The sequence below is a fragment of the Streptomyces sp. GS7 genome (genome assembly GCF_009834125.1).
GTDB lineage: Bacteria > Actinomycetota > Actinomycetes > Streptomycetales > Streptomycetaceae > Streptomyces.
The window spans coordinates 1,903,905-2,363,569 of sequence record NZ_CP047146.1 but is presented as its reverse complement, the minus strand read 5'-3'; the positions used below and the strand labels follow the sequence as shown (position 1 = coordinate 2,363,569).

General features: G+C 71.7%; 413 protein-coding genes, 1 tRNA gene, 12 pseudogenes and 2 riboswitches (2 of these 428 cut by a window edge). Of the genes and pseudogenes, 202 read left to right on the top strand and 224 right to left on the bottom strand.

All coding sequences use genetic code 11. The annotated features are described in order from the left end of the window. The 4 genes from GR130_RS10150 to GR130_RS10135 all read right to left on the bottom strand — a co-directional run. Positions 1-399, bottom strand: the start of a protein-coding gene (locus GR130_RS10150; protein ID WP_236572964.1) for a helicase-associated domain-containing protein. The gene continues 1,533 nt to the left of window position 1, outside the view; 399 of the gene's 1,932 nt are visible here — the first part of the coding sequence; its start codon is at positions 397-399; its stop codon lies beyond the left edge, outside the window. Positions 400-413: 14 nt separating this feature from the next. Next, positions 414-1,925, bottom strand: coding sequence for an SWIM zinc finger family protein (locus GR130_RS10145; RefSeq protein WP_159504401.1), 1,512 nt, complete (start codon positions 1,923-1,925; stop codon positions 414-416). Next, a complete protein-coding gene (locus GR130_RS10140; protein WP_159504400.1) occupies positions 1,922-4,945 on the bottom strand; it encodes a DEAD/DEAH box helicase in 3,024 nt (1,007 codons plus the stop codon). Before GR130_RS10140 ends, GR130_RS10145 begins: the two co-directional genes overlap by 4 nt. Before the next feature lie 172 nt (positions 4,946-5,117). Further along, positions 5,118-5,786: a hypothetical protein gene (locus GR130_RS10135; RefSeq protein ID WP_159504399.1), complete on the bottom strand. Its 669-nt coding sequence runs from the start codon at positions 5,784-5,786 to the stop codon at positions 5,118-5,120. A gap of 312 nt (positions 5,787-6,098) precedes the next feature. Between GR130_RS10135 and GR130_RS10130 the strand changes: the two genes are divergently transcribed. Then, complete coding sequence (locus GR130_RS10130; RefSeq protein WP_159504398.1) at positions 6,099-7,703, top strand: UvrD-helicase domain-containing protein; 1,605 nt, start codon at positions 6,099-6,101, stop codon at positions 7,701-7,703. A gap of 42 nt (positions 7,704-7,745) precedes the next feature. Continuing rightward, entirely contained in the window at positions 7,746-8,060 is a 315-nt protein-coding gene (locus GR130_RS10125; RefSeq protein WP_159504397.1) for a DUF6343 family protein, read from the top strand. Positions 8,061-8,834: 774 nt separating this feature from the next. Here the strand turns inward: GR130_RS10125 and GR130_RS10120 are convergent. The 5 genes from GR130_RS10120 to rpsA form a co-directional block, all read right to left on the bottom strand. Next, positions 8,835-9,224, bottom strand: coding sequence for a tetratricopeptide repeat protein (locus GR130_RS10120; RefSeq protein ID WP_159504396.1), 390 nt, complete (start codon positions 9,222-9,224; stop codon positions 8,835-8,837). 189 nt (positions 9,225-9,413) lie between these two features. Then, positions 9,414-9,833 (bottom strand): cupin domain-containing protein, encoded by a 420-nt coding sequence (locus tag GR130_RS10115; protein ID WP_236573940.1) that lies wholly within the window; start codon positions 9,831-9,833, stop codon positions 9,414-9,416. 164 nt (positions 9,834-9,997) lie between these two features. Continuing rightward, on the bottom strand, positions 9,998-10,588 hold the full coding sequence (coaE, locus tag GR130_RS10110; RefSeq protein WP_159504395.1) for a dephospho-CoA kinase: 591 nt from the start codon (positions 10,586-10,588) through the stop codon (positions 9,998-10,000). 324 nt (positions 10,589-10,912) lie between these two features. Next, the gene (locus tag GR130_RS10105) at positions 10,913-11,863 is read right to left on the bottom strand and encodes a PAC2 family protein (protein ID WP_159504394.1); all 951 of its coding nucleotides are present in this window, start codon (positions 11,861-11,863) and stop codon (positions 10,913-10,915) included. 977 nt (positions 11,864-12,840) lie between these two features. Beyond that, a complete protein-coding gene (gene rpsA, locus GR130_RS10100; RefSeq protein WP_159504393.1) occupies positions 12,841-14,358 on the bottom strand; it encodes a 30S ribosomal protein S1 in 1,518 nt (505 codons plus the stop codon). A gap of 370 nt (positions 14,359-14,728) precedes the next feature. On the opposite strand from rpsA, the gene GR130_RS10095 reads away from it, so the two are divergent. After that, positions 14,729-15,553, top strand: a complete 825-nt coding sequence (locus GR130_RS10095) for a class I SAM-dependent methyltransferase (protein ID WP_159504392.1) — start codon at positions 14,729-14,731, stop codon at positions 15,551-15,553. 57 nt (positions 15,554-15,610) lie between these two features. After that, on the top strand, positions 15,611-18,223 hold the full coding sequence (gene hrpB, locus GR130_RS10090; protein ID WP_159504391.1) for an ATP-dependent helicase HrpB: 2,613 nt from the start codon (positions 15,611-15,613) through the stop codon (positions 18,221-18,223). A gap of 163 nt (positions 18,224-18,386) precedes the next feature. Here hrpB and GR130_RS10085 read toward each other — a convergent pair whose 3' ends face one another. From GR130_RS10085 to GR130_RS10075, 3 genes are all read right to left on the bottom strand, one after another. Next, positions 18,387-19,391 (bottom strand): DUF3068 domain-containing protein, encoded by a 1,005-nt coding sequence (locus tag GR130_RS10085; RefSeq protein ID WP_159509874.1) that lies wholly within the window; start codon positions 19,389-19,391, stop codon positions 18,387-18,389. Between the two features lie 63 nt (positions 19,392-19,454). Further along, entirely contained in the window at positions 19,455-19,589 is a 135-nt protein-coding gene (locus GR130_RS10080) for an SPW_0924 family protein (RefSeq protein WP_159504390.1), read from the bottom strand. A gap of 148 nt (positions 19,590-19,737) precedes the next feature. Beyond that, the gene (locus tag GR130_RS10075; protein WP_159504389.1) at positions 19,738-21,522 is read right to left on the bottom strand and encodes a lytic transglycosylase domain-containing protein; all 1,785 of its coding nucleotides are present in this window, start codon (positions 21,520-21,522) and stop codon (positions 19,738-19,740) included. A 220-nt stretch (positions 21,523-21,742) separates the two neighbouring features. Here GR130_RS10075 and GR130_RS10070 point away from each other — a divergent pair, with 220 nt between their 5' ends. Continuing rightward, positions 21,743-22,699, top strand: a complete 957-nt coding sequence (locus GR130_RS10070) for a DUF4184 family protein (protein ID WP_159504388.1) — start codon at positions 21,743-21,745, stop codon at positions 22,697-22,699. A 180-nt stretch (positions 22,700-22,879) separates the two neighbouring features. Here the strand turns inward: GR130_RS10070 and polA are convergent, their stop codons facing one another. Continuing rightward, positions 22,880-25,618, bottom strand: coding sequence for a DNA polymerase I (polA, locus tag GR130_RS10065; protein WP_159504387.1), 2,739 nt, complete (start codon positions 25,616-25,618; stop codon positions 22,880-22,882). 262 nt (positions 25,619-25,880) lie between these two features. On the opposite strand from polA, the gene GR130_RS10060 reads away from it, so the two are divergent. The 7 genes from GR130_RS10060 to GR130_RS10030 all read left to right on the top strand — a co-directional run bounded on the left by GR130_RS10060 (position 25,881) and on the right by GR130_RS10030 (position 34,924). Further along, the gene (locus GR130_RS10060) at positions 25,881-28,190 is read left to right on the top strand and encodes an FdhF/YdeP family oxidoreductase (protein ID WP_159504386.1); all 2,310 of its coding nucleotides are present in this window, start codon (positions 25,881-25,883) and stop codon (positions 28,188-28,190) included. Positions 28,191-28,330: 140 nt separating this feature from the next. Then, on the top strand, positions 28,331-28,804 hold the full coding sequence (locus tag GR130_RS10055) for a PaaI family thioesterase (RefSeq protein ID WP_159504385.1): 474 nt from the start codon (positions 28,331-28,333) through the stop codon (positions 28,802-28,804). A gap of 478 nt (positions 28,805-29,282) precedes the next feature. Beyond that, on the top strand, positions 29,283-30,503 hold the full coding sequence (locus GR130_RS10050) for a branched-chain amino acid ABC transporter substrate-binding protein (protein ID WP_159509873.1): 1,221 nt from the start codon (positions 29,283-29,285) through the stop codon (positions 30,501-30,503). Between the two features lie 124 nt (positions 30,504-30,627). Further along, on the top strand, positions 30,628-31,557 hold the full coding sequence (locus GR130_RS10045) for a branched-chain amino acid ABC transporter permease (RefSeq protein WP_159504384.1): 930 nt from the start codon (positions 30,628-30,630) through the stop codon (positions 31,555-31,557). Between the two features lie 5 nt (positions 31,558-31,562). After that, entirely contained in the window at positions 31,563-33,347 is a 1,785-nt protein-coding gene (locus GR130_RS10040) for a branched-chain amino acid ABC transporter permease (RefSeq protein WP_159504383.1), read from the top strand. Between the two features lie 6 nt (positions 33,348-33,353). Continuing rightward, positions 33,354-34,211 carry an ABC transporter ATP-binding protein gene (locus GR130_RS10035; protein WP_159504382.1) on the top strand — a complete coding sequence of 286 codons (858 nt, stop codon included), beginning with the start codon at positions 33,354-33,356 and terminating at the stop codon, positions 34,209-34,211. Next, positions 34,208-34,924 carry an ABC transporter ATP-binding protein gene (locus GR130_RS10030; RefSeq protein WP_159504381.1) on the top strand — a complete coding sequence of 239 codons (717 nt, stop codon included), beginning with the start codon at positions 34,208-34,210 and terminating at the stop codon, positions 34,922-34,924. Before GR130_RS10035 ends, GR130_RS10030 begins: the two co-directional genes overlap by 4 nt. Positions 34,925-35,011: 87 nt before the next feature. Here the strand turns inward: GR130_RS10030 and GR130_RS10025 are convergent, their stop codons facing one another. Further along, complete coding sequence (locus GR130_RS10025; RefSeq protein WP_159504380.1) at positions 35,012-35,677, bottom strand: ANTAR domain-containing response regulator; 666 nt, start codon at positions 35,675-35,677, stop codon at positions 35,012-35,014. Positions 35,678-35,765: 88 nt separating this feature from the next. Between GR130_RS10025 and GR130_RS10020 the strand changes: the two genes are divergently transcribed. Both GR130_RS10020 and GR130_RS10015 read left to right on the top strand, forming a co-directional pair. Then, positions 35,766-35,851, top strand: a tRNA-Leu gene (locus tag GR130_RS10020). An 81-nt stretch (positions 35,852-35,932) separates the two neighbouring features. Further along, positions 35,933-36,721, top strand: a complete 789-nt coding sequence (locus GR130_RS10015; protein ID WP_159504379.1) for a helix-turn-helix domain-containing protein — start codon at positions 35,933-35,935, stop codon at positions 36,719-36,721. A gap of 54 nt (positions 36,722-36,775) precedes the next feature. Here the strand turns inward: GR130_RS10015 and pyk are convergent, their stop codons facing one another. Together pyk and GR130_RS10005 are read right to left on the bottom strand one after the other, a co-directional pair. Further along, positions 36,776-38,212: a pyruvate kinase gene (gene pyk / locus GR130_RS10010; RefSeq protein WP_159504378.1), complete on the bottom strand. Its 1,437-nt coding sequence runs from the start codon at positions 38,210-38,212 to the stop codon at positions 36,776-36,778. A 145-nt stretch (positions 38,213-38,357) separates the two neighbouring features. Continuing rightward, complete coding sequence (locus GR130_RS10005; RefSeq protein WP_159504377.1) at positions 38,358-39,053, bottom strand: SIMPL domain-containing protein; 696 nt, start codon at positions 39,051-39,053, stop codon at positions 38,358-38,360. Between the two features lie 191 nt (positions 39,054-39,244). On the opposite strand from GR130_RS10005, the gene GR130_RS10000 reads away from it, so the two are divergent. Then, complete coding sequence (locus tag GR130_RS10000) at positions 39,245-41,053, top strand: bifunctional metallophosphatase/5'-nucleotidase (RefSeq protein WP_159504376.1); 1,809 nt, start codon at positions 39,245-39,247, stop codon at positions 41,051-41,053. Positions 41,054-41,135: 82 nt separating this feature from the next. Here GR130_RS10000 and GR130_RS09995 read toward each other — a convergent pair whose 3' ends face one another. The 4 genes and pseudogenes from GR130_RS09995 to GR130_RS09980 all read right to left on the bottom strand — a co-directional run. Further along, the gene (locus GR130_RS09995) at positions 41,136-42,584 is read right to left on the bottom strand and encodes a lysine N(6)-hydroxylase/L-ornithine N(5)-oxygenase family protein (protein WP_159504375.1); all 1,449 of its coding nucleotides are present in this window, start codon (positions 42,582-42,584) and stop codon (positions 41,136-41,138) included. Continuing rightward, positions 42,581-43,993 (bottom strand): pyridoxal phosphate-dependent decarboxylase family protein, encoded by a 1,413-nt coding sequence (locus GR130_RS09990; RefSeq protein ID WP_159504374.1) that lies wholly within the window; start codon positions 43,991-43,993, stop codon positions 42,581-42,583. The genes GR130_RS09995 and GR130_RS09990 overlap by 4 nt, the downstream gene beginning before the upstream one ends. Positions 43,994-44,214: 221 nt before the next feature. Then, positions 44,215-46,812, bottom strand: coding sequence for an aminopeptidase N (gene pepN, locus GR130_RS09985; protein WP_159509872.1), 2,598 nt, complete (start codon positions 46,810-46,812; stop codon positions 44,215-44,217). Between the two features lie 270 nt (positions 46,813-47,082). Beyond that, a pseudogene (locus GR130_RS09980) lies at positions 47,083-47,472 on the bottom strand (LuxR C-terminal-related transcriptional regulator); the annotation flags it as partial. Between the two features lie 267 nt (positions 47,473-47,739). Here GR130_RS09980 and GR130_RS09975 point away from each other — a divergent pair. Continuing rightward, positions 47,740-48,648: a hypothetical protein gene (locus GR130_RS09975; RefSeq protein ID WP_159504373.1), complete on the top strand. Its 909-nt coding sequence runs from the start codon at positions 47,740-47,742 to the stop codon at positions 48,646-48,648. Positions 48,649-48,693: 45 nt separating this feature from the next. Here the strand turns inward: GR130_RS09975 and GR130_RS09970 are convergent, their stop codons facing one another. Both GR130_RS09970 and GR130_RS09965 read right to left on the bottom strand, forming a co-directional pair. Next, positions 48,694-49,389, bottom strand: a complete 696-nt coding sequence (locus GR130_RS09970) for an alpha/beta fold hydrolase (RefSeq protein WP_159504372.1) — start codon at positions 49,387-49,389, stop codon at positions 48,694-48,696. Positions 49,390-49,750: 361 nt separating this feature from the next. Further along, a complete protein-coding gene (locus GR130_RS09965) occupies positions 49,751-50,488 on the bottom strand; it encodes an MBL fold metallo-hydrolase (protein WP_159504371.1) in 738 nt (245 codons plus the stop codon). Between the two features lie 148 nt (positions 50,489-50,636). Here GR130_RS09965 and GR130_RS09960 point away from each other — a divergent pair, with 148 nt between their 5' ends. Both GR130_RS09960 and GR130_RS09955 read left to right on the top strand, forming a co-directional pair. Further along, positions 50,637-51,134 (top strand): hypothetical protein, encoded by a 498-nt coding sequence (locus GR130_RS09960; protein ID WP_159504370.1) that lies wholly within the window; start codon positions 50,637-50,639, stop codon positions 51,132-51,134. A gap of 63 nt (positions 51,135-51,197) precedes the next feature. Next, positions 51,198-51,671, top strand: coding sequence for a PPOX class F420-dependent oxidoreductase (locus tag GR130_RS09955; RefSeq protein WP_159504369.1), 474 nt, complete (start codon positions 51,198-51,200; stop codon positions 51,669-51,671). A gap of 198 nt (positions 51,672-51,869) precedes the next feature. On the opposite strand, the gene GR130_RS09950 is transcribed toward GR130_RS09955, so the two are convergent. Beyond that, positions 51,870-52,634 carry an ArsR/SmtB family transcription factor gene (locus tag GR130_RS09950; RefSeq protein WP_159504368.1) on the bottom strand — a complete coding sequence of 255 codons (765 nt, stop codon included), beginning with the start codon at positions 52,632-52,634 and terminating at the stop codon, positions 51,870-51,872. A 66-nt stretch (positions 52,635-52,700) separates the two neighbouring features. On the opposite strand from GR130_RS09950, the gene GR130_RS09945 reads away from it, so the two are divergent. Next, the gene (locus tag GR130_RS09945) at positions 52,701-53,270 is read left to right on the top strand and encodes a hypothetical protein (protein WP_159504367.1); all 570 of its coding nucleotides are present in this window, start codon (positions 52,701-52,703) and stop codon (positions 53,268-53,270) included. A 150-nt stretch (positions 53,271-53,420) separates the two neighbouring features. Here GR130_RS09945 and GR130_RS09940 read toward each other — a convergent pair whose 3' ends face one another. The 3 genes from GR130_RS09940 to GR130_RS09930 form a co-directional block, all read right to left on the bottom strand. After that, complete coding sequence (locus GR130_RS09940) at positions 53,421-54,881, bottom strand: glutamate synthase subunit beta (RefSeq protein ID WP_159504366.1); 1,461 nt, start codon at positions 54,879-54,881, stop codon at positions 53,421-53,423. Continuing rightward, on the bottom strand, positions 54,874-59,496 hold the full coding sequence (gltB, locus tag GR130_RS09935) for a glutamate synthase large subunit (RefSeq protein ID WP_159504365.1): 4,623 nt from the start codon (positions 59,494-59,496) through the stop codon (positions 54,874-54,876). Before gltB ends, GR130_RS09940 begins: the two co-directional genes overlap by 8 nt. A 319-nt stretch (positions 59,497-59,815) precedes the next feature. Beyond that, complete coding sequence (locus tag GR130_RS09930) at positions 59,816-60,547, bottom strand: VIT1/CCC1 transporter family protein (RefSeq protein WP_159509871.1); 732 nt, start codon at positions 60,545-60,547, stop codon at positions 59,816-59,818. 405 nt (positions 60,548-60,952) lie between these two features. Here GR130_RS09930 and GR130_RS09925 point away from each other — a divergent pair, with 405 nt between their 5' ends. From GR130_RS09925 to GR130_RS09900, 6 genes are read left to right on the top strand one after another with little or no spacing between them, the layout of a single operon-like run. Next, positions 60,953-61,933 carry an ADP-ribosylglycohydrolase family protein gene (locus GR130_RS09925; RefSeq protein ID WP_159509870.1) on the top strand — a complete coding sequence of 327 codons (981 nt, stop codon included), beginning with the start codon at positions 60,953-60,955 and terminating at the stop codon, positions 61,931-61,933. Next, a complete protein-coding gene (locus GR130_RS09920) occupies positions 61,930-63,195 on the top strand; it encodes an ADP-ribosylglycohydrolase family protein (protein WP_159504364.1) in 1,266 nt (421 codons plus the stop codon). Before GR130_RS09925 ends, GR130_RS09920 begins: the two co-directional genes overlap by 4 nt. Further along, on the top strand, positions 63,192-64,484 hold the full coding sequence (locus GR130_RS09915) for an ADP-ribosylglycohydrolase family protein (protein WP_159504363.1): 1,293 nt from the start codon (positions 63,192-63,194) through the stop codon (positions 64,482-64,484). The genes GR130_RS09920 and GR130_RS09915 overlap by 4 nt, the downstream gene beginning before the upstream one ends. Then, a complete protein-coding gene (locus GR130_RS09910; RefSeq protein WP_159504362.1) occupies positions 64,481-66,025 on the top strand; it encodes an ADP-ribosylglycohydrolase family protein in 1,545 nt (514 codons plus the stop codon). The genes GR130_RS09915 and GR130_RS09910 overlap by 4 nt, the downstream gene beginning before the upstream one ends. Further along, positions 66,022-67,272, top strand: coding sequence for a CaiB/BaiF CoA transferase family protein (locus GR130_RS09905; protein WP_159504361.1), 1,251 nt, complete (start codon positions 66,022-66,024; stop codon positions 67,270-67,272). Before GR130_RS09910 ends, GR130_RS09905 begins: the two co-directional genes overlap by 4 nt. Continuing rightward, positions 67,269-68,234 carry an HpcH/HpaI aldolase/citrate lyase family protein gene (locus GR130_RS09900; RefSeq protein ID WP_201304854.1) on the top strand — a complete coding sequence of 322 codons (966 nt, stop codon included), beginning with the start codon at positions 67,269-67,271 and terminating at the stop codon, positions 68,232-68,234. The genes GR130_RS09905 and GR130_RS09900 overlap by 4 nt, the downstream gene beginning before the upstream one ends. A gap of 110 nt (positions 68,235-68,344) precedes the next feature. On the opposite strand, the gene lgt is transcribed toward GR130_RS09900, so the two are convergent. The 11 genes from lgt to hisI form a co-directional block, all read right to left on the bottom strand. Beyond that, positions 68,345-69,463 (bottom strand): prolipoprotein diacylglyceryl transferase, encoded by a 1,119-nt coding sequence (gene lgt / locus GR130_RS09895; RefSeq protein WP_159504360.1) that lies wholly within the window; start codon positions 69,461-69,463, stop codon positions 68,345-68,347. A gap of 107 nt (positions 69,464-69,570) precedes the next feature. Further along, positions 69,571-70,365, bottom strand: coding sequence for a DsbA family protein (locus tag GR130_RS09890; protein ID WP_159504359.1), 795 nt, complete (start codon positions 70,363-70,365; stop codon positions 69,571-69,573). A gap of 92 nt (positions 70,366-70,457) precedes the next feature. After that, positions 70,458-71,288 (bottom strand): tryptophan synthase subunit alpha, encoded by an 831-nt coding sequence (trpA, locus tag GR130_RS09885; protein WP_159504358.1) that lies wholly within the window; start codon positions 71,286-71,288, stop codon positions 70,458-70,460. Continuing rightward, positions 71,288-72,568, bottom strand: coding sequence for a tryptophan synthase subunit beta (trpB, locus tag GR130_RS09880; protein WP_159504357.1), 1,281 nt, complete (start codon positions 72,566-72,568; stop codon positions 71,288-71,290). Before trpB ends, trpA begins: the two co-directional genes overlap by 1 nt. Positions 72,569-72,672: 104 nt before the next feature. Further along, positions 72,673-72,843, bottom strand: a complete 171-nt coding sequence (gene trpM, locus GR130_RS39745; protein WP_201304853.1) for a tryptophan biosynthesis modulator TrpM — start codon at positions 72,841-72,843, stop codon at positions 72,673-72,675. 32 nt (positions 72,844-72,875) lie between these two features. Beyond that, positions 72,876-73,685, bottom strand: a complete 810-nt coding sequence (trpC, locus tag GR130_RS09875) for an indole-3-glycerol phosphate synthase TrpC (protein WP_159504356.1) — start codon at positions 73,683-73,685, stop codon at positions 72,876-72,878. A 175-nt stretch (positions 73,686-73,860) separates the two neighbouring features. After that, on the bottom strand, positions 73,861-74,301 hold the full coding sequence (locus tag GR130_RS09870; protein WP_236572963.1) for a DUF2752 domain-containing protein: 441 nt from the start codon (positions 74,299-74,301) through the stop codon (positions 73,861-73,863). Positions 74,302-74,449: 148 nt separating this feature from the next. Then, positions 74,450-74,689 carry an HGxxPAAW family protein gene (locus GR130_RS09865; protein ID WP_159504355.1) on the bottom strand — a complete coding sequence of 80 codons (240 nt, stop codon included), beginning with the start codon at positions 74,687-74,689 and terminating at the stop codon, positions 74,450-74,452. Positions 74,690-74,774: 85 nt separating this feature from the next. After that, positions 74,775-75,446: a TIGR02234 family membrane protein gene (locus GR130_RS09860; RefSeq protein WP_159504354.1), complete on the bottom strand. Its 672-nt coding sequence runs from the start codon at positions 75,444-75,446 to the stop codon at positions 74,775-74,777. Positions 75,447-75,501: 55 nt separating this feature from the next. Further along, complete coding sequence (locus GR130_RS09855; RefSeq protein ID WP_159504353.1) at positions 75,502-77,037, bottom strand: anthranilate synthase component I; 1,536 nt, start codon at positions 77,035-77,037, stop codon at positions 75,502-75,504. Positions 77,038-77,048: 11 nt separating this feature from the next. After that, entirely contained in the window at positions 77,049-77,426 is a 378-nt protein-coding gene (gene hisI, locus GR130_RS09850) for a phosphoribosyl-AMP cyclohydrolase (protein ID WP_159504352.1), read from the bottom strand. Between the two features lie 32 nt (positions 77,427-77,458). Between hisI and GR130_RS09845 the strand changes: the two genes are divergently transcribed. Together GR130_RS09845 and GR130_RS09840 are read left to right on the top strand one after the other, a co-directional pair. Continuing rightward, positions 77,459-77,602, top strand: coding sequence for a hypothetical protein (locus tag GR130_RS09845; RefSeq protein WP_159504351.1), 144 nt, complete (start codon positions 77,459-77,461; stop codon positions 77,600-77,602). A 68-nt stretch (positions 77,603-77,670) separates the two neighbouring features. Continuing rightward, on the top strand, positions 77,671-78,303 hold the full coding sequence (locus GR130_RS09840) for a TIGR03085 family metal-binding protein (protein WP_159504350.1): 633 nt from the start codon (positions 77,671-77,673) through the stop codon (positions 78,301-78,303). 30 nt (positions 78,304-78,333) lie between these two features. Here the strand turns inward: GR130_RS09840 and GR130_RS09835 are convergent, their stop codons facing one another. Then, positions 78,334-79,233: a LysR family transcriptional regulator gene (locus tag GR130_RS09835; protein WP_159504349.1), complete on the bottom strand. Its 900-nt coding sequence runs from the start codon at positions 79,231-79,233 to the stop codon at positions 78,334-78,336. Between the two features lie 95 nt (positions 79,234-79,328). Here GR130_RS09835 and GR130_RS09830 point away from each other — a divergent pair, with 95 nt between their 5' ends. Genes GR130_RS09830 through GR130_RS09820 form a run of 3 tightly spaced genes read left to right on the top strand, consistent with a single transcriptional unit; the run spans position 79,329 to position 82,757 of the window. Next, complete coding sequence (locus tag GR130_RS09830; RefSeq protein ID WP_159504348.1) at positions 79,329-80,033, top strand: succinate dehydrogenase; 705 nt, start codon at positions 79,329-79,331, stop codon at positions 80,031-80,033. Between the two features lies 1 nt (position 80,034). Then, positions 80,035-82,020, top strand: a complete 1,986-nt coding sequence (locus tag GR130_RS09825; protein ID WP_159504347.1) for a fumarate reductase/succinate dehydrogenase flavoprotein subunit — start codon at positions 80,035-80,037, stop codon at positions 82,018-82,020. Further along, on the top strand, positions 82,017-82,757 hold the full coding sequence (locus GR130_RS09820) for a succinate dehydrogenase/fumarate reductase iron-sulfur subunit (protein WP_159504346.1): 741 nt from the start codon (positions 82,017-82,019) through the stop codon (positions 82,755-82,757). The genes GR130_RS09825 and GR130_RS09820 overlap by 4 nt, the downstream gene beginning before the upstream one ends. Positions 82,758-82,802: 45 nt before the next feature. Here GR130_RS09820 and hisF read toward each other — a convergent pair whose 3' ends face one another. Genes hisF through hisD form a run of 8 tightly spaced genes read right to left on the bottom strand, consistent with a single transcriptional unit; the run spans position 82,803 to position 88,630 of the window. After that, the gene (gene hisF / locus GR130_RS09815) at positions 82,803-83,558 is read right to left on the bottom strand and encodes an imidazole glycerol phosphate synthase subunit HisF (RefSeq protein ID WP_159504345.1); all 756 of its coding nucleotides are present in this window, start codon (positions 83,556-83,558) and stop codon (positions 82,803-82,805) included. Positions 83,559-83,564: 6 nt separating this feature from the next. Then, on the bottom strand, positions 83,565-83,975 hold the full coding sequence (locus GR130_RS09810; RefSeq protein ID WP_159504344.1) for a RidA family protein: 411 nt from the start codon (positions 83,973-83,975) through the stop codon (positions 83,565-83,567). 22 nt (positions 83,976-83,997) lie between these two features. Then, complete coding sequence (priA, locus tag GR130_RS09805) at positions 83,998-84,732, bottom strand: bifunctional 1-(5-phosphoribosyl)-5-((5-phosphoribosylamino)methylideneamino)imidazole-4-carboxamide isomerase/phosphoribosylanthranilate isomerase PriA (RefSeq protein WP_159504343.1); 735 nt, start codon at positions 84,730-84,732, stop codon at positions 83,998-84,000. Then, a complete protein-coding gene (hisH, locus tag GR130_RS09800; protein WP_159504342.1) occupies positions 84,732-85,382 on the bottom strand; it encodes an imidazole glycerol phosphate synthase subunit HisH in 651 nt (216 codons plus the stop codon). Before hisH ends, priA begins: the two co-directional genes overlap by 1 nt. Continuing rightward, positions 85,379-85,543: a hypothetical protein gene (locus GR130_RS39740; RefSeq protein WP_201304852.1), complete on the bottom strand. Its 165-nt coding sequence runs from the start codon at positions 85,541-85,543 to the stop codon at positions 85,379-85,381. Before GR130_RS39740 ends, hisH begins: the two co-directional genes overlap by 4 nt. Then, on the bottom strand, positions 85,543-86,148 hold the full coding sequence (hisB, locus tag GR130_RS09795; protein WP_159504341.1) for an imidazoleglycerol-phosphate dehydratase HisB: 606 nt from the start codon (positions 86,146-86,148) through the stop codon (positions 85,543-85,545). Before hisB ends, GR130_RS39740 begins: the two co-directional genes overlap by 1 nt. Further along, entirely contained in the window at positions 86,145-87,278 is a 1,134-nt protein-coding gene (locus GR130_RS09790) for a histidinol-phosphate transaminase (protein ID WP_159509867.1), read from the bottom strand. Before GR130_RS09790 ends, hisB begins: the two co-directional genes overlap by 4 nt. A 26-nt stretch (positions 87,279-87,304) precedes the next feature. Then, complete coding sequence (gene hisD / locus GR130_RS09785; RefSeq protein WP_159504340.1) at positions 87,305-88,630, bottom strand: histidinol dehydrogenase; 1,326 nt, start codon at positions 88,628-88,630, stop codon at positions 87,305-87,307. Between the two features lie 321 nt (positions 88,631-88,951). On the opposite strand from hisD, the gene GR130_RS09780 reads away from it, so the two are divergent. The 3 genes from GR130_RS09780 to ybaK all read left to right on the top strand — a co-directional run bounded on the left by GR130_RS09780 (position 88,952) and on the right by ybaK (position 91,975). Then, positions 88,952-90,553: an oxidoreductase gene (locus GR130_RS09780; protein WP_159504339.1), complete on the top strand. Its 1,602-nt coding sequence runs from the start codon at positions 88,952-88,954 to the stop codon at positions 90,551-90,553. A 58-nt stretch (positions 90,554-90,611) separates the two neighbouring features. After that, a complete protein-coding gene (locus tag GR130_RS09775) occupies positions 90,612-91,364 on the top strand; it encodes an LON peptidase substrate-binding domain-containing protein (protein WP_159504338.1) in 753 nt (250 codons plus the stop codon). Between the two features lie 95 nt (positions 91,365-91,459). Further along, entirely contained in the window at positions 91,460-91,975 is a 516-nt protein-coding gene (gene ybaK / locus GR130_RS09770) for a Cys-tRNA(Pro) deacylase (protein WP_159504337.1), read from the top strand. A 205-nt stretch (positions 91,976-92,180) separates the two neighbouring features. Here the strand turns inward: ybaK and GR130_RS09765 are convergent, their stop codons facing one another. From GR130_RS09765 to GR130_RS09750, 4 genes are all read right to left on the bottom strand, one after another. Beyond that, positions 92,181-92,882: an ABC transporter permease gene (locus GR130_RS09765; RefSeq protein ID WP_236572962.1), complete on the bottom strand. Its 702-nt coding sequence runs from the start codon at positions 92,880-92,882 to the stop codon at positions 92,181-92,183. A gap of 68 nt (positions 92,883-92,950) precedes the next feature. Beyond that, positions 92,951-93,760 carry an ABC transporter permease gene (locus GR130_RS09760; RefSeq protein ID WP_159509866.1) on the bottom strand — a complete coding sequence of 270 codons (810 nt, stop codon included), beginning with the start codon at positions 93,758-93,760 and terminating at the stop codon, positions 92,951-92,953. A gap of 186 nt (positions 93,761-93,946) precedes the next feature. Further along, a complete protein-coding gene (locus tag GR130_RS09755; protein ID WP_159509865.1) occupies positions 93,947-94,942 on the bottom strand; it encodes an ABC transporter ATP-binding protein in 996 nt (331 codons plus the stop codon). A 90-nt stretch (positions 94,943-95,032) separates the two neighbouring features. After that, a complete protein-coding gene (locus GR130_RS09750) occupies positions 95,033-96,316 on the bottom strand; it encodes an NYN domain-containing protein (RefSeq protein WP_159504335.1) in 1,284 nt (427 codons plus the stop codon). Positions 96,317-96,586: 270 nt separating this feature from the next. On the opposite strand from GR130_RS09750, the gene GR130_RS39735 reads away from it, so the two are divergent. Continuing rightward, the gene (locus GR130_RS39735; RefSeq protein ID WP_201304851.1) at positions 96,587-96,751 is read left to right on the top strand and encodes a hypothetical protein; all 165 of its coding nucleotides are present in this window, start codon (positions 96,587-96,589) and stop codon (positions 96,749-96,751) included. 120 nt (positions 96,752-96,871) lie between these two features. On the opposite strand, the gene dnaE is transcribed toward GR130_RS39735, so the two are convergent. Continuing rightward, positions 96,872-100,432 carry a DNA polymerase III subunit alpha gene (dnaE, locus tag GR130_RS09745; RefSeq protein WP_159504334.1) on the bottom strand — a complete coding sequence of 1,187 codons (3,561 nt, stop codon included), beginning with the start codon at positions 100,430-100,432 and terminating at the stop codon, positions 96,872-96,874. 286 nt (positions 100,433-100,718) lie between these two features. On the opposite strand from dnaE, the gene GR130_RS09740 reads away from it, so the two are divergent. From GR130_RS09740 to GR130_RS09730, 3 genes are all read left to right on the top strand, one after another. Continuing rightward, complete coding sequence (locus GR130_RS09740; protein ID WP_159504333.1) at positions 100,719-101,384, top strand: hypothetical protein; 666 nt, start codon at positions 100,719-100,721, stop codon at positions 101,382-101,384. Between the two features lie 109 nt (positions 101,385-101,493). Then, on the top strand, positions 101,494-102,339 hold the full coding sequence (locus GR130_RS09735; RefSeq protein ID WP_159504332.1) for a thioredoxin domain-containing protein: 846 nt from the start codon (positions 101,494-101,496) through the stop codon (positions 102,337-102,339). Positions 102,340-103,004: 665 nt separating this feature from the next. After that, the gene (locus GR130_RS09730; RefSeq protein WP_159504331.1) at positions 103,005-103,913 is read left to right on the top strand and encodes a thioredoxin domain-containing protein; all 909 of its coding nucleotides are present in this window, start codon (positions 103,005-103,007) and stop codon (positions 103,911-103,913) included. A gap of 72 nt (positions 103,914-103,985) precedes the next feature. Here the strand turns inward: GR130_RS09730 and GR130_RS09725 are convergent, their stop codons facing one another. Then, entirely contained in the window at positions 103,986-104,591 is a 606-nt protein-coding gene (locus tag GR130_RS09725; protein ID WP_159509863.1) for a dienelactone hydrolase family protein, read from the bottom strand. Between the two features lie 135 nt (positions 104,592-104,726). On the opposite strand from GR130_RS09725, the gene GR130_RS09720 reads away from it, so the two are divergent. After that, a complete protein-coding gene (locus GR130_RS09720) occupies positions 104,727-105,821 on the top strand; it encodes a mechanosensitive ion channel family protein (protein ID WP_159509864.1) in 1,095 nt (364 codons plus the stop codon). 21 nt (positions 105,822-105,842) lie between these two features. Here GR130_RS09720 and GR130_RS09715 read toward each other — a convergent pair whose 3' ends face one another. The 4 genes from GR130_RS09715 to GR130_RS09700 form a co-directional block, all read right to left on the bottom strand. After that, positions 105,843-107,435 (bottom strand): Na+/H+ antiporter, encoded by a 1,593-nt coding sequence (locus tag GR130_RS09715; protein WP_159504330.1) that lies wholly within the window; start codon positions 107,433-107,435, stop codon positions 105,843-105,845. Positions 107,436-107,525: 90 nt separating this feature from the next. Continuing rightward, entirely contained in the window at positions 107,526-108,467 is a 942-nt protein-coding gene (locus GR130_RS09710; protein WP_159504329.1) for an RluA family pseudouridine synthase, read from the bottom strand. Between the two features lie 97 nt (positions 108,468-108,564). Continuing rightward, positions 108,565-109,167: a signal peptidase II gene (gene lspA, locus GR130_RS09705; RefSeq protein ID WP_159504328.1), complete on the bottom strand. Its 603-nt coding sequence runs from the start codon at positions 109,165-109,167 to the stop codon at positions 108,565-108,567. Between the two features lie 125 nt (positions 109,168-109,292). Then, positions 109,293-110,048 (bottom strand): TraR/DksA family transcriptional regulator, encoded by a 756-nt coding sequence (locus tag GR130_RS09700; protein ID WP_159504327.1) that lies wholly within the window; start codon positions 110,046-110,048, stop codon positions 109,293-109,295. 580 nt (positions 110,049-110,628) lie between these two features. Between GR130_RS09700 and ileS the strand changes: the two genes are divergently transcribed. Next, positions 110,629-113,772 (top strand): isoleucine--tRNA ligase, encoded by a 3,144-nt coding sequence (gene ileS / locus GR130_RS09695; protein WP_159504326.1) that lies wholly within the window; start codon positions 110,629-110,631, stop codon positions 113,770-113,772. A 221-nt stretch (positions 113,773-113,993) separates the two neighbouring features. Here ileS and GR130_RS09690 read toward each other — a convergent pair whose 3' ends face one another. The 16 genes from GR130_RS09690 to rsmH form a co-directional block, all read right to left on the bottom strand. Further along, complete coding sequence (locus tag GR130_RS09690) at positions 113,994-115,100, bottom strand: DivIVA domain-containing protein (RefSeq protein WP_159504325.1); 1,107 nt, start codon at positions 115,098-115,100, stop codon at positions 113,994-113,996. 49 nt (positions 115,101-115,149) lie between these two features. Continuing rightward, positions 115,150-115,443 carry a YggT family protein gene (locus GR130_RS09685; protein WP_043263943.1) on the bottom strand — a complete coding sequence of 98 codons (294 nt, stop codon included), beginning with the start codon at positions 115,441-115,443 and terminating at the stop codon, positions 115,150-115,152. A 66-nt stretch (positions 115,444-115,509) separates the two neighbouring features. Then, positions 115,510-116,130, bottom strand: a complete 621-nt coding sequence (locus GR130_RS09680) for a cell division protein SepF (protein WP_159504324.1) — start codon at positions 116,128-116,130, stop codon at positions 115,510-115,512. A gap of 123 nt (positions 116,131-116,253) precedes the next feature. After that, on the bottom strand, positions 116,254-116,988 hold the full coding sequence (locus GR130_RS09675) for a YggS family pyridoxal phosphate-dependent enzyme (RefSeq protein ID WP_159504323.1): 735 nt from the start codon (positions 116,986-116,988) through the stop codon (positions 116,254-116,256). Beyond that, the gene (gene pgeF / locus GR130_RS09670; protein ID WP_159504322.1) at positions 116,985-117,749 is read right to left on the bottom strand and encodes a peptidoglycan editing factor PgeF; all 765 of its coding nucleotides are present in this window, start codon (positions 117,747-117,749) and stop codon (positions 116,985-116,987) included. Before pgeF ends, GR130_RS09675 begins: the two co-directional genes overlap by 4 nt. Positions 117,750-117,762: 13 nt before the next feature. After that, positions 117,763-119,001: a cell division protein FtsZ gene (gene ftsZ, locus GR130_RS09665; protein WP_159504321.1), complete on the bottom strand. Its 1,239-nt coding sequence runs from the start codon at positions 118,999-119,001 to the stop codon at positions 117,763-117,765. Between the two features lie 281 nt (positions 119,002-119,282). Continuing rightward, positions 119,283-120,098, bottom strand: coding sequence for a cell division protein FtsQ/DivIB (locus tag GR130_RS09660; protein ID WP_159504320.1), 816 nt, complete (start codon positions 120,096-120,098; stop codon positions 119,283-119,285). Between the two features lie 22 nt (positions 120,099-120,120). Next, positions 120,121-121,212, bottom strand: a complete 1,092-nt coding sequence (murG, locus tag GR130_RS09655; RefSeq protein ID WP_159504319.1) for an undecaprenyldiphospho-muramoylpentapeptide beta-N-acetylglucosaminyltransferase — start codon at positions 121,210-121,212, stop codon at positions 120,121-120,123. Between the two features lie 6 nt (positions 121,213-121,218). Continuing rightward, a complete protein-coding gene (gene ftsW, locus GR130_RS09650; protein WP_159504318.1) occupies positions 121,219-122,571 on the bottom strand; it encodes a putative lipid II flippase FtsW in 1,353 nt (450 codons plus the stop codon). Positions 122,572-122,629: 58 nt separating this feature from the next. After that, positions 122,630-124,096, bottom strand: a complete 1,467-nt coding sequence (gene murD, locus GR130_RS09645; RefSeq protein WP_236573939.1) for a UDP-N-acetylmuramoyl-L-alanine--D-glutamate ligase — start codon at positions 124,094-124,096, stop codon at positions 122,630-122,632. A 38-nt stretch (positions 124,097-124,134) separates the two neighbouring features. Next, complete coding sequence (mraY, locus tag GR130_RS09640; RefSeq protein ID WP_159509862.1) at positions 124,135-125,199, bottom strand: phospho-N-acetylmuramoyl-pentapeptide-transferase; 1,065 nt, start codon at positions 125,197-125,199, stop codon at positions 124,135-124,137. Positions 125,200-125,204: 5 nt separating this feature from the next. Further along, positions 125,205-126,647 (bottom strand): UDP-N-acetylmuramoyl-tripeptide--D-alanyl-D-alanine ligase, encoded by a 1,443-nt coding sequence (locus GR130_RS09635; protein WP_159504316.1) that lies wholly within the window; start codon positions 126,645-126,647, stop codon positions 125,205-125,207. Between the two features lie 62 nt (positions 126,648-126,709). Beyond that, complete coding sequence (locus tag GR130_RS09630) at positions 126,710-128,482, bottom strand: UDP-N-acetylmuramoyl-L-alanyl-D-glutamate--2,6-diaminopimelate ligase (protein WP_159504315.1); 1,773 nt, start codon at positions 128,480-128,482, stop codon at positions 126,710-126,712. Positions 128,483-128,500: 18 nt separating this feature from the next. Continuing rightward, entirely contained in the window at positions 128,501-130,504 is a 2,004-nt protein-coding gene (locus GR130_RS09625; protein WP_159504314.1) for a peptidoglycan D,D-transpeptidase FtsI family protein, read from the bottom strand. Between the two features lie 105 nt (positions 130,505-130,609). Then, the gene (locus GR130_RS09620; protein ID WP_159504313.1) at positions 130,610-131,296 is read right to left on the bottom strand and encodes a septum formation initiator family protein; all 687 of its coding nucleotides are present in this window, start codon (positions 131,294-131,296) and stop codon (positions 130,610-130,612) included. Next, on the bottom strand, positions 131,293-132,252 hold the full coding sequence (gene rsmH, locus GR130_RS09615) for a 16S rRNA (cytosine(1402)-N(4))-methyltransferase RsmH (protein WP_159504312.1): 960 nt from the start codon (positions 132,250-132,252) through the stop codon (positions 131,293-131,295). The genes GR130_RS09620 and rsmH overlap by 4 nt, the downstream gene beginning before the upstream one ends. Positions 132,253-132,771: 519 nt before the next feature. On the opposite strand from rsmH, the gene GR130_RS09610 reads away from it, so the two are divergent. From GR130_RS09610 to GR130_RS09595, 4 genes are all read left to right on the top strand, one after another. Further along, positions 132,772-133,308, top strand: a complete 537-nt coding sequence (locus tag GR130_RS09610; RefSeq protein ID WP_159504311.1) for a beta-class carbonic anhydrase — start codon at positions 132,772-132,774, stop codon at positions 133,306-133,308. Between the two features lie 255 nt (positions 133,309-133,563). Beyond that, positions 133,564-134,586, top strand: coding sequence for an AAA family ATPase (locus tag GR130_RS09605; protein WP_159504310.1), 1,023 nt, complete (start codon positions 133,564-133,566; stop codon positions 134,584-134,586). Beyond that, positions 134,586-135,953, top strand: a complete 1,368-nt coding sequence (locus GR130_RS09600) for a DUF58 domain-containing protein (RefSeq protein WP_159504309.1) — start codon at positions 134,586-134,588, stop codon at positions 135,951-135,953. Before GR130_RS09605 ends, GR130_RS09600 begins: the two co-directional genes overlap by 1 nt. Before the next feature lie 31 nt (positions 135,954-135,984). Beyond that, a complete protein-coding gene (locus tag GR130_RS09595) occupies positions 135,985-138,408 on the top strand; it encodes a transglutaminase family protein (protein WP_159504308.1) in 2,424 nt (807 codons plus the stop codon). 891 nt (positions 138,409-139,299) lie between these two features. On the opposite strand, the gene GR130_RS09590 is transcribed toward GR130_RS09595, so the two are convergent. The 3 genes from GR130_RS09590 to GR130_RS09580 all read right to left on the bottom strand — a co-directional run bounded on the left by GR130_RS09590 (position 139,300) and on the right by GR130_RS09580 (position 141,605). Continuing rightward, positions 139,300-139,707: a DUF3040 domain-containing protein gene (locus tag GR130_RS09590; protein ID WP_159504307.1), complete on the bottom strand. Its 408-nt coding sequence runs from the start codon at positions 139,705-139,707 to the stop codon at positions 139,300-139,302. A 272-nt stretch (positions 139,708-139,979) separates the two neighbouring features. After that, positions 139,980-140,735 carry a methyltransferase gene (locus GR130_RS09585; RefSeq protein WP_159504306.1) on the bottom strand — a complete coding sequence of 252 codons (756 nt, stop codon included), beginning with the start codon at positions 140,733-140,735 and terminating at the stop codon, positions 139,980-139,982. A 375-nt stretch (positions 140,736-141,110) separates the two neighbouring features. Further along, positions 141,111-141,605: an SAV_6107 family HEPN domain-containing protein gene (locus tag GR130_RS09580; RefSeq protein WP_159504305.1), complete on the bottom strand. Its 495-nt coding sequence runs from the start codon at positions 141,603-141,605 to the stop codon at positions 141,111-141,113. Positions 141,606-141,861: 256 nt separating this feature from the next. Here GR130_RS09580 and GR130_RS09575 point away from each other — a divergent pair, with 256 nt between their 5' ends. The 5 genes from GR130_RS09575 to GR130_RS09555 all read left to right on the top strand — a co-directional run bounded on the left by GR130_RS09575 (position 141,862) and on the right by GR130_RS09555 (position 148,114). Next, on the top strand, positions 141,862-142,659 hold the full coding sequence (locus GR130_RS09575; RefSeq protein ID WP_159504304.1) for an ATP-binding cassette domain-containing protein: 798 nt from the start codon (positions 141,862-141,864) through the stop codon (positions 142,657-142,659). Beyond that, the gene (locus GR130_RS09570) at positions 142,631-144,838 is read left to right on the top strand and encodes a YhgE/Pip domain-containing protein (protein ID WP_159504303.1); all 2,208 of its coding nucleotides are present in this window, start codon (positions 142,631-142,633) and stop codon (positions 144,836-144,838) included. Before GR130_RS09575 ends, GR130_RS09570 begins: the two co-directional genes overlap by 29 nt. A 110-nt stretch (positions 144,839-144,948) precedes the next feature. Then, on the top strand, positions 144,949-145,563 hold the full coding sequence (locus tag GR130_RS09565; protein ID WP_159504302.1) for a TetR/AcrR family transcriptional regulator: 615 nt from the start codon (positions 144,949-144,951) through the stop codon (positions 145,561-145,563). Positions 145,564-145,903: 340 nt separating this feature from the next. Then, positions 145,904-146,530 carry a DUF4126 domain-containing protein gene (locus GR130_RS09560; protein ID WP_159504301.1) on the top strand — a complete coding sequence of 209 codons (627 nt, stop codon included), beginning with the start codon at positions 145,904-145,906 and terminating at the stop codon, positions 146,528-146,530. 66 nt (positions 146,531-146,596) lie between these two features. Further along, positions 146,597-148,114 (top strand): phytoene desaturase family protein, encoded by a 1,518-nt coding sequence (locus tag GR130_RS09555; RefSeq protein ID WP_159504300.1) that lies wholly within the window; start codon positions 146,597-146,599, stop codon positions 148,112-148,114. 29 nt (positions 148,115-148,143) lie between these two features. Here the strand turns inward: GR130_RS09555 and GR130_RS09550 are convergent, their stop codons facing one another. From GR130_RS09550 to GR130_RS09530, 5 genes are all read right to left on the bottom strand, one after another. Beyond that, positions 148,144-149,337 carry a hypothetical protein gene (locus tag GR130_RS09550; RefSeq protein WP_159504299.1) on the bottom strand — a complete coding sequence of 398 codons (1,194 nt, stop codon included), beginning with the start codon at positions 149,335-149,337 and terminating at the stop codon, positions 148,144-148,146. 36 nt (positions 149,338-149,373) lie between these two features. Next, positions 149,374-150,291 carry a methylenetetrahydrofolate reductase [NAD(P)H] gene (gene metF / locus GR130_RS09545; protein ID WP_159504298.1) on the bottom strand — a complete coding sequence of 306 codons (918 nt, stop codon included), beginning with the start codon at positions 150,289-150,291 and terminating at the stop codon, positions 149,374-149,376. A 122-nt stretch (positions 150,292-150,413) separates the two neighbouring features. Then, positions 150,414-151,064 carry a thiamine phosphate synthase gene (thiE, locus tag GR130_RS09540; RefSeq protein WP_159504297.1) on the bottom strand — a complete coding sequence of 217 codons (651 nt, stop codon included), beginning with the start codon at positions 151,062-151,064 and terminating at the stop codon, positions 150,414-150,416. Positions 151,065-151,168: 104 nt separating this feature from the next. Beyond that, positions 151,169-151,534: an Rv2175c family DNA-binding protein gene (locus tag GR130_RS09535; RefSeq protein ID WP_159504296.1), complete on the bottom strand. Its 366-nt coding sequence runs from the start codon at positions 151,532-151,534 to the stop codon at positions 151,169-151,171. A 127-nt stretch (positions 151,535-151,661) separates the two neighbouring features. Continuing rightward, the gene (locus tag GR130_RS09530; protein WP_159504295.1) at positions 151,662-152,903 is read right to left on the bottom strand and encodes an NAD(P)/FAD-dependent oxidoreductase; all 1,242 of its coding nucleotides are present in this window, start codon (positions 152,901-152,903) and stop codon (positions 151,662-151,664) included. 177 nt (positions 152,904-153,080) lie between these two features. After that, a riboswitch (TPP riboswitch) is annotated at positions 153,081-153,193 on the top strand. Between GR130_RS09530 and thiO the strand changes: the two genes are divergently transcribed. The 3 genes from thiO to GR130_RS09515 all read left to right on the top strand — a co-directional run bounded on the left by thiO (position 153,191) and on the right by GR130_RS09515 (position 155,486). After that, a complete protein-coding gene (thiO, locus tag GR130_RS09525; RefSeq protein WP_159504294.1) occupies positions 153,191-154,423 on the top strand; it encodes a glycine oxidase ThiO in 1,233 nt (410 codons plus the stop codon). (Overlaps the previous riboswitch by 3 nt.) 65 nt (positions 154,424-154,488) lie before the next feature. Beyond that, positions 154,489-154,689, top strand: a complete 201-nt coding sequence (gene thiS / locus GR130_RS09520; RefSeq protein ID WP_159509861.1) for a sulfur carrier protein ThiS — start codon at positions 154,489-154,491, stop codon at positions 154,687-154,689. 2 nt (positions 154,690-154,691) lie between these two features. After that, on the top strand, positions 154,692-155,486 hold the full coding sequence (locus tag GR130_RS09515; RefSeq protein ID WP_159504293.1) for a thiazole synthase: 795 nt from the start codon (positions 154,692-154,694) through the stop codon (positions 155,484-155,486). A 16-nt stretch (positions 155,487-155,502) separates the two neighbouring features. Here the strand turns inward: GR130_RS09515 and GR130_RS09510 are convergent, their stop codons facing one another. Further along, positions 155,503-155,898: a MerR family transcriptional regulator gene (locus GR130_RS09510; RefSeq protein ID WP_159509860.1), complete on the bottom strand. Its 396-nt coding sequence runs from the start codon at positions 155,896-155,898 to the stop codon at positions 155,503-155,505. A gap of 250 nt (positions 155,899-156,148) precedes the next feature. On the opposite strand from GR130_RS09510, the gene pknB reads away from it, so the two are divergent. Together pknB and GR130_RS09500 are read left to right on the top strand one after the other, a co-directional pair. Next, complete coding sequence (gene pknB, locus GR130_RS09505; RefSeq protein WP_159504292.1) at positions 156,149-158,155, top strand: Stk1 family PASTA domain-containing Ser/Thr kinase; 2,007 nt, start codon at positions 156,149-156,151, stop codon at positions 158,153-158,155. Between the two features lie 61 nt (positions 158,156-158,216). Then, positions 158,217-159,116, top strand: a complete 900-nt coding sequence (locus tag GR130_RS09500; RefSeq protein ID WP_159504291.1) for a deoxyribonuclease IV — start codon at positions 158,217-158,219, stop codon at positions 159,114-159,116. A 48-nt stretch (positions 159,117-159,164) separates the two neighbouring features. On the opposite strand, the gene GR130_RS09495 is transcribed toward GR130_RS09500, so the two are convergent. Next, the gene (locus GR130_RS09495) at positions 159,165-159,785 is read right to left on the bottom strand and encodes a sulfite oxidase-like oxidoreductase (protein ID WP_159504290.1); all 621 of its coding nucleotides are present in this window, start codon (positions 159,783-159,785) and stop codon (positions 159,165-159,167) included. Between the two features lie 154 nt (positions 159,786-159,939). Between GR130_RS09495 and bfr the strand changes: the two genes are divergently transcribed. After that, entirely contained in the window at positions 159,940-160,416 is a 477-nt protein-coding gene (gene bfr, locus GR130_RS09490) for a bacterioferritin (RefSeq protein WP_159504289.1), read from the top strand. Between the two features lie 40 nt (positions 160,417-160,456). On the opposite strand, the gene GR130_RS09485 is transcribed toward bfr, so the two are convergent. Continuing rightward, a complete protein-coding gene (locus tag GR130_RS09485) occupies positions 160,457-160,816 on the bottom strand; it encodes a (2Fe-2S)-binding protein (protein ID WP_159504288.1) in 360 nt (119 codons plus the stop codon). A 154-nt stretch (positions 160,817-160,970) separates the two neighbouring features. Next, a complete protein-coding gene (locus GR130_RS09480; protein ID WP_159504287.1) occupies positions 160,971-162,320 on the bottom strand; it encodes a class II 3-deoxy-7-phosphoheptulonate synthase in 1,350 nt (449 codons plus the stop codon). Between the two features lie 259 nt (positions 162,321-162,579). Between GR130_RS09480 and GR130_RS09475 the strand changes: the two genes are divergently transcribed. Beyond that, entirely contained in the window at positions 162,580-164,541 is a 1,962-nt protein-coding gene (locus GR130_RS09475) for an anthranilate synthase family protein (RefSeq protein ID WP_159504286.1), read from the top strand. Here GR130_RS09475 and GR130_RS09470 read toward each other — a convergent pair. The 5 genes from GR130_RS09470 to GR130_RS09450 form a co-directional block, all read right to left on the bottom strand. After that, complete coding sequence (locus GR130_RS09470) at positions 164,507-165,523, bottom strand: 2-hydroxyacid dehydrogenase (RefSeq protein ID WP_159504285.1); 1,017 nt, start codon at positions 165,521-165,523, stop codon at positions 164,507-164,509. The two genes, GR130_RS09475 and GR130_RS09470, sit on opposite strands and share 35 nt — an antisense overlap. A 146-nt stretch (positions 165,524-165,669) precedes the next feature. Next, positions 165,670-166,698, bottom strand: coding sequence for a 6-phosphofructokinase (locus GR130_RS09465; protein ID WP_159504284.1), 1,029 nt, complete (start codon positions 166,696-166,698; stop codon positions 165,670-165,672). 198 nt (positions 166,699-166,896) lie between these two features. Continuing rightward, complete coding sequence (locus GR130_RS09460) at positions 166,897-167,574, bottom strand: response regulator (protein WP_201304849.1); 678 nt, start codon at positions 167,572-167,574, stop codon at positions 166,897-166,899. Next, positions 167,571-168,788, bottom strand: coding sequence for a MacS family sensor histidine kinase (gene macS, locus GR130_RS09455; RefSeq protein WP_236573937.1), 1,218 nt, complete (start codon positions 168,786-168,788; stop codon positions 167,571-167,573). The genes GR130_RS09460 and macS overlap by 4 nt, the downstream gene beginning before the upstream one ends. Positions 168,789-168,951: 163 nt before the next feature. Further along, positions 168,952-169,686 carry a lysophospholipid acyltransferase family protein gene (locus tag GR130_RS09450; protein WP_159504281.1) on the bottom strand — a complete coding sequence of 245 codons (735 nt, stop codon included), beginning with the start codon at positions 169,684-169,686 and terminating at the stop codon, positions 168,952-168,954. A 247-nt stretch (positions 169,687-169,933) separates the two neighbouring features. Here GR130_RS09450 and GR130_RS09445 point away from each other — a divergent pair, with 247 nt between their 5' ends. Together GR130_RS09445 and GR130_RS09440 are read left to right on the top strand one after the other, a co-directional pair. Next, positions 169,934-170,731: an alpha/beta hydrolase gene (locus tag GR130_RS09445; RefSeq protein WP_159504280.1), complete on the top strand. Its 798-nt coding sequence runs from the start codon at positions 169,934-169,936 to the stop codon at positions 170,729-170,731. Then, a complete protein-coding gene (locus GR130_RS09440) occupies positions 170,718-171,353 on the top strand; it encodes a hypothetical protein (protein ID WP_159504279.1) in 636 nt (211 codons plus the stop codon). Before GR130_RS09445 ends, GR130_RS09440 begins: the two co-directional genes overlap by 14 nt. A 40-nt stretch (positions 171,354-171,393) precedes the next feature. Here the strand turns inward: GR130_RS09440 and GR130_RS09435 are convergent, their stop codons facing one another. The 6 genes from GR130_RS09435 to GR130_RS09410 form a co-directional block, all read right to left on the bottom strand. Beyond that, positions 171,394-172,125, bottom strand: a complete 732-nt coding sequence (locus GR130_RS09435) for an endonuclease/exonuclease/phosphatase family protein (RefSeq protein ID WP_236573936.1) — start codon at positions 172,123-172,125, stop codon at positions 171,394-171,396. Between the two features lie 155 nt (positions 172,126-172,280). Then, the gene (locus GR130_RS09430; protein ID WP_159504277.1) at positions 172,281-173,222 is read right to left on the bottom strand and encodes an ROK family glucokinase; all 942 of its coding nucleotides are present in this window, start codon (positions 173,220-173,222) and stop codon (positions 172,281-172,283) included. Positions 173,223-173,308: 86 nt separating this feature from the next. Then, positions 173,309-173,794, bottom strand: coding sequence for a DUF5304 domain-containing protein (locus tag GR130_RS09425; protein WP_159504276.1), 486 nt, complete (start codon positions 173,792-173,794; stop codon positions 173,309-173,311). Positions 173,795-173,938: 144 nt separating this feature from the next. Next, on the bottom strand, positions 173,939-175,141 hold the full coding sequence (locus GR130_RS09420; RefSeq protein WP_159504275.1) for an ArsA family ATPase: 1,203 nt from the start codon (positions 175,139-175,141) through the stop codon (positions 173,939-173,941). A 2-nt stretch (positions 175,142-175,143) separates the two neighbouring features. Then, entirely contained in the window at positions 175,144-175,626 is a 483-nt protein-coding gene (locus GR130_RS09415; RefSeq protein ID WP_159504274.1) for an SRPBCC family protein, read from the bottom strand. 145 nt (positions 175,627-175,771) lie between these two features. Further along, positions 175,772-176,548 (bottom strand): metallophosphoesterase family protein, encoded by a 777-nt coding sequence (locus GR130_RS09410; protein WP_159504273.1) that lies wholly within the window; start codon positions 176,546-176,548, stop codon positions 175,772-175,774. A 274-nt stretch (positions 176,549-176,822) separates the two neighbouring features. Between GR130_RS09410 and GR130_RS09405 the strand changes: the two genes are divergently transcribed. After that, positions 176,823-178,619, top strand: coding sequence for an AMP-dependent synthetase/ligase (locus GR130_RS09405; RefSeq protein ID WP_159504272.1), 1,797 nt, complete (start codon positions 176,823-176,825; stop codon positions 178,617-178,619). Between the two features lie 151 nt (positions 178,620-178,770). Here GR130_RS09405 and GR130_RS09400 read toward each other — a convergent pair whose 3' ends face one another. Further along, positions 178,771-179,913 (bottom strand): glycosyltransferase family 4 protein, encoded by a 1,143-nt coding sequence (locus GR130_RS09400; protein WP_159504271.1) that lies wholly within the window; start codon positions 179,911-179,913, stop codon positions 178,771-178,773. Between the two features lie 201 nt (positions 179,914-180,114). On the opposite strand from GR130_RS09400, the gene GR130_RS09395 reads away from it, so the two are divergent. Next, entirely contained in the window at positions 180,115-181,431 is a 1,317-nt protein-coding gene (locus tag GR130_RS09395; RefSeq protein ID WP_443043756.1) for a glycosyltransferase 87 family protein, read from the top strand. Here GR130_RS09395 and GR130_RS09390 read toward each other — a convergent pair. The 5 genes from GR130_RS09390 to GR130_RS09370 form a co-directional block, all read right to left on the bottom strand. Further along, positions 181,388-182,767: a hypothetical protein gene (locus tag GR130_RS09390; RefSeq protein WP_159504270.1), complete on the bottom strand. Its 1,380-nt coding sequence runs from the start codon at positions 182,765-182,767 to the stop codon at positions 181,388-181,390. The two genes, GR130_RS09395 and GR130_RS09390, sit on opposite strands and share 44 nt — an antisense overlap. 52 nt (positions 182,768-182,819) lie before the next feature. After that, positions 182,820-183,866 carry an NlpC/P60 family protein gene (locus GR130_RS09385; RefSeq protein ID WP_159504269.1) on the bottom strand — a complete coding sequence of 349 codons (1,047 nt, stop codon included), beginning with the start codon at positions 183,864-183,866 and terminating at the stop codon, positions 182,820-182,822. Positions 183,867-184,100: 234 nt separating this feature from the next. Continuing rightward, positions 184,101-185,126 carry a C40 family peptidase gene (locus GR130_RS09380; protein ID WP_159504268.1) on the bottom strand — a complete coding sequence of 342 codons (1,026 nt, stop codon included), beginning with the start codon at positions 185,124-185,126 and terminating at the stop codon, positions 184,101-184,103. Positions 185,127-185,430: 304 nt separating this feature from the next. Next, entirely contained in the window at positions 185,431-186,747 is a 1,317-nt protein-coding gene (locus GR130_RS09375) for an NYN domain-containing protein (protein ID WP_159509858.1), read from the bottom strand. 75 nt (positions 186,748-186,822) lie between these two features. Next, positions 186,823-187,062 carry a hypothetical protein gene (locus GR130_RS09370; protein WP_159504267.1) on the bottom strand — a complete coding sequence of 80 codons (240 nt, stop codon included), beginning with the start codon at positions 187,060-187,062 and terminating at the stop codon, positions 186,823-186,825. Between the two features lie 193 nt (positions 187,063-187,255). On the opposite strand from GR130_RS09370, the gene GR130_RS09365 reads away from it, so the two are divergent. Further along, positions 187,256-187,987 carry a rhomboid family intramembrane serine protease gene (locus GR130_RS09365; protein ID WP_443043587.1) on the top strand — a complete coding sequence of 244 codons (732 nt, stop codon included), beginning with the start codon at positions 187,256-187,258 and terminating at the stop codon, positions 187,985-187,987. After that, positions 187,984-188,265, top strand: coding sequence for an Lrp/AsnC family transcriptional regulator (locus GR130_RS09360; protein WP_159504266.1), 282 nt, complete (start codon positions 187,984-187,986; stop codon positions 188,263-188,265). Before GR130_RS09365 ends, GR130_RS09360 begins: the two co-directional genes overlap by 4 nt. Positions 188,266-188,845: 580 nt before the next feature. Here the strand turns inward: GR130_RS09360 and GR130_RS09355 are convergent. From GR130_RS09355 to ctaE, 6 genes are all read right to left on the bottom strand, one after another. Continuing rightward, positions 188,846-190,276 (bottom strand): aminotransferase class V-fold PLP-dependent enzyme, encoded by a 1,431-nt coding sequence (locus tag GR130_RS09355; RefSeq protein ID WP_159504265.1) that lies wholly within the window; start codon positions 190,274-190,276, stop codon positions 188,846-188,848. A 212-nt stretch (positions 190,277-190,488) separates the two neighbouring features. Beyond that, a riboswitch (SAM riboswitch) is annotated at positions 190,489-190,606 on the bottom strand. Positions 190,607-190,691: 85 nt separating this feature from the next. Beyond that, complete coding sequence (gene trpD, locus GR130_RS09350) at positions 190,692-191,756, bottom strand: anthranilate phosphoribosyltransferase (protein ID WP_159504264.1); 1,065 nt, start codon at positions 191,754-191,756, stop codon at positions 190,692-190,694. A gap of 140 nt (positions 191,757-191,896) precedes the next feature. Next, the gene (gene qcrB, locus GR130_RS09345; protein ID WP_159504263.1) at positions 191,897-193,534 is read right to left on the bottom strand and encodes a cytochrome bc1 complex cytochrome b subunit; all 1,638 of its coding nucleotides are present in this window, start codon (positions 193,532-193,534) and stop codon (positions 191,897-191,899) included. Then, a complete protein-coding gene (gene qcrA / locus GR130_RS09340; protein ID WP_159504262.1) occupies positions 193,531-194,574 on the bottom strand; it encodes a cytochrome bc1 complex Rieske iron-sulfur subunit in 1,044 nt (347 codons plus the stop codon). Before qcrA ends, qcrB begins: the two co-directional genes overlap by 4 nt. Beyond that, a complete protein-coding gene (gene qcrC, locus GR130_RS09335; protein ID WP_159504261.1) occupies positions 194,571-195,380 on the bottom strand; it encodes a cytochrome bc1 complex diheme cytochrome c subunit in 810 nt (269 codons plus the stop codon). The genes qcrA and qcrC overlap by 4 nt, the downstream gene beginning before the upstream one ends. 86 nt (positions 195,381-195,466) lie before the next feature. Next, positions 195,467-196,087, bottom strand: coding sequence for an aa3-type cytochrome oxidase subunit III (gene ctaE / locus GR130_RS09330; protein WP_159504260.1), 621 nt, complete (start codon positions 196,085-196,087; stop codon positions 195,467-195,469). A gap of 267 nt (positions 196,088-196,354) precedes the next feature. On the opposite strand from ctaE, the gene GR130_RS09325 reads away from it, so the two are divergent. Next, on the top strand, positions 196,355-196,768 hold the full coding sequence (locus GR130_RS09325; RefSeq protein ID WP_159504259.1) for a hypothetical protein: 414 nt from the start codon (positions 196,355-196,357) through the stop codon (positions 196,766-196,768). Positions 196,769-196,798: 30 nt separating this feature from the next. On the opposite strand, the gene GR130_RS09320 is transcribed toward GR130_RS09325, so the two are convergent. The 4 genes from GR130_RS09320 to ctaC form a co-directional block, all read right to left on the bottom strand. Continuing rightward, entirely contained in the window at positions 196,799-198,076 is a 1,278-nt protein-coding gene (locus tag GR130_RS09320; RefSeq protein ID WP_236572961.1) for a L,D-transpeptidase, read from the bottom strand. A 153-nt stretch (positions 198,077-198,229) separates the two neighbouring features. After that, a complete protein-coding gene (locus GR130_RS09315; RefSeq protein ID WP_159504258.1) occupies positions 198,230-198,628 on the bottom strand; it encodes a cytochrome c oxidase subunit 4 in 399 nt (132 codons plus the stop codon). Beyond that, on the bottom strand, positions 198,625-200,355 hold the full coding sequence (gene ctaD, locus GR130_RS09310; protein WP_159504257.1) for an aa3-type cytochrome oxidase subunit I: 1,731 nt from the start codon (positions 200,353-200,355) through the stop codon (positions 198,625-198,627). Before ctaD ends, GR130_RS09315 begins: the two co-directional genes overlap by 4 nt. Beyond that, positions 200,352-201,314 carry an aa3-type cytochrome oxidase subunit II gene (ctaC, locus tag GR130_RS09305; protein WP_159504256.1) on the bottom strand — a complete coding sequence of 321 codons (963 nt, stop codon included), beginning with the start codon at positions 201,312-201,314 and terminating at the stop codon, positions 200,352-200,354. Before ctaC ends, ctaD begins: the two co-directional genes overlap by 4 nt. A gap of 282 nt (positions 201,315-201,596) precedes the next feature. Between ctaC and GR130_RS09300 the strand changes: the two genes are divergently transcribed. Next, complete coding sequence (locus tag GR130_RS09300) at positions 201,597-203,030, top strand: cysteine desulfurase/sulfurtransferase TusA family protein (RefSeq protein WP_159504255.1); 1,434 nt, start codon at positions 201,597-201,599, stop codon at positions 203,028-203,030. A 9-nt stretch (positions 203,031-203,039) separates the two neighbouring features. Here GR130_RS09300 and GR130_RS09295 read toward each other — a convergent pair whose 3' ends face one another. After that, positions 203,040-204,014: a carbohydrate kinase family protein gene (locus GR130_RS09295; protein ID WP_159504254.1), complete on the bottom strand. Its 975-nt coding sequence runs from the start codon at positions 204,012-204,014 to the stop codon at positions 203,040-203,042. A 159-nt stretch (positions 204,015-204,173) separates the two neighbouring features. On the opposite strand from GR130_RS09295, the gene GR130_RS09290 reads away from it, so the two are divergent. Both GR130_RS09290 and GR130_RS09285 read left to right on the top strand, forming a co-directional pair. Continuing rightward, on the top strand, positions 204,174-204,401 hold the full coding sequence (locus GR130_RS09290; protein WP_159504253.1) for a hypothetical protein: 228 nt from the start codon (positions 204,174-204,176) through the stop codon (positions 204,399-204,401). Positions 204,402-204,500: 99 nt separating this feature from the next. Further along, positions 204,501-205,940 carry a hypothetical protein gene (locus GR130_RS09285; RefSeq protein WP_159504252.1) on the top strand — a complete coding sequence of 480 codons (1,440 nt, stop codon included), beginning with the start codon at positions 204,501-204,503 and terminating at the stop codon, positions 205,938-205,940. 84 nt (positions 205,941-206,024) lie between these two features. Here GR130_RS09285 and GR130_RS09280 read toward each other — a convergent pair whose 3' ends face one another. After that, positions 206,025-206,378 carry a HesB/IscA family protein gene (locus GR130_RS09280; RefSeq protein WP_159504251.1) on the bottom strand — a complete coding sequence of 118 codons (354 nt, stop codon included), beginning with the start codon at positions 206,376-206,378 and terminating at the stop codon, positions 206,025-206,027. Positions 206,379-206,671: 293 nt separating this feature from the next. On the opposite strand from GR130_RS09280, the gene nadA reads away from it, so the two are divergent. Further along, complete coding sequence (gene nadA, locus GR130_RS09275; protein ID WP_201304848.1) at positions 206,672-207,850, top strand: quinolinate synthase NadA; 1,179 nt, start codon at positions 206,672-206,674, stop codon at positions 207,848-207,850. Between the two features lie 35 nt (positions 207,851-207,885). Here the strand turns inward: nadA and GR130_RS09270 are convergent, their stop codons facing one another. The 6 genes from GR130_RS09270 to GR130_RS09245 form a co-directional block, all read right to left on the bottom strand. Continuing rightward, positions 207,886-208,977, bottom strand: a complete 1,092-nt coding sequence (locus tag GR130_RS09270; RefSeq protein ID WP_159504249.1) for a methyltransferase domain-containing protein — start codon at positions 208,975-208,977, stop codon at positions 207,886-207,888. 362 nt (positions 208,978-209,339) lie between these two features. After that, a complete protein-coding gene (locus GR130_RS09265) occupies positions 209,340-212,528 on the bottom strand; it encodes an efflux RND transporter permease subunit (RefSeq protein WP_159504248.1) in 3,189 nt (1,062 codons plus the stop codon). A gap of 192 nt (positions 212,529-212,720) precedes the next feature. Next, positions 212,721-213,407, bottom strand: a complete 687-nt coding sequence (locus tag GR130_RS09260; protein WP_159504247.1) for a response regulator — start codon at positions 213,405-213,407, stop codon at positions 212,721-212,723. Between the two features lie 16 nt (positions 213,408-213,423). After that, the gene (locus tag GR130_RS09255) at positions 213,424-214,767 is read right to left on the bottom strand and encodes a sensor histidine kinase (protein WP_236573935.1); all 1,344 of its coding nucleotides are present in this window, start codon (positions 214,765-214,767) and stop codon (positions 213,424-213,426) included. A gap of 165 nt (positions 214,768-214,932) precedes the next feature. Beyond that, positions 214,933-215,211, bottom strand: a complete 279-nt coding sequence (gene pspAA / locus GR130_RS09250) for a PspA-associated protein PspAA (protein WP_159504245.1) — start codon at positions 215,209-215,211, stop codon at positions 214,933-214,935. Positions 215,212-215,303: 92 nt separating this feature from the next. Then, complete coding sequence (locus GR130_RS09245; RefSeq protein ID WP_159504244.1) at positions 215,304-216,104, bottom strand: PspA/IM30 family protein; 801 nt, start codon at positions 216,102-216,104, stop codon at positions 215,304-215,306. A gap of 295 nt (positions 216,105-216,399) precedes the next feature. Here GR130_RS09245 and GR130_RS09240 point away from each other — a divergent pair, with 295 nt between their 5' ends. Then, positions 216,400-216,996, top strand: coding sequence for a DUF3043 domain-containing protein (locus tag GR130_RS09240; protein ID WP_159504243.1), 597 nt, complete (start codon positions 216,400-216,402; stop codon positions 216,994-216,996). A 79-nt stretch (positions 216,997-217,075) separates the two neighbouring features. Here the strand turns inward: GR130_RS09240 and GR130_RS09235 are convergent, their stop codons facing one another. Further along, positions 217,076-217,300: a hypothetical protein gene (locus GR130_RS09235; protein WP_159504242.1), complete on the bottom strand. Its 225-nt coding sequence runs from the start codon at positions 217,298-217,300 to the stop codon at positions 217,076-217,078. A 141-nt stretch (positions 217,301-217,441) separates the two neighbouring features. On the opposite strand from GR130_RS09235, the gene GR130_RS09230 reads away from it, so the two are divergent. From GR130_RS09230 to GR130_RS09180, 11 genes are all read left to right on the top strand, one after another. Continuing rightward, positions 217,442-218,710, top strand: coding sequence for a bifunctional adenosylcobinamide kinase/adenosylcobinamide-phosphate guanylyltransferase (locus tag GR130_RS09230; RefSeq protein WP_201304847.1), 1,269 nt, complete (start codon positions 217,442-217,444; stop codon positions 218,708-218,710). A gap of 172 nt (positions 218,711-218,882) precedes the next feature. Further along, a complete protein-coding gene (gene cobT, locus GR130_RS09225; protein ID WP_159504241.1) occupies positions 218,883-219,953 on the top strand; it encodes a nicotinate-nucleotide--dimethylbenzimidazole phosphoribosyltransferase in 1,071 nt (356 codons plus the stop codon). Between the two features lie 67 nt (positions 219,954-220,020). After that, positions 220,021-221,772 carry a phosphatidylglycerol lysyltransferase domain-containing protein gene (locus GR130_RS09220; RefSeq protein WP_236572960.1) on the top strand — a complete coding sequence of 584 codons (1,752 nt, stop codon included), beginning with the start codon at positions 220,021-220,023 and terminating at the stop codon, positions 221,770-221,772. Further along, positions 221,769-222,479, top strand: a complete 711-nt coding sequence (locus GR130_RS09215; protein ID WP_159504240.1) for a hypothetical protein — start codon at positions 221,769-221,771, stop codon at positions 222,477-222,479. The genes GR130_RS09220 and GR130_RS09215 overlap by 4 nt, the downstream gene beginning before the upstream one ends. A gap of 31 nt (positions 222,480-222,510) precedes the next feature. Next, a complete protein-coding gene (locus tag GR130_RS09210) occupies positions 222,511-223,326 on the top strand; it encodes an adenosylcobinamide-GDP ribazoletransferase (RefSeq protein ID WP_159504239.1) in 816 nt (271 codons plus the stop codon). A gap of 191 nt (positions 223,327-223,517) precedes the next feature. Beyond that, positions 223,518-225,062, top strand: a complete 1,545-nt coding sequence (locus GR130_RS09205) for a leucyl aminopeptidase (protein WP_159504238.1) — start codon at positions 223,518-223,520, stop codon at positions 225,060-225,062. Positions 225,063-225,424: 362 nt separating this feature from the next. Continuing rightward, positions 225,425-226,813: a dihydrolipoyl dehydrogenase gene (lpdA, locus tag GR130_RS09200; RefSeq protein ID WP_159504237.1), complete on the top strand. Its 1,389-nt coding sequence runs from the start codon at positions 225,425-225,427 to the stop codon at positions 226,811-226,813. Between the two features lie 54 nt (positions 226,814-226,867). After that, positions 226,868-228,607, top strand: coding sequence for a 2-oxoglutarate dehydrogenase, E2 component, dihydrolipoamide succinyltransferase (gene sucB, locus GR130_RS09195; RefSeq protein WP_159504236.1), 1,740 nt, complete (start codon positions 226,868-226,870; stop codon positions 228,605-228,607). 151 nt (positions 228,608-228,758) lie between these two features. After that, positions 228,759-229,382, top strand: a complete 624-nt coding sequence (locus tag GR130_RS09190) for a GntR family transcriptional regulator (RefSeq protein ID WP_159504235.1) — start codon at positions 228,759-228,761, stop codon at positions 229,380-229,382. A 277-nt stretch (positions 229,383-229,659) separates the two neighbouring features. Further along, positions 229,660-232,335: a pyruvate dehydrogenase (acetyl-transferring), homodimeric type gene (gene aceE / locus GR130_RS09185; RefSeq protein WP_159504234.1), complete on the top strand. Its 2,676-nt coding sequence runs from the start codon at positions 229,660-229,662 to the stop codon at positions 232,333-232,335. 185 nt (positions 232,336-232,520) lie between these two features. Continuing rightward, the gene (locus GR130_RS09180; protein ID WP_159504233.1) at positions 232,521-233,678 is read left to right on the top strand and encodes a helix-turn-helix transcriptional regulator; all 1,158 of its coding nucleotides are present in this window, start codon (positions 232,521-232,523) and stop codon (positions 233,676-233,678) included. Here GR130_RS09180 and GR130_RS09175 read toward each other — a convergent pair. Both GR130_RS09175 and GR130_RS09170 read right to left on the bottom strand, forming a co-directional pair. Further along, positions 233,633-234,589 carry an SDR family oxidoreductase gene (locus tag GR130_RS09175; RefSeq protein ID WP_443043755.1) on the bottom strand — a complete coding sequence of 319 codons (957 nt, stop codon included), beginning with the start codon at positions 234,587-234,589 and terminating at the stop codon, positions 233,633-233,635. The genes GR130_RS09180 and GR130_RS09175 overlap by 46 nt on opposite strands. A gap of 225 nt (positions 234,590-234,814) precedes the next feature. After that, positions 234,815-236,710 (bottom strand): hypothetical protein, encoded by a 1,896-nt coding sequence (locus GR130_RS09170; RefSeq protein ID WP_159504232.1) that lies wholly within the window; start codon positions 236,708-236,710, stop codon positions 234,815-234,817. Between the two features lie 218 nt (positions 236,711-236,928). Between GR130_RS09170 and GR130_RS09165 the strand changes: the two genes are divergently transcribed. The 3 genes from GR130_RS09165 to GR130_RS09155 all read left to right on the top strand — a co-directional run bounded on the left by GR130_RS09165 (position 236,929) and on the right by GR130_RS09155 (position 239,839). Further along, complete coding sequence (locus GR130_RS09165) at positions 236,929-237,447, top strand: DUF4240 domain-containing protein (protein ID WP_159504231.1); 519 nt, start codon at positions 236,929-236,931, stop codon at positions 237,445-237,447. Between the two features lie 49 nt (positions 237,448-237,496). Continuing rightward, the gene (locus GR130_RS09160; RefSeq protein WP_159504230.1) at positions 237,497-238,390 is read left to right on the top strand and encodes a TIGR01777 family oxidoreductase; all 894 of its coding nucleotides are present in this window, start codon (positions 237,497-237,499) and stop codon (positions 238,388-238,390) included. 174 nt (positions 238,391-238,564) lie between these two features. Then, the gene (locus tag GR130_RS09155) at positions 238,565-239,839 is read left to right on the top strand and encodes an FAD-dependent oxidoreductase (protein WP_159504229.1); all 1,275 of its coding nucleotides are present in this window, start codon (positions 238,565-238,567) and stop codon (positions 239,837-239,839) included. A gap of 59 nt (positions 239,840-239,898) precedes the next feature. On the opposite strand, the gene GR130_RS09150 is transcribed toward GR130_RS09155, so the two are convergent. Continuing rightward, positions 239,899-241,356, bottom strand: a complete 1,458-nt coding sequence (locus GR130_RS09150) for a regulator (RefSeq protein ID WP_159504228.1) — start codon at positions 241,354-241,356, stop codon at positions 239,899-239,901. Positions 241,357-241,668: 312 nt separating this feature from the next. Here GR130_RS09150 and lipB point away from each other — a divergent pair, with 312 nt between their 5' ends. The 4 genes from lipB to GR130_RS09130 all read left to right on the top strand — a co-directional run bounded on the left by lipB (position 241,669) and on the right by GR130_RS09130 (position 244,779). Further along, positions 241,669-242,493: a lipoyl(octanoyl) transferase LipB gene (gene lipB / locus GR130_RS09145; RefSeq protein ID WP_236572959.1), complete on the top strand. Its 825-nt coding sequence runs from the start codon at positions 241,669-241,671 to the stop codon at positions 242,491-242,493. Between the two features lie 188 nt (positions 242,494-242,681). Next, complete coding sequence (gene lipA / locus GR130_RS09140; protein WP_159504227.1) at positions 242,682-243,626, top strand: lipoyl synthase; 945 nt, start codon at positions 242,682-242,684, stop codon at positions 243,624-243,626. 222 nt (positions 243,627-243,848) lie between these two features. After that, complete coding sequence (locus tag GR130_RS09135; RefSeq protein WP_159509851.1) at positions 243,849-244,064, top strand: SCO2195 family GlnR-regulated protein; 216 nt, start codon at positions 243,849-243,851, stop codon at positions 244,062-244,064. Positions 244,065-244,074: 10 nt separating this feature from the next. After that, positions 244,075-244,779, top strand: coding sequence for a DUF4191 domain-containing protein (locus tag GR130_RS09130; RefSeq protein WP_159504226.1), 705 nt, complete (start codon positions 244,075-244,077; stop codon positions 244,777-244,779). 445 nt (positions 244,780-245,224) lie between these two features. Here the strand turns inward: GR130_RS09130 and GR130_RS41785 are convergent. From GR130_RS41785 to GR130_RS09120, 3 genes and pseudogenes are all read right to left on the bottom strand, one after another. Continuing rightward, positions 245,225-245,368 (bottom strand): annotated as a pseudogene (locus tag GR130_RS41785) (IS701 family transposase); the annotation flags it as partial. Between the two features lie 48 nt (positions 245,369-245,416). Then, positions 245,417-246,034 (bottom strand): hypothetical protein, encoded by a 618-nt coding sequence (locus tag GR130_RS09125; protein WP_159504225.1) that lies wholly within the window; start codon positions 246,032-246,034, stop codon positions 245,417-245,419. A gap of 729 nt (positions 246,035-246,763) precedes the next feature. Beyond that, positions 246,764-247,231 (bottom strand): RDD family protein, encoded by a 468-nt coding sequence (locus tag GR130_RS09120; RefSeq protein ID WP_201304846.1) that lies wholly within the window; start codon positions 247,229-247,231, stop codon positions 246,764-246,766. 258 nt (positions 247,232-247,489) lie between these two features. Here GR130_RS09120 and glnA (GR130_RS09115) point away from each other — a divergent pair, with 258 nt between their 5' ends. Further along, positions 247,490-248,899, top strand: coding sequence for a type I glutamate--ammonia ligase (gene glnA / locus GR130_RS09115; RefSeq protein ID WP_159504224.1), 1,410 nt, complete (start codon positions 247,490-247,492; stop codon positions 248,897-248,899). A gap of 228 nt (positions 248,900-249,127) precedes the next feature. Here the strand turns inward: glnA (GR130_RS09115) and GR130_RS41540 are convergent, their stop codons facing one another. The 3 genes from GR130_RS41540 to GR130_RS09100 form a co-directional block, all read right to left on the bottom strand. Next, positions 249,128-251,878: an MDR family MFS transporter gene (locus GR130_RS41540; protein ID WP_159504223.1), complete on the bottom strand. Its 2,751-nt coding sequence runs from the start codon at positions 251,876-251,878 to the stop codon at positions 249,128-249,130. A 222-nt stretch (positions 251,879-252,100) separates the two neighbouring features. Next, the gene (locus GR130_RS09105) at positions 252,101-252,373 is read right to left on the bottom strand and encodes a hypothetical protein (protein ID WP_159504222.1); all 273 of its coding nucleotides are present in this window, start codon (positions 252,371-252,373) and stop codon (positions 252,101-252,103) included. 125 nt (positions 252,374-252,498) lie between these two features. Continuing rightward, positions 252,499-254,130 (bottom strand): AMP-binding protein, encoded by a 1,632-nt coding sequence (locus GR130_RS09100; RefSeq protein ID WP_159504221.1) that lies wholly within the window; start codon positions 254,128-254,130, stop codon positions 252,499-252,501. 457 nt (positions 254,131-254,587) lie between these two features. Between GR130_RS09100 and glnII the strand changes: the two genes are divergently transcribed. The 4 genes from glnII (at position 254,588) to GR130_RS09080 (ending at position 258,304) form a co-directional block, all read left to right on the top strand. Further along, complete coding sequence (gene glnII / locus GR130_RS09095) at positions 254,588-255,607, top strand: glutamine synthetase (protein WP_159504220.1); 1,020 nt, start codon at positions 254,588-254,590, stop codon at positions 255,605-255,607. Between the two features lie 152 nt (positions 255,608-255,759). After that, positions 255,760-256,665, top strand: a complete 906-nt coding sequence (locus tag GR130_RS09090) for a DUF6891 domain-containing protein (RefSeq protein WP_159504219.1) — start codon at positions 255,760-255,762, stop codon at positions 256,663-256,665. A 19-nt stretch (positions 256,666-256,684) separates the two neighbouring features. After that, on the top strand, positions 256,685-257,431 hold the full coding sequence (locus tag GR130_RS09085) for a rhomboid-like protein (protein WP_236572958.1): 747 nt from the start codon (positions 256,685-256,687) through the stop codon (positions 257,429-257,431). A 246-nt stretch (positions 257,432-257,677) separates the two neighbouring features. After that, entirely contained in the window at positions 257,678-258,304 is a 627-nt protein-coding gene (locus tag GR130_RS09080; RefSeq protein ID WP_159504218.1) for a winged helix-turn-helix domain-containing protein, read from the top strand. A 22-nt stretch (positions 258,305-258,326) separates the two neighbouring features. Here GR130_RS09080 and GR130_RS09075 read toward each other — a convergent pair whose 3' ends face one another. Genes GR130_RS09075 through GR130_RS09065 form a run of 3 tightly spaced genes read right to left on the bottom strand, consistent with a single transcriptional unit; the run spans position 258,327 to position 260,678 of the window. After that, positions 258,327-259,001 carry a DedA family protein gene (locus GR130_RS09075; protein WP_159504217.1) on the bottom strand — a complete coding sequence of 225 codons (675 nt, stop codon included), beginning with the start codon at positions 258,999-259,001 and terminating at the stop codon, positions 258,327-258,329. After that, a complete protein-coding gene (locus GR130_RS09070) occupies positions 258,994-259,881 on the bottom strand; it encodes a lysophospholipid acyltransferase family protein (RefSeq protein ID WP_201304845.1) in 888 nt (295 codons plus the stop codon). Before GR130_RS09070 ends, GR130_RS09075 begins: the two co-directional genes overlap by 8 nt. Then, positions 259,878-260,678, bottom strand: a complete 801-nt coding sequence (locus tag GR130_RS09065; RefSeq protein WP_201304844.1) for a GNAT family N-acetyltransferase — start codon at positions 260,676-260,678, stop codon at positions 259,878-259,880. Before GR130_RS09065 ends, GR130_RS09070 begins: the two co-directional genes overlap by 4 nt. Positions 260,679-261,040: 362 nt before the next feature. On the opposite strand from GR130_RS09065, the gene GR130_RS09060 reads away from it, so the two are divergent. The 6 genes from GR130_RS09060 to GR130_RS09035 all read left to right on the top strand — a co-directional run bounded on the left by GR130_RS09060 (position 261,041) and on the right by GR130_RS09035 (position 267,210). After that, positions 261,041-261,277 carry a DUF397 domain-containing protein gene (locus GR130_RS09060; RefSeq protein WP_159509847.1) on the top strand — a complete coding sequence of 79 codons (237 nt, stop codon included), beginning with the start codon at positions 261,041-261,043 and terminating at the stop codon, positions 261,275-261,277. A gap of 170 nt (positions 261,278-261,447) precedes the next feature. Further along, positions 261,448-263,442, top strand: coding sequence for a hypothetical protein (locus GR130_RS09055; protein WP_159504216.1), 1,995 nt, complete (start codon positions 261,448-261,450; stop codon positions 263,440-263,442). 93 nt (positions 263,443-263,535) lie between these two features. Then, positions 263,536-264,444 carry a metal-dependent hydrolase gene (locus GR130_RS09050; protein WP_159504215.1) on the top strand — a complete coding sequence of 303 codons (909 nt, stop codon included), beginning with the start codon at positions 263,536-263,538 and terminating at the stop codon, positions 264,442-264,444. Positions 264,445-264,460: 16 nt separating this feature from the next. Continuing rightward, positions 264,461-265,678, top strand: coding sequence for a PDR/VanB family oxidoreductase (locus tag GR130_RS09045; protein WP_159509846.1), 1,218 nt, complete (start codon positions 264,461-264,463; stop codon positions 265,676-265,678). 181 nt (positions 265,679-265,859) lie between these two features. Continuing rightward, positions 265,860-266,555, top strand: a complete 696-nt coding sequence (locus tag GR130_RS09040; protein ID WP_159504214.1) for a TetR/AcrR family transcriptional regulator — start codon at positions 265,860-265,862, stop codon at positions 266,553-266,555. Positions 266,556-266,700: 145 nt separating this feature from the next. After that, positions 266,701-267,210 (top strand): GNAT family N-acetyltransferase, encoded by a 510-nt coding sequence (locus GR130_RS09035; protein WP_159504213.1) that lies wholly within the window; start codon positions 266,701-266,703, stop codon positions 267,208-267,210. Between the two features lie 78 nt (positions 267,211-267,288). On the opposite strand, the gene pulA is transcribed toward GR130_RS09035, so the two are convergent. Further along, positions 267,289-269,931, bottom strand: coding sequence for a pullulanase-type alpha-1,6-glucosidase (gene pulA / locus GR130_RS09030; RefSeq protein ID WP_443043753.1), 2,643 nt, complete (start codon positions 269,929-269,931; stop codon positions 267,289-267,291). 343 nt (positions 269,932-270,274) lie between these two features. On the opposite strand from pulA, the gene GR130_RS09025 reads away from it, so the two are divergent. Further along, complete coding sequence (locus GR130_RS09025; RefSeq protein ID WP_159504211.1) at positions 270,275-271,141, top strand: class I SAM-dependent methyltransferase; 867 nt, start codon at positions 270,275-270,277, stop codon at positions 271,139-271,141. A gap of 13 nt (positions 271,142-271,154) precedes the next feature. Here the strand turns inward: GR130_RS09025 and GR130_RS09020 are convergent, their stop codons facing one another. Next, positions 271,155-271,619 carry an ATP-binding protein gene (locus GR130_RS09020; RefSeq protein ID WP_236572957.1) on the bottom strand — a complete coding sequence of 155 codons (465 nt, stop codon included), beginning with the start codon at positions 271,617-271,619 and terminating at the stop codon, positions 271,155-271,157. A 157-nt stretch (positions 271,620-271,776) separates the two neighbouring features. Here GR130_RS09020 and GR130_RS09015 point away from each other — a divergent pair, with 157 nt between their 5' ends. Further along, on the top strand, positions 271,777-272,625 hold the full coding sequence (locus GR130_RS09015) for a helix-turn-helix domain-containing protein (RefSeq protein WP_159504210.1): 849 nt from the start codon (positions 271,777-271,779) through the stop codon (positions 272,623-272,625). Continuing rightward, positions 272,622-272,933, top strand: coding sequence for a DUF397 domain-containing protein (locus tag GR130_RS09010; RefSeq protein WP_159504209.1), 312 nt, complete (start codon positions 272,622-272,624; stop codon positions 272,931-272,933). The genes GR130_RS09015 and GR130_RS09010 overlap by 4 nt, the downstream gene beginning before the upstream one ends. An 11-nt stretch (positions 272,934-272,944) precedes the next feature. Here GR130_RS09010 and GR130_RS09005 read toward each other — a convergent pair whose 3' ends face one another. The 5 genes from GR130_RS09005 to GR130_RS08985 are packed head-to-tail and all read right to left on the bottom strand — an operon-like array spanning position 272,945 to position 278,741. Continuing rightward, positions 272,945-273,970: a LacI family DNA-binding transcriptional regulator gene (locus GR130_RS09005; RefSeq protein WP_159504208.1), complete on the bottom strand. Its 1,026-nt coding sequence runs from the start codon at positions 273,968-273,970 to the stop codon at positions 272,945-272,947. Beyond that, positions 273,958-275,694, bottom strand: a complete 1,737-nt coding sequence (locus GR130_RS09000; protein WP_159504207.1) for a glycoside hydrolase family 13 protein — start codon at positions 275,692-275,694, stop codon at positions 273,958-273,960. The genes GR130_RS09005 and GR130_RS09000 overlap by 13 nt, the downstream gene beginning before the upstream one ends. A gap of 1 nt (position 275,695) precedes the next feature. Beyond that, on the bottom strand, positions 275,696-276,532 hold the full coding sequence (locus tag GR130_RS08995) for a sugar ABC transporter permease (RefSeq protein WP_159504206.1): 837 nt from the start codon (positions 276,530-276,532) through the stop codon (positions 275,696-275,698). A 2-nt stretch (positions 276,533-276,534) separates the two neighbouring features. After that, on the bottom strand, positions 276,535-277,470 hold the full coding sequence (locus GR130_RS08990; RefSeq protein WP_159504205.1) for a carbohydrate ABC transporter permease: 936 nt from the start codon (positions 277,468-277,470) through the stop codon (positions 276,535-276,537). Further along, the gene (locus GR130_RS08985) at positions 277,467-278,741 is read right to left on the bottom strand and encodes an extracellular solute-binding protein (protein ID WP_159504204.1); all 1,275 of its coding nucleotides are present in this window, start codon (positions 278,739-278,741) and stop codon (positions 277,467-277,469) included. The genes GR130_RS08990 and GR130_RS08985 overlap by 4 nt, the downstream gene beginning before the upstream one ends. 222 nt (positions 278,742-278,963) lie before the next feature. Here GR130_RS08985 and GR130_RS08980 point away from each other — a divergent pair, with 222 nt between their 5' ends. The 3 genes from GR130_RS08980 to GR130_RS08970 all read left to right on the top strand — a co-directional run bounded on the left by GR130_RS08980 (position 278,964) and on the right by GR130_RS08970 (position 282,835). After that, on the top strand, positions 278,964-280,604 hold the full coding sequence (locus GR130_RS08980) for a glycoside hydrolase family 13 protein (RefSeq protein WP_159504203.1): 1,641 nt from the start codon (positions 278,964-278,966) through the stop codon (positions 280,602-280,604). A 25-nt stretch (positions 280,605-280,629) separates the two neighbouring features. Further along, positions 280,630-281,784 (top strand): LacI family DNA-binding transcriptional regulator, encoded by a 1,155-nt coding sequence (locus GR130_RS08975; protein WP_236572956.1) that lies wholly within the window; start codon positions 280,630-280,632, stop codon positions 281,782-281,784. Positions 281,785-281,968: 184 nt separating this feature from the next. Then, entirely contained in the window at positions 281,969-282,835 is an 867-nt protein-coding gene (locus GR130_RS08970) for a phosphatase PAP2 family protein (RefSeq protein WP_159504202.1), read from the top strand. Between the two features lie 72 nt (positions 282,836-282,907). Here GR130_RS08970 and GR130_RS08965 read toward each other — a convergent pair whose 3' ends face one another. Beyond that, the gene (locus GR130_RS08965) at positions 282,908-285,931 is read right to left on the bottom strand and encodes a bifunctional [glutamine synthetase] adenylyltransferase/[glutamine synthetase]-adenylyl-L-tyrosine phosphorylase (protein WP_159504201.1); all 3,024 of its coding nucleotides are present in this window, start codon (positions 285,929-285,931) and stop codon (positions 282,908-282,910) included. A gap of 51 nt (positions 285,932-285,982) precedes the next feature. After that, positions 285,983-286,066 (bottom strand): annotated as a pseudogene (locus GR130_RS08960) (glutamine synthetase); the annotation flags it as partial. A 599-nt stretch (positions 286,067-286,665) separates the two neighbouring features. On the opposite strand from GR130_RS08960, the gene GR130_RS08955 reads away from it, so the two are divergent. Further along, positions 286,666-286,914, top strand: a complete 249-nt coding sequence (locus GR130_RS08955) for a hypothetical protein (protein WP_159504199.1) — start codon at positions 286,666-286,668, stop codon at positions 286,912-286,914. A 437-nt stretch (positions 286,915-287,351) separates the two neighbouring features. Here the strand turns inward: GR130_RS08955 and glnA (GR130_RS08950) are convergent, their stop codons facing one another. From glnA (GR130_RS08950) to GR130_RS08940, 3 genes are all read right to left on the bottom strand, one after another. Beyond that, the gene (gene glnA, locus GR130_RS08950; RefSeq protein ID WP_069568045.1) at positions 287,352-288,713 is read right to left on the bottom strand and encodes a type I glutamate--ammonia ligase; all 1,362 of its coding nucleotides are present in this window, start codon (positions 288,711-288,713) and stop codon (positions 287,352-287,354) included. A 355-nt stretch (positions 288,714-289,068) separates the two neighbouring features. After that, positions 289,069-289,893: an alpha/beta fold hydrolase gene (locus GR130_RS08945; protein ID WP_159509844.1), complete on the bottom strand. Its 825-nt coding sequence runs from the start codon at positions 289,891-289,893 to the stop codon at positions 289,069-289,071. 35 nt (positions 289,894-289,928) lie between these two features. Then, positions 289,929-290,750, bottom strand: coding sequence for a DUF998 domain-containing protein (locus tag GR130_RS08940; protein WP_159504198.1), 822 nt, complete (start codon positions 290,748-290,750; stop codon positions 289,929-289,931). Positions 290,751-291,209: 459 nt separating this feature from the next. Here GR130_RS08940 and GR130_RS40400 point away from each other — a divergent pair, with 459 nt between their 5' ends. Together GR130_RS40400 and GR130_RS08925 are read left to right on the top strand one after the other, a co-directional pair. Beyond that, a complete protein-coding gene (locus GR130_RS40400) occupies positions 291,210-293,186 on the top strand; it encodes a multicopper oxidase family protein (RefSeq protein WP_236572955.1) in 1,977 nt (658 codons plus the stop codon). A gap of 122 nt (positions 293,187-293,308) precedes the next feature. After that, the gene (locus tag GR130_RS08925; RefSeq protein ID WP_201304842.1) at positions 293,309-295,063 is read left to right on the top strand and encodes an NAD+ synthase; all 1,755 of its coding nucleotides are present in this window, start codon (positions 293,309-293,311) and stop codon (positions 295,061-295,063) included. Here the strand turns inward: GR130_RS08925 and GR130_RS08920 are convergent. The 4 genes from GR130_RS08920 to GR130_RS08905 all read right to left on the bottom strand — a co-directional run bounded on the left by GR130_RS08920 (position 295,035) and on the right by GR130_RS08905 (position 300,065). Continuing rightward, the gene (locus GR130_RS08920) at positions 295,035-296,315 is read right to left on the bottom strand and encodes an MFS transporter (RefSeq protein ID WP_159504196.1); all 1,281 of its coding nucleotides are present in this window, start codon (positions 296,313-296,315) and stop codon (positions 295,035-295,037) included. The two genes, GR130_RS08925 and GR130_RS08920, sit on opposite strands and share 29 nt — an antisense overlap. Positions 296,316-296,502: 187 nt before the next feature. Next, complete coding sequence (locus GR130_RS08915; RefSeq protein ID WP_443043752.1) at positions 296,503-297,423, bottom strand: endonuclease/exonuclease/phosphatase family protein; 921 nt, start codon at positions 297,421-297,423, stop codon at positions 296,503-296,505. 351 nt (positions 297,424-297,774) lie between these two features. Further along, entirely contained in the window at positions 297,775-298,449 is a 675-nt protein-coding gene (locus GR130_RS08910) for a TetR/AcrR family transcriptional regulator (protein ID WP_159504194.1), read from the bottom strand. Beyond that, positions 298,446-300,065 carry an MFS transporter gene (locus GR130_RS08905; protein ID WP_159504193.1) on the bottom strand — a complete coding sequence of 540 codons (1,620 nt, stop codon included), beginning with the start codon at positions 300,063-300,065 and terminating at the stop codon, positions 298,446-298,448. The genes GR130_RS08910 and GR130_RS08905 overlap by 4 nt, the downstream gene beginning before the upstream one ends. Before the next feature lie 182 nt (positions 300,066-300,247). Between GR130_RS08905 and panB the strand changes: the two genes are divergently transcribed. From panB to GR130_RS08890, 3 genes are all read left to right on the top strand, one after another. After that, a complete protein-coding gene (gene panB / locus GR130_RS08900; RefSeq protein ID WP_159504192.1) occupies positions 300,248-301,156 on the top strand; it encodes a 3-methyl-2-oxobutanoate hydroxymethyltransferase in 909 nt (302 codons plus the stop codon). 91 nt (positions 301,157-301,247) lie between these two features. Continuing rightward, positions 301,248-302,279 (top strand): ATP-binding cassette domain-containing protein, encoded by a 1,032-nt coding sequence (locus tag GR130_RS08895; protein WP_159504191.1) that lies wholly within the window; start codon positions 301,248-301,250, stop codon positions 302,277-302,279. Beyond that, a complete protein-coding gene (locus GR130_RS08890) occupies positions 302,276-303,106 on the top strand; it encodes an ABC transporter permease (RefSeq protein ID WP_159504190.1) in 831 nt (276 codons plus the stop codon). The genes GR130_RS08895 and GR130_RS08890 overlap by 4 nt, the downstream gene beginning before the upstream one ends. Positions 303,107-303,145: 39 nt before the next feature. Here GR130_RS08890 and GR130_RS08885 read toward each other — a convergent pair whose 3' ends face one another. Continuing rightward, positions 303,146-306,583: an AfsR/SARP family transcriptional regulator gene (locus tag GR130_RS08885; protein WP_159504189.1), complete on the bottom strand. Its 3,438-nt coding sequence runs from the start codon at positions 306,581-306,583 to the stop codon at positions 303,146-303,148. A 267-nt stretch (positions 306,584-306,850) separates the two neighbouring features. Here GR130_RS08885 and GR130_RS08880 point away from each other — a divergent pair, with 267 nt between their 5' ends. Then, positions 306,851-307,654 carry a site-2 protease family protein gene (locus GR130_RS08880; protein ID WP_159504188.1) on the top strand — a complete coding sequence of 268 codons (804 nt, stop codon included), beginning with the start codon at positions 306,851-306,853 and terminating at the stop codon, positions 307,652-307,654. 4 nt (positions 307,655-307,658) lie between these two features. Here the strand turns inward: GR130_RS08880 and GR130_RS08875 are convergent, their stop codons facing one another. The 7 genes from GR130_RS08875 to GR130_RS08845 form a co-directional block, all read right to left on the bottom strand. After that, positions 307,659-307,877, bottom strand: coding sequence for a hypothetical protein (locus GR130_RS08875; protein WP_159504187.1), 219 nt, complete (start codon positions 307,875-307,877; stop codon positions 307,659-307,661). Between the two features lie 113 nt (positions 307,878-307,990). Further along, positions 307,991-308,746, bottom strand: a complete 756-nt coding sequence (npdG, locus tag GR130_RS08870) for an NADPH-dependent F420 reductase (RefSeq protein WP_159504186.1) — start codon at positions 308,744-308,746, stop codon at positions 307,991-307,993. 132 nt (positions 308,747-308,878) lie between these two features. Then, positions 308,879-309,727 (bottom strand): carbohydrate ABC transporter permease, encoded by an 849-nt coding sequence (locus tag GR130_RS08865; RefSeq protein WP_159504185.1) that lies wholly within the window; start codon positions 309,725-309,727, stop codon positions 308,879-308,881. Next, positions 309,724-310,725 carry a carbohydrate ABC transporter permease gene (locus GR130_RS08860; RefSeq protein ID WP_159504184.1) on the bottom strand — a complete coding sequence of 334 codons (1,002 nt, stop codon included), beginning with the start codon at positions 310,723-310,725 and terminating at the stop codon, positions 309,724-309,726. The genes GR130_RS08865 and GR130_RS08860 overlap by 4 nt, the downstream gene beginning before the upstream one ends. Then, positions 310,722-312,092, bottom strand: coding sequence for an ABC transporter substrate-binding protein (locus tag GR130_RS08855; protein ID WP_159509842.1), 1,371 nt, complete (start codon positions 312,090-312,092; stop codon positions 310,722-310,724). The genes GR130_RS08860 and GR130_RS08855 overlap by 4 nt, the downstream gene beginning before the upstream one ends. Positions 312,093-312,103: 11 nt before the next feature. Continuing rightward, a complete protein-coding gene (locus GR130_RS08850) occupies positions 312,104-313,186 on the bottom strand; it encodes a sialidase family protein (RefSeq protein ID WP_159509841.1) in 1,083 nt (360 codons plus the stop codon). Positions 313,187-313,604: 418 nt separating this feature from the next. Then, entirely contained in the window at positions 313,605-314,309 is a 705-nt protein-coding gene (locus GR130_RS08845) for a FadR/GntR family transcriptional regulator (protein WP_159504183.1), read from the bottom strand. Between the two features lie 173 nt (positions 314,310-314,482). On the opposite strand from GR130_RS08845, the gene GR130_RS08840 reads away from it, so the two are divergent. Further along, on the top strand, positions 314,483-315,442 hold the full coding sequence (locus GR130_RS08840) for a dihydrodipicolinate synthase family protein (RefSeq protein WP_159504182.1): 960 nt from the start codon (positions 314,483-314,485) through the stop codon (positions 315,440-315,442). Positions 315,443-315,614: 172 nt separating this feature from the next. Further along, the gene (locus tag GR130_RS08835; RefSeq protein ID WP_159504181.1) at positions 315,615-316,241 is read left to right on the top strand and encodes a hypothetical protein; all 627 of its coding nucleotides are present in this window, start codon (positions 315,615-315,617) and stop codon (positions 316,239-316,241) included. 120 nt (positions 316,242-316,361) lie between these two features. On the opposite strand, the gene GR130_RS08830 is transcribed toward GR130_RS08835, so the two are convergent. Beyond that, positions 316,362-316,610 (bottom strand): hypothetical protein, encoded by a 249-nt coding sequence (locus tag GR130_RS08830; protein ID WP_159504180.1) that lies wholly within the window; start codon positions 316,608-316,610, stop codon positions 316,362-316,364. 67 nt (positions 316,611-316,677) lie between these two features. Between GR130_RS08830 and map the strand changes: the two genes are divergently transcribed. Further along, positions 316,678-317,535, top strand: coding sequence for a type I methionyl aminopeptidase (gene map, locus GR130_RS08825; protein ID WP_159504179.1), 858 nt, complete (start codon positions 316,678-316,680; stop codon positions 317,533-317,535). Between the two features lie 198 nt (positions 317,536-317,733). Next, the gene (locus GR130_RS08820) at positions 317,734-318,423 is read left to right on the top strand and encodes a biliverdin-producing heme oxygenase (protein WP_201304841.1); all 690 of its coding nucleotides are present in this window, start codon (positions 317,734-317,736) and stop codon (positions 318,421-318,423) included. Positions 318,424-318,485: 62 nt separating this feature from the next. Here GR130_RS08820 and GR130_RS08815 read toward each other — a convergent pair whose 3' ends face one another. Continuing rightward, the gene (locus tag GR130_RS08815; RefSeq protein WP_159504178.1) at positions 318,486-319,223 is read right to left on the bottom strand and encodes a PhzF family phenazine biosynthesis protein; all 738 of its coding nucleotides are present in this window, start codon (positions 319,221-319,223) and stop codon (positions 318,486-318,488) included. 8 nt (positions 319,224-319,231) lie between these two features. Then, complete coding sequence (locus GR130_RS08810; protein ID WP_159504177.1) at positions 319,232-319,450, bottom strand: hypothetical protein; 219 nt, start codon at positions 319,448-319,450, stop codon at positions 319,232-319,234. A gap of 242 nt (positions 319,451-319,692) precedes the next feature. Between GR130_RS08810 and GR130_RS08800 the strand changes: the two genes are divergently transcribed. Continuing rightward, positions 319,693-320,679: a hypothetical protein gene (locus GR130_RS08800; RefSeq protein WP_236572954.1), complete on the top strand. Its 987-nt coding sequence runs from the start codon at positions 319,693-319,695 to the stop codon at positions 320,677-320,679. Between the two features lie 93 nt (positions 320,680-320,772). Here the strand turns inward: GR130_RS08800 and GR130_RS08795 are convergent, their stop codons facing one another. Together GR130_RS08795 and GR130_RS08790 are read right to left on the bottom strand one after the other, a co-directional pair. Beyond that, positions 320,773-321,516 carry a bifunctional DNA primase/polymerase gene (locus GR130_RS08795; RefSeq protein WP_159504176.1) on the bottom strand — a complete coding sequence of 248 codons (744 nt, stop codon included), beginning with the start codon at positions 321,514-321,516 and terminating at the stop codon, positions 320,773-320,775. A gap of 143 nt (positions 321,517-321,659) precedes the next feature. After that, a complete protein-coding gene (locus tag GR130_RS08790; RefSeq protein WP_159504175.1) occupies positions 321,660-322,259 on the bottom strand; it encodes a TetR/AcrR family transcriptional regulator in 600 nt (199 codons plus the stop codon). Positions 322,260-322,382: 123 nt separating this feature from the next. Here GR130_RS08790 and GR130_RS39730 point away from each other — a divergent pair, with 123 nt between their 5' ends. Beyond that, positions 322,383-322,556 carry a DUF6243 family protein gene (locus tag GR130_RS39730; protein WP_201304840.1) on the top strand — a complete coding sequence of 58 codons (174 nt, stop codon included), beginning with the start codon at positions 322,383-322,385 and terminating at the stop codon, positions 322,554-322,556. Positions 322,557-322,625: 69 nt separating this feature from the next. Here the strand turns inward: GR130_RS39730 and GR130_RS08785 are convergent, their stop codons facing one another. Genes GR130_RS08785 through GR130_RS08775 form a run of 3 tightly spaced genes read right to left on the bottom strand, consistent with a single transcriptional unit; the run spans position 322,626 to position 326,118 of the window. Further along, complete coding sequence (locus tag GR130_RS08785) at positions 322,626-323,582, bottom strand: small ribosomal subunit Rsm22 family protein (RefSeq protein ID WP_159504174.1); 957 nt, start codon at positions 323,580-323,582, stop codon at positions 322,626-322,628. Between the two features lie 44 nt (positions 323,583-323,626). Further along, entirely contained in the window at positions 323,627-324,703 is a 1,077-nt protein-coding gene (locus tag GR130_RS08780; RefSeq protein ID WP_159504173.1) for a serine hydrolase domain-containing protein, read from the bottom strand. A gap of 56 nt (positions 324,704-324,759) precedes the next feature. Then, positions 324,760-326,118, bottom strand: a complete 1,359-nt coding sequence (locus tag GR130_RS08775; protein ID WP_159504172.1) for a multidrug effflux MFS transporter — start codon at positions 326,116-326,118, stop codon at positions 324,760-324,762. Between the two features lie 249 nt (positions 326,119-326,367). On the opposite strand from GR130_RS08775, the gene GR130_RS08770 reads away from it, so the two are divergent. Both GR130_RS08770 and GR130_RS08765 read left to right on the top strand, forming a co-directional pair. Continuing rightward, complete coding sequence (locus GR130_RS08770) at positions 326,368-327,300, top strand: SDR family oxidoreductase (RefSeq protein ID WP_159504171.1); 933 nt, start codon at positions 326,368-326,370, stop codon at positions 327,298-327,300. Positions 327,301-327,353: 53 nt separating this feature from the next. Beyond that, entirely contained in the window at positions 327,354-328,271 is a 918-nt protein-coding gene (locus GR130_RS08765) for a PhzF family phenazine biosynthesis isomerase (RefSeq protein WP_159504170.1), read from the top strand. Between the two features lie 85 nt (positions 328,272-328,356). Here the strand turns inward: GR130_RS08765 and GR130_RS08760 are convergent, their stop codons facing one another. The 3 genes from GR130_RS08760 to GR130_RS08750 all read right to left on the bottom strand — a co-directional run bounded on the left by GR130_RS08760 (position 328,357) and on the right by GR130_RS08750 (position 330,734). After that, positions 328,357-328,713, bottom strand: a complete 357-nt coding sequence (locus GR130_RS08760) for a hypothetical protein (protein ID WP_201304839.1) — start codon at positions 328,711-328,713, stop codon at positions 328,357-328,359. 354 nt (positions 328,714-329,067) lie between these two features. Then, a complete protein-coding gene (locus tag GR130_RS08755; protein ID WP_236572953.1) occupies positions 329,068-329,640 on the bottom strand; it encodes a hypothetical protein in 573 nt (190 codons plus the stop codon). A 356-nt stretch (positions 329,641-329,996) separates the two neighbouring features. Continuing rightward, positions 329,997-330,734 (bottom strand): SDR family oxidoreductase, encoded by a 738-nt coding sequence (locus tag GR130_RS08750; RefSeq protein WP_159504169.1) that lies wholly within the window; start codon positions 330,732-330,734, stop codon positions 329,997-329,999. Between the two features lie 104 nt (positions 330,735-330,838). Here GR130_RS08750 and GR130_RS08745 point away from each other — a divergent pair, with 104 nt between their 5' ends. The 5 genes from GR130_RS08745 (at position 330,839) to GR130_RS08725 (ending at position 334,773) form a co-directional block, all read left to right on the top strand. Next, positions 330,839-331,687, top strand: a complete 849-nt coding sequence (locus GR130_RS08745; RefSeq protein ID WP_159504168.1) for a LysR family transcriptional regulator — start codon at positions 330,839-330,841, stop codon at positions 331,685-331,687. A gap of 368 nt (positions 331,688-332,055) precedes the next feature. Continuing rightward, positions 332,056-332,205 (top strand): keywimysin-related RiPP, encoded by a 150-nt coding sequence (locus tag GR130_RS08740; protein WP_159504167.1) that lies wholly within the window; start codon positions 332,056-332,058, stop codon positions 332,203-332,205. 39 nt (positions 332,206-332,244) lie between these two features. Further along, positions 332,245-334,059: an asparagine synthase-related protein gene (locus GR130_RS08735; protein WP_159504166.1), complete on the top strand. Its 1,815-nt coding sequence runs from the start codon at positions 332,245-332,247 to the stop codon at positions 334,057-334,059. Between the two features lie 31 nt (positions 334,060-334,090). Beyond that, positions 334,091-334,351 carry a lasso peptide biosynthesis PqqD family chaperone gene (locus GR130_RS08730; protein ID WP_159504165.1) on the top strand — a complete coding sequence of 87 codons (261 nt, stop codon included), beginning with the start codon at positions 334,091-334,093 and terminating at the stop codon, positions 334,349-334,351. Next, positions 334,348-334,773 carry a lasso peptide biosynthesis B2 protein gene (locus GR130_RS08725; RefSeq protein WP_159504164.1) on the top strand — a complete coding sequence of 142 codons (426 nt, stop codon included), beginning with the start codon at positions 334,348-334,350 and terminating at the stop codon, positions 334,771-334,773. The genes GR130_RS08730 and GR130_RS08725 overlap by 4 nt, the downstream gene beginning before the upstream one ends. A gap of 349 nt (positions 334,774-335,122) precedes the next feature. Here the strand turns inward: GR130_RS08725 and GR130_RS08720 are convergent. Continuing rightward, positions 335,123-335,374: pseudogene (locus GR130_RS08720) on the bottom strand (ISAzo13 family transposase); the annotation flags it as partial. Positions 335,375-335,902: 528 nt separating this feature from the next. On the opposite strand from GR130_RS08720, the gene GR130_RS08715 reads away from it, so the two are divergent. From GR130_RS08715 to GR130_RS08680, 8 genes are all read left to right on the top strand, one after another. Next, on the top strand, positions 335,903-342,001 hold the full coding sequence (locus GR130_RS08715; protein WP_443043586.1) for an SDR family NAD(P)-dependent oxidoreductase: 6,099 nt from the start codon (positions 335,903-335,905) through the stop codon (positions 341,999-342,001). Between the two features lie 40 nt (positions 342,002-342,041). Continuing rightward, a complete protein-coding gene (locus GR130_RS08710) occupies positions 342,042-344,375 on the top strand; it encodes a 3-hydroxyacyl-ACP dehydratase (RefSeq protein WP_159504162.1) in 2,334 nt (777 codons plus the stop codon). Beyond that, positions 344,372-345,994 (top strand): PfaD family polyunsaturated fatty acid/polyketide biosynthesis protein, encoded by a 1,623-nt coding sequence (locus GR130_RS08705; RefSeq protein ID WP_159504161.1) that lies wholly within the window; start codon positions 344,372-344,374, stop codon positions 345,992-345,994. The genes GR130_RS08710 and GR130_RS08705 overlap by 4 nt, the downstream gene beginning before the upstream one ends. Then, a complete protein-coding gene (locus GR130_RS08700) occupies positions 345,994-346,854 on the top strand; it encodes a hypothetical protein (RefSeq protein WP_159504160.1) in 861 nt (286 codons plus the stop codon). The genes GR130_RS08705 and GR130_RS08700 overlap by 1 nt, the downstream gene beginning before the upstream one ends. 117 nt (positions 346,855-346,971) lie before the next feature. Continuing rightward, complete coding sequence (locus GR130_RS08695) at positions 346,972-348,294, top strand: aldehyde dehydrogenase family protein (RefSeq protein WP_159504159.1); 1,323 nt, start codon at positions 346,972-346,974, stop codon at positions 348,292-348,294. 47 nt (positions 348,295-348,341) lie between these two features. Then, complete coding sequence (locus GR130_RS08690; RefSeq protein ID WP_159504158.1) at positions 348,342-348,986, top strand: DUF6230 family protein; 645 nt, start codon at positions 348,342-348,344, stop codon at positions 348,984-348,986. Beyond that, positions 348,977-349,336 (top strand): DUF6114 domain-containing protein, encoded by a 360-nt coding sequence (locus tag GR130_RS08685; protein WP_159504157.1) that lies wholly within the window; start codon positions 348,977-348,979, stop codon positions 349,334-349,336. Before GR130_RS08690 ends, GR130_RS08685 begins: the two co-directional genes overlap by 10 nt. A 134-nt stretch (positions 349,337-349,470) precedes the next feature. Next, positions 349,471-349,932: a hypothetical protein gene (locus GR130_RS08680; RefSeq protein ID WP_159504156.1), complete on the top strand. Its 462-nt coding sequence runs from the start codon at positions 349,471-349,473 to the stop codon at positions 349,930-349,932. Between the two features lie 1,473 nt (positions 349,933-351,405). Here the strand turns inward: GR130_RS08680 and GR130_RS08670 are convergent. Then, the gene (locus GR130_RS08670; RefSeq protein ID WP_236572952.1) at positions 351,406-351,558 is read right to left on the bottom strand and encodes a hypothetical protein; all 153 of its coding nucleotides are present in this window, start codon (positions 351,556-351,558) and stop codon (positions 351,406-351,408) included. Positions 351,559-351,664: 106 nt separating this feature from the next. Here GR130_RS08670 and GR130_RS08665 point away from each other — a divergent pair, with 106 nt between their 5' ends. Then, positions 351,665-352,483 (top strand): IS5 family transposase, encoded by an 819-nt coding sequence (locus GR130_RS08665; protein WP_159504155.1) that lies wholly within the window; start codon positions 351,665-351,667, stop codon positions 352,481-352,483. 5 nt (positions 352,484-352,488) lie between these two features. Here GR130_RS08665 and GR130_RS08660 read toward each other — a convergent pair whose 3' ends face one another. Next, a complete protein-coding gene (locus GR130_RS08660) occupies positions 352,489-353,580 on the bottom strand; it encodes a tyrosine-type recombinase/integrase (protein WP_236572951.1) in 1,092 nt (363 codons plus the stop codon). Positions 353,581-353,714: 134 nt separating this feature from the next. After that, positions 353,715-354,023, bottom strand: a complete 309-nt coding sequence (locus GR130_RS08655) for a helix-turn-helix domain-containing protein (RefSeq protein WP_236572950.1) — start codon at positions 354,021-354,023, stop codon at positions 353,715-353,717. Positions 354,024-354,465: 442 nt separating this feature from the next. Between GR130_RS08655 and GR130_RS08650 the strand changes: the two genes are divergently transcribed. Continuing rightward, complete coding sequence (locus GR130_RS08650; RefSeq protein WP_159504154.1) at positions 354,466-354,642, top strand: Mu transposase domain-containing protein; 177 nt, start codon at positions 354,466-354,468, stop codon at positions 354,640-354,642. 4 nt (positions 354,643-354,646) lie between these two features. Here GR130_RS08650 and GR130_RS41780 read toward each other — a convergent pair whose 3' ends face one another. From GR130_RS41780 to GR130_RS08635, 3 genes are all read right to left on the bottom strand, one after another. Continuing rightward, positions 354,647-354,868, bottom strand: a complete 222-nt coding sequence (locus GR130_RS41780) for a transposase (RefSeq protein ID WP_443043585.1) — start codon at positions 354,866-354,868, stop codon at positions 354,647-354,649. A 203-nt stretch (positions 354,869-355,071) separates the two neighbouring features. After that, entirely contained in the window at positions 355,072-355,341 is a 270-nt protein-coding gene (locus tag GR130_RS08640) for a hypothetical protein (RefSeq protein WP_159504152.1), read from the bottom strand. Between the two features lie 276 nt (positions 355,342-355,617). Then, positions 355,618-356,832 (bottom strand): MFS transporter, encoded by a 1,215-nt coding sequence (locus GR130_RS08635; RefSeq protein WP_159504151.1) that lies wholly within the window; start codon positions 356,830-356,832, stop codon positions 355,618-355,620. Between the two features lie 94 nt (positions 356,833-356,926). Here GR130_RS08635 and GR130_RS08630 point away from each other — a divergent pair, with 94 nt between their 5' ends. After that, positions 356,927-357,388, top strand: coding sequence for a MerR family transcriptional regulator (locus GR130_RS08630; RefSeq protein WP_159504150.1), 462 nt, complete (start codon positions 356,927-356,929; stop codon positions 357,386-357,388). 262 nt (positions 357,389-357,650) lie between these two features. Further along, positions 357,651-360,113 carry a terpene synthase family protein gene (locus tag GR130_RS08625; RefSeq protein ID WP_159504149.1) on the top strand — a complete coding sequence of 821 codons (2,463 nt, stop codon included), beginning with the start codon at positions 357,651-357,653 and terminating at the stop codon, positions 360,111-360,113. A 314-nt stretch (positions 360,114-360,427) separates the two neighbouring features. Here GR130_RS08625 and GR130_RS08620 read toward each other — a convergent pair whose 3' ends face one another. From GR130_RS08620 to rpmG, 5 genes are all read right to left on the bottom strand, one after another. Next, positions 360,428-361,645, bottom strand: a complete 1,218-nt coding sequence (locus tag GR130_RS08620) for a GTP-binding protein (RefSeq protein WP_236572949.1) — start codon at positions 361,643-361,645, stop codon at positions 360,428-360,430. An 89-nt stretch (positions 361,646-361,734) separates the two neighbouring features. Further along, the gene (gene rpsR, locus GR130_RS08615; RefSeq protein WP_159504148.1) at positions 361,735-361,974 is read right to left on the bottom strand and encodes a 30S ribosomal protein S18; all 240 of its coding nucleotides are present in this window, start codon (positions 361,972-361,974) and stop codon (positions 361,735-361,737) included. A gap of 37 nt (positions 361,975-362,011) precedes the next feature. Then, entirely contained in the window at positions 362,012-363,169 is a 1,158-nt protein-coding gene (locus tag GR130_RS08610) for a CobW family GTP-binding protein (RefSeq protein ID WP_159504147.1), read from the bottom strand. Continuing rightward, positions 363,166-363,417, bottom strand: coding sequence for a type B 50S ribosomal protein L31 (locus GR130_RS08605; protein ID WP_159504146.1), 252 nt, complete (start codon positions 363,415-363,417; stop codon positions 363,166-363,168). The genes GR130_RS08610 and GR130_RS08605 overlap by 4 nt, the downstream gene beginning before the upstream one ends. Positions 363,418-363,421: 4 nt before the next feature. Beyond that, entirely contained in the window at positions 363,422-363,586 is a 165-nt protein-coding gene (gene rpmG / locus GR130_RS08600) for a 50S ribosomal protein L33 (protein ID WP_026252351.1), read from the bottom strand. An 85-nt stretch (positions 363,587-363,671) separates the two neighbouring features. Between rpmG and rpmB the strand changes: the two genes are divergently transcribed. Together rpmB and rpsN are read left to right on the top strand one after the other, a co-directional pair. Next, positions 363,672-363,908 (top strand): 50S ribosomal protein L28, encoded by a 237-nt coding sequence (gene rpmB, locus GR130_RS08595; protein ID WP_159504145.1) that lies wholly within the window; start codon positions 363,672-363,674, stop codon positions 363,906-363,908. Beyond that, positions 363,908-364,213 carry a 30S ribosomal protein S14 gene (gene rpsN, locus GR130_RS08590; protein WP_159504144.1) on the top strand — a complete coding sequence of 102 codons (306 nt, stop codon included), beginning with the start codon at positions 363,908-363,910 and terminating at the stop codon, positions 364,211-364,213. The genes rpmB and rpsN overlap by 1 nt, the downstream gene beginning before the upstream one ends. 239 nt (positions 364,214-364,452) lie before the next feature. Here the strand turns inward: rpsN and GR130_RS08585 are convergent, their stop codons facing one another. Further along, entirely contained in the window at positions 364,453-364,935 is a 483-nt protein-coding gene (locus tag GR130_RS08585; RefSeq protein WP_159504143.1) for a Fur family transcriptional regulator, read from the bottom strand. A 223-nt stretch (positions 364,936-365,158) separates the two neighbouring features. Between GR130_RS08585 and GR130_RS40390 the strand changes: the two are divergent. Together GR130_RS40390 and GR130_RS40385 are read left to right on the top strand one after the other, a co-directional pair. Then, positions 365,159-365,305 (top strand): annotated as a pseudogene (locus GR130_RS40390) (metal ABC transporter solute-binding protein, Zn/Mn family); the annotation flags it as partial. A 35-nt stretch (positions 365,306-365,340) separates the two neighbouring features. Continuing rightward, positions 365,341-365,550, top strand: coding sequence for a hypothetical protein (locus GR130_RS40385; protein ID WP_236574089.1), 210 nt, complete (start codon positions 365,341-365,343; stop codon positions 365,548-365,550). A gap of 52 nt (positions 365,551-365,602) precedes the next feature. Here the strand turns inward: GR130_RS40385 and GR130_RS08575 are convergent, their stop codons facing one another. Further along, positions 365,603-366,787, bottom strand: coding sequence for an alpha/beta hydrolase family protein (locus GR130_RS08575; protein WP_159504142.1), 1,185 nt, complete (start codon positions 366,785-366,787; stop codon positions 365,603-365,605). Positions 366,788-366,926: 139 nt separating this feature from the next. Between GR130_RS08575 and GR130_RS08570 the strand changes: the two are divergent. Next, a pseudogene (locus tag GR130_RS08570) lies at positions 366,927-367,124 on the top strand (DUF6445 family protein); the annotation flags it as partial. An 85-nt stretch (positions 367,125-367,209) separates the two neighbouring features. On the opposite strand, the gene GR130_RS08565 reads toward GR130_RS08570, so the two are convergent. Both GR130_RS08565 and rpmF read right to left on the bottom strand, forming a co-directional pair. Next, positions 367,210-368,403 carry a GTP-binding protein gene (locus GR130_RS08565; RefSeq protein WP_159504141.1) on the bottom strand — a complete coding sequence of 398 codons (1,194 nt, stop codon included), beginning with the start codon at positions 368,401-368,403 and terminating at the stop codon, positions 367,210-367,212. A gap of 68 nt (positions 368,404-368,471) precedes the next feature. Then, positions 368,472-368,648, bottom strand: coding sequence for a 50S ribosomal protein L32 (rpmF, locus tag GR130_RS08560; RefSeq protein WP_069570074.1), 177 nt, complete (start codon positions 368,646-368,648; stop codon positions 368,472-368,474). Between the two features lie 152 nt (positions 368,649-368,800). Here rpmF and GR130_RS41535 point away from each other — a divergent pair, with 152 nt between their 5' ends. The 7 genes and pseudogenes from GR130_RS41535 to GR130_RS08530 all read left to right on the top strand — a co-directional run. Further along, positions 368,801-368,959, top strand: coding sequence for a hypothetical protein (locus GR130_RS41535; protein WP_328707547.1), 159 nt, complete (start codon positions 368,801-368,803; stop codon positions 368,957-368,959). Positions 368,960-368,977: 18 nt separating this feature from the next. Next, entirely contained in the window at positions 368,978-369,238 is a 261-nt protein-coding gene (locus GR130_RS41530) for a GNAT family N-acetyltransferase (protein ID WP_328707546.1), read from the top strand. 133 nt (positions 369,239-369,371) lie between these two features. Next, positions 369,372-370,043: pseudogene (locus tag GR130_RS08550) on the top strand (Y4yA family PLP-dependent enzyme); the annotation flags it as partial. A 68-nt stretch (positions 370,044-370,111) separates the two neighbouring features. Further along, positions 370,112-371,431, top strand: coding sequence for a pyridoxal-phosphate dependent enzyme (locus GR130_RS08545; protein WP_159504139.1), 1,320 nt, complete (start codon positions 370,112-370,114; stop codon positions 371,429-371,431). 1 nt (position 371,432) lies between these two features. Then, a pseudogene (locus GR130_RS08540) lies at positions 371,433-372,048 on the top strand (aminotransferase class V-fold PLP-dependent enzyme); the annotation flags it as partial. Positions 372,049-372,747: 699 nt separating this feature from the next. Next, positions 372,748-373,086: a winged helix-turn-helix domain-containing protein gene (locus GR130_RS08535; RefSeq protein ID WP_328707545.1), complete on the top strand. Its 339-nt coding sequence runs from the start codon at positions 372,748-372,750 to the stop codon at positions 373,084-373,086. A gap of 163 nt (positions 373,087-373,249) precedes the next feature. After that, positions 373,250-373,567 (top strand): annotated as a pseudogene (locus tag GR130_RS08530) (HoxN/HupN/NixA family nickel/cobalt transporter); the annotation flags it as partial. A 59-nt stretch (positions 373,568-373,626) separates the two neighbouring features. Here the strand turns inward: GR130_RS08530 and GR130_RS41310 are convergent. Together GR130_RS41310 and GR130_RS08520 are read right to left on the bottom strand one after the other, a co-directional pair. Further along, positions 373,627-373,719 (bottom strand): annotated as a pseudogene (locus GR130_RS41310) (hotdog domain-containing protein); the annotation flags it as partial. Between the two features lie 254 nt (positions 373,720-373,973). Next, positions 373,974-374,273 (bottom strand): hypothetical protein, encoded by a 300-nt coding sequence (locus tag GR130_RS08520; protein ID WP_159504137.1) that lies wholly within the window; start codon positions 374,271-374,273, stop codon positions 373,974-373,976. 507 nt (positions 374,274-374,780) lie between these two features. On the opposite strand from GR130_RS08520, the gene GR130_RS08515 reads away from it, so the two are divergent. From GR130_RS08515 to GR130_RS08495, 5 genes are all read left to right on the top strand, one after another. Continuing rightward, entirely contained in the window at positions 374,781-375,050 is a 270-nt protein-coding gene (locus tag GR130_RS08515) for a hypothetical protein (protein WP_159504136.1), read from the top strand. Between the two features lie 6 nt (positions 375,051-375,056). Then, positions 375,057-376,100 (top strand): CobW family GTP-binding protein, encoded by a 1,044-nt coding sequence (locus GR130_RS08510; protein WP_159504135.1) that lies wholly within the window; start codon positions 375,057-375,059, stop codon positions 376,098-376,100. Next, positions 376,097-377,128, top strand: a complete 1,032-nt coding sequence (locus GR130_RS08505; protein WP_159504134.1) for a WD40 repeat domain-containing protein — start codon at positions 376,097-376,099, stop codon at positions 377,126-377,128. Before GR130_RS08510 ends, GR130_RS08505 begins: the two co-directional genes overlap by 4 nt. Beyond that, a complete protein-coding gene (locus tag GR130_RS08500; protein ID WP_159504133.1) occupies positions 377,125-377,553 on the top strand; it encodes a (2Fe-2S) ferredoxin domain-containing protein in 429 nt (142 codons plus the stop codon). Before GR130_RS08505 ends, GR130_RS08500 begins: the two co-directional genes overlap by 4 nt. A 106-nt stretch (positions 377,554-377,659) precedes the next feature. Next, positions 377,660-377,971, top strand: a complete 312-nt coding sequence (locus GR130_RS08495; RefSeq protein WP_159504132.1) for an ArsR/SmtB family transcription factor — start codon at positions 377,660-377,662, stop codon at positions 377,969-377,971. A gap of 328 nt (positions 377,972-378,299) precedes the next feature. Here the strand turns inward: GR130_RS08495 and GR130_RS39725 are convergent, their stop codons facing one another. The 8 genes from GR130_RS39725 to GR130_RS08455 all read right to left on the bottom strand — a co-directional run bounded on the left by GR130_RS39725 (position 378,300) and on the right by GR130_RS08455 (position 383,478). Further along, entirely contained in the window at positions 378,300-378,458 is a 159-nt protein-coding gene (locus GR130_RS39725) for a hypothetical protein (protein ID WP_201304837.1), read from the bottom strand. Between the two features lie 152 nt (positions 378,459-378,610). Further along, the gene (locus GR130_RS08485) at positions 378,611-378,868 is read right to left on the bottom strand and encodes a hypothetical protein (RefSeq protein ID WP_159504131.1); all 258 of its coding nucleotides are present in this window, start codon (positions 378,866-378,868) and stop codon (positions 378,611-378,613) included. A 140-nt stretch (positions 378,869-379,008) separates the two neighbouring features. Continuing rightward, entirely contained in the window at positions 379,009-379,332 is a 324-nt protein-coding gene (locus GR130_RS08480) for a hypothetical protein (protein ID WP_236572948.1), read from the bottom strand. 73 nt (positions 379,333-379,405) lie between these two features. After that, positions 379,406-379,858 (bottom strand): Fur family transcriptional regulator, encoded by a 453-nt coding sequence (locus GR130_RS08475; RefSeq protein ID WP_236572947.1) that lies wholly within the window; start codon positions 379,856-379,858, stop codon positions 379,406-379,408. Between the two features lie 14 nt (positions 379,859-379,872). After that, on the bottom strand, positions 379,873-380,736 hold the full coding sequence (locus GR130_RS08470) for a metal ABC transporter permease (RefSeq protein ID WP_159504128.1): 864 nt from the start codon (positions 380,734-380,736) through the stop codon (positions 379,873-379,875). Beyond that, entirely contained in the window at positions 380,733-381,638 is a 906-nt protein-coding gene (locus tag GR130_RS08465) for a metal ABC transporter permease (protein WP_159504127.1), read from the bottom strand. The genes GR130_RS08470 and GR130_RS08465 overlap by 4 nt, the downstream gene beginning before the upstream one ends. After that, entirely contained in the window at positions 381,625-382,563 is a 939-nt protein-coding gene (locus GR130_RS08460) for a metal ABC transporter ATP-binding protein (protein ID WP_159504126.1), read from the bottom strand. The genes GR130_RS08465 and GR130_RS08460 overlap by 14 nt, the downstream gene beginning before the upstream one ends. A 9-nt stretch (positions 382,564-382,572) precedes the next feature. Beyond that, positions 382,573-383,478: a metal ABC transporter solute-binding protein, Zn/Mn family gene (locus GR130_RS08455; protein ID WP_236572946.1), complete on the bottom strand. Its 906-nt coding sequence runs from the start codon at positions 383,476-383,478 to the stop codon at positions 382,573-382,575. Positions 383,479-383,687: 209 nt separating this feature from the next. Here GR130_RS08455 and GR130_RS39720 point away from each other — a divergent pair, with 209 nt between their 5' ends. Continuing rightward, positions 383,688-383,807, top strand: a complete 120-nt coding sequence (locus GR130_RS39720; RefSeq protein WP_201304836.1) for a 50S ribosomal protein L33 — start codon at positions 383,688-383,690, stop codon at positions 383,805-383,807. A 259-nt stretch (positions 383,808-384,066) separates the two neighbouring features. On the opposite strand, the gene GR130_RS08450 is transcribed toward GR130_RS39720, so the two are convergent. Beyond that, complete coding sequence (locus GR130_RS08450; RefSeq protein ID WP_159504124.1) at positions 384,067-384,456, bottom strand: SCO5389 family protein; 390 nt, start codon at positions 384,454-384,456, stop codon at positions 384,067-384,069. 35 nt (positions 384,457-384,491) lie between these two features. Next, positions 384,492-385,459, bottom strand: a pseudogene (locus GR130_RS08445) (nucleotide-binding protein). A gap of 176 nt (positions 385,460-385,635) precedes the next feature. Here GR130_RS08445 and GR130_RS08440 point away from each other — a divergent pair. Together GR130_RS08440 and GR130_RS08435 are read left to right on the top strand one after the other, a co-directional pair. Continuing rightward, positions 385,636-385,971: an ArsR/SmtB family transcription factor gene (locus GR130_RS08440; RefSeq protein ID WP_159504123.1), complete on the top strand. Its 336-nt coding sequence runs from the start codon at positions 385,636-385,638 to the stop codon at positions 385,969-385,971. Next, positions 385,971-386,684, top strand: a complete 714-nt coding sequence (locus GR130_RS08435; protein WP_159504122.1) for a cation transporter — start codon at positions 385,971-385,973, stop codon at positions 386,682-386,684. Before GR130_RS08440 ends, GR130_RS08435 begins: the two co-directional genes overlap by 1 nt. A gap of 268 nt (positions 386,685-386,952) precedes the next feature. On the opposite strand, the gene GR130_RS08430 is transcribed toward GR130_RS08435, so the two are convergent. Next, positions 386,953-387,864, bottom strand: coding sequence for a glycerophosphodiester phosphodiesterase family protein (locus tag GR130_RS08430; protein WP_159504121.1), 912 nt, complete (start codon positions 387,862-387,864; stop codon positions 386,953-386,955). Positions 387,865-388,352: 488 nt separating this feature from the next. Here GR130_RS08430 and GR130_RS08425 point away from each other — a divergent pair, with 488 nt between their 5' ends. After that, positions 388,353-389,291, top strand: a complete 939-nt coding sequence (locus tag GR130_RS08425) for a DUF5655 domain-containing protein (protein ID WP_201304835.1) — start codon at positions 388,353-388,355, stop codon at positions 389,289-389,291. A gap of 96 nt (positions 389,292-389,387) precedes the next feature. Here GR130_RS08425 and GR130_RS08420 read toward each other — a convergent pair whose 3' ends face one another. After that, positions 389,388-390,134 carry a DNA-methyltransferase gene (locus tag GR130_RS08420; RefSeq protein WP_159504120.1) on the bottom strand — a complete coding sequence of 249 codons (747 nt, stop codon included), beginning with the start codon at positions 390,132-390,134 and terminating at the stop codon, positions 389,388-389,390. A gap of 579 nt (positions 390,135-390,713) precedes the next feature. Between GR130_RS08420 and GR130_RS08415 the strand changes: the two genes are divergently transcribed. The 10 genes from GR130_RS08415 (at position 390,714) to GR130_RS08370 (ending at position 400,338) form a co-directional block, all read left to right on the top strand. After that, on the top strand, positions 390,714-391,859 hold the full coding sequence (locus GR130_RS08415; RefSeq protein ID WP_159504119.1) for a C40 family peptidase: 1,146 nt from the start codon (positions 390,714-390,716) through the stop codon (positions 391,857-391,859). 86 nt (positions 391,860-391,945) lie between these two features. Then, positions 391,946-392,254: a DUF6112 family protein gene (locus tag GR130_RS08410; protein ID WP_159504118.1), complete on the top strand. Its 309-nt coding sequence runs from the start codon at positions 391,946-391,948 to the stop codon at positions 392,252-392,254. Further along, on the top strand, positions 392,254-392,943 hold the full coding sequence (locus GR130_RS08405; protein ID WP_201304834.1) for a hypothetical protein: 690 nt from the start codon (positions 392,254-392,256) through the stop codon (positions 392,941-392,943). The genes GR130_RS08410 and GR130_RS08405 overlap by 1 nt, the downstream gene beginning before the upstream one ends. 27 nt (positions 392,944-392,970) lie before the next feature. After that, complete coding sequence (locus GR130_RS08400; protein ID WP_159504117.1) at positions 392,971-394,380, top strand: SCO6881 family protein; 1,410 nt, start codon at positions 392,971-392,973, stop codon at positions 394,378-394,380. 156 nt (positions 394,381-394,536) lie between these two features. Further along, the gene (locus tag GR130_RS08395; RefSeq protein ID WP_159504116.1) at positions 394,537-396,009 is read left to right on the top strand and encodes an SCO6880 family protein; all 1,473 of its coding nucleotides are present in this window, start codon (positions 394,537-394,539) and stop codon (positions 396,007-396,009) included. Between the two features lie 35 nt (positions 396,010-396,044). Continuing rightward, positions 396,045-396,497 (top strand): DUF6238 family protein, encoded by a 453-nt coding sequence (locus tag GR130_RS08390; RefSeq protein WP_159504115.1) that lies wholly within the window; start codon positions 396,045-396,047, stop codon positions 396,495-396,497. Between the two features lie 26 nt (positions 396,498-396,523). After that, positions 396,524-398,029 carry an ATP-binding protein gene (locus GR130_RS08385; RefSeq protein ID WP_159504114.1) on the top strand — a complete coding sequence of 502 codons (1,506 nt, stop codon included), beginning with the start codon at positions 396,524-396,526 and terminating at the stop codon, positions 398,027-398,029. Between the two features lie 33 nt (positions 398,030-398,062). Continuing rightward, positions 398,063-398,614: a hypothetical protein gene (locus GR130_RS08380; protein WP_236572945.1), complete on the top strand. Its 552-nt coding sequence runs from the start codon at positions 398,063-398,065 to the stop codon at positions 398,612-398,614. Positions 398,615-398,642: 28 nt separating this feature from the next. Continuing rightward, positions 398,643-399,344 (top strand): hypothetical protein, encoded by a 702-nt coding sequence (locus GR130_RS08375; RefSeq protein ID WP_236572944.1) that lies wholly within the window; start codon positions 398,643-398,645, stop codon positions 399,342-399,344. A gap of 220 nt (positions 399,345-399,564) precedes the next feature. Next, the gene (locus GR130_RS08370; RefSeq protein WP_159504113.1) at positions 399,565-400,338 is read left to right on the top strand and encodes a hypothetical protein; all 774 of its coding nucleotides are present in this window, start codon (positions 399,565-399,567) and stop codon (positions 400,336-400,338) included. 446 nt (positions 400,339-400,784) lie between these two features. Here GR130_RS08370 and GR130_RS08365 read toward each other — a convergent pair whose 3' ends face one another. Further along, positions 400,785-401,357 (bottom strand): transposase, encoded by a 573-nt coding sequence (locus tag GR130_RS08365; protein WP_236572943.1) that lies wholly within the window; start codon positions 401,355-401,357, stop codon positions 400,785-400,787. A gap of 267 nt (positions 401,358-401,624) precedes the next feature. Then, on the bottom strand, positions 401,625-401,936 hold the full coding sequence (locus GR130_RS08360) for an NIPSNAP family protein (RefSeq protein WP_159504112.1): 312 nt from the start codon (positions 401,934-401,936) through the stop codon (positions 401,625-401,627). A 438-nt stretch (positions 401,937-402,374) separates the two neighbouring features. Here GR130_RS08360 and GR130_RS41305 point away from each other — a divergent pair, with 438 nt between their 5' ends. Next, positions 402,375-402,506: a hypothetical protein gene (locus GR130_RS41305; RefSeq protein ID WP_268977867.1), complete on the top strand. Its 132-nt coding sequence runs from the start codon at positions 402,375-402,377 to the stop codon at positions 402,504-402,506. Between the two features lie 263 nt (positions 402,507-402,769). Here the strand turns inward: GR130_RS41305 and pdxR are convergent, their stop codons facing one another. Then, complete coding sequence (gene pdxR, locus GR130_RS08355; protein ID WP_159504111.1) at positions 402,770-404,170, bottom strand: MocR-like pyridoxine biosynthesis transcription factor PdxR; 1,401 nt, start codon at positions 404,168-404,170, stop codon at positions 402,770-402,772. 47 nt (positions 404,171-404,217) lie between these two features. Between pdxR and GR130_RS08350 the strand changes: the two genes are divergently transcribed. Further along, positions 404,218-405,432: an MFS transporter gene (locus GR130_RS08350; RefSeq protein ID WP_236572942.1), complete on the top strand. Its 1,215-nt coding sequence runs from the start codon at positions 404,218-404,220 to the stop codon at positions 405,430-405,432. 174 nt (positions 405,433-405,606) lie between these two features. Here GR130_RS08350 and GR130_RS08345 read toward each other — a convergent pair. Continuing rightward, a pseudogene (locus GR130_RS08345) lies at positions 405,607-405,930 on the bottom strand (helix-turn-helix domain-containing protein); the annotation flags it as partial. A gap of 82 nt (positions 405,931-406,012) precedes the next feature. After that, a complete protein-coding gene (locus tag GR130_RS08340) occupies positions 406,013-406,525 on the bottom strand; it encodes a DinB family protein (RefSeq protein ID WP_159504110.1) in 513 nt (170 codons plus the stop codon). A gap of 269 nt (positions 406,526-406,794) precedes the next feature. Here GR130_RS08340 and GR130_RS08335 point away from each other — a divergent pair, with 269 nt between their 5' ends. Beyond that, positions 406,795-408,405 carry an IS1182 family transposase gene (locus tag GR130_RS08335; protein ID WP_236573931.1) on the top strand — a complete coding sequence of 537 codons (1,611 nt, stop codon included), beginning with the start codon at positions 406,795-406,797 and terminating at the stop codon, positions 408,403-408,405. 46 nt (positions 408,406-408,451) lie between these two features. Here the strand turns inward: GR130_RS08335 and GR130_RS08330 are convergent, their stop codons facing one another. Then, positions 408,452-409,909 (bottom strand): NF041680 family putative transposase, encoded by a 1,458-nt coding sequence (locus GR130_RS08330; protein WP_159504108.1) that lies wholly within the window; start codon positions 409,907-409,909, stop codon positions 408,452-408,454. 186 nt (positions 409,910-410,095) lie between these two features. Between GR130_RS08330 and GR130_RS08325 the strand changes: the two genes are divergently transcribed. Further along, positions 410,096-410,970 (top strand): IS5 family transposase gene (locus tag GR130_RS08325; protein ID WP_443043584.1). Its coding sequence is split into 2 segments (ribosomal slippage): positions 410,096-410,486 and positions 410,486-410,970, totalling 876 coding nucleotides; the frame shifts between segments, so codons are not numbered across the junction. On the opposite strand, the gene GR130_RS08320 is transcribed toward GR130_RS08325, so the two are convergent. Together GR130_RS08320 and GR130_RS08315 are read right to left on the bottom strand one after the other, a co-directional pair. Then, positions 410,954-411,490 carry a GNAT family N-acetyltransferase gene (locus GR130_RS08320; RefSeq protein ID WP_159509829.1) on the bottom strand — a complete coding sequence of 179 codons (537 nt, stop codon included), beginning with the start codon at positions 411,488-411,490 and terminating at the stop codon, positions 410,954-410,956. The two genes, GR130_RS08325 and GR130_RS08320, sit on opposite strands and share 17 nt — an antisense overlap. A gap of 70 nt (positions 411,491-411,560) precedes the next feature. Next, entirely contained in the window at positions 411,561-412,052 is a 492-nt protein-coding gene (locus GR130_RS08315) for a MarR family winged helix-turn-helix transcriptional regulator (RefSeq protein WP_159504107.1), read from the bottom strand. A gap of 62 nt (positions 412,053-412,114) precedes the next feature. Between GR130_RS08315 and GR130_RS08310 the strand changes: the two genes are divergently transcribed. The 5 genes from GR130_RS08310 (at position 412,115) to GR130_RS08290 (ending at position 417,516) form a co-directional block, all read left to right on the top strand. After that, positions 412,115-413,248 (top strand): questin oxidase family protein, encoded by a 1,134-nt coding sequence (locus GR130_RS08310; RefSeq protein ID WP_159504106.1) that lies wholly within the window; start codon positions 412,115-412,117, stop codon positions 413,246-413,248. Between the two features lie 58 nt (positions 413,249-413,306). Then, complete coding sequence (locus tag GR130_RS08305) at positions 413,307-414,641, top strand: cytochrome ubiquinol oxidase subunit I (protein ID WP_159504105.1); 1,335 nt, start codon at positions 413,307-413,309, stop codon at positions 414,639-414,641. Further along, on the top strand, positions 414,617-415,579 hold the full coding sequence (locus GR130_RS08300) for a cytochrome d ubiquinol oxidase subunit II (RefSeq protein WP_159504104.1): 963 nt from the start codon (positions 414,617-414,619) through the stop codon (positions 415,577-415,579). Before GR130_RS08305 ends, GR130_RS08300 begins: the two co-directional genes overlap by 25 nt. A 265-nt stretch (positions 415,580-415,844) precedes the next feature. Then, positions 415,845-416,771: a COX15/CtaA family protein gene (locus GR130_RS08295; RefSeq protein ID WP_236572940.1), complete on the top strand. Its 927-nt coding sequence runs from the start codon at positions 415,845-415,847 to the stop codon at positions 416,769-416,771. A gap of 319 nt (positions 416,772-417,090) precedes the next feature. Further along, positions 417,091-417,516: a transposase gene (locus GR130_RS08290; RefSeq protein WP_159504103.1), complete on the top strand. Its 426-nt coding sequence runs from the start codon at positions 417,091-417,093 to the stop codon at positions 417,514-417,516. Here GR130_RS08290 and GR130_RS08285 read toward each other — a convergent pair. After that, on the bottom strand, positions 417,479-417,844 hold the full coding sequence (locus GR130_RS08285) for a hypothetical protein (RefSeq protein WP_159504102.1): 366 nt from the start codon (positions 417,842-417,844) through the stop codon (positions 417,479-417,481). The genes GR130_RS08290 and GR130_RS08285 overlap by 38 nt on opposite strands. A gap of 272 nt (positions 417,845-418,116) precedes the next feature. On the opposite strand from GR130_RS08285, the gene GR130_RS40375 reads away from it, so the two are divergent. The 7 genes from GR130_RS40375 to GR130_RS08250 all read left to right on the top strand — a co-directional run bounded on the left by GR130_RS40375 (position 418,117) and on the right by GR130_RS08250 (position 424,710). Further along, positions 418,117-419,382, top strand: coding sequence for a hypothetical protein (locus GR130_RS40375; protein ID WP_236572939.1), 1,266 nt, complete (start codon positions 418,117-418,119; stop codon positions 419,380-419,382). A gap of 133 nt (positions 419,383-419,515) precedes the next feature. After that, a complete protein-coding gene (locus GR130_RS08275) occupies positions 419,516-420,193 on the top strand; it encodes a hypothetical protein (protein WP_159504101.1) in 678 nt (225 codons plus the stop codon). A 106-nt stretch (positions 420,194-420,299) separates the two neighbouring features. Next, the gene (locus tag GR130_RS08270) at positions 420,300-422,087 is read left to right on the top strand and encodes a type IV secretory system conjugative DNA transfer family protein (protein ID WP_201304833.1); all 1,788 of its coding nucleotides are present in this window, start codon (positions 420,300-420,302) and stop codon (positions 422,085-422,087) included. Continuing rightward, positions 422,084-422,314, top strand: coding sequence for a hypothetical protein (locus tag GR130_RS08265; RefSeq protein ID WP_159504100.1), 231 nt, complete (start codon positions 422,084-422,086; stop codon positions 422,312-422,314). Before GR130_RS08270 ends, GR130_RS08265 begins: the two co-directional genes overlap by 4 nt. Further along, positions 422,311-423,483 carry a DnaB-like helicase N-terminal domain-containing protein gene (locus tag GR130_RS08260; RefSeq protein WP_159504099.1) on the top strand — a complete coding sequence of 391 codons (1,173 nt, stop codon included), beginning with the start codon at positions 422,311-422,313 and terminating at the stop codon, positions 423,481-423,483. The genes GR130_RS08265 and GR130_RS08260 overlap by 4 nt, the downstream gene beginning before the upstream one ends. A gap of 55 nt (positions 423,484-423,538) precedes the next feature. Next, positions 423,539-424,120, top strand: coding sequence for a hypothetical protein (locus GR130_RS08255; protein WP_159504098.1), 582 nt, complete (start codon positions 423,539-423,541; stop codon positions 424,118-424,120). Between the two features lie 305 nt (positions 424,121-424,425). Then, the gene (locus tag GR130_RS08250) at positions 424,426-424,710 is read left to right on the top strand and encodes a hypothetical protein (RefSeq protein WP_159504097.1); all 285 of its coding nucleotides are present in this window, start codon (positions 424,426-424,428) and stop codon (positions 424,708-424,710) included. 744 nt (positions 424,711-425,454) lie between these two features. Here the strand turns inward: GR130_RS08250 and GR130_RS08245 are convergent. Together GR130_RS08245 and GR130_RS08240 are read right to left on the bottom strand one after the other, a co-directional pair. Continuing rightward, positions 425,455-425,991 (bottom strand): DUF6262 family protein, encoded by a 537-nt coding sequence (locus GR130_RS08245; RefSeq protein ID WP_159504096.1) that lies wholly within the window; start codon positions 425,989-425,991, stop codon positions 425,455-425,457. Between the two features lie 7 nt (positions 425,992-425,998). Further along, positions 425,999-426,808 (bottom strand): hypothetical protein, encoded by an 810-nt coding sequence (locus GR130_RS08240; protein WP_201304832.1) that lies wholly within the window; start codon positions 426,806-426,808, stop codon positions 425,999-426,001. A 196-nt stretch (positions 426,809-427,004) separates the two neighbouring features. Between GR130_RS08240 and GR130_RS08235 the strand changes: the two genes are divergently transcribed. Further along, on the top strand, positions 427,005-427,823 hold the full coding sequence (locus GR130_RS08235) for an IS5 family transposase (RefSeq protein WP_159503645.1): 819 nt from the start codon (positions 427,005-427,007) through the stop codon (positions 427,821-427,823). Here GR130_RS08235 and GR130_RS08230 read toward each other — a convergent pair. Together GR130_RS08230 and GR130_RS08225 are read right to left on the bottom strand one after the other, a co-directional pair. Continuing rightward, positions 427,820-429,367: a hypothetical protein gene (locus GR130_RS08230; protein ID WP_159504095.1), complete on the bottom strand. Its 1,548-nt coding sequence runs from the start codon at positions 429,365-429,367 to the stop codon at positions 427,820-427,822. The genes GR130_RS08235 and GR130_RS08230 overlap by 4 nt on opposite strands. Then, positions 429,364-430,530 carry a tyrosine-type recombinase/integrase gene (locus GR130_RS08225; protein ID WP_236572938.1) on the bottom strand — a complete coding sequence of 389 codons (1,167 nt, stop codon included), beginning with the start codon at positions 430,528-430,530 and terminating at the stop codon, positions 429,364-429,366. Before GR130_RS08225 ends, GR130_RS08230 begins: the two co-directional genes overlap by 4 nt. Positions 430,531-430,965: 435 nt before the next feature. Here GR130_RS08225 and GR130_RS08220 point away from each other — a divergent pair, with 435 nt between their 5' ends. The 9 genes from GR130_RS08220 to GR130_RS08180 all read left to right on the top strand — a co-directional run bounded on the left by GR130_RS08220 (position 430,966) and on the right by GR130_RS08180 (position 438,791). Beyond that, positions 430,966-431,571 carry a DUF4913 domain-containing protein gene (locus GR130_RS08220; protein WP_159504094.1) on the top strand — a complete coding sequence of 202 codons (606 nt, stop codon included), beginning with the start codon at positions 430,966-430,968 and terminating at the stop codon, positions 431,569-431,571. Next, complete coding sequence (locus tag GR130_RS08215; RefSeq protein ID WP_159504093.1) at positions 431,568-432,044, top strand: hypothetical protein; 477 nt, start codon at positions 431,568-431,570, stop codon at positions 432,042-432,044. Before GR130_RS08220 ends, GR130_RS08215 begins: the two co-directional genes overlap by 4 nt. Continuing rightward, positions 432,041-432,709, top strand: a complete 669-nt coding sequence (locus GR130_RS08210) for a hypothetical protein (protein ID WP_159504092.1) — start codon at positions 432,041-432,043, stop codon at positions 432,707-432,709. The genes GR130_RS08215 and GR130_RS08210 overlap by 4 nt, the downstream gene beginning before the upstream one ends. Beyond that, the gene (locus GR130_RS08205; RefSeq protein WP_159504091.1) at positions 432,706-433,539 is read left to right on the top strand and encodes a hypothetical protein; all 834 of its coding nucleotides are present in this window, start codon (positions 432,706-432,708) and stop codon (positions 433,537-433,539) included. The genes GR130_RS08210 and GR130_RS08205 overlap by 4 nt, the downstream gene beginning before the upstream one ends. Before the next feature lie 21 nt (positions 433,540-433,560). Next, complete coding sequence (locus GR130_RS08200; protein WP_159504090.1) at positions 433,561-434,103, top strand: hypothetical protein; 543 nt, start codon at positions 433,561-433,563, stop codon at positions 434,101-434,103. Between the two features lie 56 nt (positions 434,104-434,159). Beyond that, entirely contained in the window at positions 434,160-435,002 is an 843-nt protein-coding gene (locus tag GR130_RS08195; protein WP_159504089.1) for a winged helix-turn-helix transcriptional regulator, read from the top strand. A 121-nt stretch (positions 435,003-435,123) separates the two neighbouring features. Then, positions 435,124-436,068, top strand: a complete 945-nt coding sequence (locus tag GR130_RS08190) for a DUF317 domain-containing protein (RefSeq protein ID WP_159504088.1) — start codon at positions 435,124-435,126, stop codon at positions 436,066-436,068. Between the two features lie 374 nt (positions 436,069-436,442). After that, positions 436,443-437,704 (top strand): IS3 family transposase gene (locus GR130_RS08185; protein ID WP_443043583.1). Its coding sequence is split into 2 segments (ribosomal slippage): positions 436,443-436,707 and positions 436,707-437,704, totalling 1,263 coding nucleotides; the frame shifts between segments, so codons are not numbered across the junction. Positions 437,705-438,446: 742 nt separating this feature from the next. Further along, positions 438,447-438,791: a hypothetical protein gene (locus tag GR130_RS08180; RefSeq protein ID WP_159504087.1), complete on the top strand. Its 345-nt coding sequence runs from the start codon at positions 438,447-438,449 to the stop codon at positions 438,789-438,791. 984 nt (positions 438,792-439,775) lie between these two features. Here the strand turns inward: GR130_RS08180 and GR130_RS08170 are convergent. Both GR130_RS08170 and GR130_RS08160 read right to left on the bottom strand, forming a co-directional pair. Beyond that, entirely contained in the window at positions 439,776-440,576 is an 801-nt protein-coding gene (locus GR130_RS08170; RefSeq protein WP_159504086.1) for a hypothetical protein, read from the bottom strand. Positions 440,577-441,907: 1,331 nt separating this feature from the next. Next, positions 441,908-442,180, bottom strand: a complete 273-nt coding sequence (locus tag GR130_RS08160; protein ID WP_159504085.1) for a hypothetical protein — start codon at positions 442,178-442,180, stop codon at positions 441,908-441,910. Positions 442,181-442,398: 218 nt separating this feature from the next. Here GR130_RS08160 and GR130_RS08155 point away from each other — a divergent pair, with 218 nt between their 5' ends. The 4 genes from GR130_RS08155 to GR130_RS08140 all read left to right on the top strand — a co-directional run bounded on the left by GR130_RS08155 (position 442,399) and on the right by GR130_RS08140 (position 443,991). Then, the gene (locus tag GR130_RS08155; protein WP_236572937.1) at positions 442,399-442,611 is read left to right on the top strand and encodes a hypothetical protein; all 213 of its coding nucleotides are present in this window, start codon (positions 442,399-442,401) and stop codon (positions 442,609-442,611) included. Positions 442,612-443,031: 420 nt separating this feature from the next. Continuing rightward, positions 443,032-443,304 carry a hypothetical protein gene (locus tag GR130_RS08150; protein ID WP_159504084.1) on the top strand — a complete coding sequence of 91 codons (273 nt, stop codon included), beginning with the start codon at positions 443,032-443,034 and terminating at the stop codon, positions 443,302-443,304. 53 nt (positions 443,305-443,357) lie between these two features. Further along, entirely contained in the window at positions 443,358-443,570 is a 213-nt protein-coding gene (locus GR130_RS08145; protein WP_159504083.1) for a hypothetical protein, read from the top strand. A gap of 91 nt (positions 443,571-443,661) precedes the next feature. Beyond that, complete coding sequence (locus GR130_RS08140; RefSeq protein WP_159504082.1) at positions 443,662-443,991, top strand: esterase; 330 nt, start codon at positions 443,662-443,664, stop codon at positions 443,989-443,991. Between the two features lie 345 nt (positions 443,992-444,336). Here the strand turns inward: GR130_RS08140 and GR130_RS40370 are convergent, their stop codons facing one another. The 12 genes from GR130_RS40370 to GR130_RS08075 all read right to left on the bottom strand — a co-directional run bounded on the left by GR130_RS40370 (position 444,337) and on the right by GR130_RS08075 (position 454,408). Then, positions 444,337-444,561: a DUF6355 family natural product biosynthesis protein gene (locus GR130_RS40370; RefSeq protein ID WP_236572936.1), complete on the bottom strand. Its 225-nt coding sequence runs from the start codon at positions 444,559-444,561 to the stop codon at positions 444,337-444,339. A 361-nt stretch (positions 444,562-444,922) separates the two neighbouring features. Beyond that, positions 444,923-445,567, bottom strand: a complete 645-nt coding sequence (locus tag GR130_RS41775) for a GNAT family N-acetyltransferase (protein ID WP_159504081.1) — start codon at positions 445,565-445,567, stop codon at positions 444,923-444,925. A 421-nt stretch (positions 445,568-445,988) separates the two neighbouring features. Continuing rightward, positions 445,989-447,260 carry an IS256 family transposase gene (locus GR130_RS08120; RefSeq protein WP_159504080.1) on the bottom strand — a complete coding sequence of 424 codons (1,272 nt, stop codon included), beginning with the start codon at positions 447,258-447,260 and terminating at the stop codon, positions 445,989-445,991. 122 nt (positions 447,261-447,382) lie between these two features. Then, a complete protein-coding gene (locus tag GR130_RS08115) occupies positions 447,383-447,784 on the bottom strand; it encodes a hypothetical protein (protein ID WP_159504079.1) in 402 nt (133 codons plus the stop codon). A 106-nt stretch (positions 447,785-447,890) separates the two neighbouring features. Further along, positions 447,891-449,657 carry a relaxase/mobilization nuclease domain-containing protein gene (locus GR130_RS08110; RefSeq protein ID WP_159504078.1) on the bottom strand — a complete coding sequence of 589 codons (1,767 nt, stop codon included), beginning with the start codon at positions 449,655-449,657 and terminating at the stop codon, positions 447,891-447,893. After that, positions 449,657-450,313, bottom strand: a complete 657-nt coding sequence (locus tag GR130_RS08105; RefSeq protein ID WP_159504077.1) for a MobC family plasmid mobilization relaxosome protein — start codon at positions 450,311-450,313, stop codon at positions 449,657-449,659. Before GR130_RS08105 ends, GR130_RS08110 begins: the two co-directional genes overlap by 1 nt. Continuing rightward, entirely contained in the window at positions 450,310-450,534 is a 225-nt protein-coding gene (locus tag GR130_RS08100) for a hypothetical protein (RefSeq protein WP_067357825.1), read from the bottom strand. Before GR130_RS08100 ends, GR130_RS08105 begins: the two co-directional genes overlap by 4 nt. Before the next feature lie 102 nt (positions 450,535-450,636). Then, entirely contained in the window at positions 450,637-451,674 is a 1,038-nt protein-coding gene (locus GR130_RS08095) for a DUF2637 domain-containing protein (RefSeq protein WP_159504076.1), read from the bottom strand. Beyond that, positions 451,671-452,237 carry a WhiB family transcriptional regulator gene (locus GR130_RS08090; RefSeq protein WP_159504075.1) on the bottom strand — a complete coding sequence of 189 codons (567 nt, stop codon included), beginning with the start codon at positions 452,235-452,237 and terminating at the stop codon, positions 451,671-451,673. Before GR130_RS08090 ends, GR130_RS08095 begins: the two co-directional genes overlap by 4 nt. A gap of 116 nt (positions 452,238-452,353) precedes the next feature. Then, positions 452,354-453,061, bottom strand: a complete 708-nt coding sequence (locus tag GR130_RS08085; protein ID WP_159504074.1) for an ATP-binding protein — start codon at positions 453,059-453,061, stop codon at positions 452,354-452,356. Beyond that, positions 453,061-454,080 carry a hypothetical protein gene (locus GR130_RS08080; RefSeq protein ID WP_159509821.1) on the bottom strand — a complete coding sequence of 340 codons (1,020 nt, stop codon included), beginning with the start codon at positions 454,078-454,080 and terminating at the stop codon, positions 453,061-453,063. The genes GR130_RS08085 and GR130_RS08080 overlap by 1 nt, the downstream gene beginning before the upstream one ends. A gap of 1 nt (position 454,081) precedes the next feature. Beyond that, complete coding sequence (locus GR130_RS08075; protein WP_159504073.1) at positions 454,082-454,408, bottom strand: transcriptional regulator; 327 nt, start codon at positions 454,406-454,408, stop codon at positions 454,082-454,084. A 552-nt stretch (positions 454,409-454,960) separates the two neighbouring features. Between GR130_RS08075 and GR130_RS08070 the strand changes: the two genes are divergently transcribed. The 7 genes from GR130_RS08070 to GR130_RS08040 form a co-directional block, all read left to right on the top strand. Beyond that, a complete protein-coding gene (locus GR130_RS08070; RefSeq protein WP_159504072.1) occupies positions 454,961-455,416 on the top strand; it encodes a helix-turn-helix domain-containing protein in 456 nt (151 codons plus the stop codon). Positions 455,417-455,630: 214 nt separating this feature from the next. Then, a complete protein-coding gene (locus GR130_RS08065; RefSeq protein WP_236572935.1) occupies positions 455,631-456,002 on the top strand; it encodes a hypothetical protein in 372 nt (123 codons plus the stop codon). Positions 456,003-456,010: 8 nt separating this feature from the next. After that, positions 456,011-457,135 carry an MAB_1171c family putative transporter gene (locus GR130_RS08060; RefSeq protein WP_159504070.1) on the top strand — a complete coding sequence of 375 codons (1,125 nt, stop codon included), beginning with the start codon at positions 456,011-456,013 and terminating at the stop codon, positions 457,133-457,135. Continuing rightward, positions 457,132-458,328, top strand: coding sequence for an amidohydrolase family protein (locus GR130_RS08055; RefSeq protein WP_159504069.1), 1,197 nt, complete (start codon positions 457,132-457,134; stop codon positions 458,326-458,328). The genes GR130_RS08060 and GR130_RS08055 overlap by 4 nt, the downstream gene beginning before the upstream one ends. Positions 458,329-458,677: 349 nt before the next feature. Continuing rightward, complete coding sequence (locus GR130_RS08050; protein ID WP_159504068.1) at positions 458,678-458,908, top strand: hypothetical protein; 231 nt, start codon at positions 458,678-458,680, stop codon at positions 458,906-458,908. Continuing rightward, positions 458,886-459,398 (top strand): DUF6879 family protein, encoded by a 513-nt coding sequence (locus GR130_RS08045; RefSeq protein WP_201304831.1) that lies wholly within the window; start codon positions 458,886-458,888, stop codon positions 459,396-459,398. The genes GR130_RS08050 and GR130_RS08045 overlap by 23 nt, the downstream gene beginning before the upstream one ends. A 27-nt stretch (positions 459,399-459,425) precedes the next feature. After that, positions 459,426-459,665, top strand: the beginning of a protein-coding gene (locus GR130_RS08040; RefSeq protein ID WP_159504067.1) for a helix-turn-helix domain-containing protein. 606 nt of this gene lie beyond the right edge of the window; 240 of the gene's 846 nt are visible here — the first part of the coding sequence; its start codon is at positions 459,426-459,428; its stop codon lies off the right edge, out of view.

Sequence of the window (459,665 nt, the reverse complement as noted above, 5' to 3'; positions counted from 1 at the left end):
GGCGGCGCTCCGCTCGGGGCCGGGTGCGGCGGCCCCGAGCGCGGCGTACACGTCCTCAGGCGGAACCGGTTCGGTGGCCAGCTGCGGGAAGGACAGCCGGTGCGCCATCAGGGACTGATAGTCGGCACCCGGGGCGGGGGCGGCGGGCGCGGGGGCGTCACGGCCGGCGCGCTCCTGGCTGATGCGGGCGGTGGTGGCGAGCACCTGCAGGCGGGGGTGGTCGAGGTGCAGCACCAGGTGGTGAAGGGTCTCGTACGACCACAACGCGGTGGCCAGGCCACGCAGTTGGGTGGGGGCCGGGCGGCGGGCGAGCGGCTCGGCGTGGCGGGTGAGGAGTGCGGCGAGCTGCTCGGGGGTGCGCTGCGCGAGGGATCGGGTGAGTGTGTCGAGACCTTCCACGGCCCTGAGGTTAGTCATCGCTCCACCAGGGAGGTCAGCGCGCCTACGGGGTCGGGGTCCGCGGGCCCGGCGGGCCACCAGTCCTCGGCTCCGGGCTCGGATTCGTAGGGGTACCAGCGGTGGTCGTGGCCGAAGCGCAGCTGGATGCCGCGGTCGGGGGCGGTGAGGTGGTTGTGGCGCGGGCGCAGGGCGGGCAGGCCGGCGGACAGCAGCGCGCTGCGGGCGCGGTCGAAGTCGCCTGCCGGGGGGTTCCAGGTGGCCTCCAGCACGGCGAGGCCCGCACGGCCGCCCTGCCGCCAGGCGGCGACGGAGCGGGCGACGTCCGCGGGCTTACGGCCGGTCGTCGCCGCGAGGTCGCGGTAGAGGGCCCGGGTGGTGGCGGTCAGTCCGGCGGTGGGGTGGGCGGTCGCGGCCAGGCGGACGGCGTCCTCCCACGGGGGCAGCGCCGGATAGGGGCCGGGGGCGGTCGGGCGCGCGCCCCCGGCGGCCGGGGCTCCGGCGGCGGTGACGCAGGCATGGGCGCGGGCCACGGCGTCGGCGGCCAGGAATTCGAGGGTGGCCGCGTGGAACGGGAGCCCGTCGGCGTCCGGGAGGGCCGGCGGTTGGCCGGGGTCCGACGGCACCGCCGGGGGCGGCGGGAGCGGCGGCCTGGGGCGGTCCGCCAGGGCTTCCCGGGCGAGGACACCGCGGGGTGCCGATGCCGCCGCTGCGGCCTGCCCGGCCTCCTCCGTGGCCGTGGGGAGCGGGCCCGGCACCACCGCGCCGGCAGGCCCGGCCGCCCCCGTCCGGCCGGCCGCCGGCCCCGGTCCCACCGCTGAGCGAGCGGCAGCGGATGCACCGCCTCCGGGCAGCGGCGTCGCCATGAGGACGGTCTGGGTCCGGCTCTCCCGCGCGGTGTGGGCGGTGTGCCGGCGCGAGAGCTCGTCGAGGAGTTCCCGCTCGCCGCGGCCGCGCATCAGCAGCAGGACGAACGGGTCGGCGTCCAGCAGACGGGCCACCTGGAAGCAGAGCGCCGCTGCGTGCTTGCAGGGCCTGCCGTGGTCGGGGCAGGAACACCGGGGCACCAGGTCGCCCGGCCCCGGGAGAAGCCCCTTCTCCGCCTCCGCCAGCGCGCGGGGCAGCTGCTTGGCCAGCAGGGCGGTGAGGTGCGCGGGCTCCGCGGCGACGGCGTCCAGGAGGGCGTCCCAGCCCGCTTCGGGGAGCGTCCCCAGGCGGATCTCGGCACTGTACGGCCGGGGCCGGCTGCCCCGTACGGTCGCCAGGATGCGCCCCGGGGTGATGTTGATCGTGTCCACATGGCCGTCCTGGGCGTAGGTCCGGCCGCGGGCGAGCCGGGCACCGTCGAGTGCGGTGCTCTCCAGCGCCGCCAGCCAGGCGCCGCCCCACCAGGACACGGCGAACGGCTCCCCGGCAGCGGTGCGGTCCGGCAGCGGCGGGAACGTGCGCGAACGGTCCGCGCGGGCGGGCAGGTCCGCCGCGGCGGTGCGCCGCGGGGCGCCGGGACGTCCCTGGAAGACAGGACTCATCCGGGCCTCCTCAAGGACACGAGATCGGCCAGTTCGGCATCGGTCAGCTCGGTGAGCGCGCTCTCGCTCCCGGAGAGCACGGCGTCCGCGAGCGCCCGCTTGGCGGCGAGGAGTTGGGCGATGTTGTCCTCGACGGTGCCCTCGGCGATCAGCCGGTGGACCTGGACGGGCTGGGTCTGGCCGATGCGGTAGGCGCGGTCGGTGGCCTGCTCCTCCACCGCCGGGTTCCACCAGCGGTCGTAGTGGATCACATGTCCGGCGCGGGTGAGGTTCAGGCCGGTGCCCGCCGCCTTCAGGGACAGCAGGAAGACCGGCACCCGGCCCGCCTGGAAGCGGTCGACCATCTTCTCCCGCTCGGCCACCGGGGTGCCGCCGTGCAGGAGTTGGCTGGAGATCCCGCGGGTGGTGAGATGGCGTTCGAGCAGCCGCGCCATGCCCACGTACTGGGTGAAGACCAACGTGGCGCCGCCCTCGGCGACGATCGTGTCCAGGAGTTCGTCGAGGAGCTCGAGCTTCCCGGAGCGGGCCGCGAGCCCGGGGGCGGCCTCTTTCAGATACTGCGCGGGGTGGTTGCAGATCTGTTTGAGGGCGGTGAGCAGTTTCATGACCAGGCCGCGCCGCGCGATGCCCTCGGCGGCCTCGATCCGGGCGAGCGTCTCGCGGACGACGGCCTGATACAGCGCGGCCTGTTCGCGGCCCAGCGGAACCGGGTGGTCCGTCTCGGTCTTGGGCGGGAGTTCGGGCGCGATGCCCGGGTCGGATTTCTTGCGGCGCAGGATGAACGGCCGCACCAGCCTGGCCAGTCGCTCCGTCGCCTGCGGGTCCTCGCCGCCCTCGACCTCCCTGGCGTGCAGCGCGCGGAACGTCTTCAGGGGGCCGAGGAGCCCAGGCGTGGTCCAATCCAGCAGGGCCCACAACTCGGAGAGGTTGTTCTCGACGGGCGTGCCGGTGAGGGCGATCCGCGCCGGGGCCTTGATGCCGCGCAGCGCCCTGGCGGTCGACGACCGCGGGTTCTTCACGTGCTGCGCCTCATCGGCGACCACCCATGCCCAGGAAAGGCCGGCCAGTTGGGCGGCGCTGCTGCGCATCGTCCCGTAGGTCGTCAGCACGAAGCCGCCGGCCACGCCGTCGAGGCTGCGGCCGGCGCCGTGGAAGCGGCGCACCGGAGTGCCGGGGGCGAACCGCTCGATCTCGCGCTGCCAGTTGCCGAGCAGCGAGGCGGGGCAGACGACGAGGACGGGCTCGGTGGGCCGGCGGTGCAGGTGGAGCGCGATGACGGTGATGGTCTTGCCCAGGCCCATGTCGTCGGCGAGACAGCCGCCGAGGCCGGTGGCGGCCATGGTGTCGAGCCAGGCCATGCCGCGGAGTTGGTAGTCGCGCAGCGTCGCCCGCAGCCCGGGCGGCTGCGGCAGCGGGCCCGGCGGAGCGGTGAGGCGCCCGCGCAGCGCGGCAAGGGCCCCCAGGGGCACCACTTCGACCTCCTCGCCGTCCACCTCCGCGGTGCCGTCAAGCGTCGCCGCAAGCGCTTCGGCCGGGTCCAGGTAGCCCAGTTCGCGCTTGCGCGCCTTGCGGACGAGCTCCGGGTCGACCAGAACCCACTGGTCGCGCAGCCGTACGACGGGGCGGTGCGCCTCGGCCAGCGCGTCCATCTCCGCCTCGGTGAGCGGGACGCCGTCCATCGCCACCTGCCAGCGGAACTGGGCCAGTTCGCCGGCGTCGAAGAATCCGAAGCCGTCCGCGGCCGAGCCCGGCGCGGGCCGGAGCACCGCCGCCGCGGTCAGCCCCCGGGCCAGCTCCCTGGGCCAGTGGACGGCCACACCGGCGGCGCCCAGCCGCGGCGCGGCCTCCCCCAGCAGCTCGTACAACTCCTCCTCACCGAGCGGCAGTACGTCGGGCACCGGCCGCTCCAGGAGGCGGGTGAGCGGGGCCCAGACGCGGGCGGCGCGGCGCAGCGCGAGAAGGGTGTCGACACGGGACCGCGGCCCGAAATGATCGGCCCCCTCGCCCTCCCAGAGCTGACGGGCGTCGGCCACCAGGGTCGGGTCGGTGAGGCTCTGCACCTGCAGCACGGCCGCCGCCGCGCGGCGCTCCTCGGCTCCGGCCGCACCGGGGGGCCGCCCCCACCCGTCGTCATCGCCGTCGGGTGGGCCGTCCTCCCCGGCGTCGACGGGCTGGCCGTCCTCCCGGGTGTCGAAGAGCTGATGGGGCGCGAGGTCGAGGCGCAGCGAGAGCCGCACCCCTGCGTCCACACCGGACGCGACCTCGGCGGCCCACGCACGGGCACCGGGAAGGCACTGCGGGGCGGTCGCGGCGAACGGAGCCCCGGCCACCAGCTCGGCTGCGGGCGTGCGCGGCAGGGTGTCGACGACGGCGTCCACGAAGTGCCGCACAAGATCGGACGGATCAGGCAGCTGGAGCGGTCGGCTGCCGGGGAGCGGCACGGCATACGCCTCGGCGGGCATGGCGGCGGCGACGGCCCGGAGGTGCGCAACGTCGTCGGGGTCGAGGGGTCCGGCGCGCCAGGCGTCGGTGTCCTCGGCGGTCAGCCCCGGCAGCAGTCTGCCGCGCGCGACGAGATGCAGAGCCTGGAGTGCGGCCGCGCCCCAGCAGGCGGCGGCCGGGTGGGCAGCGGGATCATGCCGGGCGCGGACCAGCAGCGGAACCGCCTCGGGCAGCGAGAGCAGCAGAGCCGGGACGGTACGGCTGCGCGCGCCGTTACCGTGGCGCCGCGCAACGGTCAGCTGCCCGGGCACGGCGCCGGAGCCTCCCGGACCCGCGCCGTCCGGCTCCGCCCCGTCACCGCCGGCCGCACCCTCCGCAACCTCGGGGAGCAGTCCGCCATCGGGCCGCCAGAAGGCGACCTTCCCGGCGCGCGGCGGGAGGGCGGGCAGGAACACTGCGGCACACTCCGCCACGGCCACGGAAAGTCCGGCGTCACCTCCCGCCGCCGAGGCGCGCACGGCGGGCGAGGCGACCGGCGGTCGGGGCGCCCCTACCGCCGCCTCCCGCTGCCTCACCATGCCGTCCCCTGCTGCTTCCGGATCCTTGCGCGCCGATCGCGGCGCCCGCCGGGCCCACCGCGCCCGGCTCACTTCCCTGACATCCCCGGCCTGCGAGTCTACGGTCGTACGCACGCTCTCCCCCTCGTCGTTCAGACGGCCGTGCCTCCCCCCCGGAGGCCGGCCCAGTGGATCACCAGACATGCACGGCGGCGCCGCACAGCCCCAGGCCGTGCGCCGCGGCCTCACGCCAGCAGCGGAGCGGCCCGTCGAGCACGCTCTCCTCCCCCGGGCGCTCATCGAGCCAGAGCTGGTCCTCGGCGGCGGCGCGCTGCTTCGCCGTGAAGGAGAAGGCCGCCTCGATCTGCGGCAAGCTCTGGCGCACCTGCTCCGCAGAGAGCACGAAGTTGCCGATCCAGCCCGGTATCAGCGCCGCCCGTCGGCTGCCGATCGCATGGAAGAGGGCCGGGACCGCATAGTCCTTGGAGTGCACCGCGAGGAAGGGGACGAGCTCTCCGAAGTCGTCACTCCAGACGTCGTTGAGGATCGAGAAGTCGTCGTCATCGTCCCTGCCGTCATAGAACTCGTCGAACGGCCCCGCGCGCGTGAGGTCGTGGAACGAATCGATCAGCGCGTCGATGCGCTCGCGCTCCCGTTCCGGCATCGCAGCGCGGCCTGCCCCGCCGCCACGCCCGTACCAGCCGCGCCAGTCCGGCAGCGGCTCCGCCGCCCAGCGCTGCCATCGCTCGCGGGATTCCGGCAGGGCCCGGACCGACTCGATCAACGGCCGCATACGCGGCTCCAGCGCGCTGATGACGCTGTCGTCGTGCGGGCTGATGCCCCATGCCGACGTGATCCCCATCTGTCCGCTCCCCCGTCTCTCGCGGCCCGTCCGCGGCACTAGCGCCGCGGAAACTCTGCGTGATGCCGATCGAAGCAGACGCCACTGACAATGCGTCCGCGATGCACCCCCGCCCGCCCCCGCACGCGGGAGGGAGAAAGCGCGCCGACGCCACATAACCCCAGCTCAGAAAGGTCTGCGCTGTCACACCGCGGGCACGCGAGAAAGTTATCCACAGGCCGCGGAACCCCCTCCCTCCCCACCCCGACAGTCAGTTACAGTCAGCAATGTAAATCACTCTCCGTAATGACCCTTTCTTGGCGAGGAGCCCTCATGCACACTCCCACCCCCGAACAGACCGCCGCGGCCGACGCGTTCCCCACTGGCGCTCATCTCGTGATCCAGGCCGGTGCCGGCACCGGCAAGACCACGACCCTCGCGATGCTCGCGCACTCCGCACAGCGAATGGGCCGGCTCGGCCGGTACATCGCCTTCAACAGAACCGTCGCGCGCCACGCCTCCCGCACATTCCCCGCAGAAGTCGCCTGCGGAACCGCCCACGCCCTCGCGTACGCCGCAGTGGGCAGGTACTACCAAGCACGGATGAACGCCCCACGGCAGGCGGGCTGGCGCACAGGTGCCGCACTCGGCATCGACGACGGCATGTACTTACGCATCGGACCACGCAAGGTCAACAACAAGGCCCTTTCCCACACTGCCCTGCGAACCGTCACCCGCTTCTGCCACTCGGCCGACAAAGACATCGCCCACCACCACGTCCCGCCCCTGAGAGGAGCCGAATCCGAACCCCTCCACGCCCAACTCGCCGACCTCGTGCTGCCCTACGCACGCAAAGCCTGGGCTGACCTGCAGAACCCGGACCACGGCGTCGTCCGCTTCGAACACGACCACTACCTCAAAATGTGGGCTCTCAGCGAACCCGTCATCCCGGCGGACTTCCTGCTCCTCGACGAAGCCCAGGACACCAACCCCGTGGTCGAGCAGGTCCTCACAGCCCAGCGCGACCACGCCCAACTGGTGCTGGTCGGAGACTCCGCACAGGCCATCTACGGCTGGCGCGGCGCCCGCGACGTCATGACCGGCTTCGACGGCACGCAGCTCAGCCTCTCCCACTCCTTCCGCTTCGGGCCGGCGCTCGCAGCGGAGGCCAACCGCTGGCTGGCGATCGTCGACGCCCCCATCCGCCTCTCAGGATCACCCCACCGCACCACCGAGCTGCGCCCCCTCCACACCCCGGAGGCGATCCTGTGCCGGACGAACGTCGGGGCGATGGTCGCGGTGATACGGCAGCTCGAAGCGAACCACCGGGTCGCCCTCGCGGGCGGCGGCGAGGCACTGCGCTCACTGGCACGCGCCGCCCACGACCTCGAATCGGGACGGCGCACCGCACACCCCGAGCTGATGCTCTTCGAGTCCTGGGCGGAACTCCGCGAGTACGCGGAGTTCGACCCGGCCGGGCGTGATCTCCTGCCTTTGGTGGAGCTGGTCGACGAGCACGGCACGGCAGCCGTCCTGCACGCCCTGGACCGGCTGTCCCCCGAAGAATCCGCCCAGGTGACGGTGTCCACCGCCCATCGCGCCAAGGGCCGCGAGTGGACGAGTGTGTGCGTCGCGGACGACTTCACCGGCCCCGACGATCTCGACGAGGCCGACGAGGACGGAACGCCCCTCCCCGGCCCGATCGACGTCGACGAGGCGCGCCTGGCCTACGTAGCGGTGACTCGCGCCCGAACGCAGCTCGACATCGGCGGCCTGTCCTGGATCAACAGCCACCCGGCGGGCGACCCGCGCCCCACAGGACGCCCCACAGAGTCGGAGAAGAAGAAGGACCGCACGGAGAGCCCGCCGAAGCGAGGCGGACAACGGCCACCCACCGGGAGGAGCGGAAAGGACGGGTCGCAGCGGACAGGTGACTGACGCGTCGATCAGGAGGATGCTGGGGAGGGGAGATGGGTGCCGATGCGCACAGGAAACGAGCCCTTGCACGCACGCAGCCCGCTGAGAATGCGGTGTGGGCTGGCGTTGTGGGGACTGCTATGGGCCATCGCCGGGACCGTCGCCTTCGTCATGGTCGGCCGTCCCCAATGGGCGGCAGCCTGCGCCGCCCTGGCATTGGTAGCAGTCACGGACCTGGCCATGGTGATCCGCCACATCCACCAGGGACCGCACTACCAGCCCGGCAGGGACATACCGCCCTACGAGCCCGACCGAGGCCGGAACGACGTATTCGGCATGCGCAACGACCGGGGCCGCCGACGCGGCTCACGACCGTAGCGGATCACCGGCCGATCGCCCGCCGGGCGGACATCACCCACGAGCGACGCGCTGATTGACGCCGCCAACCACAGCTCACGCGTCGAGCGCGGGCGATACGCCGATGGCCTGGCGAGGCGCCAAGCACACCACCATGCGATGCGCCTCACACACGACGCGCTGTGCGCAGCGCGTCGAGCACGACTTCACAGCGACGCATTCCCATCCCAGGAGGTGATGCATGAGCGCGAGGCGATCCACGCGTGCAACGCAGTGCCTGCCCTGCTGATCCGTTCACACCACCCGCACTTCCCTGCGCGGCTCACGCCCAACGGTTCACGCACGGCACATCATGCACGGCACATCACGCACGGAAACCGTCGCGGAGGGGGCTGGTTGCGACTGGTGGCGAGGTGCGCTGGAGCAGCAGAGAGTCAAGGTCAAGCCCGGAGGTCGACCGCCGCGCGGAGTTCGACTACCGGTGACCGCCAACAGCTGGGCGTGCACGCCCGGTTCGACTCCACAAGACACGCGGGCCCCAGGCCGGCCACGGCACGTGGAGCGAAGTAGACCGAAGCGAGGCACAGTACACGGGCGCCAAGCGACAGGTGCGCGAGGTGAGGTTGGGGTGGGGGGCGCGATGGAGGGGTGGAGAGGGTTCGCGGGGGTGGGGTGGGGGCGGGGGGGCGGGGGGGGCGGGGGCGGGCCCCCGGGGAGGACGAGCGGAAAGGCTCACAACAAGCAGCAACCGCCCCCACTCCCCCACCATCCCTAGCCCCACCCACCTACCCCCCGCTACACCTTACTTCCCCCGTTATCCCCATTGGAGGCGAAACGGGCAGCCGCAAGGAATTCGGGGCGTGGCTCCAAGGCCGCTGCGAGGCGGAAGTGGCGAAGTGCTTCATCGGGGCGGCTGGCGCGCTCCAGGGTGCGGCCGAGGGCGAAGTGCGCGAAGGCGTTGTCCGGTTCACGTTCCAGTACGATCTGGAATTCCAGCTCTGCGGGCCGTAGTTGAGCGGAGAGAAAGAAAGCGCGAGCGCGCAGCAAGCGGGCTGCGGTGTTCTCGGGGTGTGCGGTGATGACCGAATCCAGCAGCCGGATCGCACCGCGCGGGTCTCGGGCTGCCAGCAGTTGCTCCGCGGCGCGGTAGTCGATGACGTGCGTCTCGGGACTGCGCTCAGGCACGGCCGTCTCCTCTCCGTTGTCGTCGGTGCAGGGCCGCAGGCGACCATGCACCGTACGGTGGTACGTGCGGCACAACACTCGCGTCTGTCGCGGCATTCCCCGGCAGAGCCGGTCCTATCCCCGCGCGCCCGACCGACGTCGGTCCCTCACGCCGACGCCGGCGTCGGTGCACTCGCCATCAGAGGCTGGTCAGAGGCTGATGTGGTACGCCTTGCGCAACGTCTCGTGCACGGTCCACTGGGTGCGGTCGCCTTCGCGCAGGACGCAGGCATCGCCCGGTCCTACTTCGAGTACCTGGCCGCCTTCGATCTCGATGGTCGCTCTGCCGCTGACGACCACGAACAGTTCGTTCGCCTCGGTGTCTGTGACCACACCCGGTGTGATCTGCCAGATTCCGCGGATCTGACGGCCGTCCGGAGACTCCCACAGCGCCTTGCCCGTCACCACCGGCTCGCCCGAGACGACCTGTTGGGGGTCGAGGGGCTCGGGCTCCAGGTCGGCGTCCGCGATGCCCGGGATGTTGACAACGAACGAGGCGGGAGAGGGCGCGGGAGTCGAGGCGGGAGAGGGCGCGGGTGATGCAGAGGACACGGGATGCGCGGGAGGCATGGACGGCGTGACCGAATCGGAGGGTGCGCAGGAGGCGGACGGCGCGCGTGACGCGTCCCCGGCGGGAGCCGGTCCGGAGCCGTCGTGGGCGGAACCGGGTTCGGTGTCGGCGGTCCTGGGCTCAAGATCGTCAGTTGTCATGGCGGTGAGGCTATCCCCCGGCTTCAGGCATCCCGCAGACGCTCCCACACCTCACGGACCTGGGGCTCCAGGGCCTCCAGCGGACCGTCGTTGTCGATCACGAGGTCCGCGACGGCCAGCCGCTGTTCACGGGTGGCCTGCGCCGCCATCCGCGACTTCGCCTCGTCCTCCGACATCCCCCGCAGGCGCACCAGCCGGTCCAGTTGGGTCTGCGGTGCGGCGTCGATGACGACGACCTTGTCGTAGAGCGGTGCCAGGCCGTTCTCGGTGAGCAGCGGCACATCGTGGATCACCACCGTGTCCGGGCCGGCCGATGCTTCGAGTTCGGCGGATCGTGCGCCCACCAGCGGGTGCACGATCGCGTTCAGCGCCTTCAGCTTCTCCGGGTCGGAGAACACGATCGCGCCCAGCTTCGGCCGGTCCAGGGTCCCGTCCGGGGCGAGTACGTCCTCCCCGAACTCCTCGACGACCGCGGCGAGTCCGGGCGTACCCGGCTCGACGACCTCGCGTGCGATCTTGTCCGCGTCCACGATCACCGCGCCGTACGACGCCAGCAGTCGCGAAACCTCACTCTTGCCCGCACCGATCCCGCCGGTCAGCCCCACCTTCACCATGGCCCCACGCTATACGGCCCGTGGGGCAGCGCGGAGCCGGGGCGGCGCCCCGTGTGCGGCCCGCGGGATGGGCTGGTGTCCGGGGCCGGCTGATGCTCGCGCCGGCCGGCTCTCAGCCATGAACCGCTCCACGCCGATACTTCGGCGGGGCAGCGCGAGGCTGTCTGCGTACGACGGCCCGCCGTCCCGGCCTCAAGGGCCGGGCCGTAAAGTCCCCGGGCTCCCGGCCCGGCACGGAGCCCGCCACCTCAGCTTCGGTCACCCGCCCGGTCGCTGTCCTCCGGCCCTGCCCCTCCCTTCAGCTGTGCCCCTCGCCCACCGGTCTCAGAGTCCGCCGCCCCCGTCGGATTCGCGCTCCGCGAGGAAGCGTTCGAATTCCCGGCCGATCTCGTCGGCCGTGGGCAGCTCCACCGGCTCGGCGACGAGATTGCCCCGGGTCTCGGCCCCGGCCACCGCGTCGTACTGGTGCTCCAGCCCGCTTACCAGGGCGACCAGTTCCTCGTCGCCCTCGGAGATCTGCCGCTCGATCTCCTCCTGCGTGCGCAGTGCCTCCGTGCGCAGCGCATGTGCCGCGTTCGGCAGCACCAGGCCGGTCGCTGCGGTCACCGCTTCGAGGGCCGTGAGCGCGGCGTCCGGATACGCGGACCGGGCGATGTAGTGCGGCACATGCGCCGCCACGCCCAGTACGTCGTGCCCCGCCTCGGCCAGCCGGAACTCGATCAGTGCCTCGGCGCTGCCGGGCACCTGGGCCTCGTCGAAGAAGCTGCCGTGCCCCGGCATCAGGTCCGTGCGGTTGCCGTGCGGGGTGAGGCCCACGGGGCGGGTGTGCGGCACGCCCATCGGGATGCCGTGGAAGTTGACCGAGAGCCATACACCGAGCCGCTCGACTATCTGGCGGACGGCCGCCGCGAAGCGTTCCCATTCCACATCCGGTTCGAGGCCGGACAGCAGCAGGAAGGGGGCGCCCGTCGCGTCCTCGACCAGCCGCAACTCGATGCCGGGGATCTCGTACGCGGTCCAGCGGTGGCTCTCGAACGTGAGCAGCGGGCGCCGGGCCCGGTAGTCGATCAGCCGGTCGTGGTCGAAACGGGCGACGACCCGGTGGGACAGGCCGGTCAGCAGCCGGTCCACGATCTGGTCGCCGGTTTCGCCGGCGTCGATGTAACCGTCGAAGTGGTACAGCAGCACAAGACCGGCGGAGTCCCTGGCGGTGATCGCCTCAACCGCCGCGAGCCCGCTCGGCTCCCATTCGTACAACCCCTGGGGATCCAACACAGTGACCGCTCCTCCTCGTGTCCGTGAGCAAGAACGCCCGGGGCCGGCCCGGCATTCCCGGACCCGTCGCGCAAGCGAAGCCTGTCCGAAGACGCACGCCTCGGCGCCCGCGTTTCCACGCCGCGCGTCCACCCCCGCTCCCCCGGCCACCCTCATCCCCACCTCGTCCCGGTCACATCCCTGATCGCCCACAACACCTGGGTGAATTAGTGGAGTTGTCGCTGCACCAACCACCCCGAGGTACACGCCCATTGGTCCGCACCTGCAGCTCGCCACGTCCCTCGCGAATTGCATGTCCGCCCAACGTTCATGCAGGGAAGGGAAGTTGACATGTGTGTCCGGTCGGCCGCTGACTGCAGTCTCCGCCGGCCCGTCCCTGGCAGCGGGTACCGTCCGCACCGTCACGACGTCCGTCCGGACAGGGCGGCCTACTGGACCGGCAAGGGGGAACGCCTACCAGCGGTAGGGAGGGGAGCGTGATGGCTGTCCGGACCGGTGTCGTCTTCGATTTCGATGCGGTCACTGCTCGCGGCCTGGCCACGGAGGGCGTGTACTTTCGCGATTCCGGGAAGGGCGGGCCATCCAGAACTCCGCCGTCCACGACGCCTCTCGAGCCTCTTTCTCTCAGAGCCTCAGGAGGGCGTGGAAGGGTGAGGGTGGTCTACATCGACAGGACGGGCAGCTCGGGCGGTGCGGGCGGCAGGACCGGCGAGAGGGTCAACGAGCGACATCGTGCAGATTCCGATCCCAGCGTTCGCCCCCGTTCCCCAGCGCTCCATCCCGGCGTTCCATCCCGGCGTTCCCGCCCGGCGTTCCAGCCCGGCGTTCTGGTGGGCCGCAGGGAGCCTGGCCGGTGCGCCGCAGGGCGGTGCGCCGCGATGTGCCACCCTGCGGCGCGACGTATACGACGAAGGCCCGCTCCCCGGAGGGAGCGGGCCTTCGCCCTTCAGCTAGCTAGTGCGCAGCGGGGTGGAGCGTCAGCTCTGGCCGCCGGCCAGCTTCTCGCGGAGCGCGGCGAGGGCCTCGTCCGACGCCAGGGCGCCGGAGTTGTCCGCCGACTCCGAGGAGTACGAGCCACCGGAGACGTTGCCGCCGCCGGCCTGGCCGCCACCGGCCGCCGCGGGAGCCGCAGCGCCCTCGGCCGCGGCCTGCTCGTCGGCCTCGCGGGACTTGATGACCTGGGCCTGGTGCTGCTCGAAGCGCTGCTGCGCCTCGGCGTACTGCTGCTCCCACGCCTCGCGCTGGGCCTCGTAGCCCTCCAGCCAGTCGTTGGTCTCCGGGTCGAAGCCCTCGGGGTAGATGTAGTTGCCCTGGTCGTCGTAGGACGCGGCCATGCCGTACAGGGTCGGGTCGAACTCGACGGCCGACGGGTCGGCGCCGAAGGACTCGTTGGCCTGCTTCAGCGAGAGGCTGATGCGGCGGCGCTCCAGGTCGATGTCGATGACCTTGACGAAGATCTCGTCGTTGACCTGGACGACCTGCTCCGGGATCTCGACGTGGCGCTCGGCCAGCTCGGAGATGTGGACCAGGCCCTCGATGCCCTCGTCGACGCGGACGAACGCGCCGAACGGGACGAGCTTGGTGACCTTACCCGGGACGACCTGACCGATCTGGTGGGTCCGGGCGAACTGCTGCCACGGGTCTTCCTGGGTGGCCTTGAGCGACAGGGAGACGCGCTCGCGGTCCATGTCGACGTCGAGGACCTCGACGGTGACCTCCTGGCCGACCTCGACGACCTCGGAGGGGTGGTCGATGTGCTTCCAGGAGAGCTCGGAGACGTGCACCAGGCCGTCCACGCCACCCAGGTCCACGAAGGCACCGAAGTTGACGATGGAGGAGACGACGCCGGAGCGCACCTGGCCCTTCTGGAGGGTGGTGAGGAAGGTCTGACGGACCTCGCTCTGGGTCTGCTCCAGCCAGGCGCGGCGGGACAGGACCACGTTGTTGCGGTTCTTGTCCAGCTCGATGATCTTGGCTTCGAGCTCCTTGCCCACGTAGGGCTGCAGGTCGCGAACGCGGCGCATCTCGACCAGGGAGGCCGGGAGGAAGCCGCGGAGGCCGATGTCGAGGATGAGACCACCCTTGACGACCTCGATGACGGTACCGGTGACGATGCCGTCCTCTTCCTTGATCTTCTCGATGGTGCCCCAGGCACGCTCGTACTGGGCGCGCTTCTTCGAGAGGATCAGGCGGCCTTCCTTGTCCTCCTTCTGGAGAACAAGGGCTTCGATCTCGTCACCGACGGCGACGACCTCGTTGGGGTCGACGTCGTGCTTGATCGAGAGCTCACGGCTCGGGATGACGCCTTCGGTCTTGTAACCGATGTCGAGCAGGACCTCGTCCCGGTCGACCTTCACGATGACGCCGTCGACGATGTCGCCGTCGTTGAAGTACTTGATCGTCTCGTCGATCGCGGCGAGGAAGGCTTCCTCGTTACCGATGTCGTTGACCGCAACCTGCGGGGTGGTGGCGGTGGTCTCGGTGCTGCTCGTCATGTGGGAAAGGGCTCCGGTACGGACATTGAAGTCGTAGGTACTGCTACGCCGAGAGCCGGTATCGCCTCTGCATAAGCCGGACAGCGTCAGAGGCGCACCCTCCGGAAGCCCCGCAAAGGCGGAGCGACCCGAAACGCCTCGAAAACCGAGGGGACATTCATACAGATGCGAGCGCGGCCTGCTCCGTCTGAGGCGCGCAGGCCCGCAGCGCAACTTGTAGCATACGGGGGCAGCCGGAGACGGTCAATGCGCGAAGGCGCACACCCGGGGCGGAACGCCCCATAACCGGCACACGCGATGTTCCGCGAGGTCGTACAGCCTCGCGGCCCCCGCTGCGACAAGCACAGCGAAGACTACGACGACGGGCGCGATGAACCAAGAGTACGAGCCGGAGGCGACCCGCCGTGACGCCTCGGACGCCGAGAGCAGCCGGGCCAGCCGGGGCTGGTGGGACCGCAACGCGGACGAGTATCAGAGCGAGCACGGAGCGTTCCTCGGCGACGACCGGTTCGTCTGGGGGCCCGAGGGGCTCGACGAGGCGGACGCCGCCCTGCTGGGTCCGGCCGCGGAACTCAAGGGGCGCCGCGTGCTGGAGATCGGGGCGGGCGCGGCGCAGTGCTCCCGCTGGCTGGCGGCGCAGGGCGCGCTGCCCGTGGCGCTGGATCTCTCCCACCGGCAGTTGCAGCACGCGCTGCGGATCGCGAACGGGGCGGAGGGGGACGCCGTCGCGTTGGTGGAGGCGGACGCGGGGGCGCTGCCGTTCCGCGACGGCTGCTTCGATCTGGCCTGTTCCGCCTACGGGGCGCTGCCGTTCGTCGCGGATCCGGTGCGGGTGCTGCGGGAGGTGCGGCGGGTGCTGCGGCCGGGCGGCCGGTTCGTCTTCTCGGTGACGCATCCGATCCGCTGGGCGTTTCCCGACGAGCCGGGGCCGGAGGGGCTGTCGGTGGCGGCGTCGTACTTCGACCGGACTCCGTACGTCGAGCAGGACGAGGCCGGGCGGGCGGTGTACGTGGAGCATCACCGGACACTGGGCGACCGGGTGCGGGATGTGGTGGCGGCCGGTTTCCGGCTGGAGGACGTCGTGGAGCCGGAGTGGCCCGACTGGAACACCCAGGAGTGGGGCGGCTGGTCGCCGCTGCGCGGGCATCTGATCCCGGGGACGGCGATCTTCGTGTGCACGGCGGGGGCGGCGTAGCGGCTCCGGGCCGGGGCGGCGGGCGGGTACCGGTTTGCGGGGCGGCAGACTGGGGTCGTGACGCTCCCCCTCCCTGACGCCGGGGGTACCCCTGGTGCCGCCGCCCTTGCCCAGTTGCCCGTGCGCAGTGCGCTGCCCGCGCTGCGTGCCGCCCTCGACGGGGCCGGCGCGGCGGTGCTGTGTGCTCCGCCCGGTACCGGCAAGACGACGTTGGTGCCGCTGGAGCTCGCCGGGCTGACGGGCGGCGGGCCGCGGCGGCGGGTGGTGGTGGCCGAGCCGCGGCGGATCGCGGCGCGCGCGGCGGCGCGACGGATGGCCTGGTTGCTGGGTGAGCAGGTCGGCGGGTCGGTGGGTTTCACGGTGCGCGGGGAGCGGCGCGCGGGGGCCCGTACGGCGGTGGAGGTGGTGACCACCGGGGTGCTGCTGCAGCGGTTGCAGCGGGATCCGGAGCTGGCCGGGGTGGACGTCGTGGTGCTGGACGAGTGCCATGAGCGGCATCTGGACGCGGATACGTGTGCGGCGTTCCTGCTGGATGTGCGGGAGACGCTGCGGCCGGAGCTGCGGCTCGTGGCGGCGTCGGCGACGACGGACGCGGAGGGGTGGGCAAGGCTGCTGGGTGGTGCCGGGGGGCCGGTTCCGGTGGTGGAGGCGGCGGGGGTGTCGCATCCGGTGGAGGTGCTATGGGCGCCTGCGGAGCGGCCGGTGGCGCCGGCGCACGGGATGCGGGTGGATCCGGCGCTGCTGGCGCATGTCGCGGGGGTGGTGCGGCGGGCATTGCGTGAGCGGGCCGGTGATGTGCTGTGTTTCCTTCCGGGGGTCGGCGAGATCGGGCGCGTCGCGGGGCAGTTGGCGGGTGTGGACGCGGAGGTGCTGCAGGTGCACGGGCGGGCGCCGGCGGAGGTGCAGGACGCGGTGCTGGCCGGCGGGGGCGGTGTGCGGCGGGTGGTGCTGGCGACCTCTGTGGCGGAGTCGAGTCTGACGGTGCCGGGGGTGCGGGTGGTGGTGGACAGCGGGCTGGCGCGGGTGCCGCGGCGGGATCATGCGCGGGGGCTCAGTGCGCTGGCGACGGTGCGGGCGTCGCGGGCGGCGACTCGGCAGCGGGCGGGCCGGGCCGGGCGGGAGGCGCCGGGGGTGGTCTACCGGTGCTGGTCGGAGGGGGAGGACGGGCGGCTGCCGCGGTTCCCGGATCCGGAGATCAGGGTGGCCGATCTGACGGCGTTCGCGCTGCAGGCGGCGTGCTGGGGGGATCCGTCGGCGGAGGGGCTGGCGCTGCTGGACGCGCCGCCGGGCGGGGCGCTGGCGGCGGCGCGGGAGGTGCTGGCGGCGATCGGTGCGGTGGACGGGGCCGGCCGGGCGACGGAGCGGGGTGTGCGGATGGCGCGGCTCGGTCTGCATCCGCGGCTGGCCCGTGCGCTGCTGGACGGCGCGCGGGAGGTGGGGGTGCGGCGGGCGGCGGAGGTCGTGGCGCTGCTGAGCGAGGAGCCGCCGCGGTCCTATGGGGACGATCTGGCGGCGGCGTGGCGGACGGCGCGCCGGGGTGGCGATGCGTACGCCGCGCGGTGGCGGCAGGAGGCGCGACGGCTGGTGTCGGCCGTCGGCGAGCCGGAAGCCGGGGCGGGGGCCGCGTCGGGGGCCGGGGATCGGCTGCCGGTTTCGGCGGGCGGGGCTGGGGCGGGGTCGGACGATGCGGTCGCGGGTCTCGTTGCGGCGTTGGCGTTTCCGGAGCGGGTGGCGCGGGCGCGCGGGGCGGGGAGTTATCTGATGGCGTCCGGGACCGGGGCCGAGCCGGCGGGTGCCGGTGACGGGTCGCGGTTGCGGGATGCGCGGTGGCTGGCGGTGGCGGTGGCGGACCGGCCGGTGGCGGCGGCGTCCGCACGGATCCGGCTCGCGGCGGTGATCGACGAGGAGACCGCCCGCGCGGCGGCCGGGGCGCTGTGTTCCTCCGGGGAGGAGGTGCGCTGGGCGGACGGGGATGTGGTGGCGCGGCGGGTGACCCGGCTGGGGGCGATCGAGCTGGCGGCCCGGCCGCTGGGTGCGCCGGATCCGGGGCTGCTGCGCGCTGCGGTCGTCGACGGCCTGTGGCGGGAGGGGCCGGGGCTGCTGCGGTGGACGGCCGACGCGGCCGGGGTGCGGGAGCGGATGGCGTTTCTGCACCGGGAGTTGGGGGATCCGTGGCCGGATGTGTCGGATGCGGCGCTGCTGGAGCGGCTGGAGGACTGGCTGGGACCGGAGCTCGGGCGGGCGCGGCGGCGGGCCGACCTGGAGCGGGTCGACGCGGGGCGGGCGCTGGTGCGGCTGCTGCCGTGGGCGACGGGTGAGGCGGTGCGGTTCGAGGAGCTGGCGCCGGAGCGCCTGGCGGTGCCGAGCGGTTCGCGGGTGCGGGTGGATTACGGGGGCGAACAGCCCGTACTGGCGGTCAAGTTGCAGGAGTTGTTCGGGTTGCGGGAGTCGCCGCGGGTGGCGGGCGGGCGGGTGCCCGTGCTGGTGCATCTGCTGTCTCCGGCGGGGCGGCCGGCGGCGGTGACGGCGGATCTGGCGTCGTTCTGGCGGGACGGCTACCGGTCGGTGCGTGCGGAGTTGCGGGGGCGCTACCCCAAGCATCCCTGGCCGGAGGATCCTTCGACGGCGGAGCCGACGCGGCACACGGCGGCGCGGCTGCGGCGGGGGTGACGGGGGCGAGGGGCCGTCCGGCGCGGTGGCGGTGTCGCGGCGGCCACGGCCGGGCGGGTGGGTGGGTCGACTGCGGCCTCCGGGCGGTGCGTTGCCGGTCCGGGTGGTGCGGGCGGCGCGCCCGGTGGGTGGTCACATGCTGTGTCGATGCCATGCCTCCACGTTACGGGCTGCCACTGACAACGCCCGCTGCCTGCGCCGTTTCCGTTTCTCCGGTCGCCTTCCGCGGGTGCCGGCCGCGGGCTTCGAGGAGCAGGCTGAGGGCGAGCAGGGCGGTGCCGAGGGTCAGGAAGCCCCAGGGGAGGTAGCTGGTGAGCAGCAGGACGAGGGTGCGCTGGGCGGTGACCTGGGCGACGGTGGACCTGACGTAGTCGTCCCGCATCCTGACGTGGCCGGCGAAGGCGGTGACGGTGCCGCCGCCGGGCAGCAGTTGGCCGCCGCGGAGTTCTTCCTTGTGGATTTCCTCGCCGTTGACGGGAGCGCCGGTGACGGGGTCGACCCAGAACATCCGCGTGGTGGTGTACCAGCGGGTGGTGCCCGTTTTCTCGACGGCCTGGGGGGTGATGCCCTTGACGGGCATCTTCTTGGGGAGCGGGACCCTGGTCCAGGGGATGGTCTGCTCGAAGTAGTAGACCTTCAGGCCGTGGAAGGTGCGGGTTCCCTTGTAGTGGATGGGGGCGGAGGTGCGGGTCTGGGCGTCGAAGTAGGTGTAGTCGCGCTTCTGGGTGAGGAACGGCCATTTGTACTCGATGCCGGCGCGGCGTACGGGGTCGCCGTCGACCGTCTCGCCGGTGGCGTGGACGGGTTCCTGGGAGTGGGCGTCGAAGATGTAGCGCTCGGGGACCTCGGAGACCATGTTGCCGTCGGGGCCGGCCACGTAGGAGAGGGCGTCCCAGACGACGACGTCGCGGCCGGCGGTCTGTTTGATGCGCCGGGCTTCGGCGACGTTGCCCTTGAGGGTCTGGACGATGGTGACCTTGGGGACCTGCTTGGCCTTCATGGTGCCGTAGTCGATGAGGGTGGCGGGGGCGGCCTCCAGGACCATGTCCTGGTATTGGCCGGGCGGGATCTTGGCGAGTCGGGGGAAGGCGTACCACCGCATCAGGGGGGACAGGGCGGTGAAGAAGACGGCGAAGGCGAGCAGCACGAGGCTCGCCGTGCGGCGCATCCCCTTGGCCGGGGCGGGGTGCCGGGTGGGCGGGGTTCGGGGCATGGCGGTGGCGTCCCTCCCTCAGGGGTGCTCGGGGACGGTGGTCAGCAGCGGTTTGGGGGAGGTGTGGCCCTGGGGGGCGCCGAGGGCGGTGAGGGCGAAGACGAGGGCGAGCGCCGCGGCGAGTCCGACCGCGGCTGCTGTCAGGGCGCGCATGGCGGTCCTCCCGGAGAACTGAGCTGATGCAGCGTCAGGGCGGGGGCACCGTAGCAACGGCGGGCGGAGATGAGAACACGTTGCACCGCCGTCCCGCCCCGGGGCGGGGGGCGGGACGGCGGTGCGGCGGGTGCGGGGCCGGGTGCGGTCAGGCGCCGGCCGGTGCGGTGACGGTGAGTTCGACGGTGAGGACGGCACCGTCGGCGGTGGTCAGCCGCAGCTGGAACGTGCCGGGGTGGGCGTCGGTGTAGATCTTCGGGAGGGTGAGCCGGCCGTCGGCGTCCGTGGTGAGGGTGGTCAGGGTGCGGACCGGCTTGTCCTTGTCGGCGCCGGTGGCCTTGGGGTCCTTGAAGTACGGGCCCTTGTCGTTCTGCACGGGCTTCTTCGGGTCGCCGGTGACCATGGTCGCGGTGACCGCCACCCCGGCCGCGGCCTTGCCCCGGTAGGTGGCCCTGATCTCGACGGCGTCGTCCGCGTAGGCGGTTCCGGCGGTGGTCCGGAGCTTCTTGGCGGAGGTGCGGGCGAGTGTGTCGGCCTTCGGTGCCGGCTTGGCCGTGACGGTGGCGGCGAAGTCGACGGGGGGCACGTCGCGGCCGACGGCGGTGGCGCGGACGGCGAAGGCGCCGGCCTTGTCGCCCGCGCGCAGCCGGGGGGCGGTGGCCAGGCCGTCCTTGCCGGTGGTGACGGTGACGGCGGTCGCGTTGCCGGGGAAGCGGGCCGCGGTGTCGCCGCTGAGGGTGAAGCGGATGGGGGCGCCGGCGACCGGCTTGCCCGCGGCGTCCTTGGCGCGGACCTGCGGGGAGGTGGCGAACTCGCCGCCCGCGGTGGCCGTGAGCTCCTTGCCGTCGCCGCCGTCCTTGCCGCCGGCCCGTTCGAGGGCGGTGAGCGGCGCGGGTTCGGCCGGGGGCGTCGGCGTGGGCGTGGGCTTCGGCGTGGGCGTAGGCGTGGGCTTCGGGGTGGGGGCCGGGGTGCCCGGTTGGTGCGGGGTGCCTCCGGGCGCCGGGGGCCGGCCGTTCGGGGCACCGGCGCCGCGGTCGGGGTGCGTCGCGCCGCCGCCCTGCTTGCCCTGCTCGCCCCGTCCGGTGCCGCCGCGCCGTACGGGGACCGTGCCCTTGCCGTCCGGGACCTCGTACGTGCCCTTGCGGTAGAACGCGTACCAGGACAGCACCGTGCGGAGGTAGTCGGTGGAGTCGTTGTAGCCGAGGACGGCCCGGTCCAGGTCGGCCGGTACGGTCAGGTCGCGGCCACCGGCGCAGAGGTAGTGGCCGGCCGCGAGGGCGGCGTCGAAGATGTTGTTGGGGTCCTTGATGCCGTCGCCGTTGCCGTCGGCGCCCCAACCGGTGCCGTCGGGGCCGCCCTTGGACCAGGTCGACGGGAGGAACTGCATCGGGCCGACGGCGCGGGCGTAGACGGAGTCCCCGTCGTAGCGACCGCCGTCGGTGTCGGGTATCAGGGCGAAGCCGTGGCGGCCGTCGAGCGCCGGGCCGAGGATGGGCTGGAGGGTGGTGCCCTGGGCGTCGACCGCTCCACCGCGGGCCTGGCCGGATTCCACCTCGCCGATCGCGGCGAGCAGCTGCCAGGGCAGCCGGCAGCCCGGGGCCGAGGCGTGGATGCGCGCCTCGGCGCTCTTGTAGGCGGCGAGGACGGTGGCCGGGATGCCCGCCTGGGAGGGGCCGGTGACGACCTTGCCGGCGCCGGAGTGGCCCGAACCCTTGGGCGGTGCGGGGCTGTTGCGGGGCGGCGGATCGGTGTAGTACGGCGAGCCGCCGTCGATGGGGGTGTCGGCGGGCGGCGTGGGGGTGGCCTGTTCCCGGTGGGCGGCGCGGGCGGCGGCGCCCGGTGTCTGGGAGGCGGTGAGGGAGGCAAGCGCCAGTGCCGCCACGGCCGTCGAGGCCGCTCCCCTTTGGAGCCGCCGCCGGAATGTGGCTGCCATCAGTGCCGTACCTCCGCGTTGACCTGCCGCGCGCCTACCTGTCGCGGGTGCCTGACTGCCGTGTGGTGCGTCGCCGTCGTGCGGGACGCCGCATGGGCGCCCCCGGTGCCCAACTCCGGTGACACTACGACAACTCGGTCCGCACGGCCACCACTCCGCTTGGCCACATATACCACTCACATCGGTCACATAATGATCCGAATCGATCGAGGAGCCGCAGATGCCGTTCACCCTCAGTCATGCCGCCGCTGTCCTTCCGTTCATCCGGCAAACCGGCGCCGCTCGCGGCCCGTTGGTCGCCTCCGCGCTGGTCGCGGGCTCCTTCGCACCGGACCTGCCGTTCTACACGGACACCGTCGTTCCGGGCGGTATGGCGTTCGGCACGGTCACCCATTCCCTGCCCGGCGTGCTGACCGTGGATGTCCTGATCACCGCGGCCCTGGTCGGCGGCTGGCTGCTGCTGCGCGAACCGCTGCTGGCGCTGCTGGCGCTGCTGCCGCGAGCCGGGCGGGGACGGCTGCACGCCTTCGCCCGCGGTCGCCCCTGGACGCCGCTCGGGACCCGCGAACGGGCGGTGCTTGCGGGCTGGTTCTTCCTGTCGGCGGTGCTGGGATCCGTCACGCATGTCGTCTGGGACGCCTTCACCCACCCCGGCCGCTGGGGCACGCAGCTGGTGCCCGCGCTGAACACCGTGGTGGGCGACCGGCCGATCGCCATGTATCTCCAGTACGGGACGTCGGCGCTGGCGCTGGCGGGGATCGGGGGGTTCCTGTGGGCGGTGCTGCGCGGCGAGCCGGGCGGTACGACGGCCGGCGACCCGGCTTCCGGCGCCGGGGCGGCCGGGCCCGACGGAGCCGCCGTACCGGCTGCGCCGGTACCCGCGGTGCCCGAACCGGCGCTGCGGCTGCGGCTGTTGCTGACCGCGCCGGTCGTGGTGTGCACGCTGCTCGGCGGCGCCTACCGCACCGCACGGGCGTATGCCGTCCACGGCGCGACGGTGGGCTGGTTCGACTATGTCCCCGACCTGCTCTTCGGTGCGGGCGCGGGGCTCGTGGCGGGACTACTGGGGTACGCGCTGGCCGTGCGGCTCCTCCAGCGGCGCGCGCCTCGGGGGCGGGCGGCGGACGGGGGCGTGCCGGGGCAGCCGTCGGGGGCGGGTGCGGAGCCGGCGGCCTGACCTCCGGCCCCTGCGCACGACGGCGCGGCCCGTGCCATGAGCACGGGCCGCGCCGTCGTGTTGGGCCGTGGGGACGCGCCGTCCTGTTGCGCTTCGGGGCAGGCCCTGGGGTCTGCCCGATGGGGTCGGGGGCGGGAAGGGCCTGGGGGCGGTCCGACCCCGGCCCATCGGACGGCACACCTAGTGCGCCGCGGACTCCCAGTCCTTGCCGTAGCCGACCGAGACGTCCAGCGGGGCGCTCAGCTCGACCGCGCCGGCCATCTCGCGGCGGACCAGCTCCTCGACCTCGGTGTGCTCCCCTGGGGCCACCTCGACCACGATTTCGTCGTGGACCTGGAGCAGCATCCGCGACGTCAGCTTCGCGGCGCGCAGGGCCGTGTCGACCCGCAGCATCGCGATCTTGACGATGTCGGCGGCGGTGCCCTGGATCGGGGCGTTCAGCGCCATCCGCTCGGCCATCTCGCGGCGCTGGCGGTTGTCGCTGTTGAGGTCGGGGAGGTAGCGGCGGCGGCCGAGCATCGTCTCCGTGTAGCCGGTGGCGCGGGCCTCCTCGACGACGCGCTGGAGGTAGTCGCGGACGCCGCCGAACCGCTCGAAGAAGTTGTCCATCAGCTTGCGGGCCTCGTCGGGCTGGATGCCCAGCTGCTGGGAGAGGCCGAACGCCGACAGGCCGTAGGCCAGGCCGTACGACATCGCCTTGATCTTGCGGCGCATCTCCGGGTCGACCTCGTCCTTGGCGACCGAGAAGACGTGCGAGGCGACGGTGGTGTGCAGGTCCTCGCCGGAGGTGAACGCCTCGATCAGGCCCTCGTCCTCGGAGAGGTGGGCCATCACCCGCAGTTCGATCTGGCTGTAGTCGGCCGTCAGCAGCGAGGCGAAGCCGTCGCCGACGACGAAGCCGCGGCGGATCGCCCGGCCCTCGTCCGTCCGCACCGGGATGTTCTGCAGATTCGGGTCGGTGGAGGACAGCCGGCCGGTGGCCGCCACGGTCTGGTTGAAGGTGGTGTGGATCCGGCCGTCCGCGGCGATGGTCTTGATCAGGCCCTCGACCGTCGTGCGCAGCTTGGCCTGCTCCCGGTGGCGGAGCATGATCACCGGGAGTTCGTTGTCGGTCTGCGACGCCAGCCAGGCCAGCGCGTCCGCGTCGGTGGTGTAGCCGGTCTTGGTCTTCTTGGTCTTGGGCAGGCCCAGTTCGCCGAAGAGGACCTCCTGGAGCTGCTTGGGCGAGCCGAGGTTGAACTCGTGGCCCGCGGCGGCGTGTGCCTCCTTCACGGCCTGCTGCACCGCGCCCGCGAACTGCTGCTCCATCCGCTCCAGCCAGCCGCCGTCGGCGGCGATGCCGGCCCGCTCCATACGGGCCAGCAGCTCGCTGGTGGGCAGCTCCACGTCGCGCAGCAGCTCGGCGGCGCCGACCTCCGCCAGCTTCGTCCCGAACGCCGTTCCCAGGTCGAGGACGGTGCGGGCCTGCCCCATCAGGGCCTCGGCCTCGGCCTCCTCGTCGGCGCCGAACGCCAGCTGGCCGTCGCCGGCCGCGGCGGGGGCGAGGTCGCGCCCCAGGTATTCGAGGGAGAGGGCGTCCAGCGCGAAGGAGCGGCGGCCGGGCTTGACCAGATAGGCGGCCAGTGCGGTGTCCATGGTGACGCCGTCGATGCGCCAGCCGTGCTCGCCGAAGACCCGCATCAGGCCCTTGGCGTTGTGCATCACCTTGGGGCGGGCGGCGTCCGCGCTCCAGGCGGCGAAGGCGCGCTCGTCGGCCTCGTCCAGCTGGGCCGGGTCGAACCAGGCGGCCGGGCCGCCGGCGGCGGCCAGCGCCACCTCGGCGACGCTTCCGCTGCCCAGCGTCCAGACGTCCACGGTGGCCACGCCCAGCGGGCCGGTGCCGTGCTCGGCGAGCCACGGGGCGAGTTCGCCGGTGCCGAGGACGGTGCCGTCCACGGCGACGCCGGCGGCCGGCTCGGCCTGGTCGGCGGTCTCCTCCGCTCCCGGGTCCACGGCGTGCAGCCGGTCGCGCAGGCCCTGGTTGCGGATCTCCAGGGCGTTGAGGAAGACCTTCAGGGCCTCGCGGTCGTATGCCTGGCGGGTGAGGTCGGCGGGGCCGCAGGGCAGTGCGACGTCGCGGACCATCTCGGTCAGCCGGCGGTTGAGCTTCACCGACTCCAGGTGGTCGCGGAGGTTCTGCCCCGCCTTGCCCTTGACCTCGTCGGCCCGCTCCACCAGCTCCGCGAAGGAACCGAACTGGCTGATCCACTTGGTGGCGGTCTTCTCGCCGACGCCGGGGATGCCGGGGAGGTTGTCGGACGGGTCGCCGCGCAGGGCCGCGAAGTCCGGGTACTGGGCGGGGGTGAGGCCGTACTTCTCGGCGACCTTCTCGGGGGTGTAGCGGGTCAGCTCGGAGACGCCCTTGGTCGGGTAGAGGACCGTGACGTCGTCGGAGACCAGCTGGAAGGAGTCGCGGTCGCCGGTGACGATCGCGACCTCGAAGCCCTGGGCCGTGGCCTGGGTGGTCAGGGTGGCGATGACGTCGTCGGCCTCGAACCCCTCCACGGCGAAGCGCTTGACGTGCATGGCGTCGAGGAGCTCGCCGATCAGCTCGACCTGGCCCTTGAACTCGTCGGGGGTCTTGGAGCGGTTCGCCTTGTACTCGGGGAACTCCTCGGACCGCCAGGTCTTGCGGGAGACGTCGAACGCCACCGCGAAGTGCGTGGGCGCCTCGTCGCGCAGGGTGTTCGCGAGCATCGACGCGAAGCCGTAGATCGCATTGGTCGGTTGCCCCGACGCGGTCGTGAAATTCTCCACGGGCAGGGCGAAGAACGCCCGGTATGCCATGGAATGCCCGTCCATCAGGAGCAGGCGCGGACGGCCGCCCGCCGCCGCCTCGGTGCCGGTCGCTTCGCTCTTCTTCGCTGCCTTTGCTGCCACGCCCCCGATCCTGCCACGCCCCACTGACAATCCCCGCCGCGACGGCCTGCGGCGGGGGCACCGGCCGCCGTCCGGGCCGCGCCGGGGCCCGCCGCCCGCGGCCTTCCGGGCGCCCGGAGTGCGGCCGGCAGCACTCCAAGATCCCCCCTACTCCCCCGCCCCCGTCCATGACAGGATCGGAGGCGCACGAATCAGATGTGCACGGCAACGATCGCCGCGATCCGGCGGGGCGGACCCGGCACACGGCTCAAGGGAGAGCGACATGGCAGGCAAGCCGCCCGCGTCGGACCCTGTCCAGGACGCGCCGAAGGTGAGCGCCCCCCAGCGCGCCGCCGCCGGCCTGCCGGCCCTCGCGCACACGCTGCGCGCCGCCCAGCAGCAGATGGGCGTCCGCCGCACCGCCCTCACCCTGCTGCGGGTCAACCAGAAGACCGGGTTCGACTGCCCCGGCTGCGCCTGGCCCGAGGGCGACAAGCGGCACGCCGCCGAGTTCTGCGAGAACGGCGCCAAGGCCGTCGCCGAAGAGGCCACCCTCCGGCGCGTCACCCCGGACTTCTTCGCCGCCCACCCCGTGGCGGACCTCGCCTCCCGCAGCGGCTACTGGCTCGGCCAGCAGGGCCGGCTGACCCACCCCATGTACCTGGCCGAGGGCGCCGACCACTACGCACCGGTCTCCTGGGAGCGGGCGTTCGACATCATCGGCGAGGAGCTGACCGCCCTCGACTCCCCCGACGAGGCCGTCTTCTACACCTCCGGCCGTACGAGCAACGAGGCCGCCTTCCTCTACCAGCTCTTCGCCCGCGAGTTCGGCACCAACAACCTCCCCGACTGCTCCAACATGTGCCACGAGTCCTCGGGCTCCGCGCTCACCGAGACCATCGGCATCGGCAAGGGCAGCGTGCTGCTGGAGGACCTCCACAAGGCCGACCTGATCATCGTCGCCGGCCAGAACCCGGGCACCAACCACCCCCGGATGCTGTCGGCCCTGGAGAAGGCGAAGGCCGGCGGCGCGAAGATCATCTCGATCAACCCGCTGCCCGAGGCCGGCCTGGAGCGCTTCAAGAACCCGCAGACCCCGCGCGGCCTGGCCGGCGGCGGCACCGCCCTGACCGACCTCTTCCTCCAGGTGCGCCTCGGCGGCGACCAGGCCCTCTTCCGCGCCCTCAACCGCCTCATCCTGGAAGCTTCGTCGAGCGCCTCCGGCGCGGGCTCGGGCGCCGTCGACGAGGAGTTCATCCGCGAACACACCCACGGCTTCGAGGAGTTCGCGGCGCTGGCCCGCGCCGGCGACGACTGGTCCGAGACCCTGCGCGCCACCGGACTGACCCGCCAGGAGATCGAGCGCGCCCTGGCCATGGTCCTCGCGTCGCGGCGCACGATCGTGTGCTGGGCGATGGGCCTGACCCAGCACAAGCACTCCGTCCCCACCATCCGGGAAGTCGTCAACTTCCTGCTGCTGCGCGGCAACATCGGCCGCCCCGGCGCCGGCGTCTGCCCCGTACGCGGCCACAGCAACGTCCAGGGCGACCGCACCATGGGCATCTTCGAGCGGCCCGCGCCGGCCTTCCTCGACGCCCTGGAGAAGGAGTTCGGCTTCGCGCCGCCCCGGGAGCACGGCCTCGACGTGGTCCGCGCCATCCGCGCGCTGCGCGACGGGCAGGCGAAGGTCTTCTTCGCGATGGGCGGCAACTTCGTCTCCGCCACGCCCGACACCGAGGTCACCGAGGCCGCGATGCGCCGCGCCCGCCTCACCGTGCACGTCTCCACCAAGCTCAACCGCTCGCACACGATCACCGGCGCCCGCGCCCTGATCCTGCCGACCCTGGGCCGTACGGAACGCGACCTCCAGGCAGGCGGCGAGCAGTTCGTGACGGTCGAGGACTCCATGGGCATGGTGCACGCCTCACGCGGCCGGCTGGCGCCCGCCGGCCCGCACCTGCTGTCCGAGCCCGCGATCGTCGCCCGTCTCGCGCGGCGCGTCCTCGGCCCGGACAGCCGCACCCCCTGGGAGGAGTTCGAGAAGGACTACGCGGTGATCCGCGACCGGATCTCCCGCGTGGTGCCGGGCTTCGAGGACTTCAACGCCCGGGTCGCCCGCCCCGGAGGCTTCGCCCTGCCGCACGCACCCCGCGACAGCCGCAGCTTCCCCACCGCCACCGGCAAGGCCAACTTCACCGCCGCCCCCGTGGAGTACCCCACCGCCCCCGAAGGACGGCTGCTGCTCCAGACGCTGCGCTCCCACGACCAGTACAACACCACCATCTACGGCCTCGACGACCGCTACCGCGGCATCAGGAACGGCCGCCGCGTGGTGCTCGTCAACCCCGACGACGCCCGCCGGCTGGGCTTCGCGGACGGCGCGTACGCGGACCTGGTCGGCGAGTGGACCGACGGCAGCGAGCGGCGCGCCCCCGGCTTCCGGGTGGTGCACTACCCCACCGCCCGCGGCTGCGCCGCCGCGTACTACCCCGAGACCAACGTCCTGATCCCGCTGGACCACACCGCCGACATCAGCAACACCCCGGCCGCCAAGTCCGTGGTGGTACGGCTGGAGCCGGCGCGGCGCGGCTGACCCGCCGCACGACATCCCGACACGTCCCGGTTGGCCGGGAACGAACAACCCCGCGCCGGGCGCCCGCCCGGCGGCCTGACAGGAACGGCCGCGGATCCGCGGCGACCGAGGGCGCGAGGCCGAGCGAAACGGAGCAGTCCATGGGTGAGCAGAGCACGACCAAGTTCCCGCAGGAGGTCCTCGACCAGTGGTCCGACGTCGGCGTCGACCTGCCGTCGCTCTTCTCCGCGGGGCACCTCGGTGAGCGGATGAGCGTGCGGGTGGTCGAGGCCGCCCCGGACCGGGTCGTCGGCACCATGCCCGTCGAGGGCAACACCCAGCCCTACGGGCTGCTGCACGGCGGCGCCTCCGCCGTACTGGCCGAAACGCTCGGCTCCGTCGGGTCCATGCTGCACGGCGGCCCCACCAAGGCCGCGGTCGGCGTCGACCTCAACTGCACCCACCACCGCGGGGTCCGCTCCGGGCTGGTCACCGGTGTCGCGACCGCCGTGCACCGCGGCCGGTCCACCGCCACCTACGAAATCGTCATCACCGACGAGCAGGACAAGCGGGTGTGCACCGCCCGGCTGACCTGCCTGCTGCGCGACGTCGACCAGGACCTCTACCGCTCCTGACATCGCGCTCACACCACCGCGGCGGGCCCCTGGCGCCCGCCGGCACGGCCCCGCACCCGGCCTTCCGGGGGCGGGGCCGCACGCATTCCGGTAACGCTGCGTAACACGCATGCCGTGCGGGCGGCTCGCGAGCCGCCCGCTTCCGGCCGCACCCTCCGGATGCCGGAGGCATAACCGGCCCGGAAGCCCAAATTCCCCTGAGGAAGTGCGAGTTCACCCTCCGCACGGCGGACATGCCACGGTAAGGACCATCACGGCAAAACGCTCATCGAAGGTCATAACAAGAGCGTCACATCCTCGACTGCGCCCGTTCCGGCCCACCCGACACCGCTCTAGAGTTCACCGCCAGTCACCGCGCCGCCGGGCGCACTGCGAGCACGGACGCCCCCACAGCCCCGAAACGGGCCCGGCGCGCGATCCGGCCAGGCGACAGCCGTGGCCGCGGCCAGGGAAAGGACAGATCGTGCGTCACCGTGCCCTGCTCCTCATCACCACCGCACTCACCACCGGCGCCCTCACCCTCACCGCCTGCGGAACCCGCAGCGACACCAAGAACGGCGACGGCGCGAAAACCACCGTCACCATCGGCCTCGACGCCCCCACCACCGGCGAACTCTCCGCCCTGGGCCTCGGCATCCGCAACTCCGCCCAACTCGCCGTCGACACCGCCAACAAGACCGGCGAGGTCAAAGGCATCACCTTCAAACTCGAAGCCCTCGACGACAAGGCACTGCCCAACGCCGGCCAGCAGAACGCCACCAAACTCGCCGGCGACAAAAACGTCCTCGGCATCGTCGGCCCGCTCAACTCCGGCGTCGCCCAGTCCATGCAGCAGGTCTCCCAGCAGAACAACCTCACCCTGATATCCCCGGCCAACACCACCCCCGACCTCACCCAGGGCAAGGACTGGAAGCAGAACCACCGCGTCCGCCAGTTCCCCACCTACTTCCGCACCGCCACCACCGACGAAGTACAAGGCGCCTTCGACGGCCAGTACGCCTGGGAGAAGATCAAGGCCCAAAAGGCATACGTCATCGACGACCAGAAAACCTACGGCGTCGGCCTCGCCTCCTCCTTCAAGGACCAGTTCGGCAGACTCGGCGGCACCATCGCCGGCACCGACCACATCAGCCCCGACGACCGCGACTTCAAAGCCGTCGTCGCCAAGGCCAAGGCCGCCGCCCCCGACCTCGTCTTCTACGGCGGCGAATACCCCGCCTCCGGCCCCCTCAGCCAGCAACTCAAGGACGGCGGCGTCACCGCCCCCCTCATGGGCGGCGACGGCATGTACAGCGCCGACTACATCAAACTCAACACAAAAGCCCAGGGCGACTACGCGTCCTCCGTCGGCAAACCCGTCGAACAGCTCCCCTCCGCAAAGAAGTTCATCGCCGACTACAAAGCAGCCGGCTTCAAAGAGGCGTACGAGGCATACGGCGGCTCCACCTACGACGCCACCTGGGCACTCGTCCAGGCCGTCAAGAACGTCGTCACCGGCAACAACGGCAAACTCCCCGACGACGCCCGCAAAAAAGTCACCGACGCCATGAACAAGGTCGCCTTCGACGGCGTCACCGGCCACGTCGCCTTCGACCGATACGGCGACACCACCAACACCATGATCACCGCCTACCAGGTCGACAAGGGCGCCTGGATCTCCCGCTTCAGCGCCGAATTCAAGAAGTTCGACAAAAGCTGACGGCACGAGCCGACCGGCCACACCGGCCCCGGCGCTCCGGGCCGCGCCCGGCCCCCACCCCCGCCCCGGCGCGGCCCCCGGCACCACGGAAACCCACACCTTCCCACCCCACGGAGGCCCCGCGGTGACCGAACTGCCGCAACAGCTGGCCAACGGACTCATCCTCGGCGCGATGTACGGCCTCATCGCGATCGGCTACACGATGGTCTACGGCATCGTCCAGCTCATCAACTTCGCCCACGGCGAGATCTTCATGGTCGGCGGCTTCGGCGCCCTCACCGTCCACCTCGCCCTCCCCACCGGCACCAGCCTCACCCTCGCCCTCCCCGCCATGCTCCTCGGCGGCATCACCGTCTCCGTCCTCGTCGGCGTCGCGGCCGAACGCTTCGCCTACCGCCCGCTGCGCGGCGCACCCCGCCTCGCCCCCCTCATCACCGCCATCGGCCTGTCCATCGCCCTCCAGCAAGCCGTCTGGAAGTGGTACCCCGACGGCAAACAAGCCCGCGTCTTCCCCCAGTTCACAGGCCACGCCCTCACCCTCCTCGGCGCCACCGTCCAACGCGGCGACCTCTTCGTCCTCCTCGCCGCCCCCCTCTGCATGACCGCCCTCGGCCTCTACGTCACCCGCACCCGCAGCGGACGCGCCATGCAGGCCACCGCCCAGGACCCCGACACCGCCCGCCTCATGGGCATCGACACCGACCGCATCATCGTCCTCGCCTTCGCCATCGGCGCCGCCTTCGCCGGCATCGCCGCCGTCGCCTACGGACTGCGCACCGGCGAGGTCCAGTTCCGCATGGGCTTCATCATGGGCCTCAAAGCCTTCACCGCAGCCGTCCTCGGCGGCATCGGCAACATCTACGGCGCCATGCTCGGCGGCCTCGTCCTCGGCATCGCCGAAGCCCTCGCCACCGCCTACATCGAGCACATCCCCGGCATGCAGCAGTTCGGCGGCGGAGCCTGGAAGGACGTCTGGGCCTTCGTCCTCCTCATCCTCGTACTCCTCCTCAGACCACAGGGCCTCCTGGGCGAACGCGTCGCGGATCGGGCGTGATACCGATGACCACCACCCCTACCACCACCGGCCTCCTCCCCCTCCCCGAGAAGACCGCCCGCCTCACCACCGCCGCCGGCGCCCTCACCACCGCCACCACCGCCCTCGCCTGGACCTGGACCAGCGACTTCCCCGGCGACCTCACCCACTACGGCGCCCCCGCCGGCCTCCAACTCACCACGCTCACCGGCGCCCTCCTCACCCTCCTCCTCACCGCCTCCGCACTCGGCATCCGCGGACTGCGCTGGCTCACCCCCGCCGGCCGCAACGCCCCCACCCTCCTCGCCGCCCTCGCCACCTTCACCACAACCTGGTTCACCCTCGCCGCCATCGCCCTCCACCTCGGCGGCCTCGTCAACCTCGAACCCGGCGGCCTCGCCGCCGCGATCACCTCCCTCACCACCCTCCTCGGCGCCCTCGCCCTACCCCCCGACCAACCCACCACCCCACCCCCCACCGGCCTCCGGCAGCGCCTCACCGCCGCCCTCGCCACCACCCCCCTGAGGCCACCCACCCGCCAACTCCCGCCCCGAGCCGAGATCCTGGCCATCGCCGCCACCCACGCCGCCGCACTCCTCGCCTTCACCTACGGCATCGACACCGACGACGGCGCCCCCTTCATCGGCTACCTCATCCTCGTCGCACTCGCCGTCCCCGCCCTGGGCCGCGCCGGACTCACCGCCCGCCTCACCCAACTCACCCACCGGCACCGCGGCGCCGCCCTCACCACCGCACTCCTCGCCGCCGCGGCCTTCCCCTTCACCCAGGACACCGACCAATACACCATCGTCGGCGCCAACATCCTGATCTTCGCCACCGTCGCCCTCGGCCTCAACATCGTCGTCGGCCTCGCCGGCCTCCTCGACCTCGGCTACGTCGCCTTCCTCGGCGTCGGCGCCTACGCCGCCGCCCTCGTCTCCGGCTCCCCCGAATCCGCCCTCGGCCTCCATTTCCCCTTCTGGGCAGCCCTCCTCACCGGAGCCACCGCCTCCCTCGCCTTCGGCGTCCTCATCGGCGCCCCCACCCTCCGCCTCCGCGGCGACTACCTCGCCATCGTCACCCTCGGCTTCGGCGAGATCTTCCGCATCGCCATGCTCAACCTCAACGGCACCACCGGCCCCGACCTCACCAACGGCGCCATGGGCATCCCCAACATCCCCAACCTCGAAATCCTCGGCTTCAACTTCGGCCGACCCCACTCCGTCCTCGGCACCCCCCTCGCCCCCTACGGCAACTACTACCTGCTCATGATCCTCGTCACCGCCCTCGTCGTCCTCGTCTTCCGCCGCGCCGCCGACTCCCGCATCGGCCGCGCCTGGATCGCCATCCGCGAAGACGAAACCGCCGCCGTCGCCATGGGCATCAACAGCTTCCGACTACGCCTCCTCGCCTTCGCCCTCGGCGCCGCCCTCGCCGGACTCGCCGGCACCGTCCACGCCCACGTCGTCACCACCGCCACCCCCGAACAGTTCCAGTTCGCCGGCCCCCAACCCCCCAACTCCGCCTTCCTCCTCGCCGCCGTCATCCTCGGCGGCATGGGCACCCTCAGCGGCCCCCTCGTCGGCGCCGCCCTCCTCTTCCTCATCCCCGCCAAACTCGACTTCCTCCAGGACTACCAACTCCTCCTCTTCGGCCTCGCCCTCGTCCTCCTCATGCGCTACCGCCCCGAAGGACTCATCCCCGACCACCGCAAACAACTCGAATTCCACGACCCCACCGCCCCCGACGCCCCCGACCGGCGCCGCACCGACCCCACCACCCCCCTCGGCGCCACCCAGGCAAAGGCGTAACCCACCATGACCACACCCACAACCACCACCGGCACCGTCCTCGAAGCCACCGGCGTCACCATGCGCTTCGGCGGACTCACCGCCGTACACCACGTCGACCTCACCATCAACACCCACGAAATCCTCGGCCTCATCGGCCCCAACGGCGCCGGGAAAACTACCCTCTTCAACTGCCTCACCGGCCTCTACACCCCCACCCAAGGCACCATCAGCTACCGAGGCGCCCCCCTCTCCCGCAAACCCCACCTCGTCACCCAGGCCGGCATCGCCCGCACCTTCCAGAACATCCGCCTCTTCGCCAACATGACCGTCCTCGAAAACGTCCTCGTAGGACGCCACACCCGCACCGAGGAAGGACTCTGGTCAGCGCTCCTCCGCACCCCCGGCTTCAGGAAAGCCGAACGCGACAGCGCGCAACGCGCCCTGGAACTCCTCGACTTCACCGGCCTGGCCGCCCACCGCGACCGCCTCGCCCGCAACCTCCCCTACGGCGAACAACGCAAGCTCGAAATCGCCCGCGCCCTCGCCAGCGAACCCGGACTCCTCCTCCTCGACGAACCCACCGCCGGCATGAACCCCCAGGAAACCCGCGCCACCCAGGACCTCGTCCACGCCATCCGCGCACAGGGCACCGCCGTCCTCGTCATCGAGCACGACATGCGCTTCATCTTCAATCTCTGCGACCGCGTCGCCGTCCTCGTCCAAGGACACAAACTCACCGAAGGCACCGCCGACACCGTCCAGGCCGACGAACGCGTCATCGCCGCCTACCTCGGCACCCCCACCGACCCCACCACCACACCGGACGAAACCCCGACGCCCACCGACGACACCGGAGCCGACACCACCGGAGCCACCCCATGACCCCCCTGCTCGAAGTCGAGGACCTCCACGTCGCCTACGGCAGGATCCACGCCGTCAAAGGCATCACCTTCACCGTCCGAGCAGGCCAGGTCGTCACCCTCATCGGCACCAACGGCGCCGGCAAAACCACCACCCTGCGCACCCTCTCCGGCCTCCTCACCCCCCGCACCGGAAAGATCACCTTCGACGGCCGCCCCCTCAACGACCTCCCCGCCCACAAGATCGTCGAACGCGGCCTCGCCCACTCCCCCGAAGGCCGCCGCCTCTTCCCCCGCCTCACCGTCGCCGAGAACCTCCAACTCGGCGCCTTCCTCCGCAAGGACACCGCCGGCATCGCCGGCGACATCCACCGCGTCTACGACCTCTTCCCCATCCTCGGCCGGCGCCGCAGACAACCCTCCGGCACCCTCTCCGGCGGCGAACAGCAAATGCTCGCCATGGGCCGCGCCCTGATGTCCCGCCCCAAACTCCTCATGCTCGACGAACCCTCCATGGGGCTCTCCCCGATCATGATGCAGAAGATCATGGACACCATCCGCGAACTCCGCACCCAGGGCACCACCATCCTGCTCGTCGAACAGAACGCCCAGGCCGCCCTCACCCTCGCCGACGAAGCCCACGTCATGGAAACCGGCCGCATAGCCCTCTCCGGAACCGGCGCCCACCTCCTCCACGACGCATCCGTCCGCAAGACCTACCTCGGCGAGGACTGAACCCCGCCGCCCCACCCACCCCCGGACACGCGAACGGCCCCGCACCGATCGCCGGTACGGGGCCGCCCACCCAACTCCACGCAGCCGCTAATCCCTCTTCTGCTGCTGCTTCGCCTGCTTCTTCTCCTCGGCATCCTCGATGACCGCCTCCGCGACCTGCTGCATCGACAGCCGCCGGTCCATCGACGTCTTCTGGATCCACCGGAACGCCGCCGGCTCCGTCAGCCCGTACTGCGTCTGCAGAACGCTCTTCGCACGGTCCACCAGCTTCCGCGTCTCCAGCCGCTGCGTGAGGTCCGCGACCTCCTTCTCCAGCGCCTTCAACTCGGTGAACCGGCTCACCGCCATCTCGATCGCCGGCACGACATCGCTCTTCGAGAACGGCTTGACCAGATACGCCATCGCACCCGCGTCCCGCGCCCGCTCCACCAGCTCGCGCTGCGAGAACGCGGTCAGCATCAGCACCGGCGCGATGCTCTCCTCGGCGATCTTCTCGGCCGCCGAGATCCCGTCCAGGACGGGCATCTTCACGTCCAGGATCACCAGATCGGGACGGTGCTCCCGGGCCAACTCCACCGCGGTCTGCCCGTCCCCGGCCTCGCCGACGACGGTGTAGCCCTCCTCTTCCAGCATCTCTTTGAGATCGAGACGGATGAGGGCCTCGTCCTCGGCGATCACGACGCGCGTGGTCAGCGGCGGGACATGCGACTGATCGTCATCGACGACGGGCTGCTCGGGCTCGGCGGCGCTCACGGGACTCCTCGTTCCTGGCAGGTGGTGCCATTGCAGCCTACCTAGAGGCGGCCATCGTTACTCACACGGTATGGTGTCTGTGCCATCAGCCGGGTTGGTGGAACGGCATACACGGATGTCTCAAACACATCTGCCCGAAAGGGCTTGCGGGTTCGAATCCCGCACCCGGCACCACCGAACAGGCGGATTTTCACCTTCGCGTGAATCCCGCACGTTTTCACCCCAAGCTCATCAGCCATGACGCACAGTGACGTCATGATCTCCCATGGCACAGATGTGCGACAGAAGGCCCTCACGCAACTCCGCGCGGGGGCGAAGAACGCGGATGTGGCCCGAGCCTTGGGCCTCCCCATCGGCACAATCGGCTACTGGCGGCACATGGACCGTGCCAAACGCGGGGAGTGCCCGGGTGCTCACAACCCGAAGTGCCCACGGTGCGACGGGCGTGCTCTCGATCGGGCGGCTTACGCCTACCTCTTGGCTCTCTACCTCGGCGACGGACACCTCATCCAGTACTCGGAGCACCGCGTTCCGAGTCTCATGGTCACGTGCGACGACAGTTGGCCGGTTCTCATGAACGAATGCGAAGCCGCGATGCGGGCGGTGTTCCCCGAGAACTCCGTGTGCCGCGTCAGGAAGACCGGCTGCCACAACGTGAAGGTCTACTCGAAGCACTTATGGTGCATGTTTCCCCAGCACGGCCCGGGCAAGAAGCACGAGCGGCAGATTGCCCTCGAACCATGGCAGCAGGAGATCGTCGACGCGCACCCCTGGGAGTTCCTCCGCGGTCTGATCCACTCCGACGGGTGCCGGATCACCAACTGGACGACGCGTATGGTCGGCGGCGAGCGCAAGCGCTACGAGTACCCGCGGTACTTCTTCACCAACAAGTCCGATGACATCCGCAAGCTCTGCTCCGACACGCTGACCAAGGTCGGCGTCGAATGGACCGTCCTCGCCCGCGGCAGCGACCCGTTCAACATCTCCGTGGCCCGCAAAGCCTCCGTCGCCCTCATGGACAGACACATCGGGCCGAAGCACTGACAGGGACGGCAGTCAGGTACCTCGGCCCAGCTTCTTCAGGTGCGGGAGGGGGTGTTACTTGGGCGAGTCGTCCTCGCCGATGTGGTGGACGCGGACGAGGTTGGTGGAGCCGGGGACTCCGGGGGGCGAGCCGGCGGTGATGATGACGGTGTCGCCCTTCTGGCAGCGGCCGATCTTGAGGAGTTGCTCGTCGACCTGGGCGACCATCTCGTCGGTGGAGTTGACGGTCGGGCCGAGGAAGGTCTCCACGCCCCAGCTGACGTTGAGCTGCGAGCGGGTGGCCGGGTCGGGGGTGAAGGCGAGGAGCGGGATGGGTGAGCGGTAGCGGGAGAGGCGGCGGACGGTGTCGCCGGACTGGGTGAAGGCGACGAGGAACTTGGCGCCGAGGAAGTCGCCCATGTCGGCGGCGGCGCGGGCGACGGCGCCGCCCTGGGTGCGGGGCTTGTTGGCTTCGGTGAGCGGCGGGAGGCCCTTGGCGAGGAGGTCCTCCTCGGCGGCTTCGACGATGCGGCTCATGGTGCGGACGGTTTCGGTGGGGTATTTGCCGACGCTGGTTTCGCCGGAGAGCATCACGGCGTCCGTGCCGTCGATGACGGCGTTGGCGACGTCGGAGGCTTCGGCGCGGGTGGGCCGGGAGTTGTCGATCATCGAGTCGAGCATCTGGGTGGCGACGATGACCGGTTTGGCGTTGCGCTTGGCGAGTTTGATGGCGCGCTTCTGGACGATCGGGACGGTTTCCAGGGGCATTTCGACGCCGAGGTCGCCGCGGGCGACCATGATGCCGTCGAAGGCGGCGACGATGTCGTCGATGTTCTCGACGGCCTGGGGCTTTTCGACCTTGGCGATGACGGGGAGGAAGTGGCCTTCCTCGCGCATGATGCGGTGGACGTCTTCGATGTCGCGGCCGCTGCGGACGAAGGAGAGGGCGATGATGTCGGCGCCGTAGCGCAGTGCCCAGCGGAGGTCGTCCTGGTCTTTTTCGGAGAGGGCGGGGACGGAGACGGCGACTCCGGGGAGGTTGAGTCCCTTGTGGTCGGAGACCATGCCGCCTTCGATGACCTTGGTGTGGACGCGGGGTCCTTGGACGGCGGTGACTTCGAGGGTGACCTTGCCGTCGTCGACGAGGATGCGTTCGCCGGGGGTGACGTCGGCGGCGAGGCCGTTGTAGGTGGTGCCGCAGAGGTGGCGGTCGCCCTCGACGGAGGGTTCGACGGTGATGGTGAACTCGTCGTCGCGTTCGAGAAGTACGGGGCCTTCGCGGAATCGGCCGAGACGGATCTTCGGGCCTTGAAGGTCGGCGAGGATGCCGACGCTGCGACGGGTTTCTTCGGATGCTTTGCGGACCCGGTCGAATCGTGCTTCGTGGTCGGCGTAGGTGCCGTGGCTGAGGTTGAAGCGGGCGATGTCCATTCCGGCGTCGACGAGGGCTTTGATCTGCTCGTACGAGTCGGTGGCGGGTCCCAGTGTGCAGACGATCTTTGCTCGGCGCATGTTTCGACTCTATGACTTACCCGGCGGTAGGGAACTGTGGAGAAGCGACTGCTCAACGAGCGCTTGGTGAAAGGCTGTTGACAAGTAATGGAATGCGCGGGACGCCGCTCCGATGAGCGGAATTTCGCCCGCGTGCGGTGTGGTCTCAGAGTGCGGGACGGGTCATGGTGAAGCGTGCGTTGACGTGGGCGTAGACGGTCTGGCGCTGGGGTTCCAGGTCGAGGGCGGGGGCGGATTCCTGGACGGCGCCGCCGTAGCCGGCGAAGGCGCGCATGCCGGGGGCGGGCATGGGGGCGGTGTTCTCGGCGCCGGCGTCGGCGACCTCCAGGACGGCGTCGAGCCGGGCGCCGAGGGCTTCGGCGTATTCGCGGGCGCGCTGGACGGCTTCGCGGACGGCCTGGGTGCGGGCGGCGCGGTGGGCGGGTGAGTCGGGGCGCAGGGCCCACCAGGGGCCGTCGACGCGGGTGAGTTCGAGGTCGGCGAGGCGGGTGGTGAGTTCGCCGAGGGCGGTGAAGTCGTTGAGGGTGGCGGTGAGGGTGACGCGTCCGTGGTAGGCGCGGATGCGTTCGTGGCGGCCCTTGTCGGTGAGCTGGGGGGTGAGGGTGAAGCTGCCGGTTTCGAGTTTTTCGACGGCGTCGCCGTAGCTCTTGATGAGGGTGAGGGCGTGTTCGTTGCGGCGGGTGAGGTCGGCGAGGGCGGCTTTGCGGTCGGTGCCGCGGGCGCTGACGGTGACGGTGATGCGGGCGGTTTCGGGGTCGACTTCGAGGCGGGCTTCGCCGCGGACGGCGAGGCGGGGGGCGTCGGGGGTGCCGTAGGGGAGGTGCGGGGTGGGCTGGGTCATGGTGTCAGCTTGCCAGCCGGTGCCGGCTTTCCGGCCAACTGGTCACTGGGGAGTCACCTGTTCGCAATGTTGTGGGGCTGTTGCGTCGGGGGTGGTTGGGGCCACAATCTACGCGCGAATCTACGCGCGTTGTTCCTGAGCGGCGTGCCACTGGGCGTATTGGGACCATTTGACCTCTTGGGGGAATCGATATGTCGTTCAACCGCAGGAAGTTCCTGGGGCGTTCGGCCGCGGCCGGTGCGGGGGTGGCGCTCACGGGGGCGCTGCCGCAGGCCGCGCAGGCGCAGGAGCCGGAGCGGCGGCCGGGGCGCGGGCGGGGCAAGCGGGTCCCGTTCCGGGTGCTGGGCACGACGGATGTGCACGGGCATGTTTTCAACTGGGACTATTTCACCGACAAGGAGTATGACGACGCGGCGCACAACGATGTCGGGCTGGCGAAGATCTCGACGCTGGTGGAGCAGGCCCGCAAGGAGGCGGGGCGGCATCGTACGCTGCTGATCGACGCGGGCGACATCATTCAGGGCACTCAGCTGTCGTATTACTACGCGCGGGTCGATCCGATCACCGCGCCGCACGGTCCGAAGCATCCGATGGCGCTGGCGATGAACAGGATGAGGTACGACGCGGCGGCGCTCGGCAATCATGAGTTCAATTACGGAATTCCGGTGCTGCGGAAGTTCCAGGAGCAGTGTGATTTCCCGTTGCTGGCGGCGAACGCGCTGGATGCGCGGACGTTGAAGCCGGCGTTTCCGCCGTATGTCGTGAAGCGGATCAAGGTGCCGGGTCACCGGGATATCCGGGTGGGCATTCTGGGGCTGACGAATCCTGGTATCGCGGTGTGGGACAAGGCCAATGTGCAGGGGAAGATGACGTTCCCGGGGCTGGTCGAGCAGGCGAAGGTGTATGTGCCGAAGCTGCGCTCGCTCGGCTGTGACGTGGTGGTCTGTACGGATCATTCGGGTCTGGACGGTTCGACGTCGTACGGGGATGCGCTGCCGTATCCGGAGAACGCGTCGTCGCTGGTGGCCGAGCAGGTGCCGGGTATCGACGCGATCCTGGTGGGTCATACGCACAAGGAGGTGGCGTCCCGGACGGTGGTGAACAAGGAGACGGGGCGCAGTGTGGTGCTGTCCGAGCCGCTGATGTGGGGGATGCGGCTGAGTGTCTTCGACTTCGAGGTGGAGTTGCGCCGGGGCCGCTGGGAGGTGGTGTCGGTCACGGCGGAGGTGCGCAACGCCAACACGGCGGCGGAGGATCCGGAGATCGCGCGGCTGGTGCGGCGTGAGCACCAGGCGGTCGTGAAGTACGTGAACCAGGTGGTCGGGACGTGCAAGGCGGCGATGTCGGCGGCCGAGGCTCCGTACAAGGACACACCGATCATCGACTTCATCAACTTCGTGCAGGTGGACACGGTGAAGGCGGCGCTGGCCGGTACGAAGTACGCCTCGCTGCCGGTGCTGTCGCAGGCGGCGTGCTTCTCGCGGTCGGCGGCGATTCCGGCGGGTCAGGTGTCGCTGCGTGATGTGGCGGGGCTGTACGTGTACGAGAACACGTTGGATGCGCGGCTGATGACGGGGGCGCAGCTGCGGGACTATCTGGAGTTCTCGGCGCGGTATTTCGTGCAGACGGCGCCGGGTGTGCCGGTGGATCCGAAGAAGCTGACGAACGCGGACAACACGCCTGACTTCAACTACGACGTGATCGGCGGGCTCACGTACGACATCGACATCGCGAAGCCGGCGGGTTCGCGGATCGCGAACCTGCGGTATCAGGGCAAGCCGTTGGACGACAAGGCGCAGTTCGTGCTGGCGGTGAACAACTACCGGGCGAACGGCGGTGGTGGTTTCCCGCATGTGGCGAAGGCGACGTCGGTGTGGTCGAACTCGGAGGAGATCCGCAACACGATCATCGCGTGGGTGAAGGCGAAGAAGGTCATCGATCCGGCGGTGTTCGCTTCGGTGGGCTGGCGGCTGACGCGGGCCGGGAAGCCGGTGTTCTGAGGCCGGTCGATTTCGTCGGTTGCGGGTGTGCCGCCCCTCTCCTCCTGTCCGGTGTCGGGCGGGGTGGGAGGGGCGGTGGCGTTCAGTGGCGGGGGACGAGGGTGGAGGTCTGGCGGGGGACGGTGGGGGTGGTGCGGTGGGGTGTGGGGTGGGCGAGGCCGAAGGTGGTGAAGGCGGTGCGGCTGGGGAGGGGGTAGGCGGTGCTGCTGGTGAGGGAGTTGAGGATGGTGGCGCTGCGCCAGGCGGCGAGGCCGAGGTCGGGGGTGCCGACGCCGTGGGTGTGGGTTTCGGCGTTCTGGACGTAGATGCGGCAGCCGGTGGCGGTGATGGAGGGGTCGAGGACGAGGCGGTGGTGTTCGTCGATGCGGGGGCGTTCGGAGGCGTCGCGGCGGAGGTAGGGGTCGAGGGCGGCGAGGAGGGTGTCGAGGCGGCGTTCGCGGTAGCCGGTGGCGAGGACGACGGCGTCGGTGGTGAGGCGGGAGCGGCTGCCTTGCTGGGTGTGTTCGAGGTGGAGTTCGACTTTGGTGGTGCCGACGCGTCCCGCGGTGCGGACGCGGACGCCGGGGGTGAGGGTGGTGGTGGGCCAGCCGCCGTCGAGGGTGCGGCGGTAGAGCTCGTCGTGGATGGCGGCGAGGGTGTCGTGGTCGATGCCTTTGTGGAGCTGCCATTGGGCGGGGAGGAGCTCGTCGCGGACGCGTTCGGGGAGGGCGTGGAAGTAGCGGGTGTAGTCGGGGGTGAAGTGTTCGAGGCCGAGTTTGCTGTATTCCATGGGCGCGAACGCGGGGGTGCGGGCGAGCCAGTGGAGGTTTTCGCGGCCGGCGGGGCGGGCGCGGAGCTGGTCGAGGAAGATTTCGGCGCCTGACTGACCGGCGCCGATGACGGTGAGGTGTTCGGCGGCGAGCAGCCGTTCGCGGTGGTCGAGGTAGTCGGCGGAGTGGATGACGGGGACGGCGGGGGCCTCGGTGAGGGGGCGGAGGGGGATGGGGATGTGGGGGGCGGTGCCGATGCCGAGGACGAGGTTGCGGGCGTAGCTGCGGCCGAGGGCTTCGGCTTCTCCTTCGGCGCCGAGTTGGGTGAAGTCGACTTCGAACAGGCTGCGTTCGTGGTTCCAGCGGACGGCGTCGATCTGGTGGCCGAAGTGGAGGGTGGGGAGGTTTTCGCTGACCCAGCGGCAGTAGGCGTCGTATTCGGCGCGGTGGATGTGGAAGCGCTCGGCGAAATAGAAGGGGAAGAGGCGTTCGCGGGTTTTGAGGTAGTTGAGGAAGCTCCAGGGGCTGGCGGGGTCGGCGAGGGTGACGAGGTCGGCGAGGAAGGGGACTTGGAGGGTGGCGCCGTCGATGAGGAGGCCGGGGTGCCAGTGGAAGGCGGGGTGCAGGTCGTAGAAGGCGGTGCGCAGGTGGGTGAGGGGGTGGGCGAGGGCGGCGAGGGAGAGGTTGAAGGGGCCGATGCCGATGCCGGCGAGGTCGAGGGGTTCGTCGGGGCCGTGGGTGCCGGTGCCTGTTTCGGGTTCGGTGTGCGGTGGGGTGTTCATCGGGGGGTGTGGCCTTCCACGAGTTTGAGGAGGGTGGTGAGGTCTCCGGGTTGGGTGTGGGGATTGAGGAGGGTGGCCTTGAGCCAGAGGCCGGTGGGGGTGGTGGCTCGGCCGAGGACGGCGTGTCCTTCGGTGAGGAGGGAGCGGCGGATGGCGGCGAGGGTGGTGTCGTCGGCGTCGGTGGGGCGGAAGAGGACGGTGGTGAGGGTGGGGTGGGAGTGGAGTTCGTAGTGGGGGTGGGCGTCGATGAGGTCGGCGAGGGTGCGGGCGGCGGCGAGGGTGCGGTCGACGAGGTCGCCGAGGCCCTGGCGGCCGAGGGCTTTGAGGGTGACGGCGATCTTGAGGATGTCGGGGCGGCGGGTGGTGCGCAGGGAGCGGCCGAGGAGGTCGGGGAGGCCGGCTTCGGTGTCGTCGTCGGCGTTGAGGTAGTCGGCCTGGTGGCCCAGGGGGGCGAGGGTGGTGGGGCCGGGGACGGCGAGGAGGCCGGCGGCGACCGGCTGCCAGCCGAGTTTGTGCAGGTCGAGGGTGACGGTGTGGGCACGGGCGAGGCCGTTGAGGGCGGTGTGGTGGGTGTCGCTGAAGAGGAGCGGGCCGCCGTAGGAGGCGTCGATGTGGAGGCGGGCGCCGTGGTGGTCGGCGAGGTCGGCGAGGGCCGGGAGGGGGTCGATGGCGCCGGTGTCGGTGGTGCCAGCCGTGGCGGTGAGCAGGACGGGCCCGGTGCGGGCGGCGAGTTCGGCGAGGCAGGTGCGGACGGTGTCGGGGTCGAGGGTGCCGTCGGGGGTGGGGAGGGTGACGGGTTCGGGGAGGCCGAGGAGCCAGGCGGCGCGGTGGATGCTGTGGTGGGCGTTGGCGCCGCAGACGATCTGGAGGGGGCCGTTGGTGTGCGGGGGGTGGGGGGCCTCGCGGGCGAGGAGGATGCCGAGTTGGTTGGATTCGGTGCCGCCGGTGGTGATCAGGGCGTCGGGTTCGGCGGCCTGGGGGTAGACGAGGGCGGCGAGTTCGCGGCTGGTGAGGGTTTCGAGTTCGGAGGCGGCGGGGGCCTGGTCCCAGGAGTCCATGGAGGGGTTGAGGGCGCCGGCGGCGAGGTCGGCGGCGGTGGCCACGGCCAGCGGCGGGCAGTGCAGATGGGCGGCGCAGTGGGGGTCGGCGGGGTCGGCGGCGCCGGCGGCGAGGGTGTGGACGAGGGTGCGCAGGGCGGCGTGCGGGCCGGTGCCGTGTTCGGGGAGGAGGGGCAGGCAGGTGTCGCGTACGGCGCGGGCGACGGTGTCCGGGCCGCCGGACGGGAGGGGGCCGGAGCGGTCCTGGGCGCCGGTGGTGAGGGCGTCGAGGACGGTGTCAAGGAGCGGTCGGAGCGCGCGGGGGCCGTTGGTGCCGCCTGCGAGGGCGGTGCCGGCAGGGGCAACTGGCATCAAGAGGCTCTTCTTCAGCGGGAGTTGGGTGCGACGGGGCACAGACCTTAGGCCGACCTAAGTTACTGTCCCGGTACGGCGGGTATCCACCGGTTGCCCCGGGATCACCCGTTCGGGGGATGGTTGTCCCGCATGTGTTCGGGTGCCGCCGGCTGCCGGTCCGGCGGCACCCCTGTGCGGTGGGCCGGCCGGGACCTTCCGGCCGGCCCACCGCACGGGCCCTACCGCTGTGCGGCGGCTTCCCTGACGTGCAACGCGCGGCGCAGATCGTCCAGTTGGTCGGCGAGGGTGCGGCGCAGGGCGGGGGTGGGGTCGGCGTCGGCGAGGCAGCGCTCGCCGAGCCGGAGGGTCTCCTCCTCGACGAACGTGGCGGGGAACGCGTAGCGGCCGGCGGCCTTGGCGAGGGCGGGGCCGCGGCGGGCGGCGAGGGCGGGGACGGCGGCGAAGTAGCGGGCCACGTAGGGGCGGAGCAGGTCGTGCTGTTCGGGGGCCCAGAAGCCGGCGGCGGTCGCGGTGAAGAGGTAATTGGAGAGCTCGGCAAGTTCGGCGGGTTCGGCGGCTTCCGCGGGCGTGCCGGTTTCGCCGCCGTCGGTGCGTTCGCCGCCGGTGGTGAACAGGGCGTTCCAGGCGGCCTGTTTGGCGGCGGGGTCGGGGAGGGCCGCGTGGCAGCGGGCGGCGCCTTCGCGGCCGGTGGCGCTCTGGTCGCGGGCGAGTTCCGCGTCGATGGTGTCGCGGAGCTCGGCGAGGGGGGCGGCGCCGAGTGCCGCGAGCCGGGCGAGGATGCGCCAGCGCAGTTCGTGGTCGAGGTCGGGGCCGCCGGGGACGCTGCCGTCGTCGAGCCACTCCTGGATGCCTTCGTGGCTGGTGGCGCTGTCGATGAGGGTGCGTACGGCGGTGAGGCGCAGGCCCGCTCCGGTGCCGTTCGCGGGGCCTTCCGTGCGGCGCAGCAGGTCGCGGCTGATGCCGGTGAGAGTGGCGAGGGCGGTGTGGCGTTCGGGGAGGGGGAGGTAGCGGTCGGCGATCTGGGTGCGGGCGAAGGCGAGGACGCCCTGGACGATGGCCAGGTCGGTCTCGTGCGGGAGGTGTTCGCGGGCCGCGTCCAGGTAGGCGGCGGGCGGGAGTTGGCCGTCGCGGACCATGTCGCGGGCGGCGTTCCATACGACGGCGCGGGTGAGCGGGGCGGGCAGTCCGGAGAGGGAGCGGGCGGCGGTCTGCCAGGACGCCGTGTCGAAGCGGACCTTGGCGTAGGTCAGGTCGCCGTCGTTGAGGACGACGAGGGCCGGGGCGGGCCGGGAGAAGGTCCGGCGGGTCCGCCCTTCCTGCTGCGGGATGTCCACCTCGAAGCGGTCGCGCAGGGTGAGCCGGCCGGGGTCGGCGGGGTCGGGGTCGTAGGCGCCGACGGCGATGCGGTGCGGGCGGCTGCCGGTGTGGGTGATGTCCAGGTGCCAGGTGTCGCGGTCCTCGGTGGTGGCCGGGGTGAGGGTGTCGACGCCGGTGGTGCGCAGCCAGCGGGCGGCCCAGGCGTGGACGTCGCGGTCGGTGGCGCGGGCCAGGGAGTCGAGGAAGTCGGCGAGGGTGGCGTTGCCGAAGCGGTGCCGGGCGAAGTGGTCGTTGATGCCGGCGAGGAAGTCCTTCTCCCCCATCCAGGCGACGAGTTGGCGGAGTGCGGAGGCGCCCTTGGCGTAGGAGATGCCGTCGAAGTTGAGGAGTGCGGAGGCGGTGTCGGGGACGTCTTCGGGGGTGGGGGCGACGGGGTGGGTGGAGGGCCGCTGGTCGGCGTCGTAGCCCCAGCCCTTGCGGGCGATGGCGAAGTCGGTCCAGGTGTCGGTGAAGCGGGTGGCTTCGGACAGGACCTGGTAGCCCATGTATTCGGCGAAGGACTCGTTCAGCCAGATGTCGTCCCACCACTGGAGGGTGACCAGGTCGCCGAACCACATGTGGGCCATCTCGTGGGCGATGACCATGCCGCGGGTCTGGCGTTCGGTGTCGGTGACGGCGGAGCGGTAGACGAACTCGTCGCGGAAGGTGACCAGGCCGGGGTTCTCCATGGCGCCGGCGTTGAACTCGGGGACGAATGCCTGGTCGTAGGAGTCGAAGGGGTAGGGCTCTTCGAAGATCTGGTGGTAGCGGTCGTAGCAGCGGCGGGTGAGGTCGAGGATCTCGTCGGCGTCGGCGTCGAGGTGGGGGGCGAGGGAGCGGCGGCAGTGGATGCCGAAGGGGAGGCCGGCGTGCTCGGTGCGGACGGAGTGCCAGGGGCCGGCGGCGACGGCGACGAGGTAGGTGCTGATGCGGGGGGTGGGGGCGGCCTGCCAGGTGCCGTCGGCCTGCTGCTCGGTGCGGGCGTTGGCCAGGACGGTCCAGGTGGGCGGGGCGGTGACGGTGAGCGCGAAGACTGCCTTCAGGTCGGGCTGGTCGAAGGCGCCGAAGACGCGCTGGATGTCGTCCATGAAGAGCTGGGTGTAGGCGTAGCTCTCGCCGTCGGCGGGGTCGGTGAAGCGGTGCATGCCTTCGCCGGTGCGGGAGTAGCGCATGGTGGCGTGGAGGCGGAGTTCGTGGGGGCCGGGGGTGAGGCCGGTGAGGGGGAGGCGGTTGTCGTCGAGGGTGGCGGGGTCGAGGGGGTGGCCGTCGAGGGTGGCGGTGTGGAGGGTGTCGGGGCGGATCTCGACGAAGGTGTCGCCGGGTTCGCGGGCGGTGAAGTGCACGGTGGTGCGGGAGGTGAACTGCTCGTCGCCCTGGGTGAGATCGAGGGCGATGTCGTAACGCTGGACGTCGATGAGCCGGGCTCGGGATTGCGCGTCGGCGCGCTGCAGTACGGGCATGGAGTCATGCTGCCGCACGGCCGGTGGGGGCCGCACAGGGGTTTGGCCGGGCCGGTCGGGCGGCGCCGCCGGGGCGGTACCGGCCACCGGGTGGGCGCGGGCCTCGTCCTCGCGCAGCACCCGTACCAGTCGGCGCATCGCGCCCAGCGCCTCGCCGCCGGCGGTCTCGATCCGTTCGAAGGCGGCGCCGGCCCGCGTCCCGTCCAGGGCGGTGAAGCGGGCGTCGGGCTCATCCGGGCGGTCCGCCGCGGCGGCCGGCGGTCCGGCCGGTCACGGTCCGCCTGTGGCCGGCCCGGTCTCCCGGGCCCAGGCGGCGATCTCGACCCGGTTGCGGGCGGCCAGCTCGGTCTGCACGTTCGCCAGATGCGACGTGACGGTGGACAGCGAGACGAACAGCTCGTCGGCGATCTCGGCATTGGTCCGGCCGCTCGCCAGCGCCCGGACGACGTCCTCCTCGCGCTCGGTGAGCTGCTCGGACGGCTGCCGGGCGCAGCCGCCCCGCCCGGTGGCCGGGGTCAACTCGCGCAGCAGCCGCAGGGTGATGGCGGGCGAGACCAGCGAGTCGCCGACGGCGGCGCGGACGCCCTCCACGAGCATGGCGGGGCTGGCGTCCTTGAGGAGGAAGCCGCAGGCGCCGCCGCGGAGCGCGGCGTGGATGTACACGCCGGGCTTGCCGGGCCGGGCGCAGCGCACCATGGCAGGCTCATGGCAACCCTGGACGGTGGCGCATGCGCCACCGCGGAAACGGGAAGAACGGCAGCGCATCGCAGAGCGTCCGGGTCCGCTGGCAATGAACCCGTAAAGCGCCCTGCGATTATGTGGAGTGCGGGAAGGGAGTGACACGGGTCAACATCCGGCCAACTCCCGCACCACGCCGACCCCGTACGGACCGCGCCCGGCGCGCCCGCCGGGCCGTACAGTGGCCGGATGGCCAGCGGCGGCAGCGACATCCAGCACGGATTCCCCCATCTCGACACGGTCCGGGCGGCCCTCACGGCCCTCTTCAGGCGCCTCTCCCGCGACACGGTCGACACCTTCGGCACCAGCGTGCTGCCCGTCGACGTCGCCTTCGACGACACCGAGGACATCCACCTGGGCGCCCAGCGCGTCGCCCGCGCCATGGTCCACCAGCTGCGGCTGCCGGACGCCCGGATCGTGATCACCTTCCGCGAGATGGAGCACGCCGCCCATGTCGAACTGACCGCGGGCCCCGAGTACTTCGTCGAGCTCAACGAGCGCTTCAAGAAGCACCGCAAGGACATCGGCGCCGCCCTGGCCCACGAGGTGACGCACGTCTACCTGCACCGGCTCGACCTGTCGTTCCCCGGCACCCGCGACAACGAGATCCTCACCGACACCGCCACCACCTACCTCGGCGCCGGCTGGCTGCTGCTGGACGCCTACCGCGAGCACGGCCCGTTCTCGCAGAAGCTCGGCTACCTGACGCCGGAGGAGTTCGGCTACGTCCTCGCCAAGCGCGCCGAGTTCTTCGACGAGGACCCGGCGCCGTGGTTCACCAGCCCGCAGGCGTACGAGGCGTACCTCACCGGGCGGGCGCGGGCCCGCCAGGACGCCCGCCGCCCGCCGCTGGCCGCCGCCGGCTGGGCCGCCCGGCTCCGCTATGCCAAGGACCGCCGGCTGGCCCGGGAGCGCGGGCGCACCGCCGGGCCCGCCGCCGGCGACGGCTACGCCTTCGAACCGGCGGCGGGTGCCGGGCCCCCCGCGCGGGTGTCGTTCCCCTGCCCGGCCTGCTGGCAGCGCATCCGCGTCCCGGTCCGCGGCCGTCTCCAGGCCCGCTGCGGCCTGTGCGGAACCCTTCTGGACTGCGATACCTGACGCCACGTCAATGAATGACGCAACGTCAGCTGCACGCCGGGCCGGTCAGATCCAGCCCTCCAGCCCGGCCAGGAACCCCTCCAGGTCGTCCCGGTGGATGGTGTGCCCCGCGCCCCGCACCGTACGGACCTCGAATCCGCGGGCGGTCAGCTCCTTCGCCGCCTCCTCCGTGAAGAGGAACCCCTCCCCCGCGATCTGCACCAGCGACGGGACCACCGGCCGCTGCGGCGTCCGGTCGCGCAGGTGGTGCCCGGACAGGGCCAGGGCCGTCCCGGTGTCCCAGTCGGCGAGCGTGGCCAGCTCGACGTCGACGTCGGCGTCGTCCCAGCGCGGGTTGAAGTTCCGCACCAGCGTGCGCTCGGCCCGCTTGAACGTCACGAACACCGCGGGATCGACCGGCTGCGCCGCCTCGGTCAGCGACCACGCCGGATCGCTGTAGACCGCGCGTGCCGGCCGCAGCCGCTCGGCCGCCAGGGACAGCGCCAGCCCGCCCAGCGAGTGCCCGATGACGACGTCGGCGCCGGCCGGCAGGGTGTCCACGAGGTCGTCGGCGAACAGCTCCGGGCTGTACTCGCCGCGCGGACTGCGGCCGTGGCCGCGCAGATCGACGCCGATGACGCGATAGCCCCGCCCGGCGAGGGCCGGGCCGACCCGGTGCCAGGTGCGGTGGTCGGACATGATCCCGTGGACCAGCACCGCGATCCGGTCGCCGGTCCCCCATTCATGGGTGTGCAGCTGCATACCGTGCCCCTCTCGCCGGGTTCGCGCCGCAGGGCCTGTCCGACAGGCCAGGGTCGGCGCGGCCGGGCCCGACGTTACACGTGTCACTGCGCGGGGGCCGTACCCGGAGCCCGCGAACCGCCGGCGCAGACCCCTCTGCGAGGACGCCCGGCGGCATGACCGATCCCGCCGCTCCCCCGGCCACCCCAACTCCACCGTCCAGCACGGCCGTTGCCCGCCGCGCCGGAGCGGATCGCCGGGCTGGTCGACGGGCTCGTCCGCGACCCGGCCGCCGTACCCTCGGTCCACCGGCTCGGCACCTTCCGCCCCGTGGCGCGCGCATCCTCCTGACCGGCCGCCCGCCGCGTCCGTGCCCGGCCGGTCAGCGCCAGTCCTCCTCGGGCGTGGCCGCCGCCAGCACCTCGCGGGCACCGGAGCGGATCGGGCCGCCGTGCGCTACGCAGACCGTGTCGAGGTCCTCCAGGGCCGCCAGCCGCCGGAACGACGCGACGGCCACGGCGCGTTCGACGTTCATGGGCCCGAGGACCGCGTGCGCGCCGTCCGGGTCGGCGCCGATGATGTCGCCGGGGAAGAGCAGCCGGCTCTCCGGGAGGTGCAGCGCGATGCCGCCCGGCGTGTGGCCGGGGACGTGCAGCACCCGTACGGGTTCGTGCCAGTCGTCGAGGGTGTCGCCGTCGTGCAGCTCGCGGTCGACCTCGGTGTGGCGCAGCGGCGGCATCCCGCCGGCCGCGAGCCCCGCCATGATGCCTTCGTGCAGCTGCTGTTCGGCCGGGCCGAGGACCGGCGGCGGTTCGGGGGCGGTGCCGCGGATGTACGGGGCGTCCAGGGCGCCGGCCAGCACCCGGGCGCCGGTGGCGTCGACGAGTTCGGCGGCCGACCCCATGTGGTCGACGTGGCAGTGGGTGAGCACGATCTGCCGCAGCGCGGCGGGTGGGGCACCGAGCTCGGCCAGGGCGCCGAGGACGGCGGGGCCGGATCCGGGGATGCCGGTGTCGATGGCGGCGTAGCCGTCGCCGGGCAGCGCGACGAGGTACACATGCCCTACGGGGAAGGGGAGTTGCCAGATGTGCCGGCCGATCCGGGTGAGTGCTGCGTCCATGTCCGGGACGCTAGCCGCCGCGCGTCCGGCCCGTCTCCGCTTTGTGCCGTGGGCGGATTGAGCGGAGGGCGAAAGCGCCCGGTGGAGGTCCCGGGCGGAACCCGTCGTGCCGCTGCCGCGTCCCATCGGCGACCCAAGGAGGCATGTCATGCAGTACGCCGCTCACCGCTCCCGTTCCCGCATCCGTACGACCGCCCTGGTCCTGTCCGTGGCGGCGGCCGGCGCCGTCGCGCTCTCCGGCTGCGCCAAGGGGGACCAGCGGGTGGGTGCCGCGGCGCCGCCCGCGCCGCAGGACGCCTTCGCCCGGCGGGCCGCCCAGATAGTGCAGGACTGGCCGAAGGTCTCCCCCGTGCCGGGCCGCCAGGAGGCGCTGCTCCCGTTGGCCGGCGCCGACCGCCCGCAGGGCACCGGCGTACGGGAGATCACGGTGACCGTCGGCCACAGCGCCTGCGACCTCCATTTCGGCGCCCGTAGCCTGGAGTCGAAGGACCTGGTGGTGGTCACCGGCTGGGGCAGGAAGAAGAGCGCGAAGGGGATGTGCACCGAGCAGCTGGCCACCGACAAGGTGAAGGTGCGGCTGAAGAGCCCGCTGGCGGGCCGCAAGATCGTGGACGCGGCCACCGGGAGGCAGCTGCTGAAGGGCTGACAGGCGGCTGGCCGGGCCCGGCTGTCGGCCTTGGAGTGCACTCCACGCCCTAGGCTCGCGGCCATGAGCCCTTCCATCGCCACCAACACCCGCGTCGAACTGCCCGCCCTGCTGGAGTTCGTCCGCCCCCGGCACCGCGCGATCCTGCTCACCCGCCGCTCCGACGGCACCCCGCAGTGCTCGCCGCTGACCTGCGGGGTGGACGACTCCGGGCGGCTGGTGATGTCGACGTATCCGGAACGTGCCAAGGCGCGCAACGCCCGCCGGGTCTCGTCGGTCAGCGTGCTCGTGCTGTCCGACGAGTGGAACGGCCCGTGGGTGCAGGTCGACGGTGAGGCCGAGGTGATCGACGCCCCGGACTCCATCGAGCCGCTGGTCGAGTACTACCGCAACATCGCCGGCGAGCACCCGGACTGGGACGAGTACCGCGCGGCCATGCGCAAGCAGGGCAAGTCCCTGATCCGGGTGACGCCGCGGCGCTGGGGCCCGATCGCGACCGGCGGCTTCCCGGCCCGCCTCGTCGACCCGGACGCCTGACGCGCGCGCGATCAACGGGTGCTGCGGGCGCCCCCGTTGACGTTCTGCGCCTGGCCGGTGAGGTGCCGGTCCGCCGGTGACGCGGGAAGGCCGCCGCCCCCGTGACGTCCGCGACGGCGCCCGCGCGGCCGCTGGCGGCGGCGGCCGGGCGACGACCGCATCGACCCCGTCGGCGACGTCGGCACGGACCGACGCCCCTTACGGGGTGCGCGGCGGCAGCACCGCCGGAGTGGGCGTCAGCACCTCGGCGGGCAGCCCCAGTTGCGCCCGGAAGGCGGCCCGCCCGGACTCGGTGACCGCGAGGATGCGGCTGGCCGGGGCCTTGATGATCCAGCGGTGCTCCAGCGCGTGCCGGTAGAGGGCCGCGCCGACCGCGCCGGAGAGGTGCTGGCGGCGCGAGGTCCAGTCGAGACAGGTGCGGACGTGCGCCCGGTGGGTCGGCGAGTAGCCGGCCTCGGGGATGCCGAGGGCGGCCAGCCAGTCGGCGCCGGCCGTGGTGAGCACCAGGCCGTACTCCCGTGCCAGCAGCCCGCGTTCGGTCATCGTTTCGGCGATGGCCACACCGAGCGCCCCGGCGATGTGGTCGTAGCAGGTGCGCGCGTGGTGCAGGGCCCGCCGGTGGTTGGCCTCGGCCAGCGAGCGGATCCTGACCGGGCGGTACGGGGCCAGCCCGGCGAGGTTCTCCAGCGTCTCCGCGGTGTGCGGCCCGGCCAGCCGGACATAGCGCCGCCGGCCCTGCCGCTCCTCGGCCAACAGCCCGCCGGAGACCAGGAGGTTGAGGTGCTCGGTCGCGGTGGACGGTGCGACCCCGGCGTATTCGGCCAGTTCACCGGCGGTCCAGGTGCCGCCGTCGAGCAGGGCGATGCAGATGGCGGCACGGGTACGGTCCGCGAGCAGCGCCGCGAGAGCGGCCAGGTCGGGGGTCTCCGCGGTGCTTTCGTGATCGGCGTCCCATCGGTTCATGTGCAGAGCGTAATCACATATAACACTTCGGTGAGAACCGAATCGTCCGGCTTCTATCCTCAGGGCATGAAAACCGCGCTGGAGAAGAGCAGTTCCGTCGTACCGGCGCTGCTGTCCACGGAGAACGACGACGGCACGTTCGTGCTGGTCACGCTGCGGATCCGATGGGATCTCGGCCCGGTGGTGAGTGTCTGGCTGCCGTCCCGCGGGCGGACCGCGCAGAATCTCGCCGTACGGCCGGACGTCGTCTTCAACCTCCCCCCGAAGGAGGCGGCGGCCGAGGAGGGGGCCGGCAGCGGGACCGACGCGGAGCAGGCGCCCTGGACGGAACCGTCCGAGCTGGTACGGCCGCCCCGACTGGCGCACTGCCCCGTGCAGTTGGAGGCGCGCAGGGTCGGTGAGCGCACGGTGACCGATGGCGCCTGGACGCAGATCGAGGCGCAGGTGCTGCGGGTGCACGCGGACCCGCGCTGGGTGCTGCCGCTGGGCGACGGCACCGTCGACGTCTCGGCCTGGCGCCCACCGGTACACGATTTCCGGCCGCCGCGCACGCCCCCGCCACCGGCCGCACCGGCGCCCGCACGGGAGCTGGCGCGGCAGTTGGGGCGGCGCTTTCCGGCGCAGCGGGACGCGTAGCGGCAGCGGCCGGGCCAGGAGTGCCGGACAGAAGAGCGCGGCGCCTGCCCTCCGGTCGGGGGAGGGGACAGGCGCCGCACACGGGTCCCGGGATTCACCCGGTCCCCATGCCTCCGTACGACGTTGTACGGGACATCGGGTGACGGCCGCTCACACGGTCAGTGCGCGGTCCGTCGGCTTGATGGGAGCCGGCAGGGCGCTGGCTCCGGTGAGGAAGCGGTCCACGCCGCGGGCGGCGGAGCGGCCCTCGGCGATGGCCCACACGATCAGCGACTGGCCGCGCCCGGCGTCACCGGCGACGTACACGCCGGGGACGTTGGTGGCGAAGTCCGCGTCGCGGGCGACGTTGCCGCGGGCGTCCAGCTCCAGGCCGAACTGCTCGACCAGGCCGTTCTCCTGGTCGGTGCCGGTGAAGCCCATCGCGAGGGTGACCAGCTGTGCCGGGATCCTCCGCTCGGTGCCGGGCTTCTGCTCCAGCTTGCCGTCCTTGAACTCCACCTCGACCAGGTGCAGCCACTGGACGTTGCCGTCCTCGTCGCCCTCGAAGTGGGTGGTGGAGACGGAGTAGACCCGCTCGCCGCCCTCCTCGTGCGCGGAGGTGACCTTGTAGAGCATCGGGAAGGTCGGCCAGGGCTGGCCCGGGTTCCGCTCCTCGCCCGGCTTGGGCATGATCTCCAGCTGGGTCACCGAGAGGGCGCCCTGGCGGTGGGCGGTGCCGACGCAGTCCGCGCCGGTGTCGCCGCCGCCGATGACGACCACGTGCTTGCCCTCGGCGGTGATCGGGGAGACCGTCAGGTCGCCCTCCTGCACCTTGTTGGCGAGCGGCAGGTACTCCATCGCGTAGTGCACGCCGTTCAGCTCGCGGCCGGGCACCGGCAGATCGCGGGAGGTGGTGGCGCCGGCGGCGATGACCACGGCGTCGTAGCGCCTGCGCAGCTTCGCGGCGTCGATGTCGCGGCCGATCTCCACCTCCGTACGGAACTTGGTGCCCTCCGCGCGCATCTGCTCGATACGGCGGTTGATGTGCCGCTTCTCCATCTTGAACTCGGGGATGCCGTAGCGGAGGAGACCGCCGATGCGGTCGGCCCGCTCGTACACGGCCACGGTGTGGCCGGCCCGGGTCAGCTGCTGGGCGGCGGCCAGACCGGCCGGGCCGGAGCCGATGACGGCGACGGTCTTGCCGGAGAGGCGCTCGGGCGCCTGCGGGGTGACGTCGCCGGCGTCCCACGCCTTGTCGATGATGGAGACCTCGACGTTCTTGATGGTGACCGGCTGCTGGTTGATGCCCAGCACACAGGCCGCCTCGCAGGGCGCGGGGCACAGCCGCCCGGTGAACTCCGGGAAGTTGTTGGTCGCGTGCAGCCGCTCGCTGGCCTCGGTCCAGTCCTCGCGGTAGGCGTAGTCGTTCCACTCGGGGATGAGGTTCCCGAGCGGACAGCCGTTGTGGCAGAAGGGGATGCCGCAGTCCATGCAGCGCGACGCCTGCTTGCTGATGATCGGCAGCAGGGAGCCGGGCTGGTAGACCTCGTTCCAGTCCTTGACGCGCTCCTGGACGGGGCGGGTCTTGGCGCTCTCACGCCCGTGGTTCAGGAAGCCCTTGGGGTCAGCCATTGGTCGCCGCCTCCATCATCTTCTCGTGGGTCTCGGACTCGGAGAGCCCGGCTCGCTCGGCGGCGTCCTTGGCGGCGAGCACTGCCTGGTAGGTGGCCGGGACGACCTTGCGGAAGCGGGCGGCTGCCGCGTCCCAGTCGGCGAGGAGCTTGTCGGCGACGGTGGAGCCGGTCTCCTCCTGGTGGCGGCGCACGACGTCGTGCAGCCACTGCTTGTCGGTGTCGTCGAGCGGGCGGACCGCGTCGGTCAGTTCCTTGTTGACGTTGTCCGGGTCGAGGTCGATGACGTAGGCGATGCCGCCGGACATACCGGCCGCGAAGTTGCGCCCGGTCTCGCCCAGGACGACCGCCCGGCCGCCGGTCATGTACTCGCAGCCGTGGTCGCCGACGCCCTCGGAGACCACCGTGGCACCGGAGTTGCGGACGCAGAACCGCTCGCCGACCCGGCCGCGCAGGAACAGTTCGCCGCCGGTGGCGCCGTAGGCGAGGGTGTTGCCCGCGATGGTGGAGTACTCGGCGAGGTGGTCGGCGCCGCGGTCCGGGCGGACCACGACCCGGCCGCCGGAGAGGCCCTTGCCGACGTAGTCGTTGGCGTCGCCCTCCAGGCGGAGGGTGACCCCGCGCGGCAGGAACGCGCCGAAGGACTGGCCGGCCGAGCCGGTGAAGGTGATGTCGACGGTGTCGTCGGGCAGGCCCGCGCCGCCGAACTTCTTGGTGACCTCGTGGCCGAGCATGGTGCCGACGGTCCGGTTGATGTTGCGGATCGCGACCTGGGCGCGGACCGGCTGGGCGGCCTCCGGGGTGTCCGCGGCCAGCGCGTCCGCGGCGAGCCTGATCAGCTCGTTGTCCAGCGCCTTCGCCAGGCCGTGGTCCTGGACGGTGACCTGGTGGCGGACGGCGCCCTCGGGCAGCTCGGGGACGTGCAGCAGCGGGGCCAGGTCCAGGCCCTGCGCCTTCCAGTGGTCCACGGCCCTGGCGACGTCGAGGATCTCGGCGTGGCCGATGGCCTCGTCCAGGCTGCGGAAGCCCAGCTCGGCCAGGAGCTCACGGACCTCCTCGGCGATGAACTCGAAGAAGTTGACGATGTACTCGGCCTTGCCGCTGAACCGCTCGCGCAGCGTCGGGTTCTGGGTGGCGATGCCGACCGGGCAGGTGTCCAGGTGGCAGACGCGCATCATCACGCAGCCGGAGACGACCAGCGGGGCGGTGGCGAAGCCGAACTCCTCGGCGCCCAGCAGAGCCGCGATGATCACGTCGCGGCCGGTCTTGAGCTGGCCGTCGGTCTGCACCACGATCCGGTCGCGCAGGCCGTTGAGCAGCAGCGTCTGCTGGGTCTCGGCCAGGCCCAGCTCCCAGGGGCCGCCCGCGTGCTTGAGGGAGGTGAGCGGCGAGGCGCCGGTACCGCCGTCGTGGCCGGAGATGAGGACCACGTCCGCGTGGGCCTTGGAGACGCCCGCGGCGACCGTGCCGACGCCGACCTCGGAGACCAGCTTCACGTGGATGCGGGCGGCCGGGTTGGCGTTCTTGAGGTCGTGGATCAGCTGGGCCAGGTCCTCGATGGAGTAGATGTCGTGGTGCGGCGGCGGGGAGATGAGCCCCACGCCCGGCGTCGAGTGCCGGGTCTTCGCCACCCAAGGGTAGACCTTGTGGCCGGGCAGCTGGCCGCCCTCGCCGGGCTTGGCGCCCTGGGCCATCTTGATCTGGATGTCGTCGGCGTTGACCAGGTACTCGGAGGTCACGCCGAAGCGGCCGGAGGCGACCTGCTTGATCGCGGAGCGGCGCGCGGGGTCGTAGAGGCGCTCGGGGTCCTCGCCGCCCTCGCCGGTGTTGGACTTGCCGCCGAGCTGGTTCATGGCGATCGCGAGGGTCTCGTGGGCCTCGCTGGAGATCGACCCGTAGGACATCGCGCCGGTGGAGAAGCGCTTGACGATCTCGGACGCCGGCTCGACCTCGTCCAGGGGAACGGCGGGCCGGTCGGAGGCGAAGGAGAACAGGCCGCGCAGCGTCATCAGGCGCTCGGACTGCCCATTCACCCGTTCGGTGTACTGCTTGAAGATGTCGTACCGGCGCGAACGGGTGGAGTGCTGGAGCCGGAAGACCGTGTCCGGGTCGAAGAGGTGCGGCTCGCCCTCGCGGCGCCACTGGTACTCGCCGCCGATCTCCAGCGCGCGGTGGGTCGCGGCGATACCGGAGGCCGGGTACCCCTTGGCGTGCCGGGCCGCGACCTCCTGGGCGACGACGTCCAGGCCGGCGCCGCCGATCTTGGTGGCGGTGCCGTGGAAGTACTTCGCGACGAATTCCTCGTCCAGGCCGACGGCCTCGAAGACCTGCGCGCCGCGGTAGGAGGCGACGGTCGAGATGCCCATCTTGGACATGACCTTCAGGACGCCCTTGCCGAGCGCCTTGATGAGGTTCCTGATGGCGGTGTCGGCGTCCACGCCGGGCAGGAACGTCCCCGCCCGGACCAGGTCCTCGACGGACTCCATGGCCAGGTACGGGTTGACCGCCGCCGCGCCGAAGCCGATCAGCAGCGCGACGTGGTGCACCTCGCGGACGTCGCCGGCCTCGACCAGCAGCCCGACCTGGGTGCGGGTCTTGGTGCCGATGAGGTGGTGGTGGACCGCGGCGGTCAGCAGCAGCGACGGGATCGGCGCGTGCTCGGCGTCGGAGTGGCGGTCGGAGAGCACGATCAGCCGGGCGCCGTCGGCGATGGCGGCGTCGGCCTCGGCGCAGATCTCCTCGATCCGGGCGGCCAGCGACTCGCCGCCGCCAGAGACCCGGTAGAGGCCGGAGAGGGTCACGGCCTTCATGCCGGCCATGTCGCCGTCGGCGTTGATGTGGACGAGCTTGGCCAGCTCGTCGTTGTCGATGACCGGGAACGGCAGGGTCACGCTGCGGCAGGAGCTCGCGGTGGGCGCGAGGAGGTTGCCCTGGGGGCCGAGGGAGGAGATCAGGGAGGTGACCAGCTCCTCCCTGATGGCGTCCAGCGGCGGGTTGGTGACCTGCGCGAACAGCTGGGTGAAGTAGTCGAAGAGCAGCCGGGGGCGCTCGGAGAGTGCGGCGATCGGCGAGTCGGTGCCCATGGAGCCGATCGGCTCGGCGCCGGTCTTGGCCATCGGGGCGAGGATGACCCGCAGCTCCTCCTCGGTGTAGCCGAAGGTCTGCTGGCGGCGGGTGACCGAGGCGTGGGTGTGCACGATGTGCTCGCGCTCGGGGAGGTCGGCGAGGTCGATCAGCCCGGCGTCCAGCCACTCCTGGTAGGGGTGCTCGGCCGCGAGCTGCGCCTTGATCTCGTCGTCCTCGATGATCCGGTGCTCGGCGGTGTCGACGAGGAACATCCGGCCGGGCTGCAGGCGGCCCTTGCGGACGACCTTGGACGGGTCGATGTCGAGGACGCCGACCTCGGAGGAGAGCACGACCAGGCCGTCGTCGGTGACCCAGTAGCGGCCGGGGCGCAGACCGTTGCGGTCGAGGACCGCGCCGACCTGGGTGCCGTCGGTGAAGGTGACGCAGGCCGGGCCGTCCCAGGGCTCCATCATCGTGGAGTGGTACTGGTAGAACGCCCGCCGGGCCGGGTCCATGGCGGTGGAGTTCTCCCACGCCTCGGGGACCATCATCAGGACCGAGTGGGGCAGCGAGCGGCCGCCGAGGTGCAGCAGCTCCAGGACCTCGTCGAAGGAGGCGGAGTCGGAGGCGTCCGGGGTGCAGACCGGGAACAGCCGCTCCAGGTTGTCGGCGTGTGCGGCGTCCGCGCCGCCGAAGAGCCGCGAGGCCAGCTGGGACTCGCGGGCGCGCATCCAGTTGCGGTTGCCCTTGACGGTGTTGATCTCGCCGTTGTGGGCGACGAAGCGGTACGGGTGGGCGAGCGGCCAGCTCGGGAAGGTGTTGGTGGAGAACCGCGAGTGGACCAGTGCGATGGCGGTGGCGAAGCGGCGGTCGGACAGGTCCGGGAAGAAGGGCTCCAGCTGGCCGGTGGTCAGCATGCCCTTGTAGACGATGGTGCGGGCGGACAGCGACGGGAAGTAGACGCCCGCCTCGCGCTCGGCGCGCTTGCGGAGCGCGAACGCCTTGCGGTCCAGGGCCAGGCCGGTGCTCTCCCCGTCGGCCACGAAGAGCTGGGAGAAGGCCGGCATGGTGGCACGGGCGCCGTTGCCCAGCAGCTGGGGGGCGACCGGGACGACCCGCCAGCCGAGGACGTCCAGGCCCTCTTCGCCGGCGATCGTCTCGATCCGTGAGACGGCGTCGGCCGCTTCGTGTGCGTCGGACGGCAGGAAGGCGATGCCGACGGCGTAGCCACCGGCATCGGGGAGCTCGAAGGTCACGTTCTCACGCAGGAACGCGTCCGGCACCTGGAGCAGGATGCCCGCGCCGTCGCCCGAGTCGGGCTCCGAGCCGGTGGCACCGCGGTGCTCCAGGTTCGTCAGGACGGTCAGGGCCTGTTCGACCAGGGCGTGGCTGGCCTCGCCGGTGAGGGTGGCCACGAAGCCGACGCCGCAGGCGTCGTGCTCGTTACGCGGGTCGTACATCCCCTGCTGGGCGGGGCGCCCGTCCATGGGCGACCATGCGGCGGCGCTGGCGCTGCTGGTGGTCGCGGAGTGCGTGGACGCGGAACGCATCGGCTCTCCCAACGTCGTCGTGGCAAAGGCATTGCCGAGGGACGACGTTGGCCCTCCGCGAAATTTCGTGCAGGTTACAGGATGGCCCGCTTCTCGAAAAGCGGATAGTGCCTTCCAACATGCGGACACCGCGCATGCGGTGAGTCTCAAGTGGGACGCGGACGGAAACAGGGCCGTCCCGTACGGCGGCGTTCGGCGAGCGACGTTGCCCGCGACGCCAGAGCCTTATGCCCGGCTGTCAACGAACCGAAACCGCTGAGTAACGCGGTAATGATGCGGTCACCCGTAGGGGACGTCAACCCTTCCCCGTTCCGGGGCCTCAGCTCACGACCGTGCCGAACAGTGCTCCCAGGCCGTAGGTCACGCCCGCCGCGGCGCCGCCCAGAGCCAGTTGGCGCAGTCCGCTGAACCACCACGAGCGGGCCGTCACCCGCGCCACGACGGCACCGCAGCCGAACAGTCCGACCAGCGCCAGCAGCACCGCGAGCCAGAGGGAGGAGGCTCCCAAAAGATAGGGAAGGAGAGGAAGAAGAGCGCCGAGCGCAAAGGATCCGAAGGAGGAAACGGCGGCGACGGCCGGAGAAGGAAGGTCCGACGGGTCGATGCCCAATTCCTCGCGGGCGTGGATCTCCAGCGCCTGCTCGGGGTCGCGGGACAGCTGCTCGGCGACCTGCCGGGCGAGTTCCGGCTCCACCCCGCGGGACTCGTAGAGCGCCGCCAGCTCCGCCTGCTCGTCCTTCGGGTGCTTGCTCAGCTGGGTCCGCTCGACGTCCAGCTCGGCCATCACCAGCTCGCGCTGGGAGGCGACCGAGGTGTACTCCCCCGCGGCCATCGAGAACGCACCGGCCGCCAGCCCCGCGAGGCCGGTGATGATGATCGTCTGCTGCGAGACCGCGCCGCCGGCGACACCGGTCATCAGCGCGAGATTGGACACCAGGCCGTCCATCGCACCGAAGACGGCGGGGCGCAGCCAGCCGCCGTTCACATCGCGGTGGGTGTGATTGTCGCGGTGCGCCACATGCGTCGGCGCGGCGGCATCCATGATCTCCATGACGGACATGTCGGGACCTGCTCCCTTCAGCGAGGTGTGGGCCGATGGCGGCACTTTCCCCTTCAACACCTCGAAGTTATGCGCGAATTGCCTTCCGCCGCTAGCAAGGAAGGCCGTACTTACCCGCCTGACCTGCGGTTTTGCGACAAGCTCTGGCCTGAGATCCGGGTCACACGGCGTTTTCGGGGACTCTCGCGGGCCGTTTCGCCCGGCGGAGCGGCGACCGCACACGGGGGCCGGGGGAGGTCGACCGGGTGACCCTGCCGCGCGGGGCAGGAGAGCCGGGCCGCCGCGTGGCACGGATACGGGGCAGCGGTCCGCGTCGTCCCGGGCCGCGCATCCGAGCCGTACGACCGAAGGGCGGGCAGCGTGGGCGGAAACGTACCGGACCGGGCGCGTGGAGCGATGCTGGGACTGGCCGTCGGGGACGCGCTGGGCGCCCCCGCCGAGAACCTGACACCCCATCAGATCCAGTGCCGCTGGGGGCGGATCGAGGGGTTCGTCACGGACGACCCGGCCGGCACCGACGACACCGAGTACGCCGTCTTCTCCGGCCTGCTGCTCGCCGCGCACGGTGCGGCGCTGACCACCGCGCAGGTCGAGGCCGCCTGGCGCCGGTGCCTGGCCGACCGCGACGAAGGGCCGTTCCGCGGCGCCGGCTTCAGCGAACGCGGCACCCTGGAGAACCTGCGCCGCGGCCTGGCCGCACCGCGCTCCGCCCAGCACCGGCACGCCTGGAGCGACGGACTGGCGATGCGGGCCGCGCCGTTCGGGGTGTTCGCGGCCGGCCGGCCCTCCGAGGCCGCCCGGCTGGCCGCCGTGGACGGCGCGGTCAGCCACACCGGCGAGGGCATCCACGGCGGGCGGGCGGTGGCCGCCGGGGTCGCCGCCGCGATGACGGCCGACTCCCCCGACTCCGTGCTCGCCGCCGCGCTCGCCGCCGTACCGGAGGACTCCTGGACGGGGCGGTCGCTGCGGCGGGCGGTGGCGGCGGCCCGCCGGGCCGGGGCCGCGGGGCGCGCCGCCGAGGACGCGGTGCGGAACGCCGTGGTGGTCGACGGGTACCCCTGGGCGGATCTGGCGCCCGAGGCCGTCGGGCTGGCGTTCGGCGCGTTCGCCGCGGCCGGCGGCGATCCCGCCGGATCGGTGCTGACCGCGGTCAACATGGGGCGCGACGCGGACACCACCGGGGCGGTCGCCGGCGCGCTGGCGGGGGCGCTGCGCGGGGCCGCGGCGATCCCCGCCGCCTGGGCCGCCGCGATCGGCCCGGCGCGCGGCAGCTGCCTGCCGTCGGTGGCGGGGTACCACGTGCTGGACGTCGCGGAGTTGCTGGTGGCGGCGGGCGGGGCCACGGCGCTCACCGGGGCCGCGGTGAGCGCCGGATGACGGGCGTCGGCGCGGCCCGGGTTCCGGGGCCGGGTGCCGGGTCCCACACCGGCGGCGCGGAGCCCACCCGCTCGCGCGTCGAGGGCCTGCTGCTCGGCCTGGCCGCCGGGGACGCCGCCGGGTGGCCCGCGGCGCGGCACCGGGCGGCCCTGCTGCCGGCCTGGACCCGGCGGCTGGCCCGCGAGCTGGACGACGTCGCCGAGCGGACCGCGAGCACCGCGCTCCCGGTGCCGTTCGCGCTCAACCAGCGGCCCGCGCCGCTGCTGCTGGGCCCGTCCGACGACGCCGAATGGGCCGCGTTCACCGCGGAGTCGGTACTCGCCGCGGGCGGCGGCCCCGGGTGGGCCCGCCGGGTCCGGGCCGCCCTCGACCGCGCCTGGCACACGCTGGCGGAAGAGACGGCGGCGGGGCCGGCGGAGGCGGCCGGCGGGACGCCCCCGCTGCGCGCCCGGATCTCGGTACGCGCCGGGCTGGCCAACCTCGCCGCCGGCCTGCGACCGCCCGCGGCCGGGCACGACAACCCGCACTTCTTCGACGACGCGGCCTGCGTCCGGGCCGCCGTGCTGGCCGCCGTCCACCCCGGCGCGCCGGCCGCCGCGGCCGCGCTGGCCGAGTACGACGCGCGGCACACCCAGGACGGCGACGGGGTGCACGGCGCGCGGGCGCTGGCCGCCGCGGCCGCCGCCGCGCTGGGCGGGGTACCGGCGGCCGGCTGCGTCGCCGCGGCGCTCGGCCAGCTGCCGGAGGAGACCGAGATCGGCCGGGCCGCCCGGCACGCGGTCCGGCTCGCGCGGCTCGCCGACGGGCGGCCCGGCCGCCCCGGTGCGGCGTTCGCGCTGGTGCCCGCGCTGGAGCACGAGATCGTCGACCACGTATACAGCTACGGCGTCGCCGCCGCCGACACCGTCCCCGTGGCGCTGGCGCTCGTCCTGGCGGCGGACGGGCGGATCACCGAGGCGGTACCGGCCGCCGCCTGCCTCTCCCGGGTCGCCGACTCCGCGCCCGCGCTGACCGGGGCACTGACCGGGGCGCTCGGCGGCGCCGGCGCCCTCCCCCGCGCCTGGCGCGACTCCTGCCGGGTGCTCGCCGGCTGCGCGCTGCCGCGGCTGGCCGGGACGGACCTGGTGGCGCTGGCCGGCCGGCTCGCCGCACATGCCGCACATGCCGCACATGCCGCACCGGAACCGGTACCGGCACCCGTCCCGGACCCCCACCCGGCCGCACCGCCCACCCCCACCGTGGAAGGACTCACCCGCACATGACGGATACGACGGAGACCACGCCCGCCACGGCCCCGGCACCCGCCCGGGAGCCCGCGGCCCCGGCCGCCGCGCCGGGCCCCCCGGAGCCCCCGGGGCCGCGGGCCGCGGACGACCGGCCCGAGGCCGCGCCCCTGGAGGACCGGGCGACCGGCGCCCTGGTCGGGGCCGCGGTCGGCGACGCGCTGGGCGGACCGGTGGAGGGCTGGACGCCGGAGCAGATCGTGGCCCGGCACGGCGGCCGGGTCGAGGGCATCGTCGGGCCGTTCCACGAGGACTGGCGCACCGCCCGGCCGATCGCGCCGTACCACAAGGGCGACGGCCACGTCACCGACGACACCCTGATGACCCATGCGCTGGTCCGCGTCTACGAGACGGTGCGCGACCACCTCGACGCCTACGACGTCGCCGACCACCTCGTCCCGGACCTGATCAGCGTCCCCCGCTGGATCCCCGAACTGGAAGCCGAGGCGCTGCCGTTGCAGCGGATCTTCCTCGCCGAGAAGTGGATCGTGGCGCGGCTGCACTACGGGCACGCCGATCCGCGGGAGGCCGGCGTCGGCAACATCGTCAACTGCGGTGCGGCGATGTACATGGCGCCGGTCGGGATCGTCAACGCCGGCAACCCCGACCGGGCCTACGCCGAGGCGATCGACCTCTCCGGTGCCCACCAGTCCTCCTACGGGCGGGAGGCGGCGGGCGTCTTCGCCGCCTCGGTGGCCGCCGCGTTCCTGCCGGACGCCACTCCCGCCTCGGTCGTCGGGCATGCGCTGCGGCTGGCGAAGGACGGTACCCGCGCGGCGATCGAGGCGGTCTGCGACGTCGCCGCGCCGCACACCGACTACGAGTCGGCGCTGGTGCCGCTGCGGGCGGCGGTCGCGCCGTTCGACACGGTCGGCCCGGACTACCGCAACCCCTCGCTGGGTGCCCGCCGCCCCTCCCGGCTGCACGCCGTCGAGGAACTCCCCATCGCGCTGGGCATGTTGCTGGTCGCCGACGGCGACTTCCGCGCCACCGTCCTCGGCTCGGTCAACTACGGCCGCGACTGCGACTCGATCGCCACGATGAGCGGGGCGCTGGCCGGCGCGCTGGCCGGCGCGTCCGCGGTACCGGACGAGTGGAGCGGCGAGGTCGCCCGCGCCAGCCGGCTCGATCTGCACGCGCCGGCGACCGCGCTGGCCGCCGTCGCCCGCGAGGTCTTCGCCCGCGACCAGGCCCGCAACCTCCGGCACGAGCAGGCGTTCGGCGCGATCTCGGCCCGCGCGACGCGGGCGGAGGTGAGCGGGCGGTGAAGGACGGCGGCGCGGGCGCGGCCCGCCCGCCCGGGTCCGGGCCGGGGCTCCGGGTCACCTGGGTACAGCCCGAGGACCTGGTCGGGCACGAGCTGCGGCAGGCGGCCGAGGACGGGCGGGACGCGGCCGGGATCGCGCGCCGGTGGCGGGCGGCGGGCGGCGGACCGGCCCCCGCGCGGGCGGGCGCCTCCCCCGGCCCGGCGGACCCCGCGCTGCGCGCCCTCGCCGGCCGGCTGCTCGACGAACTCGCGCTGCTGCCCTGCCCGTCGGCCGCCGACGAACCGACCGACCGGGACGCGATCGCGGCGCTCTGCCCCCAACTTCCCTTCCTTGAAGACGAGTTGACTCAGGACCCTCCGGACCCTCAGGACCCTCCAGAACTTACCGAGCTTCCGGAACTGACGGACCGTCTGGAAGCCGCCTGGCTCGGCCGGGCCGCGGGCTGCCTGCTCGGCAAGCCCGTCGAGAAGCTGCCGCTCACCGGCATCCGGGAGATCGCCCGGTCGACCGGGAACTGGCCGCTGGACTCGTGGTTCACCGGCAAGGGGCTGGATCCGGCGGTGGCCGCCCGGTACCCGTGGAACCGCCGCAGCCGGGCCACCTCGCTCGCCGAGACCCTCGACGGCATGCCCGAGGACGACGACCTCGACCACCCGCTGCTCGGCCTGCTCCTCCTCGAACGCCACGGCCCCGGATTCCGCACCGCCGACCTCGCGCGGCTGTGGCTGGACGAACTGCCCGCGGGCCGTACCTTCACCGCGGAGCGCGTCGCGTACCGCAACCTGCTGGACGGCGTCGAGCCACCCGCGACCGCCCGCCACCGCAACCCGTTCCGGGAGTGGATCGGCGCCCGCATCCGGGCGGACGTGCACGGCTGGACGCGGCCGGGCGACCCGGCGGGCGCCGCCGCCCAGGTCTGGCGGGACGCCACGCTCAGCCACACCGCGAACGGGGTGTACGACGCGATGTTCGTGGCCGCCGCGCTGGCCGCGGCGGGCGGCGGCGACGACGTGCACGGTGCGCTGCGGGCCGGACTCGCGGTGATCCCCCCGCGGTCCCGGCTCGCCGGGGCGGTGCGCCACGGCATCGCGGCGGCGCACGACGAACCGACCGGCACCGCCGCCGGGTTCGCGGCCGTGGTGGACCGGCTGCACGACGCCTACGGGCACCACCACTGGGTGCACGCGGTGCCGAACGCGGCACTGCTGGCCGCCGCGCTCACCCATGCCGACGGGGACTTCACCGGCTCCATCTGCCGTGCGGTGTCCGGCGGTTGGGACACCGACTCGAACGGCGCCACCGCCGGTTCGCTCGCCGGACTGCTCGCCGGCTCCCCCGCCACGCTGCCCGCCCGCTGGACCGCGCCGCTGCGCAACCGGCTCACCACCACCGTCGGCGGGCTGGACGGCGTCGGCTTCGACACCCTCGCGCGCCGCACCGCCGCACTCGCAGTACGCCACCGCGCCCCGCGGCACTCCCGCGGCCCCGCGCACCCGCACTCCCCCCGTCCCGCCCACCGACCGAAGGCCCCCGCACCATGACCGACCCGTTCCTCGCCGGCGGCGCGTCCGGGCCCGCCCCGGCCACCGCCGCCGTGCCGACCGCCGGCCCCCTGGCCGGGCTGCGGGTGCTCGACCTGGCCACCCTGTTCGCCGGTCCGCTCGCCGCCACCCTGCTCGGGGACTTCGGCGCCGAGGTGATCAAGATCGAGCATCCGCGCCGGCCCGACCCGTCGCGCGGCCACGGCCCCGCCAAGGACGGCGTCGGACTGTGGTGGAAGCTGCTCGGCCGCAACAAGCGCGCCATGACGCTCGACCTGTCGAGGCCCGGCGGGCGCGACGTGCTGCTCCGGCTCGCCGCCGGCGCGGATGTCGTCATCGAGAACTTCCGCCCCGGCACGCTGGAGAAGTGGGGCCTGGGATGGGCGGAGCTGTCCGCCGCCAACCCGCGGCTGGTGCTCGCCCGGGTCACCGGCTTCGGCCAGTTCGGGCCGTACGCCCACCGCCCCGGATTCGGCACGCTCGCCGAGGCGATGAGCGGATTCGCCGCGCTCACCGGCGAACCGGACGGCCCGCCGACCCTGCCGCCGTTCGGCCTGGCCGACGCGATCGCCGCGCTGACCACGTCGTACGCCGTGATGGCCGCGCTGCGCGGGCGGGACGCCACCGGCCGCGGCCAGGTCGTCGACCTGGCGATCATCGAGCCGATGCTGACCGTCCTCGGCCCGCAGCCCCTCTGGTACGACCAGCTAGGCCACGTCCAGCCGCGCACCGGCAACCGCTCCGCCAACAACGCGCCGCGCAACACCTACCGCACCGCCGACGGCTCCTGGGTCGCGGTCTCCACCTCCGCCCAGTCCGTCGCCGAGCGGGTGCTGCGGCTGGTCGGCCGGCCCGAACTCACCGCCGAGCCCTGGTTCGCGACCGGCGCCGGGCGGGCCCGGCACGCCGACGAGCTGGACGCCGCGGTCGGCGGCTGGATCGCCCGGCACGACCGGGCCGAGGTGCTGGCCGCCTTCGAGGAGGCGGAGGCGGCCGTCGCGCCCGTCTACGACATCCGCGATGTGCTGGCGGACCCGCAGTACCGGGCGCTCGGCACGCTCACCGAGATCCCGGACGACGAACTGGGCTCGGTGCGGATGCAGAACGTCCTCTTCCGGCTCTCCGAGACGCCGGGCGCCATCCGCTGGGCGGGCCGCCCGCACGGCGCGGACACCGACGAGGTGCTGACCGGCCTCGGCATGACCGCCCCGGAGATCGCCGAGCTGCGTGCGGCCGGCGCGCTGTGAGGCCGCGGCCGGACCCCGGCGTCCCTCCCCTGACCTGGCTGTACGCGCCCGGTGACCGCCCGGACCTGGTCGCCCGGGCGCTCGGCTGCGGAGCCGGCGCGGTCGTCGTCGACCTGGAGGACGCGGTCGCTCCGGACCGCAAGGACTACGCGCTGGGCGCCACGGCCGAGCTGCTGAGCGACCCCGCGCCCGGGCCGGCCCCGGTGCACGTCCGGGTCAACGCGCTGGACGGCCCGCGCGCCGCGGCCGAGATCCGCATCCTGGCCGCGCTGCCGGGGCTGGCCGGGCTGCGGCTGCCCAAGGTGCACGGTCCGGCGGACGTGCTGCGGGCGGCGGCCTGGGCGACGGATCCGGTGCGGTCCGCGGAGCCTGCCGCCGCGGCGTCCGGGCGGGCCGCCCCGCCCGGCACCACCGCCACCGCCGCCCCGCCGGCCACCGCACCGGCGCGCATCCCCGCGCTGTACGCCCTGCTCGAATCCGCGCTCGGTGTGGAGCACGCCTACACCATCGCCACCGCGCATCCGGCGGTGCGCGGGATCGCGCTCGGCGAGGCCGATCTCCGCGCCGAACTGGGGCTGCGGGACGAGGCCGGGCTGGCCTGGCCGCGCGGCCGGGTGGTGGTCGCGGCCCGCGCGGCGGGTCTGGCGCCACCACCGCAGTCGGTGCATCCGGACGTCCGCGATCTCGACGGGCTGGCGCGCTCCTGCGCACGGGGCCGGGCGCTGGGGTTCCTGGGCCGGGCCGCGATCCACCCCCGCCAGCTGCCCGTCATCGAGGCGGCCTACCGTCCCACGGCGGAGGAGACCGAGGCGGCGGCGGAGATCGTGCGGGCCGCCGCGGCACGGCCCGGGGCGCTGGCGCTCACCGACGGCCGGTTCGTGGACCCGGCCGTGGTGGCGGGCGCGCGGCGGGTGCTGGCACTGGCCGGGCGAACGGCGAAGCGCCGGGCCGACCCGGTGTGAACGAGTCCGCCCGGCGCTGTGACCGGCCCGCGGCCCTGACCTGATGAGAGGTCCTGACGTCGGAACACCCGTCAGGACGCCTGCTCGGAGCTTCTCGTCAGGACGCCTGGTCAGGGCTTCCCGGTACCGCTGCTGCCGCTCCCGGCATGCTTGCCGGAGTCCTCCGCCGCTTCCTTGCCGCCCCCGGCCGTACCGTCCGCGGCACCGTCCTTCGCCCCCGCAGCACCCGTCCCGGGCCCGGCGTCGTCGGCGCCCTTGGCGTCCTGGGCATCGACGTCGGCGCCCTTGGCATCCTTGGCGTCCTCGGCGCGCTCCGCCGGACCGGTGGCCGCGGACCCCTCGCCCGCGGCGGCCTCCTCGCGTGCCGCGCCTGCCGCACCGCCCGTGCCTTCTTCGCCCTCCGCGAGCTGCGCGCCCGGCTCGACGACCTCTTCGCGGCCCGGGGCCTTCTTCGCCGAGATCACCATGTACGCCACGGCGAGCAGGAAGACGATCCCCGAGGTCCAGTCGTTCAGCCGCAGGCCCAGGATGTGGTGCGCCTCGTCGACGCGCAGGTACTCGATCCAGGCGCGGCCCACGCAGTAGGCGGCGACGTAGAGCGCGAAGGCGCGGCCGTGGCCGAGCCGGAAGCGCTTGTCCGCCCAGATCACCAGCGCCGCGACGCCGATGCACCACAGGCACTCGTAGAGGAACGTCGGGTGGTAGGTGCCGCCGATGCGCCCGATGGCCGGGTCGGAGCTGATCTTCAGCGCCCACGGGACGTCGGTCGGCTTGCCGTACAGCTCCTGGTTGAACCAGTTGCCCCAGCGGCCGATCGCCTGGCCCAGGGCGAGGCCCGGCGCCAGCGCGTCGGCGTAGGCGGGCAGCGGGATGCCGCGGCGGCGGCAGCCGATCCAGGCGCCGACCGCGCCGAGGGCGACGGCGCCCCAGATGCCGAGGCCGCCCTGCCACACCTTGAAGGCGTCGAGGGGGTGGCCGTTCTTGCCGAAGTACGGCTCGTAGGTCGTGATGACGTGGTAGAGACGGCCGCCCACCAGTCCGAAGGGCACCGCCCATACGGCGATGTCGGCGACGGTGCCGGAGCGGCCACCGCGCTGCACCCAGCGCTTGTTGCCGAGCCAGACGCCGACGAACACGCCGATGATGATGCAGAACGCGTAGCCGCGCAGCGGGATCGGGCCGAGATGGACGACACCGGTCGACGGGCTGGGAATGAATGCGAGGTCCATGGCAGGGTCGACGCTACCGCGCCGGGCAGGGTTGACGACAACCTGCCCGGCAACGGCTGCGTAACGTCCCCGGCGCGCCGGCGGCCCGTACACACCGCCCCGGGCGGCTAGCTCTTGCCCGACTGCTTGCCCTTGTTCGCGTCCAGCACCATCTGCTTCAGGTGCGCGGGGGTGACCTGGCCGTTCTTCTCGTTGGCGAGGTCCTTGCCGTTGAGCAGGACGGTCGGGGTGCCGTGGAAGCCGGCCTCGGTGAAGGCGGCGTGGGACTTCCGCACGAAGCCGTTGTACGTGCCGTCGTCGACGCACTTGGTGAACCGGGGGGTGACCAGGCCCTGGACCTTGCCGGCCAGCTGGATCAGGTACTTCTTGTCGCTGAACCGGTCTTCCTGCTCCGGCGGTTGGTGGGAGTAGAGGACGTCGTGGAAGTCGCGGAACCTGGCCGCGTCCTGGGCGCAGAGGGCGGCGTTGGCGGCGGTCAGCGAGCCCTTGCCGCCGGTGTTGCCGTCGATGAGGGTGGCGAGGTGGTACTCGGTCCTGAGCTGGCCGGAGTCCTCCAGCTCGTGGATCACCGGGCGGAAGCCGGTCTCGAACTGCTGGCAGGCCGGGCAGCGGAAATCCTCCCAGACGACGAGGGTGGAGCGGGCCTTGGCCTGGCCTACGGGGATGGCGGGTTTGTCGCCGTCGCTGGCCTGCTTGGGGAGCACGATCTCGCTGTCCGCGACGCTGCCGGACCCGCCGCCGGAGGACACCCAGACCGCGATACCGCCGGCGACCGCCAGCACCGCCACCACCGATCCGCCGACGATCGCCTGGCGGATCCGCCGGGTGCGGGTCTTCTCCTGGGCACGCTGGGCCTGCAGCCGCTCGCGGGCACTGCTCGTTTTGTCATGGTTCTGGCTCACGCCCCTGGACAACGAAGCGGAGGGGCGCTGCCGCACCCCTCCGCCGCGATGTTCGCCCTATCGGGGGATCCACCCCCTCGTGCGGGCCGCTCCTAGCCGTTCCGGCGGACGCCCTCGCCCAGCTGTCCCGCCAGGGTGCGGACCGCCGTGAGCCCGGCGTCGAGGTCGCCCTCCGCGGCCAGCAGGCACTTGACGAATGCGGAGCCGACGATCACCCCGTCCGCGAACCGGGCCACCTCGGCGGCCTGTTGGGCGTTGGAGACGCCGAGCCCCACGCAGACGGGGAGTCCGCGACGGGCACCAGGGGTGGCGCGGGTGCGGGCCACCAGGTCCTCGGCCTCGCGGCCGACGGACTCGCGGGTGCCGGTGACGCCCATGAGGGAGGCGGCGTAGACGAAGCCGCTGCCGGCCGCGGTGATCTTGGCGAGCCGCTCGTCCCGGCTGCTCGGGGCGACCACGAAGACGGTGGCCAGCCCGTGCTGCTCGGCGGCCTTCCGCCACGCCTCGGACTCCTCGACCGGCAGGTCCGGCAGGATGCAGCCGGCGCCGCCCGCCTCGGCGAGATCGGCGGCGAACCGCTCGACGCCGTAGCGGTCGACCGGGTTCCAGTACGTCATGCAGAGCACCGGCGCGCCGGTGGCGGCGTGCACCTCGCGGACCGTGCGGATCACGTCGACGATCTTGACGCCGCCGCGCAGGGCGATGTCGTCGGCGGTCTGGATGACCGGGCCGTCCAGGACCGGGTCGCTGTGCGGGAGGCCGACCTCGACGATGTCGCAGCCGCCGTCGAGCATCTCGGTCATCGCCCGGACACCGCCGTCGACGGTGGGGAAACCGGCCGGGAGGTAGCCGACCAGCGCCGCCCGGTCCTCCTTGCGGGCCTGGGCCAGCACGGACGTCAGCAGTTCGATGTTGCCCGCCATCACTTCTCCCCCTCGCCGTTCCGCGCCGTCTCGGCAGCCTGGTCTGCGTTGTCGTACAGCCCGAAGTAGCGGGCGGCGGTGTCCATGTCCTTGTCGCCGCGGCCGGAGAGGTTCACCAGCAGCAGCCCGTCGGGCCCCAGTTCGCGGCCGACCTCCAGGGCACCGGCCAGCGCGTGGGCGCTCTCGATGGCCGGGATGATGCCCTCGGTCCGCGACAGCAGCCGCAGTGCCTGCATCGCCGCGTCGTCGGTGACCGCGCGGTACTCGGCGCGGCCGGTGTCCTTGAGGTAGGCGTGCTCGGGGCCGATGCCCGGGTAGTCCAGGCCGGCGGAGATCGAGTACGGCTCGGTGATCTGCCCGTCCTCGTCCTGGAGGACGTAGGAGCGCGAGCCGTGCAGGATGCCGGGGGTGCCCTCGGTGAGGGTGGCGGCGTGCTCGCCGGTCTCGATGCCGTGGCCGCCGGGCTCGCAGCCGATCAGCCGGACGCCGGTGTCGGGCAGGAAGGCGTGGAACAGGCCGATGGCGTTGGAGCCGCCGCCGACGCAGGCCAGGGCGACGTCCGGCAGCCGGCCGGCGCGCTCCAGGATCTGGCGGCGGGCCTCGACGCCGATGACCCGGTGGAAGTCGCGGACCAGGGCCGGGAAGGGGTGCGGGCCGGCGACCGTGCCGAAGAGGTAGTGGGTGCGGTCGACGTTGGCGACCCAGTCGCGGAACGCCTCGTTGATGGCGTCCTTGAGGGTGCGGCTGCCGGACGTCACGGAGACGACCTCGGCGCCGAGCATCCGCATCCGGGCGACGTTCAGGGCCTGCCGCCTGGTGTCGATCTCGCCCATGTAGATGGTGCATTCGAGGCCGAAGAGGGCGCAGGCGGTGGCGGTGGCGACGCCGTGCTGGCCGGCGCCGGTCTCGGCGATGACCCGGGTCTTGCCCATCCGCTTGGTGAGCAGCGCCTGGCCCAGCACGTTGTTGATCTTGTGCGAGCCGGTGTGGTTGAGGTCCTCGCGCTTGAGGAACACCCGGGCCCCGCCGGCGTGTTCGGCGAACCGCGGCACCTCGGTGAGCGCGCTGGGGCGCCCGGTGTAGTTGACCATCAGCTCGTCGAGCTCGGCGGCGAACGCCGGGTCGGACTTGGCCTTTTCGTACTCGGCGGCGACCTCGTCGACCGCGGCGACCAGCGCCTCGGGGATGAACTTGCCGCCGAAGGCGCCGAAGTAGCCCTCGGCGCTGGGCACATGGCCTTCCGGGTCGGGAAGGAAGAAACGGGAACTGCCGGAGGACATCTGAGCACTCCTCGACCGGGGCCTACCGCCCCGGAGGTCCGGTATATCGGGATGACATGGCGGGTGCTGCGCGCTGGCGCGTCGCCCTTACGGGGACGGACGCGTCAGCGCGCGGTCCCCGGGCGCCATCGCGTCCCGTTGATCTGGCCCGGTTCGGAGCCGATGTGGTACCGCACCCGCCGTCCGCGGACCCGGCGTGCGGGGGCCCGGCAGCCGCGGTGCCACGAGGGCAGCGCCGAGAACTTGGCCTCGGGGCGGCGGCGGACGGCGGTCATGTCGGTGGTCCCTGTCTCCTCGGTCCGGCCGGTCAGTCCCGGCCGTGCCGGATCGCCGGGTGGGAGCCCGCCGCGACCAGGTCGGCGACCGCGGTCCTGGGGTCCTTGCCGGTGACCAGCGACTCGCCCACCAGCACGGCGTCGGCGCCCTCGTTGGCGTACGCGATCAGGTCGTGCGGGCCGCGCACCCCGGACTCGGCGACCTTGACGATGTGGTCGGGGATCTCGGGGGCGACCCGGGCGAAGGTGTTCCGGTCGACCTCAAGGGTCTTGAGGTCGCGGGCGTTGACCCCGATGATCCGGGCGCCGGCGTCCACCGCGCGGGCGACCTCCTCCTCGTCGTGCGCCTCGACCAGCGGCGTCAGCCCGATCGACTCGGCCCGCTCGATGAGCGAGACCAGCGCCTCCTGCTCCAGCGCGGCGACGATCAGCAGCGCCAGGTCGGCACCGTAGGCACGGGCCTCCCACAGCTGGTAGGCGGTGACGATGAAGTCCTTGCGCAGGACGGGGATGTCGACCTTGGCGCGGACCGCCTCCAGGTCGGCCAGCGAGCCCCCGAAGCGGCGCTGCTCGGTGAGTACGGAGATGACGGCGGCGCCGCCCGCTTCGTAGTCGGCGGCCAGGCCCGCGGGGTCGGCGATCGCGGCGAGCGCGCCCTTGGACGGGCTGGACCGCTTGACCTCGCAGATCACCGTGACGCTCTCGCCCTTGAGGGCGGCGACACCGTCCTTCGCCGGGCGCGCCTTGCGGGCCCGCTCCTTGAGCTCGTCGAGGCTGACGCGCGCCTGCCGCTCTGCGAGGTCGGCGCGGACTCCGTCGATGATCTCATCGAGCACGCTCACGCGAGCGGCCTCCTTCTTGAACGGTGGAGGGGACAGTGACCTGCGGGACTCAACCACTGCCCCAGCTGGTTCTCCGATGGTATCCGCCGCGGGGCGCAGGTCCCGCATCCGGTGGAGCGCGGTCCCACTACCTGGACATCTCCAGGATTCGCGGGGATTTGTCGCGGTGTGCGGTTCACGGGTGCAGCCCGGCGCCGAAGGGGAGGTTGCGGACCGCGGTGAAGGCCAGCAGCAGCCCGCCCAGCGCCCACCAGTGGCCGGGGCGCGGGCGCGGCCCGGCCGTCCGGCGTCCGCGTGCGGCGCGGGTGAACCAGACCGGCCAGAAGAGCGCGAAGGCGGCGTAGCCGGCCACCGCGAGGGCGTTGTCCCCCAGGGCCGCGGCGAGGTCGCCGTGTGCGACGGCGTGGGCGCTGCGCAGGCCGCCGCAGGCCGGACAGTAGATGCCGGTGAGGTGCAGCAGCGGGCAGACGGGGTAGTGGCCGGGTTCGTTGGGGTCGACGGCGCCGACCCCGGCGAAGGCGGCGGTGAGCGCTGCGAGCGTGGCCACCGGCGCGACGAGACGCCGCAGCGGGCCGCGGAATCCGTCCGGCCGCGCCGGGACCACTGGATCGCTCACGGTGCCGATGCTGCTACCGCATGCGCGAAGGCGCAGCTTCTCGGCCGCCATATGGGGGGCGGGCACGGACGGCCGGTGCGCCGTGGGCGGGCGTACGGGCCGGGAAGCGGCGCCTTCGGGGGTGTTCCGGGGGTGTCGAGCGGGGGACTCAGCCCTCCTGCGGCTGCGCCTTGGCCACCGGCTTCGCCGCGCGCTTGGGCTCCTGGCCGAGGCCGGCCGCGCGCATCAGGCCACCCACCACGGCACCGGCGCCGATCAGCACGATGCCCGCCCAGAATCCGGGCACGTTCGCCATCACGATGAAGGCTCCCGAGACGCAGAAGCCGATGAACGAGATGATGACGCCGGTCCAGGCGGCGGGGGTGTGTCCGTGGCCACTGCTCGACATTGAGTGCTCCTCGTTACTCGGTCGCGCCGGGGTACGGGCGCGGAAATCTCGTCGTCCATTGTCACCGATGGCGCGCGGAGCACTTTTACCGGGTGGGGTCCTCACCGCGGTCCAGGGACTTCCAGATCTCCTCCGGGCGGTCCAGGTCCGGCGGCGCCGGGGCGCGCCGCGGTCCGCGGGCGCCGCCGGGGGTGCGCTCGTAACGGCCCGACATCGCGGGCCAGTAGCGCCCGTAGACCAGGGCCAGCACGCCGGCGAGGAGCAGCAGGAGACCGCCGCCGGCGCCGACCCACGGCCAGACGGTGTGCGTGACGTGATGCACATCGGCACCGGTCATCCCGACCGCGTCGGACGCCTTCTCGCGGAGCGCGGAGGTGTCGGAGTTGCCGAGCGCCGCGGCGACGGCGACGCCCAGGCCGCTGAGCGCCAGCAGCGCGGCGACCGCGATCCGGCCGGTCCGGCGGACCGCGAAGACGGCGACCAGCGCGGCCAGCCCGACCACGGCCAGCGCGCCGGGCACGCCGGTGACATCGGCGCCGGTCACGGTGCGCGGCAGCTCGCCCTGGGCCAGCACCGCGTTGCCCTGCGCCCAGGTGCGGCCGGAGGCCAGCAGTGCCAGGCCGGCGCCGGCGGCGCCGAGGAGCAGCGCGAGGGCGAGGCTGCGCATCGCACTGCGCGCGGGCCGGGCGGTCGCGGGCTCGGCGCCGGACTCGCCGCCGGGCTCGGTGTCGGTACGGGACTGGGGTGCGGCACTCACGCGTACCACTATCGCCTACGGGCCGGTGCGGCCCGTCGCGCGGGGGTGCGGCCGGTCATGTGCCCAGGTGGTTGGCGGTGTGCACGGCGCGCAGCACGGCCGCGGCCTTGTTTCGGCACTCGGTGTCCTCGGCGACCGGGTCGGAGTCGGCGACGATGCCGGCGCCGGCCTGGACGTAGGCGGTGCCGTCCCGCAGCAGGGCGGTGCGGATCGCGATGGCGGTGTCGGAATCGCCGGCGAAGTCGAGGTAGCCGACGCAGCCGCCGTAGAGCCCGCGCCGGGTCGGCTCCAGCTCCTCGATGATCTGCATCGCGCGCGGCTTGGGGGCGCCGGAGAGGGTGCCGGCGGGGAAGCAGGCGGTGAGCACGTCGAAGGCGGTACGGCCCTCGGCGACCGTCCCGGTCACCGTCGAGACGATGTGCATGACGTGGCTGTAGCGCTCGACGGACATGAAGTCGACGACCTCGACGCTGCCCGGCTCGCAGACCCGGCCCAGGTCGTTGCGGCCGAGGTCGACCAGCATCAGGTGCTCGGCGCGCTCCTTGGGGTCGGCCATCAGCTCGTCGGCCAGCGCCTGGTCCTCCTGGACGGTCGCGCCGCGCGGGCGGGTGCCTGCGATCGGGTGCACCATCGCCTGGCCGCCCTCGACCTTCACCAGCGCCTCCGGGCTGGAGCCGACCACGTCGAACGCGCCGCCGTCGCCGTCCTCGAAGCGGAACAGGTACATGTACGGGCTGGGGTTGGTCGCGCGCAGTACCCGGTAGACGTCCAACGCGCTTGCCGTGCAGGGGGTTTCGAACCGCTGGGAGGGCACCACCTGGAACGCCTCGCCCGCCCGGATGCGCTCCTTGACGTCGTCGACGGCCGCCATGAACGCCTCGGCGCCCCACTTGCCGCTGTACGGGGGCACCGCGGACGGCGGCAGCGCGGCGGCGCTCGCGGGGGCGGGGCGGGCGAGGTCGTCGGCCATGGTGTCCAGGCGGGCCACCGCGTCCGCGTACGCCTCGTCGACGCCGGTCTCCTGGTCGTTGTGGTTGATCGCGTTGGCGATCAGCAGGACCGTGCCGCTCCAGTGGTCGAAGACCGCGAGGTCGGAGGTGAGGAGCATGGTCAGCTCGGGCAGCCGGAGGTCGTCGGTGGTGGAGTCGCCGATCCGCTCCAGGTGGCGCACGACGTCGTAGCCGAGGTAGCCGACCATGCCGCCGGTGAACGGGGGCAGTCCCGCGCCCTCGATGAGGTCGTGGGGAGTGTGCAGGGCCTCGACGGTGGCGCGCAGCGCGGCGAGCGGGTCACCACCGGTGGGCACGCCGACCGGCGGGGTGCCGAGCCAGTGCGCCTGCCCGTCGCGGGCGGTCAGCGTCGCGGCGCTGCGGACGCCGATGAACGAGTACCGCGACCACGTACGGCCGTTCTCGGCGGATTCGAGGAGGAAGGTGCCGGGGCGCTCGGCCGCGAGCTTGCGGTAGAGCCCGACCGGGGTGTCGCCGTCCGCCAGCAGGCGCCGGGTGACGGGGATGACCCGCCGGTCCTTGGCGAGGGTGCGGAAGGTGTCGAGGTCCGGATTGGCGGTGCCGGTGGTTCCCGTGGTCATGGGAGCGGAGCCTACTGGTCGCCGGCCGGCCCGCTCGCCAGTACGTCGGCGTCGAAGCAGGTGCGGTCGCCGGTGTGGCAGGCCGCGCCGACCTGGTCGACCTTGACCAGCACGGTGTCGGCGTCGCAGTCCAGGGCCACGGACTTGACGTACTGGACGTGCCCGGAGGTGTCGCCCTTGACCCAGTACTCCTGGCGGCTGCGGGACCAGTACGTGCAGCGGCCGGTGGTGAGCGTGCGGCGCAGCGCCTCGTCGTCCATCCAGCCGAGCATCAGCACCTCGCCGGTGTCGTACTGCTGGGCGATCGCGGGGACCAGGCCGTCGGCGCCGCGCTTGAGGCGGGCGGCGATGGCGGGATCCAGCTGCGGCGAGGTGGGAGAACCGGTCATGCGTCCATTGTGCCGTGCGGCATGCTGCCGCTATGCATCAGCAGCCGCCGGCAGAGCCGCCGCCACCGCCGGACCCGGACCGTGTCGCGAAGGTCGCGGTGCGGGTGCTGGTGGCGGTGTTCGCGGCGGCGGCGGTGGCGGCCGTGCTGGTGGTGACATGGGTGCTGCGGAGCTGACGGCCGGCGGGTGCGGCGGCCGGGGGCGCGCCGTGGCAGGGGATGCCGGGCGGTCGTAGGCTGGCCGTATGTCGACCCATGCGAAGCGTGAACGGCTCCTTCTGGCCGACCTGTTGGAGAGCGCGGGCCCCGAGGCCCCGACGCTGTGCGAGAACTGGACGGCGCGGGATCTGGCCGCGCACGTGGTGGTGCGCGAGCGGCGCGCCGACGCGTCCGCGGGGATCCTCGTCAAGCCGTTGGCGGCGCGGCTGGAGCGGGTGCAGGCGGAGTTCGCGGCGAAGCCGTACGAGGAGCTGATCCAGCTGATCAGGACCGGGCCGCCGAGGATGTCGCCGTTCGCGCTCAAGCAGATCGACGAGGCGTCGAACACGGTCGAGTTCTATGTGCACGCCGAGGACGTACGGCGCGCCCAGCCGGACTGGGCGCCGCGCGAGCTGGACCCGGTCTTCTCGGACGCGCTGTGGGCGCGGCTGGAGCGGGCGGCGCGGGTGCTGGGCCGGAAGGCGCCGGTCGGGCTGGTGCTGCGGCGGCCGGACGGGCAGACGGCGGTGGCCCACCGGGGCACCCCGGTGGTGACGGTCACCGGCGAGCCGGGCGAGCTGACGCTGTTCGCGTTCGGGCGGCAGGACGCGGCGCATGTGGAGCTGGACGGGGACCAGGACGCGGTCGCCAGGGTGCTGGAGGCGAGGCTGGGCGTCTGAGCGCGCCCGCCGCCCCGCCGCCCGGCGGTGTCAGGACGTCCCCAGGTCCAGGTGCTTCATGAGGATGCGCTCCAGCTCGCGGGCGGCCCGCGGCGGGGAGACGTCGCCGCGGTGCGCGACGGAGACCACCCGGTGCATGCCGGGGGTGGCGAAGCGGGTGACGCGCAGCCCGGAGCGTTCGGCGACCATGCTGGGGACGACGGCGATGCCGAGGCCGGCGCGGACGAAGCCGAGGACCGCGTCCATCTCGCCGCCCTCGACGGTGAAGGTGGGTTCGAAGCCAGCCGCCCGGCAGGCCGCGGTGGTGAATTCCCGCAGGTCGTAGCCGCGGCGGAACATGGCCAGCGGCCGGCCGCGCAGGTCCTCGACGCGGATCCGGGTGCGCCGGCCGCCCACCGGGGCGGGGCGGTCCGGGGCGGAGACCACCACCAGCTCCTCGCGCAGCAGGTCGGAGGTGGCCAGCGCCGGGGCCTGCCCGGGCAGCGGCGTGATGATCAGGGCCAGGTCCAGCTCGCCGTCGGCCAGCGCGCGTACGAGGTCCTGGGAGCCGTCCTCGGTGACGATCAGGTCGACGCCCGGGTAGGTGGCGTGGAAGGCGCTCAGGACATCGGGGACGAGGCTGGCGCAGAGGCTGGGCGGGGCTCCGAGGCGGAGCCGGCCGCGGCGCAGCTGGGCGACCTCCTGGACCTCGCGGCGGGCGGTCTCGGTGTCGGCGAGGATGCGGCGGGCCAGCGGCAGCAGGGTCTCGCCGGCGTCGGTGAGGGTGATGTGGCCGCGCGCGCGGTGGAACAGCTCGGCGCCCAACTCCCGTTCCAGGGACCGGATCTGCTGGGACAGGGAGGGCTGGGCGACGTGTTCGCGCTCGGCGGCGCGGGTGAAGTGGCGGGTGTCGGCCACGGCGGTGAAGTAGCGGAGCTGCTGCAGCTGCATAAGGGGAATATAAAGCAACGATAGGCCACGCCTATCGAGATGAGCCGCACCATGTCTTGGACTGATCGGCGGCACCGTCCCTACCGTCGGGACCCATGGCACTGGACACAAGGACGGATCGACGGCCGTCCTTCACGGGCGTTCTGTGGCGCTCGACCGTCGGCAAGAAGACGGCGATGGCCGTCAGCGGCATCGTGATGCTGCTGTATCTGGTCGTCCACATGATGGGCAACCTCAAGATCTTCTTCGGGCCCCCGGACTTCAACGCCTACGCCGCCTGGCTGCGCACCATCGGCGAGCCCTTCCTGCACCACGAGTGGTTCCTGTGGCTCGCCCGGGTGGTGCTGGTCGCCGCGGTCGTCACGCACGCGGTGGCCGCCTACCAGCTCAGCCGCCGGGACATCGCCGCACGCCCGGCCAAGTATGCGCACCAGCGCCGCCGCGCGAGCTACGCCACCCGCACCATGCGCTGGGGAGGCGTCATCCTCGGCCTGTTCATCGTCTGGCACATCCTGGACCTGACGACGCTGACGGTGAACCCGCGCGCCGAGGCCGGCCACCCGTACGAGAACGTCGTGGCGACCTTCTCCACCTGGTACGGCGACGTGATCTACATCGTGGCGATGCTCGCGCTCGGCCTGCACGTCCGGCACGGCTTCTGGAGCGCCGCGCAGACCCTGGGCGCCAACCGGCCCGGCCGCGACCGGCTGCTCAAGGGCCTGGCGAACGTCCTCGCCGCCGTCCTGACCGCCGGCTTCATCGCCGTCCCCGTCTCCGTGATGACCGGAGTAGTGAGCTGACATGAGTTCGTACACCGACTACGCGACCGGCGCGCCGGTCGCCGACACCAAGGCGCCCGCCGGGCCGGTCCACGAGCGCTGGGACACCCGCCGCTTCGAGGCGAAGCTGGTCAACCCGGCCAACCGCCGCAAGCACACGGTGATCGTCGTCGGCACCGGCCTGGCGGGCGGCGCGGCCGGCGCCACGCTCGCCGAACAGGGCTACCACGTCGAGCAGTTCTGCTACCAGGACTCGCCGCGCCGGGCGCACTCCATCGCCGCGCAGGGCGGCATCAACGCCGCGAAGAACTACCGCAACGACGGCGACTCCGTCCACCGGCTGTTCTACGACACCGTCAAGGGCGGCGACTTCCGCGCCCGCGAGTCCAACGTGCACCGGCTCGCGCAGATCTCCGTCGAGATCATCGACCAGTGCGTGGCCCAGGGCGTGCCGTTCGCCCGGGAGTACGGCGGGCTGCTGGACACCCGCTCGTTCGGCGGCGTCCAGGTCTCCCGTACCTTCTACGCCCGCGGCCAGACCGGGCAGCAGCTGCTGCTCGGCGCCTACCAGGCGCTCTCCCAGCAGATCGCGGCCGGCACCGTCCGGCTGCACCCCCGTACCGAGATGCTCGACCTGATCGTCGTCGACGGCCGGGCCCGCGGCATCGTCGCCCGCGACCTGGTCACCGGCGAGATCACCTCGTACGTCGCGGACGCGGTGGTGCTGGCGTCCGGCGGCTACGGCAACGTCTTCTACCTGTCGACGAACGCCATGAACTCCAACGCCACGGCCATCTGGCGGGCGCACCGCCGTGGCGCGTACTTCGCCAACCCCTGCTTCACCCAGATCCACCCGACCTGCATCCCGCGCACCGGCGACCACCAGTCCAAGCTGACGCTGATGAGCGAGTCGCTGCGCAACGACGGCCGCATCTGGGTCCCGAAGGCGCAGGGCGACAGCCGCCCGCCGGCCGAGATCCCCGAGGACGAGCGGGACTACTACCTGGAGCGGATCTACCCGTCGTTCGGCAACCTCGTCCCGCGCGACATCGCCTCCCGCGCGGCGAAGAACGTCTGCGACGAGGGCCGTGGTGTCGGGCCCGGGGGCCAGGGCGTCTACCTCGACTTCGCCGACGCCATCGCGCGGATGGGCCGCAAGGCCGTGGAGGCCAGGTACGGCAACCTCTTCGACATGTACGCCCGGATCACCGCCGAGGACCCGTACACGGTCCCGATGCGGATCTACCCGGCCGTGCACTACACCATGGGCGGGCTGTGGGTCGACTACGACCTCCAGACCACGATCCCGGGCCTGTTCGCGGTCGGCGAGGCCAACTTCTCCGACCACGGCGCCAACCGCCTGGGCGCGAGCGCGCTGATGCAGGGCCTGGCCGACGGCTACTTCGTCCTCCCCTCCACGATCAACGACTACCTGGCGCGCCACCCGCGTCAGGAGGCCGTCACCGCCGAGCACCCGGTGGTCCGGGAGGTGCTGGCCGAGACCGAGGACCGGCTCAACCTGCTGCTCGCCGTCGACGGCGACCGCACCCCCGACTCCTTCCACCGCGAACTCGGCGAACTCCTGTGGGAGTACTGCGGGATGGCCCGCACCGACCAGGGGCTGCGCAAGGCCCTCGACCGGATCCCGCAGATCCGCGAGGAGTTCTGGCGCCGCATCAAGGTGCCCGGTACGGGCCAGGAGTTCAACCAGTCGCTGGAGAAGGCGAACCGCGTCGTCGACTACCTGGAGCTCGCCGAGCTGATGTGCCTCGACGCCCTGCACCGCGCCGAGTCCTGCGGCGGCCACTTCCGTGAGGAGTCCCAGACCCCGGACGGCGAGGCCGCCCGCGACGACGAGGCGTTCTCCTACGTCGCGGCCTGGGAATACGGGGGGTCCGGGGATCGCCCCCCGGGTGAGCACGGCACCGGGACCGGCGCGGCCCCCACCCTCCACAAGGAAGACCTGGTCTTCGAGTACGTCCACCCCACTCAGCGGAGCTACGCATGAGGCTCACCCTGCGCGTCTGGCGCCAGAAGAACGCCGCCGCCCCCGGCACCATGACCCCCTACGAGGTCGACGGCGTCTCGCCGGACATGTCGTTCCTCGAAATGCTCGACACCCTCAACGAGCGGCTGATCCTGGACGGTGACGATCCGGTCGCCTTCGACCACGACTGCCGCGAGGGGATCTGCGGCGCGTGCAGCCTGGTCATCAACGGCGACGCCCACGGGCCGGAGCGGACCACCACCTGCCAGCTGCACATGCGGTCGTTCTCCGACGGCGACACCATCGACATCGAGCCCTGGCGCGCCGCGGCCTTCCCGGTCGTCAAGGACCTGGTCGTCGACCGCTCCGCCTTCGACCGGATCATCCAGTCCGGCGGCTACATCACCGCGCCCACCGGCTCCGCCCCCGAGGCGCACGCCACCGCCGTCCCCAAGCCGGCCGCCGACACCGCCTTCGAGCACGCCGAGTGCATCGGCTGCGGCGCGTGCGTGGCGGCCTGCCCCAACGGCTCGGCGATGCTCTTCACCTCCGCCAAGGTCGTCCATCTCAACTCGCTGCCGCAGGGCGCCCCGGAGCGGGAGTCCCGGGTCCTGGACATGGTCGGCCAGATGGACGCCGAGGGCTTCGGCGGCTGCACCAACACCGGCGAATGCGCCACCGCCTGCCCGAAGGGCATACCGCTCTTCAGCATCGCGACGATGAACCGGGAGTTCGTCCGGGCGGCCCGGAAGCGCTGACCGGCGGGGCCGGGCCGTGCTGGACGGGCCCGGCCCGGCGGTCCTTCAGCGGACCGGGTGCCCCGCCTCGCGCAGGGCCTCCTTGACCTGGCCGATGCGCAGGTCGCCGAAGTGGAAGACGGAGGCGGCCAGCACCGCGTCGGCGCCGGCGGCGACCGCCGGGGCGAAGTCGCCGAGCTTTCCGGCGCCGCCGGAGGCGATGACCGGCACGGAGACGTGCCTGCGGACCGCCTCGATCATCTCCACGTCGTAGCCGTCCTTGGTGCCGTCGGCGTCCATGGAGTTGAGCAGGATCTCGCCGGCGCCCAGCTCGGCGGCGCGGTGCGCCCACTCGACGGCGTCGATGCCGGCCGAGCGGCGACCGCCGTGGGTGGTGACCTCGAAGGAGCCCGCGGCGGTGCGGCGGGCGTCGACGGAGAGCACCAGCACCTGGCTGCCGAAGCGTTCGGCGATCTCCCGGATCAGGTCGGGGCGGGCGATCGCGGCGGTGTTGACGCCGACCTTGTCGGCGCCGGCGCGCAGCAGCCGGTCGACGTCCTCGGCCGTGCGGACGCCGCCGCCGACGGTGAGCGGGATGAAGACCTGCTCGGCGGTGCGCCGGACGACGTCGTAGGTCGTCTCGCGGTTGCCGGAGGAGGCGGTGATGTCGAGGAAGGTCAACTCGTCGGCGCCCTCCTGGCCGTAGACCTTCGCCATCTCGACGGGGTCGCCCGCGTCGCGCAGGTTCTGGAAGTTGACGCCCTTGACGACGCGGCCGTTGTCGACGTCCAGGCAGGGGATGACGCGGACCGCCAGGGTCATGTCGGTTCAGCCCTCTCTGACAGTTTCCCGGGACGCGTCCCGGAAGGCTTCTAGTTCTACTTCGACGAGTACGCGGGAGTCGACGAAGCCGGAGACCACGACCATGGTCGCGGCGGGCGGCGCGGCCTCGAAGAGCTCGCGGTGGGCGCGGCCGGCCGCGTCCACATCGCGCAGGTGGGTCAGGTACACACGGGTGCGCAGCACGTCCGCGGCGCCCAGGCCGAAGGGTTTGAGCGCCGCCAGCGCGTTGCCGAAGGCGACCCTGGTCTGGACGTAGGGGTCGCCCTCCCCTTGGAGGACGCCGCCGACCAGCGGCAGGGTGCCGGCGACCAGGACGCGGTCGCCGGCCGCCACGGCGCGCGCGAAGCCAAGGGTCTCTTCCCAGGGACTGTCGGTCCGTACGCGCTCGATGGTCATGACGCCGCCTTCCCGTTGACCGTTACGACACTGCTGCCAGTGCCTCTTCCAGGGTGAACGCCTTCGCGTAGAGCGCCTTGCCGACGATGGCGCCCTCGACACCCTCCGGCACCAGGGTCGCGATCGCCCGCAGGTCGTCCAGGGAGGAGACGCCGCCGGAGGCGACGACCGGGCGGTCGGTGGCCGCGCAGACGTTCTTGAGGAGTTCCAGGTTGGGGCCCTGGAGGGTGCCGTCCTTGTTGATGTCGGTGACGACGTAGCGGGCGCAGCCCTCGGAGTCCAGGCGGGCCAGCGTCTCGTAGAGGTCGCCGCCGTCGCGGGTCCAGCCGCGTCCGCGCAGGGTCGTGCCGCGCACGTCCAGGCCGACCGCGATCCGGTCGCCGTACTCGGCGATGATCTTGGCGACCCAGTCGGGGTCCTCCAGCGCGGCGGTGCCGATGTTGACGCGGGTGCAGCCGGTCGCCAGGGCGGCGGCCAGCGAGTCGTCGTCGCGGATACCGCCGGACAGCTCCACCTTGATGTCCATGGAGCGGGCGACCTCGGCGATCTGCGCACGGTTGTCGCCGGTGCCGAACGCGGCGTCCAGGTCGACCAGGTGCAGCCATTCGGCGCCGGCCCGCTGCCAGGTGAGAGCGGCCTGGAGCGGGTCGCCGTAGGAGGTCTCGGAGCCGGACTCGCCGTGCACCAGGCGGACCGCCTGGCCGTCGCGGACGTCCACTGCGGGGAGGAGTTCGAGCTGCTTCGCGGAGGGGGACATCACAGGGTCTCGATCCAGTTGGTCAGGAGCTGGGCGCCGGCGTCGCCGGACTTCTCGGGGTGGAACTGGGTGGCCCACAGCGGGCCGTTCTCGACCGCGGCCACGAACGGCTCCCCGTGGGTGGCCCAGGTGACCTTCGGCGCGGCGATACTGGTGCTGCCGACCTCCAGCTCCCAGTCGTGGACCGCGTAGGAGTGCACGAAGTAGTAGCGGGCGTCGGCGGGCAGCCCGGCGAAGAGCCGCGAGCCCTCGGCGGCGCGGACGGTGTTCCAGCCCATGTGCGGGACGACCTCGGCCTTGAGCGGGCCGACCGTGCCGGGCCACTCGTCCAGGCCCTCGGTCTCCACACCGTGCTCGATGCCGCGGCCGAAGAGGATCTGCATCCCGACGCAGATACCCATCACCGGACGGCCGCCGGACAGCCGGCGGCCCACGATCCAGTCACCGCGGGCCTCCTTGAGACCGCGCATGCAGGCGGCGAACGCGCCGACGCCGGGGACCAGCAGCCCGTCGGCCTTCATGGCCGTGTCGTAGTCGCGGGTGACCTCCACGTCCGCGCCGACATGGGCCAGGGCGCGCTCGGCGGACCGGATGTTGCCGAAGCCGTAGTCGAAGACGACGACCTTCTTACGGGGTGCCGAGGCGGTCAATTCCACACCCCCAGCCGCATCACACCGGCGACCAGGCACATCCCGGAGGCGATGGCCATGAGCGTGATGACGCTCTTGGGCAGCTTCTGCTTCCAGAAGGAGTAGACCCCGCCGACGAGGAAGAGGCCCACGAGGATGAAGACGGTGGACAGGCCGTTCATCAGAGGGCGCCCTTCGTCGAAGGAAGGATGCCGGCGGCGCGCGGGTCGCGCTCGCTGGCGTAGCGCAGGGCCCGGGCCAGCGCCTTGAACTGGCACTCCACGATGTGGTGGGCGTTGCGCCCGTAGGGCACGTGGATGTGCAGCGCGATCTGCGCCTGGGCGACGAAGGACTCGAAGATGTGCCGGGTCATCGTCGTGTCGTAGGTGCCTATCATCGGCGCCATGTGCTCCGGCTCGGTGTGCACCAGGTACGGGCGGCCGGAGAGGTCGACAGTGACCTGGGCGAGCGACTCGTCCAGCGGGACGGTGCAGTTGCCGAAGCGGTAGATGCCGACCTTGTCGCCGAGGGCCTGCTTGAAGGCGGCACCCAGCGCGAGGGCGGTGTCCTCGATGGTGTGGTGGGTGTCGATGTGCAGATCGCCGTCGGTCTTGACCTTGAGGTCGAAGAGGCCGTGCCGGCCGAGCTGGTCGAGCATGTGGTCGTAGAAGCCGACACCGGTCGACACGTCGACCTGGCCCGTGCCGTCGAGGTCGATCTCGACCAGAACCGTCGTCTCCTTGGTGGTGCGCTCCACGCGCCCCACGCGGGCGGTGGCCCCGCTCATCGCTTGTTCTCCTTCAGGATGCGTTCTTTCCACACCGTGCGAACCGCGTCGAGGAACGCGTCGTTCTCGGCCGGGGTGCCGGCGGTGACCCGCAGCCAGCCCGGTACGCCGTTGTCACGGACGAGTACGCCGTGGTCGAGGAGCGCCTGCCAGACGGCGTGCGCGTCGTCGAAGAGGCCGAACTGGACGAAGTTGGCGTCCGAGGCGACGACCTGGCAGCCGATCGCCCGCAGTTCGTCGACCAGGCGGTCCCGCTCGCTCTTGAGCTGCTCGACGTACTTCAGGAGTGTGTCGGTGTGCTCCAGGGCGGCGAGCGCGGTGGCCTGGGTGACGGACGAGAGGTGGTACGGCAGCCGGACCAGCTGGACGGCGTCGACCACGGCGGGGTCGGCGGCCAGATAGCCCAGCCGCAGCCCGGCGGCGCCGAACGCCTTGGACATCGTCCGGGAGAGCACCAGGTTCGGCCGGCCCTCGATCAGCGGCAGCAGCGAGGGGCGGTGGCTGAACTCGCCGTACGCCTCGTCGACGACGACCAGCGCCCCGGCCGAGTCCGCCCTGGCGGCCTGTGCGGCCTCGTACAGCGCCAGGACGGTGTCCGCCTCGACGGCGGTGCCGGTCGGGTTGTTCGGCGAGCAGATGAAGACCACGTCGGGCTTGCGCTCGGCGATGGCCGCCTTCGCCGCCTCGACGTCGATGGTGAAGTCGTCGCACCGCGGTCCGGAGATCCAGCCGGTGCCGGTGCCGCGCGAGATCAGCCCGTGCATGGAGTACGAGGGCTCGAACCCGATGGCGGTGCGGCCGGGGCCGCCGAAGGTCTGGAGCAGCTGCTGGATGATCTCGTTGGAGCCGTTGGCGGCCCAGACCTGGGCGGCGGTGACCTCATGGCCGGCGGTGCGGGTGAGGTAGCCGGCCAGCGCGGTGCGCAGCTCGACCGCGTCCCGGTCGGGGTAGCGGTTCAGCTGCCGGGCGGCTTCGGTGACCCGCTCGGCGATCCGCCGGACCAGCGGCTCGGGGAGCGGGTAGGGGTTCTCGTTGGTGTTGAGGCGCACCGGGACGTCCAACTGCGGCGCGCCGTAAGGGGACTTGCCGCGCAGCTCGTCCCGGATGGGGAGCTCGTCCATCCTGGACACGGGGGTGTTCTTCGTCACGTACGTGCTCACTTGCTCTGGGGGACCGTCCAGCCGAACCTTGCCTTCACCGCCGCGCCGTGGGCCGGGAGGTCCTCGGCCTCGGCGAGGGTCACCACATGGTGGGCGACCTCGGCCAGCGCCTCGCGCGAGTAGTCCACGACGTGGATGCCGCGCAGGAACGACTGCACCGACAGCCCGGAGGAGTGGCAGGCGCAGCCGCCGGTGGGCAGGACGTGGTTGGAGCCGGCGCAGTAGTCGCCGAGCGACACCGGGGAGTGCGGGCCGACGAAGATCGCGCCGGCGTTGCGGACCCGGGCGGCGACCGCGGCGGCGTCGGCGGTCTGGATCTCCAGGTGCTCGGCGCCGTACGCGTCCACGACCTTCAGGCCGGCGTCCAGGCCGTCGACGAGGACGATCGCGGACTGCCGGCCGGAGAGTGCCGGCACGATCCGGTCCTCGGTGTGCTTGGTGGCCGCGATCTGCGGCCGCAGCTCCTTCTCGGTGCGCTCGGCCAGCTCCGCCGAGTCGGTGACCAGCACGGCGGCGGCCATCGGGTCGTGCTCGGCCTGGCTGATCAGGTCGGCGGCGAGGTGCACCGGGTCGGCGGTGTCGTCGGCGAGGATGGCGATCTCGGTGGGCCCGGCCTCGGAGTCGATGCCGATCCGGCCCTTGAGGAGGCGCTTGGCGGCGGCGACGTAGATGTTGCCGGGGCCGGTGACGAGGTTGGCCGGGGCGCACTCGTCGGTGCCGTACGCGAACATCGCGATGGCCTGGGCGCCGCCGGCGGCGTAGACCTCGTCCACGCCGAGGAGGGCGCAGGCGGCCAGGATCGTCGGGTGCGGCAGGCCGCCGAACTCCGCCTGCGGCGGGGAGGCCACGGCCAGCGACTCGACGCCGGCCTCCTGCGCCGGGACCACGTTCATGACGACGGAGGAGGGGTACACCGACCGGCCGCCGGGCACGTACAGCCCGACCCGCTCGACCGGGACCCAGCGCTCGGTGACCGTGCCGCCGGGGACGACCCGCGTCGTGACGTCGCTGCGGCGCTGCTCGCGGTGGACGATCCGGGCGCGCCGGATCGACTCCTCCAGGGCGGCCCGCACGGCCGGGTCCAGCGCGGCGAGGGCGTCGCGCAGCGCCTCGGCCGGGACCTTCACCCGCTCGATCTCGACCCCGTCGAACCGCCGCGCGTACTCGATCAGCGCCGCGGTGCCGCGATGGCGTACGTCCTCGCAGATGGGCCGCACTTTCTCCAGGGCGGCTTCCACGTCGAACTCGGCACGGGGCAGCAGGTCGCGCAGGGCGCCGCCCTCGGGGAGGGCGTCACCGCGCAGGTCGATTCGGGAGATCACCCCACCAGTGTCTCAGACCCGCTCTCGGGGCCGAGCGGCCGTATCACTCAGTGATACGCAGTGACGCACGGCGCGCACCGCCGCGACCCGGCCCCGCGAAGTTGACCGGAGTTGGCCCTGACCACGCGTGTTCAACCGGTCACGAGGCGGGCAAGGGGACGGTGCGGGCGTACGGGGGGCATCCGTGGGGCGGGCGGGAAGACGGCCGCCGGGATGCGTCCGAACAGGTAGTGCGGCCCCGCGGGGCCGCAGCACGGTACGCGGCACGGCACACACCGGCATCGCACGGCACACAGGCACGCACAGCAAGGGGGATCCACCGTGACCGGAGCCAGGGACGGCGACGCGCCCGCCGACCTGCGACTGACCTCGGCGGAATGGAGCATGTGGCAGGCGTTCCGCAACGGCAGTACCTGCGATCTGCACACCCGCGAGGCGTCCCGCGACGATCCGCACGGGCAGCATCTGTGGGGCCCGGAGCGCCGGGTACGGGCCCGGATACTGGCGCTGCTGCTGCTCGACGGGCCGCCGGCGCAGCCCGGCCGGGTCTCCGCACTCAAGCTGACCGGTGCGTACATAACGGACACTCTCGACCTTGCGGGCGGCACGATCAAGCCATTCGTGGAGCTGCGGGACTGCCGCTTCGAGGCGGAGGTGCTGCTGCCGGAGAGCCGGTTCACCACGCTGCGGATGGCGAACTGCGCGATACCCCGGCTGGAGGCGGCCCGGCTGCACACCGAGGGCGATCTGCACCTGCCGCGCTGCGTGGTGCAGTCCGGCATCAGGCTGACGGACGCGCACATCGGCACCGACCTGATGCTCAACCAGGCCGTGGTGCACAAGGACCGGCAGGGCCGCTCGATCACGGCGGACGGGATGACCGTCGGCCAGGACCTCCAGGCCGAGATGCTGGAGTCGCACGGCGAGCTGTCGCTGCGCGGCGCCACCGTGGGGGTGTCGCTGAGCCTGCGCGGCAGCCACCTGAGCAATCCGTTCGGCCGCCGGGCGCTGAACGCCCCCCAGCTGACCGTCGAGCGCACCCTGTACCTGACCGCCGCCGGCCTGGCCAACTCCCCGTTCTCCAGCGGCGCCACACCCCCGTACGGCATCACCCACACCCCCGCGCGCGGCACGCGGATGCAGCGCTTCGAGTGCGAGGGCGGGGTGCGGCTGGACGACGGGCGGTTCGGGGACGCGGTGGACCTGGAGCACGCCCGGTTCGTGATGGAGTCCGACCAGGAGCTGTCGCTGCGCCGCATCCACACCCCGGAGTTGCGGTTCCTGGGCGAGCGCCCGCAGCGCGGCCGGGTGATCCTCTCCGGCGCCCGGGTCGTCAACCTCGTCGACAAGTCGGCGAGCTGGCCGGGGCTGGGCGGGCTGATGATGGCCGGCTTCTCCTACGAGACGCTGATCCCGCGCGGCCACTTCCCGCTCGCGCAGCGGCTCCAGTGGGTGGCCGCGGCGACCCCCGAGTACGCGCCCGAGCCGTACGAGATGCTGGCCGCCTCGCTGCGCGCGATGGGCGAGGACGCGGACGCCCGGGAGGTGCAGCTGGCCAAGCAACGGCGGCGCCGCGAGACGCTGCCGCTGGCGGCGAAGGCGTGGGGGTTCCTCCAGGACTGGACGGTGGCCTACGGCTACCGGCCGGGGCGGGCCGCGCTGTGGATGGCGGTCCTGTGGGCGATCGGCACCGCGTACTTCTCCGCCTATCCTCCACCGCTCCTCAAGCACGACGAGGCGCCGCACTGGAACCCGTACCTCTACTCGCTGGATCTGCTGCTGCCGCTGGTCGATCTCCATCAGGGCGAACTCTGGGCGCCGGCCGGCCTCGCCCAGTGGGTGGCGGCGGTGATGATCCTGGCAGGGTGGGTGCTGGCGACGACCATGGCGACCGGTGCGTCCCGGCTGCTGCAACGGCAATAGCACCGGTACGGGGACGGGGTGGTGGCCCGCGCCGCCGCAGGCTCTAGGCTTACCGGCTGTGACCTCCGTTCGCCTGCCGCTCTTCCCCCTCAACTCGGTGCTGTTCCCGGGACTGGTGCTCCCGCTGAACGTCTTCGAGGCGCGGTACCGGGCGATGATGCGCGATCTCCAGGCCGCGCCCGAGGACGACCGCCGGTTCGCGGTGATCGCCATCCGGGACGGCCGCGAGGTCGCGCCCACCGCGCCCGGACTGCCGGACGCCACCCTCCCGGCCGGCGACGGCCCGGCCGCGGGCTTCGGCGACGAGCCGATCCGGGCGTTCCACGCCGTCGGCTGCGTCGCGGACGCGGCGACCATCCGGGAGAAGTCCGCCGGATCCGGCTCCGACCCCGGCTACGAGGTCCTGGCCACCGGCACCACCCGCTTCCGGCTGCACTCGGTCGACGCCTCCGGCCCGTATCTGACGGCCGAGCTGACGGAGCTGGCGGAGGACCAGGGCGAGGGCGCGGGCGTGCTGGCGTCGGGCGTCGTCCGGGCCTTCCGCACGTACCAGAAGCGGCTGGCCTGGGCACACGAGCGGACCCTGTCCAGCGGCCAGGACCTGCCCGCCGACCCGTCGGTGCTGTCGTACCTCGTCGCCGCGGCGGCCGTCCTGGACGTGCCCGCCAAGCAACAGCTGCTGGAGGCGCCGGACACCGCGGCCCGGCTCGGGCAGGAGCTGAAGCTGCTTCGCCACGAGTCGGCGCTGCTCGATAAGCTCCCGTCGCTGCCGGCCGTGGACCTGACCCGGCAGCCGACCAGCCCCAACTGACGTGCGGCGGCCGGGAGTCCGGGCGGCCGCACAGCGCGGGGGTGCCGGTCGCGCGCTCCCGGGTCCGGGTTCCGTACGAGTGAGGCGACACCGCGGTGGCGAAGAAGACGAAGCAGGGCAGGAAGAGCGGCCAGCAGTCCGGCGGCACCCCGGCGACGGTGGCGCTGGCCGCGTCCGGGGTCCCGTTCACGGTGCACGCCTACGAGCACGATCCGGCCGCCGCGTCGTACGGCGAGGAGGCCGCCGAGGCGCTCGGGGTCTCCCCCGACCAGGTGTTCAAGACGCTGCTCGCGGATGTCGACGGCACCCTCACGGTCGCCGTGGTGCCGGTCTCCGGCTCGCTCGACCTGAAGGCGCTGGCCGCCGCGGTGGGCGGCAAGCGGGCCGCGATGGCCGATCCGGCGGCCGCCGAGCGCAGCACCGGCTACGTCCTGGGCGGGATCTCCCCGCTCGGCCAGCGCAGGCGGCTGCGCACGGTCGTCGACGCCTCGGCGCAGGGCCGGCCGACGGTATGCGTCTCGGCGGGGCGGCGCGGCCTGGAGGTCGAGCTGGCGCCGGACGACCTGGTCGCGCTGACGGACGCGCGGATCGCGCCGATCGCCCGCGGCTGACCGCCGCCGGACATGGCCGGCGCACGCCCTTTACGGCACGGCCTCCCTTCGCTATTCCTCGGCTACGACCGGGGAGGAGGCACGCCATGTCGAAGAGGACCCGCAAGCGGAAGTGGCGCATCAGGAAGGGCCGGGCCAATCACGGGCGCCGGCCGTCCTGAGGCACGGCAGGCACGTCCTGGAGGAAGGACCCACCGGCCGGGCGTCAACCGCCGGCCGGTGGCTCCTGCTGCGACTCCTGCCGCGGCTCGTGGTGCGACTCCTGCTGCGGCTCGTGGTGCGACTCCTGCTGCGGCCGGTCGGACCAGTCCGGCCACTCCGGCTCCGGGTCGCGCGGCCCGAACAGCCCGACCAGCGCCAGCAGCGTCAGCATCGACGCGATCGGCCAGGCCAGCAGCGCGCCCTTCGCCTGCAGCCGCAGCGGGCCGTCGAAGACCACCCCGGGCCCGACCTGCCGGGCGTGCGCGACCACGTCCGACGTGGGCCCCAGCCACATCCCGACCAGCCAGCCGAGCCCGGCGCCCAGCAGCCCGCCGACGACCAGCGAGACCACCAGCGGGATCCCGCCGCGCCGCCGGAAGTAGAAGACCGCGGCGGCGGTCACCACGCCGAAGGCCAGGCCCAGCAGGACGAAGGTGCCGTCCGCGCCGATCGCCTCCTCGCCCTCGGTGTTCTTGAGGTAGACGTTGTGGGTGTCCGCGACCAGCGGGATGCGCGGCGCCAGCCAGGCCCACAGCACCCCCAGCAGCGCCCCGCTCAGCGCCACCAGCAGCGCGATCAGCGCGCCCTCGCGCAGCTCGCGGGCGCGTTCGGGGCCGCCGCCGGCCGGTGCGGCGTCGGGGCCCGGATCGGACGGGTGCGGTACTTCGGACGGCTGGCCGTCGGGAGGCGTCTGCGGTGCGGTCACCCCGTCATCGTGCCAGGTCGGCGCCGTGGCCCCGGCAGCAGGAGGCCCGGTCGGGCCCGTCGCGCCGGTCACCGGGCCGCCGCCCGGCGGTAGGCCCAGGTCGCGACGGCCAGCGAGAGCACCCCGACGGCGGCGCAGACGCCCAGGTCGGCGCAGACCTCGAACCAGTCGGGACGCGGCGCGAAGCTGTGCGCCAGCGCCTCCACCCCGTAGGTCGAGGGCAGCAGATCGCGCGCCCAGCCGATCGCCTCGGGCATCCGCCCGGCCGGCAGCACGCCCAGCAGCAGCGCCGCCGACATGCCCAACTGGCCGCCGAGGGTGGCCAGTTCCTGGCGCGGCGCGAGCAGCCCGAGGGCCGCGCCGAGACCGGACAGCGCCGCCCCCGACAGCGGGACGACGGCGACCAGCACCCACAGATGGGCCATCGGCAGCTGGAAGAGCAGCGAGCCGACGACCGCGGTGGCCACCGTCCCCGGCACCGTGAACGAGGCGTACGCGCCGGCCGCCCCGAGCACCACGGCGGCCGGCGGCACCGGCAGCGTCGCGTAGTGGTCGAGCCCGCCGCCGGCCCGCAGCTGGCCGAAGTACTGCGCCAGCAGGTTGAGCGCCACGAAGGCGACGACCAGCACGGCGGAGCCGGATACCACCGACCGGGCCGCGTCGCCGCCGCTGACCACACCGCGCAGCAGCACCATGATCCCGACGGACTGGAAGGTGGCGACGAACAGCAGCGGTATCCGGGCGACCCGGGCCCGGGAGAGCTGGGCCCGGTAGACGGCGCCCAGTGCGGGCAGCAGCCGGGCCCGCGGCGCCAGCGGGGCGGCGCGGCCGTCGTCCGGCCACGCCCCGGCCCCGGCCACCGCCTGCGCGGGAACCACACTCACGTCGTCACCCAGCTCTCGTCGTCGTCTCGCCGTCCCGGCATCGTCGCCGGGAGCCCGGACCGCGCGCCGCCGCGCGCCGCACCGCTCACGCCTTCACCAGCCCCTCCGCGCGCCCGCCCAGCGCCAGACCGCCATCCCCCGGGGGCAACCCCCGGACCCCCGGCCGGCCGCCGACGCCCCTCACGCCTTCACCAATCCTTCAGCGCGCCCGCCCAACGCCAGGTACACGTCCTCCAGGCTCGGCGTGGCCAGGGTGAAGTCGTCGAGGGCCGCGAAGGCGGGGCCCGTGGTGACCGCGGTGACCGCGGAGCGGGCCTGGTCGGCGGGGAGGCGGAGGGTCCAGCGGCGGCCGGAGGTGCGGGCGGCGGCACCGAGGGCGGCGATCTCGGGGACGTCGAGCGGGGGGCGGTCCCGCCAGACCAGCTCCAGCCGGACCTCCTCCCCCACCAGTTCCTTCAGGCCGCCGGGTGTGTCGCAGGCGATGACCCGGCCGCGGTCGATCACCGCGACCCGGTCGAGCACGCTCTCGGCCTCCAGGACGTTGTGGGTGACCAGGAGGACGGTGGCGCCGCGCTCGGCCCGGCGGCGGTCCACCGCGGCCCACACGGCACGCCGGGCGACCGGGTCCATCCCGGTGGTCGGCTCGTCCAGCACCAGCAGCGGCCGTTCGCCGATCAGCGCGGTGGCGAAGCAGGCCAGCCGCCGCTGCCCGCCGGACAGCTTCTTCAGCGCCCGACCGGCGAGGTCCGCCAGGCCCAGCTCGTCGATCACCGCGTCCCGTTCTGCGCGCGCCTCGCGGGTGCCCAGGCCGCGCAGCCGGCCGGTGGTCTCCACGGCCAGGGCGACGGTCAGCTCGTCGAGCGCGGTGGACTCCTGCCCCAGGTAGCCGAGCAGCCGGGCGGCCCGCTCGGGGTGGCGGACCAGGTCGTGGCCCAGTACGGAGATGCTCCCGGAGTCCGGTCGCAGCAGCCCGGTCAGCTGGCGGACCAGGGTGGACTTGCCGGCGCCGTTGGGCCCGAGCAGCCCGAAGATCTCGCCGCGCCGTACGTCGAGGGTGATGCCGTCACTGGCGCGTACCGCAGGCGCCTGCGCCGCGCCGCGCCGCCCGCGCAGCGCGGGGTAGGTCTTGACCAGGTCCCGCACGGCGCACACCGGCACGCCGCGCTCCACCTGCATTGCGCCCGTCTTCACGAGCTACGAGGGTACGCCGCCCCGCCCGGCGCCCGGCCCGCGGGGCCGGGCGGCGCGGGCCGCCGGGCGCACCGGTCAGTCCGCGGCCGGGGCGTGTCCGGCGGCCGTGCGGAGGTCGACCTCGCGCCAGAAACCGGCCCGGATCGCGTACCGGTCGTGCTCGTCGATCTGGTCGTCCTTGTGGGCGAGCAGCCCGAACCGGGCGGCGTAGCGCAGCAGTTCGCCGTCGATGCGGTGCGGGATGCGCGGGTACTCCGTCGAGAGCTGCTGGAGGTGGGCGGTCTCGGAGAGCCGCTCGGTCCAGCGGCGGGCGAAGACCTGGCCGACCTCGAAGGGGTCGCCGCTGACCGCGGTGATGTCCTCCTCCCGGTCGGCCCAGCGCTGCTCGGCGCTGGTGAGCTGGGCGAGGGTGGGCAGCAGGGCGGTCTCGGAGGGCTCCCCGAGCGGGCCGCCGCGCTCGACCCAGCCCTTGTCGGAGGACCAGCGCAGGGTCGCGGCGGGGGTGGCGGCGGGCTGGCCGCCGTTGCCGGCGGGGCCCTGCCCCGCGGCGTGCGCCCGGCCGAGTCCGGCCAGGTCCTTGGGTGTGGGGACGCCCCGCGAGGCGCCGGAGCCCGCCTCGCCCTCCTCGCGCCCGGTGCCGGGCGCGGGCCGGGCGGTGCCGTTGGTGCCGCCGTGGCCGCCGGCGTCGGGGTCCGGGCCGGGCCCGGCCGCGGCGGCCGCCGCGGCCACCGCGGACTCGGGCAGCGGGGCGGAGAGGATCGCTGCGATCTCGGGGCGCGGGGCGGGCGGCGGGGCGCACGGGCCGCCGAGTTCCTTGGGGCGGACCGCGCGGGTGATCCAGGTCCGGTCCAGTACGCGCCGCTCGTCGGCCTCGGCGACCAGGTCCTCCGACTGGTTGTAGTCCCCGTCGGCCGCCTGGACGGCCCAGAGGTGGACGGCGACGCCGTGCTCCTTGGCGGACATCAGCCCGGGCAGCAGATCGCCGTCGCCGGTGACCAGCACGATGTCGGAGCAGGCGCGGTTGCGGGCGAGTTCGGTCAGCTCGGCGTGCATGGCGGCGTCCACGCCCTTCTGCGCCCAGCGCCCGTCGCTGCGGGTCAGGGCGCCCAGCCGGACGGTGACCCGGGGCATCACCCGCAGCCGGCGGTGCTCGGGCTGCGGGACGCGGTCGGGGGCGCCGTCGAACCAGTAGATCCGCAGCAGCGGCCGTTCGGTGTCCGCCTCGGCGCGCTGGCGCAGGCCCTGGATGAGGGCGGCGTGGTCGACGGTGATCCGGGAACGGGCGGGTTCTCCGGCGAGCAGGCTGGCGGCGGCACCGAGCAAATACCCGGCGTCCACCAGGACGACGCAGCGGTCCACGTTCCACCCTCTTCCGTGAGGTGCTGAAGTACCGGTCGCCCCCCGGCTCGGCCCGTGGCACGAGTTCTCTTCGGCTTCCTTCGAGTCTGCCCGACCAAACGGGGGTTATCTGCGCGAACTCGATCTTCGGCGTGGCGGATTCGGCGGTGATTCCGCGTACGGCGCGTAACTGTCGCTATTACGCAGGGTAATTGCCCGAAATGCAGGGATGTGTCCGGCGTGTAAGTCTGATTCCGGCCGATCCCAGGATCCCCCTCAGGAGGCACGATCATGGCCAAGAACAAGAAGGACCGGAAGCAGCCCAAGGAGAGCCAGCCCGAACGCGGCCAGCAGCAGTCGGAGAAGTCGACCATCGAGGCCATCTCCCACTCGCAGGCTCAGGGCAGCCCGGCGGACGTCGCACGCAAGCACCAGCGGAAGTTCGGTCACAACTGACACCACGGCGCCCGCCGGCGTCCCAACTGACGTGTGCGGCAGGTGACGTGAGGGGCGCGCCCGCGGAATGCGGGCGCGCCCCTCAGTGCACGGGCCGGGCCGAAGGCGGCCCGCCGCGGATCAGCCCGCCAGGCAGGACGGGCCGAGCAGCACCTTCAGATCGCCGAACAGCGACGGGTCGGCCGTGACCCGATGGCGGTCCAGGCGGAGCACCGTGGTCTTGCGAGCCCCCAGCAGCTTGATGCGCACCTCGGTCGAACCGCGGTGGCTGCTGAGCACCTCGCCCAGCTTCTCCACCATCGGCGGGGTGACCTTCACCGTCGGAATGGTGATCGTCACCGGGGCGTTGGCGCCCGCCTCGGAGAGGTCGGGGACCATCATCTCCATCGCGACCAGCCGCGGCACGTCCTCCCGCTTGTCGAGCCGACCCTTGACGAACACCACGGTGTCCTCGACGAGTTGGGTGGACACCAGCTGGTACGTCGCCGGGAAGAACATGCAGTCGATGGAGCCGGCCAGGTCCTCGACGGTGGCGATCGCCCAGGCGTTGCCCTGCTTGGTCATCTTGCGCTGAAGGCCGGAGATGATGCCGCCGATGGTGACGATCGAGCCGTCCGAATAGTCGCCGCCGGTCAGTTGGGCGATGGCGGCGTCGGCCTTGTCGCTGAGCACGTGCTCCAGGCCGAACAGCGGGTGGTCGGAGACGTAGAGACCGAGCATCTCGCGCTCCTGGGCGAGGAGATAGGTCTTGTCCCACTCGATGTCGGAGAACTCCACGTCCAGCCCGAAGCCGGGACCGTCGGAAGCGCCGTCGCCGGAGTCGCCCATCCCGCCGAACAGGTCGAACTGCCCCTCGGCTTCCTTGCGCTTGACCTGGACGACGTTGTCGATCATCGACTCGTAGTGCGCCGTCAGCCCCTTGCGGGTGTGGCCCATCTCGTCGAAGGCGCCCGCCTTGATCAGCGATTCGGTGGTGCGCTTGTTGCAGACGACCGCGTCGACCTTGTCGAGGTAGTCGGGGAACGAGGCGTACTTCCCCTTGGCCTTGCGGCAGCGGATGATCGAGTCGACCACGTTCTGGCCGACGTTCCGCACCGCCGTGAGGCCGAAGAGGATGACGTCGTCGCCCTGGGCGGCGAAGTTCGCCTCGGACTCGTTGACGTTCGGCGGGAGCACCTTGATGCCCATGCGGCGGCACTCGTTCAGATAGACCGCCGACTTGTCCTTGTCGTCGCGCACCGACGTCAGCAGCGCGGACATGTACTCGGCCGGGTAGTTGGCCTTGAGGTAGGCGGTCCAGTAGGTGACCAGGCCGTACGCGGAGGAGTGCGCCTTGTTGAAGGCGTAGCCGGCGAACGGGACCAGGACGTCCCACAGCGCCTGGATGGCCGCGTCGGAGAAGCCGTTCTTCCGGGCGCCCTCTTGGAAGATGGTGAAGTTCTTCGCCAGTTCCTCGGGCTTCTTCTTGCCCATCACGCGGCGGAGGATGTCGGCCTCGCCGAGGGAGTACCCGGCGATGATCTGGGCGGCCTTCTGCACCTGCTCCTGGTAGACGATCAGGCCGTAGGTCAGGCCCAGGGTCTCCTTCAGGGGCTCTTCGAGCTCAGGGTGGATCGGCGTGATCTCCTGGCGGCCGTTCTTGCGCTCCGCGTAGTTGATGTGCGAGTTCATGCCCATCGGGCCCGGCCGGTACAGGGCCGAGACGGCGGAGATGTCCTCGAAGTTGTCGGGCTGCATCTGGCGCAGCAGCGAGCGCATCGGGCCGCCGTCGAACTGGAAGACACCGAGGGTGTCACCGCGGCAGAGGAGTTCGTACGTCTTCGGGTCGTCCAGCGGGACTTCCAGGAGCTTCAGCTGGATGCCCTTGTTGGCCTCCACCATCTTCACGGCGTCGTCCATGATGGTGAGGTTGCGCAGGCCCAGGAAGTCCATCTTGATCAGGCCGAGCGACTCGCACTGGGGGTAGTCCCACTGCGTGATGGTCACCCCGTCCGTGTGCCGCACCCAGATCGGGGCGTGGTCCACGATCGGCTCGCTGGACATGATGACGCCGGCGGCGTGCACGCCCATCTGCCGGACCAGGCCCTCGACGCCCCTTGCGGTGTCGATGACCTTCTTCACGTCCGGCTCGTTCTCGTACATCCCGCGGATCTCGCCCGCCTCGCTGTAGCGCGGGTGCGAGGGGTTGGTGATGCCGTCCAGGTCGATGCCCTTGCCGAGGACGTCGGCGGGCATCGCCTTGGTGAGGCGGTCGCCCATGGCGTACGGGTAGCCGAGGACGCGGGCGGAGTCCTTGATGGCGTTCTTGGCCTTGATCTTGCCGTAGGTGCCGATCATGGCGACCTTGTCGGCGCCGTACTTCTCGGTGACGTACCTGATCACTTCGACGCGCCTGCGCTCGTCGAAGTCGATGTCGACGTCGGGCATGGAGACGCGCTCGGGGTTGAGGAACCGCTCGAAGATCAGCCCGTGCTCGATCGGGTCGAGGTCGGTGATGCCCATGGCGTACGCGACGATCGAACCGGCCGCGGAGCCACGGCCGGGGCCCACCGCGATGCCGTTGTTCTTGGCCCACATGATGAAGTCGGCGACCACGAGGAAGTAGCCCGGGAACCCCATCTGGATGATGACGTCCATCTCGTACTCGGCCTGCTTCTGGCGGTCCTCGGGGACACCGCCCGGGAAGCGGCGCTGCATGCCGCGCCGCACTTCCTCCTTGAACCAGGTGACGTTGGTGTAGCCCTCTTCCGGGATGTCGAACTTCGGCATCAGGTCGCGCTTCTCGAACATGCCGGTCGTGTCGATCTGCTCGGCGACCAGGAGGGTGTTGCGGCAGCCCTCCTGCCAGGCGTCCGAGGAGTCGATGGCGTACATCTCGTCGGTGGACTTGAGGTAGTAGCCGGTGCCGTCGAACTTGAAGCGGTCCGGGTCGGAGAGGTTCTTGCCGGTCTGGATGCACAGCAGCGCGTCGTGCGCGGTCGCCTCGTGGGCGTAGGTGTAGTGCGAGTCGTTGGTGACCAGCGGGGGGATGCCGAGCTTCTTGCCGATGTCCACGAGGCCGTCGCGCACCCGGCGCTCGATCTCGATGCCGTGGTCCATCAGCTCCAGGAAATACCGGTCCTTGCCGAAGATCTCCTGGTACTCGGCGGCCGACTTCAGCGCCTCGTCGTACTGGCCCAGCCGCAGCCGGGTCTGCAGTTCGCCCGAGGGGCAGCCGGTGGACGCGATCAGGCCCTCGGACCACTGGGAGAGGGTCTCCTTGTCCATCCGCGGCCACTTCGTGAGCCAGCCCTCGGCGTACGCGTCCGAGGACAGCCGGAAGAGGTTGTGCAGACCGGTCTTGTTCGCCGCCCAGATGGTCTTGTGGGTGTAACCACCCGAACCGGAGACGTCGTCGCGCTTCTGGTGCGGCTGGCCCCACTGGATCTTGCGCTTGTTGCGCCGGGACTCCGGGGCCACATACGCCTCGATGCCGATGATCGGCGTCACCCCGGCCTTCTGCGCGCTGTGGAAGAAGTCGTAGGCGCCGTGGAGGTTGCCGTGGTCGGACATGGCGATGTGCGTCATGCCCATCTCGTTGCACGCGTTGAACATGTCCTTCAGCCGCGCCGCGCCGTCCAGCAGCGAGTACTGGGTGTGGACGTGCAGGTGCGTGAAAGGGGGCCTGGACGAGGGGGCCACGGGCGCTGAACCTCCGGGAAAACAGTGCGCTGAGGGATGGATGGGGCGGTGTTGAAGTCTACGACTCCGCACTGACAGCCGGCCTCGCTCCGAGCCCCCGCGCACCCCCGCCGGACACCTCGGAGGCGCCCCGCGGCGCGTCCCACCGGACCTGGCTCCCGGGGCCGCCGGCCCGTCCGGACTGGTGCGCGAGCGGTCACCGGCCGTTCGTCCCCTTTTCCCCCTACACACCGCTTCACCCCTTCTTAGCAGCCACTTAGCCCGGCGCATGGCACACTCGCTACCAATGGACATCTCGGCGGCACATCTGCGGGCTCTGCGCGCGGCGCTCTTCACGGCGCTGTGCGTGACGCTGTCCTCGGCGTCCCACGTGCTGCTGTCCCGCATGCCGCTGCCCCCGGCCACCGTCGCCGGGCTCTGCGCCGCCGTGTTCGCGCTCGCCTACGCACTGGCCGGCCGCGAGCGCGGCTACTGGCGCATCGCCGCGCTGCTGCTCCCCCTGGAGCTGGCCGCCGACGTGGTCTTCAGCATCGGCCAGCACACCTGCTACGGACCGGACGGCGCCCCGATGGGCGGTCCCTTGCCCCTGGGCATGGGGCTGCTGTGCGGCGGCGGCCCGGTCGGCGGCCCGCTGGCGCGGCTCGCCCATGCCCAGGGAGAAGGGACCGCCCCTGCCCCGGCCTGGCTGCTGCTGCTCGCCGTCCATCTGGCCGTCGGGCTGCTGGCGGCCGGCTGGCTGCGCCGCGGCGAGGCCGCGCTGGCGCAGCTGCTGGGCGCGGTGGCCGGCTTCGCCTTCCGCCCGCTGCTGATCGCGGTCGCGGTCATCGTCCGGGCCGCCGCCCCGCGCCGCGCGGTGCCCGCCCCCGTACGGACCTCCCGCCCGGCCCGTGCCGTCCCCCTGCTCGTGCACTCCGTGGTGCGCCGCGGCCCGCCCTGCGCGCTCGCTGCCTGAGGCCCACCGGCCCGGCAGCGCGCGGAGCGGCGCCCCCCGGCGCGGCCGCCGCCGACAGCACGCACCCCCGTCCCCCCTGGACCACGGACCCCACGGAGCAGGAACAGTCATGAGCAACCGCAACAACCAGGCCAACAAGCAGGCAGCCCGCGAGCGGCTGCGCGCCGAGCGCGAGCGGCAGGCCAAGAAGGACAAGACCCGCCGGCAGCTGATCGTCGGCGGCGCGGTCGTCGGCGTGCTGGCGGTGGCCGGCGGCATCGGCTTCGCCGTCGCCAACTCCGGCGGCAGCAGCTCCGGCGGCTCGGCCGCCGACGTCTGGGCGAAGGCCGCCAAGGCGAAGGCGGTCCCGCCCGCCCACACCAGCGGCTCCGACGGCACCACCATCGTCATCGGCAAGGCCGACGCCAAGAACACCCTCGACCTCTTCGAGGACCCGCGCTGCCCCGGCTGCGCCGCCTTCGAGCAGAACGTGGGCGCGACCGTCGAGAAGGACATCAGCGACGGCAAGTACAAGGCGTCGTACCACATCGGGACGTTCCTGGACGGCAACCTCCAGGGCACCGGCTCCAAGAACGCGCTGAGCGCCCTGGGCGCCGCGCTGAACGTCTCCTCGGACGCCTTCCTGAAGTACAAGTTCGCGCTGTACTCGAAGGAGTTCCACCCGGACGAGACCGGCCCGGACAAGTTCGCGGACGACAGCTACCTGCTCAAGGTCGCCGACACCGTCCCGGCACTGAAGGGCAACGCCGCCTTCCAGAACGACGTCAAGTCCGGCAAGTACAACGCGTGGGCGATGGCGATGTCCAACGCCTTCAACTCCCACAAGGACGTCACCAGCACTCCCACGCTGAAGATGAACGGCACGACGCTGGGCACGGACAGCCCGCAGGGCAAGGTCGCGCCGTCCACGGTCGCCGACTTCAACTCCATGGTCGACAAGAACCTCAAGTCCTGAAACCGGCGCGCCGAACCGGGAGTTGTGAGCCCGGAACGGTAGGTGCCGGGGCACCGCCCCGGCACCCCGGCCGGTGTGCCGAGCACACCGGCCGATGCCAAATCTTGACCCGACGATCCGTCGTGCCCATGGCAGACTCCCGACCGTGCAGGCGACGGGAGTCCGTCCGGCGGCCCGGCCCGGGGCCTGGTCCGGGGACCGGCTCAGGGCGGTGTGCTCGACGCTGTTCACCGCGCCCGGCGCCGCCCTGTCCGCGACCGCCCAAGTCCTGCTCTCCCGCGCCCTGTTACCGCCCGCGACGCCCGCCGCGGCCTGCGCCGGCGTCTGCGCCGCGGCGTACACGCGCTCCGGCCGCACCCCCGGCCGCGGGCGGGCCGGCGGCCCCGTCGCCGCCGATCTGCCGCGCCGGGGCGGCGAGTCGGGCCCCTCGCCGACGCGGCCGGCCGCCCACTCCACCGGCCCGCTGCCACCGGCCCCTCGATGGACCGCCCCCTCGCCGCTGCCCGCCGGGCGTCCCGCCGGCGGCCTGCCCGCCGCCCGCCCGCTCCTCCTCGTGCACGGCGTGGCGCGCCGCGGCCCGCCGGTCCCGGCGGCCGTCCGAAGCATCCGTGCCGCCCTCGGCCGGCGGCAGCACCGCAGGTTCCCAAGGAAACGGACACCCCCCCATGAGCAACCCCGACAACCAGGCCGGCAAGCGGGCGGCGCGCGAGCGGATCCGCGCCGAGCGCGAGCGGGAGAAGAAGAAGGCCCGGCTGCGCCGCCAACTCGTCGTGGCCGCCTCGGTCATCGGCGTCCTCGCGGTCGCCGGCGGGATCGGCTTCGCCGTGGTCAAGGCGAACGAGCCGACCGGCTGGGAGGCCGCCAAGGAGGCCAAGCTGGTCACCCCGGCGCACACCCAGGGCAAGAACGGCACCGAGATCCTCCTCGGCGACAAGAACGCCAAGGAGACCCTGGAGGTCTTCGAGGACGTCCGCTGCCCGGCCTGCGCGGCCTTCGAGCAGAGCGCCGGCAAGGAGCTGCTCAAGGACCTCGGCGAGGGCCGGTTCAAGGTCCGCTACACCATGTACACCTTCATCGACGGCGCCTCGGGCGGCGAGGGCTCCAAGAAGGCGCTCAGCGCGCTGGGCGCGGCGCTGAACGTCAGCCCGGACGCGTTCCTGAAGTACAAGTCCGCGCTGTACTCGGCCAAGTACCACCCCGACGAGCGCGAGGACCTCTACGCCAAGGACTCCGAGCTGCTCAAGGTCGCCGGCGACGTCCCGGAGCTGAAGGGCAACAAGGCGTTCGAGACGGCCGTCCGGAACGGCACCTACAACCGCTGGGCGATGGAGATGACGGCGCTCTTCGGCCGCAAGGGCGTCCGGGGCACCCCCACCTTCATGCACGGCGACAAGAAGCTGGTGCTGCCCGAGATCCCGCCGCAGCAGATGACGCAGGAGCAGTACAACCAGCTCGCGCAGGCCACCTTCCGCAAGATGATCGACAAGGAATTCGGCCCGGCGAAGAACGGCGGGCCGAACGGCGGCGGCCAGGGCGTCGCCCCGGGCGAGAAGGACCCGACGGGCGGCGGGTGAACGCCGGGGCGGTGGCGGGAGGGACACGGGCGGGCGGTCCGGAGCGCACCGGACGCCCGCCCGGCCCCGGGCTCAGAGCCCGGCCAGGAATCCCAGCGCCACCTTCCAGGCGCTCTCCGCCGCCTCCGCGTCGTGGTCCGGCAGCTCGGGGTCGGTGAAGAGATGGCCGGCGCCGGCGTAGCGGAACACCTCGACGTCCGCGCCGGCCCGGCGCATCTGGAGGTACCAGGCGTTCAGCCAGTCGTGCGGCTCGTACGGGTCCGGGTCGGCGACGTGCAGCTGCACCGGCAGGTCGTCGGCCACCGTGCCCTCGGCGATGTCGGAGGTGCCGTGCAGCAGGAGCAGCCCGCGGGTCTTCTCGTCGCCCAGCGCGAGGTTCTGCGCGACCGCGCCGCCGAAGGAGAAGCCGGCGTAGACCAGCCCCCGGTCGGAATACGGGGCGACGGCCGTGATGGCGCGCTTGAGCAGCTCGTCCTTGCCGATCTCGTCCTTGATCAGGATGCCGTCGGGGACCGAGTCCGCGGTCCGGCCGTCGAACAGGTCGGGCACGATCACCTCATGGCCCGCGGCGCGCAACCGGTCCGCGCCGGCGTGCACCGCGGGGCGCAGTCCGCACACCGAATGAAACAGCACGATGGTGGAGGAACCGCTGGTCGCGGGCTCGATGGAGGCGGGCACTGACATCACTTCCCTGGGGTTGGATCGCTCTTCCCCCATCGTGCCAGCTACGGTCTAGGGGACCTGCACGAGCACACCGCACCGGCCCGCGGAGCACTCCGCGCGGCGCACCGCAGCGAGGAGGGTCCCGTGTCCCTGGAGGACGTGCTGCGCCCGATCGTCGTCATCGGCGGCTCGATCGTGGTCACGCTCATCGTGGTCTGGCTGATCGACCGCACCCTGCACCGGATCGACACCCGGCACCCGGAGACCCCGCTGTGGGGTCTGCTGCGGCGCTGCCGGATACCGCTCCAAGTCGTGCTGTGCACGGCCCTGTTGCGCGGGGCGTACGACCAGACCCGGCTCGCGGTCGTCGAGGACCACGCGGTCGGCATAGGCCGGGCGCTGACCCTGGTGCTGATCGCGGCCACCGCCTGGCTCGCCGTACGGGCCGCCGCGGCGATCGTGGAGTCCTCGTACACCCGCTATGCGGCGCGCGGGCACGACGCGGCGCGGGTGCGCCGGGTGCGGACCCAGGTGACGGTGATCCAGCGGGTGGTCACCGCCGTGCTGGTCGTCGTCGCGGCGGCCTCGATGCTGCTGACGTTCCCGGAGATGCGGGCGGTCGGCACGTCGGTGCTGGCGTCGGCCGGGCTGATCGGCGTCGTCGCCGGTGTCGCCGCCCAGTCCACCCTCGGCAATCTCTTCGCCGGGCTCCAGATCGCGTTCGGCGACATGGTGCGCATCGGGGACACCGTGGTCGTGAACGGCCAGTGGGGCACGGTCGAGGAGATCACCCTGACGTTCCTGAGCGTCCGGACCTGGGACGAGCGCCGGATCACGATGCCGGTCTCGTACTTCACCAGCAAGCCGTTCGAGAACTGGTCGCGCGGCGGCTCCCAGATGACCGGCGCGGTCTTCTTCCACCTCGACCACTCCGCGCCCGTGGAGAAGATGCGGCAGCGGCTGCACGAGATCCTCCAGGAGTGCCCGGAGTGGGACGGCCGGTCCTGGAGCCTGGTGGTCACCGACACCACGCCGTCCACCATCGTGGTGCGCGCCCTGGTCACCGCCCGGGACTCGGACCACATCTGGACGGTGCGCTGCCAGGTCCGCGAGCGGATGATCGAGTGGCTGCGCACCGAGCACGCCTACGCGCTGCCGCGGATCGCCACCGCGCCCGCGCCGTCCGCCCACGAGACGCTGCACGTGGTCCGGCCGGACCCGCGGGCCGACGACCCGGACCGCTGACGCCGGCTCCCGGCGCCCGTCCTACGGCGTCCCCCGCAGGCTCCGTATGTCCAGGTGGCGCAGCACCCGGTCGACGATCTCCGGGTCGGCGCCCGGCTCGCTGCGCGCCGCCAGCACCTCGTGCCGGGCCGCCGACAGCATCTCGCCCTGGATGCGCTGCACCTTCTTCATCCGTGTGATGCGCTTCTCGAACAGCTCGCGCCGCTCGTCGTCGACGATGTCCGGCGCGATCCGGGCCCCGATGTCGTACGCCCTGCGGGACAGCTGGTCGGCGACCTCCTCGGCCACCTCCTCGACCTCCAGGATCTCCCGCAGCCGCCGCTTGGACGCCTTGATCACCCGCAGCGCCAGCTCCCGCTCCAGCGCGTCCACGGTGTCGGTGTCGGCCCGCACCCGCAGCCGGCGCACCAGCCACGGCAGCGTCAGCCCCTGGACGAGCAGCGTGGAGAGCACCACCGCGAAGGCGATGAAGAGGATCTCGTCGCGGGCCGGGAAGGGGCCGCCGTCCACCCCGTACGGAATGGCCAGCGCCAGCGCCACCGAGGCCACCCCGCGCATCCCCGACCACCACATGATGACCGTCTCGCGCCAGCTCATCGGGATGTCCTCGTCGATGTCGCGGCGCCGGTGCATCCGCTTGGCCAGCCAGGCGGCGGGCAGCAGCCACACCAGGCGCACCGCCACCACCACCGCGACGACCGCCGCCCCCGCGCCGAGCATCTGGCCCCAGCGGCCGGACGCGGCCCCGAAGATGTTGTGCAGCTCCAGGCCGATCAGCCCGAAGGCGACACCGGTGACGAGGGTGTCGACGACCTCCCAGAAGGTGTAGCCGGCGAGCCGCCCCAGCACGTCGTCGGCGTCGACCGCGTACTCCGCCAGGAAGAGCGCGCAGGTCAGCACCGCCAGCACGCCCGACCCCCGGAACTCCTCGGCCAGCACGTACGCCACGAACGGCACCAGCAGCGTCAGCCCGATCTGCAGCGTCGGATCGCCCAGCAGCCCCATCAGCTTGTTGGCCACCCAGCCGAGCGCCAGCCCGACCGCCGTCGCGACGACCGCGGACAGCACCAGTGAGCCCACCGCCCCGGGCACCGAGAACGTGCCGCTGAGCACCGCGGCGAGCGCGACGTGGTAGAGCACGATGGCGGTGACGTCGTTGAACAGCCCCTCGCCCTCCAGGATGGAGACCAACCGGCGGGGCAGCCCGAGCTTGCCGGCGACCGCGGTCGCGGCGACCGGGTCCGGCGGGGCGACCAGCGCGCCGAGCACCACCGCGGCGGCCAGCGGCATCCCGGGCACCACCGCCTGCGCGACCGCCGCCACCGCCGCCGTGGTGGCGAACACCAGCAGCACGGCGAGCAGGAAGATCGGCCGGAGGTTGGCGGTGAACTGCCGCCAGGAGGTGCGCTGGACGGCCGCGTAGAGCAGCGGCGGCAGCACGATGGGCAGGATGTACTCCGGCGGCACCTGGACGTTGGGCACGAACGGCAGCAGCGCCAGCACCGCACCGGCGAGCGTCATCAGCACCGGCGACGGGAGCCCCAGCCGGTCGCCTACCGGAACCATGACCACGGCCCCGAGCAGCAGGAGGAAGATCAGGGCCAGCTGGTCCACGGTGGCGTCGCTCCAGGGTCGTTTTCGATCATTTCCGACCCAAGCCTGCCACGAAGCGGACGAATGCCCGCTTTGTCGGCGGAACTTCCCTCAGTAGCTCTCGTCCCGGACCGTGTCCAGCGCCTGCTGCAGATCGTCCGGATACGCGCTCGCGAACTCGACCCAGCGCCCGTCCGAGGGGTGCTCGAACCCCAGCCGGACCGCGTGCAGCCACTGCCGCCCGACGCCCAGCCGCTTGGCGAGCGTCGGGTCCGCCCCGTAGGTCAGGTCGCCCACGCAGGGGTGCCGGTGCGCGGCCATGTGCACCCGGATCTGGTGCGTCCGCCCGGTCTCCAGCTTGATGTCCAGCAGGCTGGCCGCCCGGAACGCCTCGATGAGGTCGTAGTGCGTCACCGACGGCTTGCCGTCGGCGGTGACCGCCCACTTGTAGTCGTGCTGCGGATGCCGCCCGATGGGGGCGTCGATGGTGCCGCTCATCGGGTCCGGGTGCCCCTGGACCAGCGCGTGGTAGCGCTTGTCGACCGTGCGCTCCCGGAACTGCTGCTTGAGCAGGGTGTACGCGCGCTCCGACTTCGCGACCACCATCAGGCCCGACGTCCCGACGTCGAGGCGGTGCACGATGCCCTGCCGCTCGGCCGCCCCGGAGGTGGAGATGCGGTAACCGGCCGCGGCCAGACCGCCGATGACGGTGGTGCCGGTCCAGCCGGGGCTGGGGTGCGCGGCGACTCCCACGGGCTTGACGATGACGACGATGTCATCGTCGTCGTGCACGATCTCCATGCCCTCGACGGGCTCCGCGACGATCTCCACCGGCGGCGCGGCCTCCGGCATCTCGACTTCCAGCCAGGCGCCCCCGCGGACCCGCTCGGACTTCATCACCTCGGAGCCGTCCACCCGCACCTTGCCGGCCGCGGCCAGCTCGGCCGCCTTCGTACGGGAGAAGCCGAACATGCGGGCCAGCGCGGCGTCCACGCGCTCGCCCTCCAGGCCGTCCGGTACGGGCAGGGTGCGGATCTCGGGAAGGGTGCTCACCCCACGAGTATGTCAGCCCCGCGACGGTGCCCTGCCCGGCGGCGGGCACCCGGACCGGGCCCCGGACCCCGGGCGCCTCGGCCCGCTCCGCCGCCGCTCAGTCCTTGTGCACGGTCCCGTCGGGGTCCAGGCCCTTGAAGGAGAGCAGCACGATCAGCACGCCGCCGCAGACGATCGCGGAGTCGGCGAGGTTGAAGACCGCGAAGTGCGCCGGAGCGATGAAGTCCACGACGGCGCCCTGGAAGACGCCCGGCGAGCGGAAGATCCGGTCGGTGAGATTGCCGAACGCACCGCCCAGCAGCAGCCCGAGCGCGATCGCCCAGGGGAGGCTGTAGAGCTTGCGGGCGATCCGGAAGATCACCACGATCACCACGGTCGCGATGATGCTGAGGAAGATCGTCAGCGCCTCGCCGATGGAGAACGCGGCGCCGCGGTTGCGGATCACCTCGAACTGGAGCAGCGTCCCGATGACCTCGACCGGCGCATGGTGCTCCAGCTTGGCGACCACCGCCAGTTTGGTGCCCAGATCGAGCAGGTAGACGATCGCTGCCACCACGAGCAGTGCGGCGATCCGCCGCCTGCCGCGCCCGGCGCCCTGCTCGCCCTCCGCCGGCCGTCCCCCTTCGGATCCCGCCTCGGGTTCCGCCCCGGAGCCCGGCTCGGATTCCGGCGTACCGGTGATGCGTTCCGCCTCTGCCACGTGTGAGTCCCTCAGCCCGTCGAGTCCGCCACCGGGCCGTGCCCGGCTGACCACGAGAGTACGGCACACGCGTACGGCGGCGGGCGGGATGGGTCCCGTCCGCCACGAGCCGCTCCCGGGTCAGGTCAGCGCCGCTCCTGCTTCTGTTTGCATTCCACGCACAGCGTCGCCCGCGGGAACGCCTGCATCCGGGCCTTGCCGATCGGGTTGCCGCAGTTCTCGCACAGCCCGTACGTGCCCGCGTCCAGCCGGCCGAGGGCGCGCTCGGTCTGGTGCAGCATCTCGCGGGCGTTGGAGGCCAGCGCCAGCTCGTGCTCGCGGGTGATGTTCTTGGTGCCGGTGTCGGCCTCGTCGTCGCCCGCGCCGTCCCCGGAGTCCCGCATCAGCCCCGCGATCGCGTCCTCGGCGGCCACGATCTCGGACCGCAGCCGGCCCGCCTCCTCCATCAGCCCGGCCCGCGCCTCGGCGACCTCCGCGGGCGTCCAGGGGTCCTCACCCGGCCGTACGGCGAGCTCGCCGGGAGCCGTGGCGGTACGCGCCGACGGCACCGCGGACTCCGCGCCGTGCTCCTCGGCGGACACGTCCGCCGCCTTCTTCGCCACCACCGTCTTGGCTCCCGTCTTCTTCGCCACCGCCGCGGCCTTTCCGCCCGGTGTGTGGTCCACGGCCTTCTTCCCGGCGGCCGTCTTCTTCGCCGTGGTCTTCTTCGCCGCGGCCTTGGCGAGCGCCGCCCTCTTCGCCGCCGCCCTCTTCGGGGCGGCCTTCCTGGGAGCCGCCGGGTGCCCGGCCGCCTTCTTGTGGGCGGGCTGCTGCGCGACGGCCTCGTCGGCGGGTTCGGCGGGCGTCGTGCTCTTCTCCGCGGCGGTCTTTTTCGCCACCATGGCCGCGACCCCTTCACATATGTGATCTTGTTCGCGAATCGTGACGGGAACGATAAATCGCCTCACGGCACGCGGCAACGGGACGCACCGCCCGGCCGCCCCGCCACCGGACCCGGAAAGTCCGGTCTGCCTCGGTTGTGCCCCGCTCCCCGCCCCGTAATCCGCCCGGGAGGCCCGGAGCCCGGCGTATCGCCATTCGGGTCACCCACCGGGCGGAGCGGGCGGTCGGGGTCGGCCCGGGGGAAATCCGGTCGGCCCTTGTCGGCGCCTCCCCTTACACTGGGCGAAGCGAAAGGCATTGATGGGACGAGTAGCGTCATACGCAGCCTCAAGCGACCCGGGGACGGTGCGAGCCCGGGGGCGTGCATGACGTGAAGATCACCCCGGAGCCGCCGGAAGAAAGCTTGGGACAGTGGGCTCCGCCCACGGGCCGTGGACCGTCCCGGGCGAGTAGACCCGGCAGCGCGACCCCAATGAGGGGGCGGTGCAGCCGCACCGCCAAGGAGGGTGGTACCGCGGGAGCCAGGGCTCTCGTCCCTCCGGACGGAGAACGCAGCAGCTGTCCGCCGGAGGAAGCCCGATGAGTCCGCAACCCCAGTACCGCCAGGTACCCGCCCAGGTAGACCTGCCCGCCCTTGAGCACGCGGTGCTCGACTTCTGGCGGGAGCAGAAGGTGTTCGCCCGCACCCTCCAGCAGTCCGAGGGCCGCCCCGAGTGGGTCTTCTACGAGGGCCCCCCGACGGCCAACGGCATGCCCGGCGCCCACCACATCGAGGCCCGCGTCTTCAAGGACGTCTTCCCCCGGTTCCGCACGATGCAGGGCTATCACGTCGACCGCAAGGCCGGCTGGGACTGCCACGGCCTCCCGGTCGAGCTGGCCGTGGAGAAGGAGCTGGGCTTCAACGGCAAGAAGGACATCGAGGCGTACGGCATCGCCGAGTTCAACGCCAAGTGCCGCGAGTCGGTGACCCGGCACACCGACGCCTTCGCCGAGCTGACGACGCGGATGGGCTACTGGACCGACCTGGACGATCCGTACCGCACCATGGACCCCGACTACATCGAGTCGGTCTGGTGGTCGCTGAAGGAGATCTTCACCAAGGGCCTGCTGGTCCAGGACCACCGCGTCGCCCCCTGGTGCCCCCGCTGCGGCACCGGCCTGTCGGACCACGAGCTGGCGCAGGGCTACGAGACGGTCGTCGACCCCTCGGTCTTCGTCCGGCTCCCGCTGACCTCCGGCCCGCTGGCCGGCCGGGCCGCCCTCCTGGTCTGGACGACCACCCCCTGGACCCTGGTCTCGAACACCGCGGTCGCCGCCCACCCCGACGTCACGTACGTCGTCGCCACCGACGGCACCGAGCACCTGGTCGTCGCCGAGCCGCTGCTGGAGAAGGCGCTGGGCGAAGGCTGGACGGCCACCGGCGAGTCGTTCACCGGCCGCGAGATGGAGCGCTGGGCCTACGAGCGCCCCTTCCGGCTCGTCGACCTCGACGGCGCCAACTTCGTCGTCAACGCCGAGTACGTCACCACCGACGACGGCACCGGCCTGGTACACCAGGCCCCCGCCTTCGGTGAGGACGACCTCAGGACCTGCCGCGCCTACGGCCTCCCGGTGGTCAACCCGGTCCGCCCGGACGGCACCTTCGAGGAGCAACTGCCGCTCGTCGGCGGCCAGTTCTTCAAGAAGGCCGACGAGGCGCTGGTCGCCGACCTCGACGCCCGCGGCCTGCTCTTCCGCCACGTCGCCTACGAGCACAGCTACCCGCACTGCTGGCGCTGCCACACCGCGCTCCTCTACTACGCACAGCCGTCCTGGTACATCCGCACCACCGCGGTCAAGGACGCCCTCCTGCGGGAGAACGAGAACACCAACTGGTTCCCGGAGTCCGTCAAGCACGGCCGGTTCGGCGACTGGCTCAACAACAACATCGACTGGGCGCTGTCCCGCAACCGCTACTGGGGCACCCCGCTGCCCATCTGGCGCTGCGAGGAGGGCCACCTCACCTGCGTCGGCTCGCTCACCGAGCTGTCCGAGCTGACCGGCACCGACCAGTCCGGCCTGGACCCGCACCGCCCGTTCATCGACGAGGTCACCTTCACCTGCACCGACGACGGCTGCGCGCTCACCGCCACCCGCGTCCCCGAGGTCATCGACGCCTGGTACGACTCGGGCTCGATGCCGTTCGCGCAGTGGGGCTACCCGTACCGCAACAAGGAGCTCTTCGAGAAGCGGTACCCGGCGCAGTTCATCTCCGAGGCCATCGACCAGACCCGCGGCTGGTTCTACACGCTGATGGCCGTCGGCACGCTCGTCTTCGACAAGTCGTCGTACGAGAACGTGGTCTGCCTCGGCCACATCCTCGCCGAGGACGGCCGGAAGATGTCCAAGCACCTGGGCAACATCCTCCAGCCGATCCCGCTCATGGACCAGCACGGCGCCGACGCGGTCCGCTGGTTCATGGCTGCCGGCGGCTCGCCGTGGTCGGCCCGCCGGGTGGGCCACAACACCATCCAGGAAGTCGTCCGCAAGACCCTGCTGACGTACTGGAACACCGTCGCCTTCCAGGCGCTGTACGCCCGCACCTCCAACTGGGCGCCGTCCGCGGCCGATCCGGCTCCGGCCGACCGCCCGCTGCTGGACCGCTGGCTGCTCGGCGAGCTGAACACCCTGGTCGAGGGGGTGACCGACGCCCTGGAGGGCTTCGACACCCAGCGCGCCGGCAAGCTGCTCTCCGCCTTCGTCGACGATCTCTCCAACTGGTACGTGCGCCGCTCCCGCCGCCGCTTCTGGCAGGGCGACCCGGCCGCGCTGCGCACCCTCCACGAGGTCGTCGAGACGGTGACGCGCCTGATGGCCCCGCTCACCCCGTTCATCACCGAGCGGGTCTGGCAGGACCTGGTCGTCCCGGTCACCCCGGACGCCCCCGAATCGGTCCACCTCGCCTCCTGGCCGGTCGCCGACAAGGCGGCCGTCGACCCGGCGCTCTCCGATCGGATGCAGCTGGTGCGCCGGCTGGTCGAACTGGGCCGCGCCACCCGCGCCGAGTCCGGGGTGAAGACCCGCCAGCCGCTCTCCCGCGCGCTGGTCGGCGCCCACGGCTTCGCGGACCTCTCCGAGGACCTGCGCGCCCAGATCGCCGAGGAGCTGAACGTCAGCTCGCTGGCGTCGCTGTCCGAGGTGGGCGGCTCCCTGGTGGACACCACCGCCAAGGCCAACTTCCGTGCCCTGGGCAAGCGGTTCGGCAAGGGCGTCCAGGCGGTCGCCAAGGCCGTCGCCGGGGCGGACGCCGCGGCCCTGTCGCGCGCGCTGCGCGCGGGCACGGCGAGCGTGGAGGTCGACGGCGAGACCGTCAGCCTCGCCCCTGACGAGGTCATCATCACCGAGACCCCGCGCGAGGGCTGGTCGGTGGCCTCCGACTCGGGCGCCACGGTCGCCCTCGACCTGGAGATCACCCCGGAGCTGCGCCGTGCGGGCCTGGCCCGGGACGCGATCCGGCTGATCCAGGAGGCCCGCAAGAACAGCGGCCTGGACGTCGCCGACCGGATCGCGCTGCGCTGGCTGACCGCCGACGACGACGTGCGCACGGCGCTGGCCGACCACGCCGCCCTCATCGCCGACGAGGTGCTGGCCACCGACTTCGCCGCCGGTGAGCCGGACGCGTCGTACGGCCCGGCCTTCACCGACGAGTCGCTGTCCCTGACGTTCCACCTCCGCAAGGCGTAACGCAGCACACCCGGGCTCCGGCCCGCACCGAATGCCCCGGCGCACTCCGCGCCGGGGCATTCGCTCTTGTCCGCCCCCCGCGCACCACCGCCGCGCCCCCCACATGCGCGACCGCACCGCACCGGACCTGCGCCGCACCGACGGCACGAAACAGGGCCGGGCCCCGAGGAGAGATCCTCGGGGCCCGGCCCTGATTGCCGACTACGCGTGCCGCTCGGGCGTCAGTTGTCGTCCTCGTCGATGAGGAAGCCGCGCATCGGCGACGGCGTCTGCTGCATCGGCGACGGGCCCTGCGGCCGCACCGGTGCCATCGGCTGGGTCATCGCCGGCGACATCTGCTGCTGCCCGCCGTAGGACGGACCGCCGCTGGACGGGCCGCCCATCGAGTGGTTGCCGCCCAGGGACTGGCCGCCACCCATGGTGTGGTTGCCGCCCATGGTGCCCGCACCGGCCGACGCCATCGACGGGGACGGCGGCAGCGAAGCGGCCGCCGGAGTCCGCGGCGGAGCCAGCGAGTCGTCGGCCTGGTTCTCCAGCTGGCGCAGCTGGCTCTCCAGGTACGACTTCAGGCGGGTGCGGTACTCGCGCTCGAAGCCGCGCAGGTCCTCGACCTTGCGCTCCAGCGTCGCGCGGGCCGACTCCAGCGACCCCATCGCCACGCGGTGCTTCTCCTGCGCGTCCCGCTCCAGCGCGTCGGCCTTGGCGCGGGCGTCCCGCTCCAGGCCCTCGGCACGGCTGCGCGCCTCGCCGACGATCTTGTTGGCCTCGGAACGGGCCTCCGCGATCGCCTGGTCGGCGGTCTGCTGCGCCAGCGACAGCACGCGCGCCGCGCTGTCACCGCCGGGGCCGCCCTGCTGCGGGGCCGCCTGCGGCAGCTGCTGCGGTCCGCCGGGGCCGCCCAGCGGGCCACCCATCGGACCGTTGGGGCCCATCGGACCAGGACCGTGCGGGCCCTGCGGGCCGTGGCCACCGGGACCGGGCGGCAGCTGCGGTGCACCACCGGGCAGTTGGGGCGGGCCACCCATCCCCTGCTGCTGCGGCGGGACCGGCTGCGGACCGGATATGGCGGCGGGCACAGGAGCCCCCGGCCTCTGCTGCTGCTCCTGCTGCTGGTCGGGACCCTTGCGCAGACCCTGCTGCTGGTTCTGCGCGGCGGCACGAGTGGCGGCGGCCAGCTTGGCGCGCAGGTCCTCGTTCTCCCGCAGCAGGCGGGTCAGTTCGGCTTCGACCTCATCGAGGAAGGCATCGACCTCGTCCTCGTCATAGCCTTCTCGGAGGCGGACGGTCGTGAACTGCTTGTTCCGCACGTCCTCGGGGGTCAACGGCATCTCTACTTCACCTCAACGTAGTCGTCGGCAATCGGCAAGACCGTATCGTTCACACCAACAACACCGACCTCACGACGGTGATCAGGATGTAGACGATGATCATCAATACGAAGAAGGACAGGTCGAGCGCCACGCCCCCGAGACGCAGCGGCGGAATGACCCGCCGCAGAAGCTTGAGTGGCGGATCGGTGACAGTGTAGGTGGCCTCAAGAATCACCACCATCGCCTTGCCGGGTTGCCATGAACGGGCGAACTGGAAGACATAGTCCATCACCAGCCGGAAGATCAGCACGATCAGGAAGCAGTACAGCGCGATATAGATCACCTGACCAGCGATACTCATCTCGCGCGTCCCTCTCCCCTTGCTCCTGTGCCGACCCTATGGCCTTGGTGTGCCCGGTGGTGCGTCTCAGCTCTGGTTGAAGAACCCGCCCTCTGCGATACGGGCCTTGTCCTCCGCCGTGACATCGACGTTAGCAGGCGACAACAGGAACACCTTCTGCGTCACCCGCTCAATGCTGCCGTGCAGTCCGAAGACCAGACCGGCCGCAAAGTCGACAAGTCGCTTCGCGTCGGTGTCGTCCATCTCCGTGAGATTCATGATCACCGGAGTGCCCTCACGGAAGTGTTCCCCGATGGTACGGGCTTCGTTGTAGGTCCGGGGGTGCAGTGTGGTGATGCGGTACGGCTCCCGCTCGGACACAACCTTGGGCATGATCACCGGTGCGTTCTTCTCCAGATTCGGACGGTCGGGTGTGATGGATGCCACGGGGGCGATACGCGCGGGTCGTCCGCTTTCCGCGGCGAGCGGAGCGGGTTCACGCTGCGCAGGAGGCGTGGCGGCGCGGACCGGTTCCTCCCGTTCCGGGCGCGTTTCGGCGGGTACTTGATGCTGTTGCCGTCGCCCCCGTTCGGGCTCCGGGTCAAGCTCGGGCTCGAACTCGTCGTCGGGGTCGAACCCCCGGCCGTCGTACCCATCGTCCTCCACGAGGCCGAGGTAGACCGCCATCTTGCGCATCGCGCCGGCCATTCTCTGCGTCCTCCGCTCTGTGGTGGATCGGCTCCGTAACCGGGGGCCTTGGATCCACGCGGCCTACCCGCTTTTTGCGGGAATGACCATATTTTGTGCTGTGGTCCGACTTGCTTGGCGACGTTACCCGAGCCGTGGTCGGACTCCGAGTACCGCAGTGCCGACGCGCACATGTGTCGCTCCGGCCGCAACGGCGTCCTCGAGGTCCGCACTCATACCTGCTGACACCATGTTGGCAGCAGGATGGGTCGCGCGCAGGTCGGATGAGATTTCCACCAACCGCTCGAAAGCGGCGAGTTGGCGTCCGGCATACGGGCCGGCCAGCGGTGCGACCGTCATCACACCGTCCAGCCGCAGCCCTTGGGCCGCCGCGATCGCGTCGCCGAGTTCGGCCACGCCCTCCGGTGGCACACCGCCGCGATCGGCGGTGTCCCGTCTCGCCCGGCCGGGCTCGGCGTCAAGTGCCACCTGGATCAGACAGCCCAGCTCCCGCTCGGCGCGCACCGCCTCCCGGGACAGCGCGGTGACGAGCCGGAGCCGGTCGATCGATTGGATAATCCCGGCATAACGGGCGACGGACCGCACTTTATTGGTCTGCAATTGACCAACAAAGTGCCAAGTCAGCGGCAAATCAGCACATTCGGCTGCTTTGCCTGCCGCCTCCTGATCGCGGTTTTCCGCGACCTGACGCACCCCCAGCTCCGCGAGCAGCCGGACGTCGCTCGCAGGATAGGTCTTGGTGACGACGATCAGCGTCACCTCGTCTCGCGGCCGACCGGCCTTGGCGCAGGCTGTGGAGATACGATCCTCCAGCCGCGCCAGGTTGTCGGCCAGCTGCGTTCTCCGGTCGTCCGTCACAGCGCAGCCCCTCCCGGCTTCGGGCCGGGGCCGTCCCCGAGCCAGACGTAGCTCGCGAGCCGCCCCGTCGTACGGTCCCGCCGATAAGAGAAGTGGTCCGCCGACTCCCGGGTGCAGATGTGGGAATCCTCACGCAACCGCACGCCGGCGGCGGCGAGTTGGGCCCGGACGCCCGCGGTGACGTCCACCGACGGGGTCCCCCAGCTGGTCGTCGACCACGCCTCCGGGACCACCGAGGCGACCTCCGCGCGCATCGCCTCCGGTACCTCGTAACAGCGCCCGCAGACCGCGGGCCCGGTGTAGGCGAGGATCCGGGACGGCTCGGCGCCCAGCCCTACCATCGCGGCGACGGCCGCCGGGACGACCCCGGCGACCAGGCCCGGCCGGCCGGCGTGCGCGGCGCCCGCGACCCCGGCGACCGGGTCGGCGAGCAGGACCGGTGTGCAGTCGGCGGTCAGCACGGCCAGCGCGAGGCCCCGACGCGCGGTCACCACCGCGTCCACGCACGGGATGTCGGCGTCCCGCCAGGGTCCGTCGACCACCGCCACGTCCCGGCCGTGAACCTGGTTCATCCAGACCACCGCGGCCGGGTCGAGGCCGAGTTCCCTCGCGGCGAGTGCGCGGTTGGCGCCGACCGCCGCGGGGTCGTCGCCGACCGCGCCGCCCAGATTGAGCTGCTCATACGGAGCGGCGCTCACCCCGCCCCACCTGTCGGTGAAGGCGAAGTGCGCGCCGCTCTCGTGGTGCTGTTGCCCTATCACTTCGGTGCTTCGGTCACTTCAGGAAGTCGGGGACGTCCAGTTCCTCGGCCGCGGAGTCCGAGTACGACGGACGGGCCGGAGGAACCGAGGGACCGCCGGCCGGCGAGGCCGTAACCTCGCCCAGCGACGAGGTCTCGGAGGTGACCGGGGCCTCGTCCCGTACGGGCGGGACCGCGCCGAGACCACCGAAGGCCGCCGGACGCGGCTCGGCCGGGGGCGCGGCCGGACGGCTGGGGGCCGGTGCGGGCTCCTCGCGCTTCGGGGCCGGCATCGCGGCCTGCTGCGCGTCGCGGCGGGCCGGCGGCTGACCGCCGTCGAAGCCCGCGGCGATGACGGTGACCCGGACCTCGTCGCCCAGCGCGTCGTCGATGACCGCGCCGAAGATGATGTTGGCTTCCGGGTGCGCCGCCTCGCTGACCAGTTGCGCCGCCTCGTTGATCTCGAAGAGCCCGAGGTCGGAGCCGCCGGAGATGGAGAGCAGCACACCGCGGGCGCCGTCGATCGACGCCTCCAGGAGCGGCGAGGAGATCGCCATCTCCGCGGCGGCCACCGCGCGGTCGTCGCCGCGCGCCGAGCCGATGCCCATGAGCGCCGAGCCGGCCTCCGACATCACGGACTTGACGTCGGCGAAGTCGAGGTTGATCAGGCCCGGGGTCGTGATCAGGTCGGTGATGCCCTGGACACCCGACAGCAGCACCTGGTCCGCGGACTTGAACGCGTCGAGCACGCTCACCTGACGGTCCGAGATGGACAGGAGCCGGTCGTTGGGGATCACGATGAGGGTGTCGACCTCTTCACGGAGGCTGGCGATGCCGTCCTCCGCCTGGTTGGCGCGACGGCGCCCCTCGAAGGTGAACGGCCGGGTGACCACACCGATCGTCAGGGCCCCCAGCGAGCGGGCGATGTTGGCGACGACCGGGGCACCGCCGGTGCCGGTGCCGCCGCCCTCGCCCGCGGTCACGAAGACCATGTCGGCCCCCTTGAGGACCTCCTCGATCTCCTCGCGGTGGTCCTCGGCCGCCTTGCGGCCCACGTCCGGATTGGCGCCGGCGCCGAGTCCGCGGGTCATTTCGCGGCCGACGTCGAGCTTGACGTCGGCGTCGCTCATCAGCAACGCCTGCGCGTCGGTGTTGATCGCGATGAACTCGACGCCCTTGAGCCCGACCTCGATCATCCGGTTGATGGCGTTCACGCCACCGCCGCCGATGCCGACGACCTTGATGACTGCGAGGTAGTTCTGCGGTGCTGCCACGTCGAAGGCCTCTCGCCTCGATTTACGTGTCGTCGCCGCACATTGCGTGTGGACGCCGACTGATGCCGAAGGGACGGTCCGTTTTGCCGAGCCGAACCCTAACCCTGAAGTTTAGGGTTACTGTGCCTGCGTTCCTGGTTCCCTGGTCCCTTTGGAACGAGACACTAAGTCGACAAGGCGCGCGCGTTCAACGAACACGCCGAACCTCCCGTTTTTCTTTTCACCCTATGTGATCACCCATAGTCGTAGCCATCCAGGGTGCTGGCCTGCGGCTACGTACGTCAACTCCCCGACACCGCAGGGGCGCTGGGAACCGAGATGTCGAAGTGGCGCGCGTCACGTGCCGCTTTCAGCAGCGCGGCCAGCACCTTCGCCTTCTCGGCACCCTCGTCGGGACTGCCCCACATCACCGTGCGGCCGTCTGCGAGTTCGACGGTCACGGAATCGTACGACCTCACGCGGAGCTGGCGGACACCCTTGCGCACGGCCGCCGGGAGCTCCCGGGCGACGCCGACCGCGGCACGCAGCAATCGGTCCGTTCCGAACCGGTGCAGGCTCGGGGAGTCGGAAGCGGTCATTTCCAGAAGCGGAACACCCTTGAGCGCGGTGCTCACGGTGGCGAAACGAACGCCCTCGCCGTCCACTTCCACAAACTTTCCGTCCGTTTGCAGCAGCAGTTCCGGGGTCCTTTCGGTCACTTTCAGACCGAGGGTGTGCGGCCAGGAACGGCTGACGTCAACGGTTTTGATGCGTGGCAGCTTCGCGCGGAGCCGGCGCTCCAGCGCGCCCGTGTCCACCGAGACGAGCGGTGAATTCATCGGGGCGGCCGCCGCGGCGACGACCTCGCTCGGCGTCAGAACGTCGGTGCCGGTGGCCTCGACGCGCTCCAGGCGGACCCAGTCCGAGCCGTAGAGGGCCCAGGCGCCGAACCCGCCCAGCAGCACGGCGAGTACCGCAATGATGATCACACCGCGCCGGCCCGGCCGGCGCAGCCCCAGGCGCGGCAACCGGAAGCGCCCGAAACGCGACGGCGGAGAAGCGGGCGGGCCGGACGCTGACTTCTTCTCGCCGCGCCTGGCGGTGGTCGGTCCGGCCACGCTCTCCGCCTTCTCTCGTTCGCTACTTGTTGCGCCGCTCGATCGCCTCGTACACCATGCCGACCAGCAGCTCGTCGGCGTCCCTGCGGCCGAACTCCGAGGCCGCGCGGGACATCTCGTACAGCCGGTGCGGATCGGCCAGGACCGGGAGCACGTTGCCCTGCACCCACTCCGGGGTCAGCTGGGCGTCGTCGACCAGCAGGCCCCCGCCGGCGTTGACCAGCGGCTGGGCGTTGAGCCGCTGCTCGCCGTTGCCGATGGGCAGCGGGACGAAGGCGGCCGGGAGCCCGACGGCGGACAACTCGGCGACGGTCATCGCGCCCGCGCGGCAGAGCATCATGTCGGCCGCGGCGTACGCGAGATCCATCCGGTCCACGTACGGTACCGGGACATAGGGGGGCATCCCGGGCATGTTGTCCACGTGCGGCAGTTCGTTCTTCGGGCCGACCGCGTGCAGCACCTGGATGCCGGAGCGCTGGAGCGCCGGGACCGCGGCCTGGATGACCTCGTTGAGCCGGCGGGCGCCCTGGGAACCGCCGGAGACCAGCAGGGTCGGGAGGTTGGGGTCCAGGCCGAAGGCGGCGCGCGCCTCGGGGCGGACCGCGGCCCGGTCCAGGGTCGCGATGGTGCGGCGCAACGGGATCCCGACGTAGCGGGCTCCGCGCAGCTTGCTGTCGGGGGTGCTGACGGCGACGAAGGTGGCGTACCGCGAGCCGATCTTGTTGGCCAGGCCGGGGCGGGCGTTGGCCTCGTGCACGACGATCGGCACCCCGAGCCGCTTGGCGGCCAGATAGCCGGGCAGCGCCACGTAGCCGCCGAAGCCGACGACGCAGTCCGCCTTGGTGCGCTCCAGGATCTGCTCGGCGGCCTTGATCGTGCCGCGCAGCCGCCCGGGGACGGTGATCAGTTCGGGGGTGGGCTTACGGGGCAGCGGTACCGCCGGGATCAGGCCGAGCTCGTAGCCGCGCTCGGGGACGAGGCGGGTCTCCAGGCCCTTCTCCGTGCCGAGTGCCGTGATCCCCACGGTGGGGTCCTGCCTGCGCAGGGCGTCCGCGAGGGCGAGCGCGGGCTCGATGTGGCCGGCGGTCCCCCCACCGGCGAGTACGACATGCACCGAAATTCACCGCTCTCCGGACGGCCGCTTCTTGAGCCGCCGTCTCATCGTCTTCCATCTCAGCCCGGCCGGTCTTCTGCCGAAAACCGGCTTCCGCCTCGCCAGCGCGGCCAGTGTCGCCCGCGCGGCGGGCTCGTCACGCGCGAAGGCGATCAGCAGCCCGACGGCGAACATCGTCGGCAGCAGGGCGGAGCCCCCGTAGGAGAACAGCGGGAGCGGAACACCGGCGATCGGCAACAGGCCGAGCACCGCACCCATGTTGATCACGGCCTGGGCCATGATCCAGGTGGTCACGCCTCCCGCTGCGTACCGTACGAAGGGGTCCTCCGTGCGTCCGGCCACGCGGATACCCGCATAGCCTAGAGCCGCGAAGAGGGCGAGCACCGACAGCGTCCCCGCCAGGCCCAGTTCCTCCCCGGTGATGGCGAAGATGAAGTCGGTGTGCGGTTCAGGGAGTTCTCCCCATTTTTCCATACTCGCCCCGAGCCCGGAACCGAAGAGCCCGCCGGAGGCCAGCGCGTAGATGCCGTGGACGGCCTGCCAGCACTGGTCGCCGGGGCCCGGATCGGTGGCGGCGATGCAGGCGAGCCGGGACATCCGGTGCGCGCTCGTCTTGATCAGCAGCGCGCCGAGCACGGTCGCGGCGCCCAGCACCCCCGAGAACAGCCGCGTCGGGGCGCCGGCCAGCCACAGCAGTCCGAAGAGGATCGCGGTGAGGATGATCGTGGTGCCCATGTCCCCGCCGAGCATGATCAGCCCGAGCAGGAGAAAGGTCACCGGCGTCAGCGGAACCAGCAGGTGCTTCCACTGCGTCAGGAGTTTCTTCTCCTGTTTGCGGGCCAGCAGGTCCGCGGCCCACAGGACCAGCGCGATCTTGGCGAACTCGCTCGGTTGCATCTGGAAAGGGCCGCCGAGGCTGATCCAGTTCTGGTTGCCGTTGACCGCTACCCCGATGCCCGGAATCTGCACCATGCCCAGCAGGAACACCGAGCCGGCGAGCAGCGGGTAGGCGAGCGCCCGGTGCCGCCGGACCGGCATACGGGCGCCGAGCAGCATGAGCCCGCCGCCGAGGACGGCCGCCAGCAGCTGTTTGCGGAAGAAGTACGACGGCGCCAGACCGGACTGGAGGGCCTTGATCTGCGACGCCGAGTAGACCATCACCAGTCCGAGGACGGTGATCAGCAGGCTGCCGCCGAGGATGAGGTAGTAGGCGGTCAGCGGGCGGTCCCAGGCCCGCCGTGCGCGGGCGTAGAGCCCGCGCGGGCCGCCGGGGGTCCGGCTGCCGCGCGGCGGGCGCACCGTCGCGGGGGTCCGGCGTACCGGGCGCGACTGCGCCGGTCTCGCCGATCGGGCGGTCATCCTCGTCCCCTCCACGGGTGCGCTCGCCGCCGGCAGCGACGGCAGCGGGGAGAAACGTCTAGTGACCGTTGGCGGCCAGTTCGCCCACCGCGTCGGCGAAGGCGTCACCCCGCTTGTTGTAATTGACGAACATGTCCATCGAGGCGCAGGCCGGCGCCAGCAGCACCGTGTCGCCGGTCTCGGCCAGCCGGGTCGCTTCCCGTACGGCCTCGGACATCGCCCCAGTGTCGGTCCGGTCGAGGTCGACCACCGGGACATCAGGGGCGTGTCGCACCAGGGCTTCGCGAATCAGCGCCCGGTCGGCGCCGATGAGGACCACTGCGCGCAGCCGCTCGGCGGACTTGCGCACCAGCTCGTCGAAGGTCGCGCCCTTGGCCAGTCCGCCGGCGATCCACACGATGTGCTCGTACGCCGCCAACGACGCCTCGGCGGCGTGGGTGTTGGTGGCCTTGGAGTCGTCGATGTAGGTGACGCCGGCGATGTCCGCGATGTGCTGGATGCGGTGCGCGTCCGGGTGGAAGGCACGCAGCCCGTCGCGTACCGCGGTGGCCGGGACGCCGAAGGCGCGGGCCAGCGCCGCGGCGGCGAGGGCGTTGGCGATGTTGTGCGGGGCCGCGGGCGTGATGTCCGAGACCTCGGCGAGTTCCTGCGCCTGCCGGTGCCGGTCCTCGACGAAGGCGCGGTCGACGAGGATGCCCTCGACGACGCCCAGTTGGGAGGGGCCCGGGGCGCCGAGGGTGAAGCCGATCGCGCGGCAGCCCTCCTCGACGTCGGCGGCCCGGACCAGGTCCTCGGTCACCGGGTCGGCGACGTTGTAGACGCAGGCGACGGTGTTGCCCTCGTAGATCCGGCCCTTGGCGGCGGCGTACGCCTCCATGGAGCCGTGCCAGTCCAGGTGGTCCGGGGCGAGGTTGAGGACGGCCGCGGAGTGCGCCCGTACGGAGGGTGCCCAGTGCAGCTGGTAGCTGGAGAGCTCGACGGCGAGGACGTCGTAGGACGTGGCGTCCTCCCGGCCCTCGCCGAGCACCACGTCGACGAGCGGGACGCCGATGTTGCCGACGGCGGCGGTCCGCAGACCGGCCGCCTTCAGGATCGAGGCCAGCATCTGGACGGTGGTGGTCTTGCCGTTGGTGCCGGTGACCGCCAGCCAGGGCGCGGCTTTCCTGCCGTCCCGTCCGCGCAGCCGCCAGGCCAGTTCGACATCGCCCCATACCGGGACGCCTGCCTGCTCGGCCGCCAGGAAGAGCGGGCTGGTCGGCTTCCACCCGGGGGTGGTGACGACCAGTTCGGTGCCCTCGGGGAGGGTGTCCCCGTCGCCCAGCCGGACGGTCACGCCCGCCCGTCGCCCACCACCACCCTCCCTGGAGGCGCTTCGCGCCGCAGCCCATTGCTCCAGCTCGGCCGCCTGGGCCCGTTCGCGCTCGCCGTCGCTGCTGTTGACGACGGTGACGCGGGCGCCGAGGCCGGCCAGGGCGCGGGCGGCGGGGACGCCGCTCACGCCGAGACCGGCCACGGTGATGTGCATCCCCGCGAAGTCGGGGGAGTGCTGCGGCTCGTTCCCGGTCACTTCGACGCCTGCCAGCCGCCGTAGAAGATGCCCAGGCCGACGATCACGCACATGCCCTGGATGATCCAGAACCGGACCACCACAAGGACTTCGGACCACCCCTTCAGTTCGAAGTGGTGCTGTAGTGGCGCCATGCGGAAGACCCGCTTGCCGGTGAGCCGGAAGGATCCGACCTGGATGACCACGGACATGGTGATCAGGACGAACAGGCCGCCGAGGACGGCCAGCAGCATCTCCGTGCGGGAGCAGATCGCCAGACCGGCGAGCGCGCCGCCCAGGGCCAGCGAGCCGGTGTCGCCCATGAAGATCTTGGCGGGTGAGGTGTTCCACCACAGGAAGCCGAAGCAGGCTCCCATCAGGGCGGAGGCGACGACCGCGAGGTCGAGGGGATCTCGCACTTCGTAGCAGCCGGGTCCCGCGGTGATCAGGTTGGCGCAGGACTCCTGGTGCTGCCAGATGCCGATGAAGGTGTACGCGCCGAAGACCATCACCGAGGCGCCGGTGGCCAGGCCGTCGAGGCCGTCGGTGAGGTTCACGCCGTTGGACATCGCCAGGATCATGAACAGCGCCCAGAGGACGAAGAGCACCGGGCCGATCTGCCAGCCGAAGTCCTGGGTGAAGGAGAGCCGGTCCGAGGCGGGGGTCTGGCCGCGGAGGTCGGCGAACTGGAGCGAGAGCACCGCGAAGGCGATGCCGACGATCAGCTGGCCGGCCATCTTCGCCTTCGCCCGCAGGCCCAGCGAGCGCTGCTTGACGATCTTGATGTAGTCGTCGAGGAAGCCGACCAGGCCCATACCGGCGAAGAGGAAGAGCACCAGCACGCCGGAGAAGGTCGGATCGCTGGAGGTGATCACCTTCGTGACGACGTACGCGATGATCGTGGCCAGGATGAAGGAGATGCCGCCCATGGTGGGCGTGCCCTTCTTGCTGCCGTGGGTGCGGGGGCCGTCATCGCGGATGAACTGCCCGTACCCCTTCCTGGCCAGCAGCTTGATCAGCAGGGGGGTGCCGATCAGGGTCAGGAAGAGCCCGATCATTCCGGAGAAGAGGATCTGCTTCATCGAGTTCATCGGGACGCGGCTCCGCCCTCAGCGCCGGACACGCCCTCGTCGGCCAGCAATGCCGCGGCCACCCGCTCCAGGCCCACCGACCTGGACGCCTTCACCAGCACGACGTCTCCCGGTCGCAGCTCCCTGCGCAACAGGTCGACCGCCGCCCGCGTGTCGGACACGTGCACCGACTCCTCACCCCACGAACCCTCGTTCTTGGCGCCCATGTCGAGCCAGGCCGCTTCCCTGCCGCCGACCGCCACGAGCTTGCTGACGTTGAGCCGGACGACCAGCCGCCCGACCGCGTCGTGTTCGGCGAGTGACTCCCCGCCCAGCTCGGCCATCTCACCGAGCACCGCCCACGTACGAGCTCCCTGTGCCTTGCCGGCGGCGCCCATGGCGACCAGCGCACGCAGCGCCGCTCGCATGGACTCGGGGTTCGCGTTGTAGGCGTCGTTGACGACCGTCACGCCGTCCGCGCGCTCGGTGACCTCCATCCGCCAGCGGGAGAGCGTGCCGGCTTCGGAGAGCGCGGTGGCGATCTCGTCTACGGGCATGCCCAACTCGTGGGCGACGGCGGCCGCGGCGAGCGCGTTCGACACGTGGTGCTCACCGTACAGCCGCATGGTCACATCGCTGCACCCGGAGGGTGTGTGAAGCGTGAAGGAGGGCTGTCCGAGGCCGTTGAGCCGGACATTCGCGGCACGTACGGCGGCGTCCTCGGCCTCGCCGAAGAGGACCGTACGGGCCTTCGTACGGGAGGCCATGGCACGGACGTACGGATCGTCGGCGTTGAGCACCGCCACACCGCCGTCCTCGGCCGCGGGCAGCGCCTCGACGAGTTCGCCCTTCGCCTCGGCGATCTGCTCACGGCCCCCGAACTCGCCGATGTGCGCGGTGCCGACGTTGAGGACCACGCCGACCCGGGGCGGGGTCAGCTCGGCGAGGTAGCGGATGTGGCCGACGCCGCGGGCACCCATCTCCAGGACGAGATGACGGGTGGCGGCATCGGCGCGGAGCGCGGTCAGGGGCAGCCCGATCTCGTTGTTGAGGTTGCCTTCCGGCCACACGGTGGGGCCGTGCCGCTGGAGGAGCTGGGCGATCAGGTCCTTGGTGCTGGTCTTGCCGGCGGAGCCGGTGAGACCGACGACGGTGGTGCCCAGCCGCTCGACGACGGCGCGGGCCAGGGCGCCGAGAGCTGCGACGACGTCGTCGACGACGATCGCCGGGACGCCGACCGGGCGGGCGGCGAGCACCGCCGCGGCGCCGGCCTCCACCGCGCCGGCGGCGAAGTCGTGGCCGTCGACGCGCTCACCGGCGAAGGCCACGAACAGGCCACCGGGGCGGACCTCACGGGAGTCCGCCACGACCGGCCCGGTGACCTCGCGGCCCGGGTCCGGTATGTCGTGCTGCTGTCCGCGGACGATGCTCGCGATCTCGGCGAGCGACAGGGAGATCACAGGTCACCCCCGGAGCCGTGCAGGAAGTGCCAACAAGAGGATTGTGCGCGCATGGCGGTGTGTCATCCCTGGTGGTTCGGCTGCTGTGACTGCTGCGACTTCTGCGCCGGCATCGCGGATTCGATCGCGGCGCGCAGCACCTGGCGGTCGTCGAAGGGCCGGACCACTCCGGCGATGTCCTGGCCCTGCTCGTGGCCCTTGCCCGCGACGATCACGGTGTCGCCGGGCTCGGCGCGGGCGACGGCGGCGGCGATGGCGGCGGCCCGCTCCTCCTCGACCAGCACCGTGCCGCGTTCGTGGACCGGCACCTCCGCGGCGCCCGCCAGCATGGTGGCCAGGATCGCGAGCGGGTCCTCGTTGCGCGGGTTGTCGGAGGTCAGGATGGCCGTGTCGGCGAGGCGGGCCACCGCGGCGCCCATGGGGGCGCGCTTGTGCGGGTCGCGGTCGCCGCCGCAGCCGAGGACGGCGTGCAGCTTTCCGGTGGTGACCTTCCGCAGGGCGCGCAGAACCGATTCGACCGCGTCGGTCTTGTGGGCGTAGTCGACGACCGCGAGATACGGCTGGCCGGCGTCCACCCGCTCCAACCGGCCGGGGACGCCGGGGACCGCGGCGACGCCGTCGGCGGCGGTCTGCGGGTCGATGCCTGCCACGACCAGCGAGACGATCGCGGCGAGCGCGTTGGCGACGTTGAACGGGCCGGCGATCGGGGAGGCGGCGCGCACCTTCTGGCCCCCGGGGCCGTGCACGGTGAAGGTCGAGCCGAGCGTGCCGACCTCGACGTCACCGGCGCGCCAGTCCGCGTCCGGGTGGCCCTCCGCGGAGAAGGTGGTGACCGGGACCTCGGCCTCGCCGGCGGCGAGCCGCCGGCCGTACTCGTCGTCGATGTTGACCACGCCGGCCCGGCTGCGGGCCCGGGTGAAGAGCTGGGCCTTGGCCTGGAAGTAGTCCTCCATGCCGGAGTGGAACTCCATGTGCTCCGGGCTGAGGTTGTTGAAGATCGCGACGTCGAAGACGCAGCCGTCGACCCGGCCGAGCACCAGCGCGTGGCTGGAGACCTCCATCGCCACCGCGCGGACCCCGCGCTCGCGCATCACGGCGAACAGCGCCTGGAGGTCGGTGGCCTCGGGGGTGGTGCGCTCGGACTTGATCCGCTCGTCGCCGATCCGGGTCTCCACGGTGCCGATCAGGCCGGTCAGCCCGCCCGCCCGGCGCCCGCCGCCGCCCTCGGCCGCCTGCGCCGCGCGCAGCCCGCCCTCGATGAGGTACGCGGTGGTGGTCTTGCCGGAGGTGCCGGTGATGCCGATCTGGAGGAGGTCCTCGCCCGGTGCCCCGTAGATCGAGACGGCCAGGGCGCCCATCCGCCCGCGCGGGTTGTCGACGGCCAGGACCGGCAGGCCCGTCGCGGCGGCCCGCTCGGCGCCCGACGGGTCGGTCAGGATCGCGGCGGCGCCGAGGTCGGCGGCCTGAGCGACGAAGTCCGCGCCGTGCAGGCGGGCGCCGGGCAGCGCGGCGTAGATGTCGCCGGGGCGGACCGCACGGGAGTCGTGCGTGATACCGGTGACCTGGACGGCGGATGCGCCGGCCGGTACCGGGGTCGCCAGCTGCTCGGCGAGGTCGGCCAGGGGGGTGGGGCGGACCTGCTCGGGTCGGGGCGCACCCGGATATCTGCCGGGGCCGCCCTTCTCCGCGTTCTTCGCGTGCTGGGTTTTCTGGGACTGATCAGCTTGTGACACGGCGGTGAGCGTACCGGGCACAACGGGCCCGGGGCGAAAAGAGGGCTTCGCCGGGGCTCTGTTTCCGGGCTCGTGCGGCCCTTCGGGAGTGATCGTCGTCACGGCGGTGTTGCCTCGTTTTCATTCGCCTGGCTTGAACGTGACCGGCAGCCGCGGGGCGGGGGCGCCGGTCGGCGGGACCTGGAGGGTTTTCAGCGCGAACGCCATGACCTGCTGGAAGACCGGACCGCAGACCTGGCCTCCGAAGTAGCTGCCCTTGGTGGGGTTCTGCACGGCGCAGTAGACGGTGATACGGGGCTTGTCGGCGGGCGCGAAGCCGGCGAAGGAGGCGGTGTAGCCGTGGTAGCGGCCGGTCTTCGGGTCCACCCGGTTGGACGTGCCGGTCTTGCCGCCGACGCGGTACCCGTCGATCTTCGCCTTCGCTCCGGTGCCCTCCTCGTCGTCCACCACCGATTCCAGCATGGTGGCGAGCGTCTCGGCGGTCTTCTGACTGACCACGCGGTCCTTGGCGGGCTTGGCGGCCGGCACGTACCGGCCGTCGGGTCCGGTGGTGCCGCGGACGAGGGTGGGGGCGATCCGCTCGCCTCCGTTGGCGATCGTGGAGTAGACAGAGGCGGCCTGGACCGCGTTGAGGGACAGGCCCTGGCCGAACGGGATCGTGTACTGCTGGGAGGTGTTCCAGTCCTGCGGTCTGGCCAGGATGCCGTCCGTCTCGCCGGGGAAGCCGAGGCCGGTCGGCCGGCCGATGCCGAACTTGCGCAGGTAGGAGTAGAGGACCTGGTTGGCCTGGGGCTGGGTCTTGCCCAGCTGGCCGGCCGCCATGATCGTGCCGATGTTGCTGGACTTGGCGAGGACGCCGTTGAGCGTCAGGTTCCAGGTGGCGTGGTCGACGTCGTCGGAGAACAGCCGGTCGCCGCGGTGCAGCCGGTTGGGCACGGTGACCCGGGTGTACGGGGTCGCGACGCCCTGTTCCAGGACGGCGGCCATCGACATCAGCTTGCTGGTGGAGCCCGGCTCGAAGGCGTCGGTGAGGGCGGCGTTGCCCAGCGCCTCCGGGTTGGCCTTCGCGACGTTGTTGGGGTCGAATCCGGGCGCGTTGGCCAGGGCCAGGATCTCGCCGGTGCGGGTGTCCTGGACGACGACGTAGCCGCGGTCCGCCTGGGACTTCCTGACCTGGTCGGCGATGGCCTGCTGAGCCGCCCACTGGATGTCGCGGTCGAGGGTCAGCTGGACGTCGGTGCCCGGGACGGCGGGGTGCTCCTGGGTGTCGGCGGTGGGCACCCGCCGGCCGCCGGACTGGGCGTAGACGAGCTTGCCGTCCTTGCCGGCCAGTTCCTTGTCGAGCTGGGCCTCCAGGCCGCCGGCGCCCTTGCCGTTGCCGCCGACGAAGCCGAGGACGCCGGCGGCGAGGTCGTGACCCGGGTAGACGCGCTTGCTGTGCTTGTCGGCGAAGATCCCGACCAGGACGTCCGGCCGGGGCGCGCTCTTGGGAGCGGCGGCGGCCTTGGCGTCCAGGGACTTGCGCAGGTCCTTGATCCGCCGCCAGACCTGGGGGGTCTGCTGCCGGGCGAGGAGCGCGTATCGGGACTTGGGCCGGGCGAGCTTCGCGGTGAGGGTGTCCCGCGACTCCCCGAGGATCGGCGCGAGCAGCGCGGCGGCCTGCTGCGGCGCGCCCTTGATCTTGATCTTGTCGGGGGCGAGCAGGCTCGGGTCGGCGGTGATGTCGTACGCGTCGACGGTGGTGGCCAGGTCCACCCCCTCCCGGTCGGTGATCGCACCGCGCGCGGCGGCCAGCTTGACCGGGACGTAGCGGTTCTCGTTGGCCTTGGCGGCGTACGCCCCGGCGTCCACGGCCTGCACCTGCACGAGCCGTACGACGAAGGCCAGCATCACCAGCGTCAGCGCCAGGGAGACCAGCCGCAGCCGCGGGCGCGGGCTGCCCAGGCGGAGCGCGTTGGCGACCGGCCGGGGGCGCGCGGCGGGGGGCCGGGGGCCGCCGGACCGGGAGGTGCCCTGGCGGGGGGCGGGGCGCCGGCCGGCGGCGGGCCGCCCGCCGCGGGCAGCGGCCCCGTTGCCGGTCCGGGCGGGACGCGGGACGCGGCGGGGGTCCCTGGGCTCGGTCATACCGCGGTCTCCGGGGCGTGCGCGGGGGTGGCGGGGAGCGGGGCGCCGCCGTACGGCCGCGGGGCCGGTGCGGCGTACGGGGGTGCGGCCTCGGGCGTCACGGGGTCACCTGCCGGAGGTCGTCGGGGCGAGGGCGGCTGAGCGTCCGGACGCCCGCGAGGCGGATGCGGACGGGGACGGCGAGTCGGTGAGCACGGCGGCCGGGACCACCGGGGTGGCCATCGGGCCCGGGGAGGCGGTGGCGCCCGGGGTGCTGGGGGCGAGCGGGCTCAGCGGCATCCGCGCGGCCTCGGGGGCCGGCGCAGCCTGCGAGACCGGCGCCGTCTGCGGAACCGGTGCGGCCTGCGGGACCGGTGCCGGGGGCCCGCCGGACGGGCCGAGCGGCGACGGCTCGGCGGACGCGGCCAGCGGCGCCCCCTCGGACGCGGCCACGCCCGGCTTGCCGCGGACCGTGCCGTCCGGCAGCAGGAAGACCGGGATGCCGCCGGGCACCATGCCCAGCTTGCGGGCCCGGCGCGCCAGCTCGTCCGGCGCGGAGTAGCCGTCCACCTCCTGCTGGAGCGCCTGCTGCTCGTCCGTCAGCTCGCTGGTCTTCCGCTCCAGCTTGCTGAGTTCGAACGACCCTTGGTTGAGCGCCGAGTTGAGCAGCAGCAGGGCGATCAGCCCGGACCCCAGGAGCACCACGACGAGCAGCACGAAGGGCGTGCGCGCGGCCGTCGCGCCCCGCGGGGCGGAGGGCAGCAGCGCGGCGAGGCGCTGCCTCCCGCGGGGCCGGCCCCCCTGGCGTGTCACGCGATGTCCTCGCGGATGCGCTCGGCGCCGCGCAGCCGGGCGGGGGCCGCGCGCCGGTTCTCGGCGACCTCCTCCTCCGTGGGCAGTTCGGCTCCGCGGGTCAGCAGCTTCAGCCGGGGCTGGTAGCGCTCGGGGACGACCGGCAGCCCGGGGGGCGCGGTGTTGCCGGCACCGGCCGCGAAGACCTGCTTGACCAGCCGGTCCTCCAGCGAGTGGTAGGAGAGCACGGCGATCCGGCCGCCCACCGCGAGCGCCTTCACGGCGGCCGGGACGGCCCGTTCGACGCAGGCCAGCTCGCCGTTGACCTCGATGCGCAGCGCCTGGAAGGTGCGCTTGGCCGGGTTGCCGCCGGTGCGCTTGGCGGCCTGCGGCAGCGCCTCGCGGATCAGCTCGACCAGCCGGGCGCTGTTGTCGAACGGCTCCTTGGCCCGCTCGCGGACCACCGCCGAGACGATCCGCTTGGCCTGCTTCTCCTCCCCGTAGGAGCGCAGGATCCGGACCAGTTCCCCGGGCGGGTAGGTGTTGAGGACGTCGGCGGCGCTGATGCCGGTCGTCTGGTCCATCCGCATGTCCAGCGGGGCGTCCTGGGCGTACGCGAAGCCGCGCTCGGCCTCGTCGAGCTGCATCGAGGAGACCCCGAGGTCGAACAGCACGGCCTGGACGCGCGGCAGCCCCAGCCGGGCGAGGACCTGGGGAAGCTCGTCGTAGACGGCGTGCACGAGGGTGGCGCGGTCACCGTAGGGGGCCAGCCGCTCCCCGGCGAGCCGCAGCGCCTCCGGGTCGCGGTCGAGGGCGACCAGGCGGGCCTCGGGGAAGGCGGAGAGCAGCGCCTCGCTGTGCCCCCCGAGGCCGAGGGTGCAGTCGACGACGACCGCCCCGGGCTCGGCGAGCGCGGGGGCGAGCATGTCCAGGCACCGCTGGAGCATGACGGGTACGTGACGAGTGTTGCTGCTCATGCGGCGGCCTCGATGCGCTCGGCGGGCCTGCATGCGCGGAGCGCGCACCTTTTCCTGATTCGCTCGCTGCGCTCGCTCATATGCCTTCCGATGGTGTGCGGCAGGTGGGTCCCCGGCCGTTGGCTGGGGGGTTGCCGCACGTACCGCTTGGTCCCCGCCCGCTCTGAAGGGGAAGTGGCCCTCCGGCGACGGGGAAGAGACGTCGGATGACCGTGGAGCGGGAGGAGGCCGAACCGTACGTACGGATTTCACGCACGCGAGGGATCCGGGATCCTTAAGGAGAGCGTCACGCCTCCCACTTCGCGCCACTTTAGTCCACCTGCCGCCCCGGTCAATCAACCGGTTCCGCGCGTCCCGCGGCGGCTTGCCGGGGGCGTGCGGACGTCGCCGCGCGCGGCCTCGTCACCCCTGGAGCCCCGGCGCGAACCCGCATGTGGACTACCTCACAAGCTGTGATGTTGCCCCCTATGCCCGCCCTCACATAGCGCTGAACAAGCCACCGGCGATTACCGTGAATCCATGCCCATACCTGCGTCGCAGCCGTTGCCCCCGCCCTCCAAGACCGTCACCGACCGCCTCGTCGAGGCGAACCAGCGCTATGCCGCCGCCTTCACCGACCCCGGAATGGACGCCCGGCCGGTCCTCAAGGTCGCCGTGGTGGCCTGTATGGACGCCCGTATCGACCTGCACGCCGCGCTGGGCCTGGAGCTCGGCGACTGCCACACCATCCGCAACGCCGGCGGCGTGGTGACCGACGACATCATCCGCTCCCTGACGATCAGCCAGCGCGCGCTCGGCACCCGCTCGGTCGTCCTCATCCACCACACCGGCTGCGGCCTGCTGGGCCTGACCGAGGACTTCCGGCACGAGCTGGCCGCCGAGGTCGGGCAGCGGCCCACCTGGGCGGTCGAGGCGTTCAAGGACCTCGACGAGGACGTCCGGCAGTCCATGCAGCGGGTGCGCACCTCCCCCTTCCTGCCGCACACCGACGACGTCCGCGGGTTCGTGTTCGACGTGACGACGGGGCTGCTGCGGGAGATCGATCCGCGGAGCTGACACGGGGCGGGACCACCGTGGCGTGCGGCGATCCCGCCTGATCATCCCTCCCCCGACCTGGGATTGTCCGTCTTGCCCGGATAGGCCCGGCGCGACGGTGTGAGTTATCCACAGGCCATGACGCGAAGCCGCGCGGGCGGCAAGAATGCGTAGGTGACATCGCCCCGGCCGCGGTCGGGGACGATGCACGATCGGGGAGGGCCGGGTCCGTCAAGGGGGCGTCGGCCACCCGTGGAACGGGCCGAGGAGGGCCGAGTGACGACGTATGACGAACGAGCGAGCCTCAGCGATCTGACCAGCACCGCCGAGCGGGTTCACCGGTCGGTGGAGGGTGTGATCGAGGGCAAGCCGGAGGTCGTACGGCTCGCGCTGACCGTCCTGCTGGCCGAGGGGCATCTGCTCATCGAGGACGTGCCGGGCGTCGGCAAGACGATGCTCGCCAAGGCGCTCGCGCGGTCCATCGACTGCTCGGTGCGCCGCATCCAGTTCACCCCCGACCTGCTGCCGTCGGACATCACCGGCGTCAGCGTCTACGACCAGCAGCGGCAGGACTTCGAGTTCAAGCCGGGCGCGATCTTCGCCCAGATCGTGATCGGCGACGAGATCAACCGCGCCTCCCCCAAGACCCAGTCGGCGCTCCTGGAGTCCATGGAGGAGCGCCAGGTCACCACGGACGGGCAGACGTACGAACTGCCCAGCCCCTTCATGGTGGTCGCCACGCAGAACCCGGTGGAGATGGAGGGCACCTATCCGCTCCCCGAGGCGCAGCGCGACCGCTTCATGGCGCGGGTGTCGATCGGCTATCCCAGCCCGGCGGCCGAACTGCGGATGCTCGATGTACACGGCGGCGCCTCTCCCCTGGACGACCTCCAACCGGTGGCGCACGCCCACGAGATCGTGAAGCTGACGGAGGCGGTGCGCGCGGTCCATGTCGCGGAGCCGGTGCGCAGATACGCCGTGGACCTGGTGGCGGCCACCCGCAGCCACCCGGACCTGCGGCTGGGCGCCTCGCCGCGAGCGACGCTGCATCTGCTGCGCGCCGCGAAGGCGGCGGCGGCCATGGCCGGGCGGGAGTTCGCGCTGCCGGACGATGTCCAGTCGCTGGCGGCGGCGGTGCTCGCGCACCGTCTCCTGCCCACCGCCCAGGCCCAGTTGAACCGCCGTACGGCCGAGCAGGTCGTGCTGGAGATCGTGCAGCGCACCCCGGTTCCGAACCCGTCCGCACCGCAGTGGCGGCAGGTCCACGGCCGGCAGCCGCCCGGCGCGCGGGAGCTGTGATGTCCGCCGGGGGGAGCGAGGGGACCCCGGAGCCCGACGGGCTGCGCTCGGCCCTCGGAGGGCTGACGACGCGCGGCCGGTCGTTCCTGGCCGCCGGGCTGGCCGCCGCGGTGTGCTCGTATCTCCTCGGGCAGGCGGATCTGCTGCGGGTCGGTCTGCTGCTGGCGGTGCTGCCACTGGTGTGCGTCCTGGTCCTGCACCGCACCCGCTACCGCGTCTCGGGCAGCCGCACCCTCTCCCCCGCCCGGGTCTCCGCCGCCGCCGAGGCCCGCGTCCGGCTGCGGATGGAGAACCTCTCCCGGCTGCCCACGGGAGTGCTGATGCTCCAGGACCGGGTGCCGTATGTGCTCGGGCCGCGGCCCCGCTTCGTCCTGGACCGGGTCGAGGCCGGCGGCCGGCGGGAGGTGTCGTACCGCGTCCGCTCCGACCTGCGCGGCCGGTATCCGCTGGGCCCGCTGCAGCTGCGCCTCTCCGACCCGTTCGGCATGTGCGAGCTGACCCGCTCGTTCAGCACCTCCGACACCCTGACGGTGGTACCCCGGGTCGAGCCGCTGCCCGCGGTCCGGCTGACCGGCGAGGCCGCCGGGTACGGGGACGGCGGCCACCGCTCGCTCGCGCTGGCCGGGGAGGACGACGTCATCCCCCGCGGCTACCGGCACGGCGACGATCTGCGCCGGGTCCACTGGCGCTCCACCGCGCGCTACGGCGAGTTGATGGTGCGCCGCGAGGAGCAGCCGCAGAAGGCCCGCTGCACGGTCCTGCTCGACACCCGGGCCGCCGCCCACGAGGGCTCCGGGCCCGACTCGGCCTTCGAATGGGCGGTCGCCGGCGCCGCCTCGGTCGCGCTGCATCTGCTGGAGCGGGGGTTCTCGGTGCGGCTGCTGACGGACACCGGCAGCTCGGTTCCCGGCCCGGCCGGCAGCGGCGGCAGCGAGTCCGCCGACACTGCCGGCCTGCTGCTGGACAGCCTCGCGATCGTGGAGCACTCCGACGAGGAGGGCCTCGCCGCGGCGTACGAGGCGCTGCGCGGCGGCACGGAAGGGCTGCTGATCGGCTTCTTCGGCGACCTGGACGAGCGACAGGCGGCGGTCGCCGGCCGGATACGCCGCCACGGCAGCACCGCGATCGCGTTCGTCCTGGACGGCGACGCCTGGACCCGCGACCCCGGCGGGATCCGGTTCTCCCACGGGCAGACACCGGTCGCCGAGCGGCTGCGGATGCTGCGCGAGGCGGGCTGGGCGGCGCTGCCGGTGGAGCCGGGCGCTTCGCTGGCCGGGCTGTGGCAGGCCGCGGACCGGGCCGGAGCGGGTTCGGAGCCCGCGGCCGGAGCGGATCCGTCCGACACGGCTGCGGGAGGTGGGGCGTGAACGGCGCTCCCGGACGAAGTGAGGCAGGAGCATGAGCGGCCGGGCGAGGCTGGCGCTGTGCGCGATGGTGGCGACGCTGTGCGCCGCGTGCACGCTGCTGCCGCTGGTGGATCCGATCAGCTGGATGCTCCAGGCCGCGACCCTGCTGGCGCTGGTGACCGGCGTGGGAGCACTGGCCCGGCGGGTCCCGCTGGCCGGACCGCTGACCATCGGCGCGCAACTGCTGGCGGGCGTACTGCTGCTGACCGTGCTGTTCGCCCGCGACCAGGCGGTGGCCGGGCTGTTGCCGGGCCCGGACGCCGTCGCCGCGTTCGGCCGTCTGGTGCAGGAGGGCGTGCACGACGTCGGCCGGTACGCCATCCCGGCCCCCGTCACCCCGGGAATCCGGCTGCTGCTGGTCGCCGGGGTGCTGCTGATCGGCGTGATCGTGGACGCGCTGGCGGTCACCTACCGCAGCGCCGCACCCGCCGGGCTGCCGCTGCTCGCGCTCTATTCGGTGGCGGCCGGGCTGTCCCAGGGCGGCTCGGGCTGGCTGTGGTTCCTGGTGGCCGCCGCCGGCTATCTGCTGCTCCTGCTCGCCGAGGGCCGCGACCGGCTCTCCCAGTGGGGCCGGGTCTTCCGCGGTACGGGCACGGGCCGGCCGGGCTTCGGCGGCGGGCCGGCGCCGGTCCCGGTCCGTACGGGCCGCCGGATCGGCGCGCTGGCGCTGGGGATCGCACTGGCGGTGCCCGCCGTGCTGCCGTCCATGGGCGGCGGGCTGCTCGGCCCGGCCGCCGGCGCCGCCGGGCCGGGAGGCGGGGGCGGCACCATCTCCGCGATCAACCCGCTGGTCTCGCTCCAGGACAGCCTGAACCAACCGGAGGACCGGGAGGTCCTCAACTACCGCACCACCGCGGCCGACACCCGCGAGATGTATCTGCGGATCGTCGCGCTGGACCAGTTCGACGGCACGACGTGGAAGCCGTCCGAGCGGACGGTCACCGACGTCCCGGCCGAGCTGCCGCGCCCGGTCGGCCTGAGCCCCGAGGTGGCGAGCACCCGGATCAACACCTCCCTCTCGACCGCCCCGTGGTACGCCCAGAACTGGCTGCCCCTCCCGTACCCGGCGTCCAAGGTGGACATCCCCGGCCGCTGGCGCTTCGAGCCCGAGGGCCGCACGCTGGTCGGCGACCGCGGACAGAACACCCACGGCCTGCAATACCAGGTCGAGAGCCTCCAACTGCGGCCCACCGCCCAGCAGCTGGCCGATGCCCCGCCGCCGCCGGCCGCGATACTGCGCGAGTACACCAAGGTGCCGGCCACCCTCCCCGCGGTCGTCCGCACCACCGCCCGCCAGGTGACCCGCGGCGCCACGACCGCGTACGCCAAGGCCGTCAAGCTCCAGGACTGGTTCGCGCTCTACGGCGGCTTCAGCTACAACACCGAGGTCCGGGCGGGCAGCGGATCCGAGGCGATAGCCCGCTTCCTGGAGGACAAGCAGGGCTTCTGCGTGCACTTCTCCTTCTCGATGGCGGCGATGGCCCGCACCCTGGGCATCCCGGCCCGGGTCGCGGTCGGCTTCACACCGGGCACCAAGCAGCCCGACGGCACGACCTCGGTCGGTCTCAAGGACGCGCACGCCTGGCCCGAGTTGTACTTCCAGGGCATCGGCTGGACCCGCTTCGAGCCGACGCCGAGCCGCGGCAGCGTACCGGACTACGCCTACCCGGACACCTCGCACGCCCCCGCCCCGGGCAGCCCCACCCCGGAGCCCGCACAGTCCACCGCCCCCTCGTCCGAGCCGTCCGCGGGCCCGTCCTGCGGCCCCGGGGAGCACCGGGCAGGGGTCGGCGCGGCGTGCCTGGCGGCGCCCGCCCTGCCCGGATCCGGCGCGTCGGGCGGCGGCCCCTCGCCCTGGCCGCTGGTGGGCCTGGTCGCCGCGCTGCTGCTCGTCGTGCTGCTGCTCGCGACACCGCCGCTGTGGCGGGCCCGCACGCGCGCCCGGCGGCTGGCGGGCGGAGGACCGGCCGGCGACGGCGCGGCAGCCACCCTCGCGGCCTGGCGGGAGCTGCTGGACACGGGCTGGGACTTCGGCATCCTGCCGGACCGGTCGCTGACCCCGCGCAAGGCGGCGGCCCGGATCATTCGCGTCGGGGAACTGCAACCGGACGCCGCCGGTGCCGCCCAGCGCGTCGCGGCGGCGGTGGAGCAGGTCCTCTACGCCCCGCAGCCGCTGCCGGCGACCGGGCTCGCCGCGGACGTCCGGCTGGTGCGGTCCGGCCTGCGGGACGCGGCGACCCGCGCCCTGCGCCTGCGTGCCCGGTTCGCCCCGCGCTCCGCGGCCCGCCTCCGGTGGGCCTGCGCGGCCCGGTGGTCGGCCGTGCTGCTGCGCGGCCGCGGCAGCCGCCCGGTGGCCGCGGTCCGGCGCGCCACGGCCACCCTCCGATCACGCCGACGGCGCGGCGCACGGGCATAGGCCCGTGCGCCGCGTGACTGCGCCGTCACCGGTGGAGAGGGTGCGCGGGGCGCGGAGGCACGGCGTCCGGTGCGAGGGTGGCAGCAGCTCGGGCCCGGGCGCGCCGCAGCTACCGGGCCCGTGGGCACCGGGCCGGAGCGGAGGGCGTCTCCCGCATCCGCCGCGTGGTGCGTCGCAATCCGGGCGAGCCACCGCGGACCGTCCCAGGACACCGAGGGCCCACCCCGGCTCCCGCCGGGCGCGATGCCGTGCCGACCGCGGTGACAGGCCGGCGACCAGACAGGGGCCGGGCAGGACGCGCCGGGCGGGCAGGCAGGGCGTAGGACGAGACCCTCCGGCCCAGGCCCCTGGCCGACTCCCCGCTCGCGGCTCGCGGCTCGCGGCTCGCGGTTCAGGGCTCAGGGGCTCAGGGGCTCAGGGGCTCAGGGGCTCAGGGCAATGTAGTGCGGTCCCCGACACGATCAGGGGCCGCACCACGACATCACAGGAGCACCACGGACAGCACGGGAAGCAAGGGGAAGCACCAGGGAACAGCGCGGGAAGCTCCACGACATCGCAGGGAAGCACCACGGCACACAGTGCAAACATGCAGCTCACCGCGGCACCGGCGGCACTCACCGCTGCACCGGGAAGGGCTCCCCCCACACCGAGGAGAACCGTTCCCCCACCGGTCACCTCTCGCCCGGTGTATTCGGGCCGATCCGGGGTGACGAGGAGACTCGGCGAAGGGAGATCAAACGAAGGAGATCAAACGGTGGGCGATCAGGCGTAGGAGATCAGGCCGTTGCACATCGTGGGACATCCGTGCGGTGCGTGGGTACGTCGGTACAGCGACACATCGGTGCATCGGGGCCCGCCGGACACGGAGCGCTGCCCACTTGCCGTTGCTGGTCAGTGGCCCTGTTCGTCGCGTCGGCGCTGCCAGCGGTCCTCGATACGGTCCATCATCGAACGGCGCTGCCTGGCCTGCCGGCGCGCCGGCCCGCCGATGCCACCGGAGCCCGCTGCTGCCCGCCGCTCGCCCGCCTTCGGGGCCTTGCGCCACCCGGTGACGGCCAGAACGGCACAACCGAGCATGACGAGAAAGCCGACCACGCTGATCCAGATCTGCTGCGCGACCATTCCGGCCATGAGCAGGGCGATACCCAGCAGGAAGCCCGCGACCGCTTGGTAGACCCGTCGCCGGGTGTACGTACGCAGCCCGCTTCCCTCAAGCGCTGTCGCGAACTTGGGATCTTCGGCGTACAGCGCTCGCTCCATTTGCTCGAGCATGCGCTGCTCGTGCTCCGAGAGCGGCACGGAGTCCTCCTACTCGTCGGTCGCGGGGGGCGACCGGGGTGCGACCCTTTCAGGATAGGCAGGGAATCGCCCCCGTGAAACCCGCCCCTCTACGCCAATTCACTGGCCAAGCCGCCGCGGCGGCCGGTGGTGATGCTGGCTGCATTCCCCACCCACCAGTCCGTCATGCCGGAACGTCGTACCCCGATCATACGGGGCGAAGGGGCTGTTCGGGTGGCCTGTGGCCGACCGCACGCGGTGGTCGGGGCCACCACGGGGCCCGCCGTCCGCGGTCAGTCGCGCTCGGCGAGCACGTGCAGCTGGGTCGCCACGGAGTGGAAGGCGGGCTGCTCGGCGGCGGCGGCCTCCAGCTTCAGCAGCGCGTCCATGGCGCCGGGCTCGGTGTCGACGAGCACGCCGGGGACCAGGTCGGCGAAGACCCGTACGCCGTGCACCGCGCCGACCTTGAGGCCGGTGGCGGTGACCAGCTCGGTGAGCTGCTCGGCGGTGAACCGGCGCGGGACCGGGTCGCCCTCGCCCCAGCGGCCCGTGGGGTCGGTGAGGGCGTGTCGGGCCTCGGTGAAGTGGCCCGCCAGGGCGCGGGCGAGGACCGCCCCGCCCAGGCCGGCGGCGAGCAGGCTGAGGGTGCCGGCCGGGCGCAGCGCGTCTGCGGCGTTGTTCAGGCCCTCCGCGGGGTCGTCGACGTACTCCAGCACGCCGTGGCACAGCACGGCGTCGTAGCCGCCGCGCTCGACGACCTGGAACAGGCCGTGGGCGTCGCCCTGGACCGCGCTGATCCGGTCGGCCACCCCGGCCTCCGCGGCCCGGCGCTCCAGGGCGAAGAGGGCGTTCGGGCTGGGGTCGACGACCGTGACGCGGTGGCCGAGGCGGGCCACCGGCACCGCGAAGTTGCCGCTGCCGCCGCCGGTGTCGAGGACGTCCAGGGCGTCGCGGCCGGCGGCCTTGACCCGGCGCTCCAGGGCGTCTTTGAGGACCTCCCAGACCACGGCGGTACGAAGGGATGCGCGCGGGCGCAGCAGGTCAGACACGGCGGGTGGCTCCTCGGCGGGGGCATGAACATCCAGTCGCTCACCACCCTATTCCGTATTCGGCCCGGCGCCGTGCCCAGCCCGCACCGGGCGACGGACATCGCCGCGAGGCGCCACCTCCGTCCCCGCGGCGCAGCGCCCCCGTCCCCATGGCGCACCGCGCCCACTCCTGCGGCGCGCCGCCCGAGCCGGGCTCTATGCGCCCCCCCGCCGCATCTCCCGCGCTGTGCACTGCGTTACCCGCCCCCCGCGCTGCGTTACCCGCACTGCGATTGCGTTTCCCGCACTGCGATTGCGTTTCCCGCACTGCGATTGCGTTTCCCGCACTGCGATTGCGTTTCCCGCGCTCCGCGCTGCGTTACCCGCGCTCCGCGCTCAGACCGCCCGCTCCGCGCGCTGCGGCGGGAGTGCCGGCTGGATCCGCAGCAGCCGCTCCACGAGGTGCAGGAACAACTCCGCATCCCGCAGCAGGTCGTCGGCGTCGCGGCGGCTGGCCGCGCCGGCTATGCCGGCCTCGGCCCTGGCCCGCCGGCCGGCGCCGGCCGCGAACAGGGCGCTCCACTCGGCCAGTTCGGGAGCGACCTCGGGCAGCACGTCCCACGCGCTCCGGATACGCTGCCTCCGGCGCACGGTGGTCTCCGGCCGGCCGCGGACGGCGAGGACGGCGGCCGCGGTGCGCAGCGCGGCCAGATGCGCCGTGGCGAACCGCTCGTTGGAGCTCTCCAGGGTCTGGGCCTCGTCGAGGCCGTGCTGGGCCTGGGCGAGCAGGTCGAGGGCGGCGGAGGGCGCCGCCGTCCGCCGCAGGACGGGGTGGACATCGCTCGGGGGACCGTACGCAGCGGAGCTGCCCGCGGTGGGACGAGCTGCCATGACGAACCTCCTGTCGTCGCATGCCGGTTCAGGACCGAATACCGATTCGGACCGCTGACCCCATCGTGAGGTACACCACTGACAATCGGCCCTGACCTGCACTTTCGTCCGAATCGAGGGGTATTGCCGGGGGGTACGGGACGCCGCCCGGGCGCGGTTGCGCGGCGCATCTCGCACGGATCGCCCGGACCCCTTGCGGAATGGGCCGCGGAATCCCCATACTTTTTGAACTGACCAGTCAGTTCAAGGAGGGATCGTGGACAGCACCCCGCACGGGGCGGCGGTCACGGCCGCGGGATTCGGCGTCAAGGGCCCCCGTGGATGGGCGTTCCGGGGCATCGACATCACGGCGGAGCCCGGCGCGCTGATCGCCGTACAGGGGCCGTCGGGCTCCGGCCGTACGTGCCTGCTGCTCGCGCTCACCGGCCGGATGAAGACCGCCGAAGGCACCGCCGAGGTCGGCGGGCTGCCGTTGCCCAAGAGGATGGCCGCGGTCCGGTCCGTCACCGCGCTCGCCCATGTACCCGGGATCGCCGAGCTCGATCCGGCGCTGACCGTAGGCGAACATCTGCGTGAACGCGCCCTGCTGCAGGGCCGGTTCGGCGGTTCGCTCGGCACGCTGCTGCGGCCGCGGCAGGAGCGCCGGGCCGCGGCCCGCGCCCTCGTGGACGCCGCACTCACCGCCGCCGGGCTGGACCTGGACACGCTGCCCAAGGGGATCCGCACCTCCGTACGCGATCTGGAGCGACTGGAGGCGCTGCGGCTGACCGTGGCGCTGGCGATGATCGGCGGCCCACGGCTGCTGGCCGTCGACGACACCGATCTGAAGCTGTCCGACGAGGAGCGCGCCGCGGCCTGGGCGATGCTGCGCTCCCTCGCGGCGGCCGGCACCACCGTGCTCGCGGTCTGCAGCGAGCCGCCGCAGAACACCGCGGGCGTGGTGCTGGTGCGCACCGGCCGCCCGGAGCAGGACGCTGCCGACGCCCCCGTGGACGGCGGGCACGACGACGAGGAGGGAGCGGCCGATGCGCTCGCCGAAGCTGGCCGCGCTTGAGCTGAAGCGGTTCGGGAGGGGGAAGCTGCCGCGCGCCGCGCTCGCCGCCCTCCTGCTGCTGCCGCTCCTCTACGGCGCGCTGTACCTGTGGTCCTTCTGGGACCCCTACGGCCGGCTGGACAGGATCCCGGTCGCGCTGGTCAACGAGGACAAGGGCGCCGAGGTCGGCGGGAAGCGGATCTCGGCGGGCGACGGCATCGTCGACGGGCTGCGCGACAGCCACACCTTCGACTGGCGCCACGTGGATGCCAAGGAGGCCGCCCGGGGCGTCGAGAACGGCTCGTACTTCCTCTCGCTGTCCATCCCGCAGGACTTCAGCCGGAAGATCGCCTCCAGTTCGGGGAGTCACCCGGAGACCGGCCTGCTCAAGGTCCGCACCAACGACGCGAACAACTACATCGTGGGGCAGATCTCCCGGACGGTGTTCTCCGAGGTCCGCTCGGCGGCCTCGGAGAAGTCCTCGCGCACCTTCCTGGACAAGATCTTCGTCTCGTTCTCGACCCTGCACGGCAAGACCGAACAGGCCGCCGACGGCGCCGACCGGCTCAAGAACGGCATCGGCCAGGCCAAGGAGGGCGCCGGCAGGCTGGCCGACGGCCTGGGCACCGCGAAGAACGGCAGCGGCAGACTGGTCGGCGGCCTGGGCGACCTGGACGCCGGCGCCGGACGGCTCACCCAGGGCAGCACCGACCTCGCCAAGGGGGCCGGTACGGCCGCCGACGGATCGCGCCAACTGGCCGACGGGGCCGGGCAGGTGGCCGACGGGACCCAGCAGCTGGCCGACACGGTCAACGGGCTCGTCGGCAGGGTCGGGCCGTTCATCCGGGCGCACGGCAAGGAGATCGGCGAGGCGGCGCAGCTGGTGGCCGACGGCTCGCAGGCGGTCCGCGACCACCTGGACAAGCTGCCCGCCGCGGCCGCCACGGGGGCGAAGCTCTCCCGGGGGATCGCCGACCACCTGGACACGTACTACCGGCTGCGCTGCGACGGCGTCATCACCCTGGACACCTCCTGCGCCGAGCTGAAGCAGATCAAGGACCAGGCGGCCACCGCGGCGGACACCGCCGAGGAGGTCAGCGGCTACGTCCACGACCAGCAGAACCTCGACCAGCTGGGCCGCGACCTGGCCACCCTGCACTCCCTGGCCGCCGAACTGGCGCAGCACGGACCGACCCTCGGCGCCGACATGGACGCCGCGGTCCAGAAGATCAACGACCTCAACGACGGCGCCCACCAGGTCTCCGCGGGCGCCCGCAAACTGGCCGCGGGCAACGCCCAGTTGGCCGCCGGCGCGGGCCGGCTCAACGACGGCGCCCAGCAGCTGCACGACGGGACCGGGCGCGCCGCGTCCGGTATGAGCGACCTGGACTCCGGCGTCGGCAGGCTCAAGGACGGCGCGCGGACGCTGGACGGCGGGATGTTCAAGCTCTCGGACGGCTCGGCCGAACTGGCCGGCGGGCTGCACGACGGGGCGCGGCAGATCCCCGACTACGGGAAGAAGGACCGCGACGCGCGCACCCTGGTGATGTCCGACCCGGTCCAGCTGGCGTCCGACGCCGCCCACAAGGCGCCCAACTACGGCACGGGGTTCGCCCCGTACTTCATCCCGCTGTCCCTGTGGGTCGGCGCGATGGTGGCGTACATGCTGATCGCGCCGCTCAACCGGAGGGCGCTGGCGATGGGCGCGTCCCCGTGGCGGGTGGCGCTGTCCGGATGGCTGCCGGTGTTCGGCATCGGGGTGCTCCAGACCGCGGCGCTGATGTCCGTCCTGCACTTCGCGCTCGGCCTGGAGATGGTCAGGGCGGCCGGCACGATCGGCTTCCTGGTGCTGGTCACGGCGTGCTTCTCGGCCATCGTGCAGTGGCTGAACGCGAAGTTCGGGCCGGCCGGGCGGATCCTCGTCCTGGCGCTGCTGATGCTCCAGTTGACGTCGGCGGGCGGCACCTATCCGGTGCAGACCAGCCCGGGCTTCTTCGGGGCCATCCACCCCTACCTGCCGATGAGTTACATCGTGGCCGGGCTGCGGCGGCTCATCACGGGCGGCGACCTCGCGCCCGTATGGCAGGGCAGTGCGGTGCTGCCGGCGTTCACCCTCGGGGCGCTCGCGCTGACCTCTCTGGCGGCACGGGGCCGCCAGGTCGTGCGCATGAAGGACCTGCACCCGGAGCTGAGCCTGTGAACGCCCACTCTCCCCCAGCTGCCGCTGGGAGGTACCCCCATCCCGCAGGAGCCCTGCCCGACACCCGGCGGGCTGCGCATCGATCCGTCGCGACCGGCACAATCGCCTCCATGGACAGCTCCAACACACGCCGCGACGCCACTCGGCGCAAACTCTTCGAAGCCGCGGTCACGCTCATCGCCGAACAGGGCTTCTCCTCCACCACGGTGGACGAGATCGCCGAGCGGGCGGGCGTCGCGAAGGGCACCGTCTACTACAACTTCGCGAGCAAGAACGTTCTCTTCGAGGAGTTGCTGCGGCACGGCATCGAGCTGCTGGCGACCTCTCTGCAGGCCGCCGCCGACGAGGTCGCCGACCGGGGCGGCACCCGGATCGACGCGCTGGACGCCATGATCCGGGCGGGTCTGGACTTCATCTCCCGCTACCCGGCGCTCACCCAGCTCTACGTCGCCGAACTGTGGCGCACCAACCGCGCCTGGCAGTCCACGCTGATGGTGGTGCGCCAGCGGGCCATCACGGTGGTGGAGGACGTCCTGCGGGACGCCGTGGCCGGAGAGGAGCTGAGCGAGGAGATCGACATCCCGCTGACCGCCTCGGCGCTGTTCGGGATGGTGCTGGTCGCCGCCCTGGACTGGCAGTCCTACCAGCCGGACCGCTCGATCGACGAGGTGCACGCGGCGCTGTCGCGGCTCCTCCAGGGGCGGGTCACCGGCCACTCCGACTGAGAGGCGGGCGGCCGGCGGAACGCGGCCGCCCCGTACACACAGGTGCGCTGCCCTGGCACGGATCGTTCCCCCGTCGATCCGACCAGGGCAGCGCTGCCCCCGTGTTTCCCCCGTACTCCCCCGTACATCCCCCGTCACGTCCGGGAGCCGCGCCGCTCCGCCGCCCCGTGTCGGCGGTGCGGCGCCGCTTCCCGTCCGTGGCCCCTACTTTTCCTTCCAGGGGGGTTCCGGCCCATCCGCGTACCTACTCATCTCGGCGTCTGAGTACGGATACTCAAAGCTGAGCACCGGGCCTCAGCGGCCGAGCGCCCGGCCCCGGCGACCGCCTACGATCTCCTGCGTGTCCGTACTTCCCTTGGTCTTCACCAGCGGCTGGGCGAGCGGGATCAACGCCTACGCCGTCGTCCTGCTCCTCGGCCTGCTCGGCGCCACCGGCGTCACCGACGAGGTGCCCGCCGCCCTGCAGCGCCCGGATGTCCTGATCGTCGCGGCGGTGCTCTTCGTGTGCGAGGCGGTCGCCGACAAGATCCCGTACGTGGACTCGGTCTGGGACGCCGTGCACACGGTGATCCGGCCGATCGCGGGCGGTGTGGTGGCGGCGCTGCTGGCCGGGCACAACGGGTCGCTGCCGGAACTCGCGGCGGGCGCCGTGGGCGGCTCCACGGCGCTGCTGAGCCATCTGGTCAAGGCGGGCACCCGGATCGCGGTCAACACCTCGCCGGAGCCCGCCAGCAACATCGTGCTGAGCCTGCTGGAGGACCTGGGCGCCGCGGGGATCATCGTCTTCGCCGTCTTCCACCCGGTGATCGCGGCGGTCGTCGCGGCGCTGCTGCTGGCCGCGGGCATCACGGTGGTGGTCCTCCTGTGGTCGCGGATCCGCCGCCATCTGCGGCGCCGGCGGCAGCGCCGCGAGGAGCGGCGGACGGCCGCGGCCCCGGCCGGCGACGCGGTGCCGCCCGCGGGCTGACCCGCCGCTGGCCCGCGCGGGCGGCCGCGGCGGGCGTTGTCAGTACCGCCGGATAAAGTCGCGGGCATGGCAGGGATTGCGGTGATCGGCGCCGGGATGGGCGCGATGGCGGCCGCCGCCCGGCTGGCCGTCGCGGGCCACCGGGTGGCGGTGTTCGAGCGCGACGCGACGTACGGCGGCGCGCTGCGCCGGTTCGAGCGGGACGGCTTCGCCTTCGACACCGGGCCCGGTCTGCTGCATCTCCCGGCCGTCTACCGCGATCTGTTCCTCAAGACCGGACGCGAGCCCCTGGAGAACTGCGTCGCGCTGACCCAGGTCGACCCCGCGAGCCGGCACGTCTTCGCCGACGGCACCTCCGTGGCGCTGCCGAACGCCTCGCGCGCCGGGGTCCTGGCGGCCCTGGACGAGGCGCTGGGCGGCGGCGCCGGCGAGCGCTGGAGCGATCTGGTGGGCCGCGCCCGCGAGGCGTGGGACGCCACCCGCCGGCCGCTCCTGGAGGAGCCGCTGTGGGCGGACTGGCGGGTCCTGGGGAGCGACCCGTATCCGGCGGTGCGCCGGCGCGGCCTTTTCGGGCGCGGCAAGGGCCCCACCACCGCCACCCTCGCGGAGGTCGCCCGGCGCGAGCTGGCCGACCCGCGGCTGATCGCCCTGCTGGAGAGCCATGCGCTGGCCTACGGCTTCGACCCGCGCGACGCCCCGGCGAGCGCGGCCGTGCTGCCGTACATGGAGCAGACCTTCGGCAGCTGGTACGTCCGCGGCGGGATGCGGGCGCTGGCCGACGCGCTGTACGAGCGCTGCCGGGCGCGCAAGGTGGAGTTCTCCTTCGGCGCCGAGGTGACCCGGATCGTCGAGAAGGACGGCCGGGCGGCGGGCGTCGAACTGGCCGACGGGCGGCTGGCCGAGGCGGAGTTCGTGGTCGCCGGCGTCGACCCCGTGCAGCTCCCCGGGCTGTGTGCCGGGCGGGAACCGTGGGGCGCGGACGCGGTCCGCCCCGATCCGGGGCCGGGAGACCGGGCCACCGCGCGGCTGACGGTCTGTCTGGCGCTGCGCGGCGCCCGCCCGCAGGAGGCCGTCCACCGGACCGTGGTCCACGCACCGGACCGCGCGGCCGAGCTGGCGGGCGTCTTCGGCGACGGCCACGGCCTCCGGGAGCCCTGCGCCCGGCCGACGGTGACGGTGCTGCGCCCCGACGACCCCGCCACCCGGCCCGACGACTGCCATGAGGCGGTCACCCTGACCGCCACGGTCGCCCCGCACGGCCCCGTCGACTGGTACGACCGTGAGGCACTGGCGGACGAGGCGGACCGGCTGACCGACGTCGCCGATGCCGCGGTACCGGGCCTGCGGGAGCGGGTGCTGTGGCGGGAGATCGTGCCGCCGACGGAGAGCGGGCTGGTGCCGGGGCCGGCGCTGGCGGGGCGGGAGGGGCGCTTTCTGCGCCCCGGCAACCGCACCGCGATACCGGGGCTCTACGCGGTCGGCGGCTGGTCCCACCCGGGCGGCGGGCCGGCGCACGCCGGGATGTCCGGCGCGATCGTCGCCGGCCTGATCGTGAACGGCGACGACTGGCACGGCTCGACCTGACGCCGCCGCGGCCCCGGGGGGCCGGCGGCTCAGTAGTGGTGGTGCTGCTCGCCGTACCCCTGCTGAGGGGGCGGGTACGGCGGCTGTTCCACGGCAGGTTGGGGATCGCGCTGCTGCGGCATCCAGACCCCGTCGTGCGGCGCCTCGCCGTACCCCTGGCCGGGGGTGCCCAGCGGCTGGCCCAGGGCGTCGTAGTGCTGGCCGTCGTAGTGCTGGGCGGCATAGGGAGCCTCGCCGAAGGGGCTGGGCTCCTCGTAGGGGTCGTAGTGCGCGGAGTACTGCTGGGTGCCGATGTACGGGTCCGAGTAGGGCGCCTGCCGGCTCTGGTGCAGACCGTCGTCATAGGCCGGGTAGGGGTCGGCATAGGCGTCCTGGCCGGCGGCGGGCGAGCCGTAACCGCCGCCGTAGGCATAGCCGTTGCCGTCGCTGTCGTGGGCGGCGTTGCCGAAGAGGTCGTACGACGGCGAGGGGGCCGGGGCGGGCGCCTGGGCGGCGCGGGCGTCGAGGCTGTAGATGCCGTAGGTACCGGTCTCGTCGGGCAGCGGCTGCGGCGCGTAGACGTTGGCGTCGGCCTGGGCGTAGACGGTGGCGGCATCCGGCCCCGGATACGGCATGGCGTACTGCTCGCCGTACGCGGAGCCGTCCTGGCCGGGGAGGGGCTGCGCGGCATAGCCGGCCGGGTCCGGTGCTGCCCCGTAGGGGTCCTGGCCCTCGAAGCCGCCGGTGCCGTAGCCGCTCCCGGCCGCGTACAGCTCCTCGGCGGTGCCCTGGCCGGCGGCGTCGACGAGCGCGGTGTCGCTGAGCACCGTGTCGCTGAACGCGGTGTCGCTGAACGCGGTGTCGGCGGGCGGGATGTCGGCGGGCGCGGCGTCGGCGGGCGGGACCGCCTCCACGTCGGAGACCTGCAGGGACGGTTCGGCGGCGCGCCCGCCGGACGGACGGGCCCGGCGCCGGCGGTTCTCCCTGGGCCTGCCGCCGATCGCCCAGCCGGCGGTGAAGCCGCGGCGGAAGGAGAGCGTCACATAGGTCTGCCCGACCGCGAAGGCGACGGCGCCCACGCCGATCACGACCACCGACGGGATGAGGACGCCGGCCACCACCCCGAGGAATCCGGTCAGGGCCAGCAACCGCCAGCGCAGCCGGGCCTTGTGCTGGAAGAGCACCTCACCGAGCAGCCACAGGGCGACCAGGGCGAACGCGATGTAGAGGATCATCCAGCCCATATGCGCCCCTCTTCCGCCGGAGTCCGGCCACCATGGTCAGGGCCGCTGGTGCAGCCCCAGATTCTCGTAGATTTCCAGGGTCGCCGTGGAGTGGTTCAGGGTAATGAAGTGCAACCCGGGAACGTCCTCGGCCATCAAGCGCGCACACAGTTCCGTCGCGTACTCGATGCCAATGGAGCGTACCGCCGCCGGGTCGTCCTTGACGGCGAGGATGCGCGCCGCGAGCTCGGGCGGGAACGCGGCGTTGCTGAGCTGCGCGAACCGCTCGATCTGCCGCACGTTCGTCACCGGCATGATCTCCGGAATGATCGGCGTCGAGCAACCGGCGGCACCGACCCGGTCGCGCAGCCGGAGGTAGTCCTCCGGGTAGAAGAACATCTGGGTGATCGCGAAGTCGGCGCCCGCGCGGCACTTGGCGACGAAGTGCGCCACGTCCGTGTCCCAGTCCGTCGAGCGCGGGTGCATCTCGGGGAAGGCGGCCACGCCGACGCAGAAGTCGCCGGACTCCTTGATCAGCCGGACCAGTTCGGCGGCGTAGGAGACGCCCTCGGGGTGCTTGATCCACTCGCCCATGGGGTCGCCGGGCGGATCGCCGCGCAGCGCGAGCATGTTGCGGATCCCGGCGTCGGCGTACTGACCGATGATGTTGCGCAGATCGGCCAGGGAGTGGTTCACCGCGGTCAGATGGGCGACCGGGGTGAGGGTGGTGTCGGTGGCGATGCGCTCGGTGGCGCGCACCGTGCCGTCACGGGAGGTGCCGCCGGCGCCGTACGTCACCGACACGAAGGTCGGGGCGACGGCCTCGATCCGGCGAATGGCGTTCCACAGGGTCCGCTCGCCCTTCTCCGTCTTCGGTGCGGCGAACTCGAACGAATAAGACCGCTTGCCGGAAGCGAGCAGTTCGCGCACGGTCCGGGCGTGATCAGTCCTGGTGGAAGCTGTTCCTAGGGCCATACCGGCAGGTTAACCACACCCCGGACGGACACCAACCGCCATCGACGTAATGCCGGGTTCGTCCGGTTGCTGTCCACTACGTGGACATCCCGCGGCAACCCGATGGCCCCCGGTGGCTCGGGTCACTCGCCCCAGGTGCGGATCCGCTTGGCCAGGCCCGCCGCGGCGGCGCCCGGGTCGTCCGCCTCCGTGACGGCACGGACCACGACCACCCGTCGGGCGCCGGCCGCCAGCACCTCGTCGAGATTGCCGGCGTCGATCCCGCCGATCGCGAACCAGGGGCGCTCGGGTGCGCGCGCGGCGGCGTACCGGACCAGGTCCAGGCCGGGGGCGTGCCGTCCGGGCTTGGTCGGCGTCGGCCAGCAGGGGCCGGTGCAGAAGTAGTCCACGCCGGGCTCCGCGAGCGCGGCGTCCACCTCGGCCTCGGCGTGCGTGGAGCGGCCTATGAGGACGTCCTGGCCGAGGATCGCGCGGGCGGCCGGGACCGGGAGGTCGCCCTGTCCCAGGTGCAGCACGTCGGCGCCCGCGGCATGGGCGACGTCCGCGCGGTCGTTGACCGCCAGCAGCTTGCCGTGCCGCCGGCAGGCGTCCGCGAAGACCTCCAGGTGGCGCAGCTCCTCGCCGGCCTCCATGCCCTTGTCGCGCAGCTGGACGATGTCCACCCCCGAGGCCAGCACCGCGTCCAGGAACTGCGGGAGGTCGCCCTGGCGGGTGCGCGCGTCCGTGCACAGATACAGCCGGGCGTCGGACAGGGCCTGTCGTGCGGTGGTCATCGGGCGGCTTTCTCCCCTGGTCGGCGGCGTACGGGCCGGAGCCCGGCCCGTACGCCGCTCGGATGCGGTTGGCTGGTGCGGTTGCCTGAGGCGCGCGGTGCGCGTCAGACGGCGAGCGCCTGTGCCCGGCGCTTCACCTCCGTGCCGCGATTCTCGCGCAGCGCCTGCGCCGGGGTGCCCGGCAGGGTGTCATCGGCGGTGAAGAGCCACTCCAGCATCTCGTCGTCGGCGAAGCCGTCGTCCCGGAGCAGCGTCAGCGTCCCGACGAGCCCCTTGACGACCTTGCCGTCCTTGATGAATTCGGCGGGCACCTGTAGCACCCTGTTCTCGCCACGGCGCACCGCGATCAGCTGGCCCTCCTTGACCAGCTGCCGGACGCGGGTCACCTCGACGCCGAGCTCTTCGGCGATGTCGGGGAGGGTGAGCCAGGCGGGGACGAGTCCATCGATGTTTGCGTCAATCTCGGTCACAGGACAAGCGTGCCACCTCCCACTGACAGCCGGTAGCCGGGCCTCGCCATCAGGGGCCCGGGGCACACCGGCGGGTGACCGGCCGGCCCGGGACCTGCCCGACCGGTCAGAGGCGGACGGACGGGCCCTACCGCACCGCTGACTTGAGGGGTACGGACGCGTCCGCCGCCCGCTCCCGGTCGAGCACCGCGCCCCGCTCGATGAGCTTGCGCCCCTGGGCCAGGTCCCGCGGGCGGCCGACGGCCAGCAACGCCACCAGCCGCCCGCCCCGCAACCAGATCACCGACCAGGCGGCGCCGGCCGGATCGCCGCGCCACACCAGCTCGTCAGCGTCCACGTGGTGGCCCGCGTACTGCACGAACCGCCCGAACTGCTCGGACCAGAAGTACGGGACCGGGTCGTAGACCACGCCCTCCGCCTCTCCCAGGGCGATGTTCTCGGCGACCGTGCGGGGCCCCTGGAGGGCGTTGTCCCAGTGGTGGACCAGCAGCCGGGTGCCGTAGCGGGCCGACGGGAAGGAGGCGCAGTCGCCGACCGCGTACACGTCGGGGACGGAGGTGCGCAGCTGCTCGTCGGCGAGGACGGAGCCGTCCGCGGGCGACAGGGCGACGCCGGAACCGGCCAGCCAGGCGGTGGCGGGGCGGGCGCCGATCCCGATGACGACGGCGTCGGCGGGCAGCACCGTGCCGTCCTCAAGGGCCACCTCGCCGGGGGCGACGGACGCGACCCGCGCGCCGGTGCGCAGCTCGGCCCCGGCGTCCGCGTACCAGTCGGTCATGTACGCGGCGACCTCGGCGGGCAGCGCGCCCGCCAGCGGGCGGTCGGCGGCCTCGACGACGGTGACCTCGCAGCCCGCCTCACGGGCCGCGGTGGCGAACTCGGCGCCGATCCAGCCCGCCCCGACGACCACGATCCGGTGCTGGGCGGCGAGCACCGGCCGCAGCCGCTCGGCGTCGTCCAGGGTGCGCAGCAGGTGGACGCCGGGCAGGCCCTCGCTGCCGGGCAGCGTGATCGGCTCGGCGCCGGTCGCGATCACCGCGTAGTCGTACGGGACCGGCCCCTCGGCGGTGTCGACCTCGTGGGCGTCCGGGCGCAGCGCGCGGACCGGGCTGCTGAGGTGGAGGTCGATGCCGAGGGCGGCGAAGTCGACGTCGAAGGCGGAGCCGTCGGCCTTGCCGAGGAGCACCGCCTTGGACAGCGGCGGACGGTCGTAGGGCTGGTGGGGCTCGTCGCCGAGGAGCGTGATCGCGCCGCGCCAGCCTTGTTCGCGCAGGGCTACGGCGGTCTGCACACCCGCGATTCCCGCACCGGCGATCACCACGCGCGGCGTGCGGTCAGGGGCCTGGGGAGACTTGCTCTGCTCGCTCACCCGATCACTCTAGGACGGCGGATGACGCGGCTCGCAGCAGCGCGCAAGGAGATCTCTGGCACAGCGTCACGGACGGTCACGCCGGAACCCGCCCCCCGCGGCGGCGCCCGGCGGCGGCCCGCGGCAGACCAGGACGCTCCCTTACGGGGCATCGCGACCCGTACTAGGGTGGCGGCTACACGCACTCGCGGGAGCCCGGACGGACCGGGCTGAGAGGGAGGCTGGCCGGCCTCCGACCGTACGAACCTGATCCGGGTCATGCCGGCGAAGGGAGGGGCTGGACGCCCATGCATCCATCCGCCACACCACCGAAACCGCCCGCGGCACCTGCCGGGCACCCCGACGTCCTGGTCATCGGGGGCGGCATCATCGGGCTGGTCACCGCCTGGCGGGCGGCCGGCCGCGGTCTGCGCGTCGCGGTGGCCGACCCCGCGCCCGGCGGCGGCACGGCCCGCGTCGCGGGCGGCATGCTCGCCGCGGTCACCGAGCTGCACTACGGCGAGCAGACCCTGCTGGGCCTCAACCTCGCCTCGGCGCAGCGCTATCCGCGTTTCACGGAGGAGCTGGAGGAGGCCGCCGGGCAGCGGATCGGCTACCGGCGCTGCGGCACCGTCGTCGTCGCCCTGGACACCGACGACCGCGCCCACCTGCGCGAACTGCACGCCCTCCAGACCCGTTCGGGACTGGACTCGCAGTGGCTGACGGGGCGCGAGTGCCGCCGTCTGGAGCCGATGCTCGCCCCCGGGGTGCGCGGCGGCCTCAGGGTGGACGGCGACCACCAGGTCGATCCGCGGCGGCTGGTGAGCGCGCTGATGGCCGCCTGCGAGCGCGCCGGAGTGGTCTTCCACCGCGACCGGGCGGTGCGGCTGACGACGGGCGACGGACGGGCCTCGGGGGCCGAACTCGCCGACGGGACACGGCTGTCGGCCGGCCAGGTCGTCCTGGCCGCGGGCAGCCACAGCGGCCGGCTCGCCGGCGTCCCCGCGTCCGTCCTGCCGCCGGTGCGGCCGGTCAAGGGGCAGGTACTGCGGCTGCGGATGCCGGACGCGCTCCCGGGTGGCGCGGCGTTCCTGGCACGCACCGTACGGGCCGTCGTACGGGGCAACCCCGTCTACCTGGTGCCGCGGGAGAGCGGGGAACTGGTCCTCGGCGCCACCAGCGAGGAACTCGGCTGGGACACCACCGTCACCGCGGGCGGGGTCTACGAGCTGCTGCGGGACGCCCATGAACTGGTGCCCGGGATCACCGAACTGCCGCTGATCGAGAGCTGCGCCGGGCTGCGCCCCACCTCCCCCGACAACGCGCCGCTGCTCGGGCCGACCGAGCTGCCCGGCCTCCACCTGGCCACCGGCCACTTCCGCAACGGCGTGCTGCTGACGCCGGTCACCGGTGAGGCGATGGCCGAGGTCCTGGCCACCGGGAGCCTCCCGGACGTGGCCCGCCCCTTCTCCCCCGCGCGCTTTCGCCCTACCGCCGAGGGCCCCGAGCGCCCCCGCGCCCTTGAGGAGCAGCCCGTATGACTGCCGCCGGTGCCCCTGGCACACCCGACAGCCCGGACACCCGCCACGTCCCCGATGCCGCCACCGTGTCCGTGTCCGTCAACGGGGAGGTCCGCCGGATTCCCGGCGGGCTGACCCTCGACCGGCTGGTCGCGACGCTCTCCCGGGCCACCGGCGGAGTGGCCGCCGCGGTCAACGAGACCGTGGTGCCGCGCGACCGGTGGGCCGGCACCGCGCTCGGTGACGGCGACCGCGTCGAAGTCCTCACCGCCGTCCAGGGAGGCTGACCGTGGCCGACGACACCCTCACCATCGCCGGCACCGCCTTCCAGTCGCGCCTGATCATGGGCACCGGCGGAGCGCCCAGCCTCGACGTCCTGGAGCGCGCGCTGCTCGCCTCCGGTACGGAGCTGACCACGGTCGCCATGCGGCGGCTGGACCCGACCGTGCAGGGCTCGGTGCTGTCCGTACTGGAGCGGCACCGGATCCGGGTGCTGCCGAACACCGCGGGCTGCTTCACCGCGGGCGAGGCGGTGCTCACCGCGCGGCTGGCCCGGGAGGCGCTGGGCACCGACTGGGTCAAACTCGAAGTCGTCGCGGACGAACGCACCTTGCTGCCCGACCCGGTCGAGCTGCTGGACGCCGCCGAGATCCTCGTGGACGACGGCTTCACCGTGCTGCCCTACACCAACGACGACCCGGTGCTCGCCCGCAAACTGGAGGACGTCGGGTGCGCGGCGATCATGCCGCTCGGTTCGCCGATCGGCTCCGGGCTCGGCATCCGCAATCCGCACAACTTCCAGCTGATCACCGAACGGGCCGGCGTACCGGTCATCCTGGACGCCGGCGCGGGCACCGCCTCGGACGCCGCGCTGGCCATGGAGCTGGGCTGCGCGGCGGTGATGCTGGCGTCCGCGGTGACCCGTGCGCAGGAGCCGGAGCTGATGGCGGCGGCGATGCGGCACGCGGTCGAGGCCGGCCGGCTGGCGCACCGCGCGGGCCGGATCCCGCGCCGCCACTTCGCCCACGCCTCCTCGCCCACGGACGGCGTGGCGGAGCTGGACCCGGAGCGGCCGGCGTTCTGACCAGCGGCCGCGCTGCTCAGGGGACCGGGTGGGCCGCCCCCGCCCGGTCCGCGAACTCCCGCGGGGCGGCCGTGATCACCTGGTCCAGCAGGTCCCGGGAGGCCAGCAGGGCCTCGATGGACCCGGTGATCCGGTCGCGCTCCCGGTGGAGCTCGCCGACGAGGTCGGGGCAGGTCGGCACCAGCCGGCCGTCGCCCTCGTCGCGCAGGCAGGGCAGCACCTGCGCGATCGTCGCGGTGTTCAGTCCCGAGGTGAGCAGCGTGCGGATACGGCGGACCTGCGCCACGTCGGACTCCCGGTAGACGCGGTAGCCGCTGGGCAGCCGGTCGGGGCTGAGCAGGCCCTGCTCCTCGTAGTAGCGCAGCAGCCGCTCGGGGGTGGCCGTCCGCCGGGCCAGCTCACCGATCCGCAGCGTCGCCATCCGGCGTCCCCCTTCGTCCCGTTCCGTCGCGTGTGAACGCGTTCGAGCGCTTCTTCTCGCGGTGCGTTGCCACCGCCCTCCTGGAGAGCAGACGGTGCCCCGCGCCCGTTTATTCCGGTCGTCCCCGCCGTTCCGGCCGGGCCTGCCCGCACCGCCGGCCCGGCCGCCGCTCCGCCGAGGTGCGCCGGGGCGGCGGCCGGGGCGTTCGCGGTGTCCGTGCTTGCTCGTAGACTCGTCTGCCGTGGATACGACGCTTCAGGACCCTTCCCCGGCCTACGGCGGGGGAGACCCCGTGGTGGGCCAGCTGCTCGACGGCCGCTATCGCGTCCAGGCGCGCATCGCCGCCGGGGGGATGGCGACCGTCTACCGGGCCGTGGACACCCGGCTCGACCGCGTGCTGGCGCTGAAGGTGATGCACCCGAGCCTGGCCGTGGACGGGGCGTTCGTCGACCGCTTCATCCGGGAGGCCAAGTCCGTCGCCCGGCTGTCGCACCCGAACGTGGTGGGCGTCTTCGACCAGGGCACCGACGGGACGTACGTCTACCTGGCGATGGAGTACGTCGCCGGCTGCACCCTGCGCGACGTGCTGCGCGAGCGCGGCGCCCTCCAGCCGCGGGCCGCGCTGGACATCCTGGAGCCGATCCTCGCCGCCCTGGGCGCCGCGCACCGCGCCGGCCTGGTGCACCGCGACATGAAGCCGGAGAACGTGCTCATCGGCGACGACGGCCGGGTCAAGGTCGCCGACTTCGGCCTGGTCCGCGCGGTCGACACGCACACCACCGCCTCCACGGGCTCGGTCCTGGGGACGGTCTCGTATCTCGCCCCCGAGCAGATGGAGCACGGCACCGCGGACGAGCGGGTGGATGTCTACGCCTGCGGTGTGGTGCTCTACGAGATGCTCACCGGCAGCAAGCCCCACACGGGCGGCTCCGCGGCGCAGATCCTCTACAGCCATCTGCACGACGACATCACCCCGCCCTCCGAGCTGGTGCCCGGTCTGGCACCCGAGCTGGACGAGCTGGTCGCGCTGGCCGCCGCCCGCGAGCCGCAGGACCGCCCGCAGGACGCTGTGGCGCTGCTGTCCCGGTCGCGGTCGGCCCGCTCCCGGCTGACCGACGAGCAGCTGGATCTCGTACCGCCGCAGGCCAGGGACGTGCCCGCGGGCGGCGGCGACTCCGAGCCCACGAACGTGATACCGCGCCCCGCGGGTGTGCAGCTGGCGCTGCCCGCCGAGGGGGAGGCGGAGCTGAACCGCACCAGCCGGCTGGAGATGCCGCCGCCGGACGCGGCGCCGCCCGCCGAGCGGACCACGCGGCTGCGCCCGCCGCCGCCCGCGCCGGCCCCGCGCACCGACCGGCCCCAGCGGCGGCGGATCCTCACGGTGCTCGCGGCCGTGCTGCTGGTCCTCGGCGTGGGCACGGGTGTCTGGTACATCAACTCCGGCCAGTTCACGACCGTTCCGGCGGTGCTGGACATGCCGCAGGCCAAGGCCGAGCAGACGCTCCGCGACGAGGGCCTGCGGGTGAAGGTGGTGCGCGGCTTCAGCCCGAACGTGCAGCGCGGCCACGTCATGGCCACGGACCCGGCGACCGGCCGGCGGATCCGCGGTACCGGCACGGTCACCGTCACCGTCTCCCGGGGCCCCGACAGCGTCGCGATCCCCGATCTGGCCGGCACCCCGGTCGCCGACGCCAAGCGCAAGCTGCGCGACCTCGGCCTGGTGCCGGGCACGGAGACGCGGGAGTTCAGCGACGAGGTCGCCAAGGGGTCGGTGATCCGCACGGACCCGGCGGCGGGCAGCCGGCGGCGCCCCGACACGGCCGTGGGGATCACGATCAGCCGGGGCTCGCCGGTGGACGTGCCCAAGGTGATCGGCAGCGCGCAGGCGGACGCCGAGGCGGCGCTGCAACAGGCCGGTTTCCGGGTGAAGATCGCCGACCAGCCGGTCTTCTCGCCGCAGGACCAGGGCACCGTCGCCCAGCAGTCGCCCGGCGCGGGAGCCACCCTGGGCAAGGGCGAGACGGTCACCCTCACCCTCTCCAAGGGGCCGGAGATGATCGCCGTTCCGGACGTCGGCGGCAAGAACACCGCGGACGCCACCCGGCAGCTGACCGCCCTCGGCTTCAAGGTCGAGGTGCACAAGCCGCTGCTGTTCCCGCAGGACAGCGTCGACTCGCAGTCGGTCGCCCCCGGGGACAAGGCGCCCAAGGGCAGCACGATCACGATCCGGCTCAAGGGCGCGCTGTAGCGGCCGGCCGCCGGACCGGGTGCCCCGCGGACGCCCGCGGGGCACCTGGCACCCTGGGAGGGTGAGTACTCCCCTGTCCCCCGAGGCCGCCGCCGGGCGCGCCCGCGCACGCAATCCGGTCGGCGGCCATGTGCCGGTGGCCGGCGGCCTGGCCAAGGTCGGCCTTCCGTACGCCCGTCAGATGGGCGGCGAGACCGTCCAGGTCTTCGTCGCCAACCCGCGCGGCTGGGCGACGCCGCCCGGCAGCCCCGAGCAGGACGAGGCGTTCCGCGCCGGCTGCGACCGGGAGGGGATTCCGGCGTACGTCCATGCGCCGTATCTGATCAACTTCGGCTCGCACACCGAGGCGACGGTCGACAAGTCCGTGGCGTCGCTGCGGCATTCGCTGCGCCGCGGCCGGGAGATCGGTGCGCTCGGCGTGGTCGTGCACACCGGCTCGGCGACCGGCGGCCGGCCGCGCGAGACGGCGCTGGCGCAGGTACGGGAGCGGATGCGGCCCCTGCTGGACGAGCTGACGCACGACGACGACCCCTGGCTGCTGCTGGAGCCGACGGCCGGTCAGGGCGCCTCGCTGTGCGCGCTGGCCGAGGACCTCGGCCCGTACTTCGACGCGCTGGACCGGCATCCGCGGCTCGGCGTCTGCCTCGACACCTGCCACGCCTTCGCGGCCGGGCACGACATGGCGGCCCCGGGCGGGATGAAGGCGCTGCTGGACGAGCTGGTCCAGGTCACCGGCGAGGGCCGACTGAGGCTGATCCACGCCAACGACTCCAAGGACGTGGTCGGCGCCCACAAGGACCGGCACGCCAACATCGGCGCCGGCCACATCGGCGCGGAGCCGTTCGCCGAGCTGTTCGGCCACCCCGCGACCAGCGGCGTCCCCCTGGTGATCGAGACCCCGGGCGGTCCGGAGGGGCATGCCGCGGACGTGGCCCGCCTCAAAGAGCTGCGCGGGCGCTGACCCGCCGCCCGGTCCGCGCCGGCGCGGACCGGGCCCGGGGCCCGGGGCTCAGACCTCCGGGCCCTCGCCCGGCTCCTCCTGGTACGAGTAGCGCTGCTCCCGCCACGGGTCGCCCAGGTTGTGGTAGCCGCGCTCCTCCCAGAAGCCGCGGCGGTCCGCCGTCATGTACTCGATGCCGCGGACCCACTTGGGGCCCTTCCAGGCGTACAGGTGCGGCACGATCAGCCGGACCGGGAAGCCGTGTTCGGCGGTGAGCAGCTCCCCGGAGCGGTGGGTGGCGAAGATGCAGTCGTCCGCGGCGAAGTCCGCCAGCCGCAGGTTCGAGCTGAAGCCGTACTCGGCCCACACCATCACATGGGTGACGTCGGGCGCGGGCGGCGCCAGCTCCAGGATCGTGCGGGTCAGCACCCCGCCCCACTCGGCGCCCAGCATGCTGAACTTCGTCACGCAGTGCATGTCGGCGACGACGGTGGTGTACGGCAGCGCCGTGAACTCCTCGTGGGTCCAGCAGTGCTTGGCGCCGTCCGCGGTGGCGCCGAAGGCCCGGAACTCCCAGCGTTCGGGGCGGAACTTCGGGACCGGCCCGTAGTGCGTCACCGGCCACCCCCGCTGCAGCCGCTGCCCCGGAGGGAGCACAGGCTCCTCTTCGTGGCGTTCCGGCTGACCCATGCCCCCATGGTGTCAGACCCTGGAGGGTGCCGATGACCAGGAGGGACAGATTCGGGCATCTCCTACTAAGCGTGAACTTACTGGACTCTCCGCTCCGCGCGGTGCGAGGATGCGCGGCACCTTCCCAGTTCCCGCGCGAAAGGGGCCCGCAGCCATGCAGGGCGACCCCGAGGTCATCGAATTCCTCAACGAGCAGCTGACCGCCGAGCTGACCGCGATCAACCAGTACTTCCTGCACTCCAAGATGCAGGAGAACTTCGGCTGGCCCAAGCTCGCGAAGTACACCCGCACCGAGTCCTTCGACGAGATGAAGCACGCGGAGATCCTGACCGACCGGATCCTCTTCCTCGAAGGGCTGCCCAACTACCAGCGGCTGTTCCACGTGCGCGTCGGCCAGACCGTCACCGAGATGTTCCAGGCGGACCGGCAGGTCGAGGTCGAGGCCATCGACCGCCTCAAGCGCGGGATCGAGATCATGCGCGCCAAGGGCGACATCACCTCGGCGAACATCTTCGAGGACATCCTCGCCGACGAGGAGCACCACATCGACTACCTCGACACCCAGCTGGAGCTGGTCGAGAAGCTCGGGGAAGCGCTCTACATCTCCCAGCTGATCGAGCAGCCGAGCTGAGGCCCCGGCGCCATGCGCACCGGCCGGCCGACGCTGAGGGCTACGCGACCGCCCGGAGGTCCCCGGGCACCGGTGCGCCCGCCGCCGCGGCCGGCGGCGCACTCGCCGCGAGCAGCACGTCGGGCGCCTGACGCGGCGGCCCGGACTCCGCACGCGGCGCGTCGGGCGCCGAACCCAGCGGCTCGGGCTCCGCTCCCAGCGCGTCGGGGGCGCCGTTGTCGATCAGCTCGCGCCGGGGGCACGCACCGCGGCCCAGCAGCGACTGGATACGGCGTACGCAGCTGCCGCAGTCGGTGCCGGCCTTGCAGGCGGAGGCGACCTGGCGGGGCGTGCAGGCGCCCCGCTCCGCGTGTTCGCGGACCTGCTGCTCGGTAATGCCGAAGCAAGAGCAGACGTACACGCGGTGTCACCTCCGTAAGGGCGGCTCACCCGATCCAGCCGATCTTGAGTGAGGTTACCCTTACCTTACCTGCGACCGCGCGGGCTGGACAACGCGGCACAACGCAGTGGGGCGCGGATCACAGGATCCGCGCCCCACTTCCGTACGTCACGCCCTACTGGTCGCGGTACATCTCCGCCACCAGGAACGCCAGGTCCAGCGACTGGCTGCGGTTGAGCCGCGGGTCGCAGGCCGTCTCGTAGCGCTGGTGCAGGTCGTCGACGAAGATCTCGTCGCCGCCGCCCACGCACTCGGTGACGTCGTCGCCGGTCAGCTCGACGTGGATGCCGCCCGGGTGCGTGCCGAGGCTCTTGTGGACCTCGAAGAAGCCCTTGACCTCGTCCAGCACGTCGTCGAAGCGGCGGGTCTTGTGGCCCGAGGCCGCCTCGAAGGTGTTGCCGTGCATCGGGTCGCAGATCCACACGACCTGCGCGCCGGACGCGGTGACCTTCTCCACCAGGTCGGGCAGCTTGTCGCGGATCTTGTCCGCGCCCATCCGCGTGATGAAGGTGAGCCGGCCGGGCTCACGGTGCGGGTCGAGCCGGTCGATGAGGGTGAGCGCGTCCTGCGGGGTCGTCGTCGGGCCGAGCTTCACGCCGATCGGGTTGCTGATCCGGGACGCGAACTCGATGTGCGCGCCGTCCAGTTGGCGGGTGCGCTCGCCGATCCAGACCATGTGGCCGGAGACGTCGTAGAGGTTGCCGGTCCGCGAGTCGACGCGGGTCAGCGCCGACTCGTAGTCCAGGATCAGCGCCTCGTGCGACGAGTAGAACTCGACGGTCCGGAACTCCTCCGGGTCCGCCCCGCAGGCGTTCATGAAGTTCATCGCCCGGTCGATCTCGCGGGCCAGCGCCTCGTAGCGCTGCCCGGAGGGCGAGGACTTCACGAAGTCCTGGTTCCAGGCGTGCACCTGGCGCAGGTCGGCGTAGCCGCCGGTGGTGAAGGCGCGGACGAGGTTCAGCGTCGCCGCGGAGGCGTGGTACATCCGCTGGAGCCGCCGCGGGTCCGGGATGCGGGCCTCGGAGGTGAACTCGAAGCCGTTGACGGAGTCGCCGCGGTAGGTCGGCAGGGTCACGCCGTCGCGGGTCTCGGTCGGCTTGGAGCGCGGCTTGCTGTACTGGCCGGCGATCCGGCCGACCTTGACCACCGGGACGGACCCGGCGTAGGTCAGCACGGCGCCCATCTGGAGGAGCGTCTTGAGCTTGTTGCGGATGTGCTCGGCGGAGACGGCGTCGAACGCCTCCGCGCAGTCGCCGCCCTGGAGGAGGAACGCCTCACCCCGGGCGACCGCTCCCAGGCGCTCGCGCAGCTGGTCGCACTCGCCCGCGAAGACGAGCGGCGGATAGGACTCGAGCTCCGCGATCACATCGCGCAGAGCCTCTTGGTCCGGCCAGTCGGGCTGCTGCGCCGCGGGCAGGTCTCGCCAGGTGTTGCCACCGGCGTGGGTTTCAGCGTTCACGGTCACATCCCCCACATTACGGGGTCCCGCAGGGGTGTCCGTCCGGCATCCGGACTGTGAGACACCGTGTCCGGGAAGTTCCGGTAGGGTTCCCGGCATGTGCACGCGACCGGCGATGAACCAGGACTGGTGGTGGACCGCTCATCCGGCGGCCCACTGATTCGCGCGCACATCCACTGATTTCGCGAAGGCCGCCCGAGGGGCGGCCTTCGGTGTTCCCACGGCCGTTCCCTCCGTACCGGAAGCTCCCCCGGAAGGAACCGCCATGCATCCCGAGCCCCAGATCCGGCCCGATGCCGCCGCGCTGGTCCAGCGGCTGCTGGACCCCGCCTGCCCGCCGTTCGCCCTCCTGCGCCGCCTCGCCCCCGGGCGGGACGGCAGCGTCGTCGAGGCGCTGATCGGCGAGGTGACCGAGGTCGAGCGGCTGGCCGACATCCCGCTGGGCGAGGGGGTGCCGGACGCGCCGGTGACCGACGCGCTGGCGCTGGTCCCGTTCCGGCAGATCCGCGAGCGCGGCTTCGGGGCGCACGACGACGGCACCCCGCTGGCCGTGCTGCGCCCCGCCGAGTGCCACGAGCTGCCGCTGGAGGAGCTGCTGGCGGCGCTCCCGACGCACGCCGTACGGGTCGAGGGCGGGGCGTTCGACGTGCCCGACGAGGCGTACGCGGAGATCGTCGAGCGGGTGGTGCGGGACGAGATCGGCACCGGCGAGGGCGCGAACTTCGTCATCCGCCGCACGTTCGAGGGCGAGATCCCGGACTTCTCGGCGGCGGACGCGCTGGCGCTGTTCCGGCGGCTGCTGGCCGGCGAGCGCGGGGCGTACTGGACGTTCGTGGTGCACCGGCCGGGGGTGCGCACCCTGGTCGGGGCCAGCCCCGAGGTGCACGTGCGGATGACCGGCTCGACGGTCGTGATGAACCCGATCAGCGGGACCTACCGCTACCCGGCGCAGGGGCCGACCCCGGAGAGCCTGCTGGCGTTCCTCGGCGACCGCAAGGAGGCCGAGGAGCTGTCGATGGTGGTGGACGAGGAACTGAAGATGATGTGCACCGTCGGCGACCGGGGCGGAGTGGTGGTCGGGCCCCGGCTCAAGGAGATGGCGCATCTCGCGCACACCGAGTACGAGCTGCGCGGGCGCTCCACCCTGGACGTGCGGGAGGTCCTCAAGGAGACGATGTTCGCGGCGACGGTCACCGGGTCTCCGGTGCAGAACGCCTGCCGGGTCATCGAGCGGCACGAGCCGGTGGGCCCCGACGGGCACGGCCGCGGCTACTACGCGGGCGCGCTGGCGCTCATCGGGCGCGCCCCCGGCGACGGCGGCGCGGGGAGCCGGACGCTGGACTCGCCGATCCTGATCCGGACCGCCGACATCACCGGGGGAGGCCGGCTGCGGGTGCCGGTCGGCGCCACCTTGGTGCGCGCCTCGGACCCGCACGCGGAGGTCGCCGAGACGCATGCGAAGGCGGCGGGCGTGCTCACCGCGCTGGGGGTGCGGCAGGCCCCGGCGCGCCCGGCGGACGGGGGCCGGCCGCCGCGGCTGGCCGACGACCCGCGGGTGCGGGCCGCGCTGGACGCCCGGCGCGCCGGGCTGGCGCCCTTCTGGCTACGGATGCGGCCCGCCGCGCCGACCGCCGAGCTGCGCGGCCACGCCCTGGTCGTCGACGCCGAGGACACCTTCACCGCGATGCTGGCGCACCTGCTGCGCACCTCGGGGCTGACGGTGACGGTGCGCCGCTACGACGAGCCGGGGCTGCGCGAGGCGGCCCTCGCCCACCGGGGCCCGGTCGTGCTGGGCCCGGGGCCGGGCGACCCGTCCGACGCCGCCGACCCCAAGATGCGCTTCCTGCGCGCGCTGGCCGCCGAGCTGCTCGCCGGACATCGTCACGGCCTCCTCGGTGTCTGCCTCGGCCACGAACTCATCGCCGCCGAGCTGGGGTTGGAGATCGTCCGCAAGGAAGTCCCCTTCCAGGGCGCACAGGAGCGGATCGACTTCTTCGGGCGGCCGGAGACGGTGGGCTTCTACAACACCTTCACGGCCCGCAGCGACGACCGTACGGCGGCCGAACTCGCCATGCACCGCGTGGAGTTGAGCCGGGACGAGGCGACCGGCGAGGTGCACGCGCTGCGCGGTCCGGGCTTCGCCGGGGTGCAGTTCCACCCCGAGTCGGTGCTGACCCTGGACGGCGCCTCGGTCACCGCGCAGCTGCTGGCAGCTGTCCTCGTGTGACCAGCATGTGCTCGCTGGTGCGGCCGGCCAGATGGTCCTCGACGTTGGCCACCGTGGTGGTGATGATCTGGCCGACCGCCTCTTCGGTGAAGTACGCCTGGTGCGAGGTGACCAGCACGTTCGCGAAGGTCATCAGGCGGGCGAGGATGTCGTCGTCCATGACGTCCAGGGACTTGTCGAAGAAGAAGAGCCCGGCCTCCTCCTCGTAGACGTCCAGGCCGACACCGGTGAGCCGGCCGGCCTTCAGCGTCTCTACCAGCGCCGCGGTGTCGACCAGCCCGCCCCGGCTGGAGTTGATCAGGATCGCGTCGTCCTTCATGGCGGCCAGCGCCGCCGCGTCGACGAGGTGCCGGGTGTCGCCGACCAGCGGGACGTGCAGGGTGATCAGGTCCGCCTCGGCGAACAGCCGCTCCCGGGGGACGTAGCGCATGCCGAGCGCCACGCACTCCGGGTTCTCGACGAGGTCGCAGCCGAGCAGGTTCATCCCGAAGCCGTGCGCGATCCGGGTGAACGCCTCGCCGATCCTGCCGGTGCCGACCACGCCCGCGGTACGGCCGCGCAGATCGCGCCCCATCAGGCCGTCCAGCCGGAAGTCGAAGTTCCGGGTGCGGTTGGCGGCCCGTACGAGCCGCCGGTTCACGGCCAGCGCCAGCGCCCAGGCGAATTCGGCGACCGCGTAGGGCGAATACGAGGAGACCCGGCCGATGGTCAGTCCCAGATCGGCCGCGGCCTCCAGATCGATGTTGTTGAAGCCCGTGGAGCGCTGGGCGACCATCTTCGTGCCGCCGGCCGCGAGGGTCTGCAGCACCTCGGCGCTCAGATCGTCGTTGACGCTGGTGCTGACGACCTCGTAGCCGTGGGCGATGGGGGCGGTGTCGCGGTTGAGGAAGACGTCCAGGCAGCGGACCTGGTGGTGACCGTCGAACGCCTTCTCCAGCAGTGACCGCTCGTCCGCCTGCACGCCGAATGCGACGATCTCCACGTTCCCTCCCGCCGGTGCGTGGTGTGCGGAAGCCAGTGCCCCGTAGAAGCAATGGGCCGGATATGTCGCACATGGCGAATATGTCGCGTATGGCGAATATACGGCCCCTCGCCCGACGGTGCCGCCCGGAGGGAGGACGGCCCGGCTCAGCCGAAGAACACCCCGGCCTCGGCGTACAGCGCCGGGTCGACCGTCTTCAGCCTGGCGGTGGCGTCCGAGAGCGGCACCCGGACGATGTCGGTGCCGCGCAGCGCGACCATCTTGCCGTAGTCGGCGTCCCGCACCGCGTCGATGGCGTGCAGCCCGAAGCGGGTGGCCAGCCAGCGGTCGAAGGCACTCGGGGTGCCGCCGCGCTGGGTGTGCCCGAGGACGGTGGTGCGCGCCTCCTTGCCGGTGCGCGCCTCGATCTCCTTGGCCAGCCACTCCCCCACGCCGGACAGCCGGACGTGCCCGAAGGAGTCGGTGCTGCCGTCCTTGAGGACCATGTCGCCGTCCTTGGGCATCGCGCCCTCGGCGACCACCACGATCGGGGCGTAGCTGGCCTTGAAGCGGGAGTCGATCCAGGCGCAGACCTGGCCGAGGTCGAAGCGCTGCTCCGGGATGAGGATGACGTTGGCGCCACCGGCCAGGCCGGAGTGCAGGGCGATCCAGCCGGCGTGCCGGCCCATCACCTCGACGACCAGGACCCGCATATGGGACTCGGCGGTGGTGTGCAGCCGGTCGATGGCCTCGGTGGCGACGCCGACGGCGGTGTCGAAGCCGAAGGTGTAGTCCGTGGCCGAGAGGTCGTTGTCGATGGTCTTGGGCACGCCGACGCAGGGGATGCCGTGCTCCTCGTAGAGCCGGGCGGCGACACCGAGGGTGTCCTCGCCGCCGATCGCGATCAGCGCCTCGGCCTCCTGCTTGGCCAGCGTCTCCCTGATCCGGCGGACGCCGTCCTCCTGCTTGAAGGGGTTGGTCCGCGACGAGCCGAGGATCGTGCCGCCCCGGGGCAGGATGCCGCGCACCGCCGGGATGTCCAGCGGGAGCGTGTTGCCCTCCAGCGGTCCGCGCCAGCCGTCCCGGAAGCCGACGAAGTCATATCCGTACTCCTGGGTGCCCTTGCGGACGATGCCCCTGATCACTGCGTTCAGACCCGGGCAGTCGCCGCCACCGGTCAGTACTCCGACCCGCATCGCTTCACCTACGTCCCGTCCATGGCCGCGCACGGCCGTCAATGAGCCAACCCTCGTCACGCTAATGGTGAGCTGGGTCACTCCGGGATGGGTGAGTCGCGGATTCCGCTTGATCTCAGGGGAGTTGACGCGAGGCGTTCACCCGTACGAGCGGAAGCGGTCACCGCCGGGCAGGGGCGGGCGCCAGGGACGGCCGCCTCACACCCCGTCGAGGCCGCGCTCTATCGCGTACCGCACCAGCTCCACGCGGTTGTGCAACTGGAGCTTGCCGAGGGTGTTCTGGACGTGGTTCTGCACCGTGCGGTGCGAGATCACCAGCCGCTCGGCGATCTGCTTGTACGAGAGGCCCTTGGCGACCAGGCGCAGCACCTCGGTCTCCCGGTCCGTCAACTGCGGGGCGCCCGGCTCGTCGGCGGTCGCCGGGACCGGCTCGGTGGCCAGCCGGCGGTACTCGCCGAGCACCAGGCCGGCCAGCCCCGGCGTGAACACCGGGTCGCCGGCGGCGGTACGCCGCACCGCGTCCAGCAGTTCCTCCGTGCTCGCCGACTTCAGCAGATAGCCGGTCGCGCCGGACTTCACCGCCTCCAGGACATCGGCGTGCTCACCGCTCGCGGAGAGCACCAGCACCCGCAGCGACGGGTCGGCGCCGACCAGTTGCTTGCACACCTGGACGCCGGGCAGCCCCGGCAGGTTCAGGTCCAGGACCAGCACATCGGGCGCGACCGCCTGGGCCCGGCGCACCGCCTGGAGGCCGTCACCGGCCGTCGCCACCACATCGCACCCGGCCTGCGCCAGATCCCGGGCGACCGCGTCCCGCCACATCGGATGGTCGTCGACCACCATGACCCGCAGGGCCGTCTCTTCGCTCACGCTCATGCCTTCCCCCGTCGTCCTCCCCCGGGCGCGGCGCCCTTGGGAACCTTCAGCTCCACTTCCGTGCCCTGGCCGGGGACCGAGACCCACTCCGCGCTGCCGCCGAGGTCCCGCAGCCGGCCGCGGATCGACAGCGCCACCCCGAGGCGGCCCTCGCGCTCGGCGTCCGCGAGCCGCCCCTCGGAAATGCCGGGGCCGTCGTCGCGGACCGTCACGATCACCGCGTCCGGTTCGTCCTCCACCAGGATCCACGCGCGGGCATCGGCCCCCGCGTGCACCCGCACATTGTCCAGTGCGGCACCGACAGCGGCGGCCAGCTCCGCCGCCGCGGCGGCCGGCAGCTCGACCGCCGTGCCGGGCCCGGAGAGCGTCACCCCGGCACCGGCGTACGGGGCGAGCAGCGCCTGGACGTCGCAGGGGTCGCCGGCTGCGGGCGCCGCCGGCGGCGCGGTACGCCGTGCGCCGGTCGCGTCGGCGGTGGCCGCACCGGTCTGCGGGACCGCGCGCTGTGCCGGCACCAGCCCGCCGGAGACCAGGGTGCGCAGCGCCACCTCCTGCTCGCCGGCCATCCGCCCCAGCTCGGCCGCCTCGCCGCCGATCGCGGCGCCGCGCCGCTGCACCATGGCCAGCACCTGGAGCACGCTGTCGTGGATGTCGCGGGCCAGCCGCTCCCGCTCGCGGGTGGCGGCGTCTATCTGGAGCGCGCGGGCGAGGGTGCGCTCACTGGCGCGGGCCACCTCGACGACATAGCCGATGGCGACGCTGGCCACCCACACCAGCACCACGTTGTGGACGGTGTCCCGGGCCAGCTCCTCACGCTCGACGAGGTTGGCCACGGCGACGATGCTGGAGGCCACCGCGGCCCACCTCCAGCCGCCCCTGATCGCGAAGCCCAGCACCGCGCCCGCCGCCCATATGGAGGGCAGCGTCGCCGCGCCGCCCATGATGCGGGCGTGGGTGTCGACCACCGAGGTCAGCAGGATGCCGCCGGCCGCGAAGCAGAGGTCGGCGACCAGGAAGCGCCGGCTGCAGCGCTCCGGGGAGGTCGTACGGCGCCAGGTCAGCGCCGTCCACAGGGTGATCGCGCCCATGTAGGCGGCGGCGCCCAGCGGGTGGGCGTACTTGCCGTACGACAGCGCGAACAGGCAGAGGGCGTAGCCGAGGGTCAGGATGCGGTAGCCGGTGATCGCCCGCCACAGCGGGAGTTCGACGGACATCCGCAGCACCTTCGGGGGCCTTGTGCCCCTGGCTTCCCGGCCACCGGCCGCCACGCCGCCGTCGACCGTCCGTATGTCGGCATCCGTCATTCCGGCCCCCACCCCTCGCCGGGGCCACGCTGCCCCCGGCCTCGGCTCCGCCCGTCGGTCCCGTCTGTCCTGTCTATTCGGCGCCGGCCTGCGCGGCCTGCTCCGCATCGGCCTTCTTCTTCGCCTCCGCGGCCTTGGCCGCCTCGGCGATCTGCCGCTTGGCCGCCGTCGCGTAGATGTCGACGTACTCCTGGCCGGACAGCTTCATGATCTCGTACATCACCTCGTCGGTGACCGAGCGCAGGATGAAGCGGTCGTTCTCCATGCCCTGATAGCGGCTGAAGTCCAGCGGCTTGCCGATGCGGATGCCCGGCCGGACCATCTTGGGCAGGATCTTGCCGGGCGGCTGCACCTTCTCGGTGTCGATCATCGCCACGGGAATGACCGGCGCCCCGGTGGCCAGCGCCACCCGCGCCAGGCCGCCCGGCTTGCCGCGGTAGAGCCGGCCGTCCGGGGAGCGGGTGCCCTCCGGGTAGATGCCGAAGAGCTCACCGCGCTCCAGCACCTCGATGCCGCTCTTGATCGCCGCCTCACCGGCGCCGCGGGCGCCCGAGCGGTCGACCGGGAGCTGGCCCACGCCCTTGAAGAACGCGGCCGTCAGCTTGCCCTTCACCCCCGGGGAGGTGAAGTACTCGGCCTTCGCGATGAAGGTGACCTTGCGGTCCAGCACCGCGGGCAGGAAGAAGGAGTCCGAGAAGGACAGGTGGTTGCTCGCGAGGATCGCCGGACCCTCGGCGGGAACGTTCTCGATGCCTTCCACCCAGGGACGGAACGCAAGCCTCAGCGGCCCGCCGATGGAAAACTTCATTGCGCCGTAGATCAACCGACTGCCTCCTGTGTGTGACGCAAAGACCTTAACCCCCTCGTGGGGCACCGCTCGCCGCGACCGGGCTGCGAGGGGACGTACCGGCTCGCCGGCGACCGCGCGGGCGTCCCGCAGGCGCCGCTCACCGGTCCCCCGACCTGCCCCTGCGGCCGCGCAGGGCCTACCCCGCCGCGGTCACTCCGCGTACGCTGAGGTAACCCGCCAGCCCCTTATCGATCGGAGTTCCCCGGTGCCGCTCCTTCCCGGAGCCGAGCCGTTCCGCCGTGACGGCGGAGAGGTCGGCGTCCTCGTATGTCACGGCTTCACCGGTTCCCCCCAGTCCGTGCGCCCCTGGGCGGAATACCTCGCCGACCAGGGACTGAGCGTCACCGTCCCGCTGCTGCCCGGCCACGGCACGCGGTGGCAGGACATGCAGCTCACCACCTGGCAGGACTGGTACGCCGAGGTGGACCGGGAGCTGCGGGCGCTGACCGAGCGGTGCAGCAGGGTCTTCGTCTGCGGTCTGTCCATGGGCGGCGCGCTGGCCCTGCGGCTGGCCGCCAAGCACGGCGACGCCGTCAGCGGCGTGGCGGTGGTCAATCCGGGCAACAAAGTGCACGACGCGGCGGCGCCGCTGCTGCCGGTGCTGCGCCATGTCGTGCGGTCGACCAAGGGGATCGTCAGCGATATCGCCAAGCCCGGTGCCGAGGAGGTCGGCTACGACCGGGTGCCGCTGCACGCCGCGCACTCGCTGCGCCGGTTCTTCCAGCTGGTCGACTCCGAACTCCCGCGCGTCACCCAGCCGTTGCTGGTGATGACCAGCCCGCAGGACCACGTCGTCCCGCCCGTCGACTCGGACCGCATCCTGAGCCGGGTGTCCTCCACGGACGTCCGGCACACCCTCCTGGAGCGCAGCTACCACGTCGCCACGCTCGACCACGACGCGGAGCGGATCTTCCGGGACAGCCACGCCTTCATCACCCGGCTCGCCCCGGAGGCGGGGCCGGGTGCGGTCCAGGAGGGGACGGCGGCCAGTGGCGGAGCGTAGCCCCCGCGACCCCCGGGACCCGCTGGACGAAGAGGCCGCCTGGGCCGAGATCGTCGCGGGCTACGGGGAGCAGCCGGAGTTTCCGGACCTGGACGGCGGGCGCGACGGCGGACGGGCACCGGACACGGCCGGCCGGGAGCCGGAAGCGGCCGCCGGCCGGGACCCGGAAGCGGCCGCGGACGCCGGCCGGCAGCCCGACGCCCCGTCCGCCGAAGCCCCGTCCGCCGACAGCCTCCCCGACGCCCCCGGCAGCCCCGGCAGCTCCGGTCCCCCTTCCCGGCCCGGCAGCTTCGTGGTCTTCGCACCCGGTGTGGGGCCGCGGGACTGGTCCGCGGCCGAACCCTCCGACGACGACTTCGACGCGACCGACGAGGGCCACTTCACCCCGCCCGAGCCGCCCCCGCTGCCGAGCCCCGACGTCACCACCAAGTTCGCCTGGATCGCGGTCCTCGGCGGCCCGCTCCTGCTGGTCGTGATGATGCTCCTGCAGCAGCCGGTGACGTGGTGGATCACCGTCCTCGGCATCGGCGGCTTCCTGGGCGGCTTCGCCACGCTCGTGGCCCGCATGAAGAACGACCGCGAGGAGGACGACGACCTCCCGGGCGGCGGGGCGGTCGTCTGAACCGCCCCCGGCTCGCGGCCCGTCCGGCGGCCGGGCTCCCTCAGGGCCGGTCCGGTGGATCGGGGTCGGGCAGGGCCTGACCGCCCGCGGGCACCCGCACGGCGGCCAGGACCGGCAGATGGTCCGAGGCGCGGACGAGGTCGGCCTCGTGCACCCCGGGCAGCCCCCGCGGCACCCCGCACCCGAGGATCCGCACCCCGTCCGTGGCGAACACCGCGTCGATCCGCTGCCGCGGCTCGCGGGGCGTGGAGGTGAACTCGCCGCCCCACGGCTGGGCGGCCCAGCCGTCCCGCAGCACGCCCGCCACCCGGCGGAAACTCCGGCCGTCCGGGCGGTCGTTGAGGTCGCCGCCGGCCACCGCGTACGGCACGCCCAGCGCGGCCAGCCGGTCCAGCAGCAGCCCGGCCTGGCCGTAGCGCTCCCGGGCGTCGAGGCTGAGGTGGCAGCTGAGGACGCCGAGCCGGGCGCGGCCGAAGCGGAGCACCGCGGTGGCGAAACCGCGCTGATGCAGTCCGGGAGTGCGGGGCAGCAGGACGTCCTCGGTGCGCTCCACCTGGCCGCGGAGCGTGGCGAGGATCATCGGGCCGGCGGTCGTCGCGCCGCCGGTGACGTACACCAGGCCGCTCGCGCGGGCCAGCCGATCGGCGGCCGTGCGCCAGCGGAAGAAGCGCGGGGCCTCCTGGACGAGGACGAGATCGGGGGCACAGGCCCGGATGACCCGGGCCAGCGCCGCCCGATCGTCGCGCAGGGAGCGGATGTTGTAGCTGAGCACCCGGACGACCGCGGAGCCGTCCTCCGCGGTGCCGGACTCGGGAAGTCCCGCGCCGGACTCCGGAAGTCCCGTGCCGGGCCCGGGACTTGAGCCGTCGCCGGCCGGAACTCCCGTACCGGCCGCCGGACGTCCGGAGCGCTCGGCCACCACCCGTGTCAGCCCTGGCGGGCCAGGTCCGCCGCGCCGACCAGTCCGGCCTTGCCGCCGAGCTGCGCGGCGAGCACCTGGGCGTGGGGCCGGTACTGGTTGCCGACCAGCCAGCGGCGGAAGGACTTGCGGATCGGTTCGAGGACCAGCTCGCCCTCGTCCGAGACGCCGCCGCCGACGATGAACGCGGACGGGTCGAACAGCGAGGCCAGGTCGGCCAGGCCGGCGCCGGCCCAGCGGGCCAGTTCGCGGAACGAGTCGATGGCGACCGGGTCGCCCTGGCGGGCGGCCTGGCTGATGTGCCGGCCCTCGATGCCCTCGGGGGTGCCGTCGCCCAGCGCGAGCAGGGCGGTGGCGTTCTCCGGGGTGGCGAAGGCGCGCTGGCGGGCGTAGCGCAGCAGGGCGCGGCCGGAGGCGTACTGCTCCCAGCAGCCCTGGCTGCCGCAGCCGCAGAGCAGGCCGTCGGGGACGACCCGGATGTGGCCGAACTCGGCGGCGACGCCGAACCGGCCGCGGCGGAGCTTGTTGCCGATGATGATGCCGCCGCCCAGGCCGGTGCCGAGCGTGATGCAGATGACGTCGCTGTGGCCCTGGCCGGCGCCGAACCTGTACTCGCCCCAGGCCGCGGCGTTGGCGTCGTTCTCGACCACGACGGGGAGGCCGACGCGCTGCTCGACCTTGTCCTTGAGCGGTTCGTGGCGCCAGTCGATGTTCGGCGCGAACAGGACCGTGGCGCGCTTCTCGTCGACGTAGCCGGCGGCGCCGATGCCGACGGCTTCGACATGATGACCGGCTCCGACCGTGCGGACGGCGTCCGCGATGGCCTCGGTCAGCTCATCGGTGGCTTGCGGGGTCGGTACCTTGCACGTCTCAAGGATCGAACCCTCTTCGTCGACCACGCCGGCCGCGATCTTCGTGCCGCCGATGTCGACGCCGATGGTGAGTCCCATGTGTCCCTCAGTTTTTCGCTCGAACCCCGCCGGGACCCACCGTACCGGAGGAGGGGGTCCCTCCCTGGTCCTTAGGACCTTGGGGGTCAGTCGAGATCGATCCGCTCGGTGCCCGACGGGCCGTCGTCGCGCGGATCGTCGTCCCGGCCGGCGGCCGGGCCCTCGGTCCGATCGCCGGTGTCCGCGCCGCGGGTCCAGCGGCGCTCGCTGCTCTCCACCGCCGAGCGGTAGGCGGCGAGCAGCTCGGAGCCGGCCGCCGCGAGGTGGTCGAAGACATCGGGGTTGCGCTCGATGACCGGCTCCACGGCGGCCTTGGCCTGCCGGAACAGCTGGTTGACGGCGCTCTGCGCGGCCATCCCGCCGAGCGCGCCGGGCAGCTGGATCCCGGCGAGCTTGTCGGTCACCGCCTCCGCGAGCTTGCGCAGTTCCTCGGCGGCGCTGCCCGGTTGGGGGCCGTAGGTGTCCCGGCGGCGGGCCTGCTCCGCCGCGAGGTCCTCGGCGCAGGCCGCCGACCAGGCGTCGGCGTCGGGCTCGGCCCTGCGGTCGGCGGGGCGCTCGGTGGCATCACTCATGACGAACTCCGTGGACTCCTGCGGCGGGGCGGTGCTGCGAGGCGGTACGGCCGGTACGGCCGGGAAACGCTGCCGCGCGGCACTGCGGGACGGGCTGTGCACGGCGGGTACACCTCCGACGGTACCCGAAGGGAGGTGGGCGGTTCAGTCGCTTGTGCCGCTCTGCGGCCACAGGTCCGGATCCGGGGTGAAGCGGATCTCCAGGACGCCGTCGCGCAGTCCGGCACCGGAGACGGTGCAGCGGCGCAGGGCGGAGGGGAGCGTGCGGATCCGCCGGAAACGGCCGACGCTGACGACGATCTCGTCGCCGCGGCGCACCAGGCCCAGGCCCTCCCGGCGGGCACCGGGCAGCGGCACCCGCCACACCAGGATGCCGTCGGCGGCCAGCCGGTCCTCGACGGTCCAGGGGTCGGGGTGGTCGGCGGGGAGGTCGGCTGCGGCCGGCCCGTCGAGCAGCCCGCCGAGTTCGTCGATGCCCTGCGGGTCGCGGCCCAGGTGCCGCACCTCGTGCACGGGGACGTCGGGGAACTCGTCGCGCAGCGCCTTGAGGGCGGTCTGCTGGCTGCCGGAGAGGCCGGCGAGGAAGGGGTCCGCGGAGCCGGTGGGCAGCAGCCGGTTGACCAGCACGCCGTCGGTGCGGCGGCCGTGCAGCGCGAGTCCGGCGCGCAGCGTGCGCAGGGTGGCGGCGGCGACCGGGCCGGCCTCGGTGACCAGGCGTACGGAGGTGCCGGGGGCGTCCACCACCCGCTGGACGGCGGCGAGTTCGCTCTCCCAGCGCTCGGCGGCCTCGTACAGCTTCTGGGCCGGCATGGGGACGCCGGCGAGCTGGGCGAGCACCGGGCGCAGCGCGCGCGCCGCCTGGCGCTCGGGCGGCAGCAGGCGGCGGAGGTAGCGTCGGACCTGGGCTGGCAGGGCGAGCAGCCGGATCGTTTCGGCGGCCGGCGGCGCGTCGACGACCAGCAGCTGCCAGTCGCCCGAGGCGTGGGCGGTGCGCAGCGCGTGCAGCAGCGCGAAGGCTTCGGAGCCCGGGAGTTCGGTGAGTTCGTCCTCGTCCAGGGGGGCCGCGCCGAGCAGGTCGAGGGCCGCGCCGGCGCGCTCCTGGAAGGAGAGGAACTCCTGGCGGAAACGGTCGGCGGGGTCGATCCGGCGGGCGTGCAGACCGGGGGCGGCGGCTATCGGGGCGGGCGCGTCCACACCGGGGCAGGCGCCCAGCACCACCTCCGGAGCACTGCTCTGGGTCGTGAGCAGCAGCGTCCGCGCGCCCTGCCGGGCACCGGCCACGGCGGTCGCGGCGGCGAGCGTGGTGCGGCCCGCGCCGCCGGTGCCGGTGACGAGGACGGTCCGCACGTTCAGTTCTTCTCGGCCTCGTCGCCGGACGCCTGCGGGGCCGCGGGGCCGCTCTCGACGCGCTTCTTCAGCCCGGCCAGCGCCCGGTCGATGATGACCTTCTCGGCCTTCCGCTTGATCATCCCGAGCATCGGGATCTTGACGTCGACGGTGAGCTGGTAGGTGACCTCGGTGCGGGTGCCGCCCTCCAGCGCGGCGAGCCGGTACGAGCCGTCCAGGACGCGCAGCATCTGCGACTTGACCAGCGACCAGCTGACCTCGTCCTCGCCGGTCCAGGTGTAGGCGAGGGTGTGGTCGTCCTTGATGGCGCCGGCGTCCAGCACCAGGCGCACCTTCTCCGCGCGGCCCCGGTCGTCCTTGGCGAGCACCTCGGCCTCCTTGACCTCTCCGGTCCACTCCGGATAGCGGTCGAAGTCGGCGATCACTCCCATCACCTCGGCCGGTGCCGCCTCGATCGTGATGTTCGAGCTGGTGTGTTCGGCCATCGCCGTGACTCCTCCATGCCGATTCATGCCGGTCCCCGGGCCGCTGAAACGCGGTGTCTGTGCTGCTGAAGGCTACCGCGCGGCGGAACCCGCACCGACACCAGCAGGCCCGGAACGACGGGCCGGACGGCCGCCGCCACCGGGCTCACCACTCCAGTACGTAGGGCGTCCCGGTCGCATTGAAGTGCCCGACATTGACGCATTCCGTACTGCCGATCCGGGCCCTGCGGGCGAGCGGCTGGTGGACGTGCCCGAACAGGGAGTAGCGCGGCCTGGTGGTGCGGATGGCGTGCAGCAGGGCCGCGCTGCCGCGTTCGAAGCGGCGGGCGACGGTGTCGTAGCAGAGCTCGGGGACGTCCGGCGGGATGTGGGTGCACAGCACGTCCACCTCGCCGACCGCCTCGACCTTGGCGGCGTACTCCTCGTCGCTGATCTCGTACGGGGTCCTCATCGGGGTGCTCAGGCCGCCGCCGACGAAGCCGAAGACCCGGCCGCCGATCTCCACCCGCTGACCGTCGAGGACGGTGGTGCCGGGCCCGGCGTATTCGGGCCACAGGCGGGGCATGTCGACGTTGCCGTAGGTGGCGTACGTGGGGGTGGGGAACGCGGCGAAGAGGTCGGCGTACTGCCGTCGGACCGCGCCCTCGATGACCGCCTCGCGGCTCGCGCCGGTCCGGTCCAGCTCACCCCACAGCCGGCGCCCCAGCTCACGGGCCTCGTCGAAGCGGCGGGCGGTGCGCAGCTCGACCAGGGTGTCGGCGTTGGCGACCCCGAAGAGGTCGGGGAAGATGCCGCGCGAGTGGTCGGCGTAGTCGAGGAAGAGGACCAGGTCGCCGAGGCACACCAGGGCGTCCGCCCCGTTCCCCGCCGCGGCGAGGTCCCGGCTGTTGCCATGGACGTCACTGACCACATGCACGCGCATGGCGTCACCCTAGATCCCTCCGCCCGGAGGCGGGAGGCCGGTCCGGTGCCCGGCGGTTACTTTCGGGTCACCATTGGCCTGGTTTAGTCTGCGCGGTGCAGTCTTATGACGTGTCCCCAGCATGTGACGCATCGAACATCTGGCCGCGACCCCCTATCCCAAAACCAATACCGGTGGGTAACGTCCGGGCAGTCCAATACCCCCGCATGATCATGGACCGCAAGCCGGTGCGCACACAGCGTCGTGGCGCCGGCGCTTTCGAGGAGCAGCAGTCTTGCGCGAGTTCAGCCTTCCGGCCCTGTACGAGGTCCCCGCGGACGGCAACCTGACGGACCTTATCCGCAGAAATGCCGCGCAGCACCCGGATGTTGCGGTCCTGGGACGGAAGGTGAACGGGACGTGGCAGGACGTCACCGCCGTCACCTTCCTCGCCGAGGTCCGCGCCACCGCCAAGGGCCTGATGGCCGCCGGCATTCAGCCCGGCGACCGGGTCGGCCTGATGTCGCGCACCCGCTACGAGTGGACGCTGCTGGACTTCGCCATCTGGAGCGCCGGCGCCATCACCGTCCCCGTGTACGAGACCAGTTCCGCCGAGCAGATCCAGTGGATCCTCGGCGACTCGGGCGCGGTCGCCTGCCTGGTGGAGACGCCCGCCCATGAGGCCACCGTCGAGTCGGTCCGCGACCGGCTGCCCGACCTGGCGAACGTCTGGCAGATCGAACGGGACGCGATCGCCCGGCTGCGGGCCGCCGGCGACGGCATCTCCGACAACGAGGTCGACGCCCGCAGCGCGCTGGCCGACGCGGACTCGCCCGCCACGATCGTCTACACCTCCGGCACCACCGGCCGGCCCAAGGGCTGCGTGCTCAGCCACCGCAGCTTCTTCGCGGAGTGCGGCAACATCGTCGAGCGGCTGCGCCCGCTCTTCCGCACCGGCGACTCCTCGGTCCTGCTCTTCCTCCCCATCGCGCACGTCTTCGGCCGGCTGGTCCAGGTCGCCTCGGTCATGGCGCCCATCAAGCTGGGCCACGCGCCGGACATCAAGAACCTCACCGACGACCTCGCCTCCTTCCGGCCGACGATGATCCTGGGCGTCCCCCGGGTCTTCGAGAAGGTCTACAACTCGGCGCGCGCCAAGGCCCAGGCCGAGGGCAAGGGCAAGATCTTCGACAAGGCGGCGGAGACCGCGATCGCCTACAGCCGCGCGCTGGACACCCCCGCCGGGCCGTCCTTCGGGCTGAAGTTCACGTACAAGGTCTTCGACCGGCTGGTCTACGGCAAGCTGCGGGCCGTCCTCGGCGGCCGGGCCGGCCACGCCATCTCCGGCGGCGCCCCGCTCGGCGAGCGGCTGGGCCACTTCTACCGCGGCATCGGCTTCACCGTCCTGGAGGGCTACGGCCTCACGGAGTCCTGTGCGGCCACCGCCTTCAACCCCTGGGACCGGCAGAAGATCGGCACGGTCGGCCAGCCGCTGCCCGGCTCCGTCGTCCGGATCGCCGACGACGGCGAGGTGCTGCTGCACGGCGAGCACCTCTTCAGCGAGTACTGGAACAACCCGACGGCCACCCAGGAGGCGCTGTCCGACGGCTGGTTCCACACCGGCGACATCGGCACCCTCGACGAGGACGGCTACCTCGCCATCACCGGCCGCAAGAAGGAAATACTGGTCACCGCGGGCGGCAAGAACGTCGCCCCCGTCGTCATCGAGGACCGCATCCGCGCCCACGCCCTGATCGCCGAGTGCATGGTCGTCGGCGACGGGCGCCCCTTCATCGGCGCCCTGATCACCCTCGACGAGGAGTTCCTCCCCCGCTGGGCCGAGGAGCACGGCCACCCGGCCGACGTGAAGCCCGCCGACATCACCGGCGACCCGGAGCTGCTGGCCGCCGTCCAGCGCGCGGTCGACGACGGCAACGCGGCGGTCTCCAAGGCCGAGTCGGTCCGCAAGTTCCGTATCCTGCCGAACCAGTTCACCGAGGAGTCGGGCCATGTCACCCCGTCGCTGAAGCTGAAGCGGAACGTGGTGGCCAAGGACTTCGCCGAGGAGATCGAGGCGATCTACCGGGGGTAGGCCGGTCCCCCGTAGGGTGCGCCGAGTGCCCGGAACCACCGGAATCCGCCGTCGTGGCTGCTCGCCGCGGCGGCGGATTCCTGTGTGCGCCCCCGGAGTTGCCGTATCCGCCGCTCCCGCAGGGCGCCCACAGCCGTTCCTGCGGCAGTTCTTACAGCAGTGCCTTCAGCCGCTCCGCCAGCAGGTCCCAGCGCCACTTCTCCTCCACCCAGGCACGGCCGCGCTCGCCCATGGCGCGGCGCAGCTCCGGGTCCTTGAGGAGGGTGACGAGGCGTTCGGCGGTGGCCGCCGGGGAGCCACCGGGGACCACCCAGCCGGTCTCGCCGTCCAGGACCGCGTCCGGAGCGCCGCCCGAGTCGCCCGCGACGACCGGGAGCCCGGTGGCGGACGCCTCCAGGTAGACGATGCCCAGGCCCTCCACGTCGAGGCCGCCGCGGCGGGTGCGGCAGGGCATCGCGAAGACGTCGCCCGCGCCGTAGTGGGCCGGCAGCTCCTCCCAGGGGACCGCGCCGGTGAAGCGGACCGCGTCGGCGACGCCCTTCTCCATTGCCAGGGCGTGCAGTTGCTCCTCGTACGGGCCGCCGCCCACGATCAGCAGCACCGCGTCCGGCACCTCCGCGACGACCGCCGGCATCGCCTCGATGAGGGTGTCCTGGCCCTTGCGCGGAACGAGCCGGGAGACGCAGACGACCACCGGGCGGCCGGCGAGCCCGAGGCGGGCGCGCACCGCGTCGCCGCCCGAGCCCGGGTGGAAGGTCTTCTCGTCGACGCCGGGCGGGAGTTGGACCATCCGGGCGGCGGCTTCCGGGGTGAGCGCGGCGGCGATCCGCGAGCGGGTGTACTCGCCGAGGTAGGTGAGGGTGTCGGTGCCCTCGCCGATCCGGCGCAGCAGCCGCCGGGCGGCGGGCAGCTGCGCCCAGCCCGCCTCGTGGCCGTGGGTGGTCGCCACGACGCGGCGGGCGCCGGCCGAACGGAGCGCCGGGGCCATCAGCCCCAGCGGGGCGGCGGCCCCGAACCACACCGAGGAGCAGCCGTGTTCGCGCAGCAGGGAGACCGCCCGCCGGGTCACCCGGGGCGTCGGCAGCAGCATCGTCGTACGGTCCCGCACCACCGGGAACGGCTGCTCGGCGTCGAAGGCGGCGGTGGCCGCGCGACCCTCCTCGCTCCGCTTCCAGGTCGAGGCGTAGACCACGACCTGCGAGGGGTCCAGCCGCAGCGCCATGCTGTGCAGGAATGCCTGGATGCCGCCCGGCCGGGGCGGGAAGTCGTTGGTGACGATGAGGGTCTTGTGCACGGCGGTCTCTCGGCGGACGGGGTCGGTGGGCAGCGCCGGCGGGCGGTCCGGCCCCCGGCGGTACGGGCGGTTGAGCCCGACAGTACCGGGTAGGCGGCCGGCCGCGAGCGGCGCGCCCCGGCACACCCGACCGGACCCCTCCCGGCACGCCCACCCGGCGGTCCGCGATGTGCGCGACCGGCCGGCGGCGTCATCATGATCATGCAGGCAGGGCGGCCGACGACCGACGGGGAGACGATGAGCAGCACCGGCAGCAGGGCGCGCGCGGCGGGGCCCCCGGTGGCGGTATGGGCCGCGACCCGGGCACTCTTACTGCTGTGCGTACTGGGGGTGCTGGTGCTCCCCGGCCCCGACGTCACCACCGACGTCTCGATGATCTACCAGGGCTGGTCCGAGGTCCTGAAGTCCGGCAGCTTCCCCCTGGACGACGTGACCTGGCAGTACCCACCGGCCGCCGCCCTGCCGGTCCTGGCCCCCGGCCTGCTGCCGTTCCTCCCCTACGCCACCGCGTTCGCCGTGCTGGTCCTGGCCGCCGACGCCGCGGTGCTGGCGCTGCTGCTGCGCGCCGGGCACCGGGCCGGGCACCGCACCGCCGGCGCCTGGGTGTGGACCGTCGGCGTCGCGCTGCTCGGCCCGACCGCGTACGCCCGCTACGACCTGATGGTCACCGCGGTGGCCGTCGCCGCCCTGTACGCGGCGGTCCGGCGGCCCCGGGTCGCGGGCGCCCTGATCGCCTTCGGCACGCTGCTGAAGGTCTGGCCGGCACTGCTGCTGGCCGGGGCGCCGCTGCGCGGGCGCCGGGCGCGCGCCCTGTGGGGCCACGCGGCGGGCTGGGCCGCCGGGCTGACGCTGTGCGCCGTGGCGCTGGCGCCGGGCGCGCTGGCGTTCGTCACCTTCCAGCGCGACCGGGGTACGGAGATCGAGTCGCTGGGCGCGCTGGTCTTCCACATCGCCCGGCACTTCGGCTGGGGCGGCGAGGTGCTGCTCAACTACGGCTCGGTGGAATTCCTCGGCCCCGGCGTCACGTTGGTCAGCGCCCTGGCGCTGGCGCTGACCGCCGCCGCCGGGGGCTGGCTGGTGCTGTGGCGGCTGCGCGCCCGGGAGCTGACCGCCGCGGTGCTCCCCGACGCCGCGTTCACCGCCGCCCTGCTGTTCACCACCACCAGCAGGGTGATCAGCCCGCAGTACCTGCTGTGGCTGGTCGGGCTGGCCGCGGTGTGCCGGACCGTACGGGGCAGCCGGCAGGGGTGGCCGGCGGCCCTCGTCCTGCTGGCGACGGGGGTCACCCTGCTGGAGTTCCCGATCTGCTTCGCGGAGGTGGTGGGCAGCACCCCCCAGGGCATCACCCTGCTGCTGCTCCGCAACGGCCTGCTGGTGACCGCTTCGCTGAGCGCCTGCCGCCGGCTGTGGGCGGCCACCCGCGGCGGTCGCGACGCCACGGTGCGCGCCGGGGTACCGGGCGCGCGCCCCGCGGTCACTTCAGCTGGCGCTGCACATACGCGCGCCACATCGCGGTGAACTCGGCCAGTCCGACGCCGAGTTGATCGCGCAGCGCGCGGTCCACCGCCGCGGTGCGGGCCGACTGCCGGTCGCCGCCGCCCACCGCGGGCGACGGGGACGCCGAGGCCGCGGAGCCGGCCGTCCGCGCCTCCATCGGCGCCCTCACGGCCCCCGCCGCCGTACGGATCCCACGGCGCCCGGTGTCCCGGTAGAAGGCGATCAGCCGGGCCTCGCCCCACTTCTCGGCGATCATCCGGCAGGCCAGCCAGCCGCCCTCGTACGCCGTTGCCAGCCGCTCCGCGCCCGCCCGGAAGCCGAAGTCGCCGTCGGTCGGCAGCCGCCGCGGCGGTCGGCCGGCGGCCACCGCCCGGGAGAGCTCCGGCGCGGTCGCCGCCGGCCGGCGGTGCACGCCGCGATAAGCGACCCAGTCCGCGAAGCCCTCGGAGAGCCACAGCGGGGTGGCGGGCGTGGTGAGCGTGCGGGTGGCGACATGGGTGGTCTCGTGGGTGAGGACGACGGTGCGGCCCAGGTCGTTGAGCTCCTCGTACGCGTCCGGGTTGACGATCACCCGGTCCGCGGGCGCGGCCGGCGAGGCGCCCGCCTCGCCGGTGGTGACGGCCGCGATCCCGGTGTACGCGGTCGGGTCGTCGCCGCCCATCAGCTGCGCCATCCGGGCGAGGGTGTCCGGTGCCTCCACCACCACCTTCCCCGCCCACTTCCCCTTCCAGGCCGCGGAGACCGCGGGCACCGCCGCGTCCACCCGGTCCGCCAGATCCCGCAGCCGCGCCGGGTTGCCCGTACCGCCCAGGACCAGGCTGTACCGGCCGCGCACCACCCGCACCGGGCCCTGCTCCCACAGCTGGCCGGTGCCACTGCGGCCGTCCGCCGCGCCGTCCGTGTCGGAGGAGACCAGCCAGCGGCCGGAGCGCTCGGTCAGGGTCAGGTACTGGAGGGAGGTGACCGGGGCGGTGTCGAAGCCCCTCAGGCGGTAGCTGAGCCGGACCTGCGCGGCCAGCCGCCGGTCGGTGCCGCCCTCCGGGAGCGTGAAGGCACCGGTGGAGACCAGGTCGTAGTGCCAGTCGGCGACCGGGACCGCCGCGAGGTTGCCGATGACCTGCCGCTGCCGGCCGCGGAACCCGGCGGCCCGGGGGTCGACGGTGGCCAGGAAGGCCGCGGCGTCGTGCCGCCGGACGGCCGCCGCCCGGGCGTCCAGCATCCGCTGGGCACCGGGGTACTCGTCGGTCGGCCGGGTCGAGGGCGCGCAGCCGACGAGCTGGGCGACCAGCACCGCGGCGCACCCGGCCGCCGTTGCGGCCGACCACGGCCGCGCGCGTCGCGCCCTTTGCTCCGGCATGCGCCCGATCGTACGGGCGGCCCGGCCGGCGCAAAAACGCTGGGCGCGGGCCTCAGGGCCGGGTGACGGACGAGACCGGCATCATGCCGACCGGGTCGTAGCGGACCTTGGCGCCGGGGTAGGGCGCGTGCACGACCTGCCCGTTGCCCACGTACATCCCGACGTGGCTGGCGTCCGAGCGGTAGATGACGAGGTCGCCGGGCTGGGCCTGGGACAGCGGGACCCGGTGCCCGGTACCGCTCTGGGCCTGCGAGGTGCGCGGCAGCGAGACGCCGGCCTGGGCATAGGCCCATTGGGTGAGTCCGGAGCAGTCGAAGGCCGAGGGGCCGGCGCTGCCCCACGAGTACGGGGAGCCGATCGCGGCCCGGGCCGCGGAGACCGCCGCCGCGGCCCGGCCGGAGCCCGGCATGATCCCGGTGAGGTCCGGGATGAACTCGTCGCGGCCGTCGCTCCGGGAGGCCCGGTCGTAGGCCGCCCTGGCGTCCCGCGGGAGGGCGTTCAGCAGCCGCTGCGCGGTGGCCAGCTTGCGCTGGACCTCCTTCTTCTGGCGCGCGACCTCCTCGCGGCCGGCCTCCAGCTGCACCAGCTTCCCGGCGGTCTCCCGACGCTGCTGCTCCAACGCCCGTGTGGCGGACTGGAGTTGGTGCAGCTCGCCGGCCCGGGTGCCGTTCAGCCGGTCGAGCGCGGACACCTTCTCCAGGTAGCTGTCGGGCCGTTCGGAGAGCAGCAGCCGCACGGCGGGGTCGATGCCGCCGGCCCGGTACTGGGCGGCGGCCAGCGCGCCGAGCCGGTCGCGCATCCGGTTGACCCGTTCCTGGGCGCGGGCGGTGCGGTCCTGCAGGGCCGCCACCTCGTCCCGCAGTTCCCCGGTCCGGGCGTTGGCGGCGTTGAACTTCTCGGTGGCCCGTTCCGCCTCCTCGTAGAGCCTGCCCACCTGGGCGGCGGCGCTCTCCCGGCCGGCGGACGGCTGCTCCGCGGGGTCGGCGCTCGCGGGGTGCGCCGACAGCGCGGCGGCTGCGGTCGCCAGGGCGGCGGACAGGACGGTGACCGACGCGAAGGTGGTCTGGCCGCGCTGCGAGGTACGGCGATGGGACACCACGAGGGCCGCACTCCTTCCGTGTGCAGCCCCTGCCGTCCGGGCGGGACGGTCGGTGATCCGGCAGCTGCGAGGGCAGACAGTAACCGCGCCGCGGGGCACCGGCCAAAGAGGGCCTTACCTCCCCGAAAAGCCGCTCCGCCGGTGACTTCGCAGGTCACCGGCGGAGCGGAAGGTCAGTCGTGAAGGCCGCAATTCGCCCGATCGGGCGGCAGGTTGCGACGGTTGTGAGGTTTTTCAGACCCGCACGCCGAACTGGAACGGCATGTTGTTGATCGACTCGTAGCGCACCACGGCGCCCGGCTTCGGGGCGTGCAGCACCATGCCGTTGCCGGCGTAGAGGCCGATGTGGTGCAGGTCGCCGAAGAAGAGCACCAGGTCGCCGGGCTTGAGGGCGCTCTCGGAGCCGATCCGGGTGCCGGCGTTGGCCTGCTCCTGCGAGGTGCGCGGAATCGACGCGCCGGCCTGCGCGTACGCCCACGACGTCAGGCCCGAGCAGTCGAACGAGGACGGGCCGGTGGCCCCCCAGACGTACGGCGAACCTATCTTGGACTGGGCCGCGGACAGCGCGGCGGCACCGCGCTGCGAGGCCGGCACGTCGTTGCCGAGATCGACCCGGTCGTTGCTGCGGTTCGCCCGGTCGTCCGCGGCCTGCATGGCCGCCCGCTCCTTGGCGGTCATCGTGTTGAGCAGCTCCTGCGCCTTGGCGAGCTTGCCCTTGATCTCGTCCTTCTTGTCACCGAGCGCCTTGCGGGTCTCGGAGAGGTCCTTGATCTTGCTCGCGGCCTCGGCGCGCTCCTGGGCGAGCCAACGCTGCTTGTCCGCGATGGTCTTCAGCTGCTCGGCCTGCTTGCCGCTCAACTGGTCGAGGGTGGCGGCCTTTTCGAGGAAGGTGTCCGGGTCGCCGGAGAGGAACAGCTGGACCGAGGGGTCGATGCTGCCGCTGCGGTACTGGCCCGAGGCGACCGCGCCGAGGCCCTTGCGCAGTTGGTTCAGCTCACCCTGGCCGCGGGCGACCTTGTCCTGGAGGTCGTCGACCTCCTTCTGGAGCTTGTCCTGCTGCTCCTTGACGCCGTCGTACTTCTCGGTGGCCGCCTCCGCGTCGCTGTAGAGCTTGTCGACCTCGGACTTGACGTCCTGCTTCGACTGGCCCGGGTCGGCGTGTGCCGCCTGGGACGAGAGGGCGACGGCCGCCGCTGCGGTGGCGGTGAGCACGGTCACGCGAGTACGGCTCGGCTGCTTGGGTCGACGGTGGGACGCCACGGGGGCGAGCTCCTTCTTCCTCCAGCCGCCTACCGGGAAGTGGGGGGGTGAGACCCCGGCTCCGCGTGAACGCCGCGGACTCGGCGGTACCTTCACTGACCACCCCGGTTGGATGATCACCCTTATGAAGGTTCGGAGCCGACCTTAGTAACCGAGCTGTGATCGCTTCAAATCCTCACGGGAAAAATCTGCGCCACAGGCCCCAACTTTTACCAACATCACACGGGCCGTAAGCGGTACTTGACGCTCCGGTACGAATCGCAAGCGATTTTTCACAGCCCGATCACAAGCCGAGTGTGAAATGTCAGGTTCGTGCAAGTCGCTTGAGCAACAGGGCCGATGCAACCGGCCGGGCGCCCGCCTTGGCGACGCCGTCGGCCACCTCCCGGTCCGTGGAGACGACCACGACCGGCCGGCCGGGCGGCTCGGCCCGAACCAGCTGGCGGATCAACTCGTCGGCCGTCACGCCCGGTTTGCTGAACAGCACCCGCACCCCGCGCGGCGGCGCCAACAGCACCGGCGCGGCCAGCTCCGCCCCGTCGAAGACGCAGGTCATCTCCGCGCCGGTCTGCGCGGCCAGCACCGCGAGGCCACCCAGCAGCCGCAATCGCTGCTTTTCCAACGGCATGGTCGGATAGCCGGTTTTGGTGACGTTGTAGCCATCCACCACCAAATGCGCCTGCGGCAGGGCCAGTAGCTGGTCCAGCAGCGCCGGGTCGGTCTCGGAGAGCGCCCGGGTCGCGATGTCCTTCGGCGTCATCCGGCCCGGCGCGACCGCGTCGACGGTGTCCGCCGGGCGGACGGCGGCCGGCGGCAGGGCCAGCTCGCGGCGCAGCCCCTGGGCCGCGTCCAGCACGGTGTCCAGCAGCAGCCGCAGCCGCATGTCCTCGACGCTGCGCCCCTCGCGGGCCGAGCGCCGGCTGGTCTCCAGCGCCGCCTCGGCCTCCGCGATCCGCGCCCTGAGCCGGCGCACCTCGCTGTCCGCCGCGGTCCGCTCGGCCGCCGCCCGCTCCCGCGCCTCGACCACCGCGGCCTCGGCCTTGCGGACCGCCGCCTCGCCGCGCTTGACGTCGCTGAGCGCGCTGCGCAGCTTGCGCTGCAGCGACTCGTTCTCCTTGCGGGCCGCCTCCAGGTCCGCCCGGACCCGGTCCGCGTCCGTACGGGCCTCGCCGCGCGCCTGCACCAGTTCCTCGCGCAGCCGGGACAGTTCCCGCTCGACCTCCTCGCCGGCCCGTTCGGCACGCGCCCGCTGCGCCTCCTCGCCCGCCGCCGCGACCAGCTTGACCCAGCCCTCGGGGCGCAGCACGTACGCCGCCGCGGCGACATCGAGCGGATCGGCGGCGGCGGGCGGGGTGCCGTGCTCCAGCGCCTCGGCCAGCTCGGGCTGGGACTCGCGCAGCTTCCCGGCGATCCGCTGCCGGAAGACCGGGTCGCTCTCCAGCGCCGCGGCCATCGCGTTGCCGGCGAACTTGGCCCGACGAGTCGGGGTGAAACGGGCGTACTGCCGCAGCGGTGGCGGAAGTTCGGCGATCGTCAGGGCGCCGAACGACTCCGCGGTGAGCGCCACGACGCGGCGCCGTACGCCCTCGGGCAGCGGCTGGTCGAGCACGTCGTCGGCCATCCCCTCGGGGGCGTCGTCACGCTCCGCTCCCGGCTCCCCTTCTGGACGTTCCACCACTGCTGCATCGCTCCGATCTCAGGCGCTCGCGCCCGGACGGTCCACCAGCTCGATCTGGTCGACCGCGTTGCACCAGCGGCAGCGCACGGACTCGACGCTCTCGCTGAGGACCTCGCGCTCCTCCACCTTCGGCTCTCCCGCCAGGTCCAGGTGCACGTACTCGACCACCTTGGACCGGCGGGTCACATCGAAACGGGTGAGATTGCCGCACAGCGTGCAGCGCCACCGCGTCTCGGCCGTCGGCAAGGGAACAGCCATGGTGTCGTCCTCTTTCGTGCTCGTCGGGCTCGTGCTGGGGTCGGTTCACGCGGTACGCCGTCGGACTGCGGAACTACGCAACGTACTTCCTGTAACCCTACGGCCTGATGGGGGGCCGGTGCGGGCCCGCCCGGGAGGCGGGACGCGGCGAGGCACTCTGTCCCGATTCACCGCATTGCGTCATGATCACTTCATGACGGCGCCGGCCCACCCCGCCCGCTCGCTGAGAGCGGTGTTCTCCCGGATGACGAACGTGCTGATCGGGCTGTGCTGCGCGGTCTTCGTGTTCGGACCGGCCTCCGGACTGCTGCGGATATACGGCACCGGCGACGCCCTGCTGCGGGCTCAGACCCGGTACTTCGAGCACTGGGGCGTGATTCCGCTCGATCTGTGGAGCGGCTCGGCGAAGGCCCTGATCACCCCGCTCACCGCGCTGTTCGTGCACGGAAGCTGGCTGCATCTGCTCGGCAACATACTGTTTCTGTACGTCTTCGGCGGGATGACCGAGACCCGGATGGGCCGGCTCCCGTTCACCGTCTTCTACCTGACCGTCGGCTATCTGGCGCTGCTGGGCTACGCCGCCGCGCACGCCTCCTCGGACCAGACCCTGGTCGGCGCCTCCGGCTCGATCTCCGGCGTCCTGGGCGCCTTCCTCTTCCTCTTCCCGCGGGCCCGGGTCACCAGCGTCTTCCCGTTCCTGTTCTTCCTGCCGCTGCGCTTCCCCGCCTGGCTCGTCCTGCTCTTCTGGTTCTTCCTCCAGTGGCAGGCGGCCCGGCACGACCCCTCGGGCCCCGGCGTCGCCTACCTCGCCCATGTCGTTGGCTTCGCGCTCGGCTTCCTCTACGCCTGGGCCCGCTACGGGAGGGATACTGTGGGGGCGACCAGGGACAACCGGCCCGCGACCGAGGGAGAGAGCCAGCCGTGATCACGTCGATCGTGCTCATCAAGACCAGCGTGGACCAGATCCCGGAGATCGCGGAGAAGATCGCCGCACTGGAGGGTGTCAGCGAGGTCTACTCGGTCACCGGCGCGCACGACCTCATCGCGATGGTCCGGGTCGCCGAGCACGACCAGCTCGCGGACGTCATCCCCGGCCGCATCAGCAAGGTCCCCGGCGTAGCCTCCACCGAGACGCACATCGCCTTCCGCACGTACTCCCAGCACGACCTGGAGGCGGCGTTCTCCATCGGCCTGGACGCGTGACGCTGGCGCTTGGCTGGCTTCCCACGTTGTCGGCTTTCCCGCCGTGGGGGTTTGTCGCCGTTGCGCGGCTCCGCTGCGCTTTGCCTGCTTCCCACGTTGCCGAGTGCGGCGCCGTTGCTCCCCCACTGCCTGAAGCGCGTGGGAGGTACCCCCACGCGGCGGGCGGGGCCGCTGCGCGGGGCTGTCGGCTGCGGTGGCGGTCCTGCGGGGCAGGGTGTCCGGACTGCTTCGCTTTACGTCCGGACACCCTGCCCCTCCGGCCCGCCCCCTCCCGTGAATGGGTGGGAAAAGAGACGGGTGGGGCGCGCGTGACTGGGCCCGCGCCGGTTCATGGGTGGAAAGAGACCGTCACCGGACCACTCGCCCAAGCCCCCATCCACCGTCTTTCTCCTCCCACCCACGGGAGGGGGCGGGCCGGAGGGGGCGGTGTGCAGGACGTAAAGCGAAGCAGTCCTGCATACCGCCCCCGGAGGACCGCCACCGCACCCGAAAGCCCCGCGCAGCGGACAACACCCCGCGCCGAAGGCGCAAAAGCGAGCAACCCCCACGGCGGGAAAGCCGAACACGTGGGAGGGACAAGCTACGCACTCCGTACCGGGACACAACGGCCGTCCTCCGTGCGGTAGTTCCACCGCGCACCGTTCGTCACCAAATCCCTGACCGCGCGGACGAACCGCTCGACGTGCTCGTCGGGGGTCCCGGCGCCGAAGCTGACCCGGATCGCGTTCAGCGACCGCTCCCCCGGGGCCGCTTCCGGGGCGCCGCATTCCCCCGGGTCCTGCGGGTTGCCGCCCAGCAGGGTGCGGACGAGGGGGTGCGCGCAGAACAGGCCGTCGCGGACGCCGATGCCGTACTCCGCGGACAGCGCCGCCGCGAAGTGCGAGCTGTTCCAGCCCTCGACCACGAACGAAAGGACGCCCACCCGCGGCGCGTCATCGCCGAAGAGGGAGAGCACCCGGACCTCCGGAACGTCGGCAAGGCCCGCCCGGACACGGGCGATCAGCTCCTGCTCGCGGGCGACCAGCCCCGCGAAGCCGGCCTCGGTCAGTGCCTGGCAGGCGGAGGCGATGGCATAGGCGCCGATGACGTTGGGCGACCCGGCCTCGTGCCGGGCCGCGGTGGTGTGCCACTCGACGTCCACCCCGCCGTCGGTGCGCCGCGCGACCTTCCGGCTGGCACCGCCGCCGGCCAGGTACGGCTCGGCCTGCTGGAGCCAGTCGGCGCGGCCGGCCAGTACGCCGGCGCCGAACGGTGCGTACAGCTTGTGGCCGGAGAACGCGACCCAGTCGACGTCGAGTTCCGCGATGTCCACGGGGTGGTGCGGCGCGAGCTGGGCCGCGTCCAGCACGATCCGCGCGCCGTGGGCGTGCGCGGCGGCGGCCAGTTCGCGGACCGGCCACAGTTCACCGGTGACGTTCGAGGCGCCGGTGACGCAGACCAGTGCCGGGCCGTAGGGCTCGCGGGCGGCCAGCGCCTTGTCCAGGGTGTCCACCGCCTGCCGCGGGGTGCGCGGCGCGTTCAGATAGGTCACCGCGAGGTCCGCGCGGTGCTCCCAGGGCAGCAGCGAGGCGTGGTGCTCGGTCTCGAAGACGAACACCCGGGTGCCCTGCGGGAGCGCGGCGGCGAGCAGGTTCAGCGAGTCGGTGGTGGAGCGGGTGAAGACGACCTGGTCGCCCTCCCGTCGCCCACCACCGCCCTTGCCGGACTGGGCTTCGCCCAGGCCCCCTTCGATGCGGCAGCCGAGGAAGTCGGCGACCGTCTTCCGGGCGTTCTCGAAGAGGTCGGTGGAGAGCTGCGAGAGGTAACCGGCACCGCGGTGGACGCTGCCGTAGTACGGGGCGTAGGCGGCCACGTCGTCCCAGACCCGCTGGAGCGCCGGGGCGCTGGCGGCGTAGTCCAGTGCGGCGTAGTCGACCTCGCCGCCGGTCACCAGCGGGACGAGGACATCGCGCCCCAGCACGGGCAGCGGGGCACAGACGGAGGGGTCGGCGGCAACGGCGGAAACGGACATGGCGAACTCCCGTGAGAGGCAAGCGAATTCGCTGCGGGCGGGCGCGTCGGCAGGCGTATGGAGGAACACCGGAGCGCACGGCGGCACCGCAACGTGAAGGAAAACCCTCGGCAGAAGAGGAGGGAAGGGGTGCGGAAGGGGGGCCTGCGGGCCCTATCGCATTCGCTGCATCACGGAAAGGACTCCCTCGGGGACCAGGATCCCTGGCGAGGGATCCGCGCTTGCCGCAGACCTCGCTGCCTGCGACCTGGTCATCACCCGGGGCACCCCGCCACGGAAGGAGGGTTGCCGGACAGCGGGCCGGGGCCTGTGTCGCTGTCACTCGTGACCTGGGCTGAATCATGCCACACGATCAACATGGCGCAAGCCCCGGTCCGCATCCCGGACCGGGGCCTGCGTCACCTGGCCGTTCGCGTCAGGCGTTGCTGGCCGCCACCCAGCGCTCCAGCACCCGCTTGGCGGCGCCCGAGTCGATCGCCTCGGCGGCCTTCGCGAGACCGGTCCGGATCCGCTCGGCCAGCGGGGCGTCCGACGGCTCCAGCGCCGCCAGCGCCGCCGCGGCGTTCAGCAGGACGGCATCGCGGACCGGCCCGGTCTCCCCGTCCAGCAGCCGGCGGGCCACGTCCGCGTTGTACGACGCGTCGGCGCCGCGCAGCGCCTCCACCGGCACCAGCTCGATGCCGACGTCCCGCGGGTCGAAGGGCTCCTCGCGGACCGTGCCGCCGCGCACGATCCACACCCGGGAGGTGGCGGTCGTGGTCAGCTCGTCCAGCCCGTCGTCGCCGCGGAACACCAGCGCCGAGGAGCCGCGCTCGGCGAGCACCCCGGCCAGGATCGGCGCCATCCGGGCGTCCGCGACGCCGGTCGCCTGGGCGCGGACCCGGGCGGGATTGGTCAGCGGGCCCAGCACGTTGAACGTGGTGCGGATCCCCAACTGCCCGCGGGCGGCGGCCACATGGCGCAGCGCGGGGTGGAACTTGGCCGCGAAGCAGAAGGTGATCCCGGCCTCCTCGGCGACCTCCACCACCCGTTGCGGGCTCAGGTCCAGATTGACGCCCAGCTTCTCCAGGACGTCGGAGGCGCCGCTGGCGGACGAGGCGGCCCGGCTGCCGTGCTTGACGACCTTGGCGCCGGTGCCGGCGACCACGATCGACGCCATGGTGGAGATGTTGACCGTCTTGGCGCCGTCACCGCCGGTGCCGACGATGTCCACGCTGGGGCCGGGCACCTCGATCAGGCTGGCGTGCGCGTACATCGCCCGCACCAGCCCGGTGATCTCCGCCACGGTCTCGCCCTTGGCGCGCAGCGCGACCGCGAAACCGGCGATCTGCGCGTCGGTGGCCTGGCCGCGCATGATCTTGTCCATGACCCAGGCGGTGTCGTCGGCGCCGAGGTCGCGGCCTTCCAGGAGGGCGTTCAGTACGGCCGGCCAGGAGTGGTCCGCCACGCTGCCGCCGCCTGCCGGGGTCACAACGTTCATGGTCCACGCTCCTGGTTCGTCTGCTGCGTATGCCGTCACCCTATCGAGCCCCGGGCATGCCGAAGGGCCCCGTCCTCTTCGTGGACGGGGCCCTCTGGGTGGCGTACTACCGGCGGTGCGCGCGGTGGCGCCCGCAGGGATCAGTGGTGGCCGTGGCCGCTGGTGATCTCCTTGTACTCCTCGACGGTGGGCTTCGGGATGACGTTGTCCTCGCCGTAGTAGCCCTTGGAGAGCTTGGCGCGCAGCTTCTCCGTGCGCTTGAGCTTGCGCCGGACGCCGTTCTCGTCGACCTCGGGGCCGAGGGCGATCGGCTCGGGCTGCTCGTGCTGCGTCAGGAAGTGCAGCTGCTCCTGGTCGAGGGGCTCGTGCACCTCGATGAACTCACCGTGCGGCAGGCGCTTGATGATGCCGGACTCGCGTCCGTGCAGCACCTTGTCCTTGTCGCGGCGCTGGAGGCCCAGGCAGATCCGCTTGGTGGCGATGAAGGCCAGCACCGGCCCGACGAAGAACGCGATCCGGACGAACCAGGTGATCGAGTTGATCGACAGGTGGAAGTGGGTGGCCCACAGGTCGTTGCCGCCACCGATCAGCATCACGAAGTACGCGACCAGCCAGGCCACGCCGAACCCGGTGCGGGTGGGCACGTTGCGCGGGCGGTCCAGGATGTGGTGCTCGCGCTTGTCGCCGCGGACCCAGGACTCGACGAACGGGTAGACCGCGATGGCGACCAGGACCAGCGGGAAGACCAGGATCGGGATGAGGACACCGAAGTTGATGGTGTGGCCCCAGAAGTTCCACTCCCAGCCCGGCATGACACGCACCAGGCCCTCGGCGAAGCCCATGTACCAGTCCGGCTGCGCACCGGTGGACACCTGGTCCGGCCGGTACGGACCGATGGCCCACACGGGGTTGATGCTGGCGACCGCGGCGATCACCGCGATGACGCCGAAGACCAGGAAGAAGAAGCCTCCGGCCTTGGCCATGTAGACCGGCAGCAGCGGCATGCCGACGACGTTGTTGTTCGTCTTGCCGGCGCCCGGGAACTGCGTGTGCTTGTGGTAGATGACGAGGATCAGGTGGGCCACCAGCAGGCCCAGCATGATGCCCGGCAGCAGCAGCACGTGGATCGTGAAGAACCTCGGGATGATGTCGTGCCCGGGGAACTCGCCGCCGAAGATGAACATCTGCAGGTACGAGCCGATCAGCGGCATCGCCAGGATGACGCCCTCGATGAACCGCACACCGGTGCCGGAGAGCAGGTCGTCGGGGAGCGAGTAACCGGTGAAGCCGGTGAACATGCCCAGCACGAACAGCAGGAAGCCGAAGAGCCAGTTGACCTCACGCGGCTTGCGGAACGCGCCGGTGAAGAACACCCGCATCATGTGGACCATCATCGCGGCCAGGAAGACCAGCGCGGCCCAGTGGTGGATCTGCCGGATCAGCAGACCACCGCGGACGTCGAAGCTGATGTCCAGCGTCGACTCGAACGCCTGGGTCATCCTGATCCCGTGCATCGGCACGTAGGACCCGTGGTAGGTGACCTCGGCCATGCTCGGGTGGAAGAACAGCGTCAGGTAGACACCGGTCAGGATGATGATGACGAAGCTGTAGAGCGCGACCTCGCCCAGCATGAAGGACCAGTGGTCCGGGAAGATCTTGCGCATGTTGGCCTTGGCGAGGCTGTAGATGCCCAGCCGGCCGTCCGCCCAGTCGGCGATCCGCTCGCCCCGTGGTGCCTGCCCACGGCGCGCAGTGGTCGCGGTTGTCTCGTTACTCATCCGCGCTCCCAGAAGCTCGGGCCGACGGGCTCCGCGAAGCCGCTCGCGGCCTCAAGGAAGCCGTCCTTCTCCGTGATGTGCAGCTGCGGCAGGGCGTGCCCGGCCGGACCGAAGATCACCCGACCGCCGTCGGAGAGGTCGAAGGTCGACTGGTGGCAGGGGCAGAGCACGTGGTGCGTCTGCTGCTCGTAGAGGCTGATCGGGCAACCGACGTGGGTGCAGATCTTCGAGTACGCGACGATGCCCTCGTGCGACCAGGCCAGTTCCTGCTTGTCCTTGATGTTCTGCGGCTGGATCCGCACGAGCATCAGGGCGTCCTTGGCGATCTTCTCGTTGAACTCCTCGTCGCTCTCCTCCAGGCCCTCGGGCTTGGCGAAGGTGAGGGAGCCCACCGCGATGTCCTCGGGACGCAGCGGGAGGTTGGTGGACTGGTTGACCAGGCGGATGCCCTTCTTCCAGCCCGTGGTGCGCAGCTTCTTCTCGGGCAGCGGGCCCAGGTCGCGCAGCAGGACGACGCCGGAGAGCGGCACCAGGGCCAGCGCGCCGAACATCGTGTTGCGGATCAGCTTGCGACGGCCGAACTGCGACTCCCGGGCACCGTCCGCGAAGTCCGCCAGGACCTTGGCCTTGACCTCGGGCGCGGCCGCGATCGGGTGCCGCTCGTCGGCGACCTCCTCGTCGGACATCAGCGTGCGGGCCCAGTGGACCGCGCCGGCGCCGATGCAGAAGAGCGCCACACCCAGGGTCAGACCGAGCGCGAAGTTCAGCCCGCTGACGTGGCCGATCGGGAAGATGTAGACGATCTTGTCGATCGGGATCGCCACGTACGACGCGATGAAGGCGACGGTGGCCAGCATGGACACCACGAAGAGGAACGCCACGGTGCGCTCGGAGCGCTTGGCGGCCCGCTCGTCGATGTCCTGGACGCGGTGCTCGTGGGGCGGCAGCCCCGGGTCGGCGAAGGGGTTGTCCGCCTTCGCCAGCGCACCTTCGTGAGCCGTCTCCCGCTCACTGGGAAGGTTTTCTTCTGTCTCACTCATGACTTCTTGGCCTTCGTAGTCCGGGCTGCGACCCAGATGGCGACCGCGACACACGCACCCAGGCCGAAGATGTAGCCGAAGAGTCCTTCGGTCACCGGGCCCAGACCACCGAGTTCCATACCGCCCGGGCTCGCGGACTTATCGCTGTCGACGGCGCCGAGGTACGCGACAATGTCCTTCTTGTTCTGCTTGCTCAGCGTGCCGTCACCGAAGGAGGGCATGTTCTGCGGGCCGGTCTCCATGGCCTCGTAGATGTGCTTCGGGTCCACGCCCTCAAGCGTCGGTGCGTACTTGCCGTTGGTGAGGGCACCGCCCTTGCCGGTGAAGTTGTGGCACTGCGCACAGTTGGTGCGGAACAGTTCGCCGCCCTTGCCGATGTCGGCCCCGTCGGCGCTGTACTGCGACTTGTCGGGGACGGACGGGCCGGGACCGAGCGACGCGACGTAGGCCGCGAGCTGGTCGATCTGGGCGTTGTTGTAGATGTTCCGCTTCCGCGGCACCTGGGCGCCGGGCTGCTGGGCGGGCATACGGCCGGTGCCCACCTGGAAGTCGACGGCGGCGGCGCCCACGCCGACCAGGCTCGGGCCGCTGGAGCTGCCCTGACCGCCGGTGCCGTGGCAGCTTGCGCAGCCCACGGCGAAGAGCTTCTTGCCCTCCTTGATGGCAAGAGACTGGGCGGTGTCATCGGCCTGAGCCTTGTCCGCCGGCGCGAACGCGGCGTACAGCCCCCCAGTGACCGCCAGCGCGAAGAGTAGGACGACGAGCGCCGCCAGCGGATGGCGCCGTCGTGCGGAGAGCTTTTTCACGGATTACCCCGGTGTCAGGATCTTCTGCGTCGATGCTTTGGCTATGTCTGTCTGAAATGCGGGCCCGGCAACAGGCCCGGTACCGGTTACCGGATCAGGTAGATCGTGGCGAAGAGGCCGATCCAGACGACATCGACGAAGTGCCAGTAGTAGGACACGACGATGGCCGCGGTGGCCTGCGTGTGGGTGAACCTCTTGGCCGCGTACGTCCTGCCCAGGACCAGCAGGAAGGCGATCAGACCGCCCGTCACATGCAGTCCGTGGAAACCGGTGGTCAGGTAGAACACCGAGCCGTACGGGCCGGACGAGAGCGAAAGGCCCTCGTGCTTGACCAGCTCGGTGTACTCGAAGACCTGACCGCCGATGAAGATGGCACCCATGATGAAGGTGATCACGAACCAGGTCCGCAGCTTCTTGACGTCACCGCGCTCGGCGGCGAAAACGCCGAGCTGACACGTCAGCGAGCTGAGCACCAGGATCGTGGTGTTGGTCGCGGAGAACGGAAGATTCAGCGCATGGGCGGATTCCTTCCAATACGCCTCGCCCGTCACCGATCGAAGGGTGAAGTACATCGCGAAGAGGGCCGCGAAGAACATCAGCTCGGAACTCAGCCAGATGATGGTTCCGACGCTGGTGAGGTTCGGCCGATTGACCGACGGGTGCGCGTGCCCGGTTTCTACTGTCGTTGCTGTCGCCACGACCGACATTATGTCGGTCGCTTATCCCGCCCTCACTCCGGGGGGTGCCGTTCGGTGTGTCAAGGCCGTATGCCCTGCTCGTACGGACCTCCGCGGCGGTCGCCCGAAGGGGGGAAGCGTCCCCCGCGGCACCGCTCGCCGGCCCTGGAAGCCCCGGTCCTGACAGGCCGTCGGGCGCATCCCGGATGCGTCCGGCATCTCCTGCCGGGGCCCCGTCCGGGAGTAGCATCGCGCAACGGTTTGACCAAGCCGTACCGCTACGAAAGTGGAGGAACGATGCAGGCGACTGCCACGGTGCTGGTCTACAGCGACAACGCCAACACCCGCGAGCAGGTCCGGCTGGCGGCCGGGCGGCGGCCGGCCCCCGACGCCCCGGAGATCGAGATCCTGGAGTGCGCCACCGCACCGGCCGTCCTGGAGGCCCTGGAGCAGGGCGGCATCGACGTCTGCGTGCTGGACGGCGAGACCGCGCCGGCGGGCGGTATGGGCGTCTGCCGGCAGATCAAGGACGAGATCTTCCAGTGCCCTCCGGTGCTGCTGCTCATCGGCCGCCCGCAGGACGCCTGGCTGGCCACCTGGAGCCGCGCGGACGCCGCGGTGACCCATCCCGTCGACCCGGTGGCGTTCGCCGAGGCGCTGGCCGGGCTGCTGCGCCGCCGCAGTCTGGCGCAGGCCGTGGCGCCGGTCTGAGCGGGGCCCTGAGCGGCCGCTGAGCGGCCTTCAGAACTGCGGGCGCAGCCGGGCGTCAGCGGCGGGGTTCTGCTCCCGCTCGGCCGCGCCTGTGGTGGTGGAGGCCCTGTTCTTGAGGGCGCTGCCGTCCCGCCATTCCTTCCAGGGCATGTTCCAGTCGCCGAAGCCGTTGTCGAACGGCGTCATGGTGGCGCCGCCGCTGTTGACGACCTTGACGACGTCGCCGACCCGGACGGTGTTGAAGAACCACTGGGCGTTGCCGGTGGACATGCCGGTACAGCCGTGGCTGACGTTGGCCGCGCCCTGGGAGCCGACCGACCACGGGGCGGCGTGCACGTACTCCCCGCTCCAGGTCACCCGGGTGGCCCAGTAGACCGGCAGGTCGTAGGAGTCCGAACTTCCGGCGGCGATGCCCACGGTGGCACTGCGCATCCGTACGAAGCTCTCCTTGCCGAGCACGACCTTGACGCCGTTGCGGGTGGAGAAGCCGGGCTTGCCGGTGGTGACCGGGATGGTGTTGATCGACTTGCCGTTGCGCAGCACGGTCATCTGGTGCGCGGCGGCGTCGGTGACGGCCTCGACCCGGTCGCCGGTGGTGAGCCGTACGGGCTTGGCGGGGCCGCCGTAGAGCCCGCCGGAGATCTTCAGGCCGTCGAGGTTGCTGTGGACGGCGATGGTGGCGTGGGCGGGCCAGTACTCCTTGGGGCGGAAGTGCAGCTTCTTGCCGTCCACCCAGTGCCAGGAGCCCTCGACGCGCGGTGTGGAGTCGACCTTCAGGGCGCTCTCGACGACGGCCCGGGCCTTGGGGTCGGTGACCGGCTTGCTGAGTTCGGCGGTGACCGGCTGGCCGACGCCGTACTGGCCGCTCTGCGGGCCGAACTTGACGGTCAGCCGGTCGTCCGCGTCCTTGGTGTTGACCACCAGGGTCTTGCGGCCCGGGGTGCCGTCCTCCTCCTCGGTACTGACCTGCACCGAGTAGCGCGTGCCGGCGGCCAGCGGCGCGATGGTGCGCCAGTGCTTGCCGTCGGCGCTCAGCTCCCCCCGGACGTAGCGGCCGGTGGCGTCGGTGGCGGTCACGTCCGTGATACGCGCCTCGTCCCCTTTGACCGCGAGTTCGAGGGGCTTGTCGGGGTCCGCCTTCTTCCGTCCGTCGGCCGGGGTGTTGGCCGATATCTGGTCACTCGCGTCGTAGGGATCGGTCGAGAGCGTTTCCGACGCCGAGCCCCCGCACGCGGCAGTGCTCACCGCGAGGGGTACGAGCAGGAGGCCGCAGCTCAGCACCGTCCGGGTTCGAGGTCTGTGGTTCATGCCCCAAACGTACGAAGAGCCGCCCGTACCGGCGCGTTGGAAGACTCCAAACGGGTCTGTCCCGTGGGGCCGAACGGAGTGGGCCCGGACACCTGATGGGGTGTCCGGGCCCGGCCTTTCGGCGTGTCCGCCGCGCGCAGCGCGGAAGGTGCGTTACTGGGTGCGGTTCTCACCGCGGTAGTACTCGAACACCCAGCCCCAGAGGGCCACGAGGATCACCGGCAGGGAGAAGTACAGCAGCCAGAAGCCGAAGACCACTCCCATGAAGGCCAGCGCGCCGCCGATGCCCAGGAAGAGCGGCTGCCAGCTGTGCGGGCTGAAGAAGCCCAGCTCACCGGCGTCGTCCGCGACCTCGGCGTTCTCGTTGTCCTGTGCGCCCGCGTCGACCCGCCGGGCCGTGAAGGCCAGGTAGTAGCCGACCATGATGCACAGGCCGAAGGCGAGGAACAGCGCGGTGGTGCCCGCCGGCTCCTTCGACCAGACGCCATAGACGATCGCCATGGCCAGGACGAAGACGGAGAGCCAGATGAACATCTTGCCCTGGATCTTCACTTGCCCGCCTCCTTGCCGCCGGCCAGCGCCTTGTCACCCGCGTGGCCGTTGTGCAGCGCGTCCAGCGCCGCGATCTCCGGGTGGTGCAGGTCGAACGCCGGGGATTCGGACCGAATACGCGGCAGGGTGAGGAAGTTGTGCCGCGGCGGCGGGCAGGACGTCGCCCACTCCAGCGAGCGGCCGTAGCCCCAGGGGTCGTCGACCTCGATCTTCTCGCCGTACTTGGCGGTCTTCCAGACGTTGTAGAGGAACGGCAGGATCGACATGCCCAGCAGGAACGAGCTGATCGACGAGATGGTGTTCAGCGTGGTGAAGCCGTCGGCCGCGAGGTAGTCCGCGTAACGCCGGGGCATGCCCTCCGCGCCCAGCCAGTGCTGGACGAGGAACGTGCCGTGGAAGCCGACGAACAGCGTCCAGAACGTGATCTTGCCGAGCCGCTCGTCGAGCATCTTGCCGGTGAACTTCGGCCACCAGAAGTGGAATCCGGCGAACATCGCGAAGACGACCGTGCCGAACACGACGTAGTGGAAGTGCGCCACGACGAAGTACGAGTCGGAGATGTGGAAGTCCATCGGCGGCGAGGCCAGGATGACGCCGGTCAGACCACCGAAGGTGAAGGTGATCAGGAAGCCGATCGCCCAGAGCATCGGCGTCTCGAAGGACAGCGAGCCCTTCCACATCGTGCCGATCCAGTTGAAGAACTTCACACCGGTCGGAACCGCGATGAGGAACGTCATGAAGGAGAAGAACGGCAGCAGTACGCCGCCCGTCACATACATGTGGTGCGCCCACACCGTGACCGAGAGACCGGCGATGGAAATCGTCGCGGCGATCAGGCCGATGTAACCGAACATCGGCTTCCGGGAGAAGACCGGAATGACCTCGGAAATGATGCCGAAGAACGGCAGGGCAATGATGTACACCTCTGGATGGCCGAAGAACCAGAAGAGGTGTTGCCAGAGCAGTGCTCCACCATTTGCCGCGTCGAATACATGGGCACCGAATTTACGGTCCGCCTCCAGGGCGAACAGCGCGGCGGCCAGCACCGGGAAGGCGAGCAGGACCAGCACACCGGTCAGCAGCACGTTCCATACGAAGATCGGCATCCGGAACATCGTCATGCCGGGAGCACGCATGCAGATGATGGTGGTGATGAAGTTGACCGAACCGAGGATCGTGCCGAAGCCGGAGAAGGCCAGACCCATGATCCACATGTCGGCGCCGACGCCCGGCGAACGCACCGCGTCCGAGAGCGGCGAGTACGCGAACCAGCCGAAGTCGGCCGCACCCTGCGGGGTGAGGAAGCCGGCGACCGCGATGAGCGAGCCGAAGAGGTAGAGCCAGTAGGCGAACATGTTCAGCCGCGGGAACGCCACGTCGGGCGCGCCGATCTGCAGCGGCATGATCCAGTTCGCGAACCCGGCGAACAGCGGCGTCGCGAACATCAGCAGCATGATCGTGCCGTGCATCGTGAACGCCTGGTTGAACTGCTCGTTCGACATGATCTGCATGCCGGGACGGGCCAGTTCGGCGCGCATGAGGAGCGCCATGACGCCGCCGATGCAGAAGAAGGCGAACGACGTGGCCAGGTACATCGTGCCGATGGTCTTGTGGTCAGTGGTGGTGAGCCACTTGACCGCAGCGATACCGGGTTGCTTCTTGCGTACGGGCGGTGCTGCCGGAGCCGTATCGGCGGCGGCACCCTGAGGTTCGTTGAGGATGCTCACTGGTTCTTGGTCTCCGCATTCCTGGCGTGGTCAGTCTGCTTGATACCCGCCGGCAGATACCCGGTCTGACCCTTCGCCGCCAGGTCCTTCAGGTGCTGCCGGTACTGGGCAGGCGAAACGACCTTGACGTTGAAGAGCATCCGGGAGTGGTCGACACCACAGAGTTCGGCGCACTTGCCCTTGAACGTGCCCTCCTTGTTGGGGGTCACCTCGAAGACGTTGGTGTGCCCGGGGACGACGTCCATCTTCATCAGGAACGGCACCACCCAGAAGTCGTGGATGACGTCACGGGAGGTCAGGATGAACTGGACCGTCTCGCCCTTCGGCAGCCACAGCGTGGGGCCCGGGTTTCCGGTCTGCGGGTTGCGCGTGGCCGGGGTTCCCGTGTCGTAGACGCCGTCGGCGTTCGCCGGGGCACCCTTCTTCCACTTGTCCGGAATGGCCGCCAGCTCCGGAGAGTTGATGTTCGTGGTCGCGTTCTTGCCGCCCACGTTCTCCAGGTAGTTGAACGCCCAGCTCCACTGGAAGCCCACGACGTTGATGACGTGGTCCGGCTTCTTGGAGGTCTTGAGGAGTGCGCTCTCATCGCGCGCGGTGAAGTAGAAGAGCACCGCGATGATGATGAACGGGACGATGGTGTACAGCGCCTCGATCGGCATGTTGTACCGCGTCTGCGCAGGGACCTCCACCTTGGTCCTGCTACGGCGGTGGAAGATCACGCTCCAGATGATCAGGCCCCACACCAGCACGCCCGTTGCGAGGGCGGCGGCCCAGGAGCCCTGCCAAAGAGAGAGGATCCGCGGCGCCTCGTCGGTGACGGGCGTCGGCATGCCGAGGCGGGGGAAGTCCTTGTATGTGCAACCAGTCGCGGTCGCCAGGACCAGGCCCGCAGCAAGCACCTGCGGCAGCTTCCGCCGCATCGGGCGCCGCGACGAGCGGTCGGAGCCGTTGGGACTCACGTAGCGCCTTCCCGAGAGTCTCGCCCGCGCGGTCGGCTGCGGCCTTACTCGCTGGTCGGTCGCCGCCCTGCGTCGGGCAGGGGTTTGGATGTTTATGCGGACCAAACCCTACTGGACGCTATTTGGGGTCGCGCGGGGAGGGTGCCCAACGCGCCGCGCGGCACCCCTAAGGGGTGGCCGCGTGCTCCGCGGCCCGTCCGCCGGGGCTCCGATCAGCCGCCCCCACCAGGCATCTGACGGCCTGCCCGGCAGCGCGGCGGCCGGTGTTCTACCGTCTCGTACGTGCCCTACTTCGACGCCGCCTCGGCCGCCCCCCTGCACCCCGTCGCCCGGGAGGCTCTGCTCGCCTCGCTCGACGAGGGGTGGGCCGACCCGGTCCGCCTCTACCGCGAGGGGCGGCGGGCCCGGATGCTGCTGGACGCCGCGCGGGAGGCCGCCGCCGAGGCGGTGGGCTGCCGGCCCGACGAGTTGACGTTCACCCCTTCGGGGACGCACGCGCTGCATTCGGGCATCTTCGGCACGCTGGCGGCCCGCCGGCGTGCCGGCCGCCGGCTGGTGCACTCCGCCGTCGAACACTCCTCCGTCCTGCACGCCGCCGAGGTGCACGAGGCGGCCGGCGGGACGCTGACCGAGGTGGCGGTGGACCGTACGGGCCGGGTGGCGCCCGGGGAGGTCGCCGCGGCGCTGGGTGCGGACGCCGCGCTGGTCTGCCTCCAGTCCGCCAACCACGAGGTGGGGACCGAGCAGCCGGTGGAGGAGGTGGCGGCACTGTGCCGGGAGGCCGGGGTGCCGCTGCTGGTGGACGCGGCGCAGTCGCTGCCCTGGGGGACGGTGCCGGGCGCCTGGTCCGTGCTGGCGGCGAGCGCCCACAAGTGGGGCGGGCCGCCCGGGGTGGGGCTGCTGGCGGTCCGTAAGGGAACCCGGTTCTCGCCCCAGGGGCCGTTGGACGAGCGGGAGTCGGGCCGCAGCCCGGGGTTCGGGAACCTCCCGGCGGTGGTGGCCGCGGCGGCGTCCCTGCGCGCGCTGCGGGCGGCGGCGGAGTCCGGGCCGGACGAAGCGGCCCGGCTGCGGGGGCTGGTGGAGCGGATCCGGACGCGGGTGCCGGAACTGGTCCCGGACGTGGAGGTGGTCGGCGATCCGGTGCACCGGCTCCCCCATCTCGTCACCTTCTCCTGCCTCTACGTCGACGGGGAGGCCCTGCTGCACGAGCTGGACCGCTCGGGATTCTCCGTATCGTCCGGTTCGTCGTGTACGTCCAGCACGCTGACGCCCAGCCATGTGCTGCGCGCGATGGGCGTGCTGTCGGAGGGGAACGTCCGGGTCTCGCTGCCGTACGGCACCGTCGAGGCGGATGTGGAGCGGTTCCTGGAGGTGCTGCCGGAGGCGGTGCGGTCGGTCCGGGAGCGGTTCGGGGTGCCGGTGCGGGAGGAGCCCGCGGCGGCGGCAACGACAGCTGCGGAGACGGCGGGGGCGGCGGCGGAAGAGGAGCCGGGCGGGGTGGTGGTCGACGCGCTCGGCAGGCGCTGCCCGATTCCGGTCATCGAGCTGGCGAAGGCGATCGGCGGCGTGCCGGTCGGCGGGACCGTGACGGTGCTGTCGGACGACGAGGCGGCGCGGCAGGACATCCCGGCCTGGTGCGCGATGCGCGGCCAGGAGTACGTGGGCGAGGAGCCCGCGGAACGCGGCGCCGCATACGTGGTGCGGCGCCGCGGCTGACCCGGCGGCTCAGACCAGGTACTGCTGGACCTCGGCGGCGGCCTCGTGGCCGTACGCCTTGGTGAAGCGGTCCATGAAGTGGCTGCGGTGCAGCTCGTACTCCTGGGTGCCGACGGTCTCGATGACCAGCGTCGCCAGCATGCAGCCGATCTGGGCGGCGCGCTCCAGGTCGACGCCCCAGGCCAGACCGGCCAGGAAGCCGGCCCGGAAGGCGTCGCCGACGCCGGTCGGGTCGGCCTTGGTCTTCTCCTCGGGGACGCCGACCTCGATGACCGGCTCGCCGACCCGCTCGATACGGACGCCGTTGGAGCCGAGGGTGGTGACGCGCGTGCCGACCTTGGCGAGGATCTCCTCGGCGGTCCAGCCGGTCTTGGTCTCGATCAGCCCCGCCTCGTACTCGTTGTTGAAGAGGTAGGTGGCGCCCTCCATGAGGGTGCGGATGTTCTCGCCGTCCATGCGGGCGATCTGCTGCGAGAAGTCGGCGGCGAACGGGATTCCGCGGGTGCGGCACTCCTCGGTGTGCCGGATCATCGCCTCCGGGTCGTCCGCGCCGATCAGCACGAGGTCCAGTCCGCCGACCCGGTCGGCCACCGCCTGGAGCTCGATCAGCCGGGCCTCGCTCATGGCGCCGGTGTAGAAGGAGCCGATCTGGTTGTGGTCCGCGTCGGTCGTGCAGACGAAGCGGGCGGTGTGCAGGACCTCGGAGATGCGCACCGAGCGGGTGTCGACGCCGTGCCGGTCGAGCCAGGCGCGGTACTCCTCGAAGTCGGTGCCGGCGGCGCCGACCAGGACCGGCCTGATGCCGAGCTGGCCCATGCCGAAGCAGATGTTGGGGGCGACCCCGCCGCGGCGGACGTCGAGTTGGTCGACCAGGAAGGAGAGAGAGACGGTATGCAGCTGATCGGCGACCAACTGGTCGGCGAAGCGGCCGGGGAAGGTCATCAGGTGATCGGTGGCGATGGAGCCGGAGACTGCGATACGCACGGCGGGTCTGCTCCTGCGGAAGGCGTGAGGTTGGCGGACGGAGGGCAACGCTACCCGGCGGGTCGGCCTGCATCTGCCCATTCCAGGACACTCGGATCCGCCGAAACTACCCAATAGTAGGTCTTTCTCGTCGGACGTGGGGTGCGTACGGTTCCTCGTATGACCAAGCCTGTGAAAGCCGTCACACACCCCGGCCCCTCCGCCGCCTCGGTGCAGGAGCCGGAGTCGCTGGACCAGCTCCGCGGGGACTGCGCGCGGATGGCCGCGCACTGGACGGGCCGGCGGCGGTCCGCGCCCGCGCCGGGCCGGCCCTCCGACCTGCACGGGATCCGGGTCCCGGCGAAGTCTGCCGCACTCGTGGACGGGATGTCCGAGTACGGCGACTGAGGCGCACGGAACCGCCCGCGCCCCCGCTCCGTCCCATCGGCGTGCACCCCGCCCCGGGGTGGCACGTCAGATGTTCTGCGGAGCCGAAGGAGCGAAGCGGTGAACACCGAGGACAGTACGGATACCCCGGACACGCCGGACACCCCGGAAGCCACCGGTCGGCGGCGGACCCCGCTGGTGGTCGCCTCGGTGGCCGCCGCGGTCCTGCTGGCCGGCGGCGGCGCGGCGTACTGGGCCGCCTCCGCGGCCGGCGGCGCGGCCGGCCCGGCGGGGGCCCGCGCGCAGGGCAGTCCGCCGCCGCTCACGCTGGACGACCGCACGGGCGGCGCGGGGGGCTCGATAGCCGTCGGGGAGCCCGCCCCGGGCGGGGCGCACTACAAGGTGGTGGGCACACTGCCCGGGGGGCCGGGGTCCGCACCCGTGTACCGCCCGCAGGGCGAGGTCGACCGGCAGGCCGTGGAACGGCTGGCGAAGGCGCTGGATGTGACCGGAAAGGTCCGCTCGGAGGGTGCCACCTGGAAGGTCGGCGCGCTGCCCCAGGACACCCACGGTCCCAGCCTCGAAGTGAACAAGACCGGCTCGGGCGCCTGGACGTACCGGGTCACCCCGGGCCGGATGATGTGCCCGCTGCACATCTCGGGTGGCGCGGACGACACGGCCCCCACGGCGCCTGGCTGCCCCTCGTACCGCGGCGGCGCGGACACCGGGGCGACGGCGGGCGACGGCGGCGCGGTGTCGGAGGCGAAGGCCGAGGCGGCGGCGCGGCCGGTGCTGGCGGCGCTCGGCCAGCAGAACGCCCGGCTGGACGCGCGCGGGCTGGTCGGCGCGGTGCGGACGGTGCGGGCCGATCCGGTGGTCGGGGGGCTGCCGACGCTCGGCTGGCAGAGCGCGTTCCAGGTGGGCGCGGACGGCAGACTCGTGGGCGGCAGCGGGCAGTTGGCGCAGCCCGTCAAGGGCGCGGACTACCCCGTGCTGAGCGCGCAGAAGACGCTGGACCGGATGAACGCGCAGGGCGGCCGCACGCCGGCCGAGGTGACCGGCGCGGTCTTCGGGCTCTCGGCGCAGAACGCGGACGGCGGCCAGGTACTGGTCCCGTCGTGGCTGTACACGGTGCGCCGGGCGGACGCCGGGAAGGGGCAGGACGCGACCTCGACCCTGGCCCGGGTCGCGGTGGACCCGAAGTACCTGCGGCGGCCGGACGGCGGCCCGCAGCCGTCGGGGAAGCCCGGCCAGACGGCGATGCGGCTGGAGCGTTACTCCGCCGGCGGTGACGGCAGGACGCTGACCGTGCACTTCTGGGGCGGGGTGTGCAGCACCTACGAGGCGAGCGCCCAGGAGTCGGCCACGGCGGTGCGGATCACGGTCACCGGGAAGGACACGCACCCCGGCCAGATGTGCGTGAAGATCGCCAAGGACTTCACCAAGACGGTGACGCTGCGGCAGCCGCTGGACGGCCGGAAGGTCGTCGACGCGGCCTCGGGCGGCGCGGTGGCGGAGAAGCCGGAGACCCCGGAGAACACGGGGAACCCGGCGCAGTAGGCCGGGCCGGCGGCGGATACGGATACGCCACGGGCGGCGCTCCTTCGGCGAGCGCCGCCCGTGTGCGTCGTGGACCCGGGCCCCTTAGCTGAAGGAGTCGCCGCAGGCGCAGGAGCCGGTGGCGTTCGGGTTGTCGATCGTGAAGCCCTGCTTCTCGATGGTGTCGACGAAGTCGATGGAGGCGCCGCCCAGGTAGGGAGCGCTCATCCGGTCGGTGACGACCTTGACGCCGTCGAAGTCCTTGACGACGTCGCCGTCGAGCGAGCGCTCGTCGAAGAAGAGCTGGTAACGCAGGCCGGAGCAGCCGCCGGGCTGGACCGCCACCCGCAGCGCGAGGTCGTCCCGACCTTCCTGCTCCAGCAGGCTCCTGACCTTCGACGCCGCCGCGTCGGACAGGATGATGCCGTCGGTGACGGTGGTCTCGTCCTGAACGCTCATCTACATCTCTCCCGGGTTGTACGGACGGCTTGCCAGCGGTTGCCTACAGGTCCAACCGGTGGCTTCCCGGATTAATTCCGGCTGCGCGTGACGTGTTCTGCTCTTTCTTCATGCTCGCACACCGGCGCGCGGACGCGGCCTGCCGCCCGCGGCTCCTGGGCCGGAGGGCTGATGCGTCACATCGACACGATGGCCATCGTCAAAGTGACGTGAAGCGGCTATGATAGATAGCGTCAAATAGACGAAAAGGCATGTGCCAAAGAGCTGTCTGCAGAGAAGAGAGGGTGCGTGTCGTGACCACCGCCCAGCCCCTGGACGTCCAGCCGACCCCGCTGGCGCTGCTCCTCCTCGGCCGGGAGGCCGACCCGAAGAGCGAGCGCGGCGTGGAGTGTCCCGGCGATCTGCCGGCCCCCTCCGACCCCGACCTCGTCGAGCGCGCCCGCGCGGCCAAGGCGAAGCTCGGGGACCGGGTCTTCGTCCTCGGGCACCACTACCAGCGCGACGAGGTCATCGAGTTCGCGGACGTGACCGGCGACTCCTTCAAGCTCGCGCGGGACGCCGCGGCCCGGCCGGACGCCGAGTACATCGTCTTCTGCGGTGTGCACTTCATGGCCGAGTCCGCGGACATCCTCACCGGCGACGGCCAGCAGGTGATCCTCCCCGACCTGGCCGCGGGCTGCTCGATGGCCGACATGGCCACCGCCGAGCAGGTCGCCGAGTGCTGGGACGTGCTGACCGAGGCGGGCGTCGCCGAGCAGGTCGTGCCCGTCTCCTACATGAACTCCTCCGCGGACATCAAGGCGTTCACCGGCAAGCACGGCGGCACGATCTGCACCTCCTCGAACGCGAAGCGGGCGCTGGACTGGGCCTTCGCGCAGGGCTCGAAGGTCCTCTTCCTGCCGGACCAGCACCTGGGCCGCAACACCGCCGTACGGGACATGGGCATGTCCCTGGACGACTGCGTGGTCTACAACCCGCACAAGCCGAACGGCGGGCTGACCGCCGACGAGCTGCGGGCCGCGAAGATGATCCTGTGGCGCGGCCACTGCTCGGTGCACGGCCGCTTCTCGCTGGATTCGGTGAACGACGTCCGCGAGCGGATACCGGGCGTGAACGTCCTGGTCCACCCCGAGTGCAAGCACGAGGTCGTCGCGGCGGCGGACCAGGTCGGCTCGACGGAGTACATCATCAAGGCCCTGGAGGCCGCGCCCGCCGGTTCGAAGTGGGCGATCGGCACCGAGCTGAACCTCGTCCGCCGGCTGGCCAACCGTTTCGCCGCCGAGGACAAGGAAATCGTCTTCCTCGACAAGACGGTCTGCTTCTGCTCGACCATGAACCGCATCGACCTGCCGCACCTGGTCTGGGCGCTGGAGTCCCTGGCGGACGGCAAGGTCGTCAACCGCATCCAGGTCGACAGGGAGACCGAGAGCTTCGCCAAGCTGGCGCTGGAGCGGATGCTGGCGCTGCCGTAGCCGGCCGGGCGGCCGCCCCCCGAGGCACGTTCCGGTCAGTCCGTCCCGACCCGCTGCCGGGTCGGGCCGACCGTGATGCGGTGCGCGTCCCGCGGCGGGCTGCCGTCCGCGAGCCAGTCGCGGAAGGCCGCCGAGACCTCGTCCCACAGGCGGCGCGGGCCGAACTGCTCGGTCTCGTACGTCTCGTGGCCGGGGACGTACTCGACGGTGGCCCAGGACGTGCGGGCGTCGTCGAAGAGCCAGTAGGTGGCCTCGTCGCTGCCGTCGTCGGCGGGGTACAGGAGCGGCCAGGCGTCCCGTACGCGCAGGCCGACGGCGAAGCGGGCGTCGAGGTCGTTCTCCAGGACGCGGGGGTCGATGGCGGTGCGCCCGGTGTCGCCCCGTTCGCCGTGGTACCAGTCCTCGACGCGGCCGTACGAACGGCGCTGCTGCCGGGCCCACATGAAGGCCGGGCGACCCGAGAAGCCGCCGGTCGCCTCGCCGTCGTGGACGGTGAGGGTGGCGAAGGAGAAGGAGTGGAACGAGGAGCCCCACGGGGTGAGGATCGTTCCCTCGTCGGCGGTCTGGGCCACCCAGGCGTAGGGGATGTCGCGGACCGTGCAGGTGGCGATGACCCGGTCGTAGCGGGCCCGTTCCGGGACGCCGGCGAGGCCGTCGCCGCAGACCATGTGCGGGCGCAGACCGGCCCGTTGGAGGTTGCGGCGGGCGATGCCGTACAGGGCCCGGTCGGTCTCGACGGTCGTCGTGCGGTCCTCGCCGAGGCGGTGCGCGAGCCAGGCGGCGTGGTAGCCGGTACCGGTCCCGATCTCCAGAACCGCGTCCCCGTCCTGGACGATGTCGTCCATGGTCAGCATCAGGGAGGGCATGGAGGTCGAGCAGGTGGGGAAGCCGACCTGCCCGTCGTCCCGCCGCTCACCGTCGTTGTGCTGGGTGATCAGCGGCAGGTCCGCGTAGACCATGCGCCGCCACTCGCTCTCGTCGCGGGAACGGGAGACGGTGCGGCCCTCCACTTCGAACGTATCGGGGACGAAGTGGGCGCGGTCGACGGCGGCGACGGTCGGCGCCCAATCCGGCGTCAGGGCACCCTTGTTGCGCAGGATCTCCAGGAGCCGGCTCGGCGAGGACATGGCGGGCCGCCCGGCTACTTCTTCTTGGGCGGGTCGCTCACCGGCTTGTTCCACTGGCCGTCGGACTCTTTCGGGCTCTGCCGCTTGTCGCCGTCCCGGCCGTCCCTGCCGTCTCCGTGCTTACCCATGAAGTCCCCCTTCCGGGATGCGGATGCCTCCCGCGACGGCGGTACCCGGGGGCCGGGATCGCTAACCACGGGGCCGCGGGGCGGCGGAGATTCCTGGCCAGAGGTCATGCGGTGTCAACTGCCCCGGACGTTCAACGGTTACCCGGCAGCCGCATCCGGAAACGACGAGCCCCCGCGCCTCGCGGGGAGGCGGCGGGGGCTCGGTGCGCGCCGGTCGTCAGCGGGCCGGGGGCGTCACACCCCGGCCGGCTCCGGCTGCCGGTCGGTGTCGGCGGGCACCGGCGAGGTGCCGTCCTTCTCCGCCCGCTTCGCCGCCTTCTTCTTCGCCCGGCGCTCCTTGCGGAGTTCGATCATCGCGTAGAGCGTCGGGACGAGGAGGAGGGTGAGGAGGGTGGAGGTGATCAGGCCGCCGATGACCACGACAGCCAGCGGCTGGGAGATGAAGCCGCCGTCGCCGGTGATGGACATCGCCATCGGGAGCAGCGCCATGATCGTCGCCAGCGCCGTCATCAGGATGGGGCGGAGGCGGTGCCGGCCGCCCTCGATGACGGCCTCGACGACGCCGTAGCCCTGCGCGCGGTACTGGTTGATCAGGTCGATCAGCACGATGGCGTTGGTGACCACGATGCCGATGAGCATCAGCATGCCGATCATCGCCGGGACGCCGAGCGGGGTGCCGGTGGCGACCAGCAGGCCGATCGCGCCGGTGGCCGCGAACGGGATCGAGATCAGCAGGATCAGCGGCTGGATGATGGACTTGAAGGTGCCCACCAGCAGCATGAAGACGATCGCGATGGCCGCGAGCATGGCCAGGCCGAGCGAGGAGAAGGCGTCGGACTGGTCCTGCGAGACGCCGCCGATGGTCGCGGTGGCGCCGGACGGCAGCTTCAGGCTCTTGATCCTGCTCTGGAGCTGGGTGGAGACCGCGCCGGTGTTGTCGCCGGTGGGCTTGGCGGTGATGGTCGCCGAGCGGGCACCGTCGATACGGGTCATCTGGACGGGACCGGGGACGGTCTTGACGGTGGCGAGGTCGCCCAGCTTCGCCGTCCCGGCCGGGGTCGGGATCGGCAGGTCCCTCAACTGGGCCTCGGTGGTGGCCGGGTGGGCCGACTTGATCACCACGTCGCGCTCGGTGTCGTCCAGGACGGCCTTGCCGCTGGGCGTGCCGCCGACCGCCTGGGCGACGGCCGCGCCGAGGGTGGTCTGGTTGTAACCGGCCGCGGCGGCCCTGTCGTTGGGCGTGACGGAGATCCGCGGCACGCTCTGCGAGAGGTCGCTCTGGACGTCGGTGACGTGGTCGAGGCCCGCGACGGCCTTGCGGACCTGCTCTCCGGCCTGCTTGAGGACGGCGGGGTCGCCGGCCTTGACGACCACGCTCAGGTTCTGGTTGCCGAAGCCGGCGCCGCCCGCGGTGACGGTGGTGTCGCCGATGGACGGGCCGAGCCGGGCCAGGCCGGCCCGCAGGTCGTCGGTGACCTTGGCGGAGTCCGAGGCGTCCTTCAGCTTGACCTGGTAGCTGGCCTGGTTGGCGCCGGTGCCGCCGCCGAAGGCCGCCATCATGCCGGAGGAGCCGACGGTGACCTGGTAGTCCTTGACGCCCTTGGTGCCGGCGAGCAGTCGCTCGACCTTCCTGGCCTGGGTGTCGGCCGCGCCCAGGCTGGTACCGGGCTTCAGCTCCTGCTTGATGCTGAGGGTGTCCTGCTTGCCCTGGTCGAAGAAGTTGGTCTTCAGCAGCGGGCCCATGCCGAAGGTGCCGACGAGGATCACCACGGCGATCAGCAGGCTGGTGAAGCGGCGGCGGGTGGCGAAGCGCAGGACCGGGACGTACAGGCGCTGGAGCGGGCTGCGGGTCTCCTTCTCCTCGGCCGCGCGGCGCAGCTCCTCGGGGTCGGTGCCTTCGGGTATTTCAGGGGCGCGCAGGAACCAGTACGAGAGGACCGGCACCACCGTCAGGGAGACCAGCAGCGAGGACAGCAGCGCGACGGTGACGGTGATGGAGAAGGAGCCGAAGAGGGCGCCGACCATTCCGCCGACCACACCGATCGGGAGGAAGACCGCGACGGTGGTGAGGGTGGAGGAGGTGATCGCGCCGGAGACCTCCCTGACGGCGGTGAGGATGGCCTCGCGGCGCTCCTCGCCGTAGCCCAGGTGCCGCTTGATGTTCTCCAGGACGACGATCGAGTCGTCGACGACGCGGCCGATCGCGATGGTCAGCGCGCCGAGGGTGAGCATGTTGAGGGAGAGGTTCCCGGTCCACAGCACGATCAGCGTGATGACCACGGACAGCGGGATGGAGACCGCGGTGACCAGGGTCGAGCGCAGGCTGAGCAGGAAGACCAGGATCACGACCACGGCCATGGCCAGGCCGAGCAGGCCCTCGGTGGTCAGCGACTCGATGGACTTGGAGACCTGCGGGCCCTGGTCGGAGGCGATGGTGACGGTGGTGCCGGTGCCGAGGTCCTGGCGGATCTTGCCCAGCTTGCCCTTGACCGCGTCGGAGATGGCGACGGCGCTGCCGTCCTGGTTCATCGTCACGGTGACGGAGAGGCTGGGCCTGCCGTCGGTGCGGGTGATGGAGGTCGGGGTGGCCGACGTCTCCTGGACGGTGGCGACGTCACCGAGCCGGACCGCCTTGCCGCCCTGGCCGCCCTGGCCGCCGGCCATGCCGCCGGCGCCCGCGGACGGGGCGACCATCAGGTCCCTGATCTGCTGGACGGAGGTGAACCCGGCACCGACCTGGACCGTCCTGCTCTGCCCGTTCTCGGCGAAGGCGCCGGCCGGCACCGACGTACCGCCGGCCTGGAGGGCCTGGCCGAGCGCCGCGGGGTTCAGCCCGGCGGCGGCGAGCTTCTCGTTGTCGGGGGTGACCGCGACGATCCGGTTCTGGACCCCGCTGACGTTGACCTGGCCGACCCCGTCGATGTTCTTCAGGTCCGGGACGACGCTGCGGTTGAGCTGGTCGGCGAGCGTCTGCTGGTCCTTCGACGAGGACGAGACGGCGAGGACGACGGTGGGCAGGTCGTCCGTACCGCCCGACACCACCTGCGGGTCGACGTCCTTGGGCAGTTTCGCACGGGCCCGGTTGACGGCCTGCTGGACGTCGGCGACGAGAGTCTTGGAGTCGTTGCCGTAGTCGAACTGCGCCATGATGACGCCGGAGCCCTCGCTCGACGTCGAGGTGACGCTCTTGATGCCGTTGACCGCCTGGATGCCGTTCTCCAGCGGCTCGATCACCTGCTTCTCGACGACATCGGGCGACGCACCCTGGTAGGGCGCGATCACGGACACCATCGGCAGGTCGATGGACGGCAGGAGCTGCTGTTTGAGCTGCGGGATCGCGATGGCGCCGAAGGCGATCGCGACGATCGACATCAGCGCTATCAGGCCCCGTTGTACGAGGCTGATTCGGGACAGCCAGGACATGGGTGGGGTCTCTCTTCTGTTCAGAAAAGTCCGGGGAGGTCGGACGACGTCGGCGGGGCCCTCGCGGACCCGGGGGAAGGGCCGGCACCGGCCCACCTACACCCTCCGCCACGACCAGGCCGGTTTTCCTCGCTCGCAGGTCGGTTTCCGGTCAGCGGCCGTACCGCGTTCGGAGTACGGACCGCTCCACCCTCACTGCACCCGTGGGCGTACGAGTCCCGACTCGTAGGCGATGACCACCAGCTGGGCGCGGTCGCGGGCGCCGAGCTTGGCCATCGCGCGGTTGACGTGCGTCTTGACGGTGAGCGGGCTGACCTCCAGCTGCTCGGCGATCTCGTCGTTGGACAGCCCGCCGGCCACCAGGACCAGCACCTCGCGCTCCCGTCCGGTGAGCGTGGCCAGCCGCTCGAAGCCCGGTCCCGCGGGGCCCTCCTCGCCCGAACCGTCGCCCTGCGCAAGGAACTTGGCGATCAGTCCCTTGGTCGCCGCGGGGGACAGCAGCGCCTCCCCGGCCGCCGCGACCCGGATCGCGCCCAGCATCTCGTCCGGTTCGGCGCCCTTGCCGAGGAAGCCGCTGGCCCCGGCCCGCAGCGACTGGATGACGTAGTCGTCGACCTCGAAGGTGGTCAGGATGACCACCCGGACACCGGTCAGCTCCGGGTCCTGGCTGATCATGCGGGTGGCGGCCAGGCCGTCGGTACCGGGCATCCGGATGTCCATCAGGACGACGTCGGGGCGCGCCGCGCGCGTCAGCTCGTACGCCTGCGCGCCGTCGGACGCCTCCCCCACCACCGTCATGTCGGGTTCGGAGTCGACCAGGATGCGGAACGCGCTGCGCAGCAGCGTCTGGTCGTCGGCCAGCAGCACCTTGATCGTCATGGCGTCGCCCTCGTGGTCATGTCGTCTCGCCCGCGCGGGCGCCGTTCAGTGGCAGGGTGACCCGCACCTGGAAGCCGCCGGTCGGGCGCGGTCCGGTGACGACCGTGCCGCGCAGCGCGAAGACCCGCTCGCGCATCCCGATCAGACCATGGCCGCCGCCGCTGCCGTGCGGCTCCCCCTCGTCGCCCGCCGCACCCGCCACGCCGCCGGTGCCGTCGTCGTGGACGGTCACGGTCAGCGCGCTCTGCGAGCGGACGATCCGCACCGCGGCGCGGGCGCCCTCGCCGGCGTGCTTGCGGACGTTGGTCAGCGCCTCCTGCACGACCCGGTAGGCGGTGAGGTCCACGGAGGCGGGCAGGGGGTGCGGCGATGTCGCTACAGCGCGAAGCGCTTCCGCTCGGGGCGGCGGCGGGCCGGGGGCACCCCCACCAAGCGGTAGCTGGGGGAGGGCGGGCGGCAGCTCCAGGTCCACGGGAAGGCCGGCGCGGACGAAGCCGTCGATCAGCTGGTCCAGGACGCCGAGGCCCGGCGCGGGCTCGGTCGGCGCCTTCGGGTCGTCGGACTGGCGCAACAGGCCGACCGTGGCACGGAGTTCCTCCAGCGCCGAGCGGGACGCCTCGCGGACGTGGGCGAGGGCCTGCTTGGCCTGGTCGGGGCGGTTGTCCATGACGTGCGAGGCGACCCCGGCCTGGACGTTGACCAGGGCGATGTGGTGGGCGACGACGTCGTGCAGCTCGCGGGCGATGCGCAGCCGCTCCTCGGCGACCCGGCGGCGGGCCTCCTCCTCGCGGGTGCGCTCGGCGCGTTCGGCGCGCTCGCGGATGGCGTCCACGTACGCCCGCCGGCTGCGGACCGCGTCACCGGCCGCCGCCGCCATGCCCGTCCAGGCGAAGATCGCGAGGTTCTCCTGGGCGTACCAGGGCCGGTGCCCGAAGAACATCGCGGCGGCGGTCAGCACGACGACGGTCAGCGCGCCGACCCGCCAGGTGGTGGGCCGGTCGGTCCGGGACGCCAGGGTGAACAGCGCGATCACCGCGGAACCGGCCACCGGGACGCGCGGCTCGCTGGACTGCGCGAGGATCTCGACGACGGTCAGCCCGCAGGTCGCGGCCAGGACCGTACGGGGCATCCGGCGGCGCAGCACCAGCGCGCCGGAGGCGAGGGCGGCCAGCACCACGGTCGTGGCCGTCAGGTGGCGCAGGCCGAAGCCGGGGAAGTGCGGGCCGTGCGCACCGTGCGGCGCGGCCACCGCCCCGCACAGGATCGCCGCGAACGCCACCACCGCCACGGCGACGTCGACCGCGAGCGCATGCGTCCGGTGCCACTGGCGCAGCCGCGCGACCCGGGTGGCGTCCGGGATGCCGCTCGCCGCACCGCAGCGCGCCGGACCGCCACTCGCGGCGGGGGCGGGGGCGGGGGCGGGCGACGGGCTGGCGGTCACAAGAGGAAACGGTAGCGCCCCGGTCCCCCTGAGGGGCCGGGGCGCTGTCCGTAGTGCGCTGGGGTGGAGCTGCCGGGCGGCCGGTCAGCCCGGGATCAGGCCGTCGTCGCTGAGCATCTCGCGGACCTCGGCGAGCGTGGCGTCCGGGCCCGGCAGGATCAACTCGGAGGGCTCCAGGGCATCGTCCGGAAGCGGGGTGCCCAGGCGGCGGACCGCGTCCAGCAGTGCCGCGAGGGTGCGCCGGAAGCCGGTCTCGTCGCCGCTCTCCATCTCGTCGAGCAGTTCGTCGTCCAGTTTGTTGAGCTCGATGAAGTGGGAGTCGTCCAACTTCACCTGGCCCTCCCCCATGATCCGTACGATCACGACGGTCTCCCTCGGTGCGGTCCGGCGGTACCGGCGGCGGTCGCTGCGGCGATCAACAACGTGATCGCCGGGAGGCTGACCGCCGCCGTCCCTCACTGCTTGTCGAGACGCGGGTGCTCCTGCTGCGGGGTCTGCTGGGCGGCGCCGCCCGGGCCGCCCTCGATGGCCTGCTGCTGGGCGGACGGGCCGCCCGCCAGCTCGGCCTTCATGCGCTGCAGCTCCAGCTCGACGTCGCTGCCGCCGGACAGCCGGTCCAGCTCGGCGGTGATGTCGTCCTTGGCCATGCCGGTCGGGTCGTCCAGCGCGCCGGAGGCCATCAGCTCGTCGATGGCACCGGCCCTGGCCTGGAGCTGCGCGGTCCGGTCCTCGGCGCGCTGGATCGCCAGGCCGACGTCGCCCATCTCCTCGGAGATGCCGGAGAACGCCTCGCCGATCCGGGTCTGCGCCTGGGCCGCCGTGTACGTGGCCTTGATCGTCTCCTTCTTCGTCCGGAAGGCGTCGACCTTGGCCTGCAGCCGCTGCGCGGCGAGCGTGAGCTTCTCCTCCTCGCCCTGGAGCGTCTGGTGCTGCGTCTCCAGGTCGGTGACCTGCTGCTGCAGCGCGCTGCGCCGGGTCAGCGCCTCGCGGGCCAGGTCCTCGCGGCCGAGCGCCAGCGCCTTGCGGCCCTGGTCCTCCAGCTTGGCGGACTGGCCCTGGAGCTGGTTGAGCTGCAGCTCCAGGCGCTTGCGGGAGGTCGCCACGTCGGCGACGCCGCGGCGTACCTTCTGCAGCAGTTCGAGCTGCTTCTGGTACGAGTAGTCGAGGGTCTCGCGCGGGTCTTCGGCCCGGTCAAGGGCCTTGTTGGCCTTCGCGCGGAAGATCATCCCCATCCGCTTCATGACACCATCGCTCATGGGCCTCGCGCGCCCCCTTCTGACCGACTTGCATCGGGCTTAGGCTCCAGCACATCTACAGACCCCACAGTACGGGCCTTGGTTCCATTACCGCACTGTTCGGGCCCGGATGCGCTCCTCCTCCAGGACGATCAGACCGTCCGGCTTCTCCCGCCCAGGGAGTAGGGCGAGCCCGGGGAATCCGTGCGACGCCCGGCCCGTCCCGTTATGTCGCCGCTCCGCGGTCGGTGCCGTTGCCGGATCGTTCCCCGTCGGCCCGTGGCCCATTCACGACGACCACGTACTCTTGGGTGTTGTGTTCCGAAGCCGTTCGAAGGATGGGCAGGCCGCGACCTCCAAGGTGAGCGCGGACCAGCCCCAGCAGCCCCGCGACCCGCAGGCCCCGAAGGGCCGCCCGACACCCAAGCGCAGCGACTCCCAGTCGCAGCGCCGCTCGCGTGCGCAGACGCCGAGCAACCGCAAGGACGCCGTCAAGGCCCAGCGGGAGGCGCGCCGTGCGGACATGGCCCGCCAGCGCGAGGCCCTGGCCAACGGCGACGAGCGCTATCTGCCGGTGCGCGACAAGGGACCGGTGCGCCGGTTCGCGCGCGACTACATCGACTCGCGCTGGTGCGTCGCGGAGTTCTTCCTGCCGATGGCCGTGGTGATCCTCGTGCTCACCATGGTCCGGGTGCCGTCGATCCAGAGCATCGCGCTGCTGCTGTGGGCCGCGATCATCGCGCTGATCGCGATCGACTCCGTGATCATCTGGGTCCGGCTGGGCGCGCGGCTCAAGGAGAAGTTCCCCAACGAGAACCTCAAGGGCGCCAAGCCGTACGCGATCATGCGGACGCTCCAGATGCGGCGGCTGCGGCTGCCCAAGCCGCAGGTCAAGCGCGGCGAGCGGCCCTGAGCCCGCGGGCTCAGGGCATCCCTGCGGCGGCGGACGGCGCCGGGCTGGGTCAGCCGGCGCCACCCGGCGCCGGTCGGCGTCACTCCGCGTCGGCCTCCGCCTCCGCGTGCAGGCTCATCGGCGCCGGATAGATCTCGGTGCCGTCCTCGAAGAGCCGGACCTGGTCGACGCCGCCGTTCAGCAGGGTCCGCCACTCCTCGCCGATCCAGGATTCGGCGTCCCCCTGGGTCGTGAACTCCTCCGGTTCCACCGAGGGCACCGCCTCCGAACCGTCCGCCTTCTCGAACCGCCACGTCCACGCCATGTGCGCCTCCTGGATCCCACCGGGTACGTCGTCGTACGTCGTGCTTCCGGGCCGAGCTTCCGTGCTTGATCGAAAGCCTATCGGCCGTGTCGAGGGGTGCCCCCGCGCGCTGACCGCCGCGGGACGCGAGAAACTCGGCGGGTGGACCTGACTCTCCTCGGCACCGGGGCCCCGCAGGGGCTGCCGCGCCCCGACTGCCCATGTGCCGCCTGTGCGACCGCCGTCGGCGACGAGGCGCGGGCGGCGACCGCGCTGCTCGTCGACGGTGCGCTGCTCATCGACCTGACGCCGGGACCGGCCTTCGCCGCCGCCCGCGCCGGCCGGTCGCTGGCCGGCGTGCGGCAGGTGCTGCTCTCGCATCCGCACGACGGCCCGGCGCTGGAGGTGCCGGCCGGGCTGCCGCAGCCGGTCCGGATCGCGGACGGGCGGGAGCTGGCCCTGCTGGGCGGGCACCGGGTGCGGGCGATCGCGGTGGACGTACCGGGGACGGGTTACGAGGTCGCGGGCGGGGGCGGAGAGCGGCTGCTGTACCTGCCGCCGGGGGCCGCGCCCGCCGGGGCGGTCGCCGGGAACGGCGGCTACGACGCGCCCGCCGGCACCGGGCCGTACGACCTGGTGCTGCTCGACGTCCTGGCCCGGCCGGACGCGCTGGCCCGGCTGCGGGCGAGCGGGGCGGTGGACGCGGCGACGGACGTGGTCGCGGTACACCTCGACCACAGCGTGCCGCCCGGTCCCGAACTGCACCGCAGGCTGGCCGCGTTGGGCGCCCGCACGGTGCCGGACGGCGGCTCGCTGGTGGTCGGCGAGTACCACGCGGTGCCCGATCTGCCGCGCCGCACGCTGGTGCTGGGCGGCGCGCGCAGCGGGAAGTCGGTGGAGGCCGAGCGACGGCTGGTGGCGTTCCCCGACGTGCTCTACGTGGCCACCGGCGGCACCCGGGACGGCGACGAGGACTGGGCGCAGCGGGTGGCGCTGCACCGCGAGCGGCGCCCCGGCAGCTGGCGCACGGTGGAGACCTGCGACCTGGTGCCGCTGCTCGCCGACGCCCCCGGGCCGGGTGCGGACCCCGGCAACGGGCGGCCCGCCGCCGGCCCGCCGCTGCTCATCGACTGCCTGGCGCTGTGGCTGACGCACGCCATGGACGAGGTGGGGGCCTGGGACGACGCGGCCTGGGAGGCCGGCGGGCGGCGGGCCCTGCGGGAGCGCTGCGACGCGTTGGTCGCGGCCGTCCGGGCGACCCGTCGGCGGGTGGTGGCGGTCAGCAACGAGGTCGGCTCGGGGGTGGTGCCGGCGACCGCGGCGGGCCGCCGCTTCCGCGACGAACTGGGGCGGCTGAACGCCGCGTTCGGCGCCGAGTGCGAACAGGTGCTGCTGGTCGTCGCGGGCCAGGCGCTCACGCTGCGCGGCTGACGGCGGCGCCCGGCCCGGCGGCCGGCGTCCGCCCGTACGCGGTCGGCGGGATGCGGTACCCGACGACGCAACGGCCCGACGACCTGCCGGCGCGGCCCGGCTGACGATCCGTCGGCGCAGCTTCCCGGAGGCGCGCCCCCCTCCGCGCCCCGTTGCCGGTAATCTGCGCCCAATGAGCGCCCTGAACCTCGATGACTTCGCCCAACTGATCGAGCGCCCCGACGCGGGTGTGCGCCGCGACGCCGAGGAGCGGCGGACCCGGCTGGCCGTGCCGCCGGGGGCGCTGGGCCGGCTGGACGAGCTGGGCGGGTGGCTGGCCGCGGTACAGGAGCGGGTGCCGGTGCGGCCGATCGAGCAGCCCCGGGTGCTGCTGTTCGCCGGGGACCACGGGGTGGCGCAGCTGGGCGTGTCGGCCCGGCCGGCCGGCGGGACCGCGGACCTGGTGCGGGCCGTACTGGACGGGGCGAGTCCGGCGGCGGTGCTGGCGCGCGGCGCCGGGGTGCCGGTCCGGGTGGTGGACATGGCGGTGGACTGCGATCCGGCGGAGCTGCCGGAGGAGGTCACGCGGCATCGGGTGCGGCGGGGTTCGGGCCGGATCGACGTCGAGGACGCGCTGACGGCACAGGAGGCCGAGGCGGCGTTCCGGGCCGGTATGGCGATCGCCGACGAGGAGGCGGACGCCGGCTGCGACCTGGTCGTCCTGGGCGATCTGAGCGTCGGCGGCACGACCGCGGCCGGCACCCTGATCGCCGCGCTGTGCGGCACGGACGCCTCGGTGGTCACCGGGCGCGGCGGATGGCCGATCGACGACCTGGCCTGGATGCGCAAGTGCGCGGCGATCCGGGACGCGCTGCGCCGGGCCCGGCCGGTGCTCGGCGACCAACTGGAGCTGCTGGCCACGGTCGGCGGCGCGGACCTGACCGCGATCACCGGGTTCCTGCTGCAGAGCGCGGTGCGCAAGACGCCGGTGATCCTGGACGGCGTGGTGTCCGCGGCCTGTGCGCTGGTCGCGCAGCGGGTGGCGTTCCGCGCACCGGACTGGTGGGTGGCCGGGCAGGCGAGCGGCGAACCGGCGCAGGCCAAGGCACTGGACCGGATCGCACTCAACCCTCTCCTCGATCACGGCGTCACAGCTGGGGAGGGGACCGGGGCGCTGCTCGCCCTGCCGCTGGTACGGGCCGCGGCGGCCCTGGCCGCGGAACTGCCGGAACGCGACGGAACCGCCGGGCCGGTGCGCCGCTGACCGGCGCCGGGCCGGCGGTGGCTCCCCATAAGATCGTGCTTTACACGCTTTTATCGGGAGACTTCGCTTGAGTCCGGAGGAAGACCGCCCTCGCGGCCGTTGGTCACAGCGCGGTGCCGCGTTCGGTATCTGGTATCTGCGCGCCATCACTTTCGTCAATTTCCTCAGTGCGGTGTGGGTGTCGTTCGGCAATGACATCCGGCGGCACAACGTCGAGGAGTTCTTCACCCCGTATCTGCTCACCGCCGGTTTCGCCTCCGGTGCCTTTTCCCTGTTCCTGGCGGTGACGCTGCGGCGGCGCAAACGGGCTTCCTGGATCCTGAACCTGGTGCTGTCCGGGCTGTTCCTGCTGGTGCTCCTTTTCGCGATGGTGAGCGCACCGGAATTCCGCGCGCACGCCCAGAACTGGGTGTCGCTGGTACTGACCCTGCTGTTCGCGGCCTCGCTGGTCGCCGGGCGGCGGGAGTTCTACGCCAGGGGCGACCGGGCGAATCCGAAACGGGCGGCGCTGACCGCGGCCGGCGGGCTGCTGGCCGCCTCGCTGCTGGCGGCGGTGCTGGTGACGGCCACCAACGGCGCCGCCGCCGGGTCGTCCACGTTCGTCGAGCGCTGGCGGTACGGGCTGATGCGGCTGGTGTCGCTGGCCGCCGACGACAGCAGGTTCCCCGGGATCTCCACCCCGAACTGGGTCGATGTCGTGATCAACGTGCTCAGCACGGTGCTGCTGGTGGCCGTCCTGTGGGCGGCGTTCCGGACCGTCCGCAGCACCGACCCGATCACCGCGGACGACGAGGAGCGGCTGCGGGCCCTGCTGGCGCGGCACGGCGACCGGGACTCGCTGGGGTACTTCGCGCTGCGCCGCGACAAGAGCGTGCTGTTCTCCCCCAGCGGCAAGGCGGCGGTGACCTACCGGGTGGTCGGCGGGGTGTCGCTGGCCTCCGCGGATCCGCTGGGCGACCCCGAGGCGTGGCCGGGCGCGATCGAGTGCTGGCTGGCCGAGGCCCGGGAGCACGGCTGGGCGCCCGCGGTGATGGGCGCGAGCGAGGAGGGCGGCACCGTCTACGCCCGGCACGGGCTGGACGCGCTGGAACTGGGCGACGAAGCGATCGTGGAGACCGCGGAGTTCACCCTCGGCGGCCGGGCGATGCGGACCGTGCGGCAGGCGTACCACCGCATCGAGCGGGCCGGCTACACGGTCCGCATCCGGCGGCACGAGGACATCCCCCCGGAGGAACTGGCGCAGTTGCTGCGGCTGGCGGACGACTGGCGGGACGGGGAGACCGAGCGCGGTTTCTCGATGGCGCTGGGGCGGCTCGGGGATCCTGGTGACGGGCGCTGCGTGATGCTCGAATGCAGCGACGCGGAAGGCCGGTTGCGGGCGCTGCTGAGTTTTGTGCCGTGGGGTGAGAAGGGTCTGTCGCTGGATCTGATGCGGCGTGACCGGGAGTCCGAGAACGGGCTGATGGAGTTCATGGTGCTGGAGCTGATCCAGCGCGCGAAAGAGGTGGAGATCACTCAGATCTCACTCAACTTCGCGATGTTCCGGTCCGTCTTCGAACGTGGGTCGCGGCTCGGCGCGGGTCCGGTGCTGCGGCTGTGGCGCTCACTGCTCAGTTTCTTCTCCCGGTGGTGGCAGATCGAATCGCTGTATCGCGCCAACGCGAAATACCGGCCGATCTGGGAACCCCGGTACATGCTCTTCGAAAAGAGCACGGATTTGCTGCGGATCGGTATTGCCGCGGGCCGCGCCGAGGGCTTCCTCGAAGCGCCCGGCCTGCCGAAGTGGCTGAACCGCAAGCACCTGGAGAACGTGAGATGAGCAAGGCCGGGGCGGGTCTGCGTCGCGCCGCCGGCGCCGAGTGGGGCCCGCTCCTGAGCACCGTGTGGTCGGCGCTGACCGCGGCGAAACTGCGGGCGCTCCCCATGACGCTGGGCGCGGTGGCGCTGACGCTGGTCCTCCAGTTCGTGCAGAACCAGTCGTGGGGCTACCACGCGGTCCAGAACATCGGCTCCGTCCAGGCGTACGAGCATCTGTGGCTGGCGCTGCTGCGGACCCCGCTGTCGCTGTTCGTCCCGGCCCTGGACCTCCCGGTGTGGGGCGCGCTGGCGCAGGTCCTGGCGGTGTTCGGCATCGCGGAGATCTGCATCGGCTGGCGGCAGACGCTGCTGGTCGCGTACGCCGCCACGCTCGCCGGGACGATGTACGCGCGGATCGGCCTGTGGATCGGCCCGGGCGGCCCGATCGGGCTGCCGGACTCGGACAAGTTCGTGGTGGACACCGGCCCGTCGGCGGCGGTGGTGGGCCTGGCGGTCTTCGTCTGCTGGCGCTACCGGGCCCGCTTCACGTGTGTGGCGGTGGTCGTCGCGATGCTCGTCGAGGTGGCGTTCATCAAGAACAACCTCGCGGGCAAGGAGCATGTGGCGGCGGTGCTGGTGGTGCTGGTGCTGTGCGTGGCCTGGGACTGGTGGCGCCCGCGCAAGCCGCTGGACACCCAGTACGCCAGCGGCCGGGAGCACCCCTGGTAGGCGCGCCGCGGCGCCCCGATAGCCTGCCGCGGTGAACGACGCCGCGCCCTCCACTCCCCCGCCGCCCGCACCGCCTTCGCCCGCCGACGCCCTGCGGTTCGCGTTCGGCACGCTGACCGTGCTGCCGGTGCGGGTCGGTCGCTGGGACCGGGCGGCGGCCCGCGGCGGGATGCTGTGCGCGCCGCTGGCCGGGCTGGTCGTCGGGCTGTGCGCGGCGGCGCTCGGCGGGGCGCTGCTGCTGCTCGGCGGCGGCCCGCTGCTGGCCGCGGTCGGCAGCGCGGCGGTGCCGGCGGTGCTCACCCGCGGACTGCATCTGGACGGGCTCGCGGACACCGCCGACGGGCTGGGCAGCGGCAAGCCGGCGGACGAGGCGCTGCGCATCATGAAGCGGTCCGACATCGGCCCGTTCGGGGTCGTCACGCTGCTGTTCTGCCTGTTCGCGCAGGTGGCGGCGGTGTCCCGGCTGTACGCGGCGGGCTGGGCGTACGGCGCGGCCGGGGTGGCGGTGGCGGCGGTCACCGCGCGCTGCGCGCTGACCCTGGCGTCCCGTACGGGGGTGCCGGCGGCCCGCCCCGAGGGGCTGGGCGCGGCGGTCGCGCAGACCGTTCCGGTGCGGGCCGCGCTGGGGTGCGCGGCGCTGGTGACGGCCGGATGCGCGGCGGCGGGCGGGGTGTTCGGGCCGTCCGGGGCGCTGCACACCGCGCTCGCCGTCGTGCTCGGGCTGGCGGCCGGGGAGTTGCTGCTGCGGCACTGCCGGCGGCGGTTCGGCGGGGTGACCGGCGATGTCTTCGGCGCCCTCGCGGAGAGCGCGGGGCTCGCGGCACTGGTGGTACTGGCCCTGGGCTGACGGCCCGTGGGACGGCCAACCGCCCCCGGGGAAGCGCCCGTTCCGCGTCCGGAGGTGCGCCTTCCGGGCGCCCGGTCCCGGCCCGGTACCGCTACCGGCCGGGCCTGGCGGCGCCACCGAGCGTAGGCTCGGCCGCAGCAGCGCGCTATGCGCGAAACGGAATCCCCGGACGGAACAGGACCTTCATCACCGTGACTGCACTGACCCTCAGTACTTCTTCCGCCGCAACGGTGCGTGCGGATGCCGTCGTCGTCGGCGTGGCCAAAGGCGCCAAGGGCGTCGTGGTCGCCCCCGGCGCCGAGGCCGTGGACAAGGCGTTCGGCGGCAAGCTCGCCGCCGTGCTGGAGACCCTCGGCGCGACCGGTGCCGAGGGCGAGGTGACCAAACTGCCCACCGCCGACGGCGTCAAGGCGCCGGTCCTGCTGGCGACCGGCCTCGGCGACGCGCCGGCCAAGGGCGAGGCGTACGGGAACGAGGCGCTGCGGCGCGCGGCGGGCAGCGCGGCCCGGGCGCTGGCCGGCACCAAGAAGGCCGGCTTCGCCCTGCCGGTCGAGGACGCCGAGGCCGCCGCCGCGGTGGGCGAGGGCGCCCTCCTCGGCGCGTACACCTTCACCGCGTTCCGCAGCAACGGCCAGAACGGCAAGGCCGCCACGGGCAGGAAGAACGACACCAAGTCGGCGCCGCTGGGCGAGGCCGCGATCCTCGGCGCCAAGCCGCGCGACAAGGAGTTCAAGGCCGCCGCCGAGCGCGCCCAGGCGCTGGCCGCGGAGATCAACCGCGCCCGCGACCTCATCAACACGCCCTCCAACGCCCTGGACCCGAAGCAGTTCGCGGCCGAGGCGCAGGCCGCGGCCAAGGAGTTCGGCCTCCAGGTCGAGGTGCTGGACGAGAAGGCGCTCAAGAAGGGCGGCTACGGCGGTCTGATGGGCGTCGGCCAGGGCTCCGAGGCGCCGCCGCGGCTGGTGCGGATCGCCCACACGCACGCCGACGCGGAGAAGACGCTGGCGCTGGTCGGCAAGGGCATCACCTACGACTCGGGCGGCATCTCGCTCAAGCCGGCCGGTCACAACGAGACCATGAAGTGCGACATGAGCGGTGCCGCCGCGGTGTTCGCCGCGGTGGTGGCCGCCGCCCGGCTGGACCTCCCGGTGAACGTCACCGGCTGGCTGGCGCTCGCCGAGAACATGCCGTCCGGCTCCGCCACCCGCCCCGGCGACGTGCTGACCATGTACAGCGGCAAGACCGTCGAGGTGCTCAACACCGACGCCGAGGGCCGGCTCGTCCTGGCCGACGCGCTGACCCGGGCCTCGGAGGAGTCGCCGGACGCGATCGTGGACGTGGCGACGCTGACCGGCGCGATGGTGCTGGCGCTGGGCCACCGCACCTTCGGGATCATGGCCAACGACGACGCCTTCCGCACCGCGATCCACGAGATCGCGGAGGAGGTCGGCGAGCAGTCCTGGCCGATGCCGATGCCGACCGAGCTGCGCAAGGGGATGGACTCCCCGGTCGCCGACATCGCCAACATGGGTGACCGGATGGGCGGCGGCCTGGTCGCCGGGCTCTTCCTGAAGGAGTTCGTCGGCGAGGGCATCACCTGGGCGCACCTGGACATCGCCGGCCCCGCCTTCCACGAGGGCGCGCCCTGGGGCTACACCCCCAAGGGCGGCACTGGCTCCTCGGTGCGCACCCTGGTGCGGCTGGCCGAGCGCACCGCCGCCGGCGACCTCGGCTGACGCCGGTCGGCTCCCGGCCGACTCCCGGCCGTTTCGCCGGATATGCCCCCTGCGGCCCCGGGCCATGCGCCCGGGGCCGTCGCGCGGTCCCGTATCGTCGCTTACCACAGCGGCCCGGCAGTCCGGCCACGTTCGCCCTCAACGAAATTCGCACGTTCGCATGGCTGGGTAACCCGGTCCGGGCAGCGGATCGGCCGTCCGGAGCCCGGCCCGGCGTCCCGGCTTCGTTGAACAAGTGCGAAGATGGGTTCTCGGCAGGACAGGGCCCCCCTTACCCAGGGCCGAGTTAAAGCGGCCGAACAACAGCCGCGGTCCGGTCATCGACGACCGGCTCCGGCGCACCCATGCATGGAGGACGTGACGTGGCGAACGACGCCAGCACCGTTTTCGACCTAGTGATCCTCGGCGGCGGTAGCGGCGGTTACGCCGCCGCGCTGCGCGGGGCGCAGCTGGGTCTCGACGTCGCCCTGATCGAGAAGGGCAAGGTCGGCGGCACCTGCCTGCACAACGGCTGCATCCCCACGAAGGCTCTGCTGCACGCCGGTGAGATCGCCGACCAGGCTCGCGAGAGCGAGCAGTTCGGTGTCAAGGCCACTTTCGAGGGCATTGACATCGAGGCGGTCCACAAGTACAAGGACGAGGTCATCTCGGGCCTGTACAAGGGCCTGCAGGGCCTGATCGCCTCCCGCAAGGTGACGTACATCGAGGGCGAGGGCCGGCTGTCCTCCCCGACCTCCGTCGCGGTCAACGGTCAGCAGGTCCAGGGCCGCCACGTCCTGCTCGCGACCGGCTCCGTGCCGAAGTCGCTGCCGGGCCTGGAGATCGACGGCAACCGCATCATCTCCTCGGACCACGCGCTCACGCTCGACCGCGTCCCGCAGTCCGCGATCATCCTGGGCGGCGGCGTGATCGGCGTCGAGTTCGCCTCGGCGTGGAAGTCCTTCGGCACCGACGTCACCGTCATCGAGGGCCTCAAGCACCTCGTCCCGGTCGAGGACGAGAACAGCTCCAAGCTGCTGGAGCGGGCCTTCCGCAAGCGCGGCATCAAGTTCAACCTCGGCACCTTCTTCGACAAGGCCGAGTACACCGCCGACGGCGTCCGGGTCACCCTCGCCGACGGCAAGACCTTCGAGGCCGAGGTGCTGCTGGTCGCGATCGGCCGCGGGCCGGTCTCCGCCGGTCTCGGCTACGAGGAGCAGGGCGTCGCGATGGACCGCGGCTACGTCCTGGTCGACGAGTACATGCAGACCAACGTGCCGACGATCTCGGCCGTCGGCGACCTCGTCCCCACCCTCCAGCTCGCGCACGTCGGCTTCGCCGAGGGCATGCTGGTGGCGGAGCGGCTGGCCGGTCTCAAGACCGTGCCGATCGACTACGACGGCGTCCCGCGCGTGACGTACTGCCACCCCGAGGTCGCTTCGGTGGGCATCACCGAGGCCAAGGCCAAGGAGCTGTACGGCGCCGACAAGGTCGTCGCTCTGAAGTACAACCTCGCGGGCAACGGCAAGAGCAAGATCCTCAAGACCTCGGGCGAGATCAAGCTCGTCCAGGTCAAGGACGGTGCCGTGGTCGGCGTCCACATGGTCGGTGACCGTATGGGCGAGCAGGTCGGTGAGGCCCAGCTGGTTTACAACTGGGAGGCCCTGCCGGCCGAGGTTGCGCAGCTCGTACACGCGCACCCGACGCAGAACGAGGCTCTCGGCGAGGCCCACCTGGCCCTGGCCGGCAAGCCTCTCCACTCCCACGACTGATTCCAGTCCCGGGCGCGACCACATCCGCACTTTCCGTAAGGAGCAACAGAAACCATGGCGGTTTCCGTAACCCTGCCGGCGCTCGGCGAGAGCGTCACCGAGGGCACCGTCACCCGCTGGCTGAAGGCCGAGGGTGAGCGCGTAGAGGCCGACGAGCCGCTGCTCGAAGTGTCGACCGACAAGGTCGACACCGAGATCCCGGCCCCGGCCTCCGGCGTGCTGGCCTCCATCAAGGTGGCCGAGGACGAGACCGTGGAGGTCGGCGCCGAGCTGGCCATCATCGACGACGGCACCGGTGCGCCGGTCGCCGCTCCGGCTCCGGCCGCCGCCGCGGCGCCCGCCCCGGCTGCCCAGCCCGAGCCCGCCGCGGCTCCGGCGCCGGCCCCCGTCGCCGCGCCCGCCGGCGCCGCCGAGGGCACTGACGTCGTCCTCCCCGCGCTCGGCGAGAGCGTCACCGAGGGCACCGTCACCCGCTGGCTGAAGGAGGTCGGCGAGGAGGTCTCCGAGGACGAGCCCCTGCTGGAGGTCTCCACCGACAAGGTCGACACCGAGATCCCAGCGCCGGCCTCCGGCGTCCTGCTGGAGATCGTGGTCGGCGAGGACGAGACCGCCGAGGTCGGCGCCAAGCTCGCGGTGATCGGCGTCAAGGGTGCGGCTCCGGCCGCTGCCCCGGCTCCGGCCGCCCCGGCCCCGGTCGCCGCTCCGGCGCCCGCCCCGGCCCCCGCGCCCGCTCCGGCGGCGCCCGCCCCGGCCGCCGCTGCCCCGGCCCCGGCCCCGGTCCCCGCGCCGGCTCCGGCTCCGGCCGCGGCTCCGGCTCCGGTCGCGCCGGCCCCCGTCACCCCCGCCCCGGCGGCCGGTGAGGGCGAGGGCGCGTACGTCACCCCGCTGGTGCGCAAGCTGGCGCAGGAGAACGGCGTCAACCTCGCCACGGTCAAGGGCACCGGTGTCGGTGGCCGGATCCGCAAGCAGGATGTCATCGCCGCCGCCGAGGCCCTCAAGGCCGCCGTCCCGGCCCCGGCCGCGCCGGCCGCCGCCGCCAAGCCGGGCGCCCCGGTCATCGAGGCGTCGCCGCTGCGCGGTCAGACCGTCAAGATGCCGCGGATGCGCAAGGTCATCGGCGACAACATGATGAAGGCGCTGCACGGCCAGGCGCAGCTGACCTCCGTGGTCGAGGTGGACATCACCGCGATCATGCGGATGCGCAACAAGGCCAAGGACGCCTTCGCGCAGCGTGAGGGCGTCAAGCTCTCCCCGATGCCGTTCTTCGTCAAGGCCGCCGTCCAGGCGCTGAAGGCCCACCCGGTCGTCAACGCCCGGATCAACGAGGACGAGGGCACCATCACCTACTTCGACACCGAGAACGTCGGTATCGCGGTGGACGCGGAGAAGGGCCTGATGACCCCGGTCATCAAGGGTGCGGGCGACCTGAACATCGCCGGCATCGCCCGTAAGACGGCGGAGCTGGCGGGCAAGGTCCGGGCCAACAAGATCACCCCGGACGAGCTGTCCGGCGCGACCTTCACCATCAGCAACACCGGTTCGCGCGGCGCCCTGTTCGACACCGTGATCGTGCCTCCGAACCAGGTCGGCATCCTGGGCATCGGTGCCACCGTCAAGCGCCCGGTGGTCATCAACCACCCGGACCTCGGCGAGACCATCGCGGTGCGCGACATGACCTACCTCGCGCTCTCCTACGACCACCGTCTGGTGGACGGCGCCGACGCCGCCCGCTACCTGACCACGGTCAAGCAGATCCTGGAGGCGGCGGAGTTCGAGACCGAGATCGGTCTCTGACACCCGCGTAAGCCGTAGCCGTGCAAAGGGGCCGGCCCCGGTTCGTTCCTGACGAGCCGGGGTCGGCCCTTGCGCATGTCCGCGTCCCCGATAATGGCCCCCACCGGCCTTTTTGCCCCATGGGGCCCCACACGCTCTGAAGGAGCACGTCATGACCCCGCCCGTCGTCCATTCGCTGCGCGAGCAGATCCGCGAGCACATCCTTGAGGGGATCGTCAGCGGCCGCTGGCAGCCGGGCGAGCGGATCGTGGAGCGGCGGATCGCGGTCGAGCTGGAGGTCAGCCAGACCCCGGTGCGCGAGGCGCTGCGGGAGCTGGAGTCGCTCCAGCTCATCGAGTCCGCGCCGAACAAGGGCGTCCGGGTGCGGAATCTGACCGCGGACGACCTCAAGGAGAGCTACCCGGTGCGGGCCGGGCTGGAGCAGGTCGCCGCGGAACTGGCGGCCGGACGGCTGGCGGAGGACACCGCGGCGCTGGAGCGCGAGGTGGCGGCGCTGCGCGAGGCGGACGCGACGGGCGACGGCGAGGCACAGGTCCGGCACACGGTGGCCTTCCACCGGGAGATCGTGCGGGCGGCCGGGAACGCGGTGCTGCTGCACACCTGGGAGTCGCTGGGCGTCGAGGTCTGGACGACGCTCTCCATCCGCTGGTTCAGCCCGGAGCCGCGTTCGCACGCCCAGGACCACCAGGAGATCGTGGACGCGTTCCGGCGGCGCGACCCGAAGATCGGCACGTTGCTGAAGGCGCATGTGCTGAGCTGCGCACCGCGCGTGTGAGGCCCCGGCCGGCCGCGCTCGCGGCGGGTCACGGCGGTTGCGGCCCCGCCGGTTCCATGGCGTGCCGGCGGGGCTCCGGGGTGTAACGGAGGGAGTCTCCGGAGCTGGCACGGGGTGCCCCATAATGCGGCACCCCGTGCCGACCTGCGGTTATTCACTCGGAGGGCGTTGATCGATCATCGATCAGAGGCGTATCGTCGACTGCTGGGGCGCGACACCCCTGCCTGCCGAATGCCTGCCGAACTCGCATTCCCACCCGTCCGGAAAGGGGCCACCCATGCCCGATCCCGTGCGCCTGCCGTACAGCCAGCTCGACCAGCTCCCGGACCTCGATCCCGAGGAGACGGCCGAATGGCGCGAGTCGCTGGACGCCGTCGCCGAGGCAGCGGGCCCGCATCGCGCCGCGTACCTGATGCGCCGCGCCCTGGAGCACACCGCGCGCACCGAGGGCACCGACCTGCCCTCGCTGCTGGAGACGGACTACGTCAACACCATCCCGACCTCCGCCGAGCCCGCGTTCCCGGGTGACGAGGCGCTGGAGGCCCGGATCACCGCCTGGAACCGCTGGAACGCCGCCGCCATGGTGACCCGCGGCTCCAAGCTCGGCCTCGGCGGGCACATCGCCACCTTCGCCTCGGCGGCCTGGCTCTACGAGACCGGCTTCCAGCACTTCTTCCGCGGCAAGGACGGCGACGGCAGCGGCGACCAGCTCTACATCCAGGGCCACGCCTCCCCCGGCATCTACGCCCGCGCCTTCCTCGAAGGCCGGCTCACCGAGGACCAGCTCGACCACTTCCGCCAGGAGGCCGGCGGCGAGGGCCTGCCCTCGTACCCGCACCCGCGCCGCCTCCCCTGGCTGTGGGAGTTCCCCACCGTCTCCATGGGCCTGGGCCCGCTCTCCGCGATCTACCAGGCGCGCTTCAACCGCTACCTGGAGCACCGCGGCATCAAGGACACCGCCAACTCCCACGTCTGGGCGTTCCTGGGCGACGGCGAGATGGACGAGCCGGAGTCGACCGCCGCACTGGCACTGGCCGGCCGCGAGGGCCTGGACAACCTGACCTTCGTCATCAACTGCAACCTGCAGCGCCTGGACGGCCCGGTCCGCCCCAACTTCAAGATCGTGCAGGAGCTGGAGGCCCAGTTCCGCGCCGCCGGCTGGAACGTCGTCAAGGCCCTCTGGGGCCGGGCGTGGGACGAGGTCTTCGCGCTCGACACCGACGGCGCGCTGCTCCAGCGCCTCCGCGAGACCCCCGACGCGCAGTTCCAGACGTACGCCACCCGCGACGCCGCCTACCTGCGCGAGCACTTCTTCGGCGCGAGCGCGTCGCTGCGGGCCCTCGCCGAGAAGCTCTCCGACGCCAAGCTGCTGGAGCTGTTCCAGACCTCCCGCGCCGGGCACGAGCCGCGCAAGGTGTACGCCGCCTACAAGGCCGCCGTCGAGCACAAGGGCGCGCCTACCGTCATCCTGGCGCAGACCGTCAAGGGCTACACCCTCGGCACGGGCTTCGAGTCCCGCAACGCCAACCACCAGATGAAGAAGCTGACCCTGGCGGAGTTCCGCGCGATGCGCGATCTGCTCGAACTCCCCATCCCGGACAGCGCGTTGGACGGCGACCTGGTGCCGTACTGGCGCCCGGCCGAGGACTCGCCCGAGATGCGGTACCTGCGCTCGCGGCGCACCGCCCTCGACGGCCCGGCCCCGGCCCGCAAGGTCGTGGCCAAGCCGCTGCCGATGCCCGCCGACAAGACCTTCGACGCGCTGAAGAAGGGCTCCGGCAGCCAGGAGATCGCCACCACCATGGCGTTCGTCCGGCTGGTCAAGGACCTGATGCGGGACAAGGAGACCGGCCGGCGCTGGGTCCCGATCGTCCCGGACGAGGCCCGTACCTTCGGCATGGAGTCCCTCTTCCCGACGGCCGGCCTCTACTCCCCCAAGGGCTCCACGTACGACCCGGTCGACCGCGACCAGCTCCTCTGGTACAAGGAAGCCAAGGACGGCCAGATCCTCAACGAGGGCATCACCGAGGCCGGTTCGCTCGCCGACTTCACCGCCGCCGCGACGTCGTACGCGACGCACGGCGAGCCGATGATCCCCTTCTACATCTTCTACTCGATGTTCGGCTGGCAGCGCACCGCCGACCAGTTCTGGGCGCTGGCCGACCAGTTGGGCCGCGGCTTCGTCATCGGCGCCACCGCCGGCCGCACCACGATGACCGGTGAGGGCCTCCAGCACGCCGACGGCCACTCCCACCTGATCGCCTCGACCAACCCGGCGGCGGTCTCGTACGACCCGGCGTTCGCGTACGAGGTGGCGGTGATCGTCAAGGAGGGGCTGCGCCGGATGTACGGCCCCGACGCCGAGGACGTCTTCTACTACCTGACGGTCTACAACGAGACCAAGGTGCAGCCGGCCATGCCGGAGGGTGCCGAAGAGGGCATCCTCAAGGGCCTGTACCGCTACCGGCAAGCCGTCTCCATAGAGGGCGCCGACGTCCCGCGGCTCCAGCTGCTGGCGTCGGGCACCGCCATCCACTGGGCCCTGGAGGCGCAGCAGCTGCTGGCCGCCGACTGGGGCGTGGCCGCGGACGTCTGGTCGGCCCCGTCCTGGACGGAGCTGCGCCGCGACGCCCTGGAGTGCGACGCGGCCCGCCTGGAGGGCGAGGACCGCGTCCCGTACGTCACCCGTGCGCTGGCCGGTGCCCCCGGCCCGGTCGTCGCGGTCAGCGACTGGATGCGGGCGGTCCCGGACCAGATCGCCCAGTGGGTCGAGCAGGACTGGACCTCCGTCGGGACGGACGGCTTCGGCCTCTCCGACACCCGGGAGGCGGCCCGCCGGCACTTCGGCGTGGACCCGCAGTCGCTCGTCGTCCAGGCGCTCGCGGCGCTGGCCCGGCGCGGCGACGTCAAGCCGGAGACGGTCAAGGAGGCCCGGGAGCGCTACGGGCTGTGACCCCGCGCGCGGTCCCGCCCTGGTGACCGCGCCCACCGGACGCGGGCGGCCCCGGCCGACACCGGGCGCCGCCCGCCCGCCAACTCCCGTGCGAAGACCACCTCCCGCGCCCGGGGTCTTCGCACGGGGCTCGCTCACCTCCTCGGCCGCGGGGCGTTGTCAGTGGTGCGCGGCATGATGGATTCATGCGTGCCGCACGGCTGATCAGGATGGTGTTGCTGCTCCAGTCCCGGCCGTCGATGACGGCCGGTGAGCTGGCGCGGGAGCTGGAGGTCTCGGAGCGCACGGTCGCCCGGGACGTCCTGTCGCTCTCGGAGGCCGGCGTGCCCGTGTACGCGGACCGCGGCCGGGCCGGCGGCTACCGCCTGACAGGCGGGTACCGCACCCGGCTCACCGGCCTCGGCCGCAGCGAGGCGGAGGCGCTCTTCCTGTCCGGAGTGCCCTCCGCCCTGCGGGAGATGGGCCTGGCGGACGCCGCGTCCGCCGCCCGCCTGAAGGTGTCCGCCGCGCTGCTGCCCGAGCTGCGGGACGCCGCCTCGGGCGCCGCCCAGCGGTTCCATCTGGACGCGCCGGCCTGGTATCAGGAGCCCGAGACGCCCGCGCTGCTGCCCGCGATCGCCGACGCGGTGTGGGACGACCGCCGGCTGACGGTCCGCTATCTCCGCAAGGACCGTGAAGTGGTACGGGAGTTGGAACCGTACGGGCTCGTGCTGAAGGCGGGCGTCTGGTACCTGGCGGCCCGCGCGTGCGACGGCCGGCGCGCGGCGGCGACCGGTCCGGGGGCGCCGCGGGACGCGCCCCCGCCGTGCGACGGCCGGCGGTCGGCGGGCTTCCGGGTCTATCGGGTCGACCGGTTCACCGCCGTCGAAGCCGCCCGGGCGACCGATCCGGCGGAGCCGCCCGAGCGGGCCGGCGCCGCGGGGGCCGCCCCGCGGCCGGGGCGCGCCGGCGATCGCTTCCGGCGCGACGAGGGGTTCGATCTGCCCGCGTTCTGGGCCGAGCGCGCCCAGGAGTTCGCCCGGTCGCTGCTGCGCGAGGAGGTGGTCCTCCGGCTCTCCCCGCAGGGCGTGCGCCAACTCCCGTACGTCACCGAGCGGATCGCGGCCCGGGAGGCGGTAGCGGCGGCGCTGGCGGCCGGCGGTCCCGACGGGCGGGGGCGGCTGACGGTCACCCTCGCCGTGGAGTCCGCGGAGGTCGCCTACTCCCAGCTGCTGGCGCTCGGCCCGGAGGGCGAGGTGCTCGCGCCCTCCGGGCTGCGGGAGCGGTTCGCCGCGGCCGCCCGGCGGACGGCCGCGCTCTACGCCCCGCCGGGAGAGGAGGGTGCCGCGGCCGGCGTGCGGTAGTCCTCCGGTCCCGCGTCCCTGCCGCCCAGCACGACGTCCTCGAAGTAGCCGAAGCAGTCGGGCCGGGTGCCGTCCGCGTCGGTGAAGCCGTACTCCTTCGCCAGCTGGCCGCTGGAGAGCGAACGGCCGCTCCAGCGCGCCTTGTCCGGGTCGCCGGCCAGCGCCCGCACCGCGCGGCCGATCAGAGCCGGGGATTCGGCGATGGCGAAGTGCGGCTCCTTAGCGATCGCGTCGCGCCAGGTCTCCTCCGTGACGCCGAAGCGGTCCAGCATCTCCTCGGAGCGCAGGAAGCCGGGGGTGAGCGAGACGGCGGTGCCGCCGTACTCCTTCAGTTCGGCGGCGAGCCCGAAGGCGATGCGGTGCGGGACGTTCTTGGTGATGTCGTAGCAGAGGCTGCCGCGGTAGGTGCGGTTGAAGGAGGCGGTGCCGTCGGTGACCTCGACGACCAGTCCGCCGGGGCGCCGGATCAGCAGCGGCAGCGCGTAGTGGCCGGTGATGACGTGCGCGTCGACGCCGAGCCGGAACATCCGCAGCCCGCCCGCGAGATCGAGGTCCCAAACCTTGGTGTCGAACTCGATCAGGCGGTCGCCGCCCCAGAGGCTGTTGACCAGGATGTCCAGCCGGCCCTGCTCGCGGTCGATGCGCTCGACCAGCGCCCTGACCTGTTCCGGCTCCAGGTGGTCGGTCGGTACGGCGACGCCGGTGCCGCCCGCCCCAGTCACCAGCTCCGCGGTCTGCTCGATCGTCTCGGTGGCCCGGCCGACCTCGCTGACCCGCTCCCTCGTCGTCCGCCCGGTCACGTACACCAGGGCGCCCGCGCGGCCCAGCTCCACGGCCATGGCCCGGCCCGCGCCCCTGGTGGCCCCGGCGACCAGCGCCACCCGCCCGGTCAGATCGGCGGCCGGCAGCAGCCCGCCGGGGTCCGCCGCCTCCGTTCGCCGCGCCGCTCCCGTACGCTCCGCCGCTTCCCGCTGGGCCGCCGGTTCGTTGTGCGCCACGTTCGCCACTCCTCGCTGTCAGGTGTCCCGCATCCGTACGCCGCGACCCTGACAGCGAATCCCGACACCCTCCGTCCGGATTTCCCGCCGGTTTCCTCGCCGGTTTCCTCGCCTGATGTCCCTCCGGCCCGCCGCCGCTCACGGCCGGAGGGCGCGCACGCTCCCGCCGTCCCGCAGCCGGCCGGCGACCTGTGCCCGGGCGTCCTGGGCGGCCGGTACGGCGAGCGTCGGCGCCTCGGCGCTGGCCCGGACGCCGCCCGTGACGTCGATACCGCCGACCTGGCTGCTGCCCGCCGCGAGCAGGTACCACTTCCCGGATTTCGCCTGCCAGTGGACATCGCTCAGGACGTGCCGGCCGAAGCGGCTGCACACCGCCGTGTCGACCGCCCGGCCGGTGATCCGCCCCGGGTCCCTCGGCCCGCCGGCGGGCGGCTGGAACTGGACCATGGCCCGGCCGGGTCCGCGCCAGGTGTCGGCACGGTTGCAGACCCAGGTCGCGGTGCCGGCGTTCTCCGGGAGGACCTGCTGTGCGTACGCCCAGCTGTTGACGGACCGTACGCCGGTGCCGCGCAGCGACCGCAGGGTGCAGGCGGTGCGGGCCCAGCTGTGCAGCGCGGCGGGACCGGTGGCCTCGCCCGAGCCGGCCCCGCCCGCGGACGGCGGCGGCAGGTACGTCAGATGCACCGGCGCGAGTTCGCCGAGGTCGGTCACCAGGAAGGAGCGGTTGTCGTCGATCCGCGGCGACGAGTGGAACTCGGCCGCCGGCCAGTGCCCGCAGGTCCCGCCCGCCTCGGGCGGAGTCGCGATGCGGTCGGTGACCCCGTCCGGGGCCAGGTGCAGCCCGTGCGGCGGGGCGTCCGGGGCGAGCAGGTCCCGCGTCGCCACCTCGGAGACCCACGGGGCGATCAGATAGCGCATCCACCCGTCGCCGCGGCCGATCACCAGCCCGGCACCCGAGGTGAGGTCCGCGTCGTCGACCCGGGCGAAGTGCAGGGTGGGCGAGGCGCCTTCGGGTTCGGCGTAGCGCACCAGCCGCTCGCCGTCGTGGAAGACGACCACCATGACGTTGTCGATCAGCCCCGCGTAGAGCAGCCGCGGCGGTTCGGCGGGCGGCCGGGTGGAGGTGCCGGGGGTCGTGGTGATCCGGGCGTCGGCGGGCAGCGCGGCCCACACCCGCAGCGCCCGCGCCAGCAGTTCCCTGTTGCCCGCCTCGCGGCCCCGCGGCGGCCAGGCCGTGAAGTCCACCCGCGAGGTCCTCGCCCACTGCTCGTTGGGGGCGCGCAGCAGCCGGCCGGGGTCCAGGGCCTGCCGGGCGGGGGTCGCGGCCCGGTCTCCCCCGGCACCGCCGGGCAGCGCCAGCGCGACCGCGCCCACCGCCAGGGCGGCCACCATCACGGCCGCCGCGCGCACCCGCTGACGGCGGCGCAGCAGATCCGTCGGCCGGGCCTGCACCGTGCAGGGGTCGAACTCCCCGGAGTTCAGCAGCGCCGCGGCCCGCGCCCCGGTCTGCCGGTCCAGTTGCCCGGCCGCCCGCAGCGCCGCGTCCGGGTCCGGGACCCCGGCCCGCTCCAGTACGGCGCGCGCCGCCTCCGCGTCCAGCCCCTCCAGGTGCCACAGTCCCAGGGCGGCCCGTACCGGCGCCGGAACGGCCGACAGCGCCTGGTCCAGGGCGAGTTCGTCGGCGCCGCCGGCGCGCGGGAAGAGCCGCAGCCCCCAGACGAACGGCACCGGCGGCAGCAGGACGGCGAGCCCCTGGCGGTTCTCGTACGCCAGCGCCAGCTCCAGGGTCCGCCGGCGCACCAGGTCGTAGCCGGCCCCGGCTTCTGCGCCGCGCTGGGCGGGCAGCGCACCGGCCGGGCGGCGCAGTCCGGGCCGCGGCAGCGCCCGCTGCACCAGGCCGTGCGCGGTCAGCACCTTGCGGTGGCGGCCCATTGACGGTGGCAGTACGAGATAGGCGAGGCGGACGAGCCGTGGGTAGTGCTCGACGATGGCCGCCTCGGCGCGTTCGACGTCGGCCCGGGTTCGTTCGTCCATGGGCATGGCTGGAAAGCGCCCTTCGCGAAATTGGGGAGTGCTGTGGGGGATCTGGAGGATCTGCCGTCGTTGCAAGCCGCACAACGAGGGAAGCTTGGCACGGTCACCCGGCGGATCCCCGCTCCCGACACCACGGTTCACCGGACCGTGCAGCACCCCGCAGCATCCGGGGGACTCCGCGTGCGGGCCGGGTCGGCAGGGCGGATCATGGAGCGGTGATGGACGAGATGGAGTTCTGGGAACTGGTCGACGGTTCCCGCGAGGCCGGCGGGGGCGACCCCGAGGAGCAGGCCGACGCCCTGGTCGAGCGGCTGCTCGGACTCGACCCGGACGACGTCGTGGACTTCGCCCGCCACTTCGAGTCCCGCTACAACCGGGCGTACGCCTGGGACCTGTGGGCCGCCGCCGCGCTGCTGCTGGACGGCGCGAGCGACGACGTCTTCGACTACTTCCGCTGCTGGCTGATCGGCCAGGGGCGGGAGGTCTTCGAGGGCGCGCTGCACGACCCGGACCACCTCGCCCACCTGCTGGACGACTTCGACGAGGAGGTGGACGGCGACGCCGAGGAGCTGGGCTACGCGGCCGACGAGGCGTACGAGCAGCTGACCGGCACCGTGATGCCCGAGCTGGGCCTGCCCCCGGCGCCGCCCGAACCCGTCGGCACGTACGTGGACTTCGAGGACGACGCGGCGCTGGCCGAGCGATTCCCCCGCCTCTGGGAACGCTTCCGGGGCTAGTGGGCCGGCTCGCTGCGCGCCGGTCGCCGACTGCGGGCAGTATGGCCCCATGCGCATCGCGATCACCGGCTCGACCGGTCTCATCGGCACGGCCCTCGTACGGTCCCTGCGCGCGGACGGCCACGACGTCGTCCGGCTCGTCCGCCGGGCGCCGCGCGCGGCCGGCGAGGTGCGCTGGGACCCCGAGGGACAGCAGGTCGACACCGCCGGGCTGGCCGGCTGCGAGGCGGTGGTCCACCTCGCCGGGGCGGGCGTCGCCGACCACCGCTGGACCGCCGCGTACAAGCAGCGGATCCGCGACAGCCGGGTGCACGGCACACGGACCCTGGCCACCGCGCTGGCCTCGATGGACACCCCGCCGCGGGTCTTCGTCTCCGGCAGCGCGATCGGCTACTACGGCGACACCGGCGACCGGCGCACGGACGAGAGCGGGCCGGCCGGCCGCGGCTTCCTGCCGGAGGTCTGCGTGGACTGGGAGGACGCCGCCCGGCCCGCCGCGGACGCCGGCATCCGGACGGTCTTCGCCCGTACCGGACTCGTCGTGGCGGGCTCGGGCGGCGCCTGGGGACGGCTGTTCCCGATCTTCCGGCTGGGGCTGGGCGGCCGGCTCGGCGACGGCAGCCAGTACTGGAGCTTCATCTCCCTCCAGGACCACATCGCGGCGCTGCGCCACCTCGTCACCACCGAGGAGCTCTCCGGCCCGGTCAACCTCACCGCGCCCGAGCCGGTCACCAACCGCGAGGTGACGGCGGTGATGGGCCATGTCCTGCACCGCCCCACGCTCTTCACCGTCCCGGCACCGGCGCTGCGGCTCGTGCTGGGCGAGTTCGCCGAGGACGTCCTGGGCAGTCAGCGGATCGTCCCGCGACGGCTGCTGGACTCCGGTTTCGGCTTCGCGCACCCGCGGATCATCGACGCCGTGCGGGCCGCACAGCAGTCGTAGGAGCGGCCGTACGGACCTCGTGGCGCAGGGCGCGCCGGTGCGCCCCCGGGGCGCCCCTGTCGGCCGGCCCGCCGCCTCCCTACGGTCCTCGGACAGACCGCTCGGCATCCCCGGCGGCAGCACCGGGCATGAGAACGGGTGCGCCGCCGCTGGGACCGACATCGGGAGGGGCATGTGCTGCGCACCGCATCGGCCGTGGACGTCGTCATCGTGGGAGCCGGCCCGGCCGGTCTCGCCGCCGCCCGCCATCTGACCGGGGCCGGAGTCTCGGTCACCGTCCTGGAGGCCGGGCCACGGGTCGGCGGCCGGTCCGCCACCGACGAGCTCGACGGCTTCCGGCTGGACCGCTGCGGCCGTCCGCTGGCCGTCTCCCCGGTGGCGCTGCGCCGTACGCCGGGGCTGGGCGAGCTGGCGCTGCGCCCGTTCGCGTCCGGGCTGGCCCTCCACAACGGCCAGCGGTCGCAGCGGATCAGCCCGCTGCGGTGCACAAGGGGCGCACTGTCCGCAGCGCGCGCCCTCTCGCGCGCCGACCGCCGCACGGACCGGGCCGCCGCCGCTGCCCCGTCCGCCGACCGCTCCGTCTGCGACGCGCTGGCCGGCCGCCCGGCCTTCCCGCCGCGCACCCACGACACGTTCCTGCGACCGCTGCTGCGCGCGCTGCTGTGCGATCCGCGGCTGCGGGTCTCCAGCCGGGGGGCCGCCCAGGTGCTGCGCGCCTTCGCGGAGGGGCGGCTGGCGCTGCCGGCCGGCGGCGCCTCGGCCGTCCCGGAACTGCTGGCGGCCGGTCTGCCGCCCGGTACGGTCCGGACGTCCGTCCAGGTCACCTCCGTCGCCACCAACGGCGTCAGCACCCGCGAGCACGGGCGGATACCCTGCCGGGCGGTACTGGTGGCGACCGGCGCGCGCGACGCCGCCGAACTGCTGCCGGGGCTGCGGCTGCCCGCCTTCCACCCGGTGACCGTGCTGCACCACACCGCGGGCGTCCCCGCCGGGACCCGCGGCGCGCCCGGTCGCGACACCGCGCTGATCCTGCCGACGGACGGCCCCATCGGCTTCAGCTACCTCGCCGGCGCGATCGACCCGTCCCGTACGCCGCCGGGCCGGACACTGATCACCACCGCCGTGCTGGGCCCCGCCGCGTCGCTGCCGGTCTCCGTCCTCGACAAGACCGTACGGCCGCAGCTCGACCGGATCCACGGCGCCCGGACCGACGACTGGCAGCTGCTGACGGCCCATCACAACCCGTACGCGGTACCGGCGATGCCCGCGCCGCACGACCCGCAGCGCACCGTGCGGGTACTGGCCGGGCTCTACGTCTGCGGCGACCACCGCGACACCAGCACCCTCCAGGGCGCCCTCCGCTCCGGCCGCCGCGCCGCCCGCGCACTGCTCCAGGACTTCGGCCTCCCCGCCCACCCGGCACCGGACCCCGTCGGGGCGGCGGCATAGGGCCCCGAGCGAGCCCCGGTCCGCCGCCCGGCCGTCCGCGACGGCGTGGGTCGGCGTGGTCAACCCAGCGCCGCCACCCGGTCCCGGTACCCGCGCACCGCCGCCGCGTCCCGGTACGGCTCCAGGCGGCGCTCGAAGTCCCGGACGTACTCATGGGCCCGCACGGAGCGCATCTCGGACGCCTGGAGGGCCGCCTCGGCGCCCAGAGTGCACGCCTGCTCCAGCTCGCCCAGGCCCAGCCGCGCGGTGGCCAGCACCACCCGGCAGAAGAGCCGGCTGCGGGCGAAGCCGGCGGCGCGCAGCTGGAGGGAGCGCTCGGCGTGCTGGGAGGCCGCGCGGTACTGCTGGAGATCGCGGTGGCAGTGCGCCAGCTCGTCGGCGAGCTGGGACTCGTCGAAGAACCGCGCCCAGTACGGGGTCTCGTCGCCGGGGCGGGCGCTCTCCAGGGCGCGTTCGGCGCGGGCCAGCGCGGCGGTGCAGGCCCGGACCTCGTTCAGGATGCCGTGACCGCGCGCCTCGGCGGCGTGCAGCAGGGCCTGGACGGTGGGCGGGGCACCGCTGCCGATGCCCTGCTGGGCGACCCGCGCCAGTTGGACGGCCTCCCTGCCGTGGCCCAGATAAACGGCCTGCCGGCTCATCGTCACCAGGACGTAGGAGCCGTACGCCCGGTCGCCGGCGGCCTGGGACAGCCGCAGGGCCTGGACGAAGTACCGCTGCGCCAGCCCGTGCGCGGCGATGTCGTACGAGGTCCAGCCGGCCAGCCGGGTCAGGTCGGCGGCGGCGGCGAACAGCCGCCGGCCGGTGGCCTCCCCGTACGTGCCGCGGAGCATCGGCTCGGCCTCGTGCTCCAGATACCGCACCAGGGCCTGCCGGGCGTGGCCGCCGCCGTAGGCGTGGTCGAGGGCGCGGAACAGCTCGCCGACCGAGCGCAGCGCCGCGATGTCCCCGGAGGAGACCCGGCCGCCCTGGGTGCGGTCGACGCGGTCGGCCCCCCGCTGCCGGGGCACCGAGATCCGGCCACCCTGGAGGGGCACCCGGTCCACGCCGTCGGCGGTCGGCTCCCCGTGCGCGACGCGCTCGTCGGGGCGGCCGATCAGCCAGTCCCGGCTGGGCACCACCAGCCCGGCCGGGGTGAAGGCGATCTTGCGGAGTTCGGCGTGGCTGCCGGAGTCCTTGCGCCACAGCCCGCTGACGATGTCCACCGCCTCGCTGGGGGTCGAGGCGAATTCGAGCCCGGCGTACACCGGCGCGCAGGCGTCCAGGCCGAGGTCCTGCGCGGACAGCCGGCGCCCCAGCCGGCGGGTGAACACCTCCGCGATCAGTGCCGGGGTGGTGCCTCTCGGCTGCTGGCCGCGCAGCCAGCGGGTCACCGAGGTCTTGTCGTAGCGCAGGTCGAGGCCGTGCTCGATACCGAGCTGATCAACCCGTCTGGCCAGCCCTGCGTTGGAGAAGCCCGCCTCGGCGATGAGCGCGGCGAGCTGGCGGTTGGGCGTGTGGTGCGGGGGTCGTTCCGTCATCAGCTTTACCGGTCTCCTGCCTTCCGGGCCGGGCCGCCGGGCTCGACTGACCTTGTCCGGCATGCTCTTCGCCCTTGTGGAACGGCGTGAATGTAACGGCCTTCGGCGCCGTTCTCGCGGCCTGCGCCCCGCGTTCATCCGATCGTGTGAGCAGGGCACGGGCGCGTCAGCGGACGGGCGGCGCACCGGCCGCCTGCGGGGGGCGCGCACGGCGGCCGTACAGTTGCAGAGGCGCAGGAGGCACCGGAAGTGCATCAGAAGTGGCATCAAACGTCGCAGTGAACTGCGACAGAGGTTCGAAGAGGAGCTGCCGTGGCTGCGATCTCTCGGGGGGAGACCCCCGCACCCGAGGGGCTGCGTTTTGTGCATCTGGGCTTCGGGGCGGACGCCGTCGAGTATGAGTCGGCGTGGCAGGAGCAGCGGCGGATCCACGCCGCCCGGTTCGCCGACGAGGTCCCCGACACCTGTCTCCTCCTGGAACACCAGGCCGTCTACACGGCGGGCCGGCGCACCTCCGACGACGAGCGCCCGCTGGACGGCACCCCGGTCGTCGACGTGGACCGCGGCGGGAAGATCACCTGGCACGGCCCCGGCCAGCTGGTGGGCTACCCCATCCAGAAGCTGCCGCGCCCGGTCGACGTGGTCGCGCACGTCCGCCGCCTGGAGGAGGCGCTGATCCGGGTCTGCGCCGAGTTCGGCGTCGAGGCCACCCGGGTCGAGGGCCGCAGCGGCGTATGGGTCCTGGGCGACGCCATCGGCGCGGCCGAGGAGCGGGCCGCGCTGGGCGGCCTCCAGCTGGACTTCGACCCGCGGACCGGCGACGAGCTCTTCGACCCGCGTCTGAACGGCCCCGAGTACGCGCCGTCCAACGCCGGCCAGCGCCGCGAGGACCGCAAGCTCGCCGCGATCGGCATCCGCGTCGCCAAGGGCGTCACCATGCACGGCTTCGCGCTGAACGTGAACCCGGACAACACCTCGTTCGACAAGATCGTGCCGTGCGGCATCCGGGACGCCGGGGTCGCCTCGCTCGCCGGCGAGCTGGGCCGCGAGATCACCATCGCCGAGGTCCTGCCGGTCGTCGAGCACCACCTGCGGGACGTCCTGGAGAACGCCGAGCTCCTCCCCCGCGCCGTCTGAGCCCGCCCCCCAGCCCGCCCCCACCCCGCGGCCACCGCCGCGGGAATGCCGCCCTCCCCTCCGAGGTTGGCACTGCACCACCCGCACGTGGAAATGCGTGCGATTTGACGGGCGTACCCTGGTGTACGCCGAAGAATCGAAGTTGTTAGGGAGCCGACGTGTCCGCAGTCGCACCCGACGGTCAGTCAATGCCGAAGCCCGACGGCCGGCGATTGCTGCGCCTTGAGGTCCGCAACAGCCAGACCCCCATCGAGCGCAAGCCCGAGTGGATCAAGACCCGGGCCAAAATGGGCCCTGAGTACAACCACCTCCAGGGCCTGGTCAAGAGTGAGGGACTGCACACGGTCTGCCAGGAGGCGGGCTGTCCCAACATCTTCGAGTGCTGGGAGGACCGCGAGGCGACCTTCCTCATCGGCGGCGACCAGTGCACCCGCCGCTGCGACTTCTGCCAGATCGACACCGGCAAGCCGCAGGCACTGGACCGCGACGAGCCCCGCCGGGTCGCCGAGTCCGTGCAGACCATGGGCCTGAAGTACGCCACGATCACCGGCGTCGCCCGCGACGACCTGGAGGACGGCGGCGCCTGGCTCTACGCCGAGACCGTCCGGCAGATCCACGCCGCGATGCCCGACACCGGCGTCGAGCTGCTGATCCCCGACTTCAACGCGGTCCCCGAGCAGCTCGCCGAGGTCTTCTCCTCCCGTCCGGAGGTGCTGGCCCACAACGTCGAGACGGTCCCGCGGATCTTCAAGCGGATCCGCCCCGGCTTCCGCTACGAGCGGTCGCTGGAGGTCATCACCAAGTCCCGCGAGGCCGGTCTGGTCACCAAGTCCAACCTGATCCTGGGCATGGGCGAGACCCGCGAGGAGATCAGCCAGGCGCTCCAGGACCTCCACGACGCGGGCTGCGAGCTGATCACGATCACCCAGTACCTCCGCCCGTCGGTGCGCCACCACCCCATCGAGCGCTGGGTCAAGCCCGCCGAGTTCGTGGAGCTCAAGGAGGAGGCCGAGGAGATCGGCTACGCCGGCGTCATGTCCGGCCCGCTGGTCCGCTCCTCGTACCGGGCCGGCCGCCTCTACCAGCAGGCCGTCGAGCGGCGCGAGGTCGAGGCGTCCAGTCAGGCGGTTTGAGGCGCCCGGCGCGCCATCTTGTGAAACGTGGCACATGCTGTGAGGACGCGGCCCGCACTCCCCCAGGCTGGAGGGCGTGGGGCCGCGTCAACGTTTCATAGGTGTTTGACCGGCAGGTCATCCGTTGGTAACACCCTTCAGTGACGATGGATGCACGCACCGCAAGACACCTCCCACACGTACTGCTCCTGCCCGTCCGACCGTCAGAGGGAGACCATCACCATGGAGGCCGCGCAGCTCCGCGCCACCGCCCGCCCCATCCCCTCCGTCACCGGTGCACTGCGTGCCGTCGAGGCCGTGCTGCTGGCCGGCGGCCAACGCACCGCCCGCCGCAACGCCTGGACGTCGGTCCTGGAGGACCGCCGCCGCGCCAAGGACCGGACCGACGCCCAGTACGTACTGGAGGCCGCGGCGACCCGTCGTCCGCACGCCACGTAAACTTCGCTGTATGGCGAGGAAGGCAAACTCAGACGGCGCTGCCGGCGCTGAGAACCCCGGGCGGCTGAAGCAGATCGCCCTGACCTACAAGATGACCCGTCGGGTCGACTCCAAGGTCGGTCTAGTCGTCGCTGGCGTGGGCATCGTCGTATTCGGCGTTCTCCTCGCCATCGGCTTCGTGATCGGCCACCCCATCTACGCAGGCGTCCTGGGCTTCGTCCTGGCCTTCCTCGCGATGGCGATCGTCTTCGGACGGCGCGCCGAGCGGGCGGCCTTCGGGCAGATGGAAGGCCAGCCCGGCGCGGCGGCGGCGGTCCTGGAGAACGTCGGCCGCGGCTGGACGATCACCCCGGCGGTCGCGATGAACCGCAGCCAGGACGTGGTCCACCGGGCCGTCGGCAAGGCCGGCATCGTGCTGGTCGGCGAGGGCAACCCGAACCGGCTGCGCGGCCTGCTGGCCGCCGAGAAGAAGCGGATGGCGCGCACCGTCGCCGACGCCCCGGTGCACGACGTCATCGTCGGCGACGGCGAGGGCCAGGTCCCGCTCAAGAAGCTGCGGACCCACCTGCTCAAGCTGCCGCGCGTCCTGCCGGGCGCCCAGGTCACCGCGGTCAACGACCGGCTGCGCGCACTTGGCGACCTGATGAGCAACATGCCGGTGCCGAAGGGCCCGATTCCTGGACGTGGCATGCGAGGACGCTCGCCGCGAGGATGACCCCCGGCTTCACCTCTCCCGTCATACGCAATGGCGGGAGAGGCCAGCGCGGCGCGGCAGGAACACCCTCCACGCCCTCCAGGGCCTCCATGACGCGCGCCCACCGGCCACAGGCCACCCAGCGCGCCTCCAGTGCCCAATGAGTCCCGTAGAGCCGTACTCAGCGTTCAACTCGGACCAGGCGGCTCCAGTCCGGGCCTTCTTCAGAAACGCCTCAAGAATCGTTCTGGGCGCGAGTCCGCCCTTCTGACGGGGACTCCGCCTGCCACACCTCCAGCTCGGCCCGTTCCTTCTTCAAGGACTCAAGAGCTTCGACTGACGACTTGATGGCCTTGTCGACAGAAGCCTCGGCCTCTGCTCCCTGGGCCCCGCCTTAGCAGCCTTCTTGGCTGCGACGGCCATCATGATGTCGACGAATGCTGACCACGGAGCAGCCGATCCGGCCCTCCGCATCGGCGTCGGAGTCGTCGAGCAGGCGCTGGACACCGTCCGGTCGGAGCTGCCCGACCTACTCCGACAGCGTCCATCCGTTCCTCTTCAGTGGCGCCAGCAGCCAACGCAGGCAATCCAGCGCCCGCTCACGTGGCTCGTCACCTCATCAGTGCTCAGGCACACCAACGAGGCTCAATCCCGTCCGTCACGCCATATACGGTTGCGGCTCCAGTACTCCGGGGAACTGGGCCTTGATGTCCCTGACCTCGCGGATTTCCTGCGCCTTGGCGTTGTAGAAGCAGTACTGCTCGCCCTTGAACATCCACAGGCGCTCCCAGTTCTCGAACCCGAAGGCGTCCAGGCCCTTCTGGAAGGCGGGCGGAAGCTTGGTGAACTGCTGCTTCAGCAGATTCTCCGACCGAACCTCATTGTCCTTGGCGTTGTAGAACACGATCCTCTCGCCCTTGACAAACCACATACGCTCCCAGCTCTCCCACCCGAGCGCATCGACCCCCTTCTTGAAGTCGTCCGGCAGCCTGGTGAACTGGTCCTTGATCTTCCGTGACTCGCGAACCTCCTGCGCCTTGGCGTTGTAGAAGCAGTACTGGTCACCCTTGAAGAACCACAGGCGCTCCCAGTTCTCGAACCCGAAGGCATCGATGCCGTTCTGGAACGACTGAGGAATCGCAGTGAACATGTCTCCGATCTTCTTGCGGTCCCGGACAGTCCCCTGCTTGCCGTTATAGAAGATGCATTCCTGCTCGACGAAGAACCACATGCGCTCCCAGTTCTCCCAGCCGAGCGCGTCGACCTTGCTGGCCATCGAAACCTCCCTAGTAGTCGAGGTGATCGGATCGGCTGAGACGCCGACTCCGCATTGGGTAGTTCTCACACTTCCCGACCATCCACATTCGCGGATTCGGTGATCTTGACTCGGCTGGCGTAGAGAAAATTCGGAGATTGGTTCGACTTGCAACCATCGACCACCGAGGCGACATTGATGCGCTCATGACTTCTTGGCGCGTCCTCAGGGCAACCGATAGGCATCCACGCGGCTACCCCTCCGGCACAACACAGCCCCCGCCATCGACACCAGGTCGGGACGGGGGCCGAGGTACGTTGACCTTCTTCGTCATTTCCCCAGGTCAGGGGCTATACGCGCAGAGTGAGCGGAAGAGCCACCTGGGAGAACGCCGCCGAAGGGCCCGATGTCGAAGGGCATGCGCATGCCCAAGGGCGGCGGCAAGACGCGCTGACCGCGCGCGACGCGCCGGAAATACGGTGAAGCCCCGGAGGCTGGCTCCGGGGCTTCACCGTATCCGGGTATACAGCCGCATCCGGGCATCCAGCCGTATCCGGGAGAAGAGCACTTCGCCGTATCCCGGTGAGCCGCATCCAGGAGAGAAGCCGGGCAGCTACCCGCCGCTCCCCCTCCTCCAGCACCGACGGCTCCCACGACCTGCGACCTGCGACGGGAACCGCATGCGGCATACGGCACACCGCACACGGCCAACCGAGCCGGCGATCAGGCGATCAGCACCGCGCCCACGGATCAGATCCGCACCTGCACGGAACGGCTCAGCCGGTCGTGCAGCCCCCGCCCGTCCCGGTCCCAGACCACGGCCGGGATAACGACGACGAGCAGCAGCGTGCGCAGCAGCACCCGCGGCAGCGAGATCCGGCCGCCACCCTCGGCGACCACCCGCAGGCCCAGCAGCCGCTTGCCCGGTGTGAAGCCGACCGTGCCGACCGTCAGCACGCTGAGCACGGCGAACACCACCAGCGCCCAGTTGCTCGCCGACTGCGTCTTGCCGCCGCTGAGCAGCCCGTACGCGATGAGCAGGCACAGCGCCCAGTCGATGAAGAGCGCGCCGAGGCGGCGGCCGACCCGCGCGATCGAGCCCGGCCCCTCCTCGGGCAGCCCGAGGCGCTGCCCGCGGTAACCGAAGTCGACGCCCATGTCCTCGGCTGCCGCACGGGGCCCGGAGATCCACGATCCCATTGCTTGCCTGTTGTCCACCCGTCCACGGTACTGCGACCGCATACGTTCCCTCCGCGGAGGGCTGCCGTGGGCCTCGCACACCGGCTCGACGGGGCTCCGAGGGCGCACACTGGGAGACGGGGGCGACAGCGCGCCGGTTAACCTCGGCGAAACAAATGGGTCATGCTTGGGAAATCCCGCCTGCCTATGGTCGGGCAAGCGCGCCACCGCACATGGACGCGCTCCGAGTAGCAACCCCGGGTCCGCCGGCCGGCCGACCGGGCTAGGAGGAGTTGGATGTTCCAGAACGCCGACGACGCGAAGAAGTTCATCGCGGATGAGGACGTGAAGTTCGTCGACGTCCGTTTCTGCGACCTGCCGGGCGTGATGCAGCACTTCACGATCCCCGCTGCGGCGTTCGACCCGGACGAGGAGCTGGCGTTCGACGGTTCGTCGATCCGCGGCTTCCAGGCGATCCACGAGTCGGACATGGCGCTGCGCCCGGACCTGTCGACGGCCCGCCTGGACCCGTTCCGCCAGGAGAAGCACCTCAACATCAACTTCTTCATCCACGACCCGATCACGGGCGAGCAGTACAGCCGCGACCCGCGCAACATCGCCAAGAAGGCCGAGGCGTACCTCGCCTCCACCGGCATCGCGGACACCGCGTACTTCGGCCCCGAGGCGGAGTTCTACGTCTTCGACTCGGTCCGCTTCGAGACCTCCGCGAACCAGGGCTTCTACCACATCGACTCCGAGGCCGGCGCCTGGAACACCGGCGCCCGCGAGGACAACCGCGGCTACAAGGTCCGCTACAAGGGCGGCTACTTCCCGGCCCCGCCGGTCGACCACTTCGCCGACCTGCGTGCCGAGATCTCCCTGGAGCTGGAGAAGTCCGGCCTCCAGGTCGAGCGCCAGCACCACGAGGTCGGCACCGCCGGCCAGGCGGAGATCAACTACAAGTTCAACACCCTGCTCGCCGCCGCCGACGACCTGATGCAGTTCAAGTACATCGTCAAGAACGTCGCCTGGCGCAACGGCAAGACCGCCACCTTCATGCCCAAGCCGATCTTCGGCGACAACGGCTCCGGCATGCACGTCCACCAGTCCCTGTGGCAGGGTGGCGCGCCCCTCTTCTACGACGAGCAGGGCTACGCGGGCCTCTCGGACACCGCCCGCTACTACATCGGCGGCATCCTCAAGCACGCCCCCTCGCTCCTGGCGTTCACCAACCCCACGGTGAACTCCTACCACCGCCTGGTCCCCGGCTTCGAGGCCCCGGTCAACCTGGTCTACTCGCAGCGCAACCGCTCCGCCGCCATGCGCATCCCGATCACGGGCTCCAACCCCAAGGCCAAGCGCGTCGAGTTCCGCGCCCCGGACCCGTCCTCGAACCCGTACCTCGCGTTCTCGGCCCTCCTCCTGGCCGGCCTGGACGGCGTCAAGAACAAGATCGAGCCCGCCGAGCCCATCGACAAGGACCTCTACGAGCTCGCCCCCGAAGAGCACGCGGGCGTCCCCCAGGTCCCGACCTCGCTCCCCGCCGTCCTCGACGCCCTTGAGGCCGACAACGAGTACCTCCAGCAGGGCGGTGTCTTCACCTCCGACCTGATCGAGACCTGGATCGACTACAAGCGCACCAACGAGATCGCCCCGATCCAGCTCCGGCCGCACCCGCACGAGTTCGAGCTGTACTTCGACATCTAAGAACGCCACAGGTCAGAGCGGGTTTCCGCTCTCCTGGGCCGTCTCTGGGCCGTCGGCCGCGTACTCCCTTCCGGGGAGGCGCGGCCGGCGGCTCTTTTCGTGCTGGTGGTGGAGGGGCAGGTGGCCTGGCGGGGACCGTCGGGCCGTGTGGAGGGGTGAAAGTCCGTACGGCTGCGGGGCTTTGGGGGCGGTTCTCGGGTGGTTGCGTGCTGCCGCCGGGGTGGCGGGTCAGTGGGTGGGCGGCTGGGCGTAGGGCGGGAGGGGTGGTTCGGGGAGTTGGGGGAGCGTGGGGGCGGTGGACCTGATGAGGAGGGCGGCGGCCAGGCCGGCGAGGAGGGTGATGCCGACCGAGCACCACAGGGTGGTGGTGTAGCCGCCCAGCGTTGCCCTGGTGAGGTGTGCCGCCAGCTGTGGTGGCACTCCTCGCGGGTTGAGGATCCGGCCGTTCCGGGCCGCGTCGGCGAAGCCCTGCCCGAGGCCGGGTACCCGTTCCATGCGGGCGGCGATGGCCGAGGACAGGACGCTGCCGAACAGCGCGGTGCCGAGCGCCCCGCCGACCTGGTTGGCCGTGCTGGTCACCGCCGCGCCCCCGCCGGAGTCCTGCGCGGCGAGGCCGGCCGTGGCGAGGGAGAGGAGCGGCATCAGGGCCATGCCGAGGCCGAGGCCGGTGAGGAGCATGCCCGGCAGGGGCAGGGTGGCGTACCCGCTGTCGGGCGTGAGGAGGGACAGGAGCGCCAGACCGAGCGCGGTGAGCAGCAGGCCCGGCACGATCAGGTTGCGCGGTGCGGTGCGGTGCAGCAGGCGGGCGGAGATCTGGGTGGAGCCGATGACGATGGCGACGGCCGTGGGCAGGATCGCCACGGCGGCCTGGCTCGGGGAGTAGCCGCGGATGTTCTGCAGGTACCCCGTCAGGGTCGGGAAGAGGGCGAGCGTGCCGACGCCGGCCAGGAAGAGTGTGACGAAGGAGCCGGCGCGGGCGCGGTCCCTGATGGCGTACGGGGGCAGGAGCGCGGTGGCCGCGCTGGTCTGCCACCAGAAGAAGGCGGTCAGCAGGGCGGTGCCGAGCGCGAGCAGCGCCAGCACCAGGAGGTCGGTCCAGCCGCGCGAACCCGTCTGCTGGAAGCCGTAGATGAGGGCGGCGATGCCGCCGGAGCCGAGCAGCAGGCCGGGGGCGTCGAAGCGGGGGCCGGTGTGGACGGGGCGGTCGTGGACCAGGGTGGCCGCGCCGATCACGGCGATCAGGGCGAGGGGGACGTCGGCGAACAGGCACCAGCGCCAGCTCAGGGACACCAGCAGCCAGCCGCCGGCGAACAGGCCCACCGACGAGCCGCCGACGGCGATCGCGGCGTAGATCCCGAAGGCCCTGCCGCGGGCCTTCGGCTCGGGGAAGTCGGCCGCCACCAGGGCCAGTGCGGCCGGCGACAGCAGCGCGGCGAAGACGCCTTGCAGGGCGCGGGCCGCGACCAGCATGCCGGAGGAGACGGCCAGGCCGCCGAACGCGGCGGCCACCGCGAAACCGGACAGGCCGATGACCAGCATCCGTTTGCGGCCCACCAGGTCCGCGAGGTGCCCACCGAGCAGCAGCAGCCCGCCGAAGGCCAGTTCATAGCCGGCGAACAGCCACTTCAGGTCGGTGGCGCGGAGGTGCAGATCAGCCATGATCGCCGGCATCGCCATGTGCAGGGACGTGGCGTCGAGCAGCACGATCAGCTGCACGAGGGCGGCCACCGCCAGGCCCCACCAGCGCATACGGTGCGGGACCGACGAGTCCTGGGCGGGCGGTGGGGACCAACCCGCGGGCGGTGGGGACCAGGCCGCGGGCGGTGGGGACCAGGCCGCGGGCGGTGCGGGCGGAGCCGCGGACCAGGTGGGGGTGGCCATGCCCGGGGGCGGTCCGAATCCCTGCGGGGGGACGGCGTGCGCCGGGGCGGTGGGCGCGTACGCGGGCGGCGGGGGTGCCGTCGGCTGCGGCTGTGGCTGCGCGGAGGGGATGCGCGGGTCCGCGACGGGCGTCGGCGCGTCGGCGGGCGCGGAACCGGGTGTGCCGGCGGTCGTCTCGGGGGCGAAGTCCAGCAACTTCGCCGCGTGACGGCCGAGTTGGGCCAGGACGGCGCCCGGCAGCCATTCCCCGTCCGCGTCCGTGTCCGCGTCCCCGTGCGCGTCGGCCGCCGTGCGGGCGGCGACCTGCTGGAGGGTGGGCCGCTCGGCCGGGTTCTTGTCGAGGCACTGGCGGACGAGGTCGAGCAGCGGCTCCGGTACGCCGGTCAGGTTCGGCTCCTCCTCGGCGACCCGGAAGAGGTGGGCGTTCAGCCCGGTCTCCGCGGCGCCGAAGAGCAGGCGTCCGGTGGCGGCGTAGACGAGCACGGCGCCCAGGCAGAACACGTCGCTGGCGGGGGTGAGTTCGAGACCGCGCACCTGCTCGGGCGACATGAAACCGGGGGAACCGATCAGCATGCCGGTGCGGGTGTGCAGGCTGTCCCCGGCGAGGCTGTCCATGGCCCGCGCGATACCGAAGTCGATCACGCGCGGCCCGTCCACCGTCACCAGCACGTTGGACGGCTTGAGGTCCCGGTGGATCAGGCCCGCCCCGTGCACCGCCTGCAGGGCCAGGGCGAGGCGGTTGGCCAGCACCCGCACGGAGTTGTCGGGCAGCGGCCCGAAGTCGTTCGCCACCACCGTGGTCAGGTCGGGCCCCGGGATGTACTGGGTCGCCACCCAGGGCACGGCGGCCTCGGTGTCGGCGTCGAGAACGGCCGCCGTCCAGGAACCGCCCACCTTCCGCGCGGCCGCCACCTCACGGGCGAAGCGCCCGCGGAACTCCGGGTGTTGTGCGTGCTCGGCCTGGACGACCTTCACCGCGACGGTCCGCCCGGCCTCGGAACGGCCCAGATAGACCAGGCCCATACCGCCGGCGCCCAGGCGGGCGATCAGGCGGTACGGGCCTATGTGCGTCGGGTCTGAGGAGATCAACTGGTCCACGGGGGAAAGGTAATCCACGGCGCGGGCCGCGGTGTCGGATTCCGCGCTTCCTCGTCGTCCTTCCTTCCGTGGAGTCCCGGACTCCGCATCGCCGCACCGCCGGAGGGCTGACCGGCCGCACCGCCGCCCCTGCGCCGCCGCCCGAGGGCGGCCGTGGGGCCGGGGTGGACACCTACCGGCCCGGGGCGTGGGGAGCCCCGGGCCGGCGGCGATCGGCAGGTGTCAGCAGTTGTCGTAGATCAGGGCGCGGACCAGGCGGCAGGTGGTGTCGGAGGGGCGGTGGACGCCGATGGCGAGGGCGGTGGTGCGGATCTTGCCGTTGGTGGCGTGCTCGGGGCGGTAGACGCCGGTGTCGAGCAGGGCTATCGCCAGGCGCATCGCCTTCAGGCGGCGGTTGTGGGATTCGTACCGCTCACGGGGCCATCCGGCGGGGAGCGGTTTCCTGGGCAGCGGGTGGGTCGGGAGAGGCTTCGTCATGAGTGCGGCTGCGGCCATCCGGCAGACCTCCTGGAGCGTTGAGAACCCTCACTTACTGGTTCCCATTTTACCGCCGGGCACTGACAAAAGCCGCTGGCCAGGCGGGATTTGAGGGCCGCGGGCGGCGGTGGCGCGGGCGGGTTTCAGGGGGCCGTCGCGGCCGTCGCGCGCAGGCGCTTCCTGTCGGGCTTGCCCACCGGGGTCAGCGGGATGGCGTCCAGGACGTGGACCGCGGCGGGGGCGTACAGGGCGCCCTTGTGCGCGGTGACGTAGGCGCGGAGGGCGGACAGCGAGACCTCGTCGGCGGAGTGGCCGGGGGCGGGGACGATCGCGGCGTGCACCTCCTCGGCGTCGTCGGGGGTGCGGACTCCGTAGACGGCGGAGTGGGCGACGGCGGGGTGGGCGTGGAGGAGGTCCTCGATCTCCGCGGGATGGACGTGGCCGCCCACGACGATGATGACGTCCTTGAGGCGGTCGACGAGGTAGAGGCGGCCCTCGGCGTCCAGGTGGCCGACGTCGCCGGTGCGCACCCAGCCGTCGCGCAGGACCTGCGCGGTGAGTTCGGGCTGCTTCCAGTAGCCGGACATCGCCCCGGTGGAGCGCACGTGGACCTCGCCGGGCTCTCCCGGCGGCAGGTCCCGGCCGTCCGCGTCGCGGATGGCGAGGGTGACGCCGGGCAGCGGGCGGCCGACGGTCATCGGGCCGTCGGCGGCGAGGGCGGTGTGGTCCGCGGGGCCCGCCTCGGTGATCGACATCGCCTCGGACTGGCCGTACCACCCGTAGAGGACCGGCCCGAAGACCTCCGCCGCGCGACGCATCCGGGACGGGGAGGCGACGCAGCCCCCGTAGGTGATGCGGGTGAGGGAAGCGAGGTCCGTGGTGGGGAGGGTGGGGTCGTCGAGGAGGCGGTAGAGGAGCGGGGGCAGCAGCCAGAGGTGGGTGATGCGCTCGCGGGCGATGGCGGCCAGGACGGCGGTGGGGTCGAAGCGGCGGTGGAGGACGACGCTGCCGCCTGCCGCGAGGGTGATGTCGGCCATGATGCCCGCCAGGTGGGCGAGCGAGGTGCAGGCCAGGAGGCGGGGCGGGTCGCCGGCGCCTTCCAGGCGGAGGCCGCCGAGCATCCCGGCGAACGGCGCGTGGGCCATCCGGACTCCCTTGGGGATACCGGTCGTTCCGCCGGTGTGGCGGATGCACCAGTCGTCCTCGGGGCGGGCGGCGGCGGCCACGGTGGGGGTGGCGGGGAGCGCGGCACAGGCGGCGAGGAGGTCGGGGCCGAGGGGCGCCCGGTCGCCGGGCGTATCGGGAGCGGAGCCCGGGGCCTGCTCCCCTGAGGGGCCGGGCAGCGGGCCGAGGGTCATGGCCCGGGGGCGGGGGCCGGTGAGATGGCCGAGCAGGGCGCGGGCGGTGTCGCACAGCGCCGGGTCGACCACCAGCAGCGCGGTCTCCACGCTCTCGGCGATACGGGCCAGGGTCTCCGCGGCCATGCCGTCGTAGAGGAACACCACCCGTGCGCCGATGAGGTTGGCGGCGTACCGGGCGGCGAGCACCTCCGGGAGGTTGCCGCTGAGGAGGGAGACGGTGTCGCCGCGGCCGATGCCGTGGCCGGCGAGGACGGCGGCCATGCGGTGCACGGTGGCGTGTAAGGCGCCGGCGGTGACGTCGGGGCGACCGTCGGCGGGGGTGAGGACGGCGCGGGCCGGGTCGCGGGCGAGGGACCCCAGGACGATGTCGACGTAGCTGGTGAAGGCGGGGGCGGGGGCCGGGCCGGCTGCCATGCGGGGCTCCTTCGGTGCGGGCGGAGAGGGGCGGGTGCGGCCGGGGCGGGTACCGGTGGACGGGGCCCGTGTGCGGGCGGCCTCCGGCGCCTCCGGCGGCAGGCCGGTGCGTTCCTGCCTTGCAACATGACCAGTATCGCCATGTGGTGAGGGCTGGTGGGGCATGGGGTGGCCCGGGGCCCCGCCCGGCGGCGAGCCGAGCCTGCCGGCACCCGCCGCACTTACGGGCGGGTGCCGCGCCGCGGGCAGGCCGGCAGACCGGCAGGCGCCAATTCGGCGGCGGTGTACGGGAGTTCGGAAAGGCCGGTTGATATATGGTGAATTCCCGTGGAATGAGAGGATGCCCGACTGGGTAACCTGCGGTTCACATACGGGCAACGGACGGGAAACGGCCTGTTGCGAGAGTGCAGCGGTACGCCCGCACGCGTACCCGCACCGACCCGTATAAGAGGACCCCGTGACCATCAAGGCCGAGTACATCTGGATCGACGGCACCCAGCCGACCGCCAAGCTCCGTTCCAAGACCAAGATCCTGGCGGACGGTTCCACGCTCCCGCGGTGGGGGTTCGACGGGTCCAGCACCAATCAGGCCGAAGGCCACTCTTCGGACCTCGTGCTGGAGCCGGTGTTCAGCTGCCCGGACCCGATCCGCGGCGGTGACCACCTGCTGGTGCTGTGCGAGGTGCTGAACACCGACCTCACGCCGCACTCCTCCAACACCCGGGCCCTGCTGCGCCCGGTGGCGGAGCGGTTCGCCGCGCAGGAGCCGATCTTCGGCATCGAGCAGGAGTACACCTTCCTCAAGGGCGAGCGCCCGCTGGGCTTCCCCGAGGGCGGCTTCCCGGCCCCGCAGGGCGGCTACTACTGCGGTGTCGGCGCCGGCGAGATCTTCGGCCGGGAGATCGTCGAGAAGCACCTCGACCTGTGCCTGGCGGCCGGCCTCGGCCTGTCCGGCATCAACGCCGAGGTCATGCCCGGCCAGTGGGAGTTCCAGGTGGGCGCGCTGCCGCCGCTGGAGGTCGCGGACCACATGTGGGTGGCGCGCTGGCTGCTGCACCGTACGGCCGAGGAGTTCGGCGTCTCCGCGTCGCTGGACGCCAAGCCGGCCCGGGGCGACTGGAACGGCGCGGGCGCGCACACCAACTTCTCCACCCGCGCGATGCGCGAGGGCTACGACGCGATCATCACCGCCTGCGAGGCGCTGGGCGCGGACGGCAAGCCGCTGGAGCACGTCCGCGAGTACGGCACCGGTATCGAGGAGCGGCTGACCGGCGCCCACGAGACCGCCCCCTGGGACCAGTACTCCTACGGCCCCTCCGACCGCGGCGCCTCGGTGCGCATCCCGTGGCAGGTCGAGGTCGAGAAGAAGGGCTACATCGAGGACCGGCGGCCGAACGCGAACGTGGACCCCTACGTGGTGACGCGGCTGATCGTGGACACCTGCTGCACGGAGCTGGAGCGCCGCGAGCAGGTGTGACGCCCGCGCCCGAACCGCGGTGGCGCAGGCGTGAGATGGGGCCGGACCCGGCGGGTCCGGCCCCGTCGCATGCCCGCACCACCCGGCGCCGGTCGGTCGCCGGTCGCGGGCGCGCGGGGCCGGCTGTCAGTGGCGGGTGGCACGCTGGGGTCATGCTTGCGATCACCGCCAAGACCGAGAGCGGGCCGGCCGTCGCGCGGCCGACCGCGGACCAACTGACCGCCCTGCTGCGGCGGATCGGCGCCGAGGACGACCACTTCGTCGTCGTCGAGCGGCTGCCCGACGAGGACCAGGTGTTCGTGCAGACCTGGCGGGAGGGCGACGGGCCGTTCGCCGTGGAGTTCCGCGACGGCGGCCCGGACCGGCACTTCACGGCCGAGACCGCCGACGCCGACGAGGTGATAGCGGTCTTCCTGGCGTGGGCGCGCGGCGCCGAGACCTGGCGCACGGCGCTCGACTGGCGCCCGGCGGACCTGTATTCCACGCCCGGTCTGGACCCGGAGACCCGCGAGCAGGCCGAGGAGCAGGCCCTTGAGGACATCCGGTCCGGCTTCTGGACGTTCGAGGACGTCGTGCAGGGCGTGTGCGACGCCTTCGATCCCGAGGAGACGCCGGTCACCCGGGACGAGGCGCGGCGGATCGTCGCGGCCGTGTGGGAGCGGCGGCTGGCCGAGCAGGCGGAGTGGCCCGAGGTGACCGACGCCGACCGGGTCGAGCGGGCGTTCACCGCGCTGGACGCGCAGGGGCTCACCGCCCGGATGCACTTCACCTGCTGCAGCAACTGCGCGCTCGGCGAGATCGGCGCCGAGCGCGCCGAGGCCGACCGCGGCTTCGTCTTCTTCCACCAGCAGGACACCGCCGCCGCGGCCGGGGGACACGGTCTTTCGGTGCGGTACGGCGCGTACGAGGATGGCGGGGCGGACCGCGCCGAGGTCGGGCGGACGGTGGCGGACGCGCTGACCGGCGTCGGTCTGACGGTGGAGTGGGACGGCGATCCGGACACGGTCGTCGAGATCACCCCGCTGGACTGGCGCAGGCGACTGCCGGCGGGGAACTGAGCGGAGCGGAGGGACCGGCGTGGGGACGCGGGGGCGAGCGGTGCGGCGCGGGGCGCTGCCGTGGGCGGCACCGCTGTATGTGGGGGTGGTGCAGCTCGGGGCGTATGCCACCGGCCGGCTGCCGGGACGGCGGCGTGCGGAGCTGCTGCGCGCGCACTCCACCAATGTCGCCAACCTGCGGGCCGGCCGGTGGGGCACCCTCGCCACCAGCGCGGCGTTCGTGGAGGAGCCGCTGCCGGCGGTGTACGGCGCGGCGCTGCTGGCCACCCTCGGTACGGCCGAGGTCCGTTGGGGCGCCGGGCGCGCCGCGGGGGTGTTCGCGGCCGGGCACGTCGGCGCCAGCCTGCTGGTGTACGCGGGCCTGCGCGCCCGGCGGGGCTCCTGCTCCGGCGGCACCGCGCGGGCCGTCGACGTCGGGGCGAGCTACGGCTTCTGTGCCACGCTCGGCGCCCTCGCGGCGACGGTCCCGCACCGGGGCGCGCGGCTGGCGGCGGTCGGCGCACTGCTGGTGCCGGCCGCGGTGCCGGTGGTCCGCCGCGGCCGGACGTTCACGGACGCGGGGCATCTGGCGGCGCTGGCGCTCGGGATGGCGATGGGCGCCACCGGGATCGCGGGGGCGGATTTCGGCCACCGCGCACGGCGCCTCGGGGCGGCCCTGAGGGGCAACTCCGGTGCGGGGAAGGGCAGTCGGGTGCGGGACCTGGCCGGTCCCGCGGGTGGTGCGGCCGGCGTGCGGCGGGATCGCGTCACCGCGGAGGTGGTGTGAAGGACAGAACAACGGCTGTCTGGTTCAATAGGTCCATGGCCAGCCTTACCGACACCGCGACGGGTCGCAGCGACCTTGAGCCTTTCTGGCCGTCCCGGCAGGCGCACGCTTTCGACCGTCTGTGTTGCCGCGCGCACTGAGCGCGGGCCCGCACCTCTCCTCCCGACACCGCTGACCGGTGTCTCCAGCCCTGCCCGCGCGCACGACGTCCCCCGACGATCCCCTGCGCGAAAGAGCTGACTTCCGATGACGAATCTCCGTACCGTTCCCGCCGGTTCCGCCACGGCCGCCGTTCCGCACCCGCCGCACCAGCGCCACCGGCTGCGCGCGGTGCCCTCCGACGAAGCCACCGCCGGGAGCACCGCCCGCCCGGCCGCCGCCCCGGGTGCCGCGGCGCCGCGCCACAGTGCGCAGCAGGTCGCCGAGCTGCTGAACTCCGGCGCCACCTGGCTCCCGGCGCCGGAACACAGCCTGCCCGCGCTGCCCGGCCAGCCGCCGATGGTCGGCTACCTCGTCCTCGTCCCGGCCGAGGCGGCCCCCGCCCCACAGCCGCCCGCCGACCCCGCACCGCCGGGGTGGACCGGCGACGAGACCGTACGGATCGACCCCGAGCGGCGGACCGCGCAGGTCCGGGGCCGGCAACTGGACCTGACGTACCTCGAATTCGAGCTGCTGGCCCATCTGGTCGCGCATCCGCACCGGGTGCACACCCGCGACCAGCTGGTGACCACGGTGTGGGGGTACGGGCATGTCGGCGACGGGCGCACCGTCGACGTCCATGTCGCCCGGCTGCGGCGGAAGCTGGGCGCCGAGCACCGGTCGTCGATCGTGACGGTGCGGCGGGTCGGGTACAAGTACGTGCCAAGCGCCTAGGCGCGGCGGCCGGTGAGGGTGCTCAGGCCCCCTCACCGCCGCCCCGCGGGAGCGGGCAGCGGCGGTGCAGCGTGGACACCCCGGCGGCCACCAGCAGCCCGGCGCCGGAGGCCAGCAGCAGGCCCTTGACCGGGGAGTCGGTGAGCGCCGCGCCGCCGAGGCCGCCGAGGGCCGTGCTGAACAGCGCCCAGATGCCCGCGCCCAGCGCGTCCAGGGCGACGAAGCGGCGCGGCGGGAAGCGGACGCTGCCGGTGGAGAGGGTGGCGACCACCCGCCCGCCGGGGAGGAAGCGGCCGGCGACGATCAGCACGGCGGCGTGCCGTTCGACCAGGGCGCGGGCGCGCAGATGGCGGGCTCGGCCGCGTTCGCCGCGCAGCAGCAGGGCGATCGCGCGCGGGCCCGCGTGGCGGCCCACGACGTAGCCGAGGCAGTCGCCGGCCAGCGCCCCGACCGCCGCGACGCCCGCGAGCAGGGCGAGCGGCGGCAGGTCGGGGCCGATGAGCACGGCGACCAGGACGACGGTGGTCTCGCTCGGCATGAACGGGAGCAGGGCGTCCAGCCCGGCGATCAGCAGGACGGCGAGCCAGAGCCAGGGGGAGCCGAGCAGGGCGTGCAACGGGTCGGTGAGGCGGTCCAGTTGGTCGAAGAGGCTGAAGGCGAGCGGGGTCGCGGGGACGGGGGCGAACCGGTCAGGCATGCTGGCGGAGGGGCGGGCCGGTGGTCGGCGGCGGGGCCTGCGGCGCGAGCCGCGGCGGCCGGATCGCCGCCGCGGCCGGCCGCACGGTGCCGCGGCCGAGGACGGCGTGTTCGGCGCGGGCCGCCAGTTCCCTGCGGTCCAGGGCGGTGCCCGCGGTGGGCAGCGCCGGGTGGGCGGTGAGGCGTACGGCCAGTGCGCGGGCGGTCAGGACGCGGCGCAGGGAGGCCGCGAAGGTGTCGTCGCCGCAGAACGCGGCCACGGTGCTCGGCCGGCCCTGCTGGGTGTAGCTGACCGTCAGCGGGCGGACCGGTGCGCCGGCGTCCAGGGCGGCCTGGAACGTGGCGCGGCGGAAGGCGCCCTGGTCGGCGGTGCACCAGGTGGTGGCCTGGGGGAAGACCGCCACCGAGCGGCCGGCGGCGAGCAGGTCGGACAACTCCCGTACGGTGTGCGGGAGTCTGCGGGGGCTGGTGCGGTCGATGAAGTGCGTGCCGGCCCGGCGCGCCAGGCCGCCGACGACCGGCCAGCGGCCGACCTCGCGCTTGGCGAGCAGGGTCGTCGGTTCGGCGGCGAGCAGCGCGACGATGTCGAGCCAGGAGATGTGGTTGAGGACGGTGAGGGTACCGGGGCCGCCGGCTCCCGTCCCGGCAGCCGCCAGCTTGTCCACCCCTTCCGCCTCGATCCCCAACGCCGCCAGCAGCGCCCGGGCGTGCGCGCGCAGCCGTACCGGATCCGCCAGGAGGTCGCCGTCGGCCAGCACGCGGCGCACCGCGGTGGCGAACGCGGCGGCGCGGCGGGCGGATTCGCGGGCCGGGACGCGCGGGGCGGCGTGGCCGGCGCAGTGCGGGGTGCAGACGGACCGGACGTCCCAGGGGCCGTTCACCGGTCCCCCAGGAAGAAGCGGCGGTAGCGGTCGCCGAGGCGCTCCATGTCCAGGACGACGAAGAAGTCGGCGGTGCCGAACGCCGGGTCGTGGGCGGGGGCGCCGCCGATCCACGCGCCGATCCGGAGGTAGCCGCGCAGCAGCGGCGGGAGCTGGGCGAGGGAGGGGCGCTCGGGCAGCGGGCCGGTGGGGCGCCAGGGGCGGTGCGGGGTGACCCGGAGCCCGGCCGGGGCGGGGTAGCGGGTGAGGGCCAGCGCCCAGGCGTGTCCGGCGGCGGTGCCCCCGTCGGCGAGCGGGACGGAGGCGCAGCCGGCGAGGTAGCGGTGGCCGGAGAGCAGGGTGTAGCGGGCGAGGGCGGCCCACATCACGTTGATGACGGCGCCGCCGCGGTGGTCGGGGTGGACGCAGGAGCGGCCGGCCTCGATGAGGGAGGGGCGCAGCGCGTTCAGGGCGGAGAGGTTGAACTCGCCGTCGGAGTAGAGGCGTTGGCTGCGCCCGGGGGGCAGCAGCCGGTAGGTGCCGACGACGGCGCCGGTGGGGGTGTGGGTGACGACGAGGTGGTCGGCGAGGTCGTCGACGGCGTCGATGTCGTGGCCGGGGAGGGGGGTGTCGAGGGCGGCGCCCATCTCCTCGCCGAAGACCTGGTGGCGGAGGCGCTGGGCGGCCCGGATCCGGTCGGGGGTGTCGGCGATCTCGGCGGTGTAGTCGGGAGAGGGGGCGGCGTCCGTGGCCGCGGCGTCCGCGGTGGGAGAGGTGAGTCCGGGGCTGCCGGCGGACGCGGTGGGTGCCATGCTCATCAGAGCCTCCGTAGGTGCTGCTGGTTACACCCCGTCGGGGTGCACATACCCAATGACCTGGCGTTCTCCTACACGGCAGACTGTCCCCGCGTGCGGCGGCCGGGCACGTGAAGCCCAGGGAGCGTGCGGATGAGGCTCCGCGGAACACTGGTCGCCGCGGCATGGGGGCTCGGGGCCTGTCCGGTGGGTCGGGGCCGGGCGGGCGGCAGCCGTGGATGCGGCTGCGGCCCGGTCCGCCCGACCGCCTCCGCGCCGCCAACTCCGGTGGCGGGAACCGCGGTACGGCCCGGTTGTGCGGCTGGAAGGTCGTCCGGGCGCCGCGTACGCTGACCGGCACGTTCACGAGCAAGGGGAGCAACGACATGGGCACCGCAGCCGACAAGGAATGGCTCTACGGCCTCGACATCTCCGACGCCACCTGGCAGCGCCCGCCCGGCGAGGCCCCCGACGCGGAAGCGGTGGAGATCGCCTTCCTGGAGCGCGGCGCGGTCGCGATGCGCAATTCCACGGACCCCGAGGTGGTGCTGCGCTTCACCGAGGCGGAGTGGTGGGCGTTCGTCCAGGGCGCCCGGGACGGGGAGTTCGACCTCTCGCGGTGACGCCACGGGCGTGCGGCGCCGCCCCGGTGGCCGGGGTCGCGGGGTGCCGCCCGGCGGCCCGGGCCGGGGCGCGCCCGGGCCCGGGTGCCCGGGGGCAGGCGCCGCGGTCACCCGTCCGGGGCGGCCCGGCACCCCGGTGACCATCACAGGATTCACTCGTTCCACGGAATGTGGAGCAGCAGCAGGCGGCAACCCCGCGTCCGGACCGCACCTCCCCCGGCAGCCCGGCGGAGGCCGGTGAGGCCATCGACGTCGAGCAGGCCGAGGCGGCGCTGGTCGAGCACTACCCCCGGCTGGCCCGGCTGGCGTATCTGGTCCTGCCGCCGGGCCCGAGCCGCGGCCGGCGGGTGCTGGCCGCACACGGAGTGGTGCAGCGGGCCCTGCCGCGGCGGCCGGGCCCCGGGTCCGGTCCCGGTCTGCCCGCCCAGCGCGACGGCGCGGCGGCGGCCGTCGACCCCGGTTACGCGCTCATGCGGCTGCGGGTGCTGCGCACCGCACTCGCCGCCGGGCGGCGGCGTCTGCCGCCGGCACCGCTCCCCCAGGTCTGGGGCCTGCGGCTCTTCCCCCGCTCCGGCGGCGCCGACGAACTCGCCCTGGACCAGGCGCTGTCCGCGCTCTCCGCACCGGGCCGGGCGGCGTTCGTCCTGCGCGACCTGGAGCGGCTGACGGCGCACGAGGCGCGCCGGGTGCTGGAGGCCGCGGGGGTCGCGGACTCCCGGGCGGCTTTGGCGGAGGCCGACGGGGCGGCGGTGCCGGCCGGGAGCCGGGACCGGGCGCTGCTGGAGTCGGTGGAGTTCGACCCGTGCGCCCTCCAGGCCCGGCCCACCGATCTGCTCCGGCGCCGGCAGCACGGCCGGGCGGCGCTGGCAGCGAGCGCGGCGTTGCTGGTGTGCTGGGCGCTGCTGGGGATGCCGGGCGACGGCTGGGGGCCGGACGGCGCCGCGGCGCCGGCGTACGCGGGCAATACCGCCTCCGAAGCCGCCCTGGAACCGGGCAGGTTGGCGCTCACCCCGGCGGACGCCTGGAAGACCGCGGCGCGTCAGGACTTCGCCGCCTGGCCGGCCCGCGGCGACCGGACCGGCGACCGGGCACTGCTCCGGCGGGCGCTGGCGGTCTGGGCGCGGCCCGGGGCCGGCGTACCGGTCACGGCGACGCCCGGCACCCCGACGGGGCCTGCGGCCGGGCCGCCGCAACTGCTGTTCGCGGGCGTGGTGGACCACGCGGTGGTGGTGCTCTTCCACGACGGCCTGCGGGCGGTGCGCTACGCCGAGGCGGCGGACGGCCAGGGGCAGGACGAGGGCACCGGTGCGGCGCTGGACTTCGCACGGACGGACGGTGCGGCGGCGGATACGGCACTCGCCCTGGTGGCGGGCCGCACCCAGGGCAACGTCCGCTATCTGACGGCCCCTTGGGTGCGGTCCGTACGGCTGGTCGATCTGCTGAAGCCGGACGCGGCGGGCCAGCCGATCCCGATCGGCCCGGACGGTCTGACCGACCCCGTACCGACCCCGCGCGACGGGACCGCCTGCACCACGTGGCCGGCGCTGCGGGCGGTCGGCGGGACGGACGGGCAGCCGGGCGGCCCGGCGGCCGGGGAGCTGCTCACCGACCTCGGGGAGCTGACACCGGCCCGGCTCACGTACGGGCGGCCCACCGCGCCGGGCGAGGTCTCGGGCCCGGAGGCCCGTACGGCCTGGGCGCGTACCGCCTGCCAGCTGCCCGGGGCACGGCTGCGGGGCGTGCAGACCGTGAACACCTGGCGGTTCGCGCGGCAGTCGCTGCCCGGGGGTGCGGGCGAGGCGGCCTGGCTGTGCACCCGGGCGGAGACCTGGCGCGGGGCGGGCAGCCGGACGATGGCGCAGTTCCAGCCGCCCGCGCCGGCCGACCGGCGGTACGCGCCGGGCGCGGTGACGGCGCGGGCCGAGGGCGGTACGGCCTGCGGGCCGCGGGCGCCGCAAGTGCTGGCCGGGGTGCTGTGGAAGACGAAGGGGGGTGCGTGGTGGCTGCTGGCGGCGGGCAGCGACCGGGTCACGTCGATCACCGCGAGCGGCGGGGTGCGGGGGCACGCGGCGGGGCGGCTGCTGGCCCTGCCGGCGAAGCCGGACGCCCGGACGGACCTGAAGGGCGGGCTGGCGGGCGGCGGCCAGGTGGGGACGCTGCGGTGAGGTGAGAGGCGGGGGCGGGGCGTGGGCCGCCGCCGCGAGCTTTTCCGCGTCCAGGGGGTATCGGCATTCCTTACCCGTCAGTACATTGACGCCATGTCTAATACGGCCCCGCTGCGGCCCCAGCCGGTCGCGTCCCAGCACACCCCGCTGAAGGCCCGGAACGTGGCCTTCGACTGGGCGGACACCCCCCTGCACTGGATCCCCGGCGATCCGTCCAGCACCCACACCATCAACGTCCTGCACCTGCTGCTGCCGGCCGGCGAGCGCTGGTTCGTGCACGTCTACAAGCAGGTGCTGCCCCACATCCGGGACGAGCAACTCCGGGCGGACGTGATCGGGTTCATCGGCCAGGAGGCGATGCACTCGCAGGCGCACGACGACGTCCTGCCGCGCCTCAAGGCGCTGGGCCTGGACCCGACCCCGTACACCGCGCAGGTCGACTGGTTCTTCGAGAAGCTGCTCGGCGACCGGACGCTGCCGCCGGGCAGGGCCCGTCAGTGGTGGCTGATGGAACGGGTCGCCCTGATCGCCGCCATCGAGCACTACACCGCCTTCCTGGGCGACTGGGTGCTCAACGCCGAGGCGCTGGACACCAAGGGGGCCGACCCGACGATGCTCGACCTGCTGCGCTGGCACGGCGCGGAGGAGGTCGAGCACCGCTCGGTGGCCTTCGACCTCTTCGTGCATCTGGACGGCGGCTACCGGCGGCGGGTGCGCACCTGGGCGACGGCCTTCAGCGCCCTGGTGTTCCTGTGGCAGCGCGGCACCCGGTTCTTCATGGAGAACGACCCCACGCTGATCGACGGCAGGGCCGCCGTGAAGGACTTCCTCCGGGGCGGACGGCAGGGCGTACTGCCGACCACCGGGGCGATGCTCCGCTCCATACCCCAGTACCTGAGCCGGGCGTACCACCCCTCGCGGCACGGCAGCACCGAGCAGGCGATCGCCTATCTCGACCGCTCGCCCGCCGCGACCGCCGCCGCTGCCCCCGGAGGAGCCTGAGATGCCCGCCCGCTCCATGACGTCGATATCCGCACCGGGTCGCACGTCCCCGCCTCCGCGTACGCGCGCGCTCCCCCGCCTGCGGACCGTGCTGCTGGCCGCCGGGGCCGCGGTGGTCGTCCGGCGGGCGCTGCGGCGGCGGATCCGGCGGTCGCCGCTGTGGCCGCTGCCCGCCCTGGAGGAGCCGATATCGGGCCGGGGCCGGGAACGGGGCCGGGCGGCACCGCTGCGGCTGCGGGTGGCCGAACGGACGGCGGCGGCCGACGGGGTGGTGGCACTCCGCCTGGAGGGCGAGCGGCTGCCCGGCTGGGAACCGGGCGCGCACATCGACCTCGTCCTGCCGTCCGGAACCGTGCGCCAGTACTCGCTGTGCGGCGAACCGGCCGACGCCGCACGGGCGGACGGCGGTGCGTACACCATCGCGACCCGGCTCATCGAGGACGGCCGGGGCGGTTCGCGCGAGGTGCACGAGGCGCTCCACGAGGGCACGACGGTCGAGGTGCGCGGACCCCGCAACCGCTTCCCCCTGGACGAGAGCCACGCCTACCTCTTCATCGCGGGCGGTATCGGCATCACCCCGATCCTCCCGATGGTGCGGCACGCCGAGAGGGAGGGGATTCCGTGGCGCCTGGTGTACGCGGGACGGTCGCGGGCGTCGATGCCCTTCCTCGAAGAACTCGAAAAGCTGGCGGGGGATGGGCAGTTGACCGGGGCCGGTGGCGGGCGGCTGACGGTGGTCGCGGAGGACACGGCGGGGCGGCCCGATCTGGCCGCGGCACTCGCCGACGCGCCCCCGCACGCCGCCGTGTACTGCTGCGGACCCGAGCCCCTGATGGACGCGGTCGCCGACCTGCTCCCCCACGGCCCCGAGGGGCTGAGCCTGCACACCGAACGCTTCGCGCCACGGACGGGCCCGGGGGCCGGTCCGGGGTCCGGGGACGGCCCGGGTGAAGGCCAGGCCGAAGAGGTGGCGTTCGAGGTGGAGTTGCGCCGCACCGGCCGTACGGTCACGGTCCCGGCGGACACCAGCGTGCTGCGCGCCCTCCGCGAACAGGCCCTCCCGGACCTGCCGTACTCCTGCGAGCAGGGCTTCTGCGGCACCTGCCGACAGCGGGTACTGGCCGGAGAGGTGGACCACCGCGACGAACTCCTGACGGACGCGGAACGCGAGGACTCGCTGCTGGTCTGCGTCTCGCGGTCGGCCCGGGGGGAGGGACTGGTGCTGGACCTGTAGGGGCGGGCTCCAGGTTTTCCCCGCCGCAGCTTTTCCCCGCCGCACGTTTTTCCCCGCCGCCCACCCCCCTTCGGGGGGTGGGCGGGTGAGGTGTCGTAAGCGAACAGGCCCGCGTGTGGCACGCTCCGGGACCGGATCGGTGCGCTGGTGCGGCTCGGGGGCGGGTCGTTAGGGTGAGTACATGACGACCGGGGCACGCCGCAGGATGGGCGTCGAGGAGCGGCGGGAGCAGCTCATCGCCGTCGCGCTCGGCCTGTTCAGCCACCGCTCCCCCGAGGATGTGTCGATCGACGAGATCGCCGAGGCGGCCGGGATATCCCGGCCGCTGGTCTACCACTACTTCCCGGGCAAACAGCAGCTCTACGAGGCCGCGCTGCGGCGCGCCGCCGAGGAGCTGTCGGCCCGGTTCGTCGAGCCGCGCGAAGGGCCCCTCGGCGCCCGGCTGTTGCGCGTCATGGAGCGGTTCTTCGACTTCGTGGACGAGCACGGCCCCGGTTTCTCGGCGCTGATGCGCGGCGGTCCGGCGATCGGCTCGACCCGCACCAGCGCACTGATCGACGGTGTACGCCAGGCCGCCTACGAGCAGATCCTCGCCCATCTCGACGTCCGGGACGCGCCCCCGCGGCTGGAGTTGGTGATCCGTTCCTGGGTCTCGCTGGCCGAGACCACCGCGCTGCTGTGGCTGGACGGGCGGCGCGTGCCGCGCGCCGAGCTGGAGCGGCAGCTGGTGCACGACTTCGTCGCGCTGGCGGGGGTGAGCGCGGCGTACGACGAGCGGATGGCGCAGGTGGTGCGCCGGATGCTGGCGGACGAGCCGCCGGACGGGATGTTCGCGGAGCTGGTGGGACGGCTGATGGAGCTGCCGCAGCCGGTCTGACCCTGCCCTGCGCTGGAGTGGGGGCGCATGGCCGGCGGAGGGCGACTGTCGGACCCTCGGCGTAACGTCGTTGGCAGGACGGCGAATTGAGCTGTCTCCGTTGCGCGGGCGGGGGCCGGCGGGGCGGGTGCGGCACAATCCGATCATGAATGAGATCACTTACCGGGCGGCCGAGGCGGAGCGCGACCTGGCCGTGCTCGTCGGCCTCTACGACGGGGCCGCGCGCTGGATGGTGGACAACGGCATCGACCAGTGGAAGCCGGGTGACAAGGACGAGGCGCATTTCCGGGAGCGAATAAAGGAGGGGGAGGTCTGGCTGGCGGAGGCGGCCGGGCGGGTCGTCGGCGGCTTCGAGCTGTGGTGGCGGGACGAGCCCGCGTGGGGCGCGCAGCCCCCGGTGGCCGGGTATGTGCACCGGCTGATGGTGGACCGCACCCACGCACCGGCGGGGGCCGGGCGGGAGTTGCTGTCGTGGGCCGAGCGGCGGATCGCGGAGGCGGGGCGTACGCGGTCGCGGCTGGACTGCGTGTCGAGCAATCCGCGGCTGCGGACGTATTACGAGGGGGCGGGCTACGAGGTCGTCGGGGAGCAGCCGTTCAAGGAGGGGAAAGGGGGGAGCAGGTACGGCGTGACGCTGTTGGAGAAGCGGCTTTGAAGCGGGGGTGGGGGCGGGCGTGCCGCCCCCACAGGTTCCCGTGAGCCACCGGCCCGCCAGCCTCTCCTCGGCGCCCGGTCAGCCCTGGCGGAAGACGGCGACCGTGCGGGCCGGGACGGTGAAGGTGCCCGAGGCGGGGGCGTAGGACGCGGTGGCCGCGACGGGGTCGGCGCCGTGGGACTGGAGGGGGTGCAGGGCGTAGGGCCGGCCCGTGAGGCCGGGCAGGGTCTGGCTCTGGCGGTGCGGGGTGGCGTTGAAGACGATCACGAGGTTGGCCAGGCGCATGGTGATCACGCCGGGGGTCTCGTCCGTGCCGGAGAGCGGGAAGGAGAGGGCGGACTGGACGCGGGCGGTGGTCGCGAGGTCGAAGGCGGGTTCGGCGGCGTGGATGCGGAGCAGGTCGCGGTAGGCGGCGGAGGCCGCGGTGGTGGTGGCGCAGCCGGGACGTAGCGCCGGGTCGGCCAACAGGGGTTTGGCGTAGGGCCACTTGTCCTTGTTGTCGGCGGCCGGGGGCAGGCCGCGGCCGAAGCCGTTGGTCGCCGCGCCACCGGGGACGTCTGCGGCGCAGGTCCAGTGGATGGCGTTGAACCAGTCGCCGCTGTTGAAGGAGTTGCGGTCCAGGGACTTGGAGCGGAGGAGGTCGGAGCCGGCCTGGGAGAGCGCCGGGCCCTGGGAGAGCGCGGCGGTGGCCAGGGCGACGACCTGCATCCGGGCGCGGTCGGCGGCGGAGGTGCCGGGCGGGAGCTTGTAGGCCAGGGCGTCGTAGAGGGTTTCGTTGTCGTGGGCGTCGGCGTAGGCGAGGGCGTCGCCGGGCGCGGCGGCATAGCCGGCGGGGGCGCCGTTGTAGTCGACCTGGGAGCCCTTGACCCGGCGGCCGGCGGTGTCGGTGAAGGCGTAGTCGGCGAGGTTGCCGGTGAGGCCGACCTTGATGAGGTCCTGGTAGTGGAGGAGACGGGACCGCTGGGCGGCCGGATCGCCGTTGGCGGGTGAGGAGTTGGGGTCGGTGTAGAGGCCGGAGGCAAAGCCCTGGACGCGGGGGTCGGCGTCGAAGGGGCTGCCGCCGCGGATCGCGTCGCGGGCCCGGTCGTTGAAGGTGGCGATGCCGGTGCCGGCCATGTTGCGCTGGGTGGCCTGGACGAAGCGGGCGTCGTTGGCCACCTCACCGAAGTTCCAGCCCTCGCCGTAGAGGATGATGGATCGGCCGTCCACGCCGTCGCGGGCCGGGGTCAGCGCGTCGAGGGCTTTGCGTACGGCGAGGATGTTGGCCTTGGGGTGGTGCCCCATGAGGTCGAAGCGGAAGCCGTCGACCTTGTACTGCCTGGCCCAGGTGACGACGGAGTCCACAACGAGCTTGCCCATCATGGTGTGTTCGGGCGCGGTGCCGGAGCAGCAGGTGGAGGTGGCGACGGTGCCGTCGTCGAGCAGCCGGTGGTAGTAGCCGGGGACGATGCGGTCCAGGATGGAGTGCGGGTCGTCCTGGCCGCTCGCGGCGGTGTGGTTGTAGACGACGTCCATGACGGTGCGCAGGCCGATGCCGTTCAACCCCTGCACCATGCGGCGGAATTCGACGATCCGGGCCGTGCCGGACGGGTCGGAGGCGTACGACCCTTCGGGGACGCTGTAGTGGAGGGGGTCGTAGCCCCAGTTGTAGGCGTCGTGGTCGGCCACCTTCGCCACGCACTCCTGCTGGCGGTCGGAGTCGGCGGGCAGGGAGGGCAGGTCGCAGTCCGGCCGCTGCTGGTCGGCGCGGCGCTCGGGGACGGAGGAGAAGTCGAACGCCGGCAGCAGGTGGACGTGGGAGGTTCCCGCCTCGGCCAGGGATTTCAGGTGCCGCATGCCCGCCGAGCGGGTGTCGGTGAAGGCGAGGTACTGGCCGGGGTGGCGGGAGGTGGGGTCCTCGACGGAGAAGTCGCGGATGTGCAGCTCCTGGATGCGGGCCCGGCGCAGCGGCACCGGCGCGGGCTTGCGGAGCGTCGCCCAGCCGGCGGGGGCGAGGCGGGGATCGGCGAGGTCGACGACCAGGCTGCGGGCGGAGTCGGTGGTCAGCGCGGTGGAGTACGGGTCGGTCACCTTGTTGGTGACGGTCCTGTCGGCGGCGGGTGCCCAGACGGTGACGAGGTAGCGGTACGGCTTCCCGGCCCAGGTGCGCTCGCCCCGTACGCTCCACACCCCGGTCGCGTCGTCCCGGCGCATCGGGACCGGGCGGCCGTCCAGTTCGAGCGCCACGGTACGGGCGGTCGGCGCCCAGACGGAGAGCGTGGGGCGGCCGGCGCGGAACACCGGCCCGAGGGCGGCGTGTTGGGCGCGGGTGCCGTAGAGGTCGTCCAGGATGCCGGGGATCTGGACGCTGGTGGTCGCGGTCTGCCGTCCGTCCGCGGTGCGCTGGGTGGCGACCAGTCGTTCGCGCAGGGCGGCGGGGGCCAGCGCGCGATCGCGCGGGTCGACGGTGAAGGCCGGGTAGCCGGTGAGGTGCGGGTAGAGGGCCCGTTCGGCCGGGGTCAAGGTACCGGGGGTGAGCCGGATGCGGCCCGCTACCCTCCGCCGGCCGGCTTCCGGCCGCCGCGCGGGGTCGCCGAACTCCAGCTGGGCGTCGGCGTGTCGGGCGTCCTTCCAGACCACGGTGGTGCGGTCGATCCACTGCGCCGCGGCCGGACCGTCGGCGGAGGCGGCACGGGCGCCCGGCTGCGGCGGGAGGACCAGGGCCGCCGCGCCGGCGAGCAGCGCGAGGAGGGCGGCCGTGCGGCGGCGGGCGCGGTGCGGGGTGGAGGACATGACCCTTGGTTCTATCCGTGCGACCCCATTGCTGCAAGACCTTTCGCAAGAGATTGCAACGGTGTTACGTTCCCGTAGTAGCCGGTCCGGCCGGCCGGAGGTCCACCGGATGGTGGTCCCTACGCGCCCGGCCGGTCGGACCGGTGCCAAGCGCCTTCGGGGAGAGTGGGTTCGCCGGTGCCAAGCGCCTTCGGGAGAGTGGGTTCGCCGGTGACGCGGCAAGTTGGCGCATAGTCACCCAGGCGTGCGGACAGGGTGAGTTACCCGGACGAGAGCGGGGAATCCCCCCACCATGATCGACAACCCCGAGGACACCACCGGCACCACGACGCACCACGACGCCGCGACCCGCAGCTACTACGAGACCGGCGACGTCGACGCCTTCTACGACGCCGTCTGGGGCGGCGAGGACATCCACGTCGGCGTCTACGCCCATCCGCACGAGGCGATCGCGGACGCCTCGCACCGTACCGTCGAGCACGCGGCGGACAACGCCGCGGACCTGCTCGGCCCGCACGCGACCGTGCTCGACCTCGGCTCCGGATACGGCGGATCGGCCCGCGCGCTCGCCGAACGCTTCGGCTGCCGGGTCGTGGCCCTCGACCTCAGCGACGAACACAACCGGCGCCACCGTGCGGCCAACGCCCGGCGTGGACTGGACGGCCTGATCGAGGTCGTCACCGGCTCCCTCAACGAACTGCCCTACGAGGCGGAGCGGTTCGACGTCGTCTGGTCCCTTGAGGTCCTCAGCCATGTGCCGGACAAGGAGAGCGCGCTGGCCGAGGCCGTACGCGTGCTCAAGCCGGGCGGCGCCGTGGTCTTCTCGGACATCATGATGGCCGAGGAGACCCCGGCGGAGGCCGTGCGGCCCGCGATCTCCCGCCTCTCCATGCCGACCCTGGCGACACCGTCCTTCTATCTGGACCTGCTCTCCGGACTCGGCCTCAAGGACGTCGACTTCGAGGACCGCACAGCGGACATCACCACCCACTACGCACGCCTCGACGAGGAGGTCCAGCGACGCGCGGCCGAACTGCGCGACGTCATCAGCCCCGCCTACGTCGACGAGTTGCTGACCAACCTGCCCCTCTGGACCGACATCACCCGCCGGGACCTGCTGCGCTGGGGCATCTTCCACGCCCGGCGCCCGGCCGCCTGACCCGTACCGTTCCTCATCTCCTACTCTCCGGGAGGTCCAGATCGGCTCGGACGATCTTGCCGACCGGGGGCCGGTCGAGGACGTTCCAGCAGGTGGCGAGCGCGGCGACGAGGATCAGCCCGCGGCCGGACTCGGAGTCGGGCGCGGGCGCGGGCGGAGCAAGCGTCCAGGGGGCGGGCGGTCGCCGCTCCGTCCGCGTGTCGGCGACCTCGATCCGCAGGGTGCCCGGCCGGGCCGAGCCCGGCAGCTTCAGGAGCCGCAGCTCGAAGTCCCGGCCGGGCACCCGGCCATGGGTGGCCGCGTTCGCGGCGAGTTCACCGACGATGGCGGCGGCGGTGTCCGAGACCTCGCCGCCGTACGGGAAGCCCCAGACATCGAGTTGCTGGACGGCGAGATGGCGCGCGAGACGGGCCCCGCGCGGGGTGGCGCTGAAACGCTGCATGAACATCCGTACGGCGACGGTCGGCTGGACTGGCATGGCGCCAACGCTGCTGGTCAGCAGGCTCGTACGCCAGGTACTCAGCTCGTACTCCGGAAACTGTACGAGTTCAGTACGTGGACGGGACGAGTAACCAGCCGTAACGATGGGTGACTTGCGGGGCAGTCAGTACCAGTGACATCGGGAGCACCCGACCATGGAAGACAGCAACACCGACCACCACTACGACGGCGGCGAGCCGCCCGAGCCGTCCGGCAGTCTGCGCACCTTCGGCGCCGTCTACCAAGGGTTCCGCGAGAACGCGGGATTCACGCAGGAGTCCCTGGCACCGGCGATCCGGTACTCGGCGCACTACATCGGCTCCGTCGAACAGGGCCGACGCCTCCCGTCGAAGAAGTTCATCGACCGCTCGGAGGACACGCTCCACGCGAACGGAGTGCTGCGGAAGGCGGCCAAGCGGCTGTCGAGGCAGCCGGGACTGGCGCGGTGGTTCCGTGAGTGGGCGGAGCTGGAGAGGCAGGCGATCAGCCTCTTCACGTACGAATGCCGGTTGGTTCCCGGCTTGTTACAGACGGAGGCGTATGCGCGGACGCTGTTCACGCAGCAGGTCCCGCACCTGGATGACGACGAGATCGGAACCCGTTGGGCGGCACGGTCCGAGCGTACGCAGCTCCTGCGGGAGCGCCCGAACACCACGTTCAGCTTCGTCCTCGAAGAGCATCTGTTCCTGCGCCGGACTGGTGGAACGGAGGTCACCAGGCAGCTCATCGACCACGTCCTCGAACTCTCCGAGGTGCGGAACGTAGACATCCAGCTCATTCCACTTGTGCAAGAGGATCACGCCGGGTTACACGGGCCGATGCAGCTGCTGGAAACCCCTGACAACGAGTGGTTCGGATACTGCGAGGGCCAGCGCACGGGCCTGTTCATCTCCGACCCGAAAGAGCTCAGCATCCTCCAAATGCGTTATGCGAGACTGCTTTCGCAGGCTCTGACCCCCAGAGACTCGCGGAGCCTGCTGATGCAGATCCGAGGAGCGCTATGAGCAGCACCCCCGAACTGGCCTGGTTCAAGAGCAGCTACAGCGGTGGCGACGGCGACGACTGCGTGGAGATAGCTCTCGATTGGCACAAGTCGAGCTACAGCAGCAGCGGTGATGGCGACTGCATAGAAATCGCCCTCTCCTGGCACAAGTCCAGTCACAGCAGCGGCGACTCCGGCGACTGCATAGAAATCGCCACCTGCCCCACCACCGTCCACATCCGGGACTCCAAGGACCAGGACGGGCCGCAGCTCGCCGTCCCGGCCGGTTCCTGGGCGGCGTTCGTCTCGTACGCCGCCCAGGACGCCTGACCCGCGGCCACTCACCCCCACCGCGGGCCGGTCGACCCCCGTACGACCAACTCCGGCTGGAAGACGAACTCGGTGCGCTGTACGGGGTTTCCCTGGATCTCCTCGATGAGCGCGCCGACCGCGGCGGTCGCCATGGCCTGTACCGGCTGCCGCACCGTGGTCAGCGGTGGGTCGGTGAAGGCGATCAGCTGGGAGTCGTCGAAGCCGACGACGGAGAGGTGGCCGGGGACCTCAAGTCCCCTTTGGCGGGCGGCGCGTACCACGCCCAGCGCCATGAGGTCGCTGCCGCAGACGATGCCGGTGCAGCCCTCGTCGAGCAGTGCGGCGGCAGCGGCATGGCCGCCCTCGACGCTGAACAGGGTGTGGCGGACGAGTCGTTCGGCCTGCCCCCTCGACAGGCCGAACGCCTCCCCCAGCGCGGCGGTGAAGCCCTCCGCCTTGCGGCGGGAGGGCACGTAGCGGGCCGGGCCGACCGCCAGGCCGATGCGCTCGTGGCCCAGTTCGGCGAGATGGCGTACGGCCATACGGGCCGCGGCCCCGTCGTCCGGTGAGACGAAGGGCGCGTCGATGCGGTCGTTGTAGCCGTTGATCAGGACGTAGGGCACACCGCGGGAGGTCAGGCGGGCGTAGCGGGACGGGTCGGCGGCGGTGTCGGCGTGCAGGCCGGACAGGAAGACGATGCCGGTGACGCCGCGCTCCTCCAGTTGCTCGACGAGTTCGTCCTCGGTGGCGCCGCCGGGCATCTGGGTGCAGAGCACGGGTGTGTAGCCGTGGCCGGCCAGGGACTGCTCGATGATCTGGGCGAAGGCCGGGAAGATCGGGTTGGTCAGCTCCGGGATGACCAGGCCGACGAGCCCCGCACTCCGCCGTTTCAGCCGTACCGGGCGTTCGTAGCCGAGGACGTCGAGCGCGGCGAGCACCCGCTGCCGGGTGCCCGCCGCGACGCCCGCCTTGCCGTTCAGGACGCGGCTGGCGGTGGCTTCGCTGACCTGCGCCTGGGCGGCGATGTCCGAGAGGCGCGGGGTCACTCCTCCCACCAGATCGTGGCCTCGGCGGGAATTTCACGAATTTCGGAAACTTCGAGATTTTCGGGAACGTCCAACGCGCTGCGGGCGTTGGACGGTTGACGGGAGGAGGAGAGGGCCGCGAGGGCGGACGGAGTGGAGACGGCAGGGGCCGTGGGGACGAACGGAGCGCGGGAGGAGAGGAGGAGCCGGACGGGGGGCAGCGTCAGCCGTACCGCCTCGCCGGTGGTGTTCACCGTACAGAGGAGACCGCCGGGGCGCCGGAAGGCCAGGACGCCGGCGGGGGCCTCCAGCCACTCGACCGAGTCGCCGGCGCCGAGGCCGGGGTGGCTGCGGCGCACCGCCAGTGCGCTGCGGTAGAGCTCCAGAGTGGAGTCCGGGTCGCCGGTCTGGGACTCGGCGGTGAGGGCGGCCCAGTCCGCGGGCTGGGGCAGCCAGCTGCCGCCGTCGCCGAAGCCGTACGGGGGCGCCGTGCCGCTCCAGGGGATCGGTACGCGGCAGCCGTCGCGGAGGCCGTCCTGGCCGCTGGCGCGGAAGAAGGACGGGTCCTGGCGGACCTCGTCGGGCAGGTCGGTGACCTCGGGCAGGCCCAACTCCTCGCCTTGGTAGAGGTAGGCGGAGCCGGGCAGCGCCAGCATCAGCAGGGTGGCGGCGCGGGCGCGGGCCAGGCCGCCGCCGAGCCGGGTGCGGTGGCGGACGACGTCGTGGTTGGACAGGACCCAGGTGGTCGGCGCGCCCACGGGGCGCATGGCATCGAGGGAGGAGTCGATGGCGTCGCGGAGCGCTTCCGCGTCCCAACGGGTGTTCAGGTAGTGGAAGTTGAAGCCCTGGTGGAGTTCGTCGGGGCGGACGTAGAGGGCGAGGCGTTCGACGCTGGGGGCCCAGGCTTCGGCGACGCCGATCCGCTCCCCGGCGTACTCGTCCAGGACCGTGCGCCAGGAGCGGTAGATGTCGTGGACGCCGTCCTGGTCGAAGAAGGGGAGGACCTGTGAGCCGATGAGGCGGGCCTGTTCGCCGCGGCCGATGTCGGGGAGGCCGGGGGCCTTGACCATGCCGTGGGCGACGTCGATCCGGAAGCCGTCCACGCCCAGGTCCAGCCAGAAGCGGAGGATGGAGCGGAACTCGTCCTGGACGGCGGGGTGTTCCCAGTTGAAGTCGGGCTGTTCGGGGGCGAAGAGATGGAGGTACCACTCACCGTCGGGGAGGCGGGTCCAGGCGGGGCCGCCGAAGATGGACTCCCAGTCGTTGGGCGGCAGTTCGCCGTTGGCGCCGCGGCCCTTGCGGAAGTGGAAGCGCTCGCGCAGCACCGAGCCGGGGCCCTCGGCGAGCGCGCGGCGGAACCATTCGTGCTGGTCGGAGCAGTGGTTGGGGACGATGTCGGTGATGATGCGGAGGCCCAGGTGATGTGCTTCGCGGATGACGGCCTCGGCGTCCTGGAGGGTGCCGAACATCGGGTCGGTGGCGCGGTAGTCGGCGACGTCGTAGCCGGCGTCGGCCTGCGGGGAGGCGTAGAAGGGGCTGAGCCAGACCGCGTCCACGCCCAGGTCGCGAAGGTGCGGCAGCCGGCTGCGGATGCCCTGGAGGTCGCCCATGCCGTCGCCGTTTCCGTCGGCGAAGCTGCGCGGATAGACCTGGTAGATCACGGCGTCCCGCCACCATTCGGCGGTGGCGGCGGTGCCGGGAGCGGTGTTCCCCCTGGTGGTGGGCGCAGGAGTGACGTTGTGCTGTCGGGTCATGTCATCCCTTGGTGGTGCCGGCGGTCAGTCCGGCTACGAGGTGGCGCTGGGCGAAGGCGAAGACGAGCGCGGCCGGTACGGCGATGATCACGGCGGCGGCGGTCATCGAACCCCAGTCGTTGGTGTACTGGTTGACGAAGGTCTGCAGGCCCCCGGCGAGCGTCAGGTTCTCCTCGCCGGTCATGAAGGCGGAGGCGTAGGCGACCTCGGCCCAGGCGGTGACGAAGGTGTAGAAGCCGGTGACGGCGAGGCCGGGGCGGGCGAGCGGGAGGACCAGGCGCCAGAAGGTGCCGAAGGGGTTGAGGCCGTCGACGCGGCCCGCTTCGTCGATCTCCACCGGGATGGTGTCGAAGAAGCCCTTCATCATCCAGGCGCAGAAGGGCACGGCGATGGTCAGGTAGGTGATGACCAGTCCGGCGGGCTGGTTGAGCAGGCCGAGGGAGGCGAGGAGGTTGTAGAGCGGCACGATCAGCACCGCGACCGGGAACATCTGGGTGATCAGCAGCAGCCACATCAGCGGGCGCATCCCGGGGAAGCGGAAGCGGCTGACGGCATAGCCGGTGGTGGCGGCGATGAAGACGCCGAGGACGGTGGTCAGCCCGACGATGATCACCGAGTTCCCGAACCAGCTCAGGAATTCCGTGTCCGCCACCACGTGCGTGTAGTTGGCGAGCGTGAAGTGGCTGACGAGGCTGGTGGAGAAGGCGTCGCTCCTCGGTTTGAAGGAGGTGATCAGCAGCCAGAGGGGCGGGAAGACCGCGATGGCGGCGGCGAGCGCCAGGGCGGTGTGCAGCCCGGCGGAGGCCAGCCAGTGCCGTTCGTTGCGTCGACGGGCCATGGTCACCACACCTCTCCCTGCTTGCGCAGCGCCCGGCGGTAGACGACCGCCACGACCGAGAGCAGCGCCAGGATCAGTACGCCCCAGGCGGCGGAGGCGGAGAAGTCGCGGGGGCTGTCGACGAAGGAGAGGCGGTAGGCGTAGGTCACCAGGATCTCGGTGGCGTCGCCGGGGCCGCCCCTGGTGAGCAGGAAGATCACCGGGAACATGTTGAAGGTCCAGATGGTGGAGAGCAGGATCACGGTGCCGCTGACCGCGCGCAGTCCGGGCACGGTGATGTGGCGGAAGCGCTGCCAGGGCCCGGCGCCGTCCATCTCGGCGGCCTCGTAGAGCTCGCCGGGGATGGACTGGAGTCCGCCGAGCAGAGCGACGAGCATGAAGGGCACGCCCAGCCAGACGTTGACGGCGATGACGGAGAGCTTGGCCCAGGTCGGGTCGTTGAGCCAGGGGACGGCGTCGATGCCGCCGCCGGCCAGCAGCTTGTTGAGGATGCCGTTCTTCTCGTTGTAGAGCATCCGCCAGGTGAAGACGGAGATGAAGGCGGGGACCGCCCAGGGGAGGATCAGCGCGAGGCGGTAGAAGGTGCGGCCGCGCAGCGTCCGGTTGAGCATCGTGGCGAGCGTGAGCCCGATCAGGAAGGTGAGCGAGACACAGGCCACGGTCCACACCACGGTCCAGCCCAGGCGGTTCCAGAAGACGCCGTCGGAGAGGATGGCCCGGTAGTTGTCGAGGCCGACGAAGTGGTAGGTGGCGGGGATGTGGTTCATGCCGATCGAGCGCTCGACATTGGCCTCGTTGGCGTCGGTCAGGGAGAGGTAGCCGCCGCGTACGAGGGGGTAGCCGATGATGACGCCGATGACGAGGACGACCGGGGCGACCATCGCCCAGGCGTACCAGTGCGTGCCGAGCGCACGGCGGGCCCTTGCGGCGAGCGTCACTTGTAGTCCTTGAGCAGCTTGCGGTAGGCGTCACCGGTGGCCTTGGCGGCCGCTTCGGGCGTGGCGGCGCCGGTGAGCACCTTGTTCATCTGGACCTTGACCGGCTCGAAGAGGGAGTTGCCCTGGGCGATCCAGGGGCGCTGGACGGCGCCGTCCACGGCGGGCTTGAAGAACCCGACCATCTCGTTCTGCTTGACGGCCGGGACGTTGTAGACCGACGTGCGGGTGGGCAGCAGGCTGAGCTTGTCGGTGGTCTCCTGCTGGACCTTCGCGGAGCTCATGTACTGCACGAAGGCGTAGGCGGCCGACAGGTTCTTGCTGCCGGCGTAGACGGAGAGGTCCCAGCCGCCCTGCGGGGAGCCGTGCGCGGTGCTGCCGCCGGGGACGGGGGCGACACCGAGGTTGCTCTTGTCCTGGAAGGCCTTGCCGGCGCGGGCGCCCTCGATGTCCCAGGGGCCGTCGATCGCCATCGCGACGGTGCCGTCCTTGAGGGCCTTGAGCTGGTTCTCCTGGCCGTCGGTGGCGTCGGTGACGGCGGCCTTGGAGTCGACGAGGGTCTTGATGGCGCGGAACGCCCGGACCCCGGCGGCGTTGTCGATCTTGACGGTCTTGCTGTGCGCGTCGACCATGTCGCCGCCCTCGCCGTAGAGGTAGGGCAGGAACCAGTAGGGGTCGTCACCGCGCAGGTAGAGGGCGGTGGCGCCGGTCTTCTCCTTGATCTTCGGGGCGGCGGCGACCAGTTCGGCGAAGGTCTTGGGGACGGGGACGCCGGCGTCCTTGAGGAGCTTCTTGTTGTAGAAGAGGCCCAGGGTGTCGATGACCTGGGGCGCGGCATAGGTCTTGCCGTTGAACTTCGTGGAGCTGACGGCCTGCGGGAGGTAGTCGGCGGTCTTGTCGAGGGCGGGGGTGCCGTCGAGCGGGGCCAGGTAGCCGAGGCTGGCGAAGTCGGCGACCCAGGCGACATCGGTGCGCATCACGTCGGGGGCGCCCGCACCGCCGCCGGCGGCGTTCTTGAACTTGGCGTTGGCGTCGCCGAAGGGGACGTTCACATAGGTGACGTGGACCTTGGGGTGCTCCTTCTGGAAACCCTCGGCCAGCTTCCGGTAGGTGGCCTTCTCGGCATCGTTGGAGGTGTCCCAGAAGGTAACGGTTCCGGACAGTTCACCGCCCGCGCCGCCGCCGTTGCCACCCCCGCCTCCGCACGCCGTCGCCGCCAGTGCCAGGCCCGCTACCAGCGCGGTGGCGAGTGCGCCACGTATGCCACGCCGCATGTGAACTCCTTAGGAAAAGCCTCAGTTGGCGGTCTGGAACGTAACAGCGCCGAAAACAAACCGAAAGATGTTGCGGGAACTTTCCGCAAGAAAGCTGGAAGACTTTGCACTGCGATGGCCGGAACGGGACCCCCCGCGGCCCCCTCCCCCCGTCACCCGCCGCCCGCCCGAGCGTTGACTCCGTGGAAGCACCTTCGCCTCTTGACCTGACAGGGACGGCAGATGACCCAGGAGCTCACTTCCCCCAGCCCCGCCCCCCAGGCCGCCGGACCGAGCCGAGGTCCCCGATGGTGGCGCGACGCCGTCATCTACCAGGTCTACGTCCGCTCCTTCGCCGACAGCGACGGCGACGGCGTCGGCGATCTGCGCGGGGTGCGCGAACGGCTGCCGTATCTACGGGACCTGGGCGTGGACGCCGTCTGGCTCACCCCGTTCTACGCCTCCCCGCAAGCCGACGGCGGCTACGACGTCGCCGACTACCGCGCCGTCGACCCGCTCTTCGGCAGCCTCCAGGACGCCGGCGACCTGATCGGCGCCGCCCATGCGCTGGGCCTGCGGGTGATCGTCGACATCGTCCCCAACCACACCTCCGACCGGCACCCGTGGTTCCGGGACCCCGAGCTGGCCCGGCAGCGCTACGTCTTCCGGACCGGCAAGGGCGAGCGGGGCGAACTCCCGCCCAACGACTGGGAGTCGGTCTTCGGTGGCCCGGCCTGGACCCGTACCGAACGCGGCGACTGGTACCTGCACCTCTTCGCCCCCGAGCAGCCCGATCTCGACTGGGACCGCCCGGAGGTGCACGAGGAGTTCGCCGCCATCATGCGCTTCTGGCTGGACCTGGGCGTGGACGGCTTCCGGATCGACGTCGCCCACGGCATGGTCAAGGCCCCCGGCCTCCCCGACATCGGCCGCGGCGAACAGGCCCGCCTCATCGGCTCACAGGTCCTCCCCTTCTTCGACCAGGACGGCGTCCACGCCATCCACCGCACCTGGCGCCGGCTGCTGGACGACTACCCGGGCGAGCGGATCGGCGTCGCCGAAGCCTGGGCCCCCAGCGTCGAACGCCTCGCCCTCTACGTCCGCCCCGACGAACTCCACCAGGCGTTCAACTTCCAGTTTCTGAACACCGGTTGGGACGCCGGGGCGCTGCGCCAGGTCATCGACGCCTCGCTCACCGCGACCGCCTCGGTCGGCGCGCCCACCACCTGGGTCCTGTCCAACCACGACGTCGTCCGCCACACCACCCGGCTCGGCGGCGGCCTGGCCCGCGCCCGCGCCGCCACCCTCCTGATGCTGGCCCTGCCCGGCTCCGCCTACCTCTACCAGGGCGAGGAACTGGGCCTGCCGGAGGTCACCGACCTGCCCGACGACGTCCGCCAGGACCCGGCGTTCTTCCGCGGCGGCCGCGCCGCGGGCGACGGGCAGGAAGCCGACGGCCGCTCCGGGGCCAGCGGGCAGGACGGCTTCCGCGACGGCTGCCGGGTGCCGCTCCCCTGGTCCGGCGAACGGCCGCCGTACGGCTTCGGCCACGGCGGCAGCTGGCTGCCGCAGCCCGCCGACTGGCACCGTTTCAGCGTCGCGGCGCAGACCGGCGACCCGTCCTCCACTCTGGAGCTGTACCGCACCGCGCTGGACCTGCGCCGCCGTCTGCCGGGGCTGGGCGACGGGGAGATGAGCTGGCGGCCGGCCCCCGAGGGCGTGCTGGCGTTCACCCGAGCCGGGATGCTGTGCACGGTCAACACCCTGGGCCGGGACGCCGAACTCCCGCTGCCCGGCGAACTGCTGCTCTCCAGCGCCCCGGTGGCCGTGGACGACGGTTCCGCGGTGGTCCCGGGGGACAGCTGCACCTGGTGGGCAATCTGACATGCGACCGGTACAGTCCCGTTCCATGACCGCCCGGCTGGCCGATATCGCAGCGCAGGCGGGTGTCAGCGAGGCCACCGTCAGCCGGGTTCTCAACGGGAAGCCCGGCGTCTCCGCCACCACCCGCCAGTCCGTGCTGGCCGCCCTCGACGTGCTGGGCTACGAACGCCCGGTGCGGCTGCGGCAGCGCAGCGCCGGCCTGGTCGGGTTGATCACCCCGGAGCTGGAGAACCCCATCTTCCCGGCCTTCGCCCAGGTCATCGGTCAGGCGCTGACCCGCCAGGGCTACACCCCCGTACTGGCCACCCAGACGCCCGGCGGCTCCACCGAGGACGAGCTGACCGAGATGCTGGTGGACCGCGGGGTGGCCGGCATCATCTTCGTCTCCGGGCTGCACGCGGACACCTCCGCCGACATGACGCGCTATGAGCGGCTGCGCGGCCAGGGCGTGCCGTTCGTCCTCATCAACGGCTTCTCCGACAAGGTGCAGGCGCCGTTCGTCTCCCCCGACGACCGCGCCGCGGTGCAGCTGGCCGTCACGCATCTGACCGCGCTGGGCCACCGGCGGATCGGGCTGGCGCTCGGCCCCAAGCGGTTCGTACCGGTCCAGCGGAAGATCGAGGGGTTCCTCCGCTGCATGCGGGAGCAGTTGGACATGGGGCCGGCCGCGGCGGAGCCGTTCATCCAGCACTCCCTCTACACCCTGGAGGGCGGCCAGGCCGCGGCGGGCGCACTGATCGAGCGGGGCGCCACGGCCATCGTCTGCGCCAGCGACATGATGGCGCTGGGGGCGATCCGGGCGGCCCGGCAACGCGGGCTGGACGTCCCGCGGGAGATCTCCGTGGTCGGCTTCGACGACTCCCCGCTGATCGCCTTCACCGACCCTCCGCTGACCACCATCCGCCAGCCGGTGCCCGCCATGGGCCAGGCCGCGGTGCGCGCCCTGCTGGAGGAGATCGGGGGCACTCCGGCACCGCACAGCGAGTTCGTCTTCCATCCCGAGCTGGTGGTGCGCGGTTCGACGGCGTCCGCCCCGAAGGCTTCGCCGGTGACGCCGACGCCATCGACGACACCGACGCCATCGACAAAACCGGCAACACCAACAAAGGCAGCGAAGAACGCAAAGCCGACAAAGCGGCCCAAGGTAGCGAAGATTCCCCGGCCTTCGCGGGGCGCTTAGGGTCTGCCCGTTGGGGCGGCAGGGACTCCTGAGGTGACCTGCCGATGACCGGCGGGTTTGCGTGAGGTGTCCCGGGGGGACCCCTAGGGGGAACCCGTGTCCTCCCCCGGAGGGATCGGGGGAGGTCGCATACCCGACCCGGGGATGATCGGCGACAATCCCCTTTCTGGCAGACTGTCTGCCTATGGGTGAAACGAATGTGAGGACTCTGGACGACCTGTCGGCCCCCCCGGTGCCCAGCGGGGAGCGCGCGGACAGCCCGGCCGGCAGAGGGCCACTGGCCCATCTGAGGTCCCCTCGCACACCCCGTCTCTGGTTCGAGGTCCTGCTCATCGCGGTCAGCTACTGGACGTACTCGCTCATCCGCAACGCGGTGCCCGAGCAGAAGGCCCAGGCGCTGAAGAACGCCGACTGGATCTGGCGGGCGGAGCACTCGCTGGGCATCGCCGTCGAGCACACCGTCAACCACGCGGTGAACTCGGTGACGTGGCTGATCGTCTCGATGAACTACTACTACGCGACGCTGCACTTCATCGTGACGATCGGCGTGCTGATCTGGCTCTACCGCTGGCATCCGGGGCGGTATGCGGCGGCCCGGCTGGCGCTGTTCGCCACCACCGGTGTCGCACTGGTCGGTTACTACTTCTACCCGCTGGCGCCGCCCCGGCTGATGCCGGACGGCGGTTTCGTCGACACCGTCGTCCAGCACGGGACCTGGGGCTCGATGGCGTCCGGCAACCTCGCCTCGATGTCCAACCAGTACGCCGCGATGCCCTCGATGCACATCGGCTGGTCGCTGTGGTGCGGGCTCGCCATCGCGCTGCTGGCGAAGCCCGTGTGGGCCCGGGTGCTGGGGCTGGTCTACCCGGCCACGACGCTGACGGTCATCGTCTCGACCGCCAACCACTTCTGGCTGGACGCGCTGGGCGGGGTGCTGTGCCTGGCCTTCGGCGTCGCGCTGGCCTTCGCCTGGTACGGGACGCTGCCGCACCGGCTGGCGCGGCACGTGGTGCCGGAGCCGGAGCTGGAACTGGAGCCGCTCCGGGCGTGAGGACGTCCGTGAGGGCGTCCGTGAGGGCGTCAGGGACGTGAGCGTCCGAGGGTCCGAGGCCGGCCGCGGGGCTCAGCCCTCGTAGAACAACTCCTCCATGACGCCCCGGGCCCGCCGGGTGATCCGGCGGTAGTCGTCGACCATGTCCCCGACGTGGCCTTCCTCATAGCCGAGGTAGCGGCCCACCGCCGACAGCTCCCGGCCGTCCGCCGGGAAGGTGTCGCCGGGACGGCCGCGGACCAGCATCACGGCGTTGCGCACCCGCGCCGCCAGCACCCATGCCTCGTCCAGCGTCTGCGCATCCTCGGTGCCGATCAGCCCGGCGGCGTGCGCGGCGGCCAGCGCGTCGCGGGTCCGGGTGGTGCGCAGCCCGGGGATCTCCCAGCCGTGCCGCATCTGCATCAGCTGGACCGTCCACTCGACGTCGCTCAGTCCGCCGCGCCCCAGCTTGGCGTGGGTGGTCGGGTCCGCGCCGCGGGGCAGCCGCTCGGACTCCATCCGGGCCTTGAGCCGGCGGATCTCGCGGACCGCGTCGTCGCCCAGCCCCTCGGCCGGGTAGCGCAGCGGGTCGATCAGCGCGATGAACCGCTCCCCCAGCTCCACGTCCCCGGCGACCGGTTCGGCGCGCAGCAGCGCCTGCGCCTCCCACACCAGCGACCAGCGCCGGTAGTACGCCGCGTACGAGTTGAGGCTGCGCACCAGCGGGCCCGACCTGCCCTCCGGGCGGAGATCCGCGTCGATGAGCAACGGCGGGTCGGAGGAGGGGATCTGGAGGAGCCGGCGCATCTCGTTGGCGACCGCGTGGGCGGCCTTGGCGGCCTCGTGCTCGTCGGCGCCCTCGCGCGGTTCGTGGACGAAGAGCACATCGGCGTCCGAGCCGTAGCTCAGCTCGTGGCCGCCGAAGCGGCCCATGCCGATCACCGTGAAGCGGGTGGGCAGGGTGTCGCCCCACCGTTCGCGGACCGCGGCCCGCAGGGCGCCCGCGACGGTGGCCGCGTTGACGTCGGACACCGCCGAGCCGACCGTGTCGACGGCATGGCCGTGGTCGTTGTCGGCCGGGCTGAACTCCGTACCGTACGCGCCGATCACGTCCGACGCGGCGGTGCGGAACAGCTCCCGGCGGCGTACCCCGCGGGCCACCGCCACCGCCGCCTCGGCGCCGTCCGCGCGGCCCACCGCGGCCAGCACCTCCTGCTCCAGGGCGGCCCGGCCGCGCGGCTGGAGCCCGTCGGCGGCGCCGAGCAGGGCGACCGCCTCGGGGGCGCGCAGCAGCAGATCGGGGGCGAGCCGGCCGGCGGACAGCACCCGGGCGAGGTTCTCGGCGGCGGCGCCCTCGTCGCGCAGCAGCCGCAGGTACCAGGGGGTCTTGCCCAACGCGTCCGACACCTTGCGGAAGTTGAGCAGTCCGGCGTCCGGGTCGGCGGAGTCCGCGAACCAGGCGAGCAGCACCGGCAGCAGCGTCCGCTGGATCGCCGCCTTGCGGGTCACCCCGGACGCCAGCGCCTCCAGATGCCGCAGCGCGCCCACCGGGTCGGCGTAGCCCAGCGCCTCCAGGCGGTGGCCGGCGGCCTTGGCGGACAGCCGGGTCTCCCCTGGCTCCAGATGGGCGACGGCGTCCAGCAGCGGCCGGTAGAACAGCTTCTCGTGCAGCCGGCGCACCTCGCGGGCGTGCCACTTCCACTCCCGGCGCAGCGTCTCGGCCGGTTCGGTCCGCAGCCCCAGCGACCGCGCCAGCCGGCGCAGTTCGGCCCCGTCCTCCGGCATCAGGTGGGTGCGGCGCAGCCGGAAGAGCTGGATGCGGTGCTCCAGGGTGCGCAGGAAGCGGTAGGCGGCGTCGAGGGCCGCGGCGTCCTGGCGGCCCACGTAGCCGCCGGCCGCGAGCGACGCCAGCGCGTCCAGGGTGGTGGCGCTGCGCAGCGTGGCGTCGCTGCGGCCGTGCACCAACTGGAGCAGCTGGACGGCGAATTCGACGTCGCGCAGCCCGCCGGGGCCGAGCTTGAGCTCGCGGTCGACCTGGGCGGCGGGGATGTTCTCGACGACCCGGCGGCGCATCTGGCGGACGTCGGCGACGAAGTTCTCCCGCTCGGCGACGTCCCAGACCATCGGCGACAGCGCGTCGACGTACTCCTGGCCCAGCGCCACGTCCCCGGCCATCGGACGGGCCTTGAGCAGCGCCTGGAACTCCCAGGTCTTGGCCCAGCGCTGGTAGTAGGCGAGGTGGCTGCTGAGGGTGCGCACCAGCGGGCCGTTGCGGCCTTCGGGACGCAGGTTGGCGTCGACCGGCCAGATGGTGCCCTCGACCGTGCTGTCCGAGCACAGCCGCATCATCCGGGCGGCGAGCCGGGTCGCGGCCTGGAGCGCCTTGGCCTCCTCGGCGCTCTCCCGGGGCTCGGCGACGAAGATGACGTCGACGTCCGAGACGTAGTTCAGCTCCCGGCCGCCGCACTTGCCCATGCCGATGACCGACAGCCGGCACAGCGCGGCGTCGCCGGGCTGCTCCTCGTAGGCGATCTCCAGGGCGGCGCGAACGGTGGCGGTGGCCAGGTCCGCGAGTTCGGCGGCGGCCTCGGCGACATCGGTGGTGCCGCACACGTCGCGGGCCGCGATGCCGAGCAGGCAGCGGCGGTAGGCGGCGCGCAGCGCGTCCGCACGCGGCCGGTCGGCGCCGCGCTCGCCCCAGACGCCCTCGGCGAGTGCCTGCTCGAACTGGGGCGTGGTGGGGTGCAGGTCGACCGACTCGTACGTGACCAGCGACCGCCAGTCCCGCGGGTGCCGGGCCAGGTGGTCGGCGAGCGCCTCGGAGGCGCCCATGACCCCCAGCAGCCGGTCGCGCAGCGGCTTGGCCGCGGCCACCGTGGCCAGCAGTTCCTGCCGCTCGTCCGGCTCCTGCGCCTCCACCAGGCGCACCAGGCCGAGCAGCGCCAGGTCGGGGTCGGCGGTGGCTCCGAGCGCTTCGAGGAGCACCGAGTCCTCGCGTACGGAGGCGAGTTCGGGGGCGTCGAGCAGCTTTCCGGCGGCCGAGGGGTCGGTGAAACCGTGCCTCAGCAGCCGGGTGAAGGTGCTGCTCCGCCGTCCCTGCGGAGCGGGTAGTGCCATGGGGCGGCCTCTCGGTGGCTGGTCGGCTCGGGCACGGGGGCTGGTCCTGGCTCAGAGCACCGGCAACGTCGTCCGCAGCGCGAAGGCGGCGACCTCGGAGCGGTACTCCTCCCACTCCTGCCCCTTGTCGCGGAGGGATCGACGCATGGTGCTCCTCTCCTGACACGACTCTACCGGCGGGCCCTCTGACCTGCGGCGGAGCTGTCGTCATCGGTCGTCGTCGGCCGCCCTCGGACGGACCGCGGACGGACCGGCACGGGGGCCGCCGCTGCCGGCGGGGCCGGCCGCCAACGTTAGCGGCTCCGCCGGCGCCCTCGTAGGGCGCTGATCACTGTGGAGCGCGGTTCCGGACGGTTCGGCCGATCCCCGTCGGGGCCGGCGCCAGGAGTTCGCCCTCCGCCTCCCCGCCCCGGAGGCACCGGCGAAAGGGCGGACCGGCCCCGGAAGGGCTCGGAAAGCCACATCCGGCTGGCCCGGAAAGCCCCGGAAGGGCTCGGGAAGACCGGGAAAGCACGGCGGCGGTACACCGCGCTTTATCGGACCCATCGGGCCGAGGTCGGCCATTAAAGCCGCGAAAGGCGCATGGCGCAGGCCCTTTCCACAGCAGATTCGCCGGATTCCCTGCGTTTCACCCGATCGGCCGCACTCCGGGCGAAACCCGCCCCGGGAGCATGCATGGTGATTGAGTGAACACTCCGCTAGATAAATCGCCCGAAGAAAGGAGCACTTCGAAGATGAATCAACGGAAGAAGACTGTTTCGCGAATATTCACGGTCGGCGCTGCCCTGGGCATCGCTCTTGCGGCCGGGTCGGCGACCGCCGCCTCCGCGACGGCCCTGACGCCGCTCGCCTCGCACGTCGCCACCGCCTCGCACGCCGCCATGAAGGCCCCGGCGGACGGCCACGGCAAGGGCCGCGGCCACGGCGGGGGCGACGGGGAGGACGGGGACTGCAAGGGCCTCATCGTCCTCCTCTGCGCGTGACGGGTCTCCCGCACGGGCTCGGGCCGGACAGCGGAGGGCGATGCGCCCGCACAGCCCCTCCGCCGTCTCGCCCGGCATCCGAAGTCGGCACCTCGGCGAGGAATTCGCGATAACGGAAATCCCGCTGTCCGGCGGACCGCAACGCAATTCCCCCGTCCGAATCGCCGCCGTCTCCCAGCCTGGAATTCCGTCACGGCATTCCGCCACTTCGCTCCCTCCGCACTTTCCGTCAACGCATTCCGTCGAGAATGCGCGGCGCGGCGTTCAAACCTTCGAGGACTCCGCAAAAAGGAAGTGCAGACGGCATGTGCGGTGCCGGACATCGCCGTGAATTCCTCCCGGAGACGACGGGGGAGGGTGGGACGGCCGTGGGGGCCTGCGCCAACTGCCGTAGGCCCCCACGCCGTTCCGGGGGAGAGAAGCGCGCCGACCGCCGGTCAGAGCACCGGCAGCATCTTCCGCAGCTCGAAGGCGGTGACCTCGGAGCGGTACTCCTCCCACTCCTGCTTCTTGTTGCGCAGGAAGAAGTCGAAGACGTGCTCGCCCAGCGTCTCGGCGACCAGTTCGCTGCGCTCCATCAGCTCGATGGCCTCGCCGAGGTTCTGCGGCAGCGGCTCGATGCCCATCGCGCGGCGCTCGGAGTCGGACAGCGCCCAGACGTCGTCGTCGGCGCCGGCCGGGAGCTCGTAGCCCTCCTCGATGCCCTTGAGGCCGGCCGCGAGCAGCACCGCGTACGTCAGGTACGGGTTGGCGCCGGAGTCGATGGAGCGGACCTCGACCCGGGTGGAGCCCATCTTGCCGGGCTTGTACATCGGGACGCGGATCAGCGCGGAGCGGTTGTTGTGGCCCCAGCAGATGTACGAGGGGGCCTCGCCGCCGGCGCCCGCGGTGCGGTTGGCGCCGCCCCAGATGCGCTTGTAGGAGTTGACCCACTGGTTGGTGACGGCGGAGATCTCGCCGGCGTGCTTGAGCAGGCCGGCGATGAAGGAGCGTCCCACCTTGGAGAGCTGGTACTCCGAGCCCGACTCGTGGAAGGCGTTGCGGTCGCCCTCGAAGAGGGAGAGGTGGGTGTGCATGCCCGAACCCGGGTACTCGGAGAACGGCTTGGGCATGAACGTGGCCTGCACGCCCTGCTCCAGCGCGACCTGCTTCATCACCAGGCGGAACGTCATGATGTTGTCCGCGGTGGAGAGCGCGTCGGCGTACCGCAGATCGATCTCCTGCTGGCCCGGGGCGCCCTCGTGGTGGCTGAACTCCACCGAGATCCCCATCGACTCCAGCATGGTGATCGCCTGGCGGCGGAAGTCCATGCCGACGTTCTGCGGGGTGTGGTCGAAGTAGCCCGAGGAGTCGCCGGGGATCGGCCGGGAGCCGTCGACGGGCTTGTCCTTGAGCAGGAAGAACTCGATCTCGGGGTGGGTGTAGAAGGTGAAGCCGAGGTCGGAGGTCTTGGCGAGGATGCGCTTGAGGACGTAGCGCGGATCGGCGTACGAGGGCGAACCGTCCGGCATCAGGATGTCGCAGAACATCCGGGCGGTGCCCGGGGCCTCGGCGCGCCAGGGGAGGATCTGGAAGGTGCCGGGGTCCGGCTTGGCGATCATGTCGGACTCGTACACCCGGGCGAATCCCTCGATGGCCGAGCCGTCGAACCCGATGCCCTCGTCGAACGCCTGCTCCAGCTCGGCCGGCGCCACCGCCACGGACTTGAGGAACCCGAGCACGTCGGTGAACCACAGCCGGACGAAGCGAATGTCGCGCTCTTCCAGCGTCCGGAGCACAAACTCCTGCTGCTTGTCCATGGGTCACCAATCCTTGCAGGTCATTCGGCCTGTCCACGCGCGTGGAACACCGCGGTCCGGCACACCAGTATCACGTCAGGGGGTTACCGTCACATTACGCACCCTTGGCCTTAATCAGAACCGCTGACCCGTGACCCCCCTCGCGCATCTTTCCCGCAGTCATCGCGCTCAGTGCGACGGGACGCGGCAATCGGCCGGCTTGGCGCAGTCTTGGACGGCCCCAGATGCCCCGTTGACCGGCTGTTGAGGGCCCCGTGCCACGGCGTTCCTCCGCGCCCCGGGGGTGCACGAACGCCCGCCGCGGCAGGGAGCGGGGCGGTCCACTCTTCCCTTGGGCGGGCGCGCCGCCCGCCCCTCACGGGAGGTCCAGTACCGCCCGGACCACCGCCCCCGGCGCGTCCGCCATCACCAGGTGGCCGGCGGGCGCGGCGACCGCGAAGTGGCCGCCCAGTTCCGCCGCCAGGGCCCGCTGGCGCTCCAGCCGGCGCAGTTCGCGGGGCGCCTCGCTGCCGTCGTAGGCCGCCAGGACGGCGACCGGGACGGCGGGCATCGGGCGCCGGCGGCGCAGCGCGGCGAGGTCGGCGGCCTGGTACGGGTAGGTGGCGTTCTCCAGGGCGCACGCCCGCAGGACCCGGCTGGTGCGGTATCCGGCGCGCTCCCACCCGTGCCGCGGGTGGCTGCCGACGGTCGAGGCGCGGGTGATCAGGCGGCGGGCGGCGGGGCCGAGCAGCCGCGGCAGCCCGGCGGCGGACAGCGCGCCCGCGAGGCCGCCCGCCCAGGCCGTGCGGACCGCGCGCGGCAGGCGGGGCCGCGGGTCCTCCTCGATGCTGCCGTCGACCAGGACCAGACCGGCGCAGCGGGCCGGGTGCAGCCGGGCGAACGCCTCGGCGTGGAAGCCGGCGAGCGAGTGCCCGACGACCGTCGCCGGCCCCATGTGGCCCAGCGCGTCGAGGAGTTGGGCGATCCGGTCGGCCTCGGCGGCGAGGCCGGGCGGCCGGGGGCCGGCGGCGCTGAGGCCGAGTCCGGGCCGGTCGAACCGGACGACGGTGCGGTACGGGGCGAGCAGCGCGGCGACCGCGTCCCAGTCGAACCAGGCCATGCCGAGCCCGCCGCTGAGGACGCACAGCGGGCCGCGGCCCTCACGCAGCACGTGCAGCGGCAGACCGCCCACCCGCACCATGCGGCCGGGGGCGGGGCGGGTCCGTACGGGCTGGTTCACGGTTCTCCTCGCGGCGGGGTCGACGGAATCGGCGGGACCGGCGGAGTCACGGCCGGGGCTCCGGGGGCGGCCGGGTGCGGGGGCGCCGCGGGCGCGGGGCGGGCCGCGGCGTCGCCCGGCCGCGCGAGGCAGCCCGCGAGCAGCGCGACGTAGAGGGCGACCAGCAGGACCTGGAGGCGCTGGCCGACGCCGAGGGCCCAGGTGCCGCGGTCGGCGGAGAAGGCGGCGACCGCGGCCAGGGTCCAGAGCGTGGCGGCGAGTTCCGCCAGCACCAGCGGCGGGCCGAAGCGGGCCAGCACCGGCCGGTTGCCGTAGCGGCGGGCGGCCGCGGTGAGCAGGACCAGCGCGGCGAGCGCACCGAGCATGGCGAGGGAGCTGCTGACGGCGTGCGCGGTGTGGGTGGCCGGGACCAGCCCGGCGGTCTCGCGGGCCGCGCACTCCGGGTCGCTGGTCGGCGCGCAGCTCAGCGGCAGCCGGGAATCGACCGCGGTGGCGCCGCCGAACAGCGCCAGCGCGCCCCAGCCGGCCGCCGCCCAGGGCCGCCGCTCCGCGGATGCCGAACCGGTCGGCCCGGTCGGCCCCGTCAGCGCGGTCAGCGCACCGGCCAGCACCAGCAGCCCGGCGACCAGGTCGGTGGCGCGGAAGAGGCCGCCGAGCGGCTGGTCGGCGGCGGCGAGTTCGCTGACGTACGCCCGCACCGGGTCCAGTCCGGTGGCGATCACCAGCTCCAGGACCCAGGCGGTGTACGCGACCGCGCCGAGCAGCAGGAGCGCGGCGGCGAGGCGGCGGGTGGCGGGGCGGGTGCGGCTCACGGACATCCTGGTGTTCGGGTGGTCCCGTCGGCGCGTCCGGAATGCCGGATATGCCGGAGGAACGGGAAGGCCAAGAATAGGCGGATGGCCATCGGGACGCGGCGAGCGCGGCGCGAGCGGCCACCTCCGGGGCCGGCAGGCCCGGGAGCAAGGGTGCGTGCGTGGGTCCCCGGCTGTCGAGAGGTCTGCGATGGGTGAACACCGCAAGGCCGCCGCCCGGTGCGGCCACCCGCCGCGCTGGAGCCGGCCGATACCCCGGGTGCCGCGCCGACGGCGCCCCGCCCCACCGCCGACTGCGTGCGCAGGAGCGCACCGCGCCTCCCCCGACGACCCCCGGCACTCCCCGGTCCCGACTCCGTTCGACCGCGGGACACCCCCCGGTCCAGGGGACCCACGACGCCTGCCGGAGTCCGCGGCCCGCCGCCGCTCCCCGCTCCACTGACATCGCCACGAGGTGCTCACCCCATGGATTCCCTTCCCACGCACTCCCGCCGCGCCCTGCTGGGCGCGGGCATCGCGGTCGCCGGCAGTGGCCTGCTGGCCGCCTCCAGCTCCGCCGCCTCCCGCCCCGGGCCGCACGACCGGCACGACGGCCACGACCGGCACGGCGACCACGGCGACCACGGCTCCAACCGGGCCGGCTACGTCGACCCGCGTGGCCCTGAGGTCTCCGCGGCCGAGGCCCGGCGCGGCTCCGGCCCGGTGCGCACGCTGCACGTCAACGCCCGGAAGTCCCGGATCGACATCGGCAGCCGCACCGTCGACACCTGGACGTACGGCGACCGCCTGCCCGGCAAGGAGGTCCGGATCACCGCCGGCGACACCCTCGCGGTGACCCTGTTCAACGACCTGCCGCAGTCCACCACGCTGCACTGGCACGGGATGCACCTGCGCAACGACATGGACGGCGTCCCCGACGTCACCCAGCGCGCGGTCCGGCCCGGCGGCTCCTACCTCTACAGCTTCCGGGTCACCCAGCCCGGCACCTACTGGATGCATCCGCACGTCGGCGTCCAGCAGGACCGCGGGCTGTACGCCCCGCTGATCGTCGAGGACCCCAAGGAGCCGCTGTCGTACGACAAGGAGTGGGTCGTCGTGCTGGACGACTGGCTCGACGGGGTGGACGGCAGCAACCCGGACAACGTGCTCAAGGAACTGAACCACGGCCGGGACCCCATGCACGGCATGAACGGCGACGACGGAGACGGGGACGGCGGCTCGCACGACGGCGGCCACGGGCACGGCGCGGGCCACGACGGGCACGGGCACGACCACGGCTCGGACCACGGCCACCGGCACGACGGCCACGGTCACGGCCGCGGAGAGCACGGACGCCACGGCGACCACAGCGGCCGTGACGACCGGTACGACCGTGACGATCGATACGACCGCTACGACCGGGGCGACTGGATGCCGGACCCGTCGCCGGTGGACATGGAGGAGCTGTCCGAGGCGTTCCGCCGCGGTATGGACTACAGCCGGGCCGGCCTGGACATGGGCTTCATGGGCGCGGACGGCTTCCCCTACGACGACCGGTTCACGGAGGAGCGGGCGAGCCGCGGGGCGTTCCGCCAGCAGCGCGGCCCCGGGCCGGGCCACGGCGGGCCCCCCTCCCGCCTCCTGGACGACAAAGCCCGCAGCACCCTGCTGCGCAGCATGCCGGGCAACATCGACTACCCGTACCACCTCATCAACGGGCGCACGAACCGGCACCCGGAGACCTTCCACGCCCGGCCCGGCGACCGCATCCGCATCCGCTTCATCAACGCGGGCGGCGACACCGCCTACCGGGTCGCGCTGGGCGACCACGACATGACCATCACGCACACCGACGGCAACCCCGTCGAGCACGCCAGGGCCGGCGCGCTGCTGATCGGCATGGCCGAGCGCTACGACGTCGTGGTCACCGCCAAGGACGGCGTCTTCCCGCTGGTCGCGCTCGCCGAGGGCAAGAGCCGCCACGCACTCGCCGTGCTGCGCACCGCGAACGGCCGGGACCCGGACGACAGGTACCGGCTCAGGGAGCTGGACGGGCATGTGATGACCGCCGACAAGCTGCGGGCGCACGAGAGCGTACGGGCCCGGTCCCGGCGGCCGGACCGCACCCTGAACATGCGGCTCACCGGCAACATGCTGCGCTTCAACTGGGCGATCAACGGCCGCCCGTACACCCCGTCCCAGCGCTATCCGGTGGAGCAGGGCGAGCGGGTGCGGCTGGAGTTCCGCAACCTCACCAAGATGTGGCACCCGGTCCACCTGCACGGGCACAGCTTCCGGCTCCCGGACGGCGGGCCGCTCAAGGACACCACGATCGTGCGGCCCGACGAGAACATCGCCGTCGACTTCGACGCCGACAACCCGGGGCTGTGGATGCTGCACTGCCACAACATCTACCACTCGGAGTCGGGGATGATGACGGTCCTCGGCTACCGCCGGAACTGACCGCCCGGGCCGCCCCGGTGGAGCGCACCGGGTCGGCCCAATCGGCGGCGGCGCCGTACCGCACCACCGTTCCGCGCCGTCGCACACCCCCATTGCGTCAGAAAGACGATTACACTGGCGGGGTGCCTCAACTTCGCCTCGCCCTCAATCAGATCGATTCCTGCGTCGGCGACATCGACCGGAACGCCGAGACGATCGTGCACTGGACCCGGCACGCCGCCGGCCAGGGCGCGCACCTCGTCGCGTTCCCCGAGATGGCGCTGACCGGCTACCCCGTCGAGGACCTCGCGCTGCGCCCGTCGTTCGTCGAGGCGAGCCGCGCCGCGCTGCCCGCGCTGGCCGCCCGGCTGGCCGCGGAGGGCCTGGGCGACACCCCCGTGGTCGTCGGCTACCTCGACCGCTGCGAGCAGGACCGGCCCCGCTACGGCCGTCCGGCCGGCGCCCCGCAGAACGCGGCGGCCGTCCTGCACCGCGGCCGGGTCGCGCTCACCTTCGCCAAGCACCACCTGCCCAACTACGGCGTCTTCGACGAGTTCCGCTACTTCGTCCCGGGCGACACCCTGCCGGTCGTGCGGATCCACGGGGTGGACGTGGCGCTCGCCATCTGCGAGGACCTGTGGCAGGAGGGCGGCCGGGTGCCGGCGACCCGGAGCGCGGGGGCCGGGCTGCTGCTGTCGATCAACGCCTCCCCGTACGAGCGGGACAAGGACGACACCCGGCTGGAGCTGGTGCGCAAGCGGGCCCAGGAGGCCGGTTGCACCACCGCGTACCTGGCGATGATCGGCGGGCAGGACGAGCTGGTCTTCGACGGGGACTCGATCGTCGTCGACAAGGACGGCGGGGTGATCGCGCGGGCGCCGCAGTTCGCGGAGGGCTGTGTGCTGGTCGATCTGGAGCTGCCGGCCGCCGCGGCCGAGCCGCCCGCCGGGGTGCTGGACGACGGGCTGCGGGTGGACCACGTCGTGCTCTCCCCCGACCTGCTGCCGCCCTACGAGCCGGAGACCCCGGGCGGCCTGGCCGAGCGGCTGGACGACATCGAGGAGATCTACACCGCGCTGGTCGTCGGGCTGCGCGCGTATGTCGCCAAGAACGGCTTCCGGAGTGTGGTGCTCGGGCTGTCCGGCGGGATCGACTCGGCGCTGGTCGCGGCGATCGCCTGCGACGCGCTGGGCGCCGGGCAGGTGCACGCCGTCGCGATGCCCTCGCGCTATTCGTCGGACCACTCGCTCACCGACGCCGCCGAACTGGCGCGCCGTACGGGGCTGGCCTTCCGTACGGTGCCGATCGGCCCGATGTTCGACGCGTACATGGAGGCGCTGGAGCTGACCGGGCTCGCCGAGGAGAACCTCCAGTCGCGGCTGCGCGGCACGACGCTGATGGCGATCTCCAACCAGGAGGGGCACCTGGTGCTCGCGCCGGGCAACAAGTCCGAGCTGGCGTGCGGCTATTCGACGCTCTACGGCGACTCGGTCGGCGCGTACGGCCCGATCAAGGACGTCTACAAGACCGTCGTCTACGAGCTTGCGCGCTGGCGCAACCAGGCCGCCGCCGACCGCGGCCGGACCCCGCCGATCCCGGAGAACTCGATCGGCAAGCCGCCGAGCGCCGAGCTGCGCCCCGGCCAGGTCGACACCGACTCGCTGCCCGACTACGACGTGCTGGACCGGATCCTGGAGCTGTACGTCGACCGCGACCGGGGCCGCGAGGAGATCGTGGCGCAGGGCTTCGACGAGGCCCTGGTGACCCGGGTGCTGCGGATGGTGGACCACGCCGAGTACAAGCGGCGCCAGTACCCGCCGGGCACCAAGATCTCCGCGAAGGGCTTCGGGAAGGACCGGCGGCTGCCGATCACGAACCACTGGAGAGAGGGGGCCTGACGGCCCCGGCGGCCGCGCCCTCGGCGTCACCGGCGCTACCGGCGTGCGCGGCCCCAGCGGCGCTCCCGGCGCTCTCGGTGCCGTGCGCCACGATGCGGGAGCCGTCGGGCGCGCCGCGGTCCAGCAGTCCGGCGGCGACGGCGACGGCCAGGCCGACCGCGGCCAGTACGGCGCCGACCAGGGTGGGCGAGGTCCAGCCCCAGCCCGCCGACAGGGCCAGCCCGCCGACCCAGGCGCCGCCCGCGTTGGCGAGGTTGAACGCCGACTGGTTGGAGGCGGCGGCCAGGGTGGGGGCCTGCCGGGCCTTGTTCATCACCAGCATCTGGAGCGGGGTGGTGGTCAGGAACCCGACGGCGCCGATGACCACCACGCTCACCAGGGCCGCCCACTTGACCTGCGCGGTGAAGTGGAAGGCCGCCAGCACCAGCGCCAGCGCGGCCAGGGACCCGTAGAGGGTGGGGCGCAGCGCCCGGTCGGTGAGCGGTCCGGCGGCGAGCGCGCCGAGGGTCATGCCGATGCCGAAGAGGGCGAGGACGACCGGGACCGTACCGGCCGCGAAGCCGGTGACCTCGGTCATCATCGAGGCGAGGTAGCTGTAGACGGCGAAGATGCCGGCGAAGCCGAAGACCGTGGTGAGCAGGCCGAGCAGCACCTGGGGGTGCGCCAGGGCGCGCAACTCGCCGCCCAGCCCGGTGGGTTGCTCGGCCGGCAGCGGCGGGATCAGCCGGGCCAGGGACGCCATCGCGACCAGGCCGATGGCGGCCACGACGAGGAAGGTGGCGCGCCAGCCGAGGTGCTGGCCGAGCAGTGTCGCGGCGGGGACGCCGACGATGTTGGCGATGGTCAGGCCGAGGAACATGGTGGCGACCGCGCGGGCCTGGCGCCCCTCGCGCACCAGCCGGGCGGCGACCACCGCGCCGACGCCGAAGAACGCGCCGTGCGGCAGCCCGGCCAGCAGCCGGCCGGCGACCAGCAGGCCGAAGTCGGGGGCGAAGGCGGAGGCGAGGTTGCCGACCGTGAAGACCGCCATCAGCGCCACCAGCATCCGCCTGCGGGGGATGCGGGAGCCGAGGGCGGTCAGCAGGGGTGCGCCGATGACGACGCCGAGGGCGTAGGCGGAGACGAGGTAGCCGGCGGTGGGCACGGAGGTGCCCAGATCGTCCGCGACGTCGGGCAGCAGGCCCATCATCACGAATTCCGTGGTGCCGATACCGAAGGCCGAGATCGCGAGCGCGAGCAGAGCCAAGGGCATGGAGTGCCTTTCGGGGTGGGGTGGGCGCGTGCGGGTGCGCCGCGCGCTAAGTACACTTTTGGAACAAAGTCTCTCAGCCGCGGCGTTCCGGCGTGAAAACGGCACGTGAAAAGCCCGCTGCGGACGGGCGTCCGAAGCGGGCTGTCACGCTGTGACACACAGCGGCGAAAAGGGTCGGCGGCAGCTGTCAGATCTTGACCGTCGCCGCGACCGGGAGGTGGTCGCTGCCGGTGGCCGGCAGCACCCATGCCTTGACCGGATCGATCCCCTTCATCATGATCTGGTCGATCCGGGCCATCGGGAAGCCGACCGGCCAGCTGAAGCCGAAGCCGTCGCCCGCGGCACCCTGCGCGGAGCGCATCTGGGAGGTCAGCGGGGCCAGCGAGCGGTCGTTCATCGTGCCGTTGAGGTCACCGAGGAGCAGGACCTTCCGGACCGGGTCCTGGACGATCGCGTCACCGAGCGCCTTGGCGCTGCCGTCGCGCTGGTTGGCGGTGAAGCCCTTGTCGACGTGGACCCGCACGGAGGGCATGTGGGCGACGTAGACGGCGAATTGCCCGCCGTCGGCGGCGGTGACGGTGGCGCGCAGCGCCCGGGTCCAGCCGATCTTGATGTCCACCGGCCGGGCGTCGGTCAGCGGGCGCTTGCTCCACAGGCCCACGGTGCCCTGGACCGTGTGGTACGGATACGCCTGCGCCAGGCCCTTCTTGTACGTGGGCAGCGCGGCGCCGGTCAGCTCCTCCAGGGCCACCACATCGGCGCCGGACGCCACGATGTCCCGTGCGGTACCCGCCGGATCGGGGTTGCCCGCGTCGACGTTGTGGGTCAGCACCGTCAGATTGCCGCCGGTGCCCGACTTGTCGGTGATCTGCCCGCCGAAGAGGCCGGCCCAGGCGACGGCCGGCAGCAGCAGCGCCACCAGCGCGGTCGCCGACCGGCGCAGCACCGCGCAGAGCAGCAGCAGCGGGACGCCCAGCCCCAGCCACGGCAGGAACGTCTCCACCAAACTGCCCAGGTTTCCCACGGTGTTGGGGATCCGGGCGTGCAGCACCATCGCCAGCCCGAGGACGACCGCGAGCACCGCCAGGACGATGCCGCGCCGCCACATCCCCTCGGGGCGCCACCAGTTCCGCAGCCGCGCGGCCCGGGAACGGGCCCCGGCGGGCCCCTCGTCCTGCCCCGGCTCCGTCACGTACGCCTGCGCCATTCCGCCGTCCTCACTGCCTTGCCGCCCTGCTCCGGTCGGCCCCGCCTGTGATCATCGACCCTAGGCGACGCTCGTAAAACACGTTCTTAGATCCGCACCGCACCGGTCCGTGGACGGGCCCGCGGCACGCTCAGCCGAAAGCGTGTCCTCTCGACGGGGAGGACGGGCCGCCGGGCCGCCCGGGTTCCGCTCCCGGGCCTTCGTGACAGCGGCTGTGACAGAACGGGCATCGCCCGGTCATACGGCGCCCGCTCAGGGTCGTACCGTGCCCGGCGGATCCGCTTCGGGGCGGGGCCGTACGCCCTCCAGGACCATGTCGACGATCTCCTCCGAGAGCCCCTCGGGGAGTTCCTTCCAGTCGTGGAGGACGGCGCGGGCGAGCATCGGGCCGACGAAGAGGTCGACGAGGGCGTCCAGGTCCCGGTCGGCGCGGATCTCGCCGTTGGCCACCCCGCGCCGGAGCACGCCGAGCAGGGCCTCGTGGCGGGCCCGGACGACCGTCTCGTGGTATTCCGCCCACAGTTCGGGCTGCGCCTGGACGTGGCTGACGACGGTACGCAGCAGGGCGGAGCTGCGCTTGGCCAGGCCGCGGCGGCGCAGGAACTCCAGCAGGGAGACCAGGTCGTCGCGTACGGAGGTGCCGTCCAGGGGAGGGGTCGGGGCGTCCAGCGACCGCATCACGTCGAGCATCAGCGCGCTCTTGCCGGGCCAGCGGCGGTAGACGGTGGCCTTGCCCACGCCGGCCTCGCGGGCGATGCGCTCCATGGACAGCTCAGCTATGGAGCAGCCGTCCTCGATCAGCCGGAGCACGGCCTCGATGATGGCGGAGTCGGCCGCGGCGCTGCGCGGCCGGCCCCGGCGCCCGGGAGCCGCCGCACCCGCGCCCGCCCCGGCCGCCGCCCCGCCGTCTCCCGCCGCCCGGCTCATCGTGCTGCGCCCGCCTTCCACTCGTCCCGCGGCTCCGCCGCGCGCGGAGCCGGAGCCATTTTGCCCGGCAGGAAGGCCGCGACCACCACGGCCCCCAGCACCGAGACGGCGGCCGAGCCGAGCGCGGTGACGTGCATGGCATGGAGGAAGGCGTCGCGGGCGGAGTCGATCAGCGGCCGGCCGGCCGGGCCCATCCGGGCGGCGAGGCCGAGCGTCGCCTCGATGGATTCGCCGGCCGCGGCCCGGGCGGGTCCCGGCACCCCGGGCAGGGCGTCGAGCGTGCCCTGGATGCCGTCGCGGTAGGTCGTCGAGAGCAGCGAGCCGAGGACGGCGACGCCGAGGGTGCCGCCGACCTGCCGGAAGGTGTTGTTGAGCGCCGAGGCGGAGCCGGCCTTCTCGCGCGGCAGCGACTGCATGATCGCGACGGTGACCGGCGGCATGATGTGCGCCATGCCGGTGCCCTGGAGGAAGAACAGCAACTCCAGGGCCCAGAGGGGGGTACCGGTGCGCAGCATCCCCATCCCCGCCATCGTGACGGCCACCACCAGCATCCCGGAGGTGCACACCGCACGGGCCCCGAAGCGGTCCACGACGAGCCGGGCCCGCGGCGCGAAGATCAGCTGGGCGGCGGCCAGCGGCAGGATCAGCAGCCCGGACTGGAGCGGGCTGTAGCCGCGCACGCTCTGCACGTAGAAGACGATGAAGAACGTGACGCCCATCAGCGCGAAGAAGACCAGCGCGATGGCGGCGACGGCGGCCGAGAAGGCGGGCTTGCGGAAGTAGCCGATGTCGATGGACGGGTGGTCGCTGCGCTTCTGGTGGACCACGAACACCGCCAGGACCGCCAGACCGCCGAGGGCGGGGACCAGCACCTCGGGGGCGGCGAAGTCGTCGAGCTGGCCGCCCTTGATGATCCCGAAGACCAGCAGGACGAGGCCGACGACGGAGAGCAGCACCCCGACCGGGTCCAGCCTGCCGGGGGCGGGGTCCCTGGACTCGGGCACCAGGAGGATCATCGCGGCCAGCGCGAGCAGCACGATCGGGACGTTGATCAGGAAGACCGAGCCCCACCAGAAGTGGTCGAGCAGCAGCCCGCCGGCGATCGGGCCGATGGCGATGGCCAGGCCCACACCGCCGGCCCAGACGCCGATGGCCCGGGGCTGCTCCTCGCGCTCGAAGACGTTCATCAGGATCGCGAGCGTGGCCGGCATCACGAAGGCGCCGCCCAGCCCCATCAGCGCGCGGAAGGCGATCAGTTCGGCGGGCGAGACGGCGGCCGCGGCGAGCGCCGATCCGGCGCCGAAGACGGCCAGGCCGAAGAGGAGGACCTTCTTCCGGCCGATCCGGTCGCCGAGCAGGCCGGAGGTGAACAGCAGCCCGGCGAAGACCAGCGTGTAGGCGTTGATCGCCCACTCCAGCTCGCTCTGGGTGGCGCCGAGGCCCCCGGGGGCCGGGGTCGCGATGGTCTTCATCGCGACGTTGAGGATGGAGTTGTCCAGCACCACGATCAGCAGGCTGAGCATCAGGACGGAGAGGATCGCCCAGCGCCGGCGGTGGATGTGGTCGGGAATCCGTGGAGCGGCGGGTGCGCCCGGTGGGGGCGGTGAGGTGGCCATGGCGCCACCATACGCCGATATCGATACGGAACCGTTCCGTATCGATGAAACGGCGGACCGGACTGGGCCGGCCGGACCAGCGGACCCCTCCTCTTTTCCTTTGCGGCACGCCGTGCCAGCATGGTGGGGAGTCCGGAGACACCGTCAGGGTGCTTCGAGATGGAGAAACAGGAGCCGTCACCATGACGCAGCTTTCGCCTGCCCAGAAGCCGGCCGCGGGGGCCACCGCAGAGCCCACCGCCAAGCCCGCCGACAAGGAGAGCACCAAGTCGCTGTACGGGGGCACCAGCTCGCGCCGTATCACGGTCCGCGACATCGCCGCCGCCAAGGAGCGCGGCGAGAAGTGGCCGATGCTCACCGCCTACGACGCGATGACCGCCTCGGTCTTCGACGAGTCCGGGATCCCCGTCCTGCTCGTCGGCGACTCGATGGGCAACTGCCACCTCGGCTACGAGTCCACCGTGCCGGTCACGATGGACGAGATCACGATCCTGTCCGCCGCGGTCGTGCGCGGCACCAAGCGCGCCCTGGTCGTCGCCGACCTGCCGTTCGGCGCCTACCAGGAAGGCCCGGTCCAGGCGCTGCGCAACGCCACCCGCCTGGTCAAGGACGCCGGTGTCGGCGCCGTCAAGCTGGAGGGCGGCGAGCGCTCCGCGCACCAGGTGGAGCTGCTGGTCTCGTCCGGCATCCCGGTGATGGCGCACGTCGGGCTGACCCCGCAGTCGGTCCACGCCTACGGCGGCTACCCGGTCCAGGGCCGCGGCGAGGAGGCCGCCCAGCAGCTGCTGCGGGACGCCAAGGCGGTGCAGGACGCCGGCGCGTTCTCGGTCGTCCTGGAGGCCGTACCGGCCGAGCTGGCCGCCGAGGTGACCCGCTCGCTGCACATCCCCACCGTCGGCATCGGCGCGGGCCTGGACTGTGACGCCCAGGTGCTGGTGTGGACCGACATGGCGGGCCTCAACGCCGGCCGGGTGCCGCGGTTCGTCAAGCAGTACCTCCAGCTGCGGGAGCTGCTGGGCGGCGCGGCCAGGGCGTTCGCCGAGGACGTGGTCGGCGGCGCCTTCCCCGCCGAGGAGCACACCTTCCACTGATGCCCGGCCGACAGGCCGCCGACAGCCGCTCCTCAGGGGCTGTCGGCGGCCTGTCGGCGCGTTGTCGGTGGCGGCTGGCACCTTGGAGGGCATGACGCGACAGACGATAACCACCAAGGGCGGCAACGCCGTGGAGGTGCGCGGTCTGGTCAAGCACTTCGGCGAGGTGAAAGCCGTCGACGGGGTGGACCTGGACGTGCGGGAAGGCACCGTGCTCGGCGTGCTCGGCCCCAACGGCGCCGGCAAGACCACGCTCGTACGCTGCCTGTCCACCCTCCTGGTGCCGGACGCCGGACGCGCGGTGGTGGCGGGGTTCGACGTGGTGCGCCAGCCGCGGGCGCTGCGCCGCACCATCGGCCTGACCGGGCAGTACGCCTCGGTCGACGAGAAGCTCTCCGGCTGGGAGAACCTCTACATGATCGGGCGGCTGCTCGATCTGTCCCGCAAGGACGCCCGCAAGCGCGCCGACGAGATGCTGGAGCGGTTCTCGCTCACCGAGGCCGCCAAGCGGCCGGCCGCGAAGTACTCCGGCGGGATGCGCCGCCGGCTCGACCTCGCCGCCTCGATGATCGGCCGGCCGGCGGTCCTTTATCTGGACGAGCCGACCACCGGCCTCGACCCCCGCACGCGCAACGAGGTGTGGGCGGAGGTCCAGCGGATGGTGCGCGAGGGCGCCACGGTCCTGCTGACCACCCAGTACATGGAAGAGGCCGAGCAGTTGGCCGACGAGCTGACGGTCATCGACCGCGGCCGGGTGATCGCCGAGGGCCGGGTCGACGAGCTGAAGGCCAAGGTCGGCGGGCGCACCCTGCAGATACGGCCGACCGACCCGGGCGAGCTGGACCGGATAGCCGGCGTGATCGCCGAGGCCGGACTGGACGGCATCGCCGGTGCCACCGCCGACCACGACGGGGGCGTGGTCAACGTCCCGATCATCAGCGACGAGCAGCTGACCGCGGTCGTCGCGGTGCTCGGCCGGCAGGGCTTCGCGCTCGCCGGGATCAGCACCCATCTGCCCAGCCTGGACGAGGTGTTCCTGGCGATCACGGGCCAGAAGTCCTCCGAGGCGGACCGCCCGGAGAGCACGTCGGACGACCAGCAGTACGCGGAGGTATCGGCATGAGTGCCGCGACGATGACGGCGCCCCTGGCCAAGCCCGGCGCCGACGAGGGCCGGATCGGCCTCCGCGCCAACCTGCGGCACATCGGCGCGCTGGTCCGGCGCAACGCCCTGCAGATCAAGCAGGACCCGGAGTCGATGTTCGACGTCCTGCTGATGCCGGTGATCTTCATCCTGCTGTTCACCTACGTCTTCGGCGGCGCGATCGCCGGCAAGGGCAACCAGCACGAGTACATCCAGCGTCTGGTGCCCGGCATGATGGCGATGATGGGCATGAACATCGCCATGGCGGTGGGCTCCGGCGTCAACGAGGACTTCCGCAAGGGCGTGATGGACCGCTTCCGGACGATGCCCATCGCCCGGTCCTCGGTCCTGATAGCCAAGATCGTCGTCGAGATCGGCCGGATGCTGGTCGCCATCGCGATCCTGCTCGGCATGGGCTTCCTGCTCGGCTTCGAAATCCGCGGCACGATCCCGGAGTTCCTCGGGGCGGTCGTGCTGTCCACGCTCTTCGGCGCCGCCCTGATGTGGATCTTCATTCTGCTGGGTCTCTCGGTGAAGACGCCGCAGGCGGTGCAGGGCATGGCGATGCTGGTGCTGATGCCGCTGCAGTTCGGTTCGTCGATCTTCGCCCCGCCGACGTCGATGCCCAGCTGGCTGGAGGGCTTCACCGAAGTCAATCCGCTCTCCACGCTGGCGGACGCGGCCCGGGCGCTGCTCAACGGCGAGGGCGCGGTGGCACACCCGGCGCTGATCACCCTCGGCTGGACGGTCGCCATCACGGCCGTGGCCATGCCGCTCGCGGTCGCGAAGTTCCGCAAGAAGACCTGACGCGCGCCCCGCAGGGGACCTGCCTCCGCCCGGCTCGCGTCACACGAGGGCGGTGGCCTCTTCGATCGAGAGGGCACCGCCTTCGGCGTACGCGGCTTCGTACGCCGGATCGCCCAGCAGGGCGCGGGCGGAGCGCTCCGCACGGGCCCGGTCGTCGCGGACGGCCAGCGGCTGCACGTGCGAGGCGGCCCGCAGCGCGTCGTAGGCACCGACCAGCCGAGCCGCGTCCCGGGCGCCGGCCGCGCCACGCACCGCCATCAGCGCCCGTGCGCCGGTGAGGAGTTGGACCACCGGCAGGTCCGGCGCGACCATCTGCGCCATGGAGTCCCCGGTCAGCTCCAGCGCCGCCCGCATCCGCAGCAGGAGGTCCTCGCCGTGCCGCCCCTCCGCCACGTCCACCGAGACCAGCATCGCCTCCAGCAGCCCCAGGAAGATGTCCGGGCTGCGCGCGACGAACACCTCCCGCACCGCTTCGAGTTGTTCGCGGGCCTCGTGGAAGCGCTCCGCCATCGTCAGCATCATGGCCAGCATCAACCGGGCGAAGGGCACCGCGTCCCGGCCGCTGTTGCGGTCCTGCGCGTCGTCCAGCACCTCGCGCAGCATCCGCTCCCCCTCCTCCGGCCGGCCGTCCTCGATCATCAGCGCGCCCAGCCGGGTGCGCAGCAGCAGGGTCTGGCCGTGCGCGCCCAGCGCCTCGGCGTGCAGCATCGCCGCCCGGTAGTCGCGCGCCGCGAGCGCGTACGCACCGCGCTTCTCCTCGGACTCACCGCGCCCCGCCAGCGCCTCGGCCGCGCCCCAGGCGTCGCCCAGCCGCTGGAAGATCCGCAGCGACTCGTCGGCGTCCTCGGTGGCCTGCGCCAGCCCGCCGGGGCGGTCGTTGAGGATCTTGGAGCGCAGCTGGAGGACGTACGCCAGCTCCCAGTCGTAGCCGAAGTCCCGGCAGGCGCGCACCGCGCCGTCGGTCAGCCGCGACAGCTCCTCCCACTGACCGCTGATCAGCACCGCGAAGTACCAGAGGACCCCGGGCACCTTGCAGGTCTGCGGCATACCGCTGCGGTACGCGGTCAGCATCCCCGCCAGCTCCTCCTTCATCTCCGGGCTGCGCAGCGCCTCCATGTCGTTCTCGCTGGAGAGCGCCACCAGCCGCACCTCGCGGCGGGCCTCCAGCAGTTGCTCGGGGGCCATCGGCGGCGGGCTGTCGATGGGCCGCTCGTGGAGGTCGGGGGCGGGTTCGACGGGCGGCACGAAGGGGTTGGGGCCGAGTGCGCCGGCCGCCGTCGCCCAGGTGTGGCCGTCGCTGCGGTGGTCGCGCAGCGACCAGAACCACTGCAGGGACAGCACCAGGCACAGCGCCTCGTGCTCGTCGCCCGCGGCCAGCGCCCGGCGCAGCGCGGTGCGCAGGTTGTCGTGCTCCAGCTCCAGCCGGTCGATAGCGGCCCGCTGCCCGGGGCCGCGCAGCAACGGATCGGTGGTACGCGCCAGTTCGCGGTACGCGACCAGATGGCGGCGCTCGGCCGCGGTCCGCTCCCCGGCCTCGTCCAGCCGCTCCCCGGCGTACTCCCCCACCGTCTCCAGCAGCCGGTAGCGCATCCCGCCGACGCCGCTCTCCTTGCCGCCCGGGGCCGCCACCACCAGCGACTTGTCGATCAGCGAGCCCAGCAGCCCGGCCACCTCGTCCGCGTCGACGCCGTCGCCCGCGCACACCTCCTCGGCGGCGGCCAGGTCGCAGCCGCCGGCGAACACCGACAGCCGCCGCAGCACCGCCCGTTCGGGCTCGTCGGTCAGGTCCCAGGACCAGTCCACCACCGCGCGCAGCGTCTGCTGGCGCGGCAGCACGGTCCGGCTGCCGCTGGTCAGCAGCCGGAAGCGGTCGTCCAGCCGGTCCGCGAGCTGCCGCGGCGTGAGCAACCGCAGCCGGGCGGCGGCGAGTTCGATGGCCAGCGGCAGCCCGTCCAGCCGGCGGCAGATCTCGGCACAGGCCGCCGGATCGTCCGCCACCCGGAAACCGGGGGAGGCGGCGGCCCCCCGCTCGGCGAGCAGCCGCAGCGCCACCGGGTCCGGCAGCGGCTCGACCGGCCGCAGCACCTCGCCCGGCACGGCCAGCGGCTCCCGGCTCGTCGCCAGCACCGTCACCCCGGGACAGACGGCCAGCAGCCGCTCCGCCAACTCGGCGGCGGCGCCGATCACATGCTCGCAGTTGTCCAGGACCAGCAGCATCCGGCGGCCCGCGCAGTGCTCGGCGAGCCGGGCGTGCGGATCCCGGGCGGTCGGGTCGGAGGCGGCCCGCAGCCCCTCGGCGGTGCTACCGCGCACGACCGTCTCGCGCGCCCCGAGCGCGGTCAGCACCGCCTCCGGCACGGTCCGCGGATCGTCCACCGGCGCCAGCTCCGCCAGCCAGACGCCGTGCGGCCAGGCCTCCGGCAGCGCCGCCGCGGCGGCCTCGGCGCCCTCCTGCGACAGCCGGGTCTTGCCGGCGCCGCCCGGCCCCAGCAGCGTCACCAGCCGGTGCGCGGCCAGATCGCCCCGCAGCGCGGCCAGGTCGTGGTCCCGCCCCACGAAAGAGGTCAGGCGCGCCCGGAGGTTACCGGGGCGCGCGGCCGGGACGGGCGGGGCGAGCGGAGAGCCGGCGGCGACGGGGGCTGCGGGGGTGCCGTGGGGAGTGGGGGCACCGCCGGGAGTGGGAGCGCCGTCGGGGCCGGGCATCCCGTAGGCCGCGGGAGCCGCGGGGGTGCCCGCCACGGCGCCCCGCGGCACCGTCCCCGGCCGCAGCAACGCGCCGTGCAGGGCGCGCAGTTCCGGGCCGGGGTCGGCGCCCAGGCGGTCGGCGAGTTCGCTGCGTATCTCCTCGTAGGCGGCCAGCGCCTCGGCGCTGCGGCCGGCGTCCCGCAGAGCGCGCAGCCGCAGGGCCTGGAGGGGCTCGTCGAGCGGGTTGTCCTGGCACAGCGCGACGAGGGTGGGCAGCGCCTGGGCGGCCCGGCCCAGCGCCAGATCGGCGGCGAGGCGGGTGCGCCGGGCCTCCAGCCGCCGGCTCTCGGCGCGGGCCGCCTCGACGGCCGCGTCGGGCAGGTCGGCGAGCGCCGGGCCGCGCCAGAGCGCCAGCGCCTCGTCCAGCAGGACGGCGGCGCGGGCCGGGTCGGCGTCGTCGAGCGCCCGGCCGCCCTCCGCCGCAAGCCGCTCGAAGCGGTGCAGGTCGACGGCGTCCGGCTCGGCGCACAGCAGATAGCCGCCGTCGACGGAAGCGACGGCGGTACGGCCGAGGGCTCGGCGCAGCCGGCCGACCAGCGCCTGGAGGGCGCCGGGCGCGTCGGCCGGCGGGTCCATGCCCCAGACGTCGGCGATCAGGGCGTCCGCGGTCAGCGCCCGGCCCGGGCGCAGCGCGAGCGCGGCGAGCAGGGCGCGCAGCCGGGGACCGCCGAGGGCGACGGGGCTGCCGTCGGCCCGGCCGGCCTGTGTGGTGCCGAGGATTCCGTAACGCACCGGCCCATTGTCGTGCAATGCCGGGCGTGCGCGCGTACCGAGCGGGCGGTAGGGGCGGTTCCGGTTCGGCGCGGGGATCCGGGACGGGGGAACGCAGGTGTCCTGGCATCCGTGGACGGGCGTATCCGGGCGGTCAGGAGCCGGGCCCGGCGCGGGCACGCGGTCCGGGCACGGTTCCGGGTCCGCCGCCGGGAATCCGTGCGCCGACCGCCGCAGCGCGGATACGGTCGGGGCTGCCCGTCCCGAGACCCCTGGAGCCCGCTACCGATGACCACCGCATTCCCACGCGCCGACCGCCGCGTCAGCCCGGTCTTTCTCGCGCTCGTCGCCGTCATGGCGGTGTCCGGCTGGGCCGTCTGGAGCGGAAGGGCGGCGTCCGCCACCGGCTTCGCGGTCTTCGTGTGCGTGGTGTCCGGCTGGGTGGTGTCGCTGTGCCTGCACGAGTACGCGCACGCCCGCACCGCGCTGCACAGCGGCGACATCTCCGTGGGCGCCAAGGGCTATCTCACCCTGAACCCGCTCAGGTACACCCATGCGCTGCTGAGCATCGTGCTACCGGTGATCTTCGTCATCATGGGCGGGATCGGGCTGCCGGGCGGCGCGGTGTTCATCGAACGCGGCCGGATCCGGGGACGCTGGCGGCACAGCCTGATCTCGGCGGCCGGGCCGCTGACCAACATCCTGTTCGCGGCGGTGGTCAGCGCACCGTTCTGGCTGCACGGCCTCGACGGCGTACCGGACCCGTTCCGCTACGCGCTGGCGTTCCTCGCGCTGCTCCAGGTGACCGCGGCGATCCTGAACTTCGTGCCGGTACCCGGACTGGACGGCTACGGCGTGATCGAGCCCTGGCTGTCCCCCGGCCTACGACGGCAGGTCGAGCCGTTCGCGCCGTTCGGCCTGCTGGCGGTCTTCGGGCTCCTGTGGGTGCCGGAGGTCAACCAGGTCTTCTTCGACCTGGTCCACACCGTCCTGCGGACCCTGGGCGTCACCGCCTGGGACAGCTACTGGGGCCAGGAGTTCTTCCGCTTCTGGCAGGGCGCACCGCAGATTCCGCGGACCGGCGCGCTGTAGGGCGTCAGCCCGACGCCGCGGCGCGGCGCGCCTGCTCCAGCTTCGCCTTGCGTACGTAGAACCACGCCATGTTGCTGGAGACGCCCGCCAGCAGGACCCAGACGATGCCGATGAAGCTGCCCTCGACGAAGGAGAGGACCGCCGCGGCGACGGCGAGGACGCACACGACGAGGGCGAGGACGGCAAGGCGCCGGTCCGGGCCGGACGGGGGCAGGGAGGGCATGGGGCGGGCTCCTGTCGGGGATGGGACGGTCCGTCCCAGTGTCCCCCATGGCCCGCGGAGGACCGCCCTCCGCCCCCTCTCCCCCTTCGGGGAGGGAGAGGGGGCGGGTTCCGTCAGACGTCGGTGACCCGGAGTCCGGCGTGGGCCTTGTAGCGGCGGTTGACCGAGATCAGATTGGCGACCAGGGACTCGACCTGGTGGGCGTTGCGCAGCCGGCCGGCGAAGACGCCGCGCATACCGGGGATGCGGGCGGCGAGCGCCTGGACCAGGTCGGTGTCGGCGCGGCTCTCGCCCAGCACCATCACATCGGTGTCGATCTCCGCGATCTCCGGGTCCTGGAGCAGCACCGCGGAGAGGTGGTGGAAGGCGGCGGTGACCCGGGAGTCCGGCAGCAGGGCGGCGGCCTGCTCGGCGGCGCTGCCCTCCTCCGGCTTCAGCGCGTAGGCGCCCTTCTTGTCGAAGCCGAGCGGGTTGACGCAGTCGATGACGAGCTTGCCGGCCAGTTCCTCGCGCAGCGACTCCAGGGTCTTGCCGTGGCCGTCCCACGGCACCGCGACGATCACCACGTCGCTGCGCCGGGCGCAGTCGGCGTTGGCGAGGCCCTCGATGCCCAGGCCCAGTTCCGCGGCCGCGGTCTGCGCCCGCTCTGCCGCCCGGGAGCCGATGATCACCTTCTGGCCGGCCTTGGCGAGCCGGTAGGCCAGGCCGCGGCCCTGGTCGCCGGTGCCGCCGAGGACGCCGACCACCAGGCCGGAGACGTCCGGGAGGTCCCAGGGGTCGCGGGGCGCCGGCTTGGCGCCGGCGGGAGCGGACGAGGCAGACGGAGCGGACGAGGCGGGCGGGGTCGTGGCAGCGTCGGAAGTAGTCATGACAGCGATACTGTCACGCCCGGACGGGCACGCCGAGGCGCGGTCCTGAGACGCCCCTCCCCCCTGCCGTCCCACCCCCGCGACCACGGCGGAACGCCCTACTGCCCTACCGTCCGGCCGCCCTCCCCCGCCTCACGACTTCACGCTCCCCTCCGTCAGCCCCGTGCGCCAGTAGCGCTGGAGGACCGTCATCAGCACCATCAGCGGCAGTACGGACAGCAGCGCACCGCCCACCGTGTACTGGTAGAGCACCGGTTGCCGGTCCGCGTAGCCGGTCCAGCTGGTCAGGCCCAGCTGGACCGGGTAGAGGTCGGAGTCGGAGAGCATGACCAGCGGCAGGAAGTAGTTGTTCCAGATGTGGACGAACTGGAAGAGGAAGACGGTCACCAGCGCGGGGGTCATCAGCCGCAGCCCCAGCCCGCCGAAGATCCTGGCCTCGCCCGCGCCGTCGATCCGGGCCGCTTCCAGGAGCGCGTCGGGGACCGCGGCGGCCGCGTAGATCCGGCAGAGGTAGACGCCGAAGGGGCTGACCGTGCTGGGGACGAGCACCGCCCAGTAGGTGTTCGCCAGGCCCATCGCGCTGAAGAGGAAGTACAGCGGCAGGGCGAGCGCCGTACCGGGGATCAGCACCCCCGCCAGCACCACGTTGAAGATCGTCTCGCGCCCGCGGAACGGGAACTTGGCCAGCGCGTAGCCCGCCGCGGCGGAGAGCAGGGTGGCGCAGACCGCGCCGATCCCGGCGTAGAGCAGGGAGTTGGCGAACCAGCGGGCGTAGACGCCGTGGTCGTGGGTGAGGACCTCGGCGAGGTAGCGGAGGGGGTGCGGATGGCGGGAGAACCAGAGGCCGAAGGTGCCGAAGAGGTCGGCGCTGTTCTTGGTGGCGGAGACGACCAGCCAGTAGACGGGCACCAGGAAGTAGAGGGCGGCGACGGCCAGCAGCGCATTGGTGATGATGCGGTGGCGGAGCGGGGGCCGGGTCATCCGCGCTCCTTTCCCCGCCCGCCGACGAGGCGGAGGAAGCCGAACGACGCGGCGCACGCCACCAGCGCCAGCAGTACCGCCTCGGCCGCCGCCAGCTGCTGGTTGTTCCCGACGAACGCCTCGCTGTAGGCGTGCAGGTTGGGGGTGTAGCCGGAGTCGATGGCGGAGCTGAGCGGGCGCAGCACCATCGGCTCGGCGAACAGCTGGAGGGTGCCGATGATGCTGAACACGCAGGTCAGTACGAGCGCGGGCCGGATCAGCGGGAGTTTGATGTGCCGGGCGACCTGCCAGGCGTTCGCGCCGTCGATGCGCGCCGCCTCGTAGAGCTCGCCGGGGACCGCCTTGAGCTGGGCGATCAGCACCAGCATGGTGTAGCCGGTGAACTGCCAGGTGACGATGTTGGCGAGGGACCACAGCACGCTGCCGCGGGAGAGGAAGTCGACGTTCCAGCCCGCGGATTGGGCGATCTTCACCAGCGGGCTGATGCCCGGTACGTAGAGGAAGCCCCAGAGGATCGAGGCGATCACCCCGGGCACTCCGTACGGGAGGAAGAAGGCGCTGCGGAAGAAGGTGACCGCGCGGGCGGAGGCGCTCTCCAGGAGGAGCGCGAGGCCGGTGGCGAGCACGGTCATCAGCGGGATCTGGACGGCGCCGAAGAGCAGCACCCGGCCGAAGCCGGCCAGGAACCGGGCGTCGGCGAGCGCCTGGGCGTAGTGGGCGAGGCCCGCGAAGACCTCGCGCTCCTGGCCGCCGAGACCGAGCGGGCCGGTGCGTTCGGTCCGCTGGAGGCTGGTCCACAGGGCGTAGCCGATGGGGGCCAGGAAGCACAGGCCGAAGAGCGAGAGGAAGGGCAGCAGGAACCCGGCCGCGGCGCGGGCGTCGCGGGCCCGGGTGCGGCTGCGGGACGCCGCCCGGCGCCGGCGGCCCGCGGCGGGGCGCGGCGGTTCCGGACCGGCCGCCGCGGGGGCCTGGGGGCGGACCGGCGTGTCCCGGCTCACCCGCCGCTCTCCGCCTTCAGGCCCTTGCCCTTGAGGTCGGCGACGGTCTGGTCCTGCACCTTCCGCAGCACGGAGCGGAACGAACTCCCGTCGGCGAGCGCGTCGGTGAAGGCGTCGCCGAGCCGCTGGTAGAGGGTGTCCACGCCCGGTCCCCACCGCCACCGGGTGTCGACATGCGCCGCGGCGTCCGCGAACACCGTGCTGTACGCCTGGCCGCCGAAGAAGTCCCGGTCGGCGTCGAGGGCGGTGGGGGCATAGCCCGTTCTGGCGCTGGGGAAGCCGTAGCCGCCGGAGATCAGCAGCGCGAGGGACTGCGGGTCGGTGTTGAGCCAGAGCGCGAAGTCCAGGGCGTCCTTGGGGTAGGCGGCCTGCGCGAAGACGGCGGTGGTCGAGCCGCCCCAGTTGGCGTACGCCCGGCCACCGGGCTGCCACTGCGGCAGCGGGGCGGCCCGCCACTTCCCCTTGGTGCCGGGCGCGTTGCCGGCGAGCAGCGCATCGCCCCAACTGGCGCCCACCCAGGCCGGGATGGCGCCGGTCTGGATGTCCTTGTACCAGGCGTTCTGGCGGTCCGGGATGGTCTTGACGAGCCGCTGCCGGACGAGGGACTCCCAGTAGTCGGCGACCTTGCGGGTGGGCCCGTCGTCGAGGTGCACGATCCAGGTGTCGCCCCGGGTGGCGTACCAGGCGGCGCCGGCCTGCCAGGCCAGTCCCGCGAAGCGGTTGCCGTTGGTGGGGGCGAAGGTGTCGATCCAGGCGCCGTGCCGGCGGATCGCCCTGGCGGCGGCCTCGTACTCGTCCCATGTCCCGGGGACCCGTACTCCCCACCGGTCGAAGAGGTCCTTGCGGACGAACAGCCCCATCGGCCCGGACGCCTGCGGAATCGCGTAGATCCCCTTCCCGAAGACGGACTGCTGCCACTGCCAGCCGACGAACTCGCCGCGGTGCCGGGCGGCGCCGAGCGGGGCGAGGTCGCGCAGGCCGTTGTCGAGCAGGAAGCCGGGGACCACCGGGAACTCGATCTGGCCCAGGTCGGGCGGGTTGCCGGCCTTGATGGCGGCGTGCATCTTCGCGTACTGCTGGCCGTTGACGGCGGAGACCTTCTCGACCCTGACCTGCACCTCGGGGTTGCGGCGGTTCCACAGGTCGACGGGCCGGTCGATGCCCGGCACCCAGGACCAGAAGGCGAGGGTGATCTTCTGCCCCTTCTTCCGCTCCTTGGGGGCGCCGCCGTCCGGACCGGCCCCGCAGCCGGCGAGCGTCAGGCCGGCAGCGGCCCCGGCCGCCGCGCCCAGCACCGCTCTCCGCCGCGGCGCGCCCCTGGCCGTACCGCCGCTCGTACCGCCGTCGGTCGCACCGCTGCTGGTCATGCCGCTGCTGGTCATGCCGGCTCCTTGAGGGGGATGCGGCGGAAGGTGAGGGTCTCGTACGCGCCGAAGTCGCCCGTCTCGTAGAGGAGTCCGACGCTGCCCCGGTCGAGGCGTACGAGGTCGGAGTAGCCGGCCGGGAGCCCGCTGACGGTGTGTGCGGTGCGCCAGGTCCGCCCGCCGTCGCGGCTGGCCCGCAGGGTCATCAGGGCGCGCGCCTCGGGGTGCGCGGGCCCGGAGAAGAGCAGTTCGCCGCGGTCGTCGAGGTACAGGGCGCTGCCCTGGACCCGCGGCCCGGCCAGCGCCGCCTGGGGCCGGAAGGGGCGGACCAGGCGCTCGCCGCCGTCCGTGGAGACCGCGTCGAGGCGGCGCCAGGCGGCACTCGCCGCGTTGCGGGCGTTCACATAGACGGTGCCGCCGGGGAGTTCGGCGGCGGTGGTCTCGTTGGGCGCGGCGATCCGGCCGGTGCCGGGGTGGTCGTGGTCGACGTAGCCGATGCGCCAGGTGGCGCCGCCGTCGTCGCTGAGCAGCGCGTGCCCGCCCTCGTAGCGGGGTTCGGTGCCGGTGTCCCCCGGGGCGGTGGGCGGGAGGGAGTGGTTGGCGGGGACGACCAGCCGGCCGGCGTGCGGGCCGTGGCGCAGGTGCAGCGCATGACCGGGCCCGGTGGCGTACCACCGCCAATGGGGCTGCTTGGCCTCGTCGGTGATCTCGCGGGGAGCGCTCCAGCTCGCGCCGTCGTCGTCGCTGTACTGGAGCCAGACGCGGCGGCCGTCGGCCGGTGCGACCTCGCCGCGGCGGATGCGGTCCTCGTTGGCGTCGGCGGCGCTGTGGACCTGGACGAGCAGCACCCGGCCGCCGGCGAGCACGACCGGGGCGGGGTTGCCGGCCGTGCCGGTGCCGTTGCGGGCGACGCACTGCAGCGGGCCCCAGGTGCGCCCGCCGTCCGCGGAGCGCTTGAGGACGAGGTGGATCTCGCCGGAGTCGGCGGCCGAGGAGACCCGGCCCTCGGCGAACGCGAGCAGGGCCCCCGAGCGCGCCCGCACCACGGCCGGGATCCGGAAGCTCGTGTACCCCTCGGTCCCGGCCCGGTACGGCACCGAACTCCCGTACCACGGTGCGTCCTCGTAGGGCGGAGAGCCGGCGGACGGCTCCGGGTCCGCGGGCGGCGGTGCGCTCTCGCGCGGCTCCCAGCGCTCGTGCGGCTCCGAGGTCCCGTACGGCTCCGAGGTCTCGTACGCCACGGGTCACCCCTCAACTGGGCAAGGACGTAGGATGTCCCTTGTCCTGCGGACCATAGGCAGCGCCCAACTGACCGTCAAGGCACCGCACATGGTGCATTTCCGTGTCGGCAACGGCCCCGTCAACACCGGGCGAAATCCCGGTGAACGGGACGAATGGCGACATGGCGACATCGCGGACGACTGCCGACGACCGCCGTTCACCGGGGGCCCGCGGCCTTCCCTCCCGCGCCCCGCCCCGCCGCCTCTGCCTCTGCCTCTGCCTCTGCCTCTGCCGCTACGACGCCGGCCCCCGCTCCCTCCCGGTGAGCCGCCGGCGGATGCCGTCGAAGTGACGGTGCATCGCGGCCACCGCGCGGTCGCCGTCGCCCGCCTCCAGCGCGTCGACGATCTCCTGGTGCCGGCGGTAGGTCACCTGGGGGTCCTGCCGGTCGTCGGCCAGGTCCTCGCGGACCCGGCGCAGGGCCGCCCAGAACGCGTCCAGCACCTCGCTCAGCAGGTGGTTGCCCAGCGAGCGATACAGGGCGAGATGGAACGCCCGGTCGGTGGCGCTCTGCACCTGGCCGCCGCGCGCCTCCTCGGCCATCCGCTGCACCAGCCCCTTGAGGACGGTCAGGTCCGCGGCGGGCAGATCGCGCGCGACGGTGCCGATCAGCCCCGCCTCCAGGGCCTCCCGGACCTCCATCAGCTCGTACAGGCTCGGCTCCCCCTGGAGGTGGCGGACCGCGGCGCGGAAGGCGACGCCCTCGACGAACGGCTCCAGGCTGAGCGCGCCGACGTAGGTGCCGAAGCCGTGCCGGATCTCCACGATCCGCATCGCCTGGAGGGCCTTGAGCGCCTCGCGGACCGAGTTGCGGCTGACGTCGAGCATGGCGACCAGCTCGGCCTCGGTGGGCAGCGGGTCGCCCGGGGTCAGCCTGCGCCGCAGGATCAGCTGCTTGATCCGCGCCTGGACGTCCTCGGCCATCGTCCCTCGCGCCATGCCTATCGCCCTCTTCCTCTGCCGCGCCCTCACCTGCCGCGCGCCGCCGGCCCGTTCGGCCCGCGCCGGGGCCGGAAATCCTTGACCGTGCGCCTGCGCGCATGCCTATTGTGACCGCGGCATCGGACCTCCCATGTCCTTTGTCCCAGCTCAGAGCCGCCTTTGGAGGCCCCATGGCACTCCCCGTCCCCCTGCACGGCGTCATCCCCCCGGTCTGCACCCCGCTCGACGCGCGCGGCGAGGTCGACACCGCCTCCCTCGCCCGCCTGGTCGAGCACCTCCTCGACGGGGGCGTCCACGGCCTGTTCGCGCTCGGCTCCACCAGCGAGGTCGCTTACCTGACCGACCGTCAGCGCGCGGTCGCCCTGGAGACCGTCGTCGCGGCCGCGCGCGGCCGGGTCCCGGTGCTCGCCGGAGTCATCGACACCACCACCGCCCGCGTGCTCGACCACGCCAGGGCCGCCGCCCGGCTGGGCGCCGACGCGCTGGTCGCCACCGCCCCCTTCTACACCCGCACCCACCCCCGCGAGATCGCCGCCCACTTCCGCCACCTGCGCACCGCCGCCGGCCTGCCCCTCGTCGCGTACGACATCCCCGCGGCCGTACACAACAAGCTCACCCCGGCCCTGGTCCGCGAGCTGGCCGCGGACGGCACGCTCGCCGGGCTGAAGGACAGCAGCGGCGACGACGGCTCGCTGCGCCGGCTGCTGGTCTCCCTCGGCGGCAGAACCGCCCGCCCGACCGGCCCGGCGCCCGGCTTCGCCGTCCTCACCGGCTCCGAACTCACCGCGGACGCCGCCCTGTTGGCGGGCGCGGACGGCGTCGTCCCGGGCCTGGGCAACGTCGACCCGGCGGGCTATGTCCGCCTCTACGACGCCGCGCGGGCCGGCGACTGGCCCCGGGCCGCCGCCGAACAGGAGCGCCTGGTCGCCCTGTTCGCGATGACCGACGCCGGCCCGGAGAGCGAGATGGGCCGCAGCTCCTCGGCCCTGGGCGCCTTCAAGGCGGCGCTCCAGCTCCTCGGCGTGATCGACGGGCGCGCCACGGCGCTGCCGCAGATCCCGCTGAGCGAGGAAGCGGTGAGGGAGGTAGGACGTCGGCTGAGCGACGCGGGCCTGCGGCCGGCCCCGTAACCGGTCGGCCGGCCTCCCGGCCGGACACCGGCACCCTGGCCCCGCGTCCAGGAACCTTCGTCCCGCCCCCTCGCCCGGCGCTCCCCTCCGGCGTCCCCGACCGGCCTCCGTACGGGTGACGCCGCGCCGAGCGGCCCCCCGGCGGCCCGGCGCTGCGGCAGTATGCCGCGCCATGGATGCCGTACGAGTCGCCCTGCTGCGCGAGGTCCTCGCCGGAACCGAGTGGGTGCAGGCCAGCCGCCGGTTCGCCGGTTCCCTGCGGGCCGCGGTCGCCCCGCACGGCGGCGGGCTGCTACTGGTCGGCAGCGCCACGTACGAGCCCTGGCACCTGGCCGCCCACCTGGACGACGAGGCCGCCTGGTCGGGCCTGCCGGAGCTGTCACCGACCCTGGTGCGCCACCGGGTCCCGGGCGGGGCGCCCGCGCATCTCGCGGTCGGGCTGGGGCGGCTGGCGGCGGCCGGCCGCGGTGCGACGCTGCTGGTGGTGACGCCGGGGCAGCCGGGCGCCGGGCTGCTGGAGCGGGTGCACGACGCCCGCCGCAACGGCGCCACGGTGCTCGCCCTGGACGGCGGCGACCGCGATCTGCACTCCCTGGCCCATGACGCGCTGGCCGCTCCCCCGCCCCCGCCCGAGGGCGCCGCGCAGGGCCAGGACCTGGACCTGGACACCGTCCAGCACCTGGTCAGCGCCGCCGCCGGGGAGAACGGCGGGCCCGCGCCCCGGCGCCACCGCCGCTTCCGCGACCGCCTCTCCCGCCTCGCCGACAGCCTCTCGGCCCCGCCCCCGCCCCGCTGGTAGCCACCCGGCCGCGGCTACCGACCCGGCCCACCGCCCACGAGGACGGAGACCGCCCTACGAGGACCGGGGCGTCCTCCTCCAAGGACCGTCGGACGTCCTACGACCAGGACGGGGGATGCCCTACGAGGACGGGGGCTCGCCCCCGTCGTCGCCCTCGCCCTTCCCCATGTCGTGCCACTTGGGGTCGGTCTCCCACTCCAGGTTCCGCTCGCGCGCGGTGTCCATGGCGTGGGCCGCCTCCTCGCGGGTGTCATACGGGCCGAAGCGGTCGGCCGCCCGGCACTGGGGGCCCTCCTCGACCGTCCCGTGCTTGAGGCAGTAGAACCACTCGCCCGGCTTGCCGACCGTCCGCCGCTTGAACAGCGCCATTGCCGCCTCCCGTACCTGGCTCCTGTGCCACCATCCTGCCCGACGGCCCGCGGATACACTCGCTGGCATGTCTGGCCAGTCGCTTCTTGTCCCGGGGAAGATCTCCCCCACCCGCCCCGTCCCCGCCTCGATCCCGCGCCCCGAGTACGTCGGCAAGGCCGCACCCTCCCCGTACACGGGCCCCGAGGTGCAGGACTCCGACACGGTCGAGCGGATGCGGATCGCCGGCCGGATCGCCGCGCAGGCGATGGCGGAGGCCGCCAAACTGATCGCACCGGGCGTGACGACCGATGAACTGGACCGGGTCGCCCACGAGTTCATGTGCGACCACGGCGCCTACCCCTCCACGCTCGGCTACCGCGGCTTCCCCAAGTCCCTGTGCTCCTCGCTCAACGAGGTCATCTGCCACGGCATCCCGGACTCGACCGTCCTGCAGGACGGCGACATCGTGAACCTGGACGTGACCGCGTACATCCACGGCGTGCACGGCGACAACAACGCCACCTACCTGTGCGGCGACGTGGACGAGGAGTCCCGGCTGCTGGTGGAGCGCACCCGTGAAGCGCTCAACCGCGCGATCAAGGCTGTCAGGCCGGGCCGCCAGATCAACATCATCGGCCGGGTCATCGAGTCCTACGCCAAGCGCTTCGGCTACGGCGTGGTCCGCGACTTCACCGGGCACGGCATCAACTCGTCCTTCCACTCCGGCCTGATCGTTCCGCACTACGACAGCCCGCACCACGCCACGGACATCAAGCCCGGGATGACCTTCACCATCGAGCCGATGCTGACGCTGGGCACGTACGAGTACGACATGTGGGAGGACGGCTGGACGGTGGTCACCAAGGACCGCAAGCGCACCGCGCAGTTCGAGCACACGCTGGTGGTGACGGAGACCGGGGCGGAGATCCTCACGCTGCCCTGATGCTCCCCTGATGCAGCCCTGATTCGGACAGGGGTAGGGTTTTTACCGACAGCTTGTCGGGAACACATTGACCGGGGCGATCCGCCGTAGTTGGGTAACGCCGAGTTATCAGGCTGCGGCGCCCCGCGTTCCCGGGGCGCGACGTCCCCGTGACACCGGCCTGTTCCCGTCCGCTCCCCCGGCCCCCGGAGGTCCGCCTTGGAAGCGTCCAGCCCGACCCCGTCCGTGCCGTCCACGCCGTTCACGCCGTTCTCCACGGTCATCCGCACCGCGTCCCACGCACAGCACACCGAGGCCGAGAACTCCTCGTTCATGGGCGACCTCCTCGGCGGCAGGCTCGGCGTCGACGCCTACCGGCGCTACACGGAGCAGCTCTGGTTCGTCTACCGCGCGCTGGAGGACGCCTCCGGGGCCCTCACCGCCGACCCGGTCGCGGGCCCCTTCATCCGCCCGGAGCTGGCCCGCACCGCCGAGCTGGAGCGCGACCTCGCCCATCTCGGCGGCTCGTCCTGGCGGACGGGCCTTACGCCCCTGCCGGCCACCGCCGCGTACGCCGGCCGGATCGCGGTCTGCGCACGCGACTGGCCGGCCGGCTATGTCGCCCACCACTACACCCGCTATCTCGGCGACCTCTCCGGCGGCCAGATCATCCGCGGCACCGCCGAGAAGACCTGGGGCTTCGCGCGCAAGGGCGACGGCGTCCGGTTCTACGTCTTCGAGGAGATAGCCAACCCCGCCGCCTTCAAGCGCGAATACCGCGAACTCCTGGACGCCCTGCCGGTGGACGACCTGGAGAAGCAGCGGGTGGTCGACGAGTGCCGGCGCGCGTTCGCGCTGAACAGCGCGGTGTTCCGGGAGTTGGGCGAGCAGTTCCCGATGAGCGCGTAGCGGGACGCGGACACGGCGCGGCAGGCCGGCCGTCCCCCGCGCGGCCTTCCGCCCCGCGGCCGCTACGCGGTCTCGGCACGCACCCGTCCGCCGACCTCGATCGTGCCGTCCGGATACGTCCGCGTGCGGATCTGCGAGCCGGCGCCCTGGCGGATGTCCAGTGGGCGTCCGAGCTGATGCGTCAGGAGCAGGGCCGCGGCGCCGGTGGCCTCGTCCTCGACGATGCTGTCCCCGCGCCGCGGGAACGCCCGCGCGCGGACCACGCCCGCGGGCTCGTCCAGCCAGGCCCAGGCGTAGAGCCAGCCCTCCCCCGGCGGCGGCGCGGGCAGCGCGTCGACCGCCGCGGCGGAGGGGTACCGCTCGGTGGTCCGGTGGGTGACCCACTCGGCGCGCCCGCGTACCCAGGTGAGGTCCCCGTCGTAGCGGACCGCGACGTCGCCGGCCGGCGGGCGCAGCACGGCCGGCGGGCGACCCTGGCCCCGCAGCAGCCAGGCCAGGCCGACGAGGGGGTGGCCTGCGAAGGGGAGCCGGACACTGGGGGTGTGGATGTCGGCGGTGCCGCGGGCGGCGTCGTCGAGGAACACCGTCTCGCTGAAGCCGAGTTCGGCGGCGAGGGCGGCTCGTGCGGCCCGGTCGGGGAGGGCGGCGCCGTCGCGCACGACGCCCAGCAGGTTGCCGCCGGCGCCCTCCGGCCCGCAGAACACCCGCAGCACGTCCACGTCCACAGCACCGGCCACGGCTGCCGCTGCGGCGGCCCCCTCGACGGCAGTTGCGCCCTTCACGTCCTTCGCGTCGGTCATCCCCGCATTCAACAGCACGCCGGAGCACCGGAATCCGGGCGGGGGCGTCCGGGTGCGGAGGCGAGGGCGGGGGCGGTGCGGCGGGGGGCCGCTCCGAACTCGGGGGCGACCACCCGGACCAGCCCCCGCCGCAGCCCCGCGTACAGCACCCGAATACGGGCGCCGGCACGGGCACGGGTGCGGGTGTCGGTGTGGGTATGGAGCCGGAGGTGGCGGTGACGGCGCATGGGACCCCTTCCCGAGGAAGTTCACAGCGGAAAGCTACTTAGGTAAGCCTAACCTAACTGGAACTTCAGGCCGCGGCCGATACCGGCGGCCGCCGGGCCGAGTGCCCGTCAGATCACGGTGTGGGCGCTGTATCCGATCCCCGCAGTCTTGTTCTCGCGCAGCCCGGGTAGGGTTGCGCCGAATCGTGCCACCCCGGCGGCCATCCAGTCCGCCCCGGTCGCCCCGAAGGAGCCCGAGCCCCATGACACGCAGGTCGCCGTTCCGGGTGCCCGCAACACTGACGTCGACAGCGGCGGCGCTGGTGATATTGAGCGGGTGCATGACGGTGCACGGCGAGCGGGAGATCCTGCCGGCGGTGTCGAAGGCGGACGCCGCGCAGGCGCTCAAGCACTTCACCGACGGCTTCAACAAGGCCAACCGCACGCTCGATCCGCAGGTGAACACCTCGTTCGAGGCGGGTGCGCTGCTCGCCATCGACCAGGCCGGGATAAAGGCGGCGCACGGCATCCAGCCGAACGGCAACCCGGGGTTCGCGCCGCTGCGCTTCACGGACGCGCACTTCACCGTGCCCAAGCAGACGGGCTGGCCGAAGTTCTTCGTCGGGGACGCGCTCAGCAACCGCAGGAACCGCAGCGGCGAGAACACCCGCTGGTTCCTGGTGTTCAGCCGGGACGCCGTCGGCGCGAAGTGGCGGGCGGTCTACCTCGCCACGTTCGACAGCAACACGTCCCCGGAGCTGAAGGTCACGGACGGCTACGCGGAGGCGGTGCCCACCGACGGCTCGTCGGGACTGACGATCGACCCGGGCAAGCTCGGCCAGAGCTACGCCGACTACCTCAACACCGGCAAGGGCGGCGCCTTCGCGCCGGGGCCGAACACCGACCAGTGGCGGGCCCAGCGCGCCCGGGACGCCAACCAGCCCGGCGCCCGCATCCAGTGGGAGGACCAGGCGTCGGAGTACCCGCCGGTGGCGCTGCGGACCACGGACGGCGGTGCGCTGGTGTTCTTCTCGACCGTCTACCACCAGCAGAAGACGGTCTCCCCGGGCCTGATGATCACCGTGCCGCCCAGCCTGCGCGGCATCGTGGAGGGGCCGGACAAGAAGACCACGCGGATGGCCTTCACCACGGTCTCGGGCCAGGCGGTCACGGTCCCGGCGAAGAGCGCCGGCGGCAAGATCACGGTGCTCAACCGGATCGAGGCGAAGACCTCGGCCAGGGCGCTGTAGCCGCGGCGTTCACGGCCGGGGCGGCGCGCGGGGGGCTGCCGGCGGGAGCCGGCGGCCCCTTCACCGTCGGGCGCCGGCTCCGTACGGGAGAGGTCAGCGGCCGATCGGCCAGGCCGCGGTCTCGTGGTCGGGCTCGCGGTCGATGAACGCGGCACAGGCGTCGGTCAGCGATTCCAGCAGCGTCAGCGGGTCGGGCAGCGGGAGTTCGGGGCCGCGCAGCCAGGTCACCGCGGGCTGCTCGCCCGGGAGGGTCGAGGGCGGCAGGAGGACGTAGCTGCCGCGGCAGTGCCAGCGCAGGCCCGGATGCTCGTCGAGGGTCTCGGGGTGGCAGTCCAGTTCGCACGGCCACCACTCGTCCTCGTCGTCCGGGGTGCCGCGGGTGGCGGTGAAGAACAGCATCCGGCCGTCCCCGAAGCCGGCGCCGCTGAGGCTGACCGGTCCGACGTCGACGCCCGCCGCGTCCAGCCGGCCGAGGGCGCTGCGGCCCGCTTCGACGGGGACGTCGAGGACGTCGTGGGCGATGCCGGTGGCGGTGATGAAGTTGGCCTGCGGGAGGGTGCGGACCCAGGCGGCGACCTTGTCGCGGTCGGTGGTGGCGACGGTCTGCCAGCCGAAGGAGATGGGATGCCGTCCCGGGGTGGGACAGCCGATGCGCTCGCAGGAACAGCCGTAGCCGGAGGGGTGGGCGGCGGGGGCGACCGGGAAGCCCGCGTCGGCCGCCGCCAGCAGCAGGTCCGCACGGCCGCGCGCAGCCGCTGATCCCGTGTCCGTATCGCCGCCGTCCGATCCGCTCTTCGGCCGGCGCAGCCACTGGGAGAACCTGCTCTTGCGTTCCATCTATCCCCTCACTTCGAGCGGTGGTCTGGGATCAATGCTGCCACCATCCTGGGCGCCAGGTGACCGGTGTGCGGATCCGGAGTGAACGCGGGACGGGCGAACAGGGGCAATTCACGCCATCGCCGACCGACCGCCCGGTGCGGTCAGTCGCGCGGGCGCAGACCGCGCAATACCTGGTCGACAAGGGTGTCGACGTAGTCGTGGGTCAGTTCGCCGGTGCGCATCAGCCACCGCTGTGAGAAGGGACTCAGCAGCATCTCGGCGGCGATCCGGACGTCGATGTCGGCGGCCACCTGGCCGGCTTCCTGGGCGGCGCGCAGCCGGTCGACGTAGACGCGGACGCCGGGCTCCATGAGGCGGCCGACGAAGGTGCGGGAGAGCTCCTCGTCGTTGGCACCGGCCGCGGCCAGGGCGCGGTAGGGGGCCTGCCAGGCCGCGTCGTTGAACTCGTCGGCGGTGGCCCGCAGGACGGTCTTGAGGTCGGCGGCGAGGTCGCCGGTGTCGGGGAGTCCCTCCTGGTCGTACGTGTCGACGACCGCACCGAAGGCGTCGAGGAGGACGGCCGCCTTGGAGGGCCACCAACGGTAGATCGTCTGCTTGCCGACGCCCGCGCGGGAGGCGATGCCTTCGATGGTGAGCTTCTCGTAGCCGACCTCGCCGACCAGGGCGAGGGCGGCGTCGAAGATCGCGCGGCGCGAGCGTTCGCTGCGGCGGGAGGCGTCGGGGGCTGGTTTGTTGGCCATGGGCGGAGTGTAGCGAGGAAGAGGCGAGACGTATCGTCTTGACAAGACGGATCGTCTCGTTGAGGATGAGGCGCGAGCGAGACGATCCGTCTCGCAGATGGCGCGGAGAAGGGAACTCACCTCATGAGCAAGGGAAATGCGGGCGGCATGCTCGGTGTCGGCGGTACGCGCAGCAAGCTCTCCCGCGGCGCGCTGCGCGGCGGCACGGGCGGCGGGCGGAGCGGCCAGGGAGGCCGCGAGGACCCGCACCGCCGCGAGCTGCTACGGAAAATGCAGGAGCGGACGCAGAAAGGCTGAAGTTGTGCCCCCGGTGGCAGGCCCCCAGCGGTTCGCCCCCCGGGGGGGGGGTACGCCCTCGGCGGAGGGTCAGGCCGGGGGCCAGTCGTCGCCCCAGGCCGCGTCGCGGGCAGCACGGTAGACCGCGCCCTGGCGCTTGGTGACCGTGCTCCGCCGGAGGCCGTCGTCCGCGGTGCACAGCTCCAACAGAACCTGGCCCTTGCGGAGTTGGGGCTTGCGGACGACCCGGGCGGCGGCCGGCGCGGCATCGCCGCGGGTGGCGGCGACATAGCTGAACTTCTCGTCCTCGTAGGCGAGGGAGCCGCCCTTGACCTGGCGGTGCAGGGAGGAGCGGCTGACCCGGACGGAGAAGTGGCACCAGTCTTCTCCCGGGACGATCGGGCAGGCGGCGCTGTGCGGGCACGGCGCGACGATGCGCAGACCGGCGGCGATCAGCTGCTCGCGGGCCTCGCGGATGCGGAGGTAGCCCTCCGGGGTGCCCGGTTCGATCAGCACGACGGAGTCGGCGGTGGCCGCGGCGGCGACCACCGCGCGGCGCGCCTCGGGGCGCAGCTCGCCCAGGACGTAGGAGACGGTCACCAGGTCGGTGCCGTCCGGGACGGTGAGGGCGTCGCCGATGACCTGCCGCTGCCACGTGGTGTCCGGCAGGACTCCGGCGGCCAGTTCGCGCCCGAGGTCGAGGGCGGGCTGGGCCCAGTCCAGGACCGTGCTGCGCACGCCGTCCCAGGTGGCCGCGGTGGCCCAGGTGGCGGCGCCGGTGCCGCCGCCGATGTCGACATGGGCGGCCGGGGACCAGCCGGGGACCCGCGCCGCGAAGGCGGCCAGCGCGGCCCGTACGGCTTCGAAGGTCGCGGGCATGCGGTAGGCGGCGTACGCGGCGACGTCGCTGCGGTCCCGGAGCACCGGGGCGTCGGTGGGGGTACGGCCCCGGTAGTTGGCGATCAGCCGGTCCACGGCCTGCGCGGCCTGCTTGGGCGGCAGGCCGTCGAGCAGGCCGGCCAGGGCGGCGCGCAGTTCGTCGTGCATTCCGCAGATTTTACGGGGCTCGGGGGCGCGCCGGGTCCGGCCGCTCAGCCGGCCCGCGCCACCGCGCGGGCCAGCCGGGTCGCGGCCAGCGCGCGGGGGGCGCTGCCGCCGTCGCGGCGGCGCGGGTGCACGGTGTTGGCCAGGAGGATGAGGAAGGTGTCGGTGGCCCGGTCCAGGACCAGGCTGGTGCCGGTGAAGCCGGTGTGCCCGGCGGCGCCCCGGCCGGCCAGTTCGCCCATGAAGTACGGCTGGTCGACGCCGAAGCCGAGACCGGGTGGGTCGAGCAGCGAGGCGACCGCGTCCGGGCCGAGGATCCGGGCGGTGCCGTACGCGCCGCCGTTGAGCAGCGCCCGGCACAGGACGGCCAGGTCCTGGGCGGTGGAGAAGAGCCCCGCGTGCCCGGCGACCCCGCCCAGCGCCCAGGCGTTCTCGTCGTGCACCTCGCCGCGCACCATGCCGCGGTCCGCCTTGGCCCAGGGCCGCCGCTGGTCCTCGGTCGCGGCCACGCCCTGCGGCCCCAGCGGGCCGTAGGAGGTGCTGGCCATGCCCAGCGGGCCGGTGATGCCGGCGCGGATCAGGGCGTCCAGGCGGCGCCCGGTGAGCCGTTCCAGGATCAGCTGGAGGGCGATGAGGTTCAGGTCGGAGTAGCGGTACACGGGGTGCGGGCCGCCGGACGGGGCGGCGGCCTCCGCCCACAGCAGCGCGAGTTGGGCGGTGCGCTCCCGGTGGTCGTGGAAGGGGAGTTCGGGGGCGAGTCCCGAGGTGTGCCCGAGCAGCCGGCGGACGGTGATGCCGGGGGCGAAGGCGGGCAGGTGCGCGGCGGCCGGCTCGTCGAGGGACAGCCGGCCGCGCTCGATCTGCTGGACCACGGCGATGGCGGTGAAGAGCTTGCTGAGCGAGGCGAGGTCGAAGACGGTGCCGACCCGCATCGGCTCCCACAGGTCGCGGGGCAGCTCGACGCCGCGGTCCCGCTCGGGGTCGTAGCTGCCGTAGCGCACCGCCCAGCCGGCCGCCGCCTCGGCGGCGACCACCGGTCCGCGGCCGGCCAGCACCACGGCTCCGGCGCACCACGGCGGACGGCCGTCGGGCAGTGCCCGTACGCCGCTGACCAGCCGTTCCATCCAGGCGGGGTCCAGTCCCGCCTGGGCCGGTGTGCCGTGTCGGAGCCTGGGTGCGTTCAGAGTCTGGTCCTCTCGCCGCCGGAGTGCGCGGGGCCGTCCCCCCTACGCTGCCACGGTCGGCACATTCCCAGGAAGCTCACGAGCGCGAGAACGGCACACGACAGCTGTACGACGGCCATCGGTACGGCGGTCCGCTCGCCCGCGACGCCCACCAGAGGGGACGCCACCGAGCCGAGCAGGAACGTGGAGGTGCCCAGCAGCGCGGAGGCGGAGCCGGCCGCGTGCGGGGTGCGCAGCAGCGCCTGGGCGTTGGTGCTCGGCATGACCAGGCCCATCGCGGACATCAGCACGAACAGCCCGGCGGCCATCGGCGCCAGGCCCACCCGGCCGAAGATCCCGGACGACATCAGCAGCAGGCCGGCCCCGGCGAGCGCGACCAGCGCCAGGCCGGTGCCCAGCACCTTGTCCAGGGAGACCCGGCCGACCAGCAGCTTGCCGTTGATCTGGCCGACCGCCACCAGCCCGACGGAGTTGACGCCGAAGAGCAGGCTGAAGGTCTGCGGGGAGGCGCCGTAGATCTCCTGGATGACGTACGGCGAGGCGGAGATGTACGCGAAGAGCGCCGCGAAGGCGAAGGCGCCGACGAGGAGGTAGCCGGAGAAGACCCGGTCGGCGAGCAGATCGCGCATGGTGCGCAGGGCCTGGCCCACGCCGCCCGGGTGCCGGCGCTCGGGCGGCAGGGTCTCGTGCAGCCGGCGCCATACGAGGAGGGTGAGCAGCAGCCCGACGGCGGTCAGCACGACGAAGACCCCGCGCCAGTCGGTGATCCGCAGGATCTGGCCGCCGATGAGCGGGGCGACGACCGGCGCCACCCCGGAGATCAGCATCAGGGTGGAGAAGAACCGGGCCATCGCCACACCGTCGTAGAGATCGCGCACCACCGCCCGCGCGATGACGATGCCGGCGGCGCCCGCCAGGCCCTGCAACAGGCGGAAGGCGATGAGGAGTTCGGCGTTGGTGGCGACGACGCACAGGGCGGTCGCCAGGACGTAGATCACCATGCCGGCGAGCAGCGGGCGGCGGCGTCCCCACTTGTCGCTCATCGGGCCGACGATCATCTGGCCCAGGGCCATGCCCGCCAGGCAGGTGGTGAGGGTGAGCTGGACGGTGGCGGCCGGGCTCCGCAGGGCCGCGGTGACCTGCGGCAGCGCCGGCAGGTACATGTCCATGGAGAGCGGGGGGACGGCGGTGAGACCGCCGAGGACGAGGGTGACGAGGAGGCCGGTGCGGCGGGTCCCGGGCAGGGCGGCCGGTGCGGCCGGTGCCGGGACCCGCCCGGCTATGGCGGGCCGGTCGGCGCGCTCGCCGCTCGGTTCGTCCGTGCTCGCGGCGGCTCTGGCGCCGGGCTCCGTCATGAGTGTCTCCATGGGTCGGTGATGGCCGCACCATGGTGGCACGCGGCGGGCGGCGCCCAGGGCGGATGGGCGCAGTCCTTTCGACCTAGGGCTTCGCGACCCCGACCCGTCGGAGAGGACCTACGTCCGGCCCGCGCCGGTGCGCCCCCCGCGCCGATCGGACCGCCCGCCACCGGGCCAACGGCGGCCGGACCACGGCCCGGTGGGGCGTCGCCGGGTTCGCTCCCCGTACGCCGTTACGCTGCCGCCATGGCACAGAACACAGAGCGGTCACGGGCCGCACAGGCGACGCCGGTGGCACGGGCCGGGCAGGTGGGCGGGACGGCGACCGCTCCCCGGCCGACGCTCCCGGCGCCGTCCTCGCGGGCCGGGACACCGCAGACGGCACCGTCGCCCCAGGAGGCGCGGGAGGGCGCGGCGGCGCCCCGCAGGGTGGCCGTGGTCACCGGCGCCGGCTCCGGCATCGGGCGGGCGGTCGCGCTGGCGCTGATCGCCGCCGGCTGGACCGTGGTGCTGGCCGGCCGGCGTGCTGCGGCCCTGGAGGAGACCGCCCGCCAGGTCGGGTACGCGGGCATCGACGGCCCCGCGGCCGTCCCGGTACCCACCGACGTCACCCGGCCCGAGGAGGTCGACGCCCTCTTCGCGGCCGTGCGGGACCGCTTCGGCCGGCTGGACCTGCTCTTCAACAACGCGGGCGCCTTCGGGCCGCCCACCCCGCTGGACGAACTCTCCTACGAGGACTGGCGGTCGGTCGTCGACGTCAACCTCAACGGCGCGTTCCTGTGCGCCCAGGCCGCGTTCCGCACGATGAAGGCGCAGGACCCGCAGGGCGGCCGGATCATCAACAACGGCTCCATCTCCGCGCATGTGCCCCGGCCGCACTCCATCGCGTACACCGCCACCAAGCACGCGATGACCGGGCTGACCAAGTCGCTGTCCCTGGACGGCCGTCCGTACCGGATCGCCTGCGGCCAGATCGACGTCGGCAACGCGGCCACCGAGATGACCGGCCGGATGCAGACCGGCATCCTCCAGGCGAACGGCCGGACGGAGGTCGAGCCGGTGATGGACGCGGCCGACGTGGCCCGGACGGTGGTGCACATGGCCGGACTGCCGCTGGAGGCCAATGTGCAGTTCGCGACGGTGCTGGCGACGAACATGCCGTACATCGGGCGGGGTTGACGCCCTCCGGGCCGCCCGGGAATAGCCGGGCGGTGGCGGGAGGTTCCCCGGCCATGACACACGACGCCACCACCGGGGACACCGCCCGCACCCCCGAGATCCTCCGCTACACCGCGTTCTCCACCGACCCCGAGGGCGGCAACCCGGCCGGCGTGGTCCTGGACGCCGCCGGGCTGGACGACGCCGCGCAGCTAGCTGTCGCCGCCGACCTCGGCTATTCGGAGACCGCGTTCCTGACCGCCCCGCCCGAGGGGCTGGGCGAGCCCGGACGGGCCTTCACCATCCGGTACTTCAGCCCGCTCGCCGAGGTCGCGTTCTGCGGCCATGCGACGGTCGCCACCGCGGTGGCCCTCGCCGAGCGCACCGGCCCCGGCGACTTCGTCTTCGCCACCCAGGCGGGCCGGGTGCCGGTCACCGTGGCCCGGCACGGCGACGCCCTCCAGGCCACCCTCACCAGCGTCGAACCGCACATCGCCCCGGTCGCCGCGGCCGACCTCGACGAGGCACTGGCCGCCCTGGACTGGCCCGCCGCCGACCTCGACCCGGCGCTGCCGCCCCGTATCGCCTACGCCGGGGCCCGCCACCTGGTGCTCGGCGCCGCCACCCGCGACCGGCTCGCCGCCCTCGACTACGACTTCGACCGGCTGGCGGCCCTGATGCGCCGCCTGGACCTGACCACCCTCCAACTGGTCTGGCGGGAGAGCGACACGGTCTTCCACGTCCGCGACCCGTTCCCGGTCGGCGGCGTCGTGGAGGACCCGGCCACCGGTGCCGCGGCGGCGGCCTTCGGCGCGTACACCCGGGCCCTGGGCCTGGTCACCGCCCCGGCGACGCTCACCCTCCATCAGGGGCACGACCTTGGCCGCCCCGGCCTGCTGACCGTCGACCTGCGGGCGGGCGACCCGCGGTCGCACGTCAGCGGGACGGCGACGGCGATCCCCGCGGCAGCGATCCAGGCGGCGGGCGCCTGAGGGACGGGCGCCCGCGCGGCGGAGGCCGGGGGCAGAGCCAACCGCGAGCGGGCCGCCGCACCCCCGCGGCCCGCTCGCCCACCGCTCACTCCTTCGCCGCCACCGCGCACGCCGTGCCCGGCCGGTCGCAGACCGACGACGGCCCGCCGCGCCCCAGCTCACCGGACGGCCGGACGACGGTCGTGCCACCCTCCCGCGGCCCCGCCCCGAAGGTGTCGTCCCGCCACCCCAGCAGCGCCGAGGCCACCACCACGATCAGCACCATCACCGCGAACACCAGCAACGGCCGTGCGCGCAGGGCGAGTTGTCGCACCCGCGCGCTCCGCCGCGGCGCCGCCCCGTACGCCGCGCGGGGCCCCGGAACCGTCCCCGTACGCCGCACGCCCAGCGCGCGCCCCAGCCGTCTCTTCCAATACACCAACCGGTAGTAGAGCTTCAGCACCGCGGTGCCCCCTCGTGCGACAACCCAGGAAAGGCACGAGGGTACTGGCCCCCCGGCCGGCGCGGCCCCCGCATACGGCAACGTGCGGTACGACGCTCGCCGGCCGGGCCGTCACTCCGGAGGTACCCAGCAACGATCCTGATATATCGCAGAAGTGCGACGGATTATCCGCTTCCTCCCCCATCACACCGTAAACTCCACCCCGGGCAAAGGCAGTTCACCCCCCGCGGGCTGTGCACCACGCCCCTGCCGGCGAAATCCGAAGCGCCCCACCGCGCACGGCAACGGCCCCGCGCCGGCCCCCGGAACGAACGGGAGCGGAGCGGGGCCGGAATGTGCACGCGTCGCCGGATGTCAGCCCACGACAGGCAGACCCTTCATCGGCAGGCTGTCCGTGGACGCCAGACCCTTGGTCGGCAGGTCCTTGGTGGGCAGACCCTTGGTGGACAGGCCCTTGGTCGGCAGGCCCTTGGTCGGCAGGCCCTTGGTCGGCAGCGCGTCGGTGTGCAGCGCGCCGGTGTGCAGCGCGCCGGTGTGCAGCGCGCCGGTGGCCAGCTCGTCGGTGGGCAGCCCGCCGAGCAGGCCGCCGCCCTGCGCGCCCGCCTTCGCGGACTCGGCCGTCAGCCCGGCGGCCGAGTCCGTGGCGGTACCGGCGGCCCCGGTCAGCGCCGGCGCCGCCTGCCCCACTGCCGCACCCGACGCCTGGCTCGCCGCGGGAACCGCGCTGTCGACGACCTTGCCCCCGACGTCTCCCGCGACCTGCGTCGCCGTGTGCCCGGCCCCGCCCAACTGGTCGCCGACGCCGTCGACATTGGTCAGCCCGCCCACGTCAGGGGTCTTCGGCAAGTCCGCGGCCTGCGCTCCGGCAGCCGACCCCAGCGTCATCGCGGCGGCGGCCATACCCACTGCCGTAAGAACTCGTCGCATCAAGGACTCCTTGAGAGAGGGAGGTGTGCTTGTGTGATGAGAACGATGAGCTGCCCGACCGGACACGCACCGCAGGCGCTCCACGGGGCGCGAAGCGGAACAGGGGGCGGACCACCCGGCCCGTACGCCGGGGACCGCGCCACGGGGCCACGACCGGCACCAGCCACCGGCCCGGACGACAAACCCGCAGCTCAGGCGGCCCGTTCCACGCCGCGGCCCCGGCCATGACCCATCGGACAGGCCCTATCCCTGGACCTGGACCTGGACCTGGACCTGGTCCGGAACGCGATCCCGGTCCCGATCCCGGTCCCGGTCGCCGTCCCCGCCGTCGCTGATGCCGTTCGCCGACACTCGGGTCACCAAGGCACCTCCCCTGCGTCGTCGAAGAAGCCGCCGGTCGGGCCGTCGTCGGGCAGGGTCGCGAGCCGGACCGCGATCGCGGCGCCTTGTTCCGGGGTGCGGACGCCGCGAAAACCGTTCAGGTCGGTCGCGCAGTAGCCGGGGCAGGCAGCGTTGATCAGGATGTTCGTGTCGCGCAGCTCCTTGGCGTACTGGACGGTGACGGCGTTCAGGAACGTCTTCGACGGCGCGTAGGCGACGGCGATCGGGCCCGTTTCGGCGCCGGGAGTGGTCTGCAGGGTGAGCGAGCCGACACTGCTGGAGATGTTCACGATCCGCGGAGACGCCGAGCGGCGCAGCAACGGCAGCATCGCGTTGGTGACGCGGATGACGCCGATCACGTTGGTCTCCACGGCCGCCCGGACCGCCGCGACGTCGACCGTGGTGGGCATCTGTGGCGCGCTGCCGGTGATCCCGGCGTTGTTGACCAGCACGTCGAGGCGTCCCGCGCGGTCCGCGATCAGCTCGGCGGCGGCGGTCACGCTCGCGTCGTCGGTCACGTCGAGCGGCACCCCGAACGCGTCGACGCCGGCCGCCCGCAGCTTCGCCACGGCGGCCTCGCGACGGTCATCGTTCCGGGCGCCGACGCCGACGCTCCAGCCGAGGGCGCCGAGACCCGCCGCGACCTCGTAGCCGATGCCCTTGTTCGCGCCGGTCACCAGCGCAGTCGCCTGTTCGGTCGTCTGTTCAGTCATAGGACCGATCCTGTCCGCGCCCAGCGGGAGTTGGCCAACACCGATCGGGTGGGCAGCGATACCGCACGGGTATCGATCCCGGTGGGGGCCGGTAGTCTGACGCCGTGGAGACGCGTGAGTTGCGGTACTTCGTCGCCGTCGCAGAGGAGCTGCACTTCGGGAGGGCCGCGCAGCGGCTCGGGATCGCGCAGCCTCCGCTGTCGCGGGCGATCCGCCAGCTCGAACGGCGCCTGGGGGCGGCGCTGCTGGAACGCACCAGCCGCGCGGTCACCCTGACCGAGGCCGGGGCGGTGCTGCTGCGGGAGGCCCGGGCGGCGCTGGACGCTGTCGAGGCCGCCGAGCGTCGCACCCGCCGCGCCGCCCTCGCCGCAACCGGCCACGCCGGATTGGTCCTTGCCACAAAGGCCGGCGCGTCCAGCGAGCTGCTGGCGGACCTGCTCGACGCCTACGCCGCCGAACCCGATGCGGTCACCGTCGATCTGCTGCTGTGCGGGATCGGCGAGCAGGAACGGCTGCTGCGCGACGGCCGGGCCGACGTGGCCCTGCTGCACCGGCCGTTCGACACCACGGCCGGGTTCGACACCGAGGAACTGCGCACGGAGAGGCAGGTCGTGGTTCTGCCGGCCGGGCATCCCCTCACCGCCCGGACGCACGTGCGGATGGCCGACGTCACCGAGCTGCCCGGCCTGCCGATGCCCCGCTGGCCCGGCCGAGACGGTACGTACCCGGACGGCCCCGGTCCGCAGGCTCGCGACCATGCGCAGTTGCTCCAGCTGATCGCGCTCGGTCGCGCCTGCTGGATCGCACCGGAGTCGTGCCGAGCCCAACTGCGCGACGATCTCGCCGCCGTACCGGTGCTCGACGCACCGACGGTCACCACGGTCATCGCATGGCCACCGCACAGCCGGTCCCGAGCCGTCGCCGGCCTCGTCCGGACCGCGACCCGCCTCTGAAAGCTCCCCGGCACGGACGACGCCACTCCGCCCCGCCGGCCAAGGCCGACGGGGCGCCCTCTTGCCCGGTAGGCCGCCGGCAGCCGGACCATGCGCCCTGAAAGTGCAACCCGTGTGACTTGAGGGGTAGTTGAGGCAAAAGTAAGAGGGGGCATTCCGGAATATTCGTAATAAGACGGTCGATTGCAGATCTTGAAACACCGCGTGCCGCGTGATTCCCTTTTGATCAAGCCCAGGGGGCGGTGACGGGGCGCAAGTCCCCTCGACCGGCGGCTGGTTGGGAGTCATCCCGACGTCCGCGGACTCTTCCGCATCGGAACGCGTTCCGCCCTGAGCACTCACGCCAGTGAACGGGGAGGTGAACCGTGATGCAGAGCAACGAACTCCAGGAGACCAACGAGCTCCAGGCCTACGAGGCCCCCAAGATGGTCGAGTGTGGCTCCTTCCAGGAGGACACCGGCTACTTCGGCCTGACCGGCTACGAGAACCTTTTCCACTTCTACGACAGGCTCCACTAGTGCCGGCGCCGATGCGGCACTCTCCGTAAGGACACTGACATGGCCGATGCCGGTTGGCAGTACTTCGTCGCGCTGCCGGATGACGATGGCGCGGCGGCCGCCGTCGGCCGGCTCCCCACGGATGGTGTGCGCATCCTGCTGAAACACCGGTCCGGCCGGCCCTGTGTGGCCGGCCGGCTGGCCGAAGGGCGGGCCCTGGTCGCCGAACAGGGCGACACCCGGCTCGCCGTCATCGGCCACTGCTCGGCGACCCGGGACGAACTCGCCGCGGCAGCCTCCCGGATCAACGAGGTGACCGACCTCGACCGGCTGGGCCTGGCCTGGGCCGGCAGCTACCACCTCATCGCCTCGGTGCGCGGCCGACTGCGCGTACAGGGCACCGCGTCCGGACTGAGGCGGATCTTCCACGGCGGCCTCGGCGCCCTCACCATCGCAGCGGACCGCGCGGATGTCCTCGCCACCGTTCTGGACGCCCCACTCGACCCGGCCCTGCTCGCCCTGCGCACCCTGGATGCGCTGCCGCACCCACTGGGCGACCTGCCGCCCTGGCGCAACGTATCCGCAGTGCCTCCGGGCTCGTACCTGGCACTGCCCCCGGACGGCCGGCGGCCGCTGGTCCAACGCTGGTGGCAGGCCCCCGAACCGGTGCTGACGCTGGCCGAAGGCGGCCGGTCGCTGCGCCAGGCGCTGGACGACGCCGTGCGGGTGCGCACCCGCGGCACCCAGCCCCTCAGCGCGGACCTCTCCGGCGGCATGGACTCCACCAGCATCGCCCTGCTGGCCGCCCGGCACCGGGCTTCGCTCACCGTCTTCACCATGGAGAACGACGACCAGGCCGACGAGGACGCCCAGTGGGCCCGGCAGGCCGCGGCCGGCTTGCCCCAGCTCGACCACATCGTCTACTCCCACCGCGAACTGCCGTCGTTCTTCGGTGACTTGGCGGAGGTGGACGGCGTTCCCGACGAGCCCTCGACGGCCGTACTGAGCGCACCCCGACTGCGCGCCGTGCGACAGCGGGCCCTGGCGCACGGCTCGCGGCTGCACCTCGACGGACTGGGCGGCGACCAACTGCTGTGCGGCCACCCGGCCTACCACCATGACCTGCTGCGCCGCCGGCCACTGCTGGCCGTCCAGCGCCTCCGGGTCATGACGCAACTACGCCGCACCGGCTGGGGCGTTGAGGCCCGTGGTCTGCTGGAGCGCGACTCCTACCCCGGCTGGTTCACGGACCGGGCCCACGGCCGCGTCCGCCGCGCCCCGAGCCCGCTGTCCGACTGGGGCCACTTCCCGGACCTGCCCGCCTGGCTCACCCCGGACGCCAGGGAGATGGTGACCCGGACTCTGCAGGTCACCGCCGAGACGGCCCAGCCGCTCGCTCCCACCCGGGGCCGGCACAACGACCTGCTGGCCATCCAGGACGCCGGACGGCTGATCCGCCAGTGCCACCAGCTGACCGAAACCGGGGACTTCAGCCACACCTCTCCCTTCCTCGACGACCGGGTCATCCAGGCATGCCTGGCCGTCCGGCCCGAACAACGCGTCACCCCCTGGGAGTTCAAACCCCTCATCAAGGCGGCGATGGCAGACGTCATGCCGCCAGGGGTGCTGACCCGGCGGACCAAGGGCGACGGCACCACCCTCGTCGCCGAAGGCTTCGAGAGGCACCGGCGGGAGCTCGGGGAACTGTGGGACGGTTCCCACCTGGCCGCCCTGGGCCTCATCGATCCGAAACCGCTGCGCGAGCTGTTCGGCCTGCCCTACACCAACAGCCTCCACCAAGGCGCGATGCAGACCGCGCTGAGCTGTGAACTGTGGGCCCGGGCCGCCCGACCGGCAGCCGCCACCCGCCCCTGAGCCCGCCCCGGGCCCCGAGCAGGAGACAACGATGACCTTGAGACTGCACCCCGACGTCTCAACAGTGGACACCGAGTACGGAACCGTCCTGCTGAACGGCAGGGACGGCCGCTACTGGCAGCTCAACGCGTCCGCCACCCTCACCTTCCACGCCCTCGTCGGCGGCAGCACGGTGCAGGAGGCCGCCGAGCGGCTGATGGCCACCTACGACGTCGACGAGCCGCACGCCCGCGCGGACGTGGAGCAGTTGCTGGCCGGTCTCCAGCAGGCCAAGGTGGTGGAGCAGGCGTGAGTTCGGTCGTCCCCCACCGGACGAAGGTCCGGCTCTCCCCGGGCCGCCGCCTGCTGGTGCTGCTCGCCGTGGCCGTCGCCAGGCGCCTGGCCGCCAAACCGCCGGCCCGGACCCGCGCCATACTGACGCGGCTGCGCAGGGGCGCTCGCGAGGCCACCTATGAGGAGGCCCGCGCCGCCCGGGAGGCCGTGGTGGCCGTCAGCCTGCGCTGCGCCGGAGACGAAGGATGCCTGCCCCGCTCACTGGCGACCGTCCTGCTGTGCCGCGTGCGCGGCACCTGGCCCACCTGGGCGGTGGGAGTACGGGCCCGCCTTCCGTTCGGCGCCCATGCCTGGGTGGAGGCCGAGGGCCGCATGGTGGAGGAGAAGGCGGACCGTTCCTACTTCCGCACCCTGTTCGCTGTCCCGCCGGAACGGGCATAGCCCGAGGCCGAGTCCGCACCGTCAGGACAGCGGCCACGGCCACTGCCTCGGGCCCGCGAACCAGACCCGTGCCTCGGTAATGCCGAACGGGTTCGGTCGGTCGGCGTCGCGCTGGGTCCGTGTTCCCCACGGGTCTCGGCCACCGAGCCGCGCCGGCCATCCCCCGTGAACGCGCCCCCGCGGGCCGCCACCGGCTTCCGCTGCTCCCGTCAGATCAGTTGGTGCCTCCCGTCGCACGGTTGCGGCGTACGGCGAGGACCGCCCCGGTGCCCAAGCAGCACGGCGGCTCCGCCCGCGAGGGCGAGGTGCGGCACGGCGGACGACGCGCCGGTGCCCCGCGACCCGGGCAACGTGAGCGGCAACCTCCGGGCCAACGGATACGTCCCAACCGGACGTATCCGGAATTGAGTTCCCGCATTCCGACAGACACAGTGGCTTCACGCACCGGCGGCACGGGCAACCGCCCTGATCCCGCCGTGGCCGAGAGACTGGGCTTCCGCCGCTAGCGACAGGCGACGCTGCCGCTCATCTGAGTGCGGCAGAAAAAAATCTCCCTGAACTTGGCTGCCAACACGGCCCGTTGCCCTTCCAACGCATTCATGCCAGACCAACAGACCACCGAGCAGAAAAGAAAGCCACGAGTTAAAAACCTGCACGCCCGGAGTGCTCGTACCCCAACGAGAACTCAGCTGCTCCGTGAAGTTATGCCCTCGCCCCCGTCGAAGCCACAGCGGTTACGGACGAAATCGCGGACGCCCCCGGAGCAGCCTTGGCGGATCGGTGTGTACGCCGGATCTCGTCCGGGGAACAGCCAGTCACTGCCGTAGCCTCGAAACCGCGTTGCGCGCTCTACAGCAGGTCGGAAGCTCAGAAAATGACGCACCGCCACCCGCGAAGTCGAGAAATGGACGTGGGAACTCCTGCACCCCGCCGAATAATCCCTCCATTGACTGATGTGAGACATCACGCGATCGCATAATTGGTGCCACCGGGGCGTTTGCAGCTCACTTGTAGGTGGCGCATGCCGCGTCGTGCTCACATCCCGGTGAAACTAATGTGCGTGTGGAGTTCCGTCCACGCATGTACCGTTGACGCCGTTCCCATCCAGTTCCCGCGCCGTAAGGTCCGCATGATGGCTACTTCCTCTTTTCGCCTTGCCAAGAGCCCAATTGCCATCATCGGCATCGCAGGAACGTTCTCTCAGGCACATGACGCAAGGGAGTTCTGGTGCAACGTGGTGTCAGGCCGCGACTGCATCACCGAAGTGCCGGAGAGTTCATGGCGAATCGCCGATCATTACGATCCCAACCCGCTGGCCGAGGACAAGACATACGCCCGGCGGGGCGGGTTCCTGCCGCCGACGGTGTTCGACCCCGCAGAATTCGCGATGCCGCCGACGACGCTCGATTCGATCGGCTTGGTCCAGCTGCTGAGCCTGCGCGTGGCGGGAGAGGTTCTGCGGGATGCGCGGTGTGAGGGAACGGACTGGTACGACCCCTCGCGCACCGGCGTGATCCTCGGAGTGTGCGGCCAGAACACCACCTTTTTCGCGCTCGGTGCACGTCTCATTGTGCCGCGCCTGAAGAAGGCAGCCCTCAGCTGCGGCCTTTCGGAGCGGGATGCCGAGGAGTTGGCCCGCCGGTCCGTCTCCTGGGCGCCCGGCTGGACCGAAGACAGCTTCCCAGGCATTCTCGCCAACGTCGTCTCCGGCCGCATCGCCAACCGGTACGGCCTGGGCGCGACCAACTGCACCGTCGATGCAGCGTGCGCCAGTTCGCTGGCCGCCCTGCGCATGGCGGTGAGCGAACTGGTCGAACACCGCGCCGACCTGATGATCACCGGCGGCTGCGACGCGGACAACTCGATCACCACGTTCCTGTGCTTCAGCAAGACGCCCGCGCTCTCCCCGAGCGGGCGCATCCGGCCCTTCGACGAGTCAGCCGACGGCACCCTGCTCGGTGAGGGAATCGGGATGCTGGCCCTCAAACGGCTGGCTGACGCCGAGCGGGACGGGGACCGGATCTACGCCGTGCTACGCGGTCTCGGCGGCTCCAGCGACGCGCGCACCAGCAGCATCTACGCGCCGAGCGGGAACGGCCAGATGACGGCGCTGCGCCGAGCCTACGAGGATGCCGACGTACCTCCACAGTCGGTGGAGCTGATCGAGGCGCACGGAACCGGTACCCACGTCGGCGACAACGTCGAGATCGAAACGCTGCGCGCCCTGATGGACACCGGAGATCGCCGACACCGGGCCGCCGTTGGCACTGTGAAATCACAGATCGGCCATACCAAGGCTGCTGCCGGTGCGGCGGGGCTCATCAAGACCGCGCTGGCGCTGCACCACAAGGTGCTGCCTCCCACCATCAACATCGACACGCCCGGCGAAGCGGCACAGGAGGGAAGTCTGTACCTCAACACCCGGGCACGGCCGTGGGTGCGCGACCCGGGGCACCCGCTCCGGCGTGGCGCGGTCTCCGCCTTCGGCTTCGGCGGCGTGAACTTCCACGCGGTCCTGGAGGAGCACCAGCCCTCCGACCACCACGCCCGGATCCTGCATGACACACCTCAGGCCCTGCTGTGGCACGCTCCGGACCCCGCCGCGCTGCTCTCCCTTCTGCAGGCGGGGGCTCCACCCGCGAAGGATGGACCGGTTCCGGTCGGCCACGCCCGGCTGGGCGTCCTGGCCCGCAACACGGCGGAGCGCGAGGCCGTGGTGGCCGAGGCCATCGCCCGACTGGCCGACCGGCCCGACGACAGCGTCTGGAGCCTCGGCGACCGGGGCCATTTCCGGCGGGAAGGCCTGCCGCCGGAAGTCAAAGCCGCGGCGCTTTTCGCTGGTCAGGGCAGCCAGTACGTGGAGATGGGACTGCACACACTGCTGGCGTTCCCCCCGGTGCGCCGGGCCTTCGACGAGGCGAACGCCCTCTGGACGGAGGGAGAAGACACACTGGCCCGGGTCGTCTACCCCGAACCGGGGCGGTACGGACCGCAGGAAGCGGCGGACCGGCTGCGGCGGACCAGCTGCGCCCAGACGGCCATCGGCGCGCTGGCCATGGGGCAGTACCGCTTCCTCACCGAGCTCGGCTTCACTCCGCACGGGCTGCTGGGACACAGCTCCGGCGAGATCACCGCGCTCTGGGCGGCCGGCAGCCTCTCCGACGCCGACTGCCTGCGGCTTGCGCTGCGACGCGGGCAGGCCATGGAGCGAGCCGACGACGGCGAAGATCCCGGTGCCATGGTCGCGCTGCGAATGTCGGCCGACGACTGGCGGGAACGGGCTTCTGCTCACCCGGAGTTGAGGCTGAGCAACATCAACGCGCCTGACGAGGTGGTGCTCGGCGGGCCGACGCCGGCCATCGAGGCACTGGCCGCGGACTGCGCGCGGGAAGGCACGGCTCTGCACCGGCTCCCGGTCGCGGCGGCGTTCCACACCCCGCTGGTCGGCCACGCCGTGGAAGCGTTCGCCGCGTCCTTGGCAGGCGTCGACCTGCCTTACCCCGCTACACCAGTACTGGCCAACACCCCCGGCGCAAGCTACGGCGACGATCCGGAGGCCAACCGGCGAGTGCTGGCCGAGCAGATCGTCCGGCCGGTGGACTTCGCGGCCCGCGTAAGGGAGTTGTACGCCGAGGACTGCCGGGTCTTCGTCGAGTGTGGGCCCAAGCAGGTGCTCAGTCGGCTGGTGCCCCGCATCCTCGGTGCGGGCGTCGCCGAGGTGATCCCCACCGACCACGGACCGGGAAGCGACGGCGCGGCGGCCCTGAAGTGCGCCGCGCTGCGGCTGGCGGTGCTCGGCTTCGACATCCGCGGCATCAACCGCTATGACGCCCCGGAGCCGGCGCCGCGCGAAGAGCCGTCCGCGGTGGCCCGGCTGTTGGAGGGCTCGGCGTTCGCCGTCGAGGCTCGCCGGGCGGAGCATGAGGAACTGCTGGCCACCCCCTTCCAGTGCGGGGATGCCGTGGCCGTAACAGCAGCCGAGGCCACACCGGCAGGCCATACCTGCGGGGAACGGACGGCCGCGGAAGTTCTGGGGCAGCTGGCCGCCCGGCAACTCGAGTTGCACAACGAGTACTTGGGCGGCCAGTTGGAGACTGCCAAGGGCCTCGCCCAGATGGTTTCCAGCGCCGGCACCGGCCCCGATGCCTCGGTGCTCGCCTGCGCCGAAGCCGTCCGTGATCACAGTGCGGCACTCGGCCGCGCCCACATCCGCAGCCAGGAGGTCCTGCTCGAACTGGCCCGCACCGGCCTGGCATTCGACGACGTCCACGGCTCCGCAAGCGGCCAGGCGCAGTCCGGTGCAGACAGGAACCCGCCGTGTGGTGAGGGCGAGGCGCCCGTCGTCGCCCCGCCATCCGTCGATACCGTCGGTCCCCCCGCACCGGGCGCGGCGGTCCCCACACCCCGGAACGCGGCCGATGCCGCATCCGCCGCCGCACACGAACCCGGGGTGGACCGAGTGCCCGACGGCCCGGGAGCCGTCACGGACGTGGCGGAGGTCGAGCGGATCCTGCGTGAACTGGTGGCGGAGAAGACCGGGTACACCGTCGAGATGGTCGACCCCGACCTCGACATCCAGACCGACTTGGGCATCGACTCGCTCAAGCAGGTCGAGATCGCTTCCGAGGCGTGGCGGCGCTACCCGTTCCTGCCGCAAGAGGACATCTACCGCCTTGCGCAGGCGCGCACCGTCGGTGAACTGGCCCGGCTCGTGCACACCTTGATCGGATGCGCCGACGGATCTTCGGCCGGCAGGGCCCCGGTGGTCGCCGGACGAGCCCGTGTGGGTCTGCGTACCCTGCCCGCGGTCGATGCGATCGCGGCCCCCTACGGCCCGCAGCCGACGGCGCTCATCGCCCACGACGGCAGCCCGCTGGCCGATGCGCTGCGCGACGCGCTGGCCGTCGACGGCTGGGAGGTCCGGGTGCTGGCCCTGCCGGACGTGGCCGTTCGCGGGGCGGAGGGGCAGCTCGCCGACTGGCGGGAGGAGACGCTGCGCACCGAGATCGAGCGGGCGCTGCCGCCCAGTGGGCGGCTCGGGCTGTGCGTACTGCCCGCCGATCGCGAGCCGCGAACGGATCCGGCCGCCACCGTCCAACGACTGCGGCATGCCGTACTCCTCGCCAAGCACACGGTGCCGGCCTTGAAGGCCTCCGTCGCAGCCGGGCACCGTGCCGGGTTCGCCGCCGTCACCCGGCTCGACGGCTCCCTGGGACTGATGGGGACTGCGGGCGATACGACTCAGGCGTTGTACGGAGGGCTGGGCGGTCTGGTGAAGGCTCTCGGTGTGGAGGAGCCCGACCTGTTCTGCCGGGCCTTCGACAGCGCGCCCGAGAGCCCGGTCACCCAGGCGGCAACGCAATTCCTGCGCGAGATCGCCGACTCCGCGCCGGTACGGGAGGTCGGCTGGGACGGAGAGACCCGTCGCACCCTGACGCTCTCGCCCGATGCTTCCGACCGGCTCCCCGTCGACAGCGGGGCGGCCGCGGGCGACGCCCCGTCCCCGGACGATCTGCTGGTGGTGACCGGCGGCGCCCGGGGCATCACCGCCTGGTGCCTGACCGCGCTGGCGGCACGACGGCCCTGTCGGCTGGTCCTCCTGGGCCGTACGCCACTGGAGGATCCGCCCGCCTGGGCCGCCGGCCTCGACGACCCGTCCGCGCTGCGCGAGGCGTGCGCGGAACAGGCCCGCGCACGCGGCGAGGACCCCGGCGATCCGGCCGTCGGGACCGCGCTGGACACGCAAGTCGAGCGGCTGCTCACGCAGCGGGAGATGCACACCACGCTGGCGGAGCTGCGCGGCCTGGGAGCCGACGCCATCTACGTCAGCGCCGACATCACGGATGCCGCGTCGGTGAGCGCGGCGCTGGCACCGTGGGCCGAGCAGGCGACCGGGGTCCTCCACGGCGCCGGTGTGCTGGACGATCAGCCGCTGGCCGTCAAGGACGCCCGGGGAATCGAGAGGGTGGTGGACACCAAGCTCGCCGGGCTGCAGCACGTGCTCGCGGCGCTGCCCGCCGAACGCATTCGCCATCTGATCGTCTTCACCTCGGTGTCCGGGATCTACGGCAACGGGCGGCAGACCGACTACGCGATGGCCAACGAGGCGCTCAACCGGTTCGCCTGTGCATGGAAGGCCGCCCACCCCGACACGCGGGTCGCTGCGCTCGCCTGGGGGCCATGGCGCGGCGGGATGGCGTCGGAACGGGCCCAGGAGCTGTTCCAGCAGCTGGGGGTGCCGCTGCTGAGCCGCGAGGAGGGCTGCACGTACTTCGTCGACCAGCTCACTGCGTCCTACGCCGATGACCTCGTCACCGTCCTGGGCCCGTTGGAGTCGGCGTTCCCGCCCGGGCCGCTGCCGGCCGACGGGGTGGAGTTGTTTCGGGAACTGACGGGTCTGGCCGCGGAACCGGTGCTGGAGGATCACAGCATCGACGGGGTGCCCGTGCTGCCGATGACCGCCGCCGTCGGATGGGGTGTCAACGCGGTCGAGCGCACCGGTTCGGGGCATCCGGTCACCGAGGTCCGCGACTTCTCCGTGCGCCGCGGACTCGTCCTCAACGGCTCCCACCCGCCGCGCGCCCGTGTGGTGCTCCGTCCCCGCCCTGGCGCCGAGCGGGCCGTGGCGGTGACGATCCACGATGACGGCGCGACCATCGGACCGCCCCGCTACGAGGGGGTGTTCGGCTCGGCACCGGACGGTGACGCACCCGATCCGCACACCCTCCCCCCGCTCCCGGAACCGCCGTACCGTCCCCACGCCGCCTATGACGATGGGTTCCTCTTCCACGGCCCACTGCTCCGCGGCCTGGGGCCGGTCCTGGTCGAGAACGACCGGCAGCTGGTGCTGTGTGCCAGGCTGGCCGACCCTCCGCTGGCTCAGGGAGCCTACGGTGGTGCCCGCTACAGCCCCGCGCTGGCCGATCTGCTGCTCCAGGCCGCGGCCCTTCTGGGCCGGCGCGCCTGCGGCCATCGCTGCCTTCCGGTCTCTGTGGAACGCGTCGAGCTTGTGGCTCCCCTGCCGGACAACGTCCCGTTCGTCATCCAGGTCGACCGTCAGGAACTTGGTCCGCTGGATCTGACCTGCACGGTGACGGCCTGCACTCGCGAGGGAGCGGTGTTGCAGCGCTGGAGCGGACTCAAGGGCATCGTGGCCGCACCCGAACTCGGCAGTCGTGCGGCCTGGCCGCATGCCTCCCCCGGCACCGCCACTGCCACCGCCATCTGATGCACGCCCCATCCCCCCTGCGCCCGGACGGACGACGACCATGGACGAACTCTGCTTCGACGGCCCGTCCCCTCGCCACCGGTGGTGGCCCGAGGACGGCATCGGCACCCCAGTCACCACCGCGACCTCACCGCATCCCCTGCCGGCTCGGCCCGACGCCGAGGACCTGACCGGGCCGGCCGACCTGATCTGCGCCGCGCACCGGATCACCCTCCAGGCTCACCAGGCGCTGCAGACCTGGCTGTTGAGGCGCGCCGACCGGACCGGACCGACGGACGGACGTGTCCCGGACACCGGCCGGAACCACAGGGCGCGCCCGGTCCCTGCCGGGCACCCGACCGTTGCCCCGGACGGCGCCACGGAAGTCGACCCGGCGAACGCCGACCCCGCTACCGCCGTCCTGCGTACCGGTGCGCGTGCCCTGCGGCAGGCGTACGGGCCTCCGGCACCGGGCCCGCAGCAGGTGTCCCTGAGGTGGCATCAGGAACCACCATGCGATCTCACCGGCCCGGACGCGCCGACCGCCACCTGTACGGGCGCGGACTCCTTCACCGTGCGGTCCCGTGGCCGCCTGCTCGTCGAGGCTCACGGCGCCACCGGACCGCCGCCCGCACCCCGGGAGTCGGTGTGCCCGGCCGACGGTTGGCGCCCGCCGGCTCGCGCCGTACGGGACGGTGTCGACCGCGCCGGGCTGGACCTGCTGGCCGCCGGGCGGCTGGCCGACGTCTTCGGACCGGAGCACGGGACCGCGGACCCTGGCGGGGCCAACGGACTGGGCGGGCCTGGCGGCTACCACCTTCTGGCAGAGGTCGCCGTCGCCGGTCAGGGAGCGGGCCGGTACGGCCTGGGACACCTCACTGCCACGGCTGCCCCCGGCGCCGTCAGCGAACCGGTCGACTGGGCCGAGCTGCTGCCGTTCGTGTGGCAGGCACTCCGTGTATACGCACTCCACCAGGGGCTGCACCTCTGCCTCCCCCGGCCGTACTTCCACCCGGTGACCCATACGGCCACCCAACTCTCCGTCGCCGACACCAGGCGGGTAGCCGTCGGGCCGCTGAGACTGGAGGCCGACGTCACGCGGATCGGCCTCGTCCCCCGCCCACATGTCGTGGCGGAGGTCCGGATCAGCGACGAGGAGGGGACGGTGGCCCAGGTCCGGGAGGCGGGGGTGGCGCTCCGGGAGGCACCGGGCGCCGACCTCGTGCCGGGGAATGCGGCCGCTCCGGTCCGCCGCTCCCCCGGCGGCGAGCCGGCGGTCGTACATGAGCTGCACATGGCGCACGCCGCCGACGGCGACCTCGCGGTCACCTACGGCCCAGCTGCGCTCACATCCGCCGCGCGCGTCCGCCCCCGGCTGCCCCGTGGCGGAATGCTGATGCTCGACCGCATGCTCACCATCCCCGAGGCACGGGGTGGGTATCCGGTCGGCTCGACCCATGTGACCGAGTACGACGTACCCGAAGCCCCCTGGTACCTGCGCGACAACGGCGGCACGATGCCGTGGCTCTTCCACCTCGAGAGCGCCCTGCAGGCGGCGGCGTTCGTCGGGGCGGCGCTGGGGGCCAGTCTGGAGCACCCGGGCGAGGACTTCACCGTCCGCAACCTCGAAGGCAACGCCCGTCTGCTGCACCCGGTGGACCTGCGCGGCCGTACGGTGCGCCAGCACACCACGCTGCTCTCCCACACACCCTTGCCAGGCGCCATCCTCCAGCGGTACGGCTATGAACTGGCCGTGGACGGCCAGGTGTTCCACCGGGGCGAGACCGTGCACGGCTTCTTCACCAGGCCCGTCCTCGACCAGCAGCAGGGACTGGACGGCGGACGTCGGGTCCCACCGTGGCTGGACAACGGAGCGACCTCGCCACCGGGTGCCCGGCAGCTCGACGCCGGCTCCGGTGCACCGGTGGGGCACGGCCGCCTCGCCCTGCTGGCGGGCGCCACCTGCACCCTGGTGCCGGAGAGCGGCAGGCACGGCCTGGGCTACCTCCTCGCCACCAGACCCGTGAGATCCGATGACTGGTACTTCGGCCGGCACTTCCTCCACGACCCGGTGATGCCTGGCTCCTGCGGCATCGAGATGCTGTGTCAGGCCGTCAAGTTCTTCCTGCTTCACACCGGTTCGGTCAGCGAGGATTCCCTGAGGACGCTCGTTCCGCTCCCCGGTGCGCCCCTGCGGTGGACCTACCGGGGCCAGATCCTGCCGCACCACGCACAGATGCGGGCCGAGGTCCATCTCCGCGAGGTACAGCGCGACGGCGCCGGGCTCACAGTCGTCGCCGACGGCAGCGTCTGGAGTGACGGTCTGCGCATCTACGAGGTGGACACCATCGCGTTCCGAACGTCGCCCCGCAGCGCCACGAAGGAGGCGGCATGACAGTCTCCTTCGATCGGGCCGGCATCCGCGGCGCGCTCGCGGCACTGGACCGTCCCTGCTATGTGGTACGGGCCCACGGCCGGATCGGGGCAGCCAACGAGCTTCCACGGCCCGGGTCGGAGATCGAGGTACTCGCGGCCTCGGGCCCGATCGCCACCCACCAGCTCGGCTCGGCAGGCTTCCTGCGCCGCCACGGACTGCGGCAGCCGTACATGGCAGGTTCCATGGCGGGCGGGATCTCCTCGGTGGACCTCGTCGTGGCCCTGGCGGGGGCGGGCGCGCTCGCCTCCTTCGGGGCGGCGGGCCTGGGCACCGCCCGCGTCGAACAGGCCGTCGACACGCTCCGCAGACGGCTGCCGAACCGACCGTGGGCGTGCAACATCATCCATAACCCCGCCTCGCCACGGGCCGAACGCGAGATCGTGGACGTTTACCTGCGCCACGGCGTGCGCTGCGTCGAGGCATCCGCCTTCATGGGCCCGGATCCCGAACTGGTCCGGTACCGGGTGGCGGGACTGCGGCGTGGGCCCGATGGTGCGGTCCGGGCGGACAACCGGGTCATCGCCAAGGTCTCGCAGCCGGCGATCGCCACGTTCTTCCTGCGTCCGGCACCGGCGGAGATGGTCGACGAACTGGTACGGCAGGGACGGCTGACGAACGAACAGGCCCGTTTGGCGGCGCAGGTCCCGATGGCCGACGACATCACCGTCGAGGCGGACTCGGCCGGGCACACCGACCGCCGTCCGCTGGTGACCCAACTGCCCCTGATTCTCGCGCTGCGCGACCGGGAGGCAGCGGCCGGACGGCCCGGGGGCGCGGTGGGCATCGGGGCGGCGGGCGGGATCGGGACTCCGCAGGCCGCGTTCGCCGCCTTCGCCCTGGGCGCAGCGTACGTCGTGACCGGATCGGTCAACCAGGCGTGCGTGGAGGCCGGCACCTCGGCCCGAGCCAAGGGACTGCTGGCGCAGGCCGGTGTACAGGACTGCGCCACCGCCCCCTCGGCCGACATGTTCGAAATGGGCGTGCACGTCCAGGTGTTGAAGCGCGGAACGCTTTTCCCCGGCCGGGCGGCCTGGCTCCACCAGCTCTACCGCGACCACGGCAGCGTGGAAGAGCTCCCCGATGCGGCCCTCGCGCGCCTGGAGAGGGAGATCTTCCACCGTCCACCGTCCGAGGTGTGGCCCGATGTGGTTGCCTACTTGCGGTGCCACCACCCCGAGCGGCTGGAGCGCGCCGAGCGGGACCCCCGTCACCGCATGGCCCTGCTCTTCCGCTGGTATCTGGGGCTCTCCTCCCGCTGGGCCACGGACGGCGCCCCGGAGCGGGTGGGCGACTACCAGATCTGGTGCGGACCGTCGATGGGCGCCTTCAACGACTGGGTCCGGGACACCCCGTGGGCAGCGCCGGAGAACCGGCACGCCGCGGCCGTCGCCGCCGCGTTGCTGGACGGAGCGGCCTACCAGAACCGACTCGCCCAGCTGCGCTTCGCGGGCGTCCGCCTCCCGTCCTGGTGCACCACGACTCCCCCGTATGAGGCGACGCCGGACCCGAGCAGACCCGAGCTCACTCCGCTGTCCCCCTGTCTGGTGGGCGCGGCGGAGCTGCGAGAGGGGGCATAGTGTTCCAGGTCGATGCGTTCTGGTCGTACGGGATCGGTGCCGGTTACGCACTCGCCGGCACCAATCAGCTCGCCGTAGCTGACGGGGACATCGGCCGCCGCGCCACCGTACGGAACCGTCAGATCGCACTCACCGTCCTCTTCCTCGGCGTGCTCTTCCTCCCGATAGCGCTGCTGCTGGCGACGCGGTTTCCCCGCTGGGAAACCATGTACGCCCTCACCGAGATCCCCCCATGGGCCATGGCCTGCTTCGGTGCAGGGGTGTTCGTGAGCGGTGCGCTCGGCTGTCTCCTCACCCTGCGGCTGCTGGCGCGCGGGGCGTTGTGGGCGGCATGCCTCCAGGTGATCGGCGCGTACGCCGGGGTGTTCTTCATCCTGGTCCACGGCTGGGACGGCTCAGGGCTGCACCGGCTGCTCGCCTCCGCGCCGTCGGCGTTCCCAGCGGGGCCACCGACGGTCGCGGAGCTGCTGCGGTTCTGCGGCTCCCCTGTCGCCGCGACGCTGTGCTGGATGGGGGCAGTGATCCTGCCGGTCCTGCTGTTCTCGTACGTGTGGTGCCACGCGTACCGCCCTCCGGTGGGAGGCCCCACCTCCCGGCTGCCGGGCGCGCGGGATTTCCACAGGTGGCGGCCGTCGGCGCGGGTGGTCCTGGGCGTAGCGGTGGTGGTCCTGGGGACGTGCCCGCTGCTGGCCGTGGCGGCCTCGGTATCGGTGCGGGCACTGGGCGGGCCGGTCGGCGGCGCCCTCGTGATGGCACTCGGCACGGCCATACTGCGTCCCCACGGCCCGCTGGCCCGTCACTGCCGTTCCCTGGTCCGTCCCCATGCCCCGCACGAAAGATCACCGGCCGTCGCGGAGTAGGCCGTCCCGGAGCCTGTCGGACCAGTTCGGCCCAGCACCACCTGACCGGGCCGGGGCCACAGCCCCCACCAGCAGCCCCTCCGCCCCACCGGCGAACCCGTTGGAGAGCCCACCGACATGCCGCCGCCCCCCACCGACGTGCTCGTACGCGCCCTGCTCCACGCTCCCCTACCGCACGCGCTGGCCGCGAGCGGACTGACCGGACCGCCGGACACTCACCTCCCGGTGATCGGGATCTTCTCCCGCCGTCCGCTGCTGTCCCTACCGCTCTCCTCCCCCGACGGGGCCCGGGTCGCGGTGAGAGCGGCGCGGGAGGCTGCGCAGACGTGGGGGGCCTTGTCCCACACGCAGCGCGCCCCTTGGAGCTTCCGGCTACAACGGGCGCTGGCGGTGCGCCATGCGGCCCTGCTCACCGTCCTCCAGGACGTCTCTGGTCTCGGTCCCGCCGATGCCGAGGCCGAACTCCGCAGTGCCCGGGCGACGTTGCTGCGGCACGCCGTTGCAGCGGGCACGCACCGTGCACCCTGGCGGCGCCCCCGCTCCGACACGCCGTCATCCCACGCCCCGCAGCGTCCGGTCGTGGTCATGTCGCATGTCGACGGTGCCCGCCCCCTCGTGTCGCTGTTGGAAGGGGCGCTGCCGGCTCTGCTGAAGGGGATGACCGTGGTCTCGGAGACCGACCACCGCACGGCGGTCCCCACCCTGGCCGTGCTTGCGGCGGCCCGGGAAGCCGGGCTGCCGCAAGGGGGCTGGGCGGTCGCGGTGGACAGGCGGACAGCCGACCTCCGGTGCGTACTGGCCGAGCACGCAGACGAGGTGTCACCACAGTGCTGCGCGTGGGATCCTTGGCGCCCGCCGCCACCCGGTCTCCTGGTGCTCCGACACGACGGAGACGCACGGGCCGCCGCCCGGGCCACCGTCCGGTCCTGCTTCGCCCGCGCCGGTCGCCGCTGCGCGGCCACGCCACTGGTCGCGGTGCACGACACCCGTCTCACCGCTTTCCTCGACCACCTCACACGGGAGACCGCGCGCTTCCGCCCGGCCACCGCCCTACCGCACCGGCAGTGGCACACCCGTCTGTCCGAGTGGACTGAGGCAGCGCTCGGCGCTGGGGCACGCCCGGTCCGGACGGGGACACCCCCTGGCCGGGCCCGCCCGCCGGTGCCGGACCCCATCGTTCTGATGGCACCCCCACACGGTGTGGAGGATCTCCCGAGGCCACCCCTCGGACCGGTCGCGCTGCTCGTCCGGTTCTCAGCCTGGGCGGAAGCCCTCCACCTCGCCCGGCGCACCGGACCGCACCTGGGGGTCTTCACTCGCACCCGGCTCGCACAACTGAGCCCGCAACTCGCCGGACTGGCCTCCCCTCATATCCAGCTCAACGCGGCGCCCGACGCCGGCTTGCCGCCAGGCATGGCCCACGCCGGCCTCGGCATGTGACGCCCCACCATCGGCGACACGCAGCTCCGTCCACAGGAGAAAGAACCGTGACAGCCCCCTCCCCTTCCCCACCCGATACCGCCGGCCGCCCCACCGTGCCTGCCCGACGCAGCGGGACGAACTGCCGGCGCCTCGCCATCGTCGTGGCACTTTCCGGTCTGGCGGCCGCCATCACGATCGGTGGCATGCAGGCGGCGGCGATGCCCGTCTCTTTCGCCGTCACCGGCAGCACGTTCCAGGTGTCCGCCAAGCAGATGCACGGCGTCGGCGCCGTGCAGTTCGCCAGCCTCACCTCCGACGCCGCGGGCCATGACCGCCCGGCGGCGGTCGCAGGCATCAGCCGGGCGCGCCTGACCGGCCTGTGCCAGTCATCGGTGGCACACACGCCCCTCGGTGCGGTCACCCTGCGAATCGAAGCGGACGACGGCCGGACGACGGAGGCCCATCGACTGGTACTGGGCCTCTCGGAGTTGAAGGGCGACATGCGATTCGGCGAGGTGGAGATGGGGCGCGACGCCGCGACGCTGGACGCCGTCGCCGGGGTGCACGGCGCCTCGGGCCAATACGGCCAACAGGCCCGAACGCTGGACGTCGACGGTATGCGGCTCACCTCCCAGTCCATCACGGCCGGCTCGTTCGACCTGAGCGGCGCACGGATGCACGTACAGCTCGGAGACCACCCATGCTTCTGACCCACCATGCCCTGCGAGACCGGCCCAACGTCGCAGCCGTCCTGGTGCTCGCTTCCGCCGTCGAACTCGGCTGCCTGCCGCTCGCCCGGCCCGCCTACCTGACCGTCGAGGGATTCCAGGGGGCCACCTCCGTGACGATCGCCATCGCACTCGCGGTATGCGCGGGGAACGTGTGGCTGTGGCCACAACGGGCCCGTCGCGGCGGCTGGACGGCCATCGCGGCGGGGCTGCTGTCCTTTCCGTTCGCCAACCTGGGAGGCTTCCTCATCGGCATACTGCTGGCACTGGTGGGCGGCGCCTTCGCAGTGGCGTGGGACCCCGCCGAGGACCCGCCGGGAACGGATCAGTGACGGCGGCCGGGCCACCGCGCGCTGTCCCGGTGGCCCGCCGCACGAGGCGCCGGGCCACGGGTGTCCTGGCCGTGCTCGCGGTAACCCTGTGCTGTGCGCCGACCCCCGGAGCAGGGGCTGCCAAGCCGGCCGGAGTGTCCCACGAGGATCCTTCGCTCTCCGCGGGCCGTCCACTCGACATCGCGCTCGGCGGCCAAGACGAAGGCGAGGGCGCCACCTTGCGAGCCGACGCGGTCACGTTGCAAGGACTGTGGTGCCCCCTGCTGTCGCCCGAGCCGGGCAGGCCAAAGCTCTGCTCGGCCCAGTCCGCCGACGTCGAACGCCCTCGCCTGGCCCAGGACCACGGTGCAGGTCGAGTCCTGTGCCTACGCAGCACACGAATCACCCTGACCGGCATCCGCTTCCGCGCTGATGCCCTCACCGCCACGCTCCCCGGCGGCCTGCCACTCGTGCTCTCCACCGACGCTGTCCCTCCGCTGCCAGTCCCTCAGATCACCCTGCTCGGAGTGCAGGCACACGGCGTCCAGATCTCTGCGTCTCGGGTCGCCACGGGACCCACCGATCTACAACTGACCGGCGAGCAGCACTGCAACTGAACCGTCCGGGCGGGTCGAAGGACGGGGGACCACACCTGCCCAAGTCGTTGACCAAGGACCGGGACAGGCCATGTCAACTTGCCCTGTGGCTGCTGCGCTGGGGGAGCGGAGGGAGGGGGTGTCTGGCCAAGGCTGCCAGCCAATCCCGTGGTACGGAAGCCAACTCTTGGTCGACACCCTCGTCCTGGTCGTGTCGGCGTGCGTCTGCCCTGCCAACGGCAAGTCCCAGATGGTACTGCCGAGTTCCTCGCCCGCAGTGCTGGAGCTTCCCCAGGCTGGAGCGCCAGTGATCGGACCAGAGCCATCGCACCCGCGCATGATCACGTGGGAGCGGCCGACAGAGACAAGAACGGATGTCCGAGTTCGGGAAGACCAACCAAAGCAAGATCAGCGCTCAGCATTTCAACTCCTACGCGACCATGTGCTGCAGATCTCTCACCTGGGCTGACGTCAGCCTGGCCGATACCACCTTCTTCGCAACTTCGCAGGGGCAAGGTGCGGCGTAGCGCTGCCCGGACCGGTGGTCGACACCAGGCAATCGGCCGCGGCACGACCGTCGCGGTCAACAGCCTCCCCTTCTTGGGGCCGCTGCTGCGCCTGGGCCGCTTGCACATGCCGCCAAGGGGTGTGCCAACTCAACCGCTGATCTTGGTTGTTGGGTGGTGTTGCGGCTCGGGGGCAGGCGTCCCTCAAGGACGATCTGGAAGGCGTTCGGCGGCGCTTTCCGGCACACCCTCCAGCGGCGCCGGCCCTTGCCGGTCGGATCGCGGGACATCAGCGCCACGTAGATGCACTTCAGCGCGGCGGCTTCCGACGGGAAGTCGACTCCTTCGCGAAGAAGGCCGCGGCTTTTCAGATCTCGATGGTCTGCTGCTGTTCCCGGTTCTCCCACCGCGTATCAGGCTGTCCAGCCCGCAGGGGGAACTTCACCACATGGCCGGCTCAGCGCATTGGTTCCGGCGCCAGTCGGATACAGCCTGAACCGGCCCGGATCCTCACCGGTTGAGACACCGGTTCCAACGGCGGCGGGGTGGTGGAGGGCAGTTTCCTGACGTGCTTGGTCAGCGGCCGGGTCAACAACGTGATCAGGGCCCACGCGATGTGCGCCTGCCTGCGACAGGGAGGACACTCGACGTCCCGCACTTCCTGCGCGCCCTCTGCCGAAGGTGTTCGGCCGCCTCACCCGGACGATCACGGGCACGCTCGCGCCGCACCTGGCCCGCTGCCCCGACGATGAATGGGCCCAGCGGGTATCCGCCCCGCTCACTTGCACGCCCCGAAATCGCCCCGGATTCACCCCCGACAGGTTGTTCAATCCGAGAAGATACCCTCTGACCTGCGGGAATAAGGTGGGGCGGACGAGTCGGCCTGTACGCCGGGTTCTGTCCCGCTGGCGAGTGGATCACGCTCTGACCTGCTGGTTAGCCTGCTCAGAGAGCTTCCGCCGCAGCCCCAGGGACTTCTCAGGGACTTTCAGCCAAGATCCGCGAGCCACGCTTCGATGGCGGCAAGACCGCGCGCGCCGGCCTCCGGCATGAAGTGCGTGTAGGTCCGGAGGGTGAACGCTGGATCGGAGTGACCGAGCCACTTCGCCAGCGATACGACCGACTCGCCCGCTTCGAGCATCACCGAAGCGTAAGGACTCCTAGCAAAATGAGCTGTACTGCCTTGGAATGACAGGCCGTCAGCCGGTGTTGTGCCTCTGTCTGGTGTTGTGGTGGGGGCGTTGGGCATGGTGCAGCGGAGGCCGTGGGAAGTCGAGGACGGGTTGTGGGAGCGGATTGCCGGGCTGCTGCCGGTGATTGAGCGCCGCGTGAGGTATCCGGGTCGCAAACGGCTCGATGACCGGCGGGTGCTGAGCGGGATCCTGTTCGTGCTGTACACCGGCATCCCTTGGGAGTTCCTGCCCCAGGAGCTGGGATACGGCTCGGGCAGCACGTGCTGGCGCAGGCTGCGCGACTGGCATCAGGCCGGGGTGTGGCAGGCTCTTCATGAGCTGCTGCTGGCCGAGCTACGTGCGGCCGGGCTGCTGGACTTCTCCCGGGCCGCGGTCGACGGCTCCCATCTGCGGGCGATGAAGGGCGGCGCGAAGACCGGGCCCTCACCGGTGGATCGGGGAAAGGCAGGCAGCAAGCACCACGTGATCACCGAAGCGCACGGCATCCCGCTGGCGGCCACGCTCACAGGCGGAAACCGCCACGACGTCACCCAGCTCATGCCGCTGGTCCACGCCATACCGGCCGTCAAAGGCAAGCGGGGGCGCCCCCGAAAGCGCCCCGGCGCTCTGTTCGCCGACCGCGCCTACGACTCCGACACCTACCGCCGCGAACTGCGCGAGGTGGGCATCCGCCCCCTCATCGCCCGCCGCGGCACCCAGCACGGCTCCGGTCTGGGCATCCACCGATGGGTCGCCGAAGCAGCCTTCGCCCTCCTGCACTGGTTCCGGCGCCTGCGCATCCGCTGGGAGATCAGGGAAGACCTCCACGAAGCTTTCCTCATCCTCGGCTGCAGCATCATCTGCTGGCGACGCCTGAAAACCTCATTTTGCTAGGAATCCTAAGTGTGACGCAGGACGTGGAAGCCGTGCTCCCGGCTCGGCTCCCACACGCGTGTGGCCTTCCCCTCCTTCTCCTGCTTCGGAAGAGGGGGGATCACACCAGCGCGAGCGAGCGCCGGCTTCCAAGACTTGGTGTTCCACGTGGTCCGATTGATCGCTCCGCTGCGGGTCGTGGTGACGAGCAGCGGTACCGTTACTTTGCGGCGCTCATCCCGGGGAACGTCTGGCTGTTCGGGATCGAGCCACGGCAGGGTCACCTCGACCGTGTCGAACCGCTCCTGGTGCGCCAGCAGCCGCTTCGCAAGGGCTGTCGTCACGGGTACGTCGCGCTCCTTACCGCCCTTCGGGGGCCCGAAGTAGAGCTGCGACTTGTATCGCAGAATCTGCCGCTCTACGTGGACGGAGTCGCCCTGCACATCACCGGGGGAGAACGCGAATACCTCCCCTTGTCGCAATCCACATCCAACACCGAGGTCGAGTGTGATCCGGTACCGCTTGGGAAGCTCTGCCCGCACCGCGTCAACTTGCCCCTGCGTCCAGGAGCGCGCCCTCCGCTCGGGCTTCTTGGGCGGCTTGATCGTGCTGTTGCCCTTGCATGGGTTTCGGAAGAGACGCTTGTCCTCGACCGCGGCCTGCATAATCGCCTTCAGGTACACCCACGCGGTGTACGCAGTACCCGATCCGACTTCGCGCTGTACATCCGCTGACCACTTCCGCAGCTCGGCGACGCCGACATCACGGAGCGCCAATTCTCCGATGTGCGGCAGCACCTGCCCCCAGATCCGGTACTCCATGCTCTCCAACGTCTGGGGCGGGTGAATCTGAGCCGGCCACCAATGCTTTTCGACGTACTCACGCACGGTAATCTCACCGTCGCGTGGATCTACGAAGTCACCACGGCGTGAGTCTGTCTGCGTCTCAGCCAACCACGCCTTGGCGTCCGCCATCGTCTCGAACGAGCGATCACGGACACCCGGGATGCCTTTGACTCGGTAGCGGGCACATTTCCCCCACAGCGCCGTTCGCTCGCGCTTACCCGTCTCCTTGTTCGGTCGCTTCTTGAGCCACCTGTCCTCTATATACCCCGCCATGCGATACCTCCCTTTGATCCGCTGGCTGGTCCGGTCAGCGCCTCCTAGCGCCGCGCCAAACACACAGACGGCGTCCGCGCACGTCAAATTCCGGATGCAGCCGACTTTTTCAACTTTCGTTCCAGGGGACTGGGCTAACGCGCGGCTGTCCCATAGACGCCGTTTGTGGTCACGCGGCGTGGCGCACGGCGCTGCGGCGCCTTGCTCAGCGGATTGAGATCCGGATTCGAACGCGAATCAGCCTTCTGCTGTTCCACCAGCCACGCGTCGAGCAGGTCTCGGCGATACATGACCCGACCGCCGGGGCCCATACGGAAACTGGGTGGCCCCTGGCGCCGATGACGCCAGACGTACAGAGTGTTCACCGAGATGCCCATATATGTCGCCGCGTTCTGCACGTTCATAAACGCCGCCTCGACGGTGGGCTCTGTGTGGTTGCGCATCGCGTATCTCCGGGGCAAACGTCGTCAGCTGGGCGGAGGTTTGATCTCCCGCCACCCATGCAGGGCGCAATACCGGACACCACCCACGGGCAGGATCAGGATCCGGAGAATCGTGGGTTTGGCGCGGCCGGGATGTAGTGATAGATAGCGACCTCCGGTGCATCAAGGAGGTTCGAGCGTGGCTGTCAGAGGTCAGAGTTCAGCCGTCGTCAAGAGAAGGCGACGGCATGCGTGAGGGGCTGGAACCGACAAAGTCCAAGCCGGCCCTCATGCGCGTCTGGGCGGGGACGCACACACGCATGCCCCCACACGACCCCTCGCCGGAAGGGTCACGGCCCGCGCGCACCATAGCGTCGGGCTACTCGCGGGGCCTGCCCACGCGGTCTTCTGCCAGCAGGTCAACAACCGCGTCCACCGCGAGACCGAGAAGGTCCCGTCCTCGATGCTGGACATCGAGGAGTCGAGGCTGCACCCGATGCCCACGGTTCCGCACACCCTCGCGCTTGGCGAGTCCCGCCAGGTCTTGCGCGACCAGGCGGTTCGCTTCGGCTCGGTGCGCTATTCGACCCCGCCCGGCCTGGTCGGCCAGGAAGCCTGGGGCCGCGTCGACGGCGACTAGCTCGTCATCGTCGCCGACCTCTCGCACCTGATCCGCCGACCCGAGTGTATGTAGGGCCCCGCGGGCCTGACCGAGGTCGCCCGCCATCAACTGTCCCTGCCCGGACGGCCGGTGATCGACCCCTCCCACTACCCCGACCACTCGCAGGAGACCACGGCCCGAACCGTTCAGGCAGGTGACGCCACTGCACCCCGGTGCGTACCCAGTGCAGGATCCCGTCGATCACCTGCCGGTGATCCCGCCACCAGCCACAACGCCCATTACTGACCTGCAGAATCGGCCGAAACCGTCCCGCTCCGCATCCGTCAGGTCGCCCCGCCCCATACCGGGGCAACGAGCCGTACGCCAGATACCTACATGATCGCCCGGATAACTCCCAGGCAGAGCTGCTCGGTGGTTCTCCCACCGTAACCGGCAGGTGGCGTCTCGTCAGTTCAGGGTGAGCCGGGGTGTGGCCTGGTGGGCGAGGTTGTCGATGAGCAGCCCGACTGCGAAGTCGAAGCGTTCGTGCCCGGTACCGGAGGTGAGTTCGGTCGCGTAGCGCCGGGTCTGCGGGAAGGTGGCTTCCGGTTGGGCGTTGAAGCGGCGGACCAGGTCGTCCTGGCCCAGGACCCACGTGGCGTCCTGGTTCTTCTGCCGCTGCTGGACCATGGAGGTCTCCAGCGCGTGGCCGGCGACGTAGAGCGAGAGGGCGTCCATGGCCCGAGCCGCGGTCTGGGGGCCGTATCGCCCAGCGCGGCACCCACACGGAGCCCCTCGCGGACGCCGACGGCCGCTATGCGCGCATGTGGGCGGCGCAGCTGTCCGCCCGGGTGGCTCTGTCCACGAGAACGGGCAGCACTTCTTCACCGATTCGGGAGGCAGTTGGCTCTGGGCTCGGATTCGAATTGTTCACGAGTTTCGACAGCGTTAATCGCGCCTGTGCGTGATGCGGTCCGCCCTGGCGCCGCAGCGCGGCTGGAGGCGGGTGACCGGTCACTTGGGGTCGTGGCCGGCTCGCATGCTCGCTGCGGCGCAAGCGAGCAGGGCGGCGGTGAGGGCGGCTAGGGGCGCGGTCCAGGTGCCGGTGGCGGTGTGCAAGGTGGCGGCGAGGATGGGGCCGGTGGCGGCGAGGAGGAAGCCGCAGGTCTGGGCCATGGTGGACAGGGCGGTCACGTGGTCGTGGTCGCTTCCCCGGTGGGCGTAGAGCACTCCGGGGAGCGCCTGGCCGGCGCCGAGTCCGATGCCGAGGACGGCGACCCACAGCGTCGAGGTGGCGCCAGGGGCGAGCAGGAGCCCGGTGAAGCCGACTGCACAGACCAGGATGGCGCCCAGGATGTGCGGGCGCTGGTCGGTGCGCTTCGCGGCGAGGACCGGTGCGATGAATCCGCCTGCGGCGACGCCGCAGATGAGAAGGGCCTGGCCGGTACCGGCGGCACTGCGGCCGAGGCCGGCTTGTACGAGGATCGAGGGTAGCCAGGCGAGCGTGGTGTAGAAGGCGAGGGTCTGGATACCGAAGAAGGCGGTCAGGCTCCAGGCGACCGCGGTGCGGGCCACGTGCTGGCGCCTGTTCCGCTCGGTGCTGGCGGTCGCGGCAGGCTGCGGCGGCTGGTGGCGCAGCTGCGGGGTCATGCCAGCGGCAGCGAGGACGGCGGGGATGACGGCCAGGCCGATGGCCGGCTGCCAGGTTCCGGTGGCCTGGGTGACAGGAACGACCATGGCAGCGATGAGTGCCGAGCCGGCCCCCATCGACAGGGCGTAGAGGCCCATCATCGTGCCGACGCGTTCACGCGGGAACCGCTTGCGGACCAGGACGGGGATGAGCACGTTGACGACGGCGGTGGCCGCGCTGACCACGACGGTGCCCGCGAACAGGCCGGGCATGCCCAGCATGCGCAGCACCGCGCCGGCCACCAGGACCAAGCTGGCCCACCACAGCCCGCGCTCCTCGCCGAGCCGTCGCCGCGCCACGGCTGCGAGTGGTGCGAAGGCACCCATGCACAGCGGCGGCAGCAGCCCCAGCAGGGAGACCGTGGCGGGGCTGAAGCCCACGACCGGTGCTAGCGGCCCGATCTGCCCGAAGGAGACACGGGTGTTCAGGCTCATCAGTACGAAGCCGACGACGAGCAGCACGCCCGCGCCCGAGGCAGGCGGTGGCGCGGTGCGGTCACGAGGGACGGCAGCGGTCGCCGGCGGCGGGGACACGGTCATGGCAGGGCCCTCCAGGGCACTCGGTGGTTAGGCTTGCCTCAACCCTGCGCGCTCAAGTCCACTTGAGTACAAGTGCCCGCACCCGGAGGACCCTATGGAGCAGCTGTACTCGATCAGCGAGGTCGCCCGCGCCTACGGGGTCTCGGTACCGACCCTGCGCTACTACGAGGAATGCGGACTGATCCAGCCCACCGCTCGGCGCGGCCGGGTGCGCCAGTACGACCGCGCCGCTCTGGAACAGCTCGCCTACGCCCAGCTGTGGCACCACGACGGCATGATGCCCCTCGCCGACACCGCCGCCATCATGAACAGCGAACACGCGCCCGAGCGCCACGCCCTCATCACCGCCCAGCACGACGCCATGCAGGAGCGGATCGACCGGCTCGCCCGCGCCGCCGCCATGCTGCGGCACATGCTGCAGTGCCCGGCCGACCACCCGCTGAGCTGTCCCGTGACCGGCGCCTACATCCGCGCCTGCGTAGACGCCACCCTCGCCGGCGAGGAACCCCCCGAGCTGACCTTCCCCGACACGCCCGCACAGCACTCGGACACCTGACCCCCACCTGTACCCGAGACCGCGAACCCGCCGTCCTTCCCGGTGTCCGCACAAGTGCCGTCATTTCTCGTGAACATCGAACACGGCGCTTCTGCCCCGCCTCCCGAATTGCTGTCCGTTCTCATGCAATCCAGTCGCCGTCTCATCGAAGGCAGTCGAGGGGGACGCAGGCTCGTCGGTCACCGTCTGGTGCATGACATGCAGACCGCCGAAGCGGGAATGATGCAGCTGTCACGAGGGGCACCGGAAAGGCGGATCGCGCGTGAAGCCGGAGCAACTGCTCAGGGATGTGTTCGCCGACCCTTGGGGGTCGTTGTCGCCCTCGGTCTACGAAACCGCCAGGCTGGTCTCCCTGGCTCCCTGGCTGGAGGGACATCGGCACCGGATCGAGTTCCTGCTGGGCCGACAGGATGCCAGCGGCCGGTGGGGGCCGTTGGGTGGCTTCGAGCTTGTGCCCACGCTCAGCGCTGTGGAAGCGCTGCTGGTCGTTCTGCGCAGGGGGGATCAGGAAGCCGCGGACCTGCGCGAGCACGTGGACGCTGCGGCCGAGGCGGGCCTATGCTCCCTCGCGTGCGGCGGTATGGATGGCCCGCTGCCGGACACCGCAGCGCACGAACTGATCGTCCCCGGCCTGGTAGAGAGCATCAACCGTCTGGCCGGTCCCGCCCACAATCTCCCCCTGCCGACCGAACTGCCTCCAGACCTGCGGGAACATCTCAGGCACAGGGTCGGCGCAGCGGGCGCGGTCCCGGGCAAACTACAGCACTCCCTCGAAGCTTTCGGGGACGAGCGGACTGCGTTACTCGTCCCCGACGCTCCCGGGCTCGTGGGCAGTTCGCCCGCGGCAACGGCGGCCTGGGTCCACTTGCGCGGAGGGCCCACACGGTGCCCCGGCCGGTCCCGTGCCCTGGCTGCCGTCGTCCGTCACCACCATGCGCTGGTCCCGTCGGTGACCCCCACCGCTCCCTTCGAGCGGTTGTGGGTCCTCACGATGCTCCTCACCACCGGCTGTGCGGTGGGCGACTTCACCGGACTCAGGGAACAGGTCCGTCGGCTTCTCGGGCCGGAGGGTGCCCACGGGGTCCACGGGCTGCCGCCGGACGCCGACGACACCTCCACCGCGCTGCATCTGCTGGGCCTCATGGGTGAGGTGCAGGAGCCCGCTGTGCTGCGCCGCTTCGAAGCGCCCACCCATTTCGCGTGCTACATCGGCGAGGACACGGCCTCGCCCACTGCCAACGCCCACGTCCTTGAGGCCCTCGGACTGTACCAGCAGCACACCGGCGCTGGCCTTCATCCGTGGACCGACGAGGCGATGGCCAAGGTCGCCACGTGGCTGTGCCGAGTGCAGGCGGAGGACGGCACGTGGAGCGACAAGTGGCACTCGTCCCCCTTCTACGCCCTGTACTGCTGCGCCCCCGCACTCCACACCTACGGCGGGCCGGTGGCGCGAGCGGCGGTAGAACGCGCGCTGCAGTGGCTGAGGAGCCATCAGCACGCGGATGGCTCCTTCGGAATAGATGCTGGCAGCCGGGAGGAGACCTCCTACGCGGTCCTGGCACTCGCCCGGTGCATCGAAACCGCCGACGGACCGGGCGAGGCGGACCAGGAACTACTGGGCCTGGCACGAGCGTTCCTGCTCGGCACCATGCGCCCGGATCCAGCACTGTGGCAGGACAAGGACCTCTACACGCCACGCGCCGTCGTACAGGCTGCAGTGACCGCTGCGCTTGAGGTCACCGACCGTCTGCTGATCACCGCACCGGGCCCCGTCCTGTCGGTCAACGATGCCCTGGCCACGGCCGGTGACCATCTCGGCCGTCCGCCCGGTGGCCCAGTGGCAGCCCTGGCGGCGCAGGTTTCCCGAGTCACCCGGTCCTGGGCCGAAGGGCACAAGGGCATGCCCCTGGGCGCTATACCTTCCCTCTCCGCCGTGGTCACCCGGGCCAACCCCGACTTGGCTCGGCCGGAGCTGGAACTGATCATGCGGGCGCTGATGTGGATCTACGCCATGGACGACCTGTTCGACACCGGCGGCCTGGCCGCCCCGGAGGCCAGACAGCACTGCGAGCGCTACCTGGCCGTCCTGGCCGGCGACGAGATCCCGGCGGGTGGTCGGTCATACGATGCGCTCGTTCCGCCCCTTAAGGGCATCGTCACTGACCTCTCCGTCTACCCGCTCTTCCTGCGACTGCGGCCGTACCTGGTCGAGCACTTCGGGATGGTCATGGCAAGCATGCAGCGCGAAATCACCTGGAAGAGCGCCTTGTGGCAGGGCGAACACGCTGCGATTCCCGGCTTCGCGGAGAACATCGCCAACGCTCGCCTCTCCATCGGCGGTCCGGCCTACTACGCCCTCGCCCTGATCCTGCTGGACGACCCTTCTGTCGAACGCGTCCTGCCACAACTGGGCGAACTGGCCATGCAGGGCAACGTGTGCATCCGCCTAGCCAACGACCTGGCCACCCACCGCCGCGAGCGCGAGGAGGGCGTCATCAACGCCGTACGCCTCCGCCAGGTCGCAGCCACGTCCTCCGACCTCGACTCGCACCAAACGCTCGCAGAAGCGGAAGCCCAGGTGGCGCGCGAGCTGCGCTGGGCGATGACGAGGCTCGGCACACTTGCTACGACACAGCACACCGACACGGGCCGTCCCGAGCGCGCCCTGTTGGGTATCGCCCATGCGACCTGCGCCCAGTACGGGCGCGTCGATTTCCGGGTTTGACCGGCCTTCTTATGCGTCCGGCCAAGGCCGCGTGCTCGTTCAGCTTTTGGCCGTCAACGCGTCCTTCGTCAGCCGGCCGAACTTCAGTCCCTGTCTATCCGTAGATCTTCAGGCGTCCGGCTGCGTCCTCCTCGACTGCCTTCGATGAGACGGCGACTGGATTGCATGAGAACGGACAATTGCTGAACAACTGCGGCCGAACTGGTGAACAAAGCCAGCCCGGGTGTGTGAGGTACCCGCCGCGGGCCGATGAGGGTCCGGCTCGGCGGTGCGGGGGGCTGCGCCACTCCCGTCCCCGTGTCACCGGTTGGCCGTCAACCGTCGGTGGGACCATCGGGGGCGGGATCGCCGAGCAGCGGATCGGGGAGGTCTGCCCAGCTCTCGACGCCGTACGACAGCTCGCGGTCGTCGAGCAGGGTGGCGTCCAGGGTGTGCCGGAGCTCGTCCTGGTCCAGCTCGGTTCCGGTGAAGACGAGTTCGTTGCGCCGCTCGCCGTAGTAGTCGTCCCAGAACCAGGAGGCCAGGGTCCGGCGCTGCGGGGACACACTCCGCCACGCCGCCGCTTCACCGTCCGGCAGCCAGTTGCCGGTCTCGCGGAGCTCCAAGTGACGACCGGCAGAGCGCCAGGTGACGACCGACCGGGGCCGGGTGGCCAACCACAGGTGACCCCGGCTGCGGACGACTCCGGACATGATCCGCCGCAGGCTGTCCGCCAGCCGCTCGGGGTGGACGGGGCGACGGCAGCGCCAGAGTACGGACATCACGCCGTGGTCGACACTGCGCCGGTGCACCGGCGCGATCACTGGGTCGAGACGCTCGGCGGGGCCGGCCACGGCCCAGCGCGGATCGGGCTTCATCAGAGTCACGAGGGCCTCGTCGCCGGCTTCCGAGCCGGAGAGCACATCCACGGACGGATTGAGGTGGCCGAGCAGGGCTCGCGCCCCCTCCCGAGCGCCGTCGGCGAGATTCTGTCCTGGACTCAGCAGCACGGCGCCTGCCGCCTCCACCTGGCGGGCGGCGGCTTCGGCGAGCGTGAGCGAAACGGTGTGGGCGCCTCGGCCGTAGGACCGGACGGTCCGGTGAGCGCATCGCAGGTCGCTGAGGAAACGCTCGGGGTCCAGGCCGACGGTCAGCGGCCCCAGGTCGTAGTGGTGCGCCGTTGGTGTGCGGCCCAGCGGGGTCTGCCACAGAGCGGCGAGGAACAGCGCCGCATCGAGTTCACCGGGGAGCGCGAGCACGACGTGCGGGTGCCCCGTACGGCGGGCGATGGCCTCCAGGTCCTGACGGACAATCACGGCCGGGTCGCCTGTGGCCGCCCGGCAGAGGTCACGGCGAAGCTGCTCGTCGTGGCAGGAGACGGTGCGCTGGACGAACGGGTACGGGCCGTCCGCGTCACCTTCGACCGAGACGGACAGCACCACTGCGTCGGGTACGGCGCGCAGGGTGACGTCCACCGCGCGACCGCGCGCCTGAGGTGTGTTGCCGCAGACGACGGTGAGCAGGCCCCGGACCGGCCCTCCGTCGATGCTCACGCTCCCACCCCGGCGATCGCGGTCACGAGAGTGTGGGCGGCTCTGCGTCCCCACGCCGCCGCCGGCGGAATGTGTCGCATCGAGGTCGGTTACCGGGAGTCGTAGGGGATGAGGGCCATCTCGCGGGCGTTCTTGATGGCGCGGGCCATCTGCCGCTGCTGCTGCTTGGTCACATGGGTCACTCGGCGGCTGCGGATCTTGCCGCGGTCGGAGATGAATTTCCGCAGCAGGTCGGTGTCCTTGTAGTCGATGTAGGTGATGCCGGCGGCGTCCAGCGGGTTGACCTTGCGTTTCGTGGCCTTGGGTTTGAGGTCGCTGCGGCGGGCCATGTCAGGTCCTTGTCTCGCGGTTGCGGGTGGTGCGCGTTCAGGCGACGGCGTCGAGGAGTTCGTCGAAGGCGTGTGGGAGTTCTTTCCACGCCTCCGGTCCGGCCGCGTGCTCGGCGTCGGTCAGCAGGCAGGAGTCCAGCAGGATCAGCAGGTTCTCCCGGTCGAGGTCGGGTGAGGTGAAGGTGAGGTGTTGGCAGCGGTCGCCGTGTTCCGGGTGCCAGTCCAGCGAGGCCGCGATGCGGCGTTCGGCGGGCACCATCTCCCATGCGGCGTCGGGCAGTGCGGCCAGCCAGGGACCGGCGGACTCCACGCACAGCGCGCCGCCCGCTGCGTCCCATGACAGCAGCGTGTCCGGGCGGTCGGCCAGCCAGAACCGACCCCGGATGCGCGCCGCGGCGCAGACCAGGTCCTCCAGGGCCGCATAGAGCCGCCCGGGGTGGAACGGCCGATCTCGCCGCCACACGAGAGTGTCGACCCCGTGTTCGTCGGCCTCCTGCGGCAGCAGCAGGCACGAAGGATGCTGACGTGCCGCTGCGGCCTCGACATCGAACCCGGTCAGCAGGGCCGGACCGAGCGTGCCCTCGTCCACCCGCAAACGCTGTGCGGCTGGGGTGAGTTGGGCGAGCAGCGCGAGGTCGGCGTCGTCCACCGGTTCGTCGCCTTCGGCGAGGGCGAGCACCGTGGGGTACTCGATCTGGCGGGCGAAGGTGTCGGCGACCGTGCGCTGATCAGTGGGGGCGGCGGCGAGACCGGCCTCGGCCAGGTCGTCCCCGTTGGACAGGTACGGCAGGACGAGCGCCGGGTCGACCGCGGTGGCCACCCCGGTGAGCTCCAGCGCTTCGCTCTCGGCCGCGATGACGGCTGCCATGGCCTGCGGCTCGACGGAGTCCCACAGCTCGACGACGGCCAGCCGGTACGTTCCGGCGTCCGCGAGCCGCACCAGTTCGGGGACCAGGTCCTCGCGCAGCGCGCAGCACGCGCAGTCGTTGACCAAGGGCGTGTGACCGCTGCTGACGGGACCGCTCAGATCGCGGATGGTGCGGTGCACCGAGCCGTCGGGTCCGCTCGACAGATCGTGGTGGAGCACGACGGTGCCGGGCACAGAGCGCAGGATGTCCCCGACGGCCGCGCGCCGGGCGCCTTCGCACAGTCCGCCGACGATCACCACCGGCAGGCGGGGCGAAGCGACACTCACCGTTCCCTCCGCCCGTAGCGGCGTTCGAAGCGCTCCACGCGGCCCGCGGTGTCCAGGACCCGCTGGGTGCCGGTGTACAAGGGGTGGCTCGCCGAGGAGATCTCGACGTCGATGACAGGGTAGGTGTTGCCGTCCTCCCACTCGACGGTCTTGTCGCTGGTCGCCGTGGAGCGGGTGAGGAAGGCGTGGCCGGCGGCCTGGTCGCGGAAGACGACGGGCCGGTATTCGGGGTGGATTCCAGGCTTCATGAGGTCAGCGCTCCTCGCGGAAATCGACGTGCCGGCCGACGACCGGGTCGTACTTGCGCAGCGTCAGCCGGTCCGGATCGTTACGGCGGTTCTTGCGGGTCACGTAGGTGTAGCCGGTGCCGGCGGTGGACCTGAGCTTGATGATCGGGCGTAGTTCGTTCCTGGCCATGCCCCGCAGCATACACAAGTGGTTTTCATTTTCATCAAGCTGCTACGGCGCCGCAGTAACCGACCACCGAGCAACAAGAGGAGCCATGTCCGCTCACTGCCAACTCACCGGCCGGCAGCCGGGCTTCGGTAAGACCGTCTCCCACTCACACCGCCGCACCAGCCGCCGGTTCGACCCCAACATCCAGCACAAGCGGTACTGGCTGCCCAGCGAGAACCGCCATGTCCGGCTCACACTCAGCACCAAGGGCATCAAGACGGTCGACGCGATCGGCGTCGAGGCCGCCGTGGCCCGCATCCGCGCCCGAGGAGGAAAGGTCTGATGGCCAAGAAGAGCAAGATCGCCAAGAATGAGAAGCGACGCGAGACCGTAGCCCGCTACGCCGAGCGCCGCGCCGAGCTGAAGGCCGTCATCGCCAACCCCGCCACGCCCGACGAGGCACGCGCCGCCGCCCAGCAGGAGCTGCGCCGTCAGCCGCGCGACGCCAGCGCCACCCGGGTGCGCAACCGCGACGCCGTCGACGGCCGTCCCCGCGGCCACCTGCGCGCCTTCGGCCTCTCCCGCATCCGCCTGCGCGAGATGGCACACGCCGGCGAACTCCCCGGCGTCACCAAAAGCAGTTGGTGACAGCAACCGGGCCGCGCTGACACCGGGCAGCCCACCAGCGGCGGGCGCGGCGCCGTACGGCGCTCGATGGACGCACGAACCGCAGGGCGAGCATGGACGGCGGCTCGGCACGCCGGGCCGCCACGGGACGCGGAAGCCCGCGGCCACTCCCCCTGCGGTGACGTCTTGAGCGGGATGGCGACGCCGCTGTCGTCGCCGAGGGCGAGGAAGCGTCGCGCAGAGCCCTTCAACGCACCGAACTACGTGGATCGGCAAGACGGGGGGACTTCCCGGCATGGTGCTCCTCCTTGTTCGGCAGCGGTGCCGCAGTCGGCACAGACACCGCTGAGTTCAAGGGTGTGCTCGACGCCGGTGAAGCCGGTCTGCTCGCCGAGCCGGTCGGCCCACTCCTCGACCACGTCCGTGTCGACGGCCCGACTGCGGCCGCAGCACCGGCAGATGAGGTAGTGACGGTGGCCGCCGTCGGGCCGCTGCCGGTACAGCCGCTCGCCGGTCTGGTCGCGTACGACGTCGACGCAGCCCACCCGTTCCAGGTCACGCAGGGCGCGGTAGACGGTGCTGAGGCCGACCCCGACGCCCGCCTCCGTCAGCAGTGCATGCAGGGCCTGAGCGGAGACGAAATCGCGACAGGCAGCGAACGTGCGCAGCACAGCGGCGCGCTGACGCGTCCTGCGCACACCCGGCTCCACGGCCTCCGTCCACCCCGCCTCCGCGCTGCTCATCACGACTCCCGGTTGACCTGCGGTCTGTCGATCACCAAAACTAGCTGAACATGATTTCCATGTCCATTACGCGGCGCTTTCCGCGCCACACGCACCAGGAGATCCCGAGCACCAACCGAAGCAGCCCCTCGTCGCCATATGCCTGGCCGCCTTGTCCCTGACCGGCTGCGGTCCGAAGGCTGCCACCGCACAGTCCGACGACTCGGGCTCGGGCACGCTGAAGGTGGTGGCCACCACCACGCAGGTGGCGGACTTCGTCCGCACCATCGGCACCGGCCACGTCGACGTCGTCCAGCTCGTGACGCCGAATGCCTCAGCCCACGAATACAAGCCCACGCCCGCCGACCTCCAGGCGATAGGCCGGTCCAAGTTGCTGTTCGAGAACGGCGTGGGCCTGGAGGAGGAGTGGCTGGACAAGGCGGTCCGGCCCTCCGGGGCCCTCCCCGGCACCCCGGGCAGTACTTCCGCGTCGATCCCAACGGGCCGCAGGCGCACACCGACCCGGTGGCCCTGGCCGAACAGCACCTCGCGCCGTTCATCGGGTTCCGGGCCGTGTTGCAGGTGCCGGACAGCCCGACGCGGCAGTGGGTGTTCAGGTACGAGTCATACCTCTGAAGGAGGGGAAGGAGAAGGGGGAGGGCGAGCTCCTGATCGGGGTCGTTCAGGATCAGGGCTGTTGGAAGGTCACCTCCGGATTGGCCGGTGACGGTCCGTCGAGCAGTGGTTGGGCGATGCCCTTCAGCTGCTGGTCGAAGAAGGCCGCGACATAGGTACGGGTGATCTCCTCCGAGCGCTGCCCGGAGATCGACGCGCCCCGGCTGGGAAGGCCCACCTGGGCCGCGAGGTCGGGCAGGTCGGTGAAGCTGTCATGCACGGCACCGGCGACGAGCAGCCAGCGCTTCCAGCCGTCCAGGCGCGCCCAGGCCGTACTCCACGAGTCTTCCTGTCCGCCCGGGCTGTGGTCTGCCTGTGCGCCCAACAACATGAACGGGCGGCCGTTCAGGCCGATGGTCGGGATCTGCACATCGAAGGTGCCGTCCAAGTTCACCCCGGCCCGCACCCGGTCGTCGGCGACCATGGTGGTGGCGGCGCTGGCGCCGCCGGCGGAGTGCCCGGCGATGCCGATCCGCTCCCGGTCGATCATGCGGGCGTAGCGCCATTGCGAATGGCGATGGGTCAGCTGATCGATCACGAAGGAGAGATCCGCGGCCCGGCTCTCTTCCACGGCCGGGAACCCGCCCGGAATCCGGTCGCAGACGGCGCAGGTGAGCGTCCGTCCGTCGGGAAAGGTCGTCCCGCTGTCCTCATAGGTGTGGTCGACCAGGGCGACGGCGTACCCGCGGCTGGCCAGGTCCTCGGCGAGGCCGGTGAGAGTCTGTCGCGGCAGCGTGAAGCCGGGTGAGAGCAGCACCAGCGGGAACCTGCCGTGCGTCGGGCGCGCGTCGGTGTACGCCCACGTGCGGGTGCCGGCGAGCACCCCGGCTGGGACGTTGGCTCCCGGAGCCTTCGCCTGCAGGAACAGGCTGGCTTCCTCGGTGGTCATGAAGGGGGCAGGGACGCCGGTGTCGGGCCGGGCGGGGTAGTACATCGACACCATCAGCTGGCGCGGGCCCGCCGACGGAACCCACGGGTCCTGGCGCTGCTCGTCGACGAGGTGCAACGTGCTGACGCCGACAGCGTGCGGGCCCGTCGGGCGGGGCAGTTCCAGCTGGACGGCGGATGCGTCCGAGGATGCGGACGGCGCGGTGGCGGACGGTCCGGGAGTGGCTGACGCGGCGCCCCCTGTGGCGATCGGCAGCGCCAGGATGAGACCGAGCACGGTGACTACTGCAGTGCGACGGATTCCGGTCATGCCAAGCACGCTAGAGTGCGAGCGCCATAGCTGACGTCCCCTCAGAGGCGGACGAGCTGGGGCACAGCCCTTAGGGGTCTGCCGGTACGTCCCCCGAGGAGTGATCCGCCAGGGCTCCGGCGCTTGGTGCTGCGCACCGGCGCCGCACAACAACCTCGTCGACGTGCTCGGTACACGCTTGGTCCCGCCCGACTCGTTCACCGAGGACGTGCGCGTGCCGCACCGCTACATCCGGCTGCTCCTCTGCATCGCAAACCTGATGCACAGCGCCACCGGCTACTGGGGCAGCACCGTGAAGGACAAGCGGATGACCGCGGTCTTCTTCAGGATGGCCTGACACCGATCTGGGCAGCAGGACACGCCCGGCCCGGCATGCTCCAGGGTTCCGGCGATCGCGTTCGTTTTAGTCCGCTGCGTTCACTTCAGTCCGCGTGGATGTACTCGGACGCGTGCTCGTGCTCACAGGCGTCGTCGATGCCGTACGTCTCCCAGGACGGGAACGGGTCGCACAGCCCGGTCACGGACTCGCCGTCCTTGAGGAGGCAGGCGGTAAGCCGTTCGGCCAGAGCCTCCTTGCGCAGGCGGGTGCCGATGAATACCAGCTCCTGCGCCTGCTGCTCCCCGCTGCGGACACCGGCCGGCTCGAAGCGTGCGACGACGCCGGCCTGGGACCACAGCCCGGTGACAGCGGGGCGGGTGGCGAGCCGGAAGAAGCCCTTGGAACGCAGGATGTCGCCGTACGCTCCACCGTCCAGCTCCTCGGCGACGAAGCGCCACAACTGCTCGGGGTGGAAGGGGCGTTCGGCGCGGAAGACGAGGCTGGAGATTCCGTACTCCTCGGTCTCCGGGACGTGGTCACCGTTGAGTTCGGCGACCCAGCCCGGGGCCTGCTGAGCCTTCTCCACGTCGAAACGCCCGGTGCCGAGAACGCGGACCGGGTCGATCCGCCCGTGGCTGACGGGCACGATCTGGGCGGAGGGATTCAGCCGGGCCAGAGTGGCTCGCAGTCGGTCGGCTTCCGCGTCGGTGACCAGGTCGAGCTTGTTGAGCACGATGACGTCGGCGAACTCGACCTGGTCCATCAGCAGATCGCTGACGGTGCGCTCGTCGTCCTCGTACTGGTCGAGGCCCCGCTCCGTCAGTTCGTCTCCACGCACCAGCTCGGGCAGGAAGTTGGAGGCGTCGACGACGGTGACCATGGTGTCCAGGGCTGCGACGTCCGCGAGCATCGCGCCGTCGTCGCGTGCGAAGGAGAATGTGGCGGCCACCGGCATGGGCTCGGAAATCCCGCTGGACTCGATGAGCAGGTAGTCGAAACGGCCTGCGTGGGCGAGCCGCTCCACCTCTTCCAGCAGGTCGTCCCGCAGCGTGCAGCAGATGCAGCCGTTGGTCATCTCCACCAGCCGCTCCTCGGTACGGGACAGCGCCGCTCCCCCGTCCCGCACCAGCTCCGCATCGATGTTGACCTCGCTCATGTCGTTCACGATCACCGCGACGCGCAGCCCCGCGCGGTTGTTCAGGACGTGATTGAGCAGCGTGGTCTTGCCCGCGCCGAGGAATCCGGACAGCACGGTGACGGGCAGACGGCGGTGGGACGGAGCGGCGGGGGCTGACACGGGACGGCTTCCTCAGTTCTCGTACGGAGCGGGGTACGGGTGTGGGTGCGGTGGCGGCGGACGGGCCGTCAGCTCTTCCCAGGCAGCGGCAGCAACCCGCGTTCGTAGGCGCGCACGAGGCGCCGGGGCACCTGGTACTCGACACCGTCGACGTGGATCGGGGCGAGCTCCGGAGTGCTCGCCTTCCACTGCGCGCGGCGGTGGCGGGTGTTACTGCGGGACATCTTGCGCTTGGGCACAGCCACTGCGGAAACCTCCGAGAGACGGATCGGAAAGACGAGGCGGACGCCCGAAGGTACATGAAAACGAATGTCGTATGCAAAAACTCCGCGCAGATCACCCAGCCACCGGAGATGCCCCCGAAAGCAGACGAGAGCTGATTGAGTGCTGGGCGACAGTGACCAACGCCGGCGGTCCGGTCGTGCCGCTCGGTTTTCCCCTCCCCCCGGCCGATGCCGGGCAGGTCGCCCCGGAGACAGGCCGACTGATCGCCGAACCCGATCCGCTGCGCAGCCGGCTACCGCTCGCCACCGTCGGGGACGACCTCGCGGGGTAGCTGCTCGTACGCCGTGACATGCATCCCCTGATCGCGCACTGGGGCGAGGTCAACCACCTCCAGACACATCCGCGTTTCCGCGGCCGGGGCATCGGGACCGCGCTGATGCGCCACGTCCGCGAACTGGCGAGGGACGAGATGGGACTGCAGCAGCTCCACCTCGCGGCGCGGGCGTGCCTGGGACTGGAGGGCTTCTACCACCGACTGGGATGGCGGGAGGTCGGCCGCTGGCCCGGTGCGTTGCGGGGGCACCCGGGGACGACTGCGACGACATCCTGATGGCTCTCGCCCTCTGATGCGGCCGTCGGCCGCCCATGCCCGCTCGATATCCGGGAGTAAACGGCACACGAGGGGGAAGAAGTTGAGGTTGGACGGCAGCAGTGGTTTCACCTCACCGGGGAGGAACGCCTGGATGCATGGTGCGCCCTTGTACCTGGAACCAGTCCTCGAACCACCGCTGGCGTCGCTGTTGGAGTCGCCCGTGTTCCTGCACAGGCTGGTCGATGCGCCCGGCTCACCGCTCAATGTCGTGCTGCCCGACCGGATCGCTCAGAACGTCGAGCGCTTCCGCTCCTCCCTGCGTCGCCACCACCTCGCCGGCCAGGTGTTCTTCGCGCACAAGGCGAACCGTTCCAGCGCACTGCCACGACGGCTCGCCGCCACGGACGCCGGCATGGACGTGGCCTCGCTGGGAGAGCTGCAGCACGCCCTCAGCGCCGGCTTCACCCCGGACCGGGTCGTGGCGACCGGCCCCAAGGACCCGGAGTTCCGCTGGCAGGCCGCGCGCACCGGCGCCTTGGTCAGCGTCGACTGGCAAGGGGAGCTGGAGTACCTCTCCGCCCTGGTGCGCGAGCACGGCCTGCCCTGCGTCCAGGTCCTGCTGCGGTTGCCGGAGTTCGAGGCGTCCGGGGTCAGGGTGCTCTCCCGGCCCAGCCGCTTCGGTTCCTCCGTGCGCTCCCTGAACCGGCTGCCGGACACGGTCGAGCGCCACCAGGACACCATCGAGCCGACCGGGGTCGCCTACCACCTCGACACCACGAGCCTCGACGAGAAGGCCGTCGCGCTCGAAGGCTGCCTCCGAGCCGCGGGCTCCTGGCACTGGTGCCTGGACGAGCAGTACTGGCCGGTCAACTGCCATGGGGGGCATGACGCATGAGGTACAACAGCATCACCGAGGCGATCGGCAACACGCCGCTGGTCCGGCTCGACCCGGCCGTGCACGGTCTGCGGAACATCGACCTCTACGCGAAGCTGGAGTTGCTCAACCCCTTCGGGTCGGTCAAGGACCGGGCCGCCTGGAACATGGTGCGGGCCGGGCTCCCCGGTGCCCGGGAGCGCGGTGAGACGATCGTCGAGCTGTCCAGCGGCAACACCGCCAAAGCGCTGGCGGTCATCGCGGGCCTGCACGGGCTCACGTTCAAGAGCGTCACCAACCGGATGCGGGTACCGGAGATCAAGGACCTTCTCCTGCTGCTGGGCGCCGAGATCGAGGAGCTGCCCGGGCAGACCGAATGCCTGGACCCGACCGACACCGAGGACCCGCTGACCCGCTTCCACCAGGAGTTGACACGGCCCGGCGCCACCCATTTCCACACCGATCAGTACTTCAACGCGCTCAACACGGAGGCGCATGCGGCCGGCACCGGCCCGGAGATCGTGGCGGACCTCGACGGCCGGGCCCCGGACTGGTTCGTCGCCTGTGTGGGCACCGCCGGTTCGTCCACCGGGGTGGCCAGGGTGCTGCGCGAGTACGATCCGGCGGTGCGGGTCGTCGGTCTGGTCGCACAGAAGTCGGACTTCGTCCCCGGAATCCGCAATGTCGACGAGGTGCACGAGGTCGGCCTCTTCGATCCGGCCACGTACGACACGATCGAGCCGGTGAGCTCCGACGAGGCGATCGACGGGATGCTGACCCTGGTCCGCCGCTGCGGAATTCTCGCCGGTCCCACGGGCGGCGCGGCGTACTTCGGCGCGCTACGCCATCTACGCCCGCTCGACGCCGAGCTGACGGAACGCAGGACCGCCGTGTTCATCGTCTGCGACCGGGTGGAGAGCTATCTCGGCTATGTCCGGCAACGGCGACCCGAGCTACTGGGCCTCCCACCGGTGAAGAACTCCGTGGCCACGCTCACCGACTCCGAGATACGGGCGGCCACGGTCATCGACACCGCCGACGCGCAGAAGTGGATCGCGGTGCAACGGCCTCTGGTCATCGACCTGCGCAGCCCCTTCGCGTACGCCGCACTGCACATCGCGGGGTCGGTCAACATCGTGGACGAGCTGTTCGACGAACTCCTACGGGGTGGGCTGCCGTTCAGCAAGCGGCAACCGGTGCTGCTGGCATGTCCGGTCGGGGAGAAGTCCGCCCTGTACGCTGCCCTGCTGACCCGCATGGGACATCCCGACGTGCGCAGCCTGGCGGGCGGCATCATCGCCTGGCGCGACGCGGGCGCCCCGCTGGTGCGTGACTGACATGCGATGCCCTCCTCCCCTGGATGACCTGAGGTCGTGGCAGCGGTCCCTGCACGAGCAGTTCCCGATCGTCGTGGCGCATCCGGAACTCGTCTATCTGGACCCGCCGCCACGGCGCAGAAGTCGCAGGCCGTTCCGGACGCCGTACAGACCTACCTGACCACCTGCAACGCCAACGCGGGCCGGGGCGCGTACCCCTGGGCCAACGCCACGACGGCGATGGTGGAGCGCACCCGCGAGCGGACCAAGGAGTTCCTCGGGGACCCGGCGCCCGACCAGTCGGCCGTCCACTGCACCAGCGGAACCACCGAAGGGCTGCGCACGGTCGCCCGTGATTGGCTGGCGGCGCCCGTTGCATGCCGCTCAGAGCATCGGCCATCTGCCGTACTCCAAGGCCGAACTCGACTTGGTTTTCGTGGTGTTCTCCGGACACAAGGCGATGGCCTGGCCCGCCACGGGCGCGATCTGGGCGCGAGGCGCGACGTCCCGCGTTCCGGTCCGGCAGCTGGAACGGTACCCCGAACACGGTCGACATCGCCGCGCTGGGGGCGGCTCTGGACTGGCTGGATGCGGCGGGCGTGGACCATATCGAGCGCTGGACGGTCGCCCTTGCGGCCGTGGGAGCGTGGGCAAGATCAGCGAGCGAAACCGGCGGTCAGCGACGGCTCTCGCGATCTCGACGATCAGCACTTCACAAGCTCGATCCCCGTGCGCGGACCGATCTTGCACCCCGAGTGACGGCGGCCATGGCAGGCGGCTCTGATGCGCTCGTGTGGTCTGGTCTCGGGGCACACACGAAGTTCCATCCGCGAGGAGGACTCAAGCACCCCGCGACCACCGCATCGGGACTTCCGTTCGATGCGCATCTCTCACGATCGGAGAGATGACAGCTGCCAACTGGCCTCCAGGAACCTGGTCTCAGTACTGGCCTCCTGCGCGTGCGCGAGCGATGCTCCGTGACACATCGGCCGCTCCACCGAGGGGGCGGCACGGTGGAACCATATGAAAATGAAAATCAATTACGATAGGCTCGTGCCATGACCCGCCACGAATCGCACCCGCCCGTCACCGCCGGTGCTGGTTGCACCTCTGTGGCTCGCAACAGCCTCCCAGCGGCGCGCCCTGGAGAGCGCACGCCGCCGCCCGTCACCTCTGCTACTGGACGCGTCGCCAACTGGTGACCCTCATCGACCGATAGGAGAGCCATGCTGGTCCGCTATCCCCGAGCGCGGTACACGATCCACCGAAACTGCCTGTACCAACAGCCTGTTCGAGACCGACACAACCGACGAGACCCCAGGGCCGAGGAGGGGACCGTGCCGTTCGTTCCAGACCCCGGGCCGAGCCCCGCACCGCCGGCGCAGGGCATCGTCATCAACCGGGAACAGCGCACGGCATCTGTCGACGGACGGTTCCTCGCGCTGACTTACCTGGAGTTCGAACTACTCGCCCACCTCGTCGCACACCCGCGACGCGTCCACAGCCGCGCACAGCTCACCAACGAAGTATGGGGACAACCAGCCATCGGCAACGCCCGCACGGTCGACGTCCACATCGCCAGACTCCGGCGCAAGCTCGGCCCGGAACACCGGGTCGTCATCGTGACCGTCCACCAGGTCGGCTACACCTACGCCCCGACCGACGCCCCAGCATGAGCGGTCCACACCAAGGCCGGAGGGCTGGTGCCGTCACACGGGCGACGATGCCGAAATCACTTGTGGAGAGGGCTTCGAGAAGGGCTGCGGCCTCAGGGGCGTGGCAGCCGTGTCGGGCGATCCTGCCGTCCTTGTCGGCTCGGACCGCGCCGGAAACCCGGACCTCAACCTGCTCTCGACGGCAGGGATCTACCGCGCCTTCAAGGCAATGCGCGCTGGCCAGTTCGATGAGCACGAACTGGAAAAGCACCTGGATTCCCGCGGCCTGATGCATCGCATCCTGGGCCGGCTGACCAAGTCCCTCACCCGCCCCGGCCAGATGTACCCCGTCGGCCTGCTCTTCGGCATCGGCTTCGACACCGCCACCGAGGTCACTTTGATGGTGATGGCCGGCTCAGGAGCAGCAGCCGGACTCCCCTGGTACGCCGTCCTGTGCCTGGCGCTGCTCTTCGCCGCGGGCATGAACCTGTTCGACCTGATTCCGCGGCCCGGCCGTTCAGCAGGCCCTCTCCGGCAGCGGAACGAGGCTGCCGTGACGCGGACCTCGACGTCCAGCGAGGTCTGCCCCGCACGGCCGAGCCGGGTCTGGACGGCCAGCAGGTCGCCGGCGCGGACCGGGGTGCGGAAAGCGATCCGGTTGAGGGTGTGTCAAATAGACCACTCCCGCCTGCTCGTCGGCGTTCCCGGACGAGCCGCAGGCGGGCTCAGCCTGGCCCGTGCCCACTCCAGCAAGTCGTGTAGCGGCAGCGGTGCGGTTCCTCCGGGCGCCCCGGAGGAACCGCACCCATCATGCGTGAACGCTGCATGGGCGGTCGATGTAACAGCAGCTGTCCCAAGTCGGACCAGTCATCTGGCCAAGCGGCGCGACCGGGCGAAGCGGCACGGGATCAGTGGTCGTCCCAGTGCCCGTCGTGCAGGGCGTGGCGGTGCCCGTCGTGGACGTAATCCACATGATCGCCGTGCGGTATGGCGACGTGCCCGCATCCCGGCTGGTGCTGGTGGTCGTGGGACTGGTGGACCGTGTGGCCCATCGGCTCGCACTCGTCGGCGTGGTCGTCGTGGATCCGGTGCACGTGCCCGTCGTGCACGAAGTCGACATGGTCGCCGTGCGGGACGGCGACGTGCCCGCATCCCGCCCCGTGCTGGTGCGTGTGGTTCGCGTGAGAAGTGTGCGTACTGGTCAGCATGGCAAAACCTGCCCTCTCCCCCGCATGAGTGGATCTCTTCCGACGGGAGAGCCTGCACCTTCAATGTTAACGAGGCTTGGCATTCACAAAAGTCGGCAGAGGTTGGCTGGAATCACGTCACGCCCCCAAAGCCCCCGGGCACCGGCAGGGCTGTGCTGCGTTGGCGTCGCTCCAGCTCGCTTTGACGGGTGAGCGGTCGGACCCGGTGGGCTCGGGTTGAGTCGCATGCGCCCGAGGACTACACGACGGTGCGGATCCCAACCCACCCTGCACATGGACATGGAATTCATTTTCATCTACCGTGACGCTGGAACCGCTGCCGAGCCGTGGGAGCAGAGCACCGACTCGTCGGCATGTGACCGCACTGCCTTTCTGTGCCTTCGCCAGCCGGACTCACGGAAGCGAGGAACCGCCACGATCAGCAGGGAGGCATCAACTCGCCGTGACACCGGGCGCGTTCTCCCCTGCATTCGGCTCGGTGCTCACGACGTCCGTGGAGGAGATCCCATGCCTTTGCCCGGCCAGTGCTCTGCGCGACCGCCGCAGTTCCCCGAACTGAAAGACGCCGTGCGGCGTCTGCTCGGCCTCGACGAGGACAGCGCCGTGGTGATCCGCCAACTTGCCTGCACCGAACCCGGCTGCCCGCCGCTGGAGACGGTCATCGCCGTCCTCCCGAGGGACGGCCCCGCCCGCCGCTGGACGCTGCACCGCCCCGCCGACCAGGTCACCGAGGACGACCTGCGCCGCCTGCTCGCCACCGCACCCGAAGGAGCCTGACCCGCCATGACCGACACCACCGATCGGACACCGGATGCCGCAGAGGCGCCTGCCGTGGACGAACGCGTCCCCGTGACCGTGCTGACCGGGTTCCTCGGCTCGGGCAAGACCACCCTGCTCAACCGCATCCTCACCGAGCAGCACGGCCTGCGGATCGCCGTGATCGAGAACGAGTTCGGCGAGGTCGGCATCGACGACGCCCTCGTCCTGGACGCCGAAGAAGAGATCTTCGAGATGAACAACGGCTGCATCTGCTGCACCGTGCGCGGTGATCTCATCCGCATCCTGGGCGCGTTGATGCGGCGCCGGGAGAAGTTCGACCACATCCTGATCGAGACGACCGGCCTCGCCGACCCCGCACCTGTCGCACAGACCTTCTTCATGGACGACGAGATCGCCGCCCAGCTGCGCCTGGACGCCATCGTCACCCTCGTCGACGCCGCCCACGTCCTGCAGCACCTGGACGAGGAGAAGCCCGAAGGCGTGGAGAACGAGGCCGTCGAACAGATCGCCTTCGCCGACCGCATCGTGCTCAACAAGACCGACCTGGCCGACGAGGCCACCGTCGCAGAGGTCGCCTTGCGCATCCGCGCGATCAACTGCGGAGTCCAGATCATCCCCGCCCGGCACGCCGGGATCGACCTGCAACAGGTCCTGGACGTGGGCGCGTTCGACCTCGACCGCGTGCTCAGGGACGACCCGTCCTTCCTCACCGAGACCGAGCACCAGCACGACACCACCGTCACCTCCGTCGGCATCGACCTGCCCGGCGAACTCGACGAGGACCGGCTCAACCAGTGGCTCGGCACCCTGCTGCGCACCAAGGGCGTCGACATCTTCCGCTCCAAAGGCATCCTGGCCATCGCCGGAGCCCCCAAGCAGTACGTGTTCCAGGGGGTGCACATGCTGCTGGTCGGCGAGTTCGGCCGCGACTGGAACAACGGGGAGCTGCGCGGCAACCGGCTGGTGTTCATCGGCCGCAACCTGGACCGGGCCGAACTGGAACGCGACTTCGCCGGCTGCCTGTCCACCGCCGGAGCCGCCGTATGAGTATCGCCTCACCCGACACCGACCTGGGCATCGCCTGGGACCTCACCCTCGACGACGCCCCCGTGGCACTCGGCACCGCACACGATCTCGTCGCGGTCGCCGGGGCCGAGGGCACCACCGTCATCCTGGACACCGCCACCGGCGCCGCCATCGGCAGCGTCGAACTCCCCGGCGGCTCACTGCATGCGGCCCTGTCTCCCGACGCCCGGCACCTAGTGGCCACCGGCCCGACCGGATACGCGTTATGGCGGCGGGAAGACGGCAGCACCACCATCAGGGAAGGCGGCGCCTGGTCGTCGGCCGCCCGGTGGGCGGATGCCGAACGCTTCGCCGTCGCCGCCGGCCGCCGCGCCCTCGTACTGGACGCCGGCGGGCAGGAGTTGTGGGCCACGGAGCTGGCCGCCAGTACCGTGACGGACCTGGCCTGGATGCGGGGCGGCCGACGCCTGGCGGTCGCCGCCTACGGCGCGGTTCGCTGCCACGAGCGCCACCAAGCCGCCCCGGTGCGGACCTACCCCTACATCGGCTCGCACCTGGCACTGGCCGTCGCCCCCACCGACCGGTGGATCTGCAGCGGCAACCAGGACGCCTCCATCCACATCTGGCGCACGCGGGACGGCAGCGAACTGACCATGTCCGGCTACCCGGAGAAGGTCTCGCGCCTCGCCTTCGACGAGACGGGCTGCTGGCTCGCTGCCGACGGCGCCCCCGACGTCACCGTGTGGGACTTCCGCGGCAAGGGCCCGGCCGGCACCGCACCACGCTCGCTGCGCTGCCACGAGACCGTCACGGCCCTGGCCTGGCGCCCCGGTCCCGACGGTCACCTCGCCACCGGAGGCGACGACGGCACGATCGCCCTGTGGCGGGCCACCACAGGACGACCGGAAGCACGACTGCGCCCGGAGCGCACCCTCGACGGCGACGCGGCGGTCGCCGCCCTGGCCTGGGCCGGACCGCATCTGCTCGTCGCCGCCTACCGCGACGGCCGCGTCCGCGCCCACCGCCTGCCCTCCCGGACCGCCCTGTGACCACGCATGGGGTGATCGGCGCAGCCCACGCCCGCCCGGTCACACTGGTGGTGTGCCGGGGATGCTGCTGCGGCAACCCGCGCAAGCACCCCGGCACCGACCACGAGTGGCAACTGGACCGGCTGCAAGCGGCGGCCACCGACTCCGACGGCCGGTTCACGGTCCGTACGACGGACTGCCTGGGCCCCTGCGACCAGGCCAACGTCATCGTGGTCCTGCCCTCCGGCGAGGGGCGGCGCCGCGGCGGGCGCGCAGCGTGGATCGGCTGGGCCATGGGCGATGCCGCCACCGACGACATCCTGCGGTGGGCCGCCGACGGCGGTCCGGGGATCGCCCAGCCGCCGCCCACGTTGGAGCTGCAGTTCATCCGCCCGCCGGGCGAAGTACGCAGGCGGACAGGCGGGCGGGGCCGTGCACGGCGGTGAGGCTGCGGCCGATCGGTTCTCCCGATGCCCATGGCCCGAGTGCCCGGCGCCTACCGCCTCGGCCGTACGGGAACCGACCCCACCGGGGGCGAGTGCGGCGCCCCCCATGGACGCAGCCACGGTCACAACGGTCGCCGGCACCCTCCAGGCTCTCGCCGCCCCTTCCCGCCTGCAGATCCTCACGACACTCCGGCAGGAGCCACGCTCCGTCACCGAACTCGCCGCCGCCATCGGCATGGAACAGTCCGCCGTCTCCCACCAGCTCCGCCTACTGCGCATCCTCGGCCTGGTGGCCGGCGAGCGGGCGGGGCGTCGCATGGTCTACCGCCTCTACGACAGCCACGTCGCCCGACTCCTCGATGAGGCGGTTCGCCACATCGAACACCGCGCACTCGGGGTCCGGGACAGTCGAGGGTAGAAGCCGCCACGGGCACACGGCACACAGGCAACTGGGGAAGCTCGGTGCCGAGACAGGTCACCGGCGTCACGCCGATCCGGCGGCGCCCGGTACCACCGGCGGCCAGGGCACCGCACACCAGGGCATCTTCTTACGATCCGCCAGCCCAGTTCTTACGGCCCACCGCTTACCGCCTTCCGTCCTTGTCGAACGTGCAGAAGCGGTCGAAGCCGGGGTAGCCCTCCTCCAGGTGACTGGGGCCCGTGGTCTTCCATGTGGTGGGCGAGGTTGCCGAGGCGGTGCACCAGGATCGCCGGGCGGGCTCTGCGGAACGGGTGGAAGTCGGTCCCTACCACCAGGTGGGCTTCCAGGCCGCCGCGGAACCAGCATCCGCCAGGCTCTCCGTGTCCAGGGGTTTGTCCAGTTCGGTCATCCCCAGCAGATCTCGCCAGAACACGCGGCTCGGGCCCTCGCCGCCCGGCGGTATGGCGACTTGCACGTGGTGCACGCCGCTGAGGGTGAAGTCGCTTCAGGTGTGGACGGCCATGACACTCTCGTCTCGTTCGGAAGGTGTCGGGCGTGAGGAGCCAGGGCGAAGTCCGTTCTCACGCAGGCAGGTTGCCGATGCTCGTGGGCCTTTGCTCGTTCCGGGGCGGGCGGTCAGGCAGTGCTCGGAGGGGTGTTGTCGGGGTTCAGGTGCCAGCGCAGATCACGCACCTGAGGTTCGCGTGTCAGGTGGACGACCAGCCGTTCCAGGGCAGCGACTGCGGGGCTTTCCGGGGTGAGTGTCATCTGCAGGAGAACATCGACGCTGCCGTCCTGATTGATGGTGTGCACGCTGTGCAGGCGCGTGTCGGTGTCCGCGAACGCGTGGAAGCACAGGGCGCGTACCTTCTTCTCGACGCGGCGGTCGCACACGGCCTGGAGCGTGCAGTGCGTCGGTACGGGACGCACGGAGGCCGTCGTGCGCCGGGTAAGCGGGCGAAACCGGATTTTCATGCGGGCACCTTGCAAGCTGGCCGGTTAACGGGGCGTGGTAGGTGGGCAGTTGGCTGTCGTCACAGCCGGTTTGCGATCCGCGCAGGTGTCGTGGGCGGCACGAGCTGTCGTGACGTGGGCCTTGCAGGGGCGACGGTGTCCAGGTGCCAGTGGAGTTCGTGGATGGCGGGATTCAGCCAGACGTCGGTGATCAGTTGGCCCAGTGGCGCCGTGATGGGGTCTGAGGTCGTGAAATGCGCCTCCAGATGGACGGCGTCCGGCTCTGCAGCCAGGACGAGGAGCTCGCCGGTTCCCACGCCCTGGGCTTGGAGGGCCTGGGAGAGCCGGGCCTGTATGTGAGGTTCCGCGTCGAGGCCACAGCGGGCATGGACAGTCGCCAGCACAGTGGGGTCGGTGGGAGAAAGCGGGGAGCAGCGTGCCGGCGGGTGGACGCCGGGTCCGCCCGCGCCCGTGTCGTCATCGCATGCGCGTCTGCTCCTGGTTGCAGTCCGGGCAGAGGCCGGCGAGTTCGACGGTGTGCCGTACGTTCGCGAAGCCGGAGGTGCGGGCGATCTTCTCGGCCCAGGTTTCGACGGGTTCCGAGTCGACCGGGAGGCTGAGGCCGCATGCGGTGCAGATCAGATAGTGGCGGTGGTCGGGGCCGGGACGGTAGCGGAAGAGGCGTTCGCCGTTGCTGTCGCGGACGACGTCGGCACGGCCGGCTTCGGCGAAGGCGGTCAGGGTGCGGTAGACCGTGGTCAGGCCGACCGGCGTTCCGTCGTCGGTCAGCCGGTTGTGCAGGGCCTGGGCGCCGACGAAGCCTTCCACCGCCTTGAGGGCCTCCAGCACGATGGCGCGTTGCTGGGTGAGGCGGCCGATCAGCGCCACTTCCTGCGCCGGGGCGGCGGTGTGCGGTCGGTTGCTTGCCATCACCGTGCTTTCGTTCATGCCCCCGCAGGGGCCGGGGTGGGGGTGCGGGTGGCGGGCCGTCGTATCAGGAAGGTGGCGGCGTAGACGGCGGTGGCGGCGGCCATGATGGCGAAACTCGGCGGCATCGTGGGGACCGCGTAGGAGGCGAAGAGCCCCGCCCACAGCTCCAGCACCGCCAGTGCGGCGGAGAGGGCCAGGGCCCGGTAGGGGCGGTCGGTGAGCCGGATCGCGGCGCCGGCGGGGGCGGCCAGCAGGCCGAGCAGCAGCAGGGAGCCGACCGCTTGTGTGGCCTCGGCGGCGCTGACGCCGGCCAGGGCGAGGAAGCCGTATCCGAGCAGGCGGACCGGCACACCGCGGGCGGCGGCCACGGCTTCGTCGAGGGTGGCGAACAGCAGCGGGCGGGCGATGAGCAATACCAGCAGGCAGACGCCGACGGCTACCAGTGCCGCCGTGGTCGCCTGCCCGGCGGAGATGCCGAAGATCGAGCCGAACAGCACGCTGACCCCGGCAGTGCCGTTGGCGGTGCTGCGGGAGGTGGTGTAGAGGGTGACGAAGAAGGCTCCCAGGCCCAGGATCCAGGAGAAGACGCTTCCTATGACGACGTCGTCGGGCCGCGCTTTGCGGCCGAGGGTGCCGAAGAGCAGCGCCACTGCGACGGTGGCGGCGAACAGCCCGAGGCGCAGGTCGTAGCCGAAGGCGAGGGCGGCCATGGCGCCGGTGAAGGCGACGTGACTGAGGGCGTCGCCGGTGAAGACCTGGGCGCGCAGGACGAGGAAGCAGCCGACGAGCCCGCAGGCCCCGGCGATGGCGGTCCCCGCCAGCAGGGCGTGCTGGAAGAAGGGCTGGGCGAGCGGTGATGCGGCCAGCAGACCGGTCATGCCGCAACCTCCTTGGCGGGCAGGGGCGTTGCGATCCGGCCGCGGATCATGTGCAGCGCGTGCACGCCCCGGGCGATGACGTATCCGGCGAAGGCGAACGAGGTCACGAAGAAGCCCAGCGGGTACGGCGAGTAGTAAGCGGCGGTCAGCCCGAGCCAGGTGGCCGCGAGCGCCAGGAGCACGGCGAGCGCAAGGCTCGGGCCCGGACGCGCGGTGAGGGTCTGGGCGGTTGCTGCGGGGATCACCATCAGGGCGAAGACCAGAAGTGTCCCCGTGATCTGGCTGGCCTCCGCGGTGGCCGCACCCAAGAGGACGAGGAAGGCGACGGAGAGCGCGCGCACGGGAACCCCGCGCCCGGCGGCGACCTGCGGGTCGACAGAAGCGAAGAGCAACGGGCGCCCGATGAGCGCCAGCACCGCGAGCACCCCGATGCCCACACCCGCCAACACGGTCACCTGCGTCGAGGTGATGCCGAGGAACGTACCGAACAGGATGGTCTGCGGCCCCTCCAACAGCCCCTTGTACAGGGCGATGAAGAGGAAGCCGCAGGCCAGGAGGAAAGCTTGGACGGTTCCGGTGAGCGCGGATTCCTCGTGGTCTCCACTGCCTCGCAGGGCCGCGATGACCAGGGCTGCGGCCACGCACAGGGCGAAGTACCCGTAGACCGCGCTGACCCCCAGCAGGACCGCCCCGGCCGCGCCGGGGAAGGCGACTGCGGAGACCGTGTGCGCGGCGAACGTCTGCCGCCGCAGCACCACGAACCACCCCACGAGCGCGGAGACCACGGCTACGACCGCGCCCGCGCGGAAGGCGTTGACCATGAACGGGAACGACCACATCTGCTGGAAATCGCCGATGAGGTTCCAGGACCAGACAGGTACGGCGGTGTCAGCCAGCAGCATGGACGCCTCCCGGGATCCCGTGCCGGTCAGTGTGGACAGCGGGCGCCTCCGGCTGGCCGACCACGACCAGCCGCCCGTCGGAGGCCCGCAGCACCTCGACCGGGGTCCCGTAGAGCCGGCTCAGCGTCCCCGAGGTGATGACCTCCCCGGGGGTGCCGGTGGCCGCGCCGCCCTCGGCCAGGTACACGACCCGGTCGAGGTGGTGGAGTATCGGGTTCACGTCGTGGGCGACCATCACCACCGCCACCCCCTCCTGATGACAGATCCGGCCGATCAGCGCGGCCACCGCACTCTGATTGGGCAGATCCAGACTGTCCAACGGCTCGTCCAGCAGCAGCAGTTCGGGCTTGCGGACCAGCGCCTGCGCGATCAGTAGCCGCTGCTGCTCGCCACCGGAACACTGCCCGATCGGCCGGTGCGCATACCCCGACGCCCCGACCAACTCGACGACCTCGGCGACGCGTGCACGCTCAGCCCTGCGACGGGCCGTCGGGAACGGCAGCGGCACGCCCCAGCGGTCACCGTCCAGGCCCATGCGGACGACGTCGATGCCGCGGATGCGCATCGAGGCGTCGAAGCTGCGGCGCTGCGGCAGGTAGCCGATACGGTCGTTGGCCTGCCCCGGACGAGCGCCGAGGACCCGGACCTCGCCGCCCGCGGCGGGCAGCGCGCCGAGCAGGACCTTGATCATGGTGGACTTGCCGACCCCGTTGGGGCCGAGGACGGCGGTGAACTCGCCGGGCCCGATACGAAGGTCCACACCCGCCCACAGGGTGCGGCCTCCGACGCGCACGGCGGCGTCACGCAGGGCGACAACCGGGTCGCTTCCGGCTTCTGCTGCCGTGTCGTGGTCTTCGGTTCGGGGTGCGGGGACGGTGTGACCGCCGTGGACCACGGCTTCGCGGACCTTCGCTATCGGGTTCATGGCGTCAGTTCACTTCCCGGTGGCCTTGGCCAGGGCCTGCTCGATGCCCTGCAGTTCGGTGGTCTGCCACTGCTGGAAGGTCGCCCCGGCAGGCGCCAGGGTCTCAGTCACGGTGGCGACGGGGATGCCCTGCGCCTTGGCTGCCTTGACCTGCGCCTGCACGTCCGGGGTGGAGTTCTGGGAGTTGTAGACGTAGACCTTGATCTGCTTGTTCTTGATCTGGTCGTCGATGGTGGCCTTGTCCTTGGCCGTGGGGTCGGTGCCCTCGCTCATCGCGTCCAGGAACGTCTCGGGGGTGAGCATCTTCAGCCCCAGGCCGTCCGACAGCGGCGTGACGATCGACTCGGAAGCGCCGATCGGGGTCCCGGCGTACTTCGCCTTGATGTCGGATATGAGCTTGTTGTAGCCGGCGAGCGTCTTGGTCTCGAAGGTCGTCTTCTGCTGGTCGAAGTAGGCGGCGTCGGCCGGGTCGATCTTCTTGTAGTCCGCGGAGATCTTCTCGATGACCTTGTGGACGTCGGCCGGGGAGTACCAGCGGTGCGGGTTACCGCCTGGCTTGATCCCGACCAGGTCGCCGACCTTCAGCTCGGTGCGCCCGCTACCCGGGTTGGAGGCGAGGAGCTTGTCGGCCCAGGCGTCGTAGCCGATGCCGTTGACGATCGCGTACTGAGCGCCGGCCACGGTGCGGGCGTCGGCAGCGGTCGGCTCGTAGTCGTGCGGGTCGGTGTCCGGATTGGTGATGATGCTGGTCAGCTTCACGTGACTGCCACCGAGCTGGGTGGCGATGCTGCCCCAGAAGTTTTCGCCCGCCACCACCTGGATCGTCTTGCCCGAGCCACCACCCGTGGCGGCGGCGCCGGTGTTGGCGGTCTTCGGCGACGAGGTCGAGCAGGCCGTGGCCGTGGCAGCGGTCACGACTGCCACAGCGGCACCGAGCGCGATGCGTACAGCTCGCCGGACGGAACGTGGGGCGGGGGCAGACAGGGGGGACATACGGGACTCCTTCGGGCAATGCCGGACGCAGAGCGGTGCGATCCGGCCACATGGCGACACACCCACACGCTAGATAGAAATGATTTTCACATCAATCAAGAATGAAAACCGTTGCCATCTTTTGACCTGGCGTGCGATATCGCCCCGACGCTGCCGCTACCAGCCACCCCTGCGAACGCCCCGACCGGCTCACCCCGCGCGAGTACGAGCCCGTCGTCGGCCGTCACGTCACGTTCCGGGAGGAGCGCTGAGGCCGAGCCGCGTCTCCCGGCGGGGACGTCGGCGGGATGCGTGAGGGGCCCGGCGTGCGGCAATCGGCGACGCCCTGCACGACGTGCCCAGCACCGCCGACCCCCACCACGACCTGTCCGCCGCCGAGCACGGGTCGGTCCACCGCACCATCGGCGACCTCACCAGCCGATCAGCAGCGCCCCCTCTCGCCAACGACTGCGCATGCCGCACCCTGCGCGAGGGCCCCGCCCCCGAACTGCTGCGCCTCGCCGAGGGTCCTCAGCAGTCGCGCAGTTGCGGCGACTGGTTGAGCAACTGGGCGCGCACAGAGGTGAAGGCGTCATACGCCTTCTGCTCCGCGTCCGCGTGGAAGACGGCGACGCGGTGGCAGTTCTGAAAGGCCAACCGCACCCCGAAATGACGCTCCAGGCTGCCGCGGATGGCATCACTGGCCAGGGCGCGCAGCAACTGCCCGCGCTCGGCCTCCGACGGCGGCGGCGTGGTGTTGTCCGCGAACGGCGCCGAGCCGTGCTCCAGTTCCTCCGCGAGTCCGGAGATCATCTGGTACGCGTACGGCAGCGAGGTCCGGACGGTGTCGACGAAGGCGGCTTCGTCGACCTCACCCCGCTCCGCCTGGGCGAGCAGTGCGGGGGATGCGTCGAGCGACATGCGAATCCAATCGTGTTCGGTTGACCAGGCGAGGCTCAACGAGCCGTGGCCTGCAGGGCATCGGGGCCATGAGCGAATTCCGGGTCGACCTGGGCGGCCAGGTCCTCGCCCGTGGCGTTGTTCGCCCAGGCCGCCGCGTTCTTCAGGTGGAAGGCCACGGCGTGCGCCTGGAAGGTGGCCCAGTCCTTCGGCCGGGCATCCACGGCCGCCTGAAGCCGCCCCAGCGCGGCCCGGTTGGTCGATTCCAAGTTCTCCGGCGCGCCGTGGCGGCCCTGTTCCTGGGCGCGTACGTACGGGGAGTACTCCAGGCAGGCCAGCAAGTCGTCGCCAACCTGATCCTTCAGGAAGGCCACGTCGTCGGCCCCGGTGACCTTATTGCCGACGACGGCGAGGGCAATGCCGTATTCGGCCGCGTAGTCGCGGTACTGGCGGTAGACGGAAACGCCCTTGCGGGTGGGCTCGGCCACGATGAACGTCAGGTCGAACCGTGTGAACAGCCCGGAGGCGAAGGAATCCGCTCCCGCTGTCATGTCGACCACCACGTACTCACCGGGCAGGTCGACCAGGTGGTTCAGATACAGCTCCACCGCGCCGACCTTGGAGTGGTAGCAGGCCCCCCCAGGTCCTCCTCGGTGAACGCACCGGCCGCCAGCAGCCGCACCCCGGCGACGTCACAGGCCAACCCATCATGGATCAGATCCTCCCCGCCGACCCGCAGCAACCGCGAACCGCGCCCGGCCGGGGTTGTCTTGACCATGGCGGCAGCCGAGGAGATCAACGGATTGCTCCCCCGCAGGTACTCCTTGATCTCGGCGAGCCTGCCCCCCATGGCCGGCAGCCGCGCCGACTCGTCCTCGCTCAACCCGAGCGCCACGCCCAGGTGCTGGTTGATGTCGGCGTCCACCGCGACCACCGCGCCGCCGGAGGCCGCCAGACGACGGGCGAAGAGCGCGGACAGGGTGGTCTTACCGCTGCCGCCTTTGCCCACGAAGGCAATTTTCATGCGCTTGAGCCTTATCCATTATGAAAACCGTTTCCACATCAGCCTCGGGTGCGAACCGCCCACATGTCAAGCTCCGCTCCGCTGGCGGGAGTTGCGATACGCCAAACAAGGGACAGGGCCGCCCCCACTCACGATTCACAACTCTCTGAATTCAGGATTCCGTGTATATTCACTAGGTGCTGACTCTCTCCTCCGAGGCCGACGTTCTCGCACGGTTCGGCCGCGCCCTCGCCGACCCGATCCGCTGCCGCCTGCTGCTGGCACTTCGCGGTGCCCCGGCTCACCCGTCCGACCTGGCCGACACTCTGGGCATCTCGCGAACCCGGCTGTCGAACCACCTGGCCTGCCTGCGCGACTGCGGCCTGGTCGTCGCGATCCCCGTCGGTCGCCGAACCCGCTACGAACTGGCCGACCCCCGCATCGGACACGCCCTCGACGACCTGCGCACCGCCGTCGTCGCAGTGGAAGCGGACCGCTCTTGCCCCGACGCCGAGCAAAAGGACTGCTGCTGATGGCCGCCGCGCCCGCAGGCTCCGCCCCCGCCCGGCAGGAGACGCTGACACGGCGCATACGACTGCTCGTCGCAGCGACGATCAGCTACAACGCCGTCGAGGCCGCCGTGGCCCTCACGGCCGGCACGGCCGCCTCCTCCGCCGCGCTGGTCGGCTTCGGCCTCGACTCGGTCATCGAGGTCTCCTCTGCTGCCGCGATCGCCTGGCAGTTCTCCGCCGCAGACCAGGCCGTACGGCAAGCACGAGAACGAACGGCCCTGCGGCTCATAGCCTTCTCGTTCTTCGCCCTGGCCGCCTACGTCGCAGCCGACGCGATACGGGTGCTGGCCGGCGCAGCCGAGACCAGCCACTCGCCGGCCGGGATCCTGCTGGCCGCCCTCTCGCTCATCGTCATGCCCGTCCTGTCCACCGCCCAACGCCGCGCCGGGCGCGAACTCGGCTCGGCCTCGGCTGTCGCCGACTCCCGACAGACCCTGCTGTGCACGTACCTGTCAGCGGTACTCCTCGTCGGCCTACTCGCCGACACCCTCCTCGGCTGGTCCTGGGCCGACCCAGTCGCCGCCCTCGCCATCGCCACGGTGGCCGTGAAGGAAGGCCGCGCCGCCTGGCGCGGAGAGAGCTGCTGCGCCACCCTCGCCGTCTCCCCCACCCCGCACGCCGAAGGGGCAGCGGACACTTGCGCATGCACGACGCCGTGCGCCTGCCGCGCCTGACCGCGCCAAACCGACACAACGCATCTACACATCGCCGACCGTCGGGAGATCGTCGCCGCCATACACTCGCGGCGCGAATCAAGGCGGATATGGAGTGACGGCGGACAGCAGAAATCCCCCGTTCATGGACTTGTCGGCTCCCCACCTCAGCCGTCACAGACGGTAGTTCTCCGCAGTGTGGCCACGTTGAGGCGTGGACTGCTGCAGGCCGTCGGCACCAAACCGGTTGATGAACGTCCTCGGGCGGGCGAGGGCACGTTCCGGTTCCTCAGCGAGATGTCCTTGCCGCCTCGTCCTTGATCTTCATCATCCGCTCGGGGGAGTCGGCCAGGACGGCATAGGCATCCAGCTTCCTCGCGGTGGTGTAGTCGTCCTTGGAGTCAATGCCGATCAGAACGGTCCTGACGGAGGAGTGGGTGTGAAAGCAGGCTGCTGCGGCCCGGTCCCACATCAGAGCCTGCTTGATCGGGCTGCGCCCCTCGCCGAGGGTGAACTTCTCGGTCACCGTCACGTCACGGCGCAGCTCGAACGCGGCCCACGTTCCGCTGCGGGGTGCGTTGAGGCAATTGCCGGTCAGGCGTGAGGTGACCAGGCGCGTGCGGGTGGTGTCGCGGTCCTCAAACAGTCGGGCCTGCGAATAGGCCGCCATGGCGTCGAGGTTGGGCTTCTCGGTGGAGTAGAACCGCACGCGCTGCCACTCCCTGCGTCCCCGGCCCTCCATGGCGTCGAGGGTCTTGGCGATGGCGGGCACGAGGGCCTGGCCGTCAGCCGACTTCATGTCCAGCAGCACGCCCATGTGCTGCGGGATGCGCCGCAGCGCCTCCTCCAGCGTCGGCAGCGGTGTGGGGTGCGTCCGGTACGGGTAGCCGCCGGAGGTGCCCTTGAACTGGTAGCCGGCGTTCAGCCGCGTCAGCTCCGCGGCGTCGTGATCGGCGACCTTGCCCGTGCCGTCGGTGAGCGCGGATAGGTCGGCGGGCCGGTAAAGGACGGGGACACCGTCCCGGCTGACCTGCACGCTGAGCCAGATCATGTCCACCTTGTGCGCCAGCGCACCGTCGATGGCCCGCACGGTGTTCTCCGGGAAGTCCGCGGTGCCGGCCCGGTGGGCGATTACCAGCGGACGGCGGTCACCGCCCGCGGACTGCCGCCCTGCGTCCGTGGCCGCTGCGGTCCATCGCACAGGCGCAGTAGATACCCCTACGTGGTCAGGCACCGCGGCAGCCGTCGCGGCAGTGGCTGTGACAGCAATTGCCGCAGCCAGGCCAGCCGCCCACCTTCGCGTCACTGACATCACGCCGCTGCCCTCCCGAACCTGCCGTTCCGCCACACTCCTTGTACCACTGGGCAGCCTCCGGCAGGGCCGCTTTCTGGCCGCAATCACCTCGCTTTGCCCACGGACTTCATCAATCTCCCCATGCGCTTCCGACAAGCCGGGCAGCGACGAGTCAGCTCCCAAACAGCCACCCCGCCTCGACACTCTGTGTCACATGGTGACCGCCGATGGGGAGGCCAACTGTCCAAGCAACGGTGTACTCCTGTCCACGACCGGGGAATTCACGGTGACCGCCCACAATGGAGCTCCGCAAGCAGTGCGACTCCCTCCGGTCTGGAATACCTCCTCGCCGCTTGCGATTGCATTCCTTGTAGTGACGCGGGAGGGGGGCGCGGGTGACCGACCTGATGCTGTTCCGGCTGAATGCCGAGGGCCGGGACGTCGAGCTGCGGGGCTCAACGGTGGCGCTGGAGGTGGAGCTTCAGCGTCGGATCGAGGCGGGGATGGAGTCGATGCTCGGCATCCGTTTCCTGGCGTCGGAGTACCCGACGGGGCCTTGGCACCGAGGCCGGATCGACTCGCTCGGTCTGGACGAAAACGGCACGCCTGCGCTGATCGAGTACAAGAAGGGCTCCGACAGCGGGGTCCTGTCGCAGGCCGTCTCCTACCTGTCGTGGCTGGACTCGGCACATCACGAGTTCGAGGCACTGGTCAGGGAGAAGCTGGGCACCGAGGCCGCCGAGTCGATCGACTGGCGCAACCCTCGGATGGTCTGTATCGCGGCCGGCTTCTCCCACCACGACCGGGTCGCGGTGCAGCGGCTGCGCGAGCGGATCGACCTGGTGCGCTACCGCGTCTTTGACGGCGGGCTGCTGAGCCTGCTGCTGGTCGAGTCCGCACCCGGGTCTCCGAGTCCCGTTCCGGCTCGGTGGCAGCGTCGGGAGCGGGAGGTGGCCGCCGGTGCCGGCGGTGTGGACGGGAAGCCGCCGATCCGGGTGACGCCGGGCGCGGCTCCGGCTTGTCTGCAGGACCTGTACGGCGAGCTGGACGAGGCCCTCACCGCGTGGGGCGAGGTGGAGGTGGCACCGCTGCTGCACTACATCGCCTACCGGCGGATGGTGAACCTCGCCTCGGTGATCTTCCGTCCGAAGCACGAGGTGATCCTGCTCTATCTCAGGGTCGATCCGGACACGGTCGAGCTGGAGGAGGGCTTCTCCCGCGACATGCGTGGCATCGGTCACCTCGGGACGGGGGACCTGGAGGTGCGGATCGCCTCGGCTGCCGACTTGGAGAAAGCGGGACCGCTGATTCGGAGGGCGTTCGAGGCGGCCTGACGCAAGAGGAAGGGCGGCTGGTTCATCGGTTTCTCGATGCTCCAGCCGCCCTTTTGCGTCTGCGGTCTGTCGGCCCTGGCCTGGTCGGTCTCATGCTCACGCTTCCGGTCCTGCCAGGACGAAGTCGTGCTGGGTCAACTCCGCTCGGAGCCTTCGCTCGGCGACGTCGGCGTAGTGCGAGGACAGCTCGGCTCCGACGAATTGCCGCCCCTCGCGAAGAGCTGCGACGCCTGTGGAGCCGCTGCCGGTGAAGGGGTCGAGCACGGTGCCGCCTTCGGGGCAGATTCGCACGAGTTGCTGCATGATCTCGACCGGTTTCTGGGTGATGTGGACGCGGTCCTTGCGTGGCTGGGAGGCGATGAAGTGGCCGGGCAGGTAGAGGTCCCGGTCTTTGTCGAGGCTGCCCTTGACGCCCCAGATGATGAACTCGGCCGACTGCTTGAATCCGCCCTTGCGGGGTCGGCTGGCGGGCTTGATCCAGGGGATCGTGCCACTCCAGGTCCACCCTGCCATCTGCAGGGCGTCGCTGGTGGTCGGCTCTTGGCGCCAGTCTGAGAAGACCATGGCGACGGAGTGCTCGGTCGCGGCCCGGTACGCCTCGGTGAGCAGGGCGGTCAGCCAACTCCGGTACGAGCGCTGGTCGCGGTTCTCTCCGGGGAAGTTCTGCAGGTCGTGCGCGGACCCGCTGGTGACGTACTTGGCGCGGGCGGTGCGAGCGGTGCGGTCCGAGCTGGTGCGTCCGCCGGAGTTGTACGGGGGATCGGTGATGACGGCGTTGACGCTCTCGTCCGGGAGGGTCTTCAGCACGGTGAGGGCGTCGCCTCGGTGCAGGGTGTAGCTCATGTGTGGGGCCTCTTTCAGGGCGCGGCGGGACTGGGCCCGCTCCGGACGGCGCTCAACAGCGGCCGTTCGGAGTTGGGTTGTGCCGGAGGTTAGCCGCGATTTCCGGCCGGACCTAACGAGCCTGTGCCGTGCTCCGGGCTTGGGTTCGGGGGTCGTTTGGTGCGGCCGGAATTCCGGTCTACTGTCTCGCCGTGTCACCGAGGCGGAGCCCAGCTCCACCCCCGTTGACCTGTGTTGATCCGTGTTGCCTCGTCCAAAAGCGTGGCTCGGCGGGCACGTTGACCCCTCGTTCTCGAAGCCGTGAGGAGACCCGGTGCATCGCCTGAGATTACGAGCGCGGCTGGCTGCCGCGCATGACCTGAGACCGGCGTCCGGGAGCGACCAACTCCCCTGACCCGGGCCCGCCCTGAGCGGCGGATTCACATCGGCGCGGTGCCGACGGCTTTGCACGAGAAGTCGGCACCGCGCCTCCTACGAACCATGAGGAGCCGCTGCGATGCAGCACGCCTTGATACGCCCGCGCCCTGACCCAAACCCGTTGCCCGGCCGGGCTGCCCGCCTTGGTGAACGGCGGCGGCGATGAAGAAGACCACCGGAGGCGTCGTCGGCCTCTTCGCCTGCGGTCCGCTGCTGCTGGCTGTTCCGATCCTCGCCATCGGGGCCGGGAGTGCTTCGGCCTCCTGCTCGACCGGCGGTACGCAGGCTGTGGATACTCCGGCGGTTGCCGCTCAGGTGAAGGCGATCCTGGACGGCGGTGGCAAGGGGACGGTCTCCGTGCCGGGCCTGGACGTCCCGGCCGAGCAGGTGCCGAACGCCAAGGCCATCCAGGCCACCGGTGTCGCGATGCACATCCCGGCCCGGGGGCAGATCGTGGCTCTGGCGACCGCCCTGCAGGAGAGCGGCTTGCGGAACCTGACCTACGGCGATCGTGACTCGCTGGGCTTGTTCCAGCAGCGGCCGTCGCAGGGATGGGGAACCGCGAACGAGATCCTCGACCCGGTGCACGCCTCGACGAAGTTCTACGAGGCGCTGGAGAAGGTATCGGGCTGGCAGTCCCTGTCCCTCACCCAAGCCGCCCAGGCGGTGCAGGGGTCTGGTTTCCCCGAGGCTTACGCGAAGTGGGAGCCCCTGGCCACCGCCTTGCAGAAGGCGATCGAGCCGTTGCTGTCGAAGGCCGGCGGCGCGTCGCCGAGCCCTTCGCCGTCCGGCTCGGGGAGCACGGGCAGTCCTCCGCCGAGTACCGCGGGTGGCTGCACGAGTGGCGGGGACGGAACCGACTTCGGAACCATCCCGCCCGGCGCGGTGCCGACCGGATACAAGATCCCGGCAGACGCTTCGCCGAAGGTCCAGACGGCGATCCGCTGGGCGCTCGGCCAGCTCGACACCCCGTATCAGTGGGGCGGGAACTGCACCGGTTCCCACGGGTCCGACCCTATGGGCCGCTGCGACTGCTCCTCACTGATGCAGCAGTCGTACAAGGCCGCCGGGGTCACCCTCACGCGGACGACGTATACGCAGGTCAAGGAAGGCAAGCCGGTATCGGTCGACGCTCTCCAGCCGGGTGACCTCGTCTTCACCGAAGGGACGGCCGAAGTGCCCGAGCACGTCGGCATGTTCATCGACCAAGGGCTCATCATCAACGCCCCACACACGGGCGACGTGGTCCGCATCGCGACCCTCGCGTCCTGGAAATCGCGGATTCTCGCGGCCCGCCGAGTCGTCTGACCGGCGCTTCCCCCTCCCCCTTTTTCTCGCACCGCTGCTTCGCCCTCTCGGGCTTTGGCGCGCACTGAATCAAACTGGAGTTTGCAATGTTTCTCGCCGACAAGGTCGTCCAGCTCGCCTACGACCCCGGGATCAAGCCGAACGAAGGCGGCCTGCCCGGCCTCTCAGTCCTCAAGCACGTGATGGGGTCCGTCAACCTCTTCGGGATCATCGCCGTGGTCGGCGCGCTCGCCGTCAGCGCGGGTGTGTGGGCCTGGGGCCACCACTCCGGCGGCCACCAGGCCGAGGCCAACGGTAAGAAGGGCGTGCTGGTCAGTGCTGGTGCGGCCCTTCTGCTGGGGGCCGCGAACGGTGTGGTCGCGTTCTTCAGCACGCTGGGGAGTCAGGTCCACTGATGGCTCCCCGCTCCTCGAACCCCGGTGGCGCATCTCGCGTGCGCCGCCGGGCGCTGCTCGGCACCGCTGTTCTGGTGGTGCTTGTCGCCCTCGCCGGCCTGGCGGCCTACCTCACCCGCGACAGCAGGAACTCCTCCAAGGCCCCTGCATCGCAATCGAGTTCGGCCTCCCCCTCCTCCCCGACCGCTTCGCCCTCCAGCTCGCCACCACCGAGCGGGCACCACAACGCCCTTCCCGTTCCCCCGACTACCCACGACCCGATCGCCTTCGGGAAGGCGGCAGCAGCGGCGCTGTGGTACTACGACACCCGGGCCTACTCCCAGCCTGAACTGCTGGCAGCCCTGCACGGGTGGCTGACCCGCGAGACGAAGTACGCCGACACCGCTTCGGTCGACGCGGTCGTCCCCTCGCCCGTGCTGTGGAAGGAGATGGCCGCAGGCGGCCAGTTCGCCACCGGCACTGTGAACGAGGGCCACTTCCCCGACTCGTTTAACCGGGCCCTTCAGGAAGATCCCGGGACGATCACGCAGGCGTACGTCTACGCCGTCACGGTCTCCGGCAAGCAGTCGATCGCGTGGACCGGCTCACCCGCGGGAGGCGCCGAGAACCGCGTCACCACCCTCGCGGTCCAGTGCCGTCCCTCCCAACCCTGCGCCCTGGCCGGTGTCCTACCGGCCGTCGCGCCCTGACCCCTACCCACGAAAGGAGGTGCCGCCATGGGAGTCTGCGACCTGCCGCTGATGGGCACCGTCTGCGACGCCGTCAACTTCGCCACCAACCCCGCCGGGGCCGTCACCGACGGCATCGGGGCCTGGATCGCGAAATCAGCGGGTGAGCTGGCCGCCAGCGCGGCCGACCTCGCCGCCAAGGCCGTCAACTCGACCACCGCCATCGATCTCAACGCCGGGTGGTTCCGGGACAACTACGAGCTGTTGCTACCCATCGGGCTCGCCCTGACCGTCGGTACGTTCTGCATCCAATTGATGTTCGCGGCCTGGCGACGGGACGAACGCGCCCTCGCCCAAGCCGCGATCGGCACCATGACCGGCGTCCTCTTCTCCTTCTGCGCCGTCGCCTTCGCCTCCGTCGCCATCACCGTGGTCGACGCCCTGTCCAACGGCCTCTTCAAAGCAGCCAACAGCTCGGTCGACGACGCGATCCGCCGCGTCATCAAGGTCGACGAACTCGGCGCGATGTACGGCCTCGGCTGGGGCGTCCCATCCCTGGTCGCCCTCGGCTGCGCGATCGGCGCGTTCATGTACTGGTGCGTCATGGTCGCCCGCAAGGTCGGCGTCCTGATCCTGGTCGCCCTTGCCGTCTTCGCCGGATCCGGCGGCGGCTGGGAGGTCGCCAAGCGGTGGCGGCGCGGCTGGATCGAGGCCACCGCCACGCTGGTCGTCAGCAAACTACTGATGACCGTGGTCTTCCTGATCGGCGTCTCGGCGATGGGCAAGCCGGAGTCCCACAACGGCATGGCCGCCCTGTCCGACGCGATGGCCGGCATTGTCGTGATGGTCCTGGTCCTCCTGTGCCCGTACGCCACCTATAAGTTCGTCCACTGGGCGACCGACGGCGGCGGACACGACGACCTGCACCGCACCGGTGTCGCCGGCATGGCGGTCGCCGCCGGGGCCGCGAAGACCGCGGCCAGCCTCGCGATGCAGGCCAGCACCGGCACTCCTGCTCCGCAGGGGCCGAACAAGGTGCCCGGCACGGGCAGCGACGGTGTCGCCTCCGGCATCAACCCCACCGGTGGCAACCTGAGCAAGGAGGGCATCGACGCCGGACCGCCCAAGCCGCAGACCAGCTTCCGGTACGGCGAGGACCCGAACGCCTCCGGCGACAAGGGCCGAGCCCTGATCCAGCGCCCCGGCATTCCAGCTCTGATCACCCGGCCCGGCGAGGCCGGAACGGGAGGATCCGAAGGGCACACTCCGGGTGCCGGCGGCGGCTCCGCTGTCCAGCCCGCTGGTGTTTTGGCTCCGGGCAGCAGCATGACCCGCGTGGGTACCGCGCCGCCTGCCGGTCCCTCCGCACCACCGCCGCCCTCCACCGGCCCGTCGGCGACCGGCTCCCCGACTCCGACGAGCTGGATCTACCCCAACCGGCCGCCGTCCGGGTTCTGACCCACCACAACAGGGGGCGGGCTGCATCCCGGCAGTCCGCAGCCCGCCCCTCCTCCTCCGCGCACCCGATCACCCGAAACGGAGTCCTGCCATGACCTCCAGAAGAGCGCCGCGCCTTCCGCCCCGCCCCTCCCGCTCCCACTGTCTGGAACCACCATGTCTGACAACCCCCAGGTCGAAGCCACCACCGCCACCGTGAAGTTCCCGCACCGCAGCAGGCGCGGCATCCTGCTCGGCCTGACCGCTCCGCAACTGATCGTTGCGAGCCTCACCGGCCTTCTCCTGCTCGCCGTGATCCTCACCCGCGGCGTGGTCGGCGCACTCGAACTCATCCCGCTGTGGGCCGCCATCGCCCTGCTCGTCTTCGTTCGCTACCGCGGCCGGGCCCTGGCCGACTGGGCTCCGATCGTCACCCGGTACGTCCTGCGCCGGATGCGGGGCCAGTTGATCTGGCTCACCCGGCCCTCCCGCCGCCCGGTCCGCGAGGGACTCCTCCACCTGCCCGGTACCGCAGCCAGCCTGCGCGTGGTCACCGCCCCCGACCGCCGGTACGGTGCCGTCCACAACCCCCACACCGGCACGCTGACCGCCGTCGTCAAGGTGTCTTCCCGCGCCTACGCGTTGCTCGACCCGGGCACCCAGAACGCCAACGTCAACGGCTGGGGGCGTGCGCTCGCCGCGCTGGCCCGCACCGGTCAGGTCGCCCGGATCCAGGTGATCGAGCGCACCGTCCCGGACTCCGGCGACGCCCTTCGCCGGTACTGGGAGGAGCACGGCCAGCCCAACGCCCCCGTCGCTGGCGCGATCTACAACGAACTGATCCAGAGCGCGGGACCGGCTGCGGCTCCGCACGAGGCGTACGTCGCGGTCTCGCTGGACGCCAAGGCCGCGCGGCGGCTGATCAACCAGGCCGGAGGCGGCCTGACCGGGTCCTTCAGCGTCCTGGCACAGCTGACCTCCACCTTCGATCAGGCCGCGCGCACCGCCGGGCTCAACCCCACCGGCTGGCTCACCGCCCACGAGATCGCGGCCGTCGTGCGAACGGCATACGACCCCAAGGCCCTTGCAGCGCTGGACCGTTGGTCCACCGCTGGGCGCCCCGCGGCCGAGCCCGCCGCTGCCGGTCCCGTCGTGGTCGTCGAGAAGTCGGACCACATCGCGACCGACTCGGCCGTCCACTCCACGTACTGGGTAGAGAACTGGCCCCGCACCGAGACCTCGGCGGGCTTCTTGCACCAGCTCCTGTTCACCGCCGGGGTGCGGCGCACGCTGTCGCTGTCGTACGAGCCGAAGGGACTGGACGCCGCACTGCGCGATGTCCAGCGCAAGAAGGCCAGCGTGATCGCCGACGCCGCCGAGCGAGCCCGGCGCGGCCAGGTCGACTCCGAGGCGGACTCGATCGAGTACCAGGACATCAAGTCCCGAGAGCGCCAGCTCATCGCGGGCCACGCGGATGTCGCCCTGACCGGCCTGCTGACTGTCTCGGCCGACTCCGAGGAGGAGCTGCGTTCCGCCTGCGCGGTCGTGGAGACCGCGGCCGTCGGTGCCCAGATCGACCTCCGGCCGCTGACCTGGCAGCAGGCAGAGGCGTTCACCGCCGCCGCCATGCCGCTCGCCCTCTCCGCCTGACGCCGGCCTTCCTTCCCTTCCGAAAGAGCACCCTCATGTCCCGCACCGCAAGCCCGACCGCGCAGGACTTCGTGCCCTTCGCCACCGCCGCGCTCGACTTCCACCGCGCGCTCAACATTCCAGGCGGCCCTCTTGTCACCACCCGCGCCGAGCTGGACGCCCTGCACGCCCATCTCGTCGCGCTGCACGGGCTGCTCGATGCTCATGCCGCCCGCACCGGACAGCTTGTCCCGACCGAGGGCGACGAGCTTCGCGCCGCCCGCACTCGTATCTGGCAGGCCGCCGATCACGTCCACACCGCGTACCACGCGGCGCCCCGGCCGGACTCCGGCGAGGTTCCTGGACGCGAGACGTGCCAGGCCAGCCTGCCCGAAGGGGCGCCAGAGCTGACCATCTGCCAGCGCCACCAGCGAACCGCGCACCTAGTGCGCCGCCGCACCACCCCGGCCGACCTGCACGCGCCGTTCACCGGCCTCGTCCGCCACTGATCTGTCTTCCGTCTGGAGAAACGTTCATGCCCCGCACCCGCGCCAGCGCCTCCCACCTGTTTGTCCCCCGCAAGACATCACGCGCCGAACAGCGAGCCGCCCGTGCCGGTTTCGCCGAGGCCCGCCGCCAAGCCCGCCTCGCCGGCGCCCCGCCGAAGCACCGCGCCGAGGCGAACTTCGACCCGGAATTGCGGCCGACGTACCCGCCGTCCGGACGCCCTGGCGCCTCCTCCGCTCGGGGCGGCAAGCTCAGTCTGCCCGCCCACCGGATGACCACCGCCACCGTCAGCGGCGCCTATCCCTTCCTCGCGGAGGGCGGCCTGGGCGCCGAAGGGATCTTCATCGGAAGGGACGTGCACGCGGAGGCGGCGTTCTGCTACGACCCTTTCTCGCTGTACAGCAGCGGCCGGATCGAAGGCTTCACCAACCCCAACGCGGTCCTGGCCGGGATCATCGGCATGGGCAAGTCAGCGCTGGCCAAGTCCATCGCCACCCGGGCGATTGCCCACGGCTACCGGGTCTACGTGCCGTGCGACCCCAAGGGCGAGTGGACGGCCGTCGCGCAGGCCCTGGGCGGCTACAGCATCGCGCTGGGACCGGGGCTCCCGGGACGGTTGAACCCGTTGGATGCTCCGGCCCGGCCCGCCTCGGTGAGCGAGGACGACTGGTCGACCGAGGTCCGCAAGCGCCGTCTCCTGCTCCTGGCCGGCCTCGCTCGCACCGTGCTCAAGCGCGATCTCCTGCCGATGGAGCACACAGCCCTGGATCTCGCGCTGGACCTGGTCGTCGCCGAAGCCGAGGCCGGCGGCACCGTGCCTCTGCTCGGCGAGATCGCGCACACCCTCGGCTCGCCCGAACGCCTCGACGCCGCCCTCGGCGACCAGGCCGGGCACATGGGGCCCGCCGCACAAGACCTCGCCCATGCCCTGCGCCGTCTGGTCCACGGCGACTTGAGCGGCATGTTCGACGCACCCTCGACCGTGGCCTTCGACCCGACCACCCCGATGCTGTCCATCGACCTCTCCCGCCTCGGCGGCTCCGGCGACGACACCGCGCTCGTCCTCGCGATGACCTGCGCGAGCGCCTGGATGGAGTCTGCGCTCGCCGACCCCGACGGCGGCCGACGCTGGGTGATCTACGACGAAGCGTGGCGCGTGATGAGGCACGTCGGTCTGCTGGAGCGCATGCAGAGCCAGTGGAAGCTCAGCCGAGGTCTCGGCATCGCGAACTTGATGGTCATCCACCGCCTCAGCGATCTGCTGAGCGCGGGCGACGCCGGCTCGCGAGGACGGGTGCTGGCCGAGGGCCTCCTCGCCGACTGCTCCACCCGCATCATCTACCGCCAGGAACCCGACCAACTCGCCGCCGCCGCATCGCTGCTCGGCCTGACCAGTGTCGAAACCCAGGCCGTGTCCGCCCTGACCAAGGGCCGGGGCCTGTGGAAAGTCGCAGGTCGGAGCTTCATCACCCAGCACCTCCTGCACCCGGCCGAACGCGAGCTGTTCGACACCGATGCCCGCATGTCTGCCTGACCCAACCTGCCTATTATGCAAGGGAGTTGAACCGTGTCCTGGCCCGTACCGAATCCAGCCTACTGGGTGCACGAGGGCAGCAGCCACGTCCCCGCCAGCCTCGCAACGAATCCTGCCCAGCTGCCCGAGAACGCGGCCCCACCACAGCGCCACCTGACGACGAGCTCGACCGTCCGCCGTCACGGCGACGCATCGGCCACTGACTGGAACGACCGCCTCGCCACCGCCCGGCCCGAAGAGTTCACCGACCTGTTCCACGAAGCCGTCACAGAAGACTTCGGCACGGTGGCCCGCCTGCACCAGATACTCGAAACCGCCTCCCAGTGGTGCCACACCCACGACGCCCGAAGCAGCGCGTCCGCACTGGACACACTCACCACCCGGCTGACCGACCTCGGCGACGAACTCCACCTCGTCGGGGAAAACGTCAACCACGAAATCCGCACCCGATCGCACCGAGCAGCAGCGGCGGCGGCCCGCCCCTCCCCAGTGGCGTCCGCCTGGGGCAGTGCCCCGGGCGAGCAGATCGGCACTCCTACTCCCGCCCCGCCGTCCACCGCACGCCCGCTGCCGCGCTCGCGGTGAGGAACCCGTACAGAAACGAGGAAAGACCATGCCCACCTCCCCCGACTCCCCCACCACCCCTGATGGCCCGCCGCAAGATGCCAGCGACCGGGCGGCATGGAGGGTACGCGTCCAGGCCCTGACCTCCGCAGCCGACGGCATCACTCAGGCATCGCACCAGTGGGACGCAGTCTCGGACTCGTGCCGCAACGAGGACGGCTGGCCCGTCGACGAACCGGGATACGCCGACGGCAAGGTAGCCAGGGACGCCGCCGCCTGGGAACACGTCGAAACCTTCCTCGCACACGGCCCCGAGGTCCTCGCAGGCGTCCGGGCCGCCGCAACCGCGGCTGACTACCTCGACAGCCCGATCAGCAACGACCTTCAGCAGCTGCGGGGCATCGATTCTGTGCTCGCACGGGCGTCTGCTCACCGCCACGAATGGGATCAGGTCTCCGCACTGATCACCGGTTGCGAATCCGGTGACACGCGCGAGACCTACCTGGAACGGGCTCGAGAGATACGCAACTCCGAAGGCTGGCGCTACGCCGACGAACTCAGCTACAGCGGACGGGCGCTGGCCAAGGCTGCCGATCACCTGACCGACCGGATCGGCATCGACCAGCCTGCGCCCACCGAGCGTGTCCAGGCAGCCCTGGCCCGATCCGGCCCCGCCCAGCACGGTGCCTCGCCCGCTCCACCACCCGCCCCGGCAGCGTCGGACTCCCCGGCCACACGCCGCTCGCGCTGACGCCTCCAGCGCCGACTTCCGGCGATGCCAAACCGCCCGATCGCCGGATCCTCAACGAACGCAACTACCCCTACCAGCCCCCGCCCTGCCTCCCGCCCGACCCTCGTCAGCACCCGGTCGCTGACCGCTGCCCACTTGGAGCCCTCCATGTCCCGCACCAGCAGAACCATCCCCGCCTTCGACCGCCCCTCTCCCCATGCCCACACCGGATGGATCCGCCATGACCACCCCCGAGCACGAGCCCCTTCCCGACATCGCAGTCGGCCGCCACCCCAACTTCGGCATCGTCGCCGCCAACCCCAAACAACTGGCCGCCAGCACATGGATGTTGAAGGGATTCGACTTCCACCCCATCCCCGGCCACCCGACGCTGTACGCACTGGCCGACCAGCAACGTGACGGGCAGGTCCGCGCCACCCGAGCCGTCGAGCTACTGCGCAAGACCGGCTACCGAGTGGATGTGGACTCCGCGTTCGACCCCTCGCTGGCCTCCGGACCAGCGCCCGCACGCGACCGGCCCCCGCGCATAGAGCCGGACGTCGCGTTCGCCGAGCATCCGCAGCTCGGCGTAGTCGCCGCCACCGCCGACGGTTCCTCCGCTCTCGGCGGCCAACTCATCCTGGAGGAGCACGGCTGGCGGCATAACCCGAGCCTGGACATCTACACGCTGCCCACCACCACCGACCGCAGCGCCACGCTCGGGAAGGTCGCCAACGCCACGCTGTCGATGCACCGGGCCGACCTTCAGGTGGCCGTGCAGCCCTCCCTCGCCCAGGACGTAGCCGCGCGCCGCCCACCCATGCCCGCAACGGCAGCGCGCCACGAGCGCAGGCAGGGCTTCACCACCCACAAGATCCCCATCAGCATTGCCGCGCTCGCCGCCAGTCCTGCCCGCGCCGGCCTGCCCGGTAAGGCGCCGGTTCCCGCGCCCGCCGCCTCCGCCCCGGCGACCCGCCCTGTGGACCCGCGCATCGCGTTCCCCCGCAACCGCTGACCCAACTTCCGTAAGTCGGGTAACCGGGTTACGGCAACGTGACCCGGGCACCCGACTAACGACCTTAGGGGAAATTGAGAACTGGGCGTGCTGGCCTGGCGATTTGGCTGGTGGGCGATCAGCAGGCGGTGTCGCGCACAAGGACGAGTTCGGTGCTGGTGTGTCGGCGGGTGGCGCGCTGGGCGGATCGGTCGGAGACGAGACCGGCGATCGCGAGGTGGGTTTCGGCGTAGGTGTCGCGCCGTCTGGTGAACCTGCGTAGGGGCGCCCGCTGTCGGCGCTCGGCGTTGGTGTGCTCGACGCAGATCCGGGCGGAGGACTGGCGGCGCCTGGCCTCCCGCCAGGCGTACCTGTCGCCGTCACACGCCTGGTCCGCGGGCTTCTTCGGGGGGTGCGCTGACCTGATCGGAGAACTCCTTGGCCAGCCCCTGGTACCCGGAGTCGACTCAAGCCTTGACCGTGGGACGGGTCCGGAACTGCTCGGCGATACCCTCGGTGCGTAAGGCACTCTGATCGTGCGTGCGTCCCGGCCGCACTCCGTCGGACAGCAGCGTGCGGCCCTGGCCGTCGCTGATGGTGGTGGTCTTGATGATGTTCTGCCTGCGCTTGCCGGAGACGAACGCCCGGCGACCCGGGCGCCCTGCCTGAGGGCGGCGGACCTGGGTCTTGGCCCCGTCCATCCGCAGGTCGACGCCCTCCTCGACATAGGCGAAGACGTCGGCCAGGGTGCGCAGCCGCAGTCCTGGCCGGTCGGGTATGGCGAACCCGCGGGACGCGAGGAGCGGACGGACCTGCCGGATGGCCTCGGAGACGGTGGAACGGTCCACAGCGAAGAGTTCGGCGAGGACCGCGTGTGGCAGCTGGTGGCGCAGATGGACCAGGGTGACCAGCAGCCGATCGACGAAGACCAGCTTGGGCTTGCGTTCCGCCCCGGCCGCTCGCTGGCGTGGCCTGCCACGCTCTTCACGGAGCGCGGACTCACGTGCGACTTCCCACGGATGAGCGAGTTCCGTGAGCAACTCGCCGAAGTGTGCGAGGGAAACGCCGGACAGAGCAGGATGGACACAGACCGCACGGGCTCAGGTCAGTTTCACAACTCACCAAACCCGTACGGTCTTCCTCACGTCACGGCCCGGCAGCGCCCGTCTACACGCCCCCCGTCGTACAGCCGTGTCCCCTCAGCTCATGCCGAGGGCAGTGGAGAAACGAGCAAGTTCGCAACCCGGTCGAAGAATTTCACGGCCATGTCCTGGCCTTCGGGGCAGCCGTTCAAGCCCAGCCCTGGCCTAGGACTTCACGTCGAGCGGCCGCAGGATGCGGCGTTCATACCGCTTGATGCAGCGGGTGTTACGAGCCAGTTCGAAGGCATCCTGGCACTCCGGGTCGGTCATGCTGTCCGTGCGGTACTGCTCGTACGCGGCGAGACTGGGAAAGGAGAAGAGAGCGTAGGCAATGTCACTGTCGCCCTCACTCGGCAGGAAGTAGCCGTGGTGCGTACCGCCGAACCGGTTGACGAGCCCGACCCAGCGGCGGCCGTATTCCTCAAAATCCTCAAGCTTGTCGGCGTCAATCTCATACTTCAGATGAATGGTGATCACGCCCACATTATGCTGCATGCCTGTTCGAACTCGAAGGCGACCTATATGCCTTGGCCGACAGTACAGCGCGGGCGAAACCTTCCGGAGCAGGGCCGGGGATCGCACAACAATCTTCTTCCCACCCTGTCGTATGGTGCGGCAGTGAGTGCGGCCTTGACTTCCCGGACGAATTCCTCGCCTTGGGGGTTACCGGACAGGCATCGTGATTCCGGCAAACCGGCAACGCGCTGGGTGATCACCTGCTACCGATCACGCCCTCGACCTGCACGAGCCCTCAGCCCCAGCCCACGCCAGCCCCATGACCAGCGAATTCAGGTTGAACAACACTCAATGGGCGCGAGCGGTCCTGGAAGACGCCTGCCGACCTGCGGCAGGCCCCCACGCAGGGGATGGACGGCGCTGGGTCTGCAACTCGGCCCAACCCGGACCGACGGATTCGTGCTCGGCTGGCAGGTGCGGCACAGCACCCCCGACATCGCACTCCTCTCCGTCGGCTCCACCCTTGGACTGCGTGGCGAACTGCTCCTCCAGCGCCGGCAGCACACGCTGCTGCTGGTCTGCTTCATCTAACTCGACGGCGACGAAGCACGCGCCCTGTGGACCCCGGTCGAGAGCCGGCACCCCAGGTCTTGCACCGGCTTCTCGAACAGGCCATCTCCCGGACGGCCCCGGCCTGACCGGCTCTGGCTTGGGACGTGTCCGGTCCGGCATCAGCGTGGATCGTCCATGGGCGACGAACGGGCATGTCAGCGATGTCCGGATCTCGGCGCGGGGAACGGTCCGGACAGTGGTGCGGCCGTGGCCGGAGTTGCTACGGCGTAGACCCGCAGACCTCATGTGAGGAGGTCGGATACCTCGGTGATGCCTGTGGTGATGGCGGGCTCGGTGAGGTTGCCGAAGCCGAGGACGAGTTGGGGTGGGGTCGCGGTGTGTGTCGAGCGGCAGGCGTTCATGCCATACAGGCCGACCGAGCGTGCCCGGGCGGCGGCGATGACGGTTTGCTCGTCGGCCGATTTGTGGAGGTGCGCGATGGCGTGGAAGCCGGCGGCGAGGCCGGTGACCTTGATGTCAGGTGCGTGTTGGGCGAATGCCGTCACCAAGGTGTCGCGTCGAGCCGCGTAGAGGGTGCGCATCCGTCGCAGGTGTCGGTCGTAGCGGCCGGATTCGATCATTGTGGCGAGGGCGAGTTGGTCGAGTGCGGGTGAGCCGCGGTCGGCGCGGTACTTGTTCTGAGTGATCTGGTCGGCGAGGGAGGGCGGGCAGAGCATCCAGCCGATGCGCAGCGCCGGGGCGAGGGATTTGCTGACGGTGCCGATGGAGATCACGCGGTCCGCGGCGAGTCCTTGCAGTGTGCCGATGGGTTCTCGGTCGTAGCGGAACTCGGCGTCGTATTCGTCCTCGATGATGACCGCGTCGCGGCGTTCGGCCCATGCGATCAGGGCGAGTCTGCGCTCGGGTGAGAGGGCGACGCCGGTGGGCCACTGGTGCGCGGGGGTGACGATGACCGCGCGGGCGTCGGTCGCGGCGAGGGCCTGGACGTCGATGCCGTGTTCGTCGACCGGCACGGGGATCGCCGAAAGCCCTGCGGTGGCCGCGGCCGAGGAGGTCGTGGCCGGTGATCCGGGGTCCTCAAAAGCCACCGCGCGCATGCCGATCTGCGCCAGGGTACGCAGGGCCAGGCCGAGTCCCTGCGCATAGCCGGAGCAGATCACCATCCGTTCCGGATCGGCCGCAGCCGCGCGCACGCGCCTGAGGTATCCGGCGACGACGTCGCGCAGTTGCGCGTTGCCGCGTGGGTCTCCGTAGTCGAGATCCGTCGTCGGCATGGCACGTGCCGATTCACGCGTCGCCCACAGCCAGTCGCTGATCGGGAAGCTGGTCAGGTCCGGGACACCCCACCGGAAGTCGGCTATCAGCCGCGGATGTTCAGCGGGCGGCGACGCGGGCTGCGCAGGCGTGCACACACCGGCGGCGACGCGGGTGGCGGAGCCGACGCGTGTCACCAGATACCCCTCGGCCTGCAGTTGGGCGTAGCAGTCCTGGACCAGGCCCCGCGACAGCCCCAGGCTGCGGGCGAGTTCGCGGGAGGACGGGAGCCGTTCGCCAACCTGCAGGCGCCCGCTGCGGATGGCGTCCCTTACCTGGTGTTCCAGTTGCGAGCGCAGTGGCTCGCCGCTGTCACGGTCGATGACCATCAACAACTCCGGCGACAGACCGGACCATTGCAGCGGCATGGAATTGGAGCTTACCGGCGGTCCGCTCACGTCTTAACGTCCACGGCATGACCACGCCGATGAACCCTCACACCCCCGTGCCCGGCGCCTCCACCGGTGCGCCCGATGCGCGGCCGCCGCTGGTGACGCGGCCGTTGATGCTGCGTTTCGTGAGCATCATCGGTGCCTCGGGGAGCTTCTATCTGCTGTTGTCGGTCGTCCCGCTCTACGCCACGGCGTCCGGCGGGGGCGGGATGGCGGCAGGGCTGGCCACGGGAGCGCTGATGCTGGCCACGGTCTGCGGCGAGCTGGCGGCACCCCGGCTGGTTGCCCGCTACGGCTACCGCCTGGCGCTGACGGCCGGACTGATCCTGCTCGGCGCACCCGCACTGGCTCTGACCGCCTTCCAGGGCATGGCATGGATCGTGGTGGTCTGCCTTGTGCGTGGGGTCGGCTTCGCAATCACCGTCGTCGCGGGCGGAGGGTTGACGGCATCGCTGATCCATCCGGCGCGCCGTGGTGAGGCGCTGGCGGTGGTCGGCGTCGTGTCGGGGGTGCCGAGCCTGGTGGCTTTGCCGCTGGGGGTGTGGCTTGCCGGGCATGCGGGGTACGGACCGGTCTCCGTCGCCGCCGGTGTCGTCGCTTTGGCCGCGATCGCTGCCGTGCCGGGCCTGCCCGACCGGGAGTTGACGTCGGGACGGTCGGTAGGCGTCGTGGCTGGTTTCCGTACCGGAGCTCTCACGCGACCTGCTGTCGTCTTCGCGACCACCGCGCTGGCAGCCGGGATCATCGTCACCTTTCTCCCCCTCGCCGTTCCGTCGGCACGGGGCGGAATCGTCGCCGTGGCCCTGTTCGTCCAGCCCGCAGCGTCGACCATCGCCCGCTGCGTCGCAGGCCGGCACGGCGACCGTCACGGGCCCGCCCGGCTCGTTCTGCCCGGCCTGCTCACGTCAGCCGCCGGAATGCTCATCACGTCGTTCACGGACAATGCCGTGGCGGTCGTCGTCGGCACGGTGCTCTTCGGCATCGGCTTCGGCCTCACCCAGAACTCCACCCTGACGCTGATGTACGCACGAGTCCCCACAGCCGGCTACAACACCGTCAGCGCCATGTGGAACTTCGCCTACGACGCGGGCATGGGCATCGGAGCCCTCGGCTTCGGGGCACTCGCCGGCCGCACCGACTACCCCCTCGCCTTTGTTCTGACCGCCGCACTGATGCTCACCGCCGTCGCCCCCGCATGGCGCGACCGACCGGCCCTTGGAGCCGACAGTGCATCGTAGGAACGATCACAGTGCCGGCACCGATTGTCTGCAAAGCTTGTATTGGAGGCACCAAGTGCGCTGCCCGGTCAGCGGTGTCGGGCTCGCATCACGCCTCGGGCGCGATCCACTTGTGAAAGCACACCCGGTCCTGGCCCTGCCAGGGCGCAGAAAGCGCTAACTACCCGGCCTTGAGCCGTGCTCGGCCGGCTTGGACTTGGCGATCTTCTTGATCTCCCGGCGTTCCGGGAGGGTGAAGGTCTTTGGCCGGCCGCCTTTGTACTTGGGGTAGAGCGAGTCGAAGCCGTCGGCGTTGAAGTTGTGGATCACATCCCGGACTCGGCCGGCGCTGGTGGACGTCGCCTCGGCGATCTTCGCCACGGGCGTGCCCTGCGCGGACAGCAGCACCATCTGGGCCCGCCGCCAGGTCACCACCGACCCGGTGCCCCGGCGGATGATCCGCAGCAGGCACCTGCCCTCGTCACCATCTATCTTGCGGACGCGTACTCGTTCCGCCACCCGAGCACCCTGACACGACGCGCCGCCCGGCACGGAACCTGGCGGCGCGTCACCTCACAAGAGGGCGAACGCTACCTGTGCGTCATACACCAGTGGTGCCGTCGATGCGCTCCCGGAGCAGGTCGGCGTGACCATTGTGGCGGGCGTACTCCTCAATCATGTGCACGTAGATCCAGCGGAGGTTGACGTCCTGCTCCATGAAGCGCCCGGTGTCGGTCAGAGCGCGGTCGGCGCAGAGCTCGCGGGCGCGGGCGATCTCCGCGTGCCAGGTGTCGAGGGCGTCATGCAGGGTGGCGCCCTCGGCCAGTTCGAAGCCGCCGTCGGGGGCAGACGGGTCAGCCTGCGGGTCGTAGATCGGCAGGGCCTGTTCTCCGGCGAACACTCGGCGAAACCAGTTCCGCTCCACCTCCGCCATGTGCTGGACGAGGCCGGTCAAGGTGAAGCCGGACGGTGGCACGGACGCGACGGCGGCCTGCTCATCGTCCAGGCCCTCGCACTTCATGGCGAGGGTGGCGCGGTGAAAGTCAAGCCAACTTTCGAGCGTAGTGCGCTCGTCGGCGTTCAGAGGCGGCAAAGGGCGTTCGATGGCGCTCATCGGTCGATTATCCGCCAGCGGTCGAAGCCGTCGACAGGCAGGACCTCCGACAGGGGGCGAACGTTGCCTAATGCGGCACTAGCTTGACTCTGTCGGGGATCTTGTAGTTTCCAGGTGCGGCAGCATGATCAGCGTGCATTCTCGGAGCGTTCTGAAGACCGATGCAGTTGTCGAGGTGTCTGTTGTCGCTCCGTCCCCGTTCCGGTGAGCAAGTCCCGTCTCTGACCGCGCAGATCGCGCGGGCGAGCAACCCGGGCGGTACGACGGCGATGTGGGTGAGAGACCGGCTGGACGGGCTGTGGTGTGACGAGGACTTCGCCGACTGGTACCCGCGCGACGGCCGTCCCGGGCTCTCGCCCGCCCAGCTGGCCACCGTCTGTGTCCTGCAGTTCCTGCTCGATCTGTCGGACCGTCAGGCGGCCGAAGCGGTCTGCTGCCGCATCGACTTCAAATACGCGCTGTGCCTGGAGCTGGACGATCCGGGCTTCCACCACAGCGTGCTGGCCGACTTCCGCGAGCGCCTCGCCCAGGACGACCGCGCCGACCGCCTCCTCGACCTCGCGCTCGCCCGTCTGAAGGAGGCCGGACTCGTGCGCGAGCGCACCACGCAGCGCACCGACTCCACCCACGTCCTGGCCGCAGTGCGCGACCTGACCCGGCTGGAACTGGTCACCGAGGCCGTCCGTGCCGTGCTGGAAGAAGTGGCCCGCACCGCTTCGCACCTGTTGACCGGCCTGGTCGACGAGGACTGGGGGCGTCGCTACGGCCGTCCGGTCCGTCTGGGCAAGAACCCCACCCGGCCCAAGACCAGGATCCTCGCCGCCGGCGACGACGCCTGCCGGCTGCTGGAGCGCCTCCACCGGCACTGGGCGGGTTACCGGCCCGGCCCACAGGCCGAGGCACTGCGCCAGATCGTCGTGCAGAACTACTACCGCGACGCGGCAGGCCGCCTGCGCTGGCGCACCGCCGACGACGGCGGGCTGCCGCCTTCCTCCTTGGCGATCGTCTCCCCCTACGACACCACGGCGCGCTACGTCCGCCATGGGCACATCATCAGCTGGAAGGGGTTCGCCGCGCATGTCACCGAGACGTGTGCCTCCGACAGCGTCAACGTGATCACGGACGTGGCCACCACATCGGCCGCCACGAACGACGCCCAGGCCCTGCCCGGCATCCACACTCGTCTGGCGCGTCGCGCTCTGCTGCCTGCCGAGCACCTGGTCGACGGCGGCTACACCTCTCTGGTCCATCTGGAACGAGCCGAGCGCGAACAACAGGTCACTGTCAGCGGGCCGCTGCCGGGCAACCCCACCCGCCAGCACCGCAAAAACGAAGGCTTCGACCGGGACGACTTCCACATCGACTTCGACCGCCGACAGGTCACCTGCCCCCGAGGCCAGGTCAGCCAGGGCTGGCACGGCCCCTACCCGACCTCCTCGCCCACCGCGGCACCCCTGATCGTGGCGCGGTTCACCAAGAGCCAGTGTCAGCCGTGTCCGGACCGCCCCCGGTGCACCAACTCCCGCGAGAGCGCCCGGAACGTGGGCTTTCCCCCGCGAGAACTCCGCGACCTGCACGTCCGCGTCCGCACCGAGCAGCAGACACCCAACTGGCAGGCCCGGTACGCGGTCCGCTCCGGAGTGGAAGGCACCATCAACGAGTTCGCCCACGGACACGGCATGCGCCACTGCCGCTACCGAGGACAGCCGAAAGCCCACCTGCAACACGTGTTCACAGCAATCGCCGTGAACATCGAACGCCTCAGCAGCCTGCCACCGGACGAGGAAACCCCCTCACCGCGACCGCCGACCGCCTTCCAGACCTTCCTGGACCAGAACGAGATCCCCCGGCCCAAGTCCTGGCGAACCCTCGGCAGCTGAGCTCGACCACCCCAAGATCCCCGACAGAGTCAAGCTAGCTTGATCTTTAACCTTTGCGGCGGGGTCGTGGGGTTGTTGATTTCTTCGTTCGTCGTTTCGTTTTGTCTGTTTTGCGGACTGTGTGGACGTCGTGGCGGGGTGTGGGGTGGGTGTTCTTGCGGCCGGGTGGTCGGCCTGGGCCGGGGCGGGAGGGTTTCGGTGCTTCGGCGGGGCAGAGGGTCTTCGGGCGGAGGTGCCTGAAGTCGCGGCGGACTCGGGCAGGGGTGAGTTTGTAGGGCTCTGCTGGTCGTTCCCAGGGCCGCCGCAGGTCGGCCGCCAGTGGCCGGGCAAGGCGGAGTTGGGTGTATGCGGCGAGGATGAGCCAGGTCCACCGGTCGGCGGCTTCGGGGGTGCGGATCTTGGGGCGGGTCCAGCCGAGGGTCTGTTTGAACAGCCGAAAGGTGTGCTCGATGTCGAAGCGTCGCAGGAAGGTCTGCCAGAGCAGGTCGACCTGAGTGGGGGTGGCGTCGGTGCCCGACCACCACAGCCACACCGGTTTCGGGATGGCGCCGCTGGGCAGGTGCTCGACCTGCAGGTGGATCACAGTTCCCTCGATGACCGGGAGGGTTCCCAGTTCGGCGACCCAGGCGGAACGGTGTGTCAGCCGTGGGTGGAGACGGTCCCATGCCTGGGCGGTGGCGGTGCCGTACAGACGGGTCTGCGTGACGGTCTGCGCGTTTGGGATGTCCCAGGTGGACTGGTCGCCGAAGGCGAACTCGCCGCCGTGACGCGGCGGGCGGCCTATCGTATGGGGCTTTCGCGGTGGGGCGGCACGACGCAGGACGCGGTCCGAACGCATCCGGCCCAGCACCTGCACCGGCAGATCCTTGAGCAGGAATGCCAGGCGGGGCACGTCGTATCCGGCATCCACGACGATGAGGATCTCGGGGTCGCCGCCTTTCCACTGCCCTGCCTCCATCAGCCGGCCGACCAACTCGCGCATCTGTCTGGCGGTGACGGTGGCGTCGTCGTCGCCCGGTGCCAGTCGGAGCGCGTCCAGTGGCGCGGTCCACGAGCTGCGGCCCGTCTCCAGCGCGCAGATCACCGAGTACGGCCAACCCGGAACGGGAATGTGCTGGTCTTTGCCGCGGCCGTAGGTGTGGCACAGGATCCGCTGCGGTGAGGTGTGTGCGTTGGGCCGCAGCCAGCAGGTGATGTCGGCGGCCAGCACCAGCCGGCCGTCCGCAGCCCGTGGCAGAGGTACTGCGGCCACTGCCCGCCGCAGCCGGCCGATGTCCATCCGGCCGGCGGCCAAGGCGTCGTAGAGGCCACCGTGCCCGCGGCGATGTTCCCCCACCAGCGACAACTCAACCAGAGAACGGACCGGGCCGTCCGCACTCAGCACGGCATCGGCCAACTCGAACTGTGCGTCCGCACGCCTGGTCAGACAGGAGTAGAACTCGCCTCGGAAGCGTGACAGTTCTGTGAACTGCCCATGTTCAACGGCGTGATGCGACAGACTCATCCTTACGGCCTTCGTGCTGAGTGTGTGCGTTCCTTGGTCGGAGCACATGATCAGCCGAAGGCCGCCTTCACGTCCGCTGAACTGCGAAAACGCTGATCAAGTTCGAAGCACATTCGAGACTGGATCTTAAAAAACAAGCTAGGGCGTGTATCGGAAGTGGATCTTGGGGTGGGATGATCCTGCTTCGTGGCACGTGGAGATCTGACGGATGCGCAGTGGGCCCGCCTGGAGCCGCTGTTGCCCAGGGGCCACGAGCCGGGCCGTCCGCCGATATGGACCAGGAGCCAGCTGATCGACGGCATACGGTTTCGCACCCGCACTGGTGTCCCGTGGCGGGATGTGCCGGAGTGGTACGGGCCCTGGGCCCGGGGGTACGACCTGTTCCGGCGCTGGCAGCGGGACGGCACCTGGCAGCGGATCTTCGCCGAACTGCAGGCCCGGGCCGACGCCAGGGAGCTCATCACCTGGGACCTCAACATCGACTCCACCGTGTGCCGGGCCCACCAGCACGCCGCCGGGGCGCGGAAAAGGGGGACCTGCAGAAGGAGCCGCCCGGCGGCGTCACCGCCGAGCCGGACGACCACGGGCTCGGCCGCTCGCGTGGCGGCCTGACCACCAAGCTGCACCTGGCTGTTGAGCACGGGCAAAAGCCGATGTCGATCGTGATTACAGCTGGACAGCGAGGAGACTCCCCGCAGTTCGAACCCGCCCTGAAGAAGGTCTGCGTGGCCCGCCCGGGTTCCGGTCGCCCGCGCACCCGGCCCAACCGGGTCCGCGCCGACAAGGCGTACGCGTCCCGGAAGAACCGTGCCTACCTGCGCCGGCGCGGGATCCGCTGCACCATCCCGGACAAGGCCGACCAGGCTCGCAACCGCAAGAAGCTCGGCTCGCGGGGCGGCCGGCCGCCCAAGTTCGATGCCGAGGATTACAAGGCTCGGCACGCGTTCGAGTGCGGCATTAATCGCCTCAAAAGGCACCGCGCCGTGGCTACTCGCTACGACAAGCTCGCGGTCCGCTACGAAGCTACCGTCCTCGTAGCGGCCATCAACGAGTGGTTGTGACGTACTGGTCCGACGACAACTCGAACACCCGGACTCGCCGACCGCCGGTGGGATTGACGGTCTCACGGACCTGATGCATCCCCAGTTTGGTCATGATCCGCTCGGAGGCGTCGTTGCCCACTTGAGTGATGCTGACGATCCGCTCCAGCCCTCGCTCTTCGAACCCGAACCGTACAGAGGCCGCAGCGGCCTCGGTGGCCAAGCCCTGCCCCCAGTGGGAACGTCCCAGCCGCCAGCCGACCTCAACCGCCGGCAGTACCTCCGGCAAGAAGTCGGGCACCGAAAGGCCGGTGAACCCGGCCAGCTCGCCAGTGGACCGGATCTCCACGGCGAACAGGCCGAAGCCCTGTGACTCCCACTCGCTCTCCCATGCCTGGACCCCGCCGCGAGTCTGCTGTTCGTCACGGACGCTGCCGTCACGGATCCACCGCATGACCTCGGGGTCGGCATTGATGGCAGCCATGGGCGCAACGTCTTCCTCACGCCAGCGACGCAGGATCAAACGGGGAGTCGCAAGCATGACCATCCAATCATTCTGGATCACAAAATGGGCCCTCCGCCATCCTCACCAGGCACTTTCGATACACGACCTAGCTCTGCACCTCGCGCACCCAAGCCGTCAGTCCCGCCAGGAATCCCGCCCGCTCGCTCGGTGACAGCCCGTCCAGGGCACGGAGCAGCGGCTCGCCCCGCCGGACGACGAACGTTTCGAGCTGGGAGCGGTACTGCTCGGCCAGTGACACCAAGATCCGGCGGCGGTTCGACGGGTCTTCGGTGCGTTCCACGATCCCTGCCCGGCTCAGGCCGCCGACCAGCTCGCTGGCGGTGGGCAGCGACACGTGAAGCCGCCGGGCGATCTCGCCGACGGTCAGCGGCTGTCCGGCAAGGAGTTGGGGCAGTACGGCACCGTGGCGCGGCGTCAATCGGTGGGTCTCCATCGCGTCACGCAGCGGCGCCGGCATGAGTTCCCGGACCACTGCGCCACGGAAGTAGGGCTCCAGCAGTGGCGCGAGGCCGACGACTTGGGCTTCTTCGGGGGTCGGCGTCCGGCCTGCCTTCCCGGCTTCGTGGGTGTGGTGCATACTTGCGAGTGTATATGCTTTGGATATCCAAACCATTAGGCAACCCGAAGGGTGAATCGCTCATGGGGTCGATCAGCTACAGCGACGCGGTCAACGACGCCTTGGAACGGATGGCCGATCTCGGGTATGAGCGCGGGCAGGGAGTCGACCTCGCCAACCACGGCCCGATGGGCGCGGAGGCGCTTGCTCTGCTCGGGCAGGAGAGCGAGGTCGTCCGGTGGGTGGGCCGCTACCGTCGCGCGATGGAGCATCATGAGCCGCCCGCCGCGCGCTTCGCCCTGGATCCCGCGGACGACTCCTCCTGGCGGCCCGCGCTCGGGGCGTTCCGTCGTGCCGGGGACTGGGAGCGGCTTTTCGTCCGTGAGCTGGCCGAGGCGCACTGGCGCGAGGTCCTTGTCCGCTGGTGGCCGCGCCTGCTCCCCGGCCTGTTCGCTGGGCTCACCCACGGCCTCATACGCACCGCCCACGCGGTACGCAGCCTGTACGCCGCTGCCGACAAGCCAACTCTGCTCCAACTTGTAGAGCTGGCACGTGGGTTGGCCTACTGGGCCGCCCGCTACACCGAGCTCCCCGGACACCCCCGACTGCTGGGCCCTTACCGCCTGTCCACTGCTGTCGACGTGCTGCCCCGCGTGGCGCTGGACGGCGGACTGGAACCGGGTACCGCCCGCAATCGCCTGGATACTCTCGCCGAACTGCCCGGCTACAGCGAGTCGCTGGAGTGCCTGGCCCCGGAACAGGCGCCCCGGCTGCTGAGCGAGATGACGGAGCGGTTCGCCGACGTCTATCTCGGTCACCCCGAGGTGTACCCGGTTCCGTTGATCCACGGCGTCACCGCACCCGCCGCCGTCCGCCTTGTACTCCCACACCTGCCACACGAATTGCACGAGCCGACGCTGGCTCGACTCTGGCAGGTGCAGACGGCGTTCCTACTGGCCTTCACCGTAGACCGGCGCAACGAATGCACGGCGGCGTGGCAGACGGAGGTCCAGGACCTGCCCCCGACGTACGAACTGGGTGCCCTGGCCGCCGAACACGGCGATGAACACGTCATCAAATTCACTGAGGCATGCCTGCGCGAGTACGCCCTGCGGCCCAACCGCCGCTACCTGGCCGCCGCGTTCGCCGCACAGCGGCGCATCACTCCCCTGGACGCCGGCGGCGGTGTCGGGGGTCTACGCCCCGACACCCCCTAAAAGCCCCCCGCCCACCCGAAGCCGCCTCTCTCATTTCTCTTCTTGGAGCATTGAAGACGTGCACGAAGTCGACCTCGCGCGACTGCAGTTCGCGACCACAGCAACGCTGCACTTCCTGTTCGTCGCCCTCACCCTGGGGCTGGTCACGGTCGTCGCCGCTATGCAGACCAGGGCGATGCGCACAAGCGACCGGGAGCTGCGCTCGACACGGATGCGGCGGGTGCGTTTTTGGGGCGGCCTCTACGTCATCAACTACGCACTCGGCATCATCAGCGGCCTCACCCAGGAATTCCAGTTCGGGCTCAACTGGTCGGGCCTTTCGCACGTCATGGGCAATGTCGTCGGCGCGCCGATCGCTGTGGAGGCCATCGTCTCGTTCTTCCTGGAGTCGACATTCCTCGGTTTGTGGGCTTTCGGATTTGACAAGGTACCCGCCCGTGCCCATCTCGTACTGATCTGGCTGGTGGCCATCACGGCGTACGCCTCCACGTGCTGGATCATGGTGGTGAACGGCTTTATGCAGAAGCCCGTCGGCTATGAAATGCGCGGTGGTGAGGCCCGGGTCACGGACTGGTTCGCCATTCTTTCCAACGGAGCCACCTGGTACGCCGTGTTCCACGTGGCGGCGGCGGTGGCCCTACTCGCCGGGATGTTTCTCGCCGCGGTCAGCGCGCACCACATTCTCCGAGACCACGATGTCGAGTTCTTCCGCCCCACCCTGGTGCAGGGTTCCCTCGCCGCAGGCATCGGCGCACTCGTGACCGCCATCGCGGGCGGCATACATCTCGGCGCACTGCGCGGCTATCAACCCGAGAAGTACGCCGTTATCTCGGGGGAGACCGGCAGCGAACTCGACCAGGTGCGGTCCGCTTCGATAGCCAAGTACGGCTCCGGAGACTGGCTGCCGCCCGCTTGGCTGGGCTGGGCTTCCATGACCATGGTGGTCATCGGAGTGTTCCTGGTGCTCCTCTCCTGGATTCCGGCCACTGCGGTACTCGGCAACAAGGTCCCGCTGTCCCAGAAGCGCATCCGCCTCAGAATCGCCCAATTCCTCCTGCCTTTTGCCTTCCTGGCGTTGATCAGCGGATGGATCACCCGAGAAGTCGGACGTCAGCCCTGGATGGTCACGGGTGAACTCACTGTTCAGCAAGCCGTGTCCGATGTCTCGTTCGGCGGGATGCTCACCTCATTCATCGCCTTCACCGCCGTTCTGGTCACACTCGCCGTCATCGACTGGGTACTGATCGCCCGCTATGCCCGGATCGGCCCAGAAGGCGGACCGCTCCGCGACGCCCGCCCGTTTCCCCCGCTCGACACCTCTGGCCAGCAGCGAGAACTCGACATACGGACAGAGGATGGAGGATTGCCGTGGATATCTTCTGGTACGCCCTGACCGGCCTGCTCTTCACCGGCTATCTGGCCCTGGAATGCCTGGACTTCGGGGTCGGCATGTTGTTTCTCTTCGCCCGCACGGAGCAGGACCGCGAGCGGCTACGCCGCACCGTCGTACCACTCTTCCTCGCGAACGAAGTCTGGCTGGTCGCCTTCATCGGCCTGCTGTCCGGCGCACTGCCGCTGCTGGAAGGGGAGTTGCTCCACGCCTTGCGGATTCCAGTGGTCGTACTGCTGTGTGCCTGGTTCCTGCGCGACGCAGGTCTGTGGTTCCGCACCATGCATCCGGGACTGCGCTGGCGACGAACCTGGGATGCCGTGATTCCAGCGACCAGCCTGGTCCTGGCGGCCAGCTGGGGTGCGGTTTTGGCGACGCTGATACGCGGCCTTTCCACCAGCGGCACCGGACACGCCGTAGCCACAGCCAAAGACTTGCTGCACCCGTTCTCCCTCGCCTGCGCAGCTGTTGTCACCGTGGGAAGCCTGCGTCAAGGCACACTTTTCGCCGCGCCCAACCTGCCAGCCGGCACCGCGCTGGCCGCACGGACGGGACGCCTGACCCGGCAGCTCACTTACCCGCTGATCGCGCTGATCCTACTGACCACCGTCATCGGCCTGACCGTCTGCCCCGCCCCGGCAGCCCTGGCTGTCTGCGGGATCCTCTCCACCATCGCTGTGTACGGCTCCGCCCGCGACCACGCCGCCGGGCGCACCACCCGAGCCCTGCTGCAGGGCACGGTGCCGCTAGTCGCGCTGCCCGCCGCGATCGGCCTCATCAACGGGACGACGGCACTGGCCACCCGCTCCGGAGAGGGTGTGCTCACGCTCTCCAACACCATCGCGGACCCCACCACTCTCACCCTGCTGTCGGTCACCATACTTCCCACGCTGATCGCTGTGGCCTTCGCGCAGAGATGGATCTGGCGTGTGTTCCGATGAGAACGATGCTCTTCCAGCTCGCGGGCATGGCTGACGAAGTCGAACGCCATGCGCCCAACCCACGACCTCATAGCCCCCACCGCAGTTCGCCGCCTTGACTCCACGGCGGTGAGGGGAACGCAACGACACAACGCCACCGGCTTCCGCCATCGGCTTGCAGCCGAACTCGCCCTTTTCCGGCTGGCGATGCCCCATCCGGCGCACCGGGAACACGCGGCACACGGTGGACGCGCCGAGTCACCTAGCGAATCAGGGAAGGCCAATCATGCAGACACCGCTCTCCTGGCTTGCCGGTAGATACTCACTCGAACCGAAGAGTGTCCGACTTGCGTCGCTGGCATCGGTCGTGGCGAGCATCGCGATCGTCGTAACTGGCGGCATCGTCCGCCTTACGGGCTCCGGACTGGGCTGCCCAGACTGGCCAATGTGCACGGCTGACACGTTGGCCCCCACCGCGCAGATGGGATTACACGGCGCGATCGAGTTCAGCAACCGGCTTTTCACCGGTGTCCTCTGCGTGGTCGTGGGCTGGGCCATCATCACAGCCCGACTACAGAAGAATCCCATGCCTCCGGTGCTTCGCGGTTCTTGGGCACAGTTCTGGGTCGTCATCCTGAACGCAGTGGTCGGCGGGATCACCGTGTGGATGCGACTGAGCCCGTACATCGTCGCCGCGCACTTTCTCGCCGCGATGCTGCTGCTCTCGACCGCAGTGATCACCTGGGAGCGAGCCCGAAACCACGGTCCAACCAGATTGGAACCGCGAGAGTCGATGCCACTGCCGCCGCGCTGCCGCGCCGCCTCGGCCGTACTGCTCGCCGTGACCGCCCTGCTGGTCGTGGTGGGAACGCTCGCCACGGGGTCCGGCCCGCACGCGGGCGACTCCTCCGGTGTACAGCGCATGCCCTTCGACTGGTCGCTCATCACAAGCCTTCACGGAACGCTAGCCGTGGCGACCCTCGGCATCGCCGGGTTCATCCTCTCCGCCCTCCCCAACGACAACCCTGGCCGGGCCCGCCAGAAGACGGTTTTCTTCCTCGCTGTGGTCCTGGCACAGGGGGCTGTCGGAATGGTGCAGTCACTGACGAGCTTGCCGACACTAGCCGTGGTGCTCCACCTCTTCGGATCGACCCTCGCGTGGGCCGGCGCCCTGCAGGTGCATCTCACCATCCGGGCTTCCAATTCAGCTTAGAACTCCAGTTGCAGTTCGCTATTGCCGCTGGTCAGGGACGTCTTTTGGAGTGCAGTGAACTGCAGCTGGAGTACCGGGGTGCGTTTGAAAAGGAAGGCAGGCTGGGATCCTTGTACGCTGCCGCGGTCTGGTCGTCGTAGGCGATCCTGGCCATGTCGTGCCTCCTAATCGACACTGCTTCGAGATCGCGCCCCTGGGCTGACATTTCGGAGTCGGTCCACGACCCAGTATCCCAGGTCCAGTTCATCCAGCGAGAGTAGGCGCCAATCAGTACCAGGGACCTCTCCAGGAGACGCTACCGGCTTTCGCCCTTCACGAATTGACTGACGCCCAGTGGGCGGTGCTCAAGCCGCTGTTGCCGCGCGGCAAAGGGCCTGGTCGCCCACCGAAGCACACCAAGCGGCGGCTGATCGACGGGATTCGGTGGCGCACCCGGACCGGGGTGCCGTGGCAGAACGTTCAGCCGTACTACGGACCCTGGCGGTGCGTGTACTGGCTCTATCGCCGCTGGCAGCTCGACGGGGTCTGGTACGCAATCTTGACCACGCTCCAGGTCCGAGCCGACGCCGCCGGGCTGGTCACCTGGGACATGTCGGTCGACTCCGCCATCACCGCGCCCATGGATTTTCTTAACCAGGGGCGGCCGTTGCCGCGGTGCCCCTGGCATCGACCTGGGTGGCGCGTTGCCAACAACAGACTACGGGTGATCACTCGCGTGTGGCGTGTGCGCGGTCGAGGGGGATGAGGACCGCTGACCGTTTGGTGAGCTGCTCGCGGAGAGCCGTGTTCTCGGCGAGCAGGACGGCGATGACGGTGGCCGCGGCGTCAACCTGATCCTGGAGCCGCTGTCGCTCGTGGCAGTTGTTGAGCTGACGGCGGGGGAGGGTGATCTCCTCGGTCTGCTTCTGGTCGCGCTGGCTCGCCGGGCCTTGGCTGATGCGGCTGTCCCACTCGGCGAGGGCGCGCGGCGCGCGGTTCATGGTGGTCCGGTTGACGTCGGCCTCGCGCCAGAGGTTGTTCTTGGTGAGCTTGCCGTCGGTGCGGGTCGGCTGTCCGGTGAAGAGCCGTCCCACGGCTTCCCGAAGGGTGGGCCGCCCTGCGCACCCAAGCCAACGGACTCGACATCGTCGCCACCGTCATCCGCCAGGACAGCCGCTGGCCCGGCTGCACAACGCCGCCTACTTCGCCCGCTCCGCCTGCGCGAACTTCGCCTCGACGAGCCAGGTAAACCGCAGCGTATACCAGACATCTCCGGCCGGGCCAAGTCGCGAAATCTGCGGATCCTCAACCCCTGACAGCCCGAGCCCCAGGGCCGTTGCCGCCACTCTCCAACGAGGTCAACGTCGTGATCGCGTACCTGCAGCGCACCCAGCACACCATCGGTCTGCTCACCCGGCAGCTCGGGATGGGCGAGCACGTCGACCCCCGCGTGATCGACGGTGACTGCCACGGTGCCCCGATCGAGATGCTCGCCCGCTACGACGCCCTGCCGTATTTGGCCCAGCCGCTCGACGCTCCCGTCGAACGACTGGGGCAAAGGGCCCCGCAGCGGCCGGTGTGGTTCTGCTCGGTCCACTCCGACTCCCGCGATCCCGACCTGACCGACGTGCAGTGGGCCAATGTGGCCCGCCGGGTGGTCGCGGCGACCGGGATCGCCCCGGCGGGCGATCCGGATGCTTGCCGGTGGATCGCCCTGCGCAACCAGGCCCGCCAGGTGGTCGTCGTGGCGACCCGAGTCCGCGAGGACGGCGGCATCCACAACCCCTACCGGGACACCTTCCGCCTGCAACAGGAATGCCGGCGCATCGCGACCGACCTCGGCCACCTTCCCTCAGCTCCCCACCCGACCTTCCGTGCCCAGGAGACCCTCGTGCCTTCCCCCTCCATCATCATCACCACCGAGCCCAGCGGCAGCGTCTCGGCGAAGGGCGCCAACGACGACCTGTCCGCCACGCTCCTCAAGCACGCCGGTTTCCAGCAGATCCAGGACTGGTACGGCCGACGCCACCGCCTTCCCACCACTACCCCGACCGCCGACCGTTCTGCCATCGCCACCCACGCAACCGAGATGCTCCGCGCCGCCCGCTACACCGTCGATCTCGACCCCTCACTCGACACCAACAGGTCGACCGCCCCAGCAAACCTCCTCGGGCCCTACACGGCCGGAGCTGAAATCCTGCGCCTCACCGACCAGATCAGGGCCGTCGAGAACGGTGCCGAACTCCTACAGGCGGTCGATCACCTCCTCCACCCCGAGCAAGGCGCACTGGAACGTGTCCGGGAAGCGCTGGAGGCGGCAGGCGAGCAGATATCCGACCTCGACGACGAGGCGTATGCGGTCGCCGACCGGTTCGGCGTCGCTGCGGAGTTCGTCTGCGCGGCGCAGTCTGAACTCGTCGGTGAAACCGAATTGCAGCGTGTCGGCGACTCGCGGCAGGACCAGGTGGAGGTGCGGACGCAGTCCCCAGCGCTCCCCGGCTCCCGAATCGCGGCTCTCGCCACGTCGCCCGCGTCGGCCAAGGCCAAGGCGTCGTCAGCGCTCGGCGCTGGGGCACAGGAGGTCGGCCCGGCCGTACGTCCGTCGCAGGTCCCCGGCTCTCGGACTCGGTGACCCCGATGCGCTCCGCCTTTTCTCTCTCCGCCAACCTGCCGCGCGCCGGCCCGTCCATCCGGGTGGGGAGCACGCGCTCCCCCGTGCTCCCCACCCAGCTCACAACGTCCAGCACAACGACCGAGGAGGAACCGTGCCCGAGTTCTACCCGAGCATCGGCGAGGCCGGCGGCGCCGCGATGCAGCACAACGTCCGGCTCGCCAACGGCGGCGAGGCGTCCGGCTCCGACACGCCGCTGCAGGTCCGCTATCTGCCCCATCCGTCTGCCGACCCGCACTCCGTCCCCGGGATGATCGCCCGGCTCACCGAGACCGCACCTCCGGATGAGGTCGCCGGAATCATCCAGGAGGTCAACGGTGCCCTGGTCGGGGCCCTGCCGCAGCTGACCGAACTCGTCGCCGCAGCAGCCGACTGGGCGCGCGTCCGCCTGGACTTCGACGACCCGCGCCACAACCCGACCTTCGAGACGTGGACACGACTGGCTGCCGCCCACGGCATGCTCCGCGACGCCCAGGAGCAGTTGGAGATCGCCGAGGACGGGATCGCCGCGTGCCGTGTCGAACTCAGCGATCCCCGGCACCACGAGATGGTCAACGTCCTGCGGACCAGGGAACTGCTCAGCGACGTCCTCGGTGCCGACGCGGTCGCGGAAACCGCACCGCCCGCCACACGGAGTCCGGAGGCGGATCGGCAGCGCGTCGCCCGTGCTTCCTCCCCGCAGGCCGCCGCCCAGCGCACGACGCCCTCGGCCAGTACGTCAGGACCACCACCGGTCAGCGCCCCGCCGCCCCGGTCGCCACGCATCCGATGACCTCGACCACCGACTTCCCTCCGGAACAGGAGCTGCCCCGATGACCAGCAGAAGAGCGCCACGCGCCCCGCCCCACCACTCGCTCCGCTCACTCCCAGGACCAACCATGCCCGCACCGCGTACCAGCGCGCCCTCGACCACGACCGGGTCCGACGCGCTCCTCTACCTCCTCATCGCCATCCTCGGCATCGCCCTCGTCTTCGCTTCCCTGGCCTGGCTGACCGGCAACCTCACCAACACCCTGGTCGGTACCGGCCCCTGGGTGTCCTTCAGGGCCACCGACGCGCTGCTTCACCCCGACGTGCTCTGGCCGCACCTGAGCCCCACAGCACTGCTGGTCGGCATGCGGATCGCCCCCGGCCTGCTCTCCGTCTGTCTCACCATCGCCAGCCTCGTTCTCTGGATGCGGCTGCGCGGCGGCGCGAAGAACGGCCTCGCCAGCAAGGCGGATCTCGCTCCGCTGCTGGACAAGCAGATCACCGACAAGGCCAGGAGCCTGCGGCCGAGCCTGTCCGATCTGAAGCCGAACCAGGTCGCCCCGACCGACCGCGGGATCCTCGTCGGCACCCTCTCCCGGGGCCGGACCAAGGTCCGCGCCTCCTGGGAGGACGTGATCGTCGCAATCATGGCCCCGCGCTCCGGCAAGACCTCCGCACTGGCGATCCCCGCGATCCTCGCGGCTCCCGGCCCGGTCTTGCTGACCTCGAACAAGGCGGCGAACGACGCCTACACCGCGACGGTGGACGCCCGCGCCGAGATAGGCACGATCTGGACCCTCGACCCGCAGCAGATCGCCCACCACCCGCGCGAGATGTGGTGGGACATCCTGGCCGACGCCCGCGACCTCGCCGGGGCGAAACGCCTTGCCGGACACTTCGTCGCCGCCAGCGTGGACGAGTCGAACGGCTCCGACTTCTGGTCCACCGCCGCGAGCAACACGCTCGGCGCGCTGTTCCTCGCTGCCGCCAGTCACCGACGCCCCATCACCGACGTCCTGGCCTGGCTCGCCTCCCCCGCTGACCGCACTCCCGTCGACCTGCTCACCGACGCCGGCCACGACGCGGTCGCCGCCCAGCTCCAGGGCACCGTCAGCGGGGCCACCGAAACGCGGGACGGCATCTATGAGACCGCGCGGCAGTACGCGAGCTGCCTGCTCGACCCGGACGTCGCCGCCTGGGTCACCCCCAGCAAGCACCTTCCCGAGTTCAAACCCTCCGCGTTCGCCACCTCCCGCGACACGCTGTACCTCCTCAGCAAGGACGGCGGCGGCTCGGCGTCGGCGATCATCGCCGCAGCAGCCGATGCCGTGATGCGCGCGGCCGTGGTCGTCGCCGAGCGCTCCGGCGGGCGACTCGACCCGCCCGCCCTGTGCGTCCTCGACGAGGCCGCCAACGTCTGCAAGATCAGCGATCTCCCCGACCTGTACTCGCATCTCGGGTCCCGCGGGGTCATCCCAATCACGATCCTGCAGTCCTACCAGCAGGGCGTCCGGGTCTGGGGCCAGGCAGGCATGGACTCCCTGTTCTCCGCCGCCACGATCAAGCTGATCGGGTCCGGGATCGATGACGCGGACTTCGCCGACCGTCTGAGCAGGCAGATCGGTGACCACGACGTGCAGACCACATCGGTGTCGACCAGCGACGGCGCAAAGTCCACTTCGGTGAGCATGCGTACCGAGCGGATCCTGCCGCCGGACGCGATCCGCGCGCTCCCCAAGGGGAAGGCGCTGCTGCTCGCCACCGGCATCCGGGTGGCCATGCTCGACCTCCGGCCCTGGTACAAGGATCCCTCCGCCAAGATGGTCGGCCCGGCCTCGGTCCGCGCGACGAAGGCCATCACCGAGCGGGCCATCGCCAAGTCCCTTGGCCGCGACGACTTCGGGCTGTCGGCATGAGCGCACCCACGCCGCGATCCGGGCGTCTTGTGGGTTCACCGGTCGTTCGGCGCGACGGCCGGTGGTGGCTGGTCAGCGGTGCCGGTTCGATTCTCGCCACCGACCCCACGTTCACCGGCGCCCTGGACGGCTTCGCCGCAGCGGTGGCCGCCGCCGACCAGGCCATCGCTGACCTCCGTGTCCGGCAGGACGAGCCCCCGGCTCCCGGCTGCGGGGGTCAGCGATGAACCCGCTGCTGGGCGCCGAGCAGGCGGTGCTCGGCTCGGTGCTGCTCGACCCCGGTCAGCTCGCGCACCTCGACTGGCTCGCGCCGGACCACTTCTACCGGCCTCACCACCAGGCGCTGTTCGCCGCGCTGCGCAAGCTCCGGACCGATGGCCATCCCGCGTTGGCAGCCGAGGATTCCGTGCCGCTGTCATGGGTGACCGACGCGGTCGACGAGGCCAGCCTCCACGTCCGGGGCCTGACCGCGGCCTACGCGCACACCCTGATCTCGGCCTGCCCGCGCCCCAGGCATGCCCCGGTGTACGGGCGCATGGTGCTGGAGGGCGCGATCCACCGCAGTGTGACCGAGCACGCGATCCGTCTTCACCAGGCCGCCCGCGCCGACGCCCTGCAGGGCGAGGTGGAGGGAGCGCTGCACTATGCGGACGTCCTGACCGGGGTGCTCGGCGATCTCGCACGGCGTTGGGGGTTCGAGCCGCGCCCAGTCGCGCCTGCCACGCCACCGGCCGCTGCCCCTGTCGCGCCGCCACCGGTCCGGGCAGACCAGGCCGATGAGGACGGGCGGTTCCTGCTGGCGGTACTGGTCGAGCGGCCGAAGGCCATGGACGAAGTGGTCGGCTGGCTGCGGCCGGGCGACTTCGCCGACCCCGCCCACGGCCAGCTCTACCGCTGCCTCGGCGCACTGCACCACCGGGGCGAGCCCATCGACCGGATCACCGTGCTGTGGGAGGCCCAGCGTCGCGGTGTGCTGGCCGACGGCACGCTGTCCGCCGAGCAGCTCACCGCCATCTGCGACGGCATCGGCCCCGGCAGCGCCAAGTGGCTCGGCGAACAGGTCATGCGCTCCTCCGTCACCCGCACCGCTGCAGCCTCCGCCCGCGCCATCCGCGCGCTGGCCGAGAACGAGACCTTGGCTCCGGGGCAGCTCATCAGCCACGCGCTGCATGCGCTCGGTCCACTCGACGACGTGCGCACCCGCTGGCAGGCCGCGAACGGCCACCCCGCGCCGCCGTCGCCGGCCCCCGCGCCGCCGACCGAGGAACCCCCGATGGCACGAGTCCACGCCGCCCTCGCCCGCAGCACTCCACGACCGGCCTCCCAGCCACCGGAACGCCCATTCCCTGCCTCCAAGCCATCAGGCGCACGGCCTCCCTCGCGCACCCACGGCTGACTCACCCTCCCCGCCAACCCAAGCCATCCGACCGACCTCACCTCTGGAACACACCGTGGACAACACTCCTATCTCCGATGCCTTGGCCCTGCGCGCCACGGCCTCCACCTTCGACGCCCAGCGCCGCAAACTGCCGGTACCCGATGACCCCCAGCGCTCACCCGGCGCCGTCACCGTCGCACGCCAGATATCCGAACTCGGCAAGCCGATGACCGACTTGGGCAACGAGATCCTGTTTCGCGCCGCTGGCCAGGATCAGGCACCACACACGGCCCGGGTGATCACCAGCTTCGCCGCTGCCATCGCGCCCGCAGACGAAGCGGCTTCCGCCCTGGGGGCGGTTGCCCACCAGCTCGCCTTCCTGAGCCAGACCGAGCACCTTCGCGATCAGCCGGACGCTGGGGATGCCCGACAGGCCGCCCTGCGGGTGATAGAGGAAGCGCTCGCGAGCGCCGACGCGTCACTGCACGACGCGGCCAACTCCCTGCACGCCGCATCGGCAACGGTCTCGTCTCCGCCCATGCGGCTCCAGGCTGCCCGAAGCCAGTCCACGACCGCCGCACCCGCTCCGGGGCCGCCAACTGCCGGCGTCTCGACATCGGCTGCACCCTCGGACCGAGCGGTACGGGGCCGGTGACATGGAGACCTCCGCTGTGCGAGCGCCGTTGATCGGCTCGCTCTGCTCGGGATACGGCGGTCTGGACCTCGGGGTCCAGACCGCCCTCGGCGGCACCGTGACCTGGCATGCCGAGATCAACCCCGATGCCTCACGCATCCCGGCCCGGCGCTGGCCGGTAGGTCCAGGGGCTGGACGTGTCGATGGCATAGGTGTCCTGCGTACGTCGTTTGCGTAGGGGCACGCCGTGACTCAACCCCAACCTCGACACTCCCCATCCTGCGTCGAGGTCGGCGGGTCGTCTCGTAGCGGCCTACCGTCGAGGTATGAGCGAGATTGTCGTTGTGTATGAGCTCGACAAGCCGGTGACGGTCCACAACTCCGGGGGCTTGTCACGCGGCGACGGACGACCTGTCCACCGAGTGCATGCGGCGCCTGCCGCCCCTGGAATGACCTCAGTCCCTGGTCCACGGACCTTCTGCGGCAAGGACACGTTCGCCATGGAAACGGCCTCGTGGAAGCCTTCGGAAAATCCCGGTTCCTCGTGGTACACCCCGAAGTACGCGCGCCAGGTCTGCACCGCCTGCGATGACGTGGTGGGCAACGGCTGAGAGCGCGAGCGTCGGGTGGCCACGGCCGTCTGATGCGAAACGACGAGTCGGGGAGCCGCTGGCCCTCGCCCGCGCAGGACGCTGATCCATGCCTGGACGTCGCTCAGGATGCCTTCGGGCACCGTGGCGGCGAGGCGGGCGACGGCGGCTTCATCCGTGCTGACGCTGCGGTCTTCGTCGGTGATCAGCATGCTTCGCGCCTCCGACGTCGGAGCACCGCACCGTCGCGAGCGGGCATTCCTCGCCTGGCTCGCCGAATACGCTGCTCAAGACCCCGACCAGCAACATCGGCAAGAACGGCGGCTGCTGCCGACTCCGAAGTGTGCAACAAGGGCTCGCCGAACCAGCGGCACGGCAACGGGGATATAACGCTACCGAGCGCAGCGGCCTCGTCGCTGCCCACCCCGAGGGCGAGCGACACCAGCACTCCGGTCCGCCATCCAGGCAAGAGCTGGCGCCCACCTCTGTCGGCGGTGGTCCTGCCGCTGTGGGCGGAAGCGGACCCGGGAGCCGGGGGCCCGACGGGCGATGGGGAGCGTACGAATCCGCCATCGCCCGATGGGAGACGCTCACCCGTCCCGCACCGGCGCCCACCGACGAGGCCGGACGCCTGCGCGCCGACTTCGTGGAGTGGATGCAGGGCCTTTCTATCGGGATCTCGTCAGTGGAAGGACCCGTTGACGTGCACGTTCGTCCGTCGTGGCGTGCGCGACAGGTGTTGCAGACGGGGAAGTGCGCGACACGTCAGCATCGCGACGGGTCGCGGTTTCTGTCGGCCATGAGGCGGCGGTATGCCTCGCGGATGGCCCCGAGTTCCTCATCGCGTTCCTCAAGAGTGCGTTGCAGGTCCAGGTTGTGCTGGCGGAGTTCTTCGAGCTGTTGCTCGATCACGGCGGTGGCCGGGGGTGCGCCGAGCCCGCTGCGCTGGTGAGCCTGCTCGCCGAGGAGATCGGAGAGCCGGTCTTCGAGGACGTGGATGTGCTGCTGGAGGCGGCGGTTGCGCTCAGCGAGGTTGGCGTTGTCCACGCGGAGCGAGGCCGCGCTGGTGGTCGCAGACTGCGCGCGAGGGGCAGGAATGGCCTGCTGGGCAGCGAGGACGGCGGCGTGGAGGTCCTGGTGCCGGTGCAGAAACGAGCGGTGGACGCCCGCTCGGGCGGCGACGGAGGAGATACTGATCTGCCCGGGATCTTCGGCCAGTTCGGCGAGGGCTTGCTGGACCCGGCTGCGGCGCCGGTCGGTGTCCGCGCGGCGGGCCGCCACCAGCGGGTGTGGATTCGTCATCGCGTCCTCACTCGGCCGGGGTGCGGGGTGTGCGGATGGTGGGCATGCCCAGGTCCACGCGCTGACGAGCCCCTCGCAGGGCGGTGATCGCCTGCTGGATCTGCTCGCGGTCGGCGTCGCTGAGCCGGTCGAGATCGGTCTCGATGCGGCGGATGAGCGCACGGAGCTGGTCGATCTGCTCGCTGGGTGGCATCAGCGCGGCGCGTGCCCAGTCGGTCAACTCGGCCGCAGCGGAGATGCGTTCACGGTCGGCGAGAAGTTGCTGCAGGTAGGACTTGAGCTCGGGCAGGTAGGAGGGGTCGCTGCGGAAGTGGCCGCAGCCGATGCAGGTGTATTTGAATGGGCATGCCTGCCCGCCGGCCTTGACGTTGCTCGGCTCGGTGCACATGCCGAAGGGGACGGCGACCTGGCCGACGGCGATGCGGGCCCGGTCGTCGACGAGCAGCGCCGCGGCCTGCTGGAAGACCCGGTTGCCGGCTCCGTCGAACTGGTGCCGGGCAACCTTGTCGACCGCTGAACGCAACCGCTGGGAGGACACCCGGTAGTACCCGGCCGTGGTCCGCAGACTGCGGTGAGACATCAAGTCCCGAAGCACATCGGGCGGGACACCAGCGTCGGCGTGACGCTGCGCGTAGGAGTGCCGGTAGGCGTAGGGGAAGACGGCGGCCGGGTTGAAGGGCAGGCCGTCGTGGTCGATCAGCAGGTGGGCGATGGTGTCCACGAAGATCCGGTGGGCGTTGCTGTAGGCGTCTGCGCCGATCGGCTTGGTACCGTCCCGGGTGCCGGCGTCTCTCGGGAACAGGACCAGCTGGTCCACCGGGGTGTCGGGGAACTGGGCTGTGGTGCCCTTCTTCTGCGCCGCAATGACCTGCGCGGTGTCGTTCGGGATCGGCAGGCGCCGGCCGGGCCGGTTGTTCTTAGGACTCCTAGCAAAATGAGCTGTACTGCCTTGGAATGACAGGCCGTCAGCCGGTGTTGTGCCTCTGTCTGGTGTTGTGGTGGGGGCGTTGGGCATGGTGCAGCGGAGGCCGTGGGAAGTCGAGGACGGGTTGTGGGAGCGGATTGCCGGGCTGCTGCCGGTGATTGAGCGCCGCGTGAGGTATCCGGGTCGCAAACGGCTCGATGACCGGCGGGTGCTGAGCGGGATCCTGTTCGTGCTGTACACCGGCATCCCTTGGGAGTTCCTGCCCCAGGAGCTGGGATACGGCTCGGGCAGCACGTGCTGGCGCAGGCTGCGCGACTGGCATCAGGCCGGGGTGTGGCAGGCTCTTCACGAACTGCTGCTGGCCGAGCTACGTGCGGCCGGGCTGCTGGACTTCTCCCGGGCCGCGGTCGACGGCTCCCATCTGCGGGCGATGAAGGGCGGCGCGAAGACCGGGCCCTCACCGGTGGATCGGGGAAAGACAGGCAGCAAGCACCACGTGATCACCGAAGCGCACGGCATCCCGCTGGCGGCCACGCTCACAGGCGGAAACCGCCACGACGTCACCCAGCTCATGCCGCTGGTCCACGCCATACCGGCCGTCAAAGGCAAGCGGGGGCGCCCCCGAAAGCGCCCCGACGCTCTGTTCGCCGACCGCGCCTACGACTCCGACACCTACCGCCGCGAACTGCGCGAGGTGGGCATCCGCCCCCTCATCGCCCGCCGCGGCACCCAGCACGGCTCCGGTCTGGGCATTCACCGATGGGTCGCCGAAGCAGCCTTCGCCCTCCTGCACTGGTTCCGGCGCCTGCGCATCCGCTGGGAGATCAGAGAAGACCTCCACGAAGCTTTCCTCATCCTCGGCTGCAGCATCATCTGCTGGCGACGCCTGAAAACCTCATTTTGCTAGGAATCCTTAAAGTCGGTGTAGATCAGGACCGGCTGGCCTGTGCTGTCGTGAACCAGGCAGTCCCAGGGCAGCGCGCAGACTTCGTCCGGGCGGCGCCCGGTGTCGATCAGGATCTCGGTAATCCGCCGCTCAGCGACACCGCAACGCTCCTCCAGGACGTGGAGGTTGGCACTGATGGCACGAATGATGTGCGGGGGAAGGTCTCTTCCGGCCTTGTCCCTGTCGGGCTCGACGGGGACGTCTCCGCGCCGCAGGCTGAAGTCACCCGGCAGCCCAGCGGCCGGGCCGCCGGCGCGGGTGAGACCCAGCTGGCGGGCCTCGTCGAGGAGCCGGCGGGCCAGCCGGATCAGCCGGATCCGGCTGTCCAGGGTCATCTGCCCCGTGCGCTCGGCGTGAGCCATTCGGTTGCAGAACGTCACGATGTCCGAGCGGCCCAGCAACGCCTGCACCTCACCGCCCTCGGAGGCGCTCAGGTGCAGGCTCTCCGAGAGAAGGGTGATCGCGCTGATCACCTGGCGGGGCTGGCTGGCCTGCTGTTTGCCGTAGCGCAGGGGCAGGTCCTCGACCGTCCATTCCTTGACGGTCTCGCGCAGCCAGCGCTGGCGGATCGGCGTGAAGTCCAGGGTGCCGGGCAGGCCGAAGACCTGCAGATTCCACCGGTCACGGCGGGATTCCACGGCCGGGCTGGACAGTTGGCAGTACAGCTCCTTGGTCAGCGATCGCAGCAGGGCGCCGGCGTCGGTGCGGATGCTGGTGCTGGGGACGTCGGTCAGGTCCAGCAGCGAAGCGGCTCTGCGCGAGTGCAGGAGGTTGATCAGGTGACGCAGGGCGGTCGGAAACGTCCGCAGGCCCAGGTCGGTGCGCTGTTGCAGGGCGAGCAGGACCTCGAACCTGACCCGTTCGGGAAGCGGCGTGAGGATGTTGACCTGTCCCACCGCCACGCTGGTCTGCCGTGCGAGCCAGTCGTCGAAGTCCTCGACGGTCAGAACCAGGGTTCTGCGCTGCTTGTTCCAGCGGGAATGGTGCGCGTGACACAACCCGAGGTCGACAGCGCTGGCGCGCCGGACGCAGGCAGCGGCCCGGCACTGGCCCAGATCGCTCAGCGGGCCCACCCCCGGCAGGGCCACCCACTGTTCCACCATCAGGTCGGCCCGCTGTTTGCGCTGCCAGGTGTGGGTGCGACACAACGCCTCCTGGCCCTGGCCGGGCCGCGGGCATCTGGTGACCGCGCAGGCCCGGTCCCCGAACCCTGGGCCGCCACCCGGCAGCCGCAGGAACTCCTCCCATGGCACCCGGGCGGACTTAAACCGCCTCGCGCACCGGTCACACAGCTTCGCGGACCGTCTCGGCAGCGGGGCCATGCAGTCCGCCACCGGACAGTCCTCCAGGCCCAGCAGCAGGTCGCGCCGGTCGGGTGTGAGCACGCCGGTCGCCTCGTCCCAGCCCGCGCGGACCAGGAAATCCGGACGCAGGCGGGCACGCAGCCGGCCCAGGTCCTCCTGCTGAGGATCAACCGGCAGGGCGCGAAGGGCAGTCGCACTCACCAGTCCACCTCGCCCGGGATCTCACGGGGCAGCGGCACGCCCTCCACCGCTGCCCGCAATCGCCGCGGATCGGGATGCAAATACGGCTCGCCGGAGGTGAACGAGGCATGACCCATGAGCTCCTTGAACTCGTCCAAGGTCGCACCGGCGGCCACCACGCCCGAACCGAATGCGTGGCGGGCCATGTGCGGATGAATCCCGCGCTCCAGCTCAGCCCGCCGCGAAAGCGCCTCCAGCAGCTCGTTCAACGCCTGCGGGCGCATCGGCGCCCCCAGCGGCGCTCGGAACAGGTTCACCAGCAGGAAGTCACACCCCTGGGCCGGCCGGCAGACATCACGCTCGGCCATGAACCGGTCGTAAGCCTGCACCACCAACCAGTCCGCCGGAATCGGCCGATGCCGACGTGACTTGGCCGCGGCCCCGTTCACATTCTCCCGGCGCCGGACATGCAGGTGAGCCCCGGCGATGCCGCAGCCCAACCGCGAGGCATCCGCGACGAAGTGGACATCCTCGCGGCGGATCCCGGTCAACTCGCCCCGACGCAAACCCATCCGCCACATCGCCACAATGATGAACCGGTCCCGGGCGTTCCGGCACACCCGCAGCAACCCCAGGATCTCCTCCGGCGACGCCGCGTCCACCAGCGACTCGGCCTCCCGCAGCCGGTGGCGAGCCCGAGACCGCCACCGGGCCTGCCCCTCCCCGCGCAACTCCAGCGGCAGATCCCAGTCCGGAACCAGGTCGTAGAGCGGCTCCAACGCCGTCGGCTCCGCCAACCCCGTCGAGACCGCGAACCGGATGAACTCCCGTACCGCGGAAAGTACACAGTTCACCCGCCGGGCACCACGAACGGGGCGGTCCAGCACAACCAGGTTCTCTCCGCCGCCAGCATCGTGCTGCAACCAGTGCACGAACCTGCCCAGCCGAACCGTCGCCTGCGGCCAGCCCATCCCGATTCGCGCGCACCACCGCAAGTACAACGCGATCGACGTCGCATACGCACGCGTCGTGGACTCCGCCAGATCCCGACCCAACCGGGCATTGATCAAGAACTCGTCAGCCGCAGCCACCGGCTCAAGCCCGCCATCGACCACCGTCCAGTAGGTCACCCCGGCCGGCAGCCGCACCGGAAACGACCGGAACCCCTCCACCACATCGCTCACGAAGCACTACGAACTCACACCAAGCCCAAGCACGACATGCCCGACGCACCGACAGAACCTGTAGTGCACACGGACGGACCATCCTCAACGCGACAGTGCACGCCACCCCCAGCACCCCGACGAAAGGGCCTTCCCGCTGGCTGGGTGACCGCCACTCCAGGGCTTGGCCGACCGGCTCAACTCACTGCACTCGGCAACGGCGTGGTCCCCCAACAGGCTGCCCGAGCCGTGCAGTTGCTGGCTCCACCCTCCCCTCACCGCCCCCGCTGCACCGCGCCGTAAGGCTCCACTACCACCTTTCTCCGGCCGTACCAAATCGCAGAATCTCCGCATCCTCTTACTCATGCCCACTTGCGAACGGAGCACCGCCGTGAACTCCAGAAGAGCGCGCCGCACCTCGCCCCCACCCTGCTCGCTCACTCCTTTGGATCCGCTATGCCCGACCCCAGCAAGGCCACCCCCGAGCCGTTCCGCGTAGCAGACGGCGATCTCGACGCTCTCGCAAGCACCCTCGCCAAGACCATGGCGGAGGTACGTCAGCACGGTGTCATCCTCGACCGCCTCGGTTCCGAGACCGACTCCGCCTCTCAGTCCACCAGCGACATTCCCGCCGCAGAGGCTACAGACGCCGACAAGGCCGACGGCCCGACCTCGGTGTTCATCCTCGCCTTGGGAGGCGTGTCATACGCCGTCGAACTGGCCGCCCTCAGCCGCTGGGTGAACTACCTGTTCCTGCCCGTCTACGGACGGGAGATCAGCACCACCCGACCGTGGTGCGCACAGTGGCACGAGCACCCCGAGGCCGTTGCCCGGCTGCACGCACTCTGGCTCGCATGGCAGCAGCTCACTGATACCGAGGCCGGCCTGTCCGGTCCTTCGACGTGGCATCGCGACCACCTCGACCAGGCACTGGCCCACCTCCGTGCTCCCGATGGCCCCTTCGCCGCGTGCACGACCAGCCCGACCCGGCCCAACCATCGCGTGCTGGCCACCCCCGCGCCCGAGCCGGCCCAGCAGCCGAACGTTCGGAGGTCGATGTGAACCGCGCACGCTTCGCCTTCGCCGCGCACCCTGACGCCATCGCGGACCTGCGCGAACTCCCGGACGACATACGCGACCTGGCGCTGCTGGAACTGCAGAACCTGGTCCACGGCAGCGACGACTGCCTGCCCCTGAAGGGCCCCCTCGCGGGCTACCACAAAGTCTACGTCGACCCGGCCGTTTCCTACCGGATGGTCATCCAGTTCCGCCCGGCCCCGCCGACCTCTACCCACAAGCGCGAGATCTACCTCGTTGCCGCCGGCACTCGGAAGGACTACGCGGTCTACCGCGCGGCCCATCTCCGCACCGGCCCCCGCCAGGACATCGAAGCAGATTCGGCGGCCGAGGCGCGCGTGCAGGCAGCCCGATCCCGCTCTCCCTACGCGGTCGACCAGACAGCGTCCCTCCCGGCCGCCGCACCTGCGGCAGCCCGCCCCACCGCATCAGTCTCTCGAAAGGCCCCCCTGCGATGACCGCCGACCGCACCCCCATGGCCCGCGCCGAACTGGCCGGACTGCTCGCCGACGCCGCGCAGAGCGTCTCCGGCGTCCTGACCACTGAGTACCCCACTTCCCCCAGCCGCTCGTACCTGCATCCCGTTCTCGGCGCGCTCTCGGCAGGCCCCCGGGTGGTCTGCGAGCTGAACGACCGACTCGAAGGATTCGTCCTCGAAGAGCCGCTCCCCGCCACCCCCGCCGGTCTGTTCACCCTGGCGTCGTACGCCTCCGCACTCGGCTGGCTCACCGAGTCCCTCGCAGAGCTGACCGCCGCCGTGGACCAGATCTACACGCGAGTCGGCATCCCCACCGAGCCGCAGGACCCGGCCTTCACCGCACCCACACCGACCGAGCCTGACAGCGAGTTCGACTTCGCGTTCAGCGCGCTGGAACTGGCCGCGATCCGCACCGCCGCCGAGGCCGCCGGCCTCACCCCCGGCGACTACGTCGAGGTCCTCTCACAGTCCCTCCTTGCTGCCTCGCGGATCACCGACGCCTGCATGGAAATCTCCAGCGGCCTACTCGAAGACGCCGCCTACGTCCTCGGCGAGGCGACCGACCACGTCTGGATCGGCGACGGCCCCGACAGCCTGCCCACCCTGGTGCGCTCCCTGCTGGCCCGGATGGAGACGGCAGAGTGAATCCCCACGACCCGGCCAAGCGGCCCGGCGCGCACTTGGTCGCCGAGGAGTTCGGCGTCGAGGACCCCTGGGCGCTGACCGACAACCGCCCGCTACGCGACCCGCGCAACCTCGTCGGGAGGATGGTCGCCGAGGCCGCCCGCGATGTCGACGAGCTGCACGGCGAACTGACCCGCGCCGCCAAGTCCGCGATCGAGGTTCTGGAACCCATCAGGCGCGGCGAACACACCAGCATGCGCGGCTGGTACGGGATCCTGCGCGCCACTGGCCCGCAGATCGAGTTGCTCGTCGCCCGCCGGGGTGCGGCCTACGAGCAACTGAACCAGGCCGTGTCCAACTACCGCCGCCTCCTACCCGAGTCCGACGCCGCTCCGACCTCGAAGGAACCGCGCCAAAGCGTGGACCTGGCCCCGGAGCAGGCCCCGGAGCAGGACGGCGACTGGACCATCGCTGACGCTCGCCAATTCGCCGCTCTCGAAGCAGTCGAGGCAGTCGAGGCAGGCGACCTGCGATTCCACCAGAGCGCGGTCTACGGCTACACGTGGCTCTCCGACGGATCCGGTATTCGGCCGAAGGCGCTGGCCGAGACCACCGAGCGGCTGCTCGCGGACGGGCTGCTGGAGAAGGACACCAGCACGTCCTCGTACCGCCCTGGACAACTCCTGTCGCTCACACCGCAAGGCGAGGCAGCCCTCCAGGACAGGCGACCGACTGCACCACGCGTTTCCGCTGCCCTCAGCCGCAGCCAGCCCGGCCCGACTCCGGGAGTCACCAACAGCGCTGCCGCTTCCCACGTCGGCACGGCTGCGAAGCCCTCCCGCACCCGCTGAACCCCGAGGAAGGAAAACCCCATGTCCACCGCGATCTACACCCGCCGCCTTGTCGAGCACCGGTACGGCCGTCCTTTGGAGGAACTGCGGCAGGGCAATGCCTCCGGTCGCTCCGACGACCCTGTCCTGCCGATCCTGCTGCGCCGGCTCGGCGGCCTCACCCAGACCGGCGCCAATGCCCGATCCGCCCGCCGCAACCTCGATGCGGCCTGGCAGCGGTGCCGATCCGGCGAACACGCCCTCAACGATCTCGTGGTGCGGTACGCAACCGAAGTCGTCGACCTCGAACGCCAGGAGCAGACCGAGGCGGAAGCGGTCTGGGACCTGCTGGATGTCCGCCTCCTGCTGGACCGCCCTTCAACTCAGCGGCCCTCGGCCCATCGAGCGGTTCCTGCACCTGACAATCAGGACCTTTTGGCCATCGCCCGCGAGGTCGCCGCCGGCCTGCAGCGCCTCAACCGCGAGGCGTTGCGTCGGGGCCTGCGCGACCGCGGCATCCGCGTCAGCAACCGCCGCCTTGGCGCGGTGCTCCAGAGGCTCCGAGCGGAGAGTGCCTCCCGCTGACCTCTCGGCCTCACCGCATATCCGCAAACCCCCTTGTATCCAACGGAGTTCGTCCCATGCCCACCACCGTGCAGCCCTCCGTCACCTCCATCGGCTCGGTCGATGCCCAGCGCGTCGAGGGCGCGCTTTCCCTTATAGCACCGAAATGGACCACCTGGTCGGCGCAGACCCTGGCGCAGCAGGGCCGCCCCATGCGTGTGTGTGACGTTGCCGCCAGGCTCCCCTTCGTCAGCGAGCAGTTCATCGGGAAGCGGCTGGCCCAGATGCACTCTGATGGGCTGGTCACCCGAGCCCACGATCGCCACGGGGCTCCGTACCAGCTCAGCGCATCCGGCGAATCACTGTCTCGGGTGCACCGTGCCCTTTCGGACTGGTCCCAGACCAACCTGTCGCTCGGCCAGGTAGCCGGTGCCGAACGCGTCGAGGACGCTGTGCGCCGTCTGCACCTGCGGCATTCGACCGCCGTGATCCAGGTTCTCGACGCGGGCGGCCCCATGCGGTTCGTCCACATCGCCGAGGAGGCCGGCCTGGACAACAGCTTCACCCGGCAGCGGCTCAACCGGCTTCAGACCGATGGCCTGGTCGCCCGTACCGGGCCGCGCCACGGCGACCCCTACGTTCTGACCGACGCGGGGCGGGCGCTGGGCCCCGTCTACGCAGCCGTCGAGCACTGGAGTAATCCCGTTGCCGCGCGGGAGCACTCGGCGCCCCCGGTCCCCGTCGCGTCGGCCACCCGTACCCACACCGGCGTCTCGCTGGCGTCGGACGGCATCCGAACCACAGCGGCCCTGTGCCGGAGCACCGCCGCGCCGAGCGCCCTCTTCAGCCACGCACCCCAGCCACAACCGCGGGTGCCGGCGGCCGTCACCGCCCAGTCGGCCTCCTCTCGGGGCCGGTGATCCGCGTGGCACTGAGAGCCAGCCGCGTCTCCCCATCGCCATGGCGCCCGCGTGCCGCCGAGCAGCCTGTTCCGCTGCGCACGCGGGCGCGTTCCCCTCCTACGCGCTCGGAGCCTCGACCATGAACACCCAGCAGCCCTACGACCAGCATCCCTTCCAAGAGGTACTGGTCAGCCCCATGTACCTGGCCGGCTCCAACGGGACCGGCGACGCCGGATTCGCCCCCGTCGCTCACTGGCCGCACCACTACCTCGACAAGGGCCCCTGCCAGCTCCTCGTCACCTCGCCCGACCAGAGGATTCGTATCGGCTGGTTCGGTGACGACTTCGAGCTGTGGAAGATCACCGCAGCCGGGGACGCCGTCTCCGCACCCAGCTGGACGGCGACCTTCAACCATGTCACCCCGGCCGAGATCGTCGCCGGTCTCACCACCGCTCTGGCCCACGACTACGCCGAAGCCGACGCCTACGACGGCAACGGTCGCTATCTGGCGGACCCATCGTTGAACTGGGCTGACGCCGTCCGGCCACTGACCGATGCCGGCTGGACCCGCGACGGCGGGGCCGAGCGCGGCACCGTCGAGATCATGGCCCCTGACGGACAAGCAGGCGTCCTGATCGACAACCGCCTGTCCGGCTGGGACGACGAAACCGTCACGCTGTGGGCCGGTCCACCGGGCTGGGGCACCCGCTCAGAGGCGGTCTTCACAGCCCGCACTCCCTCCCACCTGATCGCCGCGACGGCAGCCGCCATGACCGATCCAGCCCCGGTGATGCGTGAGCGGCACCAGCTCGATCGCAAGGTGGAGAAACTGGTCACGCTCACTCCTGTCGGCCCGACCGTCCCCCAGGTTCCTCGGGCTCCGACCCCACTCGACGTGCGCCGCACCGCTGTCACCCAGGCCGTCCAACGGGCCACACGTTTCCCGCAGACAGCCGCCGACCTCCGGGTCATGGCCGCCCGCAGCCGCACGGCGGCTTCGGCACAGAGGCGGTCGAGCAATCCCGCACCCGCTCTCGGCGCTAGGCCGCTGACCAGCCCGTCGACCCCACGCCGTAGCCGCTAACCCCGGCTCCGAGCCTTCCGGGGCATCCCCTCTGCCCGAAGCACCATCTCCGAATGCCAGGAGTTCCGCCATGCCCGACACCACTGCGCTCGACCAAGCCACAGCCATGATCGAGAAAGCCTAGAGCCGCCCTATTGTGACTGAGCGTTGCACTTGGCCAGTTGAGCGTCAGAACGTGTCGGATAGCCCTTCGCCGAGCGGGTGACGCTGCCAGGTGCTGTTTGGCGTCTACTTCCCTCCCGGCGGGTGTGCCGAAGAGGGTGTTGTGGCCGGTACTGAATCGTGGGCGTCGAGGGGAGTCGTGAGCTGTACTGAGATTTGTGGAGTTCCTGAAGCCAGGGTTACGGTCCTGGCAAAGGAGAACCACCCGCACCATGGCAGCACCCCGTAAATACCCCGACGAGCTCCGCGAGCGCGCGATCCGTGAGGTCCGCGCCACCGGCCGCCCCATTGCCCATGTCGCGAAGGACCTGGGCATCCACAAAGAGGCCCTTCGCGGCTGGGTCCGCCAGGCCGAGGCCGACCGCGGCGAGCGCGATGACCGGCTGACCAGCGCCGAGCAGGACGAGCTCAGGCAACTCCGCAAACAAGTAGCGGAGTTGAGGCGAGCGAACGAGATCCTCAAAGCCGCCTCGGTGTTTTTTGCCCAGGAGATCGACCGTCCCCGGACGAGGCCGAGCAGGTGATAGACCACCTGCGTGACAAAGACCTCGGGGTCGATCCCGTCTGCCGGGTGCTTCAGCTGTCACCCTCGACGTACTTCGCCCGCAAGAAGCGGCCGAAGTCGGCCCGTTGGCTCCGTGACGCACAGCTGATGCCACTGATCGAGGGGATCCACGCGGAGTCGGGCGGCACGTATGGCGCCCGCCGGATCACCCGCGCGCTTCGGCGCAAGGGCGTGGATGTGGCCCGCTGCACCGTCGAGCGCCTGATGGCCGAGCTGGGCCTGGAAGGCGTCATCCGTGGCCGGCGGCGCCGCACCACGGTTCCGGAGCCGTCGGCGCCCCGCCCGCCGGACCTGGTCGACCGCGACTTCACCGCGAGCCGGCCCGATCAGTTGTGGGTCGCGGACATGACCTATGTGAGGACGTGGTCGGGCTGGACATACGTGGCGTTCGTTCTGGACGTGTACTCCCGGATGATCGTCGGCTGGCAGGTCGCGAACCACATGCGGACCGAACTCCCACTGGACGCACTTGAGATGGCCCTGTGGAGACGGAGGATCAAGAAGGACTCCGGCCTCATTCATCACAGCGACCGCGGGTCGCAACCTGGTCTCAACCGGTCGTCGCAACACCGGCGTGATCAGGTGTTGCGACGACCGGTTGAATCCACCCAATACGTATCCATTCGCTACACCGACCGGCTCGCCGACATCGGCGCCTCCGCGTCCGTCGGCTCCGTCGCGGACTCGTACGACAACGCGATGGCCGAGGCACTGAACGGCACCTTCAAGGCCGAGCTGATCGAGATGCAGGGCCCCTGGACCGGCTTCGACCAGGTCGAGCGGGCAATCTTCCAGTGGGTCACGTGGTACAACGAGGAACGACTCCACTCCGCCCTCGACTACGTACCGCCTGCCGAATACGAGCAGGACTACTGGCGGAGCCAGGAGCAGGTCCCGCAGTCCGCCTGAACCATCAACAACGGACTCTACGAAACTCGGGGCAGCTCATCGCGCCTGGCGGGGCACTGGTCTATCGGTCTGTGTCCTTCACCTCGGGCTGGTCCGGGCGCGGGAGGGTGAGTCCGGACGCACGAAAACTACGCGGACGCCAGTTCCACTCATCACCTCTTGGTGTAGTTGTTCTGGCGCTTAGCGTAAAAGCGGCTTTGCGGGACAGCCTCGTACCGGCCTCAGCACATGGACGGACTGGGGCAATGAGCCTGCGGGGGTGCCGTGTTCAAACGTTTCGGGCTGCTGGCCGCAGCGTGTGTTCTGCTGGTCGTCGCACCGGCCGGGTCGGCGTACGCGGATCCCGGAGATCTGGGGCTTTCCAGTCTGACGCATGTCGTCAGTAATGATCTGCCCGGGACTGGCCAGGTGGTGGGCGATCTGAGCCCTGAGCTGGGCGCTCTCATCGATGGCCCTGGTGGGGTGCTCTGACGGGGCGCCACCGCTTAGCCGGGGATCCGGTCACCACGGGGCGCCGGCTACGGCAGGGCCCCGTTGCACACGCTCCAGCAGCGGGCATACGACTGAAGGGGAGGCAGTGATGGTACGGAAGGTATGCGCTGCGGCAACGACGACTCGGACCACCCTCAGAGGCAGGACCGGCCGTGCGTGGCCGCGTGTGGTGGCCTGCGCGGTTACGGCGTTGGCTGTGACGGTGGGGTTTGCGTCGGCCCCTGCTTCCGCAGCCACAGCCAAAGCCACCGTGAAATACGACTACGGCGCCCGGCCCTATAACAGCTATCACGTAACAGCTGTCGTGACTGCCAAGAGCGACGACGGTGACCACTACACGATCGAAGGGTTGTTGATGGGCGATTGCCACCTCTCCTCCGGCGTCGAGCAGTACATGGCCCTGGAGTACGCCAGCAGCCGTGAATCCTGGAAAACGATCCAGGCACCTTGCCCCACCGAGGGAGGAGTCCGTTTCAGGGAGAGCGGTATTTTGTCCAATTCGGGTGACGGGAAGGTGCACCTGAGGGCCGGCGCCTGGGGCGGTACGATCGCGGGGAGTTGGGGCTGGGGTGACACGACCATCGTTGTCGTCTGACAGCGATGATGCAGCCGGCGGCACCGCAGGGCGTTGACGGTGTGCGTCATGGGCGTGAGTGCCGTTTCCTGTCCCAGCTGTCGGCGCGGGGCCGACTTCCCTGGGACAGGCGCCGGATCATGATGGTGATCAGTGTCCAGTTCAGGTGGGCTTCGGAGTGCTGGGGAAGGCGTTCATAGTCGCGCACGTTGCGTCGGGCGTTCATGATCCAGCCGATGGACCGTTCGACTTTCCAGCGGCGGGTTCTGGACGATGAAGCCTTTGCTGCCCCGGGGCCGTAGAACGGGCCGCCGGGATAACCGCAGTTGGCCTGCGGTCCATTCGGGCAGCAGATTACGGGCGTAGGCGGAGTCCGACCTGATCTGGGTGACTTGGGGATGCGTGAGCCGCAGGCGCCACAGGAGATCCCTGGCCATGACCTCGTCGCGGACGTCAGCGGCGGTCACCGACAACCAGGCTGCCGGCGCAGGCTGTCACGGTGAGGGCGTTGGCATCCTCGCGCCGGTTCCGGTCGGCCAGGCTCCGCAGCAGCTCGTCCCGGGCGACCGGCAGGTAGAACCAGCCGCCACCGGCCGCCGGCGGCCTCGACCAGTTTCTTCCATGCCTCGCGGTCCGCCTGGAGCCACAGGCCGTGGTCCAAGACGACGTCGTCCTGAACCACGGCCTGCCAGGTGCTCTACGAGCTGATGGCGGATGGCGTGGACGATGGGGCGTTCGCACTCGAAGTAGGTGTCTCGGGGCAGTCGACGCCGTAGCGGCCGTGGGCGGTCCTCGACCGGGCCTCACGCGGGTGGCACCGCTTCGCCGTGACACCCGCCGCCCTGCGCCCCCTGTCAAACCTCCGCCACGCTCCGCTCAAACCACCAACCCCGACGCTCAAGACACCCGTTGAGAGAGATCGCAGCGGCACTCGAAGAAGCCGCTCAACATCAACCCCACGGAACTTCCGCGTCGAGCCCTTTTCCACCGCTCCGCGGACGCGACCTACGCAGGCACCCTCATTCGCACCTTCACTACCGAGTTGGTGCCCCGACTGATGATGTAGAGGTCGTCGCCATCCACCGCCACACCGAGGGGATCCTTGAGGCCAGTGGCGACGGTGACGGGGGCTGGCGATCCGTTCTTGTTCACCCTCACCACCGAGCCGTCCTCCTCCTGCACGATGTAGAGGTACTCGCGGTCCTTCGCCACACTGCAGGGCGTGTTGAGACCGCCGGCAATGTTGGCGCGTGCCGACCCGTCCTTTTTCACCCTATCCACCGACCCGCCCTCCAAGTTGGTGAAGTAGAGGTACTCGCCGTCCATCACCAAAGCGGAGGGTCGATTGAGGTCGGTATCGGTGATGATGGTGTGGTGCGTGGGTTCCGACCCGTCCTTTTTCACCTTCATCACCGAGTCGTGGGGCGGCGGCGGAATTTTGCTATCCAGGTTGGTGAGGTAGAGGTACTCGTCATCCACCGCCACACCTCCGGGGCAAGTGAGCCTGCCGGCGATGGTTTTGTTGTGCGTGGGGTCCGTCCCGTCCTTTTTCACCCTCACCACCGAGCGGTCCTTGTCCGCGTCTACCGCGATGTAGAGGTACTCTCGATCCACAGTCACATCACAGGGCATGTCGAGGCCGGTGGCGATGGTGACGGGTTCTGACTTTACGTCCTTCTTGTTCACCCTCACCACCGAGCCTGCGGTCCCGCCGCTGCCCCACATTGTGACGTAGAGGTAGTCGCCTTCCAACGCTACACCGAAGGGCTTTTTGAGGCCGTTGGCGATGTGGTTGATGTCGTTCATGGTCCCTGCTTTCCGGTGTGTTGGGATGTGCGACAGACCGGCTGGCCTGGTGGTTTGGCGCGTGACCCGATCGGTTCCGGGACGCCGCGCATAAGGCCGTATAGGTGGCCAGCCGGAACGCGGCGGAAACGTGCCGTTGACTCAAGAATCAGATGCATGCATTTACTACGGTAGCCAGTTCCGACCGTATTCCGGCCGGCCCCCTATGTCAGCGCTGACGTCAGGCCGGCTCTGCACCTTGGCACATGCCAAAAGCATGCCCGTCGGAAGGCGGGACTGTGCGTCCAAGCGTCTATCTGGGGATAGATATCACCTATCCGGCCCCCACTCCTCGCTGGCAGGGGCACGTTTCCCCCGCACTCCGGCCGGCCCCCTTTCGAGCCTGCGGCTGAGGGCGAATTGGGGAACTTCCCCAGGTCACCCCTGAAGGAGCGGAGCCGGCCAAGAGTCTGTCCGGGGCGTTTTCTCCGCTTCCGGCCGACGGTGCGCGACACTGTTGGTGCCGGGAGTCTCGGTGGTTGTGCTCCTCTGGGGGTGGCCGCGGTTGGGTGTGCCGTCTCCAGGGTCCGGACGTGTTCCGAAGGGCAGGCCGCAGTCGGCTCGAAAATCGGCGTCGCGCGGGTCTCCACCCGCAACCATCACCCGAAACCCAGATCGACGCCCTCCGACAGCCAGCTTCGAGAAGATCTTCACCGACAGCTCGACATCACGACGAAGCCACTCCCGACAAACGCCAGCCACGTTCAGTAGCGGTCACGGCCGGGCCCGGCAGCAACTCGCGCCGGGCCCGCCTATCGACTCCGCCACGCCAACCGTGGCTACCCCAGCCGTCGTTGAGGTCTCCCGACACTCAACTGGCCAAGTACAACGCACACTGGCCAGCAAGAACGTCAGTCACACCTATCGAAGCTCTGGAATCCCTCGCAGTCCGTCGCCCCTGCGACGACCCGCTCCTGCGCTCAGCCATGCGCATCCGTTCGACCTTGGTCATCACCGACAACGCCGTGGCAGTGCACCAGGACCGTCTGCACGCCCTCACCCGGCCCGGCCATGTGCCGGCCTTCTACGACCTGGAACGGATCACCAGCTCAGCGGCGGACCTTCGCGTCGCCCAAGCGGAGAGCCGTACTTCATTGCAGGCCATCAGCCATGTCATCGAAGCGCGTGCCGCCTCCGCGACCGCGGAGCGGGCCCCAGCAGTCCGGCTGGCCCAGGCCGCTGTCGCCCGCTCCGGGCACGCGCCACGCGCTCTGGGCCAGGCGCCCGATCAGCCCGCTCCTTCCCCACTGTCGGCCCGTCGGTGGCCGGACCGGGGCCACGCCGCCAAGCGGTCAGTCGAGGCCGGTGTCGCCCTCGTCGTGGTGGGCGTCTCCGATGCGGGAACGCACCGCGCGGGCCAACTCCTCCAACGTCAGCTCAACGCGACACCCATCCGCGATCCGGCCCTCCATCGCCGATCCCTCGTCCATCCGCTCGTCGGACTGCGCACCGACAGCCCACTGGCCGTCGGCGACCATCGCAATGTCGCCCACCGTCCATGGCCGCCCGGCAGCACGGATCTTGCGCTCCAACCCGGCCCCGTCCCAGTGTCTGCTCGACTCCATCCCTACTCCCCCTTCGGTCCCGTGCGGCCCGTTGCCGCAACCCACCTAGGACATCCGCGTCCGCCGATCCATTCCCAGACCGTGAACTGTCTCCCGACAGCCACCAGTTCGCCCACGGCAGACGTCGCTTCGCGGGAAAGGACTACGCACTTCGGCACGCCGCATGTCAACGTACGGGTGTTGGGAAAACTGCAGGTCAACGAAGGGAACGTCCCACCGTGAACGCCTCCGCCACCCTCCTGCCCGCCATCGTCCACCCGGCCATGGAAGACCGTCGCTGGCTCTCCTCCGACCACTGCGCGGGCCCGGTTCTCGACCTCCTCGACGCCCTCGGCTGGGCAATCGTCGACACCCCGGAGGCCAACGTCCACGCGACGAGCCCGGACGGCCATGTCTACGTCGGCCGGCTCCCCGAGGACACCGCCGCCTAGAAGCGCGACATCGTCTGGCAGATCCGTGTACAGCCGACCGAAGGCAACCCGCGGGTCCAGGAGTTCAGCCTCTAAACCCCCGCCGAGGCCGTCGCCGGATTCATCGCCGCCCTCGTCGCCCACCGCTAACCGCGCCGCCACACCGCCTGCTCCGGACAGGACCGACCAACCAGGAGATTCCCACCGTGCGCATGCTCTCGCCCCCGCCATGGCATCGCCGCAAGTGCACCTACGCCCGACGCTGCACCTGCTTTCACCTGCCCCATCAGTACGGCCGCCGCCCCAAGCACGTCCGCCGCCGTCCCGCCCATCGAGCCGAACAACTCAGGTGGCAGCGCGACTTCGCTGAATGACCGCGCTCCCCCAATGCCTGCCGCACCCAGTGAACCGGTTGCCTCCCCTACCCACGAGGAATTCACCATGTCGTTTCGCGCTCCACTCACCAAGCACCACGCCGATGGCTCCGACTGCCCGGCGGACCACAAGCACACCAGGTCCGGCAAGCCGCTCCATCCCGACTGCCCTGGGCGCGAATTCACGCAGGCCATCTGCTCGTGCGGCGATTGGGAGATGAGGCATTCCGGCAAGGGCTACGTCAACGAGTGCCGCAAGCGGCGCCTCGCGCAGCACCGGCCCGCCAGCGTCTCCGCCTCGCCCGTGCTCCGCGACGTACCCCCCTTCAACATGCGCTGACGTGCTGACGTTCCGCCGCCCTTCCCACACTGTCCTGCTCCCCGGAGGTTCCTGTGCCCCGCAACCTGACCGTCGGCCACCTGCTCCGCCAGCTCCAGGCCCTTGACCCCAACCTGCCGATCCGCCTCGCTATCAACCCCGACTTCCCCTTCACCCACTACGTGGGGGCCGAGGTTGTCGTCCGGGACGGCAAGGCGTTCATCGCCGACGACGGCCAAGAGGACTACCTCCCGGTGGCGGTCAGCGACGCCCTCGCCTGGACCTGACCCATCCCACCGATACACCCCGGAGGCCCCTATCTCGTCGCCATCCCACCCTTCACACTTCCTTCCGCTACACGGCCTCGCCACACACCCCATGCCGAGCAACGTGCGCGGTGTACTGGTTGAGCGCGTCTCTGCCCTGCCCGACGGACCGCTCGACGTCACCTGGCTCGCCGCCGAAACCCCGAGACTCCCCCTTGGCCGCGTTCGCCTTCACTGGGAGCCCGCCTCCCTCGCAGGCTGGAACGTCACCGCTCACCTGGGCCTGGCCACCACCGAGGTACACCTCGCCTCCTGGCCTGCCGCCCCGGACGACTGGCCAAGCCTGGTCCGCCCGACCGTCCACGAGGTACTGGGCCTGTGCGCCGCTCTCGCGGTCGCGACCGCCGCCCTCGACCTCTCGAATCGCCTCGTCCAGGTCTGACCGAACCGCAGAAGGCCGCCCCGCGCCGATCAGGCAGGGGCGGCCTTGCCGTACGCCCCAACCGCGCGTTGCGTCCGCTCATCACCGACGGACGAGGAGGACACGATGGCCGACGACCAGCAGCTCTGGGGGTTTCCGGAGGTCGCGGCCCACCTGGGCATCCGTGTCCGCGCCGCCCGCAGCCGAAAGAGCCGGGGCAGCCTTGTGGGTGGACAGCGGGATTCCCCCGTTGGCGGACAGCAGAAGACGTGGCGGCCATGACTGCTCTGTGTGACCCACCTGGCCGCTTGTCCCCTCCGCAGAGGACAAGCGGCCAGGCGCCGACCGTGACGGTCGGCGCCCCGGTCAGGGTCCGGTGTCCCCCGGGTGGGAGCAGAGTCCGCCTCGGTAAGTGCTGTCGTACCAGGCGCCGGTGGCGTCAAGGTCCAGGTTGGTGCGCCCGGGTCCCACGCAGCGGTGGTAGTCGGACCGGGGCCACCGCTTGACCTGGATCCACACATTGGTGTTGGTGGCGCAGTGCTCGTAGTAGGCCCGTTCACCACCTCTGCTCTCGTTCCAGCCGCAACCCAAGATGTAGGTCCTCTTGCTGGCCTCGGGAAACGTCTGGACGACGGGGGCTACGGCGGCTCTCGGGCTGGCCGAGGCCGGCGCCGATGCCAGACCGCCGATGGCCAGCGCCGCTGTGACGGCAGCTGCTGTGCAGTGTCTTGCCCTCAGGAAAGTCATACCGCTACCACTATTGGACACTACTTGCCCCGGAAAAGCGTTGGAGAGCTAAACCCCTCGAACGAAGGATCGCCCTTCGCGGACCGGCACCTTCGAAGCCGGTTCGTCGTCACCGACACTCGTGGTCCCGGAACCGGTGATCAGAGGCGGCCGAGGGCGGCCCGTCAGGTGAGTGCCTGGGGATTCCCTCGACCTCCCGCCACCATCACCTTGAATCACCGAGGTCAGAATCACTTTGGTGTCGGCCACTGCCATGAGACGTGTCTGCGTTTGTCAGATCGCCCTGAACACACCCGTGTTCGTGCATGTCGTGCCAGCCGTCAAGGTGGAGTTCGGCACTGCGACGAACGCCTTCTGCCGCAAACCCAGCCTTCAACGCAGACCTGCACGACGCTTCGTTGGCAGTCGAATGTGCAAGGGCGAGACGATGCAGGCCGACGTCATCAAAGGCCCAACGGGTCACCCTTTGCCGAGCACGATGGCCCCAGCCGTGGCCGCGGCCACTCCGCAGCAACCAGCAGGTAGTACGTCCGGTGCCACGCGGGAGGTTGAGCTGCTGCAAGGCGATGTGGCCTACCGGCACTCCGCTGGGCGGTACCACGGCCCAGCCGATCGCGGTTTCGTCCTGCCAGGACTTCACCCACCTGTTGATCCATGCGCGCGCGTCATCGTCCGAATTCCCCGAAAGCAGGGTCCACCTCCGAACCTCTTCATCAGCAAAAGCCATACGGACGACGGGAACATCCTTCAGTTCCCACGGGCGCAAGACCAGGTCACCCGCTGCGAGAGTCGGTTGAGCTGAGGTACTGAGGCTGCCGGGATGAACCACCGGCGGGATCAGCGATGGCATAGGCTTCAAAGCCTCCTTCTCGGGCCGTACAAGAATTGCTGCCACCGACCGCGTCGACCCATGCCCATGGCAAGGTGGATTTTCCACACGCTTACACCACGTGAACGACCTCGCGGCCGCGGCGGCACGCCCAGCCGCCTGTGGGGCTGACCAGATTGCCGTTCGCAACCAGCGTCCAAAGCGCCGATGATCGGGGTCGCGGGCGCCGCCAGCTCCGGGCAAGGACACCTCGGATTCATTCCTCGCTGAGCACGGCTGGCGGCGCAAGCGACTGCACTACCGCGCTGACGTCCTCGACGGCTCCTCACCGGCACCAGACTTTCCCTCGATCTCCCACCGCCGTCACCTTGAAACGCCAAGTCAGTAAGCAGCAGTCCTGGCCCGGGGGGCGTGTACGGAACTTTGTGTAAGTCCTCGTTTTTCACTTGGTGTTGAGCCGGTTCTCGAAGAAGAGTGAGAACTGGTTGAGTGCCTTCTTCCAGTGTGCCGCGACGTGGTTGACATCGCGCGCTCTGGGGGTGATCTGCTCGCGGACGGCGAGGTAGAGCACCTTCAACGCGGCCTGCTCGGAGGGGAAGTGTCCGCGGTTGCGGGTGGCTTTCCGTAGCCGTGCGTTGATCGACTCGATCAGGTTCGTTGAGTAGACGACCTTCCTTATCTCCGGCGGGAAGGCGAGGTAGGGGGTGAATTCGCTCCATGCGGTCTGCCAGGTCCGCACGATTGCGGGATACCGCTGGCCCAGCTCGCCTGCGGCGAAGTCGGCGAGGGCCTGCTCGGCGGCTTGCTCGGTCGGCGCTGTGTAGATGGCCTTCAACTCCGTTACGAGCTTTGCGTGGTGCTGCTTGGAGGCGAACCTCAGCGAGGCACGGATCAAGTGGATCACACACGTCTGAACGGTGGCTTTGGGCCAGGTTGCGGTGACCGCGTCGGGCAGGCCCTTGAGTCCGTCGCAGGCGACGATGCACACGTCCTCGACCCCGCGGTTGCGGAGCTCGGACAGCACGGTCATCCAGGTCGTGGCGCCTTCGCCCTCGTCGCCGGCCCACAGGCCGAGCACGTCCTTGCAGCCGTCCATGTCCACGCCGACGGCCAGGTAGACCGGTCGGGAGGCTACGGAGCCGGAGCGGATCTTCACCCAGAGCGCGTCGATGTAGATGATCGGCCAGAGGGCGTCCAGCGGTCTGTTCTGCCATGCGTCGAGCTCGTCGGTGACGGCGTCGGTGACCTTGCTGATCAGGTCCGGTGAGACCTCGACGCCGTACATGCCGGCCAGGTGCGAGCGGATGTCACGCACCGACATACCGCGCGCGTACAGCGACAGGACCTGCTCGTTGAAGCCTGCCAGCCGCCTGGCGTGCTTGGGTACCAGCTGCGGTTCGAAGGACCCGTCACGGTCCCTGGGAACGGCCAGCGTGACCGCCCCGGCATCGGTCAGCACCGTCTTCGGCGAGGTGCCGTTGCGGCTGTTGCCCGAGCCGCGGCCCGCCCGATCGTGCTTCTCGTATCCGAGGTGGTCGGTCATCTCCGCGTCCAGGGCCCGCTCCAGCACGGCCCGGGTCACCTCCGTCAGCAGCCCGCCTTCACCCAGCAGGGCAGCCCCCGAAGCGTCGACGCGGTCCATCAGCCGGTCGACGACCTCATCCACGAGCTTGTCCTCGACCGGTTCAACGGCCGGGATCTCGTTGTCGTTCATGTCCGTCCGTCCCGGCTGGTCAAAGCCCAGGTCAGGGCCCCGGCCAGCCTGTCACATCACGGACTTACACGATCTTTGAGACACACCCGGCCCGGGCAGCTGCGACGGGAGCAATCCGACTGTTAGTCCAGGTAGATGCCGGCGAAGGCCCCATCGAAGCCGAGCGCGGTGAGCCCCTGCTCGACACTGGAGTACGTCGTCGCGTCCGGGATGGCGATCAGGGCATTGAAGTCGGCCCGACTGATTTCGGGTTCGAGCCACTGATTGCTGCAACGGCAGACGATCCAGACGTTGCGGCCGTGGTTGGTGAGCAGCCAGTCGCGCCGTGCACGGCAGGCCGTGCACATCACCGGGATCCCGCGGAGGGCCAGCTCGCGCGGGTGGCTGAGGCAGCGCGTCGTGCCAGGGCCGCTGGGTGGCTGCGTCTCGTATTCGAGTTGCAGCAGCGGATGGGTACCGGTGGGGAGGGCGGGCAGCACGGTCGGCTCTGCGGGGCGGTCGGTGGTTCTGAGCACGGGCGTCATCTCCCGGTCGAGGTCCTTCTGTTTCCATCCGTAACAGCCGGTGTCTCCGGTGTCCAGGGGTTTGGCTGAGTCCGGCGGGGCAGTTGGGCGGCCTGCCGGACGCCGGTCAGCGGCGCGGTGTGCGGTGACGCGGGTCGAAGGCAGCGGGTCGAGCTGCTGCCGTGGGTGCCGTCCGGTTGCTGGTGCGCTTGGCCGCGGACTTGGGCTGGCTGGTGCCGGCCTGCGGGCGGCGAGTCACGCCCGGGTGAGCGGGAAGCTGGGCGAGACGGCGTAGCCGCCAGACCAGGACGTCGTTCACGTCCTCGGCGGTGTCGAGTTCGCGCATGTCGATGGCTTGCTGCAGAAGGGCCTTGGGGTCATGGCCTGCTTTCTCGGCCTGGGCAAGGGTGGCGGTCAGGGCATGGGTCTTCGTCGACGAGTTGTCTGCTTGCAGCCCCTGTTCGGGCAGGGCTGCGCGGATGGTGGCCTCGTGGGTTCGTCGTTCGGCTTCGGGAAGGGCGCGGCCTTGGTCGCGCAGCGCCTGCATGGGCGTGGCGGCGGCCTGGCGGTAGGCGGCTCGCAGATGCTCGGCTGTCTGTCGGGAGGCATGGGCCTGCTGGGCATGGCCACGGGCGGAGTGCCAGCGGGCGGCGGCCAGGGCGACGAGGACCAGGGTGGAGACGAGCATGGCGGTGGTGCCGCCGTCCTCGCCACGGCCGAAGGCGCTGCCGGCCTGGATGATGCCCCTGGCCGCCGATCGGACCGCCCGGGTGTCGGCACGCTCCGCTCGGACGTGGCTGCGAGTGGCACGCTCAAAGGCGCGGGCGGCGGCAGCCAGCTCGGCGCGGGTGGCGGCCGGGGAGGTCTGTGCGACCGCGTCCAGGAGTTCTCCGACCCCTACGAGTTGAGCGGCGGCTTCGTCGTCGCCGCTGTCGAGCAGGGTAGCGGCGCGCTCGGCGATGCCGGTGGCGTTGCGTCGTTCTCGGGCAGGCGGGGACCATTCCGGTCGGCCGCCGGAGGCGGACGAGGGCGCCGTCTGATCGAGGGTGCCGTCGGCCAGGCGGCGGATCTTGGGGAGTGAGAGGTCCGGGGCCAGGGTGGAGCCCGCAAACCAGATGGGCTCGCGGTCGCGGTTGCGGTCCCCGGGGATTGCGACGTTGTAGCCGAGGGCGTCACCGGACGGAGCGTTTCGGATCTTCACGCGTAGGCCCGCCTCGCGCAGCCGGGTGAAGAACTCCTCTTCGTTGGCGGCTCCGGCAAGGGCTTGGCGGACGGCTTCGCGAAGCGTCTCTCGTGGGGCCTCGGGGCGGCCGGTTCGCTCGGCCTTGAAGCGCTCGGCGCTGGTGGGTGTCTTGGCTCCGGTGCCGTCGCCGGGCTTGAGCTGGCGCAGCCCCCACTCCTTTTCGATGCGGCGGCATTCGGCCTGCGCCTTCTTGAAGTCGTAGTTCATCCTGGGACGGCGCAGGTCGCCTCGGATCATGGTGGCCACGATGTGGATGTGGTCGTCCGCGTGCCGCACTGCGACCCATCGGCAACCGTCAGGGTCGCCTTCGGGGGCGAGGTTGACTGTTTGGACCAGGCGTCGGGCGACGGTGTTCCATTCGGCGTCGGTCAGGGTCCGGTCGCCGGGGTCGGTGCGGACCGAGCAGTGCCAGACGTGCTGGGCCGGTGCCTTGGTGCCGGCCTGCTTGACGCGCAGGTCCAACGCGGCGGCGAGACGGGCGAGGGTGACCTTGGGGTCGGGGTCGGGGCTGGTGTCGCGTCCAGGGTCGGGGGCGAAGCCGTCCCAACTTCCAACGAGGTGTGCGTCGATGTGTTCGTCGCGTTTGCCTGGGCCGTACAGGTAGACGAGAAGTCCGTGGGTGCGTGAGCCGCGTCGGATCTTGGGGACCATCAGAGCCGCTTCTTCACCAGGTGGTCGGCCGTGTCGTCGATGCGGGCCAGGAGTCGCGTCAGGGTCGTGAGGGCGTGGTCGAGTTCGCCGGGACGGGGCTGTCCTCCGGCGTTGTAGACGTAGGCGATCTGGTTGATGTTGTTGCCGATTCGGGAGAGGGCGGTGCGCAGGGCGGCCATCTCGTCGATGGCGGTGTCGAGTTGTTCGTTGGTGTGCAAGTTGGTGGAACCGCGGGCGGCGGCGAGGCCGGCGGCAGCGAGGAATCGGGCGACGGTGACGCCGCGCTGTGCGGCGGCGGTGACGATCTCGGCGTTCTCGGTGTCGGAGAGGCGGGTGGTCGTCTTGCGGGTGCGCTCGCTCGGGTTGCGGCTGCGGCGGCGCGGTTTGCGGTTGGGAAAGGGAGGCGTGCTCGGGCTCGGCTGCTCGCGGCGGTCTGCTTCTCCCCCTGCGATCGGCGCCCCCTGGTGCCGGGAGTCCGGCTGGTCCTCGTGCGCCCTCGCTCGGGGACCAGCCGGACTTCCCCCGACCCCCTGGGCGGGGGCAAGTGCGTACGACGGGCCGTAGGACCGTCGTACGCGACAACTTGCTCCGCCAGGAGCCGTCTTGGGGTCACGCTGCGGTCCGGGCGAGGTGACCTCCGGGTCGTTGGCGTTCACCGCCTCGTCTCCGCGTCCTGCTGGTGGATGTCGCGGACGACTTCCTCGATCCAGTCCATGGCCAGAACCGGGTGGTGCAGGGTCCAGGGGCGGCTGTGGCGGCGTCGTTGCACGGTCCAGGTGTTGTTGGGGCCGGATTGGGCGCGGTGGAGGTGGCCGCGCTGGTGCAGGACAGTCAGCCAGGAGTCCACCTCGGCCGGTGTGGCGGGGTTCGTGCGCATGGCGGTGCTCTCCGGTTCGCTTCGGGAGGTTGTGAGGCGCGTGTCCGGGGGCGGGTGACCGGCCGAGGTGTCCGGCTCGGTCACCCGCCCCGCGGTGTCCGGTCAGTTCCGGGAGGAGGTGACCGACTGTCCGTGCTGCTCGCGGAGCTGGACCATCAGGGCGGTCAGCGTGTCGCTGGACAGCGGGATCTGCTGACCTCGGATCGCCTGGGCCACCACCTTGCGGGTCAGCTTGTCCTCGGCCCTGACCGCTGACCGGGCGATCTCCAACAGCTCCTCGGTGTCCGGGTCACGTCGCCGGTCACCAGTCGTCCGGGTGTCCGAGGCAGTGACCGGCGGGACGCTGTCCGGGTGACCGGCGACGGGCTCGGTGCCGGCCGGTCGGTCACCCACCGCAGGGAGGGTGTCCGACTGTCCGGCCAAGTCAGCGGCCTTGGGCTCCCCGTCGTGGTGACCGGTGTCCGGGCGGGTGGTGTCCACCGGGGTGCTGTCCCCAGTCAGTGTCCGGGTGTCCGGGTGACGCTTGTCCAGAGACAGTCGGGGCCGGTCGGTCAGAGCGTTGACCGACTGTCCGGCGCTGACCTGACCGGGCTGGGGCTGGGACTGACCGGCTCGGTCAGTCCGAGTGACCGGGATGCGCTCGGGCTGCCCGGAGTGACCGGCTTGACCGAGGTCGTCGCGGTCACTTCGGTCACTGTCCTTGACCGGCCCCCGGGCGATGAGGATGTACAGGTGAACCGCTCCGGCGAGGGCGAGCGGGGCGATGGTGGACAGCACGGCGACCACAGTGTCTCCGAGCCGCAGCCCGGTGGCTGAGGCGTTCTCCCCGTTGAGCCTGACCGCGTGCAGCGCGTTGGCCCAGATGCTGGCGGCAGTGGCCGTGCCGAAGAGCGTCCAGAGGTAGAGCCTGGCGCGCAGTGGCGCATCGCGGAGCACCAGCAGGGCCCGTATGCCGTAGGCGATGAACCCGTCGATCACCAGGGGGAAGAGGTAGGTCAGGAAACCGCGGACGTGGATGGCGACGGCCATCTGCTGCAGGGCGTCGTAGGACAGGGCGCATCCCGCACCGCCGAGGGCGATGACGACCGCGCGGTCCCAGCTGGTGATGTGCGCCGCCTTCGGCGCGCTCGCGATGTTCACGCCGCCGTCCCGAAGTCGTCGCGGCCCAGGCGCTTGCCGTCGGTCCCGGGGGGCGGGGTGTTCTTCGTGGTCTGCTTCAGGTCTCGGTTGCGGATGGCGCGGCGGATCTCGCGGTACTTCTTCTGGGCGTGCTCCTCGCTGATCTTCAGGAGCCAGGCCAGGCGCTGTTCGCTGAGGCCGTGGCGGTAGGCGGCGTGGACGACCGCGCGACGCTCGGACTTGGTGAGGTGAACGTCGCGCCCGGCAACGGTGGCGTTGACGCGGCTGTAGTCAAGGCGGTTGGCGAGCTCCTCGTGCAGCGGCTCGCGCTCCTCCTCGGTCATCCCGCCCCGGATGCCGTAGGTGTCGCCGCCTTCGAGGGCGGCGTCCAGGCAGGTGCGGCGGACCGGGCACTGGCCGCAGAGCGACGTGGCGGCGGTGATCTTGGCGGTCTCGTCGGGCTCGGGGAAGAAGATTTCGGGGTCCACCGGGTTGTACTCGGTGCTCTGGCAGACGGCCTGGTCCTGCCAGGTGTGGTCGCCGAGCGACCGGTGGCGGGCAGGGCTGATCGTCGTGGTGGTCATGCGGGTTGCTCCGATCGCTCTCCGCGCGCAGGGGCGTCGGCGGAGGGGTGCGCTGGGTCGGGAGTGCGTGGGGCGGCGCTCTGGGGGCACGGCCCGGCGTGGCTGCCTGCGGTAGGTCAGGCGGCGGTGCGGTGGCGTCTGCGGTCGACCGGCTCGAACTCGACCCGGGTGGTCATCTGCGCGAGCCTGCTGGTGACGCGGTCGCCGAGGTAGGCCCGGAGGTCTTTGATCGCCAGGTTGGTGGTGACGAGGGTTGGGAGCATGTGGTTGTACCGGCGGTTGATCAGCCGGTACGTCACTTCCTCGACCCACTCGGATGCCTTGGCCGCACCGAGGTCGTCAATGATCAGCAGCGGGCACCGGCTGACGGCCGCCAGCTCCCGCTCGCTGTCCACCCCGGGCCGGGGGCGGAGATCCGCGTACAGGTCGGCGGCAGTGGTCGCGCGCCAGCGCACGCCGACGCCGCTCTCCGCCAGCCGTCGGACCGCGCCGTACGCCTGGTGGGTTTTGCCCGCGCCGACCACCCCGGCCATCAGCAGGCTCGGGCCCGTGGTGACCTGTCGCCGGGCTCCCAGGCTGGGGGCGACGGCCTGCTGGGCGACGTCCCGGGCCCAGGCCAGGACCTGCGGGTGGTCGGCCACCGCGCCCTGGTAGCGCGGGGGCATCCCGGCCGACAGGGCGTCCAGCGGGGAGAAGGGCTCGGGCTCGTCGGCCAGCGCAGCGACGGTGACTGGATCGATGTTGCGGGCGGCCAGGATCCGAGCCATCCGGTCCAGGGGGCCCGCACTGCCGAGGATCTGCGGGTCGCGGGTACGGGTGCGCATCACAGCTCCTCGGCGTAGGCGGCGGCAGCGTCGACCGGGTTGGTCCACGCCTGGTGAGCGGGCACGTTAGGCCGGATTCCCGGCCGCGCCAAACCGGCGGCCGGTGCGTTCATCGAGTCGTTGACCAGGCTCGGCAGCCGGGAGGGGTGACCCTGGATCTCGGTAAAACGCCGCAGCCCGGCGCGGACGTGCTCCGGGGCGATGCCCTCACCGAGGAGCTTCTTGGTAATGCGTCCGACGTGGCCGATCACGTCCTCGGGCGGGCGCTGGCCGCACGAGGCGATGTACTCGCCGATCAACTCCTTGGCCGAGATGCCCGCGTCGGGCGCTGTGCGCCCCGTAGGGAAAGAAGATCCAGGATCCAAGATCCTAGATCCAGGCGCCGAGCCCTCTCCGAAGGTTCGGGGAGTGTTCGGGGAGCCCTCGGGGAATGCCGTCTGAGCTGCGGTTTCCCTACTGTTGCGATCAGGGGTGTCGGCGACTCCGACGAGGTCGTCCTGCTGGGTGGCGGGGATATCGCTCCGGGGTGCGGGAAGCTTCGGGGCGGGCAGCGCGGGCTGATCGAGGGCTCCGGGAGTGTTCGGCGAGGTGTCGGCGAGCCCTCGGGTAGGGGTGGGCGGCTCCTCGGTGCGCTTGGTGCAGGTGCCCTTGCAGGTGCCGCACCTGTCCGCCGCGTGGTGCTGCGGACAGGAGGGCAGGCGGGACTGGCTCCGCTTGTCGATCTTCTGATGCTCGAACCAGGTCACGATGTGGAGGTAGCGGCGGCCATCGCAGCCGGTGTACCGGCAGATCAGGCCGGCGTTGGCGAGCTGCTGGAGGTCGTCCTCGACGTGGACCGAGGTGTGCTCGGCCCGCAAGGGCCAGAGTAGTCCCGCGATGATCGCGGCGTTGTCACGGTGGCGGCCGTGGTCGTCGGCCTGGGTGAGGAGGCCGAAGAAGGTCCGCTCCGCCTCGACGCTCACCTCGGCGAGCGACTCAGAGAAGAATGCCTCCGGCTTGATGGTCCGGATCCGCGCCATGTCAGCGGCCCCGAACCGCAGCGGCGAGGTCACTGCGGGTGAGGGTCGCGGCGACGAGGTCGAAGGTGTGGGGCCGGGTCCAGTCCACCTCTGGCCAGACCCGCAGGATCCACCGGGCCGCGACCCTGGCTGTCGTCCGGTTCAGCTCGATCGTGTCCCCGGCCTCGTCCTTGACGATGGCGTGCGGGTAGGGCCACGCCTGCGTCGGGTCGTTCAGGCTGACGAGGATAGTGGCCGCGCCAGGGATCATGTCGGCGAGCTGGGCGGCGAGACGGTGCTGGCGGTCGGTGTCCAGGCAGGCCAGGGTTCCGCTCGGCATGGCAAGCATGCGATACTCCGTTGCTTGTAGGAGCGCGATGCGGCGGTTCTCGTGCAAAAGCCCCGCCGCCCGCGAGATGTGAATCGGTGCCCTTCGGGGTGCTGGTCCGGCGTCCAGGAGTTGGTAGCTCCAGGGCGCCGGTCTCATTTCCGCCCCGGTTCGGCGGTCACGGCGGCTTGTACGTCATGAGTCCCCCTTCACCGGTTGGCTCCCGCCCTCTGCGGGAGCAGCACCATATGAGCACGCGGCGGCATCAGTCCAGCGGTGCTCCACCCCGTCCCACCAGGCATTTCTCTCCTGACTGGATCCCGCCTTCTGGCAGTCGGACCCAGTTGCTGCGGCCCCTTGCAGTCCGACAGGGACGTACTGATGCCAGGGTCCTGTCAGCCCCACGGGCACCAGCACTATCCACTGACGTGAATGAGTTTGCCGCGACGGCTTCTCACGCCAGTGGAAGTCCGCGAGGCAGCGTAGCACCACGTCCACTGTCGTGAATGCCGCGCCGCGGGGTGCTTTCACTCATGTAGAGTGGCCGGGTCCATCAACCAGAAAGGAGGACGCTTGAGCGAGCAGAGGCCCCGCAACCTGGCGGAGAAGATCAACCATCTGTTCGACACCATCAGGCTGCCCGGCGGGCAGGAGTACAGCAACGAGCATGTAGCCGCCGCCATCGGGAAGAGCGGTGTCACCACCATCTCCCAGAGCTATATCTGGCAGCTACGCAAGGGCAAAAAGGACAACCCGACGATCAGTCACCTGCAGGCGCTGGCTGACTTCTTCGGCGTTCCCGTTGCCTACTTCGTCGACGATGGGGTGGCCAGCAAAGTCGAGGGGAAGCTGGAGGCGCTGCAGGCGCAGCAGGTCCGCGTGAGCGAAGCCATCGGCACTGGCGATGTGAAGCTGATGGCGATGCGTGCCGGCGAGCTCTCGCCGGAACGTCGCAGACAGGTGATGGATCTCCTGGATGTGGTCTACCAGCTGGAGCAGGCAGAGCGGCGCCACCCCACGAACGATTGATCAATACCGAAATTAACCATTGGCAGGCAGGGAAGGGGGAGGATCGTGCCGCATCTGTGCAGGAGAGATCTTGAAGGAGCGAGAGCTTCGACGCCGCTGTAAGCGGGAACTGCGGGCCTTGGACGTGCGGCCACCACTGCGAGTGGAAGTACTCTGCCAGCAGCTTGGAGAGCGTCGAGGACGCCCCATCCGACTGGTAGCCCATCCACTTCCGATGCCTGGCCCCTTCGGGGTATGGATCGCAACGGATTCAGCCGACTACATCCTGTACCAACAGGAGACGAGCAAGACCCACCAGGACCACATAATCCTGCACGAGGTCGGCCACATCCTGGCTGATCACCAGGGTGTCGACACCGGCGACGAATTCCTGCAGACAGCCATGCCCGAGCTCTCGCCGGGCATGGTCACCCGCGCACTGCGGCGTACCTCGTACGACGAGGCGCACGAGCGCCAGGCAGAACTGGTAGCCACGATCATCCTGGAGTGGGCATCCGTCCTGGACCGCGTGACTCCCCGTCAGGCAAGCGATCCGTCGGTGCACCGCGTTCAGACGGCCCTCGGCGACCGGCGGGGGTGGCTGTGAACTCCGCGATGTACCTGACCGCCGTGCTCCTTCTCCTCGCTGTGCTCTGGAAGGTCTACCAACTCTTCCAGGCTCCCCAGGACCGCGCCCTGCGCGCGGTCACCTTCTGCCTCCTTTGCACGGCTGGCTCGTTCTCCACCGGGCTGCAGGCTGAGAACCATGCCCTCAACGCCCTAGCGGGCACCGGCGCAGCCAGCCTGGCGTCGAACGTGCTGCTCCTCGGCGCCGTCTACTGGCTGCTCGCCTTCTACCTTCACTCCGCGACCGATCGTCAACGAGCAAGTCGGCGAGCCCGCCTTGAAGCGGTGCCGCTGGCGATGACGGTGATCGTCATCACGCTGGCGACTCTCGCCACATCAGCCGGAGTGCGTGGTCGTCCCTATGGCACTGCCGATCTTCACACCCCACAGGTCGCGGTGTTCTTCATCGCCGCCCAGCTCTACCTGGTCTACGCGCTTGCGACCACTGCCTGGTGGACCGGCCGCTACGCCCGGATGTCGCAGAAGCCCGCGACCATCGGCTTGTGGCTGACCGCGAGTTCGTTGGTCAGCATGGCGGCGGCCAACGCTCTCCGCATTGCGATGGACCTGATCTGCTGGCACGGTAGCGCCGTCCCCGCAGGGCTGAACCAGAGCGTGGCGCTGTTGTTCGCGCTCGCGGTGCCGGCCTTTGTCGTCGGCCTGAGCTATCCCGGTGTCATGCTGCGTCTGGCGGGATTCCGGATCTGGCGCCAGCATCGCCGGACCTACCAGCGCCTTCGCCCGCTGTGGCAGTTGCTGCACGAAGCGTTCCCGGAGGACGCTCTGCACCGTGAGCCCGCCGGCACGTGGCGCGAAGACCTGACAGTACGCGGAGTGCACCGCCGCTACTACCGGCGAGTCATCGAATGCCGGGACGGCCTGGTCAGGGTCAGCCCCTACCTGGCCCAGCAGGACGTGCAGGACGGAGCCACACCCGAGGTCCTGGCCGGCCACCTGCGGCTGGCACTGCGATCCCAAGCGGCAGGCGAGCCTGCGCCAACCCACGCCATTGCCGTAGCCCTGCCGGGCGAGGACAGCCTCGACGCCGACGCGCGACAGCTAGTGGCCCTCTCCGACGCACTCGTGACACGTGGAATAGGAATGGCTTCATGACGGACCTACTGATCACGGCCGGTCGGGTACTCACCGGACCTGGCGGCGAATGTGTCGAGGACGGTGCCGTGCTCGTACGCGGAAGCACCATCGCCGCTGTCGGCCCGCGCAAGACGCTCGCGGCGCTGGCAACCGAAGGACTGTCGACGAAGTCCTTCCCGAACGCCACGGTGCTGCCGGGGCTCATCGACTCCCACGTCCATCTCGCCTTCGACGCGAGTTCGGACGTGGTGGCTGCCCTGCAAGGCAGCGATGACGAGACGCTGATGGCTGGCATGGCCGACCGAGCCCGTCAACTGCTCGGCAGCGGTGTGACCACAGTGCGCGACCTGGGTGACCGGAACGGACTGGCCGTACGCCTTCGCGACGCGATCACCGAAGGAGCCCGGCCTGGGCCACGGATCCTGGCCGCCACAACACCGTTGACCTCGCCCGGGGGCCACTGCTGGTTCTTCGGCGGCGAGGTCGAGGGCGCAGACGCCATCCGTGACATGGTGCGACGCAACGTGCGGGCTGGAGCCGACGTCATCAAGATCATGGCCACCGGCGGCGGACTCACCCGAGGCGGACCCGCAATCTGGCAGTCCCAGTTCGACGAGGGCGACCTCCGTATCGTGGTCGAGGAAGCCCAGCGCGCCGGCCTACCCGTTGCCGTCCATGCACACGGCACCGAGGGCATTCAGGCGGCCGTGGCCGCAGGCGTGAACACGATTGAGCACTGCACCTGGATGGCCGAGGACGGCGGATTCGACCTCCGTGAGGATCTCGTCGCCAAGATCAAGGCCGCTGGGATCCACATCTGCACGGCCACCAGCCCCAACTGGCGCGCGTTCGCCGAACGGGTGGGCCATGAGCGCGCCGAGGAACTCTTCGCGTCGATGCGCTGGATGGCAGAGTTGGACGTGCCGATGATCGCCGGAACCGACGCCGGGGTGACGCGAGCGGTCTTCGACAAGATCGTCAACAGCTTGGAGTTCTACCAGTACCTGGGGATCCCCCTCGCGAAGATCATCGACATGGCCACCATCAACGCGGCCCACGCGCTGGGCATCGGATCTGAGACCGGACAGCTGGCCCAGGGATACCGCGCGGACATCCTCATAGTGGACGGCAACCCCCTCGACGAGCTTGACGCCCTCAGGCGCGTGCGACTTGTCCTAGCCGCCGGACGTCCCTTCACAGCTGAACGATGAGGTAGACCGATGGCCCATCCGAAGACCAGTTCGCGGAAGGTGTTGCGGATGATTGCCAGCGGTTTCCCTGCACGCGAAGGCGGCACGGCACGCAAGGCCACGCCGCCTTCGTGGAAGCCTCGTCAGCCCCAGATCCGCTGTCATTGCGCCCGGGGAAGGTCAGGCGGACTTGGCCTTCGGTAGTGCCTTCATAGCAGCGACGAGGCGCTCCACTGCTGGTCTCCGTGACTTGCTCGACGTAAGGTCAACTTCCGCGCCTGTGGCAAGTTTCGGCAAGTTCCTCGCTCCGCCGCACGCTCGCGGGCAAGCTCTGGCACAGCATGCGATACCGGCACCCGAGGAGGTCATCATGGCCCTGATCAAGCTCGGTAAGGACCCCGAGAGCCCTAGCGGCGGCTCCCCCACCGTCTACCTCGACGAGGAGACGGACAACTACCTCGTACAGGGGTGGAAGGTGGAAGACGCCGAGCGACTCGGGCAGATGGACATCCCCGGCCACGAGTCGGTGGTGGAGATCCCCCGGCGCATGGTGCAGTTCTTCTTGGAGGTGAAGAAGGGTGACGAGGACCCCGACGTTTGAGGAGCTGTTCCGCGACTGCCAGAGGACTGCGGTCCATCTGGAGATGCGCGACGCCTACATGAAGTCGGACCCGGCCTTCATCGACTGGAAGGCCGATAAGGTCCTCGACCCCGCCGAGCGCTGGGCCGACTGGCACGCCATCGTCACGGAGGCGACCTCGCGAGGCGTCGAGGTCAGACGTGCCCGCGTCGTTTCGACGCCGGTCAGCGAGTACATCCGGTTCGAGTACGACGTAACGGACGGACTGAACATCGCTGCCGGCGAAAGCGTGCGGTGGCTCTCGCGGCGCAAAGCAACCGACCTCGCCCTTCCGGGCAACGACTTCTGGCTGTTCGACTCCAGCCTCGTCCTCGTCAACCACTTTGACGGCGAGGGCGAGAACATGGAGGTCGAACTCACGGAAGACCCGGAGGTGGCGAAGCTCTGCGAATCGGCCTTCGAGGCCGTGTGGAAACGGGCAACGCCACACGCAGGGTTCGAGCTGGCCTAATAGTCCGAACAGCATCGTCGCAACGACATGACATCGCCATCTTCGAGCGTCCAGGAAGCCCGCAAGGCGCTCGGACAACGCCTCGCCGAGATCCGGCAATCAGCCGGACTCACCAAGCGAGCGCTGGCCCACCATCTGGGCTGGCACGAGTCGAAGGCTTCGCGCTTCGAGAGCGGCGCCCGTTCGCCCTCGGAGCGCGACCTTCGCGAATGGTGTTCCGCATGCGGCGCGGAAGGTGAGACAGAGGATCTCATCTCGACAGCCCGC

Coding starts and splice junctions, on each gene's coding strand:
- GR130_RS10145 (WP_159504401.1), bottom strand. CDS start 1,925: ATGAGTCCTGTCTTCCAGGGACGTCCCGGCGCCCCGCGGCGCACCGCC.
- GR130_RS10140 (WP_159504400.1), bottom strand. CDS start 4,945: ATGGTGAGGCAGCGGGAGGCGGCGGTAGGGGCGCCCCGACCGCCGGTC.
- GR130_RS10135 (WP_159504399.1), bottom strand. CDS start 5,786: ATGGGGATCACGTCGGCATGGGGCATCAGCCCGCACGACGACAGCGTC.
- GR130_RS10130 (WP_159504398.1), top strand. CDS start 6,099: ATGCACACTCCCACCCCCGAACAGACCGCCGCGGCCGACGCGTTCCCC.
- GR130_RS10125 (WP_159504397.1), top strand. CDS start 7,746: ATGCGCACAGGAAACGAGCCCTTGCACGCACGCAGCCCGCTGAGAATG.
- GR130_RS10115 (WP_236573940.1), bottom strand. CDS start 9,833: ATGCCTCCCGCGCATCCCGTGTCCTCTGCATCACCCGCGCCCTCTCCC.
- coaE (WP_159504395.1), bottom strand. CDS start 10,588: ATGGTGAAGGTGGGGCTGACCGGCGGGATCGGTGCGGGCAAGAGTGAG.
- rpsA (WP_159504393.1), bottom strand. CDS start 14,358: ATGACGAGCAGCACCGAGACCACCGCCACCACCCCGCAGGTTGCGGTC.
- GR130_RS10095 (WP_159504392.1), top strand. CDS start 14,729: ATGAACCAAGAGTACGAGCCGGAGGCGACCCGCCGTGACGCCTCGGAC.
- GR130_RS10085 (WP_159509874.1), bottom strand. CDS start 19,391: ATGCGCCGCACGGCGAGCCTCGTGCTGCTCGCCTTCGCCGTCTTCTTC.
- GR130_RS10080 (WP_159504390.1), bottom strand. CDS start 19,589: ATGCGCGCCCTGACAGCAGCCGCGGTCGGACTCGCCGCGGCGCTCGCC.
- GR130_RS10075 (WP_159504389.1), bottom strand. CDS start 21,522: ATGGCAGCCACATTCCGGCGGCGGCTCCAAAGGGGAGCGGCCTCGACG.
- GR130_RS10070 (WP_159504388.1), top strand. CDS start 21,743: ATGCCGTTCACCCTCAGTCATGCCGCCGCTGTCCTTCCGTTCATCCGG.
- GR130_RS10060 (WP_159504386.1), top strand. CDS start 25,881: ATGGCAGGCAAGCCGCCCGCGTCGGACCCTGTCCAGGACGCGCCGAAG.
- GR130_RS10055 (WP_159504385.1), top strand. CDS start 28,331: ATGGGTGAGCAGAGCACGACCAAGTTCCCGCAGGAGGTCCTCGACCAG.
- GR130_RS10040 (WP_159504383.1), top strand. CDS start 31,563: ATGACCACCACCCCTACCACCACCGGCCTCCTCCCCCTCCCCGAGAAG.
- GR130_RS10035 (WP_159504382.1), top strand. CDS start 33,354: ATGACCACACCCACAACCACCACCGGCACCGTCCTCGAAGCCACCGGC.
- GR130_RS10030 (WP_159504381.1), top strand. CDS start 34,208: ATGACCCCCCTGCTCGAAGTCGAGGACCTCCACGTCGCCTACGGCAGG.
- GR130_RS10015 (WP_159504379.1), top strand. CDS start 35,933: ATGATCTCCCATGGCACAGATGTGCGACAGAAGGCCCTCACGCAACTC.
- pyk (WP_159504378.1), bottom strand. CDS start 38,212: ATGCGCCGAGCAAAGATCGTCTGCACACTGGGACCCGCCACCGACTCG.
- GR130_RS10005 (WP_159504377.1), bottom strand. CDS start 39,053: ATGACCCAGCCCACCCCGCACCTCCCCTACGGCACCCCCGACGCCCCC.
- GR130_RS10000 (WP_159504376.1), top strand. CDS start 39,245: ATGTCGTTCAACCGCAGGAAGTTCCTGGGGCGTTCGGCCGCGGCCGGT.
- GR130_RS09995 (WP_159504375.1), bottom strand. CDS start 42,584: ATGAACACCCCACCGCACACCGAACCCGAAACAGGCACCGGCACCCAC.
- GR130_RS09990 (WP_159504374.1), bottom strand. CDS start 43,993: ATGCCAGTTGCCCCTGCCGGCACCGCCCTCGCAGGCGGCACCAACGGC.
- pepN (WP_159509872.1), bottom strand. CDS start 46,812: ATGCCCGTACTGCAGCGCGCCGACGCGCAATCCCGAGCCCGGCTCATC.
- GR130_RS09975 (WP_159504373.1), top strand. CDS start 47,740: ATGGCCAGCGGCGGCAGCGACATCCAGCACGGATTCCCCCATCTCGAC.
- GR130_RS09970 (WP_159504372.1), bottom strand. CDS start 49,389: ATGCAGCTGCACACCCATGAATGGGGGACCGGCGACCGGATCGCGGTG.
- GR130_RS09965 (WP_159504371.1), bottom strand. CDS start 50,488: ATGGACGCAGCACTCACCCGGATCGGCCGGCACATCTGGCAACTCCCC.
- GR130_RS09960 (WP_159504370.1), top strand. CDS start 50,637: ATGCAGTACGCCGCTCACCGCTCCCGTTCCCGCATCCGTACGACCGCC.
- GR130_RS09955 (WP_159504369.1), top strand. CDS start 51,198: ATGAGCCCTTCCATCGCCACCAACACCCGCGTCGAACTGCCCGCCCTG.
- GR130_RS09950 (WP_159504368.1), bottom strand. CDS start 52,634: ATGAACCGATGGGACGCCGATCACGAAAGCACCGCGGAGACCCCCGAC.
- GR130_RS09945 (WP_159504367.1), top strand. CDS start 52,701: ATGAAAACCGCGCTGGAGAAGAGCAGTTCCGTCGTACCGGCGCTGCTG.
- GR130_RS09940 (WP_159504366.1), bottom strand. CDS start 54,881: ATGGCTGACCCCAAGGGCTTCCTGAACCACGGGCGTGAGAGCGCCAAG.
- gltB (WP_159504365.1), bottom strand. CDS start 59,496: ATGCGTTCCGCGTCCACGCACTCCGCGACCACCAGCAGCGCCAGCGCC.
- GR130_RS09930 (WP_159509871.1), bottom strand. CDS start 60,547: ATGGAGATCATGGATGCCGCCGCGCCGACGCATGTGGCGCACCGCGAC.
- GR130_RS09925 (WP_159509870.1), top strand. CDS start 60,953: ATGCTGGGACTGGCCGTCGGGGACGCGCTGGGCGCCCCCGCCGAGAAC.
- GR130_RS09920 (WP_159504364.1), top strand. CDS start 61,930: ATGACGGGCGTCGGCGCGGCCCGGGTTCCGGGGCCGGGTGCCGGGTCC.
- GR130_RS09915 (WP_159504363.1), top strand. CDS start 63,192: ATGACGGATACGACGGAGACCACGCCCGCCACGGCCCCGGCACCCGCC.
- GR130_RS09905 (WP_159504361.1), top strand. CDS start 66,022: ATGACCGACCCGTTCCTCGCCGGCGGCGCGTCCGGGCCCGCCCCGGCC.
- lgt (WP_159504360.1), bottom strand. CDS start 69,463: ATGGACCTCGCATTCATTCCCAGCCCGTCGACCGGTGTCGTCCATCTC.
- trpA (WP_159504358.1), bottom strand. CDS start 71,288: ATGGCGGGCAACATCGAACTGCTGACGTCCGTGCTGGCCCAGGCCCGC.
- trpB (WP_159504357.1), bottom strand. CDS start 72,568: ATGTCCTCCGGCAGTTCCCGTTTCTTCCTTCCCGACCCGGAAGGCCAT.
- trpM (WP_201304853.1), bottom strand. CDS start 72,843: ATGACCGCCGTCCGCCGCCGCCCCGAGGCCAAGTTCTCGGCGCTGCCC.
- GR130_RS09865 (WP_159504355.1), bottom strand. CDS start 74,689: ATGTCGAGCAGTGGCCACGGACACACCCCCGCCGCCTGGACCGGCGTC.
- GR130_RS09855 (WP_159504353.1), bottom strand. CDS start 77,037: ATGACCACGGGAACCACCGGCACCGCCAATCCGGACCTCGACACCTTC.
- hisI (WP_159504352.1), bottom strand. CDS start 77,426: ATGACCGGTTCTCCCACCTCGCCGCAGCTGGATCCCGCCATCGCCGCC.
- GR130_RS09845 (WP_159504351.1), top strand. CDS start 77,459: ATGCATCAGCAGCCGCCGGCAGAGCCGCCGCCACCGCCGGACCCGGAC.
- GR130_RS09840 (WP_159504350.1), top strand. CDS start 77,671: ATGTCGACCCATGCGAAGCGTGAACGGCTCCTTCTGGCCGACCTGTTG.
- GR130_RS09835 (WP_159504349.1), bottom strand. CDS start 79,233: ATGCAGCTGCAGCAGCTCCGCTACTTCACCGCCGTGGCCGACACCCGC.
- GR130_RS09830 (WP_159504348.1), top strand. CDS start 79,329: ATGGCACTGGACACAAGGACGGATCGACGGCCGTCCTTCACGGGCGTT.
- GR130_RS09825 (WP_159504347.1), top strand. CDS start 80,035: ATGAGTTCGTACACCGACTACGCGACCGGCGCGCCGGTCGCCGACACC.
- GR130_RS09820 (WP_159504346.1), top strand. CDS start 82,017: ATGAGGCTCACCCTGCGCGTCTGGCGCCAGAAGAACGCCGCCGCCCCC.
- hisF (WP_159504345.1), bottom strand. CDS start 83,558: ATGACCCTGGCGGTCCGCGTCATCCCCTGCCTGGACGTCGACAACGGC.
- GR130_RS09810 (WP_159504344.1), bottom strand. CDS start 83,975: ATGACCATCGAGCGCGTACGGACCGACAGTCCCTGGGAAGAGACCCTT.
- priA (WP_159504343.1), bottom strand. CDS start 84,732: ATGTCCCCCTCCGCGAAGCAGCTCGAACTCCTCCCCGCAGTGGACGTC.
- GR130_RS39740 (WP_201304852.1), bottom strand. CDS start 85,543: ATGAACGGCCTGTCCACCGTCTTCATCCTCGTGGGCCTCTTCCTCGTC.
- hisB (WP_159504341.1), bottom strand. CDS start 86,148: ATGAGCGGGGCCACCGCCCGCGTGGGGCGCGTGGAGCGCACCACCAAG.
- GR130_RS09755 (WP_159509865.1), bottom strand. CDS start 94,942: ATGCAGGTGGAGCGCGGCGTGCCGGTGTGCGCCGTGCGGGACCTGGTC.
- GR130_RS39735 (WP_201304851.1), top strand. CDS start 96,587: ATGGCCAAGAACAAGAAGGACCGGAAGCAGCCCAAGGAGAGCCAGCCC.
- GR130_RS09740 (WP_159504333.1), top strand. CDS start 100,719: ATGGACATCTCGGCGGCACATCTGCGGGCTCTGCGCGCGGCGCTCTTC.
- GR130_RS09735 (WP_159504332.1), top strand. CDS start 101,494: ATGAGCAACCGCAACAACCAGGCCAACAAGCAGGCAGCCCGCGAGCGG.
- GR130_RS09730 (WP_159504331.1), top strand. CDS start 103,005: ATGAGCAACCCCGACAACCAGGCCGGCAAGCGGGCGGCGCGCGAGCGG.
- GR130_RS09700 (WP_159504327.1), bottom strand. CDS start 110,048: ATGGTGGCGAAAAAGACCGCCGCGGAGAAGAGCACGACGCCCGCCGAA.
- ileS (WP_159504326.1), top strand. CDS start 110,629: ATGAGTCCGCAACCCCAGTACCGCCAGGTACCCGCCCAGGTAGACCTG.
- GR130_RS09690 (WP_159504325.1), bottom strand. CDS start 115,100: ATGCCGTTGACCCCCGAGGACGTGCGGAACAAGCAGTTCACGACCGTC.
- GR130_RS09685 (WP_043263943.1), bottom strand. CDS start 115,443: ATGAGTATCGCTGGTCAGGTGATCTATATCGCGCTGTACTGCTTCCTG.
- GR130_RS09680 (WP_159504324.1), bottom strand. CDS start 116,130: ATGGCCGGCGCGATGCGCAAGATGGCGGTCTACCTCGGCCTCGTGGAG.
- ftsW (WP_159504318.1), bottom strand. CDS start 122,571: ATGACCGCCCGATCGGCGAGACCGGCGCAGTCGCGCCCGGTACGCCGG.
- murD (WP_236573939.1), bottom strand. CDS start 124,096: ATGCACATCACCGTGGCCGGTCTCGGCGTGAGCGGCGTCCCCGCCGCC.
- mraY (WP_159509862.1), bottom strand. CDS start 125,199: ATGAAGCAGATCCTCTTCTCCGGAATGATCGGGCTCTTCCTGACCCTG.
- GR130_RS09625 (WP_159504314.1), bottom strand. CDS start 130,504: ATGACCGAGCCCAGGGACCCCCGCCGCGTCCCGCGTCCCGCCCGGACC.
- rsmH (WP_159504312.1), bottom strand. CDS start 132,252: ATGAGCAGCAACACTCGTCACGTACCCGTCATGCTCCAGCGGTGCCTG.
- GR130_RS09610 (WP_159504311.1), top strand. CDS start 132,772: ATGCCCATACCTGCGTCGCAGCCGTTGCCCCCGCCCTCCAAGACCGTC.
- GR130_RS09600 (WP_159504309.1), top strand. CDS start 134,586: ATGTCCGCCGGGGGGAGCGAGGGGACCCCGGAGCCCGACGGGCTGCGC.
- GR130_RS09595 (WP_159504308.1), top strand. CDS start 135,985: ATGAGCGGCCGGGCGAGGCTGGCGCTGTGCGCGATGGTGGCGACGCTG.
- GR130_RS09580 (WP_159504305.1), bottom strand. CDS start 141,605: ATGGCAGCTCGTCCCACCGCGGGCAGCTCCGCTGCGTACGGTCCCCCG.
- GR130_RS09570 (WP_159504303.1), top strand. CDS start 142,631: ATGCGCTCGCCGAAGCTGGCCGCGCTTGAGCTGAAGCGGTTCGGGAGG.
- GR130_RS09565 (WP_159504302.1), top strand. CDS start 144,949: ATGGACAGCTCCAACACACGCCGCGACGCCACTCGGCGCAAACTCTTC.
- GR130_RS09555 (WP_159504300.1), top strand. CDS start 146,597: ATGGCAGGGATTGCGGTGATCGGCGCCGGGATGGGCGCGATGGCGGCC.
- GR130_RS09550 (WP_159504299.1), bottom strand. CDS start 149,337: ATGGGCTGGATGATCCTCTACATCGCGTTCGCCCTGGTCGCCCTGTGG.
- metF (WP_159504298.1), bottom strand. CDS start 150,291: ATGGCCCTAGGAACAGCTTCCACCAGGACTGATCACGCCCGGACCGTG.
- thiE (WP_159504297.1), bottom strand. CDS start 151,064: ATGACCACCGCACGACAGGCCCTGTCCGACGCCCGGCTGTATCTGTGC.
- thiO (WP_159504294.1), top strand. CDS start 153,191: ATGCATCCATCCGCCACACCACCGAAACCGCCCGCGGCACCTGCCGGG.
- GR130_RS09495 (WP_159504290.1), bottom strand. CDS start 159,785: ATGGGTCAGCCGGAACGCCACGAAGAGGAGCCTGTGCTCCCTCCGGGG.
- bfr (WP_159504289.1), top strand. CDS start 159,940: ATGCAGGGCGACCCCGAGGTCATCGAATTCCTCAACGAGCAGCTGACC.
- GR130_RS09475 (WP_159504286.1), top strand. CDS start 162,580: ATGCATCCCGAGCCCCAGATCCGGCCCGATGCCGCCGCGCTGGTCCAG.
- GR130_RS09465 (WP_159504284.1), bottom strand. CDS start 166,698: ATGCGGGTCGGAGTACTGACCGGTGGCGGCGACTGCCCGGGTCTGAAC.
- GR130_RS09460 (WP_201304849.1), bottom strand. CDS start 167,574: ATGAGCGTGAGCGAAGAGACGGCCCTGCGGGTCATGGTGGTCGACGAC.
- macS (WP_236573937.1), bottom strand. CDS start 168,788: ATGTCCGTCGAACTCCCGCTGTGGCGGGCGATCACCGGCTACCGCATC.
- GR130_RS09450 (WP_159504281.1), bottom strand. CDS start 169,686: ATGAAGTTTTCCATCGGCGGGCCGCTGAGGCTTGCGTTCCGTCCCTGG.
- GR130_RS09430 (WP_159504277.1), bottom strand. CDS start 173,222: ATGGGACTCACCATCGGCGTCGACATCGGCGGCACGAAGATCGCGGCC.
- GR130_RS09425 (WP_159504276.1), bottom strand. CDS start 173,794: ATGAGTGATGCCACCGAGCGCCCCGCCGACCGCAGGGCCGAGCCCGAC.
- GR130_RS09415 (WP_159504274.1), bottom strand. CDS start 175,626: ATGGCCGAACACACCAGCTCGAACATCACGATCGAGGCGGCACCGGCC.
- GR130_RS09410 (WP_159504273.1), bottom strand. CDS start 176,548: ATGCGCGTGCATGTGGTCAGTGACGTCCATGGCAACAGCCGGGACCTC.
- GR130_RS09395 (WP_443043756.1), top strand. CDS start 180,115: ATGCAGGCAGGGCGGCCGACGACCGACGGGGAGACGATGAGCAGCACC.
- GR130_RS09390 (WP_159504270.1), bottom strand. CDS start 182,767: ATGCCGGAGCAAAGGGCGCGACGCGCGCGGCCGTGGTCGGCCGCAACG.
- GR130_RS09375 (WP_159509858.1), bottom strand. CDS start 186,747: ATGGCCGACGACGTGCTCGACCAGCCGCTGCCCGAGGGCGTACGGCGC.
- GR130_RS09370 (WP_159504267.1), bottom strand. CDS start 187,062: ATGGCTGTTCCCTTGCCGACGGCCGAGACGCGGTGGCGCTGCACGCTG.
- GR130_RS09365 (WP_443043587.1), top strand. CDS start 187,256: ATGACGGCGCCGGCCCACCCCGCCCGCTCGCTGAGAGCGGTGTTCTCC.
- GR130_RS09355 (WP_159504265.1), bottom strand. CDS start 190,276: ATGTCCGTTTCCGCCGTTGCCGCCGACCCCTCCGTCTGTGCCCCGCTG.
- trpD (WP_159504264.1), bottom strand. CDS start 191,756: ATGAACGTTGTGACCCCGGCAGGCGGCGGCAGCGTGGCGGACCACTCC.
- qcrB (WP_159504263.1), bottom strand. CDS start 193,534: ATGAGTAACGAGACAACCGCGACCACTGCGCGCCGTGGGCAGGCACCA.
- qcrA (WP_159504262.1), bottom strand. CDS start 194,574: ATGAGTGAGACAGAAGAAAACCTTCCCAGTGAGCGGGAGACGGCTCAC.
- ctaE (WP_159504260.1), bottom strand. CDS start 196,087: ATGTCGGTCGTGGCGACAGCAACGACAGTAGAAACCGGGCACGCGCAC.
- GR130_RS09325 (WP_159504259.1), top strand. CDS start 196,355: ATGCAGGCGACTGCCACGGTGCTGGTCTACAGCGACAACGCCAACACC.
- GR130_RS09320 (WP_236572961.1), bottom strand. CDS start 198,076: ATGAACCACAGACCTCGAACCCGGACGGTGCTGAGCTGCGGCCTCCTG.
- GR130_RS09290 (WP_159504253.1), top strand. CDS start 204,174: ATGACCAAGCCTGTGAAAGCCGTCACACACCCCGGCCCCTCCGCCGCC.
- GR130_RS09280 (WP_159504251.1), bottom strand. CDS start 206,378: ATGAGCGTTCAGGACGAGACCACCGTCACCGACGGCATCATCCTGTCC.
- GR130_RS09270 (WP_159504249.1), bottom strand. CDS start 208,977: ATGTCCTCGCCGAGCCGGCTCCTGGAGATCCTGCGCAACAAGGGTGCC.
- GR130_RS09265 (WP_159504248.1), bottom strand. CDS start 212,528: ATGTCCTGGCTGTCCCGAATCAGCCTCGTACAACGGGGCCTGATAGCG.
- GR130_RS09260 (WP_159504247.1), bottom strand. CDS start 213,407: ATGACGATCAAGGTGCTGCTGGCCGACGACCAGACGCTGCTGCGCAGC.
- GR130_RS09245 (WP_159504244.1), bottom strand. CDS start 216,104: ATGAGCGATGGTGTCATGAAGCGGATGGGGATGATCTTCCGCGCGAAG.
- GR130_RS09235 (WP_159504242.1), bottom strand. CDS start 217,300: ATGGCGTGGACGTGGCGGTTCGAGAAGGCGGACGGTTCGGAGGCGGTG.
- cobT (WP_159504241.1), top strand. CDS start 218,883: ATGAGCGCCCTGAACCTCGATGACTTCGCCCAACTGATCGAGCGCCCC.
- GR130_RS09215 (WP_159504240.1), top strand. CDS start 221,769: ATGAGCAAGGCCGGGGCGGGTCTGCGTCGCGCCGCCGGCGCCGAGTGG.
- sucB (WP_159504236.1), top strand. CDS start 226,868: ATGGCGGTTTCCGTAACCCTGCCGGCGCTCGGCGAGAGCGTCACCGAG.
- GR130_RS09190 (WP_159504235.1), top strand. CDS start 228,759: ATGACCCCGCCCGTCGTCCATTCGCTGCGCGAGCAGATCCGCGAGCAC.
- aceE (WP_159504234.1), top strand. CDS start 229,660: ATGCCCGATCCCGTGCGCCTGCCGTACAGCCAGCTCGACCAGCTCCCG.
- GR130_RS09180 (WP_159504233.1), top strand. CDS start 232,521: ATGCGTGCCGCACGGCTGATCAGGATGGTGTTGCTGCTCCAGTCCCGG.
- GR130_RS09170 (WP_159504232.1), bottom strand. CDS start 236,710: ATGGACGAACGAACCCGGGCCGACGTCGAACGCGCCGAGGCGGCCATC.
- GR130_RS09165 (WP_159504231.1), top strand. CDS start 236,929: ATGGACGAGATGGAGTTCTGGGAACTGGTCGACGGTTCCCGCGAGGCC.
- GR130_RS09160 (WP_159504230.1), top strand. CDS start 237,497: ATGCGCATCGCGATCACCGGCTCGACCGGTCTCATCGGCACGGCCCTC.
- GR130_RS09150 (WP_159504228.1), bottom strand. CDS start 241,356: ATGACGGAACGACCCCCGCACCACACGCCCAACCGCCAGCTCGCCGCG.
- lipA (WP_159504227.1), top strand. CDS start 242,682: ATGCCGAAGCCCGACGGCCGGCGATTGCTGCGCCTTGAGGTCCGCAAC.
- GR130_RS09135 (WP_159509851.1), top strand. CDS start 243,849: ATGGAGGCCGCGCAGCTCCGCGCCACCGCCCGCCCCATCCCCTCCGTC.
- GR130_RS09130 (WP_159504226.1), top strand. CDS start 244,075: ATGGCGAGGAAGGCAAACTCAGACGGCGCTGCCGGCGCTGAGAACCCC.
- GR130_RS09125 (WP_159504225.1), bottom strand. CDS start 246,034: ATGGCCAGCAAGGTCGACGCGCTCGGCTGGGAGAACTGGGAGCGCATG.
- glnA (WP_159504224.1), top strand. CDS start 247,490: ATGTTCCAGAACGCCGACGACGCGAAGAAGTTCATCGCGGATGAGGAC.
- GR130_RS09105 (WP_159504222.1), bottom strand. CDS start 252,373: ATGGCCGCAGCCGCACTCATGACGAAGCCTCTCCCGACCCACCCGCTG.
- GR130_RS09100 (WP_159504221.1), bottom strand. CDS start 254,130: ATGGCAGCCGGCCCGGCCCCCGCCCCCGCCTTCACCAGCTACGTCGAC.
- GR130_RS09090 (WP_159504219.1), top strand. CDS start 255,760: ATGCTTGCGATCACCGCCAAGACCGAGAGCGGGCCGGCCGTCGCGCGG.
- GR130_RS09080 (WP_159504218.1), top strand. CDS start 257,678: ATGACGAATCTCCGTACCGTTCCCGCCGGTTCCGCCACGGCCGCCGTT.
- GR130_RS09075 (WP_159504217.1), bottom strand. CDS start 259,001: ATGCCTGACCGGTTCGCCCCCGTCCCCGCGACCCCGCTCGCCTTCAGC.
- GR130_RS09065 (WP_201304844.1), bottom strand. CDS start 260,678: ATGAGCATGGCACCCACCGCGTCCGCCGGCAGCCCCGGACTCACCTCT.
- GR130_RS09060 (WP_159509847.1), top strand. CDS start 261,041: ATGGGCACCGCAGCCGACAAGGAATGGCTCTACGGCCTCGACATCTCC.
- GR130_RS09050 (WP_159504215.1), top strand. CDS start 263,536: ATGTCTAATACGGCCCCGCTGCGGCCCCAGCCGGTCGCGTCCCAGCAC.
- GR130_RS09045 (WP_159509846.1), top strand. CDS start 264,461: ATGACGTCGATATCCGCACCGGGTCGCACGTCCCCGCCTCCGCGTACG.
- GR130_RS09040 (WP_159504214.1), top strand. CDS start 265,860: ATGACGACCGGGGCACGCCGCAGGATGGGCGTCGAGGAGCGGCGGGAG.
- GR130_RS09035 (WP_159504213.1), top strand. CDS start 266,701: ATGAATGAGATCACTTACCGGGCGGCCGAGGCGGAGCGCGACCTGGCC.
- GR130_RS09025 (WP_159504211.1), top strand. CDS start 270,275: ATGATCGACAACCCCGAGGACACCACCGGCACCACGACGCACCACGAC.
- GR130_RS09020 (WP_236572957.1), bottom strand. CDS start 271,619: ATGCCAGTCCAGCCGACCGTCGCCGTACGGATGTTCATGCAGCGTTTC.
- GR130_RS09015 (WP_159504210.1), top strand. CDS start 271,777: ATGGAAGACAGCAACACCGACCACCACTACGACGGCGGCGAGCCGCCC.
- GR130_RS09010 (WP_159504209.1), top strand. CDS start 272,622: ATGAGCAGCACCCCCGAACTGGCCTGGTTCAAGAGCAGCTACAGCGGT.
- GR130_RS09000 (WP_159504207.1), bottom strand. CDS start 275,694: ATGACCCGACAGCACAACGTCACTCCTGCGCCCACCACCAGGGGGAAC.
- GR130_RS08995 (WP_159504206.1), bottom strand. CDS start 276,532: ATGGCCCGTCGACGCAACGAACGGCACTGGCTGGCCTCCGCCGGGCTG.
- GR130_RS08985 (WP_159504204.1), bottom strand. CDS start 278,741: ATGCGGCGTGGCATACGTGGCGCACTCGCCACCGCGCTGGTAGCGGGC.
- GR130_RS08980 (WP_159504203.1), top strand. CDS start 278,964: ATGACCCAGGAGCTCACTTCCCCCAGCCCCGCCCCCCAGGCCGCCGGA.
- GR130_RS08975 (WP_236572956.1), top strand. CDS start 280,630: ATGACCGCCCGGCTGGCCGATATCGCAGCGCAGGCGGGTGTCAGCGAG.
- GR130_RS08970 (WP_159504202.1), top strand. CDS start 281,969: ATGGGTGAAACGAATGTGAGGACTCTGGACGACCTGTCGGCCCCCCCG.
- GR130_RS08965 (WP_159504201.1), bottom strand. CDS start 285,931: ATGGCACTACCCGCTCCGCAGGGACGGCGGAGCAGCACCTTCACCCGG.
- GR130_RS08955 (WP_159504199.1), top strand. CDS start 286,666: ATGAATCAACGGAAGAAGACTGTTTCGCGAATATTCACGGTCGGCGCT.
- glnA (WP_069568045.1), bottom strand. CDS start 288,713: ATGGACAAGCAGCAGGAGTTTGTGCTCCGGACGCTGGAAGAGCGCGAC.
- GR130_RS08945 (WP_159509844.1), bottom strand. CDS start 289,893: ATGGTGCGGGTGGGCGGTCTGCCGCTGCACGTGCTGCGTGAGGGCCGC.
- GR130_RS08940 (WP_159504198.1), bottom strand. CDS start 290,750: ATGTCCGTGAGCCGCACCCGCCCCGCCACCCGCCGCCTCGCCGCCGCG.
- GR130_RS40400 (WP_236572955.1), top strand. CDS start 291,210: ATGGATTCCCTTCCCACGCACTCCCGCCGCGCCCTGCTGGGCGCGGGC.
- GR130_RS08920 (WP_159504196.1), bottom strand. CDS start 296,315: ATGCCCTTGGCTCTGCTCGCGCTCGCGATCTCGGCCTTCGGTATCGGC.
- GR130_RS08915 (WP_443043752.1), bottom strand. CDS start 297,423: ATGTGGCGGCGCGGCATCGTCCTGGCGGTGCTCGCGGTCGTCCTCGGG.
- GR130_RS08910 (WP_159504194.1), bottom strand. CDS start 298,449: ATGAGCCGGGCGGCGGGAGACGGCGGGGCGGCGGCCGGGGCGGGCGCG.
- GR130_RS08905 (WP_159504193.1), bottom strand. CDS start 300,065: ATGGCCACCTCACCGCCCCCACCGGGCGCACCCGCCGCTCCACGGATT.
- panB (WP_159504192.1), top strand. CDS start 300,248: ATGACGCAGCTTTCGCCTGCCCAGAAGCCGGCCGCGGGGGCCACCGCA.
- GR130_RS08895 (WP_159504191.1), top strand. CDS start 301,248: ATGACGCGACAGACGATAACCACCAAGGGCGGCAACGCCGTGGAGGTG.
- GR130_RS08890 (WP_159504190.1), top strand. CDS start 302,276: ATGAGTGCCGCGACGATGACGGCGCCCCTGGCCAAGCCCGGCGCCGAC.
- GR130_RS08880 (WP_159504188.1), top strand. CDS start 306,851: ATGACCACCGCATTCCCACGCGCCGACCGCCGCGTCAGCCCGGTCTTT.
- GR130_RS08875 (WP_159504187.1), bottom strand. CDS start 307,877: ATGCCCTCCCTGCCCCCGTCCGGCCCGGACCGGCGCCTTGCCGTCCTC.
- npdG (WP_159504186.1), bottom strand. CDS start 308,746: ATGACTACTTCCGACGCTGCCACGACCCCGCCCGCCTCGTCCGCTCCG.
- GR130_RS08865 (WP_159504185.1), bottom strand. CDS start 309,727: ATGACCCGGCCCCCGCTCCGCCACCGCATCATCACCAATGCGCTGCTG.
- GR130_RS08855 (WP_159509842.1), bottom strand. CDS start 312,092: ATGACCAGCAGCGGTGCGACCGACGGCGGTACGAGCGGCGGTACGGCC.
- GR130_RS08845 (WP_159504183.1), bottom strand. CDS start 314,309: ATGGCGCGAGGGACGATGGCCGAGGACGTCCAGGCGCGGATCAAGCAG.
- GR130_RS08840 (WP_159504182.1), top strand. CDS start 314,483: ATGGCACTCCCCGTCCCCCTGCACGGCGTCATCCCCCCGGTCTGCACC.
- GR130_RS08835 (WP_159504181.1), top strand. CDS start 315,615: ATGGATGCCGTACGAGTCGCCCTGCTGCGCGAGGTCCTCGCCGGAACC.
- GR130_RS08830 (WP_159504180.1), bottom strand. CDS start 316,610: ATGGCGCTGTTCAAGCGGCGGACGGTCGGCAAGCCGGGCGAGTGGTTC.
- map (WP_159504179.1), top strand. CDS start 316,678: ATGTCTGGCCAGTCGCTTCTTGTCCCGGGGAAGATCTCCCCCACCCGC.
- GR130_RS08815 (WP_159504178.1), bottom strand. CDS start 319,223: ATGACCGACGCGAAGGACGTGAAGGGCGCAACTGCCGTCGAGGGGGCC.
- GR130_RS08810 (WP_159504177.1), bottom strand. CDS start 319,450: ATGCGCCGTCACCGCCACCTCCGGCTCCATACCCACACCGACACCCGC.
- GR130_RS08800 (WP_236572954.1), top strand. CDS start 319,693: ATGACACGCAGGTCGCCGTTCCGGGTGCCCGCAACACTGACGTCGACA.
- GR130_RS08795 (WP_159504176.1), bottom strand. CDS start 321,516: ATGGAACGCAAGAGCAGGTTCTCCCAGTGGCTGCGCCGGCCGAAGAGC.
- GR130_RS08790 (WP_159504175.1), bottom strand. CDS start 322,259: ATGGCCAACAAACCAGCCCCCGACGCCTCCCGCCGCAGCGAACGCTCG.
- GR130_RS39730 (WP_201304840.1), top strand. CDS start 322,383: ATGAGCAAGGGAAATGCGGGCGGCATGCTCGGTGTCGGCGGTACGCGC.
- GR130_RS08785 (WP_159504174.1), bottom strand. CDS start 323,582: ATGCACGACGAACTGCGCGCCGCCCTGGCCGGCCTGCTCGACGGCCTG.
- GR130_RS08780 (WP_159504173.1), bottom strand. CDS start 324,703: ATGGAACGGCTGGTCAGCGGCGTACGGGCACTGCCCGACGGCCGTCCG.
- GR130_RS08775 (WP_159504172.1), bottom strand. CDS start 326,118: ATGACGGAGCCCGGCGCCAGAGCCGCCGCGAGCACGGACGAACCGAGC.
- GR130_RS08770 (WP_159504171.1), top strand. CDS start 326,368: ATGGCACAGAACACAGAGCGGTCACGGGCCGCACAGGCGACGCCGGTG.
- GR130_RS08765 (WP_159504170.1), top strand. CDS start 327,354: ATGACACACGACGCCACCACCGGGGACACCGCCCGCACCCCCGAGATC.
- GR130_RS08755 (WP_236572953.1), bottom strand. CDS start 329,640: ATGCGACGAGTTCTTACGGCAGTGGGTATGGCCGCCGCCGCGATGACG.
- GR130_RS08750 (WP_159504169.1), bottom strand. CDS start 330,734: ATGACTGAACAGACGACCGAACAGGCGACTGCGCTGGTGACCGGCGCG.
- GR130_RS08740 (WP_159504167.1), top strand. CDS start 332,056: ATGCAGAGCAACGAACTCCAGGAGACCAACGAGCTCCAGGCCTACGAG.
- GR130_RS08735 (WP_159504166.1), top strand. CDS start 332,245: ATGGCCGATGCCGGTTGGCAGTACTTCGTCGCGCTGCCGGATGACGAT.
- GR130_RS08730 (WP_159504165.1), top strand. CDS start 334,091: ATGACCTTGAGACTGCACCCCGACGTCTCAACAGTGGACACCGAGTAC.
- GR130_RS08715 (WP_443043586.1), top strand. CDS start 335,903: ATGATGGCTACTTCCTCTTTTCGCCTTGCCAAGAGCCCAATTGCCATC.
- GR130_RS08710 (WP_159504162.1), top strand. CDS start 342,042: ATGGACGAACTCTGCTTCGACGGCCCGTCCCCTCGCCACCGGTGGTGG.
- GR130_RS08705 (WP_159504161.1), top strand. CDS start 344,372: ATGACAGTCTCCTTCGATCGGGCCGGCATCCGCGGCGCGCTCGCGGCA.
- GR130_RS08695 (WP_159504159.1), top strand. CDS start 346,972: ATGCCGCCGCCCCCCACCGACGTGCTCGTACGCGCCCTGCTCCACGCT.
- GR130_RS08685 (WP_159504157.1), top strand. CDS start 348,977: ATGCTTCTGACCCACCATGCCCTGCGAGACCGGCCCAACGTCGCAGCC.
- GR130_RS08670 (WP_236572952.1), bottom strand. CDS start 351,558: ATGCTCGAAGCGGGCGAGTCGGTCGTATCGCTGGCGAAGTGGCTCGGT.
- GR130_RS08665 (WP_159504155.1), top strand. CDS start 351,665: ATGGTGCAGCGGAGGCCGTGGGAAGTCGAGGACGGGTTGTGGGAGCGG.
- GR130_RS08660 (WP_236572951.1), bottom strand. CDS start 353,580: ATGGCGGGGTATATAGAGGACAGGTGGCTCAAGAAGCGACCGAACAAG.
- GR130_RS08655 (WP_236572950.1), bottom strand. CDS start 354,023: ATGCGCAACCACACAGAGCCCACCGTCGAGGCGGCGTTTATGAACGTG.
- GR130_RS08650 (WP_159504154.1), top strand. CDS start 354,466: ATGCTGGACATCGAGGAGTCGAGGCTGCACCCGATGCCCACGGTTCCG.
- GR130_RS08640 (WP_159504152.1), bottom strand. CDS start 355,341: ATGGACGCCCTCTCGCTCTACGTCGCCGGCCACGCGCTGGAGACCTCC.
- GR130_RS08635 (WP_159504151.1), bottom strand. CDS start 356,832: ATGACCGTGTCCCCGCCGCCGGCGACCGCTGCCGTCCCTCGTGACCGC.
- GR130_RS08630 (WP_159504150.1), top strand. CDS start 356,927: ATGGAGCAGCTGTACTCGATCAGCGAGGTCGCCCGCGCCTACGGGGTC.
- rpsR (WP_159504148.1), bottom strand. CDS start 361,974: ATGGCCCGCCGCAGCGACCTCAAACCCAAGGCCACGAAACGCAAGGTC.
- GR130_RS08605 (WP_159504146.1), bottom strand. CDS start 363,417: ATGAAGCCTGGAATCCACCCCGAATACCGGCCCGTCGTCTTCCGCGAC.
- rpmG (WP_026252351.1), bottom strand. CDS start 363,586: ATGGCCAGGAACGAACTACGCCCGATCATCAAGCTCAGGTCCACCGCC.
- rpmB (WP_159504145.1), top strand. CDS start 363,672: ATGTCCGCTCACTGCCAACTCACCGGCCGGCAGCCGGGCTTCGGTAAG.
- rpsN (WP_159504144.1), top strand. CDS start 363,908: ATGGCCAAGAAGAGCAAGATCGCCAAGAATGAGAAGCGACGCGAGACC.
- GR130_RS08585 (WP_159504143.1), bottom strand. CDS start 364,935: ATGAGCAGCGCGGAGGCGGGGTGGACGGAGGCCGTGGAGCCGGGTGTG.
- GR130_RS08575 (WP_159504142.1), bottom strand. CDS start 366,787: ATGACCGGAATCCGTCGCACTGCAGTAGTCACCGTGCTCGGTCTCATC.
- GR130_RS41530 (WP_328707546.1), top strand. CDS start 368,978: ATGCATCCCCTGATCGCGCACTGGGGCGAGGTCAACCACCTCCAGACA.
- GR130_RS08545 (WP_159504139.1), top strand. CDS start 370,112: ATGAGGTACAACAGCATCACCGAGGCGATCGGCAACACGCCGCTGGTC.
- GR130_RS08520 (WP_159504137.1), bottom strand. CDS start 374,273: ATGCTGACCAGTACGCACACTTCTCACGCGAACCACACGCACCAGCAC.
- GR130_RS08515 (WP_159504136.1), top strand. CDS start 374,781: ATGCCTTTGCCCGGCCAGTGCTCTGCGCGACCGCCGCAGTTCCCCGAA.
- GR130_RS08510 (WP_159504135.1), top strand. CDS start 375,057: ATGACCGACACCACCGATCGGACACCGGATGCCGCAGAGGCGCCTGCC.
- GR130_RS08505 (WP_159504134.1), top strand. CDS start 376,097: ATGAGTATCGCCTCACCCGACACCGACCTGGGCATCGCCTGGGACCTC.
- GR130_RS08495 (WP_159504132.1), top strand. CDS start 377,660: ATGGACGCAGCCACGGTCACAACGGTCGCCGGCACCCTCCAGGCTCTC.
- GR130_RS08475 (WP_236572947.1), bottom strand. CDS start 379,858: ATGGCAAGCAACCGACCGCACACCGCCGCCCCGGCGCAGGAAGTGGCG.
- GR130_RS08470 (WP_159504128.1), bottom strand. CDS start 380,736: ATGACCGGTCTGCTGGCCGCATCACCGCTCGCCCAGCCCTTCTTCCAG.
- GR130_RS08465 (WP_159504127.1), bottom strand. CDS start 381,638: ATGCTGCTGGCTGACACCGCCGTACCTGTCTGGTCCTGGAACCTCATC.
- GR130_RS08460 (WP_159504126.1), bottom strand. CDS start 382,563: ATGAACCCGATAGCGAAGGTCCGCGAAGCCGTGGTCCACGGCGGTCAC.
- GR130_RS08450 (WP_159504124.1), bottom strand. CDS start 384,456: ATGTCGCTCGACGCATCCCCCGCACTGCTCGCCCAGGCGGAGCGGGGT.
- GR130_RS08435 (WP_159504122.1), top strand. CDS start 385,971: ATGGCCGCCGCGCCCGCAGGCTCCGCCCCCGCCCGGCAGGAGACGCTG.
- GR130_RS08420 (WP_159504120.1), bottom strand. CDS start 390,134: ATGAGCTACACCCTGCACCGAGGCGACGCCCTCACCGTGCTGAAGACC.
- GR130_RS08415 (WP_159504119.1), top strand. CDS start 390,714: ATGAAGAAGACCACCGGAGGCGTCGTCGGCCTCTTCGCCTGCGGTCCG.
- GR130_RS08410 (WP_159504118.1), top strand. CDS start 391,946: ATGTTTCTCGCCGACAAGGTCGTCCAGCTCGCCTACGACCCCGGGATC.
- GR130_RS08405 (WP_201304834.1), top strand. CDS start 392,254: ATGGCTCCCCGCTCCTCGAACCCCGGTGGCGCATCTCGCGTGCGCCGC.
- GR130_RS08400 (WP_159504117.1), top strand. CDS start 392,971: ATGGGAGTCTGCGACCTGCCGCTGATGGGCACCGTCTGCGACGCCGTC.
- GR130_RS08395 (WP_159504116.1), top strand. CDS start 394,537: ATGTCTGACAACCCCCAGGTCGAAGCCACCACCGCCACCGTGAAGTTC.
- GR130_RS08390 (WP_159504115.1), top strand. CDS start 396,045: ATGTCCCGCACCGCAAGCCCGACCGCGCAGGACTTCGTGCCCTTCGCC.
- GR130_RS08385 (WP_159504114.1), top strand. CDS start 396,524: ATGCCCCGCACCCGCGCCAGCGCCTCCCACCTGTTTGTCCCCCGCAAG.
- GR130_RS08375 (WP_236572944.1), top strand. CDS start 398,643: ATGCCCACCTCCCCCGACTCCCCCACCACCCCTGATGGCCCGCCGCAA.
- GR130_RS08370 (WP_159504113.1), top strand. CDS start 399,565: ATGACCACCCCCGAGCACGAGCCCCTTCCCGACATCGCAGTCGGCCGC.
- pdxR (WP_159504111.1), bottom strand. CDS start 404,170: ATGCCGCTGCAATGGTCCGGTCTGTCGCCGGAGTTGTTGATGGTCATC.
- GR130_RS08350 (WP_236572942.1), top strand. CDS start 404,218: ATGACCACGCCGATGAACCCTCACACCCCCGTGCCCGGCGCCTCCACC.
- GR130_RS08340 (WP_159504110.1), bottom strand. CDS start 406,525: ATGAGCGCCATCGAACGCCCTTTGCCGCCTCTGAACGCCGACGAGCGC.
- GR130_RS08335 (WP_236573931.1), top strand. CDS start 406,795: ATGTGGGTGAGAGACCGGCTGGACGGGCTGTGGTGTGACGAGGACTTC.
- GR130_RS08330 (WP_159504108.1), bottom strand. CDS start 409,909: ATGAGTCTGTCGCATCACGCCGTTGAACATGGGCAGTTCACAGAACTG.
- GR130_RS08320 (WP_159509829.1), bottom strand. CDS start 411,490: ATGCTTGCGACTCCCCGTTTGATCCTGCGTCGCTGGCGTGAGGAAGAC.
- GR130_RS08315 (WP_159504107.1), bottom strand. CDS start 412,052: ATGCACCACACCCACGAAGCCGGGAAGGCAGGCCGGACGCCGACCCCC.
- GR130_RS08310 (WP_159504106.1), top strand. CDS start 412,115: ATGGGGTCGATCAGCTACAGCGACGCGGTCAACGACGCCTTGGAACGG.
- GR130_RS08295 (WP_236572940.1), top strand. CDS start 415,845: ATGCAGACACCGCTCTCCTGGCTTGCCGGTAGATACTCACTCGAACCG.
- GR130_RS08270 (WP_201304833.1), top strand. CDS start 420,300: ATGCCCGCACCGCGTACCAGCGCGCCCTCGACCACGACCGGGTCCGAC.
- GR130_RS08265 (WP_159504100.1), top strand. CDS start 422,084: ATGAGCGCACCCACGCCGCGATCCGGGCGTCTTGTGGGTTCACCGGTC.
- GR130_RS08260 (WP_159504099.1), top strand. CDS start 422,311: ATGAACCCGCTGCTGGGCGCCGAGCAGGCGGTGCTCGGCTCGGTGCTG.
- GR130_RS08250 (WP_159504097.1), top strand. CDS start 424,426: ATGAGCGAGATTGTCGTTGTGTATGAGCTCGACAAGCCGGTGACGGTC.
- GR130_RS08245 (WP_159504096.1), bottom strand. CDS start 425,991: ATGACGAATCCACACCCGCTGGTGGCGGCCCGCCGCGCGGACACCGAC.
- GR130_RS08235 (WP_159503645.1), top strand. CDS start 427,005: ATGGTGCAGCGGAGGCCGTGGGAAGTCGAGGACGGGTTGTGGGAGCGG.
- GR130_RS08220 (WP_159504094.1), top strand. CDS start 430,966: ATGCCCGACCCCAGCAAGGCCACCCCCGAGCCGTTCCGCGTAGCAGAC.
- GR130_RS08210 (WP_159504092.1), top strand. CDS start 432,041: ATGACCGCCGACCGCACCCCCATGGCCCGCGCCGAACTGGCCGGACTG.
- GR130_RS08200 (WP_159504090.1), top strand. CDS start 433,561: ATGTCCACCGCGATCTACACCCGCCGCCTTGTCGAGCACCGGTACGGC.
- GR130_RS08195 (WP_159504089.1), top strand. CDS start 434,160: ATGCCCACCACCGTGCAGCCCTCCGTCACCTCCATCGGCTCGGTCGAT.
- GR130_RS08190 (WP_159504088.1), top strand. CDS start 435,124: ATGAACACCCAGCAGCCCTACGACCAGCATCCCTTCCAAGAGGTACTG.
- GR130_RS08170 (WP_159504086.1), bottom strand. CDS start 440,576: ATGAACGACATCAACCACATCGCCAACGGCCTCAAAAAGCCCTTCGGT.
- GR130_RS08160 (WP_159504085.1), bottom strand. CDS start 442,180: ATGGAGTCGAGCAGACACTGGGACGGGGCCGGGTTGGAGCGCAAGATC.
- GR130_RS08150 (WP_159504084.1), top strand. CDS start 443,032: ATGTCGTTTCGCGCTCCACTCACCAAGCACCACGCCGATGGCTCCGAC.
- GR130_RS08140 (WP_159504082.1), top strand. CDS start 443,662: ATGCCGAGCAACGTGCGCGGTGTACTGGTTGAGCGCGTCTCTGCCCTG.
- GR130_RS41775 (WP_159504081.1), bottom strand. CDS start 445,567: ATGCCATCGCTGATCCCGCCGGTGGTTCATCCCGGCAGCCTCAGTACC.
- GR130_RS08120 (WP_159504080.1), bottom strand. CDS start 447,260: ATGAACGACAACGAGATCCCGGCCGTTGAACCGGTCGAGGACAAGCTC.
- GR130_RS08115 (WP_159504079.1), bottom strand. CDS start 447,784: ATGACGCCCGTGCTCAGAACCACCGACCGCCCCGCAGAGCCGACCGTG.
- GR130_RS08110 (WP_159504078.1), bottom strand. CDS start 449,657: ATGGTCCCCAAGATCCGACGCGGCTCACGCACCCACGGACTTCTCGTC.
- GR130_RS08100 (WP_067357825.1), bottom strand. CDS start 450,534: ATGCGCACGAACCCCGCCACACCGGCCGAGGTGGACTCCTGGCTGACT.
- GR130_RS08090 (WP_159504075.1), bottom strand. CDS start 452,237: ATGACCACCACGACGATCAGCCCTGCCCGCCACCGGTCGCTCGGCGAC.
- GR130_RS08085 (WP_159504074.1), bottom strand. CDS start 453,061: ATGCGCACCCGTACCCGCGACCCGCAGATCCTCGGCAGTGCGGGCCCC.
- GR130_RS08080 (WP_159509821.1), bottom strand. CDS start 454,080: ATGGCGCGGATCCGGACCATCAAGCCGGAGGCATTCTTCTCTGAGTCG.
- GR130_RS08075 (WP_159504073.1), bottom strand. CDS start 454,408: ATGCTTGCCATGCCGAGCGGAACCCTGGCCTGCCTGGACACCGACCGC.
- GR130_RS08065 (WP_236572935.1), top strand. CDS start 455,631: ATGCCTGGCCCCTTCGGGGTATGGATCGCAACGGATTCAGCCGACTAC.
- GR130_RS08060 (WP_159504070.1), top strand. CDS start 456,011: ATGTACCTGACCGCCGTGCTCCTTCTCCTCGCTGTGCTCTGGAAGGTC.
- GR130_RS08055 (WP_159504069.1), top strand. CDS start 457,132: ATGACGGACCTACTGATCACGGCCGGTCGGGTACTCACCGGACCTGGC.
- GR130_RS08050 (WP_159504068.1), top strand. CDS start 458,678: ATGGCCCTGATCAAGCTCGGTAAGGACCCCGAGAGCCCTAGCGGCGGC.